The following is a 453,660-nucleotide window of genomic DNA, read 5'->3' as shown; positions in this document are numbered from 1 at the left end:
GAAAATGTTGTCCCCCAGCACCAGTGCCACGGGGCCGTGGCCGATGTGCTCCGCGCCCAGGATGAAGGCCTGCGCCAGGCCGTCGGGAGAGGGCTGCTGCTTGTATGTGATGCTGACACCAAAACGGGAGCCGTCACCGAGCAGCCGCTGGAACTGGTCCGCGTCGTGAGGCGTAGTGATGATCAGGATGTCCTTGATCCCCGCGAGAATCAGCGTTGATAGCGGGTAGTAGATCATCGGCTTGTCATAGACCGGGACTAGCTGCTTGCTGACGCCAAGGGTGATGGGGTGTAGCCGCGAACCGGTACCGCCGGCCAGAATAATTCCACGCATGCTGCTCATCTTCGCCGGTCTGATCAGGCACGGCAAATCCGGTAACGTACATATACATGCGCAGATTCCTTGTCACCGGCGGCGCCGGCTTTATCGGCTCCAATTTCGTGCACTACGCACTGGCCCATACTGACGCTTCGATCACAGTGCTGGACAAGCTCACCTACGCCGGGAACAAGGCCTCTCTGGAGGGGCTGCCCGCGGACCGGTTTGAGTTCGTCCAGGGTGATATCTGCGACGCCGGACTGGTGGACCGCCTGGTGGCGGACACCGACGTCGTGGTCCACTACGCGGCGGAGTCCCACAATGACAACTCTCTCCACGATCCGCGCCCGTTCCTGGACACCAACATCGTTGGCACCTACACGCTGATCGAAGCGGCCCGGAAGCACGGCAAGCGCTTCCACCACATCTCCACGGACGAGGTCTACGGAGACCTGGAGCTCGATGACCCGCAGCGGTTCACGGAGTCCACCCCGTACAATCCCTCCAGCCCGTACTCCTCCACCAAGGCCGGCTCGGATCTGCTGGTGCGCGCCTGGGTGCGGTCCTTCGGCCTGCGGGCGACCATCAGCAACTGCTCCAATAACTACGGCCCGTACCAGCACGTGGAGAAGTTCATTCCCCGGCAGATCACCAACGTGATCGACGGCATCCGGCCCAAGCTCTACGGTGCCGGCGAGAATGTCCGCGACTGGATCCACGCCAACGACCACTCCTCCGCCGTCCTCACGATCATCGAGAAGGGCGAGATCGGGCAGACCTACCTGATCGGCGCTGACGGGGAAAAGAACAACAAGGAAGTCATCGAACTTATCCTGGGCCACATGGGCCAGCCCTCCGATGCCTATGACCAGGTCATCGACCGCCCCGGCCACGACCTGCGCTACGCCATCGACTCCACCCGGCTGCGCACCGAACTGGGCTGGGAACCGAAGTTCTCCAACTTCGAGCAGGGCATCGAAGACACCATCGCCTGGTACCGGCAGAACGAAGCCTGGTGGCGCCCGCAGAAGGCCGAGACCGAAGCCAAGTACAAGGTCCAGGGCCAGTAACGGCAATGGTTGAATTCTCCAAGGCCCTCGCGGCGCACGAAACCCCCATTCCCGGCGTCGTTCTCTATGACCTGCCGGTCCACGGCGACAACCGCGGCTGGTTCAAGGAAAACTGGCAGCGGGAGAAGATGCTGGCGCTGGGGCTGCCGGACTTCGGCCCGGTCCAGAACAACATCTCCTTCAATGAGAAAGCCGGAACCACCCGCGGCATCCACGCCGAGCCGTGGGACAAGTACATTTCTGTTGCCACTGGGCGGATCTTCGGTGCGTGGGTTGACCTGCGCGAAGGACCTAGCTTCGGTGCTGTGTTTACGGCTGAACTGGATCCGAGCCAGGCGATTTTCATTCCGCGTGGAGTAGGAAATTCCTTCCAGACGCTTGAAGACAACACCGCCTACACCTACCTGGTCAACGACCACTGGAGTGCGGATGCGCAGGGCCAATACACCTTCCTGAACCTGGCGGATGAGACCGCTGCCATCAACTGGCCGATCCCGCTGGAGCAGGCTGAGCTCTCGGACAAGGACAGGGCGCATCCCAGTCTGGCAGACGTGGTCCCCATGTCGCCGAAGAAGGTGCTGGTCCTGGGCGCCGACGGCCAGCTGGGGCGCGCGCTGCGCCAGGCGTACGACGGCGATGCCTCGGTAGAGTTTGCCGGGCGCGCGGAGTTCGACCTGGCTGATCCCGCGTCCTATGAACGGAACTGGAAGAACTACTCCACGATCATCAACGCGGCGGCCTACACGGCTGTTGATGCCGCGGAAACCCCCGAGGGCCGGCGCCTGGCCTGGGACCTGAACGTCAGCGCCGTCGCACGACTAGCCGCAGTCGCGGCTGCGAACCGCCTGACTCTGGTGCACGTCTCCAGTGACTACGTCTTCGACGGCACCAGGGGCGTGCACACCGAGGACGAGCCGTTCTCCCCGCTGGGGGTCTACGGACAGACCAAGGCCGCAGGTGACGCCGTCGTCTCGGCCATACCGCAGCATTACATCCTGCGGACCAGCTGGGTCATAGGCGAAGGCAGCAACTTTGTCCGCACCATGACATCCCTGGCTGCCAAGGGGGTCAAGCCCAGCGTCGTCAGCGATCAGATCGGCCGGCTCACCTTCGCTCGGGACCTCGCTGCGGCCATCCGCCACCTCACGGAGTCCGGGGCCCCTTTCGGGACGTACAACATAACCAATGATGGCGATCCGTCGTCCTGGGCGGACATCGCCGCAGAGGTCTATTCGCTGACCGGCTCTGACCCGCTGGCTGTGACCGGTGTCAGCACCGAAGAGTACTTCGCCTCAAAACCGGAGGCCGCGCCGCGTCCGCTGAACAGCATGCTGGATCTGCGAAAGATCAAGGCAACGGGGTTCACCCCTCGTGATGCGGCTGAAGCCCTCCGCAATTACCTTCGGGGCTAGCCCGGGATAATCCGGCTCGGTTGATTCCGGCCGGGGGTCAAGGGCATCTGAAGACTGCTTCACATCCTCACGAGCCACCTCGGTCTGCAATCACCCACAATGGTTCATACCAATATGGATCACGTCCCGGTGCGTCGCTCATTCAAACCGTTGCTGTCCCGCCCGGCTCTCGGTTCCGGTGAGCGCCAGGATGGTAAAAAATGTACCGGAGCCGGTTGGCCATGACCGCCTTTGCCATGCTGGCGCAAGCATCAAGGCTGGTGTTGCTGCAGGGAATGACAGCACCCGGCGGGACGCAGGGCATTGGGTTGTGCAGGAACACCAATTTGTGTGTAACCAACACCCTCTCAGTTCAGACCGCCGCCTCGCAGCGCCTCTTCCACGGGCGGGTACTCCGGTCAGTCAGTCCTTCACAACCTCATACACGTAGACCTGATGTCCTGACCATTGCAGGGTCTCGCTGGGCTGGAGACAGCCTCCTTCAAGCTCCAGCGTAGATGCAATGTGTCCGAGTTCAGGAACAGCGGCGGCGAGCGTACACGGGTCAATATGCACGAAGGTCAAATCGAAGCCATCCGTGGTGATCCGGGTTTCTTCCCCGGGTGTCCAGGCAAACGGTATATATCCTCCGCCCCTGTTCCAGGCTTCCTCAAATTCTCCATTGGGATCGATCCGCTCCCACATCTCAAGGCGCGGGCCGGACCGTTGCAAACCAGAAAGCGAGGGGACTCCGTTGGCCAGTGCCACAGTGTCGAAAGAACCAAGGTTGGAGGCCCAATACGTGCCTGCGGATCTGGCGTCCTCTCCTGCGGTGAACAGCGCTTCTGCTGTGGATGATCCTCTCAGGTCACCCAGTCCGAAAACTACCGGGTTGGCCCGATAAACAGGCAGCGTCGCCAGAACCAAAGCCAGAACGACCGGCCACGATCGTCCGGGGATGCGGGTAACAAAGAGGACGGTCAGAGACACCCCCAAGCCCGCTGCCAGAATGGTGAGGAATCGAAGATCAGGGAGATATTCTGCCTGCACCTGAGAGCCTGCGTACACTGTCGCTGCACCGCACACGGCCGCCGCAACAACCGCTGTGTTCCAACGTTGACGCCCCATGAGTGAGAGGAACAACCCTAGGGATATCACGCCCAGGATGCCTACGACCTGTGCGGACCTGACTGAGGGCACCAAGTTGAGCAACGGCAGCTTCTCCCCCAGCTCGCCGAGGTCCACTAATGCCCATCCGAGCCACACCAAGCCGAATGCCAGGACCGTCCAGGCAGCAATGCCGCGCCGGATTCCAGGCAACAGACTGGCCCCTGCCAACAACACAGCAACCCAGATGAACGCGACTGTGAAAGACGTTGAGAGCTCACTGGCATTGGCTTGAATGGGCACAGAGCCGTCCTGCAGTGGAGAAAGGGACGGCGCTCCGAACAGCAGAGCGAACGGCTGTGCTTCCCCTGAGGAACGTCTGCTCCCCGGGTATACCGTGCCGAACAGAGCGTTGAGTCCCTCTCTGTTTTCGACGAGCAATCCCACACCGAAGAGGACAGCGGTGGCGCCGCTCAACGCGACGGGACGTGCGCGGCTCCACCAGGTTCCAGAACGGCTAAGGATCCACAGGGCGGATGCGGCGACAACGGGCAGCCCCAAGAGGATGGACCAAGGCGTGTAGAACGACGGCAGTCCAGCTATCAGGATGCCTCCTGCCACTCCGGCAAGGACACCAGTTATCCGCCGTCCTGACACCAGCCGATGATAGGAACTGAGCATGAAGCTCGCTCCCGTCAGCGTATAGGCAATCAGAGCCACGGGCATCATGGACCACCAGGCCACAGCAGGGGATAACATGATTAGCCCAGCCGCAAGCCAGCCCATTCTGCGGGTTCCACCGACTTGCTCGAACCACTTCGGCATAAACAGCAGAAGCAGCAGCGTAGGCAGCCACCAGTGGGCTGCGAAGACGCTGGCGTCGGGCAGGAACGTCGCGAGCTTCAGCAACCCCGAGTCGAAGAAGACAACAGACTCGAAAAACCCGCCTGAGGTGAAGCGGTGGACCAAGTCTGCGCGTGCGCCCATGTCGCTGAGGGTCGGAGCGGCGCCAGTGGCCATGACGGAGAGGGCGATGGGAGAATATGCATTGTATTCGTCGGACCTGATGAAGCTTGAATCGCCGAATTGGGTACCGATCGGGTTCTCCGGGTCCTGGCGCAGATGACCCATTCCAATCGAGGACGTAGTCATGCCGAAAAGCACAGCCAGCACGTAGGCCAGCACGACTCCGGCACGAAGAGCGTTATCCCCTCGTTTCAGCCACAACAGAACAGCGCCAATCACGCTAGCCGCCAGTGCAGTGGGCTGGGAATTCCTGCCGGTTGATCTCTCCTTCGTATCCTGCACGGCTTAGGTGGTGCTCTCAACAGCGTGCTCGCGTCCCATTCGGCGGCGCAGGCCCAGGTACACCAGTCGGCGCGCGTAGGCGTTGGCGAGGGCCAAGGCATTGCCCCGCCGCACATCTGCCGGTGAAACGGCTTCAGGGTACTCGGCCAGAATCGCTCGGTGCAGCCCGGACGCCTGTTCCGCTTGCGACTGGGCCAGACGGACGCTCCACTGGCTCGCACTGATCCGGAAACTGGCAAGCGACTGGGGCAGGGCCACCAGATCCCCGGAACGAAGAACACGGACATAGGCCGTCTCATCGATCATGTAGGGGAAGGAATCGTCCCACCAGCCCTCGGCAAGGACATCACGTTTGAGCAGGACGGCGGCGGGTTCTCCGAAGATGTTCGTCCCGCTGCGGACCGTTGCACGAATCGCGTCCGTTCCCGGGACCCGCCCGTTCAGGTCCGCCAGGCCGCGTGAGGGGATGACAACCTTTCCCCGGGCGTCGACGATGTCACGCTTGCTCGCCACCATAACGGCGCCGGGGTTCACATCCGCAGCAGCCACCTGGGCTTCGAGTGCGGTGGGTGCCAGGAGGTCGTCCCCGCAGACGAGCTTGATCCATTCGCCCTCGGCGTGCTGGCTCACCCGGTTCCAGTTCGCTTTTGCCCCTCCCCCGTGCGGTGTGGGACTGAGGATTCGCAGCCGCGGTTCATGGGCAAAGGAATCGATGATCTCCGCCGTCTTATCCACCGAACTGTGGTCGGCGATAACTACTTCGTAGTCCTGGTATGTCTGTGCGAACACCGATTCCAGGGTCGCCCGAAGGTACGCGGCATTGTTGTAGGCCGGGATCACGATTGATATCCGGGGACTCATGAGTCGTCCTCTTTCTTGCCCGCGGCGGGATCTGCCGTGCCGGGGACTTCTGCTGGTTTGCGTCGGAAGGAAAAGTACTTGTGGCCGAAGTAGTTTATGAAGACTGTCAGGCAGGTGATGATGATCTGTGCCGGGATCCGCGGCGCGCCCAGGAGATCCGAGGCGACGAAGAGCAGCACCATATTCACCAGCAGTGCGGTCAGGTTTACCAGCGCGAAGCGGGCGAGGTCCCGGAGCACGTGTCCGGTGACCCTGAAGACCAGCCTGCGGTAGACAAAGAACACCGCGACGAGGGAGATCAGCCACGCGCTGCCCAGGACCACGAAGGAAGGGACATAGCGCCCGTACAACAGATCCAGCGCGACGAACAGCAGCGTGCTGAAGACGGTGTTGGCACCGCCGACGATCAGGAAGGCAACCTTCTCCGTCTTCAGCAGCCGCAGCAGCGGCCCGGGCGGACCCGTGAAGAGCCCGTGCGGATCCTCGGGGAAAGGAGTGTTCTCCCCGGGATCCTGATCCCGGGCCTTGTCTGCTGGCACTTCTGGCTGGCTCATGGCTGGCCTGGCTCCGCCGACGCGGAACGCCGGGAAGTATTCCGGGCCGGTTTCCGCAGTCCGAGGATCAGGTGCGCCAGCGACCACAGGATTCCAAGTCCGATCGCAGTGTAGATCAGCGTCACCAGGACCGGCCAAGCCGGCGGCTCGAAGGTCACACGGACTTCCTGGCCTTCGCTCCCTGCCGGAACATCGACCGTGAGCAGGTAGCCGCGCAGCGGGTCCGCCAGGCTTCCGCCCTCAACTTCATAGCCGGGCCACGCTAGCCTGCTCAGGACCACTTCACCGCCGTCGGCCGGAACCTGGTCCACCCGCAGCACGAGTTCCTGGCTGCTGTCAGAAAGGGTAGTGACCGAGGTGCCCGCGCTGGTCCAGCTGGCCTCACCGTTGTTTTCCAGCGGTTCGTCGCGGACCCAGGTAACTGCGTTGTCCGTCCGTTCCACCTCGGACCAGCCTTCCGGCACCGTTCGTGCCGCCAGCTGTGTCCCGTCCGCGTCCCCGGGATCCCGCAGGATCTGGACGGTGTCGATGGACAGCAGGTCAACGAGCAGTTCTCCGGTCTCCGGGTCCGGGGTGAACAGGCTGTCCGCCGCGTTCTGGCAGGTCCCGCCGTGGCTGGTCATGCACAGGTCCTCTGAGTACGCCCTGAACATGATTGGGCTGTACAGGTTGTGCGTGGGTGTGTCGTTGAGATACCACGCGTTAGAGGCCAGCGTCTCGTTCCAGATGCCGGGACCCAGACGGTCCGGCTGCCCAACAATAAAGGCCATGCCCTCAGCCTCAGCCAGCGGTTCCTGAAATTCCCCGGGCGACTCCGGGTACTGGAAGTCGGGAAGCGGAGTTGCCGGGAAATAGTGCTTCTGCCCGACGGCGGTTACCAGGGACACTGCGATCATTCCGGCGGCTGCGGCACGCACGCCCCACGTTTTCACCAGCTTGTGCGGTGCATATAGGACAACCAGCACGGCAATGATCCCGGCCGCGGCTACCGCGCCCAGGACAAAATGGATCCGGTCAATCGTAGGGTTCTGGCTCCAGGCCAGGTAGATGCCCGCGCCGTAGAGGACGGCGACAGCGGCCACGCGTCCCCGGGTCAGTTCCCGGACCCTCGCCCGGGAAACCAGGACGGCAAAGAGGACCAGCAGGGCGAGGGAGAAGTAGGGCACCAGCCGGATCGGGAACCTCAGCGGACCCAGGTCGCTGGGAGCAAGGGTCAGCATAAGCGAAATGGTGCCAAAGACGATCAGTCCGGCGGCCTGCTGCCAGCTGGCGCGCATGCGGGCCGTGCTGACCAGGCCCAGGAGCGGCAGGAACCAGGCGATGTACAGCACCGGCACCGGTGAGTAGGCACCCCACCAGCCCGAAACCTGGGGCAGGGCACTGGCAACGGATGAACTGGCCAGCCCGGTCAGGTCAGTGCCCAGGAAACCGCTGTTGCCAATCTCCGAAGCGCGGGCGGTGACCTCGGCGGTGAGGACCCCGGGCAGATAGACGGTAAGGGCGACAAGACCCAGGACCACTCCGGCGAGGCAGAGCGGGATGATCCGGGCGGCCTGGCGCCGTACCAGCAGCTCAATTAGCAGTGCAAGGAAGACGACCACCAGCATGATGGTTCCGTGGACGTACCCCACCGTGATGAGCAGATAAGAAACAATGAGCGCGGGTGCGGGGTTGCCCCGGCGCACAACGATTCGGCGGAGTCCCCACCAGGCCCACGGCAGCAGGGCAAAGACCATCAGGCCGGTCACCCATGAGGATCCGTCGAAATAAGTGGTGAACCCGGTGAGGGGAACCGCAGTCCCGGCAACGGCAGCCCACGGTGCAGCGGCTCCGTAGCTGCGCGCCAGCAGGAAGGTTCCTAGGGCCAGCACGGCCATCAGCGAGATCTTCAGCAGCGTGGCGAAGACAACTCCGTCTGCCACGACGGTGGCGAGCAGCCCGATGAGCATGACCATCGGATTCCACAGGCCCCACTGCCCCTCGGCGGCGTAGTTGCCCGCCGCCCAGGCTTCGTCGTTGAAAAGCCACCACTCTCCGCGGCGCAGGCTCTCGCCGATTTCGATCCAGATGCCGTAGGCACCCGCTTGGGTGTCATCATAGAAATAGAACCGCGGGGTACGGATCAGCGGGATGAGCGCTCCGATGACAGTCACTGCCACGGTGATCAGGCCCCAGAGCAGGGCTTTGGCTCCCCGCTCATCTGCGGAGGTTTCCAGCTCGGGGGTACCTGAGGCACCATTGAGCGGCGTCGTTTCCCGCTCTCGGCTGACTGTCGTCATTCGTGTTGGTCCGTTCTTCGCATTATGGCTTCAGCATCTAAGCCAGCGTGGATGGCCCCGCGGGGCCCACGCAATTCTAGCCCATGGCCCGGAGCCCGCCGGTGGAAGGGCCTGTTGGGTGAACATCCGTGGCTCCTTCCCTTCAGCATGGATTGGTATGCTCACTACGTGCCCATTGCGTCCGAGGAGTCCTGAGTTGAGCCCTACCCTGCTTTCCGTCGTCGTACCCATGTACAACGAGGAGGCGGTCCTCCATCAGCTGGTCGCCCGCTTGCGTCCTGTGCTCGATGGGCTCGATGTCCCCTACGAGGTAGTTGCCGTTGATGACGGCAGCTCGGATGCCACGGCGGGCATGGTCCAGGAGATCCGGACCGAGTGGCCGCAGCTTCGGCTGCTGAGGCTGATGCGCAACAGCGGGCACCAGGCGGCCATCACGGCCGGCATGACTGCCGCCGTCGGCAACTACGTGGTGACGATCGACGCTGACCTGCAGGACCCGCCTGAAACCATTGCGGAAATGCTGAAGAAGGCACAGGCGGAAAACGTCGACGTCGTCTACGGTGTCCGAAGTGACCGCTCCACTGACTCGGTCTTCAAGCGCCAGACCGCCGGCCTGTACTACTGGCTGATGCGGCGCGTAGCCGGTCCCCACGTGCCCTCGAACGCCGGCGATTTCCGTCTGGTCAGCCGGCGCGTGCTCGAAGCCGTGAACCGGCTTCCGGAGGATGGCAGGGTCTACCGCCTCATCATTCCGTGGTTCGGTTTCCCCAGCGCCAACGTGTACTACGAACGGGAAAAGCGTGCGGCGGGAGAATCCAAGTATCCGCTGGGGAAGATGATCCTTCTCACCACCGAAAGCATTGTCACTTTCTCCGGCGGTCCGCTGCGCTTCGCGACCTGGCTTGGTGTCCTCAGCGCCGTTGCCTGCGTGTTCGTGGGAATCTTCGTGGTCGTCGGCGTCCTCACCGGGCAGACTGTTCCCGGCTGGGCATCAACCGTCCTGGTGGTGGGCGGCATCGGAGCGATCCAGCTGTTCTGCCTCGGCATCCTGGGCGAATACATTGGGCGCATTTTCACCGGCACACTGCGCCGGCCGCTCTACCTCGTGGGCTACGACAGCCGGACGCACGGAGACAACGTCCCCGGCGCCGGCCAGGACACCATTCCCGGCGAGACAACCGGCAACCGCTGACGCCGCTGTGTTCCAGCCGGATTCCCGGCCGCCTCCGGAGGCGGCCGGGATCTGCGGCTAGTGTGAGCGCAGCTTGGCGACGACGTCGTCCACCGGGCCGTCCATGACGATCTGTCCGTGCTCCAGCAGGACGCCTCGTTCGCAAATCCGGGAGACCAGGTCTAGGTCGTGGCTGACCACGACCAGCGTCTTACCCTCGCCGGCCAGTTCCTTGATCTTGTCGATGCACTTCTTCTGGAACGGCTCATCGCCCACGGCCAGGATCTCGTCGACCAAGAAGACTTCGGGGTCTGTGTGGACCGCGACGGAAAACGCGAGCCGCAGGTACATGCCCGAGGAGTAGAACTTCACCTCGGTGTCGATGAACTGGCCAATCTCGGAGAACTCGACAATGGAGTCGAACTTCTCGTTGATCTCGTCCTCGGTCATACCCAGGATCGCGCCGTTCAGGTACACGTTGTCACGGCCGCTGAGGTCGTGGTGGAATCCCGCACCGACCTCGATCAGGCCGGCGACCCGGCCCCGCGTGCCAACACTGCCGACGTCGGGCCGCATGACACCCGAAATGTGCTTCAGCAGCGTCGACTTACCGGAACCGTTCAGGCCAAGCAGCGCGACAGTCTCTCCCTGCTCAACCGTGAGCGAGACATCCTTCAGCGCGTCAAACTTTTCGCTCAGGTCACCTTTGCGGCCCTTGATCAGCCAGACAAACGCTTCCTTCATCGAACGCGTGTGGCGCAGGACGAACCGCTTGTTGATGTTGCGTACTTCAATGGCAGTTGCCACGGGTCAGAGCTCCTGAGCGAAACGGCCTTCAAGGCGGCGGAAGACGAGCTGGCCGGCCAGCAGGACCAGTCCTGAAATGGCAAGGCCAATAGGAAGCCACATGGAAAGAAGGTGCGGAGGAATAGCCTCTGCTCCGTCCGTAGTGGGAAGCCAGAACGCGTAGTGGAACGTTTCCACGCCTACCGTGATCGGGTTCAGCTGGTAGATGTTGAAGAAGGTCTCGCCAAGCTGCTTCTGCACCATCGTCCAGGAGTACAGCACCGGCGAAGCCCAGGTGGCAATCATCAGAAGCATGTCCACGAGGTTCTCAGCGTCGCGGAAATACACGTTCACCGCACCGAACAACAGCCCAAGACCGGTGGCCAGCAGCGCCACGATGACAAAACCGCCCACCGCCGCCGCGAGCTGGAGCACACCCGGCCGCCACCCGTTGAACAGGCAGGCGACTACCAGGATCAGGATCTGCGGTACAAAGTGGACGCCGGACACCCAGACCGACGCCACCGGGAAGAGCTGGCGCGGCAGGTAGATCTTCTTGATCAGGCCGCCGTTCCCCACGATTGACCGCGACGCATTGCCCAGTGCCTCAGTAAAGAAGTTGATCAGCACAATGCCGGAAAACAGATAGATCGCGTAGTTCGGCAGGCCCTCAGGGTTGCCGGGGCTCCGCTCCAATCCCAGGAAGACGCCGAGCGCTATGTAGAACACGATGAACTGCACGCCCGGCTTTACATAGGACCAGAGCAATCCCAGAACCGATCCTCGGTACCGGACCTTTAGTTCCTTGGCGACCAGCAGTTTCAGCAGGAAGCGGGAGCGGAACAGATCAGCGAATCCGCTGCCCCGTCCCGGCGTCTGAAGAGCTTCGGCGGACAAACCTACCGTCCCTCGTCTTCCGAATGCTTCTCGAATGTCGCTTTCCAGGCTTCGAAGGAGGTGATCTGAGGCAGCGCGCTGCGGTAGCGGTCGCTCAGGGACTGCCAGTTCTTCAGGATCTCCGCGTTCAGGCGCAGGCTTTCAGCCAGCAGTGCACGCATCTGCCGCGGGTCGCGCCGGTACCAGGAGGCACCGGTTCCTTCTGCATTGGAAACCACAGCGCTGTCGTACTGGGACATGCGCCACCACTTGTTGTCCTGGTGGGCAATGTAGGCCTGCGGGTGCTCCATGCTCGTCTCGGGGACCTTCTTGGTCAGCTGCTTCACCACCGTCTTCGCAGCCCAGGGAATCAGGGTCATGTAGGACGGCGCGCTGAAGCCCTGTCCGCGGCGCGGCGGCTTGTGCATCACCGGCGAGGGGAACGCCTCAGGCTCGGACTGGATCTGGGCGTCGGGAAACTCCGAGACCATGGCGCGGATCTCGGGGAGTTTGGACGGAAGCAGGTCGTGCAGCTGCTCGGGGCCCTTCAGGAGGTCGCGCAGGGCCATGGTCCGGCCGACAGCCGTGAAGTACTGCATGGAGATCAGGTGTTTGAGGTCCATGTAGCCGGTTTCCCGGACCACCCGGCCGCCGTGCTCATACGGACTGTGCAGAAGCGCAGCGATCATGCGGTTGCGGGTGTGGAAGTACGCTTGCCAGCCGACGAGGTCGTCCTTGTCGATCCAGGAAACATGCCACACAGCCGAACCCGGCATTGAAACCGTCGGGTAACCCGCGGTCTTCGCCCTCAGTCCGTATTCGGCGTCGTCCCACTTGATGAAGACAGGGAGGGACAGTCCGATGTCGCGGATCACCTGAGTAGGGACCAGGCACATCCACCAGCCGTTGTAGTCAACGTCCACACGGCGGTGCAGCCACGAGGTCTGCCGCAGGTTGGAGCGGACGAAATCGTGTCCCAGAGTCTGCTCGGAATGCGGCTGGTCCGGCTGGAACCTGTAAGGATTCACCGTCTCGCCGAAGGTGTGCAGCACTGTGCGGTTGTAAAGGTCGAACATGTGCCCGCCCACGATGGTGGGCGTCTTGCAGCGGTCTGCAAAGGTCACCAGGCGGGAGATGCTCTCAGGCTCCATCACGACGTCGTCGTCCAGGAGGAGGACGTAGTCACTTCCGCTCTCCACGGCCTCATACATACCGCGGGCAAAGCCGCCGGAACCGCCGAGGTTCGCCTGGTTGATGATGCGGAGCTTGCCGTCCATCAGGGCCTCGACTTCAGCGAAACCTTCTGCCTCGGCTACCTTCTGGGTGCCTTGGTCTACGATCAGCACCTCTTTCAGGCACTTGAGGGCCTCAGGGTGCTCACCCAGGATGCGCAGGTTGTTCAGGCAGAAGTCAGTCTTGTTCAGCGTCGTGATCTCAAGGGTCACACTGCCCTGGCTAACCGGGGCACCCGGAGCCTGCCATTCGGCTTCTTCAAGAATGAGCGGCTCAGAGCCGGCCACCAGGTCGAACCAGTACCAGCCGCCATCGCCAAAGGGCTTCAGGCTCAGCTCGAACGTGCTGGTTGCGGGAGCGCTGACCCGCTGCGTTTCCACGTGCTGGAGGGCGCCGCGGGCGTTGGACTTGTAGACGCTGACTGCGCCGGTTCCGGTGGTCCGGACGCTCAGGCGTACGGTATCCAGATTGGTCCAGCGGCGCCAGTAACTCGCTGGGAAGGCGTTGAAGTACGTGCCAAAGGACACCCTTTCGCCTGCGCGGACCGAGGTGGAGTGACGCGAGAGGAAGTCCTCGGCGTGGGCTTCCTTGCCCGGAGCAGACATCATCGGCCCGGCTTTGCTGGTCTTCGCGTCCCCGTTCATCGTGGAAAGCTGCACGCCGGTCGCGCTGCCGGTATCAAGGTAAAGCGGAACCGTGTCCAGCTGGTCCTGGGAGGGCAGGACTACGCGCTGGAGCGTAGACCACTGCTCCTGAACGGCTTTTCCGTCGTCTTCAACGATGGCGTTGCTCACGCGTCTACCCCTCCACTTTCAAGCTTGGCTCCCCCGGTGAAGTGGGGCTTGATCTTATTGTCGTACATGGAAAGGGCCGAGCCGATGGCCATGTGCATGTCCAGGTACTTGTACGTACCAAGGCGGCCGCCGAAGAGTACGTCCTTTTCGCCCTTCGCGAGGTCGCGGTAGGCGAGGAGCTTGGCGCGGTCCTCTGCGGTGTTGACCGGGTAATACGGCTCGTCTCCCTTTTCAGCGAAACGGGAGAACTCCCGCATGATGACTGTGGCGTCCTTGGTGTAGTCCCGCTCGGGGTGGAAGTGTCGGAACTCATGGATGCGGGTGTAGGGAACATCCTCATCCGGGTAGTTCATGACCGAGGTGCCCTGGAAATCCTCAATTGGCAGGACCTCTTCTTCGAGGTCGATCGTGCGCCAGGACAGGTCACCTTCGGCGTAGTCGAAGTACCGGTCAACGGGTCCGGTGTAGACCACCGGTACCTGGCCCAGGGTGGTGGCCCGGGAGAACTCGTGTCCGTCGTCGAAGAAGTCGGTCTTCAGGTGCACCTGGATGTTCGGGTGGTCGGCCATCCGCTCGATCCATGCGGTGTAGCCGTCAACGGGGAGGCCCTCGTACTTGTCATTGAAGTACCGGTTGTCATAGGTGTAGCGGACGGGAAGCCGGGAAATAATCTCCGCGGGCAGGTTCTTCGGGTCCGTCTGCCACTGCTTGCCGGTGTAGTACTTGATGAACGCCTCGTAGAGGGGCCGGCCAATCAGCTGGATGCCCTTGTCATTCAGGTTCTGGGGATCGGTTCCTGCGAGTTCGCCAGCCTGCTCCTGGATGAGCGCCTTCGCCTCGGCCGGGCCCATGGAAGAACGGAAGAACTGGTTGATCGTGCCCAGGTTGATCGGCATGGGGTACACCTCGCCCTTATGGCTGGTGTAAACCTTATGCACGTAGTTGGTGAACTGGGTGAACTCATTCACATAGCTCCAGACCCGCTCGTTGGAGGTGTGGAAGAGGTGTGCGCCGTAGCGGTGGACCTCAATTCCGGTCTGGGCTTCGTTCTCGCTGTATGCGTTCCCGCCAATGTGGTGCCGGCGGTCCAGGACAGCGACCTTCAGTCCCAGTTCCTTGGCGGCACGTTCGGCAACGGTGAGGCCGAAGAAGCCCGACCCTACGACGACGAGGTCAACGTTCACTTGTCACTCCTGTTAGTTTCCGGGCTGCCCTGCGGCACTCACCCAACGGTCAAGGTTATCGGACAAAACACGCGAAGGCATTTTGCACTCTGGCGGACGGATGTCGGGGCCGGCCTAGCTGTCCACAAGGGCCTCCAGCAGCCGTGGTTCCAATCCGGAAGCCATGGTCCTTGCGAAAGTTGCTGAAAGGTGGTTTTCATCCAGGTAGACACGAACGTTGCCGATCACTGCCGGGCACGATCCGTCAGGGCAAACCAGGTCATCAACGTCGATGAGCCGCAGTTCCGGAACAATGGCACCCATCACGTCCAGTGGAGAGTCCGGTGCCCGAACTGACTCATAGGCCGGATTACATTCCTGGGAATCCGTTCCGAACGTCTCAGGGCACTGCGCCATATCGATGGGATGCCTGGGGTTGTCCCTAAGGCCAATCATTGGGATGCCGTTATCCATGACCGTCCTGGCCATGGCAGCAAAGCCTCCGGGCAGGAGTTCATGAGGATAGTCGGCAATGGAGTAGGTGGCCGTCGTCAGGACTGCGTCCGGCCGCAGATCGAGGATGTACTGCAACGCGTCACGGTTCCGGGCGTTGCATTCCTCAGAGATGCCGTCCGAGTATTCAACAAACTGGCATCCACCCCGGACCAAGCCAATGACGGTCCAGTTCCTGGCTTCCGCGATGGGAGCCAGAGCCGGAAGCCACTGCTGTACGTGACTGTTGCCCACTGCTACCAGGACCTTCTCCGGGTCCGGAGAGGATACATACTCGGTACAGCCAATGCCCTGCAGCTGCTCCGCCTCAGTCGCGAACCTGCCCGTACACGGAGCACCGAGGTCGGCATAGTCAGAGCCAGCCCGGTCGTACAGCGGCGCGAGAGCCGCATCCTGCTCCCCGTGGTAGGCAAACTCGGGATCCAGGACGGCAGCTCCGGGATTGTTCACATCGATGTTGGCTTGGAGCTGTTCGTTCTGGCTCCTCAACATCTGCTGCCAGCCCACGACGGGAGCCGCCACAACGCTCACACAGAGCGCAATGACTAGCGCGGCTCGCCGCTTCTTCTCTGCCCATTGCTTGGACCGAAGTGGGCGTTCCACAAATCTGGTGGTCAGATACGCCAGTGCCAGGGAGACTGCAATAATGGCCGCCCCGCCGGTAAGTCCGACTTCGGTCTGGCCCCGCCAGATCAGGTAAATAATGAGAATCGGCCAGTGCCAGAGGTACAGGGCGTAGGACATGTCCCCCAGCCGAATCAACGGTTTCCAGCTCAGTAGCCGGTCGGCACCGAAGGCACTGCCGGTCTGTCCGGCAAGGATCACAAGGGCTGCAGCCACCAGGGGCCACAGGGCGACATACCCGGGAAACTGGCCCTGAACATCAAGAATGAACCCTCCGGAGAGCATTGCTGCCAGACCAATCCATCCGGCTGCAACACGAACGGGGCGCGGCAGTTTCAGGTAGGGCAGCGCCAACACCAGCAGGGTGCCGAAGGCAAACTCCCATAGACGGGTCCTGGTATCGAAGTATGCGTGGACTTGGTTTGCGTACGTTTCATAGACGGAGAAGGCCAGCGAGACCACAAAAACCGACCCGAACACCAGCAGCACCACCCGTCGGAAGCGCAGTTTCGCCGACCGGGCGATCAGGGCTGCGAGCGCGAAGAGCAGCGGCCAGAGAATGAACACCTGACCCTGGACGGACAGGGACCAGAAATGCTGCAGCGGACTGGCGATGCTCTGGTCTGCTTCGTAGTAGTCAACGGAGTTCGCGGCGAGGGCCCAGTTCTGGAAGTAGAACAGGGAGGACCAGGTCTGGGAAAGGATTTCCGCCCAGCGTGAGCGCGGAACAAAAACCGCTGTGGCTGCCAGCACGCCGATCAGCACTACGACGACGGCCGGAAGGAGCCGCTTAAAAAGGTGCAACCAGTACCGGCCGAGGTCCAGTGCCCTCCCGGATTCCACCTTGCGCATGAAGGATAGGGTCAGCAGGAACGCGGAGACAAGCAGGAACACATCCACGCCCCCGGAAACCCGGCCGAACCAAACGTGAAAAGTCACCACCATCAGGACAGCGAGCGCGCGGAGCCCCTGAACTTCGGGCCGATACACCGGTTTAGCGGGTACGTCCGCGCCCTCGGAGTGCCGCGCGACTAGGATTTCCTGGGACACACAGACCTTTCATGTAGCTTCCATGTTCTCCCCCGGAGGGCAGTCTACCCTTATGGATCTTATTGGCTGCAGACTCGGCTGCGGTGCCGGAAGTGCCTTATCCGCGGATACCCAAGGACGGACCCGGTACCGGCGGGCGGCATTAACATGGGCTTTCCAGGCAATCCGCCGGGAGAGCTTGGCCCTTTGTCACCCATGCAACCGTATCTCTGGCAGCCCGCAGCTCAGCAGAATGGGCGGCACAGCCGGCCCTGTGGTGATCAACCCCACAGACACGCTGCCGGGAATCGGCTAGGCAGCAATCCTGGCGGATTAGTTCGGCTGCCCGTGCGCCTGTGCCGACTGTGGGATCTGGCAGGACCTGTCCGTCGGGTTCCGTCTTCTGGCAGGTAGCTGCCCGAATTCCGGCCGCCTCGTGGAACTTGTCCTCGTTACCTGGCGGCGCCGTCCGGGGCACGCTTCCGCAGAGCTGACTGCGAGGGGATCGGCATCCGCTTGGCGGATCCGGTCATGTCCCGCGTACATGCCCAACTGGACGTCGTTTTCCAGGGGGTGCGTATCAGCGATTGTGGTTCCAGCAACGGCGTCTGGCTGGATGGTGTCGTGCCCGGAGTGGCTGGCTGACTGCATCCCTCTGGTCCACCCGGCCCGCGGACGGGGATTTTTCGGGATACGGCTGGAGCTGGACGGCCCGTCGCGATCAGGACGTGGATACGTTTTTAGGTCTCCCTAGAAGGCCTGCGCATCTCCGCTGGTCCGGGAAGTCCACGCGATCACAGGCTTGGTGAACAGCAGCAGGATCACCGCGGCGGCAGGAACCAGCAGGAGCAGGCCCACCAGCACCACGCCGCCCTGCAGCGTGGGCACGGCGAGGACGATCATGAACAGCTGCCAGACCAGCGCTGCGGCCCGTGTCCACCGCATGCCGCGGAAGAAGAAGTGCCCCACTACCAGGAGCCACACCGCGAGAACTATGACCAGGATGAGGGTGAAGACGGCACCGCCCAGGGACGTGGCCGTAGCGGTCAGCAGGTTGTAGATGTACCAGGCTGCAACGCCCAGCAGGCCCAGGGCCTCGAGGACAAGGATGGCTGAGATCAGGAGCGCCGCAGGCGGACGTCCTGCCTGTTCTGCGGAATCTTGGGGTCTTGACACACTGGCACACTACCGGACATGCTCTAGGAGCAGCGCCGGTTAGGCAGCCTAGAGGGTCGAGGCCACGGGCCTTTGTGACGCATCACTCATCATTTCCGGCAGATTAACAGCTTGTAAACCCTTGTTTGCGTTTCCGTGCCGTGACACCCTAGTAGAGGGGATCGGGGCCGAAAACGGCCCCTTTAGTTTGTGGTTGCTCGTGAATGTTTTCACAAACAAGCGGAGTCAACTTTTTAGAGGAGATAGTGATTAGCATGGATTGGCGGAGCCGCGCAGCATGTCTGGACAAGGATCCGGAGCTGTTCTTCCCTGTGGGAAACACCGGCCCGGCTCTTCTTCAGATTGAAGAAGCCAAGAGCGTATGCCGCCGGTGCCCGGTACTCGATACCTGCCTTCAGTGGGCCATCGAAACCGGACAGGACGCCGGCGTCTGGGGCGGCATGAGCGAAGATGAACGCCGTGCCCTGAAGCGCCGTGCCGCAAGGGCGCGCCGGGCTTCCTAGGAAGAGAGGGACTCACGGGAGTCCTTTTCCACCAAGACTTAGCCAGGCCCCCCGCCTGGAAACGATGGGCCGCTGCCTCGGCAGCGGCCCATCGTTGTGTTCGCGGTCCGGTCTCGCGGCTGGGGCGGATCGGGGCGGGATCCCTAGCGCTTTCGCGCGTTCTCCAGTCCCATCTCGACCCGCACCTCAGTTCCGCCGCCCGGGCGGAGAGACCATTCGATCGTTCCGGCCAGTTCGCTTTGGACCAGGGTGCGGACGATCTGGAGGCCGAGCCCTTCGCGCCGCGGCTCAGGGGGTAGCCCCACGCCGTCGTCGGACACCGTCACGGTCAGCGTTTCTTCGTTTTCTGCGTTCCGGTGCCGCTCCGCATTGAGCCAGACAGTTCCGCCGTCCGGGCCGGAGAGCCCGTGTTCGACGGCGTTGGTCACCAGTTCATTGATCACCAGGGCCAGCGGTGTCGCGAAATCGCTCGGCAGTTCCCCGAAGGTCCCCTGCCGTTCGGTCCTTACAGGCTGCAGCGGCGAGGCCACCTCGGCTGAGAGGCGGAACTGCCGGTCAATGAGTTCGTCGAAGTCCACGTTTTGGGTGAGCCCTTGGGAGAGCGTCTCGTGGACCAGCGCGATGGTCGAAACCCGCCGCATGGCCTGCGCCAGCCCGAGCTTCCCCTCTTCGCTTTCCATCCGGCGTGACTGCATGCGCAGCAGCGCAGCCACAGTCTGCAGGTTGTTCTTGACCCGGTGGTGGATCTCGCGGATCGTCGCATCCTTTGACACGAGTTCCATCTCCCGGCGGCGCAGCTCCGATACGTCGCGGCACAGCACGAGCGCTCCGAACCGTTCCTTTTCGTCCCGCAGCGGGATGGCACGCAGCGACAGGCTCACGCCCCGCGACTCGATTTCCGTACGCCACGGCATCCGGCCAGTCACCACCAGCGGCAGCGTCTCGTCCACCATCCTGCGGTCCTTGAGCAGCGCCGTGGTGATTTCGGCGAGCGGACGCCCTTCAAGCGTCTCCATATCCCCCAACCGGCGGAACGCCGAGACGCCGTTGGGGCTTGCATACTGCACCACTCCCTGGGCGTCCAGCCTGATGAGGCCGTCTCCTACACGGGGAGCTCCGCGGCGGGACCCTGTGGGAGTGGCAAAATCAGGCCACAGTCCAAGGGTCCCCATCCGCAGCAGGTCGTAGGCACACTGGCGGTACGTGAGTTCGAGCCGGGACGGCATTCGGGAGCTGGAGAGGTCCATATGCGACGTGACCACTGCAAGCGTCCGGCCGTTGCGCACAAAGGGTATCGCTTCCACGCGCATCGCCGTGTCGGCTGTCCAATTGGTCTCGCTGGACCGTTCGATGGTCTGGGAATTCCACGCCTTGTCGACCAGCGGCTGGAGGTCCCCGCGCATCCGCTCCCCCACGAAGTCACTGTGGAAGACAGTGTGCGACGTAGAGGGGCGGGCATGGGCGAGCGCCACATAACCGCCGTCGGGCAGCGGGAACCAGAGCGCGAGGTCGGCAAATGCGAGGTCGGCGACCAGTTGCCAGTCCCCTACCAGCAGGTGGAGCCACTCGGCGTCGCCCGGGCCGAAGTCCGCATGGTCCTTGATTGGATCGGTAAAGATAGCCATGTCTAATAGGACCCGTCAGCGCCTGACAATCGAGCGCAGCAGCCGCAGTGCGACCGACAGCGAAGCCATGTCGTCCTGCTCCAGCTGGTTGACCTCTGCGAACATCTTCGTCGCCCGTTCCAGGTTGTCGGCATTCTGCAGCTCCCAGGCTTCGACGCGCGCCACCGGATCGCTGCCGTCCATGTCCTCAGTCGCGGCCAGCGCAGCCACCGTCATGTCGGCCACAGTGGAATACAGGTCATCGCGCAGGGCAGCACGGGCAAGTGCCTGCCAGCGGTCACCGCGGGGCAGCTTGGTGATCCGCTCCAGCAGGTCGTCGATCCCGTAACGGTCGTAGACGGCGTAGTACACGGCGGCGATGTTTTCCGCGGGCTCCTCCACCTGCCGGGTTGCCATTGCGACGTCGAGCAGTCCGTAGCTTTCGAACTGCTCAGCCCAGTACGTTCCAAGTTCCTTGGGCACGTCCCAGGAGGCAGCCTGTTCAAGCGCAGCCTCGACCCTCTCCCTGTCGCCGCCGCGCATGAAGCGCATCAGGCCCTGGCGAAGCGGTTCGACGATCGGCTGGAACGCCGCAATGTCCTCGTCAATGGAGGTTCCCCGTCCCACGTGGTTCACGAACCAGCGGACCGCGCGGTCCAGCAGACGGCGCATGTCCAGGTGGATCCGGGTCCAGGTCTCTGTGGGGAAGCTGGCCGGAAGCTCGCCCAGCGCCGCCACGACGTCGTCGATCGCGTAGATCTCCCTCAGCGCGCTGAAGGCGCGGGCGACCGTGGCTTCAGTCGCCGAGGTTTCCTCCATGACCCGGAAGGCGAACGTGATGCCGCCAATGTTGATCATGTCGTTGGCAACCATGGTGGAGATAATCTCGCGGCGCAGCGGATGCGTGTCCAGCTGGTCGTCAAAACGTTCCACCAGCTGCTTGGGGAAGTACCGGCGCAGCGTTCCGCGGAAGTAGGGATCATCTGCCAGATCAGAAGCCGTCAAGGCCCGGGTGAGTTCGATCTTGGCGTAGGCGGCCAGTACGGACAGTTCCGGGGCAGTCAGGCCCCGGCCTTCGGCCACCCGTGCACGGAGCTCCTCGTTCGTCGGCAGGGCTTCCAGGGCCCGGTCAAGCCCGGCGTGCTCCTCAAGCCAGTCCATCAGCCGTTCGAAACTCGGGCTCCACTCGATAACCCGCTGCCGGTCGTTCAGCAGCAGCATGTTCTGGTCGATGTTGTCCTGCAGCACCAGCCGGCCAACCTCGTCGGTCATCGAGTGCAGGAAGGCCGAGCGTTCCGCTGGATCCAGGCGTCCGGCGGCGACCATCCGGTCAACGAAAATCTTGATGTTGACCTCGTGGTCGGAGCAGTCAACGCCGGCGGAGTTGTCAATCGCATCCGTGTTCAGGATGACGCCGGAAAGAGCGGCCTCAATGCGTCCGCGCTGGGTCATGCCGAGGTTTCCGCCTTCGCCGATGACCTTGGCGCGCACGTCCCTGCCATCAATGCGGATCGCGTCGTTGGCCTTGTCCCCCACCTCGGCGTTGGACTCGGCCGACGCCTTGATGTAGGTGCCGATGCCGCCGTTGTAGAGCAGGTCCACGGGCGCTTTCAGGATGGCGCGCAGCAGCTCCGGCGGGCTCATCCGGGTGACGCCGGCGTCCAGGCCGAGCGCCTGGCGGACCTCTGCGCTGATCGGGATGCTCTTGGACTGGCGCGGGTAGATCCCGCCGCCGGAACTGATGAGCGATTCGTCGTAATCCGCCCAGGAAGAGCGCGGCAGTTCAAAGAGCCGGCGCCGTTCCGCATAGGAGCGGGCTGCATCCGGGTTAGGGTCCAGGAAGACATGGCGGTGGTCGAACGCGGCGACCAGGCGGATGTGCTCGGAGAGCAGCATGCCGTTGCCGAAAACGTCCCCGCTCATGTCACCCACGCCCACGGCCGTGAAGTCTTCGGTCTGGGTGTCCACGCCGAGCTCGGTAAAGTGCCGCTTCACCGATTCCCAGGCTCCGCGGGCCGTGATGCCCATGGCCTTGTGGTCATAGCCGACCGAGCCTCCGGACGCGAACGCGTCCCCCAGCCAGAAGCCGTATTCGGCCGAGAGTTCATTCGCAATGTCAGAGAAGGACGCCGTGCCCTTGTCGGCCGCGACCACGAGGTAGCTGTCCTCCCCGTCATGGCGCACGACGCGCGCGGGCGGGACAACCTCTTCGCCTTCCTGGGTCACCACCAGGTTGTCGGTGATGTCCAAGAGCCCGCGGATGAAGGTGCGGTAGCTCTCCTTGCCTTCTTCCATCCAGGCTGCCCGGTCCTGTGCCGGATCCGGCAGCTGCTTCGCGTAGAAGCCGCCCTTCGCTCCGGTGGGCACAATGACGGCGTTCTTGACCGTCTGTGCCTTGACCAGGCCCAGGATTTCGGTGCGGAAATCCTCACGCCTGTCGGACCAGCGCAAGCCGCCGCGGGCAACCTCTCCGAAGCGCAGGTGCACGCCCTCGACGCGGGGGGAATACACCCAAATCTCGTATTTGGGCCGCGGGAACGGCGCACCTTCGATCGCCGCAGTGTTGAGCTTGAAGCTCACATGCGGTTTGTCCTGGTAGAAGTTCGTCCGCAGGGTAGCTTCGATCAGGTTGGCAAATGTCCGCAGGACGCGGTCCGCGTCCAGTGTCGGTACCTGCTCAAGTCCGGACTCGAGCTCCGCCCTGGCCGCTTCGACGCCGGCTTCCCGGGCGGCGTCGTCTGCCGCGGGGTCAAAGCGGGCTCGGAAAAGCTGTCCCAGCGCTGCGGTGACCCGCGGGTTGGCCATGAGGGTATCGGCAATGAATCCATAGGAATTCGTGTTGCCCATCTGCCGCATGTACTTGGCATAACTGCGGAAGATCACGACCTCACGCCAGCCCAGTCCCTGTCCCAAAACCAGCCGGTCAAACGCATCTGACTCACTGGCGCCTGAAATGCCTGCCCGGAACGCTTCCGCGAGGAGGGACCCGGTCTTCAGCGGGTCCACGCCGGCCCGGTAACGGAGGCCAAAATCGTAGAGGTAAAGTTCGACGCCGTCCTGCCGCCGGATCTCGAACGGCCGTTCGTCCTGGACTTCCAGCCCCAGGTTGTGCAGGAACGGGAGGATCTGGGTCAGCGAGCGCGGCTCAAGCAGGTACAGCTTGAGCCGGGCGTCTGTCCCCTCGCCCATCTCTTCCGGGATGTAGACGAACAGCTCCGGGGCGTTGTCCGGCTGCTGCAGTCGCTGTTCGAAACGGGCAATGTCTTCGAGGGCGTCCTCGACCTCGTACCCCACCCGGTAATCCATGGGGAAGGCGTCAGCCCAAAGATCGGACAGGGTTTCGGCCTGTTCCCGGTCGAACTTGCTCCTCAGCGCTTCGTTGATTCCCTCGGACCAGGAACGCGTGGCGTTGACCAGGCGGCGTTCCAGGGCGGCGGCGTCGATATCTGCGAGTTCAGCACCCTTCGGCAGCCGGATCCGGAAAAACAGCCTGGCCAGGGCCGACTCAGTGAGCCGTGCTTCGTAGTCGATCGATTCAGCGTTGAAGGTGGAACGGAGCTCGTCCTGGATGCGCAGCCGGACCGACGTCGTGTAACGGTCGCGGGGCAGGAACACCATGGCGGACATAAAGCGTCCGTAGACATCCGGCCGCAGGAAAAGCCTGGTCCTTCTGCGTTCCTGAAGCCGGAGGATGCCGTGTGCCGTCTCCAGCAGCCCGTCGACGTCGATCTGGAAAAGCTCGTCGCGCGGAAAGGTTTCCATGATGGCCAGCATGTCCTTGCCGGAATGCGAATCCGCCGGGAAGCCGGAGCGCTGCATGACCTCCTTGACCTTTTCCCGCAGGATCGGGATGTTGCGCACCGATCCTGTGTAGGCGCCGGTGGCGAAAAGACCGATGAACCTGCGTTCGCCGTTGACGTTGCCGTCAGCATCGAAGCGCTTCACCCCGATGTAGTCGAAGTAGGCCGCGCGGTGGACCGTGGACCGGGAGTTCGCTTTGGTGATCACCAGGGCGCGCTTCTCGCGTGCCTTGGCTCTTCCGGCGGCGGTCAGGTGCTGGACCTTCCGGGCTTCGGAATGACGCCGCAGCAGTCCCAGGCCGCTGCCGGATGCCGCCCGAAGGACGTCCTCGCCGTTCTCGTTCAGGAGGTCATACTCGCGGTACCCAAGGAAAGTGAAGTTGCCGTTGTCCAGCCAGGCCAGCAGTTCGCGGGCCTGGTGCAGGTCCGGGACGCCGTGGGCCACGGATCCTAGTTCGCCGGCGACCTCGTGGACCTTGGCCCTCATGGCCGGCCAGTCCTGGACTGCCAGCCGGACGTCGGACAGCACCCGTTCGAGGCCTTGGACCATCTCTGCCCGGCGGCCTGGGTCAGTGAGGCGGGGCACCTCCACGGCGATCCACGATTCGATCCTCGTGGTCTCATCAGGTGCGCCGAGCAGGCCGGAAATGTTCGGCAGGGCAGCAGTATCACCGCTCGATACCCCGGCTGCGCTTGGTACCCGCCGCAGACGCTGCAGTGTGTCGCTCTCACGGTTCCTGGTGGCGAGGAAGGTGGGGTGGACCATGAGCCGGATGCCGCTGTTCTGCCGGACGATCTCTGCGGTGACAGAGTCCACGAGGAACGGCATGTCATCGGTGACGATCAGGATGACGCTTGAGTCCGCCTGATCGAAAATGTCCACTGCAGCCGTCCCGTCGGCCCGGGTCCAGGCCAGCCGGCGGTGCTGCTCAGCGCGCTCCTGCAGGACCTCCCGCGGATAAAGCTCGGCGTCTTCAGCCGCCAGATGCTCGTAGTAATTCCCGATGAAATCCTCAAGGGAAGTATCCGAACTGGACAGATCCGTACTGTTGGATCCAGACGACATGTAATACGCCTCCGAAATTCGCCGCTCGTGGGGACGCTCCGTTGCGCCCCATTTTGTTACGAGCCTATCCCGTAGCGAATGAAAAGGTCACTTTGCTCCGGCCCTGCGGTGTCGGCGCCCTCTGCGGCGCGTACCGGCCGGAACATTTGCCAGTGCCGCGATGGCAGTCCGAAGCGGCGAGGACGGCGCCGCTTCCAGCAGGACCGTTCCGGCCAGGAGGGCTGCGTCCGCAGCTTCCCAGTCGGCAGGAAGGAAAGCGTCGATCGTCCCGGACCCAAACCGTTCCCAGGCCTCACTCAACTGGCGTTCGGGCGCACGGCCCGCCGCGGAACGCCGGACCTTGTTGAGCACGATCAGCGGAGACACCGCCGGCACGGCTGCCAGAAGCTCGGTCAGGGCGCGGACCAGCCTGGGGACACCTACGGGATCGGCCGCTCCGACGGCATAGACAGTGTCAGCGGATTCGAGCGCGATCAGCGTTGCTGCGTTGCGGCGCGGCGCCATCGTGTCGAAGCTGAGTTCCTCATCGGATTCGACGCTGAAACCGCAGTCGACCACCGTGATGTCGGCTATGCTCCGGGATTGCTCCAGGACCCTTTGGAGTGCTGTCCCCCGGATTTCAATCCATCGGTCTGACCTGGTGATTCCGGTCAGCACGCTCATCCGCTGACCCAGCAGGTCCAGGCTGATGGCACTGCCGGCCAGCGAGCCTTCATCCAGCAAGCCCTGGTCGGCCAGCCGGCAGGCCTGGGCGATGCCGGCTGATTCTTCCGTGAGGCCCAGCGCCGCGGCGATGCTGGGGGCATAGGTGTCTGCATCGATGAGGATCACTGTGCTTCCCGCCGCAGCAGCCTCGGCGGCCAGATTCAGCGCCAGCGTAGTCCTGCCTGGCGCTCCAGCCGGACCCCAGACCGCGACCACGCTCCCCCTCCGGTCCCGGGGGCCCTCCCCTCCCCCGGCGCACGGACTTTCCGCCAGGGTCCACTGCCGGAAAGGCTGCCCCGGATCAGCCAGTGAAGAAGTGCTTGCCGGCAGGCCCGCCCGTGATTCCAGGTCCGACACCGCTAAGGCAACCAGGTCCGCGAATGACTCTGAGTCGAGCGTCCTGGACGCATGCCGGATCCCCAGGGCATCCAGCCGTTCCCGGGTTTCGACGTCGTCCGCGAGGACGATCAGTGCGACTCCCGCGGCGGACAGGCGTTCGGCAAGGCTGGCCGTCAGTTCTACTGCGTCGTCGTCCACAATTGCTGCCCTGGCCATGCCGCTTTGGCACGCGGCAATGAGTTCGGCCAGTTCACTGCACCGCCTGATGACCGTGACCGGGCCCTGCAGGCGTTCCAGCCCCTGGACCAGCTCCGCCGTTCCGCTGCCGGAGGTCACCACCGGAATCGAGCTCATCGGAGTGACGGATTCGGGACGACAGCGATTTTGGCCTGGTTCGACAGGGCCCCGAGAAGCGCAGGAAGGTCCGCGTCTTCCACCAGCACGAGCAGCCGCGTGGCATCCGGGCCGGCAATGACGGATTCCGCCACAGCGATCTCGGAGATCTCCGCTGCTTCCAGAAGCTTGCGCGGTTCACTGAAACCGTTCCGGCCATCGGGCAGGGACGCCCAGACATCCACCCTGTCTCCCGACCGGATTCCGCTGGGCAGCGGTGTCTCGACGTCGAGCCCCAGCGGCTTGCGGTCAAGCTGGTCTGACGTGGCCAGATCCGCCCTCACCAGCAGCTCGCCGCTGCGGATGAGCGCGCCGGCAACTGCGCCGTCGGGGATCTTCTCGCCGGCAGGCATATAGGCACCCTCAAGTGTGCCCAGACGCACCGGCACTACGTCGAAGTCGTCCGTTTCCAGTGCAGTGCCAACGGGAAGGTCCCTGGCCGCCACGAGAACGTTGGTGGACTTCTCCGCACCCGCCACCAGCGCAGTTACTCCCGCCACCGAGGCGAGCACCAGCAGTATCCCCACCAGCAGCCGGGGGTCCTTCCATGATGGCTTCTTGAGGCGCTGGGCAGGCGCCTGCGGCACCGCGGTCTTGAGACTCATCTTTCCCCCTGAACGTTTCCCCCGGACTCCCTGCGGAGTGTTGCAGGACATTGTGACGCGGAATGTGCAGGATGGAAACGGGTGGGGGCCCTAATTTGTGGATAACTTCCGCAGGGCGGCCGTTGTGCTGGCAGACTTGTCCAGAGCCGCACAGACCGGGAACGGAAATTGAGGAAAGGCACCATGGTGGAGAAGAGGTTCCTCACGCTCGCCGACGTCGGCGAGGTCCTGAACATTTCCTCGTCCCAGACGTATGCGCTGGTGCGTTCCGGAGAACTTCCGGCCATCCAGGTCGGTGGCCGCGGCCAGTGGCGGGTCGAATCGGCAAAACTCGAGGAGTATATTGCCGGCGCCTACCGGAAGGCGGCCGAGGCACGGGCTGCCCTGCCGCAGGACGAAGCTGCGGACGCCTAGCGGCGCCGTACCTGAACCGGCCTGAGCGTTCTGTGGAACGGTCAGCGGGTGGAACTGATGACAGCAATAGCCCGGAAGGGGACCACCGCTGCCGAGGCCACGTTCTCCCGCCGGCGCGGGGACCCGGGCTCCAACACGGCGAATTCCAGGAAGTCCAGCCCTACCCTGTCGATGCTGCCGTGCAGGCTGGCTGCGGGAGCTCCGCGGAGCTGCAGCCGCACCGGGTAGCGGTCCCGCGCCACTCCCCTCAAAGCTGATGAAAGCTTCAGCTGGACGTGTCCTTCCTCCGGAGCCGCGAAACGGCCCATTCCCTCGACCAGCCGCACTGCCTCCAGCGGAACCAGGTGCGATGTTGAAGAGGACTGCAGCAGGAACCAGCCTGCGCCTGCCTGTCTGAGTTCACCCCGGAGAGGCTCGCCGGCCCCGTCAACGTGAACCTTGAGCGACCCTCCGCGCTGGCCCCGCAGCCGGGCGGAGAAGCCGATTGACGCCGACTCCCCGCGATGGCGCTCCGCGATCTCAGCTTCCAGCCCGGCCTGTCCGGCTGCTGCCAGCTGTGCCTCCAGGTCAGCAAACAGCGACTCCCACCTCATCTGGAAAGGCTAACCGCCAACTTTCTCCTTGGCCACTCTGGACAGCTCTGCCATCTGTGTGTAGTAAAGGACATCAACCGTGACCTAGCTGTATTAAACCGCGTCAAACGGCATCAAACTTCATCATCTGTCCGATTCGCGGCCCGACCATCCGCAACCACCTTGAAAGGCCAGAACATGCGCCGGCTTCTGGAAGACCTGATACAAGCAGCTGCAGCCGCCGCAGCAGGCCTGCTGCTGGTCTGGTCCGGTACCAGGCTTTCGGAGCACACGGCCACCTTCGACATCCTCAGCGCCGGCTCGCTGACAGACCTTCAGTCGTTTGCTGCCCTGGCTGCCAGCGCTGCCGGTCTCCTCGTGTTGGCATGGTGGACCGTCGGGATGACGGCCGGCTTCATCTCAGCGCTGCTGCTGCGGTTTGGCAAACAACGCGCTGCCCGCACGGTTGGACGGTTCAGCCCGGAGTTCCTCCGCCGGTTGGCTGCAGCGGCTCTTGGCCTGCAGGTAGCCAGTGTCCCGATGGCGGCACTGGCGGTCCCTCCGCCCGGTCCTGCAGAGAGTGCTGCCGGGAGCCCTGCCGCCGCCGTCGCATGGGGCGGGAATTTGACGATCGATCCCCTGTGGCAGCCTCTGCAGTCATCCGGCGGCCTCGACCCGTTTGACCCGCATTGGAAACCTGCGTCGGAGCCCGTATCAGGGCCGCTGCAGAGTCCGCCTTCTGCCCGTTGGCAGGCTCCGGCGCACCAGGACGTAACTGTCACGGCGGGAGACACCCTGTGGGCGCTGGCCGCCGCGCAGCTTGGCCCCCTTGCCACAGACGCCGGGATCGCTTCGCACTGGCCGGCGTGGTTCGAGCTGAACCGTGCCGTCATCGGTGCAGACCCCCATGTTCTCCAGCCAGGACAGGTCCTGGCCGTTCCGCCGCTCCCGGCGGACTAAACCCGATCGAAAAGGAGCACGCTGATGGCGATCCTCATTGTTCTTCCAGCTCCAGGCGAGGCAAATGCAGAGGGCCGCGAATTGCTGGCGCGGGCCAGCGGCGAACCCCTGCCCATGCCCCGTCCACCGGTTTTCTCCACCGTCCCCGGAAACGCTCCCCCTGTGGTGCCGCAGCAGCGTCCGGTCCCGGTCCGTGCACTGCCTCCCGATCCGCTGCCGCCCGGTGCGAACTGGTCCAGTCCGCCGCAGGATGACGCTCGCATGGAAGCGATCGCGCGGTCTGTCACTGTAGGTGCCCTGGAAGTGCTGGCAGGGGTGCGTCCGCTGCAGCAGATGTCACGGTGGCTGGACCTGGACGAATTCGAGCGGCTGCAGATGCGGACCAACCTGGAGCGGGGACGCGCCGCAGCCAGCGGGGCCAGGGCACGCCGCAACGTGCGGATCCTGCGTGTCAGGGTCTGTCCCGTCGCGGAAGGTATCTACGAAGTAGCCGTTGTCGCAGCCGAAACGTCCACAGTCCGCGCAGCGGCTCTCCGGTTGGAGCTGCGGCGCGGACTGTGGAAGGTCACGGCTTTGGAGATCGGCTGAAGCTACTTGCGCCGCTTCTTCTTGGAGGAAGCTCGCACGTCCCGGCGTGAGGCAGGCTCGGCAGGTGAACCCGACCCTGACTGCTTGGCAGGAGTGGTGCGCTCAACCCTGGTCTCGACCTGGCCCTGGCTGTTGGGGGCGGAGAACTGCAGGCTGGCGGGCCGTTCGGGGGCTTCGAGGCCGGCCGCCTTGATGATGGGAGTGCCCAGGGCTCCGCGGGCGTCCTTGATGCCGGCGAGGGCTTCCGGAACAGCCGGCTCGGAGACCTGGACCTCCACGTTGAACAGGTACCGGATGCTCTCCTCGCGGATAGCCTCCATCATGGTCTGGAACATGACGAAGCCTTCACGCTGGTACTCAACCAGGGGATCGCGCTGGGCCATTGCCCTCAGGCCGATGCCTTCCTTGAGGTAGTCCATCTCGTAGAGGTGTTCCTGCCACTTCCGGCCGATCACCGAGAGCACAACCCGGCGCTCGAGCTCGCGCATCGCAGCAGAGCCAATGGCATCCTCACGGGCCTGGTAGGCCAGCCGGGCATCGGACAGGATCTCATTCAGCAGGAAGTCCCGGGTGAGCTGGGCCCTTCCCCCGGCTTCGTCGATGACTTCGTCGACCGTCAGGCCCACCGGGTAGACGATCTTGAGGTTCTTCCAGAGGGTTTCCAGATCCCAGTCGTCCCCGTGGCCCTCCGCCGTCGCGTCGTTGACGATCGCGCCGATGACGTCTTCCAGGAAGAAGCCGACCTTCTCATGCAGGTCATCTCCTTCCAGGATGCGGCGGCGGTCGCCGTAGATGGCCTCGCGCTGGCGGTTCAGGACGTCGTCGTACTTCAGGACGTTTTTGCGCTGTTCCGCATTCCGGCCCTCAACCTGGCCCTGCGCGTTCTGGATTGCCTTCGACACGAGCTTCGATTCGAGCGCGACGTCGTCCGGCATCGAAGAGCTGTTCATGATGCGTTCAGCGGCACCTGAGTTGAACAGGCGCATGAGGTCATCAGTCAGGGAGAGGTAGAAACGGGATTCGCCCGGGTCGCCCTGACGGCCGGAACGTCCGCGCAGCTGGTTGTCGATGCGCCGGGATTCGTGGCGTTCGGTGCCCAGGACGTACAGCCCGCCGAGGGCACGCACTTCATCGTGTTCCGCGGCGACGGCAGACTGTGCCTTCTCGAGGGCGGCAGGCCAGGCCGCTTCGTAGGCCTCCGGGTTCTCGGCCGGATCCAGTCCGCGGCTGTTCAGCTCAGCTACGGCGTTGAATTCCGCATTGCCGCCGAGCATGATGTCGGTTCCGCGGCCTGCCATGTTGGTGGCTACGGTGACAGCTCCCTTGCGGCCCGCCTGGGCCACGATGGCAGCTTCACGGGCGTGGTTCTTTGCGTTCAGGACCTCGTGCCGGATGCCTGCCTTGGCCAGCTGCTTCGAGAGGTATTCGCTCTTTTCCACGCTGGTGGTGCCCACCAGCACGGGCTGCCCGGAGGCATGGCGTTCAGCAATGTCCTTGACGACGGCGTCGAACTTGGCGACTTCATTCTTGTAAATGAGGTCGGGCTGGTCCAGCCGTGCCATTGGCTTGTTGGTCGGGATGGGCACGACGCCGAGCTTGTACGTGCTCATGAACTCGGCCGCTTCGGTTTCGGCAGTGCCGGTCATGCCCGAGAGCTTTTCGTACAGGCGGAAGTAGTTCTGCAGGGTGACCGTGGCGAGGGTCTGGTTCTCGGCCTTGATCTGCACACCCTCTTTGGCCTCGATGGCCTGGTGCATGCCTTCGTTGTAGCGGCGTCCGGCGAGGATGCGTCCGGTGTGCTCGTCAACGATGAGGATCTCGCCGTTGAGGATGACGTAGTCCTTGTCCCGCTTGAAGAGCTCCTTGGCCTTGATGGCGTTGTTCAGGAACCCGATCAGCGGGGTGTTCGCAGCCTCATAGAGGTTGCTGATGCCCAGGTAGTCCTCGACCTTCTCGATCCCGGATTCCAGGACGCCGACCGTGCGCTTCTTTTCGTCGACTTCATAGTCCTGGTCCAGGCTCAGCCGCTGGACTACCTTGGCAAACTCGGTATACCAGCGGTTCACGTCGCCGCTCGCGGCACCGGAGATGATCAGCGGGGTGCGGGCCTCGTCAATAAGGATGGAGTCGACTTCGTCAACGATGGCGTAGTGGTGGCCGCGCTGGACAAGTTCCGAAGCGCTCCAGGCCATGTTGTCGCGCAGGTAGTCGAACCCGAACTCGTTGTTGGTGCCGTACGTGATGTCTGCGGCGTACTGCTCACGGCGGGTGGCCGGGTCCTGGTTCGAGACGATGCAGCCTGTGCTCATGCCCAGGAAGCGGAAAACGCGGCCCATAAGCTCGGACTGGTACTGGGCCAGGTAGTCGTTCACGGTGACGATGTGGACGCCGCGGCCGGTCAGTGCGTTCAGGAAAGCGGGTGCGGTGGCGACGAGGGTCTTGCCTTCACCGGTCTTCATTTCTGCGATGTTTCCAAGGTGAAGGGCAGCGCCGCCCATCAGCTGCACGTCAAAGTGACGCATCCCCAGGGTCCGGCCTGCCGCCTCACGGACCAGCGCAAAGGCCTCTGGGAGCAAATCATCCAGCGATTCACCGTCCGCGTGGCGCTCCTTGAGGCTGTCCGTTTCGGCCCGCAGCTCAGCGTCAGACATGGCTTTGTACTCGTCCTCGAGCACGTTGATCGCGTCGGCGTAGTTACGCAGTGTTTTCAGCGTCTTCTTGTCGCCGGTGCGAAGAACTCGTTCGAGAAGTGATGCCACTGATTTGCTCCCAATCTAGTGTTGCCGTTTTCTGGCGTCCCCAGTCTACGTGAGAGACGTCCCGCAGGACGTCTGGGTTCCCGGCGTGGGCTACTCACGGCTAACGGCCAGTTTCAGGGCGGGCGCAAGGTTGCCCACAGGTCTTACCATAACCTCTCCGAGGTCCAGCCACCGTGCCATCAGGACTAATTCCGCAGCCAGCTCAACGGCGGTATCATCCGGTGCGTCCGCTTCCAGGTGGGCAGACTGGACCAGGAGCACTCCCCGGGCCCGGTCAGCTTTGAGGTCAACGCGCGCCGCGATCCTTTCCCGCAGCAGGAAGGGCAGCACGTAGTACCCGAAACGCCGTTTTGCCACAGGGGTATAGATTTCGATCCGGTAGTCGATCCCGAAGAGATCCCGCAGCCTCCGCCGGTCAAATACCAGCGAATCGAAGGGACTCAGCAGCCCGCGGCCGTGACAGCGGCGCGGGATACGGGCAGCTGCATGCAGGAAGACCGGTGCCTTCCAGCCAGCGACCGAGGTTTCCTCCAGCGTCCCGCGTGCGGACAGGGTCCTGGCCGCCCCCAGGGTGTCCTGAACCGGCAGGCGGAAATAGTCGGCAAGTGCGTTTGCCGTGCCGACGCCAAGCGAACGTGCAGCCCTTTCCGTCAGCCGCAGCAGTGCTTCGCCGAGGTCGACGCCGTCTTCCAGGGACGCCGGCCCCTGCGGATGCACCGCGGCAGTCGGGGCGTAGAGCCGTTCAAACTGGGCAGTACGGCCGGCACTGGTAACGATCCCCTGTTCGAACAGGTCTTCCAGCACGCGCTTGACGACGCTCCAGTTCCACCCCCAGTGTGTTTTCTCCCTGTCGGCGGCGTGCCCCAGGAGCATTTCAGCCTGCCGCGCGGTGAGCGGATGTTTGTCTTCCAGCAATGCCAGCAACGCATCGGAGACGCTCCGGCGGAGTTCTTCCGGTTCCACGGAGCCCGCCCAGCTTCGCTTCTTCCAAAGGCGCAGGTCTGCGAACAGGTCCGGATGGATATAGCTCGCCTCGTGCGCCCAGTACTCCATCATGCGGCGCGGGTGGCGGGATGACATGCCGTCCAGCACCGTTCGGTCGTACGCGCCCAGCCGTGAGAAGTGGGGCAAATAGTGACTGCGGGCAAGGACATTGACGGAGTCGATCTGCAACAGGGCCAGGGAATCAAAAACGCGGCCCACCTGCCCGGGAGTCGGGCTGGCGGGCCGCGCTTTCGCAAACTGCTGTGCGCACAGAACCGCGCGGCGGGCCTGGTCCAGGGTCAGGGCGGCTGGCATGCCCCCATCCTAGACAGGCCCGGACCTCAGGCGGTGGCTTCGATCCCTTCTGTCACAACCGTGTTGTCGCGGTAACCGCGCATCTCTTCGCGCAATTCCTCTGCGCCTTCCGCGCACTTCGAATCCAGGGTGATGACGCCATAGGTCCATCCCTTCCGGCGGTACACCACCGAAGGCGCACCAGTTGCGGAATCCACGAACAGGTAGAAGTCGTGGCCGACCAGTTCCATGTTGTCGACGGCGTCGTCAAGGGTCATAGGGGCGCCCGGAAAGACCTTGCGGCGGATCAGCACCGGGCACTCGCCGGTCTGCATCTCCTGGTCGGCTTCATTGCCTTCCACGGGAGCCGGTTCTTCAGCGGCAACCTGCGCGGCGAGCGGCTCTGCTGTCCGGGCCGGTTCCAGCCCGGCGGTCGCCACGCGTACCGCGAGAGGGGTGTGCCGCCCGCGGTGGACCTTCCGCCGGTCGCTGGCGCGGCGGAGGCGCTCCATGAGCTTGCCGTAGGCGAGGTCAAAGGCGGCGAACTTATCGGCGGACGATGCTTCGGCACGGACTACCGGTCCGCGTCCAAGGACGGTCAATTCAACGGTGAGGGAGCTGTCGGCTTCGCGGATGTTCTCGTGCTTGGTAACCCGTGCATCAACCCGCTGCACCTTGTTTCCGAGGTTCTCCACCTTGCCGATCTTCTCGGCGGCGTACTGACGGAACCGATCGGATACTGCAACGTTGCGTCCGCTGATCATGAATTCCATGGTGCCCTCCAATATTCTTCGGTGACACAACAACGGCCGCTGCCAGTTTCCTTCGCAGCCGTTGCCGCAGGACTGCTCCTTTGCTTGAAACAGTCCATACCAACACGTTAGATCACCCCGAAAGTAAATTCACCTTCTGACCTTGGACGCTGTTCTTTTCCTTTCCCGACGTGGCCTGCTGCAACGCCATGGTCAACGGGCAGCTGAAGGCGCACGCGCTGCAGCAATGACGACGGCGCCCACCACCTCCGCTCCGGCGCCGCGCAGGGCACGCACAGCTTCGGCAACGGTGGCTCCGGTCGTCAGGACGTCATCGGCCACCACCACCTTCAGACCCCGAAGGGATCCAGGCGGACCCGCGGTCATGGTTCCGTGCACGTTGCGCCTCCGGGCCCGCGCTCCGAGCCCCTTCTGTCCCGCCGTCCGGGTGCGCAGCCATCCCGCTGCCTCGGCGCCTGGCCGGTACCGCACCAGCCGGCTGACGTGCGTCTTCCCGGGCAGCAGTCCGCGGCGGCCGACGTAACCAAGGATGAGGGCAAGCGGATCGTATCCGCGGCGGTAGCGTGCCTGCGTCTTCCCCGGAACCGGGACCACGTGGACACAATCCTGCCCGATGCCCGGAACCGAGTGCAGCGCGCGCGCCATCGCCGTGCCGAGGACAGGAACCAGATCTGTGTGGCCGTGGTTCTTGCAGGCGAGCAGCACCCGGGCCAGTGCCGTCCCGTAGCGGCCGGCCGACGTCACCGAAAGAGGGCGGTATTGCGGTTCCTCGGAGCTGCCGTCCCCGGCCGGGCAGAAAGCGCCTGCGGCGGGATCCTCCTCCTGGAAAGGGAGCAGCCCTGCGCCGGAAGATGCCTCAAAGGGGCGCAGCGTGGCATGCCTGACCGCGGCAGCGCATCCGTTGCACAACGATTCGTCCGGCCGTGCGCACACGGCACACACCACCGGCAGCAGCACCGACCGCAATTCGCGGCAGGCCCGCAGCAGCCCGGCGGCGGCGGGGTGCTGGAGGACCCGATCCGCTTCCCGGAACGGAATCAAACGCGGAGAAGACATGTCCCCAGACTGCGGCCGGGGGGCCGCCGCCATGTAAAACGGACAGCAGCGGCGGACAAACGGAGGCTGTCCGGCCCTTCAGCCGGATATGTGGAGGAAGGGATGTCTGACGGACGGGAGGTATACCCGAGCGGTGCATACCCGAGGGGACCAGGCGGAAGCGCCGCCCGGGAGCGGACCCCCTAGCCCGGGAACGCCGGATCCCGCAGCCCGTCGATCTCCTTGATCCAGCCGTTGCCCAGTTTCTTGTAAATGGCGTCAGCGGTCTGCAGGAAGAGGTCTTCCGGACCGTCACCACCGCTCAGGCTGAAGCCCCCGTCCCACGGCGCCAGGGTGCGGTTCTCCTCCGTTGGATCCAGGATGACCGGGGTAAGGCGCTCGTCCTGGCCCTTCTGCAGCGCAGCAACCGAGGTCTCGCCGACCCAGACAGCCGTCGTCACGGGATCGTCAGTCCAGACTTCCAACGGTGCCGTCAGCGTCTGCGGGGTGCCGCCAGAGGAGCGCACGACGCCGGCGATCAGGACGCGGGCCGTACCGTTCTGTTCCACCACCAGCAACGCACGGGCTCCGTCGCGTGAGATCCTCAGCTCCTTGACCTTCATCCCTTCGAGCCACGACGGTGTCAGTCCAGGCTGGCCGGAAGGCTTGAGGTCCGGTCCGACGGCGATCACTTTGCTCCCGGACGGCTCGTCCGAGGCGGACCAGATCCAGCCCTCTGGATCGACGCTTGGTGCGCTGAGGCCGCTTCCGGACGCCACGGGGGCGACGTCCTTGCCGGGACCTGTGACCAGCAGGGTGCCGGCGTCGCTGGAAAGGAAGGCGATTGTGGCCAGGTCCGCCGATACGGCGGGCTCCCGGGGGCCGTACTCACTGAGGTCAGGCAGGTTTTCGATGGGCACCGCCTGCCTGTCCTGGAAGAAGGTCAAGCTGTCGCCGGAGACTGCGATCTGGGTATCGCCGACGCGGGGATCATCCTGGACCGCCAGCAGGGAATCGTTCTCGGGTCCCAGGTCCACCGGGCGCTGGTTTACCGTCATCTCAACCGAATTCACATTGTTGAGCTGGCGGAGGTTCTTTTCCAGCTGCAGCGCCATCTGCTGCCGGCTGAGGTCACTGGAATCCTCGAGGACCTCTGCCGAGAAGTCCACCGATGCCACACCTGAAACCACCGGAACGGCATCGCGGGCCAGAGACGTTTCCGCGGGGAAAGCGCTGGTCACTGCGCCCTGCAGGTAGGGAGCCGGTCCCGCGAGCATGGCGTTGACCACGGAGGCAGCTATGCCTGACCGGCGGATAAACCACCGGGTGTCCGGAACCCAGTAGCTGTAGGTGCTCGAGTAGAAGTACAGGTTATGGGCCTGGAACACCGTCGGGAACGTGACGTCCGAAATCATCACTCCGTTGGGAATGCCGCTGATGCGCCACTCGCCGTCCTGCTGTGCCAGCCGGACCTGGATGGTCTCTGTAGTCCCGGGGGCGGAACTCGTGCGTATGCCTCCGGCATTGACCGAAGCCACGACTTCGAGCTGGATCTGGAACGCATTGGGCTCGGGAAGCGGGACCACATTCGGGTCCGCGCCGTAAATCACGACCCGCTCGCCGGGAACCCAGGAGCTGGCGAGCTCGGCTGTGAGGAACTCGCGGGCCGCGCTGTAGTCCTCTCCGGCACCGACTCCGGCGGTAATGAAACCTTCGATGATTTCCTGCGGGCCGGCACCGTCTGCGGGGCCGGGAGGAGTGTAGCTGAGCTGGTTCGCGATGTTGCTGCCGCCTGCGCTGGGAGTAGCCGTGCCCACCGGCCCAACCGTGGGAATAGAGGAACACCCGGCCAGGAAAAGCATCACGGCGACGAGGAGTGCAGCGCGAAGGCGTCCGCGCAGTCCGCTAGTCATGGTGTTCCTCCGGATCAGGACTCACGAGTGCAGAGAGTGCGCGCGGCGGTGCCGGCAGCGACGTGTCCTGCGGGGAGAGGGGAACAGGCGACGCCGCGAACCCTTCGCCGTGCCGCCGCGGAAGCGTCAGGCGGAAGCAGGCACCGTTGCCCGGGCTGCCCCATGCTTCCAGCCAACCGTCATGCAGCCGGGCATCCTCCGCTGCAATGGCAAGGCCCAGGCCGCTGCCGCCGGTTGTCCGGGCGCGCGCCGGGTCCGCACGCCAGAAACGGTCGAAGACGCGCGCGGCGTCGTCGTCGCTCATTCCTATGCCGTAGTCGCGGACCGCCACGCCGACGGCGTCGGCATTGGTGGCAACAGCGATCTCCACGGGTTTGCCTTCACCGTGCTCCAGCGCATTGACGACCAGGTTGCGGACAATTCGTTCGACGCGGCGGGGATCCGCGTCGACTACTACCCGGTCCTCGCGGCAGACAATGCGCACCTCGGAACCGTTGTTCAGGGCCAGCGGCTCGGTGGCTTCCACAACGTCGCGGACGATTCCGAGGATATCCGCAGCCTCGAGGTCCGGTTCGGCTGCGCCGGCATCGAAGCGGCTGATTTCAAGCAGGTCGGCGAGCAGCGCCTGGAAGCGTTCCACCTGGTGGTAGAGCAGCTCCGTGGAGCGCTTGCTGATGGGATCAAACCCGTCGCGTGCGTCGTAAAGCACTTCGGCAGCCATCCGTACCGTGGTCAGCGGCGTCCGCAGTTCGTGGGAGACATCGGAGACGAAACCCTGCTGCATCCGGGAGAGCTGGGCGAGCTGGGTGATCTGGTCCTGCAGCGTGGCGGCCATGTGGTTGAAGGAGGCTGCGAGCCTGGCGACTTCGTCCTCGCCCTTGACCTCCATACGTTCCTGGAGCTCCCCCGCCGCAAGCTTTTCGGACACGGAGGCGGCGGCGCTGACGGCGCCGACGCCGGCCTTTGTGACAATCCAGGCGATCGTTCCGATAATTGCCAGGAACAGGCCGCCGGCGATCCAGAGGATCCGGTGGATATCATCCAGGGTCTGCTGCATGGTGGAGAGGTCATAGATCAGGTAGAGCGCATATTCGGAGCGGTCCGGGGGCAGCGTGACCTTGGTGCCGAACGCCAAGCCGGGTTCGCCGTAGGCAAGCGCCAGGGCGGACCAGTGAACGACGTCCTCGCCGTCCGGATCCATGGCGTTGATGGAATCGCTCAGCGGTGCCGGGATCCCGCTGGCAGTGATGCCGTCACCCAGCGGAGAAACGTAGAGGTTGTCCTGTCCGGGCAAGGGCGTCAGCAGGTAGCGGCGCGGGGTTTCGGCACCGCGCCCCTCGAGCAGGGAAAGCGTGTTGGACACCAGGCGTTCGGTGCCTTCGCGGTCCACGGCTGCGGTGGTCCGGAAGTTTTCCTTGACGCTGCTCAGGCCGGCAGTTGCTTCGGCACGGAACTGTGTCAGGCGCTCCTCATACAGGGCGCCGGCAATCTGGTGGGACAGGAAAGCCCCGATTCCGCCGGACGCCAGGGTCACCAGGAGCAGGGTCGCCAGGACGGTTTTGAACTGCAGCGACCGCCGCCACCGCACGGCAACCCGCGCCAGGGTTGCCCGGTAGGCGGATTCCGCCATTCGGCGCAGGGCAGCCGCGGCCCGGGCCCGGCGCTCCGCGCCCATCCATTGACCGGCCCATGAACCGGTCTTTTTGCCGTCGGCGGCGCCGGGCTCCGCCGGGGAGGCGGAGCTGGAACTAGTTCTGGCCGGCTTTGTAACCGACACCGCGCACCGTCAGGACAATTTCGGGCGCCTCAGGATCGCGCTCGATTTTGGAGCGCAGCCGCTGCACATGGACGTTGACCAGCCGGGTATCGGCCGCGTGGCGGTAGCCCCACACCTGTTCCAGCAGCATTTCCCGTGTGAAGACCTGCCAGGGTTTGCGCGCCAGCGCCACCAGCAGGTCGAATTCCAGCGGCGTCAGCGCAATCCGGTCGGTGCCGCGTGACACGGAGTGCCCTGCAACGTCGATGCTGATTTCGCCAATTGAAAGCGTCTCCGGCGACTTCGAATCGACCGGGCGCAGCCTGGCCCGGACGCGTGCCACGAGTTCGGCGGGCTTGAAGGGCTTCGGGACGTAGTCATCCGCCCCGGATTCAAGACCGCGGACGACGTCGGCGGTGTCGGATTTAGCGGTCAGCATCACGATGGGAAGGTCGGACTCCGCGCGGATCTGCCGGCAGACTTCGATGCCGTCAATACCGGGCAGCATCAGGTCCAGGAGCACCAGGTCGGGCTTGGTGCTGCGGAAGATTTCAAGGGCCTGCGCACCGTCGGAGCAGAAAACGGGATCGAACCCGTCGTTGCGCAGCACGATGCCGATCATTTCCGCCAGGGCTTCGTCGTCGTCTACGACCAGTATCCGTGCCTTCATGCTTTCCAGTTCCCCACTTACTTCCTGCCCCTGATGGGCAATCGACGCCTGCAGCCCGCGCCGGGCATGTCCGTTCCTTGCCCACTGCGGCAGCGGCCGTTAGGGCTTGCGCCCGGCGCGCAGGCGGGGCACGCCGGAATGCCCATGTTATCCCTATCATCCCCGGCGGCATATTTTTGCAGCGGCCCGCCGGGTCCCGGGGAACGCGGACAGAAACTATAGTCGGACAAGGACAAACAACAGCAAGTGCGGACAAGGCGGGGGCCAGGCATGAGTCAGAACAATCACAACCAACCCGATCCGGGGGCGGGCGACGGTAGTTCCGACGCGTCGCAGCCACCCCTTCCGCCTACGGGTTCGCAGCAGCCGCAATGGGGTCAGCAGCCCCAATGGGGCCAGCAGCCTCCTTGGCCGCAGCCGCAGTGGGGACAGTATGCTCCCCCGCCCCAGCCCCAATGGGGCCAGCAGGCTCCCCCGCAGCAGCCTTGGGGCACGCCCCCTCCTCCAGGCGCCCCAGCGCCTGGCCAAAGTCCCTATGGCCCGGCCTTTTCCGGTCAGGCCGGCTACGGTCCCGGGCAGTACTCAGCACCGCCGAAACCCGGAGTCATTCCGCTGCGTCCGCTGGGTCTGGGCGAGATCATGGACGGTGCCTTCCAGGCATGCCGCCGCAATCCGGCGGCAACGTTCGGCACGGCCATCATCATCCAGGCCGTCATCGCTGTACTGAGCGTGGTCTTCGGCCAGTCCCTCATCGGTTCACTGGAGGTCCTGGACACGCAGGCGGAGCTCACCGACGCCCAGGCCATTTCGTTCGGGGCGTCTGTGCTGACCGGCGGCACCGTGCTGACCGTCATCTCCGCGATCGGAATCCTGGCGATGCAGGGACTGCTCGTCATTCCTGTGGCCCGTGCGATCCTCAACCTCAAGACCGGCCTGGCGCAGACCTGGCGCCTGGCCAAGGGGTCCTACCTCCGCCTGGGGGGCATGGCCCTGCTCATGCTCGCTGCTTCCATCGCCGGGCTGGCAGCCTTCGTCTTCGCCGTCGTTTTCGTCATTGAGTTCCTGGGCACCTCCGGAGTCGTCCTCACGGTCCTGGGAGTCCTGGCGGTTATCGCCGTCTTCGCCTGGCTGACGGTCAAACTCGCCCTGGCACCCGCTGCCCTGGTCCTGGAACCGCGCGGGATTTTCGCCGCCGTGGGCCGGTCCTGGTCGCTGACCCGGGGCAACTGGTGGCGCACCTTCGGCATCCTGATCCTCACCAGCATCATCGTCTCCATCATCGTCTCCGTGATCAGCACGCCTATCACCATGCTGGTCACCCTGTTCGCCTCGTTCGGATCCGGCGATGCCGCCGGGGACGACCTCTCGACGATCCTGCCCGTCCTGGTCCTGACCACGGCCATCTCGGCGTTCTTCGGAGCAATCGGGTACGCCTTCCAAGCCGCCGTGACCTCCCTGTTGTACGTCGACCTCCGCATGCGCCGGGAAGGCTTCGACGTCGTGCTGATGCGGGAGCAGGAACACGCTGCGAGCGGGGATCCCGACGACGTTCCGGGCCGCGGCGGCCACGGCCAGTTCCCTGTTCCTCCGGGCCCGTGGCCCGGAGGACGAGCCGCCGGGTCCCGCTAGGCGCTCATGATTTTCCCCCTCTATCTCCGTTCCGCCGTGCCGTTTGACGTGCCGGTGGAACCCGACGACCGGCAAGCCCGCCAGTGGCTGGAAACCGAGCTCGCCCGACCCGAATACCAGGATGCCCGGCCGGGTTGGGCGGAGCAGTTGATCGCCGCTGTGTTGGAGTGGCTGGGCGACGTGCTTTCCGGCATCCAGGGCCTGGGGTCCGGCACCGGTGTCCTGCTGCTGGGGCTCGGCGCACTGGTGGTGCTGGCGTTTGCCGTGCTTGTCATTCGGCCGCGCCTGAACGCCCGGCGCAAGCCCCCGGAAGGAATCTTCGAAGACGCTGCCCCCGAGCAGGACGCCGCAGGACACCGGCGGCTTGCCGAGCACGCGGCTGCGGCCGGAGACTGGGACACCGCGCTTGCCGAACGTCTGCGGGCAGTCCTTCGCTCAGCCGAGGAGCGCGTCATCCTGGACCGCAGGCCGGGACGCACGGCCAGCGAAGCAGGAGCAGCCCTAAGCTCGGTTTTTCCGTCCGCAGGGACCGATATCCGCTGGCTGAGCACCCGCTTCGACGAGGTCAAGTACGGCGGCGCGCATGCCGGAGCAGCGGATTCCGAGCGGGCCGCCCGGCTCGACGCCGAGCTGCTGCGGACTGAACCTGTCCAGGCGCACCTCCGCACAGATCCGGCTTTGGCGGTGCCGAAATGAGCAGCACAGCACTCCCGCACAGCACGTCTGGCGGAACTGCTGCCCTCCCAGCACGGACACCGGGGAGCCTGCGGCACAGGCTGCGGGCCTGGCGGGTCTGGATCATCCTTGCACTGGTCCTGGCGGGCGGAGTCGCGCTGAGCCTGCTGACCTCTGCGGGTGAGGACCGGATCCCGCTCTCAGCGGATAACCCCGCTCCGGACGGCGCCAAGGCGGCAGCGAGCGTGCTTCGTGCACAGGGTGTCGACGTCGTGGTCCCGGCGGACTACGACGCGGCCCTGGAAGCGCTGGAGTCCGGCGGAGCGACGCTCCTGCTCCTTGATCCGAACGAGTATCTGGACAGCGGCCAGCTCGGGCGCCTGGCCGGTGCTGCGGACAAAACTGTCCTGGTGGAGCCCACGTTCCTCCAGCTCGCGGAGCTGGCACCGGATATTGCCCAGGCAGGACTGGTTCCCGAGACCCTGCTGGAATCCGGTTCCGCGCCGGCGTCGGACTGCTCTGCCCCTGCCGCAGCAGCGGCCGGGTCCGTTACTGCCGGGGGCCTGGCCTACCGCGGCCCTGTCACCTGTTTTCCGGTCACCGGGAGCAGCGAACCCGCTGCCGGGCTTTATGCTTCCTCCGCGGACGGATCGGACACCGTCTTCGGCTTCACCGGACTGCTCGCAAACGAAACGATCACCCGGGACGGCAACGCCGCCCTGGCGCTGCATGTCCTGGGAAGTACGGACACCCTGGTCTGGTACCTCCCGGTTCCGGCGGACATCCTGCCGGGCGCCGCTCCGGCAAACCCCTTTTCCCTGCTTCCTGCGTGGGTGGATCCGCTGCTCATCTGGACGCTCGTCGTCGCAGCGGCGGCTATCTTCTGGCGCGGGCGGCGGCTGGGGCCGCTGGCCCTGGAACCGATGCCGGTGGTGGTGCGCGCTGCTGAGACAGCGGACGGCAGGGCGCGCCTGTACCAGGACAGCCGTGCCCTGGACCGAGCCGCGGCCAATCTTCGTGCGGCCACGCTCGTCCGGCTCGCCGCACGTCTGAGGCTCGGCCCGGGAAGCACCGCCGCCGCCGTCGTTGATGCCGCGGCGCGTTCAAGCGGACGCTCCGCCACCGATATCGATAACCTGCTCAACCGCCATGTACCTGCAACTGACCGTGACCTGGTGACCTGGTCCCAGGAACTTTTGGACCTAGAGGAAGCGATAACCGAACCATGACCCAGCAGTACTCCTCCCCCGCCGGCGGGGTCCAGTCAGGCAACACCCTGGACGAAGAAGCCGAGAGTGCCCGCCGGGCGTTGCAGGCCGTCCGGCAGGAAGTGGCCAAGGCCGTCGTGGGGCAGGACGCCGCCGTGACGGGACTGATCATCGCGTTGCTGGCACGCGGACACGTGCTGCTGGAGGGTGTGCCGGGCGTTGCCAAGACACTGCTGGTCCGCACCCTCGCGGCCGCGCTGTCCCTTGAAACGAACCGGGTCCAGTTCACTCCGGACCTAATGCCCGGTGACGTCACCGGTTCGCTCATTTACGACGGCCGCTCGGCGGAGTTCAGCTTCCGCGAGGGACCCGTTTTCACGAATATCCTGCTCGCCGACGAAATCAACCGCACACCGCCCAAGACCCAGGCGTCCCTGCTGGAAGCGATGGAGGAACGCCAGGTCACCGTTGACGGCGTCTCCCGCGCGTTACCCGACCCGTTCATGGTTGCTGCAACGCAGAATCCGGTGGAATACGAGGGGACCTATCCGCTGCCCGAAGCCCAGCTGGACCGTTTCCTGCTGAAGATGACTTTGGACCTGCCCGGCAGGGACGACGAGATCGAAGTCATCCGCCGGCACGGAAGCGGGTTCGATCCCCGGGACCTTGGCGCAGCAGGCGTCCGGCCGGTAGCCGGCGAGACGGACCTCCGGCACGCCCGGGAAGCCGTTTCCCGGGTGGAGGTGGCACCTGAAGTCCTGGGCTACATCGTCGACCTGGTCCGGGCGACCCGTTCTGCGCCGTCGTTCCAGCTTGGTGTCTCTCCCCGCGGCGCGACGGCTCTGCTCAACACCGCCCGCGCCTGGGCCTGGCTCTCCGGCAGGACCTTCACGACGCCCGACGACGTCAAGGCCCTGACCCTGCCGGCCCTGCGGCACCGCGTGGCGCTGCGGCCCGAAGCACAGATGGACGGAGTCAGCGTGGACGACGTGCTCGGGAGCATCCTCGCAACCGTCCCGGTACCCCGGTAGGCGGAGGCACCGTGGCTGTTTCAGGACGCTTTGTCCTCCTCGCCGCAGCGGGTGCAGTGGCCGTAGTCCTGTTTCCGGGCGCCGCAGCCATCTTCGGCTGGCTGGGAATCCTTGCCCTGGCTGCGGGCGCCGACCTGGCCCTGGCGGTTTCCCCGCGGAGCCTGCGCCTTCAGCGCGATGTGCCGGAGAGTTCCCGGCTCGGTGAGGATGTGCGGTCAGCCGTCACCGTGCACAACCTCTCCGGCCGCACGCTCCACGCGGTGCTGCGCGATGCCTGGCAGCCCTCCGCCGGGGCACGGGATTCAGTGCGCCGCCTTACGGTGCCGGCCCGGGAAGCCCGCCAAACGGCAGGCATCCTGAGGCCGGAACGGCGGGGCGAACTGCGCACCGCACACGTCACGGTCCGTTCCTTTGGCCCGCTGGGGCTGGCAGCGCGCCAGCGCACCATCCCCTACCCCGGATCACTGCGCGTGCTGCCCGCGTTCCACTCCAAACGCCACCTGCCCGCCAAGCTGCGCCGGCTGCGCGAGCTCGACGGAAACGCATCCGTGCAGCTTCGAGGAAACGGTACGGAATTCGATTCGCTGCGCGACTATGTGCGCGGTGATGACGTGCGCTCCATCGACTGGCGGGCGACGGCGAGGCGCCGGGACACGGTGGTGCGTACCTGGCGTCCGGAGCGGGACCGCCGGGTGATCATGGTGCTGGACACCTCGCGGACCTCGGCGGCCCGGATCCTTGATGAGCCCAGGCTCGACACCGGGATTGAGGCCGCGCTCCTGCTGGGGATGCTGGCCCGCGGGGGCGGCGACCGGGTCGATTTCCTGGCCCTCGACCGGCGGGTGCGGGCACGCGTGGACTCCACGGCCAAGGGAAACCTGCTCAGCCGGCTGGTCAACGCCATGGCTCCGCTGGAACCGGAACTGGTGGAGGCGGACCTCTCCCTGCTGCCCGGCGTCATCGCCTCCGTCTCCTCGCGCCGCTCCCTGGTAGTGCTCATCACCTCTTTGGATGCCGGCGCCGTGGAGGAGGGCCTGCTGCCGGTCCTCCCCCGGCTGCTGGCCCGGCATGTGGTGGTTATCGCCTCGGTGCGCGATCCTGCACTGGACGAACTGCGGGCCGCCCGGGATTCAGCCGCCGATGTTTTCCGCGCAGCCGCGGCGGAACGGGCCCTGCTGGACCGGGCAGCTGTCACCGCACAGCTGAAGTCCATGGGAGCAGAAGTAGTGGATGAAACGCCCCATGAGCTTCCTCCGAAACTTGCGGACATGTATATCCGGCTCAAGGCTTCCGGGCGGCTCTAGCGGCGTAGGGTGGAGGCATGAGCGAAGGGTCCCTGTACCGCCGTGCGCTCGGCGCAGAATTCGACAAGCTCCAGCCGCAGCTGCAGGACTATTTCTCGCTACAGCCGGATGAGGGACGCTATGGGCTGGGGATTGGGACGTTCGAGTTCGCCGGCAGTCCGCGCCCGGCGCTGCGGCCGTTCCTCTCAGCCCTGCCGGTGAGGAACGCGTTCTTTCCGGATTTCGGCCGGGATGTTCCGTTCACCATCCGCAACTATGCCCACCGCGACCCGTTCGGCCGCTCGTCGCTGACCGCTGTGCGCAGCTTCCGCTTCGACAGCGGAGAACGCATCTTTGAGGACACCACGTCGCTGACCTCCCCTGCCGGCCTCACGGACTATGTCGGGCGGCGCCGGAACCTCGCCACCGACCTGACCCTGGCCGTCTCCGGGGACGGCAGGATCCACATGCATTCCCCGCATACCAGGCTGTTCCTCGGACGCCTGCGCATCCCCGTGCCGGTGCTGGCGGGCGCGGATGCCCACGCTGAGCAGTGGTGGGACGAGGACTTAGGCCGTTTCCGGATCCGCACGCTGGTCCGGCAGCGGCAGCTCGGCACCGTCTTTGTCTACGACGGCAGCTTTACCTACGGGTACCGGGAGTTCGACGGCGTGCTGCCGCCGGACGTGGAACCGGAAAAGTGGGAGAGACGGCTCTAGGCGGCTTAGCTTTCCGCCGCCAGCTGGTCCAGGGCCGAGGCAGTCTGGGTCAGACGTTCCAGCACCCGCCGTGCCGCCGGCGGAGCCAGCTCTGCCAGCTCGCCGTCCGGCATGATCCGAAGGGCGGCAAGATCGCGCAGCGGCAGGCCCACCCGGGTCCAGCCGCGCGTAATGTCCTCCACCAGTGCCGTGACCTGCCTGGGTTCGGCGCCCGGAGCCGGCAGCGGGAGCGCACCGAGCCAGATCTGCTTTCCGGCTTCAACGGCTTCGGCTATGCCTTCCCAGTCCCTGTCCGTCAGGCGCCGCAGCGGCAGGGCCACGCCGTCGGCTCCAGCCCCGAGTGCCAGGTCCAGCCCCGATGCCGGGCTGCCGTGCCCGGCGGCAGGCAGGTTCAGGATGACCTGCGCCGCACCGGCCTCCGAGAGCGCGTCCCGCACCATGGCCCACAGAATCGATGCCTCCTGGTTGGGTACCCGGCGAAGCGTCCGGTAACCGCTGGCGGTCGGGATCCTCCCGCCAAGGATCTTGTCCACAGCCGGTTCGTCCAGCTGGACCACCAGTGACGCGCCGCGGGACACGGCCGCAACCCGTTCCACGAAACCGGCTGCCCCTGCGGACAGCGACTCTGCCAGCTCCCGGCGGGCTCCGGCGTCGGACAACGCGCGTTCCCCGTTGTGCAGGTACAGCTCCGAGGCCAGCGTCAGGGGTCCCCGGAGAGAGACCTTCAGTTCTCGGCCGGGGTCGTCCTCTTCGCCGATAACGTCGGCCAGCGCGTTGATGTCACGTGAGAGCAGCGAAACCGCCCGCCGCTGGTCCATTCCCGGACGGTCCACCAGCCGCCAGCCGTGCGGCTGCAGGTCAACGGGCAGGTCAACGAGCATTGAGGCGGTTCGGCCGGCCGCATCGGCACCGATACCGCGCTGGGGCAGCTCGACGAGGAACGGAAGGTGGGGATTCCCGAGTTCCCCGCGGATGGTTTTGGCTGCCTCCACCGGGTCGCTGCCCGGCCAGGAGCCGGCAGCGGTCGCGGTGACCCCTGACGGTTCAGGAGCGGACACCGCCTCGCGCTCAGGCTCCGGCTGCATTGCTTCCGCCGTTGCGGGTCTCGGAAATTGCCTGATGGTGGCGGATGACTTCACTGATGATGAAGTTCAGGAATTTTTCCGCGAAGGCAGGATCCAGATGGGCGTCTTCAGCCAGGCGGCGCAGCCGGGCGATCTGCGCGACTTCGCGTCCCGGGTCGGCGGGAGGAAGGTGGTGTTCGGCCTTGAGGTGCCCCACCCGCTGGGTCGCCTTGAATCGCTCGGCCAGCAGATAGACCAGCGTGGCATCGATGTTGTCTATGCTGCTGCGCATAGCGAGCAGTTCGGCCATGACCTCATCCGCCACTTTTCCGGAAAGGGAGCTGGCTTTGGGGTCGAAATCATCGGCTGGTGCAGTACTCATTCCACCAGTTTAGGTCCAGCCGCCGGGACTCGATTCCAGGTTACGCCGGGGGCGTTCGGGACACCTCTCAGGAGACTGCGGTTGGATCCCATTCCAGCGAGCGGGCAGAATCGATGGTCGCCTGGCCCAGGACCCGGGTGCCCTGGTAAATGACTACCGTCTGTCCGGGCGCGACGCCGCGCATTGGCTCGTTCAGCCGGACCACCAGTTCGCTGCGGCCCTCCGGGCCGGTCTCCATCCAGGCAGTCGCGGGCACGGGATCCCCGTGTGCCCGGACCTGGGCAGTGCATTCGAAGACTTCGCCGGTTTCGACTTCCCGGATCGGCAGGCCGGCCCAGGAGACCTTGATGCCGCGCATCTGGTCGATGTCCAGGAGCTTTTCCGGACCCACGATAACCTTGTTCTCCTTGGGCCGGATCTCCAGTACGAAACGCGGCTTACCGTCCGCAGCGGGACGTCCCAGCTTCAGTCCCTTGCGCTGGCCGACAGTAAACGCGTTGGCGCCCGGGTGTGTGCCGAGGGTTTCGCCGGAGGGATCGACGATCTCTCCCTCGCTCATGTCGATGCGTTCCTCGAGCCAGCCGCGGGTGTCGCCGTCGGGAATGAAGCAGATGTCGTGGCTGTCCGGCTTGTTGGCGACGGAGAGTCCACGGCGCTCCGCCTCTGCCCGGACCTCGGCCTTGGACGGAGTGTCGGCCAGCGGGAACATCGCGTGCTTGAGCTGTTCATGGGTCAGCACGCCCAGGACGTAGGACTGGTCCTTGGCCCAGTCTGCGGCCCGGTGCAGTTCCGGATTGCCGTCGGCGTCGGTGATGACCTTGGCATAGTGTCCGGTGCATACGGCGTCGAACCCGAGTGCGAGCGCCTTCTCCAGCAGCGCGGCGAACTTGATCCGCTCGTTGCAGCGCATGCACGGATTGGGGGTGCGCCCGGCGGCGTATTCGGCGACGAAGTCATCCACCACGTCTTCCTTGAACCGCTCGGAGAAGTCCCAGACGTAGTAAGGAATACCCAGGATGTCGCACGCACGCCAGGCATCGCGGGAGTCCTCGATGGTGCAGCAGCCCCGGCTGCCGGTACGCAGCGTCCCGGGCATGCGGGAGAGTGCCAGGTGGACCCCGACGACGTCGTGTCCTGCCTCCACTGCCCGTGCTGCGGCCACGGCGGAATCGACGCCGCCGCTCATTGCTGCCAAAACCTTCATGAAGAAAAACCTGTCCCTGCTGTTCGGATGCTGCTTTCGCTGCCGGCCATGCCGGCCTTCTTGGCCCGTTCATAGGCCTCGGGCAGCGCGTCTATCAAGGCGTCAACGTCCTCGGCCGTGGATGTATGCCCCAGGCTGAAACGCTGGGCTCCCCTGGCCTCGGCCTCGGTGAGTCCCATGGCCAGCAGTACGTGCGAAGGCCGGGGAACGCCTGCAGTGCAGGCCGAACCGGTGGACGACTCTACGCCAGCCAGGTCGAGAAGGAAAAGCAGCGAATCCCCCTCGCAGCCCGGGAAGGTGAAATGGGCGTTTCCCGGCAGGCGGCGGGTGCCTTCCTCGTCGTCGCGCGCTCCGCGCAGGACGGCGTCGGGCACCACGCGTTCGACGGCGCTGATCAGGTAGTTGCGCAGCGTGCGCAGCCGCCGGCTTTCCTCACCGAGGTTCTCGGTGGCGTCACGCGCGGCAGCGGCAAATGCCGCGATGCCGGGTTTATCGAGTGTTCCGGACCGGATGTCGCGTTCCTGCCCGCCGCCATGCAGCACCGGTGTGAGCTTCACGGCCCGGCCGACGACCAGGGCCCCCACGCCAACGGGACCGCCGATCTTGTGCCCGCTGACAGCCATGGTGTCCAGTCCGGAGTCCCGGAAGTCCACGGGTACGGCCCCGAAGGCCTGTACGGCGTCCGAATGCACCGGAACGCCGTAGGTGTGGGCGAGTTCCACCAGGGCCGGAATGTCCTGGAGAGTCCCTACTTCGTTGTTGGCCCACATGACGGTCAGGAGCGCGGTCTCCCCGGCATGCGCCTCCAGTTCCTGCCGCACTGCCTCCAGCGGAACAACGCCCTCGGAATCCACCGGAAGCCAGGTAACGGTGGCACCCTCATGCTTTTCCAGCCATTCCACCGTGTCCAGGACGGCGTGGTGTTCCACCGGGGAGCACAGAATCCGGGTGCGTTTCGGGTCGGCATCCCGGCGGGACCAGTACAGCCCCTTTACGGCGAGGTTGTCTGCCTCGGTTCCTCCGGAGGTAAAAATAACTTCCGAAGGATGGCAGCCCAGCGCCGCGGCCAGGGTTTCCCGCGAGTCCTCGACCACCATCCGGGCGCGCCTGCCGGAGCCGTGCAGCGAAGATGGATTGCCGCTGCGGCTCAGTTCAGTGGTGAGTGCGGCGAGGGCCGAAGCCGAGATCGGCGTGGTCGCCGCGTGGTCAAGGTACACGGGCACCAGACAATTCTAGCGGGTTGTTCCCCGGCCACGGGCTAGAATTGGTTCTCCGCTGGGCAGCGAACCGAATCGGCCACTGCAGCGTTATAGGTATCAGGCACCAGCGGCAGGAAGTCGAACAGCCGAGGACCATCCGGTCCGCAGCGGCGCCGGCGTGCTACCGAAAGGAACAGCAGTGACTCCCCCAGCCCAAACGCTGTATGAGGTTCTGGGACTCACGCAGTCGGCCACCGCCGAGCAGATCAAGTCTGCGTACCGGCGTGCTGCGCGGGACACGCACCCCGACCACGGCGGAAGCAGCGAGCGTTTCCATCTGGTCTCGGAGGCCTACCAGGTCCTTTCCGATCCGGAGCAGCGCAGCGCCTATGACCTCCGCCTGGGCCGCGGCGGAACAGCGGGAGTTCCCTCCGGAAGTTCCCCGGTACGCCCGGCAGCCTCAGGTGCAGCCGCCGCTTCCGGCCGCCCGGCGCCGAATCCGGACTTCGGCAAATCCCCGGTTTTCGTGCCGGACTTCTCCCCGCAGAATCCGCCGGCCATTCCGCTGGCCATGATCGGCCGGCAGGTCAACGGCGAACCGGTGCGTCCGGGGCTCTTCAAGCGCCTGGGCTCCTCCGCCGGAGCCCGGTTCGACGCCGAGAACCTGACCATCGGGCTGCTGGCGAACTCCCTGCTTCCCGATTATCCGGCAGGCCGCCTGGTGAACAGCCTGCACATCCCGGATTCCGGTCCGCGCGGAGGATCGCTGGACATTGGCCACGTACTGCTGGGCGGCTACCGGATGGCCGTGATCGATTCGCTGCTCTCGTCCCCGGGCGCCTACTACTGGGATGGTGTGCAGCTGCGCCACCGCGGGCACGCTGTCGGTTCACTGCGGCTCGCGGACGCGGTCAGCACCCTGCAGGAGAGGTTCCCCGACCAGCTGGTCTCGGGTTGGCTGGTGCTGCACAGCCCCAACGGCAATCCCTTTGAACCGATCATCGACTCGCCGCCGAACCTGCCCGCCTCCGCGCCGATCGACGTCGTGAACCCCGGAACCCTGCTGAGGGACCTGCGCCGCTTCTTCAGCACCGGCCCGCAGCCCAACACCGTCCTGCTCCCGGCGCTGGGTGCGCTGATCGATGCGTCAGCCCAGCCCTGATGCGGGCATAGGATAAAGACGTGTTCCGCATCCTCTTCCACAATCCTGAAATCCCGGGCAATACCGGCAATGCGATCCGCCTTGCGGCGATTACCGGTGCCGAGCTGCACCTCGTGGAGCCGCTCGGCTTTGAGCTTGAAGACTCCAAGCTGCGCCGCGCCGGGCTGGACTACCACGACCTGGCCGTCCTGCACGTCCACCCGGACCTGGAAGCAGCGTGGAAAGCGCTGGCCCCGGAACGGGTCTTCGCCTTTACCTCAGACGGTGACACGAGCTACACGGACATTGCCTACCAGCCCGGCGATGTCCTCCTCTTTGGCCGCGAATCCGTCGGCCTCCCCGAGGACGTCAAGAATGATCCGCATGTCACGGCACGGGTCCGTCTGCCCATGCTCCCCTCCCTGCGGTCGCTGAACCTGGCGAACTCCGCGTCCATCGCTGTCTACGAAGCCTGGCGCCAGCACGGCTTCGCAGGTGCCCGGCTCTAAACCAAAGGATCCCCTATGCCCGAGCAGCATCCCCTTGAATCCGCCTTTGATGCCGGTGCCGCGGATTTCGAACGCCTCGCACCGTCGCTGTGGAACCCCATGGGCAACGCTCTGGTCGCGGCTGCCGACGTCCACCTCGGCGAGCAGATCCTTGATGCGTGCTGCGGGGGCGGGGCGATCACCATCCCGGCGGCGCAGAGCGCGGGCCCCGACGGGGCAGTCGACGGAGTGGACATCTCCGCAGACCTGCTGGACGTCGCGCGCCGGAAGGCCGGGACCCTCTCGCTGGACAACGCCGCTTTCCACCGCTCCGACATCCTGGCCTGGCAGCCGGACACTCAGTACGACGTCGTGCTCTGCGGCTATGCCGTATTTTTCCTGCCTGACATGGATGCCGGTGTCCGGCACCTCGTTTCGCTCCTGCGCAGCGGCGGAAGGCTGGCACTGACTACCTGGGCTGACGGGTCGCTCACGGAATTCTCCAGCATGCTCTACCGGCACTGCGTGGCTGTTGCCGGCGAGGGTGCCCCGGCCACCACGGGTGCCCGGGACAACATGTACGCGATCAACACCCCTGAGAAGGCCACGGCGTGGCTCCAGGGACTGGGCTTGGAGCAGGTTGAGGCAGTACACACGCCAGCTCCGGTCCAACTAAACCCGGAACTGGCCTGGTCAGTGGTCCTTGGCAGCGCCCTGCGCCTGTTGCTGCCCGAAGACCCGGCAGCAACAGAAAAGGTCAAGGAAGCGTTCCTGGCCGAGCTTGGCGAGGATTACACCCTGAACGCGGACACGCTGGTCGTGACCGCGGTCAAGCCTTAGAAACCGGCGATTGTGGCGGGAGTGTTCACTCCCACCACATGGAAGACTTCGGCGCTGGTTCCCGCCGGCAGGGAGTGCCGCTGCGCATTCTCCTGCAGGAATCCGCGGACCGACCGGTCCATCCCCTCAAGATCCGGGTGCTGGCTGGCATGCACCCGGATGGCGGCGAGCTTGCGGTCCAGCTCTGCGGTGATGTCCACTGCATGGTTTTCCCGCTCCCGCGGCGCGCCGTAGAACCACAGCCAGGGCACCTTGAAAGCCTCGAGTCCGCGGGCGGCCAGTTCAGGGTAGGCGAACGGGTTTTCCACCGCCGGATAGACGGCGCGCGTGACAATTTCCCCGCAGGCCAGATGGTCTGGATGGCTTGCCTGGATCCGTAACCAGTTCCGTTCCGGGTGCATGGCCAGCACGACGTCGGGACGGACCTGGCGGATCAGCTCCACGACGCGGCCCACTACCTCATGGTTCGCGGCCAGGAAACCGTCCTTCTCCCCCAGGAAATGGATCTCGCCTGCGCACACGATGTCCGCCGCTGCACGCTGTTCGCTGCTGCGCAGCGCAGTGACGCCGTCGCGGTCCCCTGGGTCAAACCCTCCGGCGCCGCCGTCGGTCATGATGCAGTAGGAAACCTCGGCTCCCTGCGCGCACCACTTCGCCAGGGTGCCCGCAGCCCCAAAATCGATGTCATCAGGGTGCGCGGCGAAGGCGAGGACCCGGTTGACCCGGGTCCCCTCGGGGAAAACCGTCATGCCCGGCGCTTCCGGATCTCCTCGGAGGCCTGCGGCAGCACCGAGAAAACGTCTCCCACAATGCCGAAGTCGGCGATTTCGAATACCGGCGCGTCAGGATCCTTGTTCACGGCCACGATCACCTTCGCGGTCTGCATACCCGCCTTCTGCTGGATGGCGCCCGAAATGCCGGCGGAGATGTACAGCTGGGGAGAAACGGTCTTGCCGGTTTGCCCCACCTGCGCCGAGTGCTCGATCCAGCCGGCATCCGTAGCGGCACGGGATGCTCCCACTGCACCGCCGAGCAGGTCCGCCAGCTCCTCCACGGGACTGAAGTCGCCGTCCATACCGCGGCCGCCGGCGACGATTACGCGGGCCTCGGACAGCTCCGGCCGTCCACTAACGCGCTTTTCGGACCGCTCCACTACTACTGCTGCCGGACCTGTCTCCGGGACGGTGACCAGGCTCCGTTCAGGCACTCCCGGCGCCCCCGCCTCTGCGGGCTCGACGGAGTTCGCCTTGACCGTAATGATCGGGACCCCGGATTCCACCCGGCAGGTGGAGGTGTAGGAGCCCGCCAGCACGGACTTCGTCACGGAGAGGTCCGGTGCCACGGCAACGGCATCGGTGATAACGCCGGCGCCCAGCTTGATGCCGGTGCGTGCGGCTACTTCGCGGTCCTCGAAGGAGTTGCCCAGCAGCACAGCCTCAGGAGAGGCTGCACGGACTGCTTCGGCCAGGAAAGCCGCCTTCGCAGCGACCAGCACATCCGGCAGCGGCTGGCTGGGTTCGTAGATACGGACTGCTCCGAAGCCCGCCAGCTCAGCGGCAGCTTCCCCGGACAGCGGGCGGGGGCATGCCACCGCCGGCTCCCCGAGCGCAGCGGCGATCGCCAGCAGTTCCCGGGACGCCCGGGGCAGCGGAAGGGACGGGACATCGAGAAAGACAAGTACGGAGCCCATGGGGCCTCTCCTTGGGGTGCGGGCGCGGCAGCGCCGGAAGGAAGGTGCTAGATAAGTTTCTGGGAGGCGAGGAAGTCCACCAGCTTGGCGCCGGCGTCGCCGTCGTCAGTGATGATGGTTCCGGCTCCGCGCGGCGGACGCGGCGCGGAAGCGGCCACCGATGTCCAGGCTCCGTCCTTGCCTGCCTGCGCAGCGTCCACTCCAACGTCGGACAGCGAGAGAACGGTCACCGGCTTCTTCTTGGCTGCCATGATGCCGCGGAAATTGGGGTAGCGCGGCTCGTTGGCCTGGTCCGTCACGGAGACCACTGCAGGCAGCGGGGCTTCAATGACCTCCGAATAGGAGTCGCCGTCCCGGCGGGCGCGCAGCACCGTTCCCGAGGGTGAAGCCACCGTTTCGAGCTCGGACGCGAAAGTCAGCTGGGCGTACCCGAGCCGCTCTGCGAGCTGGGCAGGGACCAGGGAGGTTTCTCCGTCGGTGGAGGCCATCCCGGTAATCACCAGGTCAACCGGTGCCTGGGAGCTGAGGTAGTTCACGACGGCGGCAAGTGCCAGCGACGTCGCGGCGGCATCGGAGCCCGCGAGGGCTTCATCGCTGAGGTGCACTCCTTTATGGGCACCGATCTGGAGGGACTTCTTCACCGCATTCACTGCGGCCGCCGGTCCCATGGTGACGGCGGTGACGGTATTGCCGCCCTTCTCCCCGCCGCGTTCCTCGGCCAGCACAAGCGCAGCTTCGAGGGCGTATTCGTCCAGTTCGGAGAGAATGCTCTCGGAACGGTCCAGGGTATGGTCCGGTCCGGCGAGCCGGCGGTCAAACTGCGTGTCCGGGACGTGTTTCACCAAAACAACAATGTTCAGCGGCCCGTTGGCTGACTCCTGCATTCCGGCCTTTCCTGTAGGAAGATTCCGCCGGATTGGATTCCGGCATCCCCCGCCCGTCGGCGGCGACAGATTAAAGCTAATCACACGCCGTCCCCGGACCCGAACGTCAGCGGACCGGATTTGGTTTCCGCGCTGGGGCCAGGCGCAGGTTGGCACCTGCACAGACGGCTCCGGCCCGCCTGCGCTGGGCAGGCGGGCCGGAGACGGTCTGCGGTGCGGCTACTGGTCGGCCGAGTCGCCGAGCGTGACGTCGACGCTTTCGGGCTGGCCGTCACGGACGTAGTCGATGGTGACCTTGCTGCCGGCAGCCTGCATCCGGATGGCAGCCGTCAGTGACTGCGCGTCGGTGATGGGGATGCCGTCCACCGAGGTGACAATGTCCCCCTTCTGCAGCCCGGCTTCGGCTGCAGGGGTTCCGCCGGCAGGGTTATCCGCGATCTGCGCTCCGATGGTGAAGGAAGACGAAGAGCCCGAACCCGTGGCAGGAGTGACGGAAACGCCCAGGAAGCCATGCGTGGCGGAGCCGCTTTCGATGATCTCATCGGCCACCCGCTGTGCGTAGCTCGCTGGAACGGCGAATCCCACGCCGATGCTTCCGCTGTCCTCGCCGCTGCTGGTTGACGACGCCGAAGCAATGGCCACGTTGACACCAATCACTTCGCCGTCCGTGTTCACCAGGGCGCCGCCGGAGTTTCCGTGGTTGATCGCGGCATCAGTCTGGATCACGTTCAGGTAGATCGAGGAGGACGCTGAACTTTGGTTCTGCGACGATCCGTCCGGCGGTGCGAACCTGAAACCGAACCCGTCATCCTGGGGGGAAGAGTCCGTGTCCGATTCCGGGGCCGCAGAGGACTGGACGCTGATCGTGCGGTTCAGCGTGGAGACGATGCCGTCCGTGACCGTTCCGGCCAGGCCCAGGGGCGCGCCGATGGCCAGGACAGAGTCGCCCACATTCAGGTCATCGGAGTCCCCGAGGGTCGCTGGAGTGAGGTCTTGGCTATCGACCTTAATGACCGCGAGGTCGGAGAGCGGATCGGTCCCGACGACGGTGGCTGAAAGCACCCGTCCGTCTTCGGTCTGCACCTCAATCGCGGGGCTGGCAACGGTACCGCCGAGGGTCACCACGTGGGTGTTCGTGAGGATGTGTCCCTCATCGTCCAGGATGATTCCCGAGCCGGAACCGGAGGAACCGGATCCCGAGACCTCGATCGTCACGACGCTCGGTGAAGCCTTGAGCGCCGCGGCCGTGATCGCGTTGACGTTGTCCTGGTCATTGACCACGACAGTCTGGGACTGTCCGGTGGTTCCGGCAGTCCTGTTGCCGTTGCCCATCACGGCGTCTGCGGCGACGGCGACACCGCCGCCGAGCAGGCCGGCCACAAGCATCGCGGTGACAAGCGTTCCGGTCCCATAACGGCGCCGTCCGCCCGTTTCGGGCGCGCCGGCGCTGCCGCCCCAGTTCCCGCCCGACGGGTAGCCGGGCTGCCGGGGCGGGTCACTGGGCTGCGGCCCGTAGAACACATTCCCCTGCGGGTTACCTGCCCCGCCGGCCTGCGGCGCGGGGCCCGGATCGGCCTGGCTGCCTGCCCAGCCTGCACTGCCGGACGGGCCGGCAGCGTGGGCGCCGCCGGGGGCCGGCAGCCGGGTAGTGTCAGCCGAAGCGTACTCCCGGCTCCCCTCGGAAGCGGCGGAAGACGACGGCGGTACCGGCGGACGGGGAGGCAACGGCCGCTGCGGGCCTTCGCTGCCCCCATAGTGCTCACTCATATGGGCCGTCCTTTCGAAATTCGCTGTACCCACAAGTATCGACCCATCCACTATGACAGGGGAGTCTGTGACCGAGGCACAAGCTTTCTGGAAGTCAGCTGGGAATTTCCCGAACGCGCCGGCGTATCCCGGTTTGGTCCTGGAAGAGCCGCACTGCCGTGTCCACCCAAGTCAGCCGAGGATAGTCACGGACAGTCAAGGCAAACATTCAGGCTCATGGGATACGGTTTCGTTGTGGACGGTGCGCTAAGGCCCCCATAGAATCAAAGCCATATCGCCCGGTCCAGCTACCCGGATACCTGCCCGAGCCGGAACCATCGCCTGTGCTGCGGACAGACCGCATAACAGGACAGACAAAGGAAACGATTTATGCGGTTGAGGACGAAGCGGTTTGCAGCCGTGCTGGCACTGAGCGCCCTGGCGGTCTTCGCACCGTCTGCTGCTCACGCGGAGCCGCCGGTGACCATCCCACCAGGCCAATACGTCGTGGATACCAACGATTCGCTCGGCGGCGGAACGGCCGAGGTCCAGCAGGCCATCACTGACGTGCAGAAGAGTACCGGGTACACCCTGTACGTGGTTTTCGTGGACAGCTTTACGGACCCCGCGGATCCCTCCGCATGGACCCAGGACGTCGTTTCCGCCAAGGACATGGGTTCAAAGGAAGCACTGCTCAGCATCGCCACAGTCGAGCGCAAGATGGAAGTTGCCACCGGTGACCAGTCCGTCCTCACCGAAGCCAGGCGCAACGCCATGCTCCAGGCCGCGCAGGAACCACTGCTGGGCAACCAGAACATCAGCTCCGAAGACTGGACGGCTGCCGCAGTCAACGCTGCGGCTTCGCTCGAGGACATTGCCGAAGGCGGCAGCGGAGAGGTCTCCACCGGGGGCGGCAGCAGCCTCGTCCCGGCGTTTATCGTCGCCGGCGTAGTGCTGGTTGGCGCCTTTGCCGTCTTCGCCCTGGTCCGCAGCCGGTCCCGCAAGAAGGGCGCGATTGCCAGCCGCGAGGAAACGGCTCCCCAGGATCCGCTGGATGCCATGAGTGTTCCCGAACTCCGCAAGCGGGCCGGCAGCCTGCTGATTGCGGCAGACGACGCCATCAAGTCCAGCGAGCAGGAGCTCGCGTTCGCGGCAGCGCAATACGGTGACGACGCCGTCTCCACCTTCACTGACGACCTCGCCGCAGCGAGGGCGCACATGGGTGAGTCCTTCAAGATGCAGCAGCAGCTCGACGACGAAATCCCGGACACCGAGGAACAGCAGCGTGCCTGGCTGAAGGACATCATCCGCCGGTGCGAAGCGGTCAATGATTCACTGCAGGCGCACAAGGAAGATTTCGATGCCCTGCGGGAGCTCGAACGGAACGCTCCGGCTGCCCTGGCCGCGGCCCAGGACAGCGCCCGTACGACGTCCGCCCGCCTTGATTCCGCCCGGGCCGCCCTGGACGGGCTGGCCACGAGGTACAGCGACTCCGCCCTGGTGCAGGTTCGGGACAATATTGAGCAGGCCCGTGAGCGGCTGGCGTTCGTGGAGAACGCCGCTGACACCGCGCAGGAACGCCTGCAGGAGGGCGACACGTCTGCTGCTGTCCTCGCGGTGCGGGCCGCGGAGGAAAGCGTGCACCAGGCCAACGTCCTCCTCGATGCCATCGACCGGACCGGAACCGGGCTGGACGCCGCAGCCGCCGAGCTCGACCGCGCCGTCGCCGATGCCCGGCAGGATCTGGCCCAGGCCCGCGCCTTCTCCCAGAACGGTTTGCAGCCGGCGCTGGCAGGCCCCATCGCCGGCGTCGAGCAGGCTCTGGATGCCGTCGCCGCCGCACGCGGCGGCAAGTACGATCCGGTGGACCTGCTCGGACGCCTGGAGTCCTCCAACGCGCAGCTGGACGCCTCGCTTGAGGGCCTTCGTGACCGGCAGGAGCAGGAGCGGCGTGCCCGCGATGCCCTGCAGCACACCATCATGTCTGCCCAGGCCCAGATTGCCGGCACCTCTGACTACATCCGTGCCCGCCGCGGCGGAGTCGGCAGCGAGGCACGGACCCGCCTCGCTGAGGCAGAGCGGAACCTGGATCAGGCCATTGCCCTGCAGTCCTCCGATCCAGTCAGCGCACTCGCATACGCCCAGCAGGCCAACGCTCTTGCAGCCCAGGCATCGCAGATGGCCCAGCAGGACGTGGACGGCTTCGGCGGAGGCATGGGCGGCTGGGGCGGCGGCGGCGGGATGTACGGCGGCCGCGGCGGAGGCGGCAGCGGACTCGGCGGTGCGATCCTCGGCGGCATCCTCATCGATTCCATCCTGCGCGGCGGCGGTGGCGGCGGCGGCTGGGGCGGCGGCGGTTTCGGCGGTTTCGGCGGCGGCGGGGGCGGCTTTGGAGGAGGCGGCGGCTTCGGTTCATCCGGAGGCAATTTCTAGTTCGCTTCCTTTGCGGGAGTCCTTCCTGCAGCACACAGTTTTTGACAGGCTGGCAACAGCACACCAACGCACCACTTGCACACGTGAAAGGCAGACAGATGGTAAAGCAGTCGATATTCGGACGGATCGCCACCCTGGCCAAGGCCAACATCAACGCCCTCCTGGACCAGGCCGAAGACCCCCAGAAGATGCTTGACCAAATGGTCCGCGACTACAGCAACAACATTGCCGAGGCCGAAAGCGCCGTCGCCCAGACCATCGGCAACCTGCGGATGCTGCAGGACGACTACAACGAGGACATCGAGAACGCGCGGAACTGGGGCAACAAGGCCCTTGCCGCTTCCCGCAAGGCGGATGAGTTCCGCTCTGCCGGCAACACCGCCGACGCCGAGAAGTTCGACAACCTGGCGAAGGTCGCCATCCAGCGCCAGATGGCCGCCGAAAACGAAGCACGCGGCGCGCAGCCGACCATCGCCTCGCAGGAGGAGATCGTCGAGCGGCTCAAGACCGGCCTGACCCAGATGAAGGACAAGCTGCAGCAGCTGCAGTCCAAGCGCAATGAGCTGATTGCCCGCTCCCGGAACGCTGCAGCCCAGAACCAGATGCACGACGCGATCAAGAGCATCGACGTCATGGATCCCACGTCTGAGGTGGGCCGGTTCGAAGAAAAGATCCGCCGGGAAGAGGCCAAGGTCCGCGGCGCGAACGAACTTGCCGCCTCAAGCCTGGACGCGCAGTTCGAGTCCTTGGAGGACCTGGGCGAGCAGACTGAGGTCGAAGCGCGCCTGGCAGCACTGAAGGCCTCCGCTTCCAACCAGTCCGCGATCGAACAGAACTAACCAACCGCAGCAGCGCCCTGCAGGCCGGTGTCCCTTCCGGGACCCGGCCTGCAGCCGTCCCTGCTGAGGGGACGTACCTACTGAGGGGACGTATCTGTTGAGGGGCGCCGTCATTCTTGTGCCGGGTGGTCGCTGGTACGGTTTTCCGCCATACGCCTGCTTCGCGACGGGAGCACGAGCCACAGCAGGGAAAGCGCAAGGACGGCGGCCGCAGCCGCGATGAGGCCGGCAATGCCGCCTAGGACGATGTCGAAGACCAGTGCCACGGTCCCGATGAGGATCAGTCCCACCAGCAGGAGTGTCCATCGGAGCAGGAGGTCCGCGTTGCGGACCAGCTGGTACTTGATCCGGTGCTGGAAGAAGGACCGGTGCATCACGACGGTGGACATCAGCACGGCGGTTACCAGGACTGAGAGGACAACCAGCGCCAGGTAGAGAGCTACCTGGACAGGTGTGAGGGTGGTGAACCGCTGCTGGAACGGCAGCGTCAGGAGGAACCCGGTAAGGATCTGGATGCCGGTCTGGAGCACGCGCAGTTCCTGGAGCAGGTCGCTCCAGTTGCGGTCCAGCTTCTGCAGGGCGGTTTCTCCCCGGTCCGGATCGCCTCTGGGCCCGGCACGGTAACTCCCTGCGGGCCTGCCGCGGCGGCGGGCATTCACCCCGCGAGTGTAAACGCTGCAGATCCCGATGGACCCGGTCCGCCGAAGATTGGCGGGACGTCTCCGGACAAACAAAAATCCCCATCCGGAACCCGGATGGGGATTTTTCTGTGTGGTTGCGGGGGCAAGATTTGAACTTGCGACCTCTGGGTTATGAGCCCAGCGAGCTACCGAACTGCTCCACCCCGCGGCGTAGTTTCTACTCTACCCGCCGCGGGATGGAGCCGCAAATCACTGGTCGCCGGAGTCTTCCGCCGCACCCTCATCTGCAGCACCGTCGGTGGCACCGGCGTCGCCGGAGTCCATCCGTTCCTGGGCGGCAATCGCGCGCTGAATGGCCGAGTTCAGCTTGTCCTGCGCGGCACCGTAGGCTGCGAAATCGCCGCCGGCAAGTGCCTCCTGGCCTTCCTGGAGTGCTGCGCCGGCGTCGGACAGTGCAGTCTGCAGTTCGGCCTGGGCAGTGGTGTCGGCCGGGGCCGTACCCGTATCCGGTGTGTTCCCGACGTTCTCCTCGTCGCCGGTGACGGCACCGGAGTCGCCGCCGAAGACCTGGTTCAGGGCTTCGTCCAGGGTGGGAGCGAAGCCCACCTTCTCGCCGAAGTTGACCAGGACCCGCTGCAGGGTCGGGTAGGAAGAAGCGCCCGAGGACTGCACGTAGACCGGCTGGACGTAGAGCATGCCGCCGCCAACCGGCAGGCTGAGCAGGTTGCCGTTGATGACTTCCGAGGCGCCCTGGCGGAGCAGGTTCAAGGCGTTGGAAACCGTGGGGTCGGAGTTGAAGCGGTTCTGCGCCTGGCCCGGACCCGGCACCGCGGTATCGGTCGGCAGTTCGAGCAAACGCAGCGTTCCATAGGTGTCCGCCTTTTCACCGGCTTTTCCGGTACCCGCATCAGCGTCAGCCGACAGGAAGCCGTACAGCACGTTGCGCGCTTCCTGGTTCTGGTCAACGAACGGAATAAACGGCGTCGTCAGCGAGAACGTCGGGCTCTCCTGCCCGGGCATCTGCAGTGAGAGGTAGTACGGCGGCTGCTTGACGTCGGAGTTGGTCCGGGTCGGGTCGGAGGGAACCGACCAGGCATCGTCGTTCTGGTAGAAGGACTGGGCGTCGGTGACGTGGTAACGCCCAAGCAGCTCACGCTGGACCTTGAACTGATCCTCCGGGTAGCGCACGTGTGCCATGAGGTCGGCGGACATGTCGCTGTAGGGCTTGAGGGTGGACGGGAAAACGTCCTGCCAGGCCTGCAGCAGCGGGTCCTCATCATCCCAGGCGTACAGGGTGACGGAACCATCGTAGGCATCCACTGTGGCCTTGACGGCGTTGCGGATGTAGTTGACCTTGTCTGCGGGAAGCGCAGCGGAGGCACCGCCGGTCAGCGAATCAGTTGTCGCGTCCGCCAGTTCCTGCTGGGTGGAGTAAGGGAAGAAACGGCTGGTCGTGTAGCCGTCCACAATCCACTTCACGCGTCCGTCGACAACGGCCGGGTAGGCGTTGCCGTCGACGGTCAGGTACGGGGCGACCTTCTCGACGCGTTCGCGGGGATCGCGGTCATAGAGGATCTGGGATTCTTCGTTGACGAAGTCCGAGAGCAGCAGTTCCGTGGACTGGAATTTGATGGCGTAAACCAGCTGGTTGAAGATGTTGCCGACACTCGGACCGCCTTCGCCGCGGAAAGTGGTCTGGGTATCGTCTTCGGCGTTGCCGGTCTGCGGACGGTCGATTTCCACCGGGGCGGCGTCTTCCGGAGCGCCGACCACCGAGTAGTCCGGGGAGGACTCGCCGAAGTAGACGCGCGGTTCGTAGTCGCCCAGGACACCGGTCGAGGGGATGCCCGATTCCATGAAACTCGGCTTGCCGTCCGGCTGGACGGTCGAACCGCGGGCAGCGACCACGCCGTAGCCGTGGGTATAGAGGACGTGCTCGTTAACCCAGCCGTCCGGGACGCCGTTGATGTTGAGTTCACGCACGGCGATAACCGTGTCCTGGATGTCGCCCTCCACGTCGTAGCGGTCGACGTTCAGGGTTTCGGGGAACTGGTAGTACTGGCGGAACTGCTGGAGCTGCCCAAAGGCGTCGGAAACGACGTTGGGGTCCAGGAGACGGATGTTTGCCGTGGTTCCGGCGTCCTCGGCGAGGGCGCCGGCGCTGGCGTCAACCGTGGCGTCGTACGGAATGACCTCCGTGTCGGAGAGCCCGTAGGCCTCGCGGGTGAGGTCGATGTTGCGCTGGATGTATTCGCTTTCAAGGGTCTGTTCCGAGGGAATGACCTGGTAGCGCTGGACGATCCACGGGTAGACGCCTCCGGCCACGATCGCGGTGATGACCAGCATTGCCGTGCCGATGATCGGCAGGCGCCAGCGGCCAATGACCGCCGACACAATGAACAGCAGGGCGACGATGATCGAGGCCACGGCCAGGATTGCCTTGGTGGGAATCACGGCGTGGACATCCGTGTACAGCGCACCGGTCCAGGCCCCGGAGGTGCTCTGAAGCGTGTTGTACCGGTCAAGCCAGAAGTTTGCGGCCTGCAGCAGCAGGAACGACGCCGCGATGACGGCAATGTGGATACGTGCCGGGCGGCTGACGAACACGCCCTTCTCCTCCAGGCGGATTCCGCCGTAGAGGTAATGCGTCAGCAGGCCGGCGATGCCGCTGATGACGACGACGGAGATCAGGAAGCCGACAATGAACCCGAGGAACGGCAGCGTATTGAGATAGAAGCTGTAGTCCATGTTGAACTCGGGGTCCGTCCGGCCGAAGTCATGACGGTTCAGGAACAGCAGGGCCTGCTGCCACATCGACATGGCCGCGGTTCCGGCGAAGCCGCCAACCACGATCGGAATGCCGATCATGAGGAGCTTGCGAACCGGCTCGAGCTGCGCCTGGTATCGGTTCAGGTTGTCCTGCAGGGAGCTGTCCGGCGCATAGATGGGCCGGGACGAGTAGGCAGCGCGGATGCTGAAGAAAACACACGCAGCCATCACCAGGAAAGCGGCGGCAAACAGGGCGATCCGGGTCAGGTTTTCCTTGAAGAAGACTTCGAGGAACCCGAGCTGGTTGTACCAGAGCACGTCCGCGTACACCTGGGAGAAGTACACAAACCCGATCACCAGGACAGCCACGACAATCAGGGTGGCAATCAGCGGGCTGCGCCGCCGGTGGGTTGTGCTGGGGCTCGGTCGGGAGAATGGGCCATTTGGTCCGGAAGTCACAGTTTCCTCATCATTCGGGGCGTCGGCTCACGGCACCTGGCAGCAGCTCGGTGCGGAGGGACTTCCGGTGCCTCCTTGGCGAAGCAACCCGACCCCTCTGTCCGACGGCCTGCCCAACATTGCCGTGATTCCTTATTCTGCCTTGTTTCGCCCGCGATCGGCCACTTCTCAGGCCATCACAGCGGAACCTTATTAGGATCGTGATTCCCGCGGCTTGCGCCGTGTCCGCGGAGCCCCTCCCGGGATTAGTCTGTGCAGGAACCCAAATTATCGGTACTGCCACCGCCGGCCAGCACTTCCACGGCGTCCAGCGCTTCCTCAAGTGTCGAGACACTGACGACGTCGAGGCCCTCGGGAATGTTGCCGGCCACTTCCCCGCAGTTGGCGTCCGGGGCGAGGAAAAACTCTGCGCCGCTGTCGGCGGCTCCCGCCATCTTCTGCTCTATGCCGCCGATCGGACCGACCTTTCCTGCGGCGTCGATGGTTCCGGTACCGGCGAAATGCCTTCCCCCGGTCAGCTCGCCCGGTGTCAGCTTGTCGATAATCCCCAGGGCGAACATCATTCCTGCCGAGGCTCCGCCAACATTTTCCAGGGCAATGGCGACGTCGAACGGGAAGGTGAAGTCGATGCTGAGGTAGGCGCCCATCTGGTAGGCACCGGTGTCCGAGAGCTCAGGAGTGATGCTCACTTCCTTCTCCTCTCCGCCCCGCCGAAGCGTCAGGACCGCGGGAGATCCCTGCGTCTCGTTAAGCCCCTGGCGCAGGGACTCAACATCGGTGACGGGCTGGCCGTCAACCGCCAGCAGGATGTCTCCGGTTTCAAGTTCCCCCTCGGCAGGAGCGCCTTCCATGATCCCTGCGACCGAGATTTCCTGCGTGAAGTCAATGTCCAGCTCGGCGAGTGCGGCCGCCACGGCAGACTCCTGGGACGAAGCCATCGCGGCGGTGTTTTCCTCTTCGATCTCGCCGCTGGTGGTACCGGGAGGGTAGACAAAGTCCATCGGCAGCACGGCATCATCCGGACTGAGCCAGGCGGCCAGCACCTCGGCCATGCTGACACTGCCGTTTGGCCCGCCCGAGACGTAGACGGTGGTCAGGTCCAGTTCGCCGCTGGTGGAGTAGGTCTGCTCCCCCTCTATGGTGATGAGCGGGCCGGAGGAGATTTCACCGATCGTGTTGAACGTGGGCCCCGGGGACTCCAGCACGTACGGCGCCGGAAGCAGGAGTCCGGCAGCGCCGAGAACCAGCGCAGCACCGCCGGCAACGAACATGGCCCGACGGCGCGGAGGGCGCTGTCTGAACGGCTTTTCACCGCCGGGAACCGGATCCGGCGCGCCGGCGCGCTGTGCAGGTTCGGAACCGGACCCTGAGGGTTGGTCTTTCTTCGGGGAGCGCAATCGGCTTTCCTTTCGTGCGCCGGCGGTGGGTGCGGGATACATTCTCCCACGTGCTCCTTTGCCAACAGCGAACGATTCCCCGAATGCGGGACAGGTCCCGGCCCATGCCGGTAACGTGGGAACACAGGCAACCGGTGATCCACCTGGGGCCGACGCATTAGAACTTCCACAGGACCGGTGGTATCGATGAGCTCAAACCCCTCCGATCACGGGGATTCCCCCCAGGACCCGTTGTCCGAGATGCTCGCGCGCCTCTTCGGCGGCGGACAGGCCGGCGGCCTCGATCCCCAGGAGCTGGCGAAGGCAGCCGGACTCCCCTCGGACCCAAATGCCATGGCCATGATCTTCCAGCAGGTCCAGGCCATGTTCAGTGCCCCGGCCGACGGTCCCGTCAATTGGCAGCTGGCCAAGGACAATGCGCGCCGCGTGGCTGCCACCGGCGCTGACCCCTCCGTCACCCCCCAGCAGCAGCGGGAAGTCGACGAGGCACTGCATGTCGCCCAGATGTGGCTCGATCCAGCGACGGACTTCCCCTCTGCCAGTGCGCTGGGCAAGGCCTGGTCCCGTGCAGAGTGGGTGGAAGCGACGATGGACTCGTGGCGCCGCCTCACCGAACCTGTGGCCGTCAGCATTTCGCAGGCGCTCTCGAACGCCATTGCCACCCAGATGCCCGAAGAGATGAAATCCATGATGGGCGGGGCCTCCTCCATGCTCGCCAACATGGGCGGTGCTATGTTCGGCATCCAGCTGGGACAGGCTGTGGGCGCCCTCTCCAAGGAGGTCGTGAGCTCCACCGACGTCGGGCTGCCCCTGGCCGGCGGCACCATGGCCCTGCTTCCGGCCAACGTGGCGGGCTTCGGCGAAGGACTCGACGTTCCCGAGACCGAGGTCCGGCTCTACCTCGCCGTCCGCGAGGCCGCACACGCCCGTCTCTTTGCGCACGCGCCGTGGCTTGCCGGACACCTGTTTGGGATCATCGAAAGCTATGCCCGCGGTATCCACATCGACATGTCCAAGATCGAAGAAGTCGCCCGCGACATTGACCCGTCCAACCCGGAGTCCATCCAGGAGGCTCTGGCAGGAGGCGTGTTCCAGCCCGAGCGCACGCCCGCACAGGCCGCAGCCCTTGAACGGCTGGAGACAGCCCTGGCACTGGTGGAAGGCTGGGTTGATGAAGTCACTGCTGCCGCGACGGCAAACCTCCCCTCTGCCGCTGCCCTGCGGGAAATGATCCGCCGCCGGCGCGCCAGCGGCGGCCCCGCCGAGCACACGTTCGCTTCGCTCGTTGGACTCGAACTGCGGCCCCGCCGGCTGCGGGACGCCTCCGTGCTGTGGGCACAGCTGCGCGAAGAGCGGGGCGTGGACGGCCGCGACGCCATCTGGCAGCACCCGGACCTCATGCCGACGTCCAAGGACCTGGATGATCCGCAGGGCTTCAGCAAGCGCCGCGAGCTGCTGGATGCCTCGGATTCCGATGTCGACGCTGCGCTCAGGCGGCTGCTCGAGGGCGGCTTCGACAAGGAAACGCCGGAAACGGATGCGGATTCCCACGACGCGGGCGCAACGACGGACGCAGCGGAAAACTCCGAAGGCGAAGATACCCCGAACCGGGACGAAGACAACGACGGGCCGGAAAAGCAGTAAGCGGGCCAGGTGCCGGCCCGGCAGACCGCGCCGGCACCTTAGTCCTCTGCCATCTCTCCTTTAAGTCCGCGCGCAGCGGCGAAGGCTGCACCGGAGAGGTACGCCTTGGCGGTCTCAGTCTGCGGATAGGACTCCAGCAGCCGCCAGAACTTGGGGCTGTGTGATCCCTCAATCAGGTGGGCCAGTTCGTGCAGCAGCACATAGTCCACTACCCATGACGGCATGCCGATGAGCGTCTTCGAGAGCCGGATGGTGCCGCGTGCCGGCGTCGCCGATCCCCAGCGGGAGTTCTGGTTGCTGACCCAACGGACCGAGGATGGCCTGGCAGCTCCCCCTAAATAGCGTGCGGAGAGATCCACGGCACGCTGTTCAAGTTCGGAATCCGCCTTCGCGGGATCCGGCGCCGGCACGGCCGCAGCCCTGGTCTCCAGGCGGTCAACCATGCGCTGGACCCACTCAGCTTCCTGATGACGGGTGAAATGCGCCGGAATGGACACCACGGCTACCCCGTCGCGGAACACCGCGTTGACCGTCCGTTTGCGCCGTGCTGAACGGCGGACTTCAATGGGCATCCCGCCGCGGGTCGTGGCAGGAACGGACACAGAAGGCATGGGTCCACTTTAGGCCGCACATCCGGGGTTCGGAAAAGCTGTGGAAAACCCGCAAAGGGTGTTCTACGCATGCCAGCATGGGTGTCCGACTATCCCACCGCCGTCGTCCAGGAGGACCAGCATGCGGATCAACCCGGGCATCCATGTCCTGGACCTTGGTGCCGACCGGCGCCAGTTTGGCTTCGGTGCTGGAGCGCTGCTCCTGGCCGGCCTGACAGAGGCGGATCTGTCCTTTATCCGGAACCTCAGGGCCGGGGTTCCGGATGGCGCGGAGCCGGCTGCGGCCGCTGCGGCGGGCATCGGTGCGGACCGGCAGTCCCAGCTGCTCTCGGCGCTGGCCCCAGTGCTTCTGCCCTGCGCGGGGAACGGGCATGCCCTTCCGCCGCTGCGCGAGGAAAGGCTGCGTCCGGACGTCCAGAGACTGTCTGCTGTTTACGGACGGGACGCTGCGGAACCGGTTTCCCGGAGGTCCGCGGCCGCAGTGGAAATCCAGGGCCTGGGCCGGTGCGGCGCCCTCGTGGCACGCACGCTCACCGCTGCCGGTGTCGGGACCCTGCTGCTCGGTGATCCGGGGGCAGTCTCTGCATCCGATGTCGGCCCTGCCTACGCCCTGACGGACATCGGGATGCAGCGTTTCCGGGCCGTTAAACGGCATCTTTACCGGATCGATCCCACGGTCCGGGTGCTGCATGTCCCGGGAGGCGCACCGGGTGGAGCTGCCGCCGCGGTCGACCTGGCCCTGTTTGTCCATGAGCAGCCGGATTCCCGGCACACCGCCGCAGCCGGCGACCGCGGGCATCCCCATCTGGCAGTCACCGTCCAGCAGTACGGCTACTCGGTCGGACCGTTGGTGGTGCCCGGAGCGACACCGTGCCTCGGCTGCCTGGACCGGCACCGCGGTGACGCCGATCCCGGCTGGTACGCTTCCTCGGCCGCACTGGAAAGCAGCGGGACCGGCGGTCCCGGTGCCGGTGGGCCCGGCGGCGAGGAAGTGAGCGCGGCGGGCCTGGCTGCCGGAATCGCAGCCAACCAGGTGCTTTCGTTTATTGATGGGGTGGCCCAGCCGGTGACCTGGTCGGCCGTCCTGCAGCTTCGGACCGCAGACGGGCACATCGGTCTGGAACCGCTGCAGTTCCATCCCGGCTGCGGGTGCAGGCTGCAGTCCGGGCGAAGCGCGGCCTAAGCTTCCGGGCTTTGCGCGAGAACTGCCAGCACTGCTTCCCCGTAGCGCTCAAGCTTGGACGGACCCACACCGGGCAGCGTCGCCAGCCGGTTGAGTGTCGGCGGCTTGTCCTCGGCGATCGCAACGAGGGTGGCGTCGGTGAAGACCACAAAAGCCGGCACACCCGCTTCATTGGCGGCTTCCTTCCGCCATTCGCGCAGGGCCTCAAAGGTCACCTCGTCATAGGTGGCCGGACAGTCCCCGCAGCGGCCCATCTTCCGCTCGGCACCGGTGCCGAGCAGCGTCCCGCAGACGCGGCACTTCGCCGGTCCGGTGACCTTGCGGCGCGCCGGGCGGGCCGTCCGGGGACCGGCGGCGTCCCGTGCCGTGTTCGGCCGCAGCCCGTCCAGGAACCGGGAGGGCTTGCGGTTCGCGCGCCCGCCGGGTGTGCGGGCCGTCGACCAGGACAGGGCCAGGTGCACGCGCGCACGGGTGATGCCGACGTAGAGCAGACGCCGTTCTTCGTCCACCGCTTCCTGGGTGTCCGCGAAGGAGATGGGCATCAGCCCTTCGCTGAGCCCAACCAGGAACACTGCATCCCATTCCAGGCCCTTGGCGGAGTGCAGGCTGGCCAAAGTGACGCCCTGGACTTTGGGAGCGTGCTGGGTGGCGGCGCGTTCCTCCAGTTCCACGGTGAAATCCTGCAGGGTGAAGATGCTGTCCGGTTCCTGGGTGCGGTTGGCATGCATCTCGTCGGCGAGTGCCACCAGCGCGGCCAGGGACTCCCAGCGTTCGCGCGTCGCTCCCCCGCCCGAGGGCGGTTCAGCGGAGTAGCCAAGGTTTGCCAGGATGTCCCGCACCACCTGCGGCACCGGTTCGGTGCCGACCGAGCGGGCCGCTGCACGGAGCTGAAGCATGGCATCGCGGACTTCCCTGCGGGCGAAGAACCGCTCGCCGCCGCGGAGCTGGTAACCAATACCTGCCGTCGCGAGCGCCTGCTCGTAGGCTTCGGACTGCCCGTTGGTGCGGAACAGTACGGCGATCTGGCTCGCTTCGACGCCGTCGTCCAGCAGCTTGCGGATCCGCCCGGCAACCTGCGCGGCTTCCGCCTCGTCGTCGGCGCATTCCGTAAAGGTGGGCTCCGGGCCCGACTCGCGCTGCGCGATCAGTTCCAGCGGGGCAGGCCATGCCGGAGCGTTCCGCAGGCGCTCCCCCTCTGCGGTCCGCGCCGCGAGGATGCGGTTCGCCAGGTTCACGACCTGGGGGGTGGACCTGTAGTCACGAACCAGTTTGACCACCTGCGCCCCGGGAAAGCGGTGCGTGAAGTCCAGGAGGTGGCGGGACGTAGCGCCGGTGAAGGAATAGATCGTCTGGCTGGCGTCGCCGACGACGCACAGTTCATCGCGCTCTCCGAGCCACAGGTCCAGAAGCCGCTGCTGCAGCGGGGAAACGTCCTGGTACTCGTCGACGACAAAGTGCCGGTACTGGTCCCGGACCGTTGCCGCAACGCGCGGATCTTCCTGCAGGATGCCCACGATGATCAGCAGCACGTCCTCGAAGTCGATGACGTTGCGGTCCACTTTGACATCTTCGTAGGACTGGAAGATCCGGGACACCGTGGTGAGGTCGAAACCGGCGGGTGCGTCCCGGCCCGCCGCTGCGCGCACGTAGCTGTCCGGCGTGAGCATCGAGACTTTGGCCCATTCGATTTCCGCGGCCACGTCGCGGATGGCGGCGCGGTCGGTGGAGAGCCGGAGCCGGCGGGCCGCCTCCGCGATCAGCTGGGCTTTGTGGTCCAGCAGGCCCGGCAACGGTCCGCCGACGGTCTGCGGCCAAAAGTACTGCAGCTGCTTTAGTGCCGCTGCGTGGAAGGTCCTGGCCTGGACCCCGCCCGCCCCCAGGTCCCTCAGCCGTGTCCGCATTTCCGCGGCGGCCCGGGCGGTGAAGGTCACGGCCAGGACCTGCTGCGGTTTGTAGAGTCCGGAATGCACCCCGTAGGCCATCCGGTGCGTAATGGCCCGTGTCTTGCCGGTTCCGGCACCTGCCAGGACGCACAACGGGCCGGTGAGGGTTGTTGCTACTTCGCGCTGCTCGTCGTCGAGGCCGGCAAGGATGCGCGCTTCGAGTGAATCGGTGATCATTTCCCGCGTGTCAGCTCCGGTTCCGGGACAGGGCCGCCGTACCAGCGGTCAATCAGGTTGCGTGCAATGGAGATGGCGGACGGGATGGTGATCTCCCCTGAGGCCACGGCGTCGGTCAGTTCCTTGCGGGTGAACCACCGGACATCCGACATTTCGACGCCGTCAGCCTGAGGTTCAGTACCATCCGCTTCCGCGCAGAACCCAAGCATCAGGGAGCAGGGGAACGGCCAGGGCTGGGATCCCAGGTATTGCGGATTGCGCACCACAACGTTGGATTCCTCGGCCACTTCACGGATGACCGCCGCTTCCAGTGACTCTCCGGGCTCCACAAAGCCCGCCAGCGTCGAGTACCGGCTGCCGGGCCAAGCCGCCGCGGATCCGAGGAGGATCCTGTCCTGCGGGTCAGTGATGGCCACGATGATGGCCGGATCGGTGCGCGGAAAGTGCTGGCTGCCGTCCTCGGGGCAGCGCCGCACCCAGCCTCCCTCGGCTAACACCGTGGGGGCCCCGCAGCGGGGGCAGTGCGTGTGCGTGGCGTGCCAGTTGGCAACGGCGCAGGCTTCGACGAACAGGCCGGCATCCAGCGAACCGAGCGTGGTAGCGACCTCCCTCAGGCTGGCCCAGCGGACACCGTCGACTTCCAGCGCGGCGTCGGGCTCCGGAAGGGTAGCCATCACGATCTCCGCTCCGGCGGGAACCTGGCCGTCGGCAAGGGTACGTCCCAGGTACACCGGATCAGGGCCGAAACCGTCCTCCCCCACGGGACGGAGCACCAGGGAGTCCTCCCGGATCAGCGCCTGGCCTCGGGACACGTACATAACGCGCGTGCTCTCCTGTTCCAGGAGACGCTCGAACAGATCTTCGGCGCCCCGGCGCTCGCTGCCTCGGTCCACCGCACCGCGTGCCAGCGGCAGCTGGCCCAGGTTCGGGGTATCGGCTGTGTCTAGCTGGCTGCTCATACCCCTACCGTACTGACTTAGGTCCCCCAACCGGAAAGCTGGACCACCGCGGTGGACGGGCGGCCCGTCCCGCTGAGGTTTTCCTCACGCTCTTCCGACTCGCCGGGTGCTATGGGTTACTCAGGCCACATCTGCCCCTACGGTTGAAGATGTGAAACGCTCCCCCATGGAATTGGCAGCCCTGGCCAGCGCCGCCGTCCCGGCGCTGGTGCTGACCGGCGTAGCCGGTTCGCCGGACGACGCCGCAGATTTCGATGCCGCCCTGCTCGTTGACGACGCCGGCAAGCAGTGGCGGGTACGTTGCCCGAAGCATGTCGAAGCCAGCATGCGGCTCGAAACAGAGCTCCTGGTACTTCGTGCCTTCGTCCCCGCAGTCCGCGCCGAGCTGCCCTTCGCGCTCCCCTACGTCGCCGGCACCGTCCGCAAGGGCGAGCTCTGTACCTTCGTCTATTCCCACCTCCCCGGCGCAACGCGGGACATCGATGAGCTAGCAGCCGCAGGCAAGGACCTGGCCGAGGACATTGGCCGGACGCTGGCCGCCATCCATGCCCTGCCCCAGTCGCTGGTGAACAACGCAGACCTGCCCAGCTACACCGCGAACGAATTCCGCCAGCGCAAGCTCAATGAGCTGGACCAGGCGGCCACCACCGGTAAGATCCCGGCCACGCTGCTGCGCCGGTGGGAACACGCGCTGGAGGACATCGGACTCTGGCGCTTCAGCCCCAACGTGGTCCATGGTGACCTCCACGAAGACAACCTCCTGGTGTCCGGCGGCAGGATCAGCGCCGTCATCGGCTGGACGGACCTGCGCATCGGAGACCCGGCTGATGACTTCGCCTGGCTGATCGCGGCCAACAACAGCGCGTTCACCGACGCGGTGCACGCCGCCTATGTGGCGGCCCGGCCCGACGCCGTCGATCCCCACCTGATCCGGCGGGCTGCACTTTCCGCTGAGTTCGCACTGGCCCAGTGGCTGGTGCGCGGACTTGCCGCCGGCAACCAGGCGATGGTGAAAGAAGCGGAGGAAATGCTGGCCACCCTGGAAGCGGACATCCTGGAACAGGAATCCGCCCTGGCCACAGAAGCCGACGCGGCTGCGGCAGTGCCTGTGCCAGCGCCGGTGCCCGTGCCGGCTCCGGCGCCCGCGGATCAGGACTCCGTTCCCGCAAAGGCACCCGCCGGCAGCAAGGTCACCGTGAAACCCCTGCCGAACCCCGAAGCTGAAAAGGTCTCGGTAACTCCGCTTCCGGAGCCGGCGAACGCCGCAGCCGCTGAAGACAGCGCCGGCAACGATAAGCCGGACGCGCCATCTACTGCCCCCGCCGATGCTGCAGCCGCTTCCGGTGTGGCCGTTCCCGGCGACGCTCCGCCGGCTGCCGCATCGAACCCGCAGCCGCAGGCCTCGAACCCGCAAGCGGAGGCCGGCGCTGGCAAAAGCGATCCGCAGGCCGACGCCGTCGAGCCGGCAACGTCGGCAATTCCCCTGGTGGCAGTCGAAACCCCGCCGGCCGAAGCGGACCGCTCCGCACGTCCGTAGCGTCCGCGCCCGCACCTGAAACGCCCGTCTGGATTATCCAGGCGGGCGTTTTTCTGTTCGCCAAAAAACTTCCGGCGCCGGCTTGACGCCCACGTTGCCATAATGGTTAGCTAGTCGAGTAACTAACCAAAGAACCGAGACAGGCGGGTTCCGTGATAGATGACAGCAAGCCGATCTTCCAGCAGATCGCCGAACGCATCGAGTCGGACGTCCTCGACGGCGTCCTGCAGGAAGAGGGCCAGGTGCCATCGACGAATGAGATAGCTGCGTTCTACCGGATCAACCCCGCAACGGCAGCCAAGGGCGTGAATCTTCTGGTCGACGAGGGACTGCTCTATAAGCGCCGCGGCATCGGGATGTTCGTTGCCTCCGGCGCCCGTGCGTCTGTACTCGCCAAGCGCCGCGAGCAGTTCTACCGCCACTATGTGCAGCCACTCCAGCTCGAAGCCGCCAAATTGGGCATCGACAAAGAGGAACTCACCACTCTCATCCAACGCAGTGCCGCTGATTACGAAGGGACCCCGGCACCATGAACGTCATAGAAACCCGCAATATCACCCGAAGTTACCGCGGCGAGCTCGCCCTGGACGATGTGAGCCTGAACATCGAAGCGAACCGGATCTACGGTCTGCTGGGGCGCAACGGTGCCGGCAAGACAACTTTGATGTCCATCCTGACCGCCCAGGGTTTTGCCAGCTCGGGCGAAGTCCGGGTCTTTGGAGAGGACCCGTTTGAAAACGAGCGGGTTCTGTCCCGGCTCTGCTTCGTCCGGGAGTCGCAGAAGTACCCGGATGACTTCACCGTGCGGAACGCCCTGGACGCGGCCGCCTTGTTCTTCCCGAACTGGAGCGCCGAACTCGCTGAGACCCTGCTGGAAGACTTCCAGCTTCCGCGTCCCAAAAAGCACCGGATCAAAAAGCTCTCCCGAGGCCAGCTGTCTGCGGTCGGCGTCATTATCGGACTGGCTTCCCGGGCCGAGCTGACCTTCTTTGATGAGCCGTACCTGGGATTGGACGCCGTGGCACGGCAGCTGTTCTATGACAGGCTGCTCACGGACTTTGCTGACCACCCGCGCACGATCATCCTTTCTTCGCACCTGATCGATGAAGTGGCGAACCTGCTTGAACACGTCATCGTCATCGACCGCGGCAGGATCGTCGTCGATGACGAAGTGGAGGCCATCACAGGCTCCGCATTCGCCGTCGCCGGGAAGGCGGGATCCGTGGAAGAGTTCGTGGCCGGCCGGCCGGTTCTGCACAGGGAAAACCTGGGGGCCCTGGCTTCTGTCACAGTCGATGCACCCCTTGCCGCCGACGACCGGGAACGGGCTCTTGCCATGGGACTGGAACTCGCACCGGTATCACTGCAGCAGCTGATCATCCGGCGCACCCTGAAAGCCAACGAAAGCTACGGCGCTCATGCCGGCAGCACTACGGATCTGGAGGTCCTGCGATGAACCGCGCTCTCGCTGTAGCCCGGATGCAGCTGCTGAATAAATGGATCTACCTGGGCATCCCTGCCATCATCCTGGTCACATCCACCGTGATCTCCATTGCCATCCTGGCCATGATTCCTTCCGACGGCGAAGGTACCCGGATGGCCTTCTCCGGCCAATCCGTCATGTGGTATTTCCTTGCCATCGGCGTCCAGGCCCTGACCTATACCTTTCCGTTCTCCCAGGCCCTGAGCGTCAGCCGCCGGTCCTTCTACATCGGGACGCTCGGACTGTTTGCGCTGGCTTCCCTCGCCCTCGGGGTGCTCTATTGGGTACTCGGGCTCGTCGAGGATGCTACAAACGGCTGGGGAGTGGGCGGCAACATCTTCGCCCTGCCGTGGATCGCCGAGTCCGCCTGGTACACCCAAATCCTGCTCTACTTTGCCCTGTCCATGCTGCTGTTCATGTTCGGTTTCTGGTTCGCCACGGTCTACAAGCGGTGGCGGGCGACGGGCCTGGTCGCAGCGCTGGTTGGTTTCGCCCTCCTGCTGCTGGGCAGTGTAGCGGCTGTGAGCTTCACGGACTCGTGGGCCGAGGTCGGCGCCTGGTTTGTCCAGCTCACGCCCCTGGCCCTGGCCGGATGGCTCCTGCTGGCCGGAGTCGTGCTGGCTGCCGGGTCCTACGGAACCCTTCGCCGGGCGACTCCGTAGCCCGGCGGCCGCGCAGTACAGACGCGCAGTACAGACGGGCAGTACAGCACGGGTAGTACAGCACGGGTAGTACAGACAGTAGGGAGAGCCGCCGCCCCAAGGGACGGCGGCTCTCCCTATGCGGATGGCCCAGTGTGGTTTGGCCCAGATCCTTCAGGCTCAGTTCCTTCAGGCCCCGATCCTTCAGGCCCCCGGAGCAGAGCTGGCGATGATCTTTTCCAGTTCCGCAGCATCCAGCAGGTTGTGCGGACGGATGAGCTTATCCGCGGCGACGTAGTAGAAGGCAGCACGGACCTTTTCCAGCGGAACGTTCTGCAGCCGGGACCAGGCCAAACGGTAGACCGCCAGCTGCACTGAGCGGACGGCGAGCTTGTCGGCAGACGGAGGGGCACCGGTCTTCCAGTCGATCAGGTCCCAGCCGCCGTCGTCATCGCGGAAGACCGCGTCGATCCGCCCGCGGACCACTACGGATTCCACCCTGGTCTCCACCGGCACCTCGATGAAGGCCGGAGTCCGGTGTGCCCACTCAGACGCTTCGAACGTCGCCACCATGTCCTCAAGCTGGTATGCCTCATCCACGTAGGCATCGGCCGCGCCCGGGTATTCGTCGAGGTCGAGCATTCCGCTGCGGCCGAAATACTCCTCGATCCACGCGTGGAACGCCGTGCCTTTGCGTGCCGCCATTCCAGGTTCCCGGGGAACCGGCCGGCGCAGCTGCCGGGTCACGGCTTCCGGGTCATCCTGCAGGTCCACCAGCATGGAGGCCGAAATGTGGGCGGGCAGTTCCACCTGCATCACCTCATCCGGAGCGCGGTGCCGGGCCAGGACCAGGTCTACGTCCTTCCCCCAGCGACCCGGCGGAAACACCGACCCGGCATCATCTGCCAGGGGTGCGTTGTCCTCTCCAGGGGCACGATCCTGGAGGCCCGGGCCAGGGGAACCGGCGTCGGCCGCTGCCAGGACGGCTGCTGCAGCTGCCTCCATTGAGGTCCGGCGCGCCGGTGCCAGCGGGTCCTTGGGCCAGGCGGCCCGCTCCGTCAGAGCGTTGGCAGGGTTCTCATCTCCCTCATCCCCGGGTTCCAGCCAGGACAGCAGATGGAAGCCGTCCGCTCCGGCTTTTCCGAGTTCGAAGAGGTCAAGCAGGTAGCGGGAGGCCCCCGTCGGCTTGGACCGGCCCCCGCCCCAGGCGCTTGAGGAGCAGAACAGGACGTGCCTTGCCCGGGTGAAGGCAACATAGGCCAGGCGGCGCTCCTCGCGTTCGGCATGCCCGCGGGCATCCTCGGCGAAGAGCTTTTCGGCGTTGACCCACGACTTCTGGTCCGGCTGCTCCCAGTCCCACTGCGGAAGATCCGGCGCGTCCCCGCGAAGGTTCCACGGGATAGCTTCGTTGCCGCTGCTCCAGCGCGAGTCCTTGTCGTTGGGGAACTGGCCCTCGCTGAGTCCGGGGACGGCGACGACGTCCCACTCGAGTCCCTTGGACGCATGGACGGTCAGCAGCTGGACCGCTTCCCTGCTGGTCTCCAGCTGGGTCACCGGAAGCCCGTTCTCTTCCTCATCCGCGACCTCGAGCCAGGCAAGGAAGGCCGCAAGGTCCACGCGGTCCGCCGAAGCGCTGAAGGTGGCGGCGGCGTCGACGAAAGCGTCGAGGTTCCGCCGGGATTCGTGGATGCTGATGCCCGGTTTTGCCGCAACTTCGATATCCAGAAGGATGCGCCGTTCCACTTCGCCAATGAGGGTGGTGAGGTCCTCCCCCACATAGCCGCGCAGTTCCCGCAGCTCATCACGCAGGGCGCCCAGGCGGGCCAGGCCGGCGGCTGTCAGTGACCGTCCGGCATGGGACACCCACCCCGGTTTGGGGAGGTAATCAACGGCTTCAACGAGGCTGCCGGCTTCGGACAGATCAGTCTCGACGACTGCGGCTCCGCTTTCGTCGGGACCGTCGACGTCGGCCAGGTCCTGGACACTGACTGCGCGTTCCCGTACCCGCACCAGATGCCGTGACCAGTCGGCCAGGGCCATGAGGTCCGCCGGACCGATCCGCCAGCGCGCTCCGGCCAGGATCCTCAGCATTGAATCCGAACGCCCGGGATCCCCGAGCACGCGCAGGACAGCAAGCAGGTCAACGATTTCCGGCGTCGAAAGCAGGCCGCCCAGCCCGACGATCTGGACGGGGATCCCCTCTGCCTCCAAAGCACGGCGGATCGGGTCGAACTGCTTCTTTCCCCGGCAGAGAACCGCAACGGTGGGGGGAAGCAGGTTTCCCCGGCCGTCCGTCTCGTGGTCGGGATGTTTCCACCACTGTGTCCGCAGGCCGGCGATCTGCGCTGCCAGGGCCTCGGCTTCCCCCAGGCTCACCGTCCCGTCGGGCAGCTGGACCGTCTTCTCCGTGAGGTAACGGCCAAGGTAGACATCTCCGACGCGGGCGTTCGGCTTCGCCTGGAGTTCGGGGACGTCCAGCGGCCGATTGTGTTTCAGCCACGGCACGCCCTGGTTCAGCGGTGCTGAGACGGAGTTGGCCGTGGCGAGGATGGAGGTGGAGTTCCGCCAGGCGACCGAAAGATTAGCGACGGCGGCGGGTGTCCTGCTGCCGTCAGCCAGGACCTTGGGGAAATTGGTGCGGAACGTCCCCAGCTGTCCGGCAGATGCGCCGCGGAAACCATAGATGGACTGGTGCGGATCGCCGACTGCGGTCACGGGCGTCCCGTCCCCGAACAGTTTGGAGAACAGGACCATCTGCGCATGCGAGGTGTCCTGGAACTCGTCCAGGAGAACTACCTTGTACTTGGCGCGCTCCATCTCCACTGCTTCCGGAATTTCCTCGGCGATCCGGGCGGCCAGCGCCACCAGGTCGCCGAAGTCCAGCTGCCGCCGCTCAGCCTTGGCACGCTGGTAGGACTCCACCAGCTCCGTGACGGAGACCCGGGTACGGAGCTTGCCGAGCAGGGTTGTGGCTGCCTGGGCGGGCTCCTTGGTCTTGCCGGCCTGATAGGGCAGCGCCTGGACCTCGGCAATGTGCCGCTCCAGCTCGGCGCGCACCTGGGCCGGAGTGCACAGGTGCTCCGAGCATTCCGATGCCATCTGCAGGACGGCCCCGACGAGCGTGGATTTGGCTGCCGTGAAGTGTTCGTAGTCTCCCGCGTAGGCCTCCACGACTTCGTTCGCCAGCTGCCAGGACTGCGCTCCGCCCAGCATCACGGAGTCGCGTTCGACGCCGATCCGCAGGCCGTAGTCGTTCACGATTCCGTTGGCGTAGGAGTGGTAGGTGGACACCGACGGTTCCAGCTGGCTGTCCTCCGGGGCGTCCGCTGCGGCACCCATCACACGGTGCAGCAGCCTAAGCCTCCCCCGGATGCGGGAGGCAAGTTCGCCTGCCGCCTTCCGCGTGAAGGTCACACCGAGGATCTGTTCGGGCTCCACGAGCCCGTTGGCCACCAGCCAGACCACCCGGTCCGCCATCGTTTTGGTCTTTCCCGAGCCTGCACCGGCCACTACCAGGAGCGGTTCAAGGGGGCCTTCGATGATCGCTTCCTGTGCCTCGGTCGGGTACTGGACCGGCTCGGCCGAATCCCCGTGCAGCAGCTCGGCGAGCTGACGCGCAGAGTAGGACCGTGCCTTCCGCTGTTCCCCCAGCACCTCTTCCCCAACATGGACGCTCACTCGGTGACCTGCTTTCCTTCAGTGCAGAGCGGACAGATTTCCGGCAGCCGGCAGCCGTGACCGCCGAAGCCGCTTCGCCCGGGATCGTGAATGGTCTCGAAGGTCGCGCCGGACATCAGTTCGGCCGCTTGCTGGATCATCTCGAAGGCACTCTCCTCCCCGGCCCCCAGCGGTGGCTGCTCCTGCACGGAAACACCCTTGGAGGACGTGCCCAGCTGAACCAGGGCGGCGCCGCCCGGCACCGGCGGCCCTTCCTCGAGGGCGCCTTTCCGCACCGCTTCCTGATACGCCGCCAGCTGGGGGTGCCCGGCTAGGTCGGTCTTCTTGGGAGCTGACTTTCCGGTCTTCAGGTCCACGATGAAAAGCCGGCCCTCGGCGTCCGCTTCCAGCCGGTCAATCTGGCCGCGAAGGAGCGCTGTACGGACAGCGCCGCGGACTTCCACGGGTATCTCAGCCTCGAAATCCTTCTCGACGGCCACCAGGTGCCGCCCTCCCTGGCGCATCTGGATCACGTAGTCCGCGAGCTTGCGGACCATTTTTTCGGCCCGCTGGAGATCGAGCTTGCTCTCCCAGGAGTCCTTCATGCCCAGGGAGGGCCAGCGCCGCAGCAGCTCGGCAGCGTACTCACTGCCGGTCGCATCGGGCATCTCCTGCGCTATCTGGTGGACGAGCGTGCCCAGGGAACGGGCAAAGTCCGTTGCCTGCTCACCGCCGGCAGCAGAAACGAACCAGCTCAGCGGTGACTTCATCACGGCGTCCACCTTCGACGGCGAGACGGGGATCGGCGCATCCGGCGGCAGGATCGGTTCAGTCGTGGACAACGGCAGCAAACCCCACCACTCGCCGGGTGCGGCGCCCGGCACCCGAACAGGGTGCCGCAGCATGCGCCCCAGGTGTCCGGCGGCTTCTGCCGCCTCTTCGGGGACCGTGTCTGACTGCTGGGCGTGGGCCCGAAGCTCCGCAACCAGCGAGCGCAGGGTGAGCGGACGCAGGACCTCCGTCCGTTCCCGGACGAGCACACCGTCCGGAAGCGGGTCCACCAGATCCAGGAACTGTGAGGGCTGTTCATCCTCCGAGGCAACCGCCGTGCAGATCAGTTCCTCTTTGGCCCGGGAAACGGCGGTCGAGAAACTGCGCAGTTCATCGTGCCGGATAGCGTGCATCAGCGTCTGGGGGTTCCGGTACCGGCGGTAATCGTCGCCGTATTCGACTGCCGATACGAGGTCGCCGCTGCCCAGCAGCTCACCGCGCAGGCGCAGGTTCGGCCAGACTCCCTCCTGGATTCCGGCGACGATGACCAGCGGCCATTCACGCCCGGCTGCGCTGGCCGGTGTCAGCAGTTCAACCGCGTCGCGCTTCTGGGCCCGGGCTGCCAGGGTATCCATGGGCAGTTCGGAACTCGTCAAATAGTCCAGGAACTGGGCGGGCGTGGAACCGGGCAGCTGGTCCACGTAACGCTCAGCGGTTTGGAACAGCGCCATGATGGCGTCGAGGTCGCGGTCGGCGCGCAGCCCCGTTGACCCTCCGGCCAGCGCTGCCTCGGCCCACTTCTTGGACCAGCCCGAGGCTGACCAGAGCGCCCAGAGGAGGGTCTCGGCAGTTGCTCCCGGCTGGGCAGCGGCTTCCCTGCCCGCACGCAGCATCGCGGCCAGGCGTTTCGCGGCTCCGGCCTCCCAGCCGAGGCCGGCAAGGGCCAGGCCGGAGTCGGAGAGCGGATCAAGCAGTGCTTCCACCAGCAGCGCATCGGAGCTGCGTCCGCCGCCAGCACGCAGCTCTTCACGCCGCAGAGCCTGCCGCAGCCGGCGCAGGTCCAGGGAACCGGCACCTCCGATGCGGGATGTCAGCAGCGAGACAGCAGTCTCGGGAGTAAGGAGTTCGGGAACGAGCACGACGGCGAACGCGTCCAGCAGCGGCCGGACGGCTGCTTCATCCCGCACGGCTTTCTCCGCCACGGGCACCTTGACTTCGATTCCCTGGCTGGTCAGGTAGCGCTGGATCCGGGAGAGCTGCCCGCCGGTTCGGACGATGACCGCAATGTCTTCCAGCGGCCGGCCGTCCAGCAGCTGGGCTTGAAGGATGCGCTGGGCGATGTAGCGCATTTCATGCATCGGAGAGTCCACGACGTGCGCTGTGGCCGCGGGAGCCGTGGCCTCACCGGCGGACTCCTTCCCGGACTCCGGGCAGGGCCGCCCTACGCTGCTGCGGCAGGACGGCAGGCCCGGCACCACGGAGATCCTGGAGGCTACCCGGTGCCATGCCGAGGCAACCGGTGCCGCCAGGCGGTGCTGGGTCTGCAGCACGGCCGTTTCCAGTCCCGGGCCGAGTGTCTCCGGAAGGTTGCCGAGCAGGTCCGGCCGGGCACCGCGGAACCCCTGCACCACGGTGTCCGGTGCAGCGGTCACCACGGCATCACGTCCCGCGGCAAGCACGCCGAGCAGCTGGTGGATGGCCGGGTTGGCTTCCTGCAGGTCGTCAACCAGGACCAGCTTCAGCCGTTCGTGTTCAGCTGCCAGGAACTCCGGATCGGATTGGAGGATGTGCAGGGCGCTGGTGATAATGCCAGCAGGGTCGAAAGCCTCGGGCATCCGGATGTCCAGGACGTCGCGGTATTCCCCGTAGAGGGCTGCGGCCGCAACCCAGTCCTGGCGGCCATACCGCCGCCCGAAGCCGGCCAGTTCCGACGGTTCCAGCCCCAGTTCGATCACGCGGTCAAAAAGCTGGCGCACCTCCTGCCGGAATCCTCGGGTCCCCAGCGCCATGGACAGGGACTCCGGCCAGGGAAGCTCCGGCACGCCGTTCTGGCCGTGGCCGGCCAGCAGTTCCTTGATGATCACGTCCTGCTCCGCACCCGAAAGCAGTTTCGGTGCACGGGTGATGTAAGGGAGCCTGCCCTCGGCTTTTGCCCGGCGGATGACGTCGAAGGCGTAAGAGGCCCAGGTCCGCGCAGGCGCGGCGCTGATGGTCCGTTCCAGCCGCGCGGACAGGGCATCACGCAGGGAGGCGGCTGCCAGGCGGGAGGGGGCGAGCAGCAGGACGCCGGCGGGGTCCAGGCCGCCGCGTTCGATCCGTGCGACGGCGGTCTCGACCAGGACTGTCGATTTGCCGGTGCCCGGAGCACCCAGGACCAGAAGCGGCCCGCTGCCGGTACTCCTGTCAACGGCCAGCTGCTGGTCCGGGCTGAGGGCCGGAGCTGTCCTGCCGGCGGCTGCCGGCGGAACCAGTTGCAGGTTGATGCTCATGCCTCCACTTCACCACGTCCCGCTGACATTGCCTGATTCGCTGCTGCCGCGTCCGCCGCGAGCCGGCTCCGCAGCCCGTCCAGCACGTGCCAGTCCGCGTCCGAGGGCTGCCAGCGCGCCTCCGGAAGCCGGACCCGGTAACCGGTTCCGTCCGGTGCCATGTTCCCCCGAACCGGCGTTCGCTCCTGCACATAGTGCTCCCAGGCGCGCCGGCCGTGGCAGGCAGGCGGCTCCCCTGAGGACCTGATGACACGCCACCACGGCACGGCTGAGCCGCTGCGCGACATCACTTTGCCCACCTGCCGCGGCCCGCCCTTACCGAGGAGTTCGGCGATGTCCCCGTAAGCCAGCACCCGGCCTGGAGGAATCAGCACGGCTACCGCCAGCACCGCCTCGTCATAGTCCTCCCGCATGCCTCCAGCGTAGCCGCCGCCGGCGTGCTGAATCCGGGAAATGTCCGTGCCCGCGGGTACGTTGGAAATATGTTGAGCTGGCATAACCTCCCCCGTGCATCCTTCGACCTGGAAACCACGGGCCGCGATCCGCAGTCCGCCCGGATTGTCACGGCGTCGATCATCCTGGTGGATGCCGCGGGGAATGTCCTGGAACATCACGAGTGGCTGGTGGACCCGGGCGTGGAGATTCCGGAGGAGGCGGCAGCCATCCATGGCATAACCACCGCGCAGGCGCAGCGGGAGGGCCTGCCCGGCAGGACCGCCGTCGAACAGATCATCCAGGTCCTGAACGGCTTCTTCGGCGCCGGAGTTCCGGTGCTGGCCTTCAACGCTTCCTACGACTTCACCGTGCTGGCCCGCGAGGCCGAACGTGCGGGCCTTACGGCGCCCGTGCCGTTCCCCGTCATTGACCCCTACATTATGGACAAGCAGGCAGACCGGTACCGGCGCGGAAAGCGGACGCTGACCGCCACGGCCGAGCACTACGGCGTCAGCTTCGAGAATGCGCACACCTCCGCTGCGGATGTCATGGCCACGCTCGCGGTCGGGTCCGCCATGGCGAATGCTTTCCCGGTCCTTGCCCAGGAATGCACTGCGCTGCATCGGCTGCAGGTCGGGTGGGCGGCCGAGCAGGCTGCCAGTTTCCAGTCCTACCTCCGCCGCCGGGACCCCGAAGCGGTGATCGACGGCACCTGGCCGGTCAAGTCCGCCCCGGCGGCCGTCCCGCAGCTGGCCGTCCCGCAGCTGGCCGCGGCCGGCGCGGTTGATGCGGTTGACGCCGCACCGGCACGTTCCCTGGCCGGGACGGTACCGCTGCTGGTCGAAGAAGCCGGCGGTCAGCTGGGCCTGGCACTGTCCGGAGATGCCGCAGTACCAGCCTGATCTCCGCAGAACCGGATTTCAGCCTGCGCACCCTCCGCGCGTAGCATTGACATACTTAACGCAGTGTTTGGCGCTGATGGCGCCCGGGCGCACCGGCCGGTCCACAGGACCGGGTTCCCCGCCCTGTGCCACGCGATTGGCAGGCACTCCTCCCCTGGCCGGGCCGTTGGCGTCCCATGCCGCCTGGCCGTTGGCGTCCTATGCCGCCTGGCCGCTTCCTGCACGACATTTTGAGTACAACAACGCAGACACGAGGATGAATGATCACTGTTACCGACCTGCGGAAGGTCTACCGTCAGGGCGCCCGCGATGTGGTCGCCCTGGACGGCGTGAGCATGAGCGTGCCCAAGGGATCCATCCACGGCATCATCGGACATTCCGGTGCCGGGAAGTCCACGCTGGTCCGCTGCCTCACACTGCTTGACCGCCCGACGTCGGGAACCGTCACCATCGACGGCCGGGAACTGACCAACGTGAAGGACGCCGAAATCCGGCAGGCACGCCGCCGTATTGGCATGGTGTTCCAGCACGCGAACCTCATGGATTCCAGGACCGCTGCCGCGAACGTCGCCCATCCCCTGGAACTGGTGGGTACCCCGCGCCGCGAGATCCAGGCCCGCGTCACCGAGCTGCTCGCGCTGGTGGGACTTGCCGACTTCGCCGACGCCTACCCGGCCCAGCTGTCCGGCGGACAGAAGCAGCGGGTGGGGATTGCGCGTGCCCTCGCGGCCCATCCTGACGTGCTCCTCTGTGATGAGCCCACGTCTGCCCTCGACCCGCGTACGACGGACGAGATCCTGGACCTGATCGCGGAGCTGACCCGCCGGCTGGAGCTGACCGTCCTGATCATCACCCATGAAATGAACGTCGTGAAGCGGATCTGCGACTCTGTTTCGCTGCTCGAAGCCGGGCGCGTGGTCGAGCATGGACCGCTGCAGGAAGTCGCCTCCGATTTGGGCGGCCGCCTGGCCAAGGCCCTCATCCCGCTTCCGGCAACTCCTCCCATCCCGGGCGGACCGGTGGTGGAACTCCTGATGGTCGGTGAGCATGCCACAGAACCGGTGCTCTCAGGACTGACCCGGCGCTTCGACACCGACGTCAACGTACTGGCCGGAAGCGTCGAAACCCTTGCCGGAACACGCTTTGGCCGGCTCCGCGTCCAGCTGGACCAGAGCACCGACATGGACGCTGTGCGGACATACCTCGCCGCCCAGGGCGTCGCAGTGGAGGTTGCAGCATGAACCTGCTCGAAGAACTCGCAAATAACCCCGGCATCACCAAGGCGCTTCCCGAAGCCGTCGCGGACACGCTGCTCATGGTGGGAGTCTCCGGATTCTTCACCCTGCTGATTGGCCTCCCGCTCGGCATTTTCCTGCACACCAGTGCTCCCGGCGGACTGCGGCCGATGCCGGTGACCAACCGGATCCTGTCCGACATGATCGTGAACATCACCCGCTCGATTCCGTTCGCGATCCTGATGGTCATCCTGATTCCGTTCTCCCGGCTCGTCACCGGTTCCTCGATTGGTCCGCTGGCTGCCTGCGTGCCGCTTTCCATCGGCACGATTCCCTTCTTCGCCCGTCTGGTCGAAACCTCGCTGCGGGACGTCGCCGGCGGAAAGATCGACGCTGCCCTCGTCATGGGATCCACCCGGATGCAGGTCATCCGGAAAGTCCTGATGCCGGAGGCCCTTCCCGGGCTCGTCGCAGCGCTGACCACCACCCTGGTGACGCTCGTGGGCTACTCGGCGATGGCTGGCATCATCGGCGGCGGCGGACTCGGCAGGCTCGCGTACAACTACGGCGTCCAGCGCTTCGACACTGCAGTCATGGTGGTCACGATCGTGATCATCGTGGCGATCGTGCAGATCATCCAGCTCGCCGGTGACTTCGCTGCCGCCCGGGTGGACCACAGGTCTGCGGCCGGCAGCAAGCGCCGTCGCCGCCCTGCTGCAGGGAGCGCCGGCCCCTCTGCTGCGCCGGCCGAGATTGCCGGCGGCGAAGAAGCAGCGGAAAGCACCGGCTCGCGGGCCCGCGTCTAGGGGCAGCATCGCTTCCACATTCTTCCGGGACCGGCCCATGCGGCGCGCCCCGGGCACTGCAGCCAGTAGCCGCTAGCTGCACAACGGCCGGCACCGGGTTCGCCCGGTAACCGGATTCTTGAAAGGAAACGCATCTGATGCGGAAAGCATTCTCACTCGTGGCCACTGGCGTGGCCGCGGCTCTGGCGCTGACGGCTTGCGGAGGCTCAGACGCCTCCTCCAGCGCTGTGGAGAGCCTCGATCCCGCCAACCCGGTCACACTGACTGTGGGCGCCAGCCCGCAGCCGCATGCCGTCATCCTGGAATACGTCGCGCAGAACCTCGCGGCAGACGCCGGACTGGAACTGGAAGTCGTCCCGTTCGATGACTACGTCACCCCGAACATCTCGCTTGACGACGGCTCGATCGACGTCAACTACTTCCAGCACCTCTCCTACCTGGAGGCGCAGACCGAGAGCCAGGGTTACGACTTTGAGCACGGCGAAGGCGTGCACATTGAGCCGTACGCCGTCTTCAGCGACAAGCACCAGGACATTTCCGGCGTCGAAGACGGAGCCCGGGTGGCGATCACCAATGACCCGTCCAACCAGGCCCGTGCCCTGCTCCTGCTGGAAGAAGCCGGCCTGCTCAAGGACGTGGGAGATGACGCTTCCGTCATCTCCCTGACGGATGAGCAGAATCCGAAGAACCTGGACTTCGTGGAGAACCAGGCTGAGCTGCTGGTCAATGACCTCTCCGATCCCACCGTGGACCTGGCCATCATCAACGGCAACTACATCCTCGATGCCGGGCTCAAGACGGAAGACGCACTGCTGGTCGAGTCCGTGGAGAACAACCCGTACGCGAACCTGCTCGCCTGGAAGGCAGGCAGCAAGGACGCACGCATCGACAAGCTCGAAGAGCTGCTGCACTCCCCCGAGGTGAAGACCTTCATCGAGGAGAAGTGGCCGAACGGTGACGTGACTCCCGCCTTCTAGCCCGGGGTCCCCGCCTTTCGAGATAACAGAAACTGCCCGTATATCCACACCGGATACGGGCAGTTTCTGTTATCTCGGGGAGTTCAACGGCCCGCGCGGCGCTAGCATGATGAGCACTGCCGCTCGAAGGGGTTCTGATGCCGCCCGTTATAGAGACGCATGCGCTGACCAAGCGCTACGGTTCCCGCACTGCGGTCTCTTCCCTTGAGCTGACGGTTGAGCCGGGATGCGTCTTTGGACTGATTGGCCCCAACGGTTCCGGGAAGACAACCACGCTGCGGATGCTGCTGGACATCATCCGGCCCACCTCCGGCCAGGTTCATGTGTTGGGGATTTCCCCGCGTGCCGGGGGTGCTGCGCTGCGCCGCCGGATCGGGTACGTTCCCGGTGACTTCCGGATCAGCGGCAGAGGCCGTGGCCGGACCCTGCTGGAGCACTTCGCGCAGGTCAGCGCCCCGGTTGCCGCTGGACGCGTGGAAGCACTCGCGCAGCGGCTTGGCCTTGACCTGTCCCGCCCGGTGCGTTCCCTGTCCAAGGGCAACCGGCAGAAGCTGGGACTGGTTCAGGCCTTTATGCATGACCCGGAACTGCTGGTCCTGGACGAGCCCACCAGCGGCCTGGATCCCCTGGTACAGCGCGAGTTCCTGCAGATGGTGGCTGAAGCCAGGGCCGCGGGACGCAGCGTACTTCTCAGCTCCCATGTACTGAGTGAAATCCAGCAGAGCGCAGATCAGGTCGCTGTCCTCTCCCGGGGCAAAGTGGTGGCGCAGGGGGATGTGGCGTCGCTGCGCCTGAACCGTCTTCGCCATGTGCGGGCCTCCGTTGTCCCTGCCCGGGACACCGGTCCGGGGCTGGGGGACGAACTCGCAGCCGCCGGTCTGCAGGGAACAGTAATCCGGCAGGACGGGACTATCCATGTCCAAGGCACGGTGGAAGGCGGCATGGACGCCGTCATCAAGGTGCTGGCACGGCACCGGGTACTGGACCTGGCGGTGGAGGAACCCGATCTGGAGGAATCCGTCCTGCGGCTCTACGGCGAACCTGCAGCTGCCGATCCGGGACAGGGAAGGGAATCAGGATGAGCCGGCAGCGGGTTTCTAAACGAGCTCCGCTGCCGGTATTCCGCCGGGCGGTTGTGGACTCCTGGCGCTCCACGTTTGTTTGGACGCTGGCCCTGGCTGCGGTACTGCTGCTCTACCTTCCGCTTTATCCCTCCATGAACGGCGCAGATATGCGGAACCTGATCAGCTCCCTGCCGTCCGAGCTGGTGAACGCCCTTGGTTACGAGGACATTCTCTCCGGTCCGGGCTATGTCCAGGCCACGTTCTTCGGGCTGCTGGGGTTTGTCCTGAGCACCGCTGCCGCAGTGTCCTGGGGAAGCTCGGCAATTGCCGGAGCCGAAGAATCCGGACGCTTGGAGCTCATCCTTTCGCACGGGGTGGGCAGGGTTCAATACGCGCTGGAGACGGCGTTGGGAATCATGGTTCGCCTGCTCTGGTTCGCTCTTCTCACAGCGGTGCTGGTCCTGGCGCTGAGCTCTCCTGCGGTGCTTGGGCTGGAGGCTGCCAACGTTGCGGCCGTGGAGTTCGCGTGGCTCGGGCTGGGCTATCTGGCCGGCAGCATTGCGCTGGCGGTGGGTGCGCTCACCGGACGCCGGAGCGCGGCGCTCGGCACTGCGGCAGGCGTGGCTGCCGCCGGTTACGTAATGAATGCTTTGGCGAACCAGAATTCGGAGCTTGGGTGGCTGAGGAACTTCTCCCCCTATTTCTGGGCCTACCGGAATGATCCGCTGGCGGAGGGCTTCGACCTTGCCGGCCTGGGACTGATCGCGGCAGCGTGCGTTCTCTTCACGGCACTGGCGGTATGGGCGCTGAACCGCCGGGACATCCTGGGCTAGGCACTCCACCGAGATAGCAGAAACTGCCCGTATCCACACCGGATACGGGCAGTTTCTGTCATCTCGATGAGGGAGAGCGCTACGGCTGGGCGGCCGCTGCTGCCTTGGCTGCAGCCGGAAGCGCCGAGAGGATCCGGTCCATCGCGGCGTCGTCGTGCGCGCCGGAAAGGAACCAGGCCTCGAAGACCGACGGCGGCAGGTAGACACCGGAGTCCAGCATCGAGTGGAAGAACGGCTTGAACCGGAAGGCATCCTGGGCCAAAGCATCGGCGTAGTCGTGCACGCCGTGCTCTGCCGTCCCGAAGGCGATGCTGAACAGGTTGCCGGCCCGCTGGACGCTGTGGTTCACGCCTTCAGCGGAGAGTGCCTCAGAGACAGCGTGGGACAGCTGGGCCGAACGGGCATCGATGTTGGCGTAGACCTCGGCCGTGGCTGCGGTCAGCGTGGCGACGCCGGCGGCCATGGCGATCGGGTTTCCGGACAGCGTGCCGGCCTGGTACACCGGTCCGAGGGGTGCAAGGTACTCCATGACCTCGGCGCGGCCGCCCAGGGCAGCCACGGGCATGCCGCCGCCAATGACCTTTCCGAAGGTGTAGAGGTCCGGCGCCCAGCCTTCCTTCTCCCCCGTCAGGCCCCAGTAACCTGCCGGTGACGTGCGGAACCCGGTAAGGACTTCGTCCAGGATCAGCAGCGCACCGTGGGCCGTGGTGATGCGGGACAGCGCGGCGTTGAAGCCCTCGGCCGGGGTGACAACACCCATGTTGGCCGGAGCAGCTTCGGTGATGACCGCGGCAATGTTCGCTCCGTGCTCGGCGAAGGCTGCCTCCACGGCAGCGACGTCGTTGTACGGCAGCACCAGGGTTTCAGCTGCGGTAGCGGCGGTGACGCCGGCCGAGCCGGGCAGGGCCAGGGTGGCGACGCCGGAGCCGGCGGAGGCCAGCAGGCCGTCCAGGTGGCCGTGGTAGCAGCCGGCAAACTTGATGACCAGGTTGCGGCCGGTGAAGCCGCGGGCCAGGCGGACGGCGGTCATGGTCGCTTCGGTGCCGGTGGAGACCATGCGCAGGCGCTCAACCGGCTTGACCCGGTCCATCACCAGGGCAGCCAGTTCGGCCTCTGCCGGCGTGGAGGCGCCGAAGGAAAGTCCGCGGTCGACGGCGGAGTGCACGGCGGCCAGGACGTCCGGGTGCGCGTGGCCCACGAGTGCCGGACCCCAGGAGCAGACCAGGTCAACGTACTCACGGCCCTCGGAGTCCGTGACGTACGGGCCCTTGGCGGAGACCAGGAACCGGGGGGTGCCGCCTACGGAACCGAAAGCGCGGACCGGCGAGTTCACGCCCCCGGGCATCAGGGCACGGGCGCGGTCGAAGAGCTCTTCGGAGGAGACTGTCTGGGTCATTACTTGCTTTCCTTCAGCCAGGCCGCCAATTCGGCAGCCCAGTACGTGAGAATAATGTTGGCACCGGCACGCTTGATGCCGAGGACTGATTCTTCAATGGCGCGGCGGCGGTCAATCCAGCCGTTCGCGGCCGCAGCTTCGATCATCGCGTACTCGCCGGAGATCTGGTAAGCCGCCACCGGAACCGGTGACATGGCGGCGACGTCGGCGAGGATGTCCAGGTAGCTCATGGCCGGCTTCACCATGACCATGTCGGCACCCTCTTCGAGGTCCAGTTCCACTTCCAGGAGTGCTTCGCGGCGGTTGGCGGCGTCCATCTGGTAGGTCCGGCGGTCGCCCGTGAGCTGGGAATCCACGGCTTCGCGGAACGGCCCGTAGAACGCCGACGCGTACTTGGCGGCGTAGGCGATCACGGAGACGTCCTGGAAGCCGGCGTCGTCCAGTGCCTGCCGGATCACGGCAACCTGGCCGTCCATCATGCCGGAGGGGCCCAGCACGTGGGCTCCGGCGCGGGCCTGCTCCACGGCCATCCGGCCGTAGATTTCCAGGGTGGTGTCATTGTCCACCACGCCGTCGGCGTCCAGCACGCCGCAGTGCCCGTGGTCGGTGAACTCGTCCAGGCAGACATCACTCATGATCACCAGATCGTTCCCGACCTCGGCGCGGACATCCGCAATCGCCTTGTTCAGCACGCCGTTCGGGTCGGTTCCGGCGCTGCCGGCGGCGTCCCGTTCTGCCGGAATGCCGAAGAGCATGATGCCGCCGACACCGAGTTCAACGGCTTCGGAAGCGGCCCGCTTAAGCGTTTCGGTGGTGTGCTGCACAACGCCGGGCATCGAAGTGATGGGGTTCGGCTCGGACAGGCCTTCGCGGATAAAGGCCGGAAGCACGAGCTCGGCCGGGTCCAGGCGGTATTCGGCGGTCAGGCGCCGCATCGCCGGTGTGGTCCGCAGCCGGCGGGGACGGTGCTGGGGAAAACTCATGGATGCGTTCTGCCTTCCGTTTCGGTGGATCTTGAATTCTGGTGGGCGGCGAGGGCCGCTTCGACGGCGTCTGCCATGCCGTCCGGCGTCGGGCTGGCTGCCGTTGCGGCCGGCGGGTGGCCCAGCCTGCCGAGCGCCTGCGTTGTCGGGTCCCCGATCGCGGCCAGCAGCGCGGTGCCCGGAACCAGGCAGTCGCGGACAAAGCGGCGGGCCGTGCTGGGAGAAGTAACCACAACGGCGTGGATTGGGTTCCCCTGGCTGCTGCCGGCAGCGAAGGCGCGGTAGTCCGCGGGGGTGAGTACTTCTTCTTCTGCGGGTTCTTCCCGAACCAGCGGCACGGCAGCCGGATAGTCCACTGTCTCGTATGCAGCGACGGCCGTGACCTTCCAGCCGGCGCTGGACAGCGCGTTGCGCAGGAAGGGATCGGCAATGTCCGCCTGCGGCAGGAAAATCCGGCCGCTCCCGGCATCCGGCCACGACGCTGCCAGGCCCCGCGCGGACTGGTCCGCCCCGGGCATGAAGCTAACGTCGATTCCCGCCGCCGCCAGTGCACGCCCGGTCGCGGCACCCACCGCGGCAACCCGGGTTCCGGCAACCAGTGCAGAAAGCGGGGTTCCGGTGGCTGAGGCGAAGTGTTTGAGCGCCTGGACAGTTGTCGCGGAAGTGAAGATGATCCAGTCGAATCCTCCGGCACCGAGGTCCAGCAATCCGGAGGACACCGGTGCGGTGTCCTCCGGGAGCTGGAAGTCGATCAGGGGAAGCAGCTGCACCCGTGCCCCGCGGGCGCGCAGTTCAGCTGCCATGGGCCCTGCACGGCCGGGGGTACGCAGCAGCACTACTTCCGCGCCGGAGAGCGCCCCTCCGGCACCGGAGGAGAGCCTGTCACCGGAGCGTGGCGCGCTGCTGCCTTCACCGTTCATCCGCCCTGCCTCAGCGGCCCATCAGGAGGCAAGCTCCGTGAGTTCCGCTGCGCCGGCGGCGAGCAGTTCTTCGGCCATACGGACGCCCAGGGCCCGTGCGCCGTCTTCGTCGGCCTGGGAGGTCGAGGAATAGCGCCGCAGCACGCGGGTTCCGTCATCGCTGCAGACCACTGCCTCCATGGCCATGCCTTTTTCGGTCATCCGGGCCAGGGCACCGATCGGCGCGGTGCAGCCGGCTTCCAGCCGGTACAGCAGGGCGCGTTCCGCCGTGACGGCCAGCCTGCTGGCGGTGTCGTCATAGGCGGCAAGTGCCCGGCTGAGCGGGCCGTCTGCGGCATCGGTGGTGCGGCATTCCACGGCCAGCGCACCCTGTCCGGGGGCCGGCAGCATCACAGCGGGATCCAGGAACTCCGAAACCATGTCCAGGCGCCCCAACCGGGAGAGGCCTGCGGCGGCCAGCACGACGGCGTCGAGGTCCCCGGGGCCGCCCTCGACCAGTCCGGCCACACGGGCCAGGCGGGTGTCGACGTTGCCCCGGATGTCCACGATCTCCAGGTCCGGACGCGCAGCACGCAGCTGGGCCGCGCGGCGGGGCGAGCCGGTGCCGACCGTGGCCCCGGCCGGAAGCTCCGCCAGGGTCAGCGAATCGCGGGCGCACAGGGCGTCCCGGACGTCGACCCGCGCCGGAACAGCACCGATGGTGAGACCGTTTGCCTCGGCCGTGGGCAGGTCCTTCAGCGAATGCACGGCAACGTCGCAGTCACCGCGAAGCAGCGATTCGCGCAGCGCGGCCACGAACACGCCGGTGCCGCCGATCTGGGACAGGGCTGCCCGGTTTACGTCGCCCTCGGTCTTGACGCGGACAAGCTCCACCTCGAAGCTGCCCAGTTCAGCGAGCGTCTCCGCGACGGTGGTGGTTTGCGTGAGGGCCAGGGCCGAGCCCCGGGTGCCGATCAGCACCGGTGCCTGCGCCACTACTCGACACCCACGGTCGAGTCGGCGCCCGCAATCGTCGGCTTCTCGCCGCGCAGGTTGGCGCAGCAGCCGGGACGGCAGACGTCGTACCACGGGCCGAGGTTGGTCACGGCCGGGCGCACTGCAATGTTGTTCTCCACTGTCCGTTCACAGACCAGGTCCACCAGGCCGGCCACGAACTTTTCGTGGATGCCCGGGGTCGGCGTGCGGTGTGCTGCCAGTCCGAGTTCGGTGCAGGTATCCATGGCTTCGGTGTCCAGGTCCCAGATGACTTCCATGTGGTCGCTGACAAACCCCAGCGGGACAATGACGACGCCGTCCACGCCCTTTGCCGGGAGCTCGGCAATCGCGTCGTTGATGTCCGGCTCGAGCCAGGGGATGTGCGGAGCGCCGGAGCGGGACTGGTAGACCAGCTGCCAGTCCAGGCCCGCTGCTTCGGGAACCCGGTCCATGATGGCACGTGCGTTGGCGAGGTGCTGCGCCACGTAGGCACTTCCCTCTTCGAACTCGCGGTCGCGCGGGCCGGCTGCCTCAGCATCGGCGGTGGGGATGGAGTGGGTCGAGAAGAGGACCTCGATCTTTCCTTCCGGCTTGCCTGCGGCGGTGAGCTGCTCCCGGACCTTGGCGATCGAATCCCGCACGCCTTCCACGAACGGCTCCACCAAACCGGGATGGTCGAAGTACTGCCGGACCTTATCCACCTGCAGCTTTTTGTCCAGGCCGGTGGCCAGGAGGTTCATGCCCAGGTCTTCGCGGTACTGCCGGCAGGAGGAGTAACAGGAGTAGACGCTGGTGGTGACCATCAGCAGGCGGCGGTACCCGGCGTCGGCGGCTTCCTGGAGAACATCCTTGATGTAGGGATCCCAGTTGCGGTTGCCCCAGAGAACCGGCAGCTCGATGCCGCGGCGCCCGAGCTCTGCTTCCAGCGCTGCCTTCAGCGCCCGGTTCTGCTCATTGATGGGGCTGATGCCGCCGTTGGCGCGGTAGTGCGTAGCCACCTCTTCGAGCCGTTCATCGGGGATACCGCGGCCGCGGGTGACGTTGCGCAGGAACGGGATGACGTCTTCCTGGCCCTCGGGTCCGCCGAAGGAGGCCAGGAGGATCGCGTCGTACTTGGCCGGTGCCATCACTCCGTCCCCGTTGACTCCGTCGAACGGGTCGAAGGACGGTTCTGCGGCAGTGGATGTCATTTGAGCACCTCGGGAACTTCGGCAGCGGCAATGCGCCGGCCGGTGTAGAAGGGGATCTCTTCGCGCACGTGGTTGCGTGCTTCGGTGGAACGCAGGTGGCGCATCATGTCCACGAGGTCCACCAGGTTCGGGGCTTCCAGGCCCAGGATCCATTCCCAGTCGTTCAGGGCGAAGGAAGCCACAGTGTTTGCCAGCACCTGCGGGAACTCCCGGCCCAGCTTGCCGTGATCGCGCAGCATGGCACCGCGTTCCTCGGCGGGCAGCAGGTACCACTCGTAGGAACGCACGAACGGGTAGACACAGATCCAGGCTTCGGGGGCGATGCCGCGGGCGAAGGAGGGCCAGTGGTTCTTGGAGAACTCGGCGTCGCGGTGGACGCCCATGGCAGACCAGGCGATTTCGGTGCCGGCGAACAGTTCGGAGCGGCGGATCTGCCGGACCGCTGCCTGCAGGGCCTCGGGACGGCTGCCGTGCAGCCAGATCATGATGTCCGCGTCAGCGCGCATGGCCGAGACGTCGTAGATGCCGCGCAGGGTCACGGACTCGTCAGCAAACCCGGAGACGAGGGCTTCGAAGGCGTCCAGAGCACTTTCGCTGCTCTTACGTGGAAGTTCCGACCGCTTGAAAACGGTCCAGAGAGTAAAGAACTGTTCTTGTGTTTCGGCTGTTTCAGTTTCGGTCTGACCCATGGGCTCACTCATGTCTAACAGTCTGCCGGTTTCGGCAGGCTTAGGCGAAATAGGGAACTTCTACGTGCCGTAGAACTGTTTCGATTATTCCACGGCTTTCACGGCCTCGGCGAGGTGCTTCGCGCGGTACCGGGTATCCGCCGTCACGGCGGCCAGTCCGGTTCCGGCAAGCCAGGCGCCCACTACCTCCAGGCCGTGCACTTCGGCCACCGCAGCACGCACCGCCATCACCCTTTCGGCGTGGCCCACCGAAGCGGACGGAAGCGCACCCACCCAGCGGACGACGTCCCAGCCGATCACATCGGTTTCCTCCAAAGGCACCTGGAGCAGGGCAGAGGCATCTGCGAGCGCTGCCGCGAAAAGGTCCTCATCCGGGCGGAGGGCAGTGGTGTCCGCAGACTGGCCGGGGCCGAGGCCGCGGCCGTAGGACAGGCGCAGGACGTGGGTGCCCGGTCCGGTGGAATCAGCGAGCCACTGCCATTTGGCGGTGGCATGGGTCAATGCCTTGGCCTGGACGTCGACGGCGTCCAGCGCCACGAGCACTCCGGTTCCCCGGGGCTTTGCGTCGAGTTCAGGACGGTCAACTACCAGCGTCACCAGCGCCACGCCGGGTCCAGGCCCCGGACGGAAGTCCGAGAGGCCCGGAACGGAAGGTGCCAGGAGGTCGACGGCGGTCGGCCCGTCCGCGGCAACCACCACGGCGTCGGCCTCAAGCAGGTCCCCGGCAGCTACCCGGAAGCCGTCCGCGGTCCGCTCGATGCCAGTCACGGGTGTGCCGGCCAGGAGCGTGGCACCGCGCTGCCTCAAATCTGCGCAGAGGGCCTGGGTCAGCGTCCCCATGCCTCCTTTCAGGGAGGCGACGGTGGAACCGGCAGGTGCTGCTTTGCGCATGGCCCCCACGGCAGCGGAGAGCGAGCCATGCTCGGCCATCGCCTTGCGCAGGCCCGGAGCCACTGAATCCACGTCCAGGACATCGGGATCAGCGGAATACACTCCGCCCACCACCGGGCTCACCAGCCGCTTCAGGACCGGTTCTCCCATCCTTGACCGCACAACCTCACCCAGGCTGACCTTTTCCTTGCGGAGCAGGGGTGCCATGGGAAGGACACGGTCCAGGGACGCGCGGGCCACCCCCACGCGTCCAATGGCTTTGGCAATCTCTTCGGCCCGCGGATCCGCCGGGATTCCCAGCAGTCCGCTCTGCGGCATCCGCTGCGCTGCCTGGGCCAGGTCCGGCCCGCCAAGCTGCAGCCAGGCCCCGGCCGGGTCCGGCTGCACAATGTCTTCGGCCAGACCCAGCTCCCCGATCAGTGCCGGTACTGCCCCGGAACGCGAGGCATAGGACTCCGCGCCGCTGTCCAGGTTCAGCCCGGCAACCCGGTGGGTGCCAACGCAGCCGCCGAAAGCCTCTGCGGCCTCCAGCACCGTCACCTCCAGCCCTTCGCGGGCCAGGTCACGGGCAGCGATGAGCCCGGAGATTCCTCCTCCGACGACGACGGCGCGGCGCGCCTGCCGGGAGTAAGGCGTTTCTGGCTTCGCGGCTGCGGGCATGGTTACGGCTCCACGGAGTGAACGAGTTCAACCACCCGGGTCAGGATTTCCGGGTCGGTTTCCGGCGGCACGCCGTGGCCGAGGTTCACCACGTGGCCCGGTGCCGAGGCTCCGGCTGCCAGGACCCCGCGAACATGCGCTTCCAGGACGGGCCAGGGTGCGGACAGCAGCGCCGGGTCAATGTTGCCCTGGAGCGGAACGGTCCCGCCCAGGCGGCGGTTGGCCTCATCCAGCGGCAAACGGTAGTCAACGCCAACGACGTCGACGCCGACGTCGCGCATCGCGGCCAGCAGCTCCGACGTTCCCGTACCGAAGTGCACCAGCGGCGCACCGAGGCCGCGGACATGTTCGAGGGCCCGGGCCGATGCCGGCGCCACCTTCTCGGTGTAGTCCTTGAGCCCCAGCGACCCTGCCCAGGAATCAAAGAGCTGGCCGGCGCTGGCCCCGGCTTCCAGCTGGGCGCGCAGGAACATGCCGGAGGCATCGGCCGCCCAGTCCGTCAGGGCCTTCCAGGTTTCCGGGTCGGCGTGCATCATCGTGCGCGGGCCCAGGTGGTCGCGCGACGGTTTGCCTTCCACCATGTAGGCGGCCAGCGTGAACGGTGCCCCGGCGAAGCCGATCAGCGGCGTGCTGCCCAGCTGCTCCACCGTCAGTGCCACAGCCTGGCGGATCGGTTCCAGCGCCTCTTCGGTGAGGCGGGGAAGGGCAGCGACGTCGGCGGCAGTCCGTACCGGTGCGCCCAGGACGGGCCCGACACCCGGAACGATGTCCACGTCCACTCCCGCCAGCTTCAGCGGGATCACGATGTCGGAAAAGAAGATTCCGGCATCGACGTCGTGCCGGCGGACCGGCTGCAGCGTGATCTCGGAAGCCAGCTCAGGCTGCAGGCAGGATTCGAGCATGCCGATGCCTTCCCGGACCTTGCGGTATTCAGGCAGCGAACGTCCAGCCTGGCGCATGAACCAGACCGGACGCCGGGACGGCGTGCCGCCGCGGTAAGCGGTGATAAGCGGGGAATCGGCCGTGCGGCCATCCATGAGCGGATGAGAGGCGCTGAGAGTCATGTTCTGATTCTCCCCAAAATCAGCTCCGAAGGTTAAACGGCCGGCCTGCTGCGGCCGCACCGGCCGCCCTTAATGCGGCCCAAATCACGCTGCACTGTGGTCACCGATGCCGTCGATAACAGTTTGGGTGGCTAGTATTAAGCCACTGTGGTTCTTCTATCCCTTATTGCGACGCACTCAGACGTAGACCTTGAGACCGTAGCCCGGCTTAGTGCGGGCGCGCCCAAGGTCCCTTCCTCCCTGCTGGAAAACGGCCCCGCTGTTGCCGGCGCGGTGGTCCTGGCGACCTGCAACAGGTTTGAGGTGTACTGCGAAGCCCGGTCTGAGGACGACGTCGAAGCGGCACGTTCCGCAGCCATCGCGGAAATCAGCCGGCACTCGGGCCTGGAAGAAGACCTCGTCTCCCGCTCCTTGACCACCAACACCGGCCAGGAAGTAGCCAAGCACCTGTTTGCCGTGGGCGCAGGGCTGGACTCCGCCGTCGTCGGCGAACGCGAAATTGCCGGCCAGGTGCGGCGCGCACTCATCGAAGCGCAGGAAGAGGGCACGGCCAGCGGCACCCTCACCCGCTTGTTCCAGACAGCTTCACGAACAGCCAAGGACGTTGGCGCGCTGACGGCGCTGGGCAAACGCGGGCTTTCGATCGTTTCCGTCGCGCTGGAACTCGCTACAGATCTCTCCGAAGACATTGACTGGCGCAACAAGGCCGTCGTCGTTTTCGGCACCGGAGCCTATGCCGGAGCAACCATGGCGCTGCTCAAGGAGCGCGGCTGCACCGACATCGGCGTCTATTCCTCTTCCGGACGCGCCGAGTCCTTCACCGCTTCCCGCGGCGGAACCGCGTTGGACGGCGAGAGCCTGACAGCCGCCGTGGCCCGTGCCGACGTCGTCATTGGCTGTTCGGGTTCGGACAACCAGGTCGGCGCCGACGATATCCGCCGGGTCCGGGAAGAAACCGAGCGTCCCCTGATCATCATCGACCTGGCACTGACACATGATTTCGACCCCGCTGTCCGCGAGGTCGACGGCGTAGAGCTGATCACGCTGGAGTCTGTTCGGCTGGCGGCTCCCGCGGAGCAGGCGGAATCACTGCAGCAGGCCAACCGGATTGTTTCCGACGCCGCCAAGGCCTTCTCCGAAGCGCAGCTGAGCCGGGAACTGGATTCGGCAATCGTCGCCCTGCGCCGTCACACCCTCAGCGTCCTGGACAAGGAACTGGAGAAGGTCCGTGCCCAGCACGGCTGCACCGGTGCCGGGCAGGAAGTTGAATTCGCGATGCGCCGCATGGTCAAGGCCCTGCTGCATGTCCCCGCCGTCCGTGCCCGGGAGCTGGCAGCCAACGGCGGACAGGATGACTACATCCGCGGGCTGGAAGCCATCTACGGCATCACCCTGGATGAGTCACCGGCCAAGCAATCCGGTGCCGCGGCTGAGCCGGTTCCGGAAGAAGAGACCGGGCGCAGCAAGTCCGCCTGAGTCCCTCCCCCGTACAACCCTAGTAGACGGGTTTAGTAGACGGGTTTGTGCGGCTCGATGTTCCGCACCCATTCAAGGATGCCGCCGTCGACGTTGTAGGCGCTGGGGTTTCCGCGCTCCCTCAGGAAAGCCGTCACTTCAGCCGACCGGCCGCCGGACTTGCAGTGCACATAGACTGTCCGGCCGGGATCCGGGACGTTTTCTCCGGACAGAATCCCTGCCCGGGGAACCAAGGCTGCGCCGTCGATGCTCACAATCCCGTGTTCCCCCGGTTCCCGCACGTCGATCAGGTCGAAATCCGCCCTGCCGGCCGCGCGTTCCCGGAGCAGTGCCGCCAGCTCCGTCACTGAAATCCCGGGCACCTCGGCCCGGGCGGAACCCGTCCCGCAGAAAAGACCGTAGTCAATGAGCCCGGTGACCTTGGGACGGTCCGGGTCCCTGCGGAGCCCCACTTCCCGAAAGCTCATGTCCAGGGCGTTGAAGACCAGCACCCGCCCCAGCAGTGTCCGGCCGGTCCCGGTGAGAAGCTTGACCGCTTCATTGACCATCACCGAGCCGATCTGCGCGCACAGGACTCCCAGCACTCCGCCTTCCGCGCAGGACGGAACGGCACCGGGCTCGGGCGCTTCCGGATAGAGGTCCCGGTACGTTGGGCCGTGCTGTCCCCAGAAGACGCTGACCTGTCCGTCAAAACGCAGGATGGATCCCCACACATACGGCTTGCCCAGGATCTCCGCCGCGTCATTGACAAGGTAGCGGGTGGCAAAGTTATCCGTTCCGTCCAGGATCAGGTCATAACCGCTGAAGATCTCCAGCGCATTTCCGGCATCGAGCCGGACTTCATGCAGCACCACGTCCACCAGGGGGTTCAGCGCCTTCACGCTGGTGCGTGCCGACTCCGCTTTGGAGGTGCCGACGTCGTGAACGGAGTGGATGACCTGGCGCTGGAGATTGGAGGTGTCCACCCGGTCATCGTCCACGATGCCCAGGGTCCCCACTCCCGCGGCCGCCAGGTAGAGCAACGCCGGCGACCCCAGACCGCCGGCGCCGATCACCAGCACTTTGGCGTTTTTGAGCCGGCGCTGGGCCTCAGCGCCAAAACCCGGAAGGATGAGATGCCTGGAATAACGCTCGGTTTCCTCACGGGTCAGTTCCGCTGCGGGATCAACCAGTGGCGGCAGCGAAGCGAGTGTGTCAATGCTCATGGCATCCAATGTATGCTTCCGGCTGCCCCGATTCGAGGCTGCCACCGCGCGAGCCTGACTCACGTGCCTTCCTTCAGTGTTACCCGCGGGTAAACTGTTGTTCCACGAGCCGGTTTCGCACCCGGCACCCATTGAGAGGTCCAACAACACGTGAGCAACCAGCCCGCCGGCAAATCCACCCGGCTCCCCCGGGAAGAGCGCCGCCGGCAGCTGATGCAGGCAGCACAGGAAGTCTTTGTCAGCCGCGGGTTCCACGGCGCCGCAATGGATGAGATTGCCGAGACCGCGCAGGTCAGCAAGCCCGTGCTGTACCAGCACTTCCCGGGCAAGCGAGAGCTCTACCTGGCACTGCTTGATGACCACCTTGGAACGCTGACCCAGTTCCTGAAGACGGCGCTCTCCTCCACGACTGACAACAAGCTCCGCGTCCGGGAAACCATGCGTGCCTACTTCCGCTTCGTGGCGCAGGACAGCCAAGGCCACCGTCTGGTCTTCGAATCCGATTTGACCAGCGATGACGAAGTGAGTTCCCGGATTGAGGCGTTCAACGCCCGTTTTGCCAGCGACATCGCGGACGTCATCGCCGAGGACACCAAGCTCTCCCACCTTGAGGCGACGCTGCTGGGCCGCGCACTGGCGGGCATGGCGCAGGTCAGTGCCCGTTATTGGCTCGAAACCGACGGCGGCCTGGACATCGATGCTGCCAGCGAGCTGGTCTACCGTTTAGCTTGGCGCGGAATCAGCCGCTTCCCCAAGGAAATCTAGAGTAGATTCGATTCACTTGAGTTCGTTTACACAGGAGGCACCACGGTGGAAGTAAAGATCGGTATCCAGAACGTCGGACGCGAGATTGTGTTCGAGTCCGGGCAGAGCGCGGACCAGGTCGCCGACACCGTCGCCGAGGCCATCAAGGGCTCGAAGGAACTGCGCCTTTCCGATGAAAAGGGACGCCTCATCATCGTTCCCGCAGGTGTTATCGGCTACGTCGAGATCGGCGCCGAAGAAGTCCGCCGCGTCGGTTTCGGCGCTCTCTAGGCACCATGCTTGAGCTGATGCTCGCCGCCGTGGCAACTGCCTCGGCCGGCTTCATCGTCTGGGGTGCCGACCCGCGCAGGCGGCGGTACGGCGTCCTCCTGCTGCCGGGGATCTCCCTGGCAGCAGGACTCACAGCCTGGATTCTCCTGCAGTTCTCCGGCATTCCCGTCACCCCGGGCCTGATGTGGCTGACCTGGGCAGTTCCCGTCATGGCCGGTCCTGCCGCTGCGGTGACGGCAGCACTGGTCCTGGTTCCCCGCCGAACAGCCCGTGACGACGCCGAAGAGCAACGCATCCTTCGGCTCTAGTCCTGCGGGCGGTCCAGGATTTTTCTCAGTTCACGCGCGAAAACGGGGGCTGCCGCATCGTGGCCGCCCCTGCCGAAGTGCAGGCCGTCGTCCAGTTTCGAGCCCAGCGAGTAGCGTTTCCACCAGTCCTTCGGGCTGAGGAACTCCAGGTCCTCCTCGGCTGAAACCCTGGCCATCAGGTCATCAACTTCACCCCGCCGTCCCCCGCCGTCCCCGATGACGCCGACGACGACGATCCTGGTCTCGGGGTAGGTGCGCCGGATTTCCCGGATCAGCTGGAGGGCATTCTGCCGGATCGCCTGGTTGCTGGGCCCATGGGCGTCGTTCCCGCCGCCCTGCAGGACGACCAGCCCGGGCTTGCCCCACGGCATCAGCCACTCCTCGCCTTCAAGAGCTGAGGGATAGTTGCCCACCCTGCCGTTCCCTTGGGTGTAGCCGGTACCCCCTGCTCCCAGAATCACGGGGTGGTAGCCCAGCGAAAACAGTCCCTTGCCGACCCATGTGTCCCTGCCGGCCTGCGAATCGCCGATAACCACGGCCGCTTTTTCCACCTCCGGGAGGTAGGCCATGGTCCGGCCCAGGCGGGGAACGTACATCAGCGTGCCCTTCTGGAAATCGGTCCGGTAGTCGCCGCCGAAGCTGTACTCCGAGGTGACGGGCCACCCCAGGTTCCCTCCGGAGGACTTCCATCTGCTGAATACCTCCGTGCGCAGGGCACGTGCCCCGGTGGAAGCAGACCACACGAGCGTCTCGGTGCCGAAGGACCAGGAGCACCCGGCCAGGGAACAGGATGGGGCCTCCAGGGGTTCCGGGAGGGGGCGGTCGCCGGCGGCGCGGATGTCCACGAGTGTGGTCATCGCAGCCCAGCCGACGGCCGGAACACCCTGCGGCGCAGCCGTAATTCCAACCTGCGGCGGTTCTCCCGCTTCCGTCAGGCCAGCCGTTGGCTGTGAGCCCAGGACCGGCGTGGGCGGGCCCGCAGCCGGAAGTGCTCCCGCCGGCTCCGCTGTCCCGCATCCCGCTGCTCCCAGCACGGCCGCCAGCGCCGCGGCAACCACCAGGCTCCTGCGGCTGGACCTTCTAATCATGTTTCCCCACGCTGAACAGGTGCGCGTCAGGCAGTCAGCCCCAACAGGGACATCCTGCGGGAATGGTTGCGCGTGAGCTGGCTGAAGAGTTCACGGATCTGCACGTCATAGTCCTCGCGGCTCACCTCACCTGCGAGACCTTTGGGGAAGGCGCGCTCAATGACGATGCGCTGGGCCTGGGTGAGCGCTTCGCCCACCAGGCGCCGGCCCCAAAGTGCCAGCCGGGACGCCAGCCTGGGATCATCCTTCAAGGACTCCTGCAGGCGCACAAAGAGCACCTCACCGGGTGCCTCGCTGCTGCCCAGCATGGAGGAGATCAGGGCGGCGCTCTCATCGTCCAGGCGGGACCCCAGCGCTGCATAGAAGTCGTCCGAGATCGCATCGGTCACGTAGAACTTCATCAGTGACTCGTGCCAGTCACCCGGCCTGGTGCGGTCATGGAAGGCATCAACGGACTGCTGGAAGGGAGCCATGGCCTGCTCCGGGTCTGCACCCATGCCCTCCAGGTGGGCGGAGACGCGCTCGAAGTGGGTGTATTCCCTGACCGCCAGCCTTCCCAGCGTGGCACGGTCCCGCAGCGTCGGCGAGAAACGGGCATCCGAGGACATCCGTTCGAACGCGGACAGCTCACCGTACGCGATCACGCCAAAAAGGTCGGTCAGGAACTGTGTGTAGGCCGGTGCCGTGCCCACTGCCGATGCCCGGGCGCCTGCGGCCCCGCCGTTGTGCTCACTCATGTGCCAAGCGTACCGGTGTGGCCCTTGTCTCAACCGCCATCCACCCTGGGCCGGGTTAAAGTCCGTCATCGGATCGAAGCGCTCACGGCCCCGTTGACGCGCTGGGAACCGCCAATGCGGCCCCCCGCAGCCGTACCGGTTAGACTGGAGGGGTAGTAAATGGATGCCCGGTCGTTCCCACGTTCCTTAAATGCCAGCTGGACACAGAGCCAGCCTGGCCGTGAGACCCGCAATACCTACGCGATCTTGATATTTTCCGGCCGCTGCCTTTGCCGAATGCAGTTGGAGTGGCCAGCAGTTGTTAGCCCGCGATCGGCTTCCGCTGGACGCATTACCTGCGCGCCATCCGCTCCGTGATGGGCCTATGCCCGCTCGTCGAGCGCTGCCGGCGCAGAATGCCTAACTGAACGGTATGTAATTGAACACTGAACTTTCACAGGTCGGCGAAGCCCACTTGACGGCCGATGACAGCAACGAAGAACTCGATGTGGCCGAGTCGCTCGCCACAACGGAGGCAGCGGCAGAAATCCCCACCCTCACCTTCGCCGATTTTGGCGTCCGCGCCGACATCGTTGAGTCCCTGGCTGACGCCGGGATCACCCACCCCTTCCCCATTCAGTCGATGACGCTCCCGGTGGCACTGGGCGGCCACGACATCATTGGCCAGGCCAAGACCGGCACCGGCAAGACCCTCGGTTTCGGCATCCCCGCCCTGCAGCGCGTGATCGCCCCGGAAGACGAAGGCTATGCCGAGCTCGCCGTCCCGGGTGCGCCCCAGGCCCTGATTGTGGTCCCCACCCGTGAACTCGCGGTACAGGTTGCCGGAGACCTCACCACGGCGGCCCGCCGCCGCGGCGCCCGTATCGTCACCATCTACGGCGGCCGCGCCTACGAACCGCAGGTTGAGGCACTGGCAGCAGGCGTCGAGATCGTCGTCGGCACCCCGGGCCGGCTGATCGACCTCTACAACAAGAAGCAGCTCTCCCTGAAGAACGTGCGGATCGTCGTCCTGGATGAGGCCGACGAGATGCTGGACCTGGGCTTCCTTCCCGACGTCGAGACCCTGATGGCCGCCACTCCGGCAGTCCGCCAGACCCTGCTGTTCTCCGCCACCATGCCCGGCGCCGTCGTCTCCATGGCCCGCCGTTACATGACCAAGCCCACCCACATCCGGGCAGCGGATCCTGACGACGAGGGCCTGACCAAGAAGGACATCCGCCAGGTCGTCTACCGCGCCCACAACCTCGACAAGAGCGAAGTGGTAGCCCGCATCCTCCAGGCTGAAGGCCGCGGACGCACCATCATCTTCACCAAGACCAAGCGGACGGCTGCCAAGCTCTCCGAGGAACTGGTGGACCGCGGCTTCGCCGTGGCCGCCATGCACGGCGACCTTGGCCAGGGCGCACGCGAACAGGCAATGCGGGCCTTCCGCAACGAAAAGGTGGACGTCCTGGTTGCCACTGACGTGGCGGCCCGCGGCATCGACGTCGATGACGTCACCCACGTCATCAACTACCAGTGCCCCGAAGACGAGAAGACCTACCTGCACCGAGTGGGCCGCACCGGGCGTGCCGGCAACAAGGGCACCGCCGTGACGTTCGTTGACTGGGACGATGTTCCCCGCTGGGGCCTCATCAACAAGGCTTTGGGCCTGGACCAGGCCGAACCGGTTGAGACCTATTCCTCCTCGCCGCACCTCTACACCGACCTCAGCATTCCTGCGGGCACCAAGGGCCGGCTTCCCCGCAACAAGCGCGTGCTGGCAGGCATTGACGCGGAGAAGCTGGAGGACCTGGGCGAAACCGGTAAGTCCGGCGGACGCCGCGCCCCCCGGTCTGACTCCGGCCCGCGTTCGGGAGGACGTTCCTCCTCCGGCGGCGGCCGCAGTTCAGACCGCGCCCGCGCACCGCGGGACGGCGCACGCCGCAGCTCCGAGAACGGCAGCCCGGCGCCCGCGGCTGAGGCACCGGCCGGCGGAAGCGAGCAGCCCAAGAGCGACCGGCCGCGGCGCAACCGCAGCCGCACCCGCCGCCGTAACGGCGAAGTCGTCAGCAAGGCTCCCGCCGCCGAATAGGCCGGGACCTTCGCAGCACGGATGAGCACACCTGACTGGACGCCGGACGGCGGGTCGCTGATAGTCCACGCAGACAATGCGGACTATCTGCCGACCCTGCCGGACGGCGCCTTCACAATGATCTATGTGGACCCGCCGTTTAACACCGGCAGGGCACAGCGGCGGCAGCAGACCACGATGGTCCGCAGCGTTGACGGCAGCGGTGACCGGACGGGGTTCAAGGGCCGCAGCTACACCACGGTCAAGGGCCTGCTTTCCAGCTACGACGACGCGTTTGAGGACTACTGGGCGTTCCTGGAACCCCGCCTCGCCCAGGCCTGGCGGCTTCTGGCCGACGACGGAACCCTCTATGTCCACTTGGACTACCGCGAAGTGCATTACATCAAGGTGATGCTTGATGCCCTGTTCGGCCGCGACTGCTTCCTGAACGAGATCATCTGGGCCTACGACTACGGCGGACGCGCCAAGAACCGCTGGCCGGCCAAGCACGACAACATCCTGGTCTATGTGAAGAACCCGGCTGCCTACCACTTCGACAATGCGGAAGTGGACCGGGAACCGTACATGGCCCCGGGCCTGGTCACGCCGGAGAAAGTGGCGCTCGGAAAGCTGCCCACCGACGTCTGGTGGCACACGATCGTTTCACCCACCGGGCGGGAGAAGACCGGTTATCCCACGCAGAAGCCCGAGGGCCTGCTGCGCCGCGCCGTGGCAGCGTCCAGCCGCGAGGGTGACTGGGTACTGGACTTCTTCGCGGGTTCGGGGACGCTGGGGGCCGTTGCCGCCAAGCTGAACCGGCGGTTCGTCTGCGTCGATGCGAATCCCCAGGCGATTGAGGTCATGACGGCCCGGCTGGGGCACGCGGCCGCCGTCGTGGTCCCTCCGAAGCCAAAACCCGTGCGTGCCCGGCGTCCTGCCAAAAAGAGCCCAGCCGGGACCGAAGCAGCCGCACTGTAGCCTGGGCCGGCTCAGGCCCTGATGACGCCCGTGCCCGTTCCCAGCTCTTCGATACGTTCGAAGACCTCGGGCGCGGTCAGGTTTTCCCCGAGCAGGTTCGGCTTGCCGGTGCCGTGATAGTCGCTGGACCCCGTGACCAGCAGCGAATGCTCAGCGGCAAGCCGGCGCAGGTACTCGCGTCCGGCCTCCGGATTGTCCCTGTGCTCAATTTCCACGCCGGCCAGGCCGGCGTCGATCATCTGGTGGTAGGTCTCCTCGCCAACCACCCGGCCGCGCGCGGATGCCTCCGGATGGGCGAAAACCGGAACACCGCCCGCAGCGCGGATCAGTTCCACCGCCACAGCGGGGTCCGGTGCGTAATGCGCCACGAAGTACTTGGAGCGGCCGGTCAGGATCCCTGCGAAAGCGGCAGAGCGGGTCGGGACGACGCCAACGGCGACCAGTGCGTCCGCGATGTGCGGACGTCCGATGGTCGCCCCGGGAGCCACCTGCTCCTCGACGTCCTGCCAGCTGATCGGATAATCCTCGGAGAGACGCTCCACCATCTGTTCGGCCCTGGAAACCCGTGCGGAACGGGATTTGGCAATCTCCTTGCGCAGGCCAGGATGGGACGGATCGTGCAGGTAGGACAGTACGTGCACGCTGATGCCGTCCGCGGTCCGGCAGGAAACCTCCATACCGGGCACCAGGGTCACTCCCAGCGTCGCGGCGGCTTCGGCGGCCTCCGCCCATCCTGCCGTTGAGTCGTGGTCCGTCAGGGCGACGACGTCGAGACCGGCGGCACGTGCGGCAGCCATGACGGCTCCGGGCGCTTCGGTTCCGTCTGAGACATTGGAATGGGTGTGCAGGTCAATTCTCACCTTCCTAATCTACGCGTCGCTCCCCTGGTCCTGCGGCATGCCGGGCCAGGGCCGTCCACGGATGTTTGGCTGTCTTCAGGCGCGGTGAGAGCATGGACGGGTGACTACTGATGCCAATTCCCTGAACCCCGCCGAGTCCGGCCTCGAAGAACTGTCCGAGGGGCAGCCGCTCGAGGACCGGGTGAACAACCGTTCCCAGCGCCCTACCTCGCAGGCGTTCAAGGACTTCATGTCCTCAGGCTGGGCCCCTGAATCCGATGCCCTGCCCGAAGCGTCGGAGGCGGCGCCCTACGCTGCTGCCCGCCGCCGTGCCCTGTCCCAGCGGTTCCCCGGCGAGCGGCTGGTTATCCCCGCCGGGCCGCTGAAGGTCCGCTCCAACGACACGGACTACAGGTTCCGCCCGCACTCCGGCTTCGCCCACCTGACGGGGCTGGGCCTGGACCATGAGCCGGATGCCGTATTGGTCATGGAACCAGTGGAAGAAGGCACGGGCGACGACGGCGGAAACCACACCGCCGCCCTCTACTTCCGGCCGCTGGCCGGCACGGACAGCGAAGAGTTCTATTCCAACGCCCGTTACGGCGCGTTCTGGATCGGTTCCCGCCTGGGCCTGGCCGACATCAGCGCGCTCACAGGACTGCCCGCGCACGACATGTCCGGCGCGGAGACAGCCATCACGGGCAACGTGGGTGACCCGCAGTTCGGCGGCGTCTCCGTCCGCCTGCTGCGCAAGGTCGACGAGATGGTCGATGCTCTGGTGGATACCGTCCGCTACAACACGGCGATGGACCCGGAGAACATGGATTTCAGCGCCCTGGACGCAAAGGATGAGGAGCTCACCGAAGCGCTCTCTGAAATCCGGCTCGTCAAGGATGCCTGGGAAATCTCCCAGATGCGCGAAGCGGTGGCTGCAACGGTCAACGGCTTCACGGAGGTCGTCAAGGCACTCCCCCGTGCCATCACCCATCCGCGCGGTGAGCGTGTCGTCGAAGGCGCGTTCTTCGCCCGGGCCCGTGAGGAAGGCAACGACCTGGGCTACGACACCATCGCTGCTTCCGGCAACAACGCGACCGTCCTGCACTGGATCCGCAACAACGGTGCCGTCCACGCCGGAGACCTGCTTCTCCTGGACGCCGGAGTGGAAGCAGACAGCCTCTACACCGCCGACATCACGCGTACCCTGCCGGTCAACGGAACGTTCTCCGAGGTCCAGCGGCGTGTGTACCAGGCCGTGCTGGACGCCGCAGATGCCGGTTTCGCAGCTGCCAGGCCGGGCAACAAGTTCCGCGACGTGCATGCCGCTGCCGTGCGGGTGCTGGCTGAGCGCCTCGAGTCCTGGGGCCTGCTTCCGGTTCCGCTGGAGGAAGCGCTGTCCGAGGAGGGCCAGCAGCACCGCCGCTGGATGCCGCACGGCACGAGCCACCACCTCGGCCTGGACGTGCATGACTGCGCGCAGGCCCGGCGGGAACTCTACCTGGACGGAATCATCGAAGAGGGCATGGTGTTCACCATCGAACCCGGCCTCTACTTCAAGGAAGAAGACCTCACCATTCCCGAGGAATACCGCGGGATCGGCGTCCGGATCGAAGACGACGTGCTGATCACCTCCGACGGCGCGGAAAACCTGAGCTCGGCGCTGCCCCGGAATCCCGACGACGTCGAAGACTGGATGGCAGGCATCTACGCCGCCTCCTAGGCCCAGCTCCCGTGGGCCCGCCGCTGGCGGCCGGCCCATGGGAGGGACAAGAACGCCCGGCCGGGTTTCCCTGGCCGGGCGTTCTTTGTGTGTGGCTTGCGGCGGGGGTGCTTAGCCGCGCTGGTCCTGCTGCTCCCCGCTGGCGCTGTCCTGGCTGGCACTGCCCTCGCGGGCGCTGCCCTGGCTGGCACTGTCCTGGCCCGCCGGGGGCTGGCCCTGAGGCGTGTCCTGTGCTGGCTGCGGCGGCTCAGAAGCGACATTCCCTGTCGCAGGGGCGTGGCTCGGCGCGCCCTGGGGAAGCCGGACCCCGTAGCGGGGACGGCCGTCCGGAAGGTCGGGGAACTGCCCGCGCGGTGTTTCCCCGGCGCGCGGGCCTGCCTGCGGCTGCCCGCTTCCCGTGCCGGGGGCCTGTGGAGACTGGACTTCGGCCGGACCGCGGGATCCCGCGGCGTCTGTTCCGGCGGCAGGGGCTTCACGCCGTCCGGCATCGCGGGTGCCGTAGGGGTCGGCCCAGGTGGACGGGCGCTCCGGCGCAGGCCCTGGCTGCTGGCCTTGATACGGCGGCTGCTGCTGGTAGGGAGGCTGCTGGTACGGGGGCTGCGGTTGGCCCGGCTGCTGGAACGGCGCACCCGGCGCCGGGTGTCCGGCCTGGCCCACCATGGGCAGCTGGGCCAGCAGGCGCCGCGCCTCGTGCGCCGCTTCCGGTGACACAACGACGTCGTAACTGGTCGCGACCATCTGGTTCGTGGACGTGAAGTCGCGGCGGCCACGCTGGAAGGCATAGGCCAGTACTCCGAACAGGAGCCAGAACACCGCGCCAAGCGCCATGGAGGGGATCAGGGAAATGTAGGAGTCACCACCGCCGAAGAGCATGAGTGCCAGTCCCACGAAGAGACCGAACCAGGCTCCCGTTGCGGCACTGGACAAGGCGACCCGGGGGTACGTGAGCCGCCCCGTCACCCGCTCCACGGATTTCAGCTCGTTGCCCACGATCGTGACGTTCTGGACCGGGAACTTGGAGTCAGCCAGGTAGTCGACGGCCTTCTGCGCATCCAGGTAGGCCGTGTAGCGGCCCACGAGCTCACCCCTGGGCAAGGTCCGTCCCGGATCACGCTGCGCAGAGGCGCCAAAGAGGTTCGACATTCCCCCATTGTTTCGCAGTTGTGCCGCAAGTGGGTGGATGTATCGCTCGCAGTGAACGCGGCCACGCTCTCTCCGCGCCTGAATACGCCGATCCTGCTGCCGCCAAGTAGCCTAAGTAGGGTGAGCACAAATCCTACGCGCGTCTTCGTTGCACGGCTGCTGGGCCTCGACGTCTTCGACCCCCTCGGCGACCGGCTCGGGCGCCTGCGGGACGCCGTCGTGCTGGACCGCGGCGCCGGGCGTCCTCCGCAGGCGGTCGGAATCGTGGTGGAAGTACCCGGCAAGAAACGCGTCTTTGTGCCCATCACGCGCATTACCTCCATGGATCCCGGACAGATTATCTGCACCGGCCTGGTGAACCTGCGGCGCTTCCAGCAGCGCGGTGCGGAAATGCTGGTTGTCGCCGAGCTCTTTGACAGCAAGGTGTCCCTGGCGGACGGAAGCGGCGACGCCACCGTGGAGGACATCGCCATTGAACAGAACCGTGCGGGAGACTGGCACGTTTCAAGTCTTTTCGTCCGGCGCGGCGGTTCGCCGTCGCGGCTGCGCGGCCTCCGGCGGCGCGGCGAGCTGCTGATCGTCGACTGGGCTGAAATCGGCCACTGGGATATCACCGGCCCCCAGGCCGCAACCCAGTTCGTCGCCCAGCACGACGATTTGAAGGCTGCGGACTTTGCCGAGGCGCTCCACGAAATGAGCGGCAAGCGGCGAATCGAAGTGGCCAGCGAACTCCAGGACGAGCGCCTGGCAGACGTGCTCCAGGAACTTCCGGATGATGACCAGGTGCAGATCCTGCAGTCCCTGGATCTGGAACGCGCTGCGGACGTGCTGGAGGAAATGGATCCCGACGACGCCGCCGATCTCCTCAACGAGCTGCCGGAGGAGCAGAAGGAAGAGCTCCTGCAGCTGATGGAACCGGAAGATGCCCGGGACGTGCGGCGCCTGCTGGAGTATGAGGAAGACACCGCCGGTTCGCTGATGACGCCGGTGCCGGTCATCCTTCCGCCCGAAGCCACCGTCGCCGAGGCCCTGGCCCATGTCCGCCGGGAGGAACTGACTCCGGCCCTCGCATCCTCCATTTATGTCTGCCGGCCGCCGCTTGAGACCCCGACCGGACGTTACCTCGGCGTCGTCCACATCCAGCAGCTCCTGCGCACGGCGCCGCCCGAAGCACTGGGCAACATCCTGGATACGGATCTGGAGGCCGTCCGGGATTTCGCCAACATCGCCGAAATCTCCCGGATGCTCGCAACCTACAACTTGAACTCACTGCCGGTAGTGAACGACGCCGGGCGGCTCGTGGGAGCCGTCACCGTCGACGATGTGCTGGACCATCTGCTTCCGGATGACTGGCGCGCTTCTGATGAAACCGGCCCCATAACGTGGCAGGGAAGGAACAATGGCTGAGAAGAACCATCCCCGTACCAACGGCCTCGACACTCCGCGCACCGCCCGAACCAGGTGGTTCCCCCGGCTGTCCCCAAACCCCGATGCCTTTGGCCACGCCACGGAGAACTTCGCCCGCTTCATGGGCACCCCGCAGTTCCTGCTGTACATGACGGTGTTCTGCGTCCTGTGGCTCGTCTGGAACACGTGGGGCCCTGAGCCGCTGCGCTTCGACAGCGTGGCCCTGGGCTTTACCCTGCTGACCCTGATGCTTTCGCTGCAGGCTTCCTACGCCGCTCCCCTGCTGCTGCTGGCGCAGAACCGGCAGGATGACCGCGACCGGGTGTCCATGCGGCAGGACCGGGAACGTGCCGAACGCAACCTCCTCGACACCGAGTACCTCACCCGCGAAATTGCCGAGCTGCGCATTGCGCTGCGCGAGGTAGCTACCCGTGACTATGTACGTTCCGAGATCCGGGGACTGCTCGAAGAGCTGATCGAGGCCAACGATGCCCGGGACGAGGGCCAGCGGCGCGGGCAGCAGCGGCGCCGTACGCCGGATGGATCCGCTTCGCTGTCCAAGAGCGCAGGAGACGACTAGGCGGTGCCCGCAAACCAGATTGACCCCTCCCTGCACCAGAAGGCCCGCACGGCCATGGACCGGGTCATCGATCCGGAACTGCGCCGGCCCATCACCGAACTCGGAATGCTGCGCAGCGTCGAGGTGGATGAGCGCGGCGCGGCCCGGATCGGTGTCCTGCTCACCATCGCCGGGTGCCCGCTGCGCGAAACCATCACCGCCGACGTCGAACGCGAGCTCTCAGCTGTCCCGGGCATCACGTCCGTCAGCGTGGACCTCGATGTGATGAGCCCGGAACAGCGGGAAGAACTCAAGACGCGGCTCCGGGGTCCCGGCGGCCAGCGCGGAGTACCGTTCAACCGGCCCGGTTCCCTCACCCGCGTCTACGCGGTTGCCAGCGGCAAGGGCGGTGTGGGCAAGTCAACGGTCACGGTCAACCTGGCAGCAGCGATGGCGGCGTCCGGGCTTCGTGTGGGAGTGATCGACGCCGATGTCCACGGTTTCTCCGTTCCGGGACTGCTGGGAATCACTGCGCCGCCGACCCGCGTCGACGAAATGATCCTGCCTCCCGTCGCGTACGGCATCAAGACAATCTCCATCGGCATGTTCCTCAACGGCAACAAGCCAGTCGCCTGGCGCGGCCCCATGCTGCACCGGGCCCTGGAACAGTTCCTCACTGACGTCTACTTCGGCGATTTGGACGTGCTCCTGCTCGACCTGCCGCCGGGTACCGGTGACATCGCGATCTCCGTGGGACAGCTGCTGCCCTCCTCCGAGATCCTTGTGGTGACCACCCCGCAGGCTGCTGCCGCCGAAGTGGCTGAGCGCGCCGGAACGGTGGCGGCCCAGACCGGACAAAAGGTTGCCGGCGTCATCGAGAACATGTCCTGGCTGCCGCTGCCGGGAGGCGAAAGGATGGAGCTCTTCGGCTCCGGCGGCGGTGCGCTGGTTTCCGGACGCCTGGGTACGGCACTGGGGTATGAGGTTCCGCTGCTCGGAAGCATTCCGCTGGATGTCCGCCTGCGGGAAGGCGGGGACGCCGGGCTGCCTGTGGTCCTGGATGAGTCCGCCGTGGAACCGGAAAGCGCGGGGGCCGAACTGCGCAGGATCGCAGCAACGCTCGCCAACCGTCCGCGCGGCCTTTCCGGGCTGAATCTGGGGGTTTCCCCGCGTTCCTGACTGTGGCCAGGGCGTTGGAAAGGTCCGTCTGAGGGGACGGCTAGGTTGCTTCCACGTCGAAGGGCGCTCTTTCCCCTTCGCCCAGGCGCTCGAGGCGCTGGAAAGGCGGAGCGGGCATGGAGGCTGCGGCCGCAGCCGGAGCTGCCGCAGTTGCTGCTGTTGCCGCCGTTGCCGCGGCTGCGGTGGCCGTCACCGTTGCGGGGCGCCGAGCTGGATTCGGAGCCGACGCCGGCCGCACGGCTTCTTCGACGTCGTCGAGCAGTGCTTCCTTGATGATCCGCCGCGGGTCATACTGGCGCGGATCAAGCTTCCGCCAGTCGACGTCATCAATTTCGGGACCGACTTCTTCACGAAGCTGTTCCCTTGCCCCGGTGGCCATCCGGCGCAGCTCGCGCACCAGGCGGGCCAGCTGGGAAGCGTATTCCGGCAGGCGCTCGGGTCCAAGAATGGCCACGGCAAGGATCGCCAGCACGATGAGCTCACTGCCATTTATTCCGAACACGTTTGAAGGTTACCTTTTCCCGGAGGAAACAAGCCACTCAGAGAATGGACTCACAGTGATCCCCCGGCTCCGGCAAGAACCGACAGGCCGCGCAGGATCCGCTGTACAGCAGTGTCTTCCCCGTCCGAGGGGGGAACCAGCAGGCGTGCAGACTCACTCAGTGAGAGTTCGCTGACAGCGCCGGTCATCGTTTCAGCGGGAGCAGATGAGGCCAGCGTGTACGTCACATTTCCGGTAGACAGGACCGCTTCACCCGGCCGGGACGGCGCCTGCCAGATCCGCGGTGCCGTCGGAGTGCCCTCCTGCGCGGTGAATCCAGCCTCGGCGACGGGACGGCCGCTGACCGCGTGCAGGACTTCGTTGTTCTTCCCTCCCTGCCAGGGCCGCTGTTCGTAGAGCAAAATTTTCTCTTCGCCGCGTACCAGAACCAGGGCGACAGCAGGGTGCCCGGCCACCGTCTCGGTCCGGGCGCTTTCCACCGTGAACCCCAGTTCGGCCAGTTCCGGGCAGGACCACCCCGAATTCCGCAGCTCAGCCAGCTCCTCGGAGGACAGCTCGTCCTCCGGTTCCTCCGCAATGTCATTCCAGCCTGCCAGCAGGTGTGCCTGCTGCGGCGCGGTGAGCGGCTCATCAGCCAGCGTGCCCAGAACATAGGCCCCGGCGAGGACGAAGCCGGAGACCAGCGTCAGGACGCTCCCGAAGGCCAGCACATATCTGCCCGGCCGCGAAGGTGCCGCAGGTTCCGGTGGAACAGTCGCGCTCCCCGGACCGGCTACGATCCTCCGGGCCAAATCCTCCCCGGGCGCTGGGATGTTCATCGCGCGGAGGCGGCTCCGCAGGCGGCGTTCCTCTTCCACCAGGCACCGGCAAGTGGCGCAGTGCTCCAGGTGTGCTTGGACAGTAGCCTGTTTGCGGTGCGGAAGCTCAGCGTCCAGGAACTCGCGAAGATGTCGTTTCGGGTGCCGCATTGTGCCTAGTTCGCTCCCGCCACGCGGGGCATCTTCAGGCCTACCGACGGCGCCCGGCGCTGGGCAGGATCGCGGTGTGCAAGCTTTTCCTTGAGCATGGTGCGTCCCCGGTGGATCCGGGAACGCACTGTGCCGAGCTTTACGCCCAGGGCCTTCGCTACTTCGTCGTAGGAGAGCCCTTCCAGGTCGCACAGGACGACGGCGGCACGGAAGTCGGGCGGCAGCTCTTCCAGCGCCCGCTGGATGTCTACGTCAAGATTATTGAACTCGAAGCTCCGCTCCGGGCCGGGGCCCTGGCTGGGGAGCCGGCTTTCTGCTTCCTCGCTCATGCCGTCGAACCGGATCCGGCTTCGGCGCCGGGCCTGGTCCAGGAACAGGTTGGTGGTGATGCGGTGCAGCCAGCCGTCCAGCGTACCCGGCTGGAAGTTCGCCAGTGAGCGGAAGACGCGGACAAAGACTTCCTGCGTCAGGTCTTCGGCGTCGTGCTTGTTGCCGGTGAGCCGGTAGGCCAGCCGGTACACCTTTGCCGAGTGCGCTTCCACCACTTCCTGCCAGGACGGACGTACCCAATCGGCGTCCTCTGGTGCAGGGGCTGCAACGTCCACTGATCCCGTCACGGTTCTCCTCCCTTCACAGCGCAAGGCACTTGCCCTTTCCAGGTTTGGCTGTGTAGGGGCACGCGATCTCAGCAAGTTCGAAATCCATGTTCGCGCATCTTTCTGGGAATTTGCTGTTAGCACGCTAGGCGCCGGCACACAAGTAGCCCCGCATTCGCGTTCCGGGGCGATTCGCCGGCGCCGCACGGCCGTGCCGGAGGGAATTAGGGTCCGGCGGGCCTTAAGCTTGTACTGGCTGGATGCATCCGACATCCGCCGGGCAGCCCGGACAGGGATTTCCGACGCCGGATTCCACCGCCGGTTCCACACACCACCGCATCAAACCGAAAGAGACCTGCATCCATGAGCGCCGAAAAGCAGACGACCTGGTCCTACACCGAGGCGCTGCCCTTCGAGGATGAAGTCCTGCTCCGTGCCCGCGAACGGTCGCACGAGCTGGGAGTCGCGCCGGTGAGCACCGGAGTCGGAGCGGCGCTGACCGTACTGGCAGCCTCTTCGAAAGCCCAGACCGTCGTGGAGATCGGAACCGGTGCCGGCGTATCAGGAGTCTGCCTGCTTCGCGGGCTGAGCCGGCAGTCCGTCCTGACCACCATCGACATCGACGTCGATCACTTGCGCGCTGCCCGCCAGGCCTACTCGGAGGCCGGTATCCCGGGGAACCGCACCCGGACCATTTCAGGCCGGGCGGCAGAGGTCCTCCCCCGGCTTACCGACAACGCCTACGATCTGGTCTTCATCGATGCTGACAAGCCCAACTTCGCGGTCTACACCGATCAGGCGGTGCGGCTGCTGAAACCGGGCGGACTGCTGATCGTCAACGGTGCCCTCGACAACGGCAGGGTTGCTGATCCGGCTGCACGCGAGCCGCTGACCAACACCATGCGGCAGGTCGGCAAGGTCATCCGGGAAAACGACGAACTGGTTTCCGCACTCCTGCCGACCGGCGACGGCCTGCAGCTCGCCGTCAAACTCGCACGCCGGTAACCCGGGCGCGGGGACGCTTCTAGGAAGCGTCCAGCCCCGCCAGGGTCCGGGCAGCACGGGCACGGAGGAAGGCGATGAGGAGCCGTGCCCCGAATCCCGTTGCACCCTTGGAGTATTCGTTGGTGTCAGAGCCGACTTCCATGGGGCCTGCAATATCCAGGTGGATCCAGGGTGTCTCGCCAACGAATTTCTCGAGGAACAGTGCGGCCAGGATCGCCCCTCCGCCCGCTTTGGCGCCGACCGGTGCAACATGGGCCAGGTCCGCTGTGTCCGACTCCAGCAGATAGTCATAATCCGGCACCAGGGGCAGTTGCCACAGCGGTTCACCGGAACTGCTGCCAGCCGCTTCAAAGGCCGAAAGAAGATCCGAACGGTTACCGAAGAGAGCTGCGTGCCGCTTTCCCAGGCCGAGTGCTGCGGCTCCCGTGAGAGTCGCGACGTCGACCAGGACTTCAGGGTCCAGCTGGTCCGCTGCGTAGGCCAGCGCGTCCGCCAGGACCATCCGGCCCTCGGCATCGGTGTTGCCGATTTCCACCGTGGTGCCGTTCCAAGTCCGCACGACATCTCCGGGGCGGTAGGACGAAGCACCAATCGCATTCTCAGCCAGGGCCAGGAGGCCCGTGACTTCGAACGGCAGGCCGAGTTCCGCTGCGGCCTGCACCACGGAGAGGACGACGGCGGATCCGGCCATGTCCATCTTCATGGCGGGCATGGATTCGCGGGGCTTCAGGGAAATTCCGCCTGAGTCGAAGGTGATGCCCTTCCCGACCAGGACCACCCCGCCGGCCTTCCCGGGCTTAGACGCCTTCCCGGCTGTCGCTGCAGCCGCTGTTCCCGGCCGATAGGTCACACGCACCAGGCGCGGACCATGCGAGGATCCCGACCCCACTGCCATCAGGCCGCCAAATCCTTCGGCCGCCAGGCGGACGGGATTCCATTCCTCGTATTCCAGGCCGGAGGCTTCGGCCACGGCGCGGCTTTGTTCAGCCATCCAGGCCGGCGTGGCAATATCCGGCGGAGTGTTGGTGAGGTCGCGGGCCAGCCACGCCGCACGGGCCGCAGTTTCTGCGCGGACCAGGGCCTGCGGGTTCAAGCCGGTGACTTCCAGGTGCACGGCCATCGGCTTGGCTGCCGCCGATACCCCGGTTTTTGGCGCCCGGTAGCCACCGAGGAAGAAACCTTCCAGGAAGGCCTGCTGTGCCTGCAGCGGCAGGCCGTCGACCACGCTGGTGCGAATACGCTGTACCCCGAATGTCGCACGGGCCAAGCAGGCTCCCGCCCGCCGGAGGCTCTGGTGGGATTCATCCCCCACGCCCAGGTAGATCAGTTTCCCAGGCAGGTCTGCCTTCCCGCGCGGCGGTTCCACCACCAGGTGCTCGCCGGCTTTGCCGCTGATACCTGCGGCGTCGGCCCGGGAGGCCACGTCGATTCCGTAGCGGACTGCAGCTTCAACCGCACCGCGGCGCGGCTCCGGCACGGGACGGGCGCCGTCGCCGGCACCCTCCTGGGCAGGTTCAGATGAGGGACCGGGCGCTATCGCCACGGCCAGGACATCCACGCCTTCCCCGGGTGCCGGGTTAAGGCCTGTGCCATCTCCCGGTTCACCGGAGCGCGGATCAAGCGGCGCAAGGCCGCTGACGTTTGTCATGGACTTCCGGGAAACCTGCAAGGTACCCGTTGGCCTGGAAATCTGCCGGGGAGGACGCATGCAACCAGCCTAGCCGGTGACGCCGAGGAGGCATTCCTTGAGCTTGCCGGCTTCTTCGGCGTTCAGTTCCACAACCAGGCGTCCGCCGCCGTCGATCGGAACCCGCAAGATCAGGCTGCGCCCCTCCTTGGTGACCTCCATGGGTCCATCACCCGTACGCGGTTTCATCGCAGCCATCTTGAAGTTCCCCTTTCAAAAGTGCACTTCGGGGTTATTCCCCGAGTAGTCACCATTACTGCTGCGGAAGGCATCACCCGTTATTTAGGGCACCGAGCCGCATTTGCGATCATTATTCCGCACAAATGCTAAGCAGGCGAAATTTCGGTGTGTCTGGCGCCACAATCCCCAGCGTGTCGCGGGCGCCGAGACCGGGGTCCGGGCCCTTATCCGTCGCCGCGCAGCGCGCAGGCGGCCAGATGATCATTGACGTACCCGGTCGCCTGCATCATGGCATAGGCCGTCACCGGCCCGACGAACCGAAACCCGCGGGCCCGCAGTTCGCGGGACAGCTTGTGGGATTCGGGAGTGGATGCCGGGATGTCCTCGGAGGTGCGGGGAGCAGGGCCGGGCTGCGGCCGGTGGAGCTCCAGCAGGTCCGCCAGGGATTCACCCCGCGGCAGTGACAGCAGGGCCTTGGCGTTATTGACAGTCGCCTGGATCTTCGCGCGGTTCCGGATGATCCCCGGGTTCGCCATGAGCTGCGCGATTTCAACGTCCCCGAACCCTGCTACTGCTTCCGGATCGAAGCCGCGGAAGGCTTCTCGGAACGCCGGCCGTTTGCGCAGTATGGTGATCCAGCTCAACCCCGCCTGGAATCCTTCCAGGCTGAGCCTCTCGAACAGCGCGGCATCGCCGCGCACCGTCCGGCCCCATTCATCGTCGTGGTAGGCCAGATAATCAGCGCTGGCCAGTGCCCACGGGCACCGCAGCCTTCCGTCGGGGCCAGGCTGGGCGGTCACCGGAGCTGTTCCGAGCCGGCGCCGCCGGAGGCGGCAGGCGGGTCCTCCCGCCGGTCCTGCGCGGGGGTGTCCGCCGTGCAGGGACGCCGCAGCCGGGCCAGTTCCTCGTCCCGGTCCTGCAGGGCCGCGGCCAGGCGCTCCAGCACCTCGTCGACCTGGTCCATCCGATACCCGCGGAAAGCGACGGAGAAGCGGAGCCTGCCTACGTCGGCAGCATCCGGATGATCGGGCAGGAGCACAGGTGGAAGGCGCGGATCCGGCTCTCCCAGCGCTGCCGTGTCTCCGGGCCCGTGCAGGAAATCCGGGTCTGATGCGCCGGCGGCAGTGCGCCGCCAGCGGCCGGGACCGATCCGTCCGGCTACTGCAACGGCAACTGCGCCGACGACGGCGAGGGCAAGGAAGGCCAGCAGGATGATCACCGAACCATCGTCGCAGATCCTGCCTCTGCAGCAATCAGCGTTGCCGACATTCGCGGGCCCTGCTGTTGCCCGCTAGAGCGAAACGTGGCCTGCGCTGTCGGCGATGATCAGTTTGACTGCCTCGGCCGGGTCATCCACCACGTGGAGCAGCTCCAGGTCCTTGGCGGAGATCATTCCTTCCTCCAGCAGGCTCCCTCGGACCCATTCCAGCAGCGGCGACCAGAAGTCCGTCCCCACCAGCACGATCGGGAATGACGTCACCTTCTGCGTCTGGACCAGCGTCATCGCCTCGAAGAGCTCGTCCAGCGTGCCGAAACCGCCCGGCAGCACAATGAAGCCCTGTGCGTATTTGACGAACATGGTCTTGCGGACGAAGAAATACCGGAAGTTGATGCCCAGGTCGACCCAGTCATTAAGGCCTGTCTCGAAGGGCAGTTCGATGCCCAGGCCAACCGAGACGCCACCGGCTTCCACGGCGCCCTTGTTGGCGGCTTCCATGGATCCGGGTCCACCGCCGGTGATCACGGCCAGCCCTGCTTCGGAAAGAAGCCTACCCACGGATTCCCCCATCCGGTACCAGCGCGAGCCGGGAAGACTGCGGGCGGAGCCGAAGACACTGACTGCAGGGCCGAGCTCGGAGAGGGTTCCGAACCCTTCAACAAATTCGCTCTGGATCCGCAGCACGCGCCAGGGATCGGTGTGCGTGAAATGCGATCCGTCCTGGGTGTCCAGCAGGAACCTGTCCGACTGCGGAACCCGTGCCTGTCCCCTGCGCAGTTCCACTGGTCCCCGCCGCTTTGCCGATACCGGGCGCGAAATGCCTTGCTCGTCACTGATTGCCATCCCTACAGGCTAGCGGCTGCATGTGGTGCGCACCTCAGTTTGGCAACTGTGAAACGGCTGTCATTTGGTTTCTCTTGCGTCACGATTTGTCTGCCCGCAAGCGATCGGGGACAACGGGGGTTGATTTGTTCGCTATCTTCTACCTATGACCAGTGACACAACATCAGGGCAGCCGGTGCCTGAACAAGCAGCACCCCTCGTCTCGCTGAAGAACGTAAACAAGCACTTCGGGGACCTCCACGTGCTGCGGGACATCAACCTTGATGTGGCGCGGGGCGAAGTCGTCGTCGTGATTGGCCCCTCAGGCTCGGGAAAGTCGACCCTGTGCCGGGCCATCAACCGGCTGGAAACCATCGACGACGGTGAGATCACCATCGATGGCAAAGCCCTGCCCGCCGAGGGTAAGGCACTGGCCAAGCTGCGTGCCGACGTCGGAATGGTCTTCCAGTCCTTCAACCTCTTTGCCCACAAGTCGATCCTGGACAACGTGGCCCTCGGTCCCATCAAGGTGAAGCGGATGAAATCCGCCGAGGCCAAGGAAAAGGCGATGGCGCTGCTGAAGCGCGTTGGTGTGGACAACCAGGCCAACAAGCTGCCGGCCCAGCTTTCCGGCGGACAGCAGCAGCGCGTTGCCATCGCCCGGGCGCTGGCCATGAAGCCGAAGGTCATGCTCTTCGACGAGCCGACCTCCGCACTGGACCCCGAAATGATCAACGAGGTCCTGGACACCATGGTCGAGCTGGCCCAGGAGGGCATGACCATGATCGTGGTTACCCATGAGATGGGCTTCGCCCGCAAGGCAGCAGACCGCGTGATCTTCATGGCCGACGGCCAGATCGTCGAGCAGGCAGCTCCCGAAGAGTTCTTCACCAATCCCAAGAGCGACCGCGCCAAGGACTTCCTCGGCAAGATCCTCGCCCACTAGGCACCCCCGTTCTATCCACCCTTTGAGGCAGAGGCGGTGGTCCCCACGGACCTCCGCCGCAATGCAAGGAGAAAAAATGCGCACTACCCGTTACGCAGTTGCCGCCATGGCAGCCGCTGCCGCACTGACCCTGTCCGCCTGCGGCAGCGACGCCGGCACCGACTCCGCAGATTCCGGCGACGCCGAAACCATCCGCGTCGGCATCAAGTTCGACCAGCCGGGCCTCGGCTTCGCTGACGCCGGCTCCTACGCCGGCTTCGACGTCGACGTTGCCACCTATGTCGCCAAGGAACTGGGCTACAGCGAAGACCAGATTGAGTGGATCGAGACCCCGTCCGCACAGCGCGAGAACATGCTGGAAAACGACCAGGTCGACATGATCTTCGCAACCTACTCCATCACGGACACCCGTAAGGAAAAGGTCGCCTTCGCCGGACCGTACTTCGTCGCCGGTCAGGACCTGCTGGTCCGCGCTGATGACAGCGAGATCAAGGGCCCCGAGGACCTCAACGGCAAGACCCTCTGCTCCGTCACCGGCTCCACCTCGGCCCAGAAGGTCAAGGACACCCTGGCCAACGAGGCGAACCTGGTGGAGCAGCCCAGCTACGCCGAGTGCGTCACCGCCATGCAGGGCGGCTCCATTGACGCCGTCACCACCGATGACATCATCCTGGCCGGCCTGGCTGCCACTGATGCCAACAAGGGCCAGTTCAAGGTAGTCGGCAACACCTTCTCCGAGGAGAAGTACGGCGTCGGCATCCAGAAGGACAGCGACAAGTGTGAAGACATCAACGCTGCCATCGAGAAGATGATCGAAGACGGCGCCTGGGAAGAAGCCATCAAGAAGAACACCGAGGGTGCTGACTACGCCTTCAACGCTGAGCTGAACCCGCCGGCCATGGACGCCTGCGCCTAAGCAAGCCACCTCCGCCGGGTTTCGGCGGCAACGTTCGGGGCAGGGCAACAAGCCCTGCCCCGAACTCCGCTCCACACATTTTTACGGAAGAGGTGACATATGGAAGGTTTCCTCGAGCTCTTTGGCGAATACGACGTCATCGGGGCCTTCTGGGTCAACATCCAACTGACATTCTGGGCAGCGCTCTGGTCCCTGGTGCTTGGCACCATCCTGGCCGTGATGCGCATTTCGCCGATCGCCAGCCTTCGCTGGTTCGGCACGGCATACGTGAACATCTTCAGGAATACGCCGCTGACCATCATCATGGTCTTCGGCACGCTTGCCCTGTGGTCCCAGCTGCAGGTCAACCTCTCCGGCGACTTTCAACTCAACTTCTTCCGGCTGGCGGTGCTCTCGCTCTCCATCTACCACGCAGCGTTTGTCTGCGAAGCCATCCGGAGCGGGGTGAATACCGTCCCCCTGGGACAGGCTGAAGCCGCCCGTTCCATTGGACTGTCCTTCCTGCCGGCAGCGTGGCTGGTCATCCTGCCGCAGGCTTTCCGCGGCGCCGTCGCACCGCTGGGCAACGTCCTGATCGCACTGGCCAAGAACACCACCGTCGCCGCCGTGGCCTCTGTGGCTGAAGCCTCCGGCCTCATGAAGACCATGATCGAGTTCCGCCCGGATCTTATGACGCAGATCTTCCTGACCTTCGCGATGGGCTTTGTGCTGATCGTGATCCCCATCGGCCTGCTGACAACCTGGGCCTCGAAGAAACTGGCGGTGGCCCGATGAGCCAGAGTGTGCTTTTTGACGCCCCCGGGCCGCGCGCCCGCCGCCGCATCCTCCTCGGCAACATCCTTGGCACGCTGTTCATCCTGGCCCTGCTTGCGCTGGTCGTGAAGGGCCTGGCGGACAAGGGCCAGTTCGAGGCAGCCAAGTGGACGCCGTTCCTGGAAGCCGACACCTGGCAGTACAACATGCTCCCAGGCCTGTTGGCCACGCTCCAGGCCGCCGGCGTCGCGATCGTCACGTCCATCGCGTTCGGCCTCATCTTTGGCCTGGGACGCCTGTCTTCGGTCAGGGCCATCAGCTGGGTCGCCGGTCTGGTCGTGGAGTTCTTCCGCGCCGTGCCGGTGCTGCTGATGATGATTTTCTTCTATCAGTTCCTTTCGAAGTCCACACCCGTCCCACCGGCGGATGTTCCGTTCGTCGCCGTCGTCCTGGCCCTGACCCTGTACAACGGCTCCGTGATTGCCGAGCTCGTGCGGTCCGGCGTCTTCGGGCTGCCAAAGGGACAGCGCGAGGCTGGACTGGCGATTGGCCTGACCCGAAGCCAGTCCCTCCGCGTCATCGAGGTTCCGCAGGCACTGGTAGCCATGCTGCCGGCACTGCTGAGCCAGTTTGTCGTCATCCTGAAGGACTCGGCCCTTGGTGCCTTCATCGGCTACAGCGAACTGCTGGTCTTCGCCCGGCGCCTGGCGGCAGGTGACGGTAACATCCTGCCCGCCCTGCTGGTCACGGCGGCGATCTTCATCATCCTCAACATGATCTTGACCTTCGCCGCCCAGCGCCTCTCGCGCCGGCTCGGTGCACGTGCCGGGACACTGCTGCGGACAGAGGACGCCATAGAACCCGAAGGGGTTCCCGCGCCGACGCGCTAGCCTCCGCTCCATCGAGATAGCAGAAAGTGCCCTTTAGAAACTTCTAAAGGGCACTTTCTGCTATCTCGGTGAAGAAGCCTAGGACGTAAGCCAGGTTTCCAGCGCACGGAGGCATTCACGGATGGCACCGGCACTGACGTGCTCATTGTCCGAATGTGCCAGCAGCGCATCTCCCGGACCGAAGTTGACGGCCGGAATACCCAAAGCGCTGAAACGCGCGACGTCGGTCCAGCCGTACTTGGGTTTGGGTTCCGCGCCGACTGCGGCAACGAAGCTGGCCGCCGCGGGCCGGTCCAGGCCGGGGCGGGCCCCGGCGGAGGCATCGGTGCGGACCAGGTCAAAGCCGTCCAGCAGGTTCCTGACATAGGCCTCCGCCTGCTCCAGGTCCTTGTCCGGAGCGAACCGGTAGTTGATTTCCACGACGGCGGAATCAGGAATGACGTTTCCGGCCGTGCCGCCGTGGACCTTTACGGCGTTCAGCGATTCCCGGTAGTCCAGTCCTTCGACCCTGACAGTGGCCGGCTCGTGATCGCGCAGGCGCACCAGGATCTCCGCTGCCGCGTGAATGGCGTTCTCCCCCATCCATGCCCGTGCCGAGTGGGCTGCCTTGCCGGTGGTCATGGCCTGGAAACGCATGGTGCCGTTGCACCCGCCCTCGACGGTTCCGTCCGTCGGTTCCAGCAGGATGGCAAAGTCTGCCTTCAGCCATTCCGGGAAGGATTTCTCCAGCCGGCCCAGCCCGCTGAGTGAGGCGTCAACCTCTTCGTGGTCGTAAAAGACGAACGTAATGTCCCGGTTGGGTTCAGTGAGCCCGGCGGCAAGAGCCAGCTGGACGGCCACGCCGCCCTTCATATCAGTGGCGCCGCGGCCGTACAGCACCTCACCGTCCCAGCTCGAGGGCACAGTGCCCCTGGAACCGGGGACTGCGGGGAGCGGAACGGTGTCCAGATGCCCGGCCAGGATCACCCGTTCAGGCCTGCCCAGGTTGGTGCGGGCCATGATGGAGTCACCGTCGCGCACTACCTCCAGATGGTCCAGCGCCTCCAGCGCGGACTGCACACTGTCAGCGATGGCAGCTTCGTTGCCGGAAACACTTTCGATATCCATGAGGGCGGCGGTGAGGGCAGCGACGTCGCCCTGCAGGTCAAGATGCTTATGCGGTAATACGGTCACCGCTCCAGACTACCGCTCGGTAGACTTGATCCCATGACTTCGATCCCCGCTTCAGACCCTTCCGCCCGCACCGCTTCCGGCCTTGGACTGGCCACCGTCGCAGCTGACGGCACTGTCCTCGACGTCTGGTACCCGCAGCCCCGTCTCGCCGGGCTGACGGACGATCCGGCCCTGGCGGCAGAGCTTGGCACAGCAGCCGAAGCCATGGCCGACGAAGTCCGCGGAACCCGCGGTGAAGTCGTGGCAACGGAAATCGACCTGGACGCCGCTCCGTCCTCCACCGCAGACGCCTACCTGCGCCTCCACGTTCTGTCCGCCAGGCTGGCCGCTCCGAACACCATCAACCTCGACGGGATCTTCGGCGTGCTGCCCAACGTCGTCTGGACGAACTTCGGCCCCTGCCAGGTCGCCGGCTTCGACCGCGTCCGCGTTGGCCTGCGCGCCCGCGGTGCGGTGACCGTCTTCGGCGTGGACAAGTTCCCGCGCATGGTGGACTACGTCCTGCCCACGGGTGTCCGCATTGCCGACGCCGACCGCGTGCGCCTGGGCGCGCACCTCGCCGAGGGCACCACGGTCATGCATGAAGGATTCGTTAACTTCAACGCGGGCACGCTGGGGACATCGATGGTTGAGGGCCGTATTTCTGCCGGCGTGGTCGTCGGGGACGGCAGCGACGTCGGCGGCGGGGCATCCATCATGGGAACCCTGTCCGGCGGCGGCAAGGAACGGATCACCGTCGGGGAACGTGTCCTGCTCGGAGCGAATTCCGGGGTGGGCATCAGCATCGGGGATGACACCGTGGTTGAGGCGGGCCTCTATGTCACAGCCGGAACGCGCGTCAACGTTCTCGACCCAGAATCCGGCGACGTCCGGACCGTCAAGGCAGCAGAACTCTCCGGCGTCCCGGGCCTGCTCTTCCGCCGCAATTCGGTTTCCGGCGCCGTCGAGGTCCTCCCCCGCCTGGCCCGCACCGTCGAACTGAACGAAGCGCTGCACGCCAACTAGGCAGCGCACCAAGGAGGAAGCCCGTGGGCTACCGCACCCCGCAGCTTCCACCCCGCCGGAAGGGCGTCACCGTCCTGCTGCTGGCGGCCGCCTTCGCTGCGGCAGTGGTCCTGTACCTCCTGGTGCTGGCGGCCAATTCCGGGGATGAGAAACCCTACAGGGAGCGGTGCACCGCAACAGCGAACGGGGGAACGTTTTCGCTGACTCCGGAACAGGCCTCCAACGCCGCCACGATCACGGCTGTCGCCGTCGCCCGCGGACTGCCTCCGCGGGCGGCGTCGATTGCACTGGCGACGGCGGTCCAGGAGTCCGGGCTGCGCAACATCGGCTACGGAGACACAGCCGGACCAGATTCCCGCGGTCTGTTCCAGCAACGGCCCACCCAGGGCTGGGGCACCGAAGAGCAGGTGATGGACCCGGTCTACGCGGCCAACGCGTTCTACAACGCGCTGGAGAAGGTTCCCGGCTACCAGGACCTGCCGATCACCGTGGCAGCGCAGACGGTCCAGCGCAGCGCCTACCCGGATGCCTACGCCGACCATGAGCCCGAGGGCCGTGCCTTCGCCTCGGCGCTCACCGGACAGTCACCCGCCGCCCTGACCTGCCGGCTCAATCCGGCGGCCGCCCCCGGAAACCCGGAGACAGTGCTCTCCGCGATGTCCTACGTCTATGGCGAGCAGCAGGCCGTGGTACTCGGAGACGTACTGCTGGTGGCTGCGGAGGGTGAGTACGGCTGGTCATTGGCGCAGTGGGCCGTAGCCAACGCCAAGGCCCTGGACATCAACGAAGTGGCCTATGACTCCCGGACCTGGAACCGCGGCACCGGAGAGTGGGCCGAATCGGATGCACCGGCCACCCAGGTCGCCATCCACGTCGCCCCCGTGGCCGTCGGCTAGGAAAGTGACCGCTTGGCAAGCCGCTAGGCTGGATGTATGCGCATACTAGTCACCGGAGGAACCGGGTACATCGGCTCCCACACCACCCTGGAACTGCTCAACGCGGGACATGACGTCGTCGTCATGGACAACCTGGCCAACTCCAGCACCACGTCCCTGGAGCGGGTGGCAGAGCTGGCCGGACGCACTGCCGACTTTGTCCAGGCAGACCTGCTGGATCCGCAGGCACTCGAGGATATCTTCGCCACCCACTCCCCCGACGCCGTCATCCATTTCGCCGGCCTCAAGGCCGTGGGCGAGTCCGTGGCCAAGCCGCTGCACTACTACCGGAACAACGTTGCCGGCACCTTGAACCTGCTCGAAGCCATGGACCGACATGACGTCCGGACCATCGTTTTCAGCTCCTCCGCCACGGTCTACGGCGCTTCCGAAGAAGTGCCGCTGGTCGAGAAGATGCCCATGGACGCCGTAAATCCCTACGGGCGGACCAAGGAACAGATCGAAGACATCCTGGCCGACCTCGGCGCCTCAGATGAGCGCTGGAGCATCGCGCTGCTGCGCTACTTCAACCCCGTCGGCGCCCACGAATCCGGCCGCATCGGCGAAGACCCCACGGGTGTGCCGAACAACCTGCTGCCCTTCGTGGCACAGGTCGCCGTGGGCCGCCGCGAGAAGGTCATGGTCTTCGGCAACGACTACCCCACCCCGGACGGCACAGGTGTCCGCGACTACATCCACGTGGTTGACCTGGCCGCGGGCCATCTGGCGGCACTGGATTACATCGCTGCCCGCAAGGGCGTCAAGCGGTGGAACCTGGGCACCGGCAACGGTTCCTCGGTCCTTCAAGTGCTGGCTGCGTTCTCCAAGGCTGCCGGCAAGGACGTGCCCTACGAATTTGCTCCGCGCCGGCCCGGAGACGCCGCCGTCAGCTACGCCGATCCGTCCGCTGCCCTGGCTGAACTGGGCTGGTCCGCGAGCCGTTCCCTGGATGACATGTGCCGGGACCACTGGAACTGGCAGAAGCAGAACCCGCAGGGCTACGCCTCCTAACCCCGTCTTCCCGCCGAGAGGCCAGTTACGGCTCCTTTGAGACGTCAAAGGAGCCGTAACTGGCCTCTCGTGTGTGTGGGAGGGTAAACAAAAGGCCGTGCCCGCATCCTGGTGGATGCGGGCACGGCCTTTTTGATCCTGGGGTTTAGCGCTCCGGGTAGTTGCGCTCCGGGAGGCCCGTGTAAAGCTGGCGCGGACGGCCGATCTTCGTCTGCGGGTCCTGCATCATTTCGCGCCACTGGGCAATCCAGCCCGGCAGGCGTCCGATGGCGAACAGCACGGTGAACATCTTCTCCGGGAAGCCCATGGCCTTGTAGATCAGGCCGGTGTAGAAGTCGACGTTCGGGTAGAGCTTGCGCTCAATGAAGTAGTCGTCCGCGAGGGCCTTCTCTTCGAGGCGCATCGCGATGTCCAGCAGTTCGTCGTTGCCGCCGAGGTCCGCGAGGATCTCGTGTGCGGTCGCCTTGACGATCTTGGCGCGCGGGTCGTAGTTCTTGTAGACGCGGTGCCCGAAGCCCATGAGCTTCACGCCGTCTTCCTTGTTCTTGACCTTCTCCATGAAGTCCTCCGGCGCCATGCCGGTGGACTGGATGTCGCGGAGCATGTTCAGGACGGCTTCGTTGGCGCCGCCGTGCAGCGGGCCGAAGAGCGCGGAGATGCCTGCGGAGATCGAGGCGAACATGTTGGCGTTCGAGCTGCCGACCAGGCGCACAGTCGACGTCGAACAGTTCTGCTCGTGGTCCGCATGCAGGATGAGCAGCAGGTCCAGTGCCTTGACCAGCTTCGGATCCAGTTCGTACGGCTCGGCCGGCAGGCCGAAGGAGAGCCGCATGAAGTTCTCCACCAGGTTCATGGAGTTGTCCGGGTAGAGCATGGGCTGGCCGATGCTCTTTTTGTGCGCGTAGGCAGCAATGACGGGGAGCTTCGCCATGAGGCGGACGGTGGAGAGTTCCACCTGCTCTTCGTCGAACGGGTCCAGGGAGTCCTGGTAGAACGTGGACAGCGCACTGACGGCGGAGGAAAGCACCGGCATCGGGTGGGCGTCACGCGGGAAACCGCCGAAGAACCCCTTCAGGTCCTCGTGCAGCAGCGTGTGGCGGCGGATGCGCTGGTCAAAGGAATCAAGTTCCGCAGGCGTGGGCAGGTTGCCGTAGATCAGCAGGTACGAGGTTTCGAGGAAGCTCGAATGCTTGGCCAGCTGCTCAATCGGGTACCCGCGGTAACGCAGGATGCCGGCGTCACCGTCGATGTAGGTGATCGCCGAGGTGGTTGCCGCGGTATTCATGAAGCCCGGGTCGAAGGTGACCGTCCCGGTCTGCTTCAGCAGCTTTGAGACGTCAAACCCGTCGTTGCCTTCTTTGGCCGCGATGCGGGGCAGTTCGAGCTTGTCGCCCGGTTCGGTCCCATAGTGCAGCTCGGCACTTGGTCGCTCAGTCATTTCTCTCCTTCAGGAGTTTGAAGAACCCACTGCTACGGGCCCGCGTCCCGGGAGGGGGCGCCCATAGTACACATTCGGTGCTTAAACTATTTCGCTAAAACGCTACCGGCTGACCGGGCGATACCACTAATCGGTAACCATGTTGTTGTGCAAGCGCAACATGCTCCGATTGTGTCACCGGCCAATTATCCCGCCGCGGCGGTGACCCTGCGTGCTGCCGCCGCAATCCGTTCATCACTGCCGGTCAGGGCCACGCGGATGAAACCGGACCCCGCCTCGCCGTAGATGACGCCGGGACCGACGACGATGCCCAGGGCCGCGAAGCGTTCGACGGTGGTCCAGGTATCCTCTCCTGCGGTGGCCCAGAGGTAGAGGCCGGCGTCGGACGCTTCGATCCGCAGCCCAAAGGCTTCCAGTGCCGGAACCAGCAGTTCCCGCCTGGAACGGTATTTGTCCTTTTGCACAGCGACGTGTCCGTCCTCGGACAGGGCAGCCTGCATGGCGGACTGCACCGGAGCCGGGACAATCATGCCGGCATGCTTGCGGCTGTTGACGAGGTTCGCCATGATCGCGCTGTCCCCCGCAACAAAGGCCGCGCGGTAGCCGGCAAGATTGGATTGCTTGCTCAGCGAGTACACGGCCAGCAGGGAATCGCTGCTGCCTCCGCTGACCCGGGGATCGAGGACCGAAGGAACGGGCTGTCCGCCGCGTGCGGTGTCCCATTCGCCCCAGCCGAGTTCTGCGTAGCACTCGTCCGAGGCAACCACGGCGCCAAGCGCACGCGCCTGCCTTACAAGCTTGGCCAGGGAATCGGCACCGCGGACAATACCGGTCGGATTCCCCGGGGAGTTGACCCAGACCAGCCGGACCCGGGACCGCGTCTGTGCGTCCAGGTCCTCCAGGTCGTCGGCCGCAACCGGCGTGGCACCGGCAAGCACGGCACCCATGTCGTAGGTCGGATAGGCAACGGTGGGACGTACGACGACGTCGCCTTCCCTGAGCCCAAGCAGCAGCGGGAGCCAGGCAACAAGCTCCTTGGAACCGACGGTGGGCATGATGTCCTGCGGGTCCAGGTCCGGGACCCCGCGGCGGCGGGCAAACCAGTCCGCGATGGCGCGGCGAAGCTCCAAGGTGCCGTGGGTCGTGGGATAGCCCGGCGCGTCAGCAGCCCCCGCGAGGGCCTCCTGGATGAAGTCCGGAGTCGGATCCACCGGTGTCCCGATGGATAGGTTCACGGCACCGTCCGGGTGTTCCGACGCCTGCCTGACGTAGGGAGCCATGGCTTCCCAGGGGTACTCCGGAAGGTTTAGTCCGAAGCTCCGGGAGTCGGAGCCGCTCATTCCTGGTTCTGCGGCGGGAGCGCGGCGATCAGCGGGTGATCCTTGTGGGTGTTGCCAAGCTTCGCTGCACCGCCGGGCGATCCCAGGTCATCGAAGAATTCGACGTTGGCCTTGTAGTAATCGGCCCATTCCTCAGGAGTGTCGTCCTCGTAGTAAATGGCTTCAACCGGGCACACGGGCTCGCAGGCGCCGCAGTCAACGCACTCATCCGGGTGGATGTAGAGGGAGCGTTCACCTTCGTAGATGCAGTCCACGGGGCATTCTTCAATGCAGGCCTTGTCCTTAACATCCACGCATGGCTGCGCAATTACGTACGTCACGTCCCTTTGCCTTCCTTGGTGTGCGGATCTGCGCGGATCAGCAGATGTCCACGAGGTAATGCTTCCACGTTAGTGGCCACGACCATTATCTCCCAGCCGGAGGCTCCCCGCGTACGATGTAACAGTGACTTCACAGAGCCCCGAATCCCGGCTGCGCGAGGCCGGAACCGGGCGCCGCGCCGTCGTCCGCTACCGGATCCCGGGCGGGCTCACTGACGCCTTGGGGATCATTACGGCACTGGACCCGGACAGCTGCACCCTTGAAACCCGCAGCGGCGCGGTCACCATCCCCTGGCACCTGGTAACGGCAGGCAAACCGGTTCCCGATCCTCCTGCCCGCAGGGCCCGCCCGGGCGGCGGTATGCTGGCCTGATGCCAAACGACGAGGACATCCAAGCGCGGGGACGCGCGCTGAGTTCACCCGTCCGGCTGCGGATCCTCCGTCTCTGCCTGCACCGGGAACGGACCAACAAGGAGATTGCCGAGGCGCTGGAACTGAATCCTGCGACCGCGCTGCATCATGTCCGCACCCTGCTGGGCACCGGCTTCCTGGCGGCCGGCGAACCCCGCACGGGGAACCGGGGGGCGAAGGAAATCCCGTACCGGGCCACCGGCCTCAGCTGGCGCACGTCCCTGCCGGAGGGAGCCAACGCCGTCCTGGTCGAAACGTTCCTGCAGGAAATCGACGGACTCGCGCCGTCGGACATTGAAGTCATGCGCATGGGCGTGTGCCTTAACGACGAAAACCGCCGCGGGCTGATGGAACGCCTGCGGGCGGTTTTCGATGAGTATGCGCTGCGGGAACCTGATGCGGACGGCACCCCCACGTCCCTGATGCTGGCCCATCACCTGGACCGAACCGGCGCCGAACAGCTTCCTGCTGCGCCCCTGGGCTAGCTCGGAGAGCCCGGTCTACTCCGGAGAGACTGGTCCCGGGCGGTAGCCTGGGTCGGTGCCGTAGGCCACTCCGGGCACTGACTCCGGATGGCTGCGCTGGTACCGTGCTTCGCGACGCAGCACCGCTGCGCACACGAGGACCGCTGCCACAGTGGCCACGGCCTGGCCGTAGAGCCACACGATTCCTGCTGTAACGACAGGCAGCTCGACCCCGGAGGCCGTTCCCGTCACGATCAGCGGACCGCCGAGCAGGTCAAGGGTGAACAGTCCCAGCAGGACGTAGGTCAGGACACCTGTCAGGGCGCTGACCAGGACCGAGCGCGCCCACAGGCCGGTGAAGACCGAGACGGCAGCGCTGAAAAGAAGCGCCGCTGCAGCGCCGAGGGGCAACGGAGTGTCCCCGGCGTAGAGCACCTGCGCGTGGAGTGAGGTTCCCAGGACTCCGGCGGCAATGCCGCCAAGCACAACGGCCACCGGGCCCCGCCTGCGCGGGACCCGGTGGCCGGAGCTGGATGCCATGGAGATGATGCTACGCCTTGGCGCGGGCGCGGGTTACCTTGGCACGCTCGTTGGCGTTGAGAACCAGCTTGCGGATGCGGATGGACTCAGGGGTAACTTCCACGCACTCGTCTTCGCGGGCGAATTCGAGCGACTCTTCCAGGGTGAGCTTCCGCGGCGGGGTCAGGTTCTCGAAGGTGTCCGAGGAAGCGGCACGCATGTTGGTGAGCTGCTTTTCCTTGGTGATGTTCACGTCCATGTCATCGGCGCGGGAGTTCTCGCCGACGATCATGCCTTCGTAAACCTCGGAGGTGGGCTCCACGAAGAAGGAACCGCGTTCCTGCAGCTTGATCATGGCGAACGGCGTCACGACGCCTGAACGGTCGGCAATCATCGAGCCGTTGGTGCGGTACTCGATGGGGCCGGCCCACGGCTCGTAGCCTTCTGCGATGGACGCGGAGATGCCGGCGCCGCGGGTTTCCGTGAGGAAGCGGGTGCGGAAGCCGATCAGGCCACGGGCGGGAACAATGAATTCCATCCGGACCCAGCCGGTGCCGTGGTTGGACATGTTGACCATGCGGCCCTTGCGGGCGGCCATCAGCTGCGTCACGGCGCCGAGGTATTCCTCGGGGACGTCGATGGTCATGTGTTCCATCGGCTCGTGGATCTTGCCGTCGATCATCTTGGTGACAACCTGCGGCTTGCCCACGGTCAGCTCGAAGCCTTCGCGGCGCATCTGCTCCACGAGGATGGCCAGTGCGAGCTCGCCTCGGCCCTGGACTTCCCAGGCATCCGGACGCTCGGTCGGCAGAACCCGGAGGGAGACGTTACCGATCAGTTCCTTGTCCAGGCGGTCCTTGACCTGGCGTGCGGTGACCTTTGCGCCCTTGACCTTGCCGGCCAGCGGCGAGGTGTTGATACCGATGGTCATGGAGATCGCGGGATCATCCACGGTGATCAGCGGCAGCGGCTTGGGGTTGTCGACGTCGGTCAGCGTTTCACCGATGGTGATGTCCTCGATACCGGCAACAGCCACGATTTCGCCGGGGCCTGCAGACTCGGTCGGAACACGGTCGAGGGCCTTGGTGGCCAGCAGCTCGGTGATCTTCACGGTCTTCATGGTGCCGTCGGCACGGGCCCAGGCAACCTGCTGGCCCTTGCGCAGGGTGCCGTTGAAGATGCGCAGCAGCGCGAGGCGGCCCAGGAAGGGGGAAGCATCCAGGTTGGTGACGTGCGCCTGCAGGACACCTTCCGGATCGTAGGTCGGAGCGGGGATGTGCTCGATGATGGTCTGGAACAGCGGTTCCAGGTTGTCATTCGCCGGAGCCTGGCCGTCAGCGGGCTGCTCAAGGGAGGCAGCACCGACGCGGGCGGCGGCGTAGACAACGGGAACGTTGAGGACCAGGTCCAGATCAAGGTCGGGAACTTCGTCCGCGAGGTCGGATGCCAGGCCCAGGAGCAGGTCCATGGACTCGCTGACAACTTCATCGATGCGGGCGTCGGGGCGGTCGGTCTTGTTGACCAGCAGCACGACGGGAAGCTTGGCGGCGAGGGCCTTGCGCAGCACGAAGCGGGTCTGCGGCAGCGGGCCTTCGGAAGCGTCTACCAGGAGCACAACGCCGTCGACCATGGAGAGGCCGCGCTCGACCTCACCGCCGAAGTCGGCGTGGCCGGGGGTATCGATCACGTTGATGGTGATGGTTTCGCCGTTGGCGGCGGGGCCGTTGTAGAACACGGTGGTGTTCTTGGCCAGGATGGTGATGCCCTTTTCACGTTCCAGGTCGCCTGAGTCCATCACGCGGTCTTCGACATCTCCGTGCGAGGCGAAGGAGTTCGTCTGCTTGAGCATGGCGTCGACGAGGGTCGTTTTGCCGTGGTCAACGTGGGCCACAATAGCAACGTTGCGGAGATCGCTACGCACTGCGCTGTTCACAGCCGTGTTGGTTTCTGACATGCGTGAAGACTCAATTCATTGGTTACAGTTCGGGGATAATTCACAGTGGTCCGGAGTCGATCCGGAAAGTCCGGCAGTTCTGTACAAATGCTGCGTTGGAACACACGTGTAAGAAGTCACCGAAAGGCCGCTGTCAGCGGGCACCATACCATTCTAGTCGTTTTGCCAAAGGTTCCCTAATGCGCGGTCCTCAGCGGAACCAGAGGCGGCGTCAGGCAGCCGCGGGCGGCAGCTCGAGTCCTGCACCCGGGATCGCCTCCAGCAGGGCCTTGGTGTACTCCTCCTTCGGTGAGTTGAAGACGTCATCCGTTGTTCCGGTTTCCACCACCTTTCCCTTTTGCATCACGCAGACGTTGTCCGCGATCTGGCGGACAACTGCGAGGTCGTGGGTAATGAAGAGGTAGCTGAGGCCAAGGTCGGCCTGCAGCTCGGCGAGCAGGTTCAGGATCTGCGCCTGGACAAGCACGTCCAGTGCGGAAACGGCTTCGTCACAGATGACCACTTCCGGATCCAGCGCCAGGGCGCGGGCCACCGCTACACGCTGGCGCTGCCCGCCTGAGAGCTCGTTGGGGAAGCGCCGCATCACGGTGGAGGGCAGCGCCACCTGGTCCAGCAGCTCCCGCACCTTCCTGCCACGGCTTGCCTTGTCCCCAATGCCGTGGACCCGCAGCGGTTCCTCGATGGTGTGGAAGATGTTGTACATCGGGTCCAGCGAGCCGTACGGGTCCTGGAAGATCGGCTGGACCCGTCGCCGGAATTCGAAGAGCTTCTTCTCGTCCAGCGTCGTCATGTCCACACCGTCAAAGAGGATGCTTCCGCTCGTGGGGGTCTCCAGGTTCAGCACCATCCGCGCAACCGTGGACTTGCCCGAGCCTGATTCACCCACGACGGCGGTGGTGGTCCCGCGCTCCACGGAAAAGGACACATCGTCCACGGCCGTGAAGTCGGTATGCCGGCCCAGACCGCTGCGCAGTTTGAAGACCTTGGTGAGGTTGCGTACTTCGATGATGCCGGGTGCCGTGTCCGGGCTGCCGGCATCAGGGGCGGCTCCGCCGTCGGCCGCAAGCAGCTCCGGCGCGTCCAGTCCCCGTTCCTTGGCGATGTCGATCCGCTTGGAGGCCAGGGACGGTGCCGACTCCACCAGCCGCTTGGTGTACGGATGCCGGGGGTTGGTCAGGATCTCCAGCGCCGGACCGGACTCCACCACGCGGCCCTTGTACATCACGACGACGCGCTGGGCGCGCTCAGCGGCGAGGCCGAGGTCATGGGTAATCAGGAGCACGGCGGTGCCCATTTCCTGTGTGAGGGAGGCAAGGTGGTCCAGGATCTGCCGCTGGACGGTAACGTCCAGCGCCGACGTCGGTTCGTCGGCAATCAGCAGCCGCGGCGAGCAGGAAAGGCCAATGGCGATCAGTGCCCGCTGCCGCATCCCGCCCGAGAATTCGTGCGGGTACTGCCTGGCGCGGGAAGCGGCGTCGGGCAGGCCGGCCTGGCTCAGGACCCGGGCCACATCCTCGTCGGAGGAAGGGCGGCCGTTGGCCTTCAGGGTTTCGCGTACCTGGAAACCGATCTTCCAGACAGGGTTCAGGTTGGACATCGGGTCCTGCGGAACCATGCCGATCGAATTTCCGCGCAGCTCGACGATGCGCCTGGTGCTGGCATGGGTGATGTCCTCGCCGTCGAAAATGATCTGGCCGCCGCTGACGCGCCCGTTGCCGGGCAGCAGGCCAATGGCCGCGAGCGCCGTCGTCGACTTGCCCGACCCCGACTCCCCCACGATTGCCACCGTCTCCCCCGGCAGGACGGAGAGATTCGCGTCCTGGACGGCGTCCACCGTTCCGTTGGAGGTATCGAAGGAAATCGCGAGCGAGCGGATGTCCAGCAGCGGGGCCGGATCGGTATCCGGCTGCAGGGCGTTGGAAGTCATAGCTTGCGGGCTTTCGGATCGAGGGCATCACGCACGGCATCTCCGAGCATGATGAAACTGAGGACGGTGACTGACAGTGCCCCGGCGGGCCAGAGCAGGGCTGCGGGGTTGGCCCGCAGCGAGGTCTGGGCGGCCGAAATGTCATTGCCCCAGGACATGATGTCCGGCGGCAGCCCGATCCCGAGGAAGGAAAGGGTTGCTTCGGCCACGATGAACGTGCCCAGGGAGATAGTCGCCGTAACGATCACCGGCGCCAGGGCGTTGGGCACCACATGCTTAACCAGTGCCTGGAACTTGGAGACACCGAGGGCACGGGAGGCCACGACGAAGTCCGCGTTCCGCACGGAAATCACTGCCCCGCGGGTGATGCGGGCGATCTGCGGCCAGCCGAAGACCACCAGCGTCACCACCACTGTCAGGATGTTCCGGTTTTCACGGAACATCGGCAGCTGCATCACGATGATGGCGCCCAGGATGAGGGGCAGGGCAAAGAAGATGTCCCCCAGCCGGGCGATCACGGCATCGAGCCAGCCGCCGTAGTAGCCGGCGAGCGCACCGAGTGAGCCACCGAGGAGCACTACGCAGGCGGTGGTGATGACGCCGACCAGCAGCGACGCCCGGGTGCCGTAGATCAGCCGGGTGTAGACGTCGCAGCCCTGGAGCGTAAAGCCCAGGGGGTGTCCCGGGGCCGGGCCTGCGTTGGAGTCAGCCAGGTAGCAGGCGCCGTCGGCCGGCATCTGGGTGAAGAGCTGGGGGAAGGCTGCCACCGTAATGATCAGCAGGATCAGGAACGCGGAGATGATGAAAAGAGGCCGGCGGCGGAGGTTCCGCCAGGCTTCCCCCCACATGCTCAGGGGAGCCTTGCCGTCCTGGACGGCGTCGGTCTCCGGCAGCCCGGCGGAATCCACCGGGGCGACAAAGTGCTCCTGGGTCCGTTGGCTTTTACTCATAGCGGATCCTTGGGTCCAGCCAGGCGTAGAGCAGGTCCACCAGCAGGTTTGCCACCACGTACACCAGGACCAGCACGCTCACGATGGAGACGATGGTGGGTCCTTCGCCGCGGATGACGGCCTGGTAGAGCTTCTGCCCGACTCCGGGCACGTTGAAGATTCCTTCCGTGACAATTGCTCCGCCCATCAGCGCTCCGAGGTCTGCACCCAGGAAGGTGATGACCGGAATCAGCGAGTTGCGCAGGATATGGACGCTGACGACCCGTCCGCGGGAGAGGCCCTTGGCCGTCGCGGTACGGACGTAGTCGGCGTTCATGTTCTCGATGACGGATGTGCGCGTCAGCCTGAGGACGTAGGCGAAGGACGCCAGTCCCAGGACGACGGCGGGAAGTATCAGATCACTCCAGCCGGCGCTCGCTCCGACAGTCGGCGGCGCCCAGCCGAATTTGACCCCGATGATGAACTGCAGCAGGAAGCCGAGGACAAACACCGGGATGGCAATGACGACCAGGGAAACGAACAGTACGGTGGCGTCGAAGATCCGGCCCTTCTTCAGTCCGGCAATGAGACCGAAAGCGATGCCGAAAACTGCCTCGAAAAGCAGGGCAAGCACCGCCAGGCGCATGGTTACCGGAAAGATCTGGGCCAGGACTTCCGCTACGGGCCGCCCGGAGAAGTCGTTGCCGAGGTTGAAAGTCAGCAGGTTCTTCAAGTAGTTCAGGTACTGCACAATGAACGGCTGGTCCAGGTTGTACTGCTCGCGCAGCTGTGCGGCGACAACCTCGTTAACCGGCCGGTCCCCGAACAGTGCCGCGATCGGATCACCGGGCAGTGAGAAAACGAGGAAGTAGACCAGCAGCGTGGCTCCGAAGAACACCGGAATCATCTGCAGGACCCGGCGGGCGATATATCTGGTCATCGCGGGGCCCTGCCTTGGTCATGGGTGTTGGCAGGTAGTGGCATGGTAACGATCCTGTTTGCTGCCTGGTGGCGCCGTCCGCCGCCCGGAAGCTCCGGGACAGCGGACGGCGCGCAGGGTTCTTACTTGCGTGCGATGTTGTAGTAGACAGGCACGCCGTTCCAGCCGGTTTCAACGTCGGTCACGTTGTTGCTCCAGCCGGTCTGGGCGACCTGGTACCACAGCGGGACTACCGGGAGGTCCTCCAGCAGGACTTCCTGCGCCTGGTTGAAGATGACAGCGCCCTCTTCAGCCGTGGGAGCAGCAAGGGCCTGGGCCAGGAGGTCATCGAAGGCCTGGCTCGAGTAGTCGCCGTCGTTCGACCCGGCCCCGGTGGCGTACAGGGGACCAAGGAAGTTGTACAGCGACGGGTAGTCCGCCTGCCAGCCCGTGCGGATGGCTCCGCTGAGGGTCTTGGCGGTGGCGTCCGAGCGCAGCTCCTTGAAGGTGGAGTAGGCCTTGCCCTGGGCATCCACACCGAGGTTGTTCTTCAGTGCGTTGCACACCGCGTCAACCCACTCCTTGTGGTCGCCGTCGGCGTTGTAGCCGATGGTGAAGGCCTTGCCTTCGGGCCAGGGGGAGATGGCTTCGGCCTCATCCCACAGTTCCTTGGCGCGCTCGGGGTTGTATTCGAGCACCTCGGAGCCGGCCAGATCCGTGTCAAAGCCCTCGATCACCGGTGCGGTGAAGTCGGCGGCAGGCTGCCGTGAGCCGGTGAAGATGACGTCGGCAATCTCCTGGCGGTTGATGGCCATGGAGATGGCCTGGCGCCGCAGTGCACCTGCTTCTCCGGAGAACTCGTCAAGGTACCCGGGAATGGTGATGGTCTGGTTCTGCGCCGTCGGCTTCTCCGAGTAGCGGCCCTCGCCGAGGTCGGACTTGAAGGTCTTCTGGGCAGCCGCAGGCATCTGGTCCAGAACGTCCAGGTTGTCCGCCTGAAGATCCGCGTACGCGGCGTCGTAGGAGGAGTAGAACTTGAACGTCACGCCGTCGTTCTGCGGAACCCGGGTGCCGGTGTAGTCAGGGTTGGCCACCAGCTCGATCTGGACCTCATGCTGCCAGGCGTCGTCCCCGGCCAGCATGTACGGGCCGTTGCCCACCGGGTTTTCACCAAACGCTGCCGGGTCCTCGAAGGCTTCGGAAGGAAGCGGGTAGAAGGCCGTGTAGCCCAGGCGAAGCGGCCAGTCGGATTCAGGCTGGTTCAGCTCGACCGTGAAGGTCTTATCATCCACCACCTTCAGGCCGCTCATCGTGTCCACGGTGGCGCCCTCGGCGCTTACCTCGTCATAGCCCTTGATGCTCTCGAAGAAGTAGGAGTTGAGCTGGGCGTTCTTCGCGGCTGCACCGAAGTTCCACGCATCAACGAAGGATGAGGCGGTCACGGGTTCACCGTTGGTGAAGGTCTTGCCGTCCTTCAGCGTGATGGTGTAGTTCTGCGAGTCCGTCGTCTCGATGGACTCGGCGATTTCGTTGACTGTCTTGCCGTCGGCGTCGTAGCTCAGCAGACCTTCAAAGAGGAGGTCCATGATCCTGCCGCCGCCCACCTCGTTGGTGTTGGCGGGGAGCAGCGGATTCTGCGGCTCCGTGCCGTTGGCCGTAATGCTGGTGTTAGTCGCAGCGGAGTCCGGGGACTCCGATCCTCCGCCGCAGGCTCCCAGTGCAAGGGCGGCAACCACCGCCACGCTGACAGCCTTGGAAAAGCGCTGTAAACGCATTACGTCTCCTGGATAGATCAAAAGGAAGCCGGTCTCATGATTCCGGCGCTGATGTCAGGGCAGCAGCCGGCGGGACGCTCGTGCCGGGCAATGCCGCAGACTTCAGCCAAAGTGTCCTGGTTAGGCACCGTTTTCCGGGCTAACCAAAAGGGGTGCACGCTTTCGCCGATACGCCCGCATCGCAGGCGCGGAAAGCCTGTCACCCTCTATGGAAGTATAGCGAGGGAATCGTCAATATAACGATTCAAGAACGATGTCTAATATGTCACGCCGCGGTGTGGACAAATCACACTTAAAGTGCAGGAAGGGCCCTCATGGAGGACCCTTCCTGTCGAGACGCTGGTTCCGCTACTGGGTATCCGCAGAGCCGGCAAGCAGCTTTGCCCGCAGCTCGCGCCGTTCGCGCTGCTTCTCCGGATCCGGCAGCGGGACAGCAGCAATGAGGCGCTGCGTGTATTCCTCCTGCGGGTTGCGGAGGATCTGGTCCCGTGTCCCCTGTTCCACAATCCGGCCGTTGCGCATCACGCAGATGTGGTCCGCGAGGACATCGACGACGGCGAGGTCGTGGGTCACGAACAGGCAGGCGAAGCCGAGTTCGCGCTGCAGGTTCTGGAACAGCTCCAGGACCTTGGCCTGCACCGAGACATCAAGGGCCGACGTCGGCTCATCTGCGACCATCAGCTTCGGCTTCAGTGAGAGTGCCCGGGCAATACCCACGCGCTGTTTCTGCCCGCCGGAGAGTTCGTGCGGGTAGCGGTTGCGGTACGCGCGGGGCAGCTCCACCTGGTCCAGCAGTTCTTCGATGCGCTGCTGCAGGGCAGCCCCCTTGGCCTCCCCCGCCAGGAACATCGGCTCGCCGATGCTCTCACCGATCGGCAGGCGCGGGTTCAGCGACGAGGACGGATCCTGGAAAACCATGCCCACCTGGCGGCGCAGCGCGTGCATGGCCTTGGAGTTGGGCTTGAGCTCGGAAATGTCCGTTCCCACTACCCGCAGCTCGCCTTCGGCGACGGGCAGGAGCCCGACGGCGGCACGGCCGATGGTGGTCTTTCCGGACCCGGACTCACCCACCAGTCCCATGACCTGGCCGGGCAGGATCCGCAGGTTGGCGCCCTCGACGGCACGGAAGGCGGCTACCCGGCCCTGCTTGGGGTACTCGATGGCGACGTTCTCCAGGACCAGCACCGGCTCCCCGCCTGCTGCGTCCACTTTGGCGGCGGCGTCGGTCCGGAGGCCGGAAAGCACTTCAGCTTCACGCCGGTGAAGTTCCTCCTGGTCAACGGATTCAAGCTCCACGTTCGTTGCCGCTGCAAGCGCTGCTACGACGTCGACGTCCCCGTCTCCCTCCGAGCCCTGGCCCAGGTGCGGCACGGACTCCAGCAGCGACTGGGTGTAGGGGTGCTTCGGGTTCGCGAAGATTTCCCTGGCGGTACCGGTCTCAACGATCACGCCCTGGCGCATGACGGCGATGCGGTCTGCGAGGTCAGCTACCACGCCCATGTCATGGGTGATCAGCACGATTGCGGAATCCAGCTTGTTCCGCAGGTTCCGCATCAGGTCCAGGATTTCGGCCTGGACCGTGACGTCCAAAGCGGTCGTGGGCTCGTCGGCAATGAGCAGCTTGGGATCGCAGGAAAGCGACTGCGCAATCATCGCCCGCTGCCGCTGCCCGCCGGAGAGCTGATGCGGGTAGGACTTGAAGGCCTTCTCGGGGTCGGGAAGTTCCACCATCTCCAAGAGCTTCAGCGCCCGAAGCCTGGCCTCATCGGGAGAGATCTCGTTGTGCAGGCGGAGCGTCTCCACAATCTGGAACCCCACGGTGTACACGGGGTTCAGCGCCGTCATGGGTTCCTGAAAGATGACGGCGACCTCATTGCCGCGCACCTGCCGCAGCTTGGCCTGGGAGAGTCCCAGCAGCGGCTGTCCGTCGAGCAGCACCTCACCGGTAACCCGTGAGTTGGAGGGCAGCAGCCCGAGCAGTGCCATGGAGCTGGCACTCTTGCCCGAACCGGACTCGCCCACGATCGCCAGTACCTCGCCGGCGCGCACGTGATAGTTCAGGTCGATGGCAGCGGGGACCCATTCCTTGTCCACCCCGAAGTCCACGGAGAGGTTGCGGACCTCCAGTACCGGCGGGCGGCCGGTGCGGCTCGCCTCGTCCGTGCTTCCGATGAAGGTGTCAGTCATGGCTGTAGTTTCCTTCCGTCCAGGCACTGCACCGGTCCCGGGTCAACGGGCCGATTACGAGGGCACTTGGAAATGCTGTAACGATGGGGGTATGCCGAACCCGCAGAGCGAGCCCGAGACCGAAGTTTTCCGACCGCGGACCACCAAGTGGTTCACGGGTATTGCCGTTGTCCTGACGGCAGCTGCCCTGGTTTCCGCTGCGGTGAGCTCGGGAGCTTCCGGCCTGCTGGCCACGGTTCCCCTGCTCCTCATCCCTGCGGTTGCAGCCTGGCTGTTCTGGTACCCCAGCGTCCAGGTCGGGCGCGGCGGCGTAACGCTGCACAACCCGTTCCGGACCATTGAGGTTCCGTGGGCTGCCCTGATTCATGTGGACACTAAGTTCGCGCTGAAGGTCGTCACCCCGAAGGGTTCCTACACGGCCTGGGCCGCCCCCGCTCCCGGCGTCTGGGGCACCCACCAGGGCAAACCCGAACACCTGCGCAACCTGCCCGGCACCACGTACGGGGTGGGCGGTTCGGTGCGTCCCGGAGACCTGAGCAACACGGACTCCGGCCAGGCCGCCCGTATGGTCCGCGAACGCTGGGAGGTCCTGGTCAACGCCGGCCGGATCGATCCCGACCAGACCGATGCCGCCCGCGCCGCAGTGAGTATCAACTGGCGCTGGATCCTGGGCCTGGTACTGGCCGCCGTGGTGCTTTTCGCCCTGGCGGGGCTGGCCTAGGAAGGCCGGCCCCGCTTCGGCGGACAGCATTCCCACTAGTTGCCAGCCGTCTTGGTCTTGACCCGCTTGGCATTGAACTTCTTCTGCCGGGGATCAAAGGCATCGCGCAGGCCGTCGCCAATGAAGTTGATGCACAGGCAGATGGCCACGATGAAGAGGCCCGGCCACCAGAACAGCCACGGGCGGGTCTGGAATGCTTCCTGGTTCTGGCTGATCAAGAGGCCCAGCGACGTATCCGGCGGCTGGACACCAAAGCCGATGTAGCTCAGCGACGTCTCCAGCAGGATGGCCGTTGACATCAGCAGTGTGGTGTTGACGATGATCACGCCGACGGCGTTGGGCAGGATGTGCTTGAAGATGATCCGGTTGTTGGAAGCACCGGCGATCCGGGCTGCATCCACGAACTCCCGTTCACGCAGCGAGAGAAACTCGCCGCGCACCAGCCGGGCCAGGGACGTCCAGGTGGCCAGGCCAAGGAAGATGCCCAGCAGGATGACACCGATTCCCTCACCGACCAGGCGGTTGGCGATCTGGCCCAGGACGGCGGCCATCACGATGATCGGGATGATGATGACGACGTCGGTCATGCGCATCAGGACTGCCTCGACCCAGCCGCGGAAGTAACCCGACACGGCCCCCACAACGGAGCCGACAACACAGGCGATCAGGCCGACCAGGAACATCACGATGATGGACTGCTGCGTACCGCGCATGGTCATGGCGAACATGTCGCGGCCGATGCGGTCCTGGCCGAACGGGTGCTCGCCCCAGTTGAAGAGGCTGACGAACGTCGGCGCGCCGCCGTTGATCTGCTCCGTGAACTGGCGGTGGTCGTACTTCCACCAGCCCGGGATACCGGCGAAACCAATGGAGCTGAAGGCCAGGATGCAAATCAGCCCGAAGACCACAAGCGAGATGATCGCAGCGGTGTTGTCGAGAAACCGGCGGCGGACAATCTGGCCCTGGGAAAGGCCCTTGGTGTTGGCCTTGGCCGATCCGTCGGGTTCGGTTCCGGGCGGGTTGGAGGGGGTTTCGGCGGAAAACGTCGTGCTCATGACTTCACCCTTACGCGCGGATCAAGGACGGAATAAACAAGGTCTGCCACCAGGTTGAAAACCAGTGCCAGGATGCCGGTCACCAGGAAGAAGCCCATGATCGGGTTGGGGTCAACGCGCCCAAGTGCCTGCACGAACAGCTGGCCCATGCCGCTGAAGGCGAAGACCTGCTCGGTGATCACGGCACCGCCAATGAGGGCTCCGATATCGAAGGCAACAATGGTGGCCAGCGGAATCAGTGCATTGCGGAAGGCGTGGCGCATGACGACGGTGCGTTCCGAGAGACCCTTGGCGCGTGCCGTACGGATGTAGTCCATGTTCATGATTTCCAGCATGGAGGCGCGCGAGTAACGGCTGTAGCTCGCCAGGGACGCCAGCAGCAGGGCTGCGGTAGGCAGCAGCAGGTGCGTGAAGGTGTCCAGGCCGCTGATCCAGAAGTCACCGTTGAGCCCCGGAGTGGATGCACCCACCGTGGCGATCGGCCTTTCGCGGATCCGTGAGTTGTCCATGTACTGCGGCCACGCAAACATGAAGCGGTCCAGGACGATCAATCCACCCACCAGGAGACCGGTGAGGGCGGCACCGCGCATGCTCTGGCCGCGGTCATAGCCGCCCATGAAGTATCCGACAGCGCAGCCGACGGCAACTGTGGCCAGTGCGAGGAGCAGGATCATGAACCAGTTAGCCGAGTTCAGCAGCGGCTGGAGGGCGTAGTAGGCAACGACACCCAGTGCCACGGTGATCAGGGCCGAATACAGGGCCTTGCGGTTCTTCAGGCCGGCACTCAGCAGGGTGACGCCATAGGCGATAGCCACGCCGGTGACAGCGATGACGGCGGGGCCCAGGCTCGGGGTTCTAAACCACCCGGTGTTGCCGAGCACAAAGAGGATGGCCGCAGCAGCCGCGAACCCGGCAGCGAAGGCTGTCCCGCGCCGCTTCCAGGTGCCGCCGGCAAAGATGACCCATATGACTCCGCTGACCAGGCCAACTGCCAGGACCACTGAAAGCGGTATTTGTGGATCTGCCAGGAAGTTGTTGAAACCGATGGCGCCGTACTCCTTGAGAAGGACAGCAAGCCAGAAGATCGGCAGGGAGAAGAACAGGAACGCCATGAACGTGACGCTGTAGTCCAGGGAGCTGTACTGGCGCAGTGCGGTGATGATGCCCAGGGAGATGCCCACGATGATGGCCAGCAGGGTTGCCGTGGTCACGAGGAGGATCGTCGCGCCCATGGCCCGTGCCAGCGCTTCGGTGACGGGTTCGCCCTGGATACTCTGGCCGAGGTCGCAGGTGGCGGCAAAAGGCGCCAGGCACTTTAAGGCGCCGCCCAACCAGTAGAAGTAGCGCAAAGGCGGCGGAACGTCGAGGTTTAGGAGCTCCGACCGGGCCCGGATCAGCTCGTCACGGTTGGGAGCAGGGTTTTCTCGGAGGTCGTGCAGTGGGTCTCCCGACGCCGCTGTCAGGAGATAGACCAGGAACGATGCCCCGAACAGGATTAGCACGGCGGTCAGGAGCCGCCGGACGATGTAGGTAACCATAAAGTGTCAGCCTCATTAGAACGGTCCGGGGGTTCTCCCGGCACTCGCAGAAGTGTAGTGCAGGTCATAGTTGCTGGGAATTTGGTTAATCCCAATCACTTGTCTGGGAAAGGCCACCCAGGGAAAGACAAGGCGCCGGGACCGTAGAAGGCCCCGGCGCCTTGCGGGTTAGTGCTTAACCGTCAGGAAAAGCGCTTAGTCCAGAACTTCCCATTCCCAGAAGTTCCACCAGACACCGGTCTGGTTCGGCATGAAGGAATCGATTCCGCCGATGCTGTCGCTGTGCGCATCAACGCCCGGCGCCTGGAACAGGGGCAGGCCGTAGGAGGATTCCCAGATGAGCTTGTCGATCTGGATCTGCAGTTCCTTCTGCTTCTCCACGTCGGTTTCCAGGATCAGCTGGTCCATGAGGGCATCAGCTTCGGGGTTGGAGAAACCGTTGTAGTTCGATGCAGCGCCGGTCTTGAAGATCTGCGGAACACCGGTCACGCCGACACCCGAGTTGATCCAGCCGAAGATGGAGGCATCGTAGGTGCCGGTGCCCAGGGCGGAGCCCCAGTCAGAGGCGCCCAGGCCGCCGTCGACGACCTTGAAGCCGGCTTCGGAGGCGGACTGTGCGATCAGCGTGTAGGCGTCTGCGCGGTTGGGGTTGTCCTTGTTGTACATGATGCGTACTTCAGGGGTGGCACCGGCGAGCAGTTCCTTGGCGCCTTCAATATCAACCTCGGCGAATTCTGCGGAGCCGTTGTTGGCAGCGGACTCGTCGTAGCCTTCCTGGTCAGCGAGGAAGATCTCGGAATCCAGCGGGGCTGCATCCGGGTTCAGCTTCTTGACGATGGAATCGACGATTGCCTGGCGCGGGATGACCTTCATGAACGCGGTACGCACGTCCTGGTCGGCGAAGACGCCGGTGTAGTTGAGGTCAACGTGGTCGTAGGAGAGCTGGTTGCCGGAGTTCATGGTGACTCCGTCAATGGCCTCGATCTGCTCTACGGTGTCAGCGGACGGCTGCGGAGCAATGATGTCCACTTCACCGTTCTTCAGTGCCTGCACCTGTGCCGGAGCTTCGCCGATGTAGCGGACGACGATTTCGTCGATCTTGGGCTCGGGGCCCCAGTTGTAGTCCTCGTTGCGGGTCAGCGTCATCGAGTTCTCGGGATCGATTTCCGAGACGATGAACGGACCGTTGGAGAGGTACAGGGAAGGATCGGACGGCAGCGACTTGGTGTCGAAGCCGGTGTTCCAGAAGTCGGCAACTGCCTTGAGCTCTTCGTTGACGGGAGCCGGGCTGGCCGGGTCGCCTGCGGGAGTGTTCTGGAGCAGTTCGATCAGCGCGTCGCCGTCGGCCAGTCCGGCCTTCTCTGCAACGACGTGTGCCGGCGTGCTCACGCCGCCGTCGGTCATCGCACCGAACGCAACTTCCCAGTCCGCGAAGGGCTCGGAGTAGGTCAGGGTGATGGAACGTCCGTCGTCGCCGATTTCCGGAACATCGGTCAGGCCCAGTCCGGAGGTGTCGCCGGCGTAGTCGAAGTAGGTGGTACCGGAAACGGTTTCGCCTTCTTCGTTCGTCGTGGCGTCGTTGAAGTGGCCGGAGTTTACAGCCCACAGCAGCATGAGGTCGTCGGCATCGACAGGCTCGCCGTCGGACCAGTTCACACCTTCGTTGACGGTGTACTTGACCGTCAGCGGATCCTCGGAGACCTTTTCATAGGTGCCGAAATCTTCCAGCGGCTCAACTTTGAGCTCATCGGTGATGTAGTTGAACCCGGAGTGCGTGGCGTACGCAATCTTGCCGTTGATGTCCACGTTGCCGTTCGCAGTGTTGCTGTTGAACGAGCTGAAGGCGTTAACCTCCACGACGCGGACAGAACCGCCGGTGCTCTCGCTGTCAGTTGACCCCTCATCGGTGGTCCCCTGGTTGGCAGCGCAGGCACTCAGTGCGAGCGCAGCAACTGCTGCAACTCCCACTGCTTTGGAAATACGTCCAAAACGCATTCCGCCTCCTATTTCTTAGTGCGATTTGTATCCGGCAGGTTTGCCGGATCTGCGGACGGCAGCTGTGAGCGTGCCTGGTCGCATATGTGTAAGAGAGTAAACCGCGAATAGCTACTGGCCCGTAACTTGGTTCCCGCGACGGGGCGGTTGTTACACCATTGCAACCTGAAATTTACCGTTACAGACTGTGCTCTGGCGCACAGCGAATTTCTGGTCTATTCTTCCCGCTTTCACCCGATGGAGGTCACTCCGGACGACGGCGAGTCAGGCACAGGCCGACGCATCCTCACAGCCGCCGCGGAACGCGAACTTCGGCGAAAGGCGGATACGTACGGCGGATAAAATGGGGACTATTCGAGGCCCCCGGGCAGTTAGAGGATTCAATGCAAATCACGATTATTGGCGGGTCAAAGGGCACCGGTGCACAGCTGGCGGCCCAGGCGCGCAAGGCAGGCCATGAAGTCACCGTTCTCTCCCGCAGCGGCAACGCGCCTGAAGGCGTCCATGTAGTCCGCGGCGACGCAACAGACCCGGCAGCTGCCGGCAAGGCGGTGATCGGCGCCGACGCCGTCGTCGTCACAGTGGGCGGAGCCAAGGGTGTCCCGAATCAGCGCGCCGCAGTCACCAGGGCCGTGATCGAGGCTATGAAGAAGGAGGATGTGCAGCGGCTGATGGTGCAGTCCTCCCTGGGCGCCGGGGATTCCGGATCACAGATGCCGGCCCCGCTGCGCATGGCCATGAAAGTTGCCCTGGCCAAGCCGCTCGCCGACCACAATGAGCAGGAAGCCGCCGTGCAGAGTTCCGGCCTGGACTGGACAATCGTCCGGCCAACCGGACTCACGGACAAGGATCCAACCGGATCCTGGCAGGCGCTTCAGACGTCGGAGCCCGGCACACTGCGCGGCTCGATTCCCCGCGCGGACTTGGCTGCCTGCATGCTTGGGCTGCTTGAAGATGCCGGGTCGATCGGCAAGGCAGTAGGCGTCAGCAGCTAATCCCTGCTTGTCACCGTCCCGCCGCACTGGTTCGATAGCGGCGTGGAGACGAAGTGGATTACCCCGGCCCTGCTGGGAATACAGTCAGCCTTTCAAGCTGGTTTAGCTGCGGGAGCACCCTGGGGCAGGGTCTCCTACGGAGGCAAGTACGACGCGCGGCTGCCGGACCGGGTGCGTCTGGCCAGCGGTGCTGCGGCACTGGTCTATGCGGCGGGCGCTGCTGCTCTTTGTGTCCGCCGCACTCCCCCGGGCCTGAAGCGTGCCGTGTATCTGGCCTGCACCGGCGTCGCAGTTCTGGGGACGGTAACTAATGCGATCTCCCCGTCCCGTCCAGAGAAGCTCTGGAGCTTGTGGTCGCTGGGACTGGGAGCCGCTGCCTGGCACGAGCTGCGACGGAGCCGGCGGGCCTAGCTCCTGGTGCAGGCATTCTCCTTGCGGTTTGGGACTTCGCTCCCTTTCGGGACGCACAGGAGGCATTCTCCTGCGGTTTGGGACACGCCTGCCGGTTTGGGTCTTTCCTGCGCGGCGCCGCGCAGGAAAGACCCAAAGTGGAAGGGCGGTCCCAAACCGGAGCGAAAACGGATCAGGCCTGCTGGAGCACGGCTGCGTTCCCGGTCTTTGCATCCTTGATGCGCGGGCCGGCGAACCACAACACGACCCCCATGAGGACCCATACGCCCAGGGTCAGCGCAGCGGCCCCTCCCCCGGCGCCGTCGAAATAGGCCACGGCACGCACCAGGGTGCCGGCGGCACCGGGCGGCAGAAGCTGGCCGATCATGGCTACCCCGGCGGGGAGCCACTGGGCACCGGTCGCGATCCCGGCAAACGGGTTGCCGACAAACATCATGGACATGGCGGCAATGGTGAAGCCCTTGGTGCCGAAACATTCGTTGAGTCCGGCAAGCGGCAGCGCCAGTGCCGCGATACCGAGAGCGACGCTGGCGGCGACTGGAACCAGGGGTCCTTCGATACTGCCGAACAGGTACTTCAGGACCGCGGCGACCACGAACCCGCCGGCCACCGAAAAGCCGGTGAGCCCGGCGAAAATCCACCAGCGCTTCCCGGCCAGCATGGACCGGAATGCCACGGCCGGCACTATGCCGCCGAAGACCAGAGGGAAGGCCAGGCCGCCAATACCCACGCCCGTGGGGTCCCCGGAGGGAAGCGGGACAACATCAATGACATCTGCTGTCTGTCCCATGCTGCCGGCCATCGTGGCGCCGGCACTGCTGACGGTGGCGGAGACTGCGGTTGATCCGGCGCTCGCCACGTAGACCTGCAGATCCCCGGGATCGGAGAAGTCCAACCCGCCCACAATCTCCCGGTCCCGGACTCCCTGCTGCAGGTCAGCGGCACTCTGGTACGGCTGAAGCACGAAGGCACCGGGCTGCTGTGCATCCAAAGCCGCGGAGACCCTGTCCGAATCTTCCTGTGTTCCAACGATGCCCAGGCCCAGATCACGCGGTCCGGAAAGAAGCGAGGGCGAGATGAAGAGCATCAGGAGCGCCAGCAGGATTAGCGAGAGTCCGACGGTCAGTCCGGCCCAGATGGCTGCGTGCTTGCGGTGGCTTCCGGTTTCCCGGGTGGAGGTGGTCATGGAACTTCCTTCTTAGCGGAGGAACTTCCTCCGCTTTCACCGGACGATATTCCTCCGGTTTAGACTGAAGGTCAAATCTAAGGAGTTCGGATGAGGGCTGACGCTGCACGCCGGAGGCAGAACATCATCACGCACGCCAAACACGTTTTTGCCCAGCGGGGCGGCGACGTCGCGCTGGAAGCTGTGGCCGCGGCCAGCGGCGTCGGCATTGCCACCCTGTACCGCAACTTCCCGTCCCGCGATGACCTTGTCCGGGCTGTGGTGCAGGACATGGTGGAACAGATCATCCAGGCGGTGGATCAGGTTCGAAGCGTCGTGGAAACTGATCCCGCTGCGGCGTGGGAGGACCTGCTGTCCAGCCTGACGGCTATGGAGCTGGGTGCCCTCACGGACGGGCTCGCGCTGCAGGCCGGATCGGCCCACACCTTGGAAGCCACTCCCCTGGCGCAGGTCCAGCAGCCCGCTGTGGAGGCCCTGAACGGTGTGCTGGCCGAGCTCAAGACCCGCGGTGCCGTCCGCGAATCCCTCACCGCACTGGACGTGATCGTCGCCGTCGCGACGATCACCCGGCCGCAGGTCTCCCCGATCCGCGGAGCAGCACCCGGTGTACCGGCCCAGCTGGCCGAGGCGTACCTGCTGTGGACGCGTGCGGGGAAAGAGGACGCAGGTTCTTAGCCCTGGGGAAGATCCGGGCCACACAGGCCGGGCGCTTTCAGCGGCCGCAGCATCTCTCCGACGGCGGTGAGTTGCGGTAGTGCGGCGGCAGCGCGTCGAGGTGGAACGACTAGAGGCTGATAGTGCCGGCGCCGGTTGTTCCACGTCGCCTATCCTCACAGCGTCGGTTCCGCGACGTCAGATGGCGGGGCGGAACCTGATCCGGGACGTGCCGTCCGACGAGTGGGCGTTCCGGTCCGCTGTGGCCGGGTGGCAGCTCAGTCAGCCCGGCGGTAGTGCACGGAGATTGCACCGTTGCTCATTGGGTCGGCGGAGATTAGGTCCAGACGGCGTGTGCTGGAAAGAAGATCCTGATACAGGGTGGGGCCATGCCCGGTGATCATGGGGTGTACCAGGAACCTGTACTCATCAATAAGGTCCAGCTGGTCCAGGGCTGACGCGAGCTTGCCGCTGCCGAGGAGAACGCCGTCGGGCGTCTGGTCCTTGAGATCCTGCACCGCGGTGCGCAGGTCGCCTTCGAGGCGGTGGCTGTTGTTCCACGGGAAATCGCTGCGCGTCGCGGACACTACGTACTTGGGTTTGTCTTCCAGGGTGACTGCCCACTCGCGGATCGCTTCTGGCGCCTCCACCTCTCCGCGGGCGACCAGCGGCCAGTAGCTCTCCATCAACTCGTATGTGGTGCGCCCCCAGAGCATGGCACCGGACTCGTCCAGAAGCCGGGTGTAATGCGTGTGGGTCTGGTCGTCAGCGATCCCCTCCTGATGGTCGACACAGCCGTCCAGGGTGACGTTGTAGCTGAATGTCAGGGAGCCCATGGAGCGATTCTAGGTCTCTGACCCTCCCGTGGAAACCCAGCTTCTCCAGCGGCCAGCCCACCGCCGACGGCGCTCCGTGCCGTAACGACGCCGGCGGAGGGCGGGACCCTGCTCAGTCGAGAACTGACCGGACGATCTCAGCGATGCGCTTTTCCGTTTCGGCGTCGATGGTTTCGAAATACCAGGCGGCAGGCATAAGCGTGCCGTCCGGGCCGCCGGCGGGGCGGAACTGCGCCTTTTCGGTGACCGCCAGGTTCAGGCGTTCATCATTGCGCAGGGTGAGCAGCGCCGGGGATCCGGCAGACGCGGCATACGCGGGCATGCCGTACCAGATACGTGGTTTGAGACCCGGGGCCGCGTCCATGATGACGTCATGCACCCGCTGCATCAGCCCGCACTGCGGCTCATCCATACCCGCGATCTTGTCCACGACCTGGGCCAGGTTCTTCTCGTCTTTCGATGACATCTCGCGTCCTTTCGTCAGCCGACGCCGCGGCGTCGGTGCAATGAAGCTGGCGCATCAGTGCGCCGCACTCCATCGGGACGTGTCCTGGGGAACCAGGCCTCTCCGCGATGATTCACGTGGTCTTCACGTGGAAGCGCATTCGGTGGCGGGGCCACCGGCAACAGGGTAACCCTCCCTGCGATCGGATGCCATGGGTCTCGGGTAGGAGGAAGGCCCGGGATGCGATCAGCATCCCGGGCCCCTCAAGCAACCGTTTGAAACCGAGACGTTGAAGCGGAACCTGTCCCCCGTGAACGGCGGTAGGCGGAGACCGTTGGCACTAGCGGCCTGACCTGGGGCTATGCGCTTCACGACGTTGGCCGTAGTTGGTAGTCCTTGGTTCTAACTGGGGCAATTCGGGGGCAACGCACCTGCCATCACCCGATTCGACAGGCGAAGAACAATCGTGTCGGACCGAGCCACGACCTTCTCAATACGAGCGGCTTGCACCAGTGTGGATCGGACCTGTTGGTGAGCGGCAATCACGGTTGGCAGCGTTGACATTGGGTACCCAATTTCAATCTGGGGGGCCGCCGGGGGACGCGGACGCGGATTTGGACAGACTGGAAGCCGACGGCGGCGGGTTGAACTAGCCGCCCGGCCGGGCGGCTGCCACGGCGACGGTGTAGCGCTCGCCGGCCAGCCACGACCGTGCCCGGCCGAGGTGTCGCTCCTCGGAGTACGCGAGCCACTGATCCAGCAGTTCCGGCCATCGGGACAGCTCGTCCTTAAAGCGCCGAAAGGAGCCTCGTCCGATGAGGGCGCGGCTGAGCGAGTCGATGACGAACGAGTCGCTCACGGTATCGATGAACAGCTCCATATCTCGATACGCAGTTCGCGAGCCCTGGTTCGCCACCCAGAGCCAACGCTCTTCGTCGTCTTCGTCCTCCTCGCCAACCTCGACCGCATACTCGATCGCGGGCTGCGGCCACACCTCCCCCGTGCGGAGATCAACCCGACCGCCGCCGTCGACGGGGTCGCCCTCGAGCACGCCTGCGAGCTGATCGAGGTCTACCGGTATCGCCCACAGCAACCGAATTGGCCCCGACAGCAGACGCGACTCCAGGGCGTTCGCGAGCTCCTCGTCGCCTTCCCATCCGCGGTCACCCAACAACGCCACGCACCGGCGAGCGACCTCCTCGGCACCTGTGACGCGACCAGCCAGCGCAGCGCCGAGCCCGTCGCCGATCAACTGCAGCACGTTCTCGGGCCACGGCGTCCCCTGGAGAAGGGCAACCAGCGCCTGGCCGTCGCCGACCGCGACAGTCGATCGCAGCTCCCGCCGCTGCTCCCTGCCTTGCACCGCTCCATTCTGCGGACCTGCACGGGATCTGCAACCACCCCAGCGCAGATCCGAGTCGAGGAGGACGACCGCCGAGGCTCCACGGTCGACCTCTCATGCCGACGAGCGGACGGATGCCGCTACTTGACCGACTCCCACCAATCAAAGATTCGGTCGATGACGTTGGTGGTGACGAGCCAAGGCTCCAGGCCAAGGTGATCCGTCAGTTCGTCGCGGAGGAAACCTGCGATCTCGTACCGAGTGTCGCCGCGGAGAAGGTGTGAGATCAGCGGATCGCGGATGCAGTCGTACTCATCCACCGGCCCCGAGCCGTCGTCCTCATCGTCCGGGTCGAACACGCCGATCGGGTCCCACTGGTTCAACAGGTCGCGCAGTTCTCGTTGCGTCCGCCGAGCCCAGACCGCGTCATGTTGCACGCGGCGAGGCTACAGAGGAAACACACTCATCTGCCGCTGCGCGTGCGGTGTCGTGCGGGAGTCGAGCCGTTTGTGGTCCGTCCTGCGGGCTCCAGATGTTGCTCGTCAGGGATGGGCACGCCATCCCGGAGGGTTTAGGCGGTCGAGCAGTGCAGCCACCTCTGGCTCCGTGCGGCAAGTCAGGTCGGTGAGGTAGTCAACGACGTACTCGACATTCCTGTACCGGCCGTCACGCGTGTCACTGAAGTGGATGGCGACGGTGCCTTCACTGGGGTTGATGGCGAAGTCGCCCTCGCCGAACCCGCCAGTAGGGGCGACTACGTCGCGACACTGGGTGAGCCTGGGAACTGCGGCGGGGACCGCGCGCGGTGTCGCGGTGCGATCGGCCGCATCGGAGTTCGCAGGGGACGGAGTGCGAGGCGGGGGTTGCGGTGCTTCTTCTTGCTCGTTGCCATTCGTATTGCACGCGCTGAGCGCTACGCCGCTGACGAATAGCACGAGGACACACGTTCCTGCCCGACCCGACATCATCCTCATGAGATGCACCGCCGCACGACTTTGTTGCCTGTATGCCGCCGCCTAGTGGTTCCGCCCGACCGTGCCGTACATCGGGCTCCGCTCGACCATGCGCTGACGGTGCGCTTGCGTGCCGAGATCCGGTCGACTTGTGGGCGATCTTGCTCGTGCAAATGGCTGCGCTTGACCCCGGCCGCCCACGATCGGCGTCGGTTAGTTGAGGCGATCATCCGTTGCATCCGGAGTCGTGCGCCGCAGGGCGGGAGCACGTGAATGCGCGGGATCCGTTGGCTGACTCCGCCGACTGCGACCGGTCGCTACTTCGCCGAGCTCTCTACCCACGTCAGGTCGGTCAGGCGGCGGACGGGACGGGATCGGACCCGAATCCGGGTCCGGAGTCGATGATCTGCCCGAGCAGCTTGAGGCCGGGACGATCCACGGGTCGGTTGTTGGCGTTGAGGATCACGACTGCGGCGCCGTGTTCGGGGGCTATAGCCAGCAGGCTGCGATATCCACCCGTGCCGCCACTGTGGAACATGACTCGATGCTGGGTGCGGGGCAGGTTGGCTGCGATCCAGCCGGGATGGATCGCAGCTCGTGCGTTGATGCGGTGCGCGGTCGTGCGGTTGAGAGCGATCGCTTCGGCGAGTTCTTCGGGGGCGGGGCCGAGGTGGGCCCGCGCGAACCTGAGCAGGTCGGGAACCGTCGAGTGAAGGCCGCCGGCACCGGCGAGGGCGGCCAGGTGCCACGGTGGGCGTGGTCGTCCCGTGCGGGAGTGACCGGGGGCCAACCGGGCTGCACCTTCGAGATCGAGGACCACGCGGGTGTCTGTCATGCCCAGATGCCGGCAGATCTCGGCCTGGACGAGCGAGTCGTAGTCGGTCTCTGTGTGGCGTGCCAGGGCGAATCCGAGCAAGCCGGCGCCGAGGTTGGAGTAGCAGAAGCGGGTGCCGGGCACCGATCGCAAACGGGTGCGCCGCAACCCGTCCATCAGGAGCTCGCCGGTGCATCCGGCGTAGGGGTCTGCTCGCAACAGGCCCCGTGGCAGGGTCCCCTTGGGAAGCCTTGGTAACCCAGAAGTGTGGGAGGCCAGGTGCCTCAGCCTGATGACCTCGCCGCCGCGCTGGGGGGCCGTGATGTCACTAGGTAGGAGGTCGCTCAGGGGTTGGTCCAGCCCCACGACGCCGCGCACGGCGAGCTGGGCCAAGGCGAGCGCGGTGAACGTCTTGGTGATGGAACCGATCTCGAACTGCGTGCCGGGATCTGCGCCGTGCACTGCGGACTGCCTGCCGTGCAGCGCACCCACCACCACGACACCACGCTGTCCAGCGCCGAGTCGTTGCGCTGTTCGTCCTGACAGATCGTCAAGGAGCGAGTTGATCATCGTCATGCCTCCGTGCGGCCGAACAGGTGCCGGCCCCCGTACTTCTTGTGGACGGCTTGCTTCGAGACGCCGAGCGCCTCGGCAATCTGCGCCCACGTGGTCCCAGACACGCGGGCACGGTGGACCAGGACCTCTTCGTGTCCTTCCAGTCGGCGGCGCAGCGCGGTTGCTTCGCGCAACGCTTGAAGGGGATCGGTGTTCTCAATGATGCAGGCAAGATCAACATCGGTCATGCGGTCAACATTAGTTGACTTTTCCAGCAGAGTCAACTTACATTGACGCGCCGCGAGTCACGTATCGCCAGATGGCGCCGGTTGGCCACTCGAGCCGGCCTGCCCGTGCGGAGTGCGATTTCGGGTGCGTCATACCCCCGCGATCGAGCCACACCGGCCAAGGCCTCATCGACGACAGCCAAGTGCACTCAGTTGCGCTCGATCATCGCGACCGCAACTCTCCCCGACTGGGCCGTCCCCGCGACCACGTGAGGTCGCTGTCAGGGCACTTTTCTGACACATCGTCCTCAACTTTTTGCGGACTAAATGCGGACTAACCAGACCTCGCAACGCTCTGACCTGCGGAAACAGGCCGATTCAGACGTTGAAGCGGAACTCCACCACGTTCCGTAACCGAACAACCTGTGTTGCACCGCGCATTTTTGTGAGAAGGAATCCTCGATGCCAGAACGGAGCTGTGGTGACTACGCCGCTTCGCGCGCAATCCGATCCGCATAAGTGATTAGGCTCGTCACGAGCATAAGCACCTGGACGCAGTTCCGCTTGCTGAACTGCCGTGAAGAGACACCATGGACACTCGCGTGACGCGAGTAGTAGTGGGGCACTTTGTCTCCCCTGTGCTTCCAAAACCCCTCGTGTGCGTTCCAAACTGGCAGCCAAACAAGTGCGGCCCGGACGCCCATCTCATCGATAGCTTCTGGAACGCCCGCGCCTTTCTTGCGATTGGTAATGACGCTTTCTACCGTTTCGGTCGGGATAGAAGCGGTAGATCAGGGTATCCAGCGTGACGGTAAACATCGCCTGAGCGGAGCGAGTGTGACCGGCGCACATCGCACCGAGGCCATCGAGAGTAAACCCGACCTCGTCGCTGACCGCCTCATGGTCAGCGCTCTTGAGTGCCGCAGCACAACCCAGCCGAGTTCCCATAAGGCGCTGGTCGTCGTGGTCGGCCAAGTTTTGGGGATCCCCTTCGACGTCCTGAGGATCGCGCTCGTTGCCGGACTCACGTTCACCTTCATACGCCTCGTCGCTGTGTGTCACAGGACATTCCACTCCTTCGATACCGACGCGCAGCTTGGAGAATCAGACTATCGACTCACAGTAGGGAAAGATTGCCGTTCCGGAGCGGCCCTGACGAAGAGTCCGACGCAAAGCATAGGACTACACCGGCATTTGTTGACTTGGGGTCTTAGGCCGCTATGAGCGCGGTCCGGTTGATTGTTTTATATTCGATGGGCCTGAGTTTTCCCAGCCGTCTTCGCCGTCGCCCGGCGGTGGTAAGTCCTTTCGATTCAGGTTGTGATGGCCACCCGGAGTTCCTGCCGGGTGCCCCTCCGCTGACGATCCAAGACGTTCTTTTGCAGCAGCGCGAAGAACCTTTCCATCGCGGCGTTGTCCGCACGCACCCACTCTACCCATCGAGCCTGTTAGCCCGTTGTGCCGGAGCGTTCAACGAACCGGCGAGGATGGAATTGGCCGAATTCAAGGGGTCGAAGGAACAGGGCCGGAGCCGAGGCCAACCATCGGCCAGCCGTGTACCTAACCTCTCGGGTCAACACAGCTAGCGCACCTGTGCACGGTTCACCTGCCCGAATGCGGCGGAGCTTCAGGGACGACGCGCTGGTCCGCGGCCCCCTCCAGAAGCCTGATCTCAGCGGCTGGTTTGAAGCGCCTCTGTATAGAGTTTCTGGTCATTTCTTGTTTCAGCTGAAACGACCAGGTGGCTGCTGCTGAAGCGATGTGCGAAGTAGCCGGAGTAAGGCAGCACGACGATCGTCGTGAGCCCGTCTTGCCATGCATCAATGAGCGCCGAAAGGCTGTCCTGCTCGGCGTGAGATGGGAAATTCGGCATCGTCTGCCTATCCCAGGTGTTGAATGCCACCAGGTCCACCCCATCTTCACCGTATTCCACGGGCCAGAAAGGTGGCACGATCGGATGCAGGTCCTGCCCGGGGCTGGAGGCGTTCTGCATCTCGTTCTGTGAGAGAGGCGCTTCTTGGACCTTGCTTACGTTGAACCAGGACCAGCTGCGGTCCCATTGCTGCTTCCAGCGGGCATCCCAGACTGCACGGCTCGGTGATTCCGGGATCTTCGACGAACCCGTCTCAGGCACAGGACTGAGTTCGGGAATTTCCACATCCTGGGCGACCTTCCAAGCCTGGCGGATGAAGAGCAGCATCTTCAGGTTCTGCGCGTGGTCGTCAATCCTGATAGTCATGTCTTTTGGCCATTCAATCCGCCGCTTCAGCCTTGCTCCCCACATAGTGTCTCCTTCGCTTCCGTGCCGGACCGAGACGGGTATAGGACGTCCAGCATTGCACCCGACATATTGTTAGTAAAAGGTTAGACCCATGCCCAAGGCCCGATCGCAGGTACTCAGTGCGATCGGGCCTTAGAAGATGCAAAGAGTTACGAGTACCAGAGATCCCCAGGAGTCATGGAACCGCAGACGGCACCAATTCTGGTAGTGACAGAGCCAGTTGAGACCCACCCGTTGTAGGGCTTGCCAGCGAATGAGATGGAACGGCTGGTAGACCAGTTGCCGATTAAGGGTGCGAGCCCGTCAAGGTTGTAGACCTGGTAACCCGACGATGATGACACTGCGACCCGCCACGTGTGCTTAAACGCCGCACCGAACCACGGCTTTATGGAGTACGCCGTGAAGAAGCTCTTACCCGCCCCGGTAAGGGTGGCTGTCCCGCAGTTGCCGTCGACGGTATCCATAATGCTCACGTCGCCTGATGCCGGAGCCTCATTTGGCAGGTAGAACGCACCCTTCATTGAGCCCTTGGGCTCTGTTGCCGGAATCGAGTACTTCACCCCCCGGTCGTCGGTGCGAATGTCGTAACCGTTCTGCTTGGCCACCTCTGCGTCAAAGCCGATAAATTCCATGTCGACTGTAGTTTCAGATGCGTTTTGCAGTGGAGACTCTTTAGCTGTTGCCGGCGCAAGTCCGACTCCGACAAGCAGAAGTGCGGACGCTGCGACCGTTGTGAAGGCACGCCGAATTGACCTGTTTATCACGTATCCCCCTAGATAGGACTGCCAGGGTTGGCAGGTGCCGCTGAGCCCATTCACTTGCCAACAAAGAGTAAATAGTCCAGCGCCAACTTTTATCCAAAAACTTTGCCGAGGCTCATGGAAGTGTAGACACCGTAGATAAATGAACGAGGTTCTTATTTACATTATCGGATTTGGCCGCTCGGGTGATTTGACCGTTCGTGGAGGAACCAGATCGCAGAGGCGCCGGCGTGCGGTCCGAGCAAGTCTGGGCCTCATGGGGGGTGCCTGTATGGTTTTGGTCAAGCTGCTGAAGGAAGATTCTTGGCCGCTGAATCTTCATAGAGGGTTCCGTCGCGGAGCATGGCGAAGAGGACATCAGAATGGCGCAGGGCGAGGGCAATGAATGCTTGGTTGTGGCGTTTACCTTCGGAGCGTTTGCGGTCGTAGTACGCCCTGGACGGTGGATGATGCAGGGCGGCGAAGGCTGAGAGGAACAGGGCTCGTTTGAGTTTCTTGTTACCGCGCCGGCTCGGATGCTCACCGCGTATGGAGGTTCCGGAGCGGCGGGTGACCGGTGCGATTCCGGCGTAGGAGGCCAAATGGGCGGCGGAGGCGAAGTGTTTGCCGGTGACTTCGGTGAGGATTCGTGCGCAGGTCCTGACGCCGATGCCGGGCATCGAGGTCAGGACCTCGTGAAGAGGGTGGGCCTCCACGAGAGCCTCGACCTGGGAGGCGATCTCGTCTCGTTGCCGGCGCAGCGCCAGGAGCTGCTCGGCAAGCTTGGGCAGCACGATGCCGGCCGCGCCGGTGCCCACGACCACGACCGTCTGTTCACCGAGTGCGTTGAAAATAGCTTCGGTGAGGCGATCGGCAGCCCTTGGTGCGTGTTTCTTCAACCGGGCTCTGACGTGTCCGCGGCCTGCGGTCTTCAACGCCTGTGGGGTTGGATACCGGGTGATCAGGTCTGCCACCGCCGGGTGGTCCAGGTGCGGGCCCAGTGCCCGCTCCAGGGCGGGATGGATCTGGGTGAGCAGTCCGCGGATCCGGTTTGAGGTGGCGGTGATCTGAGCGGCGAGGTCATCATCGAAACCGCAGAGCACGCCGAGCTCGGCCAGGGTTTCATCGTCCAGTTCCACCGACCGCAGCGTATGCGGCATGGACCGGGCGGCTTCGGCGATGATGGCCGCGTCCCGGGCATCGGTTTTTGCCTTACCCGGGTGAAGGTCCGCGATCCTCCGCATCGCCAGGCCCGGCAGGTAGCCCACGGCAGCTTCGGTGGCTTGGGCTACTGCGACGGGCAGGGCACCGATGGTTGCCGGCTGATCCACGACGACCAGGACCTTCCCGTGGCCGGCGAGGTTGGAGAGGACGTCCCGAAGTTTTGGTTTTCGTCCTGCGGCAGGCCTCATCGTAAAGCTTCTTCCCTGCCCTGTTCAGAGCCACGGCGTGGTAGCCAGTTCCACCGACGTCCAGGCCAAGGAAGATATCGTTGCTCTCTTGCTCCAGAATCATGATTACCCCCGGTAGCTCGTGCTGAGGCTGGTCAGGACGGCAGGAACCGCATCCACGTTACGAAGGTCCCGTCATCGTGCCTCTATCAGCGATCAACCGGCCGCCAAGTCGGTTCCGATGGCAACACCCCTCGGATCATCGGTAACTGGGGGCAAAAACCATGTCGGAACCGACCGGCCAACACACCCATATCCTGCAACAGGAACCGGGTCACGAAAAAGGCAACGGGGGCAACCAAGCTGCTTCGAGCAGTAGGTTTGTTCCCCGCCACACCAGAACACTTTTTTGAGGGATCAGTGCACGCTAATTTTCGCTGATATTTGAGTAGGTTATTGCATTTTTCTATATATCTCTTGTGCTTAACGTGGTTCGAGGAAGCATTCATCTACGGATTTGGCGTATTAGAGTCTTTGAGTGAAAGGAATTCTTAGTACATCTGTTTCTGACGTCGAGCCCCTTTACGAGGAGGAACTCTCTTGACTGATCAGGAGGTTCAGGAGATTGCAGAGAGAATCGCTCAGGGCCTTGAAGGCCTGGCGCCGCCGGATCCTTGGTGGTTACCTGATGCCGTTACATTGGCCTCGTTCACCTTGCTGATAGCAGCTCTGGTGTTCGCCACAGTCTCATCACTGAACCTGAGGATTCAACATAGCATCTTGGAGCCGGCCGCTAAGGGGAAGAAGTGGCGGCTTCCGCGTTGGCGATGGGACGGTGCGGCTTCGGACCTGTGGTGGTCACGAGCTCAGTGGGCGCTGGAAGCGGTAACTTCTCCAGGCCATAAGAAGTACTTTTATGGGATGGTCATGCTGGAAACCCTCGCCACGAGCAACGACGGCAGTCCGGCCGAAAAGGCCATACTGGATACCGTCTGGAAAGCATCCCTCACGGGGATGGACGACGAGGAAATCACCCGCTTACTTGAGGACCACCAGAAGAAAGCGTCCCTTTCCAGCCAAGGGCTTTCTGATCAGGCTTCCATAGCCAACGGGCACCCTGAAGCAGATCCATTCGTAGACCCTTCCGACCGGATACTGCTCGGAAGGGAGATCCTGGCGGCACGATTGAAGGGTTCCCTCGACAAAGAGCTGAACCGCCATACATCTCCGGCAGTTGAACAATTGGCGGCCATGCCGCTGCCGCCCATGGCTTGAACTCCATGCAGGACTCCAAACCTCTCACCAGAGATGGAGGACTCTGACTCCGTGACCAGGCCGGGCCACGCCCAAGCACCGCACCCCGCAAGCAGCGAGAGAAAGCTCATGACTCAGTTCACGAAATACAGCCGGTATGGACATGGATACGTAACGAATACCAGAGCCCGCAAAGTCCTGGCGGCCAGGTCCAAGCTGTTACTGGACGCTCAACTGGGCCTCGAAAGCCTGCCGGCATTGAAGCGCATGGCTGGCCGGAAGGTCCCGCTTGTCATCGAATCGAAGCACCGGTCACGGCAGTTCCAGAAGGATACCGTCAGCTCGGATCCGACCGGCAATCGGAAAGGACTCCCCCATGAACCATCTCCCGCTGAAGATCCGGCAAAGCCCGCTGCTGCGACGGCGCCCTGGACCTCAGGGGAGGACTCCCATACACAATCCGTGGCTGTGCCTGTGAGTGCTGCAGCGTCCAAGGTCGCCTCGGTAACCACCATGCCCACCGAGGAGGAGCATTCGGGGAACGTCACCCTGTACCTGCCCAAGGACTTGAACCAGTGGCTGCGCGACTTCCATGACAGTTCCCTCCTCTCTTACCCCGACATTGTCCTGAACGCGATCAGCTGGGCGGCTTCCAAAGAACAGTTCGGCGGGATCTTCGCGCCGGAGAACAGTACCCTTCCGGTCAACGATATCTTCGGTCGGGCACCGATGCTCCCGAAGAAGCCAGACAGCTCAGGCCCCCATTCGACACGCCCGATGCGCTTCCGAAAGGAGCACATGCGACGGATTATGAGCCTGGCACGCCCGTGGACAGGTGATAACCGGAATGCGTTCTTCATCGGAGTGCTCACTGCGTACAAGGACCACCAGATCCGCAGTTTGGTCACACCGAGTGACTGACCCGGGTTCGCCAGCTCCGGATAATCCCGGTAGCGAGACGGGGATCCTCGCCATCGACTGTTGAACTCGATGAAGTCCCTGCTGGGTCAATTTTGGGAAATATAGTTCGTTTGAAAGAAAGGGAAGACTTGTGATGACCATCCCTGCCGACGAGGCCAGTCGCAACCTTGGCTACCTCATCGAGCGTGTAAACCGAGACCACTCTGCCGTTGAGATTGTCTCGGAGGACGGTTCCGGCATTTTGATGGCAAAGAATGAATACGACGCTCTGGTGGAGACGAGTTACCTGCTCAGTTCACCCAGGAACGCTGCGCGTCTCATGGCGTCGCTTAGGGAAGCTAGGGACAGCAGGGAGACCGATTGATGCCTGTCCGCAGAATGCCCTCAGAGCGACTCGTTGTTGGCATGTCTCCCTGCATAACACGACTTATGCCAGTTCAGCCGCCGAGTAGCGTGGTTCCATGAGTTCCGAACAACGCCGTGCGGCGATTTATCTGCGTATCTCCCAGGACCGGGAGAACACGCGTCTAGGCGTGGACCGGCATCGTGAGGACGCTCAAGCACTCATCGCGGCCCGTCGTTGGTCGGTCGTCGACGTCTACGAGGACAACGACGTCTCCGGCAAAGGCCACAAGAAGCGACCTGCCTTCGAGAGGCTCCTCAAGGACGTTGAGTCTGGGCTCATCGACGTGGTCGTGGCGCAGGAGTGGCCCCGGCTCGAACGCAATCGTGCAGATGGTGTCCGGATCATCGAGGCAGCCCAGCGCCACCATGTTCTGCTGACATTCGCCAAGGGCTCCGACATTGACTGCACGACGGCGGCAGGGCGCTTGTCGGCCGATATGTTCTCGGCAATTGCCCGCAACGAGATCGAAGTGAAGGCGGAACGGCAATCGCGGGCGCAACGCCAGCGGGCCGAGCAAGGGAGACCTCCGAAGGGAGTCCGCCCGGTTGGCTATGCCACAAACGGCGAGGTGGTGGACCGCGAAGCAGAAGCCGTAAGGAAGATCTATGCCGCATTCTCCTCAGGGGCATCCCTCCGGGCGATTGCAGCAGCGTTGTCTGGGCAGGGAAACAATCTTGCCGACACCCCGGCCCTCCCCCGGCATAACCGGACTCTCATGATTGAACGCAATTTGCGCCGCGTCGAAGAAGGGCTGGAACCGCGCCCCGTTCCAGACGACCGCCCGTGGACGCCGTCGACTGTCTTAGGCATTCTGCGCAATCCACGATATGCCGGATACAGCACCTACACGCCGAAGGACGTCCTCGCCAACGGTGATCGTCGACGATCATGGCGCGCCCAAATACTGCTTAACGAAGACGGTGAGCCGGTCCGTGGCTCCTGGGACCGCATTGTTGACGTCAATTTGTGGGAGGCGGTCCAAGACCGGCTCGACGACCCGGCCCGCGTCACGAATCGGGTTGGCACCGACAGGAAACACCTCGGCTCCGGTCTGTACCGCTGCGGGATCTGCGACAAGCCCGTAAAGACACATGGACAGCGGTACCGCTGCGAAGGCCACGTCATGCGCTCCCGAGAGCAGGTCGACGACTTTGTCATTGAAACCGTCCGACGGCGGCTGGCGGTCCCAGAACTTCTCGATCTGCTGCCCTCTGCAGACGGACCGCGCCTGAGAGAGCTGAAAGAGCAGATCAATGAGCACCGCGCGAAGATCCGAAGGGCGCAACGGGATTACGATCAAGAGCTTATCGAGGGTTTTGATCTCAAACGCATTAGAGACAGGGAAAATGCTGCGATAGACACTTTGGAGGTAGAACGCCTGGCACTGACCGTCTCCAGTTCAGCTCATACGGTCCTCACTGCTTCAGACCCGGTTGGAACTTTCGACGCTGCTGACCTTGGGCTACGCCGGAGCACGATCGCTGTCCTAGGAGAAGTTCATCTTTTCTCCCACCCACGGGGCGTCAAGAAATTCGACACTGATTCGCTCACAATCACTTGGAGGGATCAATTGCCAACTAGCCCCTCAGTGCTTTAGGGTAAATGTCGGACAAAGGTAGCCCGAATACAAGCTCAAGGGTTAGGGAAAATTCCCGACTGGTTGCTCTCCTCGTTTTGATCGCCTGAGATGGCGCACGAGGCTCTCTTCCTGCAGAACTTACTGCAGGAGAACTATGGCTACCGCCGTTTTGGACCCAAAAACAACTGCCCTTAAGGGAACAAGCGCAGAACTTGTTTCCAGGCCGTACACCCCTATCAAGGTTTTCTCGCCTGAGATCGATGCCGCCATCGACCGCATCGTGGCAGCTGCTCCCCCTCTGAGCCAGGCCCAGCGTGACCGTCTGGCTGCCATCCTGGGCGGTGGTTCATGATGTCCCCGGACGATCTCAGCAGCCCTTCTGGGGTACGTATGGACGCCTATCTTTATGTTGAACGGCTACGCGAACGCATAAAGAAGGAGTCCTCTGAGCCGACGGTACTGGCTCACACTGACCCTAACGGCGAATCTCTCTCCCCCTCGCCCGCAATGAGCGCAGCGAACGAGGACGAGGGCCAGCGGTATTTGGAAGACTTGAGCGCCAGCGAAATGTCCGACAAATACCCTGCTGGCCTGCATCCTTTGTCCCTCCCGCGTAAGCACAGCCGTGCATCCAGCGAGACCACCCGTGAGCGCCGGCGGGTCTCGTTGGATGTACGGCTCACGGAGGCGGAGCGCGAAGCAATCCGCCTCCGTGCCCGCGTGCTCGGCGTCAAGCCGAGTACGTGGGCGCGCGGGGTCCTTCTTGACTCTTTGGACGCCCGCAGGGATCAGATCTCACGGATGCATCTGGCGGCGCCGGCGGCGCCTTCGCCGGAACTTGCGACAGCGGTGGATCAGCTTCGCAAGGTCGGTCAGAACCTCAATCAAGCCCTCCGGGCCGTCCACTCTGGAGAGGTGTCCGCGCTGGACGACGGACTACTCCGCCAGGTGCAGGGCGCTGTCGATAATGTACGTGAGTCGCTCGGGGATCGGACCACGTCATGAGCACGATCAACGTCCGGTCTTCCCGGGATGCCGCAGGTGCAGTGAACTACGTCCTTTACGGGAACTCGAAAGAGCGCCGTGCCGAACTCATCACGACCGGTCAGACCCGTGCCGCGGCGTTCGCAATCTCTGTAGCCGGCGACCACAGTGCCTCGCCGGCGGCGTTCATCGAGCGAACCGAGATGCTGGCTGCTGTGCATGGCCGCAAGGTCGAGCTCCAGTCCTACGTCCTCGCGTTCTCTCCCGACGAGTTCGATGTCACTGACCCGGACGACCTCGAGCGTATCCGGGACGTAGCGGTCGTCCTCATTGGGCGAATGCATTCCGCTGACTACCTCATCGTCGTACACGCGGACTCAGCAGGTCATCACGGTCACGCGCACATCCTCGTGGCCAACCACGACAACCTCACGGGCAAGTCTCTGCAGCGATATACCAGCTGGAAACACGGGCTTCGTCAGCTGAACGACGACCTTATGCGCGACGAGGGGCTGCGTGTGCTCCCCGACCCCGAGCAGCCCAAGCCCGACTGGGAGCTCCGCCGTGAAGCCTTCACATCCGGCGGGTTCGAACAGAGCCTCGGCGACAAGGTCTACATGGCGCTCTCCGATTCCCGCTCCGTGGATCAGCAGGCATACGAACGGGTGCTCGCAGAGCACGGCATCACGCTCGCCGTCACCCATCGCGACGGGTGGAGCTACAAGATGCGCCGTTCCGATAACAACAAGCTCGGCCGCAAGAAAGCTTCGGCCCTTACACCGGAGTTCACCGCCGAAGGGGCAGCTGCCATCTTCGGCATCCACCAGCAGAACCAGCAGAAAGGTGTTACCCATGGGACTCGCGGACCAGCTCCGTCGGGAGCAGCAGAACTCGACACCGTCGACCCCCTCGGAGCCGTCAAACGCCGAGGTCATCGCAGCGATAAACGCGCAGACGAAAGCCGTGAACGGTTTGAGGACGTATCTCCAGATCGACCTGGAGGAGACGATCAAGGACGAACTGCAGAAGCTCCTGCCGTCAACCTCACCGCCCTCCGGCAGCGAGATCCAGCAGATCACGATTATTGGCAACAGGTTGGGCGAGATCGAGAAGACGTTCACCGACTTCTCCCGCAGTCTCGATGGGGAAAAACTCAGCACCGCATCGCAGAGATTGATTCAGGAATCCCAGAAGAATCGCCTGATCGTGGTTTCGGCGATTGAAAAGCTCCGGGTCCAGGCCGACGAGAACAGGATTCTGGTCCGTCGTGCAGGTGTGGCTCTTCAGCAAGTTGAGCAGCTGGCCGGCCGGCAGATCGGAGAGGCAGTCCAGCAAATCACGGGTGAAGCTGCCCGGGCCGTCACTGCCCATCTCGCCGGTGCGAACGAACGTGCTGAGCAGATCATGGCAGCCACGGCCAAACTGACCAATCGTCAGCTCTGGTCGGCAGCTGGCGCCATGTGCCTGACACTCCTGCCGGTGGCAACGGTTGTCGCCGGACTCTGGATGGCCATCGCCGGAGTATTCACCGGGGTGCAGTGGGCCACCGACGTCGACGGTCATTTCTGGCTTGGCATGGGTCGTTGGGTCGCGGTCGCCTGTGGGCTGTCCGTTGTGGCCTATGGTCTGTTCGCTGGCACCCGGTGGACGGCTTCCCTTGTTGCTAAGTGGAAGGGCACCGGGTGCCAGCGATCCCTCCGGCAGCGAGGGGAGAAGCGCTGATGTGTGCCACCGAATCCGTCGCTCAGAGATCGGCGGAACCTCGCCCTGAAACTGACAACCCAAAAGTGAGTACGTTCCCCCTTCCTGACTTCACTATCTGGCGGAATCTCAGGCATATGCGCGCGCGGCATCCTACTCAACTTGATTTGGTCTGCAAAAAACTGAGTATGGATGGGCGCACCATATCCCTTCGTTTCGGGCATTCCGCAGCCAACCTGTACTCAGTTATTCAACAAAAAGTGAGTACAAGTTAGTGGAATGTGAGCAGGCCAATAAAAGCGTGTGCAATTCGTAGCTGCTATGCAGCCCCACTCAGATATACAGAGGCCCTCTGGCAACGGCTGAGGTTCTCGGAAAGGACACAACATGTCCAAGAAAACAGCCCACGGCACCTCTGGACGCCATCGCACTTGGTCCATCGTGTCCAATGCCTTGACTCGAGAGATGGTCGAAAAGTTCGTCGACACCCACCCACACGACCTGGTACATGGGGGAATCCATGACCGCGACCCTGGCACCGAGACACACGGTCACATCTTCTACCGCTCGAAGACTCAGCGCACTGCTGAAGCCATCCAACGCAAGTTCCCGGTGCCGGTCATAGTTAGGCCGTTCATCGTCCACCCAGGTGAACCAGGTACAGACCGCGGGAAGTTCGCTATGGCACGTGGTGCCCGGTACAACACCCATGAGCATCCCGACCAGCAGGCGCTCGGTAAGGCACGTTACGGTGACGACGAAATGATCGCGACACCGGGCTGGGACTGGCGCGCTGAAGTTGATGCTCTCAATGGCCGGGAAGGTGTTGATCCGGAGCGTCCGGCACGTCTCACAGTGATCGAACGGCTGTCCAAGCGTGTGCTGGCAGGCGAACTGACGGCCCGCGATGTGCACCGGATAAACGCAAAGATCTACCTGGCTAAGGGGCCCAGTCACTGGTCCAGGCTGGAGCACACAGCTGCCGAGTGGAAGCGCCAGGAAGCTGAGGAAACCGCACGGCGAATCTATGAGGAGCGCCGGCAGGCCGAGGAAACGGATCGCGCCGAACGGATCCGCCTAGCTGCAGAACAGGCTGAGCGAGATGAACAGTCCAAAGCCGAGCGTGAGGCCGCAGAGAAGACCGAACGTGAAGAGGAGGCCCACAAGATGGCCGAAGAACAGGCCACCCGCCAAGCCGCACTGGAGGCAGAGCAGTCCACGCCTGAGTACCAAGAGTATGCTGCCGCAGAAAAAACTGAACGCGAACGTGACGACTTGATCGACATGATCGCAATGTGGAACGACGTTAAGGGCCTTCGCTCTGCCCGCAGCTCCCACGCCAGTAACTGTGCTGCCGCCCTGGGTCTGACTTCTTCCGAGTACATGCGTGAGGATGGAAAGCTCACGCACTTGGGTGCGGTGCTGGTTTATGCCGAAGCCGTACTGGACGTGGCGCCTGACGACGCAAACGTCCAAGAGATCATGCCAGAGATACGGTCGGACATTGACAGCCATCGGCAGGCCGTCTCTTCTGTAGGCCGTCAGCTCGCTGGTCCGGAGTTACACGCCGCGGAAGGTAATAAGTCGGCTTTCGACAAAGCCCTGCAGCTGCGAGAGACCTACTCCGGTTACCCCGATCTCGTCGGCGTTCCTTCGCCGCGTGCTGACATCAAAAAGGTCTGGCGTGATCAGCTCCTGGCAGTCTCCTGACCGACGATCAAAGAAAGGAATCCACCATGAAGTATGGATACACCCGGACATCCACAAAAGATAAACAGGACGACGCTCTTCAGCGCCGAGCACTTATCGATGCCGGCGTTGATTGGGGGCACATTTTCTCCGACCAGGTCTCGGGCTCCAAGGAGGCCAAGTCCCGCTCAGGGTGGGTGAATCTTGAGGGGAGGCTTCGCCGCGGTGATGAACTTGTTGTGTGGCGCATCGACCGCATCGGCCGCTCGATGATCGATGTCGTGACGACAGTCAAAGAGCTCGTCGACCGGGGAATCGACGTGAGGTCCCTCTCCGACGGTATAGATCCCTCAAGCCGTGAAGGACGGCTGATGCTCAATCTCATGGCGACCTTCGCTGAGTATGAGCGCGAACTCATCCAAGAACGCGTCCAGGCCGGCGTTGATGCGGCCAAGGCCCGGGGTGTGCGGTTCGGCCGTCCAACCCCGGACGCCGGGAAGGTTGCTCTGAACCTGCGGACAGTGAAGCACCTCATCGACACTGAAGGACTCGGAGTAGTGGAGGCCGCCCGGACTGTCGGGTGGTCGAAAGCGACTTACTATCGCCACCGTTCGGCAGCGGGGGTCTCATAAACCCCAGTCCGTGGATGCCACTTATGAGACAGCATTCCGAGACCTGTTCACCGGCGGTTTGCCGGCGAACAGGTCTCGTCTCATTAGGGTGATGATTTCGAGACATTGCAGCTGTTTCGCATGGGCACGCATCAATGCACGCTGGGACAACTGGTATCGGAGATGTTGAGGCAGGGTAGACCCTGAGAGCCTCCGCGAGATTGAGCACCTCAGCCACGCCGTTGTCAGGAGTCATCGTTGGGTGTAGCCAGCCATTCCCGCGCGGCGCTGGCCGTCGCCCTTAGCTGTGGATGCACCTGTATGATCTCGCGTTGCCTTTCAGGCGGTAGCCCGAGCTCGTGGAGCACGTTCAGGATCACCACAGCCGTCGTTACCTCAATGACGGCGATCAGCTCACCGAAGGCATGGTCGGGGGTCCTTCCTTCATGCGCCAAATCGTTGCGAGCCCGGGTGGTGCGCTTCGCCCATTGATCTACATCCGGCATAAGCAGTCCAACCGCCTCCTGATCGGGACGTGCGGCGAGAGCGTGGAGCCTGTCCCGGAGCGTGGGATCATTTCGGATTGCCCCCTTGAACCTCGATCTGTGTTCCTGGGGGGCCTGCTCAAGCATGGCCTCGCGCATCACTTTGAACTCTTCTGCTGGGAAGGGCTTTTGAGCGATGCCAAGACGACGGTGCAGCACCTCAGCCGCACCCACGGCCATCAGAAGGTTGCTCTCCACGTAGCGGTCTGGCGCATAGCGGAGGCCCAGGATCATGTTGATCGCCGCTTGCAGTCGGCCGTGCGCTTCGTACCAGCGGGGCAGGACATTCTCGAACGGGAGCGAGTTGCACGTGAACAAGACACGGTGTTGGTCGATAGCCTTGGCATCGCCCCCGCCGAGCACAGGAGGCGAGTAGAGCACATCGGCGCGCCGCCGCGGTGAGGGGTGGCCGTCCGGCAGCAGCGTCGGCTCCGTCTCCGCCACTTCGACCCGGAGACAAATCAGGCCGGCGGCTCGATGGGTCGCGAGAGAGATGAGGTCCTGCACTAGGCTGGCAACTTCTCGCGCACGGTCGAGAGAGAACGGGCCTACCGGGACGACGCGCATGAAGGCCGTGTCGCGCATGCGTCCGACCGTGCTGCCCTTGCGCTCGTCAAAGAACGGCAACGTGTGCCGGTGCTGCAAGCTGAACTCGGTTCCATCGATCACAACCGACTGCGTCTCTACAGGCTCCACGGAGATGCTCCCCGTCCCGTCGAAGTTGCCGTCCGGAACACCCACAGAGTATTGGAACACCGATGACGCAGCCCAAACGCCGAGGTCCTCTACTTCAATTTCCGCCGCGGAGAACGCACATTCATCCTCGCCATTGATGTGGGCCCCGATGAGGGCAATCCTCGCCCCACGGTCTGTTTGTCAGGGCTCTTCACTCGAGCAAAGATGGTACGCTTCCCAGCCGTTGGGGCGCAGCCAAGGAGCGAAATCTCCCGTTGCTCTGCAGCGCCGTGGATGACGCCCCAGGTCCGGGTCCCCTCGTGGAACAGGGTGACACCAGGAGAAGGCGTCGACATGATGCGGTCCTCGAATGTACCAATCAACGAGAGCACCAGGCCGTCGTCCGGCGAATATCTGAGGACCCCGGGGACCTGCTCGTCAGGGTCATCTGGCAACCACCACAGCCCTGACCACTCGCCAGGCGCATCGAGGTTTATGGGTTCACTCATGGCCAAGTTGACGCGTCTCCTTCCGAGCTAGACAAGGGTTCGGACCCTTTTTCCGCGAGGACGCTTTGAAACGATGGTAATCCTTCCGGCCGCTTCGAGGCGGCCGAACAGAGTCGCGATGGACGAGCCTGTGGGCATGTCAAATTCTTTGCCCGGGCCGGTCACCAGCGCGTCATATGGCTCTCCAAGCAATGCGAGGATCTCCGCAAGATCACTTGCATCAGTCTTGTTGTCGCGCACCAGCAAGGGCAGGACTGCCTCTGCCGTCTGCGTGACGCGGGCTATGCGGCGAACATCCGCAAAGGACAGAGGGATACGGTTCTCAACTGCAAAAAGTCCAGCTGCCCGAAGAGCGCCCTCGTCGTCGGCTGGCACGTAGACACCGATATTCTCGACCACGATCCGACGCAGCGCTTCGGGGGTCCGCGGGTCTTCCATGAACTCCGCGAGGAAGCCTGCCACGAGCTCGGGAGTCATAAACTCCTGCACGTTCCCGGACACCGCGAACGCCTCCGAGACTGCGTGCCAACCACCATTCGCGAAATGGGCGAACGTCTCGTAATCATCCGGCAGGAGTCCCGCCTCCAGGGCTCTGGCGAAGAGCTGGTCTGGACTCGGCGTCAGCTCGCCCAGCTCAATCTCGCACTCGAGTTTAAGCTGCTTGACGAGCTGGACCCGGGCCCGAGCCTCAAGATGCGTCGAAGCGTTCAGAATATGAACCGCGAATCGGTCCCTGTCATCGTCCGCGACCTTTTCAACCTCAACCAGCTCAACCGGGTCGCCCCCGGCGCCGGCCAATAGACCAGAAAGCTGCTCGTCGATCCCGTGAACCTGCACGTAGGCCCACACGTTGGCGGCCGTCGGACTCATGAGGCCGGCATCCACGATTGTGCGCCAGATTGCTTCCGGGACATCCTCAATATCCTTGATCGTGGCATGTTTGGTACTCCCATCAAGCACCAGTTGCAGCTGCTCATCTGTCCAGGCCTCATGCTGCTCATTGATGACGGCAATCAGCACGGACTCGGTGCGCAGCATCTTCTGAGACGAATCGTTGGCGCGCATCGCTTCGGCGTAGTCCTCGATATGAGCGCTGCAGTACTCCCACACACCCCGTTTCTTTCGCACCTCGTCAAGCGTCGGCGCGACATCGATCCCAAGAGCCACCTGCAGATTCGGCACTGTGATCTGGTACGTGTTAGCGGCCACCACATGAGCCCGGAGCAACTCGCTCAAATCGCCGAGGTCAGTGATACACAGCCGTAGGCCCTCGAGAATCGCAAAGACCCGCTCAGTCTGTGACGCTGACAGCGTCTCACGGACGGCAGTGAGGCGCGGATAGGAAGACTCGATCAGTGCCCGCGAAGACGCGCCGAATTCGTAGGCCTCGACCTCGACCGCGCTCCGAAGAGCTGCGTCCAACAGCCAAATCCGTGCCTCTTGGTCAGGGATCCCGGGATGACCCGCAATATACTCGAACACGTCACGCCAGGGATGCAGCGTCAGCTGTTGGATGAGGAGATCACCAGGGGCATCCGGTGTGTTGAGGAACGCATCAAGAAACGCCTGGACGTCCGGGCCGTCGTGGGTGACCGCAAACTCAACCAACCGCTTGGCGTCCTCGGCCCTCTCCGCGAGCAGGTATGACGCCACCTGGACGTTCAGTGCGCTCACAGTGCTGGTGAAGTCCGCTGGCACCTGCTCAAGCAAGTTACTCATCGCGTTCTCAGAGGTGAACTCGTAGTCGAGGTACATCTCGTTCGGCTGGACGCTGTGATTATAGAAGAACGCGACGTCGATTCCCACAAATTTGCCGTAGAAGATCGCGGAGTACTCGGCGTAGTTGCGTGTGATGAAGCCTCGCCGCACGAGGTCACGTGCCAGCTCCGACTCGAGCACGTCGGTGATGTGCTGGTCGAATCTGATCCGCCCTTTGGGGACGCGTTCGTAGCGGGCTAGCCCAGCGAAGTCTGCGCCCCGCAGGGTAGCGATGTCCTGGTCGTATTGACGAAGCAGACGTACGACCTCGGCGGGAACTGGGTCGCGCCACTGCTCCGACTCGGTCTCCGGGAACATGCGACCAAGCTGAGCCGGGGTTAACGTCACCGGGTGCGGGTTGTACTGCTGTACGAGAGAGAACGACTTCGTTCTGGAGACGCGCTCCCAGAATTCCACAGTGCCAACGGCATTGAACTTATAGCTCTGGCCGTCAACAGTTACCGAAAGGTATGGATAGCCATCCTGAGCAGGGAAGAGGGCTTTGATATCGCAGAGCCTGCTCCCTAGCTCCGCCGCGGTGGCCTCCATCCACTCGCACTGTTCCTCAGCCCTCATCCGCTTCCGTCGCTTCTCCTGTAGGCCCTCGATCAGGGTCCTGACATCGCGGCGATGGAACCCTTCGAGCACATCAAGCGTGCTGGTCCGCTGCGAGATGGCTTCGAAGTCAGCGAGATGGAAGTTTTTGTAGGCGACGAGTGCGAAGAGATGGTCCGCCGTCATGCCAGGGGCGGGTTTTTCTGTCCACAGCAGGTGTTCGACGAATACGGCGAATTCGTTGCCGATGTTTTTCATCAGACGCATGTCTGTGGTGTGGCGTGCGACCAGATCCAGAAGCGGCCGTGAGACGAAATCTTCGGCGAAACCGAGTTTCACCAGCTGTCCAATAAGGTGGTCACGGGCGTTGCGGTGCGAGATGAACGGCACAATGGGAATGACGATTTCGAAAAACTTGGTCCGGTTCGCGCGGCGGACTGCGGCTTCGGCAATGTCGAGACGGGGCTTCGCGCTGGCCTTGGAGCTGTCCTGTTCCTTGCCGGTGTCAGCAATGCCATCCTTGGGCTCCTTCTCCCCGTCCTTGGAATCCGCCTCCGTACCCAGCTGCTCGAACAAGCTGTCCTTGATGGCGTAGATGAACCGCAGAGGCTGCGGCTTAGCCTGCCAGTTTGCGGAAGCATTGACGAGAGTGTTCAGTTCGCGGAGGGAGTCGAAGATCTGTGGGTCTTCGAACCGGTCCAGATCCTCGAAGATCACGTACTCCGGTCCGACGGCGTCAAAGAATGCAAGGATCTCGTCGAGGAAGCTGTCAAAGTAGGTGGTCGGTCCTTCACCAAGGGAGATCGTTGTGCCGGCGGTCGTTACCTCCGAGACAATCCGGTCGCCGACGAGCCAGCGAGCTGCCCACAGGGACACCAGCACGAGAAGGAACAGCAGCACTGCATGGCCAAGATATCCGAGCGGAGAATCAGTCGCTTCCGGCCAGCCGGGTCCGGATCGGATCCCAAGCACCCATAGGAGACTCAGGCTGACCACACTCGCGCCAAGAGCATGGAGGAAGGCTCTGCCCATGGTCAGCGGCTTCTGCCTGGCGAACCTGGATCGACGGATCCGCCCGGGTTCCAATCGGTAGACGAGCTGCTTGACCAGCTCCTTCTGGATCCGGTTAGTCAGATCCTCGTCGTCCTTGTCCGGACCGAGCGTGTTGATACTGATGCGGACCGTGGTTTTCTGGTGCTTCTCCTCGAAGGCATCCAGCACACTGGACTTGCCGGCTCCGTAGCGTCCGGTGAGGGCGATGTTTCGGTTCCTCTTATCGAGGACCGCCTCCTCAAGATGCCGCACGTAGGTGTCGTGCTGATCACTCGCAAATTCAGGGGCAAGACTGCGCAGCTTGAACTGCGGCCACTGTGCCTCCGGCTCGGTCGGACGTTCCTGGGCCATAGTTCCTCTTCCCCCAAAGAGCCCTTGATGTGGTCAACGCCCAGCTTCAGAGGCGCGGTCGGATATGCCTCCGAAGCTGGATATGAAGTGGTTCTGCGACCTATTTTTTTCCCTGCGCCGCTGAGGTTATTCCGTGACGGAATTCCACCACATCGCCGTCGGCCATGACGTAGTCCTTGCCTTCAATCCGGACCTTGCCGTGGGCCTTGGCCTCAGCCATGGAACCGGCTTCAACCAGATCCTCGAAGGAGACAACTTCGGCCTTAATGAAGCCGCGCTGGAAGTCGGTGTGGATGACGCCGGCCGCCTGGGGCGCGGTGTCGCCCTTGCGGATGGTCCAGGCACGGGTTTCCTTGGGACCAGCGGTGAGGTAGGTCTGCAGGCCGAGGGTGTGGAAGCCAACGCGGGCCAGCTTGTCCAGGCCGGACTCTTCCTGGCCGCTCATTTCGAGCATTTCGCGGGCTTCTTCTTCGTCCAGCTCCACGAGGTCGGCTTCAAGCTTGGCATCGAGGAAGATGGCGTCGGCGGGAGCAACGAGTTCGCGCAGCTCAGCCTGGCGGTCCGGGTTGCCCAGGACGGCGTCGTCGACGTTGAACACGTAGATGAACGGCTTGGCGGTGAGCAGGCTCAGTTCACGCAGCTGGTCCATGTCCAGCTTGTCCTTCTCCACGGAGGAGAAGATGGTGTCTCCGCGTTCCAGCACGGCCTGGGCGGCCTGCATGGCAGCCAGCTGCGCGGCGTCGCGCTTCTTGATCTTCACTTCCTTCTCCACGCGCGGAATGGCCTTCTCCAGGGTCTGGAGGTCCGCGAGGATCAGTTCAGTGTTGATGGTCTCCATGTCCGAGCGGGGATCAACCTTGCCGTCCACGTGGACAACATCGGGATCATCGAACACGCGGATGACCTGGGCAATGGCCTCGGCCTCGCGGATGTTCGCCAGGAACTGGTTGCCCAGTCCTTCGCCCTCGGAGGCACCCTTCACAATGCCGGCGATGTCCACGAAGGACACTGTTGCGGGCAGGATCCGGGCCGAGCCGAAGATCTCCGCAAGCTTGGCCAGCCGCGGGTCCGGCAGGGAGACGACGCCGACATTCGGCTCGATCGTGGCGAACGGATAGTTCGCCGCGAGCACGTTGTTGCGGGTCAGCGCATTGAACAGGGTTGATTTGCCGACGTTGGGCAGGCCGACGATGCCAATAGTAAGAGCCACGTTAGTAAATGTTACCGGGGCAGCCCGCCTGAGCCGAACCGGACACCGCGGCGCCCGGGAAGGGCACCCGCGAAGTTAGGAGCGGCGGCCGCCAAGTCCGCGGGAGGTGTCCCCCATGGCCTTGAGGGTGGCTCGGATTTCCTTGGGCAGGGAGAAGATGATGTCCTCTTCCGCCGTGACGACTTCCTCGACGTCGCCGTAGCCGTACTGGGCCAGCAGGTTCAGGACGTCCTGGACCAGGTTCTCCGGCACCGAAGCGCCGGAGGTCACTCCCACGGTGGAGACGCCTTCAAACCAGGACTCGTCCACCTCATTGGCGAAGTCCACCCGGTAAGAGGCCTTGGCACCGTACTCCAGGGCAACCTCAACCAGGCGCACCGAGTTCGAGGAGTTCGCGGAACCGACCACAATGACGAGGTCCGCGTCGGGGGCGATCTTCTTGATCGCGGCCTGCCGGTTGGAGGTGGCGTAGCAAATGTCGTCGCTGGGCGGATCCTGCAGGGTGGGGAACCGCTTGCGCAGCAGATTCACCGTATGCATGGCTTCATCCACGCTCAGTGTGGTCTGGGACAGCCAAATGACCTTGTTGGGATCACGGACCACCACCTTGTCCACATCTTCGGGACCGTTCACAATCTGCGTGTGTTCGGGGGCCTCTCCGTAGGTGCCTTCAACTTCCTCGTGGCCCTCGTGTCCGATCAGCAGGATGTCGAAGTCGTCGCGGGCAAACCGCACTGCTTCCTTATGGACCTTGGTCACCAGCGGGCAGGTGGCGTCGATGGTCTGCAGGTTCCTGTCCTTCGCGGACTGCACGACGGCGGGAGAGACTCCGTGTGCGGAGAAGATCAGCCTGGCGCCTTCCGGGACCTCGTCGGTTTCATCGACGAAGATGGCGCCTTTTTCCTCCAGCGTGTGGACCACGTGCAGGTTGTGGACGATCTGCTTGCGGACGTAGATCGGCGGCCCGTAGGCCTCCAGTGCCTTCTCGACGGCGATGACGGCACGGTCGACGCCGGCGCAGTAGCCGCGCGGGGCTGCGAGCAGGACCCGGCGCGCACCGGAAACCGGCGCGGCAGCAGCAACCTCTTCGGGGCTGCGGCGGCGGCGGGGCACGGTGGGCATCGGCACGGAAACGGCTGTGCTGGTCATGACTCCATGCTAGCCGGTACGCGGAACGGACCCCGGGCCCATGCGTCCTAGTCCGCTGTCAGCGCACCTGCCGGCGGCTTCCGGCGACCAGCCGGAAGATCAGCCCTACGACGGCGAGTGCCGCGGCACCCAGCATCAGCGGTACGAGCCAGCCCTGGAAGTTTTCGGCAGCCCGCGGAGCGAGCGCCGAGATGAAGGTGGAAGCAACGGGGTTGGCCGGGAGCCGGCCTTCGGCGAGTCCCGGCAGCGCGCCTGCCGCCAGCCAGAGCACTACGCCAAAGGCGACGGCACCGAGGCCGGCCAGTGCCAGGGTTGTGGACCGGCGCCTGGCTGCCAGCAGGCCGAGCAGCAGGGCCAGAGCGGCAGCGGCAGTGAACAGCGGCCAGGACTCTGCAAACCGGGTCAGGTTTGCCAGTTCGGCGCTGCGGTCGGTGTTGGACACCACAATGGGGCGGGGACCGGCGTCGGGCGCTTCCGTTCCCATTTCCCCGGCGATGCCTGCCGTGGCGAGGTTCAGCAGCGGACCGATGTCGAGGGTGGGGACACCGGTGTCGAAGGTCTCGGCGTGTGAGTTTTCAAGGGTCGCCGTCCAGGCATCGGGATAGCCCGGGTCCTGCTGGATCCCGGAAACGATGCGCTCAACAATGGGCTCCACGAAAGACGCCATCCCCTCGGGCAGTCCGTCCGTGGCGGCCTGGCCGGCCTGGTCGGCAACTGCGGCGGAGAGCTCAGCCTGGAACGCCTGATCCTCTCCAAGCGGCTGGGCCAGGGAAGCGAATCCCGGGCCTGAAACCACATGCTGCGCGAGCCAGGCCCCGCATGCTGCTGTCCCTGCCAGCAGCACTGCCGCCACGACCAGGAGTGCCGAAGCAAAACTACGCATTCTTCCCCGCTTTTCTTCCACCATCAGCCGTTGTCGGCCTTCCCTAAAGTACCGGCAGAAGGCTTGCCGGCGCCTGAGTGCCGGGTCCGCGGCCAGCCGTGTCCCCGGCACCTGATAGACATTAACCCAGGGACGGTTCCGCCGCGGCACCTCCCGATGAGATGACCAGGAGCTCGAATTGCAGGATGAGACAGGCCCCCAGGACCCTGGCGCTGCCGATGCAGGGACCGCGCTGGCACCCACCGCTGCCCTCACGTCGCCGGAGAATCCGTGGCCGCTGGCCCTGCTGTCGAAGAACCTGAAGGCCTACATCGACCGGGCCCCCGCAGCGTGGGTCGAGGGCCAGGTCATCGAACTGAACCGGCGCGCGAACGCCTCCTACATCACGCTTCGCGACGTCGACGCCGAGGTCTCGCTCTCGCTCACAGTGTGGGGAACGGTCATGAACCGGCTGGAGCTCCCGCTCGAACGGGGTGCCCGCGTCGTCGCGCACATCAAACCGGATTTTTGGATGAAGACCGGCCGCCTGTCCATGCAGACCCGGGATATCCGTCCCGTCGGCCTCGGCGACCTGCTGGCACGCATCGAACGGCTGCGGCAGGCCCTGGCAGCCGAAGGGCTGTTCGCTGCCTCCCGCAAGAAGCGCCTGCCGCTGCTGCCCGGCCGGATCGGCCTGATCACCGGGCGAAACTCGGATGCCATGAAAGATGTCATGCGCAATGCTGCCCTCCGCTGGCCTGCCGTTGAATTCGAGGTGCGGGAAGTGGCAGTCCAGGGCGTGAACGCGGTAGCGGAGGTCAGCCGTGCCCTCGCCGCGCTCGATGCCATGCCCGAAGTGGACGTCATCGTCATCGCCCGCGGCGGCGGCTCCCTGGAAGATCTGCTGCCGTTCAGCCATGAGGACCTGGTCCGGGCGGTTGCCGCCGCGCAGACTCCGGTGGTCAGCGCCATCGGCCATGAAGCCGACCGTCCGCTGCTGGACGAAGTCGCGGACCTGCGGGCCTCCACGCCCACGGACGCCGCCAAACAGATCGTGCCCGACGTCGGCGAGGAACTGGCCCGGATTGGAACAGCCCGTTCGCAGCTGCGGCGGATCATGGAACTGATGCTCAGCCGTGAGGCAGACCGGCTCATGCACATCCGCACCCGTCCGGTGCTTTCCGCTCCGCAGACCATGCTGGCTACCCGTGCCGATGAGGTCTCCGGGCTCCGCGACCGGGCCTTCTCCGCGATGCGCGCCGAGGTACGGCGCGACGCCGACCGGATCAGTTACCTGCGGGCGCAGGTCCTCTCCCTCTCACCGCAGAAAACGCTGGACCGCGGCTACGCCGTCGTCCAGCTTGCCGACGGTTCCGTTGTCCGCGATGCCGCCGCGGTGGAGCCGGAATCCGCCCTCCGGATCCGGGTGGCGTCCGGCGAGCTGGGAGCCGTCGCCACCGGGCCGCACCAGCCCTGAGATTTTCCGAACCACGATGAGCCACCAGGAGAAACCCATGAACGAAGCAGCAGCACTTCCCGCCGATATCGAGGCCATGAGCTACGAGCAGGCACGTGACGAACTTGTTGGCGTGGTGACGCGTCTGGAGGCCGGCGGGGCAAGCCTCGAAGAATCACTGGCACTGTGGGAACGCGGCGAGGCCCTTGCCACCCGGTGCGAGTCCTGGCTTGAAGGCGCACGCCAGCGGCTGGACGCCGCCCGCGCCGCCCGCGAGGGCTCCGCCGAGTAAAACGGGCCCCTACGGCTTGTAGGTGCTCAGGAATTCTGCCAGCCGGGACACGGCATCCTCGATGTCTTCAAGGGCGGGCAGCGTCACCATCCGGAAGTGGTCGGGACGGATCCAGTTGAACGCCGTTCCGTGCGAAACCAGGATTTTCTGCTGTTTGAGCAGGTCCAGGGCGAACGACTCATCCGACGTGATGGGATACGCTTCGGGGTCCAGTTTCGGGAAGAGGTAGAGCGCCCCCTCGGCGTTCTCGACGCTGACGCCGGGAATGTCGTTCAGCATCTTGAAGGCCAGGTCGCGTTGCGCCTTGAGCCGGCCGCCGGGCAGGATCAGGTCATTGATGCTCTGGTAGCCGCCCAGCGCCGTCTGGATCGCATGCTGCGCCGGAACGTTGGCGCACAGGCGCATGTTCGCCAGCAGGTTGATGCCCTCGATGTAGTCGGCGGCAGCCCGCTTGGGGCCGGAGATGGTCATCCAGCCGCTGCGGAAGCCCGCGATCCGGTACGCCTTGGACAGTCCGCTGAAGGTCAGGCAGAGGACGTCGTCACCCGTAATGGACGCCGCGTTCACATGGACGGCGCCGTCGTAGAGGATCTTCTCGTAGATCTCGTCGGCGAAAATGATCAGCCCGTGCTTGCGGGCCAGATCCACGATCTGCCGGAGGACGTACTCCGGGTAGACGGCACCGGTGGGGTTGTTGGGGTTGATGAGCACAATGCCCTTGGTCCGGGGAGTGATCCGGGCTTCCATGTCCTCGACGTCGGGCCACCAGTGGTTGTCCTCGTCGCACAGGTAGTGCACCGCGGTGCCGCCGGCCAGCGACACTGAGGCCGTCCACAGCGGATAGTCGGGGGTGGGCACCAGGATCTCGTCACCGTTGTCCAGAAGAGCCTGGAGGGACATCGTGATCAGTTCACTGACCCCGTTGCCGAGGTACACATCGTCGACGTCGATGTTGTGGATGCCTTGGCTTTGGTAGTACTGCACCACAGCCGTGCGGGCGGAGAAGATGCCGCGGGAGTCGCTGTACCCCTGCGCCGTGGGCAGGTGCCGGATCATGTCCACGAGGATGGCCTCGGGCGCCTCGAACCCGAAGGGCGCAGGATTGCCGATATTCAGCTTGAGGATGCGCTGGCCTGCGGCTTCCATCCGCTGGGCATGCTCAAGCAGCGGTCCACGAATGTCATAGAGGACGTTGTGGAGCTTCTGCGACTGGGTGAATTCGACCATCTACTCAGAATGCCATAACAGCGCCCGGCACCCGCTTTACCTGACGTTCGAAGGCGCGTTCCGCTCCCCCAAACCCCGCGAGAGGCCAGTTGCGGCTCGTTTGAGGCATCATTCGAGCCGTAACTGGCCTCTCGGCCGGGACGGTGTCTGGCCTCTCGGCGGGAGACTGTGCGGGGACTGGGGCGTACTAGGCCAGGCCCTTTTCCTTCAGCCAGGCCTCGGCTGCGTCCTTGGGATCCTGCTTCTGGTCACCGGAGACGGCCTGGTTCAGCTTGATGAGGTCTTCGGTGGTCAGGACGGCGGAGACGCTGTTCAGGATGTCCTGGGCTTCCTGGGTAACTGCGTCCTGGTTCACCAGCGGGACGACCTGCTGGGCAATGAAGTTGTTCTTCGGGTCTTCCAGCACCACCAGGCTGTTCTCCTCGATGGACGGCGTGGTGGTGTAGATATCCGCCGCCTGGACCTTGTCGGTCAGCAGGGCCTGCAGCGTTGCTTCGCCGCCGCCGTCGTTGATGGCCTCAAACCCGCCCGGCACGCAGTTGTACTTCTCTGCCAGTCCCGGCAGTCCGTAGGCCCGTTCCTGGAAGGTGGTCGGTGCCGCGATGGTGATCTCGCCGCAGACCTCTGCCAGGTCCTCGAGCGAGGTGAGGTCATACTTCTCGGCGGTCGCCTGCGTGACCACCAGTGCGTCCTTGCTCTCGGCGTCAGCCGGCTCAAGAACGGCAAGGTTCACGTCCGGGGACTCTTCCTCCAGCGCCGCCGGCAGGGCATCCATGATTTCCTGTGCAGACTGTGCGGTTGCTTCGGTGTCTGCGAACAGGAGCAGGTTGCCGCTGTAGTCCGGAATGATCTGGACCGAGCCGTCCTCCAGTGCACGGTAGTAGATCTCGCGGGAGCCGATGCCCGGTTTTGTTTCGACCTGGATTCCCTCTGCCCGCAGGGCACCGGCGTAGATCTCCGCGATGATCTGGGATTCGGGGAAGTCAGCAGACCCGATGACCAGGGTCGCGGAATCTTCCACCCCGGTTGGAGCGGTGCTGGGCTCCTGGCTCTGCGGGTCCGAGTTCGCTCCGCAGGATGCCAGCACCAGGGCAGCTGCCAGTCCGGCCGCGCCGGTCAGCAGGGTTTTGGCCCGGGGTCGGGTGTTTGTGCTCATGATGATGTTCCTCCTTGGAGACCGGCGGGCTGCGCCTGCCGGTGTTGGGTGAGCGGTTTCCGGGTGCTGCGGAAGCGCAGGCCCGGCGAGAGTACGAGGCGCTGGACGGCTGCCAGCACCAAATCGACGGCGAGGGCCAGAAGCGCGATGAGCAGCGCCCCGCCGAAAAGCCTTCCGTTGTCCCGCAGCTGCGTCCCCTCAATGAGATAGGTGCCCAATCCGCCGAGGGAGATAAACGCGACCACCGAGACCGTCGCCAGCACCTGGAGGACAGCACCGCGGAAGCCGCCGAACACCACCAGCAGGCCGTTCGGCAGTTCGACCCGGAAGAGGATCTGGAACTCGTTCATGCCCATCGCCCGGGCAGCGTCGACCACGGTGCGGTCCACCGAGGAGATCCCGGCATAGACACCGGCCAGCAGCGGAGGAATGGCCAGCAGCACCAGCGCCCAAATGGGCGGCATGAGGCCAATGCCGGCAAGCAGGACGAAGAGGAAGACCAGGCCAAGGGTCGGCAGGGCACGCAGGATGCCGGTGCCGGAGACCACGACGACGCGTCCCCGGCCGGTGTGCCCAATGTAAAGCCCGAGGGGCACGGCAATCAGGACGGCGATGCCGACGGCGAGGGCCGTGTAGCCGAGGTGCTCCAGAATCCGTGCCGGGATACCGCTGCTGGAGGTCCAGTTAGCCGGGGCCGTGAGCCATTCGTACATCTGGACGAGGACGTTCTCGCTTGAATAATCCATCAGGACGCCGCCGTCCGAGCTTCAACGGCTGTGACCGGGAGCCGGGGTGCACCGTTTCGGGCTGCCCGGGTCCACGGGGTCAGCAGGCGCTGGGCGAGGACCAGGACCAGGTCCAGGACAAGTGCCAGCAGCAGGATCAGCGCAATGCCGATCACAATTTCGGTGGGGAAATTCCGGTAGAGACCGTCCATGAACAACCGTCCGAGACTGTCGATGCCCAGCAGTGCGCCGACACTGACCAGGGACATGTTGGAGACGGAGATGACCCGCAGTCCCGCGAAAAGCACCGGCACGGCCAACGGGAGGTCGACGGCGAAAAACCTGCGCAGCGGGCGGTATCCCATGGCGGTTGCTGCCTGCCGCACGTCGTCGTCCACCGAGTTCAGCGCATCAACGGTGGAGCGCACCAGCAGGGCCACTGCGTACAGGGTCAGCGCGACTATCACGTTGGTGATATCCAGCACCCGGGTTCCCAGCAGCACCGGCAGCAGCACGAACAGCGCCAGGGACGGGATGGTGTACAGCACGGCGGAAGAGCCAAGGATGAAGCCGCCGAGTCCGCGGTGCAGCCGGGCAGCCTGCGCCAGCGGAATTGCGATGAGCACACCCAGCAGCAGCGGGATGACAGCCTGGTAAAGGTGCAGGGCCGTGAGCCGGCCAATCAGCTCCGTGTTGGCAAAGAACCAATCCATGCTCAGACCGCCGAGCCGTGCAGCGCCATGCCGCGCCGCAGCCGTGCCTGTTCAATCAGGTCGAAGATTTCCCCGGCCCGCACGACGCCGATGGCCCGGCCCTCGCCGTCGACCACCACGCCCATGCCGGACGGAGAGGAGAGAGCTGCGTCCAGGGCGCTTCGAAGGCTGTCCCCCCGGCGGTGCAGTGAACCGCCCGGCACTACGTCCGCCGGTGACGTTACGGCCGGGCGGCCGGAAGCCGGCACCCAGCCCAGCGGACGGCCGCCGTCGTCGACAGCCAGGGCCCAGCCCTCGCGGACGGGCACGGAGTGATCCCCCAGCTCCACCGGATCAAGCATTTGGACGGGGTGGACGGCCACGCTGTTGCCGGCCTGGAAACCCAGGTGGCGGAACCCTCGGTCCCGGCCCACAAAGCCGGCGACGAAATCGTCCACCGGAGCGCGCAGGACCCCTTCGGGGGTATCGAACTGGGCGAGCCGGCCGCCCACGGCGAAAACGGCAACCGTGTCGCCGAGGATGGTGGCTTCGTCGATGTCATGCGTGACGAACACAATGGTCTTGGCCAGATCCCGCTGCAGCCTCAGCAGTTCCTGCTGCAGTTCGGCCCGGACCACCGGGTCCACGGCGCTGAAGGGTTCGTCCATGAGCAGCACCGGCGGATCGGCTGCCAGCGCCCGGGCCACGCCCACCCGCTGTTGCTGGCCGCCGGAGAGCTGGGCAGGGTACCGCTTGCCCATCGCTGCTGAGAGGCCGACGACGTCGAGCAGTTCGGCCGCGCGGGCACGGGCCTGCCGCCGGGACACTCCGTTGAGCCGCGGAACCGTGGCGATATTGTCGATGACGGTGCGGTGCGGAAGCAGTCCCGAGGACTGCATCACGTAGCCCATGGACCGGCGGAGTTCGGAGGACGGGCTGTCGGCGGCATTCCGTCCGTCAATGTGGATGGTTCCCGACGTGGGTTCCACCATCCGGTTGATCATGCGCAGCGAGGTGGTCTTGCCGCAGCCTGAGGGCCCCACGAAAACCGTGATGGCGCCCTTGGCGATGTCCAGCGAGAGGTTGTCCACTGCAGGAGAGTCGGAGTCCGGATAGGACTTGGTCACGCCCCGGAAACGGATCATGGGCTCAGCAGTCTCTGCCCCTGGCGTTCTGGCATCCGGGATGGACATGGCAGCCTCCGTGTGTTGTAGCAGCTGCACATACGCCCGGATGACCGGCAGTATGCTGACAAGCTGTGGACTTAAGCTATGCGTTTGCGCGCCCCTGAGTCCAGCCGTAAACGGCGTTACGCGCCTAGCGAAGCTGCGCAGGGCCCTCCACGGACGAGGTAGGCGCGGCACTGAGCATCTCCAGTGCCACGTCCACCAAACCCACGCGTTGCAGGGACGGAACCTCATCCAGCGGGAACCAAGCCGCCTGGTCTGTGCTTCCGGACGTTTCGCTGGCCAGCGACCCGCCCGTGACTTCCGCACGGTAGACGATGCGCAGCGCGTGCAGCATGCGGCCTTCGCCGTGCATCCGCTTGGCCGGGGGAACAAAGTGGCTGTCTACACCCAGCAGCCCGGCAAGCTCTACGGAGTACCCGGTCTCCTCAGCGACTTCCCGCACTGCTGCCGTGGGTGCGTCCTCGCCGAACTCGAGTCCTCCCCCGGGCAGCGTCCACGCCGAATTCCCGTGCTGGTTCCAGTGCGCCAGCAGGATCGATCCGTTCCGGATCACGACGGCGTACGCACCGATCCGCACATCGAAGTTTTTCGCACTCATGCGGCGCCGCCTTCGAGCAGGTACCGCACACCGAAGACGGGGTCCTGGGTAAGGAAACGGATATCACCCAGTCCGCGGGCGGAGAGACCTGCCTCAAGCAGTTCCTGGAGCAGCGGCTGATGGATTCCGATCCCGCCGCCGATGACCACCGGCCCGCGCACCTGCAGCTGCGCGGCGACGTCGCCCACCAGACCTGCCAGGTCCCGGGCAGCCGTCGCGACGATGCTGCGGCTCGGGGCATGCCCTTCCTGCGCTGCCTCAAAGACAACCCGGGCCATGGAGGCCCAGTACCGGCGTCCGGTATCCGCATGGAACCGTGCGATGAGCTGCTGCGGTTCGCTGACCCCGACGGCGAGCATGAGTTCTGCGGACAGCCGGTCAGGTTCCTGTCCGAGATCGTGAAGGCGGAGGGCGTGGCGCACCGCCTCGCGGCCGATCCAGTAGGCGCTGCCCTCATCGCCAAGGAGGTAGCCCCATCCACCGGAACGGGCCTGTCTGCCGTCCGAGTCCATTCCCCAGGCCACGGAACCGGTTCCGGCGATGAGGCCAATACCCGCCGGTGCCTCCCCCGCTGCCAGGATCAGCCGGGTGTCGTGAACCACCGTCACCTCGGCCGAGGGAACGTGCTCCAGGATCAGCTCGCGCAGTGCGGCCGCGTCTTCGGGGGTGTCCACTCCGCCGGAACCGGCAATGACCCGGTTGACGCCGCTGGTGCCCAGCGCCGCAAAGATCTCGGCAAGGTTGTGACGTGCCTGTTCACGGGAAACGTTCTGGACGTTGGCGCTGCCGCTGACAGCCTCGGCAACTGCCTCGCCGCCCTGCAGCCTGATGCCGTGGGTCTTTGTTCCACCGATGTCCAAACCGATGGCAGCGTTTTCCGCCGGTTCCGCGGAGTTGTGGCTCTGTTGCATCCCTCCAGCCTACGCAGTCCGGCAGGCCGGCCAGCTATCAAACCCGCTTTTTGACCGGGCCGCAGCCCAACGTCGGAACGCTATCTGTCCTGTCCGCGGCTGCCGCTGAGCAGTTTCGCGGCCGCTTCCAGGCGTGCAGCAGCATTCTCGGCCCGCGTCAGCCTCCCCGCCCTGGCTCCGGGCACCAGGGACAGGGCCACTCCCGCGGCTCGGGCCGCCAACGCTTCCGGCGAGCTTCCCGCCGCGGCAGCGGCGGCGTCGAACCCCTGCCGGTAATCGGCAAGCGCCTGTTCCAGTGCGGAGCCGGGAGCCAGCTCGGCGAGGACTGCGAGGTGGCCCGTAAAGCACGCGAGGTCGTCCACGCGGTGGCCCGGACCCATCCCATCGACGTCGAGCACTCCGGTGATCCTGCCGCCGTCCACCAGCAGGTTCCCTTCGTAGAAGTCGCCATGCACCGGCACCACGGGACCCGGGTCCAGCGCAGCTGTGAGCTCCTCGATCTTCCGGGCCATCGCGCTGATCCTGCCGGCTTGTCCGGGCAGCACAGCGGCAGCAGAGCGTCCGTAAGCCCTGGCACGTTCGGACCAGGCAGGACGGCGTTTCAGCGACAGGGCCGCTTCCGGAAGCTGGTCCAGCAGTCCCGAAAGCTCCTCTGGTCCTGGCGCTGCGCCGCTCTCCAGCGCCCGCAGCATGGGCGCCCCGTGCAGCTCGGAGAGAACGACGGCGCCGCCCGGCCAGGTGCCCGCGGCACCCGGCGGAGGCACGAGACCGGCGGCAGGAACAGCGGTACCGGCAAGCAGGCGGTGCCGCAGGATGAGTTCCTTTTCCTGTCCAAGCTGGAGAACTTTGATGTAGGCGTTTTGGCCGGGAACTGCTGCATGTACTACTGCCCGGCGCAGGGGCCGGTAGGCAGCGAGGCGGAGGCCGGCTCCATCGGCGGTCAGCTGGGGCCGTTCGAAAATCCTTGCCGCTGCCTGCCCGGGATCCAGTGCCCACGCCAGCGACGGCAGCAGCGGATCATAGGGGTGCAACCACAGGGAGAGCGGTGTCCCGTTCAGCGACGTACGTACCGCAGCCGGCGCGGACAACGGGGTTCGCGAGGTGGTGGCGCCGGCATAGAGGCTGAGCGTGGCTCCGCCGCGGTTGATGGCACGGATCCGGTACAGGGCAGAGACCCCGGCACCGGGACGGTGGAAGGTCCGTTGATGGGACCACGAATCCAGGACCAGGTGGGAGCGCGTGAGCAGTTCGCCGATCGGCACCGACATCCCGCTGCTCTCCACGGTGTCTCTGGCGGCCGGTCCGTCATGGACTGCGGCGCGGCTGCGCGGGTCCCGCTGGCTGGGGTTGCGTCCGCCGCGGGAAGGCGGCGCCATTGCGGGTTCTAGGCCCGGCGCCGCTGAAGAACGTCGTCGAGGTTGAGGATGCCGGTGGCGGGACGGGGTTCGATCGCCGTGCTTCCGGCAACGGGAGCCGCGACGGGGCGGATCGGTGTCTTGAGCACGGGTTTCGGGGAGGCGGGTGCCGCCAGCGGCTGCGGTGCAGCCCGGGGCGCAACGGGTGCGTCCACGTAGGTCGGTTTCGGTACGGCGACCGGTTCCCAGGAAGACGCTTCGGCACTCTTGGCAGCTTCAGCAAGGGCCGCGTCGCGCAGTTCCTGGGCTGTCAACCGCGGTATCGGTTTCGGAGCCGGAGCCGCCGGGCGTGTTTCGGCCGGAAGAGCAGCCGCAGGGACGGCCTTGGTCTCTTCTCCGGCGCCGTCGAACACGGAATCAGCGCGGGGGTTGGCTGGCAGTGGTGCCGGCGCCTGTTCGCGTTTGGCAGCGCGGGCGGCAGCGTTGCGGCGGGCCTGCCGGTTGCGGCGGTCGCGCACCGCGAGGCTGCGCAGGGATCCGAAGACACCGGCGATGCCGACGGCGGAGGCAGCGGGAAGCCAGACGGAGACGGCTCCCAGCAAGGCGGCGACACTTCCGGCGAGGACGCCGGCGATGAACACCAGGCCCAGCAGCGCCAGGGTTATGCGCCCGTAGCGCAGCCGCAGGGGCGCCGTGGCAGGTGCAGCCTGCCCGGACGAGGGAACTCCGGCACTGCTGCCGGGCCCGGACGCCGGGCGCACGGATCCGTGCGGCGTGTGCTGGACGCCGGTGCTGGTGTTGTGCATGGTGTTCCCCTGAATACTCGGGTCCGGTGCGTGGTCGGGACTTCTGCCTGCAGCTGGCAAGGTACCTGCTCCGGGGGAAACCGGTGCTGCAGGAGCCTGCTTTCCGTGCAGGTATTGCGGGGCAACCCACAGCAACCAGAGTCCGACGGCTGCCGCCAGTACCAGGGAGCTATTAAGAGGGATGTCCACAAGTACGACCGTAGAAGAAAAGGAACCGCGCCCCCGGCATTAGTAACGGTGTGTCGGCGGACTTCAGGGAAAACTTGCCTGCCAGGGCAAAACCCGAAGTCAGCGGGTAGCCAGCCACCGTTGCAGCAGGCCCTCCGGGACCTCTTCCGCGGTCAGCGCGAAGCTGAGGTGATCCGCCCATCTGCCCGCAATGTGGAGGTAGCGCCGGCGCAGCCCTTCCTCGCGGAAGCCAAGCTTTTCAACCACTCTCCGGCTCGGCCGGTTCTCGGGACGGATGTTGATTTCCATCCGGTGCAGCCCCAGGACCCGGAAGCAGTGGTCAGTAGCCATGGCCACCGCCGTGGGAGCAATCCCCCGGCCCGCACGGTCAGCGTCCACCCAGTAGCCCAGCGTCGCCATGCGCGCCGATCCCCAGATGATCGTGGACACCGTGAGCTGGCCTACGATCGCCGGAGGCACCCGGCTCCCCTGCCGTTCAGTGATGACGAACGGCAGCGCGGTGGCCTGGCGCGCCTGCTGGTTGAGGCTGCGGACCATGCCCGCGTAGCTCGGCAGATCCGCTCCCGAGAGCGGGTTGGTTGCTTCCCAGGGGCCGATCCAATCCGCATTGCGGGAACGGACTTCGTTCCATTCCGCGCGGTCGCGGTAGCGTATGGGCCGCAGTACGAGGTCGCCGCACTCCAGCGTCACGGGCCAGATGGCCGACCCCAGCACGGAAGCTAGCCCTCGGAGGAGCGGTCGAACTCCTTCAGCCAGGCACGCAGCTCCGGCCCGAGGTCTTCCCGCTCGGAAGCAAGCGTCACAACGGCCTTGAGGTAGCTGAGCTTGTCCCCGGTGTCGTACCGGCGTCCGCGGAAGACGACGCCGTAGACGCCGGATCCTTCGCCCTCACCCGAGGCGAGGGTCTGCAGGGCATCGGTGAGCTGGATTTCGCCGCCGCGGCCCGGACCGGTTTCTTCGAGGACACCGAAAACGGAGGGGTGCAGGACGTAACGTCCGATCACGGCAAGGTTGGACGGGGCGTCGGCAGCATCGGGCTTTTCGACCAGCTTGTTGACGCGGACGTAGTCTTCACCTTCGATGACGGAGATGTCGGCGCAGCCATAGGCGCTGATCTGGTCCGGCTCGACCTCGATCAGGGCAATCACGGAACCGCCGGTCTTGGCCTGGACCTCAACCATGGTTTCGAGCAGCGGATCACGGGCGTCGATCAGGTCATCGCCGAGCAGCACGGCAAAGGGATCGTCACCGATGTGGAGCTTGGCACGCAGGACAGCGTGTCCAAGACCCTTGGGGTCACCTTGGCGGAGGTAGTGGATCTCGCCGAGGTCGGAAGACTCCTGGACCAGGGCCAGCTTCTTGTCGTCGCCCTTTTCCTTCAGCGTCTGCTCGATGAACGGCACGCGGTCGAAGTGGTCCTCCAGGGAGCGCTTGTTACGTCCGGTGATCATCAGGATGTCCGGCATACCGGCGTTGACGGCTTCTTCAACGACGTACTGGATGGCCGGCTTATCCACCACCGGGAGCATTTCCTTCGGCATGGCCTTTGTTGCAGGCAGGAAGCGCGTACCCAATCCGGCGGCAGGAATAACGGCTTTGGTGATCTTCGAGCGTGAGGTCATGACGGTAAGAGTACCTAAGGGAAGCCGCAGGGCGCCAAATGCACCGCCGCTGGAGGCACAATGGGGTCATGAGCGCCGAGAGCAAAGAAGATGTCAGGGCCCGTTTCAAGGCGCGCCGGCGGAAAATGGCCGGATTGGCCAGCTCGACGGCGTCCCGGCTGTCCGCTGCGGCCGCTCCCCTCCTGGAATCGCTGCCCGAAAAGTCGTCTGTAGCCTGCTATCTGTCAGCCGGCACCGAACCGGACACATCTGACCTGCTGGCTGCCCTGGATGCAGCAGGGCACACCGTCCTCGTCCCGGTCTGCGAACCGGAACGGCAGCTGTCCTGGTGCCCGTGGACGCCGGCAACGGAACTGGCTCCGGGACTCTTTCCCGGAATACCGGAACCCGTCGGACCCCGGCTCGGGGCGGAGGAAGTCCTGGACCTGGACCTGCTGCTGATTCCAGCACTGGCAGCTGACGCCTCAGGAACCCGGATGGGCAAAGGCGGCGGATACTATGACCGCTTCCTGGCACAGTTCCGCGCCGGCGGCGGCAGTGCACCGGCAGTAGCGGTCGTCCATGACCATGAGTTCCTGCCGGAAGGAGGGCTGCCGGCTGATCCCCTCGATGCTCCGGTAGATGGGGTCCTGACGCCTGCGGGCTTCACTCCTGTGCGTGGAACCGGGGTGTATACTTAGCACTCTAGACCCCAGAGTGCCAACGCTGATCCGAATGACGGTTTCGCGGGTAACACTGAGGTCTTCCTTTCGCCCTTCAGGAGGAGTAAGAGTGCCCACGTATGCCTATGCCTGCAAGGATTGCGGCCACGCGTTCGATATCCAGCAGTCCTTCACCGACGACAGCTTGACGGTGTGCCCCGAATGCAGCGGCAACCTGCGCAAGAAGTTCAACAGCGTAGGCGTTGTCTTCAAGGGATCAGGTTTCTACCGCACGGATTCCCGTGATGCTGCTTCCACGGTTCCGGCTGCTCCTGCCAAGGATGCCGCTGCGGCCAAGCCTGCATCGGAATCTTCCGCACCGGCCCCTGCGCCTGCAAAGCCCGCCGCGGCCGCAGCCGCCAGCTAGAACAAAACCACACAGCAGCCTTAAGAGGCAGAACCGCATCAAGAGATAAGGCGCCACCGGTCCTCCACAGGGACACCGGGGCGCCTTTCTCGTCCCCTGTTCCCTGCTTGTTCCGCCGGGCCAGGCAACCATGGTCCTAGCGTGGGACCATGTCTTCCAGATCGCGCCGCCCGCCCGGGGGCCGCAACCGGGGCCGCGGCCGTGGCCGCGGCATTTCGGCCCAGGGTTCGACGGGGCGGAGCGGGTCACGGTCCGGGCGCGGGTGGTTCCACCGGTTCCTGGTTCGACGCCGGCGCACTCTTGCCGGATTGCTGGCGGCAGCTGCCTGTGGCATTGCGGTCCAGGCGCTGCTGCCCGCTGATGCCCGCACGGAAGCAGCCGTTGCGGTCACGGCAGATCTGCCGGCAGGGCACCTTCTGGAAGCCAGGGATCTGCGGACGGCCCGCGTGCCCGCGGGCACTGCCCCGCCGGGCTCGCTGGCTGGACCGGACGCTGCTGCCGGGGAGCGGCTGGCGGTTCCCGTCAGGGCGGGCACAATCCTGACCGATTCCTACTTTGTTGGGCCCGGGCTGCTGGCGGGCGCTCCGGAGGGCACGGTGGCGGTGCCGCTGCGGCCCGCGGACAAGTCAGCAACCGGGCTGCTCTCCCCGGGCGTCATTGTCGACGTGATCCTGGCGTCGGCCACGGGATTCGACGGAACGGTGGAGACGACTGTCCTTGCCGCAGGGGTGCCGGTGCTGTGGACAGCCGGTGAAGCGGGTGCCGGCGGCACCTGGCCGGGACCGGCAGCGGAGGATGCCGGGCTGGTGGTCGTAGCGGCGAAAGGCCAGGAATCTGCTGCGCTTGCAGGTGCCGGCGAAAGGGGGAACCTCTATCTGGTCCTCAGTGCACGCTAGGAAAACCAGGCCCGCAGTCCGGGCCCAGCCGGGCCGCGCGGGGGCCCAGCTCGGGCCGCGGGGCACGGGGGCCCAGCTCGGGACGCAGGGCGCGGGGCGCGGGGCGCCTGAGATGGGATGGCGCGGTTCAGGGTATCCGCACTGGTTTAGCCCCAGTGCGGCGGGCGCTGTTCACGCAGCCAGTCAGCAGTGTCATCGGGACGGTCGCCCCAGGCCCGGGGATCGTCTTCCTCCGCCACGGAAGGCAGGATGCCTTCCGCCGGGGCAGCAGCCGTTGCGGGGGCCTTGGCAGCCGCAGCGTGCTGCGGCGAGCCTGCGGAGGTTCCCCCGCTCCCCTGCCTGGTCGCCGAATCGCTGGACCCGGAGATCCCCGGGGGAAGGCAAGGTGCCGTCTGCAGCAGTCCCGGCGCCCGCGCGAGCGTCGCCGGGGCCACCGTACTCCGGCGGGAGCGGCGCCTGCCCGGCTCCGCCGAGGGCGCCTCAGCGCCTGCCGGCTCCCCAGATGACGGGCTAAGCTTTTTGTCCTGTTGTGCTGCCATCGCCTGTGTCTTTCCCTCCGGCTGCAGCGGCTGCGGCAGCAGCTGCCGCAGCACGTATTGCGGGATTCGGTTCATTGTCGGCGCGCGGCCTGATCCGGGTGCTGCCGTGGGGCACCACGATGTTCCGGACGGCGGCCGGCGCGGCCTCCTTGATTGGCTCCGGCTGCGTTGCAGGTGCCGGCAAACCCAGGTAGCGGCTGACAAGGCCGGCGCAGGCCGCAGGGTCTGTAAAGACCTCAATGGTCCACAGTGGCATGTACCGCCACCCCAGGCGTTCCAGGAGCTGGGGCCGCAGGCGGCTGCGCTCCCGTACGCTCATGCTCCGGTAGCGCGCTGTGCCGTCAGACTCGATGGCCATCGGAACAGCAGGATCGGATGCGGTCTGCCGGTCTACGGTGGCGACTATGTCAATGACGCCGTCGTAATGGTCCCAGACCTTGGCACCGCGGGACCGCAGCCGTCCCACGAGGTCCGCAACGAGCGGGTCGTCGGACATGATCGAGTTTCCGGCGGGCCGCAGCGGGGCGGCCGTTTCCGGAGCGGCGTCGAGCTCGCGCTGAATCAGGCGGTAAAAGTCCAGCGCTCCGTGGCCGAGGCGGGACTCGTCCAGGTCCGAGGGCTGGAAGCAGGTCAGCACGTGCAGCCGCTGGCGGGCCCTGGTCATGGCGTTTACAAACCGGCCGCGGCCGCCCGGCTCCGAAAGCAGCCCGAAGTTGTGCAGGGCACGGCCATGCGGAGTACGGCCGAAGCCCAGCGAGAAGATGACCGCGTCGCGGACCAGCCCTGCAGCGCGGTCGGCGGTGACTACGCGGAAGGATTCTGCACCCGGTGCGAAGAAATCTGAGGCCCAGGGGAAATTGGCCATCTGCACCCGGATCGCCTCGCCCACCCGTGCCGCATGGCGGGGGCTGGCGGTGATGACTGCCAGCGACTGGCTCGGACGGCGCCGAACGTGTTCGAAGACCAGGTCCACCACCCGGTTCACTTCGGCAGAGACGCTTTCCACGCCCTCCTGGTCCGCGCTCGGCATACCCGTGCCGTCAGCAAGGTACTCAACGGTCAGCGGCTTCTCGCCGGTGGCGACCTCGTCTCCCCGCGGAACCCAGGAAAGCCGTCCCCCGTAGAACTCGTCACTCAGCTGCTTCAGCAGTGCCTTGTCCGTACCGCGGTACACCGTGGACAGGGCACGGCCGGGCAGAATCCGTGCAAGTGCTTCAAACGCGCTCGGAAGATCTTCAGCTGCTTCTGCGGGGTGACCCTGCACGTTGATGCTGAAGGGCCTCGGACCGCCGAGGTTGCCGTCGCCAAAGGCAACGACCTGGCCGGCGCGGGCGATGGCCGGCACGGCAGCCTGCAGGCTCATGGATTCGGCATCCAGGATGATGAGCGCATCGAACCGACGGGAGCCGGGCAGCATCATGGGAAGCAGCAGCGGGCTCGCGGCCCAGACAGGAAGGAGCGAGGATACGAGCGCCTCCGACTGGCTGCCGAGGGAATCCACCGTCAGGGGCCCGGACTTGATGACTTCCTTCAGGCGGTCGGCCTCACGCGGCTGGTCCTTGATGCCTTGGCGCCACCGGCCGGCGAGTGCCCACCGGAGGCGCGCTGCGCCGGACGCGATGTGCGCGTTGTCCGCCAGCCTGTACTCCGCTTCCAGCCTGCGCAGGCTGTCGCCGTCGGACATGGCCAGGTAGTCGTCACCGCTGATCATGGCCTCAAGGGCGGACTGCCACCAGGCCAGTTCCAGTTCGTAGCCGACCTGGCGGGGCGTGACTTCACGGGTTTCCAGGTCATCGAGGAGTTCCCCAAGTCCCTGGCCCCGCATTTCGTCAACGAGCAGGGTCCGTTCCGGCAGTGTCTCCAGGGTTTCCTTGTCCCCGGCCAGCGCCCGCAGGCGTTTCTCGAGGTCGTCCAGCGACTGGGCCGCCAGGTCCGGCTTGCCCGGGGTCCCCGCGAGGATACCGGTCAGTGTGTCCAGCTTCTCCTTGACCGCCAGGTAGGTCCGGTTAAGGTCCGCCAGTCCGGTGGGAACGGACGGGTGGCGCTGGGTGGTCGCATAGCGGGACCAGGTGACCCGCTGCTGCTGGACCTGGACCAGGGACGTGTGCAGGTCCGAGATGTGGACGCCGGGACGAATGTATTCCTTGGCCACGCGCCGCAGGCGGGAGCGGGTCATGGAGCTCATGTCGACGCCGTGTTCACGGCGCCAGGAGGAGGAGGCTGTGGCGGAAATCAGGTCCGTGACGGGACGGTCAAAGATGTCCGGCGTGAACTTGTCCAGGCTTTCGCGCACGGCAACCAGCAGTTCGAGCTGCTCGCCCCATTGCGCGAACGTCTCCCCGAGCCGGATCTGGGAGTGCTCAGCCACTTCCTGGACGCGGGCGCGCAGCTGCGGCAGTTCTTCCGCCAGCTCTTCCGTGAGCCGGTGGGCTGCCTCGGTTTCCTTGCGGTTCAGGAGCTTGGCGCCGAACCAGGGGCTGGAGACCGCAGCGCGCGAAAAGCTGCCGAGTTCCGCTGCCCGGCGCAGGCGGCCGGTAAGTTCCGTGCGGTCGGTGATGCTGTCCAGCACGCTTCGCTTCAGGCGCACGGTTGTGGCCGGAGCGGGCGTCATGGAGGTCAGCTCAGCCAGTGACTGCATCGCCTGGTAGGGCGAACATCCCCAGCGCTGCCGGACGTTGTGGAGGGATTTGACGTGGTCGCGCAGCTGGTGCCGGCTTTCCTGCAGCACCTTGTGCAGGTTCCCGAGGTTGGGCTCGGAGGCCTTCTCGTTGCGGACGATCGCCCGGACCAGGCGGTCGCGAAGCGCTTCTTCGCCCAGCCCTGCGTTGACCTGGAGCACCAGGGAGCCAAGGTTCAGGGCATCCAGTCCGGAGACGAACTCGTTGAGGGTCCCCCGGCGTTCGGCCACCACCAGCACTGACTTGCCGGAGTTCGCCAAGGCTGCGGCGGCGTTGATGGCCGTTTGGGTTTGTCCGGTGCCCGGAGGCGCGGAAACCACCAGGGATTCGCCGGCGGCGACGAGGTCCAGCACGTCCTGCTGTTCCTGGTCGGCGTCCAGCACCAGCAGTTCATCGGCCGGGGACCGGTCGTCCAGCGGCGGCAGCCCCGGGTCGGCGGCTTCGGCCGGTTCGGCGCTTCCGTTGACGGCCGCGTCCATGAGGGCACGGAGGATCGGGTGCGAGGGGTCCAGCGCGGCGTCGCCCGCCAGATCGGGAAGGTCGGCAAAGGTGGAGAGCAGCAGCCGGTGTTCAATGTTCATCCCGCGCACGCCGTCGGTCAGCGCCCGCAGGCGGTCCAGGACGGGATGCGGGTCGAAACGTGCGGTCCCGTACGCCAGCTTGGCCAGGGAATCGGCGTCGACGTCCAAGCCCTGCTGGACCTCCAGGTGCCGCACGAGAGCCGGATTCAGCTCTGCCTTTCCGGTGAGCTGCAGCTCGTAGTCATCCTGGGAAGCGTGGACCGTGAGGGTGACAGGCGTCAGCAGTACCGGGGCAGTGAGGGATTCCGGCCGCACCGCTTCATCGGAGGCATACCGCCAGGACGCAGTGCCCGCGGCGAGGTACCCGACGTCGAGTCCGCGGTCGGAGCCGAGTTCGTAGATCTTTGCCCGCAGCAGGCGTGCTGCACGCATCGCCGTGCGGTAGTGGTCGGCGTCGCGCAGCAGGGTTGACAGCCGGGTGCGGCGGCCGGCGAGTAGCTGCGCCAGGCCTGAGGGATGCGCGTGGGTCAGGTCGATGCTGTTATCTGCCGAGACGGTGAAATGGAGCAGGGTGTCCGTCCCCGCATGCTGGCCCAGCCCGGCCAGCCACGGCAGCAGGAAGTCCGAGGCACTGTCCCCGGGATTCTGCTCAGACACTGGAGTCCTCTTTCCTGCACTTCCGCGCGACGATCTCGACCAAACTGGCATACCCTCCAAGCTATCGTCAATTGCCGGATAGCTCCGAATAGCAACGCGGGGGGACGGCTTTTCAGCCGTCCCCCCGCGCCTAAGATGCTATTCCCACTCAATCGTTCCCGGCGGCTTGCTCGTGACGTCGAGAACCACCCGGTTGACGCCGTCCACCTCGTTGGTGATCCGGTTGGAAATCCGAGCCAGCAGGTCATACGGAAGCCGTGACCAGTCTGCGGTCATGGCGTCTTCGCTGGAGACCGGACGCAGGACGATCGGGTGCCCGTAGGTCCGTCCGTCTCCCTGGACACCGACGCTGCGGACATCAGCCAGCAGCACTACCGGCATCTGCCACACGTCGTCGTCCAGGCCCGCTGCGGTGAGTTCGGCGCGCGCAATGGCGTCGGCGCGGCGCAGCAGGTCCAGGCGCTCCTGGTTGACTTCGCCGATGATGCGGATGCCCAGCCCGGGACCGGGGAACGGCTGGCGGCCGACGATCTCGGCCGGCAGGCCGAGTTCGCGCCCTACGGCACGGACTTCGTCCTTGAAGAGCAGACGCAGCGGTTCGACAAGCTCGAACTGCATGTCCTCGGGCAGGCCGCCCACGTTGTGGTGGCTCTTGATGTTGGCTGCACCTTCGCCGCCGCCGGATTCAACGACGTCGGGGTAGAGGGTGCCCTGCACCAGGAACCGGATGGGTTCGCCGGCAGCTTTGGCCTCGGCCATGATGGCACGCTCGGCTTCTTCGAAGGCACGGATGAACTCGCGGCCAATGATCTTGCGCTTGGTCTCCGGGTCGGTCACGCCGGCCAGGGCGTTCAGGAAGCGCTCCTGCTCGTTGGCGACGTAGAGGTTGACGCCGGTGGCGGCAACGAAGTCGCGTTCAACCTGTTCGGCTTCACCTTCACGCAGCAGTCCGTGGTCAACGAAGACGCAGGTGAGCTGGTCACCGACAGCCCGCTGCACCAGGGCAGCGGCGACGGCGGAATCCACGCCGCCGGACAAACCGCAGATCACGCGGGAGGAGCCAATCTGCTCACGGATCCGCTCGACCTGCTCCTCGACGATGTTGCCGGTGGTCCAGCTGCGGTCCAGGCGGGCTCCCTTGAACAGGAAGTTCTCCAGGACCTGCTGGCCGTGCGCAGAGTGCTTGACCTCGGGGTGCCACTGCACACCGTAGAGCTTCTTTTCCTCGTTGGCGAAGGCCGCCACGGGTGCGCCGGCAGTGCTGGCAAGGACGTCGAATCCCTCCGGGGCTTCCTGCACGCTGTCCCCGTGGCTCATCCAGGTGTTCTGGTGCTCGGGAGTGCCTTCGAGGATGGAACGGCTGCCGTCAACTGCGGCGGCGTCGGTCGATCCGTATTCGCGCAGGCCGGTCTTGGCGACCGTGCCGCCCAGGGCAGCGGCCATGGCCTGGAAGCCATAGCAGATCCCGAAGACCGGAACTCCTGCCTCGAACAGTTCAGGGTCTACTTTGGGGGCGCCCTCGGCGTAAACGCTGGACGGCCCGCCGGAGAGGATGATGGCTGCCGGGTTCTTGGCCAGCAGCGCTTCAGTGCTGTAGGTGTGCGGCACAACCTCGGAGTAGACGTCGGCTTCGCGTACGCGCCGGGCAATCAGCTGGGCGTACTGGGCACCGAAGTCCACAACCAGGACGGGGCGCTCTTCAATAGGAGCAGTCGCGGGATTAGTCACGGTTTCAAGGATAGTCGCCGCGGTGCCCCTGCCGCACATCAGGGCGGCTGGCGGGACTGTGTGACGGCCTTAGCCGCCACACGGTTAATAGCTAATAGCGCTTCGCGGCCTCAGGGTGCGCGGCGAGCTCGGCAAGGACCTGCTTGTGGGTGCGGACCTCCACGATGAAGGACAGGAAGGGCACGACGCCGCCGAGCGCAACAACGATGAACTTGGTGAAAGGCCACCGCATGAGCTGCCACAGCCGGAAGTCGGCGAAGAGGTACACAACGTACAGCCAGCCGTGGGCGATCAGCACAGCCGTATAGAGGTTCAGCCCTCCCAGCATGACCGGCGGAATGTTGAGCATGTACTTCATGACCATTTCCGCCACCAGGAGCAGCAGGAAAATGCCGGTCACCCAGGAGGAGACCTTGTAAAAGGTCAGGGCCGAGCGGATCTGCGCGTGCGTTCCGCCAAACCGGCGCTTCTTCTTCTTCGGGCGCGGGGGCCTGGTGACTGCGGGATCGCTCACTTCTTTACCTCACTGCTGGTTGGTGCCGGCGGCTGTTCTTCGCCGTCAACGTCTTCAAAGTCGTCTTCGTCATACTCGTCGTCCTCGTATTCGTCCTCTTCGAGGCTGCGCTGGTAGGAGTCAGCGAGGAGGCGCCACCAGAGGAACACCGCAAACCCGGCGAACACCACCCATTCGACGGCGTAGAAGATGTTCATCCAGTTGATGGTGGTTTCCTGCGGCTGCGGCGCCACGGTTACCGTTTCCAGGTCGCTTGCGGCTGCAGGCTCACCGTCCACCAGGGTTTCGTGTGCCGTGACGAAAGCCGAGAAGAGCGGCTCGTCCCAGAGGTTGCCCAGTTCGGCGGTGGACAGGGCTGCAGAAGTTCCCTCCGGTACAGGTCCGGCAATCGGCGCTTCGGTGGGCAGCAGCCGCCCGATGATCGTAATTTCACCCTCCGGTGCACTCCCCGCCGCAGCAGGATCGGCGGTCCATCCGCGGACGACGGGAATGGCTGCGTCTGAGGGCGCGTCGTCGACGTCGAACGCCGTGACGACCCAGTAGCCTTCCTCTCCGTCCTGCAGACGGTTCTGGACCAGAACCTGGTCCTCCCGCTGGAAGGTGCCCGTAAAGGTCACCATTTGGTCTGCTTCGGTCGCGTAAAGCGGTACGCCGGGGGTGAAGACTTCCGTGAGCGGACGTACTTCCTCGGTGGCGGTGACCGGAGGCGGGCCCTCGCTTTCAGCGGCGGAGAACTGCCATTCCGAGAGCAGCACGAACACGGTGGAAATGGCCAGGGCAAGGATCAGGCCGGCGATCCATCGCGGTTGCAGGGCAGTCTTAAGCACGGCTTAACGGTACTTCGTAGTCGTGTAGAAAACCCAATGGACGGTGCCCCGGTGCCTAATGGTCAAAGAACACCAGCGAGGAATTAATGAGCTCGGCGATGACTTCGGGATCCTCTGCATGCCTCAGTGAGTCCCGGAACGCCGGCCGGAAGAGGGAACGCGCCAGCGTCGCCAGGACTTCCAGATGTTCGGAAAAGGAGGCGGCGGGGGTAGCTATCAGCAGCACCACAGTCGCCGGGCCGTCTGATGCACCGAAGTCAAGGCTGTGCCCGTACTTGCAGATCCCGACGGCAATCGAGGTCTGTACCGCATACCGGCTCCTCGCGTGCGGCAGCCCGATCCCTCCGGGCAGGCCCGTGGCCATCTGGTGCTCACGGGCGCTGACATCGTTGATGAACCCCTCAAGGTCCGTCAGCCTTCCCTGCCGGTACATCCGCTCCGCCAGCTGCGCCGCAGCGTCCGTCCTGTCCTTGGCCACCATTTGCAGGATGACCATTTCCGGCTCGGTCAGGACAGCGCCCTTTTCATTCAGGCTCAGTTCGTCGCTCATCCGCTGGTGTCCCCGGGCTAGCGCTGCGGTGCTATGTCCTCGACGGCAAGCCGGGCTGCGTCGGCGGAAACGTCATCGGGCTGCTTTTGGCTGAGCCGTTCTGCTTCCACGCGGGCCAGGTAATGACGTACTTCGCTCTCCACCCGTTCGGCGTCCCAACCGAGGACAGGGGCCATGAGGTCCGCCGCAACGGGAGCCGCAGAGACCCCCCGGTCCCAGGACTCGATGGAGATCCGGGTCCGCCGTGCCAGCACATCTTCCACGTGCCGGGCACCCTCGTGCGTCGTGGCGTAGACAACCTCGGCGCCCAGGTAGTCATCAGCCCCTGGCAGCGGTTCTCCCAGCTTGGGATTCTCGGCAATCAGGTCGAGCACCTCGGTTGCGAGGGCACCGTAGCGATTGAGCAGGTGCTCCACGCGCACCACATGGATTCCGTATTCATCGGCTGTGCGGTGCCTGCGGTTCCAGGCTGCCTTGTAGCCCACGGCACCAAGCAGCGGGATCGTCTGGGTGCAGCTTTCGGGCACCTTCTCATCGAGCGCCCGCGCTGCTTCGTCGACGGCGTCCTTCGCCATGACACGGTAAGTGGTCCACTTGCCTCCGGCCACGACGACCAGGCCGGGAACCGGGTGGGCCACCACATGTTCGCGCGAAAGCTTGGCGGTGGAATCGTTCTCGCCGGCCAGCAGCGGCCGCAGCCCCGCATAGACGCCTTCCACGTCTTCACGCGTCAGCGGCGTCTTCAGGACGGTGTTCACGTGTTCGAGGATGTAGTCAATGTCCGCTGACGTGGCCGCGGGATGGGCCTTGTCCAGGTTCCAGTCCGTGTCCGTTGTGCCGATGATCCAGTGCCGGCCCCACGGAATGACGAAGAGCACTGATTTTTCCGTGCGCAGGATCATGCCCACGGTGGACTGGATGCGGTCGCGGGGAACCACCAGGTGCACGCCCTTGGACGCGCGGACCTTGAGCTGGCCGCGGTCGGTGACCATCGCCTGCGTTTCATCCGTCCAGACGCCGGTGGCATTGACCACCTGGCTCGCACGAATATCAAACTCCCGGCCCGTTTCCTGGTCGCGGACCCGGGCACCGACAACGCGCTCGCCCTCACGCAGGAAGTCGACGACGGAAAGCCGGTTCACCGCTGTGGCACCGTAGTGGACGGCGGTGCGGACCATGTTCGCCACGTACCGCGCGTCGTCGACCTGCCCGTCGTAGTAGCGGATGGAGCCAATCATGGCGTCATCCTTCAGGCTGGGCGCAGCACGCAGGGTGCCCCGCCGGGTCAGGTGCTTCTGCATCGGAACACCCCGGGAGTTCCCGGAGGTCATGCCGAGGGTGTCATAGAGGAAGATCCCCGCGCCGACATAGGGCCGCTCAACAAACCGTTTTGTCAGCGGGTACAGGAAGGGCACAGGCTTCACCAGGTGGGGCGCGATGCGCTGCAGCAGCAGGCCCCGTTCCTTCAAGGCTTCCTGCACCAGGGCGAAGTCCAGCATCTCCAGGTAGCGCAGGCCGCCGTGGATGAGCTTCGAAGACCGGGAGGAGGTTCCCGAAGCCCAGTCCCGGGCTTCGACCATGCCGACCTTGAGTCCCCTGGTGACAGCGTCAAGCGCAGCGCCTGCCCCGACCACTCCGCCGCCCACAATCAGGACGTCCAGTTCCCCTCCGGGCTCTGACGTCGCCTGAAGTTTTTCCAGGGCAGCTTCGCGGTATTCCGGACTGAGTGCATTTGTTGCCATGGTCAAGATTCCTCTCTGAAGCAGGTGCCCCGGGGGTGTGGGGTCGATCGCGATCAGGTGTTGTATTGGTAGGGGGAAACCAGCATCTCGATGCGCTGGAAGGCCTTCAAATCAGAGTATCCGGTGGTAGCCATTGCGCGCCGCAGTGCACCCATGAGGTTGGAGGTCCCGTTGGTGTGATGGGAGGGCCCCCACAGTACTTCCTTCAGCGGGCCGACGGTATCCAGGTGAACCCTGTCGCCGCGCGGAAGCTCACCATGGTGTGCTTCCTGTCCCCAGTGCCAGCCGCGGCCCGGAGCTTCTTCGGCGCGGGCCAGGGCGGAGCCCAGCATGACGGCGTCCGCGCCCATGGCGATGGCCTTGACGATGTCGCCGCTGGTGCCCATGCCGCCGTCGGCAATCACGTGGACGTACCGGCCGCCGGACTCGTCCATGTAGTCACGCCGTGCTTCAGCGATGTCGGAAATGGCCGTGGCCATCGGCGCGTGGATGCCCAGTGCGCGCCTGGTGGTTGTGGTGGCCCCTCCGCCGAACCCGACCAGGACGCCGGCCGCGCCGGTGCGCATCAGGTGCAGTGCCGGGGTGTAGCCGGCGGCGCCGCCAACGATGACCGGAACGTCGAGTTCGTAGATGAACTGCTTCAGGTTCAGCGGTTCAGCATTCTTGGAGACGTGCTCGGCGGAGACAGTTGTTCCGCGGATCACGAAGATGTCCACACCGGCGGCCAGGACAGTCTTGTAGAACTCCTGGGTGCGCTGCGGGGTGAGGGACCCGGCAACTGTGACGCCGGCGTCGCGCATTTCCGCGAGGCGGGAAGTGATCAGCTCTGCTCGGATCGGGGCCGTGTAGATCTCCTGCAGCCGGCGGGTGGCTGCCGGGTTGAAATTCTCCTGGCTGAGGACGGCGATTTCGTCGAGGACCGGCTGCGGGTCCTCGTAGCGGGTCCAGAGTCCTTCGAGGTTCAGGACCCCGAGGCCGCCCAGGCGGCCGAGTGCAATTGCCGTGGCCGGTGACATCACCGAGTCCATCGGAGCGCCGATAACCGGCATCTCAAACTGGTAGGCGTCTATCTGCCAGCTGACCGAGACGTCCTGGGGATCGCGGGTGCGCCGGGAGGGCACAATCGCTACGTCATCCAGGGAGTAGGCTCTGCGCCCACGCTTGCCTCGGCCAATCTCTATCTCGTTAGTCACTGCTCTAGGTTATCCCAGTCGCAAAAGGAAGCAGGCACCGCTCCGGAACGGAACGGTGCCTGCTTCGAGGACCAGCGGCCTAGCGGCGGCCGTAGTTCGGCGCTTCGACGGTCATCATGATGTCGTGCGGGTGGGATTCCTTCAGGCCCGCAGGCGTGATGCGGACAAAGCGTCCCTTGGCCTTGAGCTCGGAAATGGTGTGCGCGCCGGTGTAGAACATGGTCTGGCGCAGGCCGCCCACCAGCTGGTGCGCGACGGCGGACAGGGGCCCGCGGTAGGGCACCTGGCCTTCGATGCCCTCGGGGATGAGCTTCTCATCGCTGGGGACGTCCGCCTGGAAGTAGCGGTCCTTGGAGTAGGACGTGTTCTTGCCGCGGGTCTGCATGGCGCCCAGGGAGCCCATGCCGCGGTACGTCTTGAACTGCTTTCCGTTGACGAAGACCAGGTCGCCCGGGCTCTCCGCCGATCCGGCGAGCAGGCCGCCGAGCATCACGGTGTCCGCGCCGGCAACAATGGCCTTGCCGATGTCCCCCGAGTACTGCAGGCCGCCGTCGGCAATGACCGGTACGCCCGCGGGAATGGCAGCCTTGGCCGCTTCATAAATGGCCGTAATCTGCGGGACGCCGACGCCGGCGACCACGCGGGTAGTGCAGATGGAGCCCGGACCCACGCCGACCTTGATGGCGTCAGCGCCGGCATCAATCAGGGCCTGGGCACCTTCGCGGGTCGCTGCCTGGCCGCCGATGACATCCACGTGCGCTGCTGCCGGGTCCTTCTTGAGGCGGGCAATCATTTCCAGGACGCCTGCGCTGTGGCCGTTGGCGGTGTCCACCACGAGGACGTCGACGCCGGCATCCACCAGCGCCATGGCGCGTTCGTACCCGTCACCGAAGAAGCCGACGGCGGCACCGACGCGGAGCCTGCCCTCGTCATCCTTGGTTGCGAGCGGATACTGCTCGGCCTTGTCGAAGTCCTTGACCGTGATCAGGCCCTGGAGGCGTCCGGCGTCATCCACCAGCGGCAGCTTCTCAATCCGGTTCTTGCCCAGGAGCTCAACCGTCTCCTCCGGGGTGATGCCCACCCGGCCGGTGATCAGCGGCATCCGGGTCATGACTTCCCCGACCTTGCGGGAGGGGTACTCGGACTTCGGGATAAAACGGGTATCGCGGTTGGTCACGATTCCCAGGAGCTTGTTTTCCGGATCCACGACGGGAAGGCCCGACACCCGGAAATGCGCGCAGAGATCGTCCAGTTCCTGCAGCGTGGCGTCCGGGTCGATGGTGACCGGGTTGGTGATCATGCCTGATTCGCTGCGCTTGACCCGGTCCACGTGTTCGGCCTGGTCCGCGATGGAGAGGTTGCGGTGGATGACACCCAGGCCGCCGTGGCGGGCCATCGCGATCGCCATTCGCGATTCGGTCACGGTATCCATGGCTGCGGAGAGCAGCGGGGTCTGTACCGTGATCCGCTTGGTCAGCCGGGAACTGGTGTCCGCCTCGGACGGGATGACGTCCGTGGGACCGGGCAGCAGGAGGACGTCATCATAGGTCAGGCCGACGAAGCCAAACGGATCGTGTTCTGGGGACTGCTGGCTCAAGTGCGCGCCTCTTTCAGGACCGGGGAGTTGTGGGGCCGGGCATCACGGCCGCGTTTATCCAATCGTAGAACGAAATGGACAGGGTTCCGTATTCCGGACGCTACCTGGTCCAGCTAAACCGACGCTGGCACGGTGACGCCTTCCCACCCGGTGGCGTCGAGGATCCGCTGGGCCAGTTCCGGGGAGACGGTCTCCATGTAGGTGCGGTTGAGGTGGTCGTGGTCCTTGTAGACGATCACGTTGCCGATGATGCCGGGGCAGGAGTCCTCAAAACAGAACTGGTCGCTCATGTCCAGGACGTGGACGCCCGGGATCCGTTCCTGGAGTCCTTCCAGAGGGGAAACCTCTGCCAGCAGCTCGCTGCGCGGGACGTGGCAGGCCTGGACGGAGAGGTCGTTTGCCTCCAGGCACTTGAACATATCGAACTCGAAGCGCGGGTTGTCCCGCATGGCCAGCACGGCGATCCCGGCTTCATCGAAGGCCCGCACGCCGTCATCGTAGCCGCCGGCCAGATATTCGGCCGGGCTGGATTCTTCGGTGACGGAGGCGACAGTGAACACGGCGTCCGGCATCAGGCCCAGGGTGTATTCGCCTGCTGCCTCATTGAACGCGTTGCATTCCTCGGAGCGTTCCGGATCCGCCGCCCCGTAACGGCATCCCATCTTCAGGACGGTGACCACGTGCCAGTCATTGGCCAGCGCGACGGGCCGCAGCGCTGCCGTCCACTGCATGGCGTGGGAATCGCCGAGCACGACGATTCTCTTTTGTGCACCGTCTGCGCTGCCGATCTGCTTGCAGGACTTTTCCAGGACGCTGCCTTCAGCCGGAGCGAATGCTTCGTCGCACGCATGGTCGAGCTTCGCCCATTCCTGGTCCATCTCGGACGCGGAAGGTTTCACCAGGGCGGTCGTCGATGCAGCGGTTTGGAATTCAGGATCGAGTGAGAGGGCGCCGGGGTTGTCGGCAATGCTCTGCAGCCTGACTGCCTGCGCATCAGAGGCAACCTTGGCCTGCCACCCGGCCAGGGGCGCTGCGACCAGCGCGAAGGAGGCGGCGAGCACCAGTGCGGAGCGCCACGATGCGGCTTCCGGCCAGGACCAGCCGCGCAGCGGGGTTTCCACCAGTTTGGTCGTGAGCACCGCCAGGAGCAGCGAAACAGCAATCACTGCGGCGCCGTCGACGATTCCGGCGTTTTCCTGGCCGGAGGCGATGAGCCAGAAGACGAGGACGGGCCAGTGCCAGAGGTACAGGGCATAGGAGTTGTCTCCCAGTTTCACCAGCGGCTTCGCTGTGAGCCAGCGGTCCGCTCCCAGCCTGCTGCCGGTGTCACCCGCAGCAATCACCATGGCGGCTGCCAGGGTGGGCCACAGGGCCAGGTATCCCGGGAACTGCTGCTGCACCTGCAGGATGATGCCGCAGCCGAGCATGGCTGCCACGCCGGTCCAGCCGATCAGGATGCGAAGCCTGCGGCCAAGGTGCAGATACGGCAGCGCGAGTGCCAGGAGGGTTCCAAGCGCGAATTCCCAGAGCCGGGTCCGCGTATCGAAGTATGCATACGCCTGGTTCGCGCCGGTCTGCCAGATGGAAAACGCGAGCGAAGCGGCGAAGATTATCCCGAAGATCCCGGTGAGCACGGTTCGGTAGCCGATTCGGGCCAGCCGGGCCGCCGGAAGCGCAGCAGCGAAAAGAAGCGGCCACAGCAGGAAGACCTGGCCCTGGATCGAGAGGGACCAGAAGTGCTGGAGCGGGCTGGCGCCGCTGTGGTCAGCGGCCAGGTAGTCGACGGCGTTGTTCGCCAGGGTCCAGTTCTGCACATAGAACAGGGAGGACCAGGACTCGGTGATGAGGTCCTGCCGGTAGCTGGCGGGCAGCAGGAATGCAGTGGCCGCGAGGACGGAGAGGAGCACGACGACGACGGCCGGCAGCAGCCGCTTGAACAGGTGCAGCCAATAGCGGCCCAGGGCCAGTGCCCTGCCTGCTTCGGCTTTGCGGACAAAGGAACCGGTCAGCAGGAAGGCGGAGATAAGGAGGAAGACGTCCACTCCGCCGGAAACCCTGCCAAGCCACACGTGGTAAATGACAACCAGTATCACCGCCAGCGCCCGCAGGCCCTGGACTTCCGGACGGTAGCGGCGTTCACCGGCTGCGGGGGCGGAAGGAACTGACGGTTTTTCGGAGCGCGAAGCGGCAGCGTGCTGCTCGGTTGCTGACACTTGCGGGTGTCCTTTCAGATGGCAAATACCGCAAGAGTTTACCTGTCCCTGCGCCCGCCCTTTGAATGTGCCGACCCGGCGCGCCCCGGGCCGGCACACACAAAAGGGCCCCTCCGGGGCGGAGTTCCGCGCCTGGAGGGGCCCATTTGTTCAGCCCGAATTAGTGCTGGTGACCGTGGTCATCATTCTCTTCGGAGGGCTTCTCCACAACCAGTGCCTCGGTGGTGAGGACCAGTGCGGCGATCGATGCTGCGTTGCGCAGGGCCGAACGCGTGACCTTGACCGGGTCGATAATGCCGGCTTCGATCAGGTTGCCGTATTCGCCGGTTGCAGCGTTGAAGCCGTGGTTGACTTCAAGCTCGCTGACCTTGGAGACAACAACCATGCCTTCGGCACCGGCGTTCTCGGCGATCCAGCGCAGCGGCTGGGCCAGCGCGCGCCGGACCAGGCCAACGGCCGTGGCGGCGTCGCCGTCGAGCTTGGCTACCTCGGAATCGGTGTCCAGGGCGCGGGCAGCGTGGACCAGCGCGGAACCGCCGCCGGCCACGATGCCCTCTTCCAGGGCAGCGCGGGTCGAGGACACAGCGTCCTCAATGCGGTGCTTCTTTTCCTTCAGCTCAACCTCGGTGGCTGCGCCAACCTTGATCACGCCGATGCCGCCGGAGAGCTTGGCCAGGCGTTCCTGCAGCTTTTCGCGGTCCCAGTCGGAGTCCGTGCGCTCGATCTCGGCACGGATCTGTGCCACGCGGTCGGCGACGTCGGCTTCGGAGCCATTGCCGTCAACGATCGTGGTGTTGTCCTTGGTGACGGTGATGCGGCGGGCGGAGCCCAGCACCTCCAGGCCAACCTGGTCCAGCTTCAGGCCGAGGTCCGGGGACACAACCTGGGCGCCGGTGAGCGTGGCGATGTCCTGCATCATGGCCTTGCGGCGGTCGCCGAAGCCCGGAGCCTTCACTGCAACCACGTTCAGGGTGCCGCGGATCTTGTTGACCACCAGGGTGGACAGCGCTTCGCCGTCAACGTCTTCGGCAATGATGAACAGCGGCTTGGAGGCCTGCAGTGCCTTTTCCAGCAGCGGCAGGAACTCTGCAACCGAGGAAATCTTGCCGGAGTTGATCAGGATCAGCGCGTCTTCGAGGACGGCTTCCTGGCGCTCCGGGTCGGTCACGAAGTACGGCGAGAGGTAGCCCTTGTCGAACTGCATGCCTTCGGTGATGACCAGTTCGGTGGACGTCGAGGAAGACTCCTCGATGGTGATGACGCCGTCCTTGCCTACCTTGTCGAAAGCTTCGGCCAGGAGCTGGCCGACCTCTTCGCTCTGCGCGGAGATGGCCGCCACGTGGGCAACCTGGTTGCCTTCAACTTCCTTGGCGTTCTCCAGCAGGCGGGCCGCAACGGCCTCGACTGCGGTCTCGATGCCGTGCTTGAGGGCACCGGGAGCGGCGCCTGCTGCCACGTTGCGCAGGCCTTCCTTGACCAGTGCCTGGGCCAGCACCGTTGCGGTGGTGGTACCGTCACCGGCGACGTCGTTGGTCTTGGTGGCAACTTCCTTGGCCAGCTGTGCGCCAAGGTTCTCGTACGGATCGTCGAGTTCGACCTCGCGGGCGATCGTGACGCCGTCGTTGGTGATGGTGGGGGCGCCCCAGGTCTTGGCGAGCACCACGTTGCGGCCGCGCGGGCCGAGGGTGACCTTGACGGTGTTGGCGAGCTTGTCGACACCGGCTTCCAGTGAACGACGGGCGGAGTCGTTGAACTCCAACTGCTTTGCCATGTGTGTGTCCTTTCCGACAACAACTACATCTACAAAAGAAGACCCCGGCCGAATCTGGCCGGGGTCTTCAAAGACTTACTTGACGACGATGGCCAGCACGTCGCGTGCGGAGAGCACCAGGTATTCCTGGCCGCCCTGCTTGACCTCGGTTCCGCCGTACTTCGAGTAGATGACGACGTCGCCCTCGGCGACATCGATCGGCACACGGTTGCCGTTGTCGTCAACGCGGCCGGGGCCGACTGCTACGACTTCGCCCTCCTGGGGCTTTTCCTTAGCGGTGTCCGGGATAACCAGGCCGGAGGCCGTGGTCTGCTCAGCTTCGAGCGGGCGAACAACAATGCGATCCTCAAGGGGCTTAATAGAGACCGACACTCGGGCTCTCCTTTGCTAGTTACTAACGGGTTTGTGGACCGTCGGTAGGCGCTTGCCGTCGTCGCGGGTGCCGGTGAACGCTTCCCTCAGGAATTAGCACCCTCACGTGGGGAGTGCTAGGTCCGACTTTATGCAACGGTTAGCACTCGGTCAAGGTGAGTGCCAACAAAGATCATCGGGATGCCCCTGCCTCCCGTGGCTCCGTCGTCTCTGTTACGGATTCGGTCTCCCCGTCCGGTGACTCAAGTTGCTTAGCCTTGCCTAACCAGATAACTTTCAAGGGCGCGCAAAAATTAGCCAACAATTTTGTGTCCTAATGGCGGAGGCATCCGGCAGGCGACGCATCCTTTGAGAGAAATACTGGAGCACCACTCGTGAAGACGACCCTGAAGTCCCGGCTGCTGGCCGGAACCGCCCTCGTGTCCCTGCTTGCCGTGAGCGCGTGCGGCTCCGAGACCGATGCCGCCGCCGAACCCGCCGCCACGGAACCCAGCATGATCACTGTGGAGCACACGCAGGGCACCACTGAGGTCCCCGTGAACCCCGAGGTCGTCTACACCTTCGACCTGGGCGCCCTGGACACCTTGGACGCCCTGGGCATCGAGGTTGACGGCGTTCCGGCAGCAAACTTCCCCGAGAGCCTCTCCAAGTTCGGCTCGGATGACTACGCCAAGATCGGCAGCATGAAGGAACCGGACTTCGAAGCCATCAGCGCCGGAGCTCCGGATCTGATCATCATGTCCGGCCGTACCGCCGACTTCTACGACGAGTTCTCCAAGATCGCCCCCACGGTCAACCTCAGCACCGACGCTGCCGACCCGTGGAACTCCTTCATCGAGAACACCGAAATCATCGGCGACATCTTCGGCAAGGAAGCCGAGGTCGAGGAGAAGCTCGCCGCTCTGGACACCAAGGTCGACGAAACCAAGGCCACCGCGGCGGACGCCGGCAACGGCCTGATCATCATGACCAGCGGCGGCGAAATGACTGCTTATGGCGCGGGTTCACGCTTCGGCCTGATCCACGATGTCCTCGGCGTCGCCACTGCAGCGGACATCAAGTCCGAAGCCCAGCACGGCGAGTCGGTCTCCTTCGAATACGTGGCCGAGATCAACCCGGACCACCTGTTCGTCATTGACCGCGACGTCGCTGTCGGCAATGCAGGCGAAGTTGCCTCCGCTGTCCTGGACAACGAACTGGTCAAGGGCACCAAGGCAGCAGCCAACGACAACATCACCATGCTCGATTCCTCCAGCTGGTACCTGGTGGGCTATGGCCTGAACAACGTTGACGCAATGGTCAGCGCTGTCCAGGACGGCATCTCCTAACCCGTTCCCTTACCTGCTAGATCCTCATTGGCCGGGTCTGCCTTCGGGCAGGCCCGGCCAGTGAGGGAGACGGAATCGCATGACAACGCAGCTCACTCCCCCCACAGCCCCGGCCTCCTCCGGGGCCGCTGCCGTATCCAGGCGACGCCGCTTCGGCCCCGCGGCCATGATGGTCCTGGGCGGTGCGGCTGTGCTTGTACTCGCCGTCGTCAGCATGTTCGTCGGCGTCAGCGACGTCTCCCTGTCCTCGCTGCTGGCCGGCGATCAACATGCCTGGGACATCTTCTGGATCAGCCGGGTTCCGCGGACGCTAAGCATCATTCTGGCCGGCATGGCGCTCAGCGTGGCCGGGCTCATCATGCAGCTGATGGCGCGGAACAAATTCGTGGAGCCCTCCACAGTCGGGACCATTGAATCCGCGTCACTGGGCATCCTGGTGGTGACGGTCCTGCTGCCCGGTGCTTCGCTGTTCATGAAGATGTCCACCGCCACCGTCTTCGCCGTCGCCGGAACCGCCCTCTTCCTGCTCATCCTGCGCCGCATTCCGCTGCGCAACACGCTGATCGTGCCCCTGGTGGGAATCATGCTCGGCGGCGTGATCGCTGCCGTCACCACCTTCTTCGCCTACCGGTTCGACCTGCTGCAGACCCTAAACTCCTGGATGACCGGCGACTTCTCCGGGGTGCTGCGCGGACGCTATGAACTGCTGTGGATCGTGGGTGCACTGACCCTCATTGGGTTCCTGGCTGCCGACCGTTTCACCGTTGCCGGCATGGGCCAGGAGTTCACGACCAATTTGGGACTGAACTACAACCGCGTCATGACCCTGGGCCTGATCATCGTGTCCCTGATCAGCGCCGTCGTGGTGGTCAGCGTTGGTTCCGTGCCGTTCCTGGGGCTGATCGTCCCGAACCTCGTCTCCCTCCTGGTGGGCGACAACGTCCGCCGCGCCATACCGTGGGTGGCGATTTTCGGTGCCGGCTTTGTCCTGGCCTGCGACATCATCGGCCGGACCATCCGCTATCCGTATGAAATCCCGGTCGGCGTGATCGTCTCTGCCGTGGGCAGTGCCCTGTTCCTCTACCTGCTCCTGAGAAAGCGCTCAGCCCGTGCCTAGCTCCCCCACCAGCGTCCTGCCTTCGGCCATGACCGTGCAGCGCCGGCGTCCGGTGCGAAACCTCTCCCCGCGGTCCTGGATCATCATCCTCTCTGTGGTGGCCGCAGCACTTGTGGCCGTCTTTATGACCATTGAGCTGCGCGGCAATATCGGCTACGTGCTGCCGCGCCGCGCCATCAAGGTGGGCTCGATGATCCTGGTGGCGTACGCCGTCGGGGTTTCCACCGTCCTGTTCCAGACGGTCACCGCCAACCGGATCCTGACGCCGTCAATCATGGGGTTTGACGCCCTGTACGTGCTGATCCAGACGGTCCTGGTATTTACGCTGGGCGGCGGGTTCGTGCTCGCCATGTCCGAGCCGCTTCGCTACGGCATGGAAGTGGCCCTGATGGTGGGCTTCTCCTTCCTGCTTTACCGCTGGCTGTTTACCGGGGGCGGGAAATCCCTGCACCTGATGCTGCTGGTCGGCATCGTCCTGGGCACCATGTTCCGGGGCATGTCTTCGCTGCTGCAGCGGCTGATCGAGCCCAGCGAGTTCATCATCCTGCAGGACCTGTTCTTCGCGTCCTTTAACAACGTCGACGGAGCGCTGCTTGGCTACTCGTTGATCGCCGTCGTGCTGGTCAGCATTCCAGCCTGGCGGATGCGGCATCAGCTCGACGTGATGTCGCTGGGCCGGGAAACGTCCATCAACCTGGGCGTGAACCACAAGCGGTCCGTCACCCTGGTGCTGGTCATCTGCTCCGTCCTCGTGGCGGTGTCCACCGCCCTGGTGGGGCCGGTGACCTTCTTTGGCCTGCTGGTGGCGTCGCTGGCCTACCAGCTCTGCTCGCACTTCAAGCATTCAGCCGTTGTGCCCATGGCCGTGCTGATCGGCATCATCGCCCTGGTGGGCGGCCAGCTGGTGCTGGAACGGATCTTCTCGTTCAACACTGCGCTGAGCATTGTCATTGAATTCGTTGGCGGGATCGTCTTTTTGATCCTGCTCCTGAAAGGCTCCCTCAAATGATCCAGGTCACCGGCGTCACTAAGCAGTACGCGGGCACTACAGTCGTGGACGGGGTGAGCTGCCACATCAAGGAGGGCGGAGTCACCTCAATCATCGGCCCCAACGGCGCCGGCAAATCCACGCTGCTCTCCATCATCAGCCGCCTGCTGAAGGCCGACGAGGGTTCGGTCACGGTGGACGGCCTGGATGTCTCTGCCGCCCCGGGCAAGGAGCTGGCGCGCAAGATGGCGATCCTGCGGCAGGACAACCACCTGACCGTCCGGCTCACCGTCCGCGATCTGGTCGGCTTCGGCCGCTACCCGCACAACGGCGGACGTCCGACGGCGGTGTGCCGGGAGAAGATCGAGCAGGCCATGGCCTTCCTGGACTTGAGCGAACTGGCCGACCGGTTTGTCGACGAACTGTCCGGCGGGCAGCGCCAGCGCGCGTTCATCGCGATGGTGCTGGCACAGGACACCGACTATCTGCTGCTGGATGAGCCGCTGAACAACCTGGACATGAAGCACTCAGTGGAGATGATGCGGCTGCTGCGCCGGCTCACGGACGAGCTCGGCAAGACCGTGGTCCTGGTCATCCACGACATTAACTTCGCGTCCTGCTACTCCGACGACATCATTGCCATGGCTGACGGCAAGCTGCTCCACCAGGGACCGCCGTCGATGATCATGCAGCCCGAGGTCCTTAAGGACATCTACGAGATCGACATCCGGATCGAAGAGATTGAGGGCAACCGGATCGGCGTGTACTTCGCCTAGCCGGGCCTAGGGGTACTCTGCCCAGACTTTTCCTTCGGGGACTCTGCCGTCTGCCGGGCGTTCGTCGAAGCCCGGCAGCTCCGGGATCCAGAGCGGTGTTCCTTCGACCGAGGCATGGATGAACCGCACCAGCGTGTCCCAGACAGCGGCTGAAGAGACCGGCTCCAGAATCACCGAACCGCCGTCACCCCGACCCAGCCGGTACTGGCCAGCCGTTCCGGCGTTCACGAAGCCGAACCAGCCTCCTGTCCGCTCATCGAGGATCTCCCATTCTGTCCATGGCTGTTGCCACATTCGCCGGGCCGCTTCGCTCAGGCCTATGGGGGCTCTCGCCCGCGCGGACTTCACCTTGGCTTCGTACTGGTCCCTTGCCAGGACCACCGGTTCATGCGCAATGCTCCATGCCGGTGAGAACCCCAGCCAGTCCGCTATGGCTTTGGGAACGGCATTTGCCTGGAGGACCTGTACGGACAGGTCATCCGGGCCGGGTACGCGTGCGGATGGACGGGAGAAGCGAGAAGGCTCCGCAGTCACCCTTCCGCACCCTCCCCCAATCCATGCCTGAAGGACAGCCCCGCCGCGCTCATCTGCAGCGGTGACTTGGAAGGCTGCGACCGGGGTCCGTAACGGGGCGCCGTAGTCCGTGCCGGCCGGGGTCAGCGAGCCGTCGGCGGCAAGGAAGCCTGCTTCCCGGAGTGCCGTGAACTCCGGGCCCTTGCGCTGGAACATCCCCAGCCGGTTCCTGTCCGCCAGGCTGTCCATCAGTTCCAGGGCGGGAATACGCAGGAGCAGTGCCGGTTCCTGGCAAGGCTGGGCGGCGGCCAGAGCGCCGAGGTCTTCACGGTCCTCACCGGCCAAACGCGATGCTGTCTCGTCCAGCCGCGGCTCTGTGGGCGCAAAGGTATCAATGGCGTCGCGTTCCTGACCATCAGCTGCCGCGTTGGCCGGTTCGATCCGAAGATCCATAATCATCTGCTCGAACAGCAGCTTCATTCCTGCGTGCTGGTCAACGGTGTAGCTTGCGGTTGCTTCGAAGACCTGGTGGCCTGAAATCCACAGCCAGCGGTCCACACACACCGGGTGCTGCTCCACCTGATGCACAAAGCGCTGTCTCCGGCCCCTCACCGGCCCCTCGGAGCCGTTCATCGGCCACGTCTCGTGTGAAATGATGCGGACCTGCTGTGCCGTCTGCAGGGTCGAGGCCAGTGCCGCGGTTGCATATCGGGCCAGGGAGATTCCGTTCGCCGGCGCCCAGCGTAGAACCATGTTGGGGCGAAAGATCCCTCGTGGCACGGGAGGATGTGCCACGACGAGCATGTCTGCGGAATTCACTTCCATTTCCCAGCCCTGGGGACGAGGCACCAAGACACCGGACATCCGTTCGTGGCTGAAGCCATCGGCGTCAGTGGTCATGGACTTCCTTTCCCCGTTGGAGAAGCGTTTAGTGAACAGGTCTTCCCCGCGAGCCTCCACCTTGTCTCCTTCTTTCATCCAGCGCGGCTGCATAAACCGGGGCATCCAGAACCAGCCCATGAGTCCGATCGCGAGGCATCCGAGAAGAACAATGCCGTAGGGAACAATGAGGGCGTCAATGCCGGTTTGAAGTACGAATTCGCTGGGTGCCATCAAGAGGAGCCACGCCCCCAAAAAGGTGGTAGCCAGGGACGGTTTACCCGGCATGAAATTATCCAGGACCAGCAGGCCAACAAACTTATTCGTATAAAGCAGGACGCCACCCACAAACGGGACGATCCCCAGGAGAAAAAGGATCGCGGAGAGCGCCCACTCGTTAGTTCCAGATTCCATGTCTTGCCTTACCTTCGTTGTGTTGCCGATGTCGTTCCTGCTGGACAGCCCCCCCCCCTGACCTTCCGTACCTCTAGCAGTGCGGGCAGCCTATCCTCCGAAGAGCTTGTTCCATCCGTTGGCCATGTTGTCGATGGCCTCCATGGCACGGTCTGCGGCAGCATCCTTGATGGTACGGCCATCCAGGAAGTCGAACTCCATTGAAGTAATCACCGAGATCCCGATCCCGATCCCCGCACCAACCACGGTGCCTACTGGCCCGCCAATTGCGGTACCAATGGCGGCACCCGTGCCTGCAGCAACGAGGTCAATGCCGACCTTAGTCCCGCCCTTGACCCCGCCCTCGAGGTTTGCACGTCCCTCGAGTTCATCCCGGCTCCAGGTAGGATTTGCGTGCAGCAATTCGTTGTATGCATCTTCCCGTTCATCGGCAATGGTGAATCCCGCCGTGACGAGAGTAAATGCGCCACCCCCGAGTTTGATACTTTTCGCCGCGTTAGTGAGGTCGCCGAATCGTTCCGCTTTCACCCACTTTGACGGGTTAGCATCCACCCTCGCTCGGTACCATTCGAAGTTGTTGTAGAACATCCTGCTCACGGCTGGACGGGGCTCAAAACGAAGCGTGGTTCTTGCCTTCCTTTCCCCTTCCATCCACCGCCCCCTGGCCATGTGCCGCTGGCGTTCTTCCGTAGTGTCATAGCGGAGATAAGTACGTTCGGATTCCCTGGTTGTCTGCCGCACCGCAATTCTGTTGATTACGCCCGAAGCCGTTCCGTACCCGATAGTGGCGGGAATGCTCGTCAGGTTGTCCAGCAAGGTATCCCTGTTGTACGCGGACCGCAGTCTGGCAGCCGTTTCTTCTTCCAGGTTTCGGTACCTCGCCGCAAGTCCGGCGATCTCCGCCGGCAGCAGCAGGTCTTCCCCGGTGACGGGCCGGTCAAACGGAACATTGGGTTCGCTCCGATAAAGTCCTTCCGGAGTGTCAGACGCCCGGGTACTGGCAGCCTGGATCCTTGCCATGAGTTGATCCCGCTTGGCTTCCAAGGTTCGAATACCGGCGGCGAAACCCACCAGCGCGTCTTTCACACCCGCTGCCGTCTCTTCGAGCATCTCCGCGTGAGGCATCACGGTCCGGAAAGCCCCGACCATTTCGTCCCCGCCATCCCCGGAGTAGTGGAGACCTAACTGTTTCCAGGTCTCCCCGGTTTCCTCTACCGCGTTGAGGTAGGCTTCACCGGCTGCTTCCACGGAAGGATAGGCGGACTCGATGCTGTCCGATGACGGCCACCCGAAAAGTCCTGACGTATCTACAGCCATGAGCGCTTGTCCCTGAACCGGGGTTCGGCGTAGATCCCAGCCTGCACCTCAGCAAGGCTGGCCTTCGCTGTCGCAGCCATCTCCTGGTCAGCACCGGCAATGATCGAGACCGCTCTTCGGACGCCTTCGACCGCGTTGTGGATGCGGACTTCCGCGGCCTCCAGCTGCGGGCCCATTGTGTCTTGCCAAACCTCGGCGAGCGCCTGTCCCACGATTCCGGAGCCGGCCATGCAAGCTGCCTCTGCTGCGTTCATGCCGCCCCGCAAGACAGACACGGCCGCGTACCTGGTCTCGTCTTCCTCCACCTGGGAAAGGACGTTTGCACACCCTTCCGGATTGACGTTGTAGCCGTTGAATGGCATGCGTATCCCCTCCCCGTTGCAGCTCGCCACAGCGCGTGTGCGTACACGCTCGCCTTCATCCGGCGTCCGCGCTGCTCTTCCTTTCGGGCGAGTGTACGTGCTCCCGGGCCGTTAGGATTTGGCTGCGCTCAGCCTGTGGATAGCCTCCTCGAGTACCTCGGGCGCACAGCCAAAATTCAATCGGGCACAGCCTGCCCCGGCCGTCCCGAACTTGAGGCCTGGTTCAAGTGCCACACGTGCCTTTTCGAGGGCGGTTGCCGCTGGGTCGTCTCCCCAGCCCAGCGCGCGCAGGTCAAGCCAAGCCAGATAGCTGGCATCGGGGAAGCGGTACGCCACTCCCGGAAGCTCCGCGGACAGCAGTTCTCCGAGCAGTTCCCGGTTGGCTGCCAGGACGGCCAGCACGCCGTCGAGCCACTCCTCGCCCTCGGCATACGCGGCGGCCGTGCCGTGCAGGCCAAGGATTGAGGTCCGGAAGCCTACTTCCTCCGGCATTTCATCCAGCAGCAGCCGGGTCTCGGGGGCCGAAGCAATCATCAGGGCGCACTTTGACCCGGCGATGTTCCACCCCTTACTGGCCGCCGTGACGCACACTCCGTGGGCGCGGGCATCGTCGGAGACGGACAGGAAGGGGGTGAAGGTCTCCGGGGAATAGACCAGCGGCGCATGGATTTCGTCGCTGACCACCGTAACGCCGTACCTGGCTGCCAGACGGGCGACGGCGCCGAGCGTTTCCTTCGGGTGCACCAGGCCCAGCGGGTTGTGCGGGTTGCACAGCAGCAGCGCCCGGGCACCTGCGGCGAACGCCGCCTCAAGCCCGTCCAGGTCCAGGGACCATCCGGCTTCGTCCTGCAGCAGCGGCACCTCGCGGACTGTGCCGCCCGCCTCCACGGGAAGATCGAAGAACGGCGGATAAACCGGCGGTGTTATGACCACCTCATCCCCCGCGGTTAGGACCTGCCGGAGGGTCTCCACGATGGCCACGCTGACGTCGGTGGTGGTCCGTACGTCCTCCGGGTCCACTTCCCAGTTCCAGCGCCGCTGCGCGAAGCCGGCGAATGCGGGACCGACAGGACCAGGTCCGGATACGTACCCGACGTCGGATGCTTCGATCCGTTCGATCATCGCGCGGGCTACGGGCGGGGCCAGCGGATAGTCCATTTCTGCTACGAACATCGGCAGCACGTCGCCGGGATAGGTGCACCATTTGGCACTGGTGCGGCGGCGCAGAACATCGAGGGAATCAACAGCCATCTCAGTCATGGCCCCAAAGATACCCGGTGTGCGTGCCTCGACCCGCGCACCAGGAGAGGGTTCGCCGCTCACCGCACGTCGAATGCACCCTGGGCTGCGGCAAGGATGAAATCGAATCCGCCGATCACGGTTGCTGTCTATCCGACGGCCGCTGGACCTGCCCTTGAAGGAAACGTTTGGCGAAAAGGTCTTCGCCCCTGGCCTGCAGTTCTGCGTCACGGCGCATCCAGCGGGGCCGGAGGAACACTGGATACCAGAACATTCCAACAATGCCCGCAAACATTGCCGGGAACATGATCAGCCCCATGAGGCCCGGTACCGGGTCCGGCAGCCTGTCCATACCCACGAGGCCGCCCAGTCCTATCAGGCAAAAGGCCAACCCGAGCCACGTGTTCGCCAGTGCCGGCTGCCCCGGAAACAGTACGTTTATGTTCAGGAGCAGCAGCCAACGCTTGAGGTGAACCATCACGCCGCACACCAGCAGGAAAAGCCCCATCCCGCCCAAGAATCCGAACACCAGCAAATCAGTCAATGCAACGTCCTTCTCTGGGGCTGATTCCGCGATAGGGGGATGACAGTGGGTGCATCAACACTAGACCGCCGGTCATGCCGCTCACAATCTGACCGAGACGTCCCCCTGCTGCGGCCTCACCTCCGGCATCCGTCCGCAGCTAACTCCCCCGGTGCGCGAAGAACTAGGCTTGTATCCATGCCCGACACTTCCCTCGCCCATGTCCTGACACCCGAAGGCTGGGCCCTGCTCAACTCGCTCGGCCCGTACCTGGAGTCCGAGTCCCTGAAGCTGAACACCGACCTTCGCAAGGCCGGGCACTCCCCCGAACTCGTTGCCGCCGTCCTCACCCAGGCCAAACTGCGGATGAAGGCCCGGGCCAAGTTCGGGCCGTTCGCCGAGCACATGCTGTTTACGCCTGCCGGCCTTGAACAGGCCACCCGTCTGAACGTGGCAGCCCTCCATGCCCAGCGCTACCAGGAAGCCGGCCTGGAAAAGGTCGCCGATCTGGGCTGCGGAATCGGTGCAGATTCCCTGGCCCTGGCCACGCTGGACCGCCGGGTCACCGCCGTCGAACTGGATGAAATCACCGCCGCCGTCGCCACCATCAACCTCATGCCCTGGCCGGAAGCCACCGTGGTCCAGGGCGACGCTGAGAGCTTTGACCTGACCGGGTTCGACGGCGTGTGGCTGGATCCCGCGCGGCGCACGACATCGACGTCGGGCACCTCCCGCATCTTCGACCCGGAAGCTTTTTCACCGCCGCTGTCCTTCGTGGAGTCCCTCGCCGGCGGCGGGATGCCGGTGGGCGTGAAACTGGGCCCGGGGATTCCGCATGAGTCCGTCCCGGCCGGCTGCGAGGTCCAATGGGTGTCCGTGGGCGGCGACGTCATCGAGGCCACGCTCTGGTTCAACGAGCTGCGCCGTCCCGGTATCCGCCGTGCGGCGCTGGTGATTCGCCCGGCCGGCGCCGCGGAGCTGACCTCGCACGAGGACTATGTTCCCGGTGCCCAGGATGTACGGACCGGTCCGGCTGAGGGCTACCTGTATGAGCCCGACGGCGCGGTCATCCGCGCGGGTCTGGTGGCCGACGTCGCGCGTTCCCTGGGCGGACACCTCCTGGATCCTCAGATCGCCTACATTGCGGCTCCGGACCTGATGGAGACTCCGTTCGCCCGCGCCTACCGGATCCTGGAAGTCCGGCCCTACAACGTCAAGGCGCTCAAGGCCTGGGTCCGCGCCAACGGCATCGGGGTGCTGGACATCAAGAAGCGCGGTATGTCCGTGACGCCTGAGGAACTGCGCAAACAGCTGCTCACCGGCTCGGGCAAGGGCCCGAACAAAGCAACCCTGGTCCTCACCCGGATCGGTGAGGACCGTGTGGCGATCGTCGTCGAGCCTGTTGCGTCCGCAGTGGAAAGCTAGCGGCTTGGAAGCCTAACTGCGCGAGAACTCGCTGGCTTCGCGGACCTGCTCCGGTGTTGGGCGGACTCCGGTGTAGAGCACGAACTGTTCCTCTGCCTGGATCGCGATGACTTCGGCGCCGGTGATGACCTTTTTACCGGCAGCACGGGCGGCACGGATCAGCGGAGTTTCGGAGGGAAGCGCGACGACGTCGAACACCGTCTGTGCGGCTGCGATGGTTTCGTCCTCGAAGGACTGCACGTCCTCTTCGGATCCTGCCATGCCAAGCGGCGTGACGTTGATCAGCAGGTCAGCGGTGGCCATTCCCGGTTCTGCCCGCCAGTCGAAGTCATACAGGTCGGCCAGTGCGCGGCCGGTGCCCTCGTTGCGGGCCACGATGCACACGTCGCTGAATCCTGCATCACGGAGGGCTGCAGCCACTGCCTTGGCCATCCCGCCGGAACCGCGCAGCAGCACGGAGCTGGACGGAGGGACCTCGTGGTCTGCCAGCAGCCGGGCGATCGCCAGGTAATCGGTGTTGTAGGCGGTAAGGACGCCGTCGTCGTTCACGATGGTGTTCACGGAATCGATGGCCGCAGCTGAGGGGTCCATCCGGTCCACCAGGGCAATGACGTCCTCTTTGTACGGCATTGAAACTGCTGCTCCGCGGATCGGCAGGCCCCGCACCCCCGCAATGGCCTGGGCCAGGTCCGCGGGCGCAAAGGCCTTGTAGACATAATTCAGGCCCAGCTGCTCATAGAGGTAGTTGTGGAAGCGGGTGCCGATATTGCTGGGACGGGCCGCCAGCGAGATGCACAGGGTCATGTCTTTGTTCAGGATGGGCATTATCCCATTATCGCCGGGACGGCATCCGGGCAGGCTTTCGGAGCGTAACTCACCAGTGATGTCACCGGGCTACGATTGAACTGGCTCTTATAACGCAATGGCGCGCAGATGGAGGCAACATTTCGACGCACAGCAGGAGACATATTGGACATTGAGTTTGCAGCTTCCCCGCAGTCGACCCTTGGGGTCGAGTGGGAATTGGCCCTGGTCGACCGGGAATCAGGTGAGCTGCTCTCTGTGGCCGACGAAGTCCTGCGGGCGGTCAACGCCGCGGACCCGGAGCTTAGTGCGGATGAGGAACACCCGCATATCAAGCAGGAACTCCTGGAAAACACGGTGGAGCTCGTCACCGGTATCTGCAACACCGTGGCCGAGGCAAAGGCGGACCTGGCCCGTTCCATGGCGGCCGTGCGGCGGGTCACCGATGAGATGGGCGTTGAGCTGTTCTGCGCCGGCACCCATCCGTTTGCTGTTCCGCGTTCCCAGCCGGTGACGGATAAGGAACGGTACGCCAAGCTGATCGACCGCACGCAGTGGTGGGGCCAGCAGATGCTGATCTACGGCGTCCACGTCCATGTGGGCCTGGATTCCCGGGACAAGGTGCTGCCGGTCCTGGACGGACTGGTCAACTACTTCCCGCACTTCCAGGCGCTCTCCGCATCCTCTCCGTTCTGGTCAGGGGATGACACAGGCTACGCCTCACAGCGGGCGCTGATGTTCCAGCAGCTGCCGACGGCCGGGCTGCCGTTCCAGTTCCGTTCGTGGAGTGAGTACGAGTCCTATGTGCAGGACATGTTCACCACCGGCGTGATCGATTCGATCAGCGAGATCCGGTGGGATATCCGTCCGGTGCCCGCACTCGGGACTATTGAACTGCGGGTCTGCGACGGGCTTGCCACCGCTACTGATATTGGTGCCATTGCTGCCCTGACCCAGTGCCTGGTAGATGAGTTTTCCACCATCCTGGACAACGGCGGATCCATCCCCACCATGCCGCCGTGGCATGTGCAGGAGAACAAGTGGCGTGCTGCCCGGTACGGGCTGGACGCAATCATCATCCTTGATGCTGCCGGCAACGAGAAGCTGGTGACCGAGCACCTGCTTGAGGATGTCCTTCCCCGCCTGGCTCCTGTTGCCGAGAAGCTTGGCTGCAGTGCCGAACTTGCTGATGTCGCCGGAATCATCGAGCGGGGTGCGGGCTACCAGCGCCAGCGCCGGGTTGCGGAAGAGAATGGCGGGGACCTGCGTGCTGTGGTGCTCGACGGCGTCCGGCAGCTCCGCGGCGAAAGCTAACCTTCCGGTTGTTGCCGGCTGTTTTTGCGGCTCGGATGACTGGTCCGATGCCGCATTCCGCCCTGTTTCGCGCTGTGCTGAGCTGTTTCGCGTGACCTGCGACCCGTAAGCCCGTTCCCCCAACTCTGAAAACGGGTAAACCACCCGTAACTGGTGCTCCTGAAAAGGCCTGTTTTGGGTCCTGAAATGTCAGTGGCAGCTGAAAGTGTTGGGGTATGAACCACTTCTCGGACACTCCGTTTCCCCGGTCAGCTGACCGGGATGGCGGCGGTGCGCCGGGTGCGGAACCCGGCGGTTTGTCGGGCTCTTCAGCCTTCGCCCGTTCCGGGTCCGGTGCTGTGTTTCGTGCCGATCCTGCATTGCTCGAGGACGCAGCGGCCGAGGCTCTGCCGGAGGGTTTCGCGGGCCGGTTGTCGTTGTCCGGTGCAGAGACCCTCGGATATGAGGAAACGGTGACCGCTCTTCAGCGGCTGGGGATGCTCATTTCGTGGGCGCAGGCGCAACAGGCCCGTGTAGCTGCCCGATTGGAGGTGCTCTTCGCCCGCGACATTTCCGAAGCCGCCGGTCGTGAAGAACCGGCCCTCGCCTTGAGCCTGGCCGCTGCCGAAGCCTCCACGGTCCTGAACATCCCCCACATGACAGCTATACAGCTGATCAGCGAATCCTCCCGCCTCTGCACTGATGCCCCGCAAACCCTTGAACACCTTGCAGCCGGAAAGATCGCCCTCCAGCACGCCCGCATCATCCTGGACGAAACCCACAACCTCCCCACCGACATTCCCGATCCCCCGGACGTTGCAGGAGCCGGTGCCGTCGATCCGGCGGTGGCGGACGATTCATCCGGCAGCGATCCGGGGCAACTGGAGCTCGGTCTCGAAAACCTGGGTGCTCCCTCCCAGTCCGAACCGGATGGCAGCGGCCAGGCTGGGGCATCCGGACCAGATGGAGCCGGCTCACAGGATGCTGCCACCGCTGAAGTTCTCAGTGTGCGTGGCGCGTTCGAACGGGACCTGCTTGCTGCTGCGGAGGGCAGGACTGCAGCCGGTTTCGGCCGCCGGGCCCGCAAACTCCGTGAATCACGCTTTCCGGACCTGATCCCCGTCCGCCACCGTGAGGCGAGGGACAAACGCCGTGTGACGTTCCAGCCCCTGCCCGATGGGATGTCCTGCCTCAGTGCCATCATCGCTGCGGAGAAGGGCCAGTCCATGTTCGCCGCCCTCACCGGTGCCGCCAAAGCCGGCAAACGAGCGGGTGATCCACGCACCATGGACCAGCTCCGCGCCGATACCCTCACAGAGTTGCTCCTCGACGGCGAACCGGCCCCTGACACGAAGCCAGTGGATGGGCCTACCGCCGGGAATGGATCAGATCACGGACCGCGGACGAACCAAGAACAGAAGCCTCCCAGGCGGGCCGAGCGGCACCGGAACCGGTCCACCGTCCGTACCGAAGTCATGGTCCTGATCAACGCAGACACCCTTGCCGGACTCAACGAGCACCCCGCTGAACTCAACGGCTACGGACCCATCAGCGCTGAAACCGCCCGGACCATGATCCTCGACGCCCTGCACTGGACACCTCTGATCCAGGACCCCAACACCCGGGAGATCCTCACTGTCGGACGAACCCGCCGCATCCCTGCAGGGCTCAAACGCTGGCTCCAGGCCCGGGACGGAAACTGCCGCTTCCCCGGCTGTTCTGTGAATGTCACGAACACCGAAATCGATCACACCACGCCCTTTTCGCGCGGCGGACCAACAGACCACACCAATTTGGAACACCTCTGTCCCAAACACCACCGCTTCAAAACCCTGGGCCATTGGGAGGCTCGCCAACCAGAACCCGGAACCCTCCGCTGGAGCTCGCCCACCGGCCGCACCTACAGCACCGAGGCAGCCCTGGACTACGTCTCAGGCCAACAGTCCGCACCCGGTCAGCGGCCCCGGGATATTCCGCTACATGGGACCCAGCTGCCCAAGGACCAGAAACAAGACAGCGACCCGGACAACGACCCACCACCCTTCTAGGTTGTGTGGTCGCAGGCCTCGCCCGCGCTTCCCCACTCCCCTTCCAAAACCGGGCTCTTGCCCCGCACCGTTACCCAGCTAGGCAGCGGGAAGATGAATGCTGGCCACAGGCTGGGACGGATCGGGAGTGAAATCGATGCCGGACGGCTCACCGCCGGCCATAACAATCTGCGCACCCAAAGCAGCAACCATGGCGCCGTTGTCGGTGCACAGGCGGATAGGAGGAACACGAAGCGAAATACCGGCAGCAGCACAGCGCTCGGCAGTGAGCTCACGAAGCCGGGAATTCGCAGCAACACCACCACCAAGCAAAAGGTTCGTAATCCCCTGCTCGGTACAGGCAAGAACAGCCTTCGAAGTAATCACATCTACAACTGCTTCCTGGAAAGAAGCAGCAATGTCCGCAACAGGAAGTTCCTGCCCGGCAGCCTCATACTGCTCCACACAGCGGGCGACAGCGGTCTTCAAACCAGAGAAAGACCAGTCATAGCGGTGCGGACCAGGAACCTCAGCAGTACCCATGTACTTCGGCTGGGTCAGGCCGCGGGGAAAACGGATAGCCTTCGGGTCGCCTTCACGGGCAAGCTTGTCGATAGCAGGACCACCGGGATAACCCAGACCCAGTATCCGCGCCACCTTGTCGTACGCTTCACCGGCAGCGTCATCAATGGTCGATCCCAGGAGCTGGACATTTGTTGTCAGGGAACCAACACGAAGGATTTCGGTATGGCCGCCGGAAACCAGCAGGGCACCAAGATTCTCCGGAAGTTTGCCGCCATCGAGCACTCCAACACCCACATGGGCAACCAGATGGTTAATCGCATACAGCGGCTTGCCGGTAGCAACAGCAAGAGCCTTCGCAGCACAAACACCAACCATCAGTGCACCCGCCAGACCTGGCCCGGAAGTCACAGCAATCGCATCGACGTCGTCGAGGGTCACGCCAGCCTCATCAAGGGCCTGGCGCAGCGTGGGAACAAAGGCATCCAAATGCGCACGGGAAGCAATTTCCGGAATGACGCCACCGAAGCGGACATGCTCCTCCATGGAAGATGACACGGCGTTGGTCAGCAAAGTATCGCCCCGGACAATACCGACGCCGGTCTCGTCACAGGAGGATTCGATGCCGAGCACCAAAGGTTCGCTGCGGTTCATTTATGCTTCCTTCGGAGTCTGTGGAGTGCGCGGCGGCATGCCCTGCCAGGCGGAAAGATAAAGGCGCATGATCAGTGCATCGGCGCCGTCGCGATAATAACGGGGACGGACATGGATCTGTTCGAACCCGAACCGCCGGTAGAGGTCCTGGGCACGTGGATTGTCCGCACGGACCTCGAGCAGCACGTCATCGGCACCCCGGCTCTTCGCCTCGTCCAGCAGTGTGGCCAGCAACCGGGAACCGGTACCCGCACCCTCATGGCCGGAGTTGACGGCGATGGTCTGCACATCCGCAATGGGCAGCACACACATCAGCCCCGCATAGCCGATGACCGTGCCGTCCGCTGCCTCAGCCACGTAATAGGACCGGGTGTCACTTTGCGCGAGTTCGTCGTAGAACATCTGCGTAGGCCACGCGTCGACGGGGAACATGGCTTTTTCCAGTGCGTCCACGGCAGGAATATCGGCCTCGGTCATGGGCCGGATGCTGACCGGCCCTCCGGACGGGGCGCTCACAATGCGCGCTTCCGCGGGCCGGGAACCTTGGCGTCGGATTCCCGGAGGTACAGGGGCAGATCCGGGAGCAGGTCCAAACCACGGACAAGACGGACGACGGCGGTGCGGCCCAGCGCTGCGGCCGTTGGCTGGGCGTCGGCAAAGTCCTGCACCGCGTGCAGGACGTCCGGGTACAGGCCGGCCCCGGCACCGTAGGCCGGCAGCCCCGGTACCTCGGACGGTGAGGTGACGTGGGGACCGTCCAGCAGCTCGGGCGTTCCGCCGGTGCTGCGGTAATGCGCCCAGTAGACCTCCTTGCGGCGCGCATCAGTCGCAACGATGAACTCGTCCACTCCGGCCCGCCAGGCGTCCAGGGCGGCGTCGATGGCGATGGCGTCCAGGCTCATAACGCCGTGCAGCGGTTTGTTCCAGGCGAATGCCAAGGTCCGTGCGGTCGCGATACCCGAGCGGAGACCGGTAAAGGGACCGGGCCCGACGCCGACAACAAGCTCATCGATGTCTGTGCCGGTAACGTCTGCGCTCTTCAGCAGGTCCTGGATGCCGGGGGCAAGAACTTCCGCATGGGAACGGGTGTCCTCCGTGGCGAAGGCTGCGAGCGTTTCTCCCTCACCGGTCAGAAGTGCCGCACTGGCAATGGCGGAAGTATCGATGGCGAGGATAAGCACGGTGTTCAGTTTACGCCGTCGGCCGGTGCTCCTGCTCCGGGAAGGCCGCCTGGGGAATAGTCGTCAGGCCAGCTCGGCACTGACCGCCTGAAGCAGAGCCCGGTAGGCCTGCGCCGCTGGCCATGGACGGAGCAGGAGCCCCGATCCGCTGTTCAGCAGCTGCCAGGTCCCCGCAGTCCCAGCGTGGATTCCCGTCTGAAGGGCGGCGGTTCCCCCACCTGCTGCCAGATAAACCACTCCTGCTCCCACATGTTCCGCACTACCGCGCCCGCCGTAGAAAGCACTCTTCACGCCGCCGAAGCCGGCCGTGAACTGTACGCTGCCGGAGGTTCCGTCGAGCGGTGAAGCGACGAGCCGGCCCTCTGCGGTCAACCGGCCCTTGCCTGTTGCCAGCCCTGCTGCTTCGAGCTCGAGCAGGCCTTCCTGCACTCCGCCAAGCGCCCTCTGCGCCTGGATCGTACGGCCACAGGTTCCAGCTGAGCACCTGAGGGGACTCCAGGGCAGCAAGGACACCGGCAATTTCCTGGGTTGCCGCCCTGTCCGCCGTCCCCTCGAAGGGAAGGGTTCGGAGGGTCAGATTCGCCCGGAACCCATCGGTCGATGGTGCCAGGACCAGGGCCTCCGTGCTCTGTTGGCTGGCTTCCCAGCCTGGCTGGACCTGCATGCGAACTGAACCTGTGGTGATGACTCCCGCTCTCACCCTGCGTGTTCCTTGACGTTCTCAGTGATTTTGACCCACCGGGGAATCATGAAGCGAGGCAGCCACACCAGGCTCATGAGGAACGTCCAGATTCCGCCGAGTATCACTACCAGCAGCACCGCAAGGAGCGGCCGGGGAATGGAATCGCCGTCAACGTCCCACAGCAGCGTGCCGGTCAGCAGACCAACGCCCCCGTAAAGCATGCCCAGGGCTGGATAGGCCTTCACCCTCGGCAGCAGGCCGGGATGACCCAGCCACATGCGCCAGCGGCCGGTATAGGCGCATAATCCCATGGCGAGTATCACGAGGCTCAGGATCAGCCCGAGAATGAATCCCATAGATCCCTGGCCTTCTTTCCGATCTTTTCTCCAACCCCGCTGCCTATGATGCCGCCGGCAATGCCACCCACGATACCGCCTGCGACCGCACCGGCAGGTGTTCCCACCACCGGGAACCGGCTGCCAGCAACACCGCCGGCGACGGCCCCGGCTTTCGCTCCGGCCCAGGCTCCTCCGGCGCCGGCTGTCAGGGAAGCGCCTCCTACAATCGCCGCGTTCTCCGTGACGGACAAGGCCGGCTGCCCGGGAGTCCAGTCCGGGTGTTCAACCCTGTCCGCGTTGTACTGTTCGCTGCCGTGGTCCCAGGCAGTAACTCCTGCATCCAGAACGAAAAGGCCGCGACGGGCCCAGCGGGCCCAGGCGGGAGGAGTAGCAGCATCAGAGTTGAGCCGCAGTTCCGGTGCCGAACGGGCAAAGTCGTCAGCCGGGTGCACCGGCGATGGGGAGAACTGCCCATCGCCGGAGCCGGGTCAGGGAACCGTTACCGGGACAGCTGCCCAGCGGGGACCATACCCGGCGATCCGGATGGTCCGCTCCTCGTCGTCGTCCTCCGCTGAGAAATCGGTGACCAGTTCGCCCGTGACACCCGGCCCTCCTCCAGTGGAGCGGAGCAGGGTGATTTCCAGGCGGCTTTCGGAGAGATGCTCCACCAGCCCGTGTCCCCACTCGACCACAGTCACGGCGGTGTCCATGGTGTTCTCCAGGTCAATGTCATCAATCTCCGCCGGCGAGCCCAGGCGGTAGGCATCGACATGGACCAGATCGGGTCCGGATCCCAGAGACGGATGGATACGCACCAGGACGAAGGTCGGCGAGATGATCCCGGGACGAACACCAAGGCCCTCGCCCAGGCCCTGGGTAAAGGTGGTCTTTCCCGCCCCAAGCTCCCCGGTCAGCAGCAGCAGGTCCCCCGCCCGCAGGGTCCCACCGAGCGTCCGTGCGAGTTCCTGGGTCTGGGCAGCACTCGAGGTGCGAAACTCACGCTCCCAGCGCAGCTCGGCGCCGGCGTCATTCATGGCAGTACCGCGGCGGAGCCGGCCGCGATGCCGGCGTCTGCGCCGCTTTTATCGGTGTCCTCGGCATCTGCGCCGCCGGTATGGGTGTCGACGTAGCTGCGGGTGACCCTGCCGCTGATCCGGGTGATGATCTCATAGTTGATCGAACCCGCGGCCTGTGCCCATTCCTCGACTTGGGGCGCCCCTTCGCCGCCAAACAGGATTGCTTCCTTGCCAATGAACGACGCCGGGGTACCGGCAATGCCGGTCCGGCCCAAGTCGATCACCATCTGGTCCATGGCGATGCGCCCGACAACGGGGAACACTTCTCCGTCCACCATGACCGGACCGCCGGTGGCGACCCGTGGAATGCCGTCGGCATAGCCCAGGGGTACCAGGGCCAGGGTGGTAGGCTCCGGCGTCTGGTAATGCAGCCCGTAGGAGACGCCCTGACCGGCAGGCACGGCCTTGCAGTTGGCAATGGTGGTTTTGAGGGTCATTGCAGGCCGCAGCCCCAGTTCAGCGGCGCTCTGGCCGGCAAACGGAGACAGCCCGTACATTCCCAGGCCCACACGGACCAGGTCGAAATGGGAGTCCGGGCGGGACAGCACAGCGGGAGTGTTGGCGATGTGCCGGACTTCGTGGTCCACTCCGGCGTCTTCGGCTACGGCTACGGCGTCACGGAACTTCTGCAGCTGGACATCCGTTTCCGCGCGGTGCGGTTCGTCCGCCACTGCCAGATGGGAGAAGATGCCAACGACCCGAAGCAGGCCGTCTTCCTGGTAGGCCAGCGCCCGGCCCACAAACGTTTCCCAGAGGTCCTCGGGACAGCCGTTCCGCCCAAGTCCGGTATCGATCTTCAGGTGGACCCGCGCCGGGACTTCCAGTTCACGCGCCGCCGCCACCACGGCTTCGAGTTCCCAGCCGGAAACTCCGATGTCGATATTCGCGGCAACCGCAGCAGCGAAGTCGCTGTCCGCAGTGTGCAGCCACGCCAGCAGGGGTGCGGAAATGCCGCCGGTCCGCAGCGCCAGTGCTTCGGAAATATGTGCAACGCCGAGCCAGCCGGCACCTGCTTCCAAAGCGGCACGGGCGACCTCCAGGGCGCCGTGCCCGTAGGCATCCGCTTTCACGACGGCCATGAGGCGGGCGGGCCTGGCGATTTCGGCGAGGTGGCGGACGTTATGCCTGATTGCGGCAAGATCAACGACGGCGCTGCGCTCCGCCGGAGGTACTGCTTCGAGGTAATTCACGAATCCATTGTTTCATTGACGGCACTGCTGCGGATCACTGGGTGCCTTCTGCGAGGTCCTTATGCATAATGTGCAGGCCCGTCAGGCCCTGCACCGGGTGCTCGAACGCGCGCGGGACGGTGGCCAGGATCCGGAAGCCGAGGGACTGCCAGAGGGCCACGGCCCGGACGTTGGTTTCCACCACGGCATTGAACTGCATCGCCAGGTACCCCTGCGCCGCAGCCTCGGCCAGGACATGCGCAGCCAGCGCCCGGGCGATGCCGCGCCCGGATGCTGCCTGCGCCGTCATGAATGAAGCGTTGGCAACGTGGCTTCCTCCGCCGCCGCGGTTCGGATGCAGCTGGGCGGTCCCCAGGACCCGGTCGCAGCCTTCCCCGTCCGGGTCCCCGTCGACTGCCACGTAGACGCAGGTCGGGGCAGGCTCGAACCACAGTTCCCGCGCGCCTCCGTTGTCCATCTGCTTGTCCCAGCAGTAGGTCTCCCCGGCACGCACAATCGGTTCCATCAGTGCCCAGATGCCGGGCCAGTCACTGTCCACCGCTTCGCGGACGGACACGCGTCCGGCCAGCGAAAATGTTCCGGTGCCGCTCCGCGGCGGTTGCGGTCCTGCCGGTACAGCCTCTGCCATGGTGTCTCAGGCGTCCAGTGCTGCGGCCCAGAGATTGATGCCGGCGTCCTGCGCGTACGTGTCGATCTCCGCCAGTTCCGCGTCCGTGAAGGACAGGTTCTTCACGGACGCGAGGCTGTCTTCAAGCTGCCGCACGCTGGAGGCTCCCACCAGCGCAGAGGTGACGGCAGTCCCGTTCTTCTGCGGGCGCAGTACCCAGGCGATAGCCATCTGCGCCAGCGTCTGGTTCCGGGATTCGGCAATGCCGTTCAGCCCGCGGATCCGTTCCAGGTTTTCTTCCGACAGCTGGGAGGGGTCCAGGGATTTGCCGGCTGCGGCCCGCGACTGCTCGGGAACGCCATTCAGGTACTTGTTCGTGAGCAGTCCCTGTGCCAGCGGCGAGAACGCGATTGAGCCTGCGCCGGCTTCCTCCAGTGCCTGGAACAAGTTGGGATCGCCCTGCTCCACCCAGCGGTTGAGCATGGAATAGGAGGGCTGGTGGATCAGCAGCGGGGTACCCATTTCCTGCAGGATGCGTGCAGCTTCCAGGGTCTTCTCCGGCGAGTAGGAGGAAATGCCGGCATACAGTGCCCGCCCGGACCGGACCGCTGTGTCCAAGGCGCCCATCGTCTCTTCCAGCGGCGTGTGGGGATCCGGACGGTGGCTGTAGAAAATGTCCACATAGTCCAGGCCCATCCGGTTGAGCGACTGGTCCAGGCTCGAGAGCAGATACTTTCGGGAGCCCCAGTTTCCGTACGGACCGGGCCACATGTCGTAGCCCGCTTTGCTGGAGATCACCAGTTCGTCGCGGAATGGCCGGAAATCGTCCCGAAGGTGGCGGCCGAAGTTGGTTTCCGCCGATCCGTACGGCGGCCCGTAGTTGTTGGCGAGGTCGAAATGGGTAACGCCCAGGTCGAAGGCGCGGCGGAGGATGGCCCGCTGCGTCTCAAAGTCCCTGTCGTCGCCGAAGTTGTGCCACAGGCCCAGCGATACAGCGGGCAGCTGCAGTCCGCTGCGGCCAACTCGCCGGTAGGGCATGGAATCGTAGCGGTCATCCGCGGGGGTGTAAGTCATGGGTCCATCCTGCCACCGGTGCTGGGGCTGGTCGAAAACACTGTCGGGTGTCCCGGGCTTAGACGCCCGACACGATGGCTGCCCCGTATCCGGGGAGCTCGATCGCTCCGTCGGCCGTGAGCGACGGTGCCGTCTCCAGCACGACCGTTACGGGACCTTCCAGGGGAAGCGGCAGTTCCCTCGGCGAGTCGGCGAAGTTCAACGCCACCAAGACCTTCCCGCGCCGGATACTGAGCCAGCGGGAGACTTCATCGAAATCCACCTCGATCTTGCGGAAATCCGGTTCGCTCAGCTCGGGCATGGTTCGCCGAAGATGCAGCAGCTGACGATAGAGCTGCAGCAGGAACGGGTGGCGGCCCACGGCGATTTCCGACCAGTCCAGCTTGGAGTTCTCGAAGGTCTGCGGGTCCTGGGGGTCAGGCACCAGCGCAGGGTCCCATCCCATGCGGGCGAACTCCAGCATCCGGCCTTCTGCCGTTGCCTTGCCCAGGTCTTCCTCGGGATGCGACGTGAAGAACTGCCAGGGTGTCGAGGCACCGAATTCCTCGCCCATGAAAATCATGGGGGTGCAGGAGGACGCGAGGTTCAGCACGGCGGCGAGCGCCAGCTGCTCATAGCCCAGTCCTGCCGTCAGCCGGTCCCCGGCAGCCCGGTTGCCGATCTGGTCGTGGTTCTGTGTTGCCACCACCAGCTGGCGGGCGTTGTGCACCGACTTATCCAGCGGACGCCCATGGCTGCGTCCCCGGAAGGAAGAGTAGGACCCGTCGTGGAAAAAGCCGTGCTGCAATACCTTCGCCAGCGCGGCAAGGGAATCGAAATCTGCGTAGTAACCGTCTGTCTCCCCGGTCAGGTTGGTGTGCGCGGCATGGTGGAAATCATCGGACCACTGTGCTGCCAGCCCGTACCCGTTCAAGCTGCGCGGCGTGATGACCCGGGGGTTGTTTATGTCCGATTCGGCAATCAGGAACAGTGAGCCGCCAAGCTCCGCGGAGAGGTCGTCGGTCAGTGCAGCCATCTCTTCCAGGATGTGGAGGGCGCGTTCGTCCCGGAGCGCATGCACTGCATCCAGCCGCAGCCCGTCCACATGGTAGTCACGGAACCACATCTCGAGGTTGTCCAGGATGTACTGGCGCACGTGGTCCGACTGCGGCCCGTCCAGGTTGACGGCGTCGCCCCATCCCGTGGCGGCAGCCTCATTCAGGTAAGGGCCAAAGAGGTTCAGATAGTTGCCGCTGGGGCCGAGGTGGTTGTACACAACATCCTGGATCACACCCAGGCCGTGGGCATGGGCCTGGTCAACAAACCGCTGGTAGGCCTCCGGTCCGCCGTAGGTCTCCTGCACGGCGTACCAGAGCACTCCGTCATAGCCCCAGTTGTGGTGCCCGTTGAAAGCGTTGACCGGCATCAGCTCCACATACTGCACTCCGAGCTCGGCCAGGTAGTCAAGCCGCTGCGCCGCTGCATCCAGCGTGCCTTCCGGGGTAAAGGTGCCAATGTGGAGCTCATAGATGGCTCCGCCGGTCAGGCCCGGGGATGCCCAATCCTGGTCTGTCCAGGAAAACGCATCCGGGTTGAAGGTGCGGGAAAGTCCGTGAACCCCCGCGGGCTGGCGGCGGGAACGCGGATCCGGCACGGCGTGGGCGGCGTCGTCGATCAGGTACCCGTATTCCGCTTCGCCCGGCACGGGCTCAGGGGCATGCCACCATCCTTGTTCACCCCGCACCATCTGCTGCTCAAAGCCATTTGCCAGCAATCGCATGTTGTTGGCTTTCGGTGCCCATACGTCAAATGCAGTGCTCATGCGTCCTCCTCACGGACCAGCAGCGCTACGGGGTACTGCGCGAATAGTTCTGCGGCTTTAACGGCCGCCCCTGTGAAGGCAGCGCCGCTCAGTGCATCCCGGTAGCTTCCGGACGGAAGCTGGACCGTGGTGTCCTGCCATCCCCCGGCGCGTTCGAGTCCGAGGGGAAGCCTGGTCACTGCGGTGAGCACACCCCCGCGGTCGAATCCAAAGAAGTGACCGGCAGCCGCGCCGGTGGATACCAGAGCCGAATACCCGGTGAAAAGCGCGGGTTTGTCCCGGCGCAGTCTCAGGGCCTCCCTGGTCACCAGGAGCTTGGCTGCCCCGGATTCGTCTATTTCGGGAAGCCCGTCTTCCCCCGACAGGTCCGAAACAGCGGACAGGAGGGTCCTGCGCGCCTCGAAGTCAACGGGCCGCCGGTTGTCCGGATCCACGAGGGAGTGGTCCCACAGCTCGGTCCCCTGATACACGTCAGGGACACCCGGCATCGTGAGCTGGACCAGCTTCGCACCCAGCGCATTGGAGTAACCGGCACCGCGGATCCGGTCAACGACCGCTTCCAGGACAGCGTTGGCCTTCGGGTGGTCGTACGCTCCGTCAACCAGGGCATGAAGCTGCTTCTCGAAAGCCTCATCGGGCGCCGTCCACGTGGTGCTGTCTCCCGCTTCGCGCGCTGCCTTTTCAGCGTAGGCATGTGCCCGCCTCCGCTCCAGCGGCCAGGTTCCCACGAGCGCCTGCCACACCAGTTCGGCAAGCGGGCGGTCCTCAAGCGGCAGCAGCCCGGCCAGTTCGGCGGCGGCTTCGGTCCACTCCTGCGGCATCTCAGTCAGGACGCTGATCCGGGCCCGGGTGTCCTCGCTGCGCTTCGTATCATGGGTGCTCAGCGTCGTCATGGCATCCGGGGCCTCCTGCTGGCGCAGCATCATCCCCAGATGCAGGTCGTGCGGTTCCATGGCGAACAGTGAGGGGTCCGCTCCCACTTCGTTGAGTGACGTCAAACGGGTGTAGCGATAGAACGCGGTGTCCTCGACGCCCTTGGCCATCACCATTCCGGAGGTCTGCTGGAACCGCACGGCCAGCTCACCGAGTCCGTCCTCGCCGTCACCGCCCTGGCCCTGCAGCAGCGGCAGCAAGACCTCGATGGCGGGTTCCAGGTCAGGGCGGCGCACCCGTGCATTCAGCGCCGCCTCGTCCAGATAGCCCGCGCCTTCGGGAAGGTAGCTGCGGTAGACCGGGAAGCAGGCCAGCAGCTCCGCGAGTGCGTCCGCTGCGGTTTCCGCTTCCAGTCCGGAGCCGGGCGGGAGCAGCCGGACCAGCCGCTGCACTTCCGAATGCAGGAGCCCGTCCGCCACTGCACGCTTGGTGTCATGGATCATGTGCCGGTAGGGCTCGGCGTCGGAAGCATCCGTCAGCGCAGCAGCGGCCTCCGGATCGACGAACAGCCGGTCCACCTCGGCGAGCGCGTCATACCCGGTGGTTCCTGCCGCGGACCAGGAGGCGGGCAGCTTTTCTCCCGGTTCCAGGATCTTCTCCACCAGCACGTAGGCTCCGCCGGTGAGTTCCCGGAGCTGTTCCAGGTAACCGGCCGGGTCGGCCAGCCCGTCAGGATGGTCGATGCGCAGGCCATCGGCCAGGCCTTCCTGGAACCAGCGGCGGATTTCGGCGTGCGATTCCTCGAACACCCACGGAACCTCCACCCTGACCCCGGCCAGGGTATTGACGCCGAAGAACCGCCGGTAATTCAGCTCGTTGTCCGCCCGGCGCCAATTCACCAGCTCGTAGTGCTGGCGGGAGTGCACCTGCCGTGCGGAGTCACCCGGTGTAAACGTTCCCTCTGCCAGGGGAAAAGCCTGCTGGTGGTAGCGCAGCTCACCGTCCTCAATCCGCAGCTCGTCCAGGGCATCACCGTTGTCCCCGAGCACCGGCAGCCGGAGTTTTCCGTTCCCGGCGGCCCAGTCAATGTCGAAGGCCTCGGCGTACCGGGACTCCGGACCGTCACGCAGCACGGACCACCACCACTGGTTCGCCCGCGGGGTGGCCACGCCCATGTGGTTCGGCACGATGTCCACCAGCACACCCATGCCTGCGCCGTGGGCAGCATCGGCTAGGGCCTGGAATCCCTCAGGTCCTCCCCTGGCCGGGTCGATGCAGGAGGGATCGGTGACGTCATACCCGTGTGTTGAACCCTCTTCCGCCTTCAGCAAGGGCGAGAGGTAGACCCAATCCACTCCGAGGTCCCGCAGGTACGGGACCAGTGCCGCAGCGTCAAAGAGGGTGAAGCCCTCATGGAGCTGCAGCCGGTACGTAGAGCGGGGCGCCCTCATACGGTGCTCTCCCGCGTCTTGGCGCCGGCCAGCACTGCCAGGGAAGCTGCGACTGAATGGTCGTGGACTTCTTCTTCCTGCGGGTGGGCGCGCAGCACGACCATGGACTTCGCAGCGACCTTCAGCTTGCCGTCGCTGCTCACAGGATCCGAGTCAGCTCCCTCCCCCGCGGTGTCGATGACCTGGTCCCAGAGGTCCCCGTACTCCTGCGGCGGCAACGTGACCGTAACGGTGGCGTCGTCAGCGTTGAAGTAGAGCAGGAAGCTCGCGTCAGTGATCGGCTGGCCGCGGCGGTCGTTTCCGCGGATACCCTGTCCGTTCAGGAACACTCCCAGGGACCGCCCCAGCTGGCTGTCCCAGTCTTCGGGCTTCATGGGCGTGCCGTCGTCATTGAGCCAGACGATGTCCGGCAGGACGTCTTCTTCCCCGCGCTCCACCGGGCGGCCGTCGAAGAATTTGCGCCGGCGGAACGTGGGGTGCTCGGCGCGCAGCTTGTTCACCGCGGCGGTGAACTCCATCAGCGGAGCGTCCATGTTCTCCCAGTTGATCCAGGTCAGTTCGGAGTCCTGCGCGTAGCCGTTGTTGTTGCCGTTCTGGGTCCTGCCGAGCTCGTCGCCGTGGGAAATCATCGGAACGCCCTGGGACAGCAGGAGCGTGGCCAGGAAGTTGCGCTGCTGGCGGGCACGCAGGGACAGGACGTTAGGGTCATCCGTGGGGCCCTCGGCGCCGCAGTTCCACGAACGGTTGTGGGACTCGCCGTCGTTGTTGTCTTCGCCGTTGGCCTCGTTGTGCTTCTCGTTGTACGAGACCAGGTCGCGCAGGGTAAACCCGTCGTGCGCGGTGACGAAGTTGATGGAGGCAACCGGACGGCGCCCCGAGGACTCATAGAGGTCTGCGGAACCCGTGATGCGGGAGGCGAATTCGCCCAGCGTCGAGGGCTCTCCGCGCCAGAAATCCCGGACCGTGTCACGGTACTTGCCGTTCCATTCCGTCCACTGCGGCGGGAAGTTGCCCACCTGGTAGCCGCCGGGTCCGATGTCCCACGGTTCGGCGATCAGTTTGACCTGGGAGACTACCGGGTCCTGCTGCACCAGCTCGAAGAACGCGGACAGCTTGTCCACATCGTAGAACTCGCGGGCCAGGGTGGAAGCGAGGTCGAAGCGGAAACCGTCAACGTGCATTTCCGTCACCCAGTAACGCAGCGAATCCATGATCAGCTGCAGGGAGTGCGGGTTGCCGACGTTCAGCGAGTTGCCGGTGCCCGTGTAATCCATGTAATAGCGCTTGTCGTCCTCCACCAGCCGGTAATAGGCAGCGTTGTCGATTCCGCGGAAGGAGAGCGTGGGGCCCAGGTGGTTGCCTTCGGCGGTGTGGTTGTAGACCACGTCCAGGATCACTTCGATGCCGGCCGTGTGCAGGGCCTTGACCATGGCCTTGAACTCCTGGACCTGCTGACCGTCGTCCCCGGTTGACCCGTAGGTGTTCTGCGGGGCGAAGAAACCGATGGTGTTGTAGCCCCAGTAGTTGGAGAGGCCCTTTTCCTGCAGCGTTGAATCGTCGACGAACTGGTGCACGGGCATCAGCTCCAAGGCCGTCACGCCCAGCTTCTGCAGGTGGGCGATCACGGCCGGGTGGGCGATGCCGGCGTAGGTTCCGCGCTGTTCCTCGGGAACCTCGGGGTGCTGTTCGGTCAGGCCCCTGACGTGCGCTTCGTAGATGACGGACTGGTGGTAGTCGGTGCGGGGCCGGCGGTCACCATCCCAGTCGAAGAAGGGATTAATGACCACGGCCTTCATCATGTGGGGTGCGGAGTCTTCGTCATTGCGGGAGTCTTCGTCACCGAAGTTGTAGCCGAACAGGGACTGGTTCCAGTCGATCTGGCCGGAGACGGCCTTGGCATAAGGATCCAGGAGCAGCTTGCTCGGGTTGCAGCGGTTGCCCTGTTCGGGGTCGTTGGGTCCGTCCACCCGGTAGCCGTACTTCTGCCCGGGCACCACGTGCGGGAGGTAGCAGTGCCAGACATAGCCGTCTACTTCCGTGAGCGGAACGCACGACTCCGTGCCGTCGTCGTCGAACAGGCGGAGCGTGACCGAATCCGCCACCTCGCTGTAGAGGGCGAAATTCGTGCCGTTGCCGTCGTACGTGGCTCCCAGCGGGTATGCATCTCCGGGCCAGACTTCCATTCACAAGCTCCTGACTGCTGTAGCTGGTGCAGGCATTACTACGCCTACTTACTTTTACAGTATGTCAGCACGCTGAGCATCTGCGAGTCAGCCGTGCAGCAGGTCTGCCATGACCGATCGGACGCCCTCCGGCAGTTTGGAAACTTCCACCGGACCGCTTTCAGCGGCGAGCCTCCCGGCCTGTCCGTGGATGCTGGCGGCGGCTGCCGCCAGCCGGGCATAGTGTCCCGGAGCGCGGGTCCCGGTCCGATCGGTGGACAGCAGTGCTCCGAGGATGCCGGAAAGGGTGTCGCCGCTGCCGGCGGCTGCCAGCCAGGGCGTTGCCTCAGCCTGGCTGTATACGGGCCCGCCGGGAGCCGCGACCAGGGTTGCCCAGCCCTTCAGCAGGACGGTTGCCCCGGTGAGGTCCGCGGCTCTGCGCACCCAGGTCAGCGGGTCAGCTTCGACACCGGGCCGGTCGATACGCTCCCCCAGGGAGTTCAGCAACCCGGTCATCTCCCCGGCGTGCGGAGTAAGAATGACCTGCGGCCCCAGGCCTGGTTCCACGGCCTGGATCGCATCGGCGTCAATCACGGCGGGGAGCCCGGAAGCCATGGCCTCCACCGCCCTGCGCCGCTGGTCTTCATCGACTCCGGCGCCCGGACCGGCAACCCAGGCCTGCACATGGGTCAGGGGCACCGTGCTGTCCGCGCAGACAGCTTCCGGGTGCGCCGCGTGGATCAGCCCGGAGACCGGCTCCGGCCCGAGGTAGCGCACCATCCCCGTTCCCGTGGCGAGTGCCGCACCCGTCGCCAGGACGGCCGCGCCCGGATATGTTTCCGACCCAGCCGCGATGCCGAGGACTCCCCTGCTGTACTTGTGGTCTCCCGGAACCGGTTCCGTCAACAGGGCTGCTATGTCCCGGTTCTCCAGGCGCTGCACGGCCGGGGCGTCGAGATACCCTGCGATTCCGATGTCCACGAGTTCGATCTCGCCCGCAGCCTCTGCACCGGGGCCGGCCATCAGCCCGGTCTTGACGGCACCGAAAGTCACCGTGAGGTCCGCACGAAGATGGGGTCCCGCTGCTTGCCCGGTATCGGCATCTATTCCGCTGGGGAGATCGCAGGCGATGACCGCCGGTGACTCTCCCCGCCGCAGGCGTGCCGGTGCAAGCACTGCCAGCTGCGCGGCCTGGGACCGGAGTCCCCCCTTGCCGCCGGTGCCGAGAACGCCGTCAAGGACGACGTCAGACTCCCGGCACAGTGCCAGTGCGGCGGAAACGGTCTCATCGCGCAGCTGAAGAACCCTGCCGCCGTTGCTGCGGAACGCAGCGAGTGCCTCCGGATGGGCCTGCTCCGAGGTCAGTACCGCTGTGGCGCCGGCACCGCGGGCCAGCAGCCGGGAGGCAGCATAGAGGGCATCTCCGCCGTTGTTGCCTGCTCCCGCCAAGACGACGACGGCGGCTCCGTAGATCCGGCCGCGGCGTTGGGCGAGGAGCGCAGCAGCACTGCGGTACAGTCCGTAGGCGGCCTTCTGCATCAGCTCCGGACCGGCACCGGCTTCAAGGAGCGGGCGCTCCGCTGCACGGACCGCTGACCCCGGATACGCACTGATCATGCGTACCAGACTAGCCCTCTGCGACCACCATGGCAGTGGCTACATCGCCGTCGTGGCTCAGGGAGAGGTGCCAGGTCCGCACACCCTTGGCTTCGGCGGCCGCAGCCACCGTTCCATCGACGCGGATCCTCGGTGCACCGGCCGGGTCCAGTTCCACCTGGCAGTGCTGCCAGTTCATTCCCGCGGGCGCCCCCAGGGCTTTGGCTACGGCTTCCTTGGCTGCGAACCGTGCTGCCAGGGAACGCAGGCTCAGCTCCCGTTCGGCCGGAACGAAGAGCCTCGCGCGGAGGCCGGGCGTGCGTTCAAGCTGGCGTCCAAAGCGCGGGACGTCCACCACGTCCACGCCAATCCCCACGATCATGCGTTCCCCCTTGGCTGCCCGTTGCCGGGACTGTTATTCGACGGTGACGGACTTTGCGAGGTTCCGCGGCTGGTCGACGTCGTATCCCTTGGCTGTGGCCAGGGCGCAGGCGAAGATCTGGAGCGGGACAGTGGTCAGCAGCGGTGCCAGCAGGGTCGGCGTCTCCGGCACGTAGAAGACGTGCTCGGCGTAGGCCTTGACGGCGTCGTCGCCCTCTTCGGCGATGACAATGGTCTTCGCTCCGCGGGCGCGGATCTCCTGGATGTTGGAGACTACCTTGGCATGCAGCGAATCCCTGCCCCGCGGTGAGGGGACGACGACGAAGACCGGCTGGCCTTCCTCGATGAGCGCGATCGGGCCGTGCTTCAGTTCACCGGCGGCGAAGCCCTCGGCATGGATATAGGCCAGCTCTTTGAGCTTCAGGGCACCTTCCATGGCCACGGGGAATCCGACGTGCCGTCCGAGGAAGAGCACGGAAGACGTTCCGGCCATCAGGTTGCCGAGTTCCTTGATGGAATCCGAGCTGTCCAGGACCTGCTGGATCTTGGCGGGGACCTTGGCCAGGTCTGCCAGGATGTCCTTGATCTCGCCCTGGAACTTGTTTCCCCGGATCTGCGCCAGGTAGAGGCCCAGCAGGTAGGTCGCGGTGATCTGTGCCAGGAAGGCCTTCGTCGAGGCGACGGCGATTTCCGGGCCGGCGTGCGTGTACAGCACCGCGTCCGCTTCCCGCGGGATCGTGGAACCGTTGGTATTGCAGATCGCCAGGACCTTCGCGCCCTGCTCCTTGGCATACCGGACAGCCATGAGGGTGTCCATGGTTTCGCCGGACTGCGAGATGGCAACGATCAGAGTGTTCGAATCAACGATCGGATCCCGGTAGCGGAACTCATGGCTGAGTTCGACCTCTACGGGGATGCGGCACCAGTGCTCAATCGCGTACTTGGCAACCTGGCCCGCGTACGCCGAGGTACCGCAGGCGAGGACCATGATCTTGTTGACGTTCTTGAGTTCCTCCGGGCTGACACGAAGTTCATCAAGCGTCAGGCGGCCGTCAGCATCGGAGCGGCCCAGCAGGGTATCAGCCACAGCCTGGGGCTGGTCGTTGATCTCCTTTTCCATGAAGGAGTCGTACCCGCCCTTTTCGGCTGCAGCAGCGTCCCAGTTGACCTCGAACTCGGTGCCCTCAGCGGGCTGGCCGTGGAAATCGGTGATGGTGACGGCCTCCGGGGTGATGGTGACAATCTGGTCCTGGCCCAGTTCCACGGCGCGGCGGGTGAAGTCGATGAACCCGGAAACGTCGGAACCGAGGAAGTTCTCGCCGTCGCCCAGCCCCACAACCAGCGGGGAGTTCCGGCGGGCCGCGACAACGGTGTCCGGGGAATCCGCGTGGACGGCCAGCAGCGTGAAGGCACCTTCGAGCCGCTGGCAGGCGAGCTGCATGCTGCGGGCCAGGTCCTGGCCGCCTTCCGACGCGTAAATGCGGCCCAGCAGGGCAGCAGCAACTTCGGTGTCAGTCTCCGAGCGGAAAACGGCTCCGCCGGCGAGCAGTTCTGCCTTAAGCTCAGCGAAGTTCTCGATGATGCCGTTGTGGATCACGGCGAGGCGGTCATTGTCCGCCAGGTGCGGATGGGCGTTGCCGTCCGTGGGACCGCCGTGGGTGGCCCAGCGGGTGTGGCCAATGCCTGTGGTCGCCACCGGCAGCGGAGCTGCCTCGAGCTCTGCCACGAGGTTGGCGAGCTTGCCCGACTTCTTCCGTGACTCAACGCCGTTCCCGGTCAGCACAGCCACACCGGCGGAGTCGTACCCGCGGTACTCAAGGCGGCGAAGGCCTTCCATGACGACGTCCAGGGCGCTGTGCCCAATTGCAGCGGCAGCTTCGGGCCGGCCAGCGTATCCAACGATTCCACACATAGTGCTAAGAGTACCGGCAGGATAAGGCAGGCGACGAAACGCCCGGCGCAAGCGGCCTCTGCACGTTTGGATTGACCGGCGAGGCAGTGCACAATTCCTAGGGTGACCGAACCAACTCCGCGGGCCTCGTCCGGTAACGGCCAAGAGACCAACTTCACCCCATTCGTTGAGCTGGACCGGCAGACCTGGTCACGCCTGTCCCACGAAATCGAGTCCCCGCTCAACCAGGACGACATCACCCGCCTGCGCGGCCTGGGTGACCAGCTGAACCTCGATGAGGTCCGCGAGGTCTATCTGCCGCTCTCCCGCCTGCTGAACCTCTACGTCGCGGCTGCCGGCAAGCTGCACAGCGCCACCACGACCTTCCTCGGAGAGAAGACCACGCGGACACCATTCGTGATCGGGGTCGCCGGGTCGGTTGCCGTCGGAAAATCCACCACCGCCCGCGTGCTGCGCGAAATGCTGCGGCGCTGGCCGGACACCCCCAATGTGGAACTCATAACCACGGACGGTTTCCTCTATCCCAACGCCGAACTCAAGCGGCGCGGCCTGATGCAGCGCAAGGGCTTTCCGGAGAGCTATGACCGGCGCCGGCTGCTGCGCTTCGTCAGCGCAGTGAAAAGCGGCGCCGAAGAAGTGCGCGCTCCGCGCTATTCGCACCTGACCTACGACATTGTTCCCGGCTCGGAAATCGTGGTTCGGCGTCCCGATGTGCTGATCGTCGAGGGACTGAACGTCCTGGCCCCCGCCCGGACCAGGCCGGACGGCCGCTCCGGACTGGCGCTGAGCGATTTCTTCGACTTCTCGATCTATGTGGACGCCCGGACTTCCTATATCGAAGAGTGGTATGTCCAGCGCTTCCAGTCGCTCCGCAGCGGTGCCTTCGCCAATCCGGCGTCGTACTTCCACCGCTATGCGGACCTCACTGACGCCGAGGCGCGTGAAACTGCACTGGACATCTGGAAGCGGATCAACGAGCCCAACCTCGTGACCAACGTCCTGCCGACCCGCGGGCGCGCGCAGCTGGTGCTCACCAAGGACGCCGACCATTCGGTCCGGCGGATGCTCCTGCGCAAGACCTGAGCAGCAGCACGTCATCTCCGGCGCCGGACACCGGGCAGCCGATAGTCTTGGCCGATGCTTAAGGGTTTCAAAGACTTCATCATGAAGGGCAACGTGCTCGACCTTGCCGTTGCCGTCATCATCGGCACGGCGTTCACCGCAGTAGTCAACGCCATGGTTTCAGCAGTGCTGATGCCGTTCATTTCCGGTCTGGTCGGTTCACCGAATTTCGACAGTTTCGCTGTGGTGAACCTGAACGGAAACGCTATCCAGTTCGGGGTGCTGCTGACCGCAGTGGTCAATTTCCTGTTGGTAGCTGCCACGGTGTACTTCGTGATCGTGCTGCCCATGAACAAGATGATTGAACGCCGCAACCGGCGCATGGGAATTACACCGGCACAGTCGGTGGATCCGCAGATTGCGCTGCTTACCGAAATCCGGGACGCGCTGGCTTCCCAGCGCCCCTCCGCCTAGACGCTGGCGCCCTCGGACGGCGTGAGGGAGAGGTTCGCTTCCACCGTGGCGGCCAGTTTCTCAGCCACTGCCTGGGCAGTTTCCATATCTTCCGCTTCGACCATCACACGCACCAGCGGCTCGGTGCCGGACGGACGCAGCAGGACGCGCCCGGTTTCGCCCAGCTTTTCCTGGGCGTCGATTACGGCCTGGCGAACCGTCTCGTGCGTGGACGCGGCTGATTTGTCCACATCTTTGACGTTGATGAGGACCTGGGGCATTTTCGTCATGATGCTGGCCAGCTGCTTCAGGCTGCGTCCGGTCTTGGCGACCTGGGCAGCGAGCTGCAGGCCGGTCAGGACGCCGTCGCCCGTCGTGGCGTACTGCGAGAAGATCACATGCCCGGACTGCTCGCCGCCGAGGCTGTAGCCGCCTTGACGCATGGCTTCGAGCACGTACCTGTCCCCCACTCCGGTCTCCCGGATGCTGATGCCTGCTTCGCGCAGTGCCAGCTTGAGGCCAAGGTTGCTCATGACCGTGGCTACGAGGGCGTCATCCTTGAGTTCTCCCGACGCCTTCATGGCAACGGCCATGATCGCCATGATCTGATCGCCGTCGACGACGTTGCCTTCCGCGTCCACTGCGAGGCATCGATCCGCGTCGCCGTCATGGGCGATACCGAGGTCGGCCGCATGCTCCAGCACGGCAGCCTGAAGCGGCTGCAGGTGGGTGGAACCGTAGCCGTCATTGATGTTGATGCCGTCCGGCTCGGCTCCGATGACGATCACTTCTGCACCGGCGTCGGCAAAGACCTGCGGTGAGCAGCCGCTGGCCGCTCCGTGGGCACAGTCAAGGACTACCTTTAGCCCGTCCAGCCGGTGCGGCAGCGTCTGCAGCAGGTGCACGATGTAGCGGTCTTCAGCGTCCGCAAAGCGTTTGATGCGGCCCACGGCGGCACCGGTGGGCCGGGGACTGGGCACATCCATCTCGGCTTCGATCGCATCTTCCAGCGCGTCGTCGAGTTTCTGCCCGCCGCGGGCCAGGAATTTGATGCCGTTGTCGGGGGCAGCGTTGTGGGAGGCGGAAATCATGACGCCGAAGTCGGCTTCGAGGTCGGCAACGAGGTACGCGGCCGCGGGGGTGGGCAGGACTCCGGCATCGAAGACGTCAATACCTGAGCTGGCGAGGCCTGCTTCAATGGCGGCCGAAATGAAGTCGCCGCTGATGCGGGGATCCCGCGCCACCACAGCTACTGGCCGCTTGCCTGCAGGAACCTGGCGGTGCCCCAGAACCACTGCTGCCGCCTGCGCGAGCCCCAGCGCCACTTCGGCCGTAATCAGGCCGTTGGCCAGCCCGCGTACCCCGTCAGTGCCAAACAGTCGTGTCATGTTCCAGAATCCTTAAAGCATGTAATAGCCACCCGTGCGGCTGCCCGGAAAAGGGCGCCGTGCTGCGACCCCGGGGCCTATTCTGCCACTTAGCGAAGTCAGCGGGCGAAATACCCGCAGGCCTTAGGAGAGAAAAAGGTGGCTTTAGGAGGTTTTCCGAGCCCAAAAGAGTGTGTTTTGCGTCCCTTTCAAGGGCCAAAAACAGAGAACCCCCGGCCGTGGCCAGGGGTTCTCTGTAGTGCCCCGTGGGGGCAGGCGCTCCAGCGCCTGGTTCCAAGCACTGGATGAGCGCTTGTGGAGCCAAGCGCTAAAAAGCGCCGAGGGCCCCCTCTTGCTGACGCTCCAGCGGCAGCAAGAGGGGAAGGCGCCTTTTTAGCGCTTGGAGTACTGAGGTGCCTTGCGGGCCTTCTTGAGACCGGCCTTCTTGCGCTCGATGACGCGGGCGTCACGAGTCAGGAAGCCAGCCTTCTTCAGGGCCGGGCGGTTGTTCTCGCGGTCGATCTCGTTCAGCGAGCGAGCCACGCCGAGACGCAGTGCGCCGGCCTGGCCGGAGGCGCCGCCGCCGTGGATGCGGGCGATGACGTCGTAGGCGCCGTCGAGGTCGAGGAGCTTGAACGGCTCGTTGACTTCCTGCTGGTGCAGCTTGTTCGGGAAGTAGTCAGCCAGCTCGCGGCCGTTGACGATCCACTTGCCGGTACCGGGAACAACGCGCACGCGGGCGATTGCTTCCTTGCGGCGGCCAACAGCGGAACCGGCGACGGTCAGCGCCGGGCGTTCCTTGACGGCTGCCTCGGCAGCGTCAGGGGATTCCGAGGTGTAGCTGGTGAGCTCCTCGGTGTTTTCATTCAGCTCTTCAGTGTTCTGAGCCACGATTCTCCTTGAATTAATTTCTTAGTTGGCGGGCCAGAACTACTGGGCGACCTGGGTGATTTCGAAGGTCTTGGGCTGCTGGGCGGCGTGGGGGTGCTCGGCACCCTTGTATACCTTGAGCTTGCCCATCTGCTGTGCAGCGAGGGAGTTCTTGGGCAGCATGCCGCGGATGGCCTTCTCAACTGCACGCACCGGGTTCTTTTCCAGCAGTTCGGCATAGTTGACGGAGGACAGGCCGCCCGGGAAACCGGAGTGGCGGTAGGCACGCTTCTGTTCGAGCTTGGCGCCGGTCAGGGCAACCTTCTCAGCGTTGATGATGATGACGAAATCGCCCATGTCCATATGGGGAGCAAAGGTCGGCTTGTGCTTTCCGCGCAGCAGTGTTGCGGTCTGGCTGGCAAGACGGCCTAGGACAACGTCGGTGGCGTCAATGACGTGCCACTGGCGGTTGATGTCGCCGGGCTTCGGGGTGTACGTACGCACGGTGTTTGCCTTCGTTTCTTCTTCTTAGGTGGCGCGCCGCGTATGGATGCCATACGCCGCGCAGCTTCTCTATGCGTTACCGGATGGTCAGGTGAGGACTGATGTAACCAGTGGTCCTGAGATCTCGGCTATCTCCCCGGGGCCAGGTGGCTCTGCAACTGAGCCGCTCCCGTGGGCATAGACCTATCGAGGTAGGACACGCACAACGACTATAAACAATAGCCTGCTTGCGGGGTCAGGTCAAAAGCCCTCATGCATGCAGTTGTTCACACCCTGAATTCTATTCCCTCCGCGCCCTGGTCGCTTCCGCCCGGGCCAGCAGCTGGCCCGGCTCGGGGTACCTGACTTCTTCCAGGACCAGCGGGTGCGGCGGTGCCAGCTTGGATTTCGAATCCCGGACACGCGCGAACATGCGCTCTGCCAGCCACTGCGGCCTGCGCTCCCCCGCCCCGACGAGCAGCGCCCCGCCGATCAGTGAACGGACCATGTTGTGGCAGAACGCATCTGCCTGCAGGTGGGCCAGCAGGATGCCGTCCGGTCCGCGGGTGAAGGAAAACTCCTGAAGCTCGCGGATGGTGGTGGCACCCTGCCGCGGCTTGCAGAAGGAAAGGAAGTCCTGGACCCCCAGGACGCCGGCTGCTGCTTCATTCATGGCATCGTCACTGACGGGGACTTTGTTCCAGAGGGTCACGCTGCGCAGGAGCGGGTCCCAGTTTTCTTCACGGTCGGCGATCCTGTAGCTGTACCTCCGCCAGAGGGCGCTAAAACGCGCATCAAACCCTTCCGGGGCGAGGGAAACGCCGCTGACCTCAATGGCACCGGCACGGGCCTCCACGGCACGCCGGGCCACGTGCTGCTCCTTCAGCGGGACCGTCAGCTCCCGGTTCAGCACTCCGCGCAGCCGCCGCTGCAGCGCGACCGCCGGCTCCTTGTCCCGGGCGATGGCAAGCCACTCGCGTTCCGTGGCATCGAAATGGACGACCTGTCCCCTGGCATGGACACCTGCATCGGTGCGGCCGGCTACGGTAACCCGGACCGGACGGCGGAACAGCACCGCAAGGGCAGCTTCCAAGGTGCCCTGCACGGTGGGCAGCCCGGGCTGCACGGCCCAGCCTGCAAAAGGGGCTCCATCGTAGGACAGGTCCAGGCGGATACGAAGAAGCCCGCCGTCCGGATACGGAACGGCGGGCCTCTCACTAGTCATAACCCCAATATTAAGGGCACAACGGGTATTTCAGAGAATTACTTCTTCTCTTCGGTTTCCTCAGCAGCTTCGTCGGCAGACTCAGCGGATTCGGCCGACTCAGCGGAATCAGCAGATTCGGCCGAGTCAGCTGATTCGCCGGACTCTGCGGAGTCAGCGGAGTCAGCGGACTCAGCAACCGGAGCCGGAGCAGCGGCGGCAGCGGCCGTGGAGGCCTCTGCAACGACGGACTGCTTAGCGGAAAGCGGCTCGAGCACCAGTTCGATGACAGCCATGGGAGCGTTGTCGCCCTTGCGGTTGCCGATCTTGGTGATGCGGGTGTAGCCGCCGTCGCGCTGGGCGACAGCCGGTGCAATCTCGGTGAAGAGCTCGTGAACGAGGCCCTTGTCAGAGATCAGGGCCAGAACGCGGCGGCGGGAAGACAGGTCTCCGCGCTTGGCGAACGTGATCAGGCGTTCTGCGTAGGGACGCAGGCGCTTGGCCTTGGTCACCGTGGTGGTGATCTGCTTGTGCTCGAACAGCTGTGCGGCAAGGTTCGCCAGCATGAGGCGCTGGTGAGCCGGGCTGCCTCCGAGGCGCTTACCCTTGGTGGGTGTAGGCATTACATTTTCTCCTCAAACGGTGCCGCGCAGTGCCAGGGGCACGGCGGCAAGATTTTGCGTGTTTAGAGCTCGTCGTCCGAGAATTCGGACTCGTCCTCTTCGATGGCTGCGGCGCGGGCGGCCAGGTCAAACCCGGGAGGGGAATCCTTCAGGGACAGACCCAGTTCAACGAGCTTCGCCTTCACCTCGTCGATGGACTTCGCACCGAAGTTGCGGATGTCCATCAGATCAGCCTCGGAGCGGGCTACGAGTTCACCCACGGTGTGGATGCCTTCGCGCTTGAGGCAGTTGTAGGAACGCACAGTCAGCTCAAGGTCTTCGATCGGCAGGGCCATGTCGGCTGCCAAAGCGGCATCCGTCGGGCTCGGGCCAATTTCAATGCCTTCTGCTGCGGTGTTCAGTTCACGGGCCAGGCCGAAAAGCTCAACCAGGGTGGTGCCTGCGGACGCGACAGCGTCGCGGGGTGCAATGGCATCCTTGGTTTCGACGTCGACGATCAGGCGGTCGAAGTCGGTGCGCTGCTCGACACGGGTGGCCTCCACGCGGAAGGTTACCTTCAGGACCGGCGAGTAGATGGAGTCAACCGGGATACGGCCGATCTCCTGGTCACCGGACTTGTTCTGGCTTGCGGAAACGTAGCCACGTCCACGCTCGATGGTCAGTTCGAGTTCGAACTTGCCCTTCGAGTTCAGGGTGGCGATGTGCAGATCCGGGTTGTGGAACTCCACGCCGGCCGGCGGAGCAATGTCCGCTGCGGTGACGACGCCGGGACCCTGCTTGCGCAGGTAGGCCACGACGGGCTCGTCATGCTCGGAGGACACCGAGAGGTTCTTGACGTTAAGGATGATCTCAGTGACATCCTCCTTGACGCCCGGAACGGTGGTGAACTCGTGCAGAACTCCGTCGATCCGGATGCTGGTTACGGCAGCACCGGGGATGGAGGACAGCAGCGTACGGCGGAGGGAGTTGCCGAGGGTGTAGCCAAAGCCCGGCTCCAGCGGTTCGATGATGAACCGGGAGCGGTTATCGGCTACGACTTCTTCAGTGAGGGTGGGGCGCTGTGCAATGAGCACTTGCATTTCCTTTCAGCGAGCGTCCGCTATATGACGCAACACAAATGGTGGAAACGACGACGACGGGGACACCCCCGCGCGCGTCTTGGACGGCTAGCAGCCTCGCACCCGGGCCGGTGCCGCTGGACTGTCTGCGAAACAAACAGTCAGCGGCGGCACCGGCACCGGCAACGAATGCGAATTAGACGCGGCGGCGCTTCGGGGGACGGCAGCCGTTGTGAGCGCTCGGGGTGACATCCTGGATGGTGCCAACTTCAAGGCCGGTGGCCTGGAGCGAACGGATCGCGGTCTCGCGGCCGGATCCCGGACCCTTCACGAAGACGTCGACCTTGCGGACGCCGTGCTCCTGTGCACGCTTGGCAGCGGCTTCAGCAGCCATCTGCGCAGCGAACGGGGTGGACTTACGGGAGCCCTTGAAGCCAACCTCACCGGCGGAAGCCCATGAGATAACAGCACCGGTCGGGTCCGTGATGGACACGATGGTGTTGTTGAAAGTGCTCTTGATATGCGCCTGGCCCAGCGCGATATTCTTCTTATCCTTGCGACGCGGCTTGCGTACCGCTCCACGAGTCTTGGGGGGCATTACTTCTCCTACAAAGAGTTTGGTTTAGGTGACCTGACTGTGCAGGTCATGGCCTGGACCGCGTTATTTAGCGGCCGGCCTTCTTCTTACCGGCAACGGTACGCTTCGGGCCCTTGCGGGTACGAGCGTTGGTCTTGGTGCGCTGGCCATGGACAGGCATGCCGCGGCGGTGGCGGATGCCCTGGTAGGAGCCGATTTCAACCTTGCGGCGGATGTCGGCTGCTACCTCGCGGCGGAGGTCACCCTCAACCTTGAAGTTGCCCTCGATGTAGTCACGCAGCTGAACGAGTTCAGCATCGCTGAGGTCCTTGACGCGAGTGTCCGGGCTGATGCCGGTCTCTGCCAGGGTCTGCTCTGCACGGGTCTTGCCCACGCCGTAGATGTAAGTAAGCGCAATGACAACCCGCTTTTCGCGGGGGATGTCTACGCCGGCGAGACGTGCCATATTGGCGGTTCTCCTTTGGTGTTACCGGAGGTCTGAAGCAGTACGTCCCTGTTACCAGGTCCCCGGCCTCCGTACCGGGGGTATGCGTCACGCGTATCAGACGCTGTACTGCCATATTCAATTACTACGCGTGGGCTTAGCGCGCCCCTGGACCCTAGGATCCCTGGACAGTAACCGCTTATTTAGCCCTGGCGCTGCTTGTGGCGCGGGTTCTCGCAGATCACCATGACTCGGCCGTTACGGCGAATCACCTTGCACTTATCGCAGATCTGCTTGACGCTCGGCTGGACCTTCATGGTTTTCCTTTGCGTGGTTGCAGGGTTGAGCTCCAGCCTTCCTGTACGGAGTGCCGGAGCCTGTGTTGTTACTTGTAGCGGTAGACGATACGGCCCCGGGTGAGGTCGTACGGGCTAAGTTCCACCACAACGCGGTCTCCGGGGAGGATGCGAATGTAGTGTTGACGCATCTTTCCCGAGATGTGTGCGAGCACAATGTGGCCGTTGGCCAGCTCAACGCGGAACATCGCATTGGGCAGGGCTTCGTTGACCGAGCCCTCAATCTCTATGACGCCGTCTTTCTTGGCCATATCCTCCGCTAACGTCTGTGCTGCCCTTGATTGCCCGGGCAGCGGTTTTTGTGTTTGGCGCCCCTCCCCGTTCCTCTTCCGTCCACTGCAAAGGGATGGAATTGGGCACGAATGTAGAGACAACCAACAGATAACTCTACGGCACGAGGCCGGATAAGTTAAATCCCGGGGCCGCCCTAGCCGCGCGCCTGAACCGCTTCCATAGTGCAGGCCCCGGCTTCGGCCCGTAAGGCCGCGGGCCTGGTTTGCTATGGTCGGGGCATGAATTCCTCACGGACTGCCCCGTTCAGGCCGCGCCGCAGGAACCTTCTTTCCGGCGTGTTCGTCGGCATTGGAATCGCGGCGTTCGTCGACGAAGTCGTGTTCCACCAGCTCCTGCAGTGGCATCACTTCTATGACAGGTCCACAACGGCGGCAGGCCTGTTCTCCGATGGCCTGTTCCACGCCTTCGGCTGGTTCGCCGTCGTCGCCGGCCTGTTCCTTTTCGCCGATCTCCGCCGGCACCGCGCCCTGATACCCGCCCGGTGGGCCGGATCCGTACTGCTGGGCGCCGGCGCCTTCCAGCTTTACGACGGAACCGTGCAGCACAAGCTGCTGACCCTCCACCAGATCCGGTACAAGGTTGACCTGCTGCCCTACGACCTCACCTGGAATATTGCCGCCGTCCTGATGCTGGCGGCAGGGGCCTTCCTGGTCTTCCGCACCCGGGATGCCGTTCCCCTCCCCCGGCCCTGATGATGCTGCACACGCATTCGACGGGCAGCATGCCGGTTGAACTGCTTTTCCTGGTCCCGGCCGGTGCCGCCGCAGCAGCGTATTGGGCCGCTGCCCTGGCCCCGCGTTCCGGGACGTGGCCGATGCTCCGGACACTGTCCTTCACCGCGGGCATCGCTGCTGTCCTGGCAACGGTTGCGGGACCGTTCGCCGAACGCGCCCATGCGGATTTCACCCTGCTCAGCTTCTCCCACGTCCTGGCAGGCATGCTGGGCCCCGCCCTGCTGGTGCTGGGCCGTCCGGCAACACTGGCCCTGCGGATCATGGATCCCGTCCCGTCGCGCCGCCTGGTCCGGCTCCTGCGCAGCCGCCCGGCGCGCTTCCTAGCCTTTCCCGTCACCGCTGCCGTCCTGAACGCCGGCGGCATGCTGGTCATGTTCCGGACCCCTGTCTTCGACGCCATGCGGACGCAGGCACCGGTCCACTGGCTGGTCACGTTCCATTTGCTCGCAGCAGGCTACCTGTGGACTGCTGCCCTCATCGGCCGGGACCCCAATCCGCACCGTGCATCCCTGCCGCTGCGGGCAGGCGTCCTGATCCTGACGATCGCAGCCCACAACGTCCTCGCCAAGTCCCTGGCTGCCGCTCCTCCCCCGGGGATAACAGCCGGCGAGGCCGAATCCGGCGCGATGGCGATGTACTACGCCGGCGGTGCGGTCGAACTGCTAGTGGTGTTTATTTTCTGCCTCCAGTGGTACCGGAGCCCTGGTACGCGCAAGGCCCGCCCCGCCGAAGGCGGGACGGGCCTTGAAGCACCAGCGGGCGTCAGGGAACCGGCACGGGGGTGACCCCCAGCGGCTCGAGCCGGGAGGCTCCGCCGTCAGGTGCCGTCAGCACCCAGATCCCCTTCTCGTGGATCGCCACGGTGTGTTCCCACTGGCAGGAGCGCGCTCCGTCCGTGGTCACAACGGTCCAATCGTCCTCGAGCGTTGCCGTCTCTATTCCGCCGCGGACCAGCATCGGTTCGATGGCCAGGCACATTCCGGCCTTCAGCTTCGGACCGCGGTGGCTGGTCCTGTAGTTCAGCACATCCGGCGCCTGGTGCATCTCCGAGCCAATGCCGTGGCCGACATAGTCTTCGAGGATACCCAGCGGCTTGCCGGGAACGCTGCTGACGTAGTCGTCTATGGCCGCGCCGATGTCCCCCACGAAGCGGCCCTTCGCGGCGGCGGCAATCCCGTGCCACATAGCGTTCTCGGTGACGTCTGAGAGCCGCTGGTCCTCGGGATCAGCCGTTCCGACAATCACGGTCCGGGCAGAATCCGAATGCCAGCCGTCAACTATCGCTCCGCCGTCGATCGAGATGATGTCGCCGTCGTTCAGCACCCGGCTTCCCGGGATGCCGTGGACGACTTCCTCATTCACCGAAGTACAGATGGTGGCCGGGAAACCGTAGTAGCCCAGGAAGTTCGACGTCGCGCCCGCCTCGGCGAGCACCCCGGCAAAGACCTTGTCGATCTCTGCCGTGGTGACGCCTGGGCGGGCCGCAGCAACGGCCTCGTCCAGCGCCTTGATAAGCACCAGGCCTGCCTCGCGCATCGTGCGCATCTGCGCATTTGTCTTGTACTGGATCCGCGGCTGTGCCAACGTCCCGCCTTCTAACTAGCTGGTTTGCTTGAGTGCCTGCATTACGCGTTCCGTGACCTCGTCGATGTCGCCGAGCCCATCCACGCGTGCAACAATTCCGCGCTTCTCGTAGCTGTCGACGACGTCTGCGGTCTGCTGCTTGTACAGCTCAAGCCGGTGCCGGATGACTTCTTCATTGTCATCGGCGCGGCCTTCGATCTCGGCACGCTTGAGCAGCCGCTGGACGAGTTCCTCGTCGTCGGCCGTCAGCAGAAGGACTGCGTCCAGGCTGTCGCCGCTGGCGGCGAGGATGTTATCCAGTTCCTCTACCTGCGCTGCGGTGCGGGGGTAGCCGTCCAGCAGGAAGCCGTCCTGGACATCGTCTTCCTGGAGACGTGAACGCACCATGTTGTTGGTGACCTCGTCAGGGACAAAGTTACCGGCGTCGATGTATTTCTTGGCTTCGATGCCCAGCGGGGTCAGGTTCTTCACGTTGGAACGGAAGATGTCTCCCGTGGAGATCGCGCTGACACCGAGGCGCTCGGAGATACGGGAGGCCTGAGTTCCCTTGCCCGCACCGGGGGGCCCAATAATGAGCAGTCGTGTCATCGCAATAACCCTTCGTAGTGACGCTGCTGGAGCTGCGCGTCAATTTGTTTGACCGTCTCGAGGCCCACACCAACCATGATGAGGATCGAGGTTCCGCCGAACGGGAAGTTCTGGTTTGCCCCGACCAGCACCAGGGCAATCAGCGGAATAAGGGCAACAAGGCCCAGGTAAAGGGCGCCGGGCAGGGTAATGCGGGAGAGCACGTACTGCAGGTATTCGGCGGTGGGGCGGCCGGCCCGGATGCCCGGGATGAAGCCGCCGTACTTCTTCATGTTCTCCGAGACTTCCTCGGGGTTGAACGTGATCGACACGTAGAAGTACGTGAAGAAGACGATCATCAGGAAGTACACGGCCATGTAGAGGGGGTGGTCTCCCGATGTCAGGTAGTTGTTGATCCAGACGACCCATTCCGGCGGAGCAGATCCGTCCGAGGGGGTGTTGAACTGTGCCAGCAGCGAGGGCAGGTAGAGCATCGACGATGCAAAAATCACGGGGATCACGCCGGCCATGTTGACCTTGATCGGGATGTACGTATTCGTGCCGCCGACAGTGCGGCGGCCGACCATCCGTTTTGCGTACTGCACGGGAATACGGCGCTGGGACTGCTCGACGAAGATGACCAGGGCGACCGTCAGGATGCCGATCCCGATGACGCCGAGGAAGACCGTCCAGCCCTGGGCGGAGAGGATCGCGCCGAGGGCGCTGGGGAAGCTGGCCACGATGGAGGTGAAGATCAGCAGGGACATGCCGTTGCCGACGCCCTTCTCCGTGACAAGCTCGCCCATCCACATGATCAGGCCGGTGCCGGCCGTCAGGGTGATGATCAGCAGCAGGATGGTGATGATGTTGTCGTCCGGGATGATCGGCACCGAGCACATGTTGTTGAACAGTGCTCCGGAGCGGGCCAGGGACACAACGGTGGTGGCGTTCAGCAGGCCAAGGGCGATCGTCAGGTAACGCGTGTACTGCGTCAGCGTCGACTGGCCCTGCTGGCCTTCCTCATAAAGCGCCTGGAAGTGCGGGATCACTACGCGCAGCAGCTGCACAATGATGCTGGCGGTGATGTACGGCATGATGCCGAGGGCGAAGACTGAGACCTGCAGCAGGGCACCGCCGCTGAAGAGGTTCACGAACTCATAAAGGCCACCAGAGGTGGCACCCAGAGCCAAGCACTGCTGCACATTGCCGTAGTCAACACCCGGGGCCGGGATAAAAGCACCCATGCGGAAGATAGTGATGATTCCCAGCGTAAACAACAGCTTGCGTCGCAGGTCTGGCGTCCGGAAAGCCCGGCCAATAGCGCTAAGCAAGCGTCCTCCTGAAGAAAGTGTGGAATGAGTCCCGGCGGGACAGGTAACAGAAACTGAGTCTATCCGCTCAGGCCGTGTGTTGCGTCACCGGCACAAACGGCTTCTTGCGGTGTTAAAACACTAAGCCCCCGGCTGGCCGGTTTCGGCCTGCCGGGAGCTTAGTGATCAGTGGCAGAGTGCACAGCCCGCCGACGGCGCCCGGAAAACCGGGCCCCGTCAGCGAAACCTGTGCGCTGGTCACGGTGCTTAGAGCGCCGTGGTCGTTCCGCCCGCTGCAGCGATCTTGTCCGCGGCACTGGCCGAGAAGGCGTTGGCCTTCACATCAACCTTGACGGTGATGTCGCCGGTGCCCAGCACCTTGACGGGCTGGTTCTTGCGAACGGCGCCCTTGGCTACGAGGGCCTCAACGGTGACCTCGCCGCCTTCGGGGAACAGTTCGGAGATCTTGTCCAGGTTAACAACCTGGAACTCGACCTTGAACGGGTTCTTGAAGCCGCGCAGCTTTGGCAGGCGCATGTGCAGCGGAAGCTGCCCGCCTGCGAAGCCGGCCTTGACCTGGTAACGGGCAGCCGTTCCCTTGGTACCGCGGCCTGCGGTCTTACCCTTGGAACCTTCACCGCGGCCAACACGGGTCTTAGCCGTCTTGGCACCCGGAGCAGGACGCAGGTGGTGGACCTTCAGAGCTTTGTTATCTTCAGCCATGTTACTTCGCCTCCTCAACCTTCACGAGGTGCGGAACCGTGTTGATCATGCCAACGGTCACGGCATCTGCACTGCGGACGACGGTGTCGCCGATGTGCTTCAGGCCGAGTGAACGCAGCGTGTCGCGCTGATTCTGCTTACCACCGATGGTGGACTTAATCTGGGTAATTTCCAGCTGTGCCGAGCTGACGGCAACGCGCTTGGGAGTACTCATCATGCACCAGCCTTCTGCATGTTGCGGATCATCGCTGCGGGAGCAACTTCGTCCAGCGGCAGGCCGCGGCGGGCAGCCACTGCCTGAGGCTCTTCGAGGCCCTTCAGCGCGGCAACCGTGGCGTGCACGATGTTGATCGCGTTGGAAGAACCCAGCGACTTGGAAAGCACGTCGTGGATACCGGCGCACTCGAGGATGGCTCGGACCGGACCGCCGGCGATAACGCCGGTACCCGGGGAAGCCGGACGCAGCAGGACAACGCCTGCAGCAGCTTCACCCTGGACCAGGTGCGGGATGGTTCCACCGATACGGGGGACGCGGAAGAAAGTCTTCTTGGCTTCTTCAACGGCCTTCGCGATTGCGGAGGGAACTTCCTTTGCCTTGCCATAGCCAACGCCGACCATGCCGTTGCCGTCGCCGACAACTACGAGGGCGGTGAAGCTGAAGCGACGACCACCCTTGACCACCTTGGCGACGCGGTTGATGGTAACGACGCGTTCAATGAACTTGTCCTTGTCATCATTGCGTCCGCCGTCGCGGCCACCGCGGCCACCGCGTTCTCCGCGGCCTCCACGGTCCGAGCGCTGCTCGCCCTTGCGGCCGCCGCGGCGGTCGTCAGTGGCGGGAGCTGCGGCGTCCTTGGTCTCAGTTGCCTCAGCAGATGTAGCTTCAGTCACCTGATTTTCCTTTTCCTTGTTTGCCTCGGTCACAGTGCCAGCCCACCTTCGCGTGCGCCGTCTGCGACAGCCGCGATGCGGCCGTGGTAGCGGTTGCCGCCGCGGTCAAAGACCACGGCTTCGACGCCGGCAGCCTTGGCACGTTCGGCAACGAGCTCGCCGACGCGCTTGGACTTGGCAGTCTTGTCGCCCTCCATGGAACGCAGGTCTGCTTCCATGGTGGACGCGGATGCAACGGTCACGCCGCGGCTGTCATCGACAACCTGGACGAACACGTGGCGCGAAGAGCGGTTGACGACCAGGCGCGGACGGGCCGCGGTGCCGGCAATGCGCTTGCGGATCCGCAGCTGACGGCGGCTCCGGGAAGCGGACTTGCTCTTGGAATTGCGCTTCTTATTGATGCTGATGGCCATGATTACTTACCAGCCTTTCCGACCTTGCGGCGGACAATCTCGCCGGCGTAACGAATGCCCTTGCCCTTGTAGGGGTCAGGCTTGCGCAGCTTGCGGATGTTGGCGGAAACCTCGCCGACCTGCTGCTTGTCAATGCCGGAAACGGTGAGCTTGGTCGGGCCCGTAACGGTGAGCGTGATGCCCTCCGGAGCCTTCACGGATACCGGGTGGCTGTAGCCCAGGGCGAACTCGAGGTCCGAGCCCTTGGCCTGCACACGGTAACCGGTGCCTACGATTTCCAGGTCCTTCTTGTAGCCTTCGGTCACACCGGTGATCATGTTGGAGATCAGGGTGCGGGTCAGGCCGTGGAGGGAACGGGATTCGCGCTCGTCATTGGGGCGGGCGACGGTGATGGTGTTCTCGTCCAGGGAAACAGTGATCGGGCTGGGCACAACGTGGCTCAGCTCGCCCTTGGAACCCTTGACCGAAACGGTGTTGCCGTCAATGGCAACGTCGACTCCGGCGGGGACAGAGATGGGCAGACGTCCAATACGTGACATTATTCTTTCCCTTCCCTGCTACCAGACGTAGGCGAGGACTTCCCCACCCACACCCTTCTTGGCGGCCTGGCGGTCGGTCAGCAGACCTGACGACGTCGACAGGATGGCGATGCCCAGCCCGCCCAGAACGCGCGGCAGGTTGGTGGACTTTGCGTAAACACGCAGGCCCGGCTTGGAGATGCGGCGGATGCCGGCGATGGAACGCTCGCGGTTCGGACCGAACTTGAGGTCCAGGGTCAGCGTCTTGCCGACCGTAGCCTCTTCTTCCTTCCAGCCCGAGATGTAACCCTCGGCCTTCAGGATGTCGGCAACGCGTGCCTTGAGCTTGCTGTACGGCATGGACACGGAATCGTGGTAAGCCGAGTTTGCGTTGCGCAGACGCGTAAGCATGTCTGCGACAGGATCTGTCATTGTCATGTGGGCTCTAGCCCTCCCTCGTAACGGTTTCTGCTGCTCTCACGGCTGGGCCGGAGGTGAGCAACAGACCTTTTACGTAGTAATTAATCTTCGGATTTGAACGGGAAGCCGAGCGCCTTCAGCAGCGCGCGTCCCTCGTCATCGGTCTTTGCGGTGGTAACCACGGTGATGTCCATGCCGCGTACGCGGTCGATCTTGTCCTGATCGATTTCGTGGAACATCGACTGCTCGGTCAGACCGAACGTGTAGTTGCCGTTGCCGTCGAACTGCTTGCCGCTCAGGCCGCGGAAGTCGCGGATACGCGGAAGCGCCAGGGTGACCAGGCGGTCCACGAATTCCCACATGCGGTCGCCGCGCAGCGTAGCGTGCGCGCCAATCGGCATGCCTTCGCGCAGCTTGAACTGTGCGATCGACTTGCGGGCCTTGGTGATCTGCGGCTTCTGGCCGGTGATCGCGGTCAGGTCGCGTACGGCGCCGTCAATGAGCTTGGAGTCCTTGGCGGCATCTCCAACACCCATGTTCACGACGACCTTGACGAGGCGCGGAACCTGGTTGACGTTTGAGTAGTTGAACTCGTCCTGGAGAGTCTGCTTGATTTCCGCTGCGTAGCGGTTCTTCAGACGGGGGACGATCTTGGTGACAGTCTCAGTCATTAGAGGTCCTTCCCAGATCCCTTGGCGACGCGGATGCGCACGTTGCGGGTCCGGCCGTCCTTCGTGACGGTTTCGGTGCGGTAGCCAACGCGGGTGGGCTTCTTCGTCTCGGGGTCCACGACGGCCACGTTGGAAACGTGGATCGGGGCTTCAACAACCTCGATGCCGCCGGTCTTGGAACCACGGGAGGACTGGCCAACCTTGGTGTGCTTGGTGACGCGGTTGATGCCCTCAACGAGGACACGGTTGGTCTCCGGGAAAACCTTCAGAACCTTGCCCTGCTTGCCGCGGTCTCCGCCGCGCTCAGCCTTGGCACCGGTGATGACCTGAACCAGGTCACCCTTCTTGATCTTTGCCATGATCTACAGCACCTCCGGAGCCAGCGAAATGATCTTCATGAACTTCTTGTCGCGAAGTTCGCGGCCAACAGGGCCGAAGATACGGGTACCGCGGGGGTCGCCGTCGTTCTTCAAGATCACTGCAGCGTTCTCATCGAACTTGATGTAGGAACCGTCCTGGCGGCGGCGTTCCTTCTTGGTACGGACGATGACGGCCTTGACCACATCGCCCTTCTTGACGTTGCCGCCGGGAATTGCGTCCTTGACGGTGGCAACAATGGTGTCGCCAATGCCTGCGTAGCGACGGCCGGATCCACCGAGAACGCGGATGGTCAAGATTTCCTTGGCACCCGTGTTGTCGGCGACCTTCAGTCGCGACTCCTGCTGAATCACTTATTACTCCTGTCGTCGCGCCGGTTCTCAGTACTCTGAGCCTTGCGGAACGGATATGGGTGGACCCCGTAATACTGGTACTCAGCACCGGTCCCTTACGGACCGCTCTGCAGCGCAAGCCACAGCACCATGCTGAACAAGATTATCGGGCTTTTGTCTCATTCGGCGGTGAGGAAGAGCGTCCTGAAAGAGGACATGCTTCCGCACCACACAGACAAGATTTCAAGTTTATCGCGAAAGGGCCCCGGAAGCGAAATCGAATGATAACGCGGCCGGGGCCCTGACGCTTGGACGGCGTCTGCGTGCCGGATCCCAGCAGCTGGTGCTGCTGGGATCCGGCACGCTACCGGCCTGTTTGCCTTGCAGCCTGGGGCTACTTGGCCTTTTCGATGACCTCGACCAGGCGCCACCGCTTGGTAGCGGAGAGCGGCCGGGTCTCGGTGATCAGCACGAGGTCGCCAATGCCGGCCTCGTTCTTCTCATCGTGGGCCTTGCGCTTGGACGTGCGGCGAAGAACCTTGCCGTACAGTGCGTGCTTCACGCGGTCTTCGACCTCGACAACGATGGTCTTATCCATCTTGTCCGAGACCACGTAGCCGCGAGCGGTCTTCCGGTACCCGCGGGCATCGGCTCCGTTAGCGTCAGTTGTCACTGCTGCCTCATTCTTGTTTTCACTCATTTGGCATCATCCTCGGCAACCTCGGCCGGAGCTTCGGACTCGGCAGCCTTCTTCTTGGACTTCTTCTTCTCCGGGGCAGCTTCCTCGACGGGAGCTACCGGCTCGGGACGAATTCCCAGCTCGCGCTCACGCAGCACCGTGTAGATGCGGGCGATGTCGCGCTTGACAGCGCGGAGGCGACCATGGTTTTCCAGCTGCCCGGTGGCGGACTGGAAACGGAGGTTGAACAGCTCCTCCTTAGCCTTGCGAAGTTCTTCAACGAGACGCTCGTTGTCGAACCCGTCCAGCTGATCAGTTGCAAGTTCCTTTGAACCGATAGCCATTGCTATTCACCACCCTCGCGACGCACAATGCGTGCCTTCAACGGCAGCTTATGGATCGCCAGGCGCAGGGCCTCGCGAGCTACCTCTTCGGAAACACCGGAGAGTTCGAAGAGAACCCGCCCCGGCTTGACGTTTGCAACCCACCACTCCGGCGAACCCTTACCGGAACCCATGCGGGTTTCGGCAGGCTTCTTGGTCAGCGGACGGTCAGGATAGATGTTGATCCAGACCTTGCCGCCGCGCTTGATGTGGCGCGTCATGGCAATACGGGCAGCTTCAATCTGGCGGTTGGTGACGTACGCAGGCGTCAGAGCCTGGATACCCCATTCACCAAAGCTGACTGCAGTGCCACCGGTTGCAGCGCCGGAACGACCCGGGTGGTGCTGCTTACGGTATTTGACTCGACGTGGGATAAGCATTTAAGCCTGTCCTCCTTCTGCTGCGGGGGCAGCTGCCTCAGCGGCCGGAGCCTCTGCAGCAGGCGCGGCGGCCTTGTCGGCACGCTCGGGACGACGACGACGGTCGCCGCCACGGTCCCCACGGTCGGCCGGGCCGCGGCCCGGACGGTCGTTGGAACGTCCGCGGGACGGTGCAGCAGCCTGCTGTGCAGCCAGTTCCTTGGAGGTGACGTCGCCCTTGTAGATCCAGACCTTCACGCCGATGCGGCCGAAGGTGGTCTTTGCTTCGAAGAAGCCGTAGTCGATGTTCGCGCGGAGGGTGTGCAGGGGCACACGGCCTTCGCGGTAGAACTCGGAACGGCTCATTTCAGCGCCGCCCAGACGGCCGGAGCACTGGATACGGATACCCTTTGCGCCTGCACGCTGTGCGGACTGGATGGCCTTCTTCATCGCACGGCGGAAAGCCACGCGGGAAGAAAGCTGCTCTGCAACACCCTGGGCAACAAGCTGGGCTTCCATCTCGGGGTTCTTGACCTCGAGGATGTTCAGCTGAACCTGCTTGCCGGTGAGCTTTTCGAGCTCGCCGCGGATGCGGTCTGCTTCGGCGCCGCGGCGGCCGATCACGATGCCCGGACGTGCAGTGTGGATATCCACACGGACACGGTCGCGGGTGCGCTCGATCTCAACCTTGGCGATGCCGGCGCGGTCCATGCCCGTGGACATGAGCTGACGGATCTTGATGTCCTCGCGGACAAAGTCCTTGTAACGCTGGCCCGGCTTGTTGCTGTCAGCAAACCAGTGCGAAACGTGATCAGTGGTGATGCCGAGTCGGAACCCGTGCGGGTTTACCTTCTGTCCCACTTAACGGTCCTCCTCGTTCTTCGGGGTTGCGACAACCACGGTGACGTGGCTGGTGCGCTTGTTGATGCGGTAGGCGCGGCCCTGGGCACGCGGCTGGAACCGCTTCATGGTGGGTCCTTCATCAACGAATGCTTCGCTGATGTAGAGGTCACCTTCGTCGAAGGCCACGCCGTCGCGGTCCGCGAGGACACGTGCGTTGGCCATTGCCGACTGAACTACCTTGAATACCGGCTCCGAAGCTGCCTGGGGGGCAAACTTCAGAATTGCCAGAGCCTCATTCGCTTGCTTGCCACGAACAAGGTTGACGACGCGCCGGGCCTTCATAGGCGTTACGCGGATATGACGCGCAATTGCCTTGGCTTCCATTGCTTTCCTTCTCTCGTCTTCTGCCGAAAGAGCAGCGCCTAGCGGCGCTTGCCCTTGCGGTCGTCCTTCACATGGCCGCGGAATGTCCGCGTCAGAGCGAATTCGCCGAGCTTGTGCCCGACCATCGACTCGGTGACAAACACCGGAATGTGCTTGCGTCCGTCGTGCACGGCGATCGTGTGCCCGAGCATGTCGGGGATGATCATCGAACGGCGGGACCACGTCTTGATGACGTTCTTGGTGCCCTTTTCGTTTTCGGCCGCTACCTTAAGGAACAGGTGCTGGTCGACGAAGGGGCCTTTCTTCAGGCTGCGTGGCATGTTTCCAGGCTCCTATCGCTTGTTCTTGCCGGAACGACGGCGACGCACAATAAGCTTGTCGCTCTCTTTATTGGGGCGGCGGGTGCGGCCTTCGCGCTTACCGTTCGGGTTGACCGGGTGGCGTCCACCGGAGGTCTTGCCTTCACCACCACCGTGCGGGTGGTCAACCGGGTTCATGGCGACACCGCGGACGGTCGGGCGAACGCCCTTCCAGCGCATACGGCCGGCCTTGCCCCAGTTGATGTTGGACTGCTCGGCGTTGCCGACCTCGCCGACGGTTGCGCGGCAGCGCACGTCAACGTTGCGGATTTCACCGGAGGGCAGACGCAGCTGTGCGAAGCGGCCTTCCTTGGCAACGAGCTGAACAGAAGCACCGGCGGAGCGGGCCATCTTGGCACCGCCGCCCGGACGCAGTTCAACTGCGTGGATGGTGGTACCCACGGGGATGTTGCGCAGCGGCAGGTTGTTGCCGGGCTTGATGTCAGCCCCGGCGCCGGCCTCTACGAAGTCGCCCTGCTTGAGCTTGTTCGGCGCAATGATGTAACGCTTGGTGCCATCAACGTAGTGCAGCAGCGCGATACGAGCGGTACGGTTCGGATCGTATTCGATCTCGGCAACGCGAGCGTTGACGCCGTCCTTGTCGTGCCGGCGGAAGTCGATCAGGCGGTACTGGCGCTTGTGTCCGCCACCCTTGTGCCTGGTCGTGATCTTGCCGGTGTTGTTACGGCCGCCCTTTTTGGGCAGCGGGCGAACCAGAGACTTTTCCGGCGTCGACCGCGTGATTTCGGTGAAGTCGGCTACGCTCGAGCCGCGACGGCCCGGGGTAGTCGGCTTGTATTTACGGATTCCCATTATTTATTCCTCGTTAAAGTGGTCTCCGCCCTAGCTGAGCGGACCGCCGAAGATGTCGATTGTGCCTTCCTTCAGGGTGACAATCGCGCGCTTGGTGCTCTTGCGCTGTCCCCATCCGAACTTGGTCCGCTTGCGCTTACCGGCACGGTTGATGGTGTTGATCGAGTCGACCTTGACGGAGAAAATCTTCTCCACGGCCAGCTTGATCTCGGTCTTGTTCGAGCGGGGGTCGACCAGGAAGGTGTACTTACCTTCGTCGATCAGGCCGTAGCTCTTTTCCGAGACGACGGGTGCAAGCACGACGTCGCGCGGATCCTTAGCGGTGGTCGCGCTCACTTGGCGTCCTCCTTGACAGTGTTCTTGCCAACGAACTCGTCGTAGGCAGCCTTGGTGAAGACCACGTCATCGGCAACAAGCACGTCGTAGGTGTTCAGCTGATCTACATAGATCACGTGAACAGCGGTGAGGTTACGCACGGAAAGTGCAGCAACATCGTTGGCGCGCTCGATGACAACGAGCATGTTCTTGCGGTCGGAAAGTGAACGCAGCGCTTCGCGTGCTGCCTTGGTCGACGGCGTTTCGCCGGCTACCAGGGATTCCAGCACGTGGATGCGGCCGTTGCGTGCCCGGTCCGAGAGTGCTCCGCGAAGTGCGGCAGCAATCATCTTCTTGGGGGTGCGCTGGCTGTAGTCGCGGGGCGTCGGTCCGTGGACAACGCCGCCACCGGTCATGTGAGGAGCACGGATTGAACCCTGACGGGCGCGGCCGGTGCCCTTCTGCTTGAACGGCTTGCGGCCTGCACCGCTAACCTCTGCGCGGGTCTTCGTCTTGTGCGTGCCCTGGCGGGCAGCGGCAAGCTGTGCCACTACTACCTGGTGCAGCAGCGGTACGTTCGTCTGAACGTCGAAGATCGCTGCGGGGAATTCAACAGTGGTTTTGTTAGCCATGAGACTAAGCTCCCTTCACGGCGGTGCGTACGAGGACGACCTGGCCGCGGGCGCCGGGGACGGCACCCTTGATCAGCAGCAGCGACTTCTCAACATCCACGGCGTGGACGGTGAGGTTCATCGTGGTGTGACGGACGGCGCCCATGCGGCCGGCCATCCGAAGACCCTTGAAGACGCGGCCGGGGGTGGATGCGCCACCAATCGAGCCGGGCTTGCGGTGGTTCTTGTGAGCACCGTGGGAAGCGCCAACACCGTGGAAGCCGTGACGCTTCATAACACCGGCGAAGCCCTTGCCCTTGGAGGTGCCAACGACGTCGACCTTCTGGCCGGCTTCGAACATCTCAACGGAGAGTTCCTGGCCGAGCTCGTAGGTGTCGGCGTCAGCGGTGCGCAGCTCAACAACGTGGCGGCGAGGCGTAACGCCTGCCTTTTCGAAGTGGCCTGCCAGCGGCTTGGTGACCTTGCGGGGATCGATCTGGCCGTAGCCGATCTGAACGGCGGTGTAGCCGTCCTTGTCCGCATTGCGCAGCTGGGTGATGACGTTGGAATCAGCCTGGACCACGGTGACGGGGATGAGCTTGTTGTTCTCGTCCCAGACCTGGGTCATGCCCAGCTTGGTGCCCAGGAGGCCCTTAACCTGGCGGGTAAGTGAAGAAGACATAAGTATCTGCTCCCCCCTACAGCTTGATTTCGATGTTCACGTCTGCAGGCAGGTCGAGACGCATCAGCGAGTCAACGGCCTTAGGCGTGGGGTCAATGATGTCGATCAGACGCTTGTGCGTGCGCATTTCAAAGTGCTCGCGGCTGTCCTTGTACTTGTGCGGCGAACGGATAACGCAGTACACGTTCTTTTCCGTGGGCAGCGGCACGGGGCCTACTACCGTTGCGCCTGCACGCGTGACCGTCTCAACGATCTTCCGTGCTGATACGTCAATGACCTCGTGGTCATACGACTTCAGCCGGATGCGGATTTTTTGTCCCGCCATGGCGTCGTGCCTCTTTCTTCGAGTATTGCTCTCTGTACAGTTTTTGCCCCTGGCGGCCATGTCGGCCCCGGTGCTCCTCCAACAAGCTGAATCCGGAAGCTCCGGGTTCCTCAACCTGCCGAGGCTCCGACCCCCGCGCTCGGGCGTGTCGCAGATTCGAAACTGACAACACCCGTTCAAGAATGGGGGCGGGTTATATATGGGCTTTTCCCCTGAAGGATTCGACCCTGCGCCAGGCATTATCCTGACCGGGACGCAATCTCATCACGCACACAGAGCCGATTTTCGCGGCCTGCTCAGCGCGTGCGGGCACAAAAGCGCTTGAACAACTTCTCTAGTTTGCCAGATCGAACGGCAGAACGCGAATCAGCGGCTGCCGGCAGGGACTGGCTTCTAGCATATGGACGCATCACCGTCCCGGAATTACCCGGCGCATGGCGCGTCATTTTCCTTCAGTCTAGCCCAGCCGGGCTGGGCCGCCGAAATCCTGCGGCTAGGGCCTGTCCTGCCTGTTGGCACGGCGGATCCGCTTCGCCCGGTTGATCTCCGAAGAAAAATGGCGGCGCCCCCAGCCCACGCCGACGACGATGGCTGCTGCAATGACCAGCAAGATCAGAAGTTCCATTCCCTGAGCCTAGCGGAGCCGGCACCGGGGCGTCAGGCCCTGCTGTCTTCCTTTTCCCGGCTTTCCTCAGGGTCTGCACGCACCCTCGTCAGGCGCCAGACCGCAAGCCCGATCAGCCCCGCAGCGAGCAGCGCCAGCAGCAGGAATGTGTAACCGCGCAGGTACCAGAGCACTGCAAGGGCCACTCCGGCTGCGCCCCAGATCGTGAACAGCTTCCGGCTGGCCAGCAGGCCGAAGGCGAGCAGCGCGGCGTGGGCAAGAAGTGCCCACAGCTGCTCTCCGGCATCCCCCGAGCTGACGGTGCCCAGGCCGCTGCCGGAGACGATGACCGCGGCGGCTCCCAGCACCGCGGTGCCCCTGGTCCCCCGGCGGCGGATGAACTCCCAGGCCGCAACCCCGGCCAGGACAGCTGCCCAGTACTGCAGGGACCAAAAGAGGTCCGCCGGGCCCAGGACAAACCAAATCAGGCGCTGCACGGCGAGCGCGGCAGGCAGGACTGCAGCCTCCGTGGCCGCTTCGCGAAGGCCGCCGGGCACTTCCCGAACCGCCAGAGCCAGGGCTGCGAGCAGGGTCAGTGAACCCGCTGCGGCAGAACTGTTGAACTCGGCCATGGCAGGAACCGCGCCCAAAACCAGCAGCCACGAGGAGCCGCTGCCCATGATCCGCAGCCGCAGTACCGTCCCGGGAACCTGCTCCGCGAGGGACATGATGAGCCGGGCAGCCTGCAGTGCCAAGGCCGCACCCCAGGCCGGCCAGAGTTCCCCGTAGCCCGGCGCAAACGGCGCACGAAGGACAGTCCGTTCGAATTCTCCGGCACACAGAAGGGCAGAGGCAAAGACGAGCGCAGCCGTCCCTGCGCTGAGCCAGGGTGTGTTCCGCGTGTAGGACGCCGTCAGCAGACCCGCTGCTGCCGCCGCTGCAGCAAGGCCGCCAAGAGCGAGGCTCTCATCCGCTGCTGCGGCCAGCCCCGTGAGGAGGATGAATCCACCGGCGGAAGCAAGCAGAACGGTCCGGACCGGCAGGGGCAGGGCCGGCCGGGCTTCACCGGCAAGGGCGGCGGCGGCGAAGGCTGCCAGCACCAGGCCGGCAGCCATGATGGACAGGGGTGCCTCCGGCAGCACTCCCCCGCCGCTGAAAGGCACGAGTTCGGTCAGGGCCAGCGGCAGGGCGCCTAGGGCAGCTGCTGCCGGATACAGCACTACTGCCCTGCGGCAGCGGAGGAATCCCGAGACGCTTACGACGAGCAGCAGGAGCAGGAATGCGGAGACCACGTCCCGCTGCATCCGGTCCGCCAGCAGCGCCGCGTATCCCACGGGTGCCATGGAGAGAAGGGCGAGGCTCGTCCACAGGGCGGCAGCGCTCAAGCCAACACCTGCCAGCCGCGGTTCCAGGACCGTCCGAAGAATTTGGGCTGTGGCAACGGCGGCCGCACCCGAGGCGAAGAGGCCGTGGATGTTTGCGCCGGCGTCGGCAGCCACCAGAACCGCCAGAACCGCGGTGAGCAGCTGAACCGCCAGAAGATACCGGCCCCTGTTCGGATGTCCCTTTCGGGCAGCCAGATAGGACGAGTAGCCAAGGGCAGCGAGGACCAAAAGCTCGTAGCCGCGAAGTCCCAGCAGGCCTGCGCCCGTGATGCCGGCTCCTGCGAACCCGGCCACGGCCAGGGCCTCCCAACGGCCCGGCCGCAGCAGCAGTGAGGACGCTGCATTAATGCCGAGCGCGGTCCAGAGCACGGCAACGCCCCAGACGGCCTCCTGCTCGCCGGCCAGCCGGATCGCGGGGACAGCGAGCAGTGCGCCCGCTGCAGCCGCTATGACCAGTTCGGCGCAGTACGGCAGCGCCCGGCCGTTCCGGATCCTTACGGCAGCGTCCAGCTGGGTCAGCAGGAACACGGCAGCGGCGGCAAGGATCATGATGAGCAGTGTCACCGGTTCCGTGCGCCCGGACAGAAGGTAGGTGAACGGAAGGACCGTCTGTACAGCCAGCCCGCTCCACCGGACAGGTTCCGCAAGGCCCAGGTCCCGTACCCGCGAGTGGAACAGCGTCCTGAGAAGGTGGCCGGCCGCCACCCCGATGGACATCACGGCGAAGAATGCGCCGCGGGAATCCGCTGCCGCATCGGCTGCAATGAGCGCGGCGAGGAGCGGGGCAAGGGCCTGCGCGGCGGCGAGGTACGCGCCGCGGAAACCGCCGGCCCGGTCGAGCACCATCACGACGCAGTAGGCGAGCGCGGCGGCGCAGAGGAACTCATATCCCCGCAGCCCCAGGACGCCGGCTCCCACTGCCCCCGCTGCGAGGAATCCGCCCGGGGCCAGGAGGGCGAGCAGCGTGTGCCGGTGCCGTGCCGCCGTTGCGAGGTTGGCAGCAAGGGCGACCCACAGCGCGGCTGCGGCCCAAGGCCCCGCCGGGGACTCTGCGGCGCGAACTCCCGCACACAGCAGCAGGACCAGTGCAGCGGCTGCCACCGGCGCACGGTTCCATGCCGGATCGGTTTTCGGGAGCAGGGATGCGGCGACCTGCGTCATCACCGCGCTGGCCCCCGCTATCAGGAGCAGGACACTGCCGGTTTCCGCCTGAGCCTGGGATGCCAGCAGCAGATAGTAGGCCGGGGCCACAGCGGCCAGGGCGAGCAGGCTCCCCCAGGTGAGCACCTGCGCCATTCCGAAGAAGTCCAGCCGCTTGCCGAGCAGGGTCCTGGCCAGGTGCTGGAGGGCCAGGGATACCGCAACCGTCACAAAGACGCCATGCACCGTAAGCCGAAGGTCCGCTGCCATGAGCGCGGCCAGAACGCTGACGAGCGCCTGCCCTGCGGCCAGGTAGTACCCGCGGAGCGGACGCGGGGCGGCCCACAGTGCCTGGACGGCACTGTAGACCACTGCCGCAGCGGCAAGTACTTCATATCCGCGCAGGCCAAGCTGGCCGGCACCAAGCAGGGCACCGGCGAGGAAGCCCGCAGGAGCATAGAGTGCGGCCAATGCACGCCCCGTCCGCTCAAGCAGCAGCGACGAGGCGGTATTCAGGAGCACGGTGACCCAGATGACCGCAAGCATCAGGCCCTCCGCCGGAGCCTCAACGGCGAGCGCAGCGGCGAACGCGAGTGCAGCGGCCGCGGAGAGGCCGTGGACCGTCTGCGGGTAGTTTTCCGGCCTGCCGGTGACACCGAGCAGGACGGACCACGCCTGGTTCAGCGCTGCGGCCAGGAAGGCCGCGGCGAGGGTCCAGGTCCAGGCACTTCCGGGTGCGCTGGATTGCAGCAGGATGAAGACTGCCAGCGGCACGGCCGGGAGGGCAGCAGTCCGTGCTGCCAGCGTGAAGGCTGCACGGGTCCCGGCTTGGGCTCGTACCGCACGAAGGACAAAGTAGCCGGTCAGCGTAACGAGCAGCAGCAGGACCGGCCACAGCGGCGCCTCGCTGGTCAGCAGGCAGGCCAGGACAGGAAGCAGCAGCGCTGCTGAGGCCAGCGGCTCAGCAGCGTTCCGGAGCTTCCATGCTGCCGTGAATAGCGTGAGCTGGGCCAGGACCGCTGAGGCCACAAAGAGCCAGAGGTTCCCGGAGCCTTCGTGCGCTTCCACCGCGTAGGCCACGGCCGCTGCCGTGGCAGCGGCGAATTGAAGGGCAAGCACGGCCAGGAGGTCGGTGTGGAAGACCCGCACGGCCCCGGGTGCGGTTTCTGAAAGGCCTGCCGAGCGCGGCTCCTCCTTCGGCGTGGCCTGGGCCGGTGCAAGGCTCAGGGCCGCAACTGCGAGGTAACGGCCGGTTCCGGCGCAAAGCGCGGCGGCCTGCACCCCCAGCAGGAAGACAGCCGCCAGCAGGGTCGCCGCCAGACTGTCCAGGACGGTGTCTGCGAGCGCAGTGAGTCCAACCGTCGCTGACACACGCGCTCCAAGACTGTGCGCCAGTGCCTGGGACCGGGGGGCCTGCCGGAACATCACCAGGTAGTACGCACCAAAGGCCAGGAACAGGGCCGCAATGGCTGCCGTGCCGAGCTCTGCCCAGACAAGTACCGCGGCCGCTGCCGTCGCGGGCACCAGATAGCGGTGCGCCTGCACGAAGGCATCCAGGTAGATGTTCCGCAGCCAGGCCGGACGGCGGAACGCAGCCAGGCTGATCAGCGTTGCCAGCAGCACGGTGAAGAGGAAAGCCCAGACGATGCCGGCGCGCAGGGACGCCCCCGAGGCCAGCGCCGTCGAGATCAGGAAGGTCAGCGCCAGATAGGTCACCACACGGCTTTCCAGCCGCGCTGCGGCGTAGGCGAACGCCGCGCTTCCCACCACTGAAGTGACCAGCCAGGCCAGGGCCGCGTCCGGCAGGAGGAAGTTATAGAGGGCGAGCCCCACCACTGGTATCAGCGCCAGACCAGTGCCCGTAAACGCGACAGCGGCAGGGCGCAGGGCCTTCCGCCGTGAGTGGACCACCAGCCCGGCAGCGTAGAAGAGCACCGTCAGGGCCACCACGCCCGCGAACCGTGCCTGCTCCGGAATCGAAATACCGATAAACAGGGACGCTGCGGCGACAAGCAGCAGGCTGCCCGCATAGAGGGTGATGTTGATGTTGCGCAGGTCCCTGCGGCGCTTCTCGCGGGCAAGTTCCGCTTCCGACTTCACCGGCTGCGGAGGATGCGCCGGCGGGCGGACAGCGCCTGCTGCCGCGGGGGCGTTTCCCCACGGGCGCGGCGTCCCCGCGGCTTCAGGCTGGAGCGGCCGCTGCGCCTCCGCCTGCGGTACCTCCGGCCGCGGTACGGTCACCGGCGGCAGCGGCATGACAGGTTGGGACGGCAGGGGCTCCTGCCGGGGAAATGGAGGGTAGAAAGCTGCAGGGTTCGGCGCGGGAACCTGGGGAGCAGGAGGGCCGAAGGCTGGCCCGGAACCAGGTTCCGGCTGCGTACGGTATTCCCGGGCAGGTGCGGCACCCGCAGTACCGGCGGCAGCAGCAGCAGCCGCAGCACCTCCTGCGGCAGCAGCAGGGACAGCAGCAGCGCCGGCCGGAACGCCGGCGGCCTGACCCGCCAGCCCGGCATCCCGGCGTCCAGCCTGGTAGCCCTCCTCGAAGATGTGTGCAGGATGAGGCAGAACTTCTCCGTATCCGTAGGCATTACCGGATGTGCTGCCCGCGGACCGCCGCGCACTCAGGCGGCCCACTGCAAATCCGACTGCCGCAACGGCAAGAAAAAAGAAGAACTCCCCCATGACCTGCTGCTTTCCAAAGACGTCAAAGACCTGCCCATCCTAAATGGCCTTCTGACTCCCGCGGCGCACGTGTCGCGGGTTGTGGAGAAACACCGGATCCCTGAGACGGATGGGCGCTCCCCCGGGCTGCGCTGCCCGCGCCCCTGTTCCGGCCCCGCTGCGCAACTGGTAGCGTCACCTTCCGGGGTGGCCGCCTGAACGAGGACAGCCGTTTGAAGGGCTCTGACGCCATGTACCTTTCGGTCCTGGGAACTGCGCAGCGCATCTGTGGCGAAGCCCTGGTGCCCAACTCGAAATACCACGCACACAGGGCACTGATCCTGGCTTCCCTGGCGCCGGGCACCAGCAGGATCACGGGCCTGACCGACGCCCGGCACGTGCACTACACGGTGGAAATGCTCCGGCGCCTGGGCACCCGGATCGAGATCGACGGCGGCACCTACGTGGTCCACGGCGGACCGTACCGTCCGGCGCGCCAGGACATCTCCGCCGGAAGTTCCGGCACCACCCTTTACTTCATGGTGGGACTGGCTGCCCTGGGCTCGAAGGATGTCACCGTCACGGGGCAGAAATACTTCCAGCGGCGCCCTATCGGTCCGCTGCTTGCGGCGCTGCGCCAGATGGGGCTCGACGTCGACTCCCCCACGGACTGCCCGCCCATCAAGGTGCGGGCCAAAGCGCCTACCGGCGGCGAGGTCCACATTGCCGGAACTCTCTCCCAATGGATCTCGGGCCTGCTGCTCCTGGCTCCGTTCGCTTCCCGCCCGACCGCAGTGGTGGTGGACGGAACGCTGAACGAACGCACCTACCTGCACCTGACGGTGCAGATGATGCGCCGGTTCGGACTGCGGATCGACGTGTCCGAGGACTGGCACCGCTTCGAAATCCCGCCCGGCCAGCAGGCTGTTCCCACCGATATGCGGATACCACCGGACATTGGGTCGGCGGCCTTCGGACTCGCCGCAGCGGCCCTGCATCCGGCAGACCTGCTCCTGCACGGGCTGCAGACAGTCACGTCCGCAGGCGCTGACCACCCGGAAGCGGACTTCCTGGACGTCGCCGCTTCCATGGGGCTGCCCATGAAGTACGACGCCGCACATGACGCGGTCCGGGTCCGGCACGACGGGGTGTCCCTGCAACCTGCAGAAATCGACTGCCGCACCGTCCCGGACATGCTTCCCATCCTCTCCGTCATGGCTGCCGGCGCCGACGGCGAGAGCATCTTCCGCAATGTCGCACACGTGCGCCTGAAGGAATCAGACCGGGTTGCCGCCATGCTGCAGCTGAATTCCATGGGGGCCGAGGTCCGCATCAGCGGCAGTGACCTCCGGGTCCGCGGATCAGCCCGGCTGACCGGTGCGGACCTTTCCTCGTTCAACGACCACCGGGTGCTGATGTCCCTGGCCGTCGCGGCCTCGGCCGCCGAGGGACTGTCCACCCTGACCTACCCGAATGCCTACCGGATTTCCTACCCGGAGTTCCTTAAGGCAATGAACTCTTTCGGCCTGTCCATGCAGGTCCAGGACGGGAAGGCAGCGAGGCGGCCCGCATCCCGCGGTACCCGTCCCCGCCAGGGCAGGACACCGGCCCTGGACATCGAGGCAGCTGCCCGGGTCACGGCCCCGGACTGGGTCCGCCGCTGGGCGGCCGAACGCCCTGCACGCACTGCCGTGGTGGATGGCCGCCCGCAGGACACCGGACACCTGACCTGGGCAGAGCTCGACGCCGGAGCAGACCGGATCGCGGCAATGCTGCTGGACCTGGGGGTGCGTGCCGGAGACCGGGTGGCGTTCCAGCTGCCGAACTGGAGCGAGTTCGTCCTCTTGACCGTGGCTGCGCTGCGGATCGGTGCGGTGGCAGCTCCCATCATGCCGATTTTCCGCGAACGGGAAGTCGCGTTCGCGCTGCACCGTTCCGGCGCCGCCGTCGTTGTTGTTCCCGAGGAGTTCCGCGGACGGCACTACGCCGCCGAGCTTTCCGGGATCCTTGCTGCCGGCAGCGATCCCGACTATGAGCTGGCGGTTCGGCACGTCCTGGTCATCGGAGCAGCCGCCCCTCCCCTGCCGGTGCGGGAACGGGGCGTGAGGTGGCACGGCTGGGAACAGGAGCTGGCCGAAACCCCGGTGGACCGCGAACGCATAGACGCGGCCGCACCGGATGCCCAGGCGCCGGCCCAGCTCCTGTTTACCTCGGGAACCACCGGAGAACCCAAAGGCGTCCTGCACCGGCATTCGACCCTCTCCCGGGCCGCGGCAATGCAAGCTCGCCAGCTGGGACTCGGTGGCGGCGACGCCATCTTCGTTCCCTCTCCCCTGGCCCACCAGACCGGTTTCCTTTACGGCATGTGGCTCTCCTTTGTCCTCGGAACTCCCCAAATCCTGCAGTCCGTCTGGGATCCGGTCCGGGCCCTGAACATGCTGCGCGGCTGGCAGGGCACCTTCGTGCAGGCCGCCACCCCGTTCCTGGATGACCTGGTCAAAGCCGTAGAAGCCGGTTCCCCCGCGCCCCGGAGCCTGCGGATCTTCGTCAACACAGGTGCTGCCGTTCCCCGCCACCTTTCCGAGCGGGCCACCAGGGTGCTGGACGCCGCGGTTTGCGGGGCTTTCGGGACCACCGAAACGTGCCTGGGTGCCGTTTCCACCCCGGGAGACGATCCGGCGCTCGTCTGGGGAACTGACGGGCAGCTGCTGCCCGGGGTCCAGGCACGGATCGTCAGCGACGACGGCCACCCGCTGCCCGCAGGAACGGAAGGGAACTTTGAACTCCTCAGCCCCACACTGTTCGAGGGTTACCTTGACCGCCCGGACCTCACCAAGGAGGCGTTCACGGACGATGGCTGGTACCGCACCGGTGACCTGGCAACACTGGACGACGCCGGTTACCTCCGGATCACCGGACGCGTACGGGACGTGATTAACCGGGGCGGGGAGAAAATCCCGGTGGCCGAGATCGAACAGCTGCTGTACCGGCACCCGAAGGTCGACGACGTCGCGCTGGCCGCCATGCCGGATCCCCGGCTGGGCGAACGGGCGTGCGCCTTCGTGGTTCCTGCCGGAACCCCGCCCACGCTGCGCGAACTCACTGATTACCTGGACCGGTGCCGGGTTGCAAAGCATTATTGGCCGGAACGGCTTGAACTGCTCAGCGAGATTCCCCGCAACCCCGTGGGAAAGGTACAAAAATTCCTGCTGCGGGATCAGGCGCGGCAACTGGCCGGGAAAGACCGTGCCGCCGAAGACAGGAGTCCTTCGTGAACACCAGCGCCACCAAGACCAGCACCGTCACCGCCGACGGGCGCGGCAGTTCGGTCCCGGAAGCCGATTACCTGGCATTGCTTGACCGGGTTACCAGCTGGGTCCAGGGCCCGGGCGAGGAGTGGTCCGGAAGAATCGAAGCCACGGGCACTGTCCCGGACGACCTCTGGAAACAGCTGCGCGAAGAAGGCTTCCTCTCCCTCGCCGCCCCGCGGGATCTGGGCGGCACGGGCCTGAGTTTCGTGCAGTGGATGGGGCTCATGGAAGTCTTCTCCCGTTCCCATGCTTCCGTGCGGATGATCGTCCACGTCCTGAACGGGACCTGGCGGGCCATGAATCCTTTTGCCGATGAGGCCCAGCGGCAGCGGTTCGTTCTCCCCGCAGTCGCGGGCGAGACCGTCGTCGCCTTTACCCTGACAGAACCCGCGAACGGCAGCGGAGCGGACATCACCTCCTCCGTCCGCAGGGACGGGGACACCTATTACCTCAGCGGACGCAAGCACCTGATTACCTTTGGCGTCCGCTGCGACTACTGGCTTCTTTTTGCCCGGCTGGAAGGCAGCACCGGAAGGGACGGGACGGTGGCGCTCCTGGTGGACCGCAATACACCGGGCGTCCAGGTGGAGGACACTTCGGCGACCATGGGAGTCCGCGGCACCGACCACGCCTCCCTCACCTTCACCGATGCACCGGTGCCGGTCGGGAACCGGCTCGGCGCCGAAGGAGACGGACTGGCCGTCGCCCTGGGCGGGTTCCTGACGCCGAGCCGGATTTCGGTGGCGATGAGCTGTGTGGGCCTGGCGCAGCGTGCACAGCAGCTGGCCGTGGACTATGCGCGGCAGCGTACCACCTTCGGCAAGCCGCTGGCGTCCAGGCAGGCCATCGCCTTTTCACTGGCTGAAAACGCCGCAGACATCGCAGCGGCGAAGGCCCTGACACTAACCGCCGCAGCGGCCTGGCAGGCGGCTGAACCCACCGCCGCTGCCCTCTCCTCCATGGCGAAGCTGACCGCAGTGGACATGCTGGGACGGGTCACGGACAAGGCCCTGCAGGTCCACGGCGGCATCGGCTACTGGCAGACCCAGCCGATTGAACGTGTGTACCGCGACGCCCGGGCGCAGCGGTTCGAAGAGGGCACAAATGAGATCCAGAAGGCCGTTATCGCCCGGGAGATCCTCGGCGGAGCGGCCGGGTAGGCGACTGCCATGCCGGATGACCCGCGCCCAGGATTCCGGCAGTTCCCGCATGTCTTTGCGCCCGGCAGGATCGGAACGCTGGAGGTGCCGCACCGGATCATCATGGGCTCCATGCACCTGAACTTTGAGCAGGATCCGCCCGCACTCGCCGCCTTCTACGCCGAGCGGGCAGCGGGCGGCGCCGGGCTGATCGTCACCGGAGGCGCCGCCGTCAACAGGGAAGGCTCGGGCGGCCCGACCTATCTGGTGGCGGGTGAGGTACCTTTCCGGGAAGCTGCCGCCGCAGCACTGGAAGCGGTGCACAACGCCGGAGCGAAGCTGGCGCTCCAGCTTTTCCACGCCGGCCGCTATGCCTTCGAAAGCACCTACGGACTGCAGCCGGCAGCCCCGTCCGCGGTCTGGTCCGCCTATTCCAAGGCCATGCCGGCGGCTATGGACGAGGAGCACGTCCGCCGCACGCTTGCCGCTTTCGCTGCTGCTGCGGCCCAGGCCCGGGAATTGGGCTTCGACGCTGTGGAGATCATGGGGTCCGAGGGGTACTTGGTGAACCAGTTCGCGTCGGCCGCAACGAACCGGCGCGATGATTCCTGGGGCGGGGACGCCCTGCGCCGGCAGGCCTTTCCGCTGGCAGTCCTCTCGGCAGTCCGCGGGGCCGTGGGCACCGGCTTCCCGGTCATCTTCCGCCTGTCCGGGGACGACCTGGTCGACGGCGCCGGTCCTCCCGAGGAGTACGTGTCACTGGCCGGAGCCCTGGCCTCAGGAGGTGCAGATGCCCTGAACATAGGCATTGGATGGCACGAATCCCGGATCCCCACCGTGCAGGCCATGGTCCCCCACGGCACCTGGCTTCCAGTGGCAGCCCGTATCCGACAGCACCTGGCGGGTGCCGGGCATACCGTACCGGTGATCGGTTCCAACCGGATTAACTCGGTGGCGCAGGCGGAGGCGGCCCTGGCCGACCGCATGGTCGATTTCGTGTCGATGGCCCGCCCGTTGCTGGCTGATCCCCGCATCATCGCCAAGTCAGCCGCTGGAAGGCCTGACCTGGTAAACACCTGCATCGCCTGCAACGAGGCCTGCATCGACCGATCGCTCGGAACAGAGCCGGTCTCCTGCCTGGTCAACCCGCGCGCCGGACGTGAACGTGCCTTCCCGGTGTCTTTTCCACCGCGGACCAGGAGTGCCGGCACGCCGCGTGCCGCAGTTGCCGGCGCCGGTCCGGCCGGCCTGCAGGCAGCGGCCACCCTGGCGGAAGCCGGTATCCACGTGGACCTCTTCGAATCCGCACCCGGAATCGGCGGGCAGTTCCGGCTGGCATGCGTGGTCCCGGGCAAAGCGGATTTCGCCGAGACCATTCGCTACTTTTCCCGGGAACTGCCCCGTCTGGGGGTTGAGATCCACACCGGTGTCCTTGCCGGCGCGGAGGTGCTCTCCGGCTTCAGCCATGTCATCGACGCCACGGGGGTGCTCCCGCGGACCGTCCGCCTGCCGGGAGCCGAGTACCTGCCGGTTTACGACTACCACGAGGCCTTCGCTGTGGCCGCCGCCCTCCCCCGCAGGCTGGCCATTGTCGGGGCCGGCGGCATCGCCGTCGACCTCGCCCACCTGCTCGCGGAACACCGCTTCCGGCAGATCACCCTGCTGCGCCGGGGCAGCCGCATCGGAGAAGGCATTGGGCCCTCCACCCGATGGGCTGTGCTGCAGGCACTGCGCAGTGCCGGAGTCGCGATGCTGACCGGAGTCAGCTGCAAGGAGGTGACGCCACGGGGACTGATCCTTGCGGGGTCCGGCGGGCAGGATGAACTCGTCCCGGCGGACGCCGTCATTGTCGCCGCGGGACAGGTGAAAAACAGCTCCCTGTCGCGCGAACTGGCTGCAGCCGGCATAGCGCACACGAGCGTCGGCGGGGCGGCGTCGGCTGCAGGACTCAACGCCGTGCGGGCCTTTGCCGAAGGACTGGCCTCCGGCAGGGCCCTGGCAGGGGAACTGACCGGGGAACGCAAAAGGGCCCCGCTGCCGTAGCAGCGGGGCCCTTTCAAGCTGAACCAAACGGTCCGAGCGTCAGTAGATCAAATTACTTGATGATCTTGGTGACGCGGCCGGATCCAACGGTGCGGCCGCCTTCGCGGATAGCGAAGCCGAGGCCCTCTTCCATTGCGATCGGCTGGATCAGTTCAACGGTCATTTCGGTGTTGTCACCGGGCATAACCATTTCCGTACCCTCGGGCAGGGTGATGACACCCGTGACGTCGGTGGTGCGGAAGTAGAACTGCGGGCGGTAGTTCGAGTAGAACGGGTTGTGGCGGCCGCCTTCATCCTTGGACAGGATGTAGACGTTAGCCTCGAAGTCGGTGTGCGGGGTGATGGAACCCGGCTTCACGACAACCTGGCCACGCTCTACGTCTTCGCGCTTGATGCCGCGGAGCAGCAGGCCACAGTTCTCGCCGGCCCATGCTTCGTCAAGCTGCTTGTGGAACATCTCGATACCGGTAACCGTGGTCTTCTGGACCGGGCGGATGCCGACGATCTCGACCTCGGAGTTGATGGCGAGGGTTCCACGCTCGGCGCGGCCCGTAACAACGGTTCCACGACCGGTGATCGTGAAGACGTCCTCGATCGGCATCAGGAACGGCTTGTCCTTGTCGCGGATCGGGTCCGGAACGTTGTTGTCAACGGCTTCCATCAGCTCTTCAACGGAAGCAACCCACTTCGGATCGCCTTCCAGAGCCTTCAGGCCCGAAACGCGGACGACGGGAGCGTTGTCGCCGTCGAATTCCTGGGAGCTCAGCAGTTCGCGAACTTCCATTTCCACGAGGTCGAGCAGTTCTTCGTCATCAACCATGTCGGACTTGTTCAGTGCGACCAGCAGGTAGGGAACACCAACCTGGCGGGCGAGCAGAACGTGCTCGCGAGTCTGAGCCATCGGGCCGTCAGTAGCGGCAACCACGAGGATTGCGCCGTCCATCTGAGCTGCGCCGGTGATCATGTTCTTGATGTAGTCAGCGTGGCCGGGGGCGTCAACGTGTGCGTAGTGACGCTTCTCGGTCTGGTACTCGATGTGCGAGATGTTGATGGTGATACCGCGCTGGCGCTCTTCAGGTGCAGAGTCGATAGCAGCGAAATCGCGCTTTTCGTTCAGATCAGGGTACTTGTCAGCAAGCACCTTCGAAATGGCAGCGGTCAACGTCGTCTTTCCATGGTCAACGTGACCAATGGTGCCGATGTTGACGTGCGGCTTAGTCCGCTCGAACTTTGCCTTCGCCACGGGTTCCTCCTAGAAAGGTTAGAAGACTTCAATCACCAGCCGCGCTTCTCGCAACTGATCCGATCCAAGTCTACTTGGGGCTGTTTATTTGATGAAATTGCCTTGTGCCGCGGTCCTTGGCAGGTTCCGCTCAGTCTGGCCGCGCTGCCTGGGTCTTCAGGACAAATATCCTTCAGACCCGGGCCGCGCACAGCCGGTGTTCCGGTAAAACCGGAACACCGGCCAGGGTCTTACTCGCCGCGCGTCTTCTGGATGATCTCGTCGGCTACTGCCTTCGGGACCTCTGCGTAGCTGTTGAACTGCATCGAGTAAACGGCGCGGCCCTGGGTCTTGGACCGCAGGTCACCGATGTACCCGAACATGCCGGACAGCGGAACGAGGGCACGAATTACCTTCACGCCGCTGGCGTCTTCCATCGACTGCATCTGCCCGCGGCGCGAGTTGATGTCACCGATGACTTCACCCATGTATTCCTCAGGGGTGCGGACTTCGACATCCATGATCGGTTCCAGAAGAACCGGGCTGGCCATCCGTGCAGCTTCCTTGAAAGCCTGGCGGCCGGCGATCTTGAACGCCATTTCGGAGGAGTCAACATCGTGGTAAGCGCCGTCAATAAGCGTTGCCTTGATGCCAACCACCGGGTAGCCGGCGAGGATACCGTCGGTAAGGGCGCTCTGGATGCCCTGGTCGACGGAGGGGATGTACTCGCGCGGAACACGGCCACCGGTGACCTTGTTGTCGAACTCGTACATCGCACCTTCAGCAGTATCCAGCGGCTCGATGGCAATCTGGATCTTTGCGAACTGGCCGGAGCCGCCCGTCTGCTTCTTGTGCGTGTAGTCGTAGCGCTCGACCGTACGGCGGATGGTCTCGCGGTAGGCAACCTGGGGCTTGCCCACGTTGGCCTCAACCTTGAATTCGCGGCGCATGCGGTCCACCAGGATGTCCAGGTGGAGCTCGCCCATGCCGGCGATGATCGTCTGGCCGGTATCTTCGTCGAGGGAGACCTGGAAGGTCGGATCCTCTTCGGAGAGCTTCTGGATGGCCGTGGAGAGCTTCTCCTGGTCACCCTTGGTCTTCGGCTCGATGGCCACGGAGATAACGGGCTCCGGGAAGCTCATCGATTCCAGGACGATCGGGTTCTGGAGGTCGCACAGGGTGTCGCCCGTGGTCGTATCCTTCAGGCCGATAGCGGCGTAGATGTGACCGGTGGTGATTTCATCCACCGGGTTCTCCTTGTTGGCGTGCATCTGGAAGAGCTTTCCGATGCGCTCCTTCTTCTGCTTGGTCGAGTTCATGACCTGGGCGCCGGAAGCAGCCTTGCCGGAGTAAACGCGGATGTAGGTCAGACGGCCGAAGAACGGGTGCGTCACAACCTTGAACGCCAGTGCGGAGAACGGTGCATCGGCATCGGCGGCGCGCTCGAGGACAACCTCTTCGTCGCGGATGTCGTGGCCCTGGATGTTCGGAACATCCAGCGGGCTCGGCAGGAAGGCGACAACAGCGTCAAGCATCGGCTGGACGCCGCGGTTCTTGAACGCGGAGCCGCACAGCACCGGGTAGATCTCGGAGTTGACGGTCATCTTGCGGATGCCGGCCTTCAGTTCCTCAACGGTGAGTTCTTCACCTTCGAGGTACTTGTCCATCAGCTCATCGCTGGCTTCTGCCACAGTCTCCACGAGCTTCGCGCGGTACTCTTCGGCCTTTTCCTGCAGGTCTGCGGGGATCGGCTCAACTTCGTACTTTGCACCCATGGTGACGTCACCCTTGGCGTCGCCGCGCCAGGTGAGGGCACGCATTTCGATGAGGTCAACGACGCCTTCGAATTCGCTTTCGGAGCCGATCGGCAGCTGGAGGACCAGCGGCTTGGCACCGAGGCGGTTGATGATCGTGTCTACGGTGAAGTAGAAGTCAGCGCCCAGCTTGTCCATCTTGTTGACGAAGCAGATACGCGGAACGTTGTACTTGTCGGCCTGGCGCCAAACAGTCTCGGACTGCGGCTCCACGCCTTCCTTGCCGTCGAAGACAGCAACGGCGCCGTCGAGCACGCGCAGGGAACGCTCAACTTCGACAGTGAAGTCAACGTGACCCGGCGTGTCGATGATGTTGATCTGGTTGTTGTCCCAGTAGCACGTGGTAGCTGCGGAGGTAATGGTGATACCCCGCTCCTGCTCCTGTGCCATCCAGTCCATGGTCGAGGCGCCGTCGTGCGTCTCGCCAATCTTGTGGTTGACACCGGTGTAGAACAGGATGCGCTCGGTAGTAGTGGTCTTGCCGGCATCAATGTGAGCCATGATGCCGATGTTGCGGACCTTGTTGAGGTCGGTAAGCACGTCCAGTGCCACGGTTACTCCCTAGTTTTGGTTCTGGCCCCGCCGGTCATCAATTCGGCCTGCGGCCCTGAGGCCCGCCGGAGCGGGCCGCAGGGCCTGGGCTGAAAAGATATGGGTGGTGCTAATTACCAGCGGTAGTGGGCGAAGGCCTTGTTGGACTCGGCCATCTTGTGGGTGTCTTCGCGACGCTTCACAGCAGCACCAAGACCATTGGAGGCGTCCAGGATTTCGTTGCGCAGGCGCTCCGTCATCGTCTTCTCGCGGCGGGCCTTGGAGTAGCCAACCAGCCAGCGCAGCGCCAGGGCGGTTGCGCGGCCCGGCTTGACCTCAACCGGCACCTGGTAGGTTGCGCCGCCGACACGGCGGGACTTGACCTCGAGGCTCGGCTTGATGTTGTCCATAGCCTTCTTCAGGGCTGCAACCGGATCCTGTCCGGTCTTTTCCTGGGCTCCGGCGAGTGCACCGTAAACAATGCGCTCGGCGGTGGACTTCTTGCCGTCAACGAGGACCTTGTTGATCAGCTGCGTGACGAGCGGGGAGCCGTAAACGGGATCGACTGCGAGCGGCCGCTTGGGGGCCGGACCCTTGCGGGGCATATTACTTCTTCTCCATCTTCGCGCCGTAGCGGCTGCGAGCCTGCTTGCGGTTCTTGACACCCTGGGTGTCCAGTGCGCCGCGAACGATCTTGTAACGGACACCGGGCAGGTCCTTAACACGACCACCGCGAACGAGCACGATGGAGTGTTCCTGCAGGTTGTGGCCTACACCGGGGATGTAAGCGGTAACTTCCACGCCGCCGTTGAGGCGGACACGGGCTACCTTGCGCAGAGCCGAGTTCGGCTTCTTCGGGGTGGTGGTGTAAACACGGGTGCAGACACCACGGCGCATCGGGCTGCCCTTAAGGGCAGGAGCCTTGGTCTTGGAGACCTTGGGTGAGCGGCCCTTGCGGACCAGCTGCTGAATCGTAGGCACTTATCAGTTCTCCGTTTATCTCGAGAAAAATTCTCTGGTTGCTGTCGCCCGGCCGCCGCTGTCAGGCAGCCCGCGGGCGAGGCTTTTCAAAGTTGTTGCCGCAGCACCCCCGAGACGTTCCGTTGATCCGAAGCGACCGTAGGCGTGCAAAAGTGTGGCATTCGTTGCACAAGAACCCTGCAACCCGGAAACAGGCCCCCACCCGCACTTCGGAATAAATCCGGAGAACATGCGAGCGGCCTTCATCCACTGCCACACAAACAATTGTTAATAGTCTAGCAGACTTCCCCGTCTGCTATGACCGCGCGCATCCGGCCGGCGAAACCGCCTGCCCTGGAAGGGATCCGAGGTCAACTCCTGGCCGCGAGGGCCTGGGTGATCTTGCGGGATGCCTCCTGCAGATGCGGCAGCACTGAAGCCGCTGCTTCCTCCAGTGTAGGCCCGTCCAGCCCCAGCGTCGCCTGCATTGAGGTATTCAGTGCAGCGGCAACTTCGCCGGCCGGGCTGAAGATCGGCACCGCCACTGAGCGCAGGCCCCGCTCCAATTCCTGGTCTACTACGGCCCATCCCTGCTCCCTAACCCGCTGCACTTCGGCGCGGAGGGCGGCTTCGGTGGTCAGGGTCCGTTCAGTCAGCGGCCGGAGTTCGACCTCTGCCAAATACGCGTCGAGCCGTTCCGGCGGCAGGCCGGCCAGCAGCACCCGCCCCATCGATGTCGCGTAGGCGGGGAACCGGGTCCCGACTGCAATGCCCACGGTCATCAGGCGGCGGGTATGGATCCGAGCCACGTACACGATTTCGTTGCCGTCCAGGATGGAGGCCGACGTCGATTCGTGGATTTCGCGTGACAGGTCTTCCAGCAGCGGCTGGGCCAGCTGCGGCAGGGTCTGCCCGGAGAGGTAGGAATACCCCAGCTGCAGCACCAGCGCCGTGAGTTCGAAGTTGCGTCCGTCGGTGCGGACGTAGCCAAGCTCCACCAGGGTCAGCAGGAACCTGCGGGCGGTAGCCCGGGTGAGGCCGGTGCGGCGGGAGACATCACTGAGCGTCATCTGTACGTTCTCGGCGTCGAACGCCCGGATCACGGACAGGCCGCGGGCCAGTGACTGGACGTACTGGTCACTGGCCGCGATCGTTTCGCTCATGGGTCCCCCGTTGCTGTTTTAGGCTGCGCCGGCAGACGGCGCGATAAGCGGTACGTCCACCTTGGCGGCCAGCTCCTCGAAGCTGATCCCGTAGGTCTCGCGAACGTGGACGCCGTCCTCCTTCAGGAGGAATACCGCTTCATTAGTGTAGACGCGTGTGACGCATCCAACACCGGTCAGCGGGTAGGAGCACTCGGCAACCAGCTTGCTGACGCCTTCGCGGGTGAACAGCGACATCATGACGTACACGTCCTTGGCACCCGTGGCCAGGTCCATGGCACCGCCCACAGCGGGAATCGCATCCGGCGCGCCGGTGTGCCAGTTCGCAAGGTCGCCCGTGGCGGAAACCTGGAACGCACCCAGAACGCACACGTCCAGGTGTCCGCCGCGCATGATGGCGAAGGAGTCGGCGTGGTGGAAGTAGGAAGCACCGGGCAGCTCGGTCACGGGGATCTTGCCGGCGTTGATCAGGTCGCCGTCGATCTCATCTCCCTGTGCTTCCGGGCCCATGCCGAGCATGCCGTTCTCGGTGTGCAGCGTGACGGACTGTTCCGGCTTGAGGTAATTCGAAACCAGTGTCGGCTGCCCAATCCCCAGGTTCACGAAGGAACCGGGCGCAATGTCCCCGGCAACCAGTTCAGCCAGTGAGTAGCGGTCCAGTTTTTCGCTCACGGTGGTGTTCACTGCCTTTTCGCTCATGCTGCTGCCGGTGCTTTCTCGCGGGATACCTGGACCAGGGAGTTGACGTAGATCCCGGGGGTCACGACGGTCTCGGGATCTATCTGGCCGATGTCCACGATCTCGCGGACCTGGACAATGGCGTTCTTCGCTGCCGCGGCCATGATCGGACCGAAGTTCCGGGCAGTCTTGCGGTAGACCAGGTTGCCGGCACGGTCGGCCTTCAGCGCCTTCACAAGCGCGAAGTCCGCGTGCAGCGGCGTCTCGAAGACATAGCCGCGGCCGTCAATCATGCGGGTTTCCTTGCCTTCGGCCAGCGGGGTGCCGTAGGCGGTGGGGGTGAAGAACCCGCCGATGCCGGCACCTGCGGCGCGGATGCGCTCGGCGAGGTTGCCCTGCGGCACCAGTTCGAGTTCGATTTCCCCGGCGCGGTACTTGGCGTCGAAGATCTGCGAATCGGACTGGCGGGGGAACGAGCAGATGATCTTCCTGACCCGCCCGGCTCCGATCAGGGCGGCAAGTCCCTCTTCGCCGTTGCCGGCGTTGTTGTTCACCACGGTGAGGTTTCCGGCACCCTGGCGCAGCAGTGCCTCGATGAGTTCCACGGGCTGGCCGGCCTTGCCGAAACCGCCAATCATGACAGTTGCTCCGTCATGGATCGGCGCGACGGCTGCGTCGGCGTCCTGCAGTATGTTCAGCACGGTTCTCCCTGGTTAGGCTTTGGTGTTTTCGAGTACGACGGCGAGGCCCTGGCCGACCCCGATGCAGATGGCGGCGACGCCCCAGCGTTCGCCGGAAGCCTCCAGGCGGCGGGCCAGGGTGCCCAGGATCCGGGTGCCGGACGCGCCCAGCGGATGCCCGATCGAAACGGCACCGCCCCACGCGTTGACGATCGCCGGATCGATGTCCCAGGCATCCATGCACGCCAGGGACTGGGCGGCGAAGGCTTCGTTGAGTTCGACGGCGGCCACGTCGCCCCAGGTGATGCCGGCACGCTTCAGCGCGGTGTTGGCGGCTTCAACCGGCGCATAGCCGAAGAACTGGGGTTCGTTAGCTGCCGCGCCGCGCCCTGCGATCCTGGCCAGGGGCTCCAAGCCCAGGATTTCCGAGGCCGCTTCGCTGCCGATCCAGGCGGCGGAGGCGCCGTCGTTCAGTGGTGAAGCGTTGCCCGCGGTCACCGTGCCGCCGGAGGGTGAGTCCGACGCCGGGCGGAAGACAGTCTTCAAGGTCGCCAGTTTTTCCACGGTGGAGCCGGCGCGGATGCTTTCATCCCGGGCCAGGTCCACGCCGTCGACCCGGACGGTGAGGTTGTCGTAGCGTCCTTCGTCCCAGGCCTGGGCGGCGCGCTCGTGGGAAGCTGCGGCGAAGGCATCCTGGCGTTCGCGGGTGATGCCGTACTTTTCCCGGAGCTGCTCCGTGGCTTCCCCGAGCGAAACGGTCCATTCCTTGGGCATGTCCGGGTTCACCAGGCGCCAGCCGAGAGTGGTCGAAGCCAGGGTCTGGTCACCTGCGGGGTACGGCTTTTCGTTCTTCGGCAGGACCCAGGGCGCGCGGCTCATGGACTCTACGCCGCCCACCAGCATCAGATCGGCTTCTCCGGTGTTGATCTGGCGGGATGCGATTATTGCTGCATCCAGGGATGAGCCGCACAGGCGGTTCACCGTGGTTCCGGGAATCGAGACGGGCAGGCCGGAGAGCAGCGTGGCCATGCGTGCGACGTTGCGGTTCTCTTCACCGGCTCCGTTCGCGTTGCCGAAGACGACTTCATCAATTCGTTCCGGGTCGAGCCCGGGTGCCCTGGAGACGGCTGCGCGGATCACCTGTGCCGCAAGGTTGTCGGGGCGCACGGAAGCGAGAGCTCCGCCGAAGCGGCCGAACGGGGTCCGGACGGCGTCGTAAATGTAGGCCTGGTTCACCATGGCTCCTTTGACTGGCTGCACCGCTGCGCGGCGATAAGCGCGTGTTCGTTCACCGAACATACGTACAAGATGCGAATTTATCCGAGATTTGTGGTTTTTACCAGAGGTCCTAGGACGCCGCAGGCCCGTCCAGCTCTGCAAAGACGCCCTGGGCCACCTTGAAGGCGGAGTTCGCCGACGGCACGCTGCAGTAGATGGCCGACTGCAGGATGATCTCCTTGATCTCGTCCTTGGACAGGCCGTTCCGCAGGGCCGCACGGATGTGCATGGCGAACTCTTCCATGTGCCCGTGCGCGATCAGCGCCGTCAGCGTGATGGCGCTGCGCATGGTTCGGGGCAGACCCGGACGGGTCCAGATGGTCCCCCACGCGTAGCGCGTGATCATGTCCTGGAAATCGCCGGTGAAATCGTCCTTGGCAGCGTTGGCACGGTCGACGTGGGCATCCCCGAGCACCTGGCGGCGGACGGCCATGCCCTCGTCGTAAATCTCCTGCTGGGTCTTCTCGCTGAACTCGTTCACGGTGATGTTATTCCTTGGTTAGTTGGCCGGGCGGAAGAAACCGCCCAGCAGTTCGGCTGTAGCGGCCGGCTGTTCGGCCGGCACCAGGTGCGCAGCACCGGATACGACGGCGGCCCGTCCCTGCGGCACGCCGGCTGCGATCAGTTCCGCGAAGGCAGCGGGTGTCACGACGTCGTCGGAACCGGCTACGGCCAGTACGGGGACAGCGATCTCGGCCAGGCGTTCCCGGACATCGAAGCCTGCCAGTGCCTGGCAGCAGAAAGCATAGGAGAACCGGTCTGCATCCTGCAGGGAGTGGAGCAGAGCTGCCGATGCGCCTTTTTCACGTTCAATGAAGCCCTCCGCGAACCAGCGCTGGGCGGAAGAAATGAGCACTGCCGGAGTCCCCTGGGTCCGGACCGTTTCGGCACGGGTTTCCCAGCTTTCGGCGTCTCCGATCTTGGCACCGGAACACAGGATTGCCAGGGAGGTGAACAGTTTGGGGAAGTCCAGGCCCAACTGCAGGCCGACGGCCCCGCCGAGCGAAACACCGGCGTAGTACAGGTCCTGGGTTTCGGAGATGTCCCCGGCAGCTGTCGCCGCCTTTACCAGGCCTGCCACTGCTTCGGCCAGGTCGGGCAGGGAGAAGCCCTCGGCTGCGGCCGGGCTGTTGCCGTGCCCGGGCAGGTCCCAGGCGATCACGGTGAATCCGTCCAGCAGGGCAGCCGTGCTGCTCCACAGCGCCGTGCCGGATGTCCCCAGCGACGGTCCGGCGATGAGTACGGGTGCATCGGGACCAGCGTTGGAGAGCTGGGTTGCTTTGATCTGCGGGACGCTCACGGGCGTTTCCTTCCGGGGTAGGCCGAGACAATTCGTTCAATCAGGGCGTCGGACTGGCCGAGGTAGTTGGCCGGGTCCAGCAGCTGCGCAATGTCCTGGTCGCTGAGATCGCTTTCCGGCACCTCCGCGCGCAGCAGCGCCGCGAAGTCCTCACCGGCCAGCGAGAGCGACACCAGGTGCTGGACGCGCTTTTTGCCCTGGCCGGGAACACCGTCCTCCAGCAGGGGCGCGACGCGTGCCATCACCTTTTCGCTGACGACCAGCGGACCGGCAAGGGCGAGGTTGCGGGCAACGGCGTCGCCGTTGACGCTCAGCCCTGCTGCAAGCTCCGCGAGCTTGGCAGCCGCTCCCCCGGCCAGGCGCAGGAGCTGGCGCAGCGCCTGCCACTCGACGTGCCAGGATCCGCCCGGGCGTTCGTCGTCGGCCGCACCTGCTGCGGCGTGCAGCATGGCTGCGTAGCCGGGTGCGGCAAGGGCGGCGCTGCGGATCAGCACGGAAAGAACTGGATTCTGTTTCTGCGGCATGGCGGACGAGCCGCCGCGGCCGGCCTCGCGCGGTTCGCTGACCTCGCCGATTTCGGGCCTGCTAAGCAGCAGGACATCGTTGGAGATCTTGCCCGCCGCCGCCAGCAGATCGGCGAGCCCGGAGCCCAGCGCCGTGACGGGCAGCCGGTTGGTCTGCCAGGGTGCCAGCGGATCTGCCAGGCCCAGGCGTGCGGCCAGGTCTGCCGCCAGCTCCAGGGGCTTGGCCTGCCCCTGCTGCACTGCGGTTGTCAGCGCAGCCATGGTTCCGGAGGCACCGCCCCACTGCAGTGGGAGAGCGGCCGCCACTGCCTCGAGTGCTGCTCCGGCCTGCCCCACGCCGTGCAGCCACTGCGCGGCTTTGAGACCGAACGTAGAAGGCAGGGAATGCTGGGTCAGGGTCCTCGCAACGCTGACGGTTCCGGCATGCTTCCGGGCCAGACCGCCCAGGGCCGCTTCGGCGCTGTGGACGTCGTCGAGGACTGTCTTCAGGGCGCGCGAGGACATCAGCATCAGGGCCGTGTCCAGGATGTCCTGGCTGGTGGCCGCCTTATGGATCGGGCCCACAGCCCAGGGCGCTTCCTCGCGCACAATCGCCCGGAGGTCCGCAAGGAGCGGAATCACTGGATTGCCGCCGCCCTGCGCACGCGCCGCCAGGTCCGCGGCGTCGTACCGCGGAGCCTGGCAGGCGGGAGCGACGGCGTCGGGCACCCGGGAATCGATCAGGCCCGCGGAAGCAAGCACCCTCAGCCACTCGAGTTCGACGTCGAGCATGGCCTGCAGCAGCGCCTCGTCAGAAGTCAGTGCTGCGGCGCGGGTGCCTGCCCATGCCGGAGACAGCAGGCCGTAGTCGGCAGTTTCCGCGGAGCCCAATGGATTACGCCCCCGGGAAGGCGAGGAAGACGGTCTCGTTCTCGCCCTGCAGCGTGATGTCCCAGCGCAGTCCGCCGTCGGCTTCGCGCGTGGCGATCAGGGTCCTGCGCCTGTCCTCGGGCAGTGAAGACAGCAGCGGATCCTTGGCCAGTGCTGCTTCGTCCTCCGGCAGGTACATCCGGGTGTGGAGCTTGTTCAGCAGGCCGCGGGCGAAGACGACGAAGGAGATGAACGGCGCTGCGCCTTCCTCGGTCGGCCCCGGGTTCACCGTGGTGAAGGTGTAATTGCCGGTGTTGTCCACGGGTACGCGGCCCCACCCGGTGAAGGTGTAGCCGTCGCGGACCAGCGAACCGGTCTTCTGCGGAATGCTGCCGTCCGCGTCGGCCTGCCAGATTTCCAGCAGTGCGTCGGGAATGGTTTCACCGGCTCCGTCACGGACCGTTCCCTGCAGCCGGATGGCGCCGGGCAGTCCGGGGGCCAGCAGTTCGCCGCCCTTTTCGAAGGGAAGGGCGTAGCCGTAGAACGGGCCAATGGTCTGGCCGGGGGTGGCGACGAGTTTTTCACTCATTACTCTGCGTCCTCTTCTTCCATCCAGGTGCGGTTGCTGCCGGTGAGCACGATGTCCCAGTTGTAGCCCGTGGCCCACTCGTGCGAGGTGATGTTGTGATCATACGAAGCCACCAGGCGGTCCCGGGCCTTCTGGTCGGTGATCGACTGGTAGATCGGGTCCAGGGCGAAGAGCGGATCACCCGGGAAGTACATCTGGGTGATCATCCGCTGGGTGAAATCCGTCCCGAACAGGGAGAAGTGGATGTGCGCCGGGCGCCAGGCGTTGAAGTGGTTCTTCCACGGGTAGGGGCCGGGCTTGATCGTGATGAACTCGTAGGAGCCGTCGTCGCCGGTGATGGCCCGTCCGACGCCCGTGAAGTTCGGGTCGATCGGAGCCGGGTGCTGGTCGCGCTTGTGGATGTAGCGGCCAGCCGAGTTGGCCTGCCAGACCTCGATGAGCTGGTTGCGGACCGGACGTCCGTCGCCGTCGAGCACCCGGCCGCGGACGATGATGCGTTCGCCCAGGGGTTCGCCGTTGTGCTGGATGGTCAGGTTCGACTCCAGGGCATGCACGTCCTGGTGGCCGAATGCCGGGGACCACAGTTCAATCGTCTCGGGATCGGTGTGGTGCAGGTTCTTGGTCGGGTGGCGCAGGAGCGAGCTGCGGTAGGGGCGGAAATCGATCCGCGGCTGCGTCTCTTCGGCAGCGCCGTTGTCCACGCCCTTCCGGTACGCTTCGTGGATTGTCCGGATCTCGCCGGAAATCTGGTCCTGGGATGCCTCGGCTGCATCCAGCCGTTCGACTATCTGGTCTGCGAACAGGTCATCCGCGGGGGCGGAGCTGTGGTTCACATCCATGGTGTTCTCGTCCATGGTCCTTCTTCCTGTCAGGGCAGAACGCTTCCTCGCGTCCCGCAGGGGGCCGGCATCCCGTGGCTGGAAACCACGATACACCTAAATGTTCACTATCAGTACAGATGTTCACCTAGTGAACATCTGCTGTGGTCCGGTCTTGTGGACTGCTGCTACTGGCCGGGCCAGCCGGTGTAGGCCTCGGCAAGGTAGGCCTGTCCGTGGCGGGAGGAGACAACACCATTCAGCTCTCCCAGTGCACGCTTGCGTTCGAACGGCGTGGCGTCCGGACGCGTGTGCAGCATGGACGTCATCCAATAGGAGAAGTTCTGCGCGCGCCACACCCGCTTCAGGGCCTTTTCGCTGTAACCGTCCAAAAGCCCGGAGTTCTTCGTGGCGTAGAACGAGTCGATGGCCTCGAAGAGCACTGCAACGTCTGCCAGGGCCAGGTTCAGGCCCTTGGCGCCGGTTGGCGGAACAGTATGCCCGGCGTCGCCGGCAAGGAACATGTTCCCGTAGCGCAGCGGCTCGCAGACGTAGCTCCGGAACTTCAGGACCGTCTTCTCGAAAATCGGACCGCGCTTGAGTTCGAAGCCGTCCGGGCCGTCAACACGCCGCTGCAGCTCATTCCAGATCTGCTCCTCGCTCCAGGCTTCGGGATCCTCATTGGGGTCGGACTGGAAGTACATGCGCTGGACGTTGTCGTTGCGCTGGCTGATCAGTGCAAATCCATGGTCGGAGTTGGCATAGATCAGCTCCGGGGCGCTCGGCGGCGCTTCGGTGAGGATGCCGAACCAGGCGAACGGGTACTCAATGAAGTTATCCGTCCGCAGCTCCTTGGGGATGGAACGCTTGCAGATACCCTGTGAGCCGTCGGCACCGACCAGGATGTCGCAGTGGATTTCGAAGTCTGCACCCTCCTGGTCCGTGAAGCGGATCTTGGGCACGGACGTTGTCTGGTCCAGCACCTCGGTGTTGGACACGGCGTAGCGGACGTCGCCGCCGTCGCGCTCCCGGGCGGCGGCAAGGTCGACGAAGACTTCATTCTGCGGATAGAGCCACACGGACTCCCCCACCAGGTCCTCAAAATCGATGCGGTGGCTTTCCCCGCCGAAGCGCAGGTCGATCCCGTCATGCTTGTAACCGTCAACCAGGACCCGGTCGCTGACTCCGCCTTCGGTCAGCATGCGGACACTGCCGTGCTCCAGGATGCCGGCGCGGTGCGTAGTGCGGATGGTTTCATGGTCGCGTTTTTCCACGACGATGTTCTCGATGCCCGACTTGGCGAGCATGTGGGAGAGCATGAGCCCGGCCGGACCACCTCCAACAATGCCTACTTTGGTCTTGAGGACGGTGCGCGCTGCAGTCAATGCAGTACTCCTTCGGGGACAGGCTGGACGTACGCGGGCGGGAACGCCCTAGAGTCCAGTGTGAGTACCGGCACAGCCTCGGCGCGACTGCTTTCCCATTCAATGAGAATCTTCCCCATCGAGATGGCAGAAAGTGCCCGTTTGAGCGCCCATAAGAGCCTTTTCTGCCATCTCGGTGAGCGAGGTCAGTCCCCGGCTGCTGCCCCGCTGCCGTGGCGGGGGCCGGCTTCGGCCGAGTGTGTGCCCAGTCCGCGGGAAATACCCCGCGCGGCGGTCATGAGCGCCGGCACCGTGGCAGAGGTGTTCTCGCTGCCCCGCGGAACAACCACGCCAAGCGCAGCTACGGCCGGGCCCTGCGGCCCGAAGATGGGGACGGCAATGCCGGTGGTCTCGGGGTCGACGACGCCGGGAAGCGTCGCGCATCCTTCCCTGCGGATCCCGGCCCACTGCCTGCGCAGTTCATCCGCGGCGGGGAACGGCGCAGGATCATCGCGGTGCCGGGCGAGGAATTCCTCCTGCACGTGCCGGGGCGCATGGGCCATCATGACCATCCCGGAGGACGAGATATGCAGCGGCAGCCGACCCGCCACCCTGGCAAAGTTCGCCACCGATCCCCTGCTGGAGAGCCGTTCAATAAAGAGCACCTCATCGTCCTGCAGGACGGAAAGCTGGGTGTGCTGGCGGATGACAGCCTGGATGTCTTCCATAAAGGGCATCGCCACCTGGCGCAGGTCCAGCGCCGAGGAACTCCGGCTGGCCAACTCCCAGAGACGCATGCCCAGACGCAGCTCACCCGTTCCCGACTTCTGCAGGACTTTGAGGGACGCGAGTTCCGCGGCCAGCCGATGCGCGGTGGAGAGCGGGAGCCCCGCCCGCCGGGCGAGGGTGGCAACGGGCATGGACGGGTTCTCGGAGTCGAACGCCGAGATGACCCGCACGATTCGCTCCGCCATCGAATCACCGGAGGGGGAATTGGCCATACCAGTACTTTGGCACACGAAGACGGCTCGTCCGGTTAAACGGGGAAGGACCCCGCCTTTCGGCGGGGTCCTTCCCTAGCGGTTTAATGCGCTGCGTTCCGGCTTTAGCGGAATTCGCTGCCCATGTCGTAGTCATCCAGCGGGATGGCGTGGAACTCGGGGCTCAGGCCGCCGTCAACTCCGGCGTAGTCGAAGTCGCTGAAGGCGCTCGGGCCGGTGAAGAGGTTGGCCTTTGCTTCTTCGGTCGGCTCGACAGTGACCTCGGTGTAACGGGGCAGGCCCGTTCCGGCCGGGATCAGCTTACCGATGATGACGTTCTCCTTGAGGCCGAGCAACGGGTCGCTCTTGCCTTCCATGGCCGCCTGCGTCAGGACGCGGGTGGTTTCCTGGAAGGAAGCAGCGGACAGCCAGGACTCGGTCGCCAGGGATGCCTTGGTGATGCCCATCAGTTCCGGACGGCCAGCGGCCGGACGGCGTCCTTCGGAGACCACGCGGCGGTTCTCGCTCTCGAACCGGCGGCGTTCTGCCAGCTCACCCGGGAGCAGGTCGGAATCGCCGGATTCGATCACGGTCACGCGGCGCAGCATCTGGCGGACGATGACTTCCACGTGCTTGTCGTGGATGCCTACACCCTGGCTGCGGTACACGCGCTGGACTTCGTCCACCAGGAACTCCTGTGCCTTGCGCGGGCCGAGGATGCGGAGGATCTGCTTGGGATCCACTGCACCTGCAACCAGCTGCTGGCCAACCTCGACGTGGTCGCCGTCGGCAACCAGGAGGCGGGCACGGCGCAGGACCGGGTAGGCGATTTCCTCGGTGCCGTCATCGGGAGTGACAACCAGACGCATCTGGCGGTCGGCCTCTTCGATGGTGACCCGGCCGGCCGTCTCGGAGATCGGAGCAACGCCCTTGGGGGTACGTGCTTCGAAGAGCTCCTGGATACGGGGCAGACCCTGGGTGATATCTTCCGCCGATGCAACACCACCGGTGTGGAAGGTACGCATGGTCAGCTGGGTACCGGGCTCACCGATGGACTGTGCGGCAATGATGCCCACGGCCTCTCCGATGTCCACGGTCTTACCCGTGGCCAGAGAGCGGCCGTAGCACAGTGCACAGGTTCCAACGGCCGACTCACAGGTCAGCACGGAGCGGACCTTGATGTCGGTGACGCCGGCAGCGAAGAGCTTCGCGATCAGCACGTCGCCGACGTCGTCGCCGCCCTTGGCCAGGACGTTGCCTTCTGCATCGGTGACGTCGGTGGCCAGCGTACGGGCGTACGCCGAGTTCTCGACCTCTTCGTGCAGCACCAGTTCACCGTTGTGATCCGGAACAGCAATGGTGACGTTCAGGCCGCGCTCGGTACCGCAGTCCTCTTCGCGGACAATGACGTCCTGCGAGACGTCCACCAGACGACGGGTCAGGTAACCCGAGTTTGCGGTACGCAGGGCGGTATCGGCCAGGCCCTTACGGGCACCGTGGGTGGCGATGAAGTATTCCAGGACCGACAGGCCTTCACGGTAGGAAGACTTGATCGGACGCGGGATGATCTCGCCCTTCGGGTTGGCCACCAGACCGCGGATACCGGCGATCTGCCGGACCTGCAGCCAGTTGCCTCGTGCACCGGAGGACACCATGCGGTTGATGTTGTTCTCGATCGGCATGTTGTCACGCATAGCCTTGGCAACCTCGTTGGTTGCCTGGTTCCAGATGTCGATGAGCTCCTGGCGGCGCTCGTCTTCAGCGATCAGACCCTTGCCGTACTGGCTTTCGACCTTGGCTGCGCGTGCTTCGTAAACCTCCATGATGGCGGGCTTGTCGATCGGAGCAGCGATGTCCGAGATGGCAACGGTGACGCCTGAGCGGGTGGCCCAGTAGAAACCGGAGTCCTTCAGGTTGTCCAGCGTGGCCGCCGTGACGACCTTCGGGTACCGCTCGGCCAGATCGTTGACGATCTGGGAGAGCTGGCCCTTGTCGGCAACCGCCTCGACCCAGGGGTAGTCCTCAGGCAGGGTCTGGTTGAACAGAACCTGGCCCAGCGACGTCGGGATGAGGGCAGGAGTGCCTTCTTCCCAGCCTTCCGGAGCCGGCTGACCGTCGCTCGGGACGAAGCCGTCAACGCGGATCCTGACCGGAGCGTTCAGGTGCAGCTCGCCAAGGTCGTGGGCCATGATGGCCTCGGCCAGCGAAGCGAACACACGGCCTTCACCGGCTGCGCCCTGACGCTTGGTGGTCAGGTGGTGCAGGCCGATGATCATATCCTGCGAAGGCAGGGTCACCGGACGGCCGTCGGACGGCTTCAGGATGTTGTTCGAGGACAGCATCAGGATGCGTGCTTCGGCCTGGGCTTCGGGGCTCAGCGGCAGGTGCACTGCCATCTGGTCGCCGTCGAAGTCAGCGTTGAAGGCGCCGCAGACCAGCGGGTGCAGCTGGAGGGCCTTGCCCTCAACCAGCTGCGGCTCGAAGGCCTGGATGCCGAGGCGGTGCAGGGTGGGTGCACGGTTGAGCAGCACCGGGTGTTCGGTGATGATCTCTTCCAGCACGTCCCAGACCTGCGGGCGGAAACGCTCGACCATGCGCTTGGCGCTCTTGATGTTCTGTGCGTGGTTGAGGTCAACCAGGCGCTTCATCACGAACGGCTTGAAGAGCTCCAGAGCCATCTGCTTGGGCAGGCCGCACTGGTGCAGCTTCAGCTGCGGGCCAACCACGATCACGGAACGGCCGGAGTAGTCAACGCGCTTGCCGAGCAGGTTCTGGCGGAACCGGCCCTGCTTGCCCTTGAGCATGTCCGAGAGCGACTTCAGCGGGCGGTTGCCCGGTCCGGTGACCGGACGGCCGCGGCGGCCGTTGTCGAACAGGGAGTCAACAGCTTCCTGGAGCATGCGCTTTTCGTTGTTCACGATGATCTCGGGGGCACCGAGATCCAGCAGGCGCTTCAGGCGGTTGTTGCGGTTGATCACGCGGCGGTACAGGTCGTTGAGGTCCGACGTCGCGAAACGGCCGCCGTCGAGCTGGACCATCGGGCGCAGTTCCGGCGGGATCACCGGGACAGCGTCGAGGACCATGCCCATGGGGCTGTTCGTGGTGGTCAGGAACGCGTTGACAACCTTCAGGCGCTTCAGGGCACGCGTCTTGCGCTGGCCCTTGCCGTTCTGGATGATCTCGCGCAGGTTCTCGGACTCCTGCTGCATGTCGAAGTCTTCAAGGCGCTTCTTGATTGCTTCCGCACCCATGGAGCCTTCGAAGTACAGGCCGTAACGGTCGCGCAGTTCGCGGTACAGGCCTTCGTCGCCCTCGAGGTCGCCGACCTTGAGGTTCTTGAAGCGCTCCCAGACCTGCTCGAGGCGTTCGATGTTGTTGTCGGCGTCGCGGCGGACCTTGGCCATCTGGCGGTCGGCGGAGTCGCGGGCCTTCTTCTTATCGGCAGCCTTGGCACCTTCACCTTCGAGGCGGGCAAGCTCGCCTTCGAGGTCCTTGGCAATGGCGGCGATGTCGGAGTCGCGCTGGTCGACGAGGTGCTTGCGCTCCAGGTCGTGCTCGGCCTGCAGGTTCGGCAGTTCGGCGTGGCGGTTATCTTCGTCAACGGCAGTGATCATGTACGCAGCGAAGTAGATGACCTTTTCAAGGTCCTTCGGCGCCAGGTCAAGCAGGTAGCCCAGACGGGAGGGAACACCCTTGAAGTACCAGATGTGGGTCACCGGAGCGGCGAGCTCAATGTGGCCCATCCGCTCGCGGCGGACCTTGGCACGGGTTACTTCGACACCGCAGCGCTCACAAATGATGCCCTTGAAGCGGACGCGCTTGTACTTGCCGCAGTAGCATTCCCAGTCGCGGGACGGACCGAAAATCTTTTCGCAGAAAAGACCGTCCTTCTCCGGCTTCAGGGTTCGGTAGTTGATGGTTTCCGGCTTTTTGACCTCGCCGTAAGACCAGTTGCGGATTTCGTCCGCAGTGGCAAGGCCGATTCGCATGAGGCCGAACGTGGAATCGTTGGACATGGGTCCCTGTTCTCTCTTGTTCTCTAAATCTGAATGTCTCGGGTACGGGAAGAAGCGAAAGCTGAACTGGTCCCCAGCCAGGGCCGGACGGTCCGGGTTAGGCGGCTTTAATATTCCTGCGAGCTCTGCGAGCAAGGAATTTCGTTGCCGCCGTTCCGGGCCGCCCGGCCCCAGCCGGGCCAGTTACGGCTAAACCTCTTCTACTGAGCTCGGCTCTGCGCGGGACAGATCAATACCCAGCTCTTCCGCGGCCCGGAAGACTTCTTCATCCGAGTCACGCATTTCAATCGTGTTGCCCTCGGTGGAAAGGACTTCCACGTTCAGGCAGAGCGACTGCATTTCCTTGATGAGCACCTTGAACGATTCCGGAACGCCGGGCTCCGGGATGTTCTCACCCTTGACGATGGCTTCGTAGACCTTGACGCGGCCGTGGATGTCATCGGACTTGATGGTGAGCAGTTCCTGCAGGGTGTAAGCGGCACCGTAGGCTTCCAGGGCCCAGACTTCCATTTCACCGAAGCGCTGGCCGCCGAACTGTGCCTTACCACCCAGCGGCTGCTGCGTGATCATGGAGTACGGACCCGTGGAGCGTGCGTGGATCTTGTCGTCGACAAGGTGGTGCAGCTTCAGGATGTACATGTAGCCAACGGAAATCGGATCCGGGAACGGCTGGCCGGAGCGGCCGTCGAACAGACGGGCCTTTCCGGAAGCACCGATCAGGCGGTCGCCGTCGCGGGTGACGTTCGTGGAGTCCAGCAGGTTGGTGATTTCATCCTCGCTGGCACCGTCGAACACCGGGGTGGCAACAGTCGTGGGACCGGTCTCACGCGGCAGTTCGGGCAGGTCCTTGACCCAGTCCGGCTCGCCCTCGATCTTCCAGCCCTGCTTGGCAGCCCAGCCCAGGTGGATTTCCAGGACCTGTCCGACGTTCATTCGGCCCGGGACACCCAGCGGGTTCAGGACGATGTCGACGGGGGTTCCGTCTTCCAGGAACGGCATGTCTTCGATCGGGAGGATCTTGGAGATGACGCCCTTGTTGCCGTGGCGGCCGGCCAGCTTATCGCCGTCCGTGATCTTGCGCTTGTGGGCAACGTAGACGCGCACCAGCTGATTGACGCCCGGGGGCAGCTCGTCGTCGTTGTCACGGTCGAAGATTCGCACGCCGATGACGGTTCCGGACTCGCCGTGGGGAACCTTCAGGGAGGTGTCGCGGACTTCGCGGCTCTTCTCGCCGAAGATGGCGCGCAGCAGGCGCTCTTCGGGGGTCAGCTCGGTTTCACCCTTCGGGGTCACGCGGCCAACCAGGATGTCTCCTGCTTCAACCTCGGCACCGATGTGGATGATGCCGCGCTCGTCGAGCTGGGCCAGAACTTCCTCGGACACGTTCGGGATGTCCCGGGTGATTTCCTCGGCACCGAGCTTGGTGTCGCGGGCATCAACTTCGTGCTCCTCGATGTGGATCGAGGTCAGGACATCGTCGGAGACCATGCGCTGCGAGAGGATGATCGCATCTTCGTAGTTGTGGCCTTCCCAGGACATGAAAGCGACGAGCAGGTTCTTGCCCAGCGCCAGTTCGCCCTGGTCGGTGGAGGGGCCGTCGGCGATAACGTCGTTGACCTCTACCCGGGTGCCCTCAGAGACGGTCACGCGCTGGTTGTACGCGTTGCCCTGGTTCGAGCGCGCGAACTTCATGATCGGGTAGCTGGTCTCGGTGCCGTCGTCGTTCATGACGGTGACAAGGTCAGCGGAAACCTCGGTGACGACGCCGGCCTTGGCGGCGGTGACGGAGTCACCGGCGTCGATGGCTGCGTACTTCTCCATACCGGTGCCCACCACGGGACGCTCGGAACGGAGCAGGGGCACGGCCTGCCGCTGCATGTTCGCACCCATGAGGGCACGGTTGGCATCGTCATGCTCGAGGAACGGAATCAGGGCCGTTGCGACCGACACCATCTGGCGCGGGGAAACGTCCATGTACTCCACCTCGGTGGGCTCCACGAGCACGGGCTCGCCGGATCCGCCGCGGGCACGGACGAGGACCAGGTCCTCTTCGAAGTGGTTGTCGGCACGCAGCGGGGCGTTGGCCTGTGCGATCGTGCGCTCGACTTCGTCATCAGCCGTCAGGTAATCAACCTGGTCGGTCACGACGCCGTCAACAACCTTGCGGTACGGGGTCTCGATGAAGCCGAAGGCGTTGATCCGGGCGTAGGACGCCAGCGAACCGATCAGGCCGATGTTCGGGCCTTCAGGGGTTTCGATGGGGCACATACGTCCGTAGTGCGAGGGGTGGACGTCACGGACTTCCATGCCTGCACGGTCACGGGACAGACCGCCCGGGCCCAGCGCGGACAGGCGGCGCTTGTGCGTCAGACCGGCCAGCGGGTTGTTCTGGTCCATGAACTGCGAGAGCTGGGAGGTTCCGAAGAACTCCTTGATCGCAGCGACAACCGGACGGATGTTGATCAGGGTCTGCGGCGTGATTGCCTCGACGTCCTGGGTGGTCATCCGTTCACGGACAACGCGCTCCATGCGGGAAAGGCCGGTGCGGATCTGGTTTTCAATCAGTTCGCCGACGGCGCGGATGCGGCGGTTGCCGAAGTGGTCGATGTCGTCGACCTCAACGCGGATGTCGACGTCTTCACCGTTGCGCTTGCCGGGAATGGTCTTCTCGCCGGCGTGCAGCGCCACGAGGAACTTGATCATCGCGACGATGTCGTCGATGTTCAGGACCGAGGCATCAGAATCGCCAATGGGCTTCTCGACGCCCAGCTTGCGGTTGATCTTGTAACGGCCAACCTTGGCAAGGTCGTAGCGCTTCGGGTTGAAGTACAGGTTCTCCAGCAGCGTCTTTGCGGCTTCGACCGTGGGCGGCTCTCCCGGACGCAGCTTGCGGTAGATGTCCAGCAGGGCATCTTCCTGCGTCTCCGTGGGGTCCTTCTCCAGGGTGGCGCGGATGGAGTCGTACTCGCCAAAGGTCTCGAGGATCTGGCCTTCGGTCCAGCCCAGGGCCTTCAGCAGGATGGTGACGGACTGCTTGCGCTTGCGGTCCAGGCGGACACCCACCTGGTCGCGCTTGTCGATTTCCAGCTCGAACCAGGCACCGCGGGAAGGAATGATCTTCGCGGTGTAGATGTCTTTGTCACTGGTCTTGTCAGCGGTGCGCTCAAAGTAGGCGCCCGGGGAACGGACCAGCTGGGAAACAACGACACGCTCGGTGCCGTTGATCACGAAGGTGCCCTTGTCCGTCATCAGCGGGAAGTCACCCATGAACACGGTCTGCTGCTTGATCTCGCCCGTGTTGTTGTTCATGAACTCGGCCTTAACGTACAGCGGAGCCGAGTACGTAGCGTCCCGGTCCTTGCACTCGGCCATGGTGTACTTCGGGTCCGCGAATTCAGGTTCCGAGAAGCTCAGGGACATGGTGCCCTGGAAGTCTTCGATCGGGGAGATTTCTTCGAAGATGTCCGCGAGGCCGGAGGTGGTAGCGAAGCCGGCGTCGCCTTCTTCCTGCGCCTTCCTCAGGCGTTCCTTCCAGCGTTCGTTGCCGACAAGCCAGTCAAAGCTGTCCGTCTGCAGTGCAAGAAGATTGGGAACATCCAGCGGTTCGTGAATCTTTGCGAATGAAATCCGGGAAGCTGCGTTCTCCGGAGTGGTAGCGGTTGCGTTATTAGAGGTGCTCGAGGCGACCAAGAGGGATCCTTCCACAGACCTTCAGGCGTGTTTCGCGCTCCCCCTCTGCACTGACGGACCTGGTCCGCGTGCGTCCTCCCGGGGCACCGGGCATCGAACAGTTCTTGTGGGAACGCCTATCGATGCCGCCTGGCCCGTGACACAGCCCACCGCTATATGAAGGCTGAAGGTTAAGAGAGGGAAGCAAATATCCACTATAGGGCATTGGGGACACAGAAGTCTACCCGGTAATCGAAACCCCTGCCAGCTCAACCCTGGTTCCAGCAGCTTCGAACCGCTGGTTCGTCGTCTGCTGCGTCCTTGCGGGGAGCTACGGGCGCGGTGCCAGCGTACCGATATGCGGCTGGCTACACACAAGCGTACCCCAAGTCCGCCGGCTGTGCGTGCTTTCATCCACACGCTTCCCATTCCCTGCACAAAGCACTGTGCCCCTGTTCCCCATCCTGTTCTCCGGCCCCGCTGCGCCGGGTGTGTCCCACGCCACGGCAAGGGAGGTAGCCTAAGGGCAGAATCTGTACTTCCTCCAACTGAAAGTGGACAGTCCGCATGAGCACTTCGGCATTTGCAGGATCCAGTACCGACGGCGCTCCGGAGGTGGTGATCGTCGGCGGCGCGCGTACGCCGCAGGGACGCCTGAACGGACAGCTGGCGGCCTTTACCGCCGTCGAACTCGGAGCTTTCGCCATCTCCGCCGCCCTGGAGCGCGCCGGTGTTGCCCCGTCCCAGGTGGACACCCTGATCATGGGGCACGTTGTACAGGCCGGCTGCGGGCAGAACCCCGCCCGCCAGTCTGCCATCAAGGCAGGGCTCGGCTGGGATGTGCCCACGGTGACCATCAATAAGGTCTGCCTCTCCGGCCTCGCTGCGATTACGGACGCGGCACGCCTCATCCGCTCCGGGGAAGCAACCGTGGTTGTTGCGGGCGGCCAGGAGTCCATGACCCGCGGCCCGCACGTGCTGCCGGGTTCCCGCCAGGGCTGGAACTACGGCAACATGTCCGTGGTGGATTCCGTGGCACACGACGGACTGACCGATGCCTTCGACAATGAGTCGATGGGCGTTTCCACGGAACGCGGTAACACTGCCCTCGGGATCGGCCGGACCGCCCAGGACGAAGTTGCCGCTGCTTCGCACCAGCGGGCGGCTGCTGCTGCCGAGGCAGGCATCTTCGACGTCGAAATTGCCCCCGTGTCCGTTCCGCAGCGCAAGGGCGACCCTGTGGTGCTCACCGCTGATGAAGGAGTACGGCCCTCCACGACCGTGGAAACCCTGGCGGGACTGCGGCCGGCCTTCGCGGCCGACGGGACGATCACCGCGGGCAACTCTTCACCGCTTTCCGACGGAGCGGCCGCTGTTGTCCTTGCCTCCCGTGCCTTCGCCGAGGAGCAGGGCCTGGAGATCCTGGCCTTCGTGGGCATGCCGGGCCAGGTGGCAGGACCGGACAACAGCCTGCATTCCCAGCCTTCCAATGCCATCGCCCAGGCGCTCAAGCGCGCCGGCTGGACCGCAGCAGACCTGGACTTCGTCGAGATCAATGAAGCCTTCGGTTCCGTCGCCGTACAGTCCCTGCAGGAGCTGGGTATAGACCTGGCTGACTGCAACATCCACGGCGGGGCGATCGCGCTGGGCCATCCGATCGGCGCTTCGGGCGCAAGACTTGCCCTTCATGCCGCCCATGAACTGAACCGGCGGGGCTCCGGCCGCGCCGCCGTCGGTCTCTGCGGCGGCGGCGGGCAGGGCGAGGCGCTGCTCCTGTACCGCAACTAGGAGAGAAACCAGGGAAACCAGGAAAACCAGGAGAAATGGTCATGGCGGAGGAACTCCGCGGGCGCGAGCGGGTGCTGCGGGCCGCGGACGCGCTGGGACTGGACGTCACCATCGTGGACCGGCCGGCGGCGGCGAGCCTGCCGGAAGCGGCGGCCGCGCTGGGCATCAGCCCGGCGGCCATCGTGAAGTCCCTGGTGGTTCGGCGAAGAGCCGGGGATTACCTGTTCGCGCTGGTTCCCGGAGATGAGCAGATTTCGTGGCCTAAGCTCCGCGCCGCAGCGGGCGCGAACAAACTGGTGCTGCCGCCCGCAGACGAGGCATTCGAGGCCACCGGCTATACCCGCGGAACAATTACGCCGCTGGGCAGCACGGCCGCGTGGCCCGTCTTCGCCGCCCCGGGAATCCGCGGCCGGCGCGTTTCCATGGGCGCCGGAGAGCACGGCGCCAGCCTGTTCGTGAACGGCGATGAGCTGCTGGCCGCGCTGGACGCCGAGGTCCTGGACATCACTGAACCGCTCCCCTAGTTTCGCCCGCACGTGAATGCCAAAAGCCCCCGCTGCCTGTTTCCAGGCGGCGGGGGCTTTTGAAAAGCACTGCGGGCAGGCCCGCGGAACTGATGCTACTTGAGGGTAACCGTGGCGCCGGCTGCCTCGAGGGCTTCCTTTGCCTTGTCAGCGGTTTCCTTGTTGGCGCCTTCGAGGATGGCCTTCGGAGCACTGTCAACCAGGTCCTTGGCTTCCTTCAGGCCCAGGGAAGTCAGCGCACGGACTTCCTTGATCACTGCGATCTTCTTGTCGCCGGCGGCTTCGAGGATAACGTCGAATTCGCTCTTCTCTTCAGCAGCTTCAGCAGCGCCTGCGGCCGGGCCGGCAACTGCAACAGCAGCAGCGGTGACGTCGAAGGTCTCTTCGAAGAGCTTCACGAAGTCGGAGAGCTCGATGATGGACAGTTCCTTGAAAGCTTCAATGAGCTCTTCGTTGGTGAGCTTCGCCATGATGTGGCGTCCTTCCTATAAGTGGCGCCCTGGGGCGCCGGAGTTTGAGGGTGAAGAGTTCTTACTCTTCGGTGGCTGCTTCGGCGGCCGGTGCTTCTTCTGCGGCTGCCGGAGCTTCCTCCGCAGCGGGAGCAGCAGCGCCGCCTTCTTCTTCGAGCTTGACGCGCAGGGCATCAACCGAGCGGGCCAGCATGGACATCGGTGCCTTGAGGACACCGGCGACACGTGCAAGCTGGAACTCGCGGGACTCGAGCGCAGCCAGGGCAGCAACACCGGACGCGTCAAGGGCATTGCCCTCGAAGACACCGGTCTTGATGATCAGCTGCGGGTTGGACTTTGCAAAATCCGTCAGGCTCTTCGCAGCGGCAACTGCGTCACCCTTGATGAAGGCGATTGCAGTGGGGCCGGAGAGCTGGCCATCGAACGCGTCGATGCCGGCTTCCTTGGCTGCAATGCCCGTCAGGGTGTTCTTGACGACCGAGTACTTGGTGTCCTGGCCGAGCGAACGGCGCAGCTCCTTGAGCTGTGCAACGGTGAGCCCGCGGTATTCGGTTAGGACAGCGGCGGTTGAATCCTTGAAATCGTTGGCGATTTCTTCAACTGCTGACACCTTGGTTGGCGTTGCCATAACCCTCCTTCCGGGGAAAATAATGCCGGTGGATCTGGTCCTGCCCATAAAAAACGCCCCGGGCAGATGCACGGGGCTTCACTCAACGGAATTCTCCGGAGTTCAGTTCGTTCACCTGCGCAGGCCGCCCTCATGAGGGACTTTCGGATGTTTCCCCAACCGGTTTCCACCCGCGCAGGCTGAAGGTTCAGCTTTTACAGTGGGATTGAAGGCACATCGACCGACGGTCTTTGGTAGTTCAAGAGTACGGGAGATCCCGGGGAGGGACAAATCGGCGGGTCTTAGCCCAGGGAAAGCTCCTTCTGCCACTCCCCCGAATAGCCAATGGCCCGGAACCCGAGCTGTAAGTTGATGGCGAGCATGTACCGGTTCTCCTCGGCGTTCCAGGTGTAAACCCGCTGAACTTCGGGGAAGAGCTGCCCCAGCCGCCGGAGGTTTCCGGCCTTCATCATCATGCCCAGCCGGTTGCCGCGGTGGCGATGCAGCACCAGCGTATCGTCCTGGTAGGCCACGGCGGGGTTGCTCCGCGCAACTTCCAGCACGGTATGCCCCGCGAGCTCACCCGAGGCCGTATGGCGGACGGCGCATACCAGCACGTCATACCCCATCCCGCGGGCCTTGCCCTCGGCTTCCCGGACCCTGGGCACGTCCCAGACTTCCGGCAACAGGTCCAGGCCGCCGAGGGGCGCGTCCGTGCTCATCTTCTGCCTGAGCTGGGCGTAGGCATCCACCAGTGCGTCCGGGCACGCGTCCTGCCAGAAGACGAGTTCGTAGCCGGCGCCCGCTGCGCTGCCCGGGAAACCTTCGCCGGGACCGTCCACCGGCAGGTCGAGCCGGCTGATCCGCTCAACGAGTTCCAGGCTGAATCCGCAGGCCGAGGCGAAGGAAGCCGCTGCGTCCTGCGGGATGAACGACGCCGGACCGCCGCCGGCTCGCTCTTCCCCTCCATCCAGTGGGTGCTCGGTTTCCGCTATCAGCGTCCGCCGGCCGTCCGCGGAAGCCAGCTCCCCAGCCGCAGCGCAGAGCGCCGCGCCGATGCCTCTCCGCCGAGAACGGGCATCCACCACCACGTTCACGGTGCCCGTGTGCAGGTTGTCGGTCAGGGGAAAGTTGAGCTGGGCCACGCCGAGGATTTCCTGCCCGGAACCGCTCCGTGCAACCAGCAGCTGCCGCCGGCGGGTGGGTGTGCTCTGCAGCCTGGCCAGCTGCGCCTGGGGCGTTTCACAAAAGTCGTCATTTCCCCAGATCTCGCGCTGATGGGCATTGAAGAGCCCGGCGGCAGCCAGGAACCCGCCCGCGTCCGGCGATTCCGTGCTCTGCGGCAGGACGAGCGGTTCAACAGCCAAGGGAGTCATGGTCCATATCCTCCCGGATAACTCCACCGGAACCAAAGGAGGATCCGCAGCGGAAACACAAAACGGCCGCAGCATGAGCTGCGGCCGTTGTGGGGAGGATGCCTCCCGAAGTGATGCGCTGACTATGCGTCTGCGAGAACCTTCGTGACGTTCGGGTCCACGGCGATGCCGGGGCCGAAGGTGGTGGTCACGGTGGCCTTCTGGATGTAGCGGCCCTTGGCTGCGGACGGCTTCAGGCGAAGCACCTCTTCGAGGGCAGCTGCGTAGTTCTCAGCCAGCTTCTGCGCGTCGAAGGAGGTCTTGCCGATGATGAAGTGCAGGTTGGAGTGCTTGTCGACGCGGAAGTCGATCTTGCCGCCCTTGATGTCCGACACTGCCTTGGCAACGTTCGGGGTCACCGTACCGGTCTTCGGGTTCGGCATGAGGTTACGCGGGCCGAGCACGCGGCCCAGGCGGCCGACCTTGCCCATGAGGTCCGGAGTAGCCACTGCGGCGTCGAAGTCGGTCCAGCCTGCTGCAACCTTTTCGATCATGTCATCGGAGCCAACGAAGTCGGCGCCGGCAGCGATTGCTGCTTCAGCCTTCTCGCCGGTCGCGAAAACGAGGACGCGGGCGGTCTTGCCCGTGCCGTTGGGAAGGTTGACCGTGCCGCGGATCATCTGATCAGCCTTGCGGGGGTCAACGCCCAGGCGGAAGGCAACCTCAACGGTTGCGTCCGTCTTGGACGGGTTGGTTTCCTTCGCCAGTGCTACGGCATCTACCGGCGCGTACAGCTTGTCCGCGTCGATCTTTGCCACAGCGGCTTCATATGCTTTGCTGCGCTTTGCCATCTGCTTTTTCTCCTTGTGCAGTTGTGGTCTGTCGGACCGCGCTCGGCCCTGCCACGTGCTGTCCTGCCCTGATGGCGGATCAGCGATGATGAATTTGGTTGTGCCCGGGCGAACCCGTGCGGAAAGGCGTTATTAGCCTTCGACGGTGATGCCCATGGAGCGGGCGGTGCCGGCGATGATCTTTGCAGCAGCCTGGACGTCGTTGGCGTTGAGATCTTCCATCTTCTGGGTAGCGATCTCTTCAACCTGTGCCTGGGTCAGGTTCGCAACCTTGACGGTGTGCGGGGTGCCCGAGCCCTTGGCGACGCCGGCAGCCTTCTTGATCAGTTCAGCCGCCGGAGGCGTCTTGGTGATGAAGGTGAAGGAACGGTCTTCGTAAACCGTGATTTCAACCGGGATAACGTTTCCGCGCTGGGATTCCGTTGCAGCGTTGTACGCCTTGCAGAATTCCATGATGTTGACACCGTGCTGGCCAAGCGCGGGACCAATCGGAGGAGCCGGGTTGGCGGCGCCTGCATTGATCTGCAGCTTGATAAGGCCGGTGACCTTCTTCTTGGGGGCCATGAAAGGGTCCTTCTCTAAATTATGTTCCCGAAGAACAGGAGCGTCCATCCGGGTTGGTGGCCGCCGTGGCGCGGCGGCCGAACGCTGCTTGGCGGGATAAAGCGGTCCCGCGGCAGCGAAGTCTGGTTACTGCAGCTTTGTGACCTGGCCGAAGGAGAGCGTCACCGGAGTCTCGCGCTCGAAGATGGTCACCAGGACCACAAGCTGCTGCGATTCCGGCTTGATCTCGGAGATCGTTGCCGGAAGGGTCTCGAACGGGCCCTCGTTCACGGTCACGGACTCGCCGACCTCGAAGTCCACGGTTACGGCGGACTGCGCGGCCTTCGCCTGGGCGCCGGCTGCGGCAGCCTTGGGCGAAACCACCGTGTGCTCCAGCATGGAGAAGACTTCGTTCAGGCTCAGCGGAACCGGGTTGTGTGCGTTGCCGACAAAGCCGGTGACACCCGGAGTGTGGCGGACAACGCCCCAGGAGGCGTCGGTGAGTTCCATGCGGACCAGGACGTAACCGGGGATACGCACCCGGTTCACGATCTTCCGCGTGGTGTTCTTGATCTCGACGACTTCCTCCATCGGAACCTGGATTTCGAAGATGTTCTCTTCCATGTCCAGGGTCTGGATGCGGGTCTCGAGGTTGGCCTTTACACGGTTCTCGTAGCCTGCGTAGGAGTGGATGACATACCAGTCACCCTCCTGGCGGCGCAGCTTGGCCTTGAATGCTTCAACAGGATCTTCTTCGGGCTCTTCAGCAGCCGCGGTTTCCGCTTCCTCAGTGGGAGCCTGTTCCGCGTCTTCGGCCGATGCGTCACCGGCAGCCGCCGTGGCGTCTGCTTCGGTTACCTGATCCTCGGTATCCAGATCAGCGGTTTCGTCATTGATCTGTGATTCGAGTTCTTGCTCGGACACGTAGATTCCTGCTTTCTTCTTCAGAGCTCTTTTGGGTTTGTCACTAGCTCAGGTTCTTCGCCGTACCTTCGCGCCTGTACGGCTAAAGGTGCCGGTGGCTAGCTTTCGCCGCCGCCCGAACCGAAGATCCACAGTGCGCCGGTGCCGAAGATGAAGTCCAGCAACGACACGATGATCATCATGACCACCACGAAGGCCATAACCACGATGGTGAACCGCAGCAGCTCCTTGCGGGTGGGGGTCACCACCTTCTTCAGCTCAGCAATGACCTGGCGGAGGAAGAGGGCGATACCGGCGAAGAAGCCGCGCTTCCGGGGCTTGCCTGAGGGGTGTCCCTTAGAGCTGCTGGCAGCTGTTTCGGTCACCTTTCGCCTCACTCATCTGTCGGTTCACAGCTCCGCAGCGTGCGCTGGGAACTGCTGCTTCATGAAGGAACTGCTCTAGACGGCGAAAAAACGACGTCATGCGCAGGGCAGACAGGACTCGAACCTGCAACCTGCGGTTTTGGAGACCGCTGCGCTACCAATTGCGCCACTACCCTTTGGGAGAGTCCCACATTACCGCTACATACCTGCTCCGGCCTAACCGGGCTGCGGGCATGAACCAGCATCGAGAGAACAACACCGAGGATCAAGTCTACGCAATCTTTTGCCCTGAGTCGAACCGGCCCCGCAGGGCCCTGCGGGCACAGCCCCCGGGACAGGCGAACAACCGGCGTCTCAGCCGCAGGAATCAGCCCCCGGGGCCCGGCAGGAAAGTGTAAAAGACTGAAATGTGACTCCGGCACGCCTAAGCTTGGCTTCCATACAGGGGCGGACACCCGCCCTGCGCGGAAGGCAGTGCTTTCCGCGGAACAACACACGTAACTGCACGCCTTCAGCATCAAACCAGACGGGAACGCCATGCCTTCCAACGGCCGAATCTCAGAGCGCATCGCCTCCATTGCAGAATCCGCCACCCTTGCAGTCGACGCGAAGGCCAAGGCCCTGAAAGCCGCCGGCCGCCCGGTGATCGGCTTCGGTGCGGGCGAACCGGACTTCCCCACCCCCGGCTACATCGTGGACGCCGCCGTTGCTGCTGCCCGGGAGCCGCGCTTCCACCGTTACTCCCCCGCGGCCGGACTGCCTGAACTCAAGAAGGCCATTGCCGAAAAGACCAGGCGGGACTCCGGGTACGTCGTCGACCCTTCCCAGATCCTGGTGACGAACGGCGGCAAGCAGGCCGTCTACGAGGCATTCGCCACGCTGCTTAATCCCGGCGACGAGGTTCTGGTCCCGACGCCGTACTGGACCACCTATCCCGAAGCCATCCGGCTCGCCGGGGGTATCCCGGTGGAGGTCTTCGCGGGGCCGGAACAGGGCTACATGGTGACCGTCTCACAGCTCGATGCTGCCCTGACGGACAAGACCAAGGTGCTGCTGTTCGTTTCGCCCTCCAACCCCACCGGCGCCGTCTACCCCGCCGAGGCGGTTGCGGAAATCGGCATGTGGGCCGCTGACCACGGACTGTTCGTCGTTACCGACGAAATCTACGAACACCTGACGTACGACGGCGTGCCGTTCACGTCCATCGCCACGCGCTGCCCGGAACTGGGCGACAAGGTCGTCATCCTCAACGGCGTGGCGAAGACGTACGCCATGACCGGCTGGCGGGTCGGATGGATGATCGCTGCGCCGGACGTCATCAAGGCGGCCACGAACCTGCAGTCCCACCTTTCATCCAATGTTTCGAACATCTCCCAGATGGCCGCCCTGGCAGCAGTGTCGGGCCCGCTGGCCGCCGTCGATGAAATGAAGCTGGCGTTTGACCGCCGCCGCAAGGCCATGGTGGAGGCCCTGAATTCGATTGAGGGCATTAACTGCCCGATGCCGGAAGGCGCGTTCTACGCGTATGCCGACGTCCGCGGCCTGCTCGGGAAGGAATTCCCCGGTGCGGCGGGTCCGGTGCGTCCGCAGACCTCGGCAGAGCTTGCCGCACTGATCCTGGACACCGTGGAAGTCGCCGTCGTTCCGGGTGAGGCCTTCGGCCCCTCCGGCTACCTGCGCCTCTCCTATGCCTTGGGCGACGAAGACCTCAAAACCGGTATGGACCGGCTCAAGGACTTCCTGGGACAGGCCAAGGCCTAGAGCAGCCTGCGGGCTGCAGCCCACCTCGTCAGTTCGTGGCGTGAGGAGAGCTGCAGCTTCCGCAGGACTGCGGAAACGTGGGTCTCCACCGTCTTGACGGAAATAAACAGCTCCTTCGCTACCTCTTTGTAGCTGTAGCCCCGGGCTATCAGGCGCATGACCTCGCGTTCACGAACCGAGAGCCGGTCCAGTTCGTCCTCCACGCTGACCGTCGTCGAGGCCCCGAAAGCGTCGAGGACAAACCCTGCCAGGCGCGGCGAAAAGACGGCGTCCCCGTCTGCCACCCGGAGAACGGCGTCGGAGATCTCGGCGCCCGAAATGGTTTTCGTAACGTAGCCCCGTGCTCCGGCGCGGATCACGGTGACCACGTCCTCGGCTGCGTCGGAGACGCTGAGGGCCAGGAACCTGGTGGAACCCAGCAGGTCCGCGCAGCCAGCAAGGACTTCGGCTCCGCCGCCTCCGGAGCCCCCGGGCAGGTGGACGTCCAAAAGTACTACCTGCGGCTGGAACCGGCGGATGGCTGCAATCGCGGTTTCAACCGTCGCAGCCTCAGCCAGGACATCTATCCGCGCGTCAAGGTCTGCCTTGAGGCCGGAGCGGAAAATCGCGTGGTCGTCCACCACCACTACCGAAATAGGTTCTGCTGGGCTGCTCAACTGTTCTCCGTTTCCCGTTTCGGTTCCACCGGGACGTCGGCGCCGGCCAGTGGCAATGCCAAATGTATCTCGGTGCCGTCTGTACTGCTCCGCACCTTCGCTGTCCCGCCGTTCCGGGTCATGCGCCCGATGATCGATTCCCGTACGCCCAGGCGGTCCTGGGGCACGGCGGCCGGATCAAAGCCGCTGCCCCGGTCGCGGACGAACACTTCAGCCGCCTCGGGCCGGCATTCGAGGTACAGGGAGATCTGTCCGCCGGCGTGCTGGGCTGCGTTGAAGAGGGCTGCCCTGGCGGCCTGGACCAGCGCCGAACTCTGTTCCGTCAGCTCCGCCGTCCCCACGGCAACAAAGTCCACCGGGTGTCCGTACGCGTCTTCCACCTCGGCGGCCGCGGCCTTAAGGGCGTCAGCCACGGTGCCTGTGCCCTTTTCCGGGTCCGCATAAAGCCACTGGCGCAGTTCACGCTCCTGTGCCCGGGCGAGCTTGACGACGTCGGCCTCGGAACCTGCCCGGTTCTGGATCAAGGCCAGTGTCTGGAGGACCGAGTCGTGAAGGTGCGCGGCAATCTCGGCGCGTTCGGTCTGGCGGATCCGGCCGGCCCGTTCAGCATGGAAAGCCCGCCAGGACTTCACGGCCCACGGTGCCAGAACCAGCGCGATGCCGGCCAGCACGGCCAGTGAAGCCAGGGACGCAGCCAGCAGGACATCCCAGGTAAAGGACCCGGAAATCACCAGCAGGAAGCCGGCGATCACCAGGACCAGCCCGGTCACCAGCCGGAACAGGCCCATTTTCCGGTCCCCTCCCGCTCCGGCAACCAGTCCGGCCCTCCTGCTGGCGTCCAGCTGGGACCAGGCGAGGACAGCACCTGCCACGATTACCGCGAAGGGAAGCAGGATCTGCAGGTTGATTGAGGCGCCAAGGGCCTGGGCGACGATCGCAGCGGCCGCCAGCAGCAGTCCGACGCCGATCAGGATTTCCCGGCTGCCCAATACGGCGGTCCCGGCACCGGAACGGTCTCCCTGGCCCTGCTGAAGATAGCGGGCGAAGTTCTCCGCCACACTGCGCGGATTATGTTCCCCGGCAGCTGCCTTTTCCTCGGCGGTGGGCACCATGATCCAGAGCCATGCGTAGAGGACGACGCCGGCACCGGCCAGGAGGGACAGCAGCACCATCAGGAGGCGGACTGTCCGCACCGGCAATCCCAAGTGGGCAGCCAGGCCCGGGCAGACGCCTGCCACTACCTTCTGCTGGGAACGGAGCAAGGGCGGTCTCATGTTCCAATCCAAGCACGCCGGACAGCCGAAACCGCCTTCTCTACGGAGCAGGCGCACGGGTTCAGGGAAGGATCAGGGGTCCCTCAGGGGAAACCCGGATGTAACGTGCGGCCGGGAACGGAAGACTGGAAGCATGAACACGCACCCTTCCGAGCCCTCCAACGGGCACCACCCCGCCCCCGGGCCCAACACCCCGCCCGTTCACCCGAGCGGCGGAGCGCAGCAGAATTCTTTCTTCGCCTGGCTTCGGCAGCTGGGCCTCCAACGCTCCCGGGACCGCTGGATTGGCGGAGTGGCCGGCGGAATTGCGCAGCGGACCGGCCTTGATCCAATCCTCGTCCGCGGCCTCGTCATCCTGCTCTCCCTCTTCGGGATCGGTGTGGTCCTCTACGGCGTCGCCTGGGCACTGCTGCCCGAGCCGGACGGCCGGATCCATCTGGAGCAGGCGATCCGCGGAACATGGACTGCGGGTATGACCGGCGCCCTGACCTTCACCATTCTTGGTTTCAGCGGCCCGGGCCTTTCTTTCTTGGCCGATGACGGCTGGCTGGGACCGATCTTCTGGGGACTCTTCTGGGTCGCTGCCGTAATCCTCGTCATCTACTGGGCCACAACGCGGAACGGACGGCCCGGTCCCGCCGGTACGCCGCCCGGGGTACCGGGAACGGACACACGCCGCCCTGCCGCGCCGGCCCAACCGGCGTGGCCGTCCGCAGAGTCTCCCGCAGCGGGCCCGTCCCCCGAGGCAACCGCCGGTTTCCCTCCTGCCGCCGGATACCCGGGTCCGGATGCGCCTACCATGCCGCTTCCCTTCCCCTCCGGAGCTACGGCCTACCCGGGGCAGCCGCACCGGGACAGCGGTTACGGCTACATGCCAGCCCCGCGGCCGCAGCCTGCCAAAGCCCCCAGCACTTCGCCCCCGGCGTCGTGGGCGGCACTGATCTGCGGATTCGCGCTTCTCGCGGCGGGGACCCTGCTGGCACTGGATTACACGGGCATTTACGCCCTCGGGGCCCCGGTAGCCGTCGCCCTCGCCAGCGCAGGAGTAGTCCTTGGCCTCGGCGTCGCGGCACTCGGCGCGGCCGGCAGGTCCTCCGGCATCGCCGGAGGACTGGGAGTCCTCGCCTTGATCGGAGCGCTGCTGTTCAGCGGCAACTATGCCTACCGGAACCTGGTGGTCGCAAACGAGTCCACCTGGAGCGCTGAACAGTCCAGCAGTGCAGCGGAGGGCTACAGCGTGATCGCCGCGGACGGCGCCCTGGACCTGCGTGGTATCGCCGGTGACCTCAAGGACGGTGATGTCATTGTTCCGGTGAGTGTCGCCGCGGGGGACCTCACCATCCTGGTGCCCGACGATGTTCCGGTCTCGGTCTACGGCGAAGTGGCAATGGGCGAAGTGGAGCTGGAGTACGGCGGAACACTTGCCACGTTCGGCGGCCTGTGGGTCGGTGACCAGGAGCGGCAGCTGAACCCCAACGCAACCGGCAACCGGATCGTCATCCAGATCAAGGGTGTCGCCAGCCACGTCCTGGTGACCACGAACGAAAGCAGCCTCAACCAATGAGCGATTTCACGAACGAATCGGAGAAGTTCGGCGCCGGTGGCACAGGTGCCTTCGGAGCCGGTCCGTCAGATGACACCTACCTCCCGGAACCCGAACCTGAGCGCCGGCCGCTGCGGGTTGGAACGATCGTCTGGGGCCTGGTCCTGGCAGCGGTCGGCGGACTGATCCTGGTGGTCCAGCTCACCGGCGTCCGGCTCGACACCGCGATGGTGCTCCTTGGCTTGCTCATCGGTGCAGGCGCCGCCCTGGTCATCGGGGGGCTGCTGGCGGTGCTGGGCCACAGGCGAACTCCGTAGCACCCGCCCCCCCACGCCGGGACCACTACCCTGGCACCAGAACTGAAAGCAGGCAGAATAACCCCATGGAAAAGTTCTATGACGTACTCCGTTCTTCCCCCATCAAGCGTGCCCGCGGCGGCTGGGTAGCCGGGATCTGCGCCGGAATCGCCCAGAAGTTTGGCTGGGACGTCTCCCTGGTGCGCATCGGCGTGCTGCTGAGCTTCCTGCTGCCGTTTATCGGTATCGGCACCTACCTGGTGGCCTGGCTTCTCCTGCCCACCACCGACGGCACGATCGCGCTGCAGAAACTCATCCGCAGCTAACGCCTGCAGCGGCCCCGGGAAGTAAATCCCGGGGCCGCTGCCCGCGGGTGCCGCGTCAATGACGGGACACTGGGCCGCGGTGGCTAGAATCAAAGAAGGCCGCCGCCCACCAACAGATCCAGGGGTTCTGCAATGAAGATCGGCATTCTCACCAGTGGGGGCGACTGCCCCGGACTCAACGCGGTGATCCGCGGAGCAGTGCTCAACGGCATCAAGACGCACGACGCCGAGTTTGTTGGCTTCCTCGACGGGTGGCGCGGTGTCGTTGACGGGGACATCATTGACCTTCCCCGGACAAGGGTCCGCGGCATTTCCAAACAGGGCGGCACCATTCTGGGCACCTCCCGCACCAACCCCTTCGAAGGTCCCAACGGGGGCCCGGAGAACATCAAGGCAACGATGGACCGTCTCGGCATCGACGCAGTGATCGCCATCGGCGGGGAGGGAACGCTCGCTGCCGCCCAGCGGCTCACCGATGCCGGCCTGCATATCGTCGGCGTCCCCAAGACAGTCGACAACGACCTCGACGCAACAGACTTCACTTTCGGTTTTGACACAGCGGTCCAGATCGCGACGGAAGCGATTGACCGGCTCCGCACCACGGGTGAATCGCACCACCGCTGCATGGTCGCGGAGGTCATGGGACGCCACGTCGGCTGGATCGCCCTGCATTCCGGAATGGCCGCCGGCGCGCACGCGATCCTGATTCCCGAGAAGCCCGTCAGCCTGGACCAAATAGCGCAATGGGTCAACGATGCCCGTGAGCGCGGCCGTGCTCCCCTGGTGGTTGTCGCCGAAGGCTTCGTCACCACGGACATGGAAGCCCCCCACTCCGAGCGCGGACTCGATGCCTTCGGCCGCCCGCGCCTCGGCGGGATCGGCGAGCTGCTGGCCCCGGAGATCGAAGCCCGGACCGGCATCGAAACAAGGGCTGCGGTACTGGGACACATCCAGCGCGGCGGGGTGCCCACTGCCTTTGACCGGGTGCTGGCGACCCGGCTGGGCATGGCAGCCGTGGACTCCGTGATGGAGGGCCTGTGGGGCACCATGGTTTCGCTCCATGGAACGGATATAGTCCGGGTTGGATTCGAAAAAGCGCTCGGCAACCTCAAGACCGTTCCGGAGAGCCGCTACGAGGAAGCTGCCATCCTTTTTGGTTAGGGCTCCTATCAAATTCGGGACTCAGTCTTGCGCCGGGCGGCGCACCCCCGTGTAGTTTGACATTTATGGACCTTGACCCCGGCACTGTTGCCATCATTCAGCTCGCATGGTCCCGCAGGCTGGGACTCGACGACGACGCCCTGGCGGCCGCGGACCGCCACGAGCGCATCTACGACGTCCATGACGAGGCCCAGGAAGTTTCGTTCGTCAAGCTGTTTGGACGCGAAGTCTTTTCCGGTCCGGGATGGGCGGCAAAGCAGGTCCGCTCCATCAGCGGAGCCGAACTGAGCAGCGATGCAGCGCTTTTACGGCTTTCCCACCACCACGGCGGCTGCGCAATGGCCACCGAGTACCTGTACTACGCCGATTCTTTTCCCCCGGTTCCCCCCGCCGAAGAACTCGCTGTCGCCCAGGAACCGCACATCGCTGAAGCCCTGGAGCGGCTCTGCCCCCCGGACGACGTCATCGAAGCGAAGCTCTCGCACCGGGATTCGCTGTTTGTGCTGGTGGATGACTCTGACGGGAACAGCCCGGTCCCGGTTGCCGGCGCCGGCTACAGCATCAGGGACGGTATCCTGGCTGACGTCGCCGCGCTGACAGCGCCGGGCCTGCGGATGCGCGGGCTGGGTTCCTATGTCACCAGCATTGCGGTCGAAGATGCCATGGCGGCAGGGCTGATTCCGCAGTCACGCATTCCGTCGAACAACGTCGGGGCGACACGGACGGCTGCAGGCGCAGGGTTCGTCCCGGCGGGCATGCGGTCCTCCGTGTCCCTGACCGCCTAGGCTGCCGCCGGCGCCCTAGGCAGTTCCGGAGAGCAGGTCCGTCCGCTGGAAGTAGGCAGCTGTTGCGCGGGCCGAGGGGTTACCCGCGTCCGGGTCGGCTCCCGCTTCAGCGAGGACACGGACGACGTCCGCGTATCCCTTGAAGACGGCGCCGGCCAGCGGAGACTGCCCGCGGTCATTGAGCGTATTGACGTCCGCACCCAGCTCCACCAGCAGCGCAACAGCGTCTGCGTGGCCGTGGTAGGCAGCAAGCATCAGCAGGGAATCGCCTGCCGAGTTGGTCAGAGTGGCCGGCACACCGGCCGTGACGTACGTTCGCAGGAGCCCGGTATCTCCCTCACGTGCCGCGTTGAACAGGCGTTCGGCCAGCTCCAGCATGTCGGCATCCATGCCGTCCTGTGCTGTGTCAGGGGAATCTGTCATCTGTCTTCATCCTTCCTTGCCCCGGCAACACCGCGGCTGCAGGGGCTGTTCCTGGTTCAGGCACCGGCGCTCAGCTGCGCGCCCGTGGCGTACGCAGCAACCCCGACGGGCGGCCGACTGCCTGTCCGGCGTCCGGGGAAACAATCAGTTCCTGGGCTGCGGCGTACAGTTCGCCCTCGTCATCGACGGTCAGCGCGGCTTCGGGGTCTACCGAGCGCTTGATAACAGCCAGGGCCACGGCGCCCATCTCATAGTGCTGGGCCACCGATGTCACGCGTCCGACGGTCCGCTCGCCGAACTTCACGGCAGCTCCGGCAGCCGGAAGGGTGTGCTGGGACCCGTCCAGTTGCAGGAAAACCAGCCTGCGGGGCGGGTGGCCGAGGTTGTGGACACGTGCCACTGTTTCCTGGCCCTTGTAACAGCCCTTGGCCAGATGGACTGCAGTGCGGATCAGGTCGAGTTCGTGCGGAATGGCTTTGTCGTCCGTTTCCATGCCGAGCCGGGGGCGCCAGGCCGCGATGCGCAGCGCCTCTGCTGCCATGGCTCCGGCCAGCGTGCGCCCGGACGCGGCAACAGCTTCCTCCAGGGAAGCACGCGGAATCAGGTATTCATACCAGGAGCGTTCAAGGCCCGGATGCGTTTCCTCCGGAGTCTCCGTGTAGGCAAATCCCCCCGGGCCAACCTTGGGCCACGGGTCGATCCAGGTGAGGTAGCCGGACCACGCCGGCACTGCGGCAACAGAGCCCGCAACGGCCCAGTCGGCGCTGACGTCCCGGACCTCAACCCGGAGCATGAACTTCATGCTCTGCAGCCACGATGCCAGGACCGGCGCTTCGTTCCCTTCCACAATGAGCCAGGTGCGTTCGCCGTCGTCGAGCACGCGGGCGTCATGCTCAATGCGCCCCTGGACACTCAGCAGCAGCAGCTCTGTACTCTCTCCCGGCTCGAGGGAAAGCAGCTGCTGCGAGGAGAGCGTGTTCAGCCAGCTCAGGCGGTCCGGTCCTTCGACCGTGAGAACTCCCCGGTTGGAAAGGTCGGTGACGGCCTCGCCGCGGGCCAGGGCACGCTGTTCACGCAGGGGGTCCCCGTAGTGGGCCGCGATGCCGGAATCCGGGGCGCCGGCTTCGACGGCGCCGGAACGGGTCAGGAGAGGGCTCTTGATGCTCATGTCAGGTGCAACGTCCTTGGCTGGGAGCAGTATTCCGGGAAGGCGCATGAAGGGTGCATCACCGTGCCCGCGGCACGGTGAGCGGGCACCGGCGGCTAGGGCTGCTTTTTCAGGATGGCGGAGGCGTGCGCTTCAAGGGCCTTGCCCTCTGCGGCTACGTCCCAGCGCCAGTAAAGATCGCCGTTGACCAGCCCGTAGATGCGGGTGGCCGCAGTGTATTCCTTGGAGTTGACGCCGCGCATGACGAGGTCGGTGCTCAGCTGGATCTGCGGACCTTTGATCTGCCCGTAGTACAGTTCAGCGATTCCGCCGGGATGCACGATCGTGGCGGTGATGTCGAAGCCGCCGTCGTCATTGCGCAGCTGTTCCACCTCATCGGCGCTGCGCATCGCGGGAACAATGTCCGCGGGAATCAGGCCCGGGCCGCCGTCGGCGTCGTTCAGGGGGCGGTCCAGGGCCCAGAAGCCCGTTTCCACCGCCAATGGCCGCAGGACCGTGCCTTCCTCGTCCGTCAGCCAGCTCTCCGCTGTGTACTGCAGGTAGGGCAGGCCGTTCTGCGTAAAGGTGACACGCTGCGAAAAGTGCTCAGATTCGGCATCGCCTTCACCGAGCCGGCCTGTTCCTTCCCACACTCCGAGGAGCCAGGAAAGCGGCACCAGTTCAGGTGTCAGGTCAGTGGGGATCTCCATGGGCATGGCCGGACCCTTCCTGTGGTTTTACGGGTGTGGAATTACTTCTGACCCTTGTACAGGCGTGCCACGACGAGGGCTGCGAAGCCGGCCATGGCCAGGCCGGCTACACCCAGGAGAACAATGAAGAAGATTTCGAGAGCAAGAAGCGACATGCCTACATCCTAACCTGCCGGCAGACTGCTTTGTCTCCGTTACGCCGTGCGGCAGGCGGCCTACGGGACCAGCAGGCGACCGGCGAAGTACACGGCCGTGCCCAGCGCCAGCACCGGCGCCATACCGGCTGAGACCAGGCCCAGCAGCCCGGGAGAATCATCCCGGATCAGGGCAAGGCGGCGCACCGCCACAACCACGGCCGCACACAGCGCGCCGATGAAAGCGCCGGCAGCGACGGGAAGTCCCGGCACCAGTGCTGCGGCCGCGGCAGCCGCGAGAGCCCCCGTCAGGACACCCAACGGCGCGGTGATCCGGTCCGGAAGCGGAATCAGGGAAACGGCGCCCGCGACGGCGATCGCTGCGGCGCTGGCGACGATCAGGCCCTGGGAACCCTCGGCACCTGCCAGCCTGTCCGCGGCAACCCATCCCGCTCCCATGCCGGCAACAAGTGCTCCGCTGATCACTCCCAGGGTGGATTCCAGGCGCTGGGCCTGGCCTGTGCCGCGCAGCAGCTGAATCACGAAGACGGCACCCACGCCTACGGCAACGACGCCCGGCATCCAGGTCAGCATGGCAGTGGCCGGGGCAAAGAAGGCTGCGGCAGTGCTGCCGGCCCCGACGAGTGCCAGGACCGCTCCCTGGGTCTTGCGGGCGGGAACCCCCAGCAGGTACGGCCAGCCAAAGCCGGCCAGCGCCGCTGCCGCTCCGGTGACAATGGCGACTGCTTCGGGAGAAACGTAGGATGCTGCCACGATGCCGGTCAGTACAGTGGCGGCCGGCACCGCTATGGTCCAAAGTTTCACCCTAGCCATACTGCCTTATTACGCGGCACTCATAAAAGCTACGGGTTCTCCGCGTGCCGCTGGGTATACTTTCAACCACTCTCTGGCCGCTGGGACCGGGTAGTAAACGTGCCCGATGATGTGCGCCTAACTTTCGGAGGTTCGATGTCGCACATTCTGCTCCTGACCAACAGTGCCGGGTCATCAGTTGAAATCCTGCCTGCCCTGGAACTCCTGAACCACAAGGTCCACATAGTCCCGGCCGAACCGACTGCGCTGCTGGATATCGAGCCGTGCGAAGTTGTACTTGTTGATGCCCGCAAAGACCTGGTCGGGGCGCGGTCGCTAACTCAGCTGCTCAAGGCCACCGGACTCGGCGCACCGCTGATCCTGGTCCTGACCGAAGGCGGCATGGCCGCTGTGGCAGCGAACTGGCTGGCCGACGACGTCGTCCTGGACACCGCCGGTCCGGCCGAGCTGGAAGCCCGGCTGCGCCTGGCCGTCTCCCGGTCCAACGCCGCCGCCGAGGACACGGGCACCGAAATCCATGCCTCCGGCGTCGTCATCGATGAGGCCAGCTACACCGCCCGCGTCAGCGGCACGGCGCTGAACCTCACATATAAGGAGTTCGAACTCCTGAAGTACCTTGCCCAGCATCCGGGCCGGGTCTTCACCCGCGACCAGCTGCTGCACGAAGTCTGGGGGTACGACTACTACGGAGGCACCCGAACCGTCGACGTGCACGTCCGGCGCCTCCGCGCCAAGCTGGGGCCGGACCACGAAAACCTGATCGGCACCGTGCGCAACGTCGGCTACCGGTTCGCACGCTCACGGACAGCTGAGGAGCAGACGGCCACCGCCGGACGCGAGGGCTGATGCGTCTCCCCTGACAGGCCCATGGGGGCTAGTCTTCTTCAATGAGCGAGAATCCCCTGACCACATGGCCTATCCTCACTACCCGAGGCACTCCTGACGAAGGTTCGCTGCGCGGCATCCTGGAGCTTGCCGGCGCTGCCGCCGAGGCTGACGGAAATCCCCCGCTCTCGGAACAGACGCTGGTGGACCTGCGGGCAGCTGACGCGGACCCGGACCATCTGCGTGTCTATTCCACCTTCGCCCATGACGACCACTCCGATCCCTCCACTGCTCAGGAACTCGCCGGCGTCGCCGTCCTCAGCGTTGATCCCGCAGATCCGGACGCCGGTGTCCTGGAACTCGTGGTGCATCCGAACTACCGCAACAAGGGCGTGGGATCGGCACTGGCCCGTGCCGTACGGGAGGACACCGGCCGGGATTACAAGGCCTGGTCCCACGGCAACCATGAGGCAGCCGTCAGGCTGGCCGCCCACTTCGGCTACCGTCCGGTGCGTGAACTGTGGCGGATGCGCCTCACCCGCGATTCCCTCAAGGCGGAGCTGCCCGCCCCGTCCCTGCCCGACGGCGTTGTGCTGCGTTCCTTCGAACCCGGGCGCGACGAAGATGCCTGGCTGAAGGCCAACGCTGCAGCCTTCGCGCACCACCCGGAACAGGGCGCCATGACCCGCGCGGACCTGGCGGCGCGGATGGAAGAGCCGTGGTTTGATCCTGCCGGGTTCCTGCTGGCGGTCCGCGAGGACGACGGCGAACTGCTGGGCTTCCACTGGACAAAGGTCCACCCCCGCATGGGCAGCCATCCGGCAATGGGCGAGGTGTACGTCGTGGGGGTCATCCCCGAAGCGCAGGGCACCGGTCTGGGCAAGGCCCTGACGCTGGCCGGCATCCGGCACCTGCATGATGCCGGGCTGGACGCCGTCATGCTCTACGTCGATGCGGACAACGCCCCCGCGGTTGCGCTCTACCGGAGGCTCGGCTTCGTCCGCTGGGATGTCGACGTGATGTACGCGGCGGAATAGGCGCTGCCGGCTTGTAATGTGGAGGATGAGGTGCGGCACCGGCCTACCGGCGCCCGCAGCCTGCCAGAACTGCCAGGGGAGATAAGACTATGGATTCCGACACCGCAGCCAGCACACGGACCTCCTTCGGGTCAGCCGAAGCCATGCCGGCACCGCGGGCCACACAGGACCGCATCGACATACCGGACTTCGGGCCGGCACTGCTGCCCAGCGGTGAAGTCACCCCGGACCGTTTCCTGGACCGCGAAATCAGCTGGCTGCACTTCAACGCCAGGGTCCTGGAACTGGCTGAGGACCCGGACCTGTACCTGCTGGAGCGGGTCAACTTCCTCTCCATCTTTGCCTCGAACCTGGATGAGTTCTTCATGGTGCGGGTCGCCGGCCTCAAGCGCCGCATCGCGACCGGCCTTGCCGTGCCCTCCGCCGCCGGCCTCAGCCCGGTGGAACAGCTGGAGGAAATCACCGAAGCCGGCTACCGGCTGCAGCAGCGGCATGCGGAGGTCTTTGCCCGGCAGATCCGCCCGGCGCTCGACGACGAGAACATCCACCTCATCAGCTGGAAAGAACTCGACGACGCCTCCAAGGCGCAGCTGCACCGCCAGTTCGCGGCGAAGGTCTTCCCGATCCTGACCCCGCTCGCCGTCGACCCGGCGCACCCGTTCCCCTACATTTCCGGGCTCTCCCTGAACCTGGCCGTGGTGGTCCGCAACCCGGTCAGCGGCAAGGAGTTCTTCGCGCGGGTCAAAGTGCCGGACCAGCTTCCGCGGCTGGTCTCCGTCGACGGGCCCAGGGCGGGAACCGTTGCCGGGCGGACGGCCCGCTTCATTCCGCTCGAGGAAGTCATTGCGGAGCACCTCGACCAGCTCTTCCCCGGCATGGACGTCGTGGAGCACTACACGTTCCGGGTCACCCGCAACGAGGATCTCGAAGTTGAAGAGGACGACGCCGAGAACCTTCTCCAGGCACTGGAGAAGGAACTGCTCCGCCGCCGCTTCGGACCGCCCGTCCGGCTTGAAGTCACTCCGGATATCAATCCGAGCATCCGCCAGCTGCTGGTCCGCGAACTCGGCGTGGAAGAAGACGAGGTCTACACCCTTCCGGCCCCGCTGGACCTGCGCGGGCTCAGCGTCATCAGCCGCATCGACCGGGCGGACCTGCACTATCCCAAGCAGGTTCCGCACACGAGCCTGCACCTGAAGGAGTCGGAAACCTCCAAGCCGGCTGACGTCTTCGCCGCCATGCGCCGCCGGGACATCCTGCTGCACCACCCCTATGACTCCTTCTCCACCTCCGTCCAGGCCTTCCTGGAACAGGCAGCAGCGGATCCCCGCGTGCAGGCCATCAAGCAGACCCTGTACCGCACGTCGGGCGACTCCCCCATTGTCGACGCACTGATCGATGCCGCAGAGTCCGGCAAGCAGGTACTGGCGCTGGTGGAGATCAAGGCCCGCTTCGACGAGCAGGCGAACATTTCCTGGGCCCGCAAGCTCGAACAGGCCGGCGTCCATGTGGTCTACGGAATCGTGGGATTGAAGACCCACTGCAAGCTGTCCCTGGTGGTGCGCCAGGAGGTCGACGGGCTGCGCCGCTACTGCCACATCGGCACCGGCAACTACCACCCGCGCACGGCCCGGTACTACGAGGACCTGGGGCTCCTCACCGCCAACGACAAGGTCGGCGAAGACCTGACCAAGCTGTTCAACCAGCTCTCCGGCTACGCCCCCAAGTCCACCTTCAAGCGCCTGCTCGTGGCACCGCGGTCGGTCCGCTCCGGACTGATCGACCGGATCGAACGCGAAATCGCCAATCAGAAGGCCGGACTGGACGCGCGGGTCATCATCAAGGTCAACTCCATGGTGGACGAGGCAATCATCGATTCCCTCTACCGCGCGTCACAGGCAGGCGTGCGGGTGGACGTGATCGTGCGGGGGATCTGCTCGGTGCGGCCGGGCGTTCCCGGCCTCAGCGAGAACATCACCGTGCGTTCGGTGCTGGGACGTTTCCTGGAGCACTCGCGGGTTTTCGCGTTCGCCAATGCCGGGGACCCGGTGGTCTACATCGGATCTGCGGACATGATGCACCGCAACCTGGACCGCCGTGTGGAGGCCCTGGTCCAGCTGGGGTCCAAGGACGACATCACGGACCTGATTGAACTCATGGACCGCTACCTGGACGCCGGAACAGCCAGCTGGCACCTGGACGCCGACGGCATCTGGACCCGGCACCACAAAGACGGTGAAGGAACCCCGCTCCAGGACGTGCAGTCCTGGCTTCTGGCTTCACGCTCCCGCCAACGTGCGTTGGCCCGCCGCTAATGCCCGGCACGGACAGCCCTGCTTCCCTGCAGGGAACCGGCGGCGGCGCCGAACCGATTCCGGGGCAGGACACGCCCGAAGAGACGGCTGCGCTGCTGCTGGGCCGGAGCAGCGCTTCCCTGGACCTCACCGGGGAGCCGCGCGTGGTTGCCGCTGGTGCGCTGTGCTGGCGGGTGCGTGCCGAAGGGCTGCAGGTGCTGCTGATCCATCGTCCGCGGTACGACGACTGGTCCTGGCCCAAAGGCAAACTCGATGCCGGCGAGACCCTGCCGGAATGCGCTGTCCGGGAAGTGAAGGAGGAAGTGGGGCTGGAAATCCGGCTCGGCATCCCGCTGCCGGAAACCCGCTATCCCGTAGCGTCGGGGATCAAGGCAGTCCATTACTGGGCAGCGCAGGTCGACACCGAGAAGCCCCGCCCGGACCGCAAGGAAGTCGACGGGTTCCGCTGGTCCGCGCCGGAAGAAGCCTCCGCGCTGCTCACAAACCCGACCGACCGGGCCCCGCTGGAAGCACTGGTAGCGGCCTTCGAAGCCGGGGACCTCGCGACGTGGCCGCTGATCATCGTCCGTCATGCCAAGGCAAAACCCCGCTCCTCCTGGGCCAGGGCAGAGGGCGACCGTCCGCTCGCCGCGACGGGGCAGCGCCAGGCCAAGGCAACCGCACGCCTTTTGGTTGCATGGCAGCCGGGCCGGGTGGTGTCCAGCCCATGGCTGCGGTGCGTCCAGACCATGGGTCCCTACGTGAATGCCCGCAAGCCCAAGTTCAAGACCGTGGACGCGCTCACGGAACACAATGCCAAGCGCAAGCCCGGGAAGGCGCGCGGCGCCGTCGACAGCCTCTTTGAAAAAATGCGGCCCGTGGCGCTGTGCACGCACCGCCCGGTCCTGCCCCTGGTATTCGAGGTCCTGGCCTCAACCATGACCGATGCCCTGGCGGACCAACTCCCGGACAAAGACCCGTACCTCGCCCCGGGCGAAATGGTGGTGTGCCAGGTCAGCCGGCGCAATCCGCGCCGTACCGTTTCCGTGGAACGCTACCGCCCGTTTGATGACTAGGGTTTGACGGCCAGGGACCGGCGGCCGGCGGCCGGCGGTGAATGCGTAGCCTATCCTTGGCGAGCTAAGCCTATCCGTCCTTTTATCCGCAGGTCAGCACACATATTGTGGGGCTATGAGCAAATTCACCGAACTCCTTGAAGCCCAGATCGGGAACGAATTCAACGCCTCGCAGCAGTACGTGGCCATGGCCGTCTACTTCGACAGCGAAGACCTCCCGCAGCTGGCACGCCACTTCTATGCACAGTCCGTCGAAGAGCGGAACCACGCCATGATGCTGGTCCAGTACATGCTCGACCGGGACCTGCCCGTCCGGATCCCCGGCATCGCTGCAGTGAAGAACGACTTCTCGGACGTCGTGGAGCCGATTGCACTTGCACTCGCACAGGAAAAGCAGGTCACCTCGCAGATTGAGGCCCTGTTCGCTGCTGCCCGCGCCGAAGGCGATGCCCTCGGTGAGCAGTTCATGCTCTGGTTCCTCAAGGAGCAGGTGGAAGAGGTGGCGTCCATGAGCACGCTGCTGACCGTGGCCCGCCGCGCTGACAATCTCTTCGACCTGGAAAACTTTATGGCCCGCGAGCGCGTGGGCGACGGCGGCGAGGACTCGGGTGCTCCCGAGGCCGCGGGCGGCGCCCTCTAACGAGATGACAGAAACTGCCCGTATGAGCGCTCATACGGGCAGTTTCTGCTATCTCGAGTGGTTGTGCGATTGATCCCCGCCCCCCTTTCCCCTCGAGGGGAAGACCCTTGACGCCCGGAGTTTTGTACCAGAGACTCGGTACAAATATTCGCGGATGAGTTCGGGGGCTCCACATGGCTGCGGCCGCACTATCGGTTATTGGCACCATGGTCTTCTGCGCTGTGGTGGTCGCCTTTATGATGCTCACCGTCCGGCCGAAGCCGGGCACCGACCCCCGGACCATTACTGAAGCGGCGCAGAAGTACGCCCGACGGATCGGGATGGTCGCACTGGGCACCGCGCTGTGGCTTCCCGGAGTGCTGCAGCCGGTGCTGCGGGAAACCGGCGGTGAACTCTGGTGGGACGGACACTACGCGTTCTCCTCCGCAGTGGTGCAGCTGGGCGCACCCACGGTCTTCGCCCTGGCCGTGCTTGCCGCCGGGGAACTCACCTGGCCGCGGCCGCGCGGAACCGTCCGCACCGCCCGCCTGGAACACCGCGGAGTCCGCGCCCTGATCCCCCGGTATATGACGGGCCTGGCCTGTATCTTCCTGGCCTACAACCTGCTCATCCTGGCGACGACGCTGGCCCGTGATCCCGGTTCAGTGCCTGCCCGGCAGCTTCTGGCAGGCTGGGCGCCCTGGCTCCTGCTCACCGTGGCGGCGGTTGCCGGGGTCCTGAAGCTCATCTCGGTCCGGCCTGCTGTTCCGGGCACGGCCCCGGAAGCCGACGCCGCACTGCGGAGGGCTTCAGCCCACCGGGTACTGCGAACTGCGGCCGCTGTGATGCTGCTTCTGGCCTCTTCCGGGGGCATCTTCCTCGGCAACTATCCGGACCCGCCGGGGCTCAGCCCTGCCGCTGACGGCCTGCGGAACCTGTCCCTGCCCCTGTTATTCGCCGGCATCCTGGCACTGTTCAAGCGGGCTCCCCGGGTCCCGCTGCCGGAACCGTCCGCCTTCGCCGGCGCCGTCCCCGCATCCTCGCCGCTGGCGGTGAAGTCACTGGCATCGAGCCTGCGCCTGACCATCGGCGGCACGCTGCTCGCAGGGGTTGCCTGGATCGGGATCTTTGCCCCCAACTGGGAGTACCGGACCGCAGCACCCCTCGCCCTGGCGGCAGCAGCGGGCAGCTTTACCTTCCTTTGTGCGCTGACGGAATACACCTCTGCCCGCCGGATTCGGAAACACTCGCCCGCCGCCGGACCGCTTGACCCTGGGGCCTATGACTTCGTCCGGCCGCCGCGCTGGCTCGGGTGGACCGGAACGGCTGCCGCAGCGCTGGCCCTGGGAACCCTCCTGGGTACCGCGCTGCTTGCGCCGTCCGTGGACCGGGCAGCCCAGGCATTCGCTGAGTCCGCAGCCAACGCGCGTTCCGGGCCCGGGGCCGGCCAGCCCGGCCCCGTCACAGCTCCCGAGCCCTTTTTCGACTGGCGCTTCGCCCTCGCCGCCACCCTGCTGGTCCTGCTGCTGCCGCTGCTGACCTATCTGGTGTCACGGAAGGTGCTGGCCCGGCCGGCTTTGCCGGCAGACCGCGACGTTGACCTCAGGCTGCGCCGGGTCGCCCTGTTCCGGCTGGCGCGCACCAGCACCGCCACGTGCCTCGCGGCCGCGGGACTGGTGTTCTTCGACGTCTCCCTGCACAGTCCGTGGGCCCACACGTACATCCGCGACATAGAAGTCGAACCTCCCCTGACCTGGCTCGCTCCACTGGTCCAGCAGAGCAATGCAGTGGCTTCCCTGCTGCTGCTCGCAGCGATTGTCGTTGCGTGGCGCCAGTTCGGTCCGTCCCATTTCCCGGACGACCCGCGGTACGCCGAGCGGGCAGACCTCTCGCCTGCGCAGCGGGCATGAGCGCACAGATCCAGGTGGATCTGGGCTCCCCCGTACCGCCGTATGAACAGATCCGTGCCCAGGTGAGCACCCTTGTCTCCGCCGGGGCCCTGGCACCGGGCGACCGCCTGCCCACCATCCGCACCCTCGCCTCGGATCTGGGTGTCGCCCCTGGAACCGTCGCGCGGGCGTACAAGGAACTCGAAGCCGAGGGAACGGTCACAGCCCTCCGCCGCCGCGGCACCGTCATTGCACAGCGCGCTGCCCCGCCCGCCGCCGAACCCGGTACCGTTCCCGCTGAAGTGGGCGCCGCCGTCGGGCTCCTCACCGCAGCGGCAGGCCGGCACGGGCTCAGCGACGCCGTTGTGCTCTCGCTCCTGCGCGATGCACTGGCCCACCGCCAGCCCGCTACTACACTGGAGCAGTGACCACCATTCCCACCCCGTACGAAGACCTGCTCCGCGACATCCTGGCGAACGGCACCCGGAAGTCCGACCGGACAGGCACCGGAACCCGCAGCGTCTTCGGCCGCCAGATGCGCTTTGACCTCAGTGAGTCTTTCCCGCTGATCACCACCAAGCGGGTCCACTTCAAGTCCGTGGCCCTGGAGCTGCTGTGGTTCCTGCGCGGAGACTCGAACGTGCGCTGGCTGCAGGAACGCGGCGTCACCATCTGGGACGAATGGGCGGACGACGACGGCGAGCTCGGCCCGGTCTACGGCGTCCAGTGGCGCTCCTGGCCCACTCCGGACGGCGGGCAGATCGACCAGATTCAGAAGCTCATCGAGGGGTTGAAGACCAACCCGGATTCGCGCCGGCATATCGTCACGGCCTGGAACCCGGCTGAAGTCGAGAACATGGCACTGCCTCCCTGCCATGCCATGTTCCAGTTCTACGTTGCCGACGGAAAACTCTCCTGCCAGCTGTACCAGCGCTCGGCGGATACCTTCCTGGGCGTCCCCTTCAACATTGCCTCCTATGCCCTGCTGACGCTGATGGTCGCGCAGCAGGTTGGCCTGGAACCCGGCGAGTTCGTCTGGACCGGAGGCGACGTCCACATCTATGACAATCACATGGACCAGGTAACGCAGCAGCTCACCCGCGCGCCGTTCCCGTATCCTAGACTGCGGCTCAGGCGGAAGCCTGAGAGCATCTTCGACTACGAACTTGATGACTTCGAGGTCCTGGACTACCAGCACCACCCGGGCATCAAGGCACCTATCGCCGTGTGAAAGGGCACCCGCCTTGAACGATCTGAACAAGTTCGCAGATTCCATGCACTACTACCCCGTAGGCGTCGCCGACGCCGACGGCCAGGACCTTGACCAGGCGCTGGCCTCCCGGGGCATGGGCGGCTCCGGCGTCCCCCTGGTGGGCATGATCTGGGCACAGACCACCAACGGAGTCATCGGCAAGGACGGCGGCATGCCGTGGCACCTGCCCGAAGACCTCAAACATTTCAAGGACAGCACGCTGGGGCACCCCGTCGTCATGGGCCGGCGCACCTGGGAGTCCTTCCCCGACGCCTTCCGCCCGCTGCCGGGGCGCACCAACATCGTGATCTCCTCCCGCGAAGGGCTCGCTGCGGAGCTGGAGCCGCTGGGCGCCGTCGTCGTCCCGTCCCTGGAAGCGGCGCTGGAGACAGCGGAGGGAAGCGAAGGCAGCGACAGGATCTGGATTGTCGGCGGATCGCAGGTCTACGGCGAAGCCGAACCCCTGGCGGACATCGCCGTCGTCACCGTCATCAATACCGAAACTGAGGGCGACAGCTACGCTCCCCGGCTTGGGTCGGAGTGGACGTTCACCGGCGTTAGCCCCGCACAGGGCTGGTACACCTCCGGCAACGGACTTCAGTACCGGTTCGCACTGTGGACCCGGAACCGGAACGTAACCGATCAGGACGGCCGCGAGCCGCTGGCCTAGACTGAAACCATGACAACAGCAGCTTCCTCTGTTCCCACCGCGGGCTTCGTCGGCTGGCGGGGCATGGTCGGTTCCGTCCTCATGCAGCGCATGCAGGACGAGGGCGACTTCGACCTGATCAACCCCGTCTTCTTCTCCACGTCGAACGCCGGCGGCTCCGCTCCGGATTTCGCCCAGGGTGCGGGCACCCTGGAAGACGCGTATGACATCGAGACCCTGGCCAAGCTGCCCATTATTGTCACCGCGCAGGGCGGGGACTACACCTCCGAGGTCTACCCCAAGCTGCGCGACGCCGGCTGGGACGGCCTGTGGATCGATGCCGCTTCCACCCTGCGCATGGACGAGAGCGCCATTATCGTGCTGGACCCGGTCAACCGCGACGTCATCGACGCCGGCCTGGCCAGGGGCGTGAAGAATTTCGTTGGCGGCAACTGCACCGTCTCCTGCATGCTGATGGGCCTGGGCGGGCTGTTCCGCAACGGTCTCGTTGAGTGGGGCACGTCCATGACCTACCAGGCAGCGTCCGGCGGCGGTGCCCGCCATATGCGCGAGCTGCTGAACCAGTTCGGTTCCCTGAACTCCGCTGTCGCAGCGAACCTCGCTGATCCGGCGTCGGCCATCCTCGAAATCGACCGCGCGGTCCTGGCCCAGCAGAAGGATCCTTCCATGGATTCTTCGCAGTTCGGCGTTCCGCTGGCCGGTTCGGTCATCCCCTGGATCGACGCGGACCTGGGCAACGGGCAGTCCAAGGAAGAGTGGAAGGGCGGCGCGGAGACCAACAAGATCCTCGGCCGCAACACCGCCGGCGCCGCTCGGATCCCGTTCGACGGGCTGTGCGTGCGGATCGGTGCCATGCGCTCGCATTCCCAGGCGCTCACGCTGAAGCTGACCGAAGACCTGTCCGTCGCCGAGATCGAGCGGATCATCGACGCCGACAATGAATGGGCCAAGGTAGTTCCGAACACCAAGGAAGCCACCATGGAACAGCTCACCCCGGTGGCTGTGACCGGCACACTGGACATTCCCGTCGGCCGGATCCGGAAGCTGGAAATGGGCCCTGAGTACATCAGCGCCTTCACCATCGGCGACCAGCTCCTCTGGGGAGCAGCCGAGCCGCTGCGCCGCATGCTGCGGATCGCCACCGGCAACCTCTAGGTTCTCCTGCCCTTCTCGCCGAGAGGCCAGTTACGGCTCTTTTGAGGTCTCAAAAGAGCCGTAACTGGCCTCTCGGTGGTTAAGCGGGGGCTAGAGCGCACAGTTGATGAGCAGCGGCTCCGGGTGAAGGCGGATGCCAAACGCCTGTTCGACGCCGTCCGCGACCGCGCGGGCCACGGCCAGCAGGTCTTCGGCTGAGGCAGAGCCGCGGTTCGTGACGGCCAGTGTGTGTTTGGAGGACAGGGCAGCCCGCCCGCCGGCAAGCTCAGCCCCCGGAGTGCCGGGCAGACCGAAGCCCTTTCCAAATCCGGCATGCTCGATCAGCCAGGCAGCGCTGAGCTTGACCATGCCCGGCTCGGCCACGGGGTAGCGGGGGGCGCCGGCGGGGAGCCGGTCAGCGTCCGGAGCAGGCAGGATCGGATTGGTGAAGAAGGAACCGGTGCTGTAGGTATCAGCGTCCGCGGCGTCCAGGACCATCCCCTTCCCGGCACGCAGGCGCAGCACTTCCCGCCGGACATCCGCGGCGTTGGCAGTATCTCCCACTTCAACGCCCAGGGCGCGTGCCAGCTCGGCGTAGCGGATGGGCGCACTGGTGGATCCTCGGGTCAGGGAGAACTGAACGCTCAGCACAACATAGCGGGGCGAGCCGTTCACGGTTGTGCGCTTGAGCAGGGAATCGCGGTAGCCGAACTCGAGTTCACCTGCTCCGAAATGGCGTTCCGTCCGGGTCTGACGGTCCCAGGCACGCACTGAAGCGATGCTGTGCGAGACGTCGGCTCCGTACGCGCCCACGTTCTGCACCGGCGTCGCACCGGCCAGTCCGGGGATGCCGGACAGGGCTTCCAGACCGGCGTATCCCTGGGCGATGGTGAAGGCGACCAGCTCGTCCCAAGGATGGCCGGCCTGCGCCTCGACGAGCGCGGTATTGCCTTTGCCCTCCAGGATCTCGACGCCGCGGTTCCCCACGTGCACGACGGCGCCGTCGAACCCTGCATCAGAGATCAGCAGGTTCGAGCCGCCGCCCACCAGGAGCAGGGGTTCACCGGCTTCATCCGCGGACCGGACCATCGAAATCAGTTCGTCAGCAGTTTCGGCATTGAGGTAACGCCTGGCCGGTCCGCCGACCCGGGAAGTCGTCAGTGATGCAAGCTGTATCGAGGTCAGGGCACTCACCAGACCCGCACCACCGCCTGGGCTTTGACCAGGACCTTCTGGCCGTTAAACGTCACGGAAAGGTCCACACGGGCCGTTGAGTTGTCCGGGTCGATGGCACCGATGGTTCCAACGACGTCAACGACGGCGCCGGGCGCATCGTCGAGGTCTTCGACCGTCACCGGGCGGGTGAACCGCGCCTGGTAGTCAATGACGGCCCCGGGGTCCCCGATCCAGTCCGAAACAAGCTGGACGGCTGCTCCCATCGTGAACATTCCGTGCGCGATGACGCCGGGCAGGTCCACGGAGCGTGCAAAGCGTTCGTTCCAGTGAATGGGGTTGAAGTCGCCGGAAGCGCCGGCGTAGCGGACCAGGTCCGCGCGGCTGATCTCAATAGTGGTGCGGCCAATCTCCTGGCCGGTCTCGAGTTCACTCAGTGCAATGGACATGGTTACTGGCCCTCTCCCCGCACGAGGATGGATGAAACCGTGGTGGCGACTTTCTCGCCTTCCACGGTGGAGATCTCGGCACGTGTGGTGACCAGGGCACCGTCGCCCATGGCACGGACGGTGTCCACGTGCAGTTCAGCCAGGAGCTCGTCCCCCGCCACGATTGGCCGGTGGTGGGTAAAACGCTGGTCTGCGTGCACTACCCGGGAGAAATCAATCCCCGCGTCGGGATCGCCGATCAGCTGCGCGTCGGCGCGCTGCGCCACGATGATCGCTAACGTCGGAGGGGCGACCAGATCTGAGTAGCCGAGCTTCTGTGCTGCAGCGACTTCGAAGTGGGCGGGATTGCTGGCCTTCACAGCCCGGGCGAACTCGCGGATCTTCTCGCGTCCCACCTGGTAGGACTCGCTGGCGGGGTATCTCCGGCCAGCCAGCTCGGGGTTGATGCTCATTTGGTTCCCTTCATCCGGCGTCGGGCGTCGCGGGCTCGCACCACCATACCGCTCAGGTGCACACTCATGCCCACCACGATGACCGGCAGTGCCAGGTACATGATGATCTGCTGATTGGTGACCGCACCGAGCAGGACCATCAGGATTCCTGCGCCGGTGACGGAAAGAGCGATGACAACCAGGCGGCGGTACAGCGGAGATCCGGTTTCCCAGGGGGTGTTAAGCATGGCTTCAGAATACAGTCGGGGTGCTGGCAGTGCCGAAACGGCCGGCCGCCCGGCAGGCGGCGGTACAGCTCAGAAAAGCGGTTCCTGCAGCGCCGGAAGGGCGCTTGAATAGGCGCCCAGTTCAAGGCGCTGTCCCTTCAGGGCGGTGAGGTCGGCAAGGAAGGAAAGGCCGACGTCGTCAGTTGCCGCGAGTGCGGTGCTCCCGAGCATGCCGCGGAGGACCAGGCCATGCTCGCCCGCGCCAAGTGGAAGCGGATACAGACCGGCGCCGGGGTTCTGCAGCACGGCGTCGAAGGCCTCCGGCCGTGTCCAGGCCTCCTTCACAACGTCGAAGCCCTGCTGTTCGCGGTCCAGCAAGAGAGTCCTGGCATCATCAGCGTGGCCTGCATTGATGGATTCCAGGACAGTGTCCGGCAGCGCTGCGGCCAGGGAAGCGCACTTGTGGCCGGAGCGCACAGCCTGAGGCAGCCCCAGGCCTGAGGAAACAGCGTCTTCCAGGATGCGGACCTGCAATCCGTTGGCCGCCCGTGCCACGTACTGGGCTGCCAGCGCACCCTGCTCCGTGAGCCGGAGGGTTTTGCGCTGGTCTGCTGCGGTTCCCACCTTGGTGGTTCCGTCTGCGAACGTCGCGATATAGAGCCACTGCGGGCGTGCAAGGAAGCTGCGCAGGCCTGCCGGCAGGTCCCCGCCGCGGTGGCTGTTGTGGACCAGCCGTCCTTCGTCCGCGAAAAAGCAGCGCCGGCACTGGTATCCGCGCTCGGCTGCAGCCTGGTCGGGGCAGGCACGCGGTTTCCGGCCTTCTTCGTGGACCAGCTCATAGCCCAGGCAGTAGCGCGGCGCTTCGGAACGGATGCGGAAGCGCAGTTCCGCTCCGTGCCCCAGCCGCAGGGCTGCCGGCTGTCCGGCGGGATCGGACAGCCGGAGGAAGGCACCATCACGGTCCCAGCCTGTGCCACCGCACAGGAACGAAGAATTGGTCATACGGCAGCGGCCTCCAGAGGCAAAACGGGTTCCCTTTCACGCTAGCGCACCCGCCGTGGGCCCGGGTGCGGGTACGCCCTGGACAGCACTCCGCCCCGGATACCCGAGGGCATCCGGGGCGGAGCGAAGGGCGACGCTAGGCGTGCTGGCCTGCGTGCTGTCCCTCTGAGATCTCCTCGACGACCTTGTCGTTGAAGGCCGGGAGGTCGTCCGGGGTGCGGCTGGTGACCAGTCCCTGATCGACGACGACTTCCTCGTCGGACCAGTTGGCGCCTGCGTTGCGCAGGTCCACTTCCAGGGTATGGAAGGAGGTCAGGTCCCGTCCCTTGACGACGCCTGCGTCGATCAGCAGCCACGGACCGTGGCAGATGGCAGCCACCGGCTTGCCTGCTGCGAAGAAGTCCCGGGCGAACCGGCGGGCATCTTCGTTCACGCGCAGGTAGTCGGCATTGATCACACCGCCGGGCAGGACCAGTGCGTCGAAGTCGGCTGCGCTGGCATCTGCCACGTCCAGGTCGACCGTAAAGGTGTCTGCCTTGTCGGCGCCGTTGAATCCCTGGATGCTGCCGCTGGAGGGTGAGACCAGGACGGGCTGTCCGCCGGCGTCCTTCACGGCTTCCCAGGGACTGGTGAGTTCAATCTGCTCCACGCCGTCCGTGAGCAGGAATGCGACCTTCTTGCCGGAAATATCATGTGCTGACATTTTGCCTCCGTTCGTGGGTCAGGCGGTCCGTTCTGAACCGCCGCTGACCCCTACCCTAGGAAAAGAGGCAATACTAAGCAAGCTGACTTTCTTCCTAGAGGCCTCCGGCGACGGCGGCCGCGGCCCGCAGCCAGGCACGCTGCGTGGCCGGGCGCAGGGAGGCGTAACGAATCTGTCCCTTTACCAGGGCAGGGTCGTACGGGATGGTCACCGCGGCACGGGCCAGGACGCTGAAGGCCTCCGCGACTTTCCGCGCCTGCGCGTCAGTGCCGTTGCGGTCCGCCTGGGAAACAACGACGACGGCGCCCCGGGCGAGTTCCGCGTACCGTCCCCCGCGTTCGGAAAGCGCTTCGAGCAGGAGCGCACCGGCCTCGGCATGTTCTTCCACAGTGGTGGTGGCAATGACCAGCTGGTCAGTGTGGTGGATCATCCGCAGCCACCGCTCGGCACTTTCATCGTTGCCGGAGTCGACGATGCTGAGCCGGAAATACTTCGAGGCCACGGCATGCAGGGAATCGAAGTCATCCTTCGTTACCTTCTGGGCTGAGGCCAGGACATTGGGGTTCGAGCGGAGGACGTCGTACTTGTCGTCAGTCTGGTGGTGCACGAACCGCGCCAGCATGGCCGACTGCGCCTTGGGAGAAAGCAGCAGCCCGGTCTCGGGCAGCAGGTCCATCACCGTTGAGTCGTGCTGGGCCTGTTCGGTACGCCAGCCAAGGGTTCCGCGGGTCTCGTTGTTGTCCCACGCCAAAACCGGCCCGCCGCCGTTGCGCGCGAAGAGTGCAGCGAGCATCACCGTGGTGGGCGTCTTGTTGGCCCCACCCTTGCCGTTTACTACGGAGATGGTCCGCGGCCCCGGCCAGTGCTGGCTGACCATCCGGATGTCACGGCGTTCAGAGAGCTCCTTGGCTGACGGGGCAACACGAAGCCCCATGGACGCGAGGAAGCCGCGGAAACCCCGTGTCGCCGGAATCTTTGCGGTCGAAGTGTCCAGGAAGGTCGCCCTGCGGAAGTCATGCGGTTCCCCGCGGACGGCCGCACGGGATTTCTCCCGCAGGTCAACGGGCATCTCTGCGGGATCCTCCGGGAGGTAGTCCTCTCCTGCCTGAACCGGGCCCTCCGCCAGGGGAAGCTCATCGGAATTCGTGGGCGGCTCGGCCGGGGGCTCGGGCACTGCAGCCGGGAAGGGCGACGCCGGCAGGTCCGTATGCAATGGAATCCTGGAAATCCCCGTAGTCCGCGGATTCGGATCCTCCCACCGCTGGACCGGCAGGCTTTCGGACGGTCCGTCCGCTGGTTTTGCTTCCTCGGCGGCCCGGCCTGTGCCGTCCGCTGGCTGGTCCAGCAGCTCGGGTTCGTCATCGCGCAGCTGGACGCCTTCGTACTGGCCTGCCGCAATATCTCCGTGGCCTGCATCGGAAGGAGCATAGGCCGGCTCCGGAAGGAGGGCAGGTTCGGCGACGGGGGCCTGATCCGCAAACTGGGCGGCATCCGGCGCGAAAGAAGGCTCCGAAGCGAAGGAAGACTCCGGGAGCACGGAAGGTTCAGGCAGATACGCGGGCTCCGGCTCAGGCACGGGCTCGTACGCTTGGGCGTACGCCTGGGCGGGCTCCGGCTCAGGCACGGGCTCGTACGCTTGGGCGTACGCCTGGGCGGGCTCCGGCTCAGGCACGGGCTCGTACGCCTGGGCGGGCTCCGGCTCAGGCACGGACCCGGGACTGAAACCGGGTTCCACCGGAACGCTTGCAACAGCCAGTGCCCCGGGGGCGTTCTGGACCCGGCTGCGCCGGCCCGAGACGGGCTGCGGGCTTTCCGCTGCACGTCCCTGCTCCCCTGTGGTCCCCTGGTCCGCAGCGGGAAGCTCCTGGGGTGAGGCATCCGCGTCCGCGCCGGTGGCCGGCGTTTCTACGACGTAGGCTGCCCGGCGTGCTTCGGCAGCCCTGCGTCCGCGCCGCGTCGGCCAGGCTTCCGGCTGCTCCGGATCAGGAAGGTTTTCAGTCATCGGGTCTGCATCTTTCGTTCCGCGTTCGGTGCGATTGATTCCGTGCGATTTATTCCGTGTTATTCCGTGTTGTTCCGTGCGGTTGGTTCCGCACGGTTGATCGGGACAGCCTGCTCTCCCCTGCGATCCTACAAGCCGTCCCGCGCCGTCGTTGCTCGTTCCGGGGCAGGTGGGGTAGCGTGTCCCGCGCCCGCCGGACCACCGTCCAGGCAGGACCGGCACCAACCCGGACAACAAAAGGACCCCCGGAGCAGGCTCCGGGGGTCGATCTGTAGCGGTGGGGAGGCTCGATCTCCCGACCTCACGATTATGAGTCGTGCGCTCTAACCAACTGAGCTACACCGCCATAAATGAGTCAAGCCCGCGTGCCTCACCCCTGTTGGACAACAGGGGCTGGAAACGCGGACCCTCCCATTGAGAGCCCCGACCGGGAATCGATCCCGGGACCTCCATCTTACCAAGATGGCGCTCTACCACTGAGCTATCGGGGCATCGCCCCTTACCGGGGCAACGACATAAAACTCTACCAGCACTTTCTCCGCATCACGAAATCGATTCGGGCCAAAGTGGGCTTCTGTGACCTAAGACACCGTCTTCGCATGTCAGCCGCCTGTCTTGCCGCCTTTTGGCATGGCCCCAACAGTAGACTGGGAAAGGAAACAACATCGTTTCCGCACCGCCGATCCCCCCGCCGGCAGGACTAGATTCTTACAGGAGTGCGCGGATGCCTAGGCACATGGGTCCAGGAACGGTCGTGGGCGGCAGATACCGCCTGCAGGAAAGAATTGGCTCCGGCTCCATGGGGTCCGTCCACCGCGCAGTAGATGAATTCCTGGGCCGTGAAGTGGCCGTGAAACTTATCGCCTCCCTGGCCCGCACGGAAGAAGAACGCAGCCGGAACGAGGCAGAAGCCAAGGTCCTGTCCCAGCTCAACCACCACAGCCTGATCACACTGTTCGACGCCGGCACCGAGGTTTCGCCGTCGGGCACCTCGATCGTGTGGCTGGCCATGGAACTGGTCCAGGGCTCGGACCTCAGCCGCCGGCTGGCAAAGGGCACGTTGCCGCCCCGCCAGGTGGCGCACCTGGCGTACGACCTGGCGATCGGCCTGGACTACATGCACCGCGGCGGCATTGTGCACCGGGACATCAAACCCGCGAATATCCTGCTTTTTGACTACCGGGAAGACGAGAACCGGCTGCGCGCCAAACTCACGGATTTCGGCGTCGCCCAGATGGCCGGCTCTCCGGACCCGCAGGGAGACGAGTTCACCGGCACAGCCGGCTTCATGAGCCCGGAGCAGGTTCGTTCCGAGCCCGCCGGTCCGCACAGCGACGTGTACTCACTGGGTCTCGTGCTGCTGCGCTGCCTTACCGGGAACCGTGCCTTCCCTGGCATGGCTGTAGAAAGCGCACTGGCGCGCCTGTTCCGCGGGCCGGAGATTCCGGATGACCTGGGACCCGAGTGGGTGGGAATCCTGCGGGCCATGACCGCGCTGGAGGCGGCGGAGCGGCCCTCGGCCCACGAGGTGTCCGAAGCCATGCAGGACCTGGCTACGGCCGGCCGCGGACGGCGGAGCACGGCAGCGGACACTGAGCGCGATCGCGCCGCGGAGGAGGTCGCCGCTGTTTCCGAAAACGGACCCGATCCGATCCTCGACCGGATCACTGCCCTGACAGCCCGCATGCTGGACGTGCCGGTGGCGGCCGTTTCGATCGTGGGCGGGGACCGGGTATGGACCATGTCCGGCAGCGGAACGCAACGCGGTTCAGGAGATGCAGCGGACTCCCTTTGCCCCGTGGCCGTGCGCGAAGACTCCCCTTTTATTGTTGACGACGTGCAGAAGGACCCGCGCACTGCAGATGACCCGCGGGTGGCCGCCTCCCCCGGCTTCGGCTTTTACGCCGGCGTGCCCCTGCACAACGCCGAAGGCCAGGCACTCGGCACCCTGTGCATCATGGACCGGAAGGCCCGGAGCTTTACCGGGGAGCAGGAAGCCACCCTGCGCGACCTGGCTGCCCTGGCGGCCGACGTGCTGCAGCTGCGGCGGGATGCGAGGAACGCCAGGGATGCCTGGGAATCCAGCCGCGGCGCAGAACCCCTGCACAGTCAGCAGGCTGTGGCAGACTAGCTCGGGACCGCGCCGAAAGGCGGCCGCATTCCACAGGAGAGCAGCATGGGCCCAGCCAGCAATCCGACCGTACCGGCGGCATGGGAGTTCATGGTCACGGCCATGGGCGCCCTCATCCTGCTGCTGACAGCCGCTGCAGTCTTCTCCCTGGCCAGGGAGAAGACACTGGCGCCGGGCATGAAGTTCCTCTGCCTGCTGGGCGTACTCGGCTTCCCCGTCCTCGGCCCGGCCATCTGGTTCTTCCACCTGCACCGGTCACGGCGCAGCCATCCCGGGAATCCCTCCGAAGACATAGAAGACATAGCTGCGGCCCGGAGACAGGGGCAGCATAACCGGCGTTAAACACAGGAAGGGTGCCCCCTGCGGGACACCCAACCTGTTAGGAACTCTTAGTCGCGGAAACGCGGCTTACGGGCACCCGTTCCGGCACCGGCAGGCTTGCTGAAGCTGCGGTCGCCGTCGAACTTCTTCTTGTACGGGCGGTCCGAACCGCGGTCACCGAAGGAACGCTCGCCGTCACGCTTCTTGAAATCCTTCTTGAAGCCGCCGCGGTCGGCGCGGTCGTGGGATCCGCCTTCACGTGCGGGGCGGCGTCCGTTGTCCAGCTCGAGGTGGATCAGCTCGCCGCCGATCCGGGTGCGGGACAGTGCGCGCAGCTGGTCCTTGGACAGGTCTGCGGGCAGCTCCACCAGGGTGTGGTCGGCACGGATGTCGATGCCGCCGATCTGGGCGGAGGACAGGCCGCCTTCGTTGGCGATGGCGCCGACGATCGAGCCGGGCATCACGCGCTGGCGGCGTCCGACGGCGATGCGGTACGTTGCATTGCCTTCGGTCAGCGGGCGCGTCGGGCCGCGGGAACCGAAGCCGTCGTTCCGGCCTTCGGAACGCTCGCGCTGGCGGGCCGGAGCCTGCGGAATCTCTTCCATCAGCAGCGGGCGGCCGGCCTGGGCCATAACGACCAGGGCTGCGGCGACTTCCTCGGCGGGAACGTCGTTCTCAGCGATGTAATTGGTGACCAGTTCACGGAAGACGGAGAGGTCTTCGGAGTTGCGGGTCTCGGTGATGCGCTCGGAGAACTTGGCCAGGCGCTTGGCGTTGACAACGTCAATGCCGGGCAGCTGCATGTGCTCAACGGGCTGGCGGGTGGCCTTCTCAATGGCCCGCAGCAGGTACTTCTCACGCGGGGTCATGAACAGGATCGCGTCACCGCTGCGGCCTGCACGGCCGGTACGGCCGATGCGGTGCACGTAGGACTCGGTGTCGTGCGGGATGTCGTAGTTGAAGACGTGGCTGATGCGCTCGACGTCCAGGCCGCGGGCGGCGACGTCGGTGGCAACCAGGATGTCGATCTTGCCGTCGCGCAGGGCCTCGACGGTGCGCTCACGCTGCTGCTGCGGGATGTCGCCGTTGATGGCGGCAGCCTTGTAGCCGCGGGACTTCAGCTTGTCGGCGAGGTCCTCGGTGGCCATCTTGGTGCGGACGAAGGCGATGACGCCGTCGAAGTCCTCGGTCTCGAGGATGCGGGACATGGCATCGAGCTTGTGCGGGCCCATGACCTGCACGTAGCGCTGGCGGGTGTTCACACCGGTGGTGGTCTTGGACTTGACCGTGATTTCAGCCGGGTTGTTCAGGTACTTCTTGGCGATCTTGCGGATCGCACCCGGCATGGTGGCGGAGAAGAGGGCAACCTGCTTCTCATCCGGGGTGGTGGAGAGGATCTGCTCCACGTCTTCGGCGAAGCCCATGCGCAGCATTTCGTCAGCTTCATCCAGGACCAGGTACTGCAGGTTGGACAGATCCAGGGAACCCTTGGAGATGTGGTCGATGACACGGCCCGGGGTACCAACAACAACCTGGGCGCCGCGGCGCAGGCCGGCCAGCTGGGGACCGTACGGGGAGCCGCCGTAGACGGGCAGGACGGTGAAGTCGTCCATGTGCACGGCGTAGGAAGTGAAGGCTTCTGCAACCTGCAGGGCCAGTTCGCGGGTCGGGGCAAGGACCAGGATCTGGGTGTCCTTGGTGGGTCCGTTGACCTCGGCCAGTTCAGCCATGCGGGAAAGGGCGGGGACAGCGAAGGCTGCGGTCTTGCCGGTGCCGGTCTGGGCAAGGCCCACGACGTCGCGGCCTTCAAGCAGAACGGGGATGGTGGCGGCCTGGATCGGCGACGGGGTCTTGTAGCCGACGTCGGTCAGTGCGGCGAGGATGCGTGCATCCAGGTTGAAATCGGAGAACAGAATCTCGTTGGCTTCTTCAGCAACGGCTTCGGTGTTTTCTTCGACAATTTCTTGGGTGTTCTCAGGCAAAGGAGTATTCCTCATCAGTGGGGCCGGGCAGCCAGTTCAGGCGGCTGCAAGTACATAAGTCCGGGCACTGTTGCAATCCCAGGCAGGACTCTCCGTCACAGCTGTGGGCCTGAATCACTGGTTTGCGACCGCGGCTCGGTGTGACGATTTCTTTGCCGGCGCTCCCAGGAGATGAATCTGCCCGCATGTTTCATGCGGGCCCCAACACAACGTACCTGCAATGGACTTAGTCCGCAGGAAAATCAGGGAATACCGGAGTGGGGGATTACTCAAGTGTACGGTATTTACGCCCAAGCGCCAGCCAGCGGGGCGTGAGGTCCGGCACATCCGGGTGGGGAAGGGGTTAGAAGGCCTCTTCCAGGGCCGGCCGGCGGCGCAGGACCTTGCGGATTTCCGGGGACAGGTACTGGCCGGATTCCCCCGCCCCCTGCAGCAGTGCATGCTGCTCAGGGGCGAGCCCGGCAAAGACGTCGGCCACTGTTACTCCGTGCTCGGGCCGGGAAAGGACCTGCACGGTGTCTCCGGCCTGGATGGTGCCGCGCTTCAGTACGCGGAGATAGGTTCCCAGCCGGTTCGCTGCGGCGAAACGGGCGACCCACTTCGGCTGGCCCATGTACTGGGCGAAGTTGCGGCACGGGGTGCGCGGGCAGGTCACTTCCAGCTCCACGGATTCCCCCACCCGCCACCGCTCCCCCACCACGGCATGGGAGGCATCAATGCCGGCAACCCTGAGGTTTTCGCCGAACCGGCCGGGAGGTACCGCTTGTCCCAGCTCGGCTTCCCAAAACTCGGCGTCTTCCTGCGAATAGGCATAGATGGCCTTGGACTCACCGCCGTGATGCCGGCGGTCCGCCTGCACGTCCCCGGTCAGTCCCAGGGCATAGACCTTCACCGGGCCGTCGGCGGGGCGTTTGTCGATGGCGCTGACGCCCACGGCGTCAGAGGTCGGCCGTAGAACGTGGACGCGGCATACGGCCAGGAGTGATCCGGAACTCATAGGCAACAGTCTAGGGCCGGGGCGCCGGAGGGTGCGCTGCGGCGTGGCCGGGGCGCCACCAGGCGCTGGGCCGGTTGGGCCAGAGCAGGGCGAACCACCAGGCCAGCATGCCGGCTCCGCAGAAAACGCCCGCACTGGCGAGCATCAAGTACGGGAGGGGCGCCTGCGAGTCCAGGTCCTGTGCTCCCAGCAGGACGGCGATTGTCTTGGGGGATAAGTAGAACACCACGGTGGAGACTGCCAGCAGGATCCATCCGGCCAGGCGCGTCAGGCGCCGCGAGGAATGCAGTCCATACAGGCCGGAGGCAATCAGCGGCAGGAACAGCGCCACCCAGACCCAATGGTGGGACCAGGAGACGGGCGACACGAGCAGCATGAGCAGAGCCGCCGCCGCCAAGGCGAGGAGATGGGAGCCCTGCAGGGTAGCCAGGCGGATGACGACGGCGGCGGCTGCCGCCGCGGCCACGCTCAGCAGCAGCCAGTAGGGTGCCACCTCGGCGTCACCCCCGGCAAAGTGCAGCAGTGCGCCGCGGATGGAGAGATTGTCGATGTAGCCGCCGCCGCCCACACGCGAGGTGTCCGGCAGCAATTCACCCCAGTAGATCTTCGATTCCCGCGGAAGAATCAGGAAGCCGAGCGCAAACGCCGCAAGGAACCCGAAGGCCATGTTCCGCAGGCCCCGCCAGTCTCCGCGCACCAGGAAGTAGAAGGCGAACGCCAGCGGAGTGAGCTTGAGTCCCGCTGCGGCCCCGGTCAGCAGGCCCCGGGGCCAGCTATCCCTCCGCTCGAGGAAATCAAGCATCACCAGGGCGAACAGCAGGATGTTGACCTGCCCGAAGGCCATGGTGTCCCGCCATGGACCCAGCGCGGCCACAAGGCCAAAAGAGACAATGGCGGCAGGCCGAAGCCAAAAGCCCCGGAGGACGGCACCAATGCTGTGCCTGCCGCTGAAATGGCTGACCAGCCACAGCGCCGTCAGCGCTGTGACGGCCAGGGACAAGCCGAAGAAAACGTCAAAACCGATTCGTTCCCCAAACGGAGCCAGCACCGCGAACAGCAGGGCGGCCGCCGGCGGGTAGGTAAACATCAGCCCGGGATTGGGATCGTTGGGGATACTGACGGAATAGAGCTCACCCGTTGCATCGATCACGCTCTGGCCCCCGGCGAGGTACACCCGAAAATCGATGCCGTCCCGGGGCGCAACAGTGAAGGCGAAAAACAGCAGACCGGCTGCGGCGGCCACGGCGCCCAGTGTGAGCGCGGCAGCAGCAGCATGCGAGCGCCGTACCCTGGCCATGTGCCTGTCCCTCCGGCCTGCTCCCGGGCAGGCGAGGGATACTCTACCGGGGCTGCCCTCCGGCCGGAGTGGGGACAGCGATATTTCAGTGCCGCCGGCGCAGCATTCACTTTCGGAGATGACGCACCAGCCTGTCCCCTCTCTCCCCCGCGGGCGCGGGCGCGAGCGGCTACCTCCGGAAGTCGGGCTACCGTAGGAAGCAAAGACGTACCCGCGTCCCGCTTCGGCGGAAGAATCCCCTTCGCTTAGGAGACCACCAGGTTGAGCACTTCCTCCACCGGCACCCCGCTGCCCGGCACCATGCGCATTGCTTCGGTGGCGTGGATCGTTGCCGCCGCCGTCCTGATCCTTGCCGGCGGATCCTTCCTCTTCACGGCACAGACCCAGCGGCAGGACAGCCAGGGACTGCTGAGCCTGGGGATCCTGGGCATCGCCCTGGGTCTGCTGACGGGCTTTTACGCCTTCCGCCTGCGCCGCGGCAAGCGCAGCAGCAGGGAAACCCTCACCACGCTGGGTCTCATCGTGGGAGTTCCGCTGCTGTTCCGGGGGCCCTCGCTGATGGCTCTGGGCCTGCTCCTGCTGTTCTGCGCAGCACTGCTCTGGATGCCGCAGAGCAGCCGGTTCTACGCCCTGCGGGACCCGGTGGTGCGTAAGCGCAGGCTGACCGGACGCCGCTGAAGCTCCTGGCCTCCGCCGAAACCCTAGTCCGCACAGCACGAAGCCCTGCCGGTTCTGGAACGAACAGGCAGGGCTTCGTACTGTCCTAGAGCTGGTTCAGGGCCTGGTCAAGGTCCGCGATCAGGTCTTCGACGTCCTCGATGCCCACCGAGAGCCGCAGCAGGTTCTCGGGGACAGCAAGCTCCGTCCCCTTCACGGATGCATGCGTCATTTCCGACGGATAGTTCATGAGGGACTCGACGCCGCCCAGGGACTCGGCCAGCGTAAAGACCTTCGTGGCCTCCGCTACCTTGCGCGCCGCAGCTTCACCGCCCTTGAAGGACACCGAGACCATGCCGCCGAAGTCCTTCATCTGGGCCTTGGCCAGATCATGTCCCGGATGGTCTTCCAGCCCCGGGTACAGCACGGACTCGACGGCAGGCTGACCCTGCAGCCACGTGGCCACCGCCATGGCATTGGAGGAATGGCGGTCCATCCGGACGCCGAGGGTCTTCAGGCCGCGCGTGGTCAGCCAGGCCTCCATCGGAGCGGAGACCGCACCCACCGCGTACTGGATGAAGCCGATCTTCTCGGCGGCGGCGTCGTCGTCCAGGATGACTGCGCCGCCCACCGCATCCGAGTGCCCGCCGATGTACTTGGTGGTGGAGTGCACCACAATGTCCGCACCGAGGGCGAGCGGCTGCTGCAGGTAGGGGGACGCGAAGGTGTTGTCCACCACCAGGAGGGCACCGGCGTCGTGCGCTGCCTGGGCGACCGCAGCAATATCGGAGATCTTCATCATCGGGTTCGACGGCGTCTCGAGCCAGACGATCTTCGTGTTGCCGGCGGCAATGGCCGTTTCGAGCGCTGGAATGTCGGACATGTCCACCGCTGCGTTGGTGATACCCCAGGCCGAAAGCACCCGGTTGATCAGGCGGTAGGTTCCGCCATAGGCATCGTTGCCGAGGACGATGTGGTCCCCCGGTGCCAGCAGTGCCCGGATCAGGGCGTCTTCGGCAGCCAGTCCGGAGCTGAAGGAGAACGCGTGGCGGCCGCCTTCGAGCGCAGCGAGCTGTTCCTGCAGCGCATCGCGGGTCGGATTGGTGCCGCGGCCGTATTCGTACCCGTTGCGCAGCCCTCCGATCCCGTCCTGGGCGTACGTGGTGCTCTGGTACAGCGGCGGAATCACCGCTCCGGTCGTCGGGTCCGGGGTCTGCCCGGCGTGGATGGCGCGGGTGTTGAAGCCTTCGGTCATGGTTCTTCCTCCTTGTGCCGGCGGACCGGCGGTCGGGGCGTTGGTCGTCTGCCTAGGCGCTCAGGTAGTTGAGCAGGTCGCGGCGGGTGAGGATGCCGTGCCAGGTTCCACCGGAGGAGACCAGCAGCGTGTCGGCTTCGGCCAGGCGCTCACGGGCCGCGGACACGGATTCGGCTGCACCGATCTGCGGCAGCTTGGGCGCCAGGTGCTCGCTCACGGGATCGCCGGGCTTGGCTTCTCCGCGGAAGAGCTTTTCGGTCAGCGAGCGCTCGTCCACCGATCCGTGGACTTCGCCCAGCACCGCAGGCGGTTCGTGGGCGAGGACCGGGAGGCTGGCAGCGCCGTGCCGTCCCAGCAGTTCCACCGCTTCCAGGACGGTGGCGGATTTGGGGACAAACACCGCTGCGTCCCCTGCCTTGGCGGCCAGCACGTCCGCCACGGTGGCGTCCTCGCCCTCTTCGGCCAGGAACCCGTGGGACTTCATCCAGCCGTCATTGAAGATCTTGCCGATGTAGCCGCGGCCGGAATCCGGCAGCAGGACGACCACGACGTCGTCGGGCCCCAGGTCTTTGGCAGCGCGCAGCGCTGCGACCACGGCCATGCCGGAGGATCCGCCTACCAGCAGGCCCTCTTCCCGGGCTAGGCGGCGGGTCATGGTGAAGGATTCAGCATCGTTCACGGCGATGACTTCATCCGGGACCGACGGATCGTAGTTGCCCGGCCACATGTCCTCGCCCACTCCTTCGACGAAATAGGGGCGTCCGGTACCGCCGGAGTACACGGAACCTTCGGGGTCTGCGGCAATGATCTTCACCGGACCCGCTGCACGGCCGGCAGAGACTTCCTTCAGGTACCGTCCGGTGCCGGTAATGGTTCCGCCGGTTCCCGCGCCGGCCACGAAGTGGGTCACCTTCCCCTCGGTGTCGGCCCAGATTTCGGGTCCGGTGGACTCAAAGTGGCTGGCGGGGGCCGCCGGATTGGAGAACTGGTCCGGCTTGTAGGCGCCGTCAATTTCCCGGACCAGCCGGTCGGAGACGCCGTAGTAGGACTCCGGGCTTTCGGGGGCGACGGCGGTGGGTGTCACCACGACCTCCGCACCGTAGGCGCGCAGCACGTCGCGCTTTTCCACGCCCACTTTGTCCGGGGTGACGAAGATGCACTTGTAGCCCTTCTGCTGGGCCACCAATGCCAGGCCGACGCCGGTGTTGCCGCTGGTCGGTTCGACGATGGTTCCGCCGGGCTGCAGCGTGCCTTCGGCTTCCGCCGCCTCGATCATCCGCACCGCGATGCGGTCCTTGATGGAACCGCCGGGATTGAGGTACTCCAGCTTCACGAGCACCGTGGCTTCGATGCCTTCGGTGACGTGGTGGAGTTTCACCAGCGGGGTGTTGCCGATCAGGTCCAGGACAGTATTGGCATACTTCATGGGCACCACGTTACTGTCTTGGCCCCAAAGGAGCAGGTCCCGCTGAACACGGCGTAGCAAACGTTCCTGCATACTTGCCCATTTGGGACAGAAGTAGCCTTGCGCCGTGCGAGCATGGTGGCATGTCTTCCGGTACCGCAGCAGAAATTCCCGCTGCCGCTGCCGGCGCCTGCGGCAGGGCCCGGACTTCCGGGGCCAGCGCCGGGTTTGAATTCTCCCGGCCGCTGGACCTCGCTGCGACCCTGCGCATTGTGGCGCACGGCGGCGGGGATCCCACGGTCCGATTAGGCGGCTCGAGTGCCTGGCTGTCCTTCCGCACGGCTTCCGGTCCCGTGACGCTCCTTCTGGTGCAGAGCGGGGGCACGCTGCGGCCGCCCGCCCGGGTCTCGGCGCAGGCATGGGGCCCCGGTGCCGCCGAGGCACTGCAGTCCGTCCCGGCGCTGCTGGGCGAATTCGACCATTGGACGGGTTTTGACGACCCGGCGTTTATGGCTACGCTGCCGCCTGCCCTCCAGGAGGCCCGCCGGCGCCATCCAGGTCTCCGCCTGCCCAGCACCGGGCGGATCATCGAGTCCCTGGTTCCCGTGGTCCTGGAGCAGAAGGTCACCCAGATGGAGGCGTACCACGCCTGGCGGTACCTGGTGCAGCGCTTTGGCCGGCCGGCTCCGGGCCCGGCACCGGCCGGGCTCATGACAGCCCCTGACGCTGCCGGCTGGCGGAAGGTTCCCAGCTGGGACTGGCACCGGGCCGGCGTGGATTCGCACCGCTCCCGGACCATCCTGGGCGCCTGTTCGGCGGCGTCGGGCCTGGAACGCCTGGCCGCGCAGCCGCTGGGACCCGGGGTCTCCGCGAAGCTGCAGTCCGTGCCCGGTATCGGGCCGTGGAGCGCGGCCGAAATCCTGCAGCGCACGCACGGCTCCCCCGACGACGTTTCGGTGGGAGACTTCCATCTGGCCGCATACGTGGGCGCGGCACTTACCGGTAAACGGACCGACGACGCCGGGATGCTGGCGCTGCTGGAACCGTGGCGCGGACACCGCCAGCGGGTGGTGCGGCTGATCGGGCTGACCGGCTTCCGCAAACAGGCCTTCGGCCCGCGCCTGTCCCCGCAGGACCACCGCCGTCACTGACCGGGGTGTGGACGGCAGTGTTCGCCTAGAGTTATTCCCATGAGTGCACCCGTAGACCTGACCGCCGTTTTCGTCCCGAACCCCGGAGAGTTCTTCCGGGTCAAGCTGGCCCTGGAGATCGCCATTGAGCAGGTCACCGCGGAGCCTGGATGCCTGCGCTACGAAATCACCGAGGAGTCCGAGGACCGGATTGTGCTGAGCGAGCAGTGGGCCTCCGAGGAAGACCTTGACCGCCATGCCCGCGGCGCGGCCAAGCAGGACCTCGACGAATCCCTCAGCGCCCTGCTGGCCGAGCCGGTGGCCCTGCACCGGGGTTAGGAACCGCCATCAGGGCTGAGCTCCAGCCGGTGGATGGAACCCGGTTCCGCACCAAACCGGCGCAGGACGGCAACCACGGCTTCTTCGTGCTCGTCATCCACTGCCGCGGAGACACGCAGCCGGTCTTCGAAGTCGAGCTGGCGTACTTCTGAGCGGAACACCTGGGAGTGGATCCTGCCGGTGTATACGGTGGTCTCGGTGAGCTCCAGCGACCTGGCTCCGGCCATGAGCATGGCATCGCGCAGCCCGTCGATCCGTTCGGTGTTCACGATCGCACTGACCACGTGCAGCCGGGGTCCGCCCGGCTGGACGGCAGCCTCGCGTCCCTCTCCTGCACCCCGCCCGCTGGTGGAAGGCCGGGTGGTGACACCGCTCAGCGAATAACCGGACTGGCCCTGCTGCACCAGATCCAGTGAGTCCTGCTCCGGACCCGGCTCACGCAGTCCAATGGTCTTGCTGATGACGGCTGCAGCGATCCAGCTGACGACGAAGGAAAAGAGGACCACGCAGACGATCGCCACGGTCTGGTGCCATAGCAGGGCCCCGCCTCCGCCGGTTAAAACGCCGTCTTCGCTGACCGGGTTGATGCTGCTGTCAGCGAAGAAGCCCAGCAGGAATGAACCTGTCACCCCACCCACGAAGTGCACGGCGATGACGTCCAGCGCGTCGTCGTAATGCAGGACGCGCTTCAGCCCCACGGCAAAGCAGCAGACACATCCGGCGATCAGGCCGATGAGCAGCGCTGCACCGGTGCCGACATAACCCGCGCAGGGAGTGATGGTGGCCAGCCCGGCCACCGCACCGGACACGGCTCCCACCAAAGTTGAATGGCCGCTGGTCAACCGCTCCACGAGCAGCCACGTCAGCATGGCCGCCCCTCCGGCAACGTGGGTGTTCACCAGTGCCTGGGCAGCGATGCCGTTGGCCTGCAGTCCGTCTCCGGCGTTAAAGCCGAACCAGCCGAACCACAGGATTCCGGCACCCACAAGCATCAGCGGCAGGTTGTTGGGTGAAGTCTTCAGCCTGGGCCAGCCCCGCCGGCGCCCCACCACCAGCAGCACAGCGATGGCCGCGGCACCTGCCGAGGCATGCACCACGATCCCGCCGGCCCAGTCCTGGGCACCGAGCTGGGTCAGCCAGCCCTTGGGGTGCCAGAGCCAGCGGGCGACCTGGGGATAGACCAGGATCGAAAAAGCCACGAGGAACACTGTCCAGCCGGCGAACCGCAGCCGTCCCGCGGTGGCACCGGTCAGCAGCGCCGGGGTAATGATCGCGAACATCATCTGGTAAGCCACGAACGCGAGCGCCGGAATGGTGACTCCGGTGGTCACGGTATGGAACTGCGGCGTATCCACCCCGATCAGGGCGAAAGCATCAAACTCCCCCACAATCGAGTTCCCCTGGTTACTGAAGGCCAGCGTGTAGCCCACAAGCACCCAGGTCACGGTGATGACGCCGAGCGGAATGATGTTCTGCATCATCATGGTCAGCACGTTCCGCACGGGAACCATGCCGCCGTAGAAAAGCGCCAGCCCGGGTGTCATAAACAGCACCAGGCCGGCGCAGACCAGCACCCATGCGGTATCCGCCCCGTTCACAGCCGGGCTCCGGTCCGGGGCACCCGGTGTCCGTGGGAACCGGAAAGCCACGGAATTCGTGCCCGGACTCCGCCGAAGAAATACTTCCTTGAAAGATTGCCTGTTTCGATTGCCAGGAGTGTCCGCATCCGATCCCCGCTTCCAACTCGTATCCGCATGAGTGGTGCCGCCGAGGGGCCGTGAGAATTGGTGGGGTGTCCCCGGCGAATCGAGCTTACCGGCCGGGAAGCGGCGTTTAGAAGGCCGGAAGCCGAAACCGCCGGTGCCGGAGGCAAACACGGATCAGGTGTTTGCCTCCGGCACTCTGCGCGCTAGTTGGCGTTCGGTCCGGTCACGCCGTGCGGGTCGATCACGTACTTTCGTGCCGCCCCCGAATCGAACTCCCGGTACGCTTCCGGTGCGCCGTCCAAACTGATGGCTGTCGCGTTCACGGCCTTGGCGATCTGCACCTTGTCGTTGAGGATCGCCATCATCAGGTCACGGTTGTACTTCATGACCGGACACTGGCCGGTGGTGAAGGACAGGGACTTTGCCCAGCCCGTCCCCAGGCTCAGGGAGAGCGAGCCAACCTTCGCTGCCTCGTCCACTCCGCCCGGATCACCCGTGACGTAGAGTCCGGGGATGCCAAGCGCACCGCCGGCGGCGGTGACATCCATCAGTGAGTTCAGCACGGTTGCCGGTGCTTCGGATCCGGATCCGTGGCCGTGGCCGCGGGCTTCGAACCCCACAGCATCAACGCCGCAGTCGACCTCTGGCACACCGAGCAGCTGCTCGATCTGGTCCCGTGGATCGCCCTTGGAGATATCCACCGTTTCGCAGCCGAAGCTGCGCGCCTGGGCCAGGCGGTCCTCATTGAGGTCACCGACAATGACGACGGCGGCACCGAGCAGCTGGGCACCGGCTGCAGCGGCCAGTCCTACTGGTCCCGCACCGGCGATATAGACGGTGGAACCGGTCCGCACCCCGGCCGTTATGGCGCCGTGGTAGCCGGTCGGGAAGATATCCGAGAGCATGGTCAGGTCCATGATCTTCTCCATGGCCTGGTCCTTGTCCGGGAACTTCAGCAGGTTCCAGTCCGCGTAGGGCACCAGCGCATACTCGGCCTGGCCGCCCACCCATCCGCCCATGTCCACGTAGCCGTAGGCACTGCCGGGCCGGTCGGGATTAACGTTCAGGCAGACACCGGTCTTGCGTTCCTTGCAGTTCTTACACCTGCCGCAGGAGATGTTGAAGGGAACCGACACCAGATCCCCCACCTTGATGAATTCGACGCCGGGGCCGGTTTCAACCACCTCGCCGGTGATTTCATGGCCAAGGATCAGGTTGGGCGGTGCCGTGGTGCGGCCCCGGACCATGTGCTGGTCAGAGCCGCAGATGTTCGTTGTTACCACCTTCAGGATTGCGGCGTGGGGCAGTTTCCGCCCCACGTTGGCCGGGTTCACACCCGGTCCGTCCCTCAACTCGAAAGTCGGATAGTCGATGTCCTGGACTTCCACGACACCGGGTTCGATGTATGCAATTGCTCGATTACCGCTCATGGTTCCTCGCCTTGTCACCTAGGTCCTCATTGACTGGTTCCCCGGCAGGCAGGCAGCCGGAGGCCGCTTCGCTCCCCCGGGAGCCCGAGCCTACAACGCGAGCCGGTATGCGGCTAGGGCGAAAGACGCCGATCCGAGAGGTCCAACCGACGCTGCAGCCTTCCTTAAAGCGCAGCGGGCAGCCCCTCCGTCCTGGAGGGGCTGCCCGTCAATGCATTAATGGTGAAGGCGCGTAAGGCGCCGGCACGCTGGCTAGCTCGCCTGACCGTCCTGGCTTGCCGCCGCCTGGCCCTTTTCCTGGGCTGCGATCTGCTCATGGACGGCCTTCATGTCCAGGCCCTTGACGGCTTCAACCAGTTCGGTGAACTGGTTGGCGTTCAGGGCGCCGGGCTGGGAGAAAACGAGCACCTTTTCACGGAAGGCCATCAGTGTGGGGATCGACGTGATGCCGGCGGCGGCTGCGAGCCCCTGCTCAGCCTCCGTGTCCACCTTCGCGAAGGTGACGTCTTCATGCTGCTGCGAGACGGCGTCGTAAACCGGTGCGAACTGCTTACACGGGCCGCACCAGTCAGCCCAGAAGTCAACGAACACAATGTCGTTGTCCTCGATGGTCTCGGGGAACGTTGCCTCGGTGATGTCGATAGTTGCCATGGAACCAACGCTATCGGTCCCATGCGGGGATGTCTGCAACTGTTCGCTCTACGGTGAAGGGCCTGGTTAGGCCATGGCGGAGTATCCCATGTGGGTGACTTTGGCTATTACCGGCATGGCATCATGCAGTTTCTCCCGATCCGCATCGGTGAGCTGGGCCAGCATGCCGGCCAGCAGCGAGTTGCGCTGTTCCGTTTCGACAGCCAGTTTGCGGCTGCCGTCCGGGGTGAGCGTGACCCTGACGCCGCGGGAGTCCAGCGGATCGGGGCTCCTTCGCACCAGTCCGGCGTGTTCCAGCCGGATAATCTGTTCAGTCGCACTGGGAACCTTGATCCCGAGGTTCCGGGCAATGTCACTGACCCGCATGCCGTCTCCGGAGACCATCCGCAGGGTGCCCAGCTGATTGGCAGTAATCCCGAACTCCGTGTCCATATGGCGTACCAGGAAGACAGCTTCACGCAGCGCCTCGATGAAGTCCTCAGCTAAGCGGTCCAGAGCTGTTTCCTCGTTCATGCTTAAGAAGCCTAGACCGCCTAGTCATCTGGGGTTAGGGGCCTCACCGTACTTGCCTGTTTTCCGGCAAGATTGCGTGAACCGGCGGTTCTGCCCTGCCGGTACTCCGCCGGCGGGTTAGGTTGGGCAACAAAAATCCCGCCCCAGCCTGAGGCTGGAGCGGGATTCTTCTTCGGTGGCAGATGAGGGATTCGAACCCCCGTAGGCATTGCCAGCTGATTTACAGTCAGCCCCCTTTGGCCGCTCGGGTAATCTGCCGAAGGCCTTCTTGCGAAGACTTTGTCCGCGGTAACCGCGGGCAAGACAACTTTACAGAAGATTGGCCGCAGAATCGAATCGGGCTCCGGGGCTAGCGTCCGCGGGCGATCCGGGAGCTGATTTGGGCGTAAAAACCCTGGGCCTGTTCGGTGCTGACCTCGCCCCAGGAGACGGCCTCCTCGAGCTCTGTCCGGACACCTGCGAGGCGTTCGGCAGCCGAGGGCCCCTGCCAGGCAACAAAGCCTCCGGCTGCTTGACCTGTCCTGGTTTCCGAAGGCGCGGCCTCCGGGCTGCCGGGCACGCCGGCCTGGGCAGGAGCGGCTGCAGCGCCGAGGCCCGTCACGGAGACTGCGGCCAGGACCGATGACGCCGCAGCGGTCCGCAGCAACACACCCGGCCGCCGCCGGCCGGGAGGCGGGGGCTCCAGATCAGGCCCCGGCCCGGATGATCCTTTGTTCTGCTCGCTCATGCGCCCAAGCTTTCCGTGTCCGCTTGAGAGTACTGTGCACGCGGGCTGTACGTCCGCTGTGAGGCATGCCTCCTGCCCGCGAGCGCGGCCTACCGATTAGGCTTGGAGTCAGGAAAGTCCAACAGCCCTCCAAACCAAGGAGTCCACCATGGCCAGTGAGTCGACATTCGACGTCGTCAGCAAGATCGACAAGCAGGAAGTTGCCAATGCCCTGAACCAGGCGCAGAAAGAGATCGCGCAGCGCTACGACTTCAAGGGCGTCGGCGCGGAGATTGATTTCAGCGGCGAGAAGATCCTGATGAAGGCGAACTCCGAGGACCGGGTCAAAGCCGTCCTGGACGTCTTCCAGTCCAAGCTGGTCAAGCGCGGCATCTCGCTGAAGTCCTTCGACGACGGCGAGCCCTACGCATCGGGCAAGGAGTACCGCATCGAGGGCACCATGAAGGAAGGCATCGCCCAGGACCAGGCGAAGAAGATCAACAAGCTGATCCGCGACGAAGGCCCCAAGGGCGTTAAGTCCCAGATCCAGGGCGATGAACTGCGTGTCAGCTCCAAGTCCCGGGACGACCTGCAGGCCACCATGGCGCTGCTCAAGGGCGCGGACCTCGACGTCGACCTGCAGTTCATCAACTTCCGCTAAGCCCGCGCAGTTCCGCAGCGCAGAAGCAAACGACGGCGGCGCCCCCATTCCGGGGAGCGCCGCCGTCGTTGTTTGTGGTTTCGGGGGCCGTCAGGGTGCCAGTTCGACGTCGTCAGCTGCCGGACCATCGGTCTCCGGATCCTGCAGTGCCGCGCCGCCAACGGCCTCGCCCTGCCAAGTCAGCAGCTCCCAGGCGTGCCCGCGGGCCTCTGGCCGGGGCGTGGTTTCCAGGACGACGATCCCGGTGTTGCTCAAAGAATTTTGCACAATGAAGTCCGGCCCGACGTTCCTGGCCCGCAGTGTTGCCCAGGCCCGGATGATGGCGCCGTGGCTGAACACCACCGGGACTCCATGCCCCGCCCGCTGGAGTTCAGCGACCACCTCGTCGAAGCGGCCGATCGTTTCCGCGCCGTCCGGCCCGCCGGGCATCTGGACGGAGAGGTCGCCGTTCACCCAGGCGTAGACCGTCCGCAGGTAGGCCTGGATCGATTCCGGGTCACCCCGCATTTCCAGGGTCCCTGCTGAGACTTCCCGCAGGCCCTCGCGTACTTCGATTGGCTGGGCCAGTGCGTCTGCCAGCGGCTGCGCCGTCAGCTGCGTCCGGATGAGGTTCGACGCGTAGACCGCACTGACCTGCTCATGTCCCAGGGCCTTGGGAAGCGCTGCTGCCTGCGCCATCCCCAGCTCGGTCAGTCCGGGCCCGGGCGCGTCCGTGTCCAGCAGTCGTTCAATATTCGACGGCGTCTGTCCGTGACGGACCAGAATCAGGCGCATCGCTGCATTCCTTCCCAGTTACCTGCCAGTGGCATTCCGCGCTGCTCCACAGACTAGGAGCCGAGCGGGTGTCCGGCCATGTTTTCCAGGCGGCGAATCCGATCAGCCATGGGCGGGTGGGTCGCCAGCAGGCCGCGGACACCGTTGCGGAAGGGATTGGCGATCATCAGGTGGGAGGTATTCACCAGTTTCTGGTCGGTGTTGGGCAGGGGCGCCTGCTGGGTACCCGTCTCCAGCTTGCGCAGTGCCGAGGCAAGCGCCAGCGGATCGTCGGTGAGCTTCGCGCCGTCTTCATCGGCGTCGTACTCCCGGGTCCGGCCAATGGCCATCTGGATCAGGCTCGCCGCCAGCGGAGCGAGGATGGCCATGGCAATCATGGCCAGCGGGTTGGCGTTGCGCCGGTCACCGCCGCCGAAGAACAGCAGGAACTGCCCGAGGGACGTGATGACGCCGGCAATCGCGGCGGCAATGGAGGAGGTGAGGATGTCGCGGTTGTAGACATGCATGAGCTCATGGCCGAGCACCCCGCGCAGCTCGCGTTCGTTCAGCAGCGCCAGGATCCCCTGGGTGCAGCACACCGCAGCGTTCTGCGGGTTCCGTCCGGTCGCAAAGGCGTTGGGGGCCATGGTCGGGGAAATGTAGAGCCTCGGCATCGGCTGGCCGGCCTTGGCTGAGAGCTCGCGGACAATCCGGTACATTTCGGGGGCCTGCGCTTCCGTCACCGGCACGGCGTGCATGGCGCGGATAGCCAGCTTGTCACTGTTCCAGTAGCTGTATGCCGTGGTGGCCAGGCCGATGAGAAGGAAGATCCAGATAAACGCGGAGTTGCCCGTACCGCTGGAGAGCAGGCCGCCGATTCCCAGCAGCACGGCGAAGAGCACCCCGAAGAGGACTGCAGTCTTCAAACCGTTGAAATGTCGGTGCACGTGTACACGATCCTTCCTGGGCGGAAGGCCCCCGCCTCCCACGGGAGGGCAGGTCCAAAACCTTCCGCATTGACGTTTTCCGTAACCCTTAACGTATTTGCACCGCGCACTGTTCCGCGCACGCTTCGAGGGTGGGTTACGGTTCCCCGGTTACGGTTCCGGGTGCCGGGCGTCGTATCGCGCGAAGGCGGGCTGCACGCGGGCCAGGACGACGACGGCGGCAACGCACGCGAGTCCGCCAGCCACCGCGGCCCATCCCTCCCCGAGGAACGATGCGTCAATCCCGGAGACCAGGTCCCCCAGCCGCGGCCCGCCGGCGACCACCACGACGAAGACGCCCTGCAGCCTGCCGCGCATCGCATCGGGGGTAGCGGCCTGCAGGATCGTCGAGCGGAAGACACCGCTGATCGAGTCGGCGATCCCCGCAGCCCCCATGGCCAGCGCCGCCGGCAGCAGCCACGGCGAGACCGCGCCGCCGTCGTGCTCTCCGGCGAGCACCACCACAACACCGAAGGCGGCGACCGAGAGTCCCCAGGCCACGACCGACCACATCACGGCCAGCCCCTGCCGGCGAACCAGGCCCAGCGGGCCGGAGAAAAGCCCGGCAAGGAAGGAGCCCGCGGCGGTCGCTGCGAGCAGGATTCCCACCGTCTCGGCGCCGCCGCCGAGCATCAGTGCTCCGATGGCGGGCAGCAGTGCCCTGGGCTGGGCCAGGACCATGGCCGCCAAATCGACGATGAACGTCATGCGGATGTTCGGACGCGTGCCCAGGAAGGTAAAGCCTTCCAGTACGGACTTGAGGCCGGCCTTCTGGACCTGGCCGACGGGCGGCATCGGCTTCAGCCGGTAGAGCGCCCACATGGCCGCGGTGAAGGTGACGACGTCGATCGTGTAGGTCCAGCCGTACCCCACCTGGCCCACCAGCACGCCGGCAAGGAGGGGCCCGATGGCCATCGCCAGGCCGAAGGTGATCATGCTCAGGGCGTTGGCGGCGGGAAGGAGCTCGGGACGGATCAGGCGCGGAATGATGGCACTGCGGGCCGGGTGGTTGAGTCCGCCGGCCCCGGAGTTGATAGCCACGAGGACAAACAGCAGCCAGACGTTGTCCAGGCCCAGCCACGCCTGGACCGCAATTCCGATCGTGGTCAGCCACAGGACGACGGCGGAGAAGAGTGCGACTTTCCGGCGGTCGTAGGCGTCCACCACCGAGCCGCCATAGAGACCGGCCAGGATCAGCGGAACCAGGCCCACCACCCCGAGCATGCCGACGTACAGGCTGGAGCGGGTCAGGTCGTAGACCTCCAGGCTCACTGCCACCAGCGTGAGCTGCGTTCCGATTGCGGAGAGTGCTGTTCCGGTCCAGAGCCGGCGGTAATCCGGGCTCTCACGCAGCGGGGTCAGGTCAGCGAGCAGTCTTGGCACCAGAGCAGTCTAAGCGAGCACAGCCCCCGGGACCGGCAGCTCGCCGGGGACGGCGCGGGGGATGCCGCTGGCGATGTGACGGCTCGAAAAGGCAGGACGAAAGCATGCTTAGGGTATTCTGTTTCGCACCTCTCCCCCCATTAAAGGAGGCCCGCCATGCTGACCCGCGACGTTGCCGACGGCATCCACCTGATCCAGCACGCATACACGAATGCGTACCTCGTTGAGGGCGGCGGCGAAGTCATGATTGTCGACACGGGCCTGCCTGCTGCCCAGCACGCGATTTCCAGTGCCGTGCGTTCGCTGGGCTACGGACCCGGTTCCGTCAGCGCCATTGTGCTGACTCACGGGCATTTCGACCACACAGGCACCGCCGCGAAGCTGCGCACGGAGTTCCGTGCTCCCATCCTGGCCCATCCGGCAGACCATTACATCGCTGCACATCCGTACCGGTACGCCCACGAACGGCCGCGGCTGGAATACCCGGTGCGTTTCCCCGCAGCCCTCCGCTGCCTTGGTGCCATGACCCTGGCCGGGGCGTGGATGGTGCGGGGCGTCAGCGATGTCCTGGAGCTGGCCCCCGACTCCGGCGCCACCCTGCCCGGGGCTCCGGACCTGCTTGCGACCCCCGGCCACACCGCAGGGCATGTGGCCCTGCACTTTCCCGAGCGCGGCGCAGTGATCTGCGGAGATGCGCTGGTAACACTGAATCCCTACACCGGCCAGACCGGACCGCAGATTGTCTCCGGAGCAGCCACGGCCAACAGCGCCGCCGCACTGGACTCGCTCCAGGTCCTGGCCGGCACCGGAGCTCCGCTGCTGCTGCCCGGACACGGGGACCCCTGGACCCAAGGTGCCGAAGCCGCCGTCGAGCAGGCGCTGGCGAAGGGTGCCAGCTAGCTGCCGCTGCCGGCAGGCCGGCCCGGCGGGGAATCGGTGCCGTCCAGCTCCTGCGCCACGATGCCGTGCAGTTCAGGGTCCGCAACCGGCCGGAAGTGGCCCATGGCGTCCAGGATGATGTTCCTGGCGCCGTCCAAGGCGCTGCCGCCTGGGATATGCGGGTCGAAGGACGCATACACGGATGAAATGCGCGCGTTTACCTCCAGGCTGGCCTGAAGCAGGCGCAGGTTCCGGTCCCGCGGAGAAAACGCTCGGATGGCAGGGATCAGGAACAACCGGGCGTACGGCGAACCCGAGAACGGGGTGTTGACAGCCACCATCCGGGTGATGCGGTGCCCCTCGGGGCCCAACATCACGCTCTTGCCGATCAGGCCTCCCTTGCTGTGCGCCACGATTGCCGCCTGCCAAAGGTCCTCCTGTTTGAGGTAGTCCTCTACCCTGCGTGCCATCTCATCCACGCGCCCGCGGTTGTAGCCCAGGGTCTTGACGGTGTGTACCGGGTGCCCGTGTTCGGCGAGCGCCGCCGCCAGCGGGCGCAGGAACTGCCAGTTCTCGTAGACCCCGGGTATCAGCACCACCGGCTGGCGCAGCTTGCTGCCGCCTGCGGGACGCAGATAGGGTGCCGGATCCAGCCGGCAGAGAAAGCCCTGAATCTGCCAGCGGGCAACGTAGGCGTAGTCGGCTGCCCAGGCCGCCGCAAGGGCCACGCGGCGCCGGACCCCCGGGCGCGAAGGCTGCTCCGGTGGGTGGGCTCCCCGCGCCCTGGGCCTCACGTCCCTGCCTCCACCATCCTGTGCACCCAGGCGGCAGTCTCTGCCGGACGGTTCCACATCAGGACGTGCGGCGCACCGGGAACCTCCCCAATGAGGATCCCGGGGCGTGCGCCCTGCAGCCGCAGCAGCCACGAGGGCGGAACAATGGGGTCCCGGGCACCGCGGACGACGGCGACCGGGCAGGACACCAGCGCCAGGCGGTCTTCCAGGCGGTGATCCATCATCCTCCGCAGGGTGGACAGGTACCAGGGCGGCCCGGCGCGCAGGTAATCAGTGAACAGGATCCGGTTGAGTGCCGGCCGCTCGCGCAGTGTGTCCTGGGCCAGCCGCATGCCCTGCAGGACGGCATGGTGTTCGGCCCGGTTTACCGTAGGGCCCAGCAGCAACAGCGAAGAGACCGTCTCGGGTGACAGGATGGCGGTCTCCACGGCCACCTGTCCACCCATGGAGTGGCCCACCATGTGGGCCCTGCCGATTCCCGCCTGGCGCAGGGCCTGGAGAACCACGTCCGCATATCCCTGCATGGTCAGCGGCTCGGGCGGGCGCGGCAGTCCGGCGTGGCCGGGCAGTTCCAGGCAGTGCACCCGGGCGCCGGCGGACAGCTCGGCGGCGAGGCGCTCGAAGTACCGCGCCGAAGCGCCGATGCCGTGGACCAGCACAATGTCCGGCCCCTCCTTGCCCGAGGTGCGCAGGCCGACGTCGTACTCTCCCACACGCAGGCGCTGCACCTTCGTTTCCGCCGCGGTTCCGGACACCTTGTCTCCTTCGGGTTGGCAGCCGCCGAGGCGCTGCAGGCTCCACCCTAGCGCCAGGCTTAGGGTGGCCTTATTATGAGTTATTCAAAATAAGGGAGTATGATAGTTCCATGACTTCCACAGCAGCATCCGCGGCAACCACTGACAAGTGGTCAGCGCAGCTGCGTGCACACGGACGCCGGGTGACCAAGCAGCGCCTGGCCGTGCTGGACGCCGTCGACCACTCACCGCACGCAGATGCGGAAGAAGTCGCAGCTATTGTGCGGACCACCCTTCCGGACATCAGCCTCCAGTCTGTCTACGTAGTCCTCACCGACCTCACCGACACCGGACTCCTGCGCAGGATCGAGCCGCCGCATTCGCCGGCGCGCTACGAGACCCGTGTGAATGACAACCACCATCATGCAATCTGCACCGGCTGCGGCCGGATCGAAGACGTGGACTGCGCCGTCGGGCACGCACCGTGCCTGACGCCCAGCGACACCCACGGCATGAACATCCAGATTGCGGATGTCCTGTACCAGGGGCTCTGCTCCGACTGCGCAGCAAAGGCGAGCGCAGCACAGAGACCCTGATTCACTGCCTTACCGCTCCACCCAAAGAAGAAAGAGAGAGAATGTCGAACTTCACCACCACCCAGACCGGCACTCCGGTTGCCAGCGACGAACACTCGCTGAGCCACGGAGCTGACGGCGCGGTTGTCCTCCACGACCGTTACCTGGTTGAGAAGCTTGCCCAGTTCAACCGGGAGCGCATCCCGGAGCGCATCGTGCACGCCAAGGGCGGCGGCGCGTTCGGCGAATTCACCGTCACCGAAGACGTTTCGAAGTACACCCGTGCAGCTGTTTTCCAGCCCGGCACCACCACGGAGACCGTGCAGCGCTTCTCCTCGGTTGCCGGCGAAATGGGCTCCCCTGATACCTGGCGCGACGTCCGCGGATTCGCGCTGCGTTTCTACAGCTCCGAGGGCAACTACGACATCGTCGGCAACAACACCCCGGTGTTCTTCATCCGCGACGGCATCAAGTTCCCGGACTTCATCCACTCGCAGAAGCGCCTCCCGGGTTCCGGCCTGCGCGACGCCGACATGCAGTGGGATTTCTGGACCAACTCCCCCGAGTCCGCACACCAGGTCACGTACCTGATGGGCGACCGCGGCCTGCCGCGCTCCTGGCGTGAAATGCCCGGTTTCGGCTCCCACACCTACCAGTGGATCAACGCCGCGGGCGAGCGCTTCTGGGTCAAGTACCACTTCGTCTCCAACCAGGGCAACGTCGAAATGACCGGTGCCGAGGCTGAGAAGATCGCCGGCGCCGACGCCGACTACTACCGCCGCGACCTCTACGAGAACATCGCTGCCGGCAACTTCCCGTCCTGGGACCTCTTCGTCCAGGTCATGCCGTACGAAGATGCCAAGACCTACCGGTTCAACCCGTTCGACCTGACCAAGGTCTGGCCGCACGCGGACTACCCGCTGATCAAGGTCGGTACGCACACGCTGAACCGCAACCCGGAGAACTTCTTCGCGCAGATCGAGCAGGTTGCCCTGTCTCCCGCGAACCTGGTCCCCGGCATTGCCGCTTCCCCGGACAAGATGCTGATGGCCCGCATCTTCTCCTACCCGGATGCACAGCGCTACCGCGTGGGCACCAACTACAACCAGCTGCCGGTGAACGCACCGAAGGCTCCGGTGAACAACTACTCGCAGGACGGCTACGGCCGCTTCGCGTTCAACTCCCCGGAGACCCCGGTCTACGCCCCGAACACCCTGGGCGGCCCCGTGGCCGACCCGGCACTCGCCGGTGAAGGCACCTGGGAGAACGACGGCGCGCTGGTGCGTTCCGCCGCTACCCTGCACTCCGAGGACAGCGATTTCGGCCAGGCCGGCACGCTGTACCGCGAGGTGTTCGACGACGCCGCCAAGGCCCGTTTCCTGGAAACCATCACCGGTGCCGTCTCCGGTGTGCAGCGCCCGCACATCCGCGAAGCTGCAATCCAGTACTGGACCAACGTTGACGCCGGGCTCGGCGCCAAGCTCCGTGCCAGCCTCGCCGCCGGCGAGACCACGGCCAACGAGCAGGCCGAGTACGTAGGCGTCGCAGAGTAATCTGCTTGCCCCAGCACGGCTAAGCGGCCGGTCCCTTCGGGGGCCGGCCGCTTTTGCGTTCCACGGTGTTCCTTCCCGCTTCCCATCGAGAGGCCAGTTACGGCTCCTTTGAGCGCTGAGAAGAGCCGTAACTGGCCTCTCGATGGGGGGTGGGGCGGGCTAGCGGGAGGGCCAATACCAGATCAGCAGCATGGTCACGAGGAAACCGGTCAGGAAGTTCAGCTTCAGGAACCGCTTCCAGCCGGCGTTGGCTTCCTCTGACTGTTCATCCGGGATGGAGAAGAACGGCAGCAGGTTCACCAGGTACGGCACCGCCAGCAGTGCACCCAAAAGGGCCGGCCAGGGCGTGAACAGCATCAGGACGCCGGCGGCGGCATAGGCCCCGAAGGCCAGCCGCACCACGGTGCGTGCCCCCAGGACGGTGGCGATCGAGGAGATTCCGCCCTCCCGGTCCGGGACCACATCCTGTACTGCGCCAAAGGCCTGGCTCGCCATCCCCCACAGGAAGAAGGCACCCAGTACGGCCCACAGCCCGGGGCTGAACTGGGCTCCCGCCAGCACGAGGGCGTACACGGCCGGAGAGACAAAGTGTGTGCTGGAAGTAATGGAGTCCAGGAAGGGCCGTTCCTTGAACCGCAGGCCGGGAGCGCTGTAGGCAATGACGGCGAAGACGCTCACGGCCAGCACCAGCCAGGACAGCGGGGACCCCATCAGTGCCAGCACTACAAGGAACGGAACGTTGGTGGCCACGGAGGCCCACAGGGTGATCCGGTGGAACCTCCGGTCCAGCAGGGCCCCCTCGACGCCGCCCTTCCGCGGGTTACGCAGGTCAGATTCGTAGTCAAACACATCGTTGATGCCGTACATCGCCAGGTTGTACGGAATGAGGAAGTACAGCGTCCCGATGATCCAGGCCGCGTCAATGCCGCCGGCGGTCAGCATGTAGGCCGCCGCAAACGGATAGGCCGTGTTGACCCAGGACAGCGGCCGCGAGGAGACCAGCAGCATACGCAGCGTGGATCCGGGCGTACGGGTGGCGGGGGCGCTCATCGGGTTTCCTCCGGGACGGTAGTCGGACGCGGGGACAGCAGCTCCCAAAGTGCCGGGAGGAGAAGCACGGCGGCGAGCGGGTAGGCGAAGTCCTCCAGCGGAGCCAGCCCCAGGAACGCACCGGAAATCCGTTCCGGGTTGTAGCCGAAGAGGTCCACCGCAATCATCAGGTTGTCAAAGACCGCAGTCAGCAGCAGCAGGACCGCTGCGGTACCGGCGAGCCGGAGCAGGAAGGTGCGGTTGCTGCGCCCGGCACGACGGCGGCGCAGCAGTGCCGCGGCCAGCACCAGGGCAGCGGGCAGCAGGAAGCAGAGGTTCAGCAGCCAGTACGTCACCGAGTGGCCTCCTGTCCGGAACGGTTCCGCCCGAAGTGCGCCGCTGCCACTTTCAGCAGGCCGAACAGCACCATGGTGAGGTAGCAGAGGAAGGCGAGGAAAAAGGCTTCCTCCAGCGGCAGGTGCGGCGCCAGTTCCACTCCGAGCATGAACTGGGTTTCGCCCCGGTAGAAGATGTCCAGCCCGATGCCGAACAGGTCCCAGACAAGGAAGAACGCCAGACCGGCCGCCAGGAGCACGGCAGCCCGCAGCGGGGCGCCGGAGAAGAACAACAGCTTGAAACGATGGTCCAGCAGCGCCATGCAGCCGATCGAGGCCAGCAGGAACAGCAGGTACAGGGACCCCATCAGCCCTGCCGTTCCGCCGCGGTGCCCGGCTCCGGCAGCGCCTCGGTACCCGTTTCGCCCCGCAGCCGCTTGAGGACGAGTTCCGCGCTGATCAGGCACATGGGCAGCCCAATGCCGGGCAGGGTGGAGCCGCCGGCGTAGAGCAGGTTCGTGACCTTGCGGCTGGCATTGGACCCGCGGAAAAAGGCTGACTGCTTCAGCACGTGCGCCGGCCCCAGCAGGGTTCCGCGCCAGGAATTGAAGTCTGAGTGGAAGTCGCCCGGGCCAACCGTACGGCGGACGGTGACCCGCTCGGCCAGGTCGGGGATGTCCGCCCACGAAGCGATCTGCCCAATGACGGTGTCCGCCAGCTTTTCCAGCCCGGGGTCCCCGGCGCCGTCGGTCCCGCCGGTGCCCAGGCCCGGGTCCGACGGGACCGGGACCAGGACAAACAGGTTCTCCTGGCCTGCCGGTGCGGCGTCGGTGTCGGTGGCGGAGGGCCTGCAGATGTAAAGCGAAGCCGGATCAGGAACTGACGTGTTCTTGCCAAAGATCTTCTCGAAGTTCGCTTTCCAGTCCTTGGTGAAGAGCAGCGTGTGGTGCAGCAGCTGGGGCAGTTCGCCGCGGACACCGAGGTGGAGCAGGATGCCCCCGGGACCCGGGATCCGGGATTTCCAGTACTTTTCCGGGTAGGTCTGCAGGGCCGGCGGAAGCAGGGCGGTTTCGGTGTGGTGCAGGTCCGCGGCAGAGACAACCAGGTCAGCCTCGACCGTGGCGGGGTTGCCGGCGGCATCCCGGTACTCCACGCCCGTTGCGCGCGCACGCCGCCGGCCGTCCGGCTCCGTCCGGATACGCGTGACGTCTGCATTGACTTGGACTTTCACGCCTTCGGATTCGGCGAGGGCCGCGATGACGGTAATCAGCCGGTGGAATCCGCCGCGCGGATAAAGCACACCGTCTTCCAGATCCAGGCGGCTCATCAGGTGGTACATGCTCGGGGTCGTGAACGGGGAGGACCCCAGGAACACGGCCGGGTAGCCCAGGATCTGCCGGATCCGCGGGTCGGTGAACTTACCGGCCACAAAGGAGCTCAGGGGCTGCAGCAGCAGGCGGGCCAGCCGCGGGCCCCGGGAGAGCACGTCGGGGCGCAGCAGCGGAAGGAAGGAAGCGAAGGTGCTGTAGAGGAAGCGCTTCTTCGCCATGTCGTAGACGTCGGCAGCCGAGTCCAGATAGGCGGCCAGCCTGGCACCGGCTCCCGGCTCGAGCGATTCGAACAGGGCAATGTTCTTTTCCCGCGTGGCCTGCACATCCACCGGAGCCCCGTCGCCCTCGAAGTACACCCGGTAGCCGGGGTCCAGCTGCACGAGGTCCAGCTGTTCATCGGCGCTGGTTCCCAGCAGGCGGAAAAAGTGGTCGAAGACTTCGGGCATCAGGTACCACGACGGACCTGTGTCGAACCGGAATCCGTCTGTTTCCCAGCTGCCGGTGCGCCCGCCCACCGTGGCATTCTTCTCCAGGACGGTGACTTCGAGGCCATCGCGGGCCAGCAGTGCCGCTGTCGCCAGGCCGGTAATCCCGCCGCCGATCACGACGGCGGTGCGCGGCTTGGTGGTCTTGTTTCTCATGGCGCCCTTTCGGCGTCGGGTGCGGGGGTCCGGGCCGAAGCGGCCCGGCGCAGGCGGTGGGTCACCACAGCGTCGGCTGCGATCCGCAGCTTCACGGGGTTGGGTACCCGGATCCTGGTGGTGCGAAGCAGGGACGCCGGGGTGCGGCGCAGCCGCCGGGCAAGTTCGGCGAAGAGTTCCTGTGCCAGCGCGACGGCGGCGCGGCACGCGCGCGGCAGCTCGGCAATGGCCGCGCCGGACACCCGCAGGTCCGCCTCGATGTCATCAAGGAGGCGGTGCTTGTCCTTCTCGGTGAAGGCATCCACGGTGACTCCCGGGAAGTAGCTGCGGCCCAGGGCTTCGAAATCCTCGGCAAGGTCGCGGAGGAAGTTCACTTTCTGGAAGGCAGCACCCAAACGCTGTGCTCCTTCACGCAGCCGTTTTTCCTGGTCGTCGGGGAGCTCGATTCCTTCCAGGAAACACTGCAGGCACATCAACCCCACCACTTCGGCGGAGCCGTACACGTAGTCGTCAAAGCTGGCCTGGGTGTGTTCGGCGCGGGTGAGGTCTGCCCGCATGGAGGCGAAGAACGGGGCCGTCAGGTCGGTTCCTATGCCGGTGCGGCGCGCGGTCAGGGCGAAGGCATGGACCACCAGGTTGACGCTGTACCCGGTCCTGATGGCGTTGGCGGTTTCGGCTTCCAGATCGTCAAGCATGCGGCGTATCTCCGCCGGAGGAATGCCCGCCGCCGACGCGACGCCGTCGACGATTTCGTCTGCCAGCCGGACCAGGGCGTACACCGTTTCGATCTGCCGGCGGGTCTGCGGTGGCAGCAGCCGCGAGGCCAGGCCGAACGACGTCGAATAGGCCTTGATCATGACTGCTGCTGTTTCGGCTGCTGCCCGGTTGTAGAGGGGAAGTCCCGTTTCGTGCGGCATGCTCACCGGCCCCGGTTCACGGAGCTGGAGACGATGTCGTCCAGCGCGGCAGCCAGGCCGGCGGGGACGTCACTGCTGGCCAAGTGGCTGCGGGCACTGGAGGCATACTGCGCTGCAAGGTCCTGGGCGTAGTCCTGGGCGCCGCAGTCAACCAGGATCTCGCGGGCACGGTCGGCGTCGCCGGGACGCATGTCCGGCCGGCCGATGAGCCCCGACAGTTCAGCCCAGCAGGGTGTCTGCGCGGCGTAGGCGATCAGGACGGTGCGCTTGCCTTCACGCAGGTCGCCCATGCTGGATTTCCCGGTGGCGCTTTCGTTGCCGAAGACGCCAAGGAGGTCATCGACCACCTGGTAGGCGATTCCGGTGTCGCGGCCGAACCGGCCAAGCGCCGCGACGGCGTCCGCACCGGCACCGGCGAGCACCGCGCCGGCCCGCAGCGGCGCTTCGAAGGAGTACACCGCCGTCTTCAGCCGTTCCATGTCCAGGATCTCGGTGACGGGCGGAGCCCCCGGCGAGAAGGAGAAGTCGACGTCGATCAGCTCTCCGCCGGCGGAGGCAAAGACGGCTTCGTCAAGGATTCCGGCGAGCAGCTCCCTGGTTCCCGGATCCGTAGTCACCGAATCGAGCATCCGGAACGCGCCGGTCAGGGCCAGGTCTCCGGCGATGATGCCGACGGACAGGCCGCGGTGGCGTGCGACCTCCGCGGGTTCTCCGGCCGTTTCGGCCATCCTGCGGTAGACCCCGGAGACGTTGTCCTGTCCGCGGCGGACAAAATCGAGGTCGATGACATCGTCATGGACGATCAGGGCGGTGTGCAGGAGTTCAAAGGCAGCGCCGACCCGTGCCGCAGCTTCAAGGTCCGTTCCGCCCAGCTGGGTGTAGGCCGCCAGGACGATCTGCGGACGCAGCCGCTTGCCGCCGATGGTGGATTTTTCGAGCGTCTCCCAGAGGCTAAGGTAGCTGGAACTGATACGCTCCGCGCGCTCCTTGGCCGCGGCGAAAAACCCGTCCAGGACACGGTCCACCTGCTTTTGGCCAATTCTCTCGTCAAGCAAGTGTTCTGTCTCCATACATAAAGTAAACACGCTCATCGTTAGGGGAAGAAATGCCGCAACGCCGGGAAGAAGTCATTTTGGTAGATAACGGGGGCCAAATGATAGGTACCGCGGACAAGTCGACGGTCCACACGGCAAATACTCCCCTGCACCTTGCCTTCTCGACGCACGTCTACCATCCGGACGGGCGCCTGCTGGTGACGCGCCGGGCGCTGGAAAAGCTGACCTGGCCCGGGGTTTGGACGAACTCCTTCTGCGGCCACCCGGGCCCCGGGGAAGCCACGGAAGACGCGGTGGTGCGCCGGGCTGAACGCGAGCTGGGCCTGCGGCTGCGGGACATCGCAGTCGCCCTTCCGGATTTCCGCTACCGCGCCGTGGATGCCTCCGGCATCGTCGAAAACGAGATCTGCCCGGTGTTCACCGCCGTGGCGGAGGCTGATCCTGTGCCAGCCGCGGATGAGGTCATGGACTGGATCTGGGCCGATCCCGGGCAGCTGGCGGAGTCAGTGCGCCTGACGCCGTGGGCCTTCAGCCCTTGGCTGGTGCTGCAGCTGCCGCTGCTGTACCCCGAAAACGCCTGATCCAGCGCTCCCACGGCGCTTCCTGGCGCCAGTGCACCGCCAGGGTATGGAAGGCACGGCGGAACCTGCGGACCAGGTTAGCCGGCCCGATAACGGCCCGCGGTGCCATGCCGACAACCAGGGAACGGTCCCAGGCGCAGCGGTAATCCAGGCAGAGGTGGGCGGAGAGGCAGACGTCGTCGTGCTGTTCAGCGTCCTTCCGGTGGACCGCTTCCCGAACCGCCCGCCAGGCCGTGGACCGCATCGCCAGGTTGGAGCCGAACAGCGGCCGGCGTGCGAGCGCCAGGCGCATCGCCTGGTAGTACGAACCCAGATAGAGCCAGCTCAGCAGCGGCCCGATCCAGCGCGGAAAACCATAGAACCTTCCGGGCCCGCTGAGGGCGGCGAGCTCCGGATCGGCGGCAAAATGTTCTGCTATCCGCTGAATCCAATCAGGCGGCAGGACACAGTCGGCGTCGCAGCGGGCTATCACCTCGCCGCGGGCGGCGTCGTAACCCGCGGCTGCCGCTGCCGGAATCCCCGGGCGCCGTTCAGAAACAACCCGGGCACCGAATTCAGCCGCCACTTCAGCACTGTTGTCCGTGCTGTCGTTGTCCACCACGACGATTTCCAGCGGCCCCACGGCCTGTTCGGCCAGGGAGGCGAGGCAGCCGCGCAGGGCTTCGGCGTCGTTGAGGCAGGGAATGACAACGCTGACGGCGGGCAGCGGGGCGGGCGCAGGCATGTCTGCGATCCTACGTGCATTCGCGGGCGCCGGTTCCGAACCGGATGCTGTGCCTGCCCGGCTGCCCTCGGATACCGTGGCTTTATGATCGACGCACTCCTCCGCAGACCTGCCAGTGGAGCGGAAGTGGTTTCGGACGCCGTACGGCTCCTGGGAGCGGCCAGCTTGCTGGCCGCTCTGCTGCTGTACGGACCGGTGGAAGCCGCGCTCTTTGCGCTGGTGCTGATGGGGCTTTTGGTATCGCGGTGCCTGCCAGCCGCGCCACTGTTCGATTCGCTGTACGGTCTGACCCTGCTGGTTGCCGCATGGAGCAGCGTGCTGGACCTCTACGCCAGCATCAGCTGGTGGGACCTGGCTGTGCACTTCGCGGCCACCGGAACCATCGCCGTCATGGCCTGGTACCTGCTGGCAGGCTTCGGCGTCGTGACGTGCCGGCCCTCGTCGGGGCGCATCCTGCCCGCCGTCGCCGTTCCCGCCGTCGTCGTCTCCCTCGGCCTGGCACTGAGCGTGTTGTGGGAGTTCGGCGAATGGTGGGGCCACACCTACGTCGATGACACCATCAACGTCGGCTACCAGGACACGATGGGTGACCTGGCAGCCGGCGGCCTGGGCGCGCTGCTCTCCGGTGTCCTCCTGGCGCGGCTCCTGCGCCGGGAACAGGAAACCGCGCCGGGACTAGCTTCCGGCGCGCCGCTTCAGCGCCGATTCCAGCGCTGAAACCAGGGCGTAAAGCACGATCGAGGCGAGGGTGACCACGACGACGCCGGCCCAGACATGGTCATACCGGGCGCGGGAGACCGCGGAAACGATCCCGTAGCCCAGGCCCTGTCCCGTTGCCAGCCATTCGGCCAGCAGCGCACCGGTGAGGGCACCCGGAATCGAGACCCGAAGCGCGGTGAAGAACGCGGGGGCACAGGACGGCAGCGCCACTTTGCGGAACGCATCGAGCCGGCTTCCCCCGTAGACATGCACCACTTCCAGCATGGCCGGGGATGCCGACCGAAGCCCCGCCACGATGGTCACCAGCGCCGGGAACAGCACAACGATCCCGCCCATGGCGGCCACGGCGGCTTCCTGCCGGCCGAAAACCAGGATGATGACCGGTGCCAGTGCCACCAGCGGGACCGAACGCAGCAGCATGGCCATTGGCATCAGCGCCTGTTCCACGCCGCGGAACAGCGTGAAAACGCAGGCCCCGGCGACGGCAGCCACCATACCCGCGCTGAACCCCATCGCGGCGTCCAGCAGGGTCTGTCCCAGCTGGCCCATGACCAGCGCCCGGTTCTCCGCAGCGTCGGAATCCAGGAAGAGGTACCGCCACACATCCAGCGGTCCCTTGCCGATGTAGCTGGAAACACCAAAGACCTCCAGCATGCCCAGCCACAGTCCGGCCACCACCAGCAGGGAGACCGCCAGCCCGCCGAATATCCGCCCGGCCCCGCGTACGGCCGCGCCCATCAGAGGCCTCCTGTCCGGACGCCCGACGCCCACGGCGCCGCGATCCGGGAGGCGAGCCCCAGGAGGGCGTAGGTTCCCCCGGCCAGGACGGCACACGCCAGTGCCACTCCCCAGACCCTGGCTACCTCCAGCGTCTGCTGCGCGTTGACCATGGCCGGGCCCAGTCCCCGGTCCACCCCGCCCACGTATTCGCCCAGGACGGCGCCGAGCAGGGCTGCCGGTGCTGCGATCTTCAGTGCCGCAAACACGGAAGGAACAGCGGCAATGAGCCTGACTTTGAGGAGCTGGTGGATCCGGCGGCCGCCGAAGACAGTCACGACGTCGAGGCAGGCCTTGTCGGCGGCCTTCAGCCCGGCCAGTGCACTCACCATGGTCGTGAAGAAGACGGAAAGCGCTGCCAGCGCGATGGCGGTCCCTGAGGGATCCCCGGTCCGCGGCGGTCCCAGCACAATGAAGATCACCGGTCCTATCGCCACCACCGGAAGGCAGTAGGTGACCACCGCGAGCTGCACGGCGAGGCGTTCAGCCTGCGGGACCAGCAGTACCGCAAAGGCCAGTGCCAGGGCCAGGGCGTTCCCCCAGGCATAGCCTGCACCGGCTTCGGCCAGGGTGACTGACGCATTCCGCCAGTAGAAGCCGAACCCGTCCTCCCCCATCTGGGACAGAACCTGCCATGGGGTCGGGATGGCACCGGGTGCCCCGCCGCCCGGAGAGCCGATCCCCCGCAGGAACGTGGCGGCGCCGGCCCACCAGAGCGCCAGGAGCGCAGCTGAGCCCAGTACGCCAACAGTCCAGGGCGGCAGGGGTGCGCGCCTCAATGTGCCTCCCCGGATCCGAAGAGCAGTTCCGAGGCGTGGTCGTGCAGGGCATGGAACTCCGGGGTGCGCATCATGTCCGGGGTCCGGGGCCGGGGCAGGTCCACGCTGATGACTTCCTTGACCCGCCCGGGGCGCGGGCTCATGACCGCCACCGTGTCGGAGAGGAAGATCGCCTCGGAGATGCCGTGGGTAACCATCAGGGTGGTGGCGGGTTTCTCCGTCCAGATGCGCAGCAGCTCCAGGTTCAGCCGCTGGCGGGTCATGTCATCCAGGGCACCGAAAGGCTCGTCCAGGAGGAGCACCGACGGTTTCAGGACCAGGGCCCGGGCGATCGAGACACGCTGCCGCATTCCGCCGGACAGCTGTGCCGGACGTGCTTTCTCGAATCCTTCCAGCCCCACGAGCCGGATCAGTTCCCGGATGTGGGCATCGTCAGCCGGCCGGCCGGAGACTTCAAGCGGCAGCCGGATGTTGGAGTAGACGCTGCGCCACGGCAGCAGGGCCGAATCCTGGAACGCAATCCCCAGTTCGTGCCCCCGGCGGAGGTCCTGGGGTGTCCTGCCGTCCACCATGACCTCCCCGGTGGTTGGTGTCTCCAGTCCGGCGAGGATGCGCAGGACAGTGGACTTTCCGCAGCCCGAAGGTCCCAGCAGAGAGAGGAAAGAGCCCCGCGCCGTCTCCAGGTTGGTTTCCTCCAGTGCGGTGACGATGTTCCTCCCGGTGCGGAAGGTCTTGCCCAGGTTCTGCAGCTGGATGCCGCTGCCCGGGGCGGATGGTGCGCGCGCCGCCGGGCCCGGCGCGGCGGCATCAGTCGCTGACGGGGTGGCGGGGGCGGCTTCAGCGGCGTGCGCAGCCATCTACTTCAGCTCCGGGTTTTCTTCGTAGACCTCAGCGAGCAGGCTCAGGTCGAACACGTCTTCCTTGGCGAGGTCGTAACCAGCCAGCTTGAGGATGGCCAGGTTCTCCTCAATCAGCTCGTCGCTGATTGTGAACAGACCGTTGGCCTCGGTTTCCTCAGTGACAACCAGCTTGGTGTTCTGCTCCTCGGCCTGCATCTTCTCCTTGGCAAGATCAAGGTTCAGGTCCGCACCGTAAACCTCGACAGCAAGCCGGGCCGACTCGTCCGGATCGGCGACGGCGTCCTTCCAGCCGCGGAGCGTAGCGAGGAGGAATGCCTTGAGCTCATCTCGCCGGGTCTCGATGTTCTCATCCGTGGTCACGAAGCTCTCGGCGATGAAGGGCAGCCCGTTGTCCGCGAAAGGAAGGACAGCGGTCGTGTGCCCGGACAGCTCGAGCGTCAGGACCTCATTGGTGAGGTAGCCGAAGAAGCCGTCCACGTCGCCGTTGATCAGCGGCTGCGGGTCGTACTGCACCGGGACCTTCTCCAGCGAGGCCGGGTCGATCCCGTTGACCTCCATCAACGCGTCGAACAGGGTTTCGTTCACACCGGCCTGGACGCCGATGCGCTTGCCTTCCAGGTCAGCGGGGGCGGTGATGGGGTTGCCGTCCAGCGAGACAATCACGAACGGATTCTTTTGGTATGTGGTGCCGATGATCTTCAGCGGTGCATCTTCCTCGACAATCACCGGTGCCACGCCCATGGGGCTTGAGGTGCCCACCAGGGCTCCGCCGGAGAGGACCATTGTTTCGGACGAAGTTCCGCCCGGCCCGCCGGCAATGAGGTTCACTTCGCTGAAGCCGGCTTCGTCGTAGTACCCGTTGGCGTCGGCGAAGTACTCGCCGGCAAACTCGGCGTTCTTGATCCAGGACAGGTTGAGGTCAAGGGTCCCGTAATCGCCTTCGCCGGCACCGGCTTCTGCCTCGGAGCCTCCGCACGCAGTGACCAGCAGCAGGCTGGACACTGCCGCTGTGGCCGCGAGGATGCGGACAGCCGTGAGACGTTTTTGCAGGCGTGGGGTGATGGTCATGGGTACCGGGCTTTCCGTAGGTGCGGGTGATAACCACTGAGCCTAGGAAGGGATTGTTTCTACGGTCGGCCAGCCGGGTTACGTTGCTGTAAACGGGCGGTTACCCAGAGGGTCCGGGCTTGAAGAACCGCACACACAAAAGGGCCCGCCGCAACACGTTGGCTGCGGCGGGCCCTTAGGCGGGGATGCCGGTTACTTGCTGGTGAACCGGGAATGTTCCTCATGCGCGCGGGCGACCTCGGCGCGGATGTCCTCGATGTCCTTGACCTTGTCGCGGTATTTCTTGTCCATCTGCAGGATCTGCTTCTCCTCTTCGCAGAGGGCACGGTAGATGCGCTCACGCTCGGACTCGTCAGAGGTGTAGGAGAGGTCCAGGTAGTCGACGGCGTGGCGGCGTGCGTTGTTCACGGCAGTCTGCGCCTTGCCCGCGGGGCTGACCAGCGACGCAATGACAGTGACGGCCAGGACGCCGATGATGACGCTCAGCGACAGGCCCGTGCTGATCTCGACGACCGAGACGTGTTCGCCGTTGTTGATGAACCACAGTGTGTTCTCGTGCAGCGCGTGCAGTACCAGCTTCACACCGATGAAGGCAAGGATCGCGGCCAGGCCGTAGGAGAGGTAGATCAGGCGGTCCAGCAGGCCGTCGATCAGGAAGTAGAGCTGGCGCAGCCCCATCAGGGAGAAGGCAGTGGCGGTGAAGACGATGAAGGTGTTCTGCGTCAGGCCGAAGATGGCCGGAATGGAGTCCAGCGCGAAGAGGATGTCCGTTCCGCCGATGGCCACCATCACCAGCAGCATCGGGGTGAGGACCTTCTTGCCGTTCTCGACCGTCATCAGCTTGTCGCCGTCGTAGTGGTCGGTGGTCGGCAGCACGCGCTTGGCAATCCGGATGATGAAGTTGTTCGCTTCATCCTTCTCACTGTCTTCGGGCTTGAGCAGGTTGCCCGCGGTGATCAGCAGGATCAGGCCGAAGAGGTAGAAGACCCAGGAGAAGGAGTTGATCAGGGCCGCGCCCAGGAAGATGAATCCGGTCCGGGCAATCAGGGCGAAGACAATGCCGAAGAGCAGCACCTTCTGCTGGTCCTCCCGGGGCACCCGGAAGGAGGCCATGATGATCAGGAAGACAAAGAGGTTGTCCACGGAGAGGGCCTTCTCCGTGATGTAGCCGGCGAAGTACTCACCGCCCATGGTGACCCCGCCGAAGACCAGCACCAGGATGCCGAAAACAATGGCCAGGCCCACGTAGATGGAGGACCAGACGGCCGCTTCCTTGAGCGTGGGGATATGGGCCTTGCGGATGTGGAAGAAGTAATCGAAGGCCAGTAGGCCGAGGATGACGACGATCGTCACGCCCCAGATGAGGGGGGAAACAGTCATGGAGTCTCTGCTTTCGTAGGGTACGCCAAGGGACCGCAAGTCTCTCCGGCAGTTTGTGGCTGCCCGCTGGTCCCGGCCGGGCGTCGGTGCCCTACGTGTTGACGAGATTCAGCGTGGGTGGATACTCCCCTACGAACGGTCCACTTTACCCGAAGCCCGGGCCCGGCGGCGACGTCCACCACTCAGGCCCCCGGACCGTTCACGGAACCGGACCCGGGCAGGGGGCCGGAGCTGGGCAGGGGCCTCTTGAGCAGGATCAGGTCCGCCGGGGTGTCTATGTCCAGACCGTCGGGCTCGCTGCCGCACTCCACCAGATCCACCAGACCCGGGTGGGCGGCCAGGAACGTCCGGGCTCCGGCGTCTCCCCGCGCACCGGCAGCAGCGGCCCGGGCCAGCTGCGGGGCGAACAGCACGGGATGGCCTCGTTTGAGTCCCCCGTTTTCCAGCCGGTATCCCGCGCAGGAGACCCGTGCAGGTGCTCCGCGGGAAATCAGGCGGGCCACGGTCTGCACGCTCAGCCCGGGCTGGTCCGAAAGCGCGACGAGGACCGGTTCCTCGGGCGCCAGCCGCAGCGCCTCCGCCGTGCCGGCCCGGAAAGACGAACCCATGCCGGTTTCCCAGTCCGGGTTCGTCAGGACATGGGCACCGGAGAGGTTGGCCGTGGCCCGGACCCGCCGCGATTCGGCCCCAAGAACCACGATGACGCGCGAACAGCCGCCTCCCGCCAGCACACCGGCAAGATGCTCGATGAGGGGAGCACCGTTAAACGGCAGCAATGCCTTGGGGCCCAGCCCCAGGCGGGTTCCGCTCCCTGCCGCCAGGAGAACCGCACTAACCATGTCCCGAACACAAACACACCGGATGCCTTAACCACAACTGCCGCACGCGGATGAACCTGTGCGGCAGCTGCATGGGGCCGGGACGGACGCCTGCCGGCCGGGCGGACTCAGCGGATTCAGCCCTCGCAGTCCTTGCAGTACTTCGTGCCGTTCTTCTCCAGCGCGAACTGGGAGCGGTGGCGTACCAGGAAGCAGGAACCGCAGGTGAATTCGTCCTCCTGGGCGGGCACTACCCGGACCAGGAGCTCTTCGCCGGAGAGGTCGGCCCCTGGCAGCTCGAAGGCTTCGGCAGCCTCGGATTCGTCGACGTCAACCACGGCAGACTGCTTGTCGACCCGCCGGGTTTGGAGCTCCTCAATGGACGCAGTCCCGGTGTCCTCTTCAGTCTTGCGTGGTGCGTCATAATCCGTAGCCATATCCAGGCTCACTCTCCAATGCGTGGTGGGTGGGGTCGATCCAAGCAACCCGATGATAACCGGTACCCCCGGTGCTGGAGGTGCACCAGTGCAATATACGCGACACATTGCGCTCTTCGCGCAAACGCGGACGCATCCGGGGTCCAGCCGCGGAGATGACCGATGACCCGGGCAGCACTATGCCCGCCCCGGATTCCGGGACGGGCATAGTGCGTTAAGCCTGCCTGTCAGCAGCCAGGTCCAGCAGGCTACTGTCCGTCAGGCTGGGGACGTGCCGGATTCATGGTGGACCCGCCGCCTGAGGTGTGCGAATGGTCCGCCGGGTTCGACGTGCCCGCCACGGGGGACGCTCCGCCGCCGTTTGAGCTGCCGGAGCCCGACCCGCTGCCGCTCCCGCTGCCCGACTTGCCGGCCATGTTGTCCTTGGCCCCGGAGGCTGCATCCTTGGCTGAGGATGCAGCGTCCTTGGTCACCGAGGAAACCTTTTCCTGGATTCCCGGGGCCTTCTGCTTTGCCCAGTCGGTGCCCTGGCTCACTTTGTCCTGCACCTTGGGATCGTTCCACAGCGACTTGATCTTCTCCCGGCCTGCCTGGGAACCAATCAGGTATCCCACGCCGATTCCTGCCAGGAAAGTCATCTTCTTAACCATGGTGCTCCTCATTCCCGCCCCGTCCGAGGCATCATGATGTACCGGTTCTCCCGGCGGCGGAAACCCGCCGCAAGGAATTAAACAGCAACCTTACTACCTGTTTCCCGTCAGGGCACATCCAACAGCCGCGACCGGATCAGGAACCGCTTCCCCTCCGGTGCCTCGACGGAAAAACCGCTTCCCCGTCCGGCAACGACGTCGACGGTCAGGTGGGTGTGCTTCCAGTACTCAAACTGTTCAGCCGACATCCAGAACCCGATCTCTCCGCCGTCGAGGTTGAAGGTGCCGAGCAGCACGTCCGCATCTGAAGTAATGAAGTCCCCTTCGGGGTAACACATGGGTGAGGAACCGTCGCAGCACCCGCCGGACTGGTGGAACATCAGCGGCCCGTGCTGCTCCCTGAGCAATCTCAGCAGGTCCCTCGCCGCCGCTGTCAGCCCTACCCGGGAAGAGGTTTCCCCGGGCAGGGCCGGCGCGGCGTCCAGGACGGCGCCCCGTACCGGTTCCATCAGTACTGGACCACTACCCGTCCGTCGATCCGGCCGGCAGCCAGTTCGTCGAGCACATCATTGATGTCCTCCAGCGGACGCGTGGTGATTCGCGGGTGGATCAAGCCGCGGTCGTAGAAGTCCAGGGCTTCAACCATGTCCTGGCGCGTGCCTACGATCGAACCGCGGATGGTCAGGCCCTTGAGCACGATGTCGAAGATAGGAGCAGGGAAATCCCCCGGGGGCAGCCCGTTGAACACGATCGTTCCGCCCCGCCGGGTCATTCCGATCGCCTGGCCGAACGCGGAGGGATGCACTGCAGTAACCAGCACGGCGTGCGCTCCCCCGGTCTGCGCCTGGACGGCTTCCACCGGATCCCCGTCCAACGCGTTGACGGTCACTTCGGCACCGAGCTCGCGGGCCAGGGCCAGCTTGTCTTCGGCGATGTCGACGGCGGCAACCCGCAGCCCCATGGCCTTGGCATACTGCACGGCAATGTGCCCCAGCCCGCCGATGCCGGAAATCACCACCCACTGTCCCGGACGCGCTTCGGTCATCTTCAGGCCCTTGTAGACCGTGACGCCGGCACAGAGCACCGGAGCGATCTCCACCGGATCCGCTCCGTCCGGGATATGTGCAGCGAACTTGGCGTCCACCAGCATGTATTCCCCGAAGGACCCGTTGACGCTGTAGCCGCCGTTCTGCTGCGCCTCGCACAGCGTTTCCCATCCGGTCCGGCAGTACTCACAGACACCGCAGGCGGACCAGAGCCAGGCGTTGCCGACCATGTCCCCTTCCTGGAGTTCCATGACGCCCTCTCCCACCGACACCACGCGGCCCACACCCTCATGGCCGGGAATGAACGGCGGGGTGGGTTTCACCGGCCAGTCTCCCTGCGCGGCATGCAGGTCCGTGTGGCAGACGCCCGTGGATATGAGCTTCACCAGGACCTCTCCCGGCCCCGGACTGGGAATTTCTGTTTCGCCCACGGTGAGCGGTTCACCCAGGGCGTTTACGACCGCGGCCTTCATATGTTCCATGACGATCTCCTTTAGTGGGGGCTGCTGTTTGCGGGACTGGCAGGTGGAACCGGAGTGGCTAGAAGAAGCCCTGCTTGGATTCGGCGTAGCTGACCAGCAGGTTCTTGGTCTGCTGGTAGTGGTCCAGCATCATGGCGTGATTCTCGCGTCCGATGCCGGAGGACTTGTACCCGCCGAAGGCCGCATGCGCGGGGTACGCGTGGTAGTTGTTCACCCAGACACGTCCGGCCTGGATGTCACGGCCGGCACGGTAAGCGGTGTTGCCGTTCCGGGACCAGACGCCTGCACCCAGACCGTAAAGGGTGTCGTTGGCGATCGCCATGGCCTCACCGTAATCAGAGAACCGCGTCACCGACACCACCGGGCCGAAGATCTCCTCCTGGAAGATGCGCATATTGTTGGTGCCCTCAAAAACGGTCGGCTCAACGTAGTAGCCGCCGGCCAGATCACCGTCGAGCATGTTGCGCTTGCCTCCGGCGAGGACCTTGGCACCTTCCTGCCCGGCGATGTCCATGTAGGAGAGGATCTTCTCCAGCTGGTCGTTGGAGGCCTGGGCACCCACCATGGTGTTGGTGTCCAGCGGGTTTCCCTGGATCATCTGTGCGGTCCGGGCCAGCGCGTCGTTCATGAAGCTGTCATAGACGGACTCCTGCACGAGGGCCCGGGAAGGACAGGTGCAGACCTCGCCCTGGTTAAGGGCGAACATGTTGAAGCCCTCCAGCGCCTTGTCGTAGAAGGCATCGTCCTGCGCGGCCACGTCGGCAAAGAAGATATTGGGGCTCTTTCCGCCGAGCTCCAGGGTGACCGGAATCAGGTTCTGGCTGGCGTACTGCATGATCAGGCGTCCGGTGGTGGTCTCACCGGTGAAGGCGATCTTCCGGATCCGCTTGGATGAGGCCAGCGGTTTTCCGGCTTCAACGCCGAAGCCGTTGACGATGTTCAGCACGCCGGCGGGCAGCAGGTCCGCGATCAGTTCCGCCAGCACCAGGATCGAGGCGGGGGTCTGCTCTGCGGGCTTGAGCACAACGGCGTTGCCGGCTGCGAGCGCCGGAGCCAGCTTCCAGGTGGCCATGAGGATGGGGAAGTTCCAGGGGATGATCTGTCCCACGACGCCGAGCGGCTCATGGAAGTGGTACGCAGTGGTGTTGTCGTCAATCTGGGACAGTGTGCCTTCCTGGGCGCGGATGGCACCGGCGAAGTACCGGAAGTGATCCATTGCCAGCGGCATGTCGGCGGCGAGGGTCTCGCGAACGGGCTTGCCGTTGTCCCAGGTCTCGGCGACGGCCAGCATCTCGAGGTTCTCTTCGATCCGGTCGGCAATCCGGTTCAGGATGTTGGCCCTTTCGGCCACTGACGTCTTACCCCAGGCCGGTGCTGCCTTGTGGGCCGCGTCCAGGGCCAGGTCAATGTCCTCGGAGGTGCCGCGGGCTACCTCGCAGAAGACCTTGCCGGTCACGGGCGATACGTTCTCGAAGTAGCCTCCCTTGACGGGGGCCACCCATTCTCCGCCAATCCAGTTCTCATACCGCGGTTTGAAAGAAACCAGTGAGTCATTCTGGCCTGGCTGCGCGTAAACGGTCATGACTTGTCTGCTCCTCATTTTGAGCGTTGGTACACGACCTCTGTGTCGTGTTCCGTCGATGACCCGAACAGTACGCAGGCGGACGTAGCATCTGCGTAGCAGGCGGGTTTGCGCACCGTCTGGCGGGTTTCGACAGACAGGATTATGGTTACCTAGGGCAATTTCTCACTGATCGAGATATAAGGACAGCTAATGAGTTCCGCACAAAGTGGCAGCAGTACCGCACCGGGGGCCAGCCGCTACATCCGCTACCGCTGGTGGGGCCTGCTGGCCATTAGCCTCGGGGTAGCGATGATCATCATGGACGCCACCATCGTGTCCGTGTCTGTTCCCTCGATTGTCGGTGACCTGGGTATCTCCAGTACCGAGATCCAGTGGGTACAGGAGATTTACACCCTGCTCTTCGCCGCGCTGCTGCTGACCTGGGGCCGGATTGCAGACAGGGTGGGCCGGCGCCGGATCATGCTGATCGGCGTCGTGCTCTTTGTCGCCGCCTCGGTGCTGTGCGCGCTCGCCGAATCCGGCGGAATCCTGATCCTGGGCCGTGCACTGCAGGGCCTGGGCGGCTCAATGATCCTGCCCACCACCCTGGCGCTGCTGAACGCTAACTTCCAGGGCCGGGACCGCGGCATTGCCTTCGCAGTCTGGGGATCCACGATCGGCGGCATGGCAGCCATCGGCCCCCTGCTGGGCGGCTGGCTGACCGAGAATGCCAGCTGGCGCTGGGCCTTCGGCATCAACATTCCGGTGGGCATGCTGGTGGTTGCCGGGCTCCTGCTGTTCGTGGCGGAATCCTCAGAAGCCGTGACCGGCGCCGCCCAGCGCCTGGACCTCGGTGGCGCCGCGCTGTCCATCCTGGGCTTCGGCGCGCTGGTCTTCGGCCTGATCGAGGGCCGAAGCTACGGCTGGTGGAACGCCACTGAGGACGCACCCTTCCAGGTCGGGTCCCTCTCCCCCGTGCCGGTGGCCTTTGCAGTGGCCGTGGTGGCGCTGGCGAGCTTTGTGCTGCTTGAGCGGTCGCGCACGAACGCCGGCAAGGGCGTCATCCTGGACCTCTCGCTGTTCCGCATCCCGTCCTTCGCCAACGGCAACGTGACCGCCCTGATTGTGAGCTTCGGCGAATTCGGGCTGATCCTTTCGCTGCCGTTGTGGTTCCAGAATGTGCTGGGCTATACCGCCTTCGAAGCGGGACTGGCATTGCTTCCCCTGGCGGTTGGGTCCTTCCTGGCCTCCGGCGGCGTTGCGTCCCTGGCACGCAGGTACAGTCCCGTAGTGGTGGTGCGGATGGGCCTGGCCCTGGAAATCCTCAGCATCGCCGCGCTGGCCCTATTGATCCGTCCGGACAGCACCGCCTGGCTCACTTCCCCGATCCTGCTCTTCTACGGCATCGGCGTCGGCCTGGCCACCGCGCAGCTGACCTCGGTGATCCTGGCCGAAGTTCCGCTCGCCAAGAGCGGCCAGGGTTCCGCTACCCAGAGCACGGCCCGGCAGACAGGGTCAGCACTTGGCATCGCGGTACTGGGAACGGCGTTCTTCACCACGCTGCGCACCGGAACCGAGAACCAGGTTGCTGACGCGGCTGCCGGTGCCCCCCAGCTTGCCGGGGCCGTTGATTCGGTGAATGCCACCTCGGGCGGCAGCATCACGGCCCTGGCAGCAGATCCCCAGACCGCCTTCATTGCCGACGCCGCCCGGGATGCCATGACCAGCGGCGCATCCCTGGCCGGCTGGATCGCCGCCGGGGCACTGCTCATCGGTTTCCTGACCAGCCTGCGGATCAAGCCGGTCATCGGGCCGCAGGCCGGCGAGCCTGCCGGCGTCCGGGCAACGGATGACGGCGGAGAAGCCCGCTCCTAGGCCAGGTCGCGTTCGATCCGCTGCAGCTCCGCGACGATCGCCGCCCGTCGCGGGGAACGCCGGGGCAGCAGCTGCAGCGCCAGGCGCCACGCCTCGGCGTCGTCCATTGCTTCGTCGAGCTTGAGGTACTGCAGTACCGTCTCGACCCCGGCTTCAGACAGAACCGCTTCGCGCAGTTCGGCGCCCAGCCTCCGCCGCAGTTCCACGATGCCGGGAGCCAGGGAATGCGGCAGCACTGGGCCTTTGTAGATGTTCAGTGCCAGTCGGTGCGCGCCGCGCGAGAGGCAGGCGCGAACCTGCCCGGCGTCGAGCACCAGGTCCGCCGGCAGACGGTACGGCCGTGACTCGGGCACAATACGTGCCGATGCCGAACGGGAAAGGAGCTTGCGCAGCCGCAGCATTTCGGCCCGGACGCTGCCCACCGAGGCTTCCTCAGGATACGCAAGCACCGCAAGTTCCTCGGCGGTAAGACCGCGCGGATGCAGGGCCAGCAGGGTCATCAGCTCCGAATGGCGCAGGCTCAGCTGCAGCCGGGTCCCGTCCACGCACAGCACGGCGGCATCCGTGCCGAGGATTTGCAGGCTGTCCTGGTACAGGCCGGGCCGCGGCTCCCGGGCCGTACTGTTCCGCCGCCCCTGGGGCCGCTGCTGGCTCTGCAGGCGTTCGACCCGCAGCTGGGTTGTGGCGGCAGCGACGGCGGCTTCGACCAGCGCGAGGGTGTGGACGGCGACGGCCTCTTCCTTGCCGGTAATGTCCACCACGCCCAGCACGCTCCCGGAGTCGGGGTCGTGGACGGGAACCGCGGTGCAGGACCAGGGATGCACCTGCGGGCTGAAGTGCTCGGCTCCCGCGATCTGCACACTGTGTCCGGTCACAAGGGCGGTACCGGGAGCACTGGTGCCGATCGAGTTTTCGGACCAGTCGGTTCCGGGCATGAACATCATGCCTTCCGCCCGGCGCAGCAGCTCGGGATCACCGTCGACCCAGAGCAGCCGTCCCAGCTGGTCCCCTACCGCCACCAGCAGCCCGCTGTCCTTGCCCGGTTCAACAAGCAGGCGCTGGATGACGGGCATGATCGATGCCAGCGGGTGGGAGGCGCGGTAGACGGCCAGTTCGTCGCCGTCGAACACCAGGGCAGGAGCCGCCGCATCCGGATCAGGCAGGTGGCTCAGCGACCGCTGCCAGGATTCCAGGACCCCGGGCCGCAGCACATCCAGCACCCGGCCCTGTGTCCGCAGGCTTTCATGCGCCAGCCAGGCGTCCTGCTGGAGTGATTCCGCCGTCCGGGGCTTCCGCCCGTGCACGGCACTTCGAGTGTGCTGCACCGTCCAACCTATCCGCGCTGATAAGGAGACCGCTCACGCCGGCAAGCCACTGCCGGGGCAGCCAGGGGCTGCCCGTCCATGGTGACACGGCTCACGTTCCAGGGCCAGCCTCCCAACGGTGCCGGCTCACAGCAGTGCCGGTCTCACAGCAGTGCCGGTCTCACGAGGGCGTGCAGTACCCGCTTAAACGTCTGTTGCCAGGACGTATGGTGCGCCCTGGCAACAGACCTGCTCAGTGAGAAGCGGGAGACGGCAGCTAGCCGGCGTCGCCGCGGGAGATCCGGGTCATTTCCTCGCGGTCCACGACCTTGACGCGCTCGCGGACCAGCTCACCGATGCCGGGATCGCCGTGGACGTAGCTGGCTCCGAGGGACTTCTCGTAAGCATCAAGCCGCTTCCAGCCTTCCCAGGTGGTGTATTCGACGCCGCGCTCTTCCAGCAGCGAGATGATGGCACCGGGGTCCGGCTCTTCGGCTGCGGGAAGGGTACGCCGGTCCTCCAGCAGGTAGCCGATGGTCTCAAGTGCGTCGCCCTTGGTGTGGCCGATCAGGCCGACCGGTCCGCGCTTGATCCAGCCGGTCGTGTAGATGCCGGGAACCGGTTCGCCGCTGGTGTCCACCACGCGGCCGCCTTCGTTGGGGATCACGCCGCGGCGGGAGTCGTAACCAACCTCAGGCAGTTCGGAGCCGAAGTAGCCCACGGCCCGGTAGACGGCCTGGACCGGGTAGTCCACGAATTCCCCGGTGCCGCGCGCGTTGCCGGTACCGTCGAGCTCGGTGCGTTCCATCTTGATGCCGGCAACCTTGCCGGGAGCGGACGGATCTTCCTGGATCTCCACCGGCGAGTGCAGGAAGTGCAGGTGCAGCCGGCGCGAGGCACCGGTGTCCTGTTCCTCGACCAGCCAGTTGGTCAGGGTGTTGACCATGGTCTTGGTCTGGTTGTTTGTACGGATCTGCTCATCCGAGGCTTCGTCGAACTCGAAGTCTTCGGGGTAGAGAACGATGTCCACGTCGCGGGAATGCGAGAGTTCGCGCAGCTCCAGCGGCGTGAACTTCACCTGTGCCGGCCCTCGGCGGCCAAAGACGTGGACGTCGGTGACGGGCGACTTCTTCAGACCCTCGTAGACGTTGGACGGAATTTCAGTGGTCAGCAGGTCATCGGCATGCTTGGACAGGATCCGGGCGACGTCGAGGGCCACGTTGCCGTTGCCGATCACCGCGATCTCTTTGGCATCCAGCGGCCAGTCACGCGGCACGTCCGGGTTGCCGTCATACCAGGACACGAAGTCCGCACCGCCGAAGGAACCTTCGAGGTCGACGCCCGGGATATTCAGCGGCGCATCCTTGAGCGCCCCGGTGGCGAAAATGATGGCGTCGTAGAAGTGCCGGAAGTCCTTGAGCGTGAGGTCGCGCCCGTAGTTCACGTTGCCGAGGAAGCGGATGTCGCCGCGGTCCAGAACCTTTTCCAGGGCGTTGACGATGCCCTTGATACGCGGGTGGTCCGGAGCCACTCCGTAGCGGATCAAGCCGTAGGGTGCCGGGTACTGGTCGAAGAGGTCGATGCTGACTTCGAAGTCGCGGTCGGCTTTGGTCAGGATGTCTGCCGCGTAAACGCCGGCCGGACCAGCACCGATAATTGCGACCCGCATGGGACGCTTCGAGCTGTCCGGAGCTGAGTTAGACACGTATAGTCCTTCTTCTTGGGAGTCGTGGCACGCAATAGGCGCACAGTTATCTATTCTAATTGCCCCCGTTCGCGCCGTCTAAATGACAAGCCTGCTGCCCCGGGGAATACGCGCAGGGCGTAGTGCGTTACACGGCGTATGCCCCATGAGCCGACAGCCGGCGCTTCTGCCGCCGATGCACCCGTATCTCCCCCCGCGGCTTTCGCGGACCCGCCTGCAGCAGTCCGGGACGGAGCAGGGCGCCGTACCCCGGCGCCGGCAAATGACGAGAAGCTCAGCGGATCGGGCCTGCTTTTTGGAATCGGTGCCTATGGCATCTGGGGATTCCTGCCGCTCTATTTCCTGCTCCTGGAGCCGGCCGGCGCTTTGGAGATTGTGGCGGCCCGGATCGTTTTCTCGCTCGTGTTCTGCGCCTTGCTGCTCTCGGTCATGCGGTCCTGGCACAAGGTCCTGGCAGCCGGCCGCGACCTTCGCCTGCTCGGCACGCTCAGCCTGGCGGCAGTTCTCATCGCGGTGAACTGGCTCGTTTTTGCCTGGGCAGTCTTGAACGGCCATGCCGTCGAGGCGGCACTTGGCTACTTCATCAACCCGCTGGTCTCCGTGCTCCTGGGCGTGTTCCTTCTCAAGGAGAAGCTGCGGCCGCTGCAGTGGGCCGCCATAGCCGTCAGTTTCGTTGCTGTACTGGTCCTGGCCCTGGGCTACGGGAACGTCCCCTGGGTGTCCCTGGCCCTTGCCTTCAGTTTCGGATTCTACGGCCTGGTCAAAAAGGGAGTGGGAGGAAAAGTCGACGCCGTTTCCAGCCTCTCGATCGAGACTGCCGTCCTCGTGCCGGTTGCCGCCGCAGTACTGGTGATCATGTCCCTGAACGGGAGCGGAACCCTGCTGACCTTCGGACCCGCCCATTTCTGGCTGCTCGCAGGATCAGGGATCGCCACCGCCGTGCCGCTGATCTTCTTCGGCGCCGCCGCGGGCAGGCTCCCGCTGACTACGATCGGCATGCTGCAGTACCTGGCGCCCATCCTGCAGTTCACCATGGCCCTGCTGGTCTTCAACGAGGCCATGCCGCCGGAGCGCTGGGCCGGTTTTGGACTGGTCTGGCTGGCACTGGCGATACTCAGCATCGACATGCTGGGGTCCCAGCGCCGGTCCCGGCTGCGCAGGGCGGCCATGGCCTAGGACTTTCCACGCTTCTGCCCGGCCCTGCCGGGAACGGACAGACACGGACGAACGGCGAAGGAGCAATCCTTCGCCGTTCGTCTGTCCGGGGGCAGATCGCTAACCCGCCTCAGTGGGGTGCCTGCGGCGGAGCAGCAGGAGCGCGGCCGCTCCCCCGAGCACCATGAAGGCACCTGCAGCAGCGGTCAGGGCCTGCCCCGGCGCGACACCGGTGGCAGCCAGCGCCGCCGGCGCGGCCGTGGCGGCCGATGCCGGTGCCGGTGCACCCAGCACCGTCACAACCGGCTGCACGGAGAAGGACTGCCATCCGGCGAGTGTTCCCTCCAGGGTGTACAACGCCACGCGGTGCTCTCCCGCCTCCAGACTGGCCGGGATCTGAACCGGGAGCGTCCCGTCCGCGTCGACGCTCAGAATGCCGGCCTTAATGGGCGTGGAGTGCAGGAATACCTGGTACTGCTCGCCGGGTGTGAGGCCAGTCAGGCGCAGTTGGCTTCCGGTCGCCTGGGCGGCAAAGCTGCCGCGGGCCCCGGGTACCAACAGTGCCGGATCGCTGGTTTGCAGTTCGGTCCGTGCCCCCGCCGGTGCCGGAGAAGGCGTTTCGGCGGGATCCGGATCCGGGGAAGCGGACGGTTCCGCGGGCGCTTCCGGCACGGGTGCGGTGACCGCTCGTTCAGCCGGTGCCGGTGCCGGCAGTTCCGCCTCCGTCGGCGCGGTGGGTGCAGGCTCAGCCGGCGGCAACGGTGCGGGGAGGGTTGGAGCGACCTCCGGGACGGCTTCCGGTGCCGGTGCCGGTTCTGGCGCCGGGTCGTCAACGGGAGCGGGTGCCGGAGCCGGGTCCGCCTCAGTCCCGGCAGCCGGTGCCGGTTCGGGCGTCAGTGCCGGCTCCGGCGTCTGTGCCGGCGTTTGCACAGGCGTTTCGACCGGCTTCTGGGCCGGCGTTTCGGGCGTATCGGCCGCTGGCTGCGCAGGCGTCTCCGGCGTTTCGGCCGGTTTGTGCGTCTGCATCTGCTCGGCAGGCTGCGTTTGAGCCGGTGCCGGTGCCGGTGCCGGTGCCGGTGCCGGTTCAGGTTCCGGCGCCGGTTCCGGCGCCGCAGGGGCGGGCGCGGGCTGCTCGTACTGGCCGAAGTTGACGGTCGCCAGGTAGACGCCCTTGTTCGGCCCGGAGGTGAGCAGGACAACTCCAATACCCAAGTCGGTGTCCGCGGCCCGGAGCATGTTTGCACGGTGGGGCTCGGAGTTGACCCACCACTCAAAGGCCTGGTCCACGCTCATGTTCCAGGCGATGTTCTCTGACCAGTGCCTGGCGCCGGCCGGATACTGGGAGGCGAAGGACGGATTGTGGGTGAAGGTACCCGCCCCGTCCCTATTGGCTGTCTGCGCAGACCTCAGCGTCCAGTCCTGCGCCACGGCCGCGATTCCGTTGTTCCACACCAGGGGCTTCAGCGCGTGCTTTGCGCGGTAATCGTTGACCAGGGTGTGGAGCCGGACGGCCGCCTGGCCGTCTACTGCCGTGGCGGACGCCGCCGGCAGTGAAACGGCGGTCGCCCCCACCGCCAGTGCGAGCGCAGTAAAAACGCCCGCGAGTTTCCTCAATCGCATTGCTATGTAGTCCTTGCCTCGAGACCCGCGGATTTCCCCGTGGAGGCCTGTCCTGCGCAGCCATCCCCAAAACGGCCGCGACACGCCGCGTAATTACGGGGTGCTTGACATGCAATGTAATCGAGGACACTCGAATTTACAATCTTCACATTGGCTAACTCTCTTCACTTTCATCCCGTAAATCACGGCAGAAGCAGAAAGGAACTGCAGGAGCACCGGGCTCCTGCAGTTCCTTTGAAGGCAGCAGACCTAGACGTTGGCCGCGCCCGCTTCTTCCGGAGCCTGCTCAGCGGCAGTGCCGGAGTGGCCGACGCGGAGCGTCTCGCCCTGGAAGAATCCGGGGTTCCGGCGGTACATCACCAGCATCAGGACGGCACCAAGTCCGATCACGCCCATTCCCAGGACGAAGACCAGGCCAACGCCGCCCAGGGAAGATCCGGAACCGTAGTCAGGATCCATGGAGTCCACGGCTGTCTTGGCGAACATCACGAACAGGATCACGCCGCCCAGCCCCGGGGCAAGGATCTTCAGCAGGAAGCTGCGGACGGAGGTGAAGGCTTCCCGGCGGAAGTACCAGACACATGCCAAGGCGGTGATGCCGTAGTAGAAGCAGATCATCAGGCCCAGGGCGGTGATGGTGTCCCACAGTGCATTCTCAGACAGGAGCCTGGTGATGACGTAGAAGCCTGCTGCAGCCACGGCTGCCGCGACCGTGGCGTAACCGGGGGATTTGTAGGCCGGGCTGATCCTGCCAAAACGGCCGGGCAGGGCACGGTAGTGCCCCATGGCCAGCAGGGTCCGCGCCGGCGAAACGAAGGTCGACTGCAGGGACGCCGCCGAACTGCTCAGGATGGACAGTGACATAAGGATCGCGAACGGACCCATGACAGGGCCGGCCAGGACCGCAAAGATGCTCTCCTGGTTCTCCGGGTTGCCTGCTCCGAGCTCTCCGTCTCCTACACCTGCATAGGAGATCACCGCCAGGGCGATCATCATGTAGATCAGCACGATCACGAAGACTGTGGCAGTGGCGGCACGGCCCGGCGTCCGGTCCGGATTACGGGTCTCCTCATTCATGGTCAGGGTGACGTCCCAGCCCCAGTACACGAAGATCGACAGCGAGACTCCGGCAGCAAAGGCGGAGAAGGACTCAACCGCGAACGGATTGAACCAGTCTGCGCTGATCTGCAGCGGATCGAACGCCGTGCCCTGTGCCACGTGGATAAACGCAGCCACCGAGAACCATGTGAGCACCACCAGCTGGAAACCCACCAGGACATACTGCACGGTCTTGGTGGTCTCAACGCCGCGGTAGGAAATCCAGCAGGCCAGGGCAATGAAGGCCAGGGTGGTAGCAATGTTCACCGGAAGGTTCCGGGTCAGGTCTGCCAGCGCATCGTTGCCCGTTACCTGCGCGAGCATGAGGTAGAAAAAGTCGACTGCCACCGCAGCAAGGTTGGAGAGCACGATGATAGTCGCCGCAATCAGCCCCCACCCGCCCATCCAGCCCACCCACGGCCCGAAGGCACGTGTTGCCCAGGTGAAGGAGGTGCCGGAATCCGGCATGGCCGTGTTCAGTTGCCGGTAGCCGATGGCCACGAGGATCATCGGAATGAAGCCCACCAGGAAGATCGCCGGGAGCTGGACTCCAACTTCTGCGACCGTCGGGCCCAGCCCTGAGGTGAGTGTGTAGGCCGGGGCGATGCAGGAGATGCCAATGACGACGGCGCCCAGGAGGCCCACCTGCCCGCCTTTGAGTCCCTTGCTGCTCAGGCCGGTGCCCTGGGCACCGGCTGCGGATTTACGGGGCCTTGTGCTCATTGCGGTTCTCCTGGCTGGGTGTTGGGGAACTCCGGGCCCAACGGCGCGGGTCCGGTGTAGTTGCGCGGCACCACCACCATGGGAACGGGCAGGCTGCGCAGCACCTTGGATGCCGTGGGGCCGATAAAGAGCTGGTTTTGCCGGGCAAGGCGGCTGGATCCGATCACCAGGATCTCGCCGTCGTCGAATTCCATGCCGTCCACGGCGTTCTCGATGGTGCGGCCCTGGGCCGCCTCGCCGGTAACCTCGCTGCGTCCGGACGTGAGGACCTTGGCACGGGCCACCCGGTCGGCGATGTGCAGCCGGGCTTCGTCCATGGCAGCTCCGTCCTGGGAGTCCACCGCGAGCATCGATACGAGCCGCAGCGGCAGCCCCCGGCGTGCTGCGGATTCCGAGGCGACCTCAAGCACGTCTTCGGCACCCCGGCGCTCCCCCACGGCGCAGGTGATCCGCGAAATCGGGGCCACCCGGCTGTAGCCGCGCGGAGCGAGCGCCACGGGGATGTGGGCCGCGTGCAGCAGGGCGTTGGCAACGCTGCCGATGGTGAAGCGTTTGAAGAGGCCGTTGCTCCCGGCGCCTACGACGATGAGTTCGGCACCGAACTCGGCTGCCGCATCGATCAGTCCGCGGGCGTCCGAATCCGCGGGACGGATATGGCCCCGGGCCTCGACATCTTCCGGGACCAGGGCCAGGGCCTCGTCCAGCCAGGTCCGCATCTGTTCGGCCAGCAGGCCGGCATAGGAGCGGTCCGGCGGATAGACCGCTGTGTAGGGGGATTCCTCGGGATCCACCATCACCACGTCCAGTGAGGCGCCCTGGCTCCGGGCAATGGCGCAGGCCAGATTCAGCGCGTCCCTGCCCCGTTCAGTGGCTGTATAGCCGACGACGTAACGCACGGCGTCAGTCTTCGAACCGCGCGATGATGCGCTCTGCCGTCAGCGCGCCCATGCGGACGGCACCGTCGACGTGCTGGTAGCCCTCCGCCGCCAGATCGGAGCAGGACCAGTAGATTGGCCCCACCGGGGCCAGCTGGTCCGGTCCGTACCGGTGCAGGCCGCCGAGGTCATAGCTGGCGGCGTAGGCGCCGCGGGTCCATTCCTCCGAACCCCAGTCAGACTCGTAGTAGACCTCGGGTGCCAGGGCCTGCTCCCCCAGGTAGCCGGCAATGGACTCCAGGATCGCCGTCTTGCGTTCCCCGGCGCTGAGCTCGAACATGGCATCGGCTTTTTCGTCGGAGACAAAGCCCACCAGCGTGCCGCGGGGATCGCCGTGGTTTGTGTTGTCATAGACCTCCTGCACCAGCTCATGGGCGCCGAAGCAGGTACCGGAGAGTCCTGCCTCCCGCCAGAACGGCGTCGCATAGACGGCGTGGACCTTGATCACCAGTCCCAGGGACTGGTGCTGGTGCATCTGGTGCTGCCGGCGGGGCAGGGGCGGGTCAAAGGAGACGCGGGAGTAGAGGTTCGGCGGGACCGCCATGATGGCGTAGCGGGCGGTGACCGTGACGCCGTCGGCCTCAGCCGTGACCGAGGTGCCCTCCGGACCGTCGGACCAGCGCAGCGTACGCACCGGAGCGTTGAGTACGACGTCGTCGCCCAGCTCAGCGGCCATGCGCTCGGAAACCTGCTGCATGCCGCCCGCCACGCGGCGGTCCAGGATGAAGTTCTCGTCCACGAGGTTGGAGAAGGACCCCGCCGAGGCTGCCATGAGCAGTGCCTGCAGTACGGAGAAGGAATGGGCCGGTTTGGTGAGCATGCCGCCGGCCACGAACAGGCCAATGTTGTTGCAGGCTTCCTCATCCTGTGATTGGCTGCGCAGCCACTGGGAGAACGAAACCGTGTCCAGTTCACGCGCCTGGGGATGGGTCCACGGCGCCGCCGGATCGGTTTGCGCGGTCAGTGCGTCCAGGAGCTCGATCAGCCGCTCCATTTCCTTCGCTGTCGACTCCGCTACCGGGAACATCTCCCCCGAGTAGCGCACGGCGCGGCGGTCGGAGCCGATGTACACGGATTCGCCCTCGCGGTAGCGCGGGAACGTTTCCAGGCCCAGTTCCTCCACCAGTTCGCTCAGCGCTTCCTGGTCCGGTGAGATCCACTGTCCGCCGATCTCCAGGAAAGCGCCGTCGACGGTATCTGACCAGGTCCGCCCGCCAACGCGGCTGCGGGCTTCAAGCACGGCTACGGTCAGGCCAGCGGCCTTCAGCTTCCGCGCTGCCCTCAGGCCGGAAGGTCCTGCACCAATGATGACGACGTTACGTTCCAGGCTCTGCACTGTGTGTCCTCTCTCGACGGCCGCATACGGCCGCTCCATGCCATAAATGAATACGATTCATTTAGTCGACACTCTAGCCGACCGCAGCTGCGCGCAGAGAGGCGTGTGCGAATATTAATTTTTGGGATACCCAAGCGCCCGTGACCTTTGGAGGAACACATGCCGGCACCACGCGCCAGGCGAAGCGCCGGACGCCCCCACCAGCGTGTGCTCACCCAGGAGAACATCACTGCGGCGGCCCTTGAGGTCATTGGCAGCCGGGGTTACGAGGGCTTCACCATGTCCTCGCTTGCCGCAAAGCTCCAGGTAGCGCCCTCGGCCCTGTACAACCACGCCGCCTCGAAACAGGAAGTCCTTCGCTGGATCCAGGACGACCTCATGGCGGAAGTCGACGTCTCCGCGTTTGCCTCGGAACCATGGGAGCAGGCAGTCCGCGTCTGGGCCCGCTCCTACCGCAGCGTCTTCGTCCGGCACACTCCCCTGATTCCGGTCATCGCCGTCCTGCAGGTCAGCGGCGCGCCGCGGACGCTTGCCATGTACGAGGCAGTCACGGCCGGATTCCTCCGGGCGGGATGGCAGGAGGCCGCCATAGTTCCGGCTATCGTCGCGCTGGAATCCTTTATTTTCGGCTCAGCGTTCGACGCCGTTGCGCCCGAGGACATTTTCGACACCGGCTCGCTGGCGGACCAGAGCCCGCTTTTCACCTCGGCCGTCGCAGCCGCCCACGCCCGGGAAGGCGGCAAGGGGGCCGAGGAGGCTTTCGAAGCCGGTTTGGATGCGGTGGTCCGGGGGTTTTCGGGGCGGCTTCCCGTCCCCGGCCGCGCTTGATGATGAGACCAGCGCGCTGACGGCAAAAGCGAGCTGCTGACAAAACTGCTGACAAAAGAGGGCGGCCCCCGGAAATGTTCCGGAGACCGCCCGTTAATCCTTGCCGCTGCAGCCTAGGCCTGCGCGCGGATCGCTGCTTCCAGCACGTCAAGGCCGTCCGAGAGCAGTTCGTCGCTGATCACCAGCGGCGGCAGCAGGCGGATGACGTTCCCGTAGGTGCCGCAGGTGAGGATGATGACGCCCTCGGCCAGGCAGGCCGCGGCGATCGCCTTGGCTGCTTCGGCGTTGGGAGCCTTGGACCCGGGCTTGACCAGTTCAATGGCCAGCATGGCGCCGCGTCCGCGGACTTCGCCGATGATGCCGGTCTTTTCAGCGGTCTCCTGCAGACGGGGAACGGTTAGTTCCTCAATCCGGCGTGCACGGCCGGCAAGGTCCTGTTCGATCATGGTTTCGATGGCTGCCAGTGCCGAGGCGCAGGCCACCGGGTTGCCGCCGTACGTGCCGCCCAGACCGCCGGGGTGGACGGCGTCGAGCAGGTCCGCCCGGCCGGTCACCGCGGAGAGCGGCATGCCGCCGGCAATGCCCTTGGCCATCGTCATGATGTCCGGAACAACACCTTCGTGGTTCACGGCGAACCACTCACCGGTGCGGCAGAAACCGGACTGGACTTCATCCGCGATGAAGACGATTCCGTTTTCCTTGGCCCAAGCTGCCAGGCGGGGAAGGAAGCCCTCCGCGGGGACGATGAAGCCGCCTTCACCCTGGATCGGCTCGATCAGGAGGGCAGCAAGCTGGTCGGCGCCGATCTGCTTCTCGATGGCCAGGATCGCGCGCTCTGCGGCCTCGGTGCCGGTGATCTCCGGGTTCTCTTCACGGAACGGGTAGCTCATGGGCATGCGGTAGATCTCGGAGGCGAAGGGACCGAAACCGGTCTTGTAGGGCATCGCCTTCGCGGTCAGGCCCATGGTGAGGTTGGTGCGGCCGTGGTAGGCGTGGTCGAATGCAACGACAGCCTGGCGGCCGGTGGCCGAACGGGCAATCTTGATGGCGTTCTCCACAGCTTCGGCGCCGGAGTTGAAGAGCACGGTGCGCTTCTCGTGGGTTCCCGGGGTGAGCTCTGCCAGCTTCTCGGCGACAGCCACGTAGCCTTCGTACGGCGTGACCATGAAGCAGGTGTGCGTGAACCGGGCAACCTGCTCCTGGGCCGCAGCGACGACGGCGGGATCAGAGGCGCCTACGCTGGTAACTGCGATTCCCGAACCGAGGTCGATGAACGAATTGCCGTCAACGTCCTGGATGATGCCGCCGTCGGCGTCCTGGACATACACGGGAACGCTGGACGCGACGCCCTTGGCGACGACGGCTGCACGGCGCTCATTCAGCGCAGCGGACTTGGGCCCGGGGAAGGTTCCGGTAATGTTCCGCTTCTGCTCCAGCCGGTAGGTCGGTTCAGTGGCTGATGTGCTCATGGTTCTGCCTCTCAAGGGAAAAGTGATGGGGGCTATAGGCCGCAGTGATCCAAATTTACGCTCCAGGCCGGAACTGAGGGACGGTCATCCGCACAACAGGGCCAGCCACTTGCCGTGCATCCGTCCAATCCGGACATCCTATAGTTGAACCCGTGCCTATCTCCCTCACCACCCTCCTCGATGCCGAAAACCTGGGTCTTGCGGTCAAGGGGACCGCACCCGTTGAACCCGTTGAAGTGCAGTGGGTAGCGGTGACCGAGCTCGAAGATCCGTCCCCTTTCCTGAGCGGCGGTGAAGTGGTTCTGACCACCGGCATCCGGCAGCGGACCGGTGCGGTGCAGCGCCGGTTCGTCGAGAGTGTGCACCGTGCAGGGGCACTAGCCATCGGCTTCGGTACCGGACTGAGCCAGGCCCGTGTGCCCGGACCCCTCTTGGAAGAAGCCAACCGCCTGGGCGTGCCGGTATTCGAGGTTCCCTACGACACCCCGTTCATTGCCATCGGAAAGCTCGTGGCCGACGCCTTGTCGGCAGACCACACCGAGCACCTGCGCGATCTGCTCTCTGGGCACCAGATCCTGGCCCAGGCGCTGCTCTCCGGGCAGGGCCTCGCCGGTCTGCTGCGGCAGCTGGGCCGCATCCTCGGATCCGAGGTGGCCCTCTACCGCTACGGCAGCCGCGTCTTCAGCACCGGGGAGCCTCCGGAAGGAACCCGCTGGCACAGCACGCCGATCGCCACCGGGATGCGGGACCGCTGCACCCTTGAAGTAGCTGAACCGTTCCGCCAGCCGGATCTGCTCGCCTATGCCCAGAGCCTGATCAGTGTGGAACTGAACAACCTCTCACGCAGGCGGGCACGCGAACGCGTGGTGAACGGCCAGCTGCTGGCCGATGTGGTGGCGGGCAAGCTCTCCGGCCAGGACGCCGTCCACCGGCTGCGTGCCGCGGGAGTGGACACCGAGCGCCGCCAGCTGACCTTGCTGGTGGAGGCTGTCCCGGGCCAGGCTCGGCTCCTGCCGTCCCTGCCCCTGCCGGCACTCTTCGACTCCGCCGTCACTGCCATCTGCGAGGACCGGCTGGCACTCCTGGTGGCCGACGGCAATTCCACGGAGCTGGCCGCCGCGCTGGGTGGATACCTGCGGGAAGCGGGCATCACCGCCAAGGTGGGCGCGGGCGGCGCCTACGCCGAACCGGCGGGCCTTCGCTGGGGCTACTACGAGGCAAAGGAAGGGCTGCTGCGCGGCGCCGCGGTCAACGAACCCGACCGTCTGAGCCTGGCGTCGCTGCTGATGGCCAGCCGGGACGTCCCGCTGGCGGACCTCGCCGCGGAGGCACTGGACCCGCTGACGGACTTTGACAAGGCCCACGACGCGGAGCTGGTCCCCACTCTCGAGAAGTACCTGGCGCTGAATGGTTCGGTCGCCAAGGTCGCCCAGGCCCTGGGCCTGCACCGGAACACAGTGCGTTACCGGCTCTCCCAAATTGCTGACCTTTCGGGCTACGACCCGTCCGTCACGGCAGACCGCGTCCACCTGTACCTCGCCCTGAACGTCCGCCGGCTCGCCGGGTAGGCGGGCTTGGCGGTGCCGTCCCCTGCCCGGCCTCCGGCGGCACGGTTTTGTGCCCCTTTGTGCCGGACTTTACTCTGTAGGGATGGACTTGCCAGCGCAGCCCGCCAGGACCCTTCACTGGGCGGGCACCGACGACCCCGGCCGCCGGGATACCGCCGTCGTCTCCTTCCGCGAAACGGAACTGGCCGCCAGCGGCACGTCCACGTGCGATGACTACCGCGCAACCTGGACGCTGAGCACTTCCCCCGGCTGGGTGACACGCCGGCTGCAGGTAGAGGTGACGGGGCCGGACTGGTCGCGCTCCCTCGAACTGACACGCTCGGTCGACGGGCGCTGGGATTCCCAGGTGAGATCCTCCGGCAACCCTGACCTGCCTGAACCCGGCATCGAAGATCCCCTGGCCCTGGACAACGCGCAGGACTGCGACCTCGGTCTCTGCCCGCTGACCAACACCATGCCGATCCTGCGGCTGGACCTGCTTAACCATGCCGCGCCGCCTGACGAGACACGGCTGACCATGGCGTGGGTGGAAATGCCCAGCCTGCGCGTACTGGCCAGCGAACAGGTCTACTCACAGGTCTCCCCCTACCGCGAAGAACGCGGGAACGCGATTGTCCTTTACAGCTCCGCCACGCGCGGCTTCACCGCGGAACTCACGGTCGACGCCGACGGCGCCGTGATCGACTACCCCGGACTTGCCCGCCGGACCGGTTAGCTGCGCCCGTCACTGCCGGGAACCGGCGCGGACCTTCCGGCCCCGGCGCACGGCTAGGATTGAAGTACGCCCGCCTGCAACGTTGGAGATCCCCCAATGAGTGAAATGTTCCTGGAAAAGTTCCGCGCCCTGGTTCCGAAGTACCTTGAGGACAAATGGCGCCCCGAGGACGGCCTGGCTCCGGACGAGCTCGACGAGATCCTCGACGAACACGACTTCGACATTCCGCTGGTCCTGCGTGAGTTCTATCTGGCACTGGGCAGCTGCGAAGACCTGATGGAGGCCTACCACTTCTTCTGGGACCCCGACGAGCTCGAGGTCGAGGACGGCTACCTGCTCTTCCTGGAAGACGAGGACGAGAAGTTCGCCTGGGGATTCCGCGTCGACCAGCTGGCCGTGCCGGACCCGATCGTCTGGCGCCGCAACAACGCCCGCGGCGAGTGGCAGAGCGAAGAAGGCACCTTCAGCGAGTATGTCTTCGACATGTTCGAGTGGGTCTTCGAGGACGACGAAAACCTGGACGACCAGTAGTACCGGCCGCGGGTGCTGGGCACCCGCGGCGTACGGGCCTTACGCCTCGCGCTCCACGACGGCTTCGGCAAACGCTGCCAGGGATGCCTTGACCACGGAATCGGGCATCGGCTCCAGGGCTGCGACGGCGTCTGCAGCCCACTGGCGTGCGACGTCCCAGGCCTGGGCAGTGGCACGGTTGCCGCGGACTGCGGCAACCGCAGCAGCCAGGGCCTCATCCGATGTCAGGTCCGCGTCCACGAGTTCCAGGACCGCGGCAGCATCCGCGTCACCGGCAGCGGCGTTGCGCCGCAGCAGCAGGACCGGCAGGGTGGGGACACCTTCGCGCAGGTCGGTGCCGGGCGTCTTCCCCGACTTGTCCTTCAGCCCGGCGACGTCGATGACATCGTCGGCGAGCTGGAAGGCCACGCCAATCTTCTCGCCGTACTCGACCATGATCTCGACAGTCTTCGCATCAGCCCCGCCGAACAGTGCACCCAGCTGGCCGGACGCCGCAATCAGCGAGCCGGTTTTTCCGCCGATGACGGACAGGTAGTGTTCCAGCGGATCCTCGCCGTCGGCCGGTCCCATGGTCTCCTGCAGCTGCCCCATGACCAGGCGTTCGAACGTGCGGGCCTGGATCGCCAAGGCTTCGGGACCCAGAACGGACACCAGGGAGGAAGCGCGCGCAAAGATCAGGTCGCCGGTCAGGACGGCCACGGAGTTTCCCCATACTTCGTGGGCTGTGGGGGCCCCGCGGCGCACCGGAGCCGAGTCCATCACGTCGTCGTGATAGAGGGTGGCAAGGTGGGTCAGTTCAACAACGACGGCGGAGGTACGAACCTCGGGCCCGCCCGGGTTCGGTCCCAGGTGGGAGGCCAGCAGCACCAGTAGCGGGCGGATACGCTTCCCGCCTGCTTCGAGCAGGTGCCTGGAGGTCGCGTCAGCGAAAGGGTCCGAGTTGGCAATCGCTTCCCGAAGCTCCTCTTCCACCTTCTCAAGACCGGACACGATGGCGGGCCCCAGGACAGGATCCTCGGCGAGGGGCGCAAATCCCGGCGGCAGCGCCATCTCAGCGTCCCCGAAGGCGTCCGGGCTGGCATTGGTGGATTCAGTCACTGTTCAAGGCTAACTTCTCGGCGGGACGGGTTGGCAGGGTTAGACATGGCCGGCCTCAGCGGCAGGGCGTGCACCCCGGGCCGGGGCAGGCACGGAGTCCTGGTTTGAAGCGGCTGGAACAAGCATTTCCATCAAGGCAATCACTCTATCCTCCACCCTCCGGGGCGATGCATCGGTGAGGTTCGCGAGCATCCGCACCACGAACTTCATCAGCACGGGGATCGGCATACCGGTGCGCAGCGCCAGTTTCATGACCGCGGGCTTGCCGATCAGGCCGGCAAAAATGCGGCCCAGGGTGAAGTGGCTGCCCCACTCGGACCGCACGCGGTCCGCATACCCGGCCAGGACGCCGTCGTAAGCGGCTTGTGCCGAAAGCATGCCCGGACGGGAGGCAGCCTGGCCGGCGGAGACAATGTAATCCGCCGCAAACCGGGCTGATTCCATCGCGTAGGAAATGCCCTCGCCGTTGAAGGGACTGACCATTCCGCCGGCGTCGCCCAGGAGCAGCAGCCCGGGCGAATAGTGCGGAGTGCGGTTGAAGCCCATGGGCAGGGCCGCTCCGCGGATTTCCCCCACCTGGTTCTCCGGGGTGAAGCCCCACTCCGGAGGCATTCCCGCCGTCCAGTCACGCAGGACCTTGCGATAGTCCAGCTTGCCGAATTCCTTGGAGGAGTTCAGGATTCCCAGTCCGACGTTGGAGGTTCCGTCTCCCACGCCGAAGACCCAGCCGTAGCCGGGAAGCGGATTGCCGGAGGCATCGGGCAGTTCCAGCCAGCCTTCCATCCAGTCGTCATTGGTGCGCGGGGACGTGAAGTACGTGCGCACCGCGACGCCGAGGGGCCGGTCATCGCGTTTTTCCAGGCCCAGGCTCAGGGCGGTGCGGCTGGAGTTCCCATCGGCAGCGAGGACCACGTCGGCGGCGAATTCGCGGGTTTCTCCCGTGCGCCGGCCGTTCTCGTCGAGGACATTCGCGCGCACACCGCAGACCCGTCCGCTGTCATCGCGCAGCGCCTCCGTGACGCTGTGCCGCTCCAGGATGACGGCTCCGGCAGAGCGCGCATGCTGCGCCAGTTCTTCGTCGAAGCCCAGGCGCGTGCGCACCAGTCCGTAGGAGGGGAAATCCTCAAGGTCCGGCCAGGGCAGCTCAACCGTGCGTCCCGCAGCGATCAGGCGCAGGCCCTTGTTCCTGCGCCAGCCCGCAGCTTCCTCATGCGGCAGGCCGAGCAACTGGATTTCCCGGACGGCGCGCGGAGTCAGTCCGTCGCCGCAGACTTTTTCACGCGGAAAGGACGTCTTCTCCAGTACGGTCACGTCGATCCCGGCAGAGGCCAGGTAATAGGCTGCGGTGGAGCCGGCGGGGCCTGCCCCGACTATCAGGACGCTCACGTCAGCCGGCGGTCCCGCCCGGCTTGACGGCGCGGTGGATCGCGACGATTCCGCCGGAGAGGTTGCGGTAGGCAACGTCCTGCCAGCCGGCAGCGGAAATCCAGGCTGCCAGCCCATCCTGGTTCGGCCACGCACGGATCGATTCGGCCAGGTAAACGTAGGCGTCCGGGTTGGAAGCCACCTTGCGGGCGATCGGGGGCAGCGCGCGCATCAGGTACTCGGTGTACATAGTGCGCCACACCGGTACCACCGGAGAGGAGAACTCAGCAATGACCAGCGTTCCGCCGGGCTTGGTCACCCGGTACATCTCTTCCAGGGCCTTCTGCGGTTCATTCACATTGCGCAGGCCGAAGGAGATAGTGGCGGCATCAAAGGATTCGTCAGCGAACGGCAGGTTGGTGGCGTCTCCGGCCACGAAGTCGATGTCCGGGCGGCGCCGCTTGCCCACCGTGAGCATGCCCAGGGAAAAATCACAGGCGACGACGCCGATTCCCGCATCGGCGTAGGGCTCACTGGAAGTGCCGGTGCCGGCTGCAAGGTCCAGCACGCGCTGGCCGCGGCGTGCACCTACTGCCTCGACCACCAGGCGCCGCCAGCGGCGGGTCTGGCCCAGGGACAGCACGTCGTTGACGATGTCGTATTTGGGTGCCACCTCGTCAAACATGGCAGCGACTTCATCAGGGCGTTTTTCCAAAGTTGCGCGCTTCACCCGCTCATTGTCTCAAACAATGTTCGGCCAGCCGAACCGGAAACTACCCGTTTGCATTTGGTCACAAACCCGTGTGTTTCCCGGCGCTGTCCCGACGGCATGAATATGGGGCAATCAGGCATGCGGAGTACAGTCGGAGATACTATGACCACCCTGCGTTCCCTTACTGTTCCCCTGGGCGTGCCTTCAGCCGCCATTGGACTCCTGGAGTACCTGGTCCGCGACGACCAGCTGTGCTGGGTCCGCCACGGCGAAGGCCTCGTCGGTTTCGGGGAAACCCTCCGGCACACCGCGACCGGACCGGAGCGCTTCGCTTCCGCCCGTTCCTGGTGGAACACGGTCAGCGCGGCCGCCGACGTCCAGGACGAGGTCCAGGTTCCGGGAACCGGCCTCGCCGCCTTCGGGTCCTTTGCCTTCTCCAAGCGCTCCCCCTTCCTCTCCCGCGTCGTGGTGCCGGAAATCGTTGTGGGTTCCCGCAACGGAACCGCTTGGGCCACCCTCACCACACTCGATCCGGACGCGGTCCTCGACCGGGAGTCGGTGGCAGCGGCCCTGGCCGGCTATCTGGAGGAAATCTCCGCGGACTCGCTGTCCCTGGGCAGCGACGCCATCCTGCCCGGAATGCTCTCCGAATCGGAATGGAAGAACGCCGTCGCCCGCTCAGTGGCCCATATCGCCGCCGGGGAGCTAAGCAAGATTGTCCTGGCCCGCGACATCGTGGCCAGCCTGTCCTCCCCCATAGCCACGGCGCAGGTCCTGCGGGAACTGGCGCTGCGCTACGCGAGCTGCTGGACCTATTCAGTGGACGGACTGATCGGGTCCACGCCGGAAATGCTGATCAAGGTAGAGGACGGCAAGGCCCGGGCACGGGTGCTGGCCGGGACGCTGGACCGCGCCACCGCCCCGCTGGACGATCCCGGCTATGCCAAGCGGGTCCTGGCCGGCTCGGAAAAGCAGCAGCACGAACACGCCATCGCCATTGATTCCGTGACCCGCCAGCTGGAGCCCTTCACGTCCTCCATGACCTCGCACAGCGAGCCCTTCGTGCTGGAACTGCCCAACGTATGGCACCTGGCCTCTGATGTCACGGCCGACCTGCAGCCCCGCGACGGCGCCCTGCCCACGCCGCTGGACCTCGTCGAAGCGCTCCACCCCACCGCCGCCGTCTGCGGGTATCCCACCAGCGTGGCCGGGGAACTGATCAGTGAACTTGAACACATGGACCGCGGTCCGTATGCCGGTCCGGTGGGCTGGTTCGACGCCGCCGGGAACGGGGAATGGGGCATCGCTCTTCGCGGCGCGGTCATCGAAGAACCCCAAGCTGTCCGCCTGTTTGCAGGCTGCGGAATCGTCTCCGGTTCCAATCCGGCCGCCGAGCTGGAGGAAACCTGGTCCAAGTTCCGTCCGATGCTCGAAGCCCTGGGACTGGACCGGGCGAGAGTGCTCTCCGGCCAGCCTTCCTGAGCGGCGCGTACAATTTATTCCCGGAGAGCGGCCTTTGGCCGCCTTTTTCCTGCCCCCAACCGGAGCCGAACGCTCCGTTCCGACCTAAGGTTCTAAACCCATGCACCACAAAGCACGCAACGCCGTCGCCGCTGTTCTGGCCCTCGGTGCCCTCAGCCTCGCCGCCTGCAGCTCAGGGTCTGATGCCGCCGGGGACTCCGGCCTGGGACTGGTCAAGGACGGCACACTGACTGTCTGCTCCAACGTTCCGTTCCAGCCGTTCGAGTATGTCGATGACAACGGTGAGTACACCGGGTTCGACATGGACCTGACCCGGGAGATCGCCGCGGGCATGGACCTGGAATGGCAAGTGCAGAACGTGAGCTTCGACGGCCTGCAGAGCGGTACCGTCCTGGCCGCCGGCCAGTGCGACGTGATCGCTGCTGCCATGTCCGTCACGCCCGAGCGTGAAGCCAAGATGGCGTTCTCCGAGCCGTACTACGACTCCCTGCAGTCCCTGCTGGTTCCCAAGGATTCTGCCGTGAAGTCCCTGGAAGACCTGGCCGGCAAGAAGATCGGCGTGCAGCAGGGCACCACCGGCGAGTCCTATGCCCGTGAAAACGCCGGCGACGCCGAAGTTGTCTCCTTCCAGACCGACGCTGAGCTTTTCCCCGCCCTGCAGGCAGGCGCGATCGACGCCGTCCTCCAGGATCTGCCGGTCAATCTGGACCACACTGACGGCGGCGCCTTCACCATCTCCGCCACCTACGAAACGGACGAAGTCTACGGGCTGGCCATGAAGAAGGACGGCAGCGCTGAACTGGTTGCCGCCGTGAACGCTGAGCTCGCTGAGCTGCGCTCCAACGGCAAGTACCAGGAGCTCTACGACAAGTACTTCACCGAATAAGCACCCGCAGCTGCACGACGGCGCTGGCCTTGGTCAACCAGGGTCCGCGCCGTCTGTTGTGCAGGGCAGACTGTGACCGGCGGCACCCGGCCGAATGGGATGCGTACAATCGAGACTGCTCGCCCATATCGTCCGGAACCGCCCGCGGTTCCGCCCAGCTCCAAGAGAAGGTACCAATCCATGCCGTACAAAGCACGATCCACCGTCCTGGCCGCTGCGGCGCTTTCCGCGCTGGTACTGTCCGCCTGCGGCGGCGAAAGCGACAGCGCCTCTGACTCCGGAATGAACCTCGTATCCGAGGGCACGCTCACCGTGTGCTCGGATGTCCCCTACGCCCCGTTCGAATTCGAAGGTGAAGACGGCGAATACACCGGCTTCGACATGGATCTCGTCAAGGAGATCGCAACCGGCATGGGCCTTGAACTGGCCGTTCAGGACGTCGGCTTCGACGGCCTGCAGAGCGGCACCTCGCTGGCCGCAGGCCAGTGCGACCTCGTTGCCAGCGCCATGACCATCACCGAGGAGCGGAAGAAGAACCTCACATTCTCCGATCCGTACTATGACTCGCTCCAGTCCATCCTGGTGCCCGAGGGCTCGGACATCACCGGCATTGAGGATCTCGCCGGAAAGAACCTGGGCGTGCAGCAGGGCACCACCGGTGAAGCCTACGCACGGGACAACGCTCCCGAAGCCAACATCAGCTCCTTCCCGAGCGATGCCGAACTCTACCCGGCGCTGCAGGCCGGCCAGGTAGACGCCGTCCTGCAGGATCTTCCCGTCAACCTGGGGCACACCGAGGAAGGCGCCTTCACCATCGCGGAAGAGTTCGAGACCAATGAATCCTACGGGTTCGCCATGGCCAAGGACGCCCCCGAAGAACTGGTTTCAGCCGTCAACGAGCAGCTGACCGAGCTGCGCGACAACGGCAAGTACCAGGAGATCTACGACAAGTACTTCACCGAATAACACCTGACTGACCGACTGCCGTCCCGGGTGGAAGAACCTGCCCGGGACGGCGCCATTCACTTCCGCGGAAGGCTCCCCCCTTGAAACCGTCCACCCGCAGACGCCTCACCCGGGGCATCCTGTATGCCGTCTTCGTTCTGGCTGTCCTCGCCGTAGTCCTGCTCGCGGACTGGAAGGCGATCGGGGTCAACTTCTTCGACGCAGAAGTGGCCCGCCGGGCGTTCCCGGACATCATTACTGTGGCGGTCAAGAACACCGTCATCTACACCGTCATCGCGTTCATCGGCGGACTGATCCTCGGCCTCATTCTGGCCCTCATGAAGCTCTCCCCCGTGGGGCCCTACCGCTGGGCTGCAACGGTCTACATCGAAATCTTCCGCGGACTGCCGGCCCTGCTGGTCATCTTCGCGATTGCCTTCGCGGTGCCGATCGCCTTCTCCTGGCGTCCGCCGGGCGGCAGCGCCGGTGCCGGCCTGATCGCCCTCATCATGGTCTCCGGCGCCTACATCGCCGAGACCATCCGCGCAGGCATCCAGGCTGTTCCGGCCGGACAGACCGAAGCTGCACGCTCGCTGGGCATGGGCCCGGCCTGGACCATGGTCTCGGTCACCCTGCCCCAGGCGTTCCGTATCATTACCCCGCCCCTGACCAATGAACTGGTGATCCTGATCAAGGACACCTCCCTGCTCTTCATTGCCGGCATGGCCCTGCAGGACCGCGAACTGACAACGTTCGCCCGGGATTCCGTCTCCCAGTCCGCCAACGCCACTCCCCTGGTGCTGGCGGCAGCCATGTACCTGGTCATCACCCTGCCGCTGACGCAGCTGGTCGCCAAACTCGAACGCCACAACCAGAGAGGCCGGTAACCTCAAGTGAGCACAGCGGCACAGAACCGGGCCGGCAACGTCCCGGCCATCGAAGTAAAGAACCTGCACAAGTCCTTCGGCGACAACGAAGTGCTCAAGGGCATCGACTTCCACGTCAACCAGGGCGAGGTTGTCTGCGTTATCGGCCCGTCCGGCTCCGGAAAGTCCACCCTCCTGCGGTGCGTGAACCGGCTCGAGGAACCGACCAGCGGCACCATCATGGTGGAGGGCACCGACATTACGGACCCGGAGACGGACCTCGATGCCGTCCGCACCCGGATCGGGATGGTCTTCCAGCAGTTCAACCTGTTCCCGCACCTGAACGTGCTGCAGAACCTGACCCTGGCCCAGCGCCGGGCCAAGAAGCGCGGCAAGGCAGAGGCCGAGGAAACCGCCATGAAGAACCTGGCGAAGGTGGGCCTGGCCGACCGCGCCAAGGCGTTCCCCGCCCAGCTCTCCGGCGGCCAGCAGCAGCGCGTGGCGATTGCCCGCGCCCTGTCCATGGACCCGGACATGATGCTCTTCGACGAGCCCACCTCGGCACTTGACCCGGAACTGGTCGGCGACGTCCTGGAGGTCATGCGCCAGCTGGCCCAGGAAGGCATGACCATGATGGTGGTGACCCACGAGATGGGCTTCGCCCGCGAGGTCGGAGACCGCGTGGTGTTCATGGACGGCGGCGTCGTCGTCGAACAGGGCGCACCGGCGGCCGTGCTGGGCAACCCGCAGAATGAGCGGACCCGGTCCTTCCTCTCCAAGGTTCTCTAGCTCTCCGCGAAGAAGCGGCTGTGGCCTGCACCTTCACCGGTGCAGGCCACAACCGCTTTTTCTGCCGTTTTGGCGTTAGCCGACGGCGCCCTGCACGGCAGCCTGAACCCTGCGGTGCAGTGCCCGCAGCCCGGAGCGCTGCACCGGGACTTCGATCACGGACCTGCCATGCACCGGAGCCTGGAGCGCCGCGGTAAGTTCGGCCGTCGTCCTGGCCAGCTGGTGGCGGACTCCGTAGCCGGCGCACAAGGCGGGAATGTCTGCCTGGTGGGGTGTGCCGAAGAAGCGTTCGACGACGCCTCGGTACTGGTCGCTCTCTCCCAGCTCGCCGTGCTCCAGCGTGGTGAAGATGCCGCCGCCGGCGTCGTTCAGGATCACCAGCTGCAGGTCCGGCTCGGTCTCGCCGTTGGGGAGCAGCAAGGCGCCGGCGTCGTGCAGGAAAGTGAGGTCTCCGAGCAGAAGCCGGGTGGGGATGCCGTGCGCAAGCGCGATTCCGGAGGCCGTGGCGATCGTCCCGTCGATGCCGGCCAGGCCGCGGTTCGCGTAGACGTCGAGCGGGTGCCAGGCGCCGGAGGCCACCAGATCCACGTCCCGGATGGTGTTGGAGGATCCCAGCACCAGGTTTCCGTCAGAGTGGTGCCAGACCAGGCCGGCGACATGGAGTCCGCTCAGTTCAGCTTCTGAGGCGAGCAGGTCCTCGAGTGCCGCCTCGGCAGCGGCGGAGGCCAGCTGCCACGCCTCAAGCCAGCCGGGCGAACCGGTTCCGGCGAAGTGCAGCAGTGCCGGGAGGTCGGAGATCAGGGTTTCCGGGCGCTTGCCGGGGATGAACCAGTTGACCGGCCGCGGCACGTAGAGCGCTTTCCTGACCTCGGGGCGGGCCAGCAGGGCAGTGATGGGCCTGGACAGCGTTGGCCGGCCAAAGACCACCACCCGTTCGATCTGCCCGCCGAGCTCCTCAAGCAGCAGCCGGTAGGCGGTGACGGAGTTCGGCCCGAAACGCGCGTTGGAGGAGGGTTCAGCAAACAGCGGCAGCCCAGCCCGCTGGGCAAACATCGCCGCGATTTCCCCTGCCCCGTCACCGGCCACCACAACAGTGCGGTGCGTTCCGCCGAGGTCTGCCAGCACCCCGGGCGTGTGCTCGGCACCGGCCGGCAGCACCGGAGCGGCTGTGCTGGCCGGGGCCAGTCCCAGGGCATCTGCCTCGGTGGGGACCAGAGGATCGCGGAACTGCAGGTTGATGTGCACCGGTCCGGCCGGGACGCTGCCGCCGACGCGGTCGAAGGCGGCGGTGATGGCACCGGCCGGGTCCTCCCCCGCACCCACGTTCGCTTCGGCGGCGGGGAACTTCCCGAAAATGGCATCCTGGGCCGTGGTCTGGTTGGCTCCGGTGCCATGGAGTTCAGCCGGACGGTCAGCGGAAAGCACGACCAGCGCGATGCCCGCGTGGTGCGCCTCCATGACAGCCGGGAGCAGCTCACCCACGGCGGTGCCCGACGTCGTTGCCACGGCTGCCGGGCGTTTCCCGCCCCTTGCCAGTCCCAGGGCCGTGAACCCGGCAACCCGCTCATCAATGCGGACATGGACCTGGACCAGGCCCTGCACCTGTGCCTCGGCCAGCGCATAGGCCAGGGGTGCGCTGCGCGAGCCCGGGGCAAGGACAACGTCCCGCACTCCTGCCCGTGCCAGGGCCGCGACGGCCGAGCGGGCGGCCTGAAGCGAGCTGAGTTGCCCAGCCGCGGGCTCAGAGCCGGGGAGCTGGCTGGAGGAATTCGAGGATCCGGTCACCCCTCCATCCTAGGGTTTGGAGTCAGTCTGCCCACCCGTGCCGACCCCTGGAGCCTCGGCAGGGCGCAACCTCCGCAGCACTCCGGTTTGCTGCAGGAGCGAGAAGCGGTCGGGCACGCCCCAGTGCTCGGTGATCTTTCCGTCGACGACCGTGGCCACATCAATGACGGTCAGCTCCACGTGTTTGCCGCTGGGCGGGCCGAAGAACGGCCCGGTGTTGGTGCCCCGGCCGTAGAACCGCACCCACCCGGTGTCGCCGCGGGTGGCCCAGTCTTCCAGGTCATAGGTGAGGTCGGGCATGGCCTCATGGACCTGGCGAATGGCTTCACGGACCCGTTCAAGTGCCGCTGCCCCCTGCCCGTCGAGGCCGAACTGGTGCTCGATGAGGTCAGGAGAGCACAGTTCGTCCACGATGCCGGTGTTGCCGAGGGAAAAGCCTTCAAAGAGTATCCGCCGCAGCACGCCCACACTTTCCGGCAGTTCGATGTCGTCCATGGCCTGAACGATAGGCTTCCCGGCCGTGCCGGGGAAGGCTGTCCCGGGATTAGGGCTCAGGCGCCCCGATGAGCCGCGAGTACACCCGCTCCAGCCGGTCGATCCACCACGCCGAGCGGGCGGGCGATGCCGCATGGCGCGCCAGCAGCGCCTCGGAAACTCCCGGATCGCGCACTGCCAGCACACCGCCGTCGGGCACCAGGGGTTGTTCCGAGACGTCGCCTTCCATCAGCGACAACGTTCCCAGCCCGCAGGCCCAGGGCAGTTCGGGCAGGGCAGCGGCCAGTGCGACGCCGGCCCTGATTCCCACGGACGTGTCCAGGGCGGAGCTGACGACGGCGGGAAGGCCGGCCTGTGCGACCATGTCCAGTGCCCTGCGCACTCCGCCGAGCGGTGCGGCCTTGATCACCAGAAGATCGGCGGCTTCCTCGCGGGCCACCAGCAGCGGATCGGTTTCCTTCCGAACCGACTCGTCCGCCGCGACGGGCACCGGAACCTCCCGGCGTGCCAGCTCCAGCCGGACCGCCCGCAGGCCGGGGATGTCCGCTGCCGGCTGTTCGGCGTACTCCAGGCCGTAGTCCGCGAGCAGGGTCAGGGCGTGGACTGCCTCGTCTACGCTCCAGCCGCCGTTGGCGTCCACCTTGATGCCGGCCTCCGGCAGCAGGCGGCGCACTTCGGCCACCCGGGCCAGGTCATCGGCCAGGGCCTGTCCGCGCTCGGCGACCTTCACCTTGACGGCGGGAACGGTACCGAAGCGGGCAAGGATTGCTTCCACCTTCTCCGGCGCCACGGCAGGGACCGTGGCATTGACCGGGACGCTTCCGCGGACCGGCTCGGGGAAGCCGTGCCAGGCAGACTCGAGGGCGCAGGCAAGCCAGGGTGTTGCCTCACCGTCGTCGTACTCCGGGAACGGCGAGAACTCACCCCATCCGGCAGGCCCCTGCAGCAGCAAGGCCTCGCGGTGCAGGATCCCGCGGAACTTTACCCGCATCGGAAGGGACACAACGTGTGCCCCGCCGCGCAGGGCGTCGAGGCTCGGAAACGGATTCGGCTGCACGCTTCCCAGCCTACCCGCGCCGCTTCAGCGGCTGCTCACAGCAAACCGCCAAGCACCTGTGGCAGGCTGGAGGGAATGGATACGCGCAATCTCCTGAACCGACGGGCGCCGGCCAAGCGCCGGGCAGGGCACAATCCCGCCCTTTTCCTTTTCGCGGCGCTGCTGGCGGCTGCCTGCACCGCCGTGACGTACCTCGGTTTCGTCCGCACCACTACCGGGCAGCTGGCCGATGAGTCCGCCTGGCGCGAGGCGGAAGCAGTGGCTCCGAGCACCCGCTACCCGGCCTTGGAGATTCTGGACTTCCTGCCGCTGCTTTCGGCGTTTATCGCCCTGGCCGTCATTGTCGCCGTGAGCATCTCCCGGCGGCGGTTCTCTGTGGCTGTTATCGCCATCGCCACGATGGCCGGCGCGAACCTGGCTACCCAGCTGCTGAAGAACCTGCTGCTGGACCGGCCGTACCGCGGCGTGATCACCCTGGACTTCAATTCCCTGCCGTCCGGGCACACCACCATGGCCGCTTCCGCCATGGCCGCAGTGTTCCTGGTTTCAGCGCCGCGCTGGCGCCCCGCGGTTGCCGCGCTGGGCGGCACCTACGCGGTCCTCGCCGGCGCGGCGACGTTCTTCAACCTCTGGCACCGCCCTGCCGACGTCGTCGCCGCCTTCCTGGTGGTCGCCACCTGCACCCTGGTGGGCGGGCTGGTCATGATGCGGACGAACCCTGAGTGGAACACCTTGCCGGCAGGCGGCCGTTCCGGCGGAAGGTTCTGGACCGGGCTCAGCGCCATTGCCGGTGCCCTGGCCCTCGCGGTATCGCTGGCGCTGTACGCCTACGCCACCTGGGGCAGCGGAATTGCCCTGCTGGATGACAAGCCGCTGTACTTCGCAGGCGGCCTGGCATTGGTCGTCGGGACCGGTTATGTGATCGCGGCGCTGGGCTCCTGGCTGTTTAGCCAGCAGGCGGGCGACCGCTAGCCGTTCCCCCGGCGGCCGCAGAGGGCCGGCCCTTGGGAACGTAGCGCCACAGTACCGCGGCTCCGGCCAGGCCGAGCACCGCCGTCGCTCCGATGCCGGCCGCGAGCGAGAAAAGGGCGGTGACGCCGGAGAGTATTCCCGGTCCGCTGAGGATGCCGATGTCGGAGAGCAGCCGCCAGAGACCAAGGAACTGCGGGCGTCCCGGAGACGGGGAGAAATCTGCGCCCAGGGTCATGACGATTCCCGAGCCGATGCCGTTGCCGAAACCGATCAGCAGGGCGGCCAGCAGCAGTTCCAGCGGACTCGAGGTCAGCGGCAGCAAAGCGAGTCCGGCGGCCATGAAAAGCATGCAGGGAACCGCTACGGCACGGCGTCCGCGCAGGTCCATGACCCGGCCCGCAGGATAGAAGATCAGCATGTCGATGCCCGCGGAGATGCCGTAGATAATCGCCGTCTGTGCTGGGTCGATGCCCAGGTGCAGTGCCCAGAGCGGGATGACCGCCTGGCGCGTGGCCCGGACCGCGGCGATGAGCAGGACGCCGATCCCCACCGTGCGGAAGGTCCGTGAATGGCCGGAGAGGATCTGGCCGATTGCCGGAGACGCTGCGGCTTCCTCCCCCGGCTCTTCGCGGCTGCGCTGTCCGGGCCGCCGGGGACGAACCGTCAGTTCCGGGACCGTCAGGCTGAGCAGCCCTGCGCCCAGCGCCGCGGCAGCACCGACCCAGTACGCACCCGGGGTTCCCGCGAAGTGCATCGCTGCCGCGGCGGCGAACGGCCCCATGAACACACCGATCCGGTTTGAACCGCCCAGCGTCGAAAGCGCGCGGGCCCGGAAATGCAGCGGCACTGCTTCCGTGACGTAGGTCTGCCGTGCGAGGCCAAACACTGCACCCGCCATGCCAACCATAAAAACTGCCAGGGCAAAGACCCACAGCACCGGAACCGTGGCGGCGAGGACCATGGCCAGGGCACACCATCCGGCGGCGGCTACCAGTGCCCACTTTTCGCCGAAGCGGGTAGTGATCAGCGTGGCGGGAACGTTGGTGAGCAGGGACCCGACGCCGGTCAGGGTAATGATGAGCGCGGCCAGCGCCACTGTGGCGCCCAAGTCCCGTGCGGTCAGTGCGATCACCGGAAGGATCGCCCCAATGGCCGTTCCGTAAAGCACTGTCGGCCCGAAGGCCGGGACGGCGATGCCGCGGAGGCTGAAGTTCTCTATTGCTTCAGCCACTTCCACCGGGCCAGGGTCCGCAGCCGGGTCAACAGCGCCCGGGACTGTTCGGGCCCGTACGGCAGGATGGGGATCGCCTTGGTCATGTCCACGGAGGCCTGGTCCATGGCGCTCCGGGTCACGGCGACAGCGGTGCGCATCTTGTTCATCTGGGTGGTGACGAAGTCCATGGTGACGGGTTTGCCGTGCCCCGGAATGACAGTCGCGTAAAGATCCTCGAGCGCAGCGATTTTCCCGAGCGTGCGGATCCAGTCCTTGGGGTAGGAATCCCCGAAATCCGGATCAGCACCCTGCTCCACGAGGTCTCCGGCAAAGACGACGTCCGGTGTTCCCACCAGCAGGTCATGGTCGGTGTGGCCCCGTCCAAGGTGGAACAGCGTCACGGATATGCCGCCGAGATCCAGGTCCACCGGAGCGCCGTCCACCAGCCGGTTCGGGCCGGCAATCGCGGTGTTCGCGCCGGACCCCGCTGCCATCTCGGGTTCGTGCGCCGCGACCGAGGCCCGCTGCAGCTCCGCCTCGGCTGCTATGGCCTTGGCACAGCCGCTGGTCGCCCAGATCTCCTCGACGCCGTTGGCCAGCAGGTAGGCGTTGCCGAAGTAATGGTCGTAGTGCGCATGGGTGTTAACCGCGGTCACAGGCAGGTCCGTCAGCTGCCGGACCGCCCCGAGGATAGCCTCGGCCTGCCGCGGACCGGCACCGGTATCCACCAGCAGGGCACGTTCGTCCCCAAGAACCAGTCCGGTGTTCATGGCCCAGCCGGGGTTGGTCCGCACATAAGTGCGCGGAGCTACCTCGAGCCAGTCGCCGGGTATCTGCGGGCTTGTCTGCATCATCGCGTCCGTCCTTCGGGTCTATGCGCTACCCAACTTACCGTGGAACGGCAGGTCACAGGTCGGCCAGGACGCTTCCGGGGTTCTCTATGGCGTCCGCGACGTAACGAAGGAAGCCGCCGGCCGTTCCGCCGTCGCAGACGCGGTGGTCAAAGACCAGCGTCAGCTCGGTCAGTTTGCGCACTGCCAGTTCGCCGTCCACTACCCAGGGCTTGTCGATGATGCGGCCGATTCCGAGGATGGCTGATTCGGGATAGTTGATGATGGCGGCACTGCCGTCCACGCCGAAGACTCCGTAGTTGTTCAGGGTGAACGTCCCGGAGGTCAGTTCGGCGGGAGTCGCAGCGCCGGAGCGCGCCGAGGCCGTGAGGCGCCGGATCTCGGCGTCGAGTTCCCGGGCGCTGAGTTTTTCCGCGTGCCGGATCGACGGGACCATGAGCCCGCGGTCGGTCTGCGCGGCAAAGCCCAGGTTGACGCCGTCGAACGAGACCAGCTCGGCATCGCCGTCCGGATTCGGAACGTAGCGTGTGTTCAGTTCCGGGAAGCGGCGCAGCCCGGCCAGGACGAACCGGGCCAGGAACGCCATCAGCCCGGGCGTGTTCTCCGGATCCCGGCGCTTGAGGCCGGCGCGCAAGTCAAGCAGTGCGGTGGCGTCGACGTCCACCCAGACCGTGGCCTCGGGGATCTCGGAACGGCTGGCGCTCAGGTTCGCTGCGACCGTGCGGCGCAGTCCCCGCACCGGGGTCCGTCCCGTGACGGCAAGGCCGGAACGGGGGTCGGTTCCCTCCGCGGGGGCCGAACCTGCCGGGGCAGCTGTCCGGACCGCGGTGTCCGCCGGGAGCATTTCAGTCGTTCCCGCGATAGCTCGCTCGACGTCGCGGCGCAGCACCAGTCCATCGGGACCGGACCCGTCCAGGTTGCGCAGCAGCAGGCCCGCGTCACGGGCAAGCTTGCGGACCAGCGGAGAGATACAGCGGGGTGCTTCGAGTGTGGCTACCGCGCTCCGGGACAGGTCACTGGCCGGCGACATGTCACTGACCGGCCCGGCCAGCGCAGCCGAAGCGGCGGGTACAGCGGAAACGGCCGGGGCAGCCCGGACCGCGGAAGCAACCGGGACCGCGGATCCTGCAGTCCGGCGCGGAGGGCGGGTCCGGCGGTTGATGCCGTGTCCTCCGGGAGTTCCATAGCCGATCAGGACGTTGCCTGAGCCGGCACGTTCTTCCTGCCGGTAGGCTTCACCCGCGGCATCAGCCGAAGAAGGAGCCGCTGCTTTCGCATCGGCGGCGGGAGCCGGCTCGGGAACGCCGGCCACCGCCGTCGTCCGCACTGAAATCAACGGCTTGCCGACGTCGATGCTTTCGCCCGCAGCGCCGTGGAGGGTTTCCACGATTCCGGCATACGGCGAGGGAACCTCGACCAGTGATTTGGCGGTTTCCACCTCGGCGACCGGCTGGTCGACGGCGATCGTGTCGCCCTCGGCGACGAGCCAGTTCACCAGCTCGGCGTCGGTCAGGCCTTCGCCCAGGTCCGGGAGCAGGAAGGTACGCACGCTCACTGTTCCTCCCACTGGAGTTCGTCAACGGTGTCGAGGATGCGGTCCACTCCGGGGAGGAAGAAGTGCTCCAGCTTCGGTGCCGGATACGGGATGTCGAACCCGGTGACCCGCAGAACCGGAGCAGCGAGCGAGTGGAAGCAGCGTTCCTGGATGCGGGCGGTGATCTCGGAAGCGACGGAGGCAAATCCCGGTGCTTCGGAAATGACGACAGCCCGGCCGGTCTTGCGAACGGAGGCACAGATAGTTTCGTCGTCGAACGGAACGATGCTGCGCACGTCGATGACTTCCAGGCTGCGTCCCTCAGCGGCGGCAGCCTCTGCCGCGGCAAGGGCGGTGGGAACCGAGGGTCCGTAGGCGATCAGCGTGGCGTCGGAGCCCTGCCGGGCCACGGCGGCTGAACCGATGCCGGCGGCCGGCTGGACAGCGGCGCCGTCCTTGGCGCCGTCGTTCGCCCCGTCCCGCGACTGGTCGGAGGCCGCACGCAGTGCTGCCAGGTCCACTTCTTCCTTGGTCCAGTAGAGCTTCTTGGGTTCCAGGAAGACCACGGGGTCCGGGAAGCGGATGGCTTCACGCAGCAGGGTGTAGGCGTCGGCAACAGTGGCCGGCGCCAGCACGGTCAGGCCGGGGGTGTGCGCGTAGTAGGACTCGGAGGAATCGCAGTGGTGTTCCACGCCGCCGATTCCGCCGGCGTACGGGATGCGGATGACCAGCGGCAGCTTGACCTTGCCGCGGGTGCGGTTGGACATCTTGGCCACATGGCTGACGACCTGTTCGAAGGCCGGGTAGGCGAAGGCGTCGAACTGCATCTCCACCACCGGGCGCATGCCGTTCATGGCCATGCCCACGGCCATGCCCATGATGCCGGACTCGGCCAGCGGTGTGTCGAAGCAGCGGTCTTCACCGAAGCGTGCGGTGAGCCCGTCCGTGATGCGGAAGACTCCGCCGAGCGGTCCCACGTCCTCACCGAAGACGACGACGGAGGGATCGGCGCCGAGCTCATCGGCCAGCGCTGTGTTCAGCGCCTTCGCGAAGGTCAGGCTGACGCGTGTGTCCTCGGAGGCAGGCGCCTGTTCCATAACTGTCATTGTGCGCAGCGCTCCTTAGCCCTGGGTCCGTGCAATTTCGTCCTGCAGCAGGGCGGCCTGCTCGGCCAGCTGCGGGGTGCGCCGTTCATAGACGTAGTTGAAGAGGTCCATGGGTTCAGGCACGGTGTCGGTGTTCAGTCCGTCGCGGATGAGGGAGGCAGTCGTCTCGGCATCGGCAGCCATGGCTTCTTCGGCCGCGTCATCCAGCACGCCCAGTCCGCGCAGGTAGGTGCGCAGACGCTTCAGCGGATCCCTCGGTACCCACTTTTCGACGTCGGCCTCGTTGCGGTACCGGGTCGCGTCGTCCGCGTTGGTGTGCGCCTGCATCCGGTAGGTATGGGCTTCCACCAGTGCCGGCCCGCCGCCTTCACGGGCACGTTCGACGGCGGCGCCCAGGACGGCCAGCAGCGCGGCGGCGTCGTTGCCGTCCACCCGCTCGCCCGGCATGCCGTAGCCGATGGCCTTGTGCGCCAGGGACGGTGCGACGCTCTGGTTCTTCAGCGGCACCGAGATGGCGTATTCGTTGTTCTGGACGAAGAAGACCACGGGAACGTGGAACACGGCGGCGAAGTTCAGCGCCTCGTGGAAATCGCCTTCGCTGGTGGCGCCGTCGCCGCACATGGCCAGCACCACGGTGTTCTCGCCGCGCAGCTTCGCAGCGTGGGCCACGCCGACGGCGTGCAGCAGCTGGGTGGCCAGCGGAGTCGCCTGCGGGGCCACCTGGTGCTCGTAGGGGTTGTACCCGGCGTGCCAGTCGCCCTTGAGCAGGGTCAGTACCTGGAGCGGATCCACGCCGCGGTGGATCACCGCCACGGTGTCGCGGTAGGTCGGAAAGAGCCAGTCGCCGTCGGAGAGCACTGCGGCGGCTGCGACCTGGCAGGCTTCCTGGCCGTGCGAAGAGGGGTAGACAGCCAGCCGTCCCTGGCGCACCAGGGCGTTGGCCTGGTCGTTGATGCGGCGGCCCGAGACCAGTCCCGCGTAGGCCGCCTGGAGTGCGTCGCCGTCAGGCAGCGGATATTTTCCGGAAGGCCGGTGGACGCCGTCTGCATCAATGAGCTGGACGGGCTCCGCCGAGGGAAGCATGGTGGCGGTGCGGTCCTCGTTATCCTCCGGACGCAGGCCCGGGGTGGACCCGGCGCGGGTGTTGCCGGTGGGAATAGTCATGGGTGCCTCCGTCAGCAAGCGGCGGATGCGGACGGCCCCGTGTACCTTTTCGAGGACCTCCGGCTCCACCCGCACGATGGAATTTCTGTAAGCCCAGTATGGGGAATCGCACCATTCGCATCCACCACTGCTCAAAATCCTAGATTTTTTGCACGTCTGACCGTATTGTGATGGACGAGTTGTAAATGTGAGCTGGATTACCATGAAGGACGTAGACACTATGGCGGAGACGCAAACGGCCCTGGATGACATCGACAAGCGGATCCTGGGCGAGCTGACCCGTGACGGACGGGCCTCCGTCAGCGCCGTTGCCGAAGCCGTGCATATTTCCCGCGCCCACGCCTACTCGCGCATTTCGAAGCTGACCAGCTCAGGGGTCCTCACCCGCTTTACGGCCCTTGTGGATCCGGCCAAGGCAGGGCTGCGGTCCAGCGCCTACGTCACCCTGAAGGTCCGCCAGCACTCCTGGCGCGAGCTCAAGGAACAGCTGCGCAAGATTCCCGAGATCCACCACATTGCCCTGGTGGGCGGCTCCTTCGACGTGATCCTGCTGGTCCGGGCCGAGGACAACCTCCACCTGCGCCAGGTGATCTTCGACCAGCTGCAGTCCATGCCCGGAGTACTGGACACCCAGACGTTCCTGGTCTTCGAGGACCTCGACGTCCGCTGACCCTCCCCCTCTATACCCGCGAGAGGCCAGTTACGGCTCGTCTCGCGCGGGAAACGAGCCGCAACTGGCCTCTCGGTGAGGGGAGGGGAGGTGAGGTGAGGTGGAGGGTCAGTTTTCGTCGTGCCCCTGGTCCATGCTCATCTGGTTTTCGGCCGGAGGGGTTTCCCCCGGAGGCACGCCCCCGCCGGGCTCGAGGCCGGTGATGTTACCCTCTGCGGGATCGGGATTGGCGCGGCTGCCCTTTTCGCCGCTGCCGGCATGGTTGCCGGTGCCTTCTCCCGTACCGGGACCCTTCTGGGCCGATTCGGCATCCTTGGGCTTGTCCGGATTCGCCGGATCATTGTTGGGATCGTAGCTCTGCGTCATCGTTGCCTTTCGTCTGCCCCGAAGGGGAAACCGGAAATCAATCAGCATGCTGATAATTCCAACCTAGCGCCGCCCCGGCAGCGGAGCAATCTTCAGCCGAAAAGCTGCTCTCCCACGAAACCGCCCTCCCGGGCGCCCGGAGGAACAGCAAAAACCGCTGAACCAATCGGCGTCGTCCATTCGTTGAGCAGGTCCAGTTTGTCCAGCCGCTCCTGGATGGGCAGGAACTGTGCTCTCACGTCAGCCTGGAAAGCAACGAAGATCTGGCCCGCGTCGGAAATGGTCCCGCCGGGTTCCGGAACGGCGTCGTAGTTGTAGCCCCGGCGGTAGATGCGCTGCCGCGGGTCCTCCGGACGGGCACGGCGCATGTGCGAATACTCCGGAATGACACGGAACCCGAGCGGGGTCACGGCGTCGAAATCCGGTTCGTCATGCTCGGCGGTCCCGGTCAGCGGCGCACCGTTGTCCAGTCTCCGGCCCACTGCTTCCTCCCGTCCGCGGCGGTCCAGTTCGTCCCAGGTGTCCAGGTTCATGGCGATCCGGCGGACCACCATGGACGTTCCGCCCTCCAGCCACGCGGGGATCTCTGTATCCCCCCAGACCACGCGGTCGAACTCAGGCGTGCCGGGCCGGGGATTCGCCGAGCCGTCCACCTGCCCAAAGAGATTGCGCATGGTGGTTCCCGCCGCTTCGCTGCCGTAGGCGTGCCGGAACCCGGTTTGGATCCAGCGCACGACGGCGAACGCACGGCTGTCCTTGAGCAGCATCCGCTGGGCGTGGGCAAGCGTGAGCGGATCATCTGCCCCGACCTGGAGCAGCAGGTCTCCCCCGCTCCAGCGGTCCTGCAGCGCGTCGATGCTGAACGCCGGCAAGGGCCCCAGCCACGGCGGCGCCAGGTGCGGGGCGATGGCAGCAACGAGTCCGGGCCCGAATCCGAAGGTCACGGTGAGGCGTGCAGGGTTGCCGGCCAGTTCCGGTTCCGTGTCCGCCAGCGCTGCCCGCCCCTGGGTGAGGGAGGCGGCGTCGTCGCTGAGCAGGCGCAGCCAGGACCGGATCCGCTCCCGTCCCACACCCCCGCGCAGGTCCAGCGCGACGAACGCTGCGTGCGCCTGCGGCGCCGTCGCGACGCCGGCCTGGTGCCTGCCGTAGAACGGGACAGTCTCGGCCCCGTTGGCCCCGGACGTATCCAGCGCGGTGCGTGTCAGCTCCGGACTGTCATTCCGGCCTCCGGCGAACTGTGCGCCCACCGCGGCAACCGCTCCCAGGCCCGCCGCCGCTCCTCCGAAAAGGAGGCGCCGGCGGCCAACCCCCTGCGCTTCTGCAGGACTCATCAGTTCTCCGCGGTGCCGTGGGTCTCCCCGGCGCCGTGGGTGTGCCCGTCGTCCATGTGGCCGGCGTCCCCTTGTCCCGCATCTCCGTGGCCGGTTTCGGGCGCGTAGGTTTCATTGGCCCCGGCGAAGTCCTTGGCGGTGGCCTGGACGTCCAGGGTGCTGCCGTCAGCCAGTTCCAGCGTGATGTCCACCGTGTCACCGGCCAGCAGTCCGGCCTCCAGCTGCATCAGCATCAGGTGGCTGCCGCCGGGCTCGAGCACATATTCACCGCCTGCGGGAACGGTAAAGCCGCCTTCGATTTCCTGCATGGTCATGGCCCCGTCGGCGCCCATGGCCGTCTCGTGCAGTTCAACCATGCCGGCAGATGGTGAGCTCGCGGCAACTACCGTGATGTCCTCAACTCCGGTGTTCTCCAGCGTGCCAAATGCTCCGGTCATGCCGTCGGCCTCGGCCGCCTTTGCCCACGCGCCGCTGACGGCCAGGGATGCCGCCTGCTCGGCGGCGGCCTGGGTCGGTTCGGCAGCGGGGCTGCCGGCTTCGGCGCAGCCCGCAAGTCCAGCTGCGGAGAGAGCGAGGACAGCTGCGGCAAGGGTAAGTTTCTTCTTCATTTTGGGTACTCCAATGGTGTGCTCGGCACGCTGTGCGGCACGAAAAAGTGGGTGAGGGCTGCTTTCGGGAAGGCCGAAGGCGCCGCTGCCGCGCTAAGTGCGGCCTGGCTGGTGGGTGCTAGCTGTGATTCCCGCGGCGCTTGCGCACCTGGACAACGATCGCCCACGCAGCGAGGGCAGCGGCAGCTCCTACGGCTGCGCCGGCAAGTGCCCACGGAACGTGCGACCCAACCGAGGAAGCATCCTCTGCGGCGGCGTCCGACGGCTCCGCAGAGGCACTGGCAACGGCCGGTGCGCTGGGAGCGGTGCCCGCTGCCTGGGAGGTGGCCGGTGTTGCGGCCGGCTCCGCCTCGGGGGACGCGACCGTGAAGCTGAACGTGCCCGTGATCGGATGTCCGTCACCGGAAACGGCCCGCCAGTTGACCTGGTAGTCCCCGTTTTCCAGGGCCGGCAGCGCCTGGACCAGGGTTTCCCGGTTCAGGACAGGTTCGCCTTCTGCAACGGTGGTTCCCGCGGCGTCGACGACGATGACCTGGTTGCCGAGGTCCATCAGCTCGGAGCTGAAGACCAGGGCGATTTCCGCGGGCGCTGCTTCGAGGACGCTGCCGTCAGCGGGGGTGGAGGAGACAAGCTCATCGTGAGCCGACGCCGAAGGTGCGGCGGCGAGGGCCGCGGCGAAGGCGCCGAGAAGGACTGCGGCGAAGAGCAGGAATCGGGTGTGGGCGTGCCGGTAGAGAGAGGTAGCCATAGCTGCTTTCCGTTCCGTGGGGCGGAACTGGGATTCATTCGTGCGGGTGCGCGGATGCGCCTAGCGGGACACGAATGCTGCAGGAGGGCCGCGGTGGCGAAGCGTCAGGAGCGGAATGCCGAGGCTGCGCAGCCCCTGGGGCTGGATGGCAAGCACTGCGGCGGGGGCGGGAGGAAAATGGTGCGGCTGGAACAGCGGCAGCAGTGCGCCGGGACGCAGGCCGAGGGATTCCAGGAGCCTGCGGGCTGTTTGCTCGCCGAATGCCAGGATCCAGATGGTCGCCGCTGCGGCGAGGGCGTGGCTGAGCCACATGGCTGCCGCGGCGTCGACGGATCCGGCAGCGGTGACCGCGGCGGCGGCGGGACCGGCGGGGAAGGGCATTCCGTGGCCGGCATGGCCGGCGTGGGCGCCGATGGCCGCAGGTGCGGAGCCGATACTGAAAAGCAGATGGAACAAGCCCTGGCTAAAGACAACTGCTGCGGACAGCCTGCCCAGGGACAGGTTGCGTCCGGCAAGCAGGCAGCTCACCATGGCCGAGACTGCGAGGGAGAAAAGGACCAGCGCGGGCTCAGGCGCCGCGCCTCCGCCCAGCACGTGGGACGCTGCCGCAACGGCTGTGGCTGCGGATGCACCGGCCCAGCCGCGCACCAAGCGTGCGGCACGCGCTGTCATGTCTCCTCCTCGGGCACGAATGCCGGGAAGCAGTCCTCAACCGGCCCTGCCATTCTCCCGGAGTTTACCGGCGGTGTCGAATAACCGCCCTCCCCCGCTCAGCCCTTGAAGCTGGGCTTGCGCTTTTCGTTGAAGGCAGCGAAGCCTTCGGCGTAGTCGTCCGTGCCGCAGAGCATGCCCTGGGCCTTGTTCTCGTCCTCGATGGAATCCCAGAGCCCCAGCCGGGAATCGCGGATCTGGGCGACCAGTTCCTTCGAAGCGCGGAAGGCTCCGGTAGCGCCGGTGGCCACGCGGGCGACTGTGGCCCGGGTGGACTCCAGCAGCTCATCGGCCGGGAAGACCCGGCTGAACAGCCCGGCGGCCACGGCTTCGGATCCGCTCATCAGGTCGGCCGTGTAAATCAGGTCCAGCGTGCGGTGCGCACCGAGGCGTTCGGTGAACAGCCAGTGTCCGCCTGAGTCCAGGGTTGCCCCCAGGTTGGCGAACGGGGAACCGATCTTGGCGTTGTCCGCCACGTAGACCACGTCCGTTGCGACGAGCAGGCCCAGCCCGACGCCGAGGCACGCGCCCTGCGCCGCAGCGAAGGTGGGTGCCGGGAAGGATGCCATCTTCCTCAGCAGCGGAGTCACGAGTTCGCCAAGGTAGGCGTAGGCATCGTCATCGGCCGGAACGACGCCGGAGATGTCGCGTCCGGCGCAGAACGCCCTGCCTTCCCCGCGCAGCAGCAGCGCCCGCACCCCGGCGGCCTCGGCGTCGTCGTACGCCTTGTACAGATCTGCCAGCGCCGCCTCGTCCAGCGAGTTCAGTTTTTTCGGCGCGTTGAGGACAACCTCGGCCACGCCGTCGGCGATGTTCAGCTGGACCATGGACTCGGTGGGTGCGGGGCTCTGCTCGCTCATGGGTTCTGCGTACTCCTAGGCGTCGTAGTCGACGGTGACTTCGGGGCTGGTGGGACGGCTCTGGCAGGTCAGGATGTAACCCTTTTCGATTTCATCCGGTTCCAGCGCGTAGTTCTCTTCCATCTCGACCGTGCCGGAGACGACCTTGGCCCGGCAGGTGCCGCAGACGCCGCCGGCGCACGCGAACGGCACGTCGGGGCGGACGCGCAGCGCGGCGTTGAGGATCGATTCACGCGCATGGGTCGGGCTGGCAACCTTGCCCTGCAGTCCGTCCAGCCGGAAACTGATCTCGTAGTTGTCCGCCGAGGGATCCACCTCGACCGGCCGGCCGATCTGTCCCTCGGGCTTGCCCGGCTGGCCGGTGGTGAACAGTTCGAAGCGGACCTTCTCCGATTCGACGCCGCGCTCGGCCAGGGTGTCCCGGCACAGCTGCACGAGCTCGAACGGTCCGCAGAGGAACCATTCGTCGACGTCGCGGGTGGGCAGCACGGATTCAATCAGCGAGGAGAGCTTCTCGCCGTCGATCCGGCCGGAAAGCAGCGGCGAGATGCGCTGTTCGCGGGAAAGCACATGGTGCAGGGCGAACCGAGCCGGGTACTTGTCCTTCAGGTCTGCCAGTTCCTCCAGGAACATCACGTCCATGGCGGCCTTGTTGGCGTAGACCAGGTCAAACCGGACGTTCTCCGAGGCGGCCAGCACGGTGCGGGCGATCGAGATCACCGGGGTGATGCCGGAACCGGCGGCAACGGCCACGAACACGTTCTCATCCGTGACGTCGATGTCTTCGGGGTGGTTCAGCGCGGTCATGGGGTGCTTGGAGATGAAGCCGCCGGTGGGGCTCATGACGTCCAGGACGTCCCCGGCCTTGAGGTTCTCATTGGCCCAGGTGGAGAACTTGCCGCCGAGGTCGCGCTTGATGGCAACGCGGATCTCGCCCGGCTTCGGCTCGGCGCAGATGGAGTAGCTGCGGCGGATCTCCGCACCGTCCAGGGTGGTGCGGAGCGCAACGTACTGTCCGGGCAGGTAGTCGAAGGACCCGGCCAGTTCCTCGGGAACGGCAAAAGTGACCTCGATGGCGTCTTCGGTGAGCCGGCGGACAGCACTGACCGTCAGCGGGTGGAAGGCGGTGCGGCGCGAAGCCGGGGCTGCGCCGGCCTCGGTGGTGGAGGTTGTCATGGTTAGAGCACCTTGAAGTAGTCGAAGGGTTCCTGGCAGTCGCGGCAGACGTACAGCGCCTTGCAGGAAGTGGAGCCAAAGCGTGTCATTTCACGCGTATTCAGGGAGGAGCACTGCGGGCATTTGACGCTCATGCCCAGCCGGATGGGACCCGCGGCGGCCCGCCCGGTGGGCGGCGCGATTCCGTACTGGTTGAGCTTGGTCTTGCCGGCCTCGCTCATCCAGTCCGTGGTCCACGCCGGGGCCAGGACCAGGTCCACCTGGACCTGGCCGTAGCCCGAGGCGCGGAGGACAGCAGTTACGTCGTCGCGGATGGCGTCCATGGCGGGGCAGCCGGAGTAGGTGGGGGTGATGGCCACCCGCACCGCGTTCCCCGGCTGCACCTCGACGGCGCGCAGCACCCCAAGGTCCTCAATGGTAAGGACCGGGATCTCCGGATCGCAGACTGTGGCGGCAATGTCCCAGGCCGCGGCTGCTGCCGGGTCCTGCGGGCGCAGTTCCGTGCTTGCCGCCGGGTCCACGGGTACTGCCTGTGTCTCGTTCATGGCTGTTACCAGGTCGCGCCGGGGTGCTGGCGGGCCAGGACCTGCATCTCCGCCAGGATGTACCCGAGGTACTCGCTGTGGGCACCGCGGCGGCCGCCGCCGGGCGCAGGCTGCACCACGGGAGCCTCAAGTTCGGCTTCAGCCAGGACTGCGCCGACCTTCTCGTCGAACGCTGCGCGGAGCGTCGAAGGCAGGACGGCGATCCCCTCGAGGGAGCGGACCAGGTCGTCATCCTCGAACAGTTCAGCAACGTGGGGCCAGACCAGTTCCAGGGCCCGGATCATCCGGGTGCGGGACTCTTCGGTGCCCAGGCCAAGGCGGAGGACCCACTGCGCGCTGTGGTCGCGGTGGTAATCGACTTCCTTCACTGCCTTGGCAGCGATGGCGGCGAGGGTCTCGTCCTTGGAGGAGAGCATCGCGGTGTAGAGCTCGTACTGGAAGAAGGAGACGACGAGCTGCCGGGCGATGGTCCGGGCGAAGTCGCCGTTCTCCTGCTCGAACATATGCGCCGAACGGTATTCCTCTTCGGTGCGCCAGTAAGCCAGGTCATCCTCGGTCTTGCCCCAGGCCGTGCCGGCGTAGGTCAGGAAGGAACGGGCATGGCCAATCAGGTCCAGCGCAATGTTGGAGAGGGCAATGTCCTCTTCCAGTTCCGGAGCCCGGGAAATCCACCAGCCCAGGCGCTGGGCCAGGATCAGGGAGTCGTCACCCAGGCGCAGGGCGTATTCCGCAACTGCTTCCGGAGCCTTGACCTCAGAGGCTGCAATGTCCTCCGGACGGAGGGCGTTTCCGGGGGTAATCCGGGTGGCGCTGTCCGTGTTCACAGGTGCTTCACCCCTTCAGACTTGCGGTAGTACGTTGCGTGCCGGTAGTCCTTGCCCTGCGGGGACTCGAAGAACTGGCCCTTGGCGTCGGGGTCGCTGGAAATGATCGCCTCAGCCGGGACCACCCAGAGCGAAACTCCTTCGTTGCGCCGGGTGTAAAGGTCACGCGCATTGCGGACTGCCATGTCGGCGTCGGGAGCATGCAGTGAACCCGCGTGGACGTGGGAGAGGCCGCGGGAGGAGCGGACAAATACTTCCCACAGCGGCCAGGCCGCGTTGACGCCTGTGTTCGGGGCAACCGAACCGGACGTTGCCGCCGTCTTGGTGCCGTCGTCGCCCGTTGTCGAACCGGAAACCATGCTTATGCCACCTCTGTCTTTCGTGCCTGTTTTGCCGCATAGGCGGCTGCTGCTTCGCGCACCCAGGCGCCGTCTTCGTGTGCCTCGCGGCGGCGGGCCAGCCGCTGGGCGTTGCAGGGACCGCGTCCTGCGAGGACTTCCTTGAACTCGTTCCAGTCCAGCGGTCCGTGCTCCCATTTACCGGTTTCTTCGTTGAACCGGATCTGGTCATCGGGGAGGGTCAGGCCAAGGACCTTGACCTGCTCGTAAATCATGCCGACAAAGCGCTGGCGCAGTTCATCGTTGGAGAAGCGCTTGATGTTCCACGCCATGGACTGGCGCGAGTTGGGGGAATCGTCATCCGGCGGGCCGAACATCATCAGCGCCGGTGCGTACCAGCGGTTGATGGAGTCCTGGGCCATCTGCTTCTGGGCTTCGGTGCCGTTGGCAAGCTCCAGCAGGATTTCGAAACCCTGTCGCTGGTGGAAGGACTCTTCCTTGCAGATGCGCACCATGGCACGGCCGTACGGGCCGTAGGAGGCACGGCAGAGCGGAACCTGATTGGCAATGGCCGCGCCGTCGACCAGCCAGCCGATGGCACCCATGTCGGCCCAGGTGCGGGTCGGGTAGTTGAAGATCGAGGAGTAGCGGGCCTTGCCCGCGATCAGGTCCTCGGTCATCTTGTCCCGCGGGGTGCCGAGGGTCTCGGCTGCGGAGTAGAGGTACAGGCCGTGGCCTGCTTCATCCTGGACCTTGGCCATCAGGATGGCTTTGCGCTTCAGCGAAGGTGCCCGGGTGATCCAGTTGGCTTCGGGCTGCATTCCGATGATCTCGGAGTGCGCATGCTGGGAGACCTGGCGGACCAGGGTCTTGCGGTAGCCTTCGGGCATCCAGTCCCGGGGTTCAATCCTCGAGTCCTGGGCGATGATTGCGTCAAAGGCTGCCTGTCCTGCCGCGTCATCGTCGCTGTTGGCCGGGACGGCGTACAGGTCGCGCTGGGCATCCATCTGCGTAGCCATATATGTCACCTCACTGTTTGTCCACGTGACCGCGGTCCGCTCCGCGGAAGTCGTCCGGCCAATAATTACCGACCGTTCGTTCAGAATATGCGTGTGAGCGGTGGCACGTCAAGACGGATGTGCTCTGTTGCGCCGGGCTGCCGGTTTTCGCCAGCCCGCCTGGTGGATCCGTGGCCGGGCCTGCGGTCCTGCAGGATCCTTCTCCCGGGGACCCTGCAGGAACCGGGCAGTCCGGATTCCTCCAGGGAGACCCCAACAGGAAACGGGCAGTCCGGCGGATTCCTCCAGGGAGACCCCAACAGGAAACGGGCAGTCCGGAAACGGCGGCCGAACGGGTTACCTTTGGAATGACATCCAGCAGGGAGGAGGCACGCATGGCCGACATCGGCTCATCGGAGCGGACGGGGCTCCAGGAAGACATCCGCAAGGACTTTTCGCCCGCCGCCCTCGTCTCCCAGCTGCTGGTACCCATCCTGCTCGGTCTCCTGGGATTCTGTGCGGTAGCCGCGGCCGTCTCGTCCACCGCCGGTGTCATGGGGGTCACCGTCAGCGGCTTGGCCGTCGTCGTGACCCTGCTTCTTGCTGCGGGACTGTCGCCGCGTTACCTTCCCGCCTTCAGCCGCGGCAGCTGGCCCAGGGTGTTTGCCGCCGCCGCAGCAGCCGGCGCCCTGCACCTTCTCCTGTACTGGACCGCCGGCAGCACGGTTCTGCTGAGCCTTCCGGCCTTTCCGATCGCCTTGGCCGGAGGCGCCCTGCTGCTGGCAACGTCTCTGTGGTCCCAGTTCCGGCGCGGCCCGGCCGCCGAAGATCCGGTGACGCTGCCGCAGACTCCAGCCCGCCCCTTCGCCCAAACCCTTGTGCTGGTTCTGGCGAACTGGGTGTTCTTTGCCGCCGCCGGTATGTTCAGCGCCTGGATCATGCTCGGGCGCTAGGGGCTGCGGCTTTCGGGCATTCCGGGGTCCTGGCGGAGCGGGTGTTCTTCGCCGTCGCCGGATTGTTCAGCGACTGCATCGTGCTCGTGCAGCGCCCACTGCCGGCTCCCGGCCATTCCGCTGCGTCTTGTCCCTGCAATAACTGCGTTCCGGGAAAATGCTGCAATCAGTGACACGGTTTTCCTGCACTTTGGGTATTTCGCTGCGTTCTGTGCGTTTTGCAGCTCTGCGCCAAGCAGCAAAACGTACAAAGTGCAGCAAACCGGTCACATCGCAGCAAAACCCTGCAGGTCCGGGCCCCGGGGCCCGCAGCAAGCCTGCGCGCGACGCCGCCGTCACCCCACGCGCCCCCCATGCCGTCCCCGCCCGCGCCGTCGCGCGTCCACGCCCGCGCCACCCCGCCAGCACCACCCCGCCAGCACCGCACCGTCACACCCCACGCCCCGCGCCACCCCGCCAGCACCGCGCCGTCGCGCGTCCACGCCGTCACGCCCCGCCCCAGCTCCGCCCCGAGCGTAAAGGCGGCGCGCGCCGTCGCGGGCCGGTGGGCGGGTCGATATATTCGGGACCATGACTACACCCACTCCCCCGGTTGCCAAAAAAGTCCCCGTCGAACGCACCCACCACGGTCAGACGTTCACCGACGACTATGAATGGCTGCGGGAGAAGGAGAGCCCGGAGGTCATCACACACCTCCAGGCGGAGAACGCCTACACCGAGGCCGTCACGGCGGACCAGGAGCCGCTGCGCCAGCAGATCTTCGACGAGATCAAGTCCCGCACCGTGGAGACGGATCTTTCCGTACCGGCGCGCAAGCGCGGCTGGTGGTACTACACGCGGACCGAGGAAGGCCAGCAGTACGCCATCCACTGCCGCACCGCGGCACAGGACACCGGTGACCTGCACGCGGACTGGACTCCTCCCGTCGTCGAACCCGGGGTTCCCGTTCCGGGTGAGCAGATCCTCATCGACGGCAATGCCGAAGCCGAGGGCAAGCCGTTCTTCTCCCTCGGCGGCCTGGCGGTCACTGAGGACGGCAACCTGCTGGCCTACTGCGAGGACAATGCCGGGGATGAACGGTTCACGCTGCGGATCAAGGACCTGCGCACCGGCGAACTGCTGCCCGACGTCGTGTCCAACGTCTTCTACTCGCTCGCCTTCTCCCCGGACGGCACGCGGGTCTTCTATACCGTCGTCGACGATTCCTGGCGCCCGTATCAGATCAAGGCGCACACCCTGGGCACCGATGTCAGCGAGGACACCGTGATTTACCAGGAGGACGACGTCGCCATGTGGACGGGCTTCGACCTCTCGGCGGACCGGAAGCAGCTCCTGATCAGCATCAGCTGCTCCGAGTACAGCGAGTACCGGGTCCTTGATTTCGACGACGCCGCCGGCACCGTGCGCACCCTGATTCCGCGCAGCGAACGCATCCTGTACGAAGCCGAGCCGTTCACGCGCGAGGGCGAACGCCAGTACCTCATCACGCACAACCGAAACGCACTGAACTCCATGCTGTCCCTGGTCGCCGGCCCGGAGTTCTCCAAGCCGCTGGACGAGCAGGTTTGGCACACCGTGGTGGCGCACGACGACGAGGTGCGGGTCAACGGCGCCTCCGTCACCTCAACGCACGTGCTGGTTTCGGTCCGGAAGGACACCACGGAGCGGGTCCAGATCCTGCCCCTGGCCGGGATCGGCACGCAGGAGCAGGCTGAGCCGAGCGAACCGTCCTTCGACGAGGAGCTCTACACGGCCGGGCTCACCAACGCCGAGTACGATTCTCCGGTCATCCGGATCAGCTACACCTCTTACCTCACCCCGCCGCGCGTCTACGACTACGTCCTGGCGACCGGGGAGCTGGAACTGCGCAAGGAAACCCCCGTCCGCGGCGGCTACGATCCGGCCAACTACGCCGCGGAGCGGGAATGGGCGACGGCGCCGGACGGCACCCAGGTGCCGCTCTCGATCCTGCGCCGCCGGGAGGTGGAGCGGAACGGGTCCAACCCGGCCCTGGTCTATGCGTACGGCAGCTATGAAATCTCCATGGATCCGGGCTTCAACATTGCCCGGCTTTCCCTGCTGGACCGGGGCGTGGTGTTCGTCGTCGCGCATATCCGCGGCGGCGGCGAAATGGGCCGGGCCTGGTATGACCAGGGCAAGAAGCTGAACAAGAAGAACACGTTCACCGACTTCGTGGCCGCCACGGAGCACGTGGCTTCGACCGGCTGGGCCGATCCGGAGCGGATTGCGGCCATGGGCGGATCGGCCGGCGGCCTGCTGATGGGCGCCATCGCGAACCTGGCTCCCGAGAAGTACAAGGCCATCGTGGCGCAGGTTCCGTTCGTGGATGCCCTGACCACCATCCTTGACCCGGAGCTCCCGCTCTCGGCCCTGGAATGGGAAGAGTGGGGCAACCCGATCACCGATCCCGACGTCTACCAGTACATGAGCGAGTACAGCCCGTATGAGAATGTCCGGGCCGTGGACTACCCGCGGATCGCCGCCGTCACCAGCTTCAACGACACGCGTGTGCTGTATGTGGAGCCGGCCAAGTGGGTCGCCAAGCTGCGCGAAACCGGAACGGGTTCCGAACCGGTGGTGCTCAAGATCGAGATGGACGGCGGCCACGGCGGGGCTTCCGGCCGCTACGAGGCGTGGAAGGACCGGGCCTGGGACTACGCGTTCGTGCTAGCTGCGCTCGGCGCCCGGGAACTGCTGCCCGGCGTCGATTCCCCGGTTCCGGCGCAGTAAAGCCGCAAGGACGACGACGGCGGGGGCCCGGGTGTGCAACGGCACCCGGGCCCCTTTCGTTGGGACCCGCTCGCCGGGGTTAGTCGAGGCCGCCGGCTTCCGGGGACTGCGGGCGGGGGCGCGGCCGGGTTTCCTTGCCGCGCGGCCGGCGTCCCGGCCGGAACAGCCCGGCGACGACGAAGGCCAGGGTCAGCGCGATGACGCCCAGGACAATGAGGTCGAGGTTGTCCCGGACAAAGGGAACCCGGTCACCCAGCAGGTAGCCGAGCAGCGTCACGCTCACTGCCCAGACCGCCGCTCCGATGGCGTTGTAGGCGATGAAGGTGGGGTAATGCATCCGGCCCACCCCGGCCACCACGGGTGTGAAGGTCCGGACGACGGGCACGAACCTGGCCAGGACCACGGCCTTGCCGCCGTGTTTGGCGAAGAACTTCTCGGCGCGGGTGACGTTATCCCGGCTGAAGAACCTGGACTCGGGCCGGTTGAAGACCACCGGGCCTGCCTTGCGGCCGATGTAGTAGCCCAATTGGTCCCCGGCAAAGGCGCTCAGGGCAACCAGCAGGATCAGCAGCCAGACGTTGATCTGGATAGCGCCCGTAGCCACCAGCAGTCCGGCGGTGAAGAGCAGGGAATCGCCGGGCAGGAAAAACCCAATCAGCAGCCCGGTCTCCACAAAGACGATGCCGCAGACCAGCAGCACAACCCAGGGGCTGATCGCCGGCTCCGACAGGAACACCTGCGGATCGAGCCAGTCCGGCAAAAGCGAGGACATGACAGGCTGCAGCGCTCCCGGCGCTGCCGTGGCAAGGATCACTTTCACAGGGTAAGCCATGGGCCACAAGAGAGTCTGGGAGCGCCGTCACGGACGCTCTTCGACTTGACAGTGACTGCGCTCACAGGATTACCTAATGAACATTCGGTAATGAAAAGTGAGGGATCCCATTGGCTGACTCTGTCACCGCTGCTGCACGCGAAACGCGCCCGGCGCACCCCATCCTGGAACACGATGCTACGTCCGAATGGCTGGGGATCGACGTCGTCTCCCTGGGCGACGGCACGGCAGTGACCACCATGGAACTGCGTCCCGAGATGCTCAACGGCTTCGCCATCGCCCACGGCGGCATGGTTTTCGCTTTCGCTGACACGACTTTCGCGCTTGCATGCAATCCAGGGGGCGCAGAGTCGCTCGCTGAAATGGAGAGCATCACGGTGGCTGCCGGAGCCGACATCAACTTCATCTCCTCAGCCCGCGCCGGCGATAAGCTGCGGGCAGAAGCCAGCCGCCGGGCAGCGGCAGGCCGCAGCGGCGTTTACGACATTGAGGTCACTGCCGAATCACCGGACGGTTCTACCCGGGTCATCGCTGAATTCAGGGGCCGCTCACGTACTATTCCAAATCCCGCCCGCCGGAACTGATGCCCGCCCGGCGGTCCGCGCTTTCGCCTTCTCAGCTTCCCCGTCATACCCGCAGAATTGCACCCCACCCCCTCTCAAAGGTTCCACGCATGAAAACTGTTGCCCCTCTCAAGGCCACTGCTGCTGATCCCGCCACCCTCGACGCCGAGGAGCTCATGAGCCGGGACCAGATCGAGGCACTGCAGCTCACCCGTCTCCAGGAGACGGTGCGCTACGCCTACGACCGCGTTCCGCTGTACACCAAGAAGTTCGACGACGCCGGTGTCCACCCGGACGACTTGAAGGAACTCTCCGACCTGGCGAAGTTCCCGTACACCACCAAGGAAGACCTCCGCCAGAGCTACCCGTTCGGCATGTTTGCCGTGCCGATGGACCAGGTCTCCCGTATCCACGCGTCCTCCGGCACCACGGGCCGGCCCACGGTCGTTGGCTACACCAAGGGCGACCTGGACCGCTGGGGCACCCTGGTGGCACGGTCCCTGCGTGCCTCCGGCGTGAAGTCCAACTACAAGGTCCACAACGCTTACGGCTACGGCCTGTTCACCGGCGGACTGGGTGCGCACTTCGGCGCAGAGAAGCTCGGCTGCACTGTCATCCCTATGTCCGGCGGCCAGACCGAACGCCAGATCCAGCTCATCCAGGACTTCCAGCCGGATACGATCCTTTCCACCCCGACCTACCTGCTGACGATCGCTGACGCCATGAAGCGCGCCGGAATCGATCCGCGCTCCACCTCGCTGAAGAACGCAGTCCTGGGTGCCGAGCCGTGGACCGAGGAGATGCGCCACGAACTGCAGCAGACCATGGAAATCGACGCCTGTGACATCTACGGCCTGTCCGAGGTCATGGGTCCCGGCGTCGCCGGCGAGTGCGTTGAGACCAAGGACGGCGCCCATATCTGGGAAGACCACTTCCGTCCGGAAATCATCGACCCGTTCGACGAGACCAAGGTCCTGGACGACGGCGAGCACGGAGAACTTGTCTTCACGTCCCTGACCAAGGAAGCCCTGCCGATTATCCGGTACCGCACGCATGACCTCACGCGCCTGCTCCCGGGCACCGCACGCCCCGGCATGCGGCGCATGGGGCGCATCACCGGCCGCAACGACGACATGATCATCCTGCGCGGCGTCAACCTCTTCCCGAGCCAGATCGAAGAGATCGCCCTGCGGATCCCCGCCCTGAGCCCGCACTTCCAGCTGGAAATCACCCGGCCCGGCCGGATGGATGAGCTGGCGGTGAAGATCGAACGCCGCAGCGAGTCCAGCGCGGACGAATGCGCCAAGGCCGCCGCGGAACTCAAGAGCCAGATCAAGATCCACATTGGTTCGTCCTGCGCCATCCACGTGGTCGAGCCCGGATCGCTGGCCCGTTCCAGCGGCAAGCTCCGCCGCATCTACGACCTGCGCAAGCAGGAGAACACGCCGGCCTAGCAGCCAGGAACGTTCGGTTGGCCGGAAATACCCCGGCCAACCGAACGTTCATGCGAAAATATCCAGATGCCTAGTCCATCGAACTCCGCGCCTTCATCCTCTTCCGCTGCCAACGGCACCCGCAGGGGACGTCCGGGATATGACCAGCAGACGGTGCTGAACATCGCCGTCGACGTGTTTAACCGCCACGGCTACGAAGCGACCTCGATGGGCATCCTCGCGGAGAACCTGGGCATCACCAAGTCAGCGATTTACCACCATGTTCCGTCCAAGGGCGATCTTCTGCGCCTGGCCCTGGAAAAGGCGCTCGGCGGCCTGGAGGGCGTGCTGGATGATCCGCGTGCCTCCACCGGCCCCGCAGATGCCCGCCTGGAATTCGTGCTCCGCGGCACCATCGAAGTCCTGACCGAGCGGCTGCCGTTCGTCACGCTCCTGCTGCGCCTGCGCGGCAACACCGAAATTGAACGCGATGCCCTGGAGCGCCGCCGCCAGTTCGACCGCCGTGTCTCTGAACTGGTGGACGCTGCCCGCGCCGAAGGCTCCCTGCGCAGCGACATCGATCCGCGCACCACTACCCGCCTGCTGTTCGGCACCATCAACTCAATCGTCGAGTGGTACAAGCCCGGAGGGTCCCTGAGCGGCCAGAAGCTCGCCGACGACATTATCTCGATGGTCTTCGAGGGCCTGCACGACAAGCGCTGACCCGTTCTTCATTCCTGAACCTCCCCCTACGTCGAGAGGCCAGTTACGGCCCGTTTGGTGCGCCAAACAAGCCGTAACTGGCCTCTCGATGGGTGTGGGGAGGCTAGGCGCGCTTCTTCTCCACGAGAGTCAGCACGTCGTAAGTGGCGACGATCTCGTCGTTCTGGTTGTGCAGGACAGCATCCCAGGCAACCTCGCCGTACTCATCCGTTTCACGCGGCGTGATCTTCTTCGCCGTGAGGGTGACCCGGATGGAGTCGCCGGCGGCCACGGGGGTGATGAAGCGCAGGTTTTCCAGGCCGTAGTTGGCCAGTACCGGTCCCGGAGCGGGTTCCACGAACAGTCCGGCGCCCCAGGAGAGCAGCAGGTAGCCGTGCGCCACGATGCCCGGGAAGAACGGGTTCGCCTCGGCGGCTTCCTGGTTGGTGTGGGCGTAGAACGTGTCGCCGGTGCTGTTCGCGAAGGCGGTGATGTCCTCGAGCGTGACCTCACGCAGTTCCGAGGCCATGGCGTCGCCGACCTTCAGCGTCGAGAGGTCCTTGCGGAACGGATGCGTCTCGTCGAAGAACTGGTCAGCACCGGTGTGCCAGACCCCGGTAATGGCCGTCAGCATGTTCGGCGAACCCTGGATGGCGGTGCGCTGCATGTGGTGCTTGACGGCGCGGATGCCGCCGAGCTCCTCGCCGCCGCCGGCGCGGCCGGGGCCGCCGTGGACCAGGTGCGGCACGGGCGAGCCGTGGCCGGTGGAGGTACGGGCAGTTTCGCGGTTCAGCACGTGGACGCGGCCGTGGTGGCCGGCGATTCCGGTCACCAGTTCGCGGACGGTCTGCGGATCGTTGCTGCAGACCGTGGCCACGAGCGAGCCGCCACCGAGTGCTGCCAGGCGCACGGCGTCGTTCGTATCCTCATAGCCGACCACCGAGGCAACCGGACCGAAGGCCTCAACGGAGTGCAGTGCCTCTGCGTTGGGATCATCCCAGGTCAGCAGCACGGGAGCCATGAAGGCCCCGTCTTCAGCGACGCCGCGGCTGCCGTCTGCCTGGACGCTCTCCGGAGCGTCGAGGGAGCCGAAGACGATCTTGGCGCCGGCGTCGAGCAGGGCCTGGACAGAGGAGCGGACACCGTCGCGCTGCTCCACCGAAGCCAGGGCACCCATGGTGACACCCTCGGCCCGCGGGTCACCGAGGACAACGCGCTCTTCGATGCGCTTGGCGGCGGCGGCAACGACGTCGTTCACCAAAGCCTTGGGCACGATGGCGCGGCGGATCGAGGTGCACTTCTGGCCGGCCTTGACGGTCATTTCCGTGACCAGCGACTTTACGTACGCATCAAATTCCGGGGTGCCGGGAACGGCGTCCGGGCCGAGGATGGAGGCGTTCAGCGAATCGGTTTCGCTGGTGAAGCGCACCCCGCCTTCGATGACGTTGGTGTGGTTCTTCAGCTTGTTGGCGGTCGACGCCGAGCCGGTGAAGGAGACCATGTCACGGTAGTCGAGGTGGTCCAGCAGGTCCCGGGCGGAGCCGGAGATCAGCTGCAGTGAACCTGCCGGAAGGATCCCGGATTCGATCATCATGCGCACTGCGGCTTCGGAGAGGTAGCCGGTGGGCGTTGCGGGCTTCACGATGGTGGGAACGCCGGCGATGAACGCAGGAGCGAACTTCTCGAGCATGCCCCAGACCGGGAAGTTGAAGGCGTTGATCTGCACGGCGACGCCGGGGATCGAGGTGTAGACGTGCTCGCCGATGAAGGAGCCGTCCTTGGAAAGCACCTCGGCGGCGCCGTCGATGACGACCGTGGAGTTGGGCAGTTCGCGGCGTCCCTTGGAGCCGAACGTGAAGAGCACGCCAATGCCGCCGTCGATGTCCACCAGGGAGTCGATCTTGGTGGCGCCGGTGCGGGCGGAGATTTCGTAAAGTTCCTTCCGGCGGCCGTTCAGGTACTGGGCCAGTTCCTTCAGCTTCAGCGAACGCTGGTGGAAGGTCAGGCCGGCCAGTCCGCGGTGGCCCACGGTGCGGCCGTGCTCCACGGCGGCTGCAATGTCCAGTCCGTCGGTCGACACCAGGGCGAGGATTTCACCGGTGCTGGCGTCCCGGACCTCAGTTGGGTTTGCGGCGGCGCTTTCCGGGGTCCACCACTCGTCCTGGACGAAGCTGGGGACGACTTGCACGTCTATGGCGGTTGAGGTCATCTTTGACGGACCCTTTCGATACTGGACGTTCGTTTTCCTGACCGGGCGAGTTCCGCTGGCTGCGGCTTCCGCCGGACACAGCGATAACTGACCGGACGGTCGGTAATGAATCCAGCCTACATGAGAGTGCCCTGCGGCACACTATGCCAAGCCCGGGATCCGGCTTTTTGACTCGCGGCTGCCCCGGCTGCCACACCACGTGTTTGCTCCTGTCCGCGCCGGCGCTACCGTGGGCCCGGACGACGACGGAAGGTACGACGATGAACCGGAACCCGATGCGCGGCTGGACGAAAGCAGGACTGGTGCTGCTTCTTGGAAGTGTCCTAACTGCTGGCGGGGTTGCGGCTCCGGCGGCTGCGGGCGGACAGGACCGCGGCCACCACCGCGGGTGGGACCGGGACCGCGGGTGGGACCGGGACCGCGGGTGGGACCACCACCGGGGCTGGGATCGGGGCTGGGATCGAGACAGGGACCGCGGCGGAGAAGTGGATTACGTTGCCCTGGGTGACTCCTACGCGTCGGGCTTTGGCGGCGGGCCGCTCCTCGATGCCTGCGGCCGGACTGCAGAAGGGTACCCGGCCCTGCTGGATGCCCTTCGCCGGGTGGATCGGGAGGCGGATGTGACGTGTGCCGGCGCGACGGCGTCGAGCACTCCCCCGGGCGCTCCCGCCGGACCCGTGGACCTGCCGGAGCAGATCGCCGCCCTGCGCGCGGATGGTTCCCTGAACCGCGGCACCGACCTGGTCACCGTCACGATTGGCGGCAATGACGTTCAATTCGGCGCCGTCGTTCAGGCCTGCATCGGTCCGGTGCTGCCGGAAACCTGTGCACCCGCCATTGCGAGTGCGACCGCTTACGCGCAAACCACCCTCACGGCGCAGCTGCAGGAATCCCTCCGCCAGATTCGTGAACTCGCGCCGCGGGCCGAACTGGTACTCGTCGGTTATCCGTACCTGTTCGAGGCCGGAACCGCGGGACCGCTCAGCCCGGAGGCGGTGGCACTGTTCAGCCAGGGGACGGACGCGCTTAACGCGGTGCTGGCCGGACAGGTACAGCGCGGAGAAACCTTCGTGGATGTCACGGATGAGTTCGCCGGGCACGGCGTGGGGTCCGCGGATCCATGGATCATCGCCCTGGGCAGCGAGTTTCAGCTGCACCCGAATGCCACCGGCTACCGCGAAGGCTACCTGGCGGCCATCACCGCAGATGTCCATCTGGGGCATGGGAAGGGCCACTGCCGCGGCCGGCGGTAACCGTTGTCATTGCCGAAACAAGACGCGGCAAGGGACGGGTGCCACCGGCACCTGCTAACGTAATCAATGCTTCACGAGACATGGCCTCCGCACCTTCCCGGTGCGGAAAAGCTCCGACTGGCCATGCACCAACCCCACTGTTCGGCGGGTGGTTCGGATGACGAAGCGGCCCGCGTCCAACCGGAGCGGGCAAGGACACTCTCTTTCGAAGGACACGCTGTGCTTCCCTCCAGTGACCCGCGCTGCACCGCCTTTTCCCCCGGCCACAAGATCCATTGGATCCACGGCGGCCGGCTCAACCGCTACGAGGACTGGATCGACGTCGAAGTCCACGCCGATCCGGAGCTGGACCTGATCTACCTGATAATCGCCGGGCAGCAGCAGCTCATGTGGCACCACGACATTCCGCTCCTCGCCGAAGCCCTCGCGCTCAGCCCCGGGCAGCCCCAGTGGTGCCCCCGGTATTCGTCCCTGATGGTCCCGGGCGCCTTCGAAGGCCGCAACCGGAGTTCTTTTTTCTACTTGGCTACTACCGGGCGGGCGGCTCCCTGCCGGGGACGGGTTCCGCGACATGATCTGAGGATGCAGGACAGCGATTCCGCGTAGGGCAATACTTGGGCGGATTGTTTAGGGGAAGGGGCCGGATGGACACAGCCCAGGTGCGGTTGTGGTGGCTCCCGGTTGGTGCCGGCGGCCATCTGGTGGTCCACACCAGCCGCTGGTGGGAGCTCTGGCGCGCGCTGCGCGAGCGGCGACGTCCCCGGCCCCTGTTCCACGCAGCACTGGAAGTCACCGCGAGCGGTTCCCGCTATGCGATTGAAATGACCCCGGCGTGGGGCCAGGGCACCGGTCCGCTCGGAGTCGTGGCCACGGGACCAGTGGGACTCCGGTCCCTCGGACGGCTCAGGCTGTTCCGGTACGAGGTGCGGTGCTGGCCGAACGGGGTCATACCGGACCTCGCCTTTGCGCCGGAACCGGCCCTCGTGTTCAATCTGGACGCTGCCGGGGCCGAGGCCCTGCTTGCCCGGGTGCCGCAGGTGCCCCTGAAGGTGTGGGGCGCGAAGGTGCCCGGCGGCGACATGTGGAACTCGAACTCCCTGGTTTCCTGGCTGCTGCAGACCAGCGGTTTTGACGCCGCGGCCCTGCAGCCCCCGCAGGGCGGCAGGGCTCCGGGCTGGCTTGCCGGCATTGATGCCGCACGCCCGCAGTCTCCCACGGCAGAAGCCGAACAGCGGCCTTAACGGCAGCAGCCCGCATGCTCCGGCCTCACAGGGGCGAAGGATGCGGGCTGCCGCTCATTATGAAACTAGCTCCAGTCGAAGAACCCCTTGCCGGTCTTGCGGCCAAGCTCGCCGCGGGCCACCTTGTCCCGCAGGATCTGCGGCGGCTCGAAGCGCGGGCCGAGTGTGGAGGCCAGGTACTCGGCGATGCCGAGGCGCACATCCAGCCCCACAATATCCGTGGTCTTCAGCGGGCCGGTCGGGTGCTTGTAGCCCAGGACCATGGCCGCGTCGATGTCTTCAGCGGACGCAACACCCTCTTCGACCATGCGCATCGCCTCGAGCGCGATCGCCACACCCAGGCGGGAGCTGGCGAAGCCCGGAGCGTCATTGACGACGACGGGAGTCTTGCCCAGGTCGGCCACCCAGGTTCGGGCGGCCTCGGCGAGCTCTTCGGAAGTCTGCTTGCCCAGGACCACCTCGATCAGGGTGGAGGCAGGAACCGGGTTGAAGAAGTGCAGGCCGCAGAAGCGCTCCGGACGCTGCAGCTTTTCGGCCAGCTCCGAAACTGACAGCGAGGACGTGTTGGAGGCGAGCCAGGCGCCGTCGCCCAAATGCTCCTCCACAGCGGCCAGCGCGGCAGCCTTCAGGGCGAAGTCTTCCGGAACTGCCTCGACGACCAGGCCTGAGCCGGCGAAGTCTGCATAATCGGTGGAGACGCTGAGCCTGGCAACCAGGGCATCGAGGGTCTCGTCCGTGGTGCCGCGCTCAACGCTCTTAGCGAGGTTGGAGGCAACGCGCTCGTACGCTGCGCTGGCTGCCTGCTCATCGCGCTCAACCACGACGACGGCGGCACCGGCGGTGCAGAAGGCGTGGGCAATGCCCGCGCCCATGCGGCCGCCGCCGAGGACCCCGACCTTGGAGGGAACTGTCATTTGTTTTTCTTCCTTTCCAGGAAAGCCTGCATGCGGTCGAACTTCGCCTCGGACTCGAAGAGGATGCCCTGGGCGAGGGTGTCGATCACGGGGTGCGCCTCGGCGGGCGCGTGGAACACGGACTTGGTGATGCGTACGGCCAGCGGGTCCTGCTTGGCGATCCGGTCAGCTAGTGCGTTGGCGGCGTCCATCAGGTTTTCCGCGTCGTGTACTTCGGTCACCAGGCGGGCTGCCAGGGCTTCCCCGGCGTTCAGGATGCGCCCGGCCAGGAGGATTTCCTTGGCCAGGGGTTCGCCGACGAGTTCCTTCAGCCGCCAGGTGGCGCCGGCTGCGGCCATGATGCCGAGCGAGGTTTCCGGGTTGCCGATCTTCACGGTCGGGGTGGCGATGCGGAAGTCGGCGGCGAAGGCCAGCTCCGCTCCCCCGCCCAGGGCGTAGCCGTCCAGCGCCGCGATGACCGGCATGGGCAGCTTGGCGATGCGGTGGAAGATCGTCGAGTTGATCCCGCGCAGGGCATCCTCGCGGCGGCGTTCGCGCAGCTGGGCGATGTCCGCCCCGGAAGCGAAGATCCCGTTGGTGCCGGAAAGGATCAGGATCTTCGGGTTGTTTTCCAGTTCGGCGCAGAGGGCGTGCAGCTCATCGACCATGGCCTGGTCAATGGCGTTGCGGACCTCCGGACGGTTCAGGACCGCGGAGATGCGGTCTTCCCCGATGGTGACCTTGAGCGTGGTGAAGTGAGCGGAAACTTCCGCGAAGTCCTGCACTACACGGCCTCGATCAGCATGGCGGTGCCCTGGCCCACGCCGACGCACATGGTCGCAATGCCGCGGGAAGCGCCTTCGCGTTCCATGCGGCCCAGCAGGGTGATGGCGATGCGCGAGCCGGAGGAGCCGAGCGGGTGGCCGAGGGCGATGGCGCCGCCGTCGTTGTTCACGATTCCTTCGTCCAGGCCCAGGCGGCGGATGCAGGCCAGGGACTGGGTGGCGAAGGCTTCGTTGAGTTCCACGGCGCCAACCTGGTCCAGGCGGATGCCGCTGCGCTGCAGGACCTTCTGCGTGGCCGGAACCGGGCCGATGCCCATGATCTCCGGGGCGACGCCGGCGGAGGCGCCGTCGACGATCCGGGCGCGGGCGGTGAGGCCGTATTCCTTGATGGCGCGCTCGGAGGCGATGATGATCGCCGAGGCACCGTCGTTCAGGGAGCTGGCGTTGCCTGCGGTGACAATGCCGCCGGGCTTGACCACGGGGCGCAGCTTGCCGAGAACGTCCAGCGTGGTGCCTTCGCGGGGGCCTTCATCGGTGTCCACGACGGTGTCGCCCTTGCGGCCCTTGATCGTGACGGGAACGATTTCGTCCTTGAAGCGTCCGGCAGCGATGGCGGCCAGCGCGTTTTCGTGGGAGCGGACGGCGAACGCGTCGGCGTCTTCACGGGAGATGCTGTCCGTGGAGGCCAGTTCCTCGGCGGTTTCCGGCATGGAGTAGGTCATCTTGCCGTCGCGGGAGAGGTCGCCGGAGGCGAAGCGTTCGTTGGCGAAGCGCCAGCCGATCGAGGTGTCGAACGTGTCGCCGGGCTTGGCGAAGGCCTTGGTGGGCTTTTCTGTGACCCAGGGGGCACGGCTCATGGATTCGGTGCCGCCTGCGATCACGATGTCCGCAGCGCCGGCCTTGATCATGTGCGAGGCCATGATGATGGCGGACAGGCCCGAGGCGCAGAGCCGGTTCACGGTAATGCCGGGAACGGTGTCCGGGAAGCCTGCGAGCAGGGCTGCCATGCGGGCCACGTTGCGGTTTTCCTCACCGGCACCGTTGGCGTTGCCGAGGATTACTTCGTCAACGACGGCGGGATCCAGGCCTTCTCGGGCCACGAGCTCGCGCAGCGTCAGTGCTGCCAGGTCATCGGGACGGACGCTGGAAAGCGCACCCCCGTAGCGGCCTACCGGAGTCCGTACTCCGCCAACGAGAAAAGCCTCAGCCATGTCTGCTCCCATGTAATCGCGTCTCTGCCGCCGGGCATCGCTGCCCGCACGGCTGCCGGATTTACCGACCAATCGTTCTATAAACAATCGCAGAACCGGCCGGGACGGTCAAACAGGTGAGGAATAATCCGAAACGCCGGGGTAACGCACGCGCATCCGGCGCCGGTACTCGCCGAGGTCTATGTCGCCGGAAAGCTCCGCGACGAGGTCGGCAACATCCCGGCGGTCCGGAGCTGCCCATCCCGCGTACCAGATCGCCGAGCATGTCTGGCGGACGGCGGTGGTTGTCTCGGACGGCAGGTGCCGGAAGAGTTCCGGCCACCGGACCAGGGCATCGAGGCCTGCGGGAATGGTTCCCGGGTCCATCCAGTTTGGCTGCCGGCCGACAAGCCGCAGCATGACGTCGTCGTGGAATTCCAGCATGCTTCCCCCCTTCTCGGGTGGGCCCCAGTCTAGGCGCGCTTCTCCGGGTGCCGCTGCCACCGGGGAACCCGTTTCCTGTTGCGGACAGAAAATGTCCGCAACCCCGCGACGTACCGGTGCGCAGCGGCCTAGGTTTAGCCCTATGGCTTACGACATCCAGATCTGCATCGACTGCGAAAACGCCCACGCCCAGGCCGACTGGTGGGCACAAACCCTCGGCTGGCCGGTGGAGGAACCGGACCAGGACTTCATTGACGAGATGCTCGCCAAGGGATATGCCGCGCCGGAGGACCTGATCGAGCACAACGGTGTCCGGATGTGGAACGCGGGCTCGGCGATCCTCCAGCCGGTTCCTGCCGGTTCTGCCCTGGCTCCGACAAGGATCCTGTTCCAGCCGGTGCCCGAGCCCAAGACGGTCAAGGACAGGATCCACCTGGACATCCGGCTGGCCGGTGACGACGTCGACGCCACGCGGAGTGCCTTGGAAGCCCGGGGTGCGAAGTTCCTCTGGGAAGCCCGCCAGGGCCCGCACCTCTGGTACACCATGGCAGATCCCGAAGGCAACGAATTCTGCATCAGCTGAGCAGCCGCAGCACGCCGGCGGTGCCTCCCGCTGTCAGGAGCACCACAATCAGGGGCAGCTGCAGCACTGCGGCCGCAGCACCGGCGAGCACCCCGCCAATCCTCTGCCAGTCCGCCGGCAGCTGTCCGTCGTAGAGAGTTGACGTGGCGGCGACGCCCGCAAGAACCAGTGCGATTGCGGTATCAGCTGTCCGGTCAGCAGGTTCGGAGAAGCTGCCCCACTGTCCGAGGGTCACTCCGGCCAGCCGCACCAGATAGGTAGCGCCGGCCAGAACTGCACAAGCAACCAGCAGCTCAGCGTCCACCATGACGCCCTCCCGCCGGAAGCAGCAGCAGAGCGAGTGCCGCCAACCCCACCATGGGAGCCACCCCGCCGGGAACCAATGGGACAGCGGCTGCCGCGATCACCACTCCTCCGGCAACGGTTACGGTTGTGCGCCGGTCCCGCAGCTTCCCCAGCAGCATGACCAGAAGAACCGTGGGGAAGACGGCATCCAGCCCCAGTACGGCAGGGTCGGCGACATTCCCCAGAACTGTTCCCAGCCCGGCACCGAGGGGCCACGCGCACAGGACCGCCCCGCCCATTCCCCAGAAGGCCTTGCGCTGTGCGCTCAGGCCGTCCGCCCTCGAGGCATAGGCGACCGTCTCATCATTGACCAGGTGTGCTCCGGCCAACCGGGTCCATCCCGACCCGAGGTACCGGGACGCTGCAAATCCATACAGGCCGTTCCGCAGGTTCACCACCAGCGCTCCCAACGCGGCTACCATCGGTGAGGCTTCCGCCAGGAGGCCGCCCACAAACAGGAGTTCAGCGGAGGCAGCCAGCACGGTGAGGGCCAGCGCAACCGTCAACCACGGGGGAAACCCGGCCTGGACGGCCAGTGCACCATAAGAAATTCCGACAACCAGCACGGCACCTGCCAGCGACGATATCTCGACGGCACTCCGCACTGAGAATGTCATTGAACCCATGTTCATTATAATGAACTCAGTCTTCCAGGTTCGTCAACGGCCTGGGGCAGTTTCGTATAGTGAACGAATGGCAGATCCCGAACTTCAACAGCGCATTGGTGCAGCAGTCCGGAGGGAACGGCTCCGCGCCGGCTGGAGCGCAGCAGAGCTGGCTCGGCGGGCGGGCATCTCCAAGGGGAACGTCTCCCAGCTCGAATCGGGAGCGGGCAACCCGACCGTCGAGACCCTGTGGGCGCTCAGTGATGCGCTCGGCCTCCCGTTCTCCGCACTGGTGGACCCAGGGTCGGCCGGACCGATTCTGGTCAGGGCAGACACTGCCCAGGAGGTTCCCGCAGCGTCGGCCAGCTACAACGCGTCACTGCTCTCGGCATGCCCTCCGGGAGCACGTCGGGACTTATACCTGGTAAAGGCCGAACCAGGCGAGGCAAAGCGGTCCGCGCCGCACCAGCCAGGCACTATCGAGCACGTGGTCCTCGTCACCGGATCCGCCGCCGTCGGCCCGGATGCGGAAGCCGTGCTGCTGCAGCCGGGTGATTATCTGGCGTACCGCGGGGATGCCCCGCACGTTTTTCACGCCATGGAGCCCGGCACTACGGCGATTATCGTGTCCGAACTGCGCTGATCGCCCGGTCTGGAGGCCTGACCCGGACTGAGAGAACCGCCAGGCACCCGGCACTACTGCTGCAGCAGTTCCACCGGGACCGCGTAGGTCAGCAGCACGGCCAGCAGGTTCTTCGCCGCGTGTACGGCGTAGGAAAGCATGAAGTTGTTCCCTGCCCAGATGTAGACCCCGACCAGCACCGCGCCCATGGCCAGGTACGGAGCCACCACCGGAAGGGAGAAGTCCGCTTCCTGCACCACGTGGATTGCGGAGAACAACACCAGGGAGAGCAGGGCACAGACCCAGATGTTCCAGCGGCGGGACAGCTTGCCGATCAGCAGGTGCCGGAAGATGTACTCCTCCACAAAGGGGGCCAGCACCACAAAAAGCGGAACGATGAGCCACGGTGACACCGAAGTCATGAGGTCCTGAGCTGCAGCCTGGTTCACCGAGGTCTGCGGCGGGCCGGTGATCAGCACCAGGACCATGGTCGCCACCAGCATCGCGATGACGGACAGCGGAATCACACCCAGCGTCAGCCAGGGCCGGGTCAGCAGGATCCGGGTTTCACGCACCACGTAGGCCCGGGCGGCGATCACCGCCAGGAACCCTGCGATGAGGTAGAACGTGAAGTTCACCGCGTAGGACGCCAGCACGGGATCTTCGATCACGGCGGTAACCGCGAGCGCCGCGGGAGTCAGGCTCAGAAGCAACAGCGCACCCACATAGAACGCGAGCGCGGCGCCGTCGGCCCTGGTGAACCGGTAACTCAGCGGAGGTTCGCTCAGGACAGCCGGGCGTCCGGGACGGGCCGGAATTTCAGGTGAGGCCATCAATCAACAGTATCGGTCCGGGGGTGCGCAGGCATCAGGCGCCTGCCGATTCCCGTTCCCGCACCAGGAGTCCTTCCAGCCCGTCCAGAATGATCCCCAGGCCAAATCCGAACTCTTCTCCGAAGGCGTAGCCGGGCTGCATCACGCGGTACATGGCCGTTTCGGCGAGGTAGGGCAGGTCGGACGGAGCGAAGGACCGTGCCATGGCCTCCACCACCTCGGGGTCTGAATCCGGAGTGCCAACGGGCAGGCCCGCTTCCTGCAGCGCGAACCCGTAGATATAACTGTCGAGCAGCGCATATGCATGTCCTGCTCCCTCAATGCTGAAACCGGCCTCCCGCAGCACGCGCAGCACAGCGTTGTGGTGCTGCAGGGTTGCAGCGCCCGGAGACGTGCGCGTTTCCAGCAGCCCCACCGACCACGGGTGCCTGGCAAGGGCGCTCCGCAGGGATGCCGCCCGGCGCTCCATCTCCCGGCGCCACGGCCCATCCGACGGGAGGTCAACTTCTGCGAAGACAAGGTCCACCAGACCGTCCAGGATTTCCTCCTTGTTGGCAACGTGGTGGTAGAGGGACATGGGCTTGACCCCCAGTGCCTGCGCCAGGGAGCGCATGGTGAGCGCGCCAAGCCCACCTTCATCGGCAAGCCCGACGGCGCGGAGGAGCACCAAATCGCGGGTCAGCGGCAGGCGGGCGGAGTCCAGTCGTTCATTCATTTCCGCCAACCCTACCGCAGCCATACTTTGTAAGGTAGCGTGCGCCGTACTAAGTAAGGGTGATTCTTCGAAGCGAAAGGCAATGCCATGTCCGGAACGAACGCCAAGCTCCCGCTGAACCGACCCGGGGAGATGCAAGATGACCCCCTGCCTGCCCGCATGCAGGCCGTGGTCCAGGACGGCTACGGCGGACCGGAGGTCCTCAAACTGCAAACGGTCCCCCTTCCTGCCGTCTCCGAAAAGGATGTGCTCGTTAAGGTGCATGCCGCCGGACTCGCCAAGGGAACCTGGCACGTCATGACGGGCACTCCCTACCTGCTGAGAGTGTTCTTCGGCATCCGCAGCCCGCGCCGGCCCGTGGCAGGGCTTAACCTTGCCGGAGTCGTCGTCTCCGTCGGCGCGGGGGTCACGCGGTTCAAGCCCGGAGACCGGGTCTACGGAATCGGAAAGGGATCCTTCGCCGGGTATGCCGCGGCCCGGGAAAGCAAGCTGGCACCCATGCCCGCGCACCTCGATTTTGACCAGGCAGCGGTGGTACCGGTCTCCGGGCTGACGGCACTTCGGGCAGTAACCGATATTGCACGGGTGTCCGCTGGACAGCGTGTTCTCGTCCTTGGAGCGGCCGGCGGAGTGGGCAGCATCGCGGTGCAGCTCGCTGCGGCGGCAGGCGCCGAGGTTACGGGTGCATGTTCCGCAGGCAAGGCCGGCTTCGTCCGGGAGCTCGGCGCCCAGAGAACCCTCGATTACCGGACCGAAGACTTTGCGGCTAAGGAGGGCTTCTACGATGCGGTCATCGATATCGCCGGGAACCCTTCCCTGGGGCGGCTCCGCCGGGCACTCAAGCCGGGTGGCACCGCGGTGCTGGTCGGCGGCGAGGGTGGCGGCAGCCTGACCGGAGGAATGATTGAACGCCAGATCGGCGGCCGGATCCTTGGTGTGTTCGACCGGGGGCGCCGGCACTTCCTGAACGCCCTCGCCAAGGAAAGCGGCAGTGAATTGGAACGGCTCTCACCGCTCCTGGAATCCGGTGCCCTGGTACCCCCGATCGACAGCCGCTTTCCCCTGCATGAGACAGCGGCCGCCATGCAGCGGCTTGAATCAGGCACAGTTCAAGGCAGCATCGTCCTGTTGGTTACGGGGAGCTAACAGCGGCGAAGGGCTCAGACCGTCAGCTCCGTCATCACCTGGGGCATGGCTTCGAGCAGTTCGCTCGCCAGGAAACTCAGCGGACCCTTCGCAGAAGAGAGCCTGTCCCCCGCTGTGGCGTGCAGGTACGTGCCCCAGCAGGCGGCCTGCTCCGGCGAGGCGCCGCGGGCGAGGAATCCGGCTACCGCGCCCGCCAGGACATCACCGCTGCCCGAGGTAGCGAGCCCCGGATTACCGGCCGGCACTTCCCAGGCTCGTCCGTCGGGCGCGGTGATCCTCCCCCGGCTGGTCACTACGGCGCCATACCGGCGCGCAATCTCCGCAGCGCCAGCCCCGGCGTCGTCCACTGTCTCTTCACCGAGCAGCCGGGCCGCCTCCGCCCGGTTCGGTGTCAGGACGAGCCGGCCCGAGAGGGCGGCGTGGAGTTCGGGCAGGCCCGGAAGCACACCCAGGGCGTAAGCGTCGAGGATGACGGACGCCGCGTCCGCGATCCCCGGGACAAGGCCGCGCAGCAGCTCGGCCGTGTCCTCGGCGTTGTCCAGGCCCGGGCCCACCACTACCACGTCGGCGCCGGCCAGGTCTGTGCCCAGCGCTTCGGCTGCTGCTGCTCCGTTAATGCGCAGTCCGTTTTCCGGCAGTCCCACAGCCCCGCACTCGGGAAGCCCCACGGCGGAGGCGACCGCAGCCGACTCGGCAACGGCCAGTGTCAGGCGCCCCGCCCCGGCCCGCAGCGCTGTCCTGCCGGTGAGGATCGCCGCTCCGGGAGTGCGCCGGGCACCGCCGACCACCAGCACGGTCCCGCGGTCGTCCTTGCCCTCGGCGTCGCGGGAAACCTGCCAGGACCGCAGCAGAGCAGGAGTGAGCAGTTCAGCGGGGGTGGACATTGTCATCTCCTGCATGTTCGGTGACGGGGGCTCCGCCGGTGGCCAGATGGTCCACTGTGTTGAACACTGCCACTTCCCAGGGGCCCGTCCCGGAGGGGCGCACCAGCCGGGTGACCGAGCCGTTGCGGACACTGTTCGCGGCGGCGATATCCAGCAGGTCCGCTTCTAGCAGCCCCTCGCAGACGTAGCGCAGCAGCAGGATCACCGCGTCGTGGCAGACCACTGCCACGCGCCGTCCGTCCTCGCCGTCGTCGAGGTCGCGGAGCAGCGAGCGCAGCCGCAGCGCCACGTCCGCCCACGACTCCCCGCCCGGCGGGCGGTAGGCGAACTTGCCCAGCCACTGCTTGCGCTCGGCTTCTGCGGGATAACGCGCCGCGACGCCGCGGGAGGTCAACAGATCCAGGATGCCAAGTTCCCGGTCACGCAGGCGTTCATCCACCCGGAACGGTGCCAGCCCGGCAATTTCCGCAGTCTGCCGGGCCCGGAGGTAGGGAGAGCACCACACCGACTCAGGGCGCTCATCCGGCGCGATGCCGGCCAGCCAGGCACCCAGCGCGGCCGCCTGGGCTTCGCCGTCCGGGCTGAGCGGTACATCCGGATCCCGGAGTCCGACGTCGATCACCTCCGCGCCCGTGCGCTGGGCCAGCGTGGCAGCAACGTTGCCGGCGCTCTCGCCGTGACGGATGAGGATCAGCTCTGTGGCACCCATTCGTCCGACTCTACTCAGCAGCCGCTCCGTGCCAAGGGCTTAGGCCGGGGCCTTGAGCCGTTCGTCGGTTTTTCCGCCGTTGCGAACGGTGAACGTCAGCAGCAGCGCCAGGGCGGCAAAGACGGCCAGGAGGGTCAAGCCCACGAAGTAACTGGCGTGTTCGGCGTCGTAGGTGGCTCCCATGACCAGCGGCGGGAAGTAGCCGCCCAGCCCGCCTGCGGCGGCAATGATGCCGCCAACGGTGCCAACATCCTTGGGCGGTGCCGCCCGGCCCACCCACGCGAACACCCCGCCGGTGCCCAGGCCCAGGAAAAGGGCCATCAGCAGGAACGCTGTTCCATAGACGCGTTCCTGGCTGGGCTGGAACGCCACCACCATGGCCAGCACCACCGTCCCGGCAAAGGAGGTAAGCGTGACGAGTTTCGGCCCGATCTTGTCCGCGATGGTCCCGCCGATCGGCCGGGCAATCACGGCGGCGACGGCGAAGCCGGCCGTCCTGGTGCCGGCCGCCGTCGCATCGTAGTCATACACGTTGCCCAGATAGGTGGGCAGGTAGTTGGAGAACGCCACGAAGGCTCCGAAGACCACGCCGTAAAGGAAACACAGCTGCCAGGTGACCTTGAGCGTAAAGGCATGCCGGATTTTCGGCAGGGTGGGCTCGGTCGGGCGGCTCCAGGCCGGAGACTCGCGCAGCACCAGCCAGCTGAGCACAGCCATGAGCCCCACGACGCCGGCAATGATCAGGTGGGCATTGAAGTAGCCGACGCCGCTGACCAGCCGGGGAGTGAAGAAGGCCGACACCGCGGTACCCACCATGCCGGCACCGAAAACCCCGGTGGCGAAGCCCTTGCGGCTGCGGTCGTACCAGGCGGAACAGAACGGGATTCCGATAGCGAACACCGTGCCGGCGATTCCGAGGAAAAACGCCACCACGATGATCAGACCGTAGCTGCCGGTCTCCCCGGCGACGGCGGTGAGCAGCACCAGCGGTGCGGTCACGCCCAGCACAATGGTGAACATCCGCCGCCCGCCGTACCTGTCGGTCCAGGCGCCCACCGGAATCCGGGCGATGGAACCCACCAGGATCGGCATGGCAACCAGGATCGAAGCCTGGCTTGGATTCAGGTCCATGGACTGGGTGTACCGGGCGGACAGCGGGCCGATGATGGTCCACGCCCAGAACCCCACGGTGGAAGCAACCGTGGCGGTGATCAGGTTCAGCAGCTGTCCGGACTTGAGGTCCGGCGCCGCGGATGCGGATGGTGCCGATGCCATGGCCGTCCTATCTCTCTACGGATTCCTCACTGCGGGGGAACGCCTTTCCGGTCCCGGTCCGGTGTTCCCACCGGGGCCCAGCCGCGGCGGGGAGGCACCGCGCCGGGAGCCCCGCGCTTCCCGCGGGAGCGGTAGACGATGTAGGGGCGGAAAAGGTACTGCAGCGGAGCTGTGAAGGCATGCACCAGCCGGGTGAAGGGCCAGATGGCGAACAGGGCCAGCCCCCACAGGGTGTGGATCTTGAAGGACAGGCTCGCCGCGGTCATCGCCGCAATGTCCGGCTGGAAGATGAAGATGGACCGGAACCAGGGCGAGACCGTTTCGCGGTAGTCGGTAATGCCCGGATCGAACACTGAAATCAGGGTGGTTGCCAGCCCGGCGAACAGCGCCGCGACCAGGACGACGTACATCAGCTTGTCATTCCGCGTCGTCGCCATGAATACGGGCCCGGTGGTGCGGCGCCGGTAAATCAGCAGCACGATCCCCACCATGGTCCCTACCCCGGCGATCAGCCCGATTCCCAGGGCCATCGCGTGGTAAAGCCCCTCTGAGATGCCCACGTCCCTGGTCCAGGACTGGGGAATCACGAGGCCGATGAAGTGCCCGGCAATCACTGCCAGGATCCCGAAGTGGAAAAGCGGCGAGGCGATGCGCAGGATGCGGGCCTCGTAGAGCTGGGAGGAACGGGTGGTCCAGCCAAACTGGTCATACCGGTACCGCCAGATGGAGCCGAGCACCAGGACGGCGATCACCACGTAGGGAAGCACCCCCCAGAGCATGACATCACCCAGGGTGACCTGCACGTTTTCCGGCGGCGGCACATCCAGCGGGACAGCGGGCGCGGCGCTTCTCATGGCCGGGTCCTCTCCGAGAGCGGCAGCAGCCGGGAGCTGTAGGGTTCCAGTCCCACGGATTCGGTGGGCGGGCCGTACCCGGCGGTGCGCATCACGGTCTGGGCATCTTCCGGCGAGACACCCGGCAGGGTGGAGCAGACCAGGGCCAGCACATGGTGATAGGGCAGGTCAGCGTCCCGCAGCGCCAGGCGCAGCAGCTCCAGCGACGGGCGGTAACGCTGCAACAGCTCATACCCGTCGGGCGGTGAGACCTTCGCGGCGAATTCCAGGACCAGCGGCAGGTAGTCGGGCAGTTCCGTGCCTTCGGGGAGCATCCCGTGTTCCCGGTAGACCTCCTTGAAAGCGGCCAGTGCCTGGCCGCGGCGGCGGGTGTCACCGTCCGTCCAGTAGGTCAGGTGCAGGCTGTGCCGTTTGGACAGGTCGAATTCCTGGACGTAGTCCGCCTGGACGTCACGCAGCGGGCGCGCGGTCAGCCAGGCGAAGAGTTCCTGCATCCCCGGGTCCAGGGCGCCGGCTTCCTCCAGCGCAGTGCGCAGCACCGGCGCTGATTCCAGAAGGTGCTCCTCCGGATACTGCAGCAGCAGCGAGGCCACCTGGCGGACGACGGCGCTGCGCCCGGGAGTGCGGTCCGCGTAGGCTTCCGGGGCCATCGTTCCCTTGCCGGGTTTGCCCAGCAGCTTCTCCAGCAGGCTCATCTGCGCTCACCGCCATTGCCCTGTCCCGAGGGAAACAGACCGCGGGGCGAACCGCGGCCGTCCCAGTTCAGCAGGTTCACCCGCCCGGCCATGTCCCGGTTCCCGGCCGGATCATCACCTCGCTGGCGCGCTTCAAGGGCGGCGAAGTTCTCCACCGCCACCGGCATGGGCCGTCCGGAGGCTTCACCGAACACGCCGGTCTGGCCCATGCCCGGTCCGCCGTCAGTGTCCAGGGAGCAGCCGATTTCCTCGAGGTTGTGGGCGTCCTCCAGATGGGCGCTGGGGATGACGTAGCGCTCTTCGTACTTGGCGACAGCCATCAGCCGGTACATCCTCACGATGGCCTCGCCGGTCATGCCGGCGTCTTCGGCGATGGATTCGTCCGGCGGGTCCCCCAGCGTGATGTCCCGCATGTAGGCACGCATTGCGGCGAGTTTCCGCAGCACCAACGTCACCAGGTCCGTGTCCCCGGCCGTGAACAGTTCGGCCAAGTACTCCACGGGGATGCGCAGCGCTTCGATGGCACCGAACAGGTTGGCTGCGTCCTCGCCGTCGTGCCCCTGGTCCTTGAGCACATCCACGATCGGAGAGAGCGGCGGCACGTACCAGACCATGGGCATGGTCCGGTATTCGGGATGCAGCGGGAGGGCCACCCGCAGTTCCTTGGCCAGGGTGTAGACCGGGGAACGGCGGGCCGCGTCCAGCCAGTCCTCCGGAATGCCTTCGGCCCGGGCTGCGGCGATGACCTCCGGGTCGTTGGGATCCATCATCAGGTCCAGCTGCGCCTCGTAGAGATCCTGCTCGTTGGGGGTTGCCGCCGCTTCGGTGACCCGGTCGGCGTCGTACAGGAAAATCCCGATGTACCGCAGCCGGCCCACGCAGGTCTCCGCGCACACGGTGGGGATCCCCACCTCGATCCGCGGGTAGCAGAAGGTGCACTTCTCGGCCTTGCCGGAACGGTGGTTGAAGTACATCTTCTTGTAGGGGCAGCCGGTAACGCACTGCCGCCAGCCGCGGCAGCGGTCCTGGTCCACCAGGACAATGCCGTCCTCCTCGCGCTTGTAGATCGCGCCCGAGGGGCAGGAGGCCATGCAGGACGGGTTGAGGCAGTGCTCGCAGATCCGCGGCAGGTAGAACATGAAGGTCTGGTCGAACTCGAACTTGACCTTGTCCTCGGCATCGCGGCGGAGCTTTTCCACCACGGGGTCCTGGCTGGCGTGCTCCGGGGCGCCGCCAAGATCGTCATCCCAGTTGGCTGACCAGGTGATCTTCGTGTCCTCGCCGGTGATCAGGGATTTCGGGCGCGCGACCGGGAAGTCGTTGCCGGCGGGCGCCTGGATCAGGTTCTCATAGTCGTAGGTCCAGGGTTCGTAGTAGTCGCTGAGTTCGGGCTGCACGGGGCTGGCGAACAGGCCGAAGAGTTTTGCCATCCGCCCGCCGGCCTTCAGCTTCAGGTTTCCCCGGCTGTTCAGCTCCCAGCCGCCCTTCCACTTCTCCTGGTCCTCGTAGCGCCGCGGGTAGCCCTGGCCCGGGCGGGTTTCGACGTTGTTGAACCAGACGTACTCCGTGCCGGCACGGTTGGTCCACGCCTGCTTGCAGGTCACCGAGCACGTGTGGCAGCCGATGCACTTGTCCAGCGCCATCACCATCGCCGTCTGCGCCATGATCCTCATCAGTAGCTCACCTCCTGCGAGCGCCGGCGGACCACCGAGACGATGTCCCGCTGGTTTCCCGTGGGGCCCAGGTAGTTGAAGGCCCAGGAAAGCTGGGCGTAACCGCCGATCATGTGGGTGGGTTTGACCAGGATCCGCGTCACGGAGTTGTGGATGCCGCCGCGGCGGCCCGTGGCTTCGGACTTCGGTGTGTCGATGATCCGCTCCTGCGCGTGGTGGACGTAGACGACGCCGGCCGGCATGCGGCTGCTGACGATCGCCCGTCCCACCAGGACCCCGTTGGTGTTCACGCACTCCACCCAGTCGTTGTCCCGCACCTGGATCAGTTCCGCGTCCTGCGGGCTCATCCACACCGCTGTCCCGCCGCGTGAGAGGGAAAGCATGAACAGGTTGTCCTGGTATTCGGAGTGGATGGACCACTTGTTGTGCGGCGTCAGGTAGCGAACGGCCACGGACAGCTCGCCCCGCGTGCCGAGCTGCGGTTCACCGAACAGGCGGGCCATGTCCAGCGGCGGCCGGAACACCGGCAGTGCCTCGCCCATGTCCCGGATCCAGTCGTGGTCCAGGAAGAAGTGCATCCGGCCGGTGAGGGTGTGGAAAGGTTTCAGCCGCTCGATATTGATCGTGAACGGCGCATAGCGGCGTCCGCCGGATTCCGACCCGGACCATTCCGGGGAGGTGATCACCGGCGTCGGACGGTCCTGCGTGTCCCTGAAGGTGATGAGCTTGTCCTGTGCACCGATGGCCAGGTCTGCCAGCGGCGTTCCGGTGCGTTTTTCCAGGGTTTCGAAGCCCTGGACCGCGAGTTCACCGTTGGTCGTTCCGGAGAACAGGAGGATCGCCTCGGCCATCCGGGCGTCGGTGTCGACGGCGGGGCGGCCGCGGGCTGCGCCGGAGTCGAACACCCCGTGCTTTGCGGCCAGCTGCCGGACCTGCTTGGAAACGTCATAGGTGACGTACTTCGTGGTGAAGCCCAGCTTTTCGGCCAGCGGGCCCATTGCCACGAATTTGTCCCCGATCGCCGTGTAGTCCCGTTCCACCACCGCCAGGTTGGGCAGGTTCACTCCCGGGACCGCGGGAATCTCCGTGTCTTTCCAGTCGGGGGCATGGCCGCCGGGCTGCGCAATTTCACCGGGGGTGTCATGGGTCAGGGCAGTGGCGACCAGGTCCTTCCGCACGCCCAGGTGCTTTCCGGCCTGCCGCGAGAACTCGTCGGCGAGCAGCCGGAACAGGTCGAAGTCCGATTTCGCTTCCCACGGCGGGGCAATGGCAGGTGTGAAGGCATGCACGTAAGGGTGCATGTCCGTGGAGGAGAGGTCGTACTTTTCGTACCAGGTCGCCGCGGGGAACACGACGTCGGAGAGCAGGGTGGAGCTGGTCATCCGGAAGTCCGCAGAGACCAGCAGGTCCAGCTTTCCCTGCGGCGCGTCCTCCCTCCAGGCCACGTCCTTCGGCCGGGCATCGCCGTGGTCCTTCCCCATGACGTTGTTCAGGGTGCCGAGGAGATGCTTCTGGAAGTACTCCTCCCCCTTGGCCGAAGAGCCCAGCAGGTTGGAACGCCAGAGGATCAGCGTCCGCGGCCAGTTCTCCGGTGCGTCAACGTCCTCCACCGCAAAGCGCAGCTTCCCCTCCTTGAGCCGGTCCGCAACCCAGCGGGCCTCGGTGGGCGCTTCACCGCGCGCGACGCCGCCGGCTGCCTCATCCGCCACGTCCAGGGAGTTTTTGGCGTCGAACTGCGGAAAGAACGGCATCCAGCCCATCCGGGTGGACTTGGCGATCACGTCCGCCGAATGCATGCCGCGAAGGTGTCCCTCCGCCAGCGGGGACTGCACGGCATCGGTGGAATACCCGTCGGAGCGGAACTGGTCGGTATGCATGTACCAGAATGCCGTGCCGATCATGAACCGCGGCGGACGGTTCCAGTCCCCGGCAGAGGCCATGGCCGCCCAGCCGGTGATCGGGCGGCACTTTTCCTGCCCCACATAGTGCGCCCAGCCCCCGCCGTTGCGGCCCTCGCAGCCGGTCAGCATCAGCATGGCCAGGATCGCCCGGTACGTGACGTCCCCGTGGTACCACTGGCAGATCCCGGCACCCAGGATGATCATCGACCGGCCTTTGGATTTCTCCGCGTTGGCGGCGAACTCCCGGGCGGTCCGGATCACTGCCGAGGGTTTGACCGAGGTCAGTTCCTCCTGCCAGGCGGGCGTGTAGGCCGTGGCGGCGTCGTCGTACCCCGCCGCCCAGTCCCCGGGCAGACCCTCCCGGCCCACGCCGTACTGGGCCAGCATCAGATCAAAAACGGTGGTCACCCGTTTCCCCGCCACGGTTGTTACCGGCACGCCGCGGTGCACCACTGACCCCGCCCCGGACGGGTCGGAGAACACCGGCAGGTCCACGCCGCTGGTCTCTCCCAGCCAGCCGGCGGCGTCGGCCAGGGAGAGGGCGGGCACCACGCCGTCCAGGTCCAGGTTCCACTTGCCGGCGTCGTCGTCGTTGTACCGGAAACCCAGGGAACCGTTGGGCACCACCGGTGCACCGCTGGTCCGGTCCAGCAGGACCGTCTTGAAGGCGGCGTCGGCTGCCTCTCCGGCGTCACCGCCCAGATCCTGCGCGGTGAGGAACTTGCCCGGGACCGTTGTCCCGCCGGGACCGTCCACCAGCGTCACCAGGAACGGCAGGTCCGTGTACTGCAGGACGTAGTCCTCGAAGAACGGCACCCGCCGGTCCACGAAGTTCTCCTTCAGGACCACGTGCCCCATAGCCATGGCCATGGCGGCGTCGGAGCCCGCCTGGACCGGCAGCCATTCATCGGCGAACTTGGTGTTGTCCGCGTAGTCCGGGCTCACCGACACCACCTTGGTGCCGCGGTAGCGCCCTTCGACCATCCAGTGCGCATCAGGGGTCCGGGTCACGGGAATGTTCGAGCCCCACATCATCAGGTAGGTCGCGTCCCACCAGTCCCCGGATTCCGGAACGTCGGTCTGGTCGCCGAAGACCTGCGGACTGGCTACCGGAAGGTCCGCGTACCAGTCGTAGAAGCTGTTCATCACCCCGCCGATGAGGTTAATGAACCGGGCGCCGGCCGCGTGGGACACCATCGACATGGCAGGAATCGGAGAGAAACCGGTACACCTGTCCGGGCCGAAGTTCTTGACCGTGGAAACGTGCGCCGCCGCCGTCATCTCCAGGGCTTCCTGCCAGCTGGACCGGACCAGGCCTCCCTTGCCGCGCGCCTGCTGCCAGGTGCGGCGCTTCTCCGGATCTGCAATGAGCGATTCCCAGGCCAGCACCGGATCGCCGCCGGAAGACCGCTTTGCGTCCCGGTACATTTCCAGCAGGACCGCGCGGATATAGGGAAAGCGGACCCGGGTGGGCGAATAGGTGTACCAGGAGAACGCGGCGCCGCGCGGGCAGCCCCGGGGTTCGTACTCGGGCCGGTCCGGGCCGACGGTGGGATAGTCGGTTTCCTGCGCCTCCCAGGTGATGATCCCGTCCTTGACATAGACCTTCCAGGAGCAGGACCCTGTGCAGTTCACGCCGTGCGTGGAGCGGACCACCTTGTCGTGGCTCCAGCGGTTCCGGTAGAAGGCATCGCCCTTCCGTCCGCCTTCACGGAAAACCGCCCGGCCGTCGGCGGTTTCATCCCAGCGAGTGAAGAACCTGCCGAGTTTGAGAAGTGCGTCTGATGCGGGGCCGTCTGTCCCCGTAGCGGAGCTGCTAGCCATTTCTACAAGCTACGCCTGGCCCCCGGACGCTCATAGGATACCGGTCGAAAACCGTCCGGACCGGGCCCAGATGCCACCGCGATAAACTCGAGACCGTGAGCACACATCTTCCCGAGCAGGTTTCTGACATCTTCGATCCCCGGCAGTGGAGGGTGGTTGGCGGCTTCGACGATTTCCAGGACATGACCTATCACCGCCAGGTGGAGCGCGACGCCGACGGCGCCGTCGTGCGTGACCTTCCCACGGTGCGGATTGCCTTCAACCGCCCGGAGGTCCGCAACGCGTTCCGTCCCGGTACCGTTGACGAGCTGTACCGGGCCATGGACCATGCCCGGATGACCCCCGACGTCGCGACAGTGCTGCTGACCGGCAACGGTCCCTCGCCGAAGGACGGCGGGCACTCCTTCTGTTCCGGCGGCGATCAGCGGATCCGCGGCCGGGACGGGTACCGGTATGCAGACGGGGAAACCCAGGAAACCATCGACCCGGCCCGCGCCGGACGGCTGCACATCCTGGAGGTCCAGCGCCTGATGCGGACCATGCCCAAGGTGGTCATCGCCGTCGTCAACGGCTGGGCTGCCGGCGGCGGACACAGCCTGCATGTGGTGGCGGACCTGACCATCGCTTCGCGCCAGTACGGTAAGTTCAAGCAGACCGACGCCACTGTGGGCAGCTTCGACGCCGGCTACGGTTCGGCGCTGCTGGCGCGCCAGATCGGGCAGAAGCGTGCCCGTGAGATCTTCTTCCTGGCCCGCGAGTATTCCGCCGAGGACATGGTGGCCATGGGCGCCGTGAACGAAGCCGTGGACCACGAGAACCTGGAAAAGGTGGCCCTGGAATACGCCGCCGACATCGCGCGGCAGTCCCCCCAGGCGATCCGTATGCTGAAGTTCGCGTTCAACCTGCCCGACGACGGCCTGGCCGGCCAGCAGGTCTTCGCCGGTGAGGCGACGCGGCTGGCCTACATGACGGATGAGGCGGTCGAAGGCAAGGAAGCGTTCCTGGCCAAACGGGACCCGGACTGGTCCTCCTTCCCCTACTACTTCTAGGACACCATGGAACTGCTTCCCGTCCACACTCCCGCCGGCTTCAATGCCGGTGACCTGCTGCCCCCGTTGGCAGCAGCGCTGGCCGGGGAAGGTCCTGCCGTGGCTCCGCATGCTGACCCGGCGCAGACCTTCACCGGGGAACTGCCCAATGACGATATTGCGCTGGTGATCAGTACGTCCGGTTCCACCGGGACCCCGAAGCAGACCATGCTCAGCACCGATGCCCTTGCGGCCTCCTCGATGGCGACGGCCATGCATCTGGGCAGGGACGGCCAGTGGCTGCTGGCCCTGCCGGTCCACTACATTGCCGGTGTCCAGGTCCTGGTCCGCTCCCTGTTTGCCGGAACGGAGCCGGTCCTGCTGGACACCGGATCCCCGTTCAGCCCGGAGGCCTTCACGACGGCGGCCCAGGCGATGACAGACCGCACACGGCTCACGTCCCTGGTGCCCACCCAGCTGCACCGCCTGCTCACCGATCCCGCGGAGGACACCTTGTCCGTGCTGCGCAGGTTCGACACGATTCTGCTCGGCGGAGCGGCCGCCAGCCCGGCGCTGCTGGCCGAAGCCGCTGCCCTGGGCCTGAATGTGGTGCGCACCTACGGCATGAGCGAGACCGCGGGCGGCTGCGTGTACGACGGGGCTCCCCTGCCCGGCGTCGATGTGCAGGAGGACCAGGGACGGCTGTGGATCGCCGGGGACATGCTGGCCGACGGTTACCTCGGTGCTCCCGAGCTCACTGCGGAGCGGTTCGCCTTCCACTCCGGCAAGCGCTGGTTCCGCACTGATGACACCGGGTCCGTTGCCGCAGACGGAACCGTATCCGTCTCCGGAAGGCTCGACGACGTCATTGTCACCGGCGGGGTCAAAGTCTCCGGCACTGCCGTTGCCGCCGCGGCCGAGCAGCTCGCCGAGGTCCGCGAGGCAGTTGCCCTCGGGCTTGAGGACCCCGAATGGGGCGCCGTCGTGGGCATCGTCGTCGTCGGCTCCGTGGAAGCTGACCGGCTGCGGAACACGATCCGCTCCGTCCTTGGCGCGCCGGCGGTCCCGAAGGTCGTTGTGGAACTGGAGCGGATGCCGCTGCTGCCCGGCGGCAAGACCGACCGCGTGGCCATCCGCAGGCTGCTCGCTGCCGCCCGCGGCTAGCCCAGCTCACCCCTCCCCCCCCCCCCCCCCCCCCCCCCCCCCCCCCCGGGGGGGGGGGGGGGGGGGGGCGCCGGCGGGGGGGCGCCCCCCGCCCCCCCCCCCCCCGACGCACGGTGGAAGGCGTTTTCGCGCTCCCGGCGGCCGTGCGGGAGAATGAAGCTGGCCGGCAGGAGCGCATCCTGGCGGCCAGCATCAGCCTAAAAAAGCCAACGAAGAAGGATTA

At 65.3% G+C, this 453,660-nt stretch carries 426 protein-coding genes, 5 tRNA genes, 4 pseudogenes and 1 riboswitch (1 of these 436 cut by a window edge); of the genes and pseudogenes, 139 read left to right on the top strand and 296 right to left on the bottom strand.

What is annotated here, in order from left to right; translation table 11 throughout:
* A protein-coding gene (gene rfbA / locus LOC59_RS04305; RefSeq protein WP_227915406.1) for a glucose-1-phosphate thymidylyltransferase RfbA crosses the window boundary here: on the bottom strand, positions 1-333 show its beginning. Its footprint begins 540 nt before the window's first position; the window shows 333 of its 873 coding nt (coding positions 1-333); its start codon is at positions 331-333; the stop codon falls past the left edge of the window.
* A 56-nt stretch (positions 334-389) separates the two neighbouring features.
* Here rfbA and rfbB point away from each other — a divergent pair, with 56 nt between their 5' ends.
* Positions 390-1,388, top strand: coding sequence for a dTDP-glucose 4,6-dehydratase (gene rfbB, locus LOC59_RS04300; RefSeq protein ID WP_227915407.1), 999 nt, complete (start codon positions 390-392; stop codon positions 1,386-1,388).
* Positions 1,389-1,393: 5 nt separating this feature from the next.
* Positions 1,394-2,800 carry a sugar nucleotide-binding protein gene (locus LOC59_RS04295; protein ID WP_227915408.1) on the top strand — a complete coding sequence of 469 codons (1,407 nt, stop codon included), beginning with the start codon at positions 1,394-1,396 and terminating at the stop codon, positions 2,798-2,800.
* A 402-nt stretch (positions 2,801-3,202) separates the two neighbouring features.
* On the opposite strand, the gene LOC59_RS04290 is transcribed toward LOC59_RS04295, so the two are convergent.
* The 4 genes from LOC59_RS04290 to LOC59_RS04275 form a co-directional block, all read right to left on the bottom strand.
* Positions 3,203-5,131, bottom strand: a complete 1,929-nt coding sequence (locus tag LOC59_RS04290) for a DUF7657 domain-containing protein (RefSeq protein ID WP_227915409.1) — start codon at positions 5,129-5,131, stop codon at positions 3,203-3,205.
* A gap of 66 nt (positions 5,132-5,197) precedes the next feature.
* Positions 5,198-6,055, bottom strand: a complete 858-nt coding sequence (locus tag LOC59_RS04285) for a glycosyltransferase family 2 protein (protein ID WP_227915410.1) — start codon at positions 6,053-6,055, stop codon at positions 5,198-5,200.
* A complete protein-coding gene (locus tag LOC59_RS04280) occupies positions 6,052-6,609 on the bottom strand; it encodes a GtrA family protein (protein ID WP_227915411.1) in 558 nt (185 codons plus the stop codon). The genes LOC59_RS04285 and LOC59_RS04280 overlap by 4 nt, the downstream gene beginning before the upstream one ends.
* A complete protein-coding gene (locus LOC59_RS04275) occupies positions 6,606-8,888 on the bottom strand; it encodes a hypothetical protein (protein WP_227915412.1) in 2,283 nt (760 codons plus the stop codon). Before LOC59_RS04275 ends, LOC59_RS04280 begins: the two co-directional genes overlap by 4 nt.
* Before the next feature lie 196 nt (positions 8,889-9,084).
* Between LOC59_RS04275 and LOC59_RS04270 the strand changes: the two genes are divergently transcribed.
* Complete coding sequence (locus LOC59_RS04270) at positions 9,085-10,080, top strand: glycosyltransferase family 2 protein (protein WP_227915413.1); 996 nt, start codon at positions 9,085-9,087, stop codon at positions 10,078-10,080.
* 57 nt (positions 10,081-10,137) lie between these two features.
* Here LOC59_RS04270 and LOC59_RS04265 read toward each other — a convergent pair whose 3' ends face one another.
* The 5 genes from LOC59_RS04265 to LOC59_RS16740 all read right to left on the bottom strand — a co-directional run bounded on the left by LOC59_RS04265 (position 10,138) and on the right by LOC59_RS16740 (position 17,038).
* A complete protein-coding gene (locus LOC59_RS04265; RefSeq protein ID WP_227915414.1) occupies positions 10,138-10,866 on the bottom strand; it encodes an ABC transporter ATP-binding protein in 729 nt (242 codons plus the stop codon).
* Positions 10,867-10,869: 3 nt separating this feature from the next.
* A complete protein-coding gene (locus tag LOC59_RS04260; protein ID WP_227894506.1) occupies positions 10,870-11,742 on the bottom strand; it encodes an ABC transporter permease in 873 nt (290 codons plus the stop codon).
* Between the two features lie 2 nt (positions 11,743-11,744).
* Entirely contained in the window at positions 11,745-13,748 is a 2,004-nt protein-coding gene (locus LOC59_RS04255) for a glycosyltransferase (protein ID WP_227915415.1), read from the bottom strand.
* The gene (gene glf, locus LOC59_RS04250; RefSeq protein ID WP_227894504.1) at positions 13,745-14,932 is read right to left on the bottom strand and encodes a UDP-galactopyranose mutase; all 1,188 of its coding nucleotides are present in this window, start codon (positions 14,930-14,932) and stop codon (positions 13,745-13,747) included. The genes LOC59_RS04255 and glf overlap by 4 nt, the downstream gene beginning before the upstream one ends.
* Positions 14,933-15,046: 114 nt before the next feature.
* On the bottom strand, positions 15,047-17,038 hold the full coding sequence (locus LOC59_RS16740) for an acyltransferase family protein (RefSeq protein ID WP_331460403.1): 1,992 nt from the start codon (positions 17,036-17,038) through the stop codon (positions 15,047-15,049).
* Positions 17,039-17,593: 555 nt separating this feature from the next.
* On the opposite strand from LOC59_RS16740, the gene LOC59_RS16845 reads away from it, so the two are divergent.
* On the top strand, positions 17,594-17,722 hold the full coding sequence (locus tag LOC59_RS16845; protein ID WP_227915418.1) for an FHA domain-containing protein: 129 nt from the start codon (positions 17,594-17,596) through the stop codon (positions 17,720-17,722).
* Positions 17,723-17,827: 105 nt separating this feature from the next.
* On the opposite strand, the gene LOC59_RS04240 is transcribed toward LOC59_RS16845, so the two are convergent.
* Positions 17,828-18,253: a hypothetical protein gene (locus LOC59_RS04240; RefSeq protein ID WP_227915419.1), complete on the bottom strand. Its 426-nt coding sequence runs from the start codon at positions 18,251-18,253 to the stop codon at positions 17,828-17,830.
* 254 nt (positions 18,254-18,507) lie between these two features.
* On the opposite strand from LOC59_RS04240, the gene LOC59_RS04235 reads away from it, so the two are divergent.
* A complete protein-coding gene (locus tag LOC59_RS04235; RefSeq protein WP_227894501.1) occupies positions 18,508-18,756 on the top strand; it encodes a WhiB family transcriptional regulator in 249 nt (82 codons plus the stop codon).
* A gap of 143 nt (positions 18,757-18,899) precedes the next feature.
* Here LOC59_RS04235 and LOC59_RS04230 read toward each other — a convergent pair whose 3' ends face one another.
* The 4 genes from LOC59_RS04230 to LOC59_RS04215 all read right to left on the bottom strand — a co-directional run bounded on the left by LOC59_RS04230 (position 18,900) and on the right by LOC59_RS04215 (position 27,268).
* Positions 18,900-20,381 (bottom strand): sensor histidine kinase, encoded by a 1,482-nt coding sequence (locus LOC59_RS04230; protein WP_227894500.1) that lies wholly within the window; start codon positions 20,379-20,381, stop codon positions 18,900-18,902.
* A gap of 15 nt (positions 20,382-20,396) precedes the next feature.
* Positions 20,397-25,226, bottom strand: a complete 4,830-nt coding sequence (locus LOC59_RS04225; protein ID WP_227894499.1) for an NAD-glutamate dehydrogenase — start codon at positions 25,224-25,226, stop codon at positions 20,397-20,399.
* A gap of 87 nt (positions 25,227-25,313) precedes the next feature.
* A complete protein-coding gene (locus tag LOC59_RS04220; RefSeq protein ID WP_227894498.1) occupies positions 25,314-26,624 on the bottom strand; it encodes an AAA family ATPase in 1,311 nt (436 codons plus the stop codon).
* A complete protein-coding gene (locus LOC59_RS04215; RefSeq protein WP_227894497.1) occupies positions 26,621-27,268 on the bottom strand; it encodes an SAF domain-containing protein in 648 nt (215 codons plus the stop codon). Before LOC59_RS04215 ends, LOC59_RS04220 begins: the two co-directional genes overlap by 4 nt.
* 183 nt (positions 27,269-27,451) lie before the next feature.
* Here LOC59_RS04215 and LOC59_RS04210 point away from each other — a divergent pair, with 183 nt between their 5' ends.
* Positions 27,452-27,682: a helix-turn-helix domain-containing protein gene (locus LOC59_RS04210; RefSeq protein ID WP_227894496.1), complete on the top strand. Its 231-nt coding sequence runs from the start codon at positions 27,452-27,454 to the stop codon at positions 27,680-27,682.
* Positions 27,683-27,723: 41 nt separating this feature from the next.
* Here the strand turns inward: LOC59_RS04210 and LOC59_RS04205 are convergent, their stop codons facing one another.
* The gene (locus LOC59_RS04205; RefSeq protein WP_227894495.1) at positions 27,724-28,275 is read right to left on the bottom strand and encodes a hypothetical protein; all 552 of its coding nucleotides are present in this window, start codon (positions 28,273-28,275) and stop codon (positions 27,724-27,726) included.
* Between the two features lie 177 nt (positions 28,276-28,452).
* Here LOC59_RS04205 and LOC59_RS04200 point away from each other — a divergent pair, with 177 nt between their 5' ends.
* Both LOC59_RS04200 and LOC59_RS04195 read left to right on the top strand, forming a co-directional pair.
* A complete protein-coding gene (locus tag LOC59_RS04200) occupies positions 28,453-29,214 on the top strand; it encodes a LysM peptidoglycan-binding domain-containing protein (RefSeq protein WP_227894494.1) in 762 nt (253 codons plus the stop codon).
* A 24-nt stretch (positions 29,215-29,238) separates the two neighbouring features.
* Positions 29,239-29,802: an Rv3235 family protein gene (locus LOC59_RS04195; RefSeq protein ID WP_227894493.1), complete on the top strand. Its 564-nt coding sequence runs from the start codon at positions 29,239-29,241 to the stop codon at positions 29,800-29,802.
* A 2-nt stretch (positions 29,803-29,804) separates the two neighbouring features.
* On the opposite strand, the gene secA is transcribed toward LOC59_RS04195, so the two are convergent.
* The 7 genes from secA to mtrA all read right to left on the bottom strand — a co-directional run bounded on the left by secA (position 29,805) and on the right by mtrA (position 39,986).
* On the bottom strand, positions 29,805-32,561 hold the full coding sequence (secA, locus tag LOC59_RS04190) for a preprotein translocase subunit SecA (RefSeq protein WP_227894492.1): 2,757 nt from the start codon (positions 32,559-32,561) through the stop codon (positions 29,805-29,807).
* 90 nt (positions 32,562-32,651) lie between these two features.
* On the bottom strand, positions 32,652-33,860 hold the full coding sequence (locus LOC59_RS04185) for a winged helix-turn-helix domain-containing protein (protein WP_229970703.1): 1,209 nt from the start codon (positions 33,858-33,860) through the stop codon (positions 32,652-32,654).
* A 26-nt stretch (positions 33,861-33,886) separates the two neighbouring features.
* Entirely contained in the window at positions 33,887-34,612 is a 726-nt protein-coding gene (hpf, locus tag LOC59_RS04180; RefSeq protein WP_227894490.1) for a ribosome hibernation-promoting factor, HPF/YfiA family, read from the bottom strand.
* Positions 34,613-34,804: 192 nt separating this feature from the next.
* Positions 34,805-35,668, bottom strand: a complete 864-nt coding sequence (locus tag LOC59_RS04175; RefSeq protein WP_229970700.1) for a ComF family protein — start codon at positions 35,666-35,668, stop codon at positions 34,805-34,807.
* Positions 35,669-35,850: 182 nt separating this feature from the next.
* The gene (locus LOC59_RS04170; RefSeq protein ID WP_229970698.1) at positions 35,851-37,560 is read right to left on the bottom strand and encodes an LpqB family beta-propeller domain-containing protein; all 1,710 of its coding nucleotides are present in this window, start codon (positions 37,558-37,560) and stop codon (positions 35,851-35,853) included.
* Positions 37,553-39,235, bottom strand: coding sequence for an MtrAB system histidine kinase MtrB (gene mtrB, locus LOC59_RS04165; protein WP_229970697.1), 1,683 nt, complete (start codon positions 39,233-39,235; stop codon positions 37,553-37,555). Before mtrB ends, LOC59_RS04170 begins: the two co-directional genes overlap by 8 nt.
* Positions 39,236-39,308: 73 nt before the next feature.
* On the bottom strand, positions 39,309-39,986 hold the full coding sequence (gene mtrA, locus LOC59_RS04160) for an MtrAB system response regulator MtrA (protein WP_227894487.1): 678 nt from the start codon (positions 39,984-39,986) through the stop codon (positions 39,309-39,311).
* A gap of 639 nt (positions 39,987-40,625) precedes the next feature.
* On the opposite strand from mtrA, the gene LOC59_RS04155 reads away from it, so the two are divergent.
* Genes LOC59_RS04155 through LOC59_RS04130 form a run of 6 tightly spaced genes read left to right on the top strand, consistent with a single transcriptional unit; the run spans position 40,626 to position 46,531 of the window.
* Positions 40,626-41,615, top strand: a complete 990-nt coding sequence (locus tag LOC59_RS04155; protein WP_229970695.1) for a glycerophosphoryl diester phosphodiesterase membrane domain-containing protein — start codon at positions 40,626-40,628, stop codon at positions 41,613-41,615.
* A gap of 6 nt (positions 41,616-41,621) precedes the next feature.
* Positions 41,622-42,311, top strand: a complete 690-nt coding sequence (locus LOC59_RS04150) for a DUF4129 domain-containing protein (RefSeq protein WP_229970693.1) — start codon at positions 41,622-41,624, stop codon at positions 42,309-42,311.
* On the top strand, positions 42,308-43,519 hold the full coding sequence (locus tag LOC59_RS04145; RefSeq protein ID WP_229970691.1) for a DUF4350 domain-containing protein: 1,212 nt from the start codon (positions 42,308-42,310) through the stop codon (positions 43,517-43,519). Before LOC59_RS04150 ends, LOC59_RS04145 begins: the two co-directional genes overlap by 4 nt.
* Positions 43,516-44,529, top strand: coding sequence for an AAA family ATPase (locus tag LOC59_RS04140; RefSeq protein ID WP_229970689.1), 1,014 nt, complete (start codon positions 43,516-43,518; stop codon positions 44,527-44,529). The genes LOC59_RS04145 and LOC59_RS04140 overlap by 4 nt, the downstream gene beginning before the upstream one ends.
* Positions 44,530-44,540: 11 nt before the next feature.
* Positions 44,541-45,833 carry a DUF58 domain-containing protein gene (locus LOC59_RS04135; protein ID WP_229970687.1) on the top strand — a complete coding sequence of 431 codons (1,293 nt, stop codon included), beginning with the start codon at positions 44,541-44,543 and terminating at the stop codon, positions 45,831-45,833.
* Between the two features lie 17 nt (positions 45,834-45,850).
* Positions 45,851-46,531 carry a DUF4166 domain-containing protein gene (locus tag LOC59_RS04130; RefSeq protein ID WP_229970685.1) on the top strand — a complete coding sequence of 227 codons (681 nt, stop codon included), beginning with the start codon at positions 45,851-45,853 and terminating at the stop codon, positions 46,529-46,531.
* 5 nt (positions 46,532-46,536) lie between these two features.
* Here LOC59_RS04130 and LOC59_RS04125 read toward each other — a convergent pair whose 3' ends face one another.
* The 4 genes from LOC59_RS04125 to LOC59_RS04110 form a co-directional block, all read right to left on the bottom strand.
* A complete protein-coding gene (locus LOC59_RS04125; RefSeq protein WP_227894480.1) occupies positions 46,537-47,616 on the bottom strand; it encodes a hypothetical protein in 1,080 nt (359 codons plus the stop codon).
* Positions 47,600-47,977, bottom strand: a complete 378-nt coding sequence (locus LOC59_RS04120) for a chorismate mutase (protein WP_227894479.1) — start codon at positions 47,975-47,977, stop codon at positions 47,600-47,602. The genes LOC59_RS04125 and LOC59_RS04120 overlap by 17 nt, the downstream gene beginning before the upstream one ends.
* A gap of 67 nt (positions 47,978-48,044) precedes the next feature.
* Positions 48,045-49,181 carry a tRNA 2-thiouridine(34) synthase MnmA gene (gene mnmA, locus LOC59_RS04115; RefSeq protein ID WP_227894478.1) on the bottom strand — a complete coding sequence of 379 codons (1,137 nt, stop codon included), beginning with the start codon at positions 49,179-49,181 and terminating at the stop codon, positions 48,045-48,047.
* Positions 49,178-50,404 (bottom strand): cysteine desulfurase family protein, encoded by a 1,227-nt coding sequence (locus tag LOC59_RS04110; protein WP_229970683.1) that lies wholly within the window; start codon positions 50,402-50,404, stop codon positions 49,178-49,180. The genes mnmA and LOC59_RS04110 overlap by 4 nt, the downstream gene beginning before the upstream one ends.
* A 175-nt stretch (positions 50,405-50,579) precedes the next feature.
* Here LOC59_RS04110 and LOC59_RS04105 point away from each other — a divergent pair, with 175 nt between their 5' ends.
* From LOC59_RS04105 to LOC59_RS04095, 3 genes are read left to right on the top strand one after another with little or no spacing between them, the layout of a single operon-like run.
* Positions 50,580-51,542, top strand: coding sequence for a J domain-containing protein (locus tag LOC59_RS04105; RefSeq protein WP_227894476.1), 963 nt, complete (start codon positions 50,580-50,582; stop codon positions 51,540-51,542).
* A 20-nt stretch (positions 51,543-51,562) separates the two neighbouring features.
* Positions 51,563-52,030: a tRNA (cytidine(34)-2'-O)-methyltransferase gene (locus tag LOC59_RS04100; RefSeq protein WP_227894475.1), complete on the top strand. Its 468-nt coding sequence runs from the start codon at positions 51,563-51,565 to the stop codon at positions 52,028-52,030.
* 15 nt (positions 52,031-52,045) lie between these two features.
* Entirely contained in the window at positions 52,046-52,849 is an 804-nt protein-coding gene (locus LOC59_RS04095) for a class I SAM-dependent methyltransferase (protein ID WP_229970681.1), read from the top strand.
* Here LOC59_RS04095 and LOC59_RS04090 read toward each other — a convergent pair.
* From LOC59_RS04090 to LOC59_RS04075, 4 genes are all read right to left on the bottom strand, one after another.
* Positions 52,846-53,598, bottom strand: a complete 753-nt coding sequence (locus LOC59_RS04090; RefSeq protein ID WP_229970680.1) for a PIG-L deacetylase family protein — start codon at positions 53,596-53,598, stop codon at positions 52,846-52,848. The two genes, LOC59_RS04095 and LOC59_RS04090, sit on opposite strands and share 4 nt — an antisense overlap.
* On the bottom strand, positions 53,595-54,539 hold the full coding sequence (locus LOC59_RS04085) for an electron transfer flavoprotein subunit alpha/FixB family protein (RefSeq protein ID WP_227894472.1): 945 nt from the start codon (positions 54,537-54,539) through the stop codon (positions 53,595-53,597). Before LOC59_RS04085 ends, LOC59_RS04090 begins: the two co-directional genes overlap by 4 nt.
* 47 nt (positions 54,540-54,586) lie before the next feature.
* Positions 54,587-55,423, bottom strand: a complete 837-nt coding sequence (locus LOC59_RS04080; protein ID WP_227894471.1) for an electron transfer flavoprotein subunit beta/FixA family protein — start codon at positions 55,421-55,423, stop codon at positions 54,587-54,589.
* A 219-nt stretch (positions 55,424-55,642) separates the two neighbouring features.
* Positions 55,643-57,190, bottom strand: coding sequence for a trypsin-like peptidase domain-containing protein (locus LOC59_RS04075; protein WP_229970678.1), 1,548 nt, complete (start codon positions 57,188-57,190; stop codon positions 55,643-55,645).
* Between the two features lie 369 nt (positions 57,191-57,559).
* Between LOC59_RS04075 and LOC59_RS04070 the strand changes: the two genes are divergently transcribed.
* Both LOC59_RS04070 and LOC59_RS04065 read left to right on the top strand, forming a co-directional pair.
* Positions 57,560-59,602, top strand: coding sequence for a TPM domain-containing protein (locus LOC59_RS04070; RefSeq protein ID WP_229970668.1), 2,043 nt, complete (start codon positions 57,560-57,562; stop codon positions 59,600-59,602).
* 98 nt (positions 59,603-59,700) lie between these two features.
* Entirely contained in the window at positions 59,701-60,441 is a 741-nt protein-coding gene (locus LOC59_RS04065; protein WP_227894468.1) for a PspA/IM30 family protein, read from the top strand.
* A 110-nt stretch (positions 60,442-60,551) separates the two neighbouring features.
* Here the strand turns inward: LOC59_RS04065 and LOC59_RS04060 are convergent, their stop codons facing one another.
* From LOC59_RS04060 to LOC59_RS04045, 4 genes are all read right to left on the bottom strand, one after another.
* A complete protein-coding gene (locus tag LOC59_RS04060) occupies positions 60,552-61,100 on the bottom strand; it encodes a DUF6328 family protein (protein WP_227894467.1) in 549 nt (182 codons plus the stop codon).
* A 113-nt stretch (positions 61,101-61,213) separates the two neighbouring features.
* Positions 61,214-61,290 (bottom strand) — tRNA-Met (locus LOC59_RS04055).
* Between the two features lie 41 nt (positions 61,291-61,331).
* On the bottom strand, positions 61,332-64,310 hold the full coding sequence (locus LOC59_RS04050) for a UPF0182 family membrane protein (RefSeq protein WP_423723815.1): 2,979 nt from the start codon (positions 64,308-64,310) through the stop codon (positions 61,332-61,334).
* 245 nt (positions 64,311-64,555) lie between these two features.
* On the bottom strand, positions 64,556-65,581 hold the full coding sequence (locus LOC59_RS04045; protein WP_227894466.1) for a YlbL family protein: 1,026 nt from the start codon (positions 65,579-65,581) through the stop codon (positions 64,556-64,558).
* Positions 65,582-65,893: 312 nt separating this feature from the next.
* Here LOC59_RS04045 and LOC59_RS04040 point away from each other — a divergent pair, with 312 nt between their 5' ends.
* Positions 65,894-67,351, top strand: a complete 1,458-nt coding sequence (locus LOC59_RS04040; RefSeq protein WP_229970666.1) for a zinc-dependent metalloprotease — start codon at positions 65,894-65,896, stop codon at positions 67,349-67,351.
* Positions 67,352-67,389: 38 nt separating this feature from the next.
* Here the strand turns inward: LOC59_RS04040 and LOC59_RS04035 are convergent, their stop codons facing one another.
* Positions 67,390-67,962, bottom strand: a complete 573-nt coding sequence (locus LOC59_RS04035) for a M48 metallopeptidase family protein (RefSeq protein ID WP_229970664.1) — start codon at positions 67,960-67,962, stop codon at positions 67,390-67,392.
* Between the two features lie 121 nt (positions 67,963-68,083).
* Here LOC59_RS04035 and LOC59_RS04030 point away from each other — a divergent pair, with 121 nt between their 5' ends.
* Positions 68,084-69,145 (top strand): ThiF family adenylyltransferase, encoded by a 1,062-nt coding sequence (locus tag LOC59_RS04030; protein WP_229970662.1) that lies wholly within the window; start codon positions 68,084-68,086, stop codon positions 69,143-69,145.
* Here LOC59_RS04030 and LOC59_RS04025 read toward each other — a convergent pair.
* Together LOC59_RS04025 and nudC are read right to left on the bottom strand one after the other, a co-directional pair.
* Positions 69,142-71,265: an ATP-dependent DNA helicase UvrD2 gene (locus LOC59_RS04025; protein WP_227894462.1), complete on the bottom strand. Its 2,124-nt coding sequence runs from the start codon at positions 71,263-71,265 to the stop codon at positions 69,142-69,144. The two genes, LOC59_RS04030 and LOC59_RS04025, sit on opposite strands and share 4 nt — an antisense overlap.
* Positions 71,262-72,224: an NAD(+) diphosphatase gene (nudC, locus tag LOC59_RS04020; protein WP_227894461.1), complete on the bottom strand. Its 963-nt coding sequence runs from the start codon at positions 72,222-72,224 to the stop codon at positions 71,262-71,264. Before nudC ends, LOC59_RS04025 begins: the two co-directional genes overlap by 4 nt.
* Positions 72,225-72,375: 151 nt before the next feature.
* On the opposite strand from nudC, the gene LOC59_RS04015 reads away from it, so the two are divergent.
* From LOC59_RS04015 to LOC59_RS04000, 4 genes are all read left to right on the top strand, one after another.
* Positions 72,376-73,761 carry a phosphotransferase gene (locus LOC59_RS04015; protein WP_229970660.1) on the top strand — a complete coding sequence of 462 codons (1,386 nt, stop codon included), beginning with the start codon at positions 72,376-72,378 and terminating at the stop codon, positions 73,759-73,761.
* Positions 73,762-73,913: 152 nt separating this feature from the next.
* On the top strand, positions 73,914-74,294 hold the full coding sequence (locus LOC59_RS04010) for a GntR family transcriptional regulator (RefSeq protein WP_227894459.1): 381 nt from the start codon (positions 73,914-73,916) through the stop codon (positions 74,292-74,294).
* Positions 74,291-75,217 carry an ABC transporter ATP-binding protein gene (locus LOC59_RS04005; protein WP_227915439.1) on the top strand — a complete coding sequence of 309 codons (927 nt, stop codon included), beginning with the start codon at positions 74,291-74,293 and terminating at the stop codon, positions 75,215-75,217. The genes LOC59_RS04010 and LOC59_RS04005 overlap by 4 nt, the downstream gene beginning before the upstream one ends.
* Complete coding sequence (locus tag LOC59_RS04000) at positions 75,214-75,906, top strand: hypothetical protein (RefSeq protein WP_227894457.1); 693 nt, start codon at positions 75,214-75,216, stop codon at positions 75,904-75,906. The genes LOC59_RS04005 and LOC59_RS04000 overlap by 4 nt, the downstream gene beginning before the upstream one ends.
* A 183-nt stretch (positions 75,907-76,089) precedes the next feature.
* On the opposite strand, the gene LOC59_RS03995 is transcribed toward LOC59_RS04000, so the two are convergent.
* From LOC59_RS03995 to LOC59_RS03985, 3 genes are read right to left on the bottom strand one after another with little or no spacing between them, the layout of a single operon-like run.
* On the bottom strand, positions 76,090-79,563 hold the full coding sequence (locus LOC59_RS03995) for an ATP-dependent helicase (protein WP_227894456.1): 3,474 nt from the start codon (positions 79,561-79,563) through the stop codon (positions 76,090-76,092).
* Positions 79,560-82,802 carry an ATP-dependent helicase gene (locus LOC59_RS03990; RefSeq protein ID WP_227894455.1) on the bottom strand — a complete coding sequence of 1,081 codons (3,243 nt, stop codon included), beginning with the start codon at positions 82,800-82,802 and terminating at the stop codon, positions 79,560-79,562. The genes LOC59_RS03995 and LOC59_RS03990 overlap by 4 nt, the downstream gene beginning before the upstream one ends.
* Entirely contained in the window at positions 82,799-83,299 is a 501-nt protein-coding gene (locus LOC59_RS03985; protein WP_227894454.1) for an MGMT family protein, read from the bottom strand. Before LOC59_RS03985 ends, LOC59_RS03990 begins: the two co-directional genes overlap by 4 nt.
* Between LOC59_RS03985 and LOC59_RS03980 the strand changes: the two are divergent.
* The 6 genes and pseudogenes from LOC59_RS03980 to LOC59_RS03955 form a co-directional block, all read left to right on the top strand.
* Positions 83,285-83,959 (top strand): annotated as a pseudogene (locus LOC59_RS03980) (3'-5' exonuclease); the annotation flags it as partial. The gene LOC59_RS03985 and the pseudogene LOC59_RS03980 sit on opposite strands and share 15 nt — an antisense overlap.
* A gap of 440 nt (positions 83,960-84,399) precedes the next feature.
* Positions 84,400-85,380 (top strand): methionine ABC transporter ATP-binding protein, encoded by a 981-nt coding sequence (locus tag LOC59_RS03975; RefSeq protein WP_227894453.1) that lies wholly within the window; start codon positions 84,400-84,402, stop codon positions 85,378-85,380.
* Positions 85,377-86,054: pseudogene (locus LOC59_RS03970) on the top strand (methionine ABC transporter permease); the annotation flags it as partial. The gene LOC59_RS03975 and the pseudogene LOC59_RS03970, both read left to right, overlap by 4 nt.
* Positions 86,055-86,317: 263 nt before the next feature.
* Positions 86,318-87,157 carry a MetQ/NlpA family ABC transporter substrate-binding protein gene (locus LOC59_RS03965; RefSeq protein ID WP_227894452.1) on the top strand — a complete coding sequence of 280 codons (840 nt, stop codon included), beginning with the start codon at positions 86,318-86,320 and terminating at the stop codon, positions 87,155-87,157.
* 137 nt (positions 87,158-87,294) lie between these two features.
* Positions 87,295-88,239, top strand: coding sequence for an ABC transporter ATP-binding protein (locus tag LOC59_RS03960; protein WP_227894451.1), 945 nt, complete (start codon positions 87,295-87,297; stop codon positions 88,237-88,239).
* Positions 88,236-89,054 carry an ABC transporter permease subunit gene (locus tag LOC59_RS03955; protein ID WP_229970658.1) on the top strand — a complete coding sequence of 273 codons (819 nt, stop codon included), beginning with the start codon at positions 88,236-88,238 and terminating at the stop codon, positions 89,052-89,054. Before LOC59_RS03960 ends, LOC59_RS03955 begins: the two co-directional genes overlap by 4 nt.
* Positions 89,055-89,133: 79 nt before the next feature.
* Here LOC59_RS03955 and hemL read toward each other — a convergent pair whose 3' ends face one another.
* From hemL to hemE, 8 genes are all read right to left on the bottom strand, one after another.
* Entirely contained in the window at positions 89,134-90,450 is a 1,317-nt protein-coding gene (gene hemL / locus LOC59_RS03950) for a glutamate-1-semialdehyde 2,1-aminomutase (RefSeq protein ID WP_227894449.1), read from the bottom strand.
* Positions 90,450-91,433: a porphobilinogen synthase gene (gene hemB / locus LOC59_RS03945; protein WP_227894448.1), complete on the bottom strand. Its 984-nt coding sequence runs from the start codon at positions 91,431-91,433 to the stop codon at positions 90,450-90,452. The genes hemL and hemB overlap by 1 nt, the downstream gene beginning before the upstream one ends.
* Positions 91,430-92,353, bottom strand: a complete 924-nt coding sequence (locus LOC59_RS03940) for a uroporphyrinogen-III synthase (RefSeq protein ID WP_227894447.1) — start codon at positions 92,351-92,353, stop codon at positions 91,430-91,432. Before LOC59_RS03940 ends, hemB begins: the two co-directional genes overlap by 4 nt.
* 21 nt (positions 92,354-92,374) lie before the next feature.
* Positions 92,375-93,328: a hydroxymethylbilane synthase gene (gene hemC / locus LOC59_RS03935; protein ID WP_227894446.1), complete on the bottom strand. Its 954-nt coding sequence runs from the start codon at positions 93,326-93,328 to the stop codon at positions 92,375-92,377.
* On the bottom strand, positions 93,328-94,518 hold the full coding sequence (locus tag LOC59_RS03930) for a ferrochelatase (RefSeq protein ID WP_423721151.1): 1,191 nt from the start codon (positions 94,516-94,518) through the stop codon (positions 93,328-93,330). The genes hemC and LOC59_RS03930 overlap by 1 nt, the downstream gene beginning before the upstream one ends.
* On the bottom strand, positions 94,515-95,219 hold the full coding sequence (gene hemQ, locus LOC59_RS03925; RefSeq protein WP_227915445.1) for a hydrogen peroxide-dependent heme synthase: 705 nt from the start codon (positions 95,217-95,219) through the stop codon (positions 94,515-94,517). The genes LOC59_RS03930 and hemQ overlap by 4 nt, the downstream gene beginning before the upstream one ends.
* 72 nt (positions 95,220-95,291) lie before the next feature.
* Positions 95,292-96,758 carry a protoporphyrinogen oxidase gene (gene hemG, locus LOC59_RS03920; RefSeq protein WP_227894444.1) on the bottom strand — a complete coding sequence of 489 codons (1,467 nt, stop codon included), beginning with the start codon at positions 96,756-96,758 and terminating at the stop codon, positions 95,292-95,294.
* Positions 96,759-96,760: 2 nt separating this feature from the next.
* On the bottom strand, positions 96,761-97,822 hold the full coding sequence (gene hemE / locus LOC59_RS03915; RefSeq protein WP_227894443.1) for a uroporphyrinogen decarboxylase: 1,062 nt from the start codon (positions 97,820-97,822) through the stop codon (positions 96,761-96,763).
* A 147-nt stretch (positions 97,823-97,969) separates the two neighbouring features.
* Between hemE and LOC59_RS03910 the strand changes: the two genes are divergently transcribed.
* Positions 97,970-99,298, top strand: coding sequence for a glutamyl-tRNA reductase (locus LOC59_RS03910; RefSeq protein ID WP_227894442.1), 1,329 nt, complete (start codon positions 97,970-97,972; stop codon positions 99,296-99,298).
* A 32-nt stretch (positions 99,299-99,330) separates the two neighbouring features.
* Here LOC59_RS03910 and moeB read toward each other — a convergent pair whose 3' ends face one another.
* Complete coding sequence (moeB, locus tag LOC59_RS03905; RefSeq protein WP_227894441.1) at positions 99,331-100,503, bottom strand: molybdopterin-synthase adenylyltransferase MoeB; 1,173 nt, start codon at positions 100,501-100,503, stop codon at positions 99,331-99,333.
* Positions 100,504-100,653: 150 nt separating this feature from the next.
* Between moeB and LOC59_RS03900 the strand changes: the two genes are divergently transcribed.
* The 3 genes from LOC59_RS03900 to LOC59_RS03890 are packed head-to-tail and all read left to right on the top strand — an operon-like array spanning position 100,654 to position 101,846.
* Positions 100,654-101,268: a TetR/AcrR family transcriptional regulator gene (locus LOC59_RS03900; RefSeq protein WP_227894440.1), complete on the top strand. Its 615-nt coding sequence runs from the start codon at positions 100,654-100,656 to the stop codon at positions 101,266-101,268.
* A gap of 45 nt (positions 101,269-101,313) precedes the next feature.
* Positions 101,314-101,538, top strand: a complete 225-nt coding sequence (locus LOC59_RS03895; protein ID WP_152226695.1) for a DUF3107 domain-containing protein — start codon at positions 101,314-101,316, stop codon at positions 101,536-101,538.
* Positions 101,539-101,543: 5 nt separating this feature from the next.
* Positions 101,544-101,846, top strand: coding sequence for a hypothetical protein (locus LOC59_RS03890; RefSeq protein WP_227894439.1), 303 nt, complete (start codon positions 101,544-101,546; stop codon positions 101,844-101,846).
* On the opposite strand, the gene LOC59_RS03885 is transcribed toward LOC59_RS03890, so the two are convergent.
* Together LOC59_RS03885 and LOC59_RS03880 are read right to left on the bottom strand one after the other, a co-directional pair.
* Entirely contained in the window at positions 101,843-102,934 is a 1,092-nt protein-coding gene (locus LOC59_RS03885) for an SGNH/GDSL hydrolase family protein (protein WP_227915449.1), read from the bottom strand. The genes LOC59_RS03890 and LOC59_RS03885 overlap by 4 nt on opposite strands.
* 26 nt (positions 102,935-102,960) lie before the next feature.
* Positions 102,961-103,671 (bottom strand): ferritin-like fold-containing protein, encoded by a 711-nt coding sequence (locus LOC59_RS03880; protein ID WP_227894437.1) that lies wholly within the window; start codon positions 103,669-103,671, stop codon positions 102,961-102,963.
* A 487-nt stretch (positions 103,672-104,158) separates the two neighbouring features.
* Between LOC59_RS03880 and LOC59_RS03875 the strand changes: the two genes are divergently transcribed.
* Positions 104,159-105,745 carry a DEAD/DEAH box helicase gene (locus LOC59_RS03875; protein ID WP_227915707.1) on the top strand — a complete coding sequence of 529 codons (1,587 nt, stop codon included), beginning with the start codon at positions 104,159-104,161 and terminating at the stop codon, positions 105,743-105,745.
* Positions 105,746-105,766: 21 nt separating this feature from the next.
* The gene (locus LOC59_RS03870; RefSeq protein WP_227894436.1) at positions 105,767-106,702 is read left to right on the top strand and encodes a DNA-methyltransferase; all 936 of its coding nucleotides are present in this window, start codon (positions 105,767-105,769) and stop codon (positions 106,700-106,702) included.
* 11 nt (positions 106,703-106,713) lie between these two features.
* On the opposite strand, the gene LOC59_RS03865 is transcribed toward LOC59_RS03870, so the two are convergent.
* The gene (locus LOC59_RS03865) at positions 106,714-107,562 is read right to left on the bottom strand and encodes a PHP domain-containing protein (RefSeq protein WP_227915450.1); all 849 of its coding nucleotides are present in this window, start codon (positions 107,560-107,562) and stop codon (positions 106,714-106,716) included.
* 100 nt (positions 107,563-107,662) lie between these two features.
* Between LOC59_RS03865 and LOC59_RS03860 the strand changes: the two genes are divergently transcribed.
* Positions 107,663-109,258: an aminopeptidase P family protein gene (locus LOC59_RS03860; protein ID WP_423723818.1), complete on the top strand. Its 1,596-nt coding sequence runs from the start codon at positions 107,663-107,665 to the stop codon at positions 109,256-109,258.
* A 111-nt stretch (positions 109,259-109,369) separates the two neighbouring features.
* On the opposite strand, the gene LOC59_RS03855 is transcribed toward LOC59_RS03860, so the two are convergent.
* Positions 109,370-110,401: a general stress protein gene (locus LOC59_RS03855; protein WP_227915451.1), complete on the bottom strand. Its 1,032-nt coding sequence runs from the start codon at positions 110,399-110,401 to the stop codon at positions 109,370-109,372.
* Positions 110,402-110,521: 120 nt separating this feature from the next.
* Here LOC59_RS03855 and LOC59_RS03850 point away from each other — a divergent pair, with 120 nt between their 5' ends.
* Genes LOC59_RS03850 through LOC59_RS03840 form a run of 3 tightly spaced genes read left to right on the top strand, consistent with a single transcriptional unit; the run spans position 110,522 to position 113,546 of the window.
* Positions 110,522-111,808, top strand: coding sequence for a magnesium transporter MgtE N-terminal domain-containing protein (locus LOC59_RS03850; protein ID WP_227894433.1), 1,287 nt, complete (start codon positions 110,522-110,524; stop codon positions 111,806-111,808).
* Complete coding sequence (locus tag LOC59_RS03845) at positions 111,801-112,388, top strand: DUF1003 domain-containing protein (RefSeq protein ID WP_227894432.1); 588 nt, start codon at positions 111,801-111,803, stop codon at positions 112,386-112,388. The genes LOC59_RS03850 and LOC59_RS03845 overlap by 8 nt, the downstream gene beginning before the upstream one ends.
* A gap of 54 nt (positions 112,389-112,442) precedes the next feature.
* Positions 112,443-113,546, top strand: coding sequence for a P-loop NTPase (locus tag LOC59_RS03840; RefSeq protein ID WP_229970872.1), 1,104 nt, complete (start codon positions 112,443-112,445; stop codon positions 113,544-113,546).
* Positions 113,547-113,586: 40 nt separating this feature from the next.
* Here the strand turns inward: LOC59_RS03840 and LOC59_RS03835 are convergent, their stop codons facing one another.
* The 3 genes from LOC59_RS03835 to sigE all read right to left on the bottom strand — a co-directional run bounded on the left by LOC59_RS03835 (position 113,587) and on the right by sigE (position 115,633).
* Positions 113,587-114,048, bottom strand: coding sequence for a Sec-independent protein translocase TatB (locus LOC59_RS03835; protein ID WP_227894430.1), 462 nt, complete (start codon positions 114,046-114,048; stop codon positions 113,587-113,589).
* A 50-nt stretch (positions 114,049-114,098) separates the two neighbouring features.
* Complete coding sequence (locus tag LOC59_RS03830; RefSeq protein WP_229970656.1) at positions 114,099-114,866, bottom strand: hypothetical protein; 768 nt, start codon at positions 114,864-114,866, stop codon at positions 114,099-114,101.
* Positions 114,867-115,021: 155 nt separating this feature from the next.
* Positions 115,022-115,633 carry an RNA polymerase sigma factor SigE gene (gene sigE / locus LOC59_RS03825; protein WP_227894429.1) on the bottom strand — a complete coding sequence of 204 codons (612 nt, stop codon included), beginning with the start codon at positions 115,631-115,633 and terminating at the stop codon, positions 115,022-115,024.
* A 342-nt stretch (positions 115,634-115,975) separates the two neighbouring features.
* On the opposite strand from sigE, the gene LOC59_RS03820 reads away from it, so the two are divergent.
* A complete protein-coding gene (locus tag LOC59_RS03820; protein ID WP_227894428.1) occupies positions 115,976-116,617 on the top strand; it encodes an O-methyltransferase in 642 nt (213 codons plus the stop codon).
* A gap of 19 nt (positions 116,618-116,636) precedes the next feature.
* Here the strand turns inward: LOC59_RS03820 and LOC59_RS03815 are convergent, their stop codons facing one another.
* The 5 genes from LOC59_RS03815 to LOC59_RS03795 form a co-directional block, all read right to left on the bottom strand.
* Positions 116,637-118,265: a leucyl aminopeptidase family protein gene (locus tag LOC59_RS03815; protein ID WP_229970654.1), complete on the bottom strand. Its 1,629-nt coding sequence runs from the start codon at positions 118,263-118,265 to the stop codon at positions 116,637-116,639.
* A gap of 69 nt (positions 118,266-118,334) precedes the next feature.
* On the bottom strand, positions 118,335-118,502 hold the full coding sequence (locus tag LOC59_RS03810; protein WP_083521353.1) for a DUF3117 domain-containing protein: 168 nt from the start codon (positions 118,500-118,502) through the stop codon (positions 118,335-118,337).
* Between the two features lie 206 nt (positions 118,503-118,708).
* Positions 118,709-119,284, bottom strand: a complete 576-nt coding sequence (locus tag LOC59_RS03805; protein ID WP_227894426.1) for a DNA-3-methyladenine glycosylase I — start codon at positions 119,282-119,284, stop codon at positions 118,709-118,711.
* The gene (locus LOC59_RS03800) at positions 119,281-119,703 is read right to left on the bottom strand and encodes a DivIVA domain-containing protein (protein WP_227894425.1); all 423 of its coding nucleotides are present in this window, start codon (positions 119,701-119,703) and stop codon (positions 119,281-119,283) included. Before LOC59_RS03800 ends, LOC59_RS03805 begins: the two co-directional genes overlap by 4 nt.
* 72 nt (positions 119,704-119,775) lie before the next feature.
* Complete coding sequence (locus tag LOC59_RS03795; RefSeq protein ID WP_227894424.1) at positions 119,776-120,546, bottom strand: TIGR00730 family Rossman fold protein; 771 nt, start codon at positions 120,544-120,546, stop codon at positions 119,776-119,778.
* 145 nt (positions 120,547-120,691) lie between these two features.
* On the opposite strand from LOC59_RS03795, the gene LOC59_RS03790 reads away from it, so the two are divergent.
* The 4 genes from LOC59_RS03790 to LOC59_RS03775 all read left to right on the top strand — a co-directional run bounded on the left by LOC59_RS03790 (position 120,692) and on the right by LOC59_RS03775 (position 124,030).
* Positions 120,692-121,471, top strand: coding sequence for an amino acid ABC transporter ATP-binding protein (locus tag LOC59_RS03790; protein ID WP_227915453.1), 780 nt, complete (start codon positions 120,692-120,694; stop codon positions 121,469-121,471).
* A gap of 76 nt (positions 121,472-121,547) precedes the next feature.
* On the top strand, positions 121,548-122,387 hold the full coding sequence (locus tag LOC59_RS03785) for a glutamate ABC transporter substrate-binding protein (RefSeq protein ID WP_227894422.1): 840 nt from the start codon (positions 121,548-121,550) through the stop codon (positions 122,385-122,387).
* Between the two features lie 99 nt (positions 122,388-122,486).
* Positions 122,487-123,161: an amino acid ABC transporter permease gene (locus LOC59_RS03780; protein WP_227894421.1), complete on the top strand. Its 675-nt coding sequence runs from the start codon at positions 122,487-122,489 to the stop codon at positions 123,159-123,161.
* On the top strand, positions 123,158-124,030 hold the full coding sequence (locus LOC59_RS03775) for an amino acid ABC transporter permease (protein WP_227894420.1): 873 nt from the start codon (positions 123,158-123,160) through the stop codon (positions 124,028-124,030). The genes LOC59_RS03780 and LOC59_RS03775 overlap by 4 nt, the downstream gene beginning before the upstream one ends.
* A 78-nt stretch (positions 124,031-124,108) precedes the next feature.
* Here LOC59_RS03775 and dapE read toward each other — a convergent pair whose 3' ends face one another.
* A complete protein-coding gene (gene dapE, locus LOC59_RS03770; protein ID WP_227894419.1) occupies positions 124,109-125,203 on the bottom strand; it encodes a succinyl-diaminopimelate desuccinylase in 1,095 nt (364 codons plus the stop codon).
* A 33-nt stretch (positions 125,204-125,236) separates the two neighbouring features.
* On the opposite strand from dapE, the gene dapD reads away from it, so the two are divergent.
* The 3 genes from dapD to galE all read left to right on the top strand — a co-directional run bounded on the left by dapD (position 125,237) and on the right by galE (position 128,154).
* Positions 125,237-126,208, top strand: a complete 972-nt coding sequence (gene dapD / locus LOC59_RS03765; RefSeq protein WP_227894418.1) for a 2,3,4,5-tetrahydropyridine-2,6-dicarboxylate N-succinyltransferase — start codon at positions 125,237-125,239, stop codon at positions 126,206-126,208.
* Positions 126,209-126,312: 104 nt separating this feature from the next.
* The gene (locus tag LOC59_RS03760) at positions 126,313-127,104 is read left to right on the top strand and encodes a hypothetical protein (protein WP_442860568.1); all 792 of its coding nucleotides are present in this window, start codon (positions 126,313-126,315) and stop codon (positions 127,102-127,104) included.
* A gap of 36 nt (positions 127,105-127,140) precedes the next feature.
* Complete coding sequence (gene galE / locus LOC59_RS03755) at positions 127,141-128,154, top strand: UDP-glucose 4-epimerase GalE (protein ID WP_227894416.1); 1,014 nt, start codon at positions 127,141-127,143, stop codon at positions 128,152-128,154.
* A 145-nt stretch (positions 128,155-128,299) separates the two neighbouring features.
* Here galE and LOC59_RS03750 read toward each other — a convergent pair whose 3' ends face one another.
* From LOC59_RS03750 to fdxA, 3 genes are all read right to left on the bottom strand, one after another.
* Complete coding sequence (locus tag LOC59_RS03750) at positions 128,300-129,592, bottom strand: citrate synthase (protein ID WP_227894415.1); 1,293 nt, start codon at positions 129,590-129,592, stop codon at positions 128,300-128,302.
* A 185-nt stretch (positions 129,593-129,777) separates the two neighbouring features.
* A complete protein-coding gene (gene dapC, locus LOC59_RS03745; protein ID WP_229970651.1) occupies positions 129,778-130,932 on the bottom strand; it encodes a succinyldiaminopimelate transaminase in 1,155 nt (384 codons plus the stop codon).
* Positions 130,929-131,252: a ferredoxin gene (fdxA, locus tag LOC59_RS03740; protein WP_066295741.1), complete on the bottom strand. Its 324-nt coding sequence runs from the start codon at positions 131,250-131,252 to the stop codon at positions 130,929-130,931. The genes dapC and fdxA overlap by 4 nt, the downstream gene beginning before the upstream one ends.
* A gap of 124 nt (positions 131,253-131,376) precedes the next feature.
* Here fdxA and LOC59_RS03735 point away from each other — a divergent pair, with 124 nt between their 5' ends.
* Together LOC59_RS03735 and LOC59_RS03730 are read left to right on the top strand one after the other, a co-directional pair.
* Positions 131,377-131,625, top strand: a complete 249-nt coding sequence (locus LOC59_RS03735) for a putative acetyltransferase (protein ID WP_227894413.1) — start codon at positions 131,377-131,379, stop codon at positions 131,623-131,625.
* Entirely contained in the window at positions 131,625-132,149 is a 525-nt protein-coding gene (locus LOC59_RS03730) for an ArsR/SmtB family transcription factor (protein WP_227894412.1), read from the top strand. Before LOC59_RS03735 ends, LOC59_RS03730 begins: the two co-directional genes overlap by 1 nt.
* A 15-nt stretch (positions 132,150-132,164) precedes the next feature.
* Here LOC59_RS03730 and LOC59_RS03725 read toward each other — a convergent pair whose 3' ends face one another.
* From LOC59_RS03725 to LOC59_RS03695, 7 genes are all read right to left on the bottom strand, one after another.
* On the bottom strand, positions 132,165-132,668 hold the full coding sequence (locus tag LOC59_RS03725; RefSeq protein WP_227894411.1) for a hypothetical protein: 504 nt from the start codon (positions 132,666-132,668) through the stop codon (positions 132,165-132,167).
* A 10-nt stretch (positions 132,669-132,678) separates the two neighbouring features.
* A complete protein-coding gene (gene typA / locus LOC59_RS03720; RefSeq protein WP_227894410.1) occupies positions 132,679-134,601 on the bottom strand; it encodes a translational GTPase TypA in 1,923 nt (640 codons plus the stop codon).
* 211 nt (positions 134,602-134,812) lie between these two features.
* Positions 134,813-136,528, bottom strand: a complete 1,716-nt coding sequence (locus LOC59_RS03715) for a dipeptide ABC transporter ATP-binding protein (RefSeq protein ID WP_229970649.1) — start codon at positions 136,526-136,528, stop codon at positions 134,813-134,815.
* Complete coding sequence (locus LOC59_RS03710; protein ID WP_227915458.1) at positions 136,525-137,478, bottom strand: ABC transporter permease; 954 nt, start codon at positions 137,476-137,478, stop codon at positions 136,525-136,527. The genes LOC59_RS03715 and LOC59_RS03710 overlap by 4 nt, the downstream gene beginning before the upstream one ends.
* Positions 137,471-138,397: an ABC transporter permease gene (locus LOC59_RS03705; RefSeq protein ID WP_227894407.1), complete on the bottom strand. Its 927-nt coding sequence runs from the start codon at positions 138,395-138,397 to the stop codon at positions 137,471-137,473. The genes LOC59_RS03710 and LOC59_RS03705 overlap by 8 nt, the downstream gene beginning before the upstream one ends.
* A 122-nt stretch (positions 138,398-138,519) precedes the next feature.
* A complete protein-coding gene (locus tag LOC59_RS03700; protein WP_227894406.1) occupies positions 138,520-140,151 on the bottom strand; it encodes a peptide ABC transporter substrate-binding protein in 1,632 nt (543 codons plus the stop codon).
* Positions 140,152-140,499: 348 nt separating this feature from the next.
* Complete coding sequence (locus LOC59_RS03695) at positions 140,500-142,338, bottom strand: ABC transporter ATP-binding protein (RefSeq protein WP_229970647.1); 1,839 nt, start codon at positions 142,336-142,338, stop codon at positions 140,500-140,502.
* A 91-nt stretch (positions 142,339-142,429) separates the two neighbouring features.
* On the opposite strand from LOC59_RS03695, the gene LOC59_RS03690 reads away from it, so the two are divergent.
* Positions 142,430-143,059 (top strand): PH domain-containing protein, encoded by a 630-nt coding sequence (locus tag LOC59_RS03690; protein ID WP_227894404.1) that lies wholly within the window; start codon positions 142,430-142,432, stop codon positions 143,057-143,059.
* 35 nt (positions 143,060-143,094) lie between these two features.
* On the opposite strand, the gene LOC59_RS03685 is transcribed toward LOC59_RS03690, so the two are convergent.
* The 3 genes from LOC59_RS03685 to LOC59_RS03675 form a co-directional block, all read right to left on the bottom strand.
* Complete coding sequence (locus LOC59_RS03685; protein WP_227894403.1) at positions 143,095-144,114, bottom strand: ABC transporter permease; 1,020 nt, start codon at positions 144,112-144,114, stop codon at positions 143,095-143,097.
* Entirely contained in the window at positions 144,111-145,652 is a 1,542-nt protein-coding gene (locus tag LOC59_RS03680; RefSeq protein WP_229970645.1) for an ABC transporter permease, read from the bottom strand. Before LOC59_RS03680 ends, LOC59_RS03685 begins: the two co-directional genes overlap by 4 nt.
* Positions 145,653-145,847: 195 nt before the next feature.
* Positions 145,848-147,647, bottom strand: coding sequence for an ABC transporter family substrate-binding protein (locus LOC59_RS03675; protein WP_227915461.1), 1,800 nt, complete (start codon positions 147,645-147,647; stop codon positions 145,848-145,850).
* A gap of 383 nt (positions 147,648-148,030) precedes the next feature.
* Here LOC59_RS03675 and LOC59_RS03670 point away from each other — a divergent pair, with 383 nt between their 5' ends.
* Positions 148,031-148,642 carry an NAD(P)-dependent oxidoreductase gene (locus LOC59_RS03670; RefSeq protein ID WP_227915462.1) on the top strand — a complete coding sequence of 204 codons (612 nt, stop codon included), beginning with the start codon at positions 148,031-148,033 and terminating at the stop codon, positions 148,640-148,642.
* A 42-nt stretch (positions 148,643-148,684) separates the two neighbouring features.
* Positions 148,685-149,053 carry a hypothetical protein gene (locus tag LOC59_RS03665; protein WP_227915463.1) on the top strand — a complete coding sequence of 123 codons (369 nt, stop codon included), beginning with the start codon at positions 148,685-148,687 and terminating at the stop codon, positions 149,051-149,053.
* 172 nt (positions 149,054-149,225) lie between these two features.
* Here LOC59_RS03665 and LOC59_RS03660 read toward each other — a convergent pair whose 3' ends face one another.
* Entirely contained in the window at positions 149,226-150,239 is a 1,014-nt protein-coding gene (locus LOC59_RS03660) for a hypothetical protein (RefSeq protein WP_229970643.1), read from the bottom strand.
* Positions 150,240-150,329: 90 nt separating this feature from the next.
* Here LOC59_RS03660 and LOC59_RS03655 point away from each other — a divergent pair, with 90 nt between their 5' ends.
* Positions 150,330-150,914, top strand: coding sequence for a TetR/AcrR family transcriptional regulator (locus LOC59_RS03655; RefSeq protein WP_227915465.1), 585 nt, complete (start codon positions 150,330-150,332; stop codon positions 150,912-150,914).
* Between the two features lie 257 nt (positions 150,915-151,171).
* On the opposite strand, the gene LOC59_RS03650 is transcribed toward LOC59_RS03655, so the two are convergent.
* The 11 genes and pseudogenes from LOC59_RS03650 to LOC59_RS03600 all read right to left on the bottom strand — a co-directional run bounded on the left by LOC59_RS03650 (position 151,172) and on the right by LOC59_RS03600 (position 160,601).
* Positions 151,172-151,729, bottom strand: coding sequence for a dihydrofolate reductase family protein (locus LOC59_RS03650; protein ID WP_227894396.1), 558 nt, complete (start codon positions 151,727-151,729; stop codon positions 151,172-151,174).
* 112 nt (positions 151,730-151,841) lie between these two features.
* On the bottom strand, positions 151,842-152,195 hold the full coding sequence (locus LOC59_RS03645; RefSeq protein ID WP_227894395.1) for a DUF1801 domain-containing protein: 354 nt from the start codon (positions 152,193-152,195) through the stop codon (positions 151,842-151,844).
* A 628-nt stretch (positions 152,196-152,823) separates the two neighbouring features.
* On the bottom strand, positions 152,824-153,537 hold the full coding sequence (locus LOC59_RS16735) for a UPF0158 family protein (RefSeq protein ID WP_227915466.1): 714 nt from the start codon (positions 153,535-153,537) through the stop codon (positions 152,824-152,826).
* Positions 153,538-153,656: 119 nt separating this feature from the next.
* Positions 153,657-153,953: a hypothetical protein gene (locus LOC59_RS03635; protein WP_227915467.1), complete on the bottom strand. Its 297-nt coding sequence runs from the start codon at positions 153,951-153,953 to the stop codon at positions 153,657-153,659.
* An 868-nt stretch (positions 153,954-154,821) separates the two neighbouring features.
* Positions 154,822-155,859, bottom strand: a complete 1,038-nt coding sequence (locus tag LOC59_RS03630; RefSeq protein ID WP_227915468.1) for a serine hydrolase domain-containing protein — start codon at positions 155,857-155,859, stop codon at positions 154,822-154,824.
* A complete protein-coding gene (locus LOC59_RS03625) occupies positions 155,856-156,086 on the bottom strand; it encodes a hypothetical protein (RefSeq protein WP_227894391.1) in 231 nt (76 codons plus the stop codon). The genes LOC59_RS03630 and LOC59_RS03625 overlap by 4 nt, the downstream gene beginning before the upstream one ends.
* 684 nt (positions 156,087-156,770) lie before the next feature.
* Complete coding sequence (locus LOC59_RS03620) at positions 156,771-157,127, bottom strand: hypothetical protein (protein WP_229970641.1); 357 nt, start codon at positions 157,125-157,127, stop codon at positions 156,771-156,773.
* 148 nt (positions 157,128-157,275) lie between these two features.
* Positions 157,276-157,561: pseudogene (locus LOC59_RS03615) on the bottom strand (integrase core domain-containing protein); the annotation flags it as partial.
* Positions 157,562-157,737: 176 nt separating this feature from the next.
* A complete protein-coding gene (locus tag LOC59_RS03610) occupies positions 157,738-158,304 on the bottom strand; it encodes a hypothetical protein (protein WP_229970639.1) in 567 nt (188 codons plus the stop codon).
* A gap of 191 nt (positions 158,305-158,495) precedes the next feature.
* Positions 158,496-158,978 carry a hypothetical protein gene (locus LOC59_RS03605; RefSeq protein ID WP_229970637.1) on the bottom strand — a complete coding sequence of 161 codons (483 nt, stop codon included), beginning with the start codon at positions 158,976-158,978 and terminating at the stop codon, positions 158,496-158,498.
* 410 nt (positions 158,979-159,388) lie between these two features.
* A pseudogene (locus tag LOC59_RS03600) lies at positions 159,389-160,601 on the bottom strand (IS110 family transposase).
* Positions 160,602-161,077: 476 nt separating this feature from the next.
* Between LOC59_RS03600 and LOC59_RS03595 the strand changes: the two are divergent.
* The 10 genes from LOC59_RS03595 (at position 161,078) to LOC59_RS03555 (ending at position 169,643) form a co-directional block, all read left to right on the top strand.
* On the top strand, positions 161,078-161,752 hold the full coding sequence (locus LOC59_RS03595; RefSeq protein ID WP_229970636.1) for a hypothetical protein: 675 nt from the start codon (positions 161,078-161,080) through the stop codon (positions 161,750-161,752).
* Positions 161,753-162,205: 453 nt separating this feature from the next.
* Complete coding sequence (locus tag LOC59_RS03590; protein ID WP_229970634.1) at positions 162,206-162,652, top strand: hypothetical protein; 447 nt, start codon at positions 162,206-162,208, stop codon at positions 162,650-162,652.
* Between the two features lie 133 nt (positions 162,653-162,785).
* Positions 162,786-163,016 carry a type II toxin-antitoxin system Phd/YefM family antitoxin gene (locus tag LOC59_RS03585; RefSeq protein ID WP_229970632.1) on the top strand — a complete coding sequence of 77 codons (231 nt, stop codon included), beginning with the start codon at positions 162,786-162,788 and terminating at the stop codon, positions 163,014-163,016.
* Positions 163,017-163,113: 97 nt separating this feature from the next.
* Entirely contained in the window at positions 163,114-164,655 is a 1,542-nt protein-coding gene (locus tag LOC59_RS03580) for a recombinase family protein (RefSeq protein WP_229970630.1), read from the top strand.
* A gap of 136 nt (positions 164,656-164,791) precedes the next feature.
* The gene (locus LOC59_RS03575) at positions 164,792-164,989 is read left to right on the top strand and encodes a hypothetical protein (RefSeq protein ID WP_229970628.1); all 198 of its coding nucleotides are present in this window, start codon (positions 164,792-164,794) and stop codon (positions 164,987-164,989) included.
* Positions 164,986-165,642 (top strand): plasmid mobilization protein, encoded by a 657-nt coding sequence (locus LOC59_RS16840; RefSeq protein ID WP_442860562.1) that lies wholly within the window; start codon positions 164,986-164,988, stop codon positions 165,640-165,642. The genes LOC59_RS03575 and LOC59_RS16840 overlap by 4 nt, the downstream gene beginning before the upstream one ends.
* Positions 165,639-166,844 (top strand): relaxase/mobilization nuclease domain-containing protein, encoded by a 1,206-nt coding sequence (locus LOC59_RS03570; RefSeq protein ID WP_229970626.1) that lies wholly within the window; start codon positions 165,639-165,641, stop codon positions 166,842-166,844. The genes LOC59_RS16840 and LOC59_RS03570 overlap by 4 nt, the downstream gene beginning before the upstream one ends.
* The gene (locus tag LOC59_RS03565) at positions 166,828-167,343 is read left to right on the top strand and encodes a hypothetical protein (RefSeq protein ID WP_229970624.1); all 516 of its coding nucleotides are present in this window, start codon (positions 166,828-166,830) and stop codon (positions 167,341-167,343) included. The genes LOC59_RS03570 and LOC59_RS03565 overlap by 17 nt, the downstream gene beginning before the upstream one ends.
* Before the next feature lie 366 nt (positions 167,344-167,709).
* Positions 167,710-169,032 (top strand): hypothetical protein, encoded by a 1,323-nt coding sequence (locus tag LOC59_RS03560; protein ID WP_229970621.1) that lies wholly within the window; start codon positions 167,710-167,712, stop codon positions 169,030-169,032.
* Positions 169,033-169,058: 26 nt separating this feature from the next.
* Positions 169,059-169,643, top strand: coding sequence for a recombinase family protein (locus tag LOC59_RS03555; protein ID WP_229970619.1), 585 nt, complete (start codon positions 169,059-169,061; stop codon positions 169,641-169,643).
* Positions 169,644-169,867: 224 nt separating this feature from the next.
* Here LOC59_RS03555 and LOC59_RS03550 read toward each other — a convergent pair whose 3' ends face one another.
* The 6 genes from LOC59_RS03550 to LOC59_RS03530 all read right to left on the bottom strand — a co-directional run bounded on the left by LOC59_RS03550 (position 169,868) and on the right by LOC59_RS03530 (position 178,310).
* On the bottom strand, positions 169,868-171,001 hold the full coding sequence (locus LOC59_RS03550) for a HEPN domain-containing protein (RefSeq protein WP_331460402.1): 1,134 nt from the start codon (positions 170,999-171,001) through the stop codon (positions 169,868-169,870).
* The gene (locus tag LOC59_RS16835; protein ID WP_442860567.1) at positions 170,953-171,351 is read right to left on the bottom strand and encodes a hypothetical protein; all 399 of its coding nucleotides are present in this window, start codon (positions 171,349-171,351) and stop codon (positions 170,953-170,955) included. Before LOC59_RS16835 ends, LOC59_RS03550 begins: the two co-directional genes overlap by 49 nt.
* Positions 171,352-171,378: 27 nt before the next feature.
* Positions 171,379-175,068 (bottom strand): YobI family P-loop NTPase, encoded by a 3,690-nt coding sequence (locus tag LOC59_RS03545; RefSeq protein ID WP_229970617.1) that lies wholly within the window; start codon positions 175,066-175,068, stop codon positions 171,379-171,381.
* Between the two features lie 100 nt (positions 175,069-175,168).
* The gene (ychF, locus tag LOC59_RS03540; RefSeq protein ID WP_229970615.1) at positions 175,169-176,278 is read right to left on the bottom strand and encodes a redox-regulated ATPase YchF; all 1,110 of its coding nucleotides are present in this window, start codon (positions 176,276-176,278) and stop codon (positions 175,169-175,171) included.
* Positions 176,279-176,353: 75 nt separating this feature from the next.
* Positions 176,354-177,427, bottom strand: a complete 1,074-nt coding sequence (locus LOC59_RS03535; RefSeq protein WP_227894389.1) for a 4-hydroxy-3-methylbut-2-enyl diphosphate reductase — start codon at positions 177,425-177,427, stop codon at positions 176,354-176,356.
* 58 nt (positions 177,428-177,485) lie between these two features.
* Positions 177,486-178,310 carry a hypothetical protein gene (locus LOC59_RS03530; protein ID WP_229970608.1) on the bottom strand — a complete coding sequence of 275 codons (825 nt, stop codon included), beginning with the start codon at positions 178,308-178,310 and terminating at the stop codon, positions 177,486-177,488.
* 178 nt (positions 178,311-178,488) lie between these two features.
* Between LOC59_RS03530 and xseA the strand changes: the two genes are divergently transcribed.
* Complete coding sequence (gene xseA / locus LOC59_RS03525; protein ID WP_442860561.1) at positions 178,489-179,766, top strand: exodeoxyribonuclease VII large subunit; 1,278 nt, start codon at positions 178,489-178,491, stop codon at positions 179,764-179,766.
* Between the two features lie 37 nt (positions 179,767-179,803).
* Positions 179,804-180,037: an exodeoxyribonuclease VII small subunit gene (locus tag LOC59_RS03520; RefSeq protein ID WP_423721115.1), complete on the top strand. Its 234-nt coding sequence runs from the start codon at positions 179,804-179,806 to the stop codon at positions 180,035-180,037.
* Between the two features lie 9 nt (positions 180,038-180,046).
* On the opposite strand, the gene LOC59_RS03515 is transcribed toward LOC59_RS03520, so the two are convergent.
* The 11 genes from LOC59_RS03515 to galU form a co-directional block, all read right to left on the bottom strand.
* Positions 180,047-181,264, bottom strand: a complete 1,218-nt coding sequence (locus LOC59_RS03515; RefSeq protein WP_227894386.1) for a pyridoxal phosphate-dependent aminotransferase — start codon at positions 181,262-181,264, stop codon at positions 180,047-180,049.
* Between the two features lie 187 nt (positions 181,265-181,451).
* The gene (locus LOC59_RS03510; protein ID WP_227894385.1) at positions 181,452-182,420 is read right to left on the bottom strand and encodes an ABC transporter substrate-binding protein; all 969 of its coding nucleotides are present in this window, start codon (positions 182,418-182,420) and stop codon (positions 181,452-181,454) included.
* The gene (locus tag LOC59_RS03505) at positions 182,417-183,166 is read right to left on the bottom strand and encodes an ABC transporter permease (protein WP_227894384.1); all 750 of its coding nucleotides are present in this window, start codon (positions 183,164-183,166) and stop codon (positions 182,417-182,419) included. Before LOC59_RS03505 ends, LOC59_RS03510 begins: the two co-directional genes overlap by 4 nt.
* Entirely contained in the window at positions 183,166-183,858 is a 693-nt protein-coding gene (locus LOC59_RS03500) for an ABC transporter permease (protein ID WP_227915473.1), read from the bottom strand. Before LOC59_RS03500 ends, LOC59_RS03505 begins: the two co-directional genes overlap by 1 nt.
* Positions 183,859-183,860: 2 nt before the next feature.
* Complete coding sequence (locus LOC59_RS03495; protein WP_227894382.1) at positions 183,861-184,982, bottom strand: ABC transporter ATP-binding protein; 1,122 nt, start codon at positions 184,980-184,982, stop codon at positions 183,861-183,863.
* A 172-nt stretch (positions 184,983-185,154) separates the two neighbouring features.
* A complete protein-coding gene (locus tag LOC59_RS03490) occupies positions 185,155-185,625 on the bottom strand; it encodes an NUDIX hydrolase (RefSeq protein ID WP_227894381.1) in 471 nt (156 codons plus the stop codon).
* Positions 185,622-186,536: an N-acetylglucosamine kinase gene (locus LOC59_RS03485; protein WP_227894380.1), complete on the bottom strand. Its 915-nt coding sequence runs from the start codon at positions 186,534-186,536 to the stop codon at positions 185,622-185,624. The genes LOC59_RS03490 and LOC59_RS03485 overlap by 4 nt, the downstream gene beginning before the upstream one ends.
* A gap of 80 nt (positions 186,537-186,616) precedes the next feature.
* A complete protein-coding gene (locus LOC59_RS03480; RefSeq protein WP_229970606.1) occupies positions 186,617-187,912 on the bottom strand; it encodes a phosphotransferase in 1,296 nt (431 codons plus the stop codon).
* Positions 187,913-187,920: 8 nt separating this feature from the next.
* Complete coding sequence (locus tag LOC59_RS03475) at positions 187,921-188,697, bottom strand: hypothetical protein (protein WP_227915477.1); 777 nt, start codon at positions 188,695-188,697, stop codon at positions 187,921-187,923.
* Between the two features lie 288 nt (positions 188,698-188,985).
* The gene (locus LOC59_RS03470) at positions 188,986-189,600 is read right to left on the bottom strand and encodes a GNAT family N-acetyltransferase (protein ID WP_229970605.1); all 615 of its coding nucleotides are present in this window, start codon (positions 189,598-189,600) and stop codon (positions 188,986-188,988) included.
* A gap of 5 nt (positions 189,601-189,605) precedes the next feature.
* Positions 189,606-190,508, bottom strand: coding sequence for a UTP--glucose-1-phosphate uridylyltransferase GalU (gene galU, locus LOC59_RS03465; protein ID WP_227894376.1), 903 nt, complete (start codon positions 190,506-190,508; stop codon positions 189,606-189,608).
* A gap of 68 nt (positions 190,509-190,576) precedes the next feature.
* On the opposite strand from galU, the gene LOC59_RS03460 reads away from it, so the two are divergent.
* From LOC59_RS03460 to cpaB, 3 genes are all read left to right on the top strand, one after another.
* Complete coding sequence (locus LOC59_RS03460) at positions 190,577-191,188, top strand: 5-formyltetrahydrofolate cyclo-ligase (RefSeq protein ID WP_229970603.1); 612 nt, start codon at positions 190,577-190,579, stop codon at positions 191,186-191,188.
* A 91-nt stretch (positions 191,189-191,279) separates the two neighbouring features.
* Entirely contained in the window at positions 191,280-191,576 is a 297-nt protein-coding gene (locus LOC59_RS03455) for an FmdB family zinc ribbon protein (RefSeq protein WP_227894374.1), read from the top strand.
* A gap of 149 nt (positions 191,577-191,725) precedes the next feature.
* Positions 191,726-192,472: a Flp pilus assembly protein CpaB gene (cpaB, locus tag LOC59_RS03450; RefSeq protein ID WP_227915479.1), complete on the top strand. Its 747-nt coding sequence runs from the start codon at positions 191,726-191,728 to the stop codon at positions 192,470-192,472.
* Between the two features lie 146 nt (positions 192,473-192,618).
* On the opposite strand, the gene LOC59_RS03445 is transcribed toward cpaB, so the two are convergent.
* The 12 genes from LOC59_RS03445 to groES form a co-directional block, all read right to left on the bottom strand.
* A complete protein-coding gene (locus tag LOC59_RS03445; RefSeq protein ID WP_229970601.1) occupies positions 192,619-193,011 on the bottom strand; it encodes a hypothetical protein in 393 nt (130 codons plus the stop codon).
* Complete coding sequence (locus LOC59_RS03440) at positions 192,983-196,918, bottom strand: DUF4011 domain-containing protein (protein ID WP_229970599.1); 3,936 nt, start codon at positions 196,916-196,918, stop codon at positions 192,983-192,985. The genes LOC59_RS03445 and LOC59_RS03440 overlap by 29 nt, the downstream gene beginning before the upstream one ends.
* An 87-nt stretch (positions 196,919-197,005) precedes the next feature.
* Complete coding sequence (gene guaA, locus LOC59_RS03435; RefSeq protein WP_227894370.1) at positions 197,006-198,595, bottom strand: glutamine-hydrolyzing GMP synthase; 1,590 nt, start codon at positions 198,593-198,595, stop codon at positions 197,006-197,008.
* 91 nt (positions 198,596-198,686) lie between these two features.
* Positions 198,687-199,109, bottom strand: coding sequence for a DUF3817 domain-containing protein (locus LOC59_RS03430; protein WP_229970594.1), 423 nt, complete (start codon positions 199,107-199,109; stop codon positions 198,687-198,689).
* The gene (locus LOC59_RS03425) at positions 199,106-199,936 is read right to left on the bottom strand and encodes an SURF1 family protein (protein ID WP_229970592.1); all 831 of its coding nucleotides are present in this window, start codon (positions 199,934-199,936) and stop codon (positions 199,106-199,108) included. The genes LOC59_RS03430 and LOC59_RS03425 overlap by 4 nt, the downstream gene beginning before the upstream one ends.
* A gap of 55 nt (positions 199,937-199,991) precedes the next feature.
* A complete protein-coding gene (locus LOC59_RS03420) occupies positions 199,992-200,486 on the bottom strand; it encodes a PTS sugar transporter subunit IIA (protein ID WP_229970590.1) in 495 nt (164 codons plus the stop codon).
* Positions 200,487-200,503: 17 nt separating this feature from the next.
* Entirely contained in the window at positions 200,504-202,228 is a 1,725-nt protein-coding gene (locus tag LOC59_RS03415) for a glycerol-3-phosphate dehydrogenase/oxidase (RefSeq protein WP_227894366.1), read from the bottom strand.
* Between the two features lie 53 nt (positions 202,229-202,281).
* Positions 202,282-203,421 (bottom strand): GuaB3 family IMP dehydrogenase-related protein, encoded by a 1,140-nt coding sequence (locus LOC59_RS03410; RefSeq protein ID WP_227894365.1) that lies wholly within the window; start codon positions 203,419-203,421, stop codon positions 202,282-202,284.
* A 79-nt stretch (positions 203,422-203,500) separates the two neighbouring features.
* Positions 203,501-205,018 (bottom strand): IMP dehydrogenase, encoded by a 1,518-nt coding sequence (gene guaB / locus LOC59_RS03405; RefSeq protein ID WP_227894364.1) that lies wholly within the window; start codon positions 205,016-205,018, stop codon positions 203,501-203,503.
* 113 nt (positions 205,019-205,131) lie between these two features.
* Positions 205,132-207,231, bottom strand: a complete 2,100-nt coding sequence (locus LOC59_RS03400; RefSeq protein WP_229970588.1) for an acyltransferase family protein — start codon at positions 207,229-207,231, stop codon at positions 205,132-205,134.
* A gap of 160 nt (positions 207,232-207,391) precedes the next feature.
* Complete coding sequence (gene groL / locus LOC59_RS03395; RefSeq protein WP_227894362.1) at positions 207,392-209,002, bottom strand: chaperonin GroEL; 1,611 nt, start codon at positions 209,000-209,002, stop codon at positions 207,392-207,394.
* A 75-nt stretch (positions 209,003-209,077) separates the two neighbouring features.
* Positions 209,078-209,374 (bottom strand): co-chaperone GroES, encoded by a 297-nt coding sequence (groES, locus tag LOC59_RS03390; RefSeq protein ID WP_055239413.1) that lies wholly within the window; start codon positions 209,372-209,374, stop codon positions 209,078-209,080.
* Positions 209,375-209,748: 374 nt separating this feature from the next.
* Here groES and LOC59_RS03385 point away from each other — a divergent pair, with 374 nt between their 5' ends.
* The 4 genes from LOC59_RS03385 (at position 209,749) to LOC59_RS03370 (ending at position 213,583) form a co-directional block, all read left to right on the top strand.
* A complete protein-coding gene (locus tag LOC59_RS03385; RefSeq protein ID WP_229970586.1) occupies positions 209,749-210,702 on the top strand; it encodes a siderophore ABC transporter substrate-binding protein in 954 nt (317 codons plus the stop codon).
* Positions 210,703-210,781: 79 nt separating this feature from the next.
* A complete protein-coding gene (locus LOC59_RS03380) occupies positions 210,782-211,819 on the top strand; it encodes an ABC transporter permease (protein ID WP_227894360.1) in 1,038 nt (345 codons plus the stop codon).
* Positions 211,812-212,828, top strand: coding sequence for an iron chelate uptake ABC transporter family permease subunit (locus tag LOC59_RS03375; RefSeq protein WP_423721102.1), 1,017 nt, complete (start codon positions 211,812-211,814; stop codon positions 212,826-212,828). Before LOC59_RS03380 ends, LOC59_RS03375 begins: the two co-directional genes overlap by 8 nt.
* Positions 212,825-213,583: an iron ABC transporter ATP-binding protein gene (locus tag LOC59_RS03370; protein WP_227915484.1), complete on the top strand. Its 759-nt coding sequence runs from the start codon at positions 212,825-212,827 to the stop codon at positions 213,581-213,583. The genes LOC59_RS03375 and LOC59_RS03370 overlap by 4 nt, the downstream gene beginning before the upstream one ends.
* Before the next feature lie 6 nt (positions 213,584-213,589).
* On the opposite strand, the gene LOC59_RS03365 is transcribed toward LOC59_RS03370, so the two are convergent.
* The 5 genes from LOC59_RS03365 to LOC59_RS03345 all read right to left on the bottom strand — a co-directional run bounded on the left by LOC59_RS03365 (position 213,590) and on the right by LOC59_RS03345 (position 218,851).
* A complete protein-coding gene (locus tag LOC59_RS03365) occupies positions 213,590-215,389 on the bottom strand; it encodes a hypothetical protein (protein ID WP_229970584.1) in 1,800 nt (599 codons plus the stop codon).
* 90 nt (positions 215,390-215,479) lie between these two features.
* Positions 215,480-216,706 (bottom strand): hypothetical protein, encoded by a 1,227-nt coding sequence (locus tag LOC59_RS03360; protein WP_229970582.1) that lies wholly within the window; start codon positions 216,704-216,706, stop codon positions 215,480-215,482.
* Positions 216,697-217,068, bottom strand: a complete 372-nt coding sequence (locus LOC59_RS03355; RefSeq protein ID WP_227894356.1) for a DUF6507 family protein — start codon at positions 217,066-217,068, stop codon at positions 216,697-216,699. The genes LOC59_RS03360 and LOC59_RS03355 overlap by 10 nt, the downstream gene beginning before the upstream one ends.
* A 111-nt stretch (positions 217,069-217,179) precedes the next feature.
* Entirely contained in the window at positions 217,180-218,328 is a 1,149-nt protein-coding gene (locus tag LOC59_RS03350) for a MalY/PatB family protein (RefSeq protein ID WP_229970581.1), read from the bottom strand.
* A gap of 115 nt (positions 218,329-218,443) precedes the next feature.
* The gene (locus tag LOC59_RS03345) at positions 218,444-218,851 is read right to left on the bottom strand and encodes a hypothetical protein (protein ID WP_227894354.1); all 408 of its coding nucleotides are present in this window, start codon (positions 218,849-218,851) and stop codon (positions 218,444-218,446) included.
* Positions 218,852-219,028: 177 nt separating this feature from the next.
* Here LOC59_RS03345 and LOC59_RS03340 point away from each other — a divergent pair, with 177 nt between their 5' ends.
* Positions 219,029-220,255 (top strand): class I SAM-dependent methyltransferase, encoded by a 1,227-nt coding sequence (locus tag LOC59_RS03340; RefSeq protein ID WP_229970572.1) that lies wholly within the window; start codon positions 219,029-219,031, stop codon positions 220,253-220,255.
* A gap of 12 nt (positions 220,256-220,267) precedes the next feature.
* Here LOC59_RS03340 and LOC59_RS03335 read toward each other — a convergent pair whose 3' ends face one another.
* Entirely contained in the window at positions 220,268-221,080 is an 813-nt protein-coding gene (locus tag LOC59_RS03335) for a shikimate 5-dehydrogenase (protein ID WP_227894352.1), read from the bottom strand.
* Positions 221,081-221,224: 144 nt separating this feature from the next.
* Here LOC59_RS03335 and LOC59_RS03330 point away from each other — a divergent pair, with 144 nt between their 5' ends.
* Positions 221,225-222,373 (top strand): glutamate--cysteine ligase, encoded by a 1,149-nt coding sequence (locus tag LOC59_RS03330; protein WP_227915489.1) that lies wholly within the window; start codon positions 221,225-221,227, stop codon positions 222,371-222,373.
* Between the two features lie 215 nt (positions 222,374-222,588).
* Complete coding sequence (locus LOC59_RS03325) at positions 222,589-224,400, top strand: HNH endonuclease (RefSeq protein ID WP_227915490.1); 1,812 nt, start codon at positions 222,589-222,591, stop codon at positions 224,398-224,400.
* Positions 224,401-224,478: 78 nt separating this feature from the next.
* On the opposite strand, the gene tsaD is transcribed toward LOC59_RS03325, so the two are convergent.
* From tsaD to glmS, 16 genes are all read right to left on the bottom strand, one after another.
* The gene (gene tsaD / locus LOC59_RS03320) at positions 224,479-225,555 is read right to left on the bottom strand and encodes a tRNA (adenosine(37)-N6)-threonylcarbamoyltransferase complex transferase subunit TsaD (protein ID WP_227915491.1); all 1,077 of its coding nucleotides are present in this window, start codon (positions 225,553-225,555) and stop codon (positions 224,479-224,481) included.
* A complete protein-coding gene (gene rimI, locus LOC59_RS03315; RefSeq protein WP_227915492.1) occupies positions 225,556-226,032 on the bottom strand; it encodes a ribosomal protein S18-alanine N-acetyltransferase in 477 nt (158 codons plus the stop codon).
* Between the two features lie 35 nt (positions 226,033-226,067).
* On the bottom strand, positions 226,068-226,736 hold the full coding sequence (gene tsaB, locus LOC59_RS03310) for a tRNA (adenosine(37)-N6)-threonylcarbamoyltransferase complex dimerization subunit type 1 TsaB (RefSeq protein WP_227915493.1): 669 nt from the start codon (positions 226,734-226,736) through the stop codon (positions 226,068-226,070).
* 63 nt (positions 226,737-226,799) lie between these two features.
* A complete protein-coding gene (locus LOC59_RS03305) occupies positions 226,800-227,165 on the bottom strand; it encodes a hypothetical protein (RefSeq protein WP_227915494.1) in 366 nt (121 codons plus the stop codon).
* 267 nt (positions 227,166-227,432) lie between these two features.
* Positions 227,433-227,774, bottom strand: a complete 342-nt coding sequence (locus LOC59_RS03300) for a hypothetical protein (RefSeq protein WP_227915495.1) — start codon at positions 227,772-227,774, stop codon at positions 227,433-227,435.
* Positions 227,753-228,208: a hypothetical protein gene (locus LOC59_RS03295; RefSeq protein WP_227915496.1), complete on the bottom strand. Its 456-nt coding sequence runs from the start codon at positions 228,206-228,208 to the stop codon at positions 227,753-227,755. The genes LOC59_RS03300 and LOC59_RS03295 overlap by 22 nt, the downstream gene beginning before the upstream one ends.
* A gap of 36 nt (positions 228,209-228,244) precedes the next feature.
* Positions 228,245-228,790: a tRNA (adenosine(37)-N6)-threonylcarbamoyltransferase complex ATPase subunit type 1 TsaE gene (gene tsaE / locus LOC59_RS03290; RefSeq protein WP_227915497.1), complete on the bottom strand. Its 546-nt coding sequence runs from the start codon at positions 228,788-228,790 to the stop codon at positions 228,245-228,247.
* Positions 228,787-230,022, bottom strand: coding sequence for an alanine racemase (gene alr / locus LOC59_RS03285; protein ID WP_227894335.1), 1,236 nt, complete (start codon positions 230,020-230,022; stop codon positions 228,787-228,789). Before alr ends, tsaE begins: the two co-directional genes overlap by 4 nt.
* 34 nt (positions 230,023-230,056) lie before the next feature.
* Complete coding sequence (locus tag LOC59_RS03280; protein WP_227915498.1) at positions 230,057-230,650, bottom strand: GNAT family N-acetyltransferase; 594 nt, start codon at positions 230,648-230,650, stop codon at positions 230,057-230,059.
* A gap of 6 nt (positions 230,651-230,656) precedes the next feature.
* The gene (gene mgrA, locus LOC59_RS03275; RefSeq protein ID WP_227915499.1) at positions 230,657-231,703 is read right to left on the bottom strand and encodes an L-glyceraldehyde 3-phosphate reductase; all 1,047 of its coding nucleotides are present in this window, start codon (positions 231,701-231,703) and stop codon (positions 230,657-230,659) included.
* 58 nt (positions 231,704-231,761) lie between these two features.
* On the bottom strand, positions 231,762-233,504 hold the full coding sequence (gene treZ / locus LOC59_RS03270) for a malto-oligosyltrehalose trehalohydrolase (protein ID WP_227894329.1): 1,743 nt from the start codon (positions 233,502-233,504) through the stop codon (positions 231,762-231,764).
* The gene (gene treY / locus LOC59_RS03265; RefSeq protein ID WP_229970570.1) at positions 233,501-235,828 is read right to left on the bottom strand and encodes a malto-oligosyltrehalose synthase; all 2,328 of its coding nucleotides are present in this window, start codon (positions 235,826-235,828) and stop codon (positions 233,501-233,503) included. Before treY ends, treZ begins: the two co-directional genes overlap by 4 nt.
* Positions 235,825-238,011 (bottom strand): glycogen debranching protein GlgX, encoded by a 2,187-nt coding sequence (glgX, locus tag LOC59_RS03260; RefSeq protein WP_227915502.1) that lies wholly within the window; start codon positions 238,009-238,011, stop codon positions 235,825-235,827. Before glgX ends, treY begins: the two co-directional genes overlap by 4 nt.
* Positions 238,012-238,098: 87 nt before the next feature.
* Complete coding sequence (locus LOC59_RS03255) at positions 238,099-239,607, bottom strand: NAD(P)H-hydrate epimerase (RefSeq protein WP_227915503.1); 1,509 nt, start codon at positions 239,605-239,607, stop codon at positions 238,099-238,101.
* A gap of 10 nt (positions 239,608-239,617) precedes the next feature.
* Positions 239,618-239,968 (bottom strand): holo-ACP synthase, encoded by a 351-nt coding sequence (locus LOC59_RS03250; protein ID WP_227894321.1) that lies wholly within the window; start codon positions 239,966-239,968, stop codon positions 239,618-239,620.
* A gap of 33 nt (positions 239,969-240,001) precedes the next feature.
* A complete protein-coding gene (gene glmS, locus LOC59_RS03245; protein WP_227894319.1) occupies positions 240,002-241,879 on the bottom strand; it encodes a glutamine--fructose-6-phosphate transaminase (isomerizing) in 1,878 nt (625 codons plus the stop codon).
* A 102-nt stretch (positions 241,880-241,981) separates the two neighbouring features.
* Between glmS and coaA the strand changes: the two genes are divergently transcribed.
* Both coaA and mscL read left to right on the top strand, forming a co-directional pair.
* Entirely contained in the window at positions 241,982-242,962 is a 981-nt protein-coding gene (gene coaA, locus LOC59_RS03240) for a type I pantothenate kinase (RefSeq protein WP_227894318.1), read from the top strand.
* Between the two features lie 54 nt (positions 242,963-243,016).
* A complete protein-coding gene (gene mscL, locus LOC59_RS03235) occupies positions 243,017-243,415 on the top strand; it encodes a large conductance mechanosensitive channel protein MscL (RefSeq protein ID WP_227894316.1) in 399 nt (132 codons plus the stop codon).
* On the opposite strand, the gene glmM is transcribed toward mscL, so the two are convergent.
* The 10 genes from glmM to infA all read right to left on the bottom strand — a co-directional run bounded on the left by glmM (position 243,412) and on the right by infA (position 250,628).
* Positions 243,412-244,782 carry a phosphoglucosamine mutase gene (gene glmM / locus LOC59_RS03230; protein ID WP_227894313.1) on the bottom strand — a complete coding sequence of 457 codons (1,371 nt, stop codon included), beginning with the start codon at positions 244,780-244,782 and terminating at the stop codon, positions 243,412-243,414. The genes mscL and glmM overlap by 4 nt on opposite strands.
* Positions 244,783-245,154: 372 nt before the next feature.
* Complete coding sequence (rpsI, locus tag LOC59_RS03225; protein WP_227894312.1) at positions 245,155-245,652, bottom strand: 30S ribosomal protein S9; 498 nt, start codon at positions 245,650-245,652, stop codon at positions 245,155-245,157.
* 39 nt (positions 245,653-245,691) lie between these two features.
* Entirely contained in the window at positions 245,692-246,135 is a 444-nt protein-coding gene (gene rplM, locus LOC59_RS03220) for a 50S ribosomal protein L13 (RefSeq protein ID WP_055239378.1), read from the bottom strand.
* Positions 246,136-246,415: 280 nt separating this feature from the next.
* A complete protein-coding gene (locus tag LOC59_RS03215) occupies positions 246,416-247,339 on the bottom strand; it encodes a tRNA pseudouridine synthase A (RefSeq protein ID WP_227894309.1) in 924 nt (307 codons plus the stop codon).
* 38 nt (positions 247,340-247,377) lie between these two features.
* Positions 247,378-247,941: a 50S ribosomal protein L17 gene (gene rplQ / locus LOC59_RS03210; protein ID WP_227894307.1), complete on the bottom strand. Its 564-nt coding sequence runs from the start codon at positions 247,939-247,941 to the stop codon at positions 247,378-247,380.
* A 62-nt stretch (positions 247,942-248,003) separates the two neighbouring features.
* Positions 248,004-249,014: a DNA-directed RNA polymerase subunit alpha gene (locus LOC59_RS03205; RefSeq protein WP_055239375.1), complete on the bottom strand. Its 1,011-nt coding sequence runs from the start codon at positions 249,012-249,014 to the stop codon at positions 248,004-248,006.
* 181 nt (positions 249,015-249,195) lie between these two features.
* Positions 249,196-249,597, bottom strand: coding sequence for a 30S ribosomal protein S11 (gene rpsK, locus LOC59_RS03200; protein ID WP_055239374.1), 402 nt, complete (start codon positions 249,595-249,597; stop codon positions 249,196-249,198).
* Positions 249,598-249,664: 67 nt separating this feature from the next.
* On the bottom strand, positions 249,665-250,042 hold the full coding sequence (gene rpsM / locus LOC59_RS03195; RefSeq protein WP_227894305.1) for a 30S ribosomal protein S13: 378 nt from the start codon (positions 250,040-250,042) through the stop codon (positions 249,665-249,667).
* 182 nt (positions 250,043-250,224) lie between these two features.
* Positions 250,225-250,338: a 50S ribosomal protein L36 gene (rpmJ, locus tag LOC59_RS03190; RefSeq protein WP_012397712.1), complete on the bottom strand. Its 114-nt coding sequence runs from the start codon at positions 250,336-250,338 to the stop codon at positions 250,225-250,227.
* A gap of 68 nt (positions 250,339-250,406) precedes the next feature.
* Complete coding sequence (gene infA / locus LOC59_RS03185) at positions 250,407-250,628, bottom strand: translation initiation factor IF-1 (protein ID WP_055239372.1); 222 nt, start codon at positions 250,626-250,628, stop codon at positions 250,407-250,409.
* Between the two features lie 261 nt (positions 250,629-250,889).
* On the opposite strand from infA, the gene LOC59_RS03180 reads away from it, so the two are divergent.
* Together LOC59_RS03180 and LOC59_RS03175 are read left to right on the top strand one after the other, a co-directional pair.
* The gene (locus LOC59_RS03180) at positions 250,890-251,363 is read left to right on the top strand and encodes a DUF2243 domain-containing protein (protein ID WP_227894303.1); all 474 of its coding nucleotides are present in this window, start codon (positions 250,890-250,892) and stop codon (positions 251,361-251,363) included.
* A 29-nt stretch (positions 251,364-251,392) separates the two neighbouring features.
* Complete coding sequence (locus tag LOC59_RS03175; protein WP_227915504.1) at positions 251,393-252,190, top strand: cytochrome c oxidase assembly protein; 798 nt, start codon at positions 251,393-251,395, stop codon at positions 252,188-252,190.
* Here LOC59_RS03175 and map read toward each other — a convergent pair.
* The 26 genes from map to LOC59_RS03050 all read right to left on the bottom strand — a co-directional run bounded on the left by map (position 252,168) and on the right by LOC59_RS03050 (position 270,682).
* The gene (map, locus tag LOC59_RS03170) at positions 252,168-252,989 is read right to left on the bottom strand and encodes a type I methionyl aminopeptidase (protein WP_227915505.1); all 822 of its coding nucleotides are present in this window, start codon (positions 252,987-252,989) and stop codon (positions 252,168-252,170) included. The two genes, LOC59_RS03175 and map, sit on opposite strands and share 23 nt — an antisense overlap.
* 15 nt (positions 252,990-253,004) lie before the next feature.
* Positions 253,005-253,577 (bottom strand): adenylate kinase, encoded by a 573-nt coding sequence (locus tag LOC59_RS03165; protein WP_227894297.1) that lies wholly within the window; start codon positions 253,575-253,577, stop codon positions 253,005-253,007.
* On the bottom strand, positions 253,574-254,887 hold the full coding sequence (gene secY / locus LOC59_RS03160; RefSeq protein WP_227894295.1) for a preprotein translocase subunit SecY: 1,314 nt from the start codon (positions 254,885-254,887) through the stop codon (positions 253,574-253,576). Before secY ends, LOC59_RS03165 begins: the two co-directional genes overlap by 4 nt.
* Positions 254,888-255,133: 246 nt before the next feature.
* Complete coding sequence (gene rplO / locus LOC59_RS03155; protein ID WP_227894292.1) at positions 255,134-255,589, bottom strand: 50S ribosomal protein L15; 456 nt, start codon at positions 255,587-255,589, stop codon at positions 255,134-255,136.
* A gap of 1 nt (position 255,590) precedes the next feature.
* Entirely contained in the window at positions 255,591-255,803 is a 213-nt protein-coding gene (gene rpmD / locus LOC59_RS03150; protein WP_227894583.1) for a 50S ribosomal protein L30, read from the bottom strand.
* Positions 255,803-256,480, bottom strand: a complete 678-nt coding sequence (gene rpsE / locus LOC59_RS03145) for a 30S ribosomal protein S5 (protein WP_227894289.1) — start codon at positions 256,478-256,480, stop codon at positions 255,803-255,805. Before rpsE ends, rpmD begins: the two co-directional genes overlap by 1 nt.
* Positions 256,481-256,509: 29 nt before the next feature.
* The gene (gene rplR / locus LOC59_RS03140; RefSeq protein ID WP_227894286.1) at positions 256,510-256,893 is read right to left on the bottom strand and encodes a 50S ribosomal protein L18; all 384 of its coding nucleotides are present in this window, start codon (positions 256,891-256,893) and stop codon (positions 256,510-256,512) included.
* A gap of 2 nt (positions 256,894-256,895) precedes the next feature.
* Positions 256,896-257,432: a 50S ribosomal protein L6 gene (gene rplF, locus LOC59_RS03135; RefSeq protein ID WP_227894285.1), complete on the bottom strand. Its 537-nt coding sequence runs from the start codon at positions 257,430-257,432 to the stop codon at positions 256,896-256,898.
* 18 nt (positions 257,433-257,450) lie between these two features.
* Entirely contained in the window at positions 257,451-257,849 is a 399-nt protein-coding gene (gene rpsH, locus LOC59_RS03130; protein WP_227894284.1) for a 30S ribosomal protein S8, read from the bottom strand.
* 83 nt (positions 257,850-257,932) lie between these two features.
* The gene (rplE, locus tag LOC59_RS03125) at positions 257,933-258,502 is read right to left on the bottom strand and encodes a 50S ribosomal protein L5 (RefSeq protein ID WP_227894283.1); all 570 of its coding nucleotides are present in this window, start codon (positions 258,500-258,502) and stop codon (positions 257,933-257,935) included.
* Positions 258,502-258,861 carry a 50S ribosomal protein L24 gene (rplX, locus tag LOC59_RS03120; RefSeq protein WP_227894282.1) on the bottom strand — a complete coding sequence of 120 codons (360 nt, stop codon included), beginning with the start codon at positions 258,859-258,861 and terminating at the stop codon, positions 258,502-258,504. Before rplX ends, rplE begins: the two co-directional genes overlap by 1 nt.
* Positions 258,862-258,864: 3 nt before the next feature.
* A complete protein-coding gene (gene rplN / locus LOC59_RS03115; RefSeq protein WP_055239356.1) occupies positions 258,865-259,233 on the bottom strand; it encodes a 50S ribosomal protein L14 in 369 nt (122 codons plus the stop codon).
* Positions 259,234-259,606: 373 nt separating this feature from the next.
* Positions 259,607-259,912 (bottom strand): 30S ribosomal protein S17, encoded by a 306-nt coding sequence (gene rpsQ / locus LOC59_RS03110; protein WP_227894281.1) that lies wholly within the window; start codon positions 259,910-259,912, stop codon positions 259,607-259,609.
* On the bottom strand, positions 259,909-260,235 hold the full coding sequence (gene rpmC / locus LOC59_RS16645) for a 50S ribosomal protein L29 (protein ID WP_269437185.1): 327 nt from the start codon (positions 260,233-260,235) through the stop codon (positions 259,909-259,911). Before rpmC ends, rpsQ begins: the two co-directional genes overlap by 4 nt.
* 2 nt (positions 260,236-260,237) lie before the next feature.
* Positions 260,238-260,654 carry a 50S ribosomal protein L16 gene (gene rplP, locus LOC59_RS03100; RefSeq protein ID WP_055239353.1) on the bottom strand — a complete coding sequence of 139 codons (417 nt, stop codon included), beginning with the start codon at positions 260,652-260,654 and terminating at the stop codon, positions 260,238-260,240.
* A complete protein-coding gene (rpsC, locus tag LOC59_RS03095) occupies positions 260,655-261,494 on the bottom strand; it encodes a 30S ribosomal protein S3 (RefSeq protein ID WP_227894280.1) in 840 nt (279 codons plus the stop codon).
* Positions 261,495-261,860 (bottom strand): 50S ribosomal protein L22, encoded by a 366-nt coding sequence (gene rplV, locus LOC59_RS03090; protein WP_066295929.1) that lies wholly within the window; start codon positions 261,858-261,860, stop codon positions 261,495-261,497.
* A 38-nt stretch (positions 261,861-261,898) separates the two neighbouring features.
* Positions 261,899-262,180: a 30S ribosomal protein S19 gene (gene rpsS / locus LOC59_RS03085; RefSeq protein WP_104052734.1), complete on the bottom strand. Its 282-nt coding sequence runs from the start codon at positions 262,178-262,180 to the stop codon at positions 261,899-261,901.
* 12 nt (positions 262,181-262,192) lie between these two features.
* Positions 262,193-263,032 (bottom strand): 50S ribosomal protein L2, encoded by an 840-nt coding sequence (gene rplB, locus LOC59_RS03080; RefSeq protein WP_227894279.1) that lies wholly within the window; start codon positions 263,030-263,032, stop codon positions 262,193-262,195.
* Positions 263,033-263,062: 30 nt separating this feature from the next.
* Positions 263,063-263,368, bottom strand: a complete 306-nt coding sequence (gene rplW / locus LOC59_RS03075; RefSeq protein WP_055239348.1) for a 50S ribosomal protein L23 — start codon at positions 263,366-263,368, stop codon at positions 263,063-263,065.
* Positions 263,365-263,979 carry a 50S ribosomal protein L4 gene (gene rplD / locus LOC59_RS03070; protein WP_227894278.1) on the bottom strand — a complete coding sequence of 205 codons (615 nt, stop codon included), beginning with the start codon at positions 263,977-263,979 and terminating at the stop codon, positions 263,365-263,367. Before rplD ends, rplW begins: the two co-directional genes overlap by 4 nt.
* Before the next feature lie 4 nt (positions 263,980-263,983).
* On the bottom strand, positions 263,984-264,640 hold the full coding sequence (gene rplC, locus LOC59_RS03065) for a 50S ribosomal protein L3 (protein ID WP_227894277.1): 657 nt from the start codon (positions 264,638-264,640) through the stop codon (positions 263,984-263,986).
* A gap of 16 nt (positions 264,641-264,656) precedes the next feature.
* Positions 264,657-264,965, bottom strand: coding sequence for a 30S ribosomal protein S10 (gene rpsJ / locus LOC59_RS03060; protein WP_003803825.1), 309 nt, complete (start codon positions 264,963-264,965; stop codon positions 264,657-264,659).
* A gap of 493 nt (positions 264,966-265,458) precedes the next feature.
* The gene (locus LOC59_RS16640; protein ID WP_269437186.1) at positions 265,459-265,590 is read right to left on the bottom strand and encodes a hypothetical protein; all 132 of its coding nucleotides are present in this window, start codon (positions 265,588-265,590) and stop codon (positions 265,459-265,461) included.
* A gap of 32 nt (positions 265,591-265,622) precedes the next feature.
* On the bottom strand, positions 265,623-270,350 hold the full coding sequence (locus LOC59_RS03055; protein ID WP_229970567.1) for a hypothetical protein: 4,728 nt from the start codon (positions 270,348-270,350) through the stop codon (positions 265,623-265,625).
* Positions 270,332-270,682: a hypothetical protein gene (locus tag LOC59_RS03050; RefSeq protein WP_229970566.1), complete on the bottom strand. Its 351-nt coding sequence runs from the start codon at positions 270,680-270,682 to the stop codon at positions 270,332-270,334. Before LOC59_RS03050 ends, LOC59_RS03055 begins: the two co-directional genes overlap by 19 nt.
* Before the next feature lie 306 nt (positions 270,683-270,988).
* Between LOC59_RS03050 and aroA the strand changes: the two genes are divergently transcribed.
* Genes aroA through LOC59_RS03035 form a run of 3 tightly spaced genes read left to right on the top strand, consistent with a single transcriptional unit; the run spans position 270,989 to position 277,248 of the window.
* Complete coding sequence (gene aroA / locus LOC59_RS03045; RefSeq protein ID WP_227915508.1) at positions 270,989-274,030, top strand: 3-phosphoshikimate 1-carboxyvinyltransferase; 3,042 nt, start codon at positions 270,989-270,991, stop codon at positions 274,028-274,030.
* Positions 274,027-275,226: an acyl-CoA dehydrogenase family protein gene (locus tag LOC59_RS03040; RefSeq protein ID WP_229970564.1), complete on the top strand. Its 1,200-nt coding sequence runs from the start codon at positions 274,027-274,029 to the stop codon at positions 275,224-275,226. Before aroA ends, LOC59_RS03040 begins: the two co-directional genes overlap by 4 nt.
* 9 nt (positions 275,227-275,235) lie before the next feature.
* A complete protein-coding gene (locus LOC59_RS03035) occupies positions 275,236-277,248 on the top strand; it encodes an oxidoreductase (RefSeq protein WP_229970545.1) in 2,013 nt (670 codons plus the stop codon).
* Between the two features lie 52 nt (positions 277,249-277,300).
* Here the strand turns inward: LOC59_RS03035 and tuf are convergent, their stop codons facing one another.
* The 17 genes from tuf to rpoB all read right to left on the bottom strand — a co-directional run bounded on the left by tuf (position 277,301) and on the right by rpoB (position 299,704).
* Positions 277,301-278,491: an elongation factor Tu gene (gene tuf / locus LOC59_RS03030; protein ID WP_104052739.1), complete on the bottom strand. Its 1,191-nt coding sequence runs from the start codon at positions 278,489-278,491 to the stop codon at positions 277,301-277,303.
* Between the two features lie 230 nt (positions 278,492-278,721).
* Positions 278,722-280,836 (bottom strand): elongation factor G, encoded by a 2,115-nt coding sequence (gene fusA / locus LOC59_RS03025; protein ID WP_227894271.1) that lies wholly within the window; start codon positions 280,834-280,836, stop codon positions 278,722-278,724.
* Between the two features lie 113 nt (positions 280,837-280,949).
* A complete protein-coding gene (rpsG, locus tag LOC59_RS03020; RefSeq protein WP_055239342.1) occupies positions 280,950-281,420 on the bottom strand; it encodes a 30S ribosomal protein S7 in 471 nt (156 codons plus the stop codon).
* A gap of 1 nt (position 281,421) precedes the next feature.
* Positions 281,422-281,796 (bottom strand): 30S ribosomal protein S12, encoded by a 375-nt coding sequence (rpsL, locus tag LOC59_RS03015; protein WP_055239341.1) that lies wholly within the window; start codon positions 281,794-281,796, stop codon positions 281,422-281,424.
* Positions 281,797-282,146: 350 nt separating this feature from the next.
* Entirely contained in the window at positions 282,147-282,938 is a 792-nt protein-coding gene (locus tag LOC59_RS03010; protein ID WP_227894270.1) for an IclR family transcriptional regulator domain-containing protein, read from the bottom strand.
* Positions 282,939-282,956: 18 nt separating this feature from the next.
* On the bottom strand, positions 282,957-283,637 hold the full coding sequence (locus tag LOC59_RS03005; protein ID WP_227894269.1) for a 3-oxoacid CoA-transferase subunit B: 681 nt from the start codon (positions 283,635-283,637) through the stop codon (positions 282,957-282,959).
* Positions 283,634-284,317, bottom strand: a complete 684-nt coding sequence (locus LOC59_RS03000; RefSeq protein ID WP_227894268.1) for a 3-oxoacid CoA-transferase subunit A — start codon at positions 284,315-284,317, stop codon at positions 283,634-283,636. Before LOC59_RS03000 ends, LOC59_RS03005 begins: the two co-directional genes overlap by 4 nt.
* A gap of 12 nt (positions 284,318-284,329) precedes the next feature.
* Positions 284,330-285,532 carry a thiolase family protein gene (locus LOC59_RS02995; protein WP_229970865.1) on the bottom strand — a complete coding sequence of 401 codons (1,203 nt, stop codon included), beginning with the start codon at positions 285,530-285,532 and terminating at the stop codon, positions 284,330-284,332.
* A gap of 112 nt (positions 285,533-285,644) precedes the next feature.
* Positions 285,645-286,055: a 4-carboxymuconolactone decarboxylase gene (gene pcaC / locus LOC59_RS02990; protein ID WP_227915512.1), complete on the bottom strand. Its 411-nt coding sequence runs from the start codon at positions 286,053-286,055 to the stop codon at positions 285,645-285,647.
* 18 nt (positions 286,056-286,073) lie between these two features.
* Positions 286,074-286,874 carry an alpha/beta fold hydrolase gene (locus LOC59_RS02985; RefSeq protein WP_227894266.1) on the bottom strand — a complete coding sequence of 267 codons (801 nt, stop codon included), beginning with the start codon at positions 286,872-286,874 and terminating at the stop codon, positions 286,074-286,076.
* Complete coding sequence (locus LOC59_RS02980) at positions 286,871-288,268, bottom strand: lyase family protein (protein WP_227915513.1); 1,398 nt, start codon at positions 288,266-288,268, stop codon at positions 286,871-286,873. The genes LOC59_RS02985 and LOC59_RS02980 overlap by 4 nt, the downstream gene beginning before the upstream one ends.
* Positions 288,269-288,272: 4 nt before the next feature.
* Positions 288,273-288,836: a protocatechuate 3,4-dioxygenase subunit alpha gene (gene pcaG / locus LOC59_RS02975; protein ID WP_227894264.1), complete on the bottom strand. Its 564-nt coding sequence runs from the start codon at positions 288,834-288,836 to the stop codon at positions 288,273-288,275.
* A complete protein-coding gene (pcaH, locus tag LOC59_RS02970) occupies positions 288,836-289,690 on the bottom strand; it encodes a protocatechuate 3,4-dioxygenase subunit beta (protein ID WP_227894263.1) in 855 nt (284 codons plus the stop codon). Before pcaH ends, pcaG begins: the two co-directional genes overlap by 1 nt.
* A gap of 152 nt (positions 289,691-289,842) precedes the next feature.
* On the bottom strand, positions 289,843-291,039 hold the full coding sequence (locus LOC59_RS02965) for a 4-hydroxybenzoate 3-monooxygenase (protein WP_227915514.1): 1,197 nt from the start codon (positions 291,037-291,039) through the stop codon (positions 289,843-289,845).
* A 185-nt stretch (positions 291,040-291,224) separates the two neighbouring features.
* Positions 291,225-292,019, bottom strand: coding sequence for an IclR family transcriptional regulator (locus LOC59_RS02960; RefSeq protein ID WP_227894261.1), 795 nt, complete (start codon positions 292,017-292,019; stop codon positions 291,225-291,227).
* A 104-nt stretch (positions 292,020-292,123) separates the two neighbouring features.
* A complete protein-coding gene (locus LOC59_RS02955; RefSeq protein WP_227894260.1) occupies positions 292,124-296,014 on the bottom strand; it encodes a DNA-directed RNA polymerase subunit beta' in 3,891 nt (1,296 codons plus the stop codon).
* Positions 296,015-296,203: 189 nt separating this feature from the next.
* Positions 296,204-299,704, bottom strand: a complete 3,501-nt coding sequence (gene rpoB / locus LOC59_RS02950; RefSeq protein WP_227894259.1) for a DNA-directed RNA polymerase subunit beta — start codon at positions 299,702-299,704, stop codon at positions 296,204-296,206.
* A gap of 546 nt (positions 299,705-300,250) precedes the next feature.
* Here rpoB and LOC59_RS02945 point away from each other — a divergent pair.
* Both LOC59_RS02945 and LOC59_RS02940 read left to right on the top strand, forming a co-directional pair.
* Positions 300,251-301,471, top strand: coding sequence for an acetyl-CoA C-acetyltransferase (locus LOC59_RS02945; RefSeq protein WP_229970543.1), 1,221 nt, complete (start codon positions 300,251-300,253; stop codon positions 301,469-301,471).
* A 41-nt stretch (positions 301,472-301,512) separates the two neighbouring features.
* The gene (locus LOC59_RS02940) at positions 301,513-301,995 is read left to right on the top strand and encodes an aminoacyl-tRNA deacylase (RefSeq protein ID WP_229970541.1); all 483 of its coding nucleotides are present in this window, start codon (positions 301,513-301,515) and stop codon (positions 301,993-301,995) included.
* 95 nt (positions 301,996-302,090) lie between these two features.
* Here the strand turns inward: LOC59_RS02940 and rplL are convergent, their stop codons facing one another.
* The 8 genes from rplL to LOC59_RS02900 all read right to left on the bottom strand — a co-directional run bounded on the left by rplL (position 302,091) and on the right by LOC59_RS02900 (position 307,286).
* A complete protein-coding gene (rplL, locus tag LOC59_RS02935) occupies positions 302,091-302,465 on the bottom strand; it encodes a 50S ribosomal protein L7/L12 (RefSeq protein ID WP_227894256.1) in 375 nt (124 codons plus the stop codon).
* A 61-nt stretch (positions 302,466-302,526) separates the two neighbouring features.
* Positions 302,527-303,093 (bottom strand): 50S ribosomal protein L10, encoded by a 567-nt coding sequence (gene rplJ, locus LOC59_RS02930; RefSeq protein WP_227894255.1) that lies wholly within the window; start codon positions 303,091-303,093, stop codon positions 302,527-302,529.
* Between the two features lie 281 nt (positions 303,094-303,374).
* Positions 303,375-304,448, bottom strand: coding sequence for a GNAT family N-acetyltransferase (locus LOC59_RS02925; RefSeq protein ID WP_227915516.1), 1,074 nt, complete (start codon positions 304,446-304,448; stop codon positions 303,375-303,377).
* 122 nt (positions 304,449-304,570) lie between these two features.
* Positions 304,571-305,278: a 50S ribosomal protein L1 gene (rplA, locus tag LOC59_RS02920; RefSeq protein ID WP_152226438.1), complete on the bottom strand. Its 708-nt coding sequence runs from the start codon at positions 305,276-305,278 to the stop codon at positions 304,571-304,573.
* A gap of 132 nt (positions 305,279-305,410) precedes the next feature.
* The gene (gene rplK / locus LOC59_RS02915; RefSeq protein WP_227894253.1) at positions 305,411-305,842 is read right to left on the bottom strand and encodes a 50S ribosomal protein L11; all 432 of its coding nucleotides are present in this window, start codon (positions 305,840-305,842) and stop codon (positions 305,411-305,413) included.
* A 126-nt stretch (positions 305,843-305,968) separates the two neighbouring features.
* A complete protein-coding gene (gene nusG / locus LOC59_RS02910) occupies positions 305,969-306,745 on the bottom strand; it encodes a transcription termination/antitermination protein NusG (RefSeq protein WP_227894252.1) in 777 nt (258 codons plus the stop codon).
* Between the two features lie 98 nt (positions 306,746-306,843).
* The gene (gene secE / locus LOC59_RS02905) at positions 306,844-307,110 is read right to left on the bottom strand and encodes a preprotein translocase subunit SecE (RefSeq protein WP_227894251.1); all 267 of its coding nucleotides are present in this window, start codon (positions 307,108-307,110) and stop codon (positions 306,844-306,846) included.
* Positions 307,111-307,213: 103 nt separating this feature from the next.
* A tRNA-Trp gene (locus LOC59_RS02900) sits at positions 307,214-307,286 on the bottom strand.
* 361 nt (positions 307,287-307,647) lie between these two features.
* Between LOC59_RS02900 and LOC59_RS02895 the strand changes: the two genes are divergently transcribed.
* Complete coding sequence (locus tag LOC59_RS02895; RefSeq protein ID WP_227894250.1) at positions 307,648-308,871, top strand: pyridoxal phosphate-dependent aminotransferase; 1,224 nt, start codon at positions 307,648-307,650, stop codon at positions 308,869-308,871.
* Here LOC59_RS02895 and LOC59_RS02890 read toward each other — a convergent pair.
* Together LOC59_RS02890 and LOC59_RS02885 are read right to left on the bottom strand one after the other, a co-directional pair.
* Positions 308,868-309,527 (bottom strand): LuxR C-terminal-related transcriptional regulator, encoded by a 660-nt coding sequence (locus LOC59_RS02890; RefSeq protein WP_227894249.1) that lies wholly within the window; start codon positions 309,525-309,527, stop codon positions 308,868-308,870. The two genes, LOC59_RS02895 and LOC59_RS02890, sit on opposite strands and share 4 nt — an antisense overlap.
* Complete coding sequence (locus LOC59_RS02885; RefSeq protein ID WP_229970539.1) at positions 309,524-310,801, bottom strand: ATP-binding protein; 1,278 nt, start codon at positions 310,799-310,801, stop codon at positions 309,524-309,526. The genes LOC59_RS02890 and LOC59_RS02885 overlap by 4 nt, the downstream gene beginning before the upstream one ends.
* A 133-nt stretch (positions 310,802-310,934) precedes the next feature.
* Between LOC59_RS02885 and LOC59_RS02880 the strand changes: the two genes are divergently transcribed.
* The 5 genes from LOC59_RS02880 (at position 310,935) to LOC59_RS02860 (ending at position 314,912) form a co-directional block, all read left to right on the top strand.
* Positions 310,935-312,365, top strand: coding sequence for a PspC domain-containing protein (locus tag LOC59_RS02880; RefSeq protein WP_229970537.1), 1,431 nt, complete (start codon positions 310,935-310,937; stop codon positions 312,363-312,365).
* Entirely contained in the window at positions 312,362-312,661 is a 300-nt protein-coding gene (locus tag LOC59_RS16730) for a hypothetical protein (protein ID WP_331460389.1), read from the top strand. Before LOC59_RS02880 ends, LOC59_RS16730 begins: the two co-directional genes overlap by 4 nt.
* Before the next feature lie 65 nt (positions 312,662-312,726).
* On the top strand, positions 312,727-312,966 hold the full coding sequence (locus LOC59_RS02870) for a PspC domain-containing protein (RefSeq protein WP_227894246.1): 240 nt from the start codon (positions 312,727-312,729) through the stop codon (positions 312,964-312,966).
* Positions 312,967-313,098: 132 nt separating this feature from the next.
* Entirely contained in the window at positions 313,099-314,127 is a 1,029-nt protein-coding gene (locus LOC59_RS02865) for a 6-phosphofructokinase (protein WP_227894245.1), read from the top strand.
* 65 nt (positions 314,128-314,192) lie between these two features.
* Entirely contained in the window at positions 314,193-314,912 is a 720-nt protein-coding gene (locus LOC59_RS02860) for a GNAT family N-acetyltransferase (protein ID WP_227894244.1), read from the top strand.
* A gap of 15 nt (positions 314,913-314,927) precedes the next feature.
* Here the strand turns inward: LOC59_RS02860 and LOC59_RS02855 are convergent, their stop codons facing one another.
* The 4 genes from LOC59_RS02855 to LOC59_RS02840 all read right to left on the bottom strand — a co-directional run bounded on the left by LOC59_RS02855 (position 314,928) and on the right by LOC59_RS02840 (position 318,160).
* Positions 314,928-315,335, bottom strand: coding sequence for an ankyrin repeat domain-containing protein (locus LOC59_RS02855; RefSeq protein WP_227915518.1), 408 nt, complete (start codon positions 315,333-315,335; stop codon positions 314,928-314,930).
* 70 nt (positions 315,336-315,405) lie between these two features.
* Positions 315,406-316,503 (bottom strand): CAF17-like 4Fe-4S cluster assembly/insertion protein YgfZ, encoded by a 1,098-nt coding sequence (gene ygfZ, locus LOC59_RS02850; protein ID WP_227915519.1) that lies wholly within the window; start codon positions 316,501-316,503, stop codon positions 315,406-315,408.
* A 95-nt stretch (positions 316,504-316,598) separates the two neighbouring features.
* Positions 316,599-317,198: an FABP family protein gene (locus tag LOC59_RS02845; RefSeq protein ID WP_227894241.1), complete on the bottom strand. Its 600-nt coding sequence runs from the start codon at positions 317,196-317,198 to the stop codon at positions 316,599-316,601.
* A 209-nt stretch (positions 317,199-317,407) separates the two neighbouring features.
* Positions 317,408-318,160, bottom strand: a complete 753-nt coding sequence (locus LOC59_RS02840; protein WP_227894240.1) for a hypothetical protein — start codon at positions 318,158-318,160, stop codon at positions 317,408-317,410.
* A gap of 135 nt (positions 318,161-318,295) precedes the next feature.
* Here LOC59_RS02840 and LOC59_RS02835 point away from each other — a divergent pair, with 135 nt between their 5' ends.
* From LOC59_RS02835 to asd, 10 genes are all read left to right on the top strand, one after another.
* A complete protein-coding gene (locus LOC59_RS02835; RefSeq protein WP_227894239.1) occupies positions 318,296-319,006 on the top strand; it encodes a winged helix-turn-helix transcriptional regulator in 711 nt (236 codons plus the stop codon).
* Between the two features lie 41 nt (positions 319,007-319,047).
* Positions 319,048-320,022, top strand: coding sequence for a mycothiol synthase (mshD, locus tag LOC59_RS02830; RefSeq protein ID WP_229970535.1), 975 nt, complete (start codon positions 319,048-319,050; stop codon positions 320,020-320,022).
* A gap of 89 nt (positions 320,023-320,111) precedes the next feature.
* A complete protein-coding gene (locus LOC59_RS02825) occupies positions 320,112-322,337 on the top strand; it encodes an RNA degradosome polyphosphate kinase (protein ID WP_227894237.1) in 2,226 nt (741 codons plus the stop codon).
* The gene (locus LOC59_RS02820) at positions 322,337-323,392 is read left to right on the top strand and encodes an NUDIX hydrolase (RefSeq protein WP_227915522.1); all 1,056 of its coding nucleotides are present in this window, start codon (positions 322,337-322,339) and stop codon (positions 323,390-323,392) included. The genes LOC59_RS02825 and LOC59_RS02820 overlap by 1 nt, the downstream gene beginning before the upstream one ends.
* A 115-nt stretch (positions 323,393-323,507) precedes the next feature.
* A complete protein-coding gene (locus LOC59_RS02815) occupies positions 323,508-324,032 on the top strand; it encodes a ferritin (RefSeq protein WP_227894235.1) in 525 nt (174 codons plus the stop codon).
* 173 nt (positions 324,033-324,205) lie between these two features.
* Entirely contained in the window at positions 324,206-325,921 is a 1,716-nt protein-coding gene (locus tag LOC59_RS02810; protein WP_227894234.1) for a hypothetical protein, read from the top strand.
* Entirely contained in the window at positions 325,918-326,328 is a 411-nt protein-coding gene (locus LOC59_RS02805) for a GntR family transcriptional regulator (RefSeq protein ID WP_227894233.1), read from the top strand. The genes LOC59_RS02810 and LOC59_RS02805 overlap by 4 nt, the downstream gene beginning before the upstream one ends.
* A complete protein-coding gene (locus tag LOC59_RS02800; protein ID WP_227894232.1) occupies positions 326,325-327,131 on the top strand; it encodes a thymidylate synthase in 807 nt (268 codons plus the stop codon). The genes LOC59_RS02805 and LOC59_RS02800 overlap by 4 nt, the downstream gene beginning before the upstream one ends.
* A 13-nt stretch (positions 327,132-327,144) precedes the next feature.
* Entirely contained in the window at positions 327,145-327,822 is a 678-nt protein-coding gene (locus LOC59_RS02795; RefSeq protein WP_227894231.1) for a dihydrofolate reductase, read from the top strand.
* 9 nt (positions 327,823-327,831) lie between these two features.
* A complete protein-coding gene (asd, locus tag LOC59_RS02790; RefSeq protein ID WP_227894230.1) occupies positions 327,832-328,977 on the top strand; it encodes an aspartate-semialdehyde dehydrogenase in 1,146 nt (381 codons plus the stop codon).
* A gap of 90 nt (positions 328,978-329,067) precedes the next feature.
* Here asd and LOC59_RS02785 read toward each other — a convergent pair whose 3' ends face one another.
* From LOC59_RS02785 to LOC59_RS02745, 9 genes are all read right to left on the bottom strand, one after another.
* Positions 329,068-330,141: a UDP-N-acetylmuramate dehydrogenase gene (locus LOC59_RS02785; RefSeq protein WP_229970860.1), complete on the bottom strand. Its 1,074-nt coding sequence runs from the start codon at positions 330,139-330,141 to the stop codon at positions 329,068-329,070.
* 5 nt (positions 330,142-330,146) lie between these two features.
* Entirely contained in the window at positions 330,147-330,578 is a 432-nt protein-coding gene (locus LOC59_RS02780; protein ID WP_229970533.1) for a MaoC family dehydratase, read from the bottom strand.
* A 2-nt stretch (positions 330,579-330,580) separates the two neighbouring features.
* On the bottom strand, positions 330,581-331,030 hold the full coding sequence (locus tag LOC59_RS02775) for an FAS1-like dehydratase domain-containing protein (protein ID WP_227894228.1): 450 nt from the start codon (positions 331,028-331,030) through the stop codon (positions 330,581-330,583).
* Positions 331,027-331,257 (bottom strand): hypothetical protein, encoded by a 231-nt coding sequence (locus tag LOC59_RS02770; protein ID WP_227894227.1) that lies wholly within the window; start codon positions 331,255-331,257, stop codon positions 331,027-331,029. Before LOC59_RS02770 ends, LOC59_RS02775 begins: the two co-directional genes overlap by 4 nt.
* Before the next feature lie 69 nt (positions 331,258-331,326).
* Entirely contained in the window at positions 331,327-332,238 is a 912-nt protein-coding gene (locus LOC59_RS02765) for a DUF2797 domain-containing protein (RefSeq protein WP_229970532.1), read from the bottom strand.
* Positions 332,239-332,374: 136 nt separating this feature from the next.
* The gene (locus tag LOC59_RS02760; protein WP_227894225.1) at positions 332,375-332,941 is read right to left on the bottom strand and encodes a type 1 glutamine amidotransferase domain-containing protein; all 567 of its coding nucleotides are present in this window, start codon (positions 332,939-332,941) and stop codon (positions 332,375-332,377) included.
* Positions 332,942-333,035: 94 nt separating this feature from the next.
* The gene (locus LOC59_RS02755) at positions 333,036-334,943 is read right to left on the bottom strand and encodes a hypothetical protein (protein ID WP_229970531.1); all 1,908 of its coding nucleotides are present in this window, start codon (positions 334,941-334,943) and stop codon (positions 333,036-333,038) included.
* Positions 334,944-335,215: 272 nt separating this feature from the next.
* Positions 335,216-335,289 (bottom strand) — tRNA-Met (locus tag LOC59_RS02750).
* A 73-nt stretch (positions 335,290-335,362) separates the two neighbouring features.
* Positions 335,363-335,434, bottom strand: a tRNA-Thr gene (locus tag LOC59_RS02745).
* Between the two features lie 263 nt (positions 335,435-335,697).
* Here LOC59_RS02745 and LOC59_RS02740 point away from each other — a divergent pair.
* Complete coding sequence (locus tag LOC59_RS02740; protein WP_227915529.1) at positions 335,698-337,074, top strand: protein kinase domain-containing protein; 1,377 nt, start codon at positions 335,698-335,700, stop codon at positions 337,072-337,074.
* A gap of 45 nt (positions 337,075-337,119) precedes the next feature.
* Entirely contained in the window at positions 337,120-337,416 is a 297-nt protein-coding gene (locus LOC59_RS02735; RefSeq protein ID WP_227915530.1) for a PLDc N-terminal domain-containing protein, read from the top strand.
* A gap of 47 nt (positions 337,417-337,463) precedes the next feature.
* On the opposite strand, the gene LOC59_RS02730 is transcribed toward LOC59_RS02735, so the two are convergent.
* From LOC59_RS02730 to LOC59_RS02720, 3 genes are all read right to left on the bottom strand, one after another.
* Positions 337,464-339,392 carry a DEAD/DEAH box helicase gene (locus tag LOC59_RS02730; protein ID WP_227894221.1) on the bottom strand — a complete coding sequence of 643 codons (1,929 nt, stop codon included), beginning with the start codon at positions 339,390-339,392 and terminating at the stop codon, positions 337,464-337,466.
* A 328-nt stretch (positions 339,393-339,720) separates the two neighbouring features.
* Positions 339,721-340,374 carry an MOSC domain-containing protein gene (locus tag LOC59_RS02725; protein ID WP_227915531.1) on the bottom strand — a complete coding sequence of 218 codons (654 nt, stop codon included), beginning with the start codon at positions 340,372-340,374 and terminating at the stop codon, positions 339,721-339,723.
* A gap of 10 nt (positions 340,375-340,384) precedes the next feature.
* Positions 340,385-341,671, bottom strand: a complete 1,287-nt coding sequence (locus LOC59_RS02720) for a glycosyltransferase 87 family protein (RefSeq protein WP_227915532.1) — start codon at positions 341,669-341,671, stop codon at positions 340,385-340,387.
* Positions 341,672-341,932: 261 nt separating this feature from the next.
* Between LOC59_RS02720 and LOC59_RS02715 the strand changes: the two genes are divergently transcribed.
* Positions 341,933-342,349: a hypothetical protein gene (locus LOC59_RS02715; protein WP_227894218.1), complete on the top strand. Its 417-nt coding sequence runs from the start codon at positions 341,933-341,935 to the stop codon at positions 342,347-342,349.
* 85 nt (positions 342,350-342,434) lie between these two features.
* On the opposite strand, the gene LOC59_RS02710 is transcribed toward LOC59_RS02715, so the two are convergent.
* Both LOC59_RS02710 and LOC59_RS02705 read right to left on the bottom strand, forming a co-directional pair.
* Positions 342,435-343,583 (bottom strand): cystathionine gamma-synthase, encoded by a 1,149-nt coding sequence (locus tag LOC59_RS02710; protein ID WP_227894217.1) that lies wholly within the window; start codon positions 343,581-343,583, stop codon positions 342,435-342,437.
* Between the two features lie 52 nt (positions 343,584-343,635).
* Entirely contained in the window at positions 343,636-345,009 is a 1,374-nt protein-coding gene (locus LOC59_RS02705) for a cystathionine beta-synthase (protein ID WP_229970529.1), read from the bottom strand.
* Positions 345,010-345,131: 122 nt separating this feature from the next.
* On the opposite strand from LOC59_RS02705, the gene LOC59_RS02700 reads away from it, so the two are divergent.
* Both LOC59_RS02700 and LOC59_RS02695 read left to right on the top strand, forming a co-directional pair.
* Positions 345,132-346,139 (top strand): DNA-3-methyladenine glycosylase family protein, encoded by a 1,008-nt coding sequence (locus tag LOC59_RS02700; protein ID WP_229970527.1) that lies wholly within the window; start codon positions 345,132-345,134, stop codon positions 346,137-346,139.
* A 39-nt stretch (positions 346,140-346,178) separates the two neighbouring features.
* Positions 346,179-346,457 (top strand): putative quinol monooxygenase, encoded by a 279-nt coding sequence (locus LOC59_RS02695; protein WP_227915535.1) that lies wholly within the window; start codon positions 346,179-346,181, stop codon positions 346,455-346,457.
* On the opposite strand, the gene amt is transcribed toward LOC59_RS02695, so the two are convergent.
* The 6 genes from amt to LOC59_RS02665 form a co-directional block, all read right to left on the bottom strand.
* Complete coding sequence (gene amt / locus LOC59_RS02690) at positions 346,454-348,055, bottom strand: ammonium transporter (RefSeq protein ID WP_229970525.1); 1,602 nt, start codon at positions 348,053-348,055, stop codon at positions 346,454-346,456. The two genes, LOC59_RS02695 and amt, sit on opposite strands and share 4 nt — an antisense overlap.
* Before the next feature lie 311 nt (positions 348,056-348,366).
* Positions 348,367-349,593: a formaldehyde dehydrogenase, glutathione-independent gene (gene fdhA, locus LOC59_RS02685; RefSeq protein WP_227894212.1), complete on the bottom strand. Its 1,227-nt coding sequence runs from the start codon at positions 349,591-349,593 to the stop codon at positions 348,367-348,369.
* Positions 349,594-349,845: 252 nt separating this feature from the next.
* Positions 349,846-350,244 (bottom strand): thioredoxin, encoded by a 399-nt coding sequence (trxA, locus tag LOC59_RS02680; protein ID WP_227894211.1) that lies wholly within the window; start codon positions 350,242-350,244, stop codon positions 349,846-349,848.
* A 66-nt stretch (positions 350,245-350,310) separates the two neighbouring features.
* Positions 350,311-350,757, bottom strand: a complete 447-nt coding sequence (locus LOC59_RS02675) for a MarR family winged helix-turn-helix transcriptional regulator (protein ID WP_227894210.1) — start codon at positions 350,755-350,757, stop codon at positions 350,311-350,313.
* A 176-nt stretch (positions 350,758-350,933) separates the two neighbouring features.
* A tRNA-Tyr gene (locus LOC59_RS02670) sits at positions 350,934-351,015 on the bottom strand.
* A 91-nt stretch (positions 351,016-351,106) separates the two neighbouring features.
* On the bottom strand, positions 351,107-351,484 hold the full coding sequence (locus tag LOC59_RS02665) for a hypothetical protein (RefSeq protein WP_229970523.1): 378 nt from the start codon (positions 351,482-351,484) through the stop codon (positions 351,107-351,109).
* 148 nt (positions 351,485-351,632) lie between these two features.
* Between LOC59_RS02665 and LOC59_RS02660 the strand changes: the two genes are divergently transcribed.
* The gene (locus tag LOC59_RS02660) at positions 351,633-352,124 is read left to right on the top strand and encodes a YajQ family cyclic di-GMP-binding protein (RefSeq protein ID WP_191747349.1); all 492 of its coding nucleotides are present in this window, start codon (positions 351,633-351,635) and stop codon (positions 352,122-352,124) included.
* A 90-nt stretch (positions 352,125-352,214) separates the two neighbouring features.
* Here LOC59_RS02660 and LOC59_RS02655 read toward each other — a convergent pair whose 3' ends face one another.
* From LOC59_RS02655 to LOC59_RS02645, 3 genes are all read right to left on the bottom strand, one after another.
* The gene (locus LOC59_RS02655; protein ID WP_227915537.1) at positions 352,215-352,898 is read right to left on the bottom strand and encodes a histidine phosphatase family protein; all 684 of its coding nucleotides are present in this window, start codon (positions 352,896-352,898) and stop codon (positions 352,215-352,217) included.
* A gap of 53 nt (positions 352,899-352,951) precedes the next feature.
* Entirely contained in the window at positions 352,952-353,824 is an 873-nt protein-coding gene (gene htpX / locus LOC59_RS02650; RefSeq protein WP_227894207.1) for a zinc metalloprotease HtpX, read from the bottom strand.
* A 150-nt stretch (positions 353,825-353,974) separates the two neighbouring features.
* On the bottom strand, positions 353,975-355,246 hold the full coding sequence (locus LOC59_RS02645; protein WP_229970521.1) for an MFS transporter: 1,272 nt from the start codon (positions 355,244-355,246) through the stop codon (positions 353,975-353,977).
* 156 nt (positions 355,247-355,402) lie between these two features.
* Between LOC59_RS02645 and LOC59_RS02640 the strand changes: the two genes are divergently transcribed.
* Entirely contained in the window at positions 355,403-356,146 is a 744-nt protein-coding gene (locus tag LOC59_RS02640) for an MBL fold metallo-hydrolase (RefSeq protein WP_227894205.1), read from the top strand.
* Here the strand turns inward: LOC59_RS02640 and LOC59_RS02635 are convergent.
* Positions 356,143-356,853, bottom strand: coding sequence for an esterase/lipase family protein (locus LOC59_RS02635; RefSeq protein ID WP_229970519.1), 711 nt, complete (start codon positions 356,851-356,853; stop codon positions 356,143-356,145). The two genes, LOC59_RS02640 and LOC59_RS02635, sit on opposite strands and share 4 nt — an antisense overlap.
* A gap of 62 nt (positions 356,854-356,915) precedes the next feature.
* The gene (locus LOC59_RS02630; protein ID WP_229970517.1) at positions 356,916-357,674 is read right to left on the bottom strand and encodes an alpha/beta fold hydrolase; all 759 of its coding nucleotides are present in this window, start codon (positions 357,672-357,674) and stop codon (positions 356,916-356,918) included.
* 110 nt (positions 357,675-357,784) lie between these two features.
* Here LOC59_RS02630 and LOC59_RS02625 point away from each other — a divergent pair, with 110 nt between their 5' ends.
* Positions 357,785-358,249 (top strand): Fur family transcriptional regulator, encoded by a 465-nt coding sequence (locus LOC59_RS02625; protein WP_227894202.1) that lies wholly within the window; start codon positions 357,785-357,787, stop codon positions 358,247-358,249.
* A 41-nt stretch (positions 358,250-358,290) separates the two neighbouring features.
* Positions 358,291-359,781: a catalase gene (locus LOC59_RS02620; RefSeq protein WP_227894201.1), complete on the top strand. Its 1,491-nt coding sequence runs from the start codon at positions 358,291-358,293 to the stop codon at positions 359,779-359,781.
* A 159-nt stretch (positions 359,782-359,940) separates the two neighbouring features.
* Here the strand turns inward: LOC59_RS02620 and LOC59_RS02615 are convergent, their stop codons facing one another.
* The 6 genes from LOC59_RS02615 to LOC59_RS02590 are packed head-to-tail and all read right to left on the bottom strand — an operon-like array spanning position 359,941 to position 365,104.
* The gene (locus LOC59_RS02615; RefSeq protein WP_227894200.1) at positions 359,941-360,831 is read right to left on the bottom strand and encodes a prenyltransferase; all 891 of its coding nucleotides are present in this window, start codon (positions 360,829-360,831) and stop codon (positions 359,941-359,943) included.
* Positions 360,828-361,166, bottom strand: coding sequence for a lycopene cyclase domain-containing protein (locus LOC59_RS02610; protein ID WP_227894199.1), 339 nt, complete (start codon positions 361,164-361,166; stop codon positions 360,828-360,830). The genes LOC59_RS02615 and LOC59_RS02610 overlap by 4 nt, the downstream gene beginning before the upstream one ends.
* A complete protein-coding gene (locus LOC59_RS02605; RefSeq protein ID WP_227894198.1) occupies positions 361,163-361,513 on the bottom strand; it encodes a lycopene cyclase domain-containing protein in 351 nt (116 codons plus the stop codon). Before LOC59_RS02605 ends, LOC59_RS02610 begins: the two co-directional genes overlap by 4 nt.
* Positions 361,513-363,117 carry a phytoene desaturase family protein gene (crtI, locus tag LOC59_RS02600; protein ID WP_227894197.1) on the bottom strand — a complete coding sequence of 535 codons (1,605 nt, stop codon included), beginning with the start codon at positions 363,115-363,117 and terminating at the stop codon, positions 361,513-361,515. Before crtI ends, LOC59_RS02605 begins: the two co-directional genes overlap by 1 nt.
* A complete protein-coding gene (locus tag LOC59_RS02595; RefSeq protein WP_227894196.1) occupies positions 363,114-364,034 on the bottom strand; it encodes a phytoene/squalene synthase family protein in 921 nt (306 codons plus the stop codon). Before LOC59_RS02595 ends, crtI begins: the two co-directional genes overlap by 4 nt.
* A 2-nt stretch (positions 364,035-364,036) precedes the next feature.
* Positions 364,037-365,104: a polyprenyl synthetase family protein gene (locus LOC59_RS02590; protein ID WP_229970515.1), complete on the bottom strand. Its 1,068-nt coding sequence runs from the start codon at positions 365,102-365,104 to the stop codon at positions 364,037-364,039.
* A 35-nt stretch (positions 365,105-365,139) separates the two neighbouring features.
* Here LOC59_RS02590 and idi point away from each other — a divergent pair, with 35 nt between their 5' ends.
* Positions 365,140-365,670 (top strand): isopentenyl-diphosphate Delta-isomerase, encoded by a 531-nt coding sequence (gene idi / locus LOC59_RS02585; protein WP_227894194.1) that lies wholly within the window; start codon positions 365,140-365,142, stop codon positions 365,668-365,670.
* Here the strand turns inward: idi and LOC59_RS02580 are convergent.
* On the bottom strand, positions 365,618-366,394 hold the full coding sequence (locus LOC59_RS02580) for a glycosyltransferase family 2 protein (protein ID WP_227915547.1): 777 nt from the start codon (positions 366,392-366,394) through the stop codon (positions 365,618-365,620). The genes idi and LOC59_RS02580 overlap by 53 nt on opposite strands.
* Positions 366,395-366,478: 84 nt before the next feature.
* Here LOC59_RS02580 and LOC59_RS02575 point away from each other — a divergent pair, with 84 nt between their 5' ends.
* Positions 366,479-367,111: a hypothetical protein gene (locus tag LOC59_RS02575; RefSeq protein WP_227915548.1), complete on the top strand. Its 633-nt coding sequence runs from the start codon at positions 366,479-366,481 to the stop codon at positions 367,109-367,111.
* Here the strand turns inward: LOC59_RS02575 and LOC59_RS02570 are convergent.
* The 11 genes from LOC59_RS02570 to exaC all read right to left on the bottom strand — a co-directional run bounded on the left by LOC59_RS02570 (position 367,070) and on the right by exaC (position 376,993).
* On the bottom strand, positions 367,070-367,852 hold the full coding sequence (locus tag LOC59_RS02570) for an ABC transporter permease (protein WP_227894191.1): 783 nt from the start codon (positions 367,850-367,852) through the stop codon (positions 367,070-367,072). The genes LOC59_RS02575 and LOC59_RS02570 overlap by 42 nt on opposite strands.
* Entirely contained in the window at positions 367,852-368,670 is an 819-nt protein-coding gene (locus LOC59_RS02565) for an ABC transporter permease (protein WP_229970513.1), read from the bottom strand. The genes LOC59_RS02570 and LOC59_RS02565 overlap by 1 nt, the downstream gene beginning before the upstream one ends.
* Complete coding sequence (locus LOC59_RS02560; protein WP_227915551.1) at positions 368,667-369,527, bottom strand: ABC transporter ATP-binding protein; 861 nt, start codon at positions 369,525-369,527, stop codon at positions 368,667-368,669. Before LOC59_RS02560 ends, LOC59_RS02565 begins: the two co-directional genes overlap by 4 nt.
* A complete protein-coding gene (locus LOC59_RS02555) occupies positions 369,528-370,598 on the bottom strand; it encodes an ABC transporter substrate-binding protein (protein ID WP_227894188.1) in 1,071 nt (356 codons plus the stop codon).
* 192 nt (positions 370,599-370,790) lie between these two features.
* A complete protein-coding gene (locus LOC59_RS02550; protein WP_227894187.1) occupies positions 370,791-371,978 on the bottom strand; it encodes a TerC family protein in 1,188 nt (395 codons plus the stop codon).
* Positions 371,979-372,160: 182 nt separating this feature from the next.
* Positions 372,161-372,817: a nucleotidyltransferase family protein gene (locus LOC59_RS02545; RefSeq protein ID WP_229970511.1), complete on the bottom strand. Its 657-nt coding sequence runs from the start codon at positions 372,815-372,817 to the stop codon at positions 372,161-372,163.
* 116 nt (positions 372,818-372,933) lie between these two features.
* The gene (locus LOC59_RS02540) at positions 372,934-373,233 is read right to left on the bottom strand and encodes a DUF4193 domain-containing protein (RefSeq protein ID WP_227894185.1); all 300 of its coding nucleotides are present in this window, start codon (positions 373,231-373,233) and stop codon (positions 372,934-372,936) included.
* Between the two features lie 248 nt (positions 373,234-373,481).
* Positions 373,482-373,883, bottom strand: coding sequence for a YtxH domain-containing protein (locus LOC59_RS02535; protein WP_229970509.1), 402 nt, complete (start codon positions 373,881-373,883; stop codon positions 373,482-373,484).
* Between the two features lie 107 nt (positions 373,884-373,990).
* Positions 373,991-374,392, bottom strand: a complete 402-nt coding sequence (locus tag LOC59_RS02530) for a DUF779 domain-containing protein (RefSeq protein WP_227894183.1) — start codon at positions 374,390-374,392, stop codon at positions 373,991-373,993.
* Positions 374,392-375,411, bottom strand: a complete 1,020-nt coding sequence (adhP, locus tag LOC59_RS02525; RefSeq protein ID WP_227894182.1) for an alcohol dehydrogenase AdhP — start codon at positions 375,409-375,411, stop codon at positions 374,392-374,394. The genes LOC59_RS02530 and adhP overlap by 1 nt, the downstream gene beginning before the upstream one ends.
* 58 nt (positions 375,412-375,469) lie before the next feature.
* The gene (gene exaC, locus LOC59_RS02520) at positions 375,470-376,993 is read right to left on the bottom strand and encodes an acetaldehyde dehydrogenase ExaC (RefSeq protein ID WP_227894181.1); all 1,524 of its coding nucleotides are present in this window, start codon (positions 376,991-376,993) and stop codon (positions 375,470-375,472) included.
* A gap of 192 nt (positions 376,994-377,185) precedes the next feature.
* Here exaC and LOC59_RS02515 point away from each other — a divergent pair, with 192 nt between their 5' ends.
* On the top strand, positions 377,186-378,850 hold the full coding sequence (locus LOC59_RS02515) for a DHA2 family efflux MFS transporter permease subunit (protein WP_229970507.1): 1,665 nt from the start codon (positions 377,186-377,188) through the stop codon (positions 378,848-378,850).
* Here the strand turns inward: LOC59_RS02515 and LOC59_RS02510 are convergent.
* Together LOC59_RS02510 and LOC59_RS02505 are read right to left on the bottom strand one after the other, a co-directional pair.
* Positions 378,847-380,175 carry a GAF domain-containing protein gene (locus LOC59_RS02510; protein ID WP_229970505.1) on the bottom strand — a complete coding sequence of 443 codons (1,329 nt, stop codon included), beginning with the start codon at positions 380,173-380,175 and terminating at the stop codon, positions 378,847-378,849. The two genes, LOC59_RS02515 and LOC59_RS02510, sit on opposite strands and share 4 nt — an antisense overlap.
* Before the next feature lie 256 nt (positions 380,176-380,431).
* Positions 380,432-381,859, bottom strand: coding sequence for an FAD-dependent oxidoreductase (locus LOC59_RS02505; protein ID WP_227915555.1), 1,428 nt, complete (start codon positions 381,857-381,859; stop codon positions 380,432-380,434).
* 138 nt (positions 381,860-381,997) lie between these two features.
* Between LOC59_RS02505 and rarD the strand changes: the two genes are divergently transcribed.
* Positions 381,998-383,035, top strand: coding sequence for an EamA family transporter RarD (gene rarD / locus LOC59_RS02500; protein WP_227915556.1), 1,038 nt, complete (start codon positions 381,998-382,000; stop codon positions 383,033-383,035).
* A 99-nt stretch (positions 383,036-383,134) separates the two neighbouring features.
* Here the strand turns inward: rarD and LOC59_RS02495 are convergent, their stop codons facing one another.
* From LOC59_RS02495 to LOC59_RS02480, 4 genes are all read right to left on the bottom strand, one after another.
* On the bottom strand, positions 383,135-384,634 hold the full coding sequence (locus LOC59_RS02495) for a CAP domain-containing protein (protein ID WP_229970502.1): 1,500 nt from the start codon (positions 384,632-384,634) through the stop codon (positions 383,135-383,137).
* 249 nt (positions 384,635-384,883) lie between these two features.
* Positions 384,884-386,455: an APC family permease gene (locus LOC59_RS02490; protein ID WP_227894175.1), complete on the bottom strand. Its 1,572-nt coding sequence runs from the start codon at positions 386,453-386,455 to the stop codon at positions 384,884-384,886.
* Complete coding sequence (locus LOC59_RS02485) at positions 386,452-387,351, bottom strand: universal stress protein (protein ID WP_227894174.1); 900 nt, start codon at positions 387,349-387,351, stop codon at positions 386,452-386,454. The genes LOC59_RS02490 and LOC59_RS02485 overlap by 4 nt, the downstream gene beginning before the upstream one ends.
* 4 nt (positions 387,352-387,355) lie before the next feature.
* Positions 387,356-388,726: a flavin monoamine oxidase family protein gene (locus LOC59_RS02480; protein ID WP_229970500.1), complete on the bottom strand. Its 1,371-nt coding sequence runs from the start codon at positions 388,724-388,726 to the stop codon at positions 387,356-387,358.
* Positions 388,727-388,885: 159 nt separating this feature from the next.
* Here LOC59_RS02480 and LOC59_RS02475 point away from each other — a divergent pair, with 159 nt between their 5' ends.
* Complete coding sequence (locus LOC59_RS02475) at positions 388,886-389,554, top strand: TetR/AcrR family transcriptional regulator (RefSeq protein WP_229970498.1); 669 nt, start codon at positions 388,886-388,888, stop codon at positions 389,552-389,554.
* 113 nt (positions 389,555-389,667) lie between these two features.
* Here the strand turns inward: LOC59_RS02475 and gabT are convergent, their stop codons facing one another.
* Entirely contained in the window at positions 389,668-391,023 is a 1,356-nt protein-coding gene (gene gabT / locus LOC59_RS02470; protein ID WP_229970496.1) for a 4-aminobutyrate--2-oxoglutarate transaminase, read from the bottom strand.
* Positions 391,024-391,175: 152 nt separating this feature from the next.
* Between gabT and LOC59_RS02465 the strand changes: the two genes are divergently transcribed.
* The 3 genes from LOC59_RS02465 (at position 391,176) to LOC59_RS02455 (ending at position 393,837) form a co-directional block, all read left to right on the top strand.
* Positions 391,176-392,591, top strand: a complete 1,416-nt coding sequence (locus LOC59_RS02465) for a PucR family transcriptional regulator (RefSeq protein ID WP_227894170.1) — start codon at positions 391,176-391,178, stop codon at positions 392,589-392,591.
* Between the two features lie 82 nt (positions 392,592-392,673).
* Positions 392,674-393,306 carry a putative glycolipid-binding domain-containing protein gene (locus LOC59_RS02460; protein WP_227894169.1) on the top strand — a complete coding sequence of 211 codons (633 nt, stop codon included), beginning with the start codon at positions 392,674-392,676 and terminating at the stop codon, positions 393,304-393,306.
* 96 nt (positions 393,307-393,402) lie between these two features.
* Entirely contained in the window at positions 393,403-393,837 is a 435-nt protein-coding gene (locus LOC59_RS02455) for a hypothetical protein (protein WP_227894168.1), read from the top strand.
* A 39-nt stretch (positions 393,838-393,876) separates the two neighbouring features.
* On the opposite strand, the gene LOC59_RS02450 is transcribed toward LOC59_RS02455, so the two are convergent.
* The 3 genes from LOC59_RS02450 to LOC59_RS02440 form a co-directional block, all read right to left on the bottom strand.
* Entirely contained in the window at positions 393,877-394,887 is a 1,011-nt protein-coding gene (locus LOC59_RS02450; RefSeq protein ID WP_227894579.1) for a polyprenyl synthetase family protein, read from the bottom strand.
* An 87-nt stretch (positions 394,888-394,974) separates the two neighbouring features.
* A complete protein-coding gene (locus LOC59_RS02445) occupies positions 394,975-396,321 on the bottom strand; it encodes a geranylgeranyl reductase family protein (RefSeq protein ID WP_227915561.1) in 1,347 nt (448 codons plus the stop codon).
* 1 nt (position 396,322) lies between these two features.
* Positions 396,323-397,030 carry a demethylmenaquinone methyltransferase gene (locus LOC59_RS02440; protein WP_227915562.1) on the bottom strand — a complete coding sequence of 236 codons (708 nt, stop codon included), beginning with the start codon at positions 397,028-397,030 and terminating at the stop codon, positions 396,323-396,325.
* A 144-nt stretch (positions 397,031-397,174) separates the two neighbouring features.
* Here LOC59_RS02440 and LOC59_RS02435 point away from each other — a divergent pair, with 144 nt between their 5' ends.
* The 5 genes from LOC59_RS02435 (at position 397,175) to LOC59_RS02415 (ending at position 401,980) form a co-directional block, all read left to right on the top strand.
* Positions 397,175-398,494: an isochorismate synthase gene (locus LOC59_RS02435; RefSeq protein ID WP_227894165.1), complete on the top strand. Its 1,320-nt coding sequence runs from the start codon at positions 397,175-397,177 to the stop codon at positions 398,492-398,494.
* Between the two features lie 100 nt (positions 398,495-398,594).
* Positions 398,595-399,380 carry a basic amino acid ABC transporter substrate-binding protein gene (locus LOC59_RS02430; protein WP_227894164.1) on the top strand — a complete coding sequence of 262 codons (786 nt, stop codon included), beginning with the start codon at positions 398,595-398,597 and terminating at the stop codon, positions 399,378-399,380.
* Positions 399,381-399,560: 180 nt separating this feature from the next.
* Entirely contained in the window at positions 399,561-400,346 is a 786-nt protein-coding gene (locus LOC59_RS02425; RefSeq protein ID WP_227894163.1) for a basic amino acid ABC transporter substrate-binding protein, read from the top strand.
* 80 nt (positions 400,347-400,426) lie between these two features.
* On the top strand, positions 400,427-401,212 hold the full coding sequence (locus tag LOC59_RS02420) for an amino acid ABC transporter permease (protein WP_227894162.1): 786 nt from the start codon (positions 400,427-400,429) through the stop codon (positions 401,210-401,212).
* Between the two features lie 6 nt (positions 401,213-401,218).
* The gene (locus LOC59_RS02415) at positions 401,219-401,980 is read left to right on the top strand and encodes an amino acid ABC transporter ATP-binding protein (protein ID WP_279324711.1); all 762 of its coding nucleotides are present in this window, start codon (positions 401,219-401,221) and stop codon (positions 401,978-401,980) included.
* Between the two features lie 75 nt (positions 401,981-402,055).
* Here the strand turns inward: LOC59_RS02415 and menD are convergent, their stop codons facing one another.
* The 3 genes from menD to LOC59_RS02400 are packed head-to-tail and all read right to left on the bottom strand — an operon-like array spanning position 402,056 to position 405,317.
* A complete protein-coding gene (gene menD, locus LOC59_RS02410; RefSeq protein ID WP_227915563.1) occupies positions 402,056-403,765 on the bottom strand; it encodes a 2-succinyl-5-enolpyruvyl-6-hydroxy-3-cyclohexene-1-carboxylic-acid synthase in 1,710 nt (569 codons plus the stop codon).
* A gap of 9 nt (positions 403,766-403,774) precedes the next feature.
* Entirely contained in the window at positions 403,775-404,260 is a 486-nt protein-coding gene (locus tag LOC59_RS02405; protein WP_227894160.1) for an ester cyclase, read from the bottom strand.
* Between the two features lie 49 nt (positions 404,261-404,309).
* The gene (locus LOC59_RS02400) at positions 404,310-405,317 is read right to left on the bottom strand and encodes an o-succinylbenzoate synthase (RefSeq protein WP_331460388.1); all 1,008 of its coding nucleotides are present in this window, start codon (positions 405,315-405,317) and stop codon (positions 404,310-404,312) included.
* Positions 405,318-405,392: 75 nt separating this feature from the next.
* On the opposite strand from LOC59_RS02400, the gene LOC59_RS02395 reads away from it, so the two are divergent.
* Entirely contained in the window at positions 405,393-406,289 is an 897-nt protein-coding gene (locus tag LOC59_RS02395; RefSeq protein WP_229970495.1) for a phosphatase PAP2 family protein, read from the top strand.
* Here the strand turns inward: LOC59_RS02395 and LOC59_RS02390 are convergent.
* Genes LOC59_RS02390 through pdhA form a run of 5 tightly spaced genes read right to left on the bottom strand, consistent with a single transcriptional unit; the run spans position 406,264 to position 412,157 of the window.
* Positions 406,264-407,526, bottom strand: coding sequence for an MFS transporter (locus tag LOC59_RS02390; RefSeq protein WP_227915567.1), 1,263 nt, complete (start codon positions 407,524-407,526; stop codon positions 406,264-406,266). The two genes, LOC59_RS02395 and LOC59_RS02390, sit on opposite strands and share 26 nt — an antisense overlap.
* A complete protein-coding gene (locus tag LOC59_RS02385) occupies positions 407,505-408,356 on the bottom strand; it encodes an MBL fold metallo-hydrolase (protein ID WP_331460387.1) in 852 nt (283 codons plus the stop codon). Before LOC59_RS02385 ends, LOC59_RS02390 begins: the two co-directional genes overlap by 22 nt.
* Before the next feature lie 52 nt (positions 408,357-408,408).
* Complete coding sequence (locus tag LOC59_RS02380) at positions 408,409-409,902, bottom strand: dihydrolipoamide acetyltransferase family protein (protein ID WP_229970856.1); 1,494 nt, start codon at positions 409,900-409,902, stop codon at positions 408,409-408,411.
* A 2-nt stretch (positions 409,903-409,904) separates the two neighbouring features.
* Entirely contained in the window at positions 409,905-410,993 is a 1,089-nt protein-coding gene (locus LOC59_RS02375) for an alpha-ketoacid dehydrogenase subunit beta (protein WP_227915568.1), read from the bottom strand.
* A gap of 15 nt (positions 410,994-411,008) precedes the next feature.
* On the bottom strand, positions 411,009-412,157 hold the full coding sequence (gene pdhA / locus LOC59_RS02370) for a pyruvate dehydrogenase (acetyl-transferring) E1 component subunit alpha (protein WP_423720990.1): 1,149 nt from the start codon (positions 412,155-412,157) through the stop codon (positions 411,009-411,011).
* Positions 412,158-412,377: 220 nt separating this feature from the next.
* Here pdhA and LOC59_RS02365 point away from each other — a divergent pair, with 220 nt between their 5' ends.
* Complete coding sequence (locus LOC59_RS02365; RefSeq protein WP_227894155.1) at positions 412,378-412,827, top strand: Lrp/AsnC family transcriptional regulator; 450 nt, start codon at positions 412,378-412,380, stop codon at positions 412,825-412,827.
* A gap of 108 nt (positions 412,828-412,935) precedes the next feature.
* Here LOC59_RS02365 and LOC59_RS02360 read toward each other — a convergent pair whose 3' ends face one another.
* The 11 genes from LOC59_RS02360 to paaA all read right to left on the bottom strand — a co-directional run bounded on the left by LOC59_RS02360 (position 412,936) and on the right by paaA (position 421,353).
* Positions 412,936-413,193, bottom strand: coding sequence for a DUF6480 family protein (locus LOC59_RS02360; RefSeq protein WP_227894154.1), 258 nt, complete (start codon positions 413,191-413,193; stop codon positions 412,936-412,938).
* 92 nt (positions 413,194-413,285) lie between these two features.
* Positions 413,286-414,524 carry a Dyp-type peroxidase gene (locus LOC59_RS02355; protein WP_229970493.1) on the bottom strand — a complete coding sequence of 413 codons (1,239 nt, stop codon included), beginning with the start codon at positions 414,522-414,524 and terminating at the stop codon, positions 413,286-413,288.
* The gene (locus tag LOC59_RS02350) at positions 414,524-415,132 is read right to left on the bottom strand and encodes a copper chaperone PCu(A)C (protein WP_229970491.1); all 609 of its coding nucleotides are present in this window, start codon (positions 415,130-415,132) and stop codon (positions 414,524-414,526) included. Before LOC59_RS02350 ends, LOC59_RS02355 begins: the two co-directional genes overlap by 1 nt.
* A 118-nt stretch (positions 415,133-415,250) precedes the next feature.
* A complete protein-coding gene (locus tag LOC59_RS02345; protein WP_229970489.1) occupies positions 415,251-415,880 on the bottom strand; it encodes a copper resistance CopC family protein in 630 nt (209 codons plus the stop codon).
* A 60-nt stretch (positions 415,881-415,940) separates the two neighbouring features.
* Positions 415,941-416,552: a hypothetical protein gene (locus LOC59_RS02340; protein WP_227894150.1), complete on the bottom strand. Its 612-nt coding sequence runs from the start codon at positions 416,550-416,552 to the stop codon at positions 415,941-415,943.
* Between the two features lie 98 nt (positions 416,553-416,650).
* Positions 416,651-417,418: an enoyl-CoA hydratase/isomerase family protein gene (locus tag LOC59_RS02335; protein WP_227894574.1), complete on the bottom strand. Its 768-nt coding sequence runs from the start codon at positions 417,416-417,418 to the stop codon at positions 416,651-416,653.
* Positions 417,419-417,466: 48 nt separating this feature from the next.
* Positions 417,467-418,627, bottom strand: coding sequence for a 1,2-phenylacetyl-CoA epoxidase subunit PaaE (gene paaE / locus LOC59_RS02330; RefSeq protein ID WP_227894149.1), 1,161 nt, complete (start codon positions 418,625-418,627; stop codon positions 417,467-417,469).
* A 2-nt stretch (positions 418,628-418,629) separates the two neighbouring features.
* Positions 418,630-419,172 (bottom strand): 1,2-phenylacetyl-CoA epoxidase subunit PaaD, encoded by a 543-nt coding sequence (gene paaD, locus LOC59_RS02325; protein WP_229970487.1) that lies wholly within the window; start codon positions 419,170-419,172, stop codon positions 418,630-418,632.
* A 5-nt stretch (positions 419,173-419,177) separates the two neighbouring features.
* Positions 419,178-419,996 carry a 1,2-phenylacetyl-CoA epoxidase subunit PaaC gene (gene paaC / locus LOC59_RS02320; RefSeq protein ID WP_227894147.1) on the bottom strand — a complete coding sequence of 273 codons (819 nt, stop codon included), beginning with the start codon at positions 419,994-419,996 and terminating at the stop codon, positions 419,178-419,180.
* Positions 419,993-420,355: a 1,2-phenylacetyl-CoA epoxidase subunit PaaB gene (paaB, locus tag LOC59_RS02315; protein ID WP_227915573.1), complete on the bottom strand. Its 363-nt coding sequence runs from the start codon at positions 420,353-420,355 to the stop codon at positions 419,993-419,995. Before paaB ends, paaC begins: the two co-directional genes overlap by 4 nt.
* Before the next feature lie 2 nt (positions 420,356-420,357).
* Positions 420,358-421,353 carry a 1,2-phenylacetyl-CoA epoxidase subunit PaaA gene (gene paaA / locus LOC59_RS02310; protein WP_229970486.1) on the bottom strand — a complete coding sequence of 332 codons (996 nt, stop codon included), beginning with the start codon at positions 421,351-421,353 and terminating at the stop codon, positions 420,358-420,360.
* A 374-nt stretch (positions 421,354-421,727) separates the two neighbouring features.
* Between paaA and LOC59_RS02305 the strand changes: the two genes are divergently transcribed.
* Positions 421,728-422,285, top strand: a complete 558-nt coding sequence (locus tag LOC59_RS02305) for a hypothetical protein (RefSeq protein ID WP_229970483.1) — start codon at positions 421,728-421,730, stop codon at positions 422,283-422,285.
* Here the strand turns inward: LOC59_RS02305 and LOC59_RS02300 are convergent.
* Complete coding sequence (locus LOC59_RS02300) at positions 422,282-422,461, bottom strand: hypothetical protein (protein WP_229970482.1); 180 nt, start codon at positions 422,459-422,461, stop codon at positions 422,282-422,284. The genes LOC59_RS02305 and LOC59_RS02300 overlap by 4 nt on opposite strands.
* Before the next feature lie 394 nt (positions 422,462-422,855).
* On the opposite strand from LOC59_RS02300, the gene LOC59_RS02295 reads away from it, so the two are divergent.
* On the top strand, positions 422,856-425,036 hold the full coding sequence (locus LOC59_RS02295) for a S9 family peptidase (protein ID WP_229970480.1): 2,181 nt from the start codon (positions 422,856-422,858) through the stop codon (positions 425,034-425,036).
* A gap of 79 nt (positions 425,037-425,115) precedes the next feature.
* Here LOC59_RS02295 and LOC59_RS02290 read toward each other — a convergent pair whose 3' ends face one another.
* A complete protein-coding gene (locus tag LOC59_RS02290; protein WP_229970478.1) occupies positions 425,116-425,868 on the bottom strand; it encodes a DedA family protein in 753 nt (250 codons plus the stop codon).
* Positions 425,869-425,978: 110 nt separating this feature from the next.
* Between LOC59_RS02290 and LOC59_RS02285 the strand changes: the two genes are divergently transcribed.
* From LOC59_RS02285 to LOC59_RS02275, 3 genes are all read left to right on the top strand, one after another.
* Positions 425,979-426,452, top strand: coding sequence for a hotdog fold thioesterase (locus tag LOC59_RS02285; RefSeq protein ID WP_227894140.1), 474 nt, complete (start codon positions 425,979-425,981; stop codon positions 426,450-426,452).
* Between the two features lie 89 nt (positions 426,453-426,541).
* The gene (gene paaK, locus LOC59_RS02280; RefSeq protein WP_227894139.1) at positions 426,542-427,885 is read left to right on the top strand and encodes a phenylacetate--CoA ligase PaaK; all 1,344 of its coding nucleotides are present in this window, start codon (positions 426,542-426,544) and stop codon (positions 427,883-427,885) included.
* Between the two features lie 66 nt (positions 427,886-427,951).
* Positions 427,952-428,587: a TetR/AcrR family transcriptional regulator gene (locus tag LOC59_RS02275; protein ID WP_229970476.1), complete on the top strand. Its 636-nt coding sequence runs from the start codon at positions 427,952-427,954 to the stop codon at positions 428,585-428,587.
* Positions 428,588-428,690: 103 nt separating this feature from the next.
* On the opposite strand, the gene paaZ is transcribed toward LOC59_RS02275, so the two are convergent.
* Entirely contained in the window at positions 428,691-430,775 is a 2,085-nt protein-coding gene (gene paaZ, locus LOC59_RS02270; RefSeq protein ID WP_229970474.1) for a phenylacetic acid degradation bifunctional protein PaaZ, read from the bottom strand.
* A 260-nt stretch (positions 430,776-431,035) separates the two neighbouring features.
* Between paaZ and LOC59_RS02265 the strand changes: the two genes are divergently transcribed.
* The 3 genes from LOC59_RS02265 to LOC59_RS02255 all read left to right on the top strand — a co-directional run bounded on the left by LOC59_RS02265 (position 431,036) and on the right by LOC59_RS02255 (position 433,269).
* Positions 431,036-432,028, top strand: coding sequence for an SGNH/GDSL hydrolase family protein (locus LOC59_RS02265; protein ID WP_229970472.1), 993 nt, complete (start codon positions 431,036-431,038; stop codon positions 432,026-432,028).
* A 69-nt stretch (positions 432,029-432,097) separates the two neighbouring features.
* A riboswitch (SAM riboswitch) is annotated at positions 432,098-432,230 on the top strand.
* A 17-nt stretch (positions 432,231-432,247) separates the two neighbouring features.
* Positions 432,248-432,634 (top strand): hypothetical protein, encoded by a 387-nt coding sequence (locus LOC59_RS02260; protein ID WP_227894135.1) that lies wholly within the window; start codon positions 432,248-432,250, stop codon positions 432,632-432,634.
* A 38-nt stretch (positions 432,635-432,672) separates the two neighbouring features.
* On the top strand, positions 432,673-433,269 hold the full coding sequence (locus tag LOC59_RS02255) for a hypothetical protein (protein WP_229970470.1): 597 nt from the start codon (positions 432,673-432,675) through the stop codon (positions 433,267-433,269).
* 65 nt (positions 433,270-433,334) lie between these two features.
* Here the strand turns inward: LOC59_RS02255 and LOC59_RS02250 are convergent, their stop codons facing one another.
* The 4 genes from LOC59_RS02250 to LOC59_RS02235 form a co-directional block, all read right to left on the bottom strand.
* Positions 433,335-434,183, bottom strand: a complete 849-nt coding sequence (locus tag LOC59_RS02250; RefSeq protein ID WP_229970469.1) for a 3-hydroxyacyl-CoA dehydrogenase family protein — start codon at positions 434,181-434,183, stop codon at positions 433,335-433,337.
* On the bottom strand, positions 434,180-434,947 hold the full coding sequence (locus tag LOC59_RS02245) for an enoyl-CoA hydratase/isomerase family protein (protein WP_229970467.1): 768 nt from the start codon (positions 434,945-434,947) through the stop codon (positions 434,180-434,182). The genes LOC59_RS02250 and LOC59_RS02245 overlap by 4 nt, the downstream gene beginning before the upstream one ends.
* Positions 434,947-436,158: a thiolase family protein gene (locus tag LOC59_RS02240; RefSeq protein ID WP_227894131.1), complete on the bottom strand. Its 1,212-nt coding sequence runs from the start codon at positions 436,156-436,158 to the stop codon at positions 434,947-434,949. The genes LOC59_RS02245 and LOC59_RS02240 overlap by 1 nt, the downstream gene beginning before the upstream one ends.
* A 108-nt stretch (positions 436,159-436,266) precedes the next feature.
* Positions 436,267-436,581, bottom strand: a complete 315-nt coding sequence (locus tag LOC59_RS02235; protein ID WP_229970466.1) for a hypothetical protein — start codon at positions 436,579-436,581, stop codon at positions 436,267-436,269.
* A gap of 142 nt (positions 436,582-436,723) precedes the next feature.
* On the opposite strand from LOC59_RS02235, the gene LOC59_RS02230 reads away from it, so the two are divergent.
* Positions 436,724-437,164 (top strand): VOC family protein, encoded by a 441-nt coding sequence (locus tag LOC59_RS02230; protein WP_227894129.1) that lies wholly within the window; start codon positions 436,724-436,726, stop codon positions 437,162-437,164.
* Here the strand turns inward: LOC59_RS02230 and LOC59_RS02225 are convergent.
* Positions 437,157-437,471 (bottom strand): hypothetical protein, encoded by a 315-nt coding sequence (locus LOC59_RS02225; protein ID WP_229970464.1) that lies wholly within the window; start codon positions 437,469-437,471, stop codon positions 437,157-437,159. The genes LOC59_RS02230 and LOC59_RS02225 overlap by 8 nt on opposite strands.
* Positions 437,458-438,126 (bottom strand): AzlC family ABC transporter permease, encoded by a 669-nt coding sequence (locus LOC59_RS02220; RefSeq protein ID WP_227894127.1) that lies wholly within the window; start codon positions 438,124-438,126, stop codon positions 437,458-437,460. The genes LOC59_RS02225 and LOC59_RS02220 overlap by 14 nt, the downstream gene beginning before the upstream one ends.
* Before the next feature lie 76 nt (positions 438,127-438,202).
* On the opposite strand from LOC59_RS02220, the gene LOC59_RS02215 reads away from it, so the two are divergent.
* On the top strand, positions 438,203-438,757 hold the full coding sequence (locus tag LOC59_RS02215) for a helix-turn-helix domain-containing protein (protein WP_227894126.1): 555 nt from the start codon (positions 438,203-438,205) through the stop codon (positions 438,755-438,757).
* A gap of 53 nt (positions 438,758-438,810) precedes the next feature.
* Here LOC59_RS02215 and LOC59_RS02210 read toward each other — a convergent pair whose 3' ends face one another.
* Together LOC59_RS02210 and LOC59_RS02205 are read right to left on the bottom strand one after the other, a co-directional pair.
* Positions 438,811-439,569 (bottom strand): CPBP family intramembrane glutamic endopeptidase, encoded by a 759-nt coding sequence (locus LOC59_RS02210; protein ID WP_229970462.1) that lies wholly within the window; start codon positions 439,567-439,569, stop codon positions 438,811-438,813.
* A gap of 34 nt (positions 439,570-439,603) precedes the next feature.
* Positions 439,604-440,284, bottom strand: coding sequence for a TetR/AcrR family transcriptional regulator (locus tag LOC59_RS02205; RefSeq protein WP_229970460.1), 681 nt, complete (start codon positions 440,282-440,284; stop codon positions 439,604-439,606).
* 87 nt (positions 440,285-440,371) lie between these two features.
* Here LOC59_RS02205 and LOC59_RS02200 point away from each other — a divergent pair, with 87 nt between their 5' ends.
* Positions 440,372-441,430: an NAD(P)-dependent alcohol dehydrogenase gene (locus tag LOC59_RS02200; protein WP_229970458.1), complete on the top strand. Its 1,059-nt coding sequence runs from the start codon at positions 440,372-440,374 to the stop codon at positions 441,428-441,430.
* A gap of 14 nt (positions 441,431-441,444) precedes the next feature.
* Here the strand turns inward: LOC59_RS02200 and LOC59_RS02195 are convergent, their stop codons facing one another.
* Genes LOC59_RS02195 through LOC59_RS02165 form a run of 7 tightly spaced genes read right to left on the bottom strand, consistent with a single transcriptional unit; the run spans position 441,445 to position 451,245 of the window.
* Complete coding sequence (locus LOC59_RS02195) at positions 441,445-442,314, bottom strand: NAD(P)H-hydrate dehydratase (protein ID WP_229970456.1); 870 nt, start codon at positions 442,312-442,314, stop codon at positions 441,445-441,447.
* The gene (locus LOC59_RS02190; protein WP_227894121.1) at positions 442,298-443,023 is read right to left on the bottom strand and encodes a histidine phosphatase family protein; all 726 of its coding nucleotides are present in this window, start codon (positions 443,021-443,023) and stop codon (positions 442,298-442,300) included. Before LOC59_RS02190 ends, LOC59_RS02195 begins: the two co-directional genes overlap by 17 nt.
* 39 nt (positions 443,024-443,062) lie before the next feature.
* On the bottom strand, positions 443,063-444,298 hold the full coding sequence (locus tag LOC59_RS02185) for a nitrate/nitrite transporter (RefSeq protein WP_227894120.1): 1,236 nt from the start codon (positions 444,296-444,298) through the stop codon (positions 443,063-443,065).
* A gap of 26 nt (positions 444,299-444,324) precedes the next feature.
* On the bottom strand, positions 444,325-445,152 hold the full coding sequence (gene narI / locus LOC59_RS02180) for a respiratory nitrate reductase subunit gamma (protein ID WP_227894119.1): 828 nt from the start codon (positions 445,150-445,152) through the stop codon (positions 444,325-444,327).
* Positions 445,149-445,847, bottom strand: a complete 699-nt coding sequence (gene narJ / locus LOC59_RS02175; protein ID WP_227894118.1) for a nitrate reductase molybdenum cofactor assembly chaperone — start codon at positions 445,845-445,847, stop codon at positions 445,149-445,151. The genes narI and narJ overlap by 4 nt, the downstream gene beginning before the upstream one ends.
* Complete coding sequence (gene narH, locus LOC59_RS02170; RefSeq protein ID WP_229970454.1) at positions 445,844-447,520, bottom strand: nitrate reductase subunit beta; 1,677 nt, start codon at positions 447,518-447,520, stop codon at positions 445,844-445,846. The genes narJ and narH overlap by 4 nt, the downstream gene beginning before the upstream one ends.
* Positions 447,520-451,245, bottom strand: coding sequence for a nitrate reductase subunit alpha (locus tag LOC59_RS02165; protein ID WP_229970452.1), 3,726 nt, complete (start codon positions 451,243-451,245; stop codon positions 447,520-447,522). The genes narH and LOC59_RS02165 overlap by 1 nt, the downstream gene beginning before the upstream one ends.
* A 95-nt stretch (positions 451,246-451,340) precedes the next feature.
* Between LOC59_RS02165 and LOC59_RS02160 the strand changes: the two genes are divergently transcribed.
* Both LOC59_RS02160 and LOC59_RS02155 read left to right on the top strand, forming a co-directional pair.
* Positions 451,341-452,294: a 1,4-dihydroxy-2-naphthoyl-CoA synthase gene (locus LOC59_RS02160; RefSeq protein ID WP_227894115.1), complete on the top strand. Its 954-nt coding sequence runs from the start codon at positions 451,341-451,343 to the stop codon at positions 452,292-452,294.
* 6 nt (positions 452,295-452,300) lie between these two features.
* Complete coding sequence (locus LOC59_RS02155; RefSeq protein WP_227894114.1) at positions 452,301-453,437, top strand: AMP-binding protein; 1,137 nt, start codon at positions 452,301-452,303, stop codon at positions 453,435-453,437.
* The last annotated feature ends 223 nt before the right edge of the window (positions 453,438-453,660 follow it).

Origin of the sequence: Arthrobacter sp. zg-Y916 (assembly GCF_020907385.1) — a bacterium.
Lineage (GTDB): Bacteria > Actinomycetota > Actinomycetes > Actinomycetales > Micrococcaceae > Arthrobacter_B > Arthrobacter_B caoxuetaonis.
Note: the sequence above shows the minus strand (reverse complement) of the source record. Positions and strands in the feature narration are given on the sequence as shown.

What these genes read in the sequence shown, in the direction of transcription:
- pcaH (WP_227894263.1), bottom strand. Translation starts at nt 289,690, where the DNA reads ATGGACGAGAACACCATGGATGTGAACCACAGCTCCGCCCCCGCGGAT.
- dapD (WP_227894418.1), top strand. Translation starts at nt 125,237, where the DNA reads ATGACTTCGATCCCCGCTTCAGACCCTTCCGCCCGCACCGCTTCCGGC.
- LOC59_RS03480 (WP_229970606.1), bottom strand. Translation starts at nt 187,912, where the DNA reads ATGGCGCCGCCTTCCCGCGGCGGACGCAACCCCAGCCAGCGGGACCCG.
- LOC59_RS03520 (WP_423721115.1), top strand. Translation starts at nt 179,804, where the DNA reads ATGAACGAAGCAGCAGCACTTCCCGCCGATATCGAGGCCATGAGCTAC.
- LOC59_RS03555 (WP_229970619.1), top strand. Translation starts at nt 169,059, where the DNA reads ATGAAGTATGGATACACCCGGACATCCACAAAAGATAAACAGGACGAC.
- LOC59_RS02895 (WP_227894250.1), top strand. Translation starts at nt 307,648, where the DNA reads ATGCCTTCCAACGGCCGAATCTCAGAGCGCATCGCCTCCATTGCAGAA.
- infA (WP_055239372.1), bottom strand. Translation starts at nt 250,628, where the DNA reads ATGGCCAAGAAAGACGGCGTCATAGAGATTGAGGGCTCGGTCAACGAA.
- LOC59_RS02385 (WP_331460387.1), bottom strand. Translation starts at nt 408,356, where the DNA reads ATGATGCAGACAAGCCCGCAGATACCCGGCGACTGGCTCGAGGTAGCT.
- rpmC (WP_269437185.1), bottom strand. Translation starts at nt 260,235, where the DNA reads ATGGCTATCGGTTCAAAGGAACTTGCAACTGATCAGCTGGACGGGTTC.
- LOC59_RS02375 (WP_227915568.1), bottom strand. Translation starts at nt 410,993, where the DNA reads ATGACAGTTATGGAACAGGCGCCTGCCTCCGAGGACACACGCGTCAGC.
- LOC59_RS04215 (WP_227894497.1), bottom strand. Translation starts at nt 27,268, where the DNA reads ATGAGTCTCAAGACCGCGGTGCCGCAGGCGCCTGCCCAGCGCCTCAAG.
- LOC59_RS03380 (WP_227894360.1), top strand. Translation starts at nt 210,782, where the DNA reads ATGACAACGCAGCTCACTCCCCCCACAGCCCCGGCCTCCTCCGGGGCC.
- LOC59_RS02805 (WP_227894233.1), top strand. Translation starts at nt 325,918, where the DNA reads ATGAGCGCACAGATCCAGGTGGATCTGGGCTCCCCCGTACCGCCGTAT.
- LOC59_RS02295 (WP_229970480.1), top strand. Translation starts at nt 422,856, where the DNA reads ATGACTACACCCACTCCCCCGGTTGCCAAAAAAGTCCCCGTCGAACGC.
- LOC59_RS04200 (WP_227894494.1), top strand. Translation starts at nt 28,453, where the DNA reads ATGCGCCGGCTTCTGGAAGACCTGATACAAGCAGCTGCAGCCGCCGCA.
- LOC59_RS04065 (WP_227894468.1), top strand. Translation starts at nt 59,701, where the DNA reads ATGGTAAAGCAGTCGATATTCGGACGGATCGCCACCCTGGCCAAGGCC.
- LOC59_RS04130 (WP_229970685.1), top strand. Translation starts at nt 45,851, where the DNA reads ATGAGCGAAGGGTCCCTGTACCGCCGTGCGCTCGGCGCAGAATTCGAC.
- LOC59_RS03790 (WP_227915453.1), top strand. Translation starts at nt 120,692, where the DNA reads ATGACCAGTGACACAACATCAGGGCAGCCGGTGCCTGAACAAGCAGCA.
- LOC59_RS02345 (WP_229970489.1), bottom strand. Translation starts at nt 415,880, where the DNA reads ATGGCTACCTCTCTCTACCGGCACGCCCACACCCGATTCCTGCTCTTC.
- LOC59_RS04080 (WP_227894471.1), bottom strand. Translation starts at nt 55,423, where the DNA reads ATGCAGGAGTCAGCCAACGGGCCGCTGAACATTGTTGTTTTGGTGAAA.
- LOC59_RS02210 (WP_229970462.1), bottom strand. Translation starts at nt 439,569, where the DNA reads ATGGCCTCACCTGAAATTCCGGCCCGTCCCGGACGCCCGGCTGTCCTG.
- LOC59_RS03545 (WP_229970617.1), bottom strand. Translation starts at nt 175,068, where the DNA reads ATGGCCCAGGAACGTCCGACCGAGCCGGAGGCACAGTGGCCGCAGTTC.
- LOC59_RS02275 (WP_229970476.1), top strand. Translation starts at nt 427,952, where the DNA reads ATGCCTAGTCCATCGAACTCCGCGCCTTCATCCTCTTCCGCTGCCAAC.
- LOC59_RS02755 (WP_229970531.1), bottom strand. Translation starts at nt 334,943, where the DNA reads ATGACTGAAAACCTTCCTGATCCGGAGCAGCCGGAAGCCTGGCCGACG.
- LOC59_RS03610 (WP_229970639.1), bottom strand. Translation starts at nt 158,304, where the DNA reads ATGACTATCAGGATTGACGACCACGCGCAGAACCTGAAGATGCTGCTC.
- LOC59_RS02220 (WP_227894127.1), bottom strand. Translation starts at nt 438,126, where the DNA reads ATGACATTCTCAGTGCGGAGTGCCGTCGAGATATCGTCGCTGGCAGGT.
- LOC59_RS03955 (WP_229970658.1), top strand. Translation starts at nt 88,236, where the DNA reads ATGAGCCGGCAGCGGGTTTCTAAACGAGCTCCGCTGCCGGTATTCCGC.
- LOC59_RS02735 (WP_227915530.1), top strand. Translation starts at nt 337,120, where the DNA reads ATGGGCCCAGCCAGCAATCCGACCGTACCGGCGGCATGGGAGTTCATG.
- LOC59_RS02255 (WP_229970470.1), top strand. Translation starts at nt 432,673, where the DNA reads ATGGACACAGCCCAGGTGCGGTTGTGGTGGCTCCCGGTTGGTGCCGGC.
- LOC59_RS02490 (WP_227894175.1), bottom strand. Translation starts at nt 386,455, where the DNA reads ATGAGCACAAGGCCCCGTAAATCCGCAGCCGGTGCCCAGGGCACCGGC.
- LOC59_RS03650 (WP_227894396.1), bottom strand. Translation starts at nt 151,729, where the DNA reads ATGGGCTCCCTGACATTCAGCTACAACGTCACCCTGGACGGCTGTGTC.
- LOC59_RS04155 (WP_229970695.1), top strand. Translation starts at nt 40,626, where the DNA reads ATGGACGGTGCCTTCCAGGCATGCCGCCGCAATCCGGCGGCAACGTTC.
- LOC59_RS02880 (WP_229970537.1), top strand. Translation starts at nt 310,935, where the DNA reads ATGAACACGCACCCTTCCGAGCCCTCCAACGGGCACCACCCCGCCCCC.
- rplA (WP_152226438.1), bottom strand. Translation starts at nt 305,278, where the DNA reads ATGGCAAAGCGCAGCAAAGCATATGAAGCCGCTGTGGCAAAGATCGAC.
- adhP (WP_227894182.1), bottom strand. Translation starts at nt 375,411, where the DNA reads ATGGAACATATGAAGGCCGCGGTCGTAAACGCCCTGGGTGAACCGCTC.
- LOC59_RS02725 (WP_227915531.1), bottom strand. Translation starts at nt 340,374, where the DNA reads ATGAGTTCCGGATCACTCCTGGCCGTATGCCGCGTCCACGTTCTACGG.
- rpsG (WP_055239342.1), bottom strand. Translation starts at nt 281,420, where the DNA reads ATGCCCCGCAAGGGTCCGGCCCCCAAGCGGCCGCTCGCAGTCGATCCC.
- LOC59_RS02675 (WP_227894210.1), bottom strand. Translation starts at nt 350,757, where the DNA reads ATGAACGAGGAAACAGCTCTGGACCGCTTAGCTGAGGACTTCATCGAG.
- LOC59_RS03830 (WP_229970656.1), bottom strand. Translation starts at nt 114,866, where the DNA reads ATGAACATCCCAGCGCCCGGGGAGGATTTGGCCCGGAGGATCGTAGCC.
- rplD (WP_227894278.1), bottom strand. Translation starts at nt 263,979, where the DNA reads ATGGCTAACAAAACCACTGTTGAATTCCCCGCAGCGATCTTCGACGTT.
- LOC59_RS03475 (WP_227915477.1), bottom strand. Translation starts at nt 188,697, where the DNA reads ATGCACAACACCAGCACCGGCGTCCAGCACACGCCGCACGGATCCGTG.
- LOC59_RS04085 (WP_227894472.1), bottom strand. Translation starts at nt 54,539, where the DNA reads ATGGGCTCCGTACTTGTCTTTCTCGATGTCCCGTCCCTTCCGCTGCCC.
- LOC59_RS16840 (WP_442860562.1), top strand. Translation starts at nt 164,986, where the DNA reads ATGATGTCCCCGGACGATCTCAGCAGCCCTTCTGGGGTACGTATGGAC.
- LOC59_RS03780 (WP_227894421.1), top strand. Translation starts at nt 122,487, where the DNA reads ATGGAAGGTTTCCTCGAGCTCTTTGGCGAATACGACGTCATCGGGGCC.
- LOC59_RS03180 (WP_227894303.1), top strand. Translation starts at nt 250,890, where the DNA reads ATGAATTCCTCACGGACTGCCCCGTTCAGGCCGCGCCGCAGGAACCTT.
- gabT (WP_229970496.1), bottom strand. Translation starts at nt 391,023, where the DNA reads ATGAGCACATCAGCCACTGAACCGACCTACCGGCTGGAGCAGAAGCGG.
- LOC59_RS03495 (WP_227894382.1), bottom strand. Translation starts at nt 184,982, where the DNA reads ATGATCCGTTTCCGGGGCGTGACCAAGTCCTATCCGGACTCCGACTCT.
- glgX (WP_227915502.1), bottom strand. Translation starts at nt 238,011, where the DNA reads ATGGAAGTCTGGCCCGGAGATGCATACCCGCTGGGAGCCACGTACGAC.
- LOC59_RS03940 (WP_227894447.1), bottom strand. Translation starts at nt 92,353, where the DNA reads ATGAACGGTGAAGGCAGCAGCGCGCCACGCTCCGGTGACAGGCTCTCC.
- LOC59_RS16640 (WP_269437186.1), bottom strand. Translation starts at nt 265,590, where the DNA reads ATGGAACTTCTGATCTTGCTGGTCATTGCAGCAGCCATCGTCGTCGGC.
- LOC59_RS03885 (WP_227915449.1), bottom strand. Translation starts at nt 102,934, where the DNA reads ATGATTAGAAGGTCCAGCCGCAGGAGCCTGGTGGTTGCCGCGGCGCTG.
- LOC59_RS03350 (WP_229970581.1), bottom strand. Translation starts at nt 218,328, where the DNA reads ATGACTGAGATGGCTGTTGATTCCCTCGATGTTCTGCGCCGCCGCACC.
- LOC59_RS03280 (WP_227915498.1), bottom strand. Translation starts at nt 230,650, where the DNA reads ATGGCAGAGGCTGTACCGGCAGGACCGCAACCGCCGCGGAGCGGCACC.
- LOC59_RS03215 (WP_227894309.1), bottom strand. Translation starts at nt 247,339, where the DNA reads ATGACTAGTGAGAGGCCCGCCGTTCCGTATCCGGACGGCGGGCTTCTT.
- LOC59_RS02625 (WP_227894202.1), top strand. Translation starts at nt 357,785, where the DNA reads ATGACTTCCACAGCAGCATCCGCGGCAACCACTGACAAGTGGTCAGCG.
- LOC59_RS02870 (WP_227894246.1), top strand. Translation starts at nt 312,727, where the DNA reads ATGGAAAAGTTCTATGACGTACTCCGTTCTTCCCCCATCAAGCGTGCC.
- LOC59_RS02945 (WP_229970543.1), top strand. Translation starts at nt 300,251, where the DNA reads ATGAGCACTTCGGCATTTGCAGGATCCAGTACCGACGGCGCTCCGGAG.
- rimI (WP_227915492.1), bottom strand. Translation starts at nt 226,032, where the DNA reads ATGACCGAGGCCGATATTCCTGCCGTGGACGCACTGGAAAAAGCCATG.
- LOC59_RS02770 (WP_227894227.1), bottom strand. Translation starts at nt 331,257, where the DNA reads ATGCTTAACACCCCCTGGGAAACCGGATCTCCGCTGTACCGCCGCCTG.
- LOC59_RS02535 (WP_229970509.1), bottom strand. Translation starts at nt 373,883, where the DNA reads ATGGTTAAGAAGATGACTTTCCTGGCAGGAATCGGCGTGGGATACCTG.
- LOC59_RS03505 (WP_227894384.1), bottom strand. Translation starts at nt 183,166, where the DNA reads ATGGATTATTCAAGCGAGAACGTCCTCGTCCAGATGTACGAATGGCTC.
- LOC59_RS03820 (WP_227894428.1), top strand. Translation starts at nt 115,976, where the DNA reads ATGAGCGCCGAAAAGCAGACGACCTGGTCCTACACCGAGGCGCTGCCC.
- LOC59_RS03010 (WP_227894270.1), bottom strand. Translation starts at nt 282,938, where the DNA reads ATGAGCGAAACGATCGCGGCCAGTGACCAGTACGTCCAGTCACTGGCC.
- rpsQ (WP_227894281.1), bottom strand. Translation starts at nt 259,912, where the DNA reads ATGAGTGAAAACAAGAATGAGGCAGCAGTGACAACTGACGCTAACGGA.
- mtrA (WP_227894487.1), bottom strand. Translation starts at nt 39,986, where the DNA reads ATGAAGGCACGGATACTGGTCGTAGACGACGACGAAGCCCTGGCGGAA.
- LOC59_RS03570 (WP_229970626.1), top strand. Translation starts at nt 165,639, where the DNA reads ATGAGCACGATCAACGTCCGGTCTTCCCGGGATGCCGCAGGTGCAGTG.
- LOC59_RS04140 (WP_229970689.1), top strand. Translation starts at nt 43,516, where the DNA reads ATGACCCAGCAGTACTCCTCCCCCGCCGGCGGGGTCCAGTCAGGCAAC.
- LOC59_RS03630 (WP_227915468.1), bottom strand. Translation starts at nt 155,859, where the DNA reads ATGACGATGATCAACTCGCTCCTTGACGATCTGTCAGGACGAACAGCG.
- LOC59_RS03965 (WP_227894452.1), top strand. Translation starts at nt 86,318, where the DNA reads ATGCGGAAAGCATTCTCACTCGTGGCCACTGGCGTGGCCGCGGCTCTG.
- LOC59_RS03730 (WP_227894412.1), top strand. Translation starts at nt 131,625, where the DNA reads ATGCCAAACGACGAGGACATCCAAGCGCGGGGACGCGCGCTGAGTTCA.
- LOC59_RS03985 (WP_227894454.1), bottom strand. Translation starts at nt 83,299, where the DNA reads ATGCCAGCTCAACATATTTCCAACGTACCCGCGGGCACGGACATTTCC.
- LOC59_RS02195 (WP_229970456.1), bottom strand. Translation starts at nt 442,314, where the DNA reads ATGTCCACCCCCGCTGAACTGCTCACTCCTGCTCTGCTGCGGTCCTGG.
- exaC (WP_227894181.1), bottom strand. Translation starts at nt 376,993, where the DNA reads ATGACCGTTTACGCGCAGCCAGGCCAGAATGACTCACTGGTTTCTTTC.
- LOC59_RS04225 (WP_227894499.1), bottom strand. Translation starts at nt 25,226, where the DNA reads ATGTCGTCTGGATCCAACAGTACGGATCTGTCCAGTTCGGATACTTCC.
- nudC (WP_227894461.1), bottom strand. Translation starts at nt 72,224, where the DNA reads ATGAGCAGCCAGCTAGACACAGCCGATACCCCGAACCTGGGCCAGCTG.
- LOC59_RS02640 (WP_227894205.1), top strand. Translation starts at nt 355,403, where the DNA reads ATGCTGACCCGCGACGTTGCCGACGGCATCCACCTGATCCAGCACGCA.
- LOC59_RS02605 (WP_227894198.1), bottom strand. Translation starts at nt 361,513, where the DNA reads ATGGGGTCCCTGTACCTGCTGTTCCTGCTGGCCTCGATCGGCTGCATG.
- LOC59_RS02430 (WP_227894164.1), top strand. Translation starts at nt 398,595, where the DNA reads ATGCACCACAAAGCACGCAACGCCGTCGCCGCTGTTCTGGCCCTCGGT.
- LOC59_RS03710 (WP_227915458.1), bottom strand. Translation starts at nt 137,478, where the DNA reads ATGAGTAAAAGCCAACGGACCCAGGAGCACTTTGTCGCCCCGGTGGAT.
- idi (WP_227894194.1), top strand. Translation starts at nt 365,140, where the DNA reads ATGCCGCAACGCCGGGAAGAAGTCATTTTGGTAGATAACGGGGGCCAA.
- rpmD (WP_227894583.1), bottom strand. Translation starts at nt 255,803, where the DNA reads ATGAGTACTCCCAAGCGCGTTGCCGTCAGCTCGGCACAGCTGGAAATT.
- LOC59_RS03705 (WP_227894407.1), bottom strand. Translation starts at nt 138,397, where the DNA reads ATGACCAGATATATCGCCCGCCGGGTCCTGCAGATGATTCCGGTGTTC.
- LOC59_RS04195 (WP_227894493.1), top strand. Translation starts at nt 29,239, where the DNA reads ATGGCGATCCTCATTGTTCTTCCAGCTCCAGGCGAGGCAAATGCAGAG.
- LOC59_RS03510 (WP_227894385.1), bottom strand. Translation starts at nt 182,420, where the DNA reads ATGAGCACAAACACCCGACCCCGGGCCAAAACCCTGCTGACCGGCGCG.
- LOC59_RS03660 (WP_229970643.1), bottom strand. Translation starts at nt 150,239, where the DNA reads ATGACCACCTCCACCCGGGAAACCGGAAGCCACCGCAAGCACGCAGCC.
- LOC59_RS04170 (WP_229970698.1), bottom strand. Translation starts at nt 37,560, where the DNA reads ATGACTAGCGGACTGCGCGGACGCCTTCGCGCTGCACTCCTCGTCGCC.
- hemL (WP_227894449.1), bottom strand. Translation starts at nt 90,450, where the DNA reads ATGACCCAGACAGTCTCCTCCGAAGAGCTCTTCGACCGCGCCCGTGCC.
- LOC59_RS04230 (WP_227894500.1), bottom strand. Translation starts at nt 20,381, where the DNA reads ATGGCTATCTTTACCGATCCAATCAAGGACCATGCGGACTTCGGCCCG.
- hemB (WP_227894448.1), bottom strand. Translation starts at nt 91,433, where the DNA reads ATGAGTTTTCCCCAGCACCGTCCCCGCCGGCTGCGGACCACACCGGCG.
- LOC59_RS02885 (WP_229970539.1), bottom strand. Translation starts at nt 310,801, where the DNA reads ATGAGACCGCCCTTGCTCCGTTCCCAGCAGAAGGTAGTGGCAGGCGTC.
- LOC59_RS04045 (WP_227894466.1), bottom strand. Translation starts at nt 65,581, where the DNA reads ATGTTCGTTGCCGGCGGTGCTGCGCTGGTTCTCGGCGCTGCCGGACTC.
- rpsH (WP_227894284.1), bottom strand. Translation starts at nt 257,849, where the DNA reads ATGACAATGACAGATCCTGTCGCAGACATGCTTACGCGTCTGCGCAAC.
- LOC59_RS03440 (WP_229970599.1), bottom strand. Translation starts at nt 196,918, where the DNA reads ATGCCAGTTTGGTCGAGATCGTCGCGCGGAAGTGCAGGAAAGAGGACT.
- LOC59_RS03975 (WP_227894453.1), top strand. Translation starts at nt 84,400, where the DNA reads ATGATCACTGTTACCGACCTGCGGAAGGTCTACCGTCAGGGCGCCCGC.
- LOC59_RS04120 (WP_227894479.1), bottom strand. Translation starts at nt 47,977, where the DNA reads ATGAGTACTGCACCAGCCGATGATTTCGACCCCAAAGCCAGCTCCCTT.
- LOC59_RS03680 (WP_229970645.1), bottom strand. Translation starts at nt 145,652, where the DNA reads ATGGTTACCTACATCGTCCGGCGGCTCCTGACCGCCGTGCTAATCCTG.
- LOC59_RS02460 (WP_227894169.1), top strand. Translation starts at nt 392,674, where the DNA reads ATGGACTTGCCAGCGCAGCCCGCCAGGACCCTTCACTGGGCGGGCACC.
- paaD (WP_229970487.1), bottom strand. Translation starts at nt 419,172, where the DNA reads ATGAACGAGACACAGGCAGTACCCGTGGACCCGGCGGCAAGCACGGAA.
- LOC59_RS03585 (WP_229970632.1), top strand. Translation starts at nt 162,786, where the DNA reads ATGACCATCCCTGCCGACGAGGCCAGTCGCAACCTTGGCTACCTCATC.
- LOC59_RS02540 (WP_227894185.1), bottom strand. Translation starts at nt 373,233, where the DNA reads ATGGCTACGGATTATGACGCACCACGCAAGACTGAAGAGGACACCGGG.
- LOC59_RS03415 (WP_227894366.1), bottom strand. Translation starts at nt 202,228, where the DNA reads ATGGCAACAAATGCACTCAGTCCGGAATACCGCGAAGCTGCCCTGGAA.
- LOC59_RS02265 (WP_229970472.1), top strand. Translation starts at nt 431,036, where the DNA reads ATGAACCGGAACCCGATGCGCGGCTGGACGAAAGCAGGACTGGTGCTG.
- LOC59_RS03535 (WP_227894389.1), bottom strand. Translation starts at nt 177,427, where the DNA reads ATGACCAGCACAGCCGTTTCCGTGCCGATGCCCACCGTGCCCCGCCGC.
- LOC59_RS02425 (WP_227894163.1), top strand. Translation starts at nt 399,561, where the DNA reads ATGCCGTACAAAGCACGATCCACCGTCCTGGCCGCTGCGGCGCTTTCC.
- LOC59_RS02550 (WP_227894187.1), bottom strand. Translation starts at nt 371,978, where the DNA reads ATGACTGTTTCCCCCCTCATCTGGGGCGTGACGATCGTCGTCATCCTC.
- LOC59_RS02495 (WP_229970502.1), bottom strand. Translation starts at nt 384,634, where the DNA reads ATGCGATTGAGGAAACTCGCGGGCGTTTTTACTGCGCTCGCACTGGCG.
- LOC59_RS03990 (WP_227894455.1), bottom strand. Translation starts at nt 82,802, where the DNA reads ATGAGCATCAACCTGCAACTGGTTCCGCCGGCAGCCGCCGGCAGGACA.
- tsaD (WP_227915491.1), bottom strand. Translation starts at nt 225,555, where the DNA reads ATGAACCGCAGCGAACCTTTGGTGCTCGGCATCGAATCCTCCTGTGAC.
- LOC59_RS03670 (WP_227915462.1), top strand. Translation starts at nt 148,031, where the DNA reads ATGCAAATCACGATTATTGGCGGGTCAAAGGGCACCGGTGCACAGCTG.
- rplV (WP_066295929.1), bottom strand. Translation starts at nt 261,860, where the DNA reads ATGGAAGCCAAGGCAATTGCGCGTCATATCCGCGTAACGCCTATGAAG.
- rplO (WP_227894292.1), bottom strand. Translation starts at nt 255,589, where the DNA reads ATGGCTGAAGATAACAAAGCTCTGAAGGTCCACCACCTGCGTCCTGCT.
- asd (WP_227894230.1), top strand. Translation starts at nt 327,832, where the DNA reads ATGACAACAGCAGCTTCCTCTGTTCCCACCGCGGGCTTCGTCGGCTGG.
- LOC59_RS02575 (WP_227915548.1), top strand. Translation starts at nt 366,479, where the DNA reads ATGATCGACGCACTCCTCCGCAGACCTGCCAGTGGAGCGGAAGTGGTT.
- LOC59_RS04030 (WP_229970662.1), top strand. Translation starts at nt 68,084, where the DNA reads ATGCGGATCAACCCGGGCATCCATGTCCTGGACCTTGGTGCCGACCGG.
- narH (WP_229970454.1), bottom strand. Translation starts at nt 447,520, where the DNA reads ATGAGGATCATGGCGCAGACGGCGATGGTGATGGCGCTGGACAAGTGC.
- LOC59_RS02350 (WP_229970491.1), bottom strand. Translation starts at nt 415,132, where the DNA reads ATGAAGAAGAAACTTACCCTTGCCGCAGCTGTCCTCGCTCTCTCCGCA.
- LOC59_RS03355 (WP_227894356.1), bottom strand. Translation starts at nt 217,068, where the DNA reads ATGCCATTCAACGGCTACAACGTCAATCCGGAAGGGTGTGCAAACGTC.
- hemE (WP_227894443.1), bottom strand. Translation starts at nt 97,822, where the DNA reads ATGACTCTCAGCGCCTCTCATCCGCTCATGGATGGCCGCACGGCCGAT.
- narI (WP_227894119.1), bottom strand. Translation starts at nt 445,152, where the DNA reads ATGAGAAGCGCCGCGCCCGCTGTCCCGCTGGATGTGCCGCCGCCGGAA.
- narJ (WP_227894118.1), bottom strand. Translation starts at nt 445,847, where the DNA reads ATGAGCCTGCTGGAGAAGCTGCTGGGCAAACCCGGCAAGGGAACGATG.
- LOC59_RS03515 (WP_227894386.1), bottom strand. Translation starts at nt 181,264, where the DNA reads ATGGTCGAATTCACCCAGTCGCAGAAGCTCCACAACGTCCTCTATGAC.
- typA (WP_227894410.1), bottom strand. Translation starts at nt 134,601, where the DNA reads ATGTCAGAAACCAACACGGCTGTGAACAGCGCAGTGCGTAGCGATCTC.
- LOC59_RS04185 (WP_229970703.1), bottom strand. Translation starts at nt 33,860, where the DNA reads ATGCCAGCCGCCCTGACCCTGGACCAGGCCCGCCGCGCGGTTCTGTGC.
- LOC59_RS02720 (WP_227915532.1), bottom strand. Translation starts at nt 341,671, where the DNA reads ATGGCCAGGGTACGGCGCTCGCATGCTGCTGCTGCCGCGCTCACACTG.
- LOC59_RS02335 (WP_227894574.1), bottom strand. Translation starts at nt 417,418, where the DNA reads ATGGTCCAGCTGAACATCGCCGACGGCGTGGCCGAGGTTGTCCTCAAC.
- LOC59_RS02165 (WP_229970452.1), bottom strand. Translation starts at nt 451,245, where the DNA reads ATGGCTAGCAGCTCCGCTACGGGGACAGACGGCCCCGCATCAGACGCA.
- rplC (WP_227894277.1), bottom strand. Translation starts at nt 264,640, where the DNA reads ATGTCTTCTTCACTTACCCGCCAGGTTAAGGGCCTCCTGGGCACCAAG.
- LOC59_RS03815 (WP_229970654.1), bottom strand. Translation starts at nt 118,265, where the DNA reads ATGACAAACGTCAGCGGCCTTGCGCCGCTTGATCCGCGCTCCGGTGAA.
- LOC59_RS03625 (WP_227894391.1), bottom strand. Translation starts at nt 156,086, where the DNA reads ATGACCGATGTTGATCTTGCCTGCATCATTGAGAACACCGATCCCCTT.
- LOC59_RS03700 (WP_227894406.1), bottom strand. Translation starts at nt 140,151, where the DNA reads ATGCGTTTACAGCGCTTTTCCAAGGCTGTCAGCGTGGCGGTGGTTGCC.
- mscL (WP_227894316.1), top strand. Translation starts at nt 243,017, where the DNA reads ATGCTTAAGGGTTTCAAAGACTTCATCATGAAGGGCAACGTGCTCGAC.
- LOC59_RS03490 (WP_227894381.1), bottom strand. Translation starts at nt 185,625, where the DNA reads ATGAGTGCGAAAAACTTCGATGTGCGGATCGGTGCGTACGCCGTCGTG.
- rplJ (WP_227894255.1), bottom strand. Translation starts at nt 303,093, where the DNA reads ATGGCAACGCCAACCAAGGTGTCAGCAGTTGAAGAAATCGCCAACGAT.
- paaE (WP_227894149.1), bottom strand. Translation starts at nt 418,627, where the DNA reads ATGACAACCTCCACCACCGAGGCCGGCGCAGCCCCGGCTTCGCGCCGC.
- LOC59_RS02290 (WP_229970478.1), bottom strand. Translation starts at nt 425,868, where the DNA reads ATGGCTTACCCTGTGAAAGTGATCCTTGCCACGGCAGCGCCGGGAGCG.
- LOC59_RS02780 (WP_229970533.1), bottom strand. Translation starts at nt 330,578, where the DNA reads ATGTCCATTGCACTGAGTGAACTCGAGACCGGCCAGGAGATTGGCCGC.
- LOC59_RS02515 (WP_229970507.1), top strand. Translation starts at nt 377,186, where the DNA reads ATGAGTTCCGCACAAAGTGGCAGCAGTACCGCACCGGGGGCCAGCCGC.
- LOC59_RS02545 (WP_229970511.1), bottom strand. Translation starts at nt 372,817, where the DNA reads ATGGTTAGTGCGGTTCTCCTGGCGGCAGGGAGCGGAACCCGCCTGGGG.
- glmM (WP_227894313.1), bottom strand. Translation starts at nt 244,782, where the DNA reads ATGACACGACTGTTTGGCACTGACGGGGTACGCGGGCTGGCCAACGGC.
- LOC59_RS03930 (WP_423721151.1), bottom strand. Translation starts at nt 94,518, where the DNA reads ATGACATCCACTGCCGCAGAACCGTCCTTCGACCCGTTCGACGGAGTC.
- LOC59_RS03325 (WP_227915490.1), top strand. Translation starts at nt 222,589, where the DNA reads ATGAACCACTTCTCGGACACTCCGTTTCCCCGGTCAGCTGACCGGGAT.
- LOC59_RS04125 (WP_227894480.1), bottom strand. Translation starts at nt 47,616, where the DNA reads ATGCAGCCGGAGCCTGAGCGCGAGGCGGTGTCCGCTCCTGAACCGTCA.
- rplF (WP_227894285.1), bottom strand. Translation starts at nt 257,432, where the DNA reads ATGTCACGTATTGGACGTCTGCCCATCTCTGTCCCCGCCGGAGTCGAC.
- LOC59_RS03250 (WP_227894321.1), bottom strand. Translation starts at nt 239,968, where the DNA reads ATGATCGTGGGGATTGGCGTGGACGTGGTGGACGTCCCGCGCTTTGGA.
- LOC59_RS02810 (WP_227894234.1), top strand. Translation starts at nt 324,206, where the DNA reads ATGGCTGCGGCCGCACTATCGGTTATTGGCACCATGGTCTTCTGCGCT.
- tsaE (WP_227915497.1), bottom strand. Translation starts at nt 228,790, where the DNA reads ATGAATGACGCCGGCGCCGAGCTGCGCTGGGAGCGTGAGTTTCGCACC.
- LOC59_RS02860 (WP_227894244.1), top strand. Translation starts at nt 314,193, where the DNA reads ATGGACCTTGACCCCGGCACTGTTGCCATCATTCAGCTCGCATGGTCC.
- LOC59_RS02590 (WP_229970515.1), bottom strand. Translation starts at nt 365,104, where the DNA reads ATGGAGACAGAACACTTGCTTGACGAGAGAATTGGCCAAAAGCAGGTG.
- LOC59_RS03360 (WP_229970582.1), bottom strand. Translation starts at nt 216,706, where the DNA reads ATGGCTGTAGATACGTCAGGACTTTTCGGGTGGCCGTCATCGGACAGC.
- moeB (WP_227894441.1), bottom strand. Translation starts at nt 100,503, where the DNA reads ATGAGCATTGACACACTCGCTTCGCTGCCGCCACTGGTTGATCCCGCA.
- LOC59_RS03460 (WP_229970603.1), top strand. Translation starts at nt 190,577, where the DNA reads ATGAGCGCCGAGAGCAAAGAAGATGTCAGGGCCCGTTTCAAGGCGCGC.
- LOC59_RS03675 (WP_227915461.1), bottom strand. Translation starts at nt 147,647, where the DNA reads ATGCGTTTTGGACGTATTTCCAAAGCAGTGGGAGTTGCAGCAGTTGCT.
- LOC59_RS03605 (WP_229970637.1), bottom strand. Translation starts at nt 158,978, where the DNA reads ATGGAATTTATCGGCTTTGACGCAGAGGTGGCCAAGCAGAACGGTTAC.
- LOC59_RS03690 (WP_227894404.1), top strand. Translation starts at nt 142,430, where the DNA reads ATGCCGAACCCGCAGAGCGAGCCCGAGACCGAAGTTTTCCGACCGCGG.
- LOC59_RS02570 (WP_227894191.1), bottom strand. Translation starts at nt 367,852, where the DNA reads ATGGGCGCGGCCGTACGCGGGGCCGGGCGGATATTCGGCGGGCTGGCG.
- LOC59_RS02620 (WP_227894201.1), top strand. Translation starts at nt 358,291, where the DNA reads ATGTCGAACTTCACCACCACCCAGACCGGCACTCCGGTTGCCAGCGAC.
- rpsM (WP_227894305.1), bottom strand. Translation starts at nt 250,042, where the DNA reads ATGGCACGTCTCGCCGGCGTAGACATCCCCCGCGAAAAGCGGGTTGTC.
- LOC59_RS04145 (WP_229970691.1), top strand. Translation starts at nt 42,308, where the DNA reads ATGAGCAGCACAGCACTCCCGCACAGCACGTCTGGCGGAACTGCTGCC.
- galU (WP_227894376.1), bottom strand. Translation starts at nt 190,508, where the DNA reads ATGACCTCACGCTCGAAGATCACCAAAGCCGTTATTCCTGCCGCCGGA.
- LOC59_RS04070 (WP_229970668.1), top strand. Translation starts at nt 57,560, where the DNA reads ATGCGGTTGAGGACGAAGCGGTTTGCAGCCGTGCTGGCACTGAGCGCC.
- LOC59_RS02155 (WP_227894114.1), top strand. Translation starts at nt 452,301, where the DNA reads ATGGAACTGCTTCCCGTCCACACTCCCGCCGGCTTCAATGCCGGTGAC.
- groL (WP_227894362.1), bottom strand. Translation starts at nt 209,002, where the DNA reads ATGGCAAAGCAGTTGGAGTTCAACGACTCCGCCCGTCGTTCACTGGAA.
- LOC59_RS02820 (WP_227915522.1), top strand. Translation starts at nt 322,337, where the DNA reads ATGCCCGGCACGGACAGCCCTGCTTCCCTGCAGGGAACCGGCGGCGGC.
- treZ (WP_227894329.1), bottom strand. Translation starts at nt 233,504, where the DNA reads ATGAGCACTGCATTTGACGTATGGGCACCGAAAGCCAACAACATGCGA.
- LOC59_RS02340 (WP_227894150.1), bottom strand. Translation starts at nt 416,552, where the DNA reads ATGACAGCGCGTGCCGCACGCTTGGTGCGCGGCTGGGCCGGTGCATCC.
- LOC59_RS04000 (WP_227894457.1), top strand. Translation starts at nt 75,214, where the DNA reads ATGAACCGCGCTCTCGCTGTAGCCCGGATGCAGCTGCTGAATAAATGG.
- LOC59_RS04285 (WP_227915410.1), bottom strand. Translation starts at nt 6,055, where the DNA reads ATGAGTCCCCGGATATCAATCGTGATCCCGGCCTACAACAATGCCGCG.
- paaB (WP_227915573.1), bottom strand. Translation starts at nt 420,355, where the DNA reads ATGGTTTCCGGTTCGACAACGGGCGACGACGGCACCAAGACGGCGGCA.
- rplR (WP_227894286.1), bottom strand. Translation starts at nt 256,893, where the DNA reads ATGGCCATCAGCATCAATAAGAAGCGCAATTCCAAGAGCAAGTCCGCT.
- LOC59_RS02655 (WP_227915537.1), bottom strand. Translation starts at nt 352,898, where the DNA reads ATGCGCCTGATTCTGGTCCGTCACGGACAGACGCCGTCGAATATTGAA.
- rpsJ (WP_003803825.1), bottom strand. Translation starts at nt 264,965, where the DNA reads ATGGCGGGACAAAAAATCCGCATCCGGCTGAAGTCGTATGACCACGAG.
- LOC59_RS03365 (WP_229970584.1), bottom strand. Translation starts at nt 215,389, where the DNA reads ATGGAATCTGGAACTAACGAGTGGGCGCTCTCCGCGATCCTTTTTCTC.
- LOC59_RS02815 (WP_227894235.1), top strand. Translation starts at nt 323,508, where the DNA reads ATGAGCAAATTCACCGAACTCCTTGAAGCCCAGATCGGGAACGAATTC.
- LOC59_RS02395 (WP_229970495.1), top strand. Translation starts at nt 405,393, where the DNA reads ATGGATACGCGCAATCTCCTGAACCGACGGGCGCCGGCCAAGCGCCGG.
- LOC59_RS03580 (WP_229970630.1), top strand. Translation starts at nt 163,114, where the DNA reads ATGAGTTCCGAACAACGCCGTGCGGCGATTTATCTGCGTATCTCCCAG.
- LOC59_RS03750 (WP_227894415.1), bottom strand. Translation starts at nt 129,592, where the DNA reads ATGACTGAGCGACCAAGTGCCGAGCTGCACTATGGGACCGAACCGGGC.
- fdhA (WP_227894212.1), bottom strand. Translation starts at nt 349,593, where the DNA reads ATGAGCGGTAATCGAGCAATTGCATACATCGAACCCGGTGTCGTGGAA.
- LOC59_RS03695 (WP_229970647.1), bottom strand. Translation starts at nt 142,338, where the DNA reads ATGACTGACACCTTCATCGGAAGCACGGACGAGGCGAGCCGCACCGGC.
- LOC59_RS04175 (WP_229970700.1), bottom strand. Translation starts at nt 35,668, where the DNA reads ATGTCTTCTCCGCGTTTGATTCCGTTCCGGGAAGCGGATCGGGTCCTC.
- trxA (WP_227894211.1), bottom strand. Translation starts at nt 350,244, where the DNA reads ATGGCAACTATCGACATCACCGAGGCAACGTTCCCCGAGACCATCGAG.
- LOC59_RS02960 (WP_227894261.1), bottom strand. Translation starts at nt 292,019, where the DNA reads ATGGCCAATTCCCCCTCCGGTGATTCGATGGCGGAGCGAATCGTGCGG.
- LOC59_RS02555 (WP_227894188.1), bottom strand. Translation starts at nt 370,598, where the DNA reads ATGACCATCACCCCACGCCTGCAAAAACGTCTCACGGCTGTCCGCATC.
- LOC59_RS02835 (WP_227894239.1), top strand. Translation starts at nt 318,296, where the DNA reads ATGTCGCACATTCTGCTCCTGACCAACAGTGCCGGGTCATCAGTTGAA.
- LOC59_RS03500 (WP_227915473.1), bottom strand. Translation starts at nt 183,858, where the DNA reads ATGGATTGGTTCTTTGCCAACACGGAGCTGATTGGCCGGCTCACGGCC.
- rplB (WP_227894279.1), bottom strand. Translation starts at nt 263,032, where the DNA reads ATGGGAATCCGTAAATACAAGCCGACTACCCCGGGCCGTCGCGGCTCG.
- cpaB (WP_227915479.1), top strand. Translation starts at nt 191,726, where the DNA reads ATGTCTTCCAGATCGCGCCGCCCGCCCGGGGGCCGCAACCGGGGCCGC.
- LOC59_RS04275 (WP_227915412.1), bottom strand. Translation starts at nt 8,888, where the DNA reads ATGACGACAGTCAGCCGAGAGCGGGAAACGACGCCGCTCAATGGTGCC.
- LOC59_RS02185 (WP_227894120.1), bottom strand. Translation starts at nt 444,298, where the DNA reads ATGGCATCGGCACCATCCGCATCCGCGGCGCCGGACCTCAAGTCCGGA.
- paaK (WP_227894139.1), top strand. Translation starts at nt 426,542, where the DNA reads ATGAAAACTGTTGCCCCTCTCAAGGCCACTGCTGCTGATCCCGCCACC.
- rplE (WP_227894283.1), bottom strand. Translation starts at nt 258,502, where the DNA reads ATGACTGAGACTGTCACCAAGATCGTCCCCCGTCTGAAGAACCGCTAC.
- treY (WP_229970570.1), bottom strand. Translation starts at nt 235,828, where the DNA reads ATGAGGGCGCCCCGCTCTACGTACCGGCTGCAGCTCCATGAGGGCTTC.
- rpsS (WP_104052734.1), bottom strand. Translation starts at nt 262,180, where the DNA reads ATGCCACGCAGCCTGAAGAAAGGCCCCTTCGTCGACCAGCACCTGTTC.
- LOC59_RS02940 (WP_229970541.1), top strand. Translation starts at nt 301,513, where the DNA reads ATGGCGGAGGAACTCCGCGGGCGCGAGCGGGTGCTGCGGGCCGCGGAC.
- LOC59_RS02595 (WP_227894196.1), bottom strand. Translation starts at nt 364,034, where the DNA reads ATGCCGCACGAAACGGGACTTCCCCTCTACAACCGGGCAGCAGCCGAA.
- LOC59_RS02355 (WP_229970493.1), bottom strand. Translation starts at nt 414,524, where the DNA reads ATGAGTCCTGCAGAAGCGCAGGGGGTTGGCCGCCGGCGCCTCCTTTTC.
- pcaG (WP_227894264.1), bottom strand. Translation starts at nt 288,836, where the DNA reads ATGAGTGAAAAACTCGTCGCCACCCCCGGCCAGACCATTGGCCCGTTC.
- LOC59_RS03960 (WP_227894451.1), top strand. Translation starts at nt 87,295, where the DNA reads ATGCCGCCCGTTATAGAGACGCATGCGCTGACCAAGCGCTACGGTTCC.
- LOC59_RS02695 (WP_227915535.1), top strand. Translation starts at nt 346,179, where the DNA reads ATGAGTGCACCCGTAGACCTGACCGCCGTTTTCGTCCCGAACCCCGGA.
- LOC59_RS02530 (WP_227894183.1), bottom strand. Translation starts at nt 374,392, where the DNA reads ATGGAACCGGTACGGGGCGCCGTCCTGGACGCCGCGCCGGCCCTGCCC.
- dapC (WP_229970651.1), bottom strand. Translation starts at nt 130,932, where the DNA reads ATGAGCGGCTCCGACTCCCGGAGCTTCGGACTAAACCTTCCGGAGTAC.
- LOC59_RS03175 (WP_227915504.1), top strand. Translation starts at nt 251,393, where the DNA reads ATGCCGGTTGAACTGCTTTTCCTGGTCCCGGCCGGTGCCGCCGCAGCA.
- LOC59_RS02855 (WP_227915518.1), bottom strand. Translation starts at nt 315,335, where the DNA reads ATGACAGATTCCCCTGACACAGCACAGGACGGCATGGATGCCGACATG.
- LOC59_RS03655 (WP_227915465.1), top strand. Translation starts at nt 150,330, where the DNA reads ATGAGGGCTGACGCTGCACGCCGGAGGCAGAACATCATCACGCACGCC.
- LOC59_RS03685 (WP_227894403.1), bottom strand. Translation starts at nt 144,114, where the DNA reads ATGAGCACGACGTTTTCCGCCGAAACCCCCTCCAACCCGCCCGGAACC.
- LOC59_RS02305 (WP_229970483.1), top strand. Translation starts at nt 421,728, where the DNA reads ATGGCCGACATCGGCTCATCGGAGCGGACGGGGCTCCAGGAAGACATC.
- LOC59_RS02190 (WP_227894121.1), bottom strand. Translation starts at nt 443,023, where the DNA reads ATGGGTGCCACAGAGCTGATCCTCATCCGTCACGGCGAGAGCGCCGGC.
- LOC59_RS02235 (WP_229970466.1), bottom strand. Translation starts at nt 436,581, where the DNA reads ATGCTGGAATTCCACGACGACGTCATGCTGCGGCTTGTCGGCCGGCAG.
- LOC59_RS04295 (WP_227915408.1), top strand. Translation starts at nt 1,394, where the DNA reads ATGGTTGAATTCTCCAAGGCCCTCGCGGCGCACGAAACCCCCATTCCC.
- LOC59_RS03840 (WP_229970872.1), top strand. Translation starts at nt 112,443, where the DNA reads ATGGACCGGGTCATCGATCCGGAACTGCGCCGGCCCATCACCGAACTC.
- LOC59_RS02840 (WP_227894240.1), bottom strand. Translation starts at nt 318,160, where the DNA reads ATGGCTAGGGTGAAACTTTGGACCATAGCGGTGCCGGCCGCCACTGTA.
- LOC59_RS02700 (WP_229970527.1), top strand. Translation starts at nt 345,132, where the DNA reads ATGTCTTCCGGTACCGCAGCAGAAATTCCCGCTGCCGCTGCCGGCGCC.
- LOC59_RS02560 (WP_227915551.1), bottom strand. Translation starts at nt 369,527, where the DNA reads ATGGCTGCGCACGCCGCTGAAGCCGCCCCCGCCACCCCGTCAGCGACT.
- LOC59_RS03370 (WP_227915484.1), top strand. Translation starts at nt 212,825, where the DNA reads ATGATCCAGGTCACCGGCGTCACTAAGCAGTACGCGGGCACTACAGTC.
- LOC59_RS02365 (WP_227894155.1), top strand. Translation starts at nt 412,378, where the DNA reads ATGGCGGAGACGCAAACGGCCCTGGATGACATCGACAAGCGGATCCTG.
- LOC59_RS02765 (WP_229970532.1), bottom strand. Translation starts at nt 332,238, where the DNA reads ATGACCAATTCTTCGTTCCTGTGCGGTGGCACAGGCTGGGACCGTGAT.
- LOC59_RS16730 (WP_331460389.1), top strand. Translation starts at nt 312,362, where the DNA reads ATGAGCGATTTCACGAACGAATCGGAGAAGTTCGGCGCCGGTGGCACA.
- LOC59_RS02925 (WP_227915516.1), bottom strand. Translation starts at nt 304,448, where the DNA reads ATGACTCCCTTGGCTGTTGAACCGCTCGTCCTGCCGCAGAGCACGGAA.
- pdhA (WP_423720990.1), bottom strand. Translation starts at nt 412,157, where the DNA reads ATGACTATTCCCACCGGCAACACCCGCGCCGGGTCCACCCCGGGCCTG.
- LOC59_RS03795 (WP_227894424.1), bottom strand. Translation starts at nt 120,546, where the DNA reads ATGGCAATCAGTGACGAGCAAGGCATTTCGCGCCCGGTATCGGCAAAG.
- mnmA (WP_227894478.1), bottom strand. Translation starts at nt 49,181, where the DNA reads ATGAAGGTTTTGGCAGCAATGAGCGGCGGCGTCGATTCCGCCGTGGCC.
- LOC59_RS04235 (WP_227894501.1), top strand. Translation starts at nt 18,508, where the DNA reads ATGGATTGGCGGAGCCGCGCAGCATGTCTGGACAAGGATCCGGAGCTG.
- LOC59_RS02775 (WP_227894228.1), bottom strand. Translation starts at nt 331,030, where the DNA reads ATGAGCATCAACCCCGAGCTGGCTGGCCGGAGATACCCCGCCAGCGAG.
- rplP (WP_055239353.1), bottom strand. Translation starts at nt 260,654, where the DNA reads ATGCTTATCCCACGTCGAGTCAAATACCGTAAGCAGCACCACCCGGGT.
- LOC59_RS02250 (WP_229970469.1), bottom strand. Translation starts at nt 434,183, where the DNA reads ATGACAGTTCCCTCCAAGGTCGGGGTCCTCGGCGGCGGCCGCATGGGC.
- LOC59_RS02200 (WP_229970458.1), top strand. Translation starts at nt 440,372, where the DNA reads ATGTCCGGAACGAACGCCAAGCTCCCGCTGAACCGACCCGGGGAGATG.
- LOC59_RS02665 (WP_229970523.1), bottom strand. Translation starts at nt 351,484, where the DNA reads ATGAGCGAGCAGAACAAAGGATCATCCGGGCCGGGGCCTGATCTGGAG.
- LOC59_RS04280 (WP_227915411.1), bottom strand. Translation starts at nt 6,609, where the DNA reads ATGAGCCAGCCAGAAGTGCCAGCAGACAAGGCCCGGGATCAGGATCCC.
- LOC59_RS02760 (WP_227894225.1), bottom strand. Translation starts at nt 332,941, where the DNA reads ATGTCAGCACATGATATTTCCGGCAAGAAGGTCGCATTCCTGCTCACG.
- crtI (WP_227894197.1), bottom strand. Translation starts at nt 363,117, where the DNA reads ATGAGAAACAAGACCACCAAGCCGCGCACCGCCGTCGTGATCGGCGGC.
- LOC59_RS02845 (WP_227894241.1), bottom strand. Translation starts at nt 317,198, where the DNA reads ATGCCCATGGAGATCCCCACTGACCTGACACCTGAACTGGTGCCGCTT.
- LOC59_RS03890 (WP_227894439.1), top strand. Translation starts at nt 101,544, where the DNA reads ATGCTTGAGCTGATGCTCGCCGCCGTGGCAACTGCCTCGGCCGGCTTC.
- LOC59_RS03335 (WP_227894352.1), bottom strand. Translation starts at nt 221,080, where the DNA reads ATGCCCATCCTGAACAAAGACATGACCCTGTGCATCTCGCTGGCGGCC.
- rplQ (WP_227894307.1), bottom strand. Translation starts at nt 247,941, where the DNA reads ATGCCTACACCCACCAAGGGTAAGCGCCTCGGAGGCAGCCCGGCTCAC.
- LOC59_RS04035 (WP_229970664.1), bottom strand. Translation starts at nt 67,962, where the DNA reads ATGCCTTCTGTGTCCGTTCCTGCCACGACCCGCGGCGGGATGCCCATT.
- LOC59_RS02660 (WP_191747349.1), top strand. Translation starts at nt 351,633, where the DNA reads ATGGCCAGTGAGTCGACATTCGACGTCGTCAGCAAGATCGACAAGCAG.
- LOC59_RS04040 (WP_229970666.1), top strand. Translation starts at nt 65,894, where the DNA reads ATGAGCTCAAACCCCTCCGATCACGGGGATTCCCCCCAGGACCCGTTG.
- hemQ (WP_227915445.1), bottom strand. Translation starts at nt 95,219, where the DNA reads ATGAGTGAGCCCATGGGTCAGACCGAAACTGAAACAGCCGAAACACAA.
- rarD (WP_227915556.1), top strand. Translation starts at nt 381,998, where the DNA reads ATGCCCCATGAGCCGACAGCCGGCGCTTCTGCCGCCGATGCACCCGTA.
- paaZ (WP_229970474.1), bottom strand. Translation starts at nt 430,775, where the DNA reads ATGACCTCAACCGCCATAGACGTGCAAGTCGTCCCCAGCTTCGTCCAG.
- LOC59_RS03845 (WP_227894432.1), top strand. Translation starts at nt 111,801, where the DNA reads ATGGCTGAGAAGAACCATCCCCGTACCAACGGCCTCGACACTCCGCGC.
- LOC59_RS02825 (WP_227894237.1), top strand. Translation starts at nt 320,112, where the DNA reads ATGGATTCCGACACCGCAGCCAGCACACGGACCTCCTTCGGGTCAGCC.
- galE (WP_227894416.1), top strand. Translation starts at nt 127,141, where the DNA reads ATGCGCATACTAGTCACCGGAGGAACCGGGTACATCGGCTCCCACACC.
- LOC59_RS02615 (WP_227894200.1), bottom strand. Translation starts at nt 360,831, where the DNA reads ATGAGCGCCCCCGCCACCCGTACGCCCGGATCCACGCTGCGTATGCTG.
- LOC59_RS04090 (WP_229970680.1), bottom strand. Translation starts at nt 53,598, where the DNA reads ATGACGGTTTTCCCCGAGGGGACCCGGGTCAACCGGGTCCTCGCCTTC.
- LOC59_RS03810 (WP_083521353.1), bottom strand. Translation starts at nt 118,502, where the DNA reads ATGGCTGCGATGAAACCGCGTACGGGTGATGGACCCATGGAGGTCACC.
- LOC59_RS02205 (WP_229970460.1), bottom strand. Translation starts at nt 440,284, where the DNA reads ATGAATGAACGACTGGACTCCGCCCGCCTGCCGCTGACCCGCGATTTG.
- LOC59_RS02450 (WP_227894579.1), bottom strand. Translation starts at nt 394,887, where the DNA reads ATGGCGCTGCCGCCGGGATTTGCGCCCCTCGCCGAGGATCCTGTCCTG.
- LOC59_RS03255 (WP_227915503.1), bottom strand. Translation starts at nt 239,607, where the DNA reads ATGATCAGTGCGTATCCGGGGTCAGCGGTCCGTGCAGCGGAGCGCCCG.
- LOC59_RS04220 (WP_227894498.1), bottom strand. Translation starts at nt 26,624, where the DNA reads ATGAGCTCGATTCCGGTGGTGACCTCCGGCAGCGGAACGGCGGAGCTG.
- LOC59_RS03880 (WP_227894437.1), bottom strand. Translation starts at nt 103,671, where the DNA reads ATGAGTGAGCACAACGGCGGGGCCGCAGGCGCCCGGGCATCGGCAGTG.
- LOC59_RS02455 (WP_227894168.1), top strand. Translation starts at nt 393,403, where the DNA reads ATGAGTGAAATGTTCCTGGAAAAGTTCCGCGCCCTGGTTCCGAAGTAC.
- LOC59_RS02240 (WP_227894131.1), bottom strand. Translation starts at nt 436,158, where the DNA reads ATGGCTGAGGCTTTTCTCGTTGGCGGAGTACGGACTCCGGTAGGCCGC.
- LOC59_RS16835 (WP_442860567.1), bottom strand. Translation starts at nt 171,351, where the DNA reads ATGAGTGAACCCATAAACCTCGATGCGCCTGGCGAGTGGTCAGGGCTG.
- LOC59_RS04005 (WP_227915439.1), top strand. Translation starts at nt 74,291, where the DNA reads ATGAACGTCATAGAAACCCGCAATATCACCCGAAGTTACCGCGGCGAG.
- LOC59_RS03055 (WP_229970567.1), bottom strand. Translation starts at nt 270,350, where the DNA reads ATGCCGCTGCCGCCGGTGACCGTACCGCGGCCGGAGGTACCGCAGGCG.
- mtrB (WP_229970697.1), bottom strand. Translation starts at nt 39,235, where the DNA reads ATGGGCGCGGAGCGCCGGGCCCGGGCCGCGGCTGCCCTGCGCCGAATG.
- LOC59_RS02705 (WP_229970529.1), bottom strand. Translation starts at nt 345,009, where the DNA reads ATGAAGTATGCCAATACTGTCCTGGACCTGATCGGCAACACCCCGCTG.
- LOC59_RS03300 (WP_227915495.1), bottom strand. Translation starts at nt 227,774, where the DNA reads ATGGGATTCATTCTCGGGCTGATCCTGAGCCTCGTGATACTCGCCATG.
- LOC59_RS03855 (WP_227915451.1), bottom strand. Translation starts at nt 110,401, where the DNA reads ATGTCGAACCTCTTTGGCGCCTCTGCGCAGCGTGATCCGGGACGGACC.
- LOC59_RS03560 (WP_229970621.1), top strand. Translation starts at nt 167,710, where the DNA reads ATGTCCAAGAAAACAGCCCACGGCACCTCTGGACGCCATCGCACTTGG.
- LOC59_RS03485 (WP_227894380.1), bottom strand. Translation starts at nt 186,536, where the DNA reads ATGCAACAGAGCCACAACTCCGCGGAACCGGCGGAAAACGCTGCCATC.
- LOC59_RS02215 (WP_227894126.1), top strand. Translation starts at nt 438,203, where the DNA reads ATGGCAGATCCCGAACTTCAACAGCGCATTGGTGCAGCAGTCCGGAGG.
- LOC59_RS03775 (WP_227894420.1), top strand. Translation starts at nt 123,158, where the DNA reads ATGAGCCAGAGTGTGCTTTTTGACGCCCCCGGGCCGCGCGCCCGCCGC.
- LOC59_RS03035 (WP_229970545.1), top strand. Translation starts at nt 275,236, where the DNA reads ATGCCGGATGACCCGCGCCCAGGATTCCGGCAGTTCCCGCATGTCTTT.
- rpmJ (WP_012397712.1), bottom strand. Translation starts at nt 250,338, where the DNA reads ATGAAGGTCCAGCCGAGCGTCAAGCAGATCTGCGATAAGTGCAAGGTG.
- LOC59_RS02865 (WP_227894245.1), top strand. Translation starts at nt 313,099, where the DNA reads ATGAAGATCGGCATTCTCACCAGTGGGGGCGACTGCCCCGGACTCAAC.
- paaA (WP_229970486.1), bottom strand. Translation starts at nt 421,353, where the DNA reads ATGGCTACGCAGATGGATGCCCAGCGCGACCTGTACGCCGTCCCGGCC.
- rpsK (WP_055239374.1), bottom strand. Translation starts at nt 249,597, where the DNA reads ATGCCCCCCAAGACTCGTGGAGCGGTACGCAAGCCGCGTCGCAAGGAT.
- LOC59_RS02580 (WP_227915547.1), bottom strand. Translation starts at nt 366,394, where the DNA reads ATGCCTGCGCCCGCCCCGCTGCCCGCCGTCAGCGTTGTCATTCCCTGC.
- LOC59_RS03715 (WP_229970649.1), bottom strand. Translation starts at nt 136,528, where the DNA reads ATGACTTCCAACGCCCTGCAGCCGGATACCGATCCGGCCCCGCTGCTG.
- mgrA (WP_227915499.1), bottom strand. Translation starts at nt 231,703, where the DNA reads ATGACTTACACCCCCGCGGATGACCGCTACGATTCCATGCCCTACCGG.
- hpf (WP_227894490.1), bottom strand. Translation starts at nt 34,612, where the DNA reads ATGGAATTCATGATCAGCGGACGCAACGTTGCAGTATCCGATCGGTTC.
- glmS (WP_227894319.1), bottom strand. Translation starts at nt 241,879, where the DNA reads ATGTGTGGAATCGTTGGATACGCTGGCCGGCCCGAAGCTGCCGCTGCA.
- LOC59_RS03530 (WP_229970608.1), bottom strand. Translation starts at nt 178,310, where the DNA reads ATGCGTAGTTTTGCTTCGGCACTCCTGGTCGTGGCGGCAGTGCTGCTG.
- LOC59_RS03445 (WP_229970601.1), bottom strand. Translation starts at nt 193,011, where the DNA reads ATGGCAGCACAACAGGACAAAAAGCTTAGCCCGTCATCTGGGGAGCCG.
- LOC59_RS03420 (WP_229970590.1), bottom strand. Translation starts at nt 200,486, where the DNA reads ATGAGCGACGAACTGAGCCTGAATGAAAAGGGCGCTGTCCTGACCGAG.
- LOC59_RS04150 (WP_229970693.1), top strand. Translation starts at nt 41,622, where the DNA reads ATGATTTTCCCCCTCTATCTCCGTTCCGCCGTGCCGTTTGACGTGCCG.
- LOC59_RS03645 (WP_227894395.1), bottom strand. Translation starts at nt 152,195, where the DNA reads ATGTCATCGAAAGACGAGAAGAACCTGGCCCAGGTCGTGGACAAGATC.
- rplK (WP_227894253.1), bottom strand. Translation starts at nt 305,842, where the DNA reads ATGGCCCCCAAGAAGAAGGTCACCGGCCTTATCAAGCTGCAGATCAAT.
- LOC59_RS02230 (WP_227894129.1), top strand. Translation starts at nt 436,724, where the DNA reads ATGGCTTACGACATCCAGATCTGCATCGACTGCGAAAACGCCCACGCC.
- LOC59_RS03785 (WP_227894422.1), top strand. Translation starts at nt 121,548, where the DNA reads ATGCGCACTACCCGTTACGCAGTTGCCGCCATGGCAGCCGCTGCCGCA.
- mshD (WP_229970535.1), top strand. Translation starts at nt 319,048, where the DNA reads ATGAGCGAGAATCCCCTGACCACATGGCCTATCCTCACTACCCGAGGC.
- LOC59_RS04210 (WP_227894496.1), top strand. Translation starts at nt 27,452, where the DNA reads ATGGTGGAGAAGAGGTTCCTCACGCTCGCCGACGTCGGCGAGGTCCTG.
- LOC59_RS03050 (WP_229970566.1), bottom strand. Translation starts at nt 270,682, where the DNA reads ATGCCTACGGATACGGAGAAGTTCTGCCTCATCCTGCACACATCTTCG.
- LOC59_RS03005 (WP_227894269.1), bottom strand. Translation starts at nt 283,637, where the DNA reads ATGAGCGAAAAGGCAGTGAACACCACCGTGAGCGAAAAACTGGACCGC.
- LOC59_RS02225 (WP_229970464.1), bottom strand. Translation starts at nt 437,471, where the DNA reads ATGGTGGACGCTGAGCTGCTGGTTGCTTGTGCAGTTCTGGCCGGCGCT.
- ygfZ (WP_227915519.1), bottom strand. Translation starts at nt 316,503, where the DNA reads ATGAGCATCAAGAGCCCTCTCCTGACCCGTTCCGGCGCCGTCGAAGCC.
- LOC59_RS02405 (WP_227894160.1), bottom strand. Translation starts at nt 404,260, where the DNA reads ATGGACGACATCGAACTGCCGGAAAGTGTGGGCGTGCTGCGGCGGATA.
- LOC59_RS03725 (WP_227894411.1), bottom strand. Translation starts at nt 132,668, where the DNA reads ATGGCATCCAGCTCCGGCCACCGGGTCCCGCGCAGGCGGGGCCCGGTG.
- LOC59_RS04025 (WP_227894462.1), bottom strand. Translation starts at nt 71,265, where the DNA reads ATGATCACCGATTCACTCGAAGCGCGCATCCTTGCCGGCCTCGACGAC.
- rfbB (WP_227915407.1), top strand. Translation starts at nt 390, where the DNA reads ATGCGCAGATTCCTTGTCACCGGCGGCGCCGGCTTTATCGGCTCCAAT.
- LOC59_RS04095 (WP_229970681.1), top strand. Translation starts at nt 52,046, where the DNA reads ATGCCCGAGCAGCATCCCCTTGAATCCGCCTTTGATGCCGGTGCCGCG.
- LOC59_RS02360 (WP_227894154.1), bottom strand. Translation starts at nt 413,193, where the DNA reads ATGACGCAGAGCTACGATCCCAACAATGATCCGGCGAATCCGGACAAG.
- LOC59_RS02435 (WP_227894165.1), top strand. Translation starts at nt 397,175, where the DNA reads ATGACCACCCTGCGTTCCCTTACTGTTCCCCTGGGCGTGCCTTCAGCC.
- LOC59_RS02710 (WP_227894217.1), bottom strand. Translation starts at nt 343,583, where the DNA reads ATGACCGAAGGCTTCAACACCCGCGCCATCCACGCCGGGCAGACCCCG.
- LOC59_RS04075 (WP_229970678.1), bottom strand. Translation starts at nt 57,190, where the DNA reads ATGAGTGAGCACTATGGGGGCAGCGAAGGCCCGCAGCGGCCGTTGCCT.
- LOC59_RS03340 (WP_229970572.1), top strand. Translation starts at nt 219,029, where the DNA reads ATGCCCGACACTTCCCTCGCCCATGTCCTGACACCCGAAGGCTGGGCC.
- LOC59_RS04205 (WP_227894495.1), bottom strand. Translation starts at nt 28,275, where the DNA reads ATGAGGTGGGAGTCGCTGTTTGCTGACCTGGAGGCACAGCTGGCAGCA.
- rplX (WP_227894282.1), bottom strand. Translation starts at nt 258,861, where the DNA reads ATGGCAAAGATCAAGAAGGGTGACCTGGTTCAGGTCATCACCGGTGCC.
- LOC59_RS02730 (WP_227894221.1), bottom strand. Translation starts at nt 339,392, where the DNA reads ATGAGGAATACTCCTTTGCCTGAGAACACCCAAGAAATTGTCGAAGAA.
- hemG (WP_227894444.1), bottom strand. Translation starts at nt 96,758, where the DNA reads ATGCCCGCAGCCGCGAAGCCAGAAACGCCTTACTCCCGGCAGGCGCGC.
- LOC59_RS03870 (WP_227894436.1), top strand. Translation starts at nt 105,767, where the DNA reads ATGAGCACACCTGACTGGACGCCGGACGGCGGGTCGCTGATAGTCCAC.
- LOC59_RS03575 (WP_229970628.1), top strand. Translation starts at nt 164,792, where the DNA reads ATGGCTACCGCCGTTTTGGACCCAAAAACAACTGCCCTTAAGGGAACA.
- LOC59_RS03165 (WP_227894297.1), bottom strand. Translation starts at nt 253,577, where the DNA reads ATGACACGACTGCTCATTATTGGGCCCCCCGGTGCGGGCAAGGGAACT.
- LOC59_RS02475 (WP_229970498.1), top strand. Translation starts at nt 388,886, where the DNA reads ATGCCGGCACCACGCGCCAGGCGAAGCGCCGGACGCCCCCACCAGCGT.
- rplL (WP_227894256.1), bottom strand. Translation starts at nt 302,465, where the DNA reads ATGGCGAAGCTCACCAACGAAGAGCTCATTGAAGCTTTCAAGGAACTG.
- LOC59_RS02955 (WP_227894260.1), bottom strand. Translation starts at nt 296,014, where the DNA reads ATGTCCAACGATTCCACGTTCGGCCTCATGCGAATCGGCCTTGCCACT.